This window comes from Pseudoalteromonas sp. NC201, from assembly GCF_002850255.1.
Classification (GTDB): domain Bacteria; phylum Pseudomonadota; class Gammaproteobacteria; order Enterobacterales; family Alteromonadaceae; genus Pseudoalteromonas.
Genome location: NZ_CP022522.1, coordinates 2,184,043 through 2,645,415 on the forward strand (window position 1 = coordinate 2,184,043; position 461,373 = coordinate 2,645,415).

410 protein-coding genes, 10 tRNA genes, 1 other RNA gene and 1 pseudogene (1 of these 422 only partly in view) are annotated in these 461,373 nt (G+C 43.3%); 186 read left to right on the forward strand and 236 right to left on the reverse strand.

Annotated elements, in window-relative coordinates:
* Positions 1 to 36 precede the first annotated feature (36 nt).
* Positions 37 to 1,917, forward strand: coding sequence for a signal peptide peptidase SppA (gene sppA, locus PNC201_RS09180; protein ID WP_102056867.1), 1,881 nt, complete (start codon positions 37 to 39; stop codon positions 1,915 to 1,917).
* Positions 1,918 to 1,988: 71 nt separating this feature from the next.
* Positions 1,989 to 2,999, forward strand: coding sequence for an asparaginase (gene ansA / locus PNC201_RS09185; protein ID WP_102056868.1), 1,011 nt, complete (start codon positions 1,989 to 1,991; stop codon positions 2,997 to 2,999).
* A gap of 98 nt (positions 3,000 to 3,097) precedes the next feature.
* Here ansA and gndA read toward each other — a convergent pair whose 3' ends face one another.
* Entirely contained in the window at positions 3,098 to 4,471 is a 1,374-nt protein-coding gene (gene gndA / locus PNC201_RS09190) for an NADP-dependent phosphogluconate dehydrogenase (protein WP_010604861.1), read from the reverse strand.
* 442 nt (positions 4,472 to 4,913) lie between these two features.
* Here gndA and pyk point away from each other — a divergent pair, with 442 nt between their 5' ends.
* Positions 4,914 to 6,347, forward strand: coding sequence for a pyruvate kinase (pyk, locus tag PNC201_RS09195; protein ID WP_102056869.1), 1,434 nt, complete (start codon positions 4,914 to 4,916; stop codon positions 6,345 to 6,347).
* A 131-nt stretch (positions 6,348 to 6,478) separates the two neighbouring features.
* Here the strand turns inward: pyk and PNC201_RS09200 are convergent, their stop codons facing one another.
* From PNC201_RS09200 to PNC201_RS09225, 6 genes are all read right to left on the reverse strand, one after another.
* Positions 6,479 to 7,303, reverse strand: coding sequence for a LytR/AlgR family response regulator transcription factor (locus tag PNC201_RS09200; RefSeq protein WP_010376983.1), 825 nt, complete (start codon positions 7,301 to 7,303; stop codon positions 6,479 to 6,481).
* The gene (locus PNC201_RS09205) at positions 7,303 to 8,373 is read right to left on the reverse strand and encodes a sensor histidine kinase (RefSeq protein ID WP_010604863.1); all 1,071 of its coding nucleotides are present in this window, start codon (positions 8,371 to 8,373) and stop codon (positions 7,303 to 7,305) included. The genes PNC201_RS09200 and PNC201_RS09205 overlap by 1 nt, the downstream gene beginning before the upstream one ends.
* A gap of 173 nt (positions 8,374 to 8,546) precedes the next feature.
* Positions 8,547 to 10,103 carry a SulP family inorganic anion transporter gene (locus tag PNC201_RS09210; protein WP_102056870.1) on the reverse strand — a complete coding sequence of 519 codons (1,557 nt, stop codon included), beginning with the start codon at positions 10,101 to 10,103 and terminating at the stop codon, positions 8,547 to 8,549.
* A 204-nt stretch (positions 10,104 to 10,307) separates the two neighbouring features.
* Complete coding sequence (locus tag PNC201_RS09215; protein ID WP_010376979.1) at positions 10,308 to 10,766, reverse strand: Lrp/AsnC family transcriptional regulator; 459 nt, start codon at positions 10,764 to 10,766, stop codon at positions 10,308 to 10,310.
* Positions 10,767 to 10,877: 111 nt separating this feature from the next.
* The gene (locus tag PNC201_RS09220; RefSeq protein WP_102056871.1) at positions 10,878 to 11,519 is read right to left on the reverse strand and encodes an MBL fold metallo-hydrolase; all 642 of its coding nucleotides are present in this window, start codon (positions 11,517 to 11,519) and stop codon (positions 10,878 to 10,880) included.
* Between the two features lie 2 nt (positions 11,520 to 11,521).
* On the reverse strand, positions 11,522 to 13,312 hold the full coding sequence (locus PNC201_RS09225) for a M14 family metallopeptidase (RefSeq protein WP_102056872.1): 1,791 nt from the start codon (positions 13,310 to 13,312) through the stop codon (positions 11,522 to 11,524).
* Positions 13,313 to 13,435: 123 nt separating this feature from the next.
* Between PNC201_RS09225 and PNC201_RS09230 the strand changes: the two genes are divergently transcribed.
* A complete protein-coding gene (locus PNC201_RS09230) occupies positions 13,436 to 14,269 on the forward strand; it encodes an SDR family oxidoreductase (protein WP_102056873.1) in 834 nt (277 codons plus the stop codon).
* A gap of 95 nt (positions 14,270 to 14,364) precedes the next feature.
* On the opposite strand, the gene rplT is transcribed toward PNC201_RS09230, so the two are convergent.
* The 4 genes from rplT to thrS all read right to left on the reverse strand — a co-directional run bounded on the left by rplT (position 14,365) and on the right by thrS (position 17,653).
* Positions 14,365 to 14,724, reverse strand: coding sequence for a 50S ribosomal protein L20 (gene rplT, locus PNC201_RS09235; RefSeq protein ID WP_010376973.1), 360 nt, complete (start codon positions 14,722 to 14,724; stop codon positions 14,365 to 14,367).
* A 16-nt stretch (positions 14,725 to 14,740) separates the two neighbouring features.
* Positions 14,741 to 14,941 carry a 50S ribosomal protein L35 gene (gene rpmI / locus PNC201_RS09240; protein WP_010604868.1) on the reverse strand — a complete coding sequence of 67 codons (201 nt, stop codon included), beginning with the start codon at positions 14,939 to 14,941 and terminating at the stop codon, positions 14,741 to 14,743.
* A 181-nt stretch (positions 14,942 to 15,122) separates the two neighbouring features.
* The gene (gene infC, locus PNC201_RS09245; RefSeq protein WP_095729294.1) at positions 15,123 to 15,686 is read right to left on the reverse strand and encodes a translation initiation factor IF-3; all 564 of its coding nucleotides are present in this window, start codon (positions 15,684 to 15,686) and stop codon (positions 15,123 to 15,125) included.
* A gap of 56 nt (positions 15,687 to 15,742) precedes the next feature.
* Positions 15,743 to 17,653 (reverse strand): threonine--tRNA ligase, encoded by a 1,911-nt coding sequence (gene thrS / locus PNC201_RS09250; protein WP_095729293.1) that lies wholly within the window; start codon positions 17,651 to 17,653, stop codon positions 15,743 to 15,745.
* 229 nt (positions 17,654 to 17,882) lie between these two features.
* On the opposite strand from thrS, the gene PNC201_RS09255 reads away from it, so the two are divergent.
* The 4 genes from PNC201_RS09255 to PNC201_RS09270 all read left to right on the forward strand — a co-directional run bounded on the left by PNC201_RS09255 (position 17,883) and on the right by PNC201_RS09270 (position 22,656).
* Positions 17,883 to 18,875: an endonuclease/exonuclease/phosphatase family protein gene (locus PNC201_RS09255; RefSeq protein ID WP_102056874.1), complete on the forward strand. Its 993-nt coding sequence runs from the start codon at positions 17,883 to 17,885 to the stop codon at positions 18,873 to 18,875.
* 34 nt (positions 18,876 to 18,909) lie between these two features.
* On the forward strand, positions 18,910 to 19,356 hold the full coding sequence (locus PNC201_RS09260; RefSeq protein WP_010604871.1) for a DUF3010 family protein: 447 nt from the start codon (positions 18,910 to 18,912) through the stop codon (positions 19,354 to 19,356).
* A gap of 178 nt (positions 19,357 to 19,534) precedes the next feature.
* Positions 19,535 to 20,722 carry a hypothetical protein gene (locus PNC201_RS09265; RefSeq protein ID WP_102056875.1) on the forward strand — a complete coding sequence of 396 codons (1,188 nt, stop codon included), beginning with the start codon at positions 19,535 to 19,537 and terminating at the stop codon, positions 20,720 to 20,722.
* An 89-nt stretch (positions 20,723 to 20,811) separates the two neighbouring features.
* A complete protein-coding gene (locus PNC201_RS09270) occupies positions 20,812 to 22,656 on the forward strand; it encodes an ABC transporter ATP-binding protein (RefSeq protein ID WP_102056876.1) in 1,845 nt (614 codons plus the stop codon).
* Here the strand turns inward: PNC201_RS09270 and PNC201_RS09275 are convergent.
* Positions 22,640 to 23,242, reverse strand: coding sequence for a TetR/AcrR family transcriptional regulator (locus PNC201_RS09275; RefSeq protein ID WP_010604874.1), 603 nt, complete (start codon positions 23,240 to 23,242; stop codon positions 22,640 to 22,642). The two genes, PNC201_RS09270 and PNC201_RS09275, sit on opposite strands and share 17 nt — an antisense overlap.
* Positions 23,243 to 23,660: 418 nt before the next feature.
* Here PNC201_RS09275 and PNC201_RS09280 point away from each other — a divergent pair, with 418 nt between their 5' ends.
* The 4 genes from PNC201_RS09280 to PNC201_RS09295 all read left to right on the forward strand — a co-directional run bounded on the left by PNC201_RS09280 (position 23,661) and on the right by PNC201_RS09295 (position 31,596).
* Complete coding sequence (locus PNC201_RS09280; protein ID WP_102056877.1) at positions 23,661 to 24,833, forward strand: efflux RND transporter periplasmic adaptor subunit; 1,173 nt, start codon at positions 23,661 to 23,663, stop codon at positions 24,831 to 24,833.
* Between the two features lie 4 nt (positions 24,834 to 24,837).
* Entirely contained in the window at positions 24,838 to 28,011 is a 3,174-nt protein-coding gene (locus PNC201_RS09285; RefSeq protein ID WP_010604876.1) for an efflux RND transporter permease subunit, read from the forward strand.
* 227 nt (positions 28,012 to 28,238) lie between these two features.
* Entirely contained in the window at positions 28,239 to 29,957 is a 1,719-nt protein-coding gene (locus PNC201_RS09290; RefSeq protein WP_102057867.1) for an AMP-binding protein, read from the forward strand.
* A gap of 190 nt (positions 29,958 to 30,147) precedes the next feature.
* On the forward strand, positions 30,148 to 31,596 hold the full coding sequence (locus PNC201_RS09295; RefSeq protein WP_102056878.1) for a catalase: 1,449 nt from the start codon (positions 30,148 to 30,150) through the stop codon (positions 31,594 to 31,596).
* 52 nt (positions 31,597 to 31,648) lie between these two features.
* On the opposite strand, the gene PNC201_RS09300 is transcribed toward PNC201_RS09295, so the two are convergent.
* From PNC201_RS09300 to PNC201_RS09355, 11 genes are all read right to left on the reverse strand, one after another.
* Positions 31,649 to 32,095: a hypothetical protein gene (locus PNC201_RS09300; RefSeq protein WP_102056879.1), complete on the reverse strand. Its 447-nt coding sequence runs from the start codon at positions 32,093 to 32,095 to the stop codon at positions 31,649 to 31,651.
* 491 nt (positions 32,096 to 32,586) lie between these two features.
* Entirely contained in the window at positions 32,587 to 33,924 is a 1,338-nt protein-coding gene (locus tag PNC201_RS09305; RefSeq protein ID WP_102056880.1) for a sensor histidine kinase, read from the reverse strand.
* The gene (locus tag PNC201_RS09310) at positions 33,921 to 35,240 is read right to left on the reverse strand and encodes a sigma-54-dependent transcriptional regulator (RefSeq protein WP_102056881.1); all 1,320 of its coding nucleotides are present in this window, start codon (positions 35,238 to 35,240) and stop codon (positions 33,921 to 33,923) included. The genes PNC201_RS09305 and PNC201_RS09310 overlap by 4 nt, the downstream gene beginning before the upstream one ends.
* A gap of 60 nt (positions 35,241 to 35,300) precedes the next feature.
* Complete coding sequence (locus tag PNC201_RS09315) at positions 35,301 to 36,521, reverse strand: ABC transporter permease (protein ID WP_102056882.1); 1,221 nt, start codon at positions 36,519 to 36,521, stop codon at positions 35,301 to 35,303.
* Positions 36,522 to 36,523: 2 nt separating this feature from the next.
* Positions 36,524 to 37,885, reverse strand: a complete 1,362-nt coding sequence (locus PNC201_RS09320; RefSeq protein WP_102056883.1) for an ABC transporter permease — start codon at positions 37,883 to 37,885, stop codon at positions 36,524 to 36,526.
* A gap of 9 nt (positions 37,886 to 37,894) precedes the next feature.
* On the reverse strand, positions 37,895 to 38,590 hold the full coding sequence (locus PNC201_RS09325; RefSeq protein WP_102056884.1) for an ABC transporter ATP-binding protein: 696 nt from the start codon (positions 38,588 to 38,590) through the stop codon (positions 37,895 to 37,897).
* A 41-nt stretch (positions 38,591 to 38,631) separates the two neighbouring features.
* The gene (locus PNC201_RS09330; protein ID WP_102056885.1) at positions 38,632 to 39,900 is read right to left on the reverse strand and encodes an efflux RND transporter periplasmic adaptor subunit; all 1,269 of its coding nucleotides are present in this window, start codon (positions 39,898 to 39,900) and stop codon (positions 38,632 to 38,634) included.
* A 570-nt stretch (positions 39,901 to 40,470) separates the two neighbouring features.
* Positions 40,471 to 41,700 carry a lipoprotein-releasing ABC transporter permease subunit gene (locus PNC201_RS09340; RefSeq protein WP_102056886.1) on the reverse strand — a complete coding sequence of 410 codons (1,230 nt, stop codon included), beginning with the start codon at positions 41,698 to 41,700 and terminating at the stop codon, positions 40,471 to 40,473.
* A complete protein-coding gene (lolD, locus tag PNC201_RS09345) occupies positions 41,693 to 42,382 on the reverse strand; it encodes a lipoprotein-releasing ABC transporter ATP-binding protein LolD (RefSeq protein WP_102056887.1) in 690 nt (229 codons plus the stop codon). Before lolD ends, PNC201_RS09340 begins: the two co-directional genes overlap by 8 nt.
* Positions 42,375 to 43,574: a lipoprotein-releasing ABC transporter permease subunit gene (locus PNC201_RS09350; RefSeq protein WP_102056888.1), complete on the reverse strand. Its 1,200-nt coding sequence runs from the start codon at positions 43,572 to 43,574 to the stop codon at positions 42,375 to 42,377. Before PNC201_RS09350 ends, lolD begins: the two co-directional genes overlap by 8 nt.
* Before the next feature lie 158 nt (positions 43,575 to 43,732).
* The gene (locus tag PNC201_RS09355; protein WP_102056889.1) at positions 43,733 to 44,212 is read right to left on the reverse strand and encodes an Lrp/AsnC family transcriptional regulator; all 480 of its coding nucleotides are present in this window, start codon (positions 44,210 to 44,212) and stop codon (positions 43,733 to 43,735) included.
* A gap of 114 nt (positions 44,213 to 44,326) precedes the next feature.
* Between PNC201_RS09355 and PNC201_RS09360 the strand changes: the two genes are divergently transcribed.
* Positions 44,327 to 45,244, forward strand: a complete 918-nt coding sequence (locus tag PNC201_RS09360) for a DMT family transporter (RefSeq protein WP_102056890.1) — start codon at positions 44,327 to 44,329, stop codon at positions 45,242 to 45,244.
* Between the two features lie 339 nt (positions 45,245 to 45,583).
* Here PNC201_RS09360 and PNC201_RS09365 read toward each other — a convergent pair whose 3' ends face one another.
* Positions 45,584 to 45,898 (reverse strand): hypothetical protein, encoded by a 315-nt coding sequence (locus PNC201_RS09365; RefSeq protein ID WP_010604891.1) that lies wholly within the window; start codon positions 45,896 to 45,898, stop codon positions 45,584 to 45,586.
* A gap of 727 nt (positions 45,899 to 46,625) precedes the next feature.
* Here PNC201_RS09365 and dapE (PNC201_RS09370) point away from each other — a divergent pair.
* The 8 genes from dapE (PNC201_RS09370) to PNC201_RS09405 all read left to right on the forward strand — a co-directional run bounded on the left by dapE (PNC201_RS09370) (position 46,626) and on the right by PNC201_RS09405 (position 64,453).
* A complete protein-coding gene (gene dapE, locus PNC201_RS09370; protein ID WP_102056891.1) occupies positions 46,626 to 47,930 on the forward strand; it encodes a succinyl-diaminopimelate desuccinylase in 1,305 nt (434 codons plus the stop codon).
* Positions 47,931 to 47,964: 34 nt separating this feature from the next.
* Complete coding sequence (locus tag PNC201_RS09375) at positions 47,965 to 57,306, forward strand: hybrid non-ribosomal peptide synthetase/type I polyketide synthase (RefSeq protein ID WP_102056892.1); 9,342 nt, start codon at positions 47,965 to 47,967, stop codon at positions 57,304 to 57,306.
* A gap of 56 nt (positions 57,307 to 57,362) precedes the next feature.
* On the forward strand, positions 57,363 to 59,018 hold the full coding sequence (locus PNC201_RS09380) for a phytoene desaturase family protein (protein WP_102056893.1): 1,656 nt from the start codon (positions 57,363 to 57,365) through the stop codon (positions 59,016 to 59,018).
* Between the two features lie 24 nt (positions 59,019 to 59,042).
* Positions 59,043 to 59,579 (forward strand): flavodoxin FldB, encoded by a 537-nt coding sequence (gene fldB, locus PNC201_RS09385; RefSeq protein ID WP_102056894.1) that lies wholly within the window; start codon positions 59,043 to 59,045, stop codon positions 59,577 to 59,579.
* Positions 59,580 to 59,658: 79 nt separating this feature from the next.
* Complete coding sequence (locus PNC201_RS09390; protein ID WP_102056895.1) at positions 59,659 to 61,323, forward strand: phytoene desaturase family protein; 1,665 nt, start codon at positions 59,659 to 59,661, stop codon at positions 61,321 to 61,323.
* Positions 61,316 to 62,281: a sterol desaturase family protein gene (locus tag PNC201_RS09395; protein WP_102056896.1), complete on the forward strand. Its 966-nt coding sequence runs from the start codon at positions 61,316 to 61,318 to the stop codon at positions 62,279 to 62,281. Before PNC201_RS09390 ends, PNC201_RS09395 begins: the two co-directional genes overlap by 8 nt.
* A gap of 4 nt (positions 62,282 to 62,285) precedes the next feature.
* The gene (locus PNC201_RS09400; RefSeq protein ID WP_102056897.1) at positions 62,286 to 63,665 is read left to right on the forward strand and encodes an MATE family efflux transporter; all 1,380 of its coding nucleotides are present in this window, start codon (positions 62,286 to 62,288) and stop codon (positions 63,663 to 63,665) included.
* 2 nt (positions 63,666 to 63,667) lie between these two features.
* On the forward strand, positions 63,668 to 64,453 hold the full coding sequence (locus PNC201_RS09405) for a thioesterase II family protein (RefSeq protein ID WP_102056898.1): 786 nt from the start codon (positions 63,668 to 63,670) through the stop codon (positions 64,451 to 64,453).
* Here PNC201_RS09405 and PNC201_RS09410 read toward each other — a convergent pair.
* From PNC201_RS09410 to msrA, 3 genes are all read right to left on the reverse strand, one after another.
* Positions 64,448 to 65,752 (reverse strand): hemolysin family protein, encoded by a 1,305-nt coding sequence (locus PNC201_RS09410; RefSeq protein ID WP_010372478.1) that lies wholly within the window; start codon positions 65,750 to 65,752, stop codon positions 64,448 to 64,450. The two genes, PNC201_RS09405 and PNC201_RS09410, sit on opposite strands and share 6 nt — an antisense overlap.
* 583 nt (positions 65,753 to 66,335) lie before the next feature.
* Entirely contained in the window at positions 66,336 to 66,827 is a 492-nt protein-coding gene (locus PNC201_RS09415) for a GNAT family N-acetyltransferase (protein WP_010604901.1), read from the reverse strand.
* A 339-nt stretch (positions 66,828 to 67,166) separates the two neighbouring features.
* Entirely contained in the window at positions 67,167 to 68,459 is a 1,293-nt protein-coding gene (msrA, locus tag PNC201_RS09420; RefSeq protein ID WP_442793306.1) for a peptide-methionine (S)-S-oxide reductase MsrA, read from the reverse strand.
* 165 nt (positions 68,460 to 68,624) lie between these two features.
* On the opposite strand from msrA, the gene PNC201_RS09425 reads away from it, so the two are divergent.
* The 8 genes from PNC201_RS09425 (at position 68,625) to asnB (ending at position 77,546) form a co-directional block, all read left to right on the forward strand.
* A complete protein-coding gene (locus tag PNC201_RS09425) occupies positions 68,625 to 69,941 on the forward strand; it encodes an MFS transporter (RefSeq protein ID WP_010604904.1) in 1,317 nt (438 codons plus the stop codon).
* Positions 69,942 to 70,027: 86 nt separating this feature from the next.
* Positions 70,028 to 71,542 (forward strand): leucyl aminopeptidase, encoded by a 1,515-nt coding sequence (locus PNC201_RS09430; protein WP_102056900.1) that lies wholly within the window; start codon positions 70,028 to 70,030, stop codon positions 71,540 to 71,542.
* 142 nt (positions 71,543 to 71,684) lie between these two features.
* Positions 71,685 to 72,335: a 5-oxoprolinase subunit PxpB gene (gene pxpB, locus PNC201_RS09435; protein WP_102056901.1), complete on the forward strand. Its 651-nt coding sequence runs from the start codon at positions 71,685 to 71,687 to the stop codon at positions 72,333 to 72,335.
* Positions 72,329 to 73,267 carry a biotin-dependent carboxyltransferase family protein gene (locus tag PNC201_RS09440; protein WP_102056902.1) on the forward strand — a complete coding sequence of 313 codons (939 nt, stop codon included), beginning with the start codon at positions 72,329 to 72,331 and terminating at the stop codon, positions 73,265 to 73,267. Before pxpB ends, PNC201_RS09440 begins: the two co-directional genes overlap by 7 nt.
* Positions 73,260 to 74,018 carry a DUF969 domain-containing protein gene (locus PNC201_RS09445; protein ID WP_010372454.1) on the forward strand — a complete coding sequence of 253 codons (759 nt, stop codon included), beginning with the start codon at positions 73,260 to 73,262 and terminating at the stop codon, positions 74,016 to 74,018. The genes PNC201_RS09440 and PNC201_RS09445 overlap by 8 nt, the downstream gene beginning before the upstream one ends.
* Complete coding sequence (locus tag PNC201_RS09450) at positions 74,015 to 75,025, forward strand: DUF979 domain-containing protein (RefSeq protein WP_102056903.1); 1,011 nt, start codon at positions 74,015 to 74,017, stop codon at positions 75,023 to 75,025. Before PNC201_RS09445 ends, PNC201_RS09450 begins: the two co-directional genes overlap by 4 nt.
* A complete protein-coding gene (gene pcp / locus PNC201_RS09455) occupies positions 75,025 to 75,687 on the forward strand; it encodes a pyroglutamyl-peptidase I (RefSeq protein ID WP_010604909.1) in 663 nt (220 codons plus the stop codon). The genes PNC201_RS09450 and pcp overlap by 1 nt, the downstream gene beginning before the upstream one ends.
* 188 nt (positions 75,688 to 75,875) lie before the next feature.
* Positions 75,876 to 77,546 carry an asparagine synthase B gene (asnB, locus tag PNC201_RS09460; RefSeq protein ID WP_045988083.1) on the forward strand — a complete coding sequence of 557 codons (1,671 nt, stop codon included), beginning with the start codon at positions 75,876 to 75,878 and terminating at the stop codon, positions 77,544 to 77,546.
* Between the two features lie 52 nt (positions 77,547 to 77,598).
* Here the strand turns inward: asnB and pssA are convergent, their stop codons facing one another.
* Positions 77,599 to 78,924: a CDP-diacylglycerol--serine O-phosphatidyltransferase gene (pssA, locus tag PNC201_RS09465; protein ID WP_102056904.1), complete on the reverse strand. Its 1,326-nt coding sequence runs from the start codon at positions 78,922 to 78,924 to the stop codon at positions 77,599 to 77,601.
* A 286-nt stretch (positions 78,925 to 79,210) separates the two neighbouring features.
* Between pssA and trxB the strand changes: the two genes are divergently transcribed.
* The 4 genes from trxB to infA all read left to right on the forward strand — a co-directional run bounded on the left by trxB (position 79,211) and on the right by infA (position 82,218).
* The gene (trxB, locus tag PNC201_RS09470; RefSeq protein ID WP_010604912.1) at positions 79,211 to 80,164 is read left to right on the forward strand and encodes a thioredoxin-disulfide reductase; all 954 of its coding nucleotides are present in this window, start codon (positions 79,211 to 79,213) and stop codon (positions 80,162 to 80,164) included.
* An 89-nt stretch (positions 80,165 to 80,253) separates the two neighbouring features.
* Complete coding sequence (gene aat, locus PNC201_RS09475; protein WP_102056905.1) at positions 80,254 to 80,970, forward strand: leucyl/phenylalanyl-tRNA--protein transferase; 717 nt, start codon at positions 80,254 to 80,256, stop codon at positions 80,968 to 80,970.
* Positions 80,963 to 81,691 (forward strand): arginyltransferase, encoded by a 729-nt coding sequence (locus tag PNC201_RS09480; RefSeq protein ID WP_102056906.1) that lies wholly within the window; start codon positions 80,963 to 80,965, stop codon positions 81,689 to 81,691. Before aat ends, PNC201_RS09480 begins: the two co-directional genes overlap by 8 nt.
* 308 nt (positions 81,692 to 81,999) lie before the next feature.
* The gene (infA, locus tag PNC201_RS09485) at positions 82,000 to 82,218 is read left to right on the forward strand and encodes a translation initiation factor IF-1 (protein WP_002962494.1); all 219 of its coding nucleotides are present in this window, start codon (positions 82,000 to 82,002) and stop codon (positions 82,216 to 82,218) included.
* Positions 82,219 to 82,973: 755 nt separating this feature from the next.
* Here the strand turns inward: infA and clpA are convergent.
* On the reverse strand, positions 82,974 to 85,238 hold the full coding sequence (gene clpA / locus PNC201_RS09490; RefSeq protein WP_010604915.1) for an ATP-dependent Clp protease ATP-binding subunit ClpA: 2,265 nt from the start codon (positions 85,236 to 85,238) through the stop codon (positions 82,974 to 82,976).
* A gap of 28 nt (positions 85,239 to 85,266) precedes the next feature.
* Positions 85,267 to 85,584 carry an ATP-dependent Clp protease adapter ClpS gene (clpS, locus tag PNC201_RS09495; protein WP_010379297.1) on the reverse strand — a complete coding sequence of 106 codons (318 nt, stop codon included), beginning with the start codon at positions 85,582 to 85,584 and terminating at the stop codon, positions 85,267 to 85,269.
* A 199-nt stretch (positions 85,585 to 85,783) separates the two neighbouring features.
* On the opposite strand from clpS, the gene cspD reads away from it, so the two are divergent.
* From cspD to PNC201_RS09535, 8 genes are all read left to right on the forward strand, one after another.
* Positions 85,784 to 86,002: a cold shock domain-containing protein CspD gene (gene cspD / locus PNC201_RS09500; RefSeq protein ID WP_010379294.1), complete on the forward strand. Its 219-nt coding sequence runs from the start codon at positions 85,784 to 85,786 to the stop codon at positions 86,000 to 86,002.
* 491 nt (positions 86,003 to 86,493) lie between these two features.
* Positions 86,494 to 88,713 carry an NADP-dependent isocitrate dehydrogenase gene (locus PNC201_RS09505; protein ID WP_102056907.1) on the forward strand — a complete coding sequence of 740 codons (2,220 nt, stop codon included), beginning with the start codon at positions 86,494 to 86,496 and terminating at the stop codon, positions 88,711 to 88,713.
* A gap of 111 nt (positions 88,714 to 88,824) precedes the next feature.
* On the forward strand, positions 88,825 to 89,493 hold the full coding sequence (locus PNC201_RS09510) for a pseudouridine synthase (RefSeq protein WP_010604917.1): 669 nt from the start codon (positions 88,825 to 88,827) through the stop codon (positions 89,491 to 89,493).
* Between the two features lie 114 nt (positions 89,494 to 89,607).
* Positions 89,608 to 90,708 carry a tRNA 2-thiouridine(34) synthase MnmA gene (gene mnmA / locus PNC201_RS09515; protein WP_010604918.1) on the forward strand — a complete coding sequence of 367 codons (1,101 nt, stop codon included), beginning with the start codon at positions 89,608 to 89,610 and terminating at the stop codon, positions 90,706 to 90,708.
* Entirely contained in the window at positions 90,708 to 91,310 is a 603-nt protein-coding gene (gene hflD, locus PNC201_RS09520; RefSeq protein WP_102056908.1) for a high frequency lysogenization protein HflD, read from the forward strand. Before mnmA ends, hflD begins: the two co-directional genes overlap by 1 nt.
* A gap of 275 nt (positions 91,311 to 91,585) precedes the next feature.
* Positions 91,586 to 92,956: an adenylosuccinate lyase gene (gene purB / locus PNC201_RS09525; RefSeq protein ID WP_102056909.1), complete on the forward strand. Its 1,371-nt coding sequence runs from the start codon at positions 91,586 to 91,588 to the stop codon at positions 92,954 to 92,956.
* Positions 92,957 to 93,043: 87 nt separating this feature from the next.
* Complete coding sequence (locus tag PNC201_RS09530) at positions 93,044 to 94,231, forward strand: ribosomal protein uL16 3-hydroxylase (protein WP_102056910.1); 1,188 nt, start codon at positions 93,044 to 93,046, stop codon at positions 94,229 to 94,231.
* A gap of 133 nt (positions 94,232 to 94,364) precedes the next feature.
* Positions 94,365 to 94,823: a GNAT family N-acetyltransferase gene (locus PNC201_RS09535; protein WP_029215775.1), complete on the forward strand. Its 459-nt coding sequence runs from the start codon at positions 94,365 to 94,367 to the stop codon at positions 94,821 to 94,823.
* Here PNC201_RS09535 and PNC201_RS09540 read toward each other — a convergent pair.
* The 15 genes from PNC201_RS09540 to PNC201_RS09610 form a co-directional block, all read right to left on the reverse strand.
* Positions 94,807 to 95,256, reverse strand: a complete 450-nt coding sequence (locus tag PNC201_RS09540; protein ID WP_010604923.1) for a DUF4826 family protein — start codon at positions 95,254 to 95,256, stop codon at positions 94,807 to 94,809. The genes PNC201_RS09535 and PNC201_RS09540 overlap by 17 nt on opposite strands.
* A 400-nt stretch (positions 95,257 to 95,656) precedes the next feature.
* Positions 95,657 to 96,172: a DUF7691 family protein gene (locus PNC201_RS09545; RefSeq protein WP_102056911.1), complete on the reverse strand. Its 516-nt coding sequence runs from the start codon at positions 96,170 to 96,172 to the stop codon at positions 95,657 to 95,659.
* Positions 96,173 to 96,235: 63 nt separating this feature from the next.
* Entirely contained in the window at positions 96,236 to 97,252 is a 1,017-nt protein-coding gene (locus tag PNC201_RS09550; protein WP_102056912.1) for a biotin/lipoyl-containing protein, read from the reverse strand.
* A 119-nt stretch (positions 97,253 to 97,371) separates the two neighbouring features.
* Complete coding sequence (locus PNC201_RS09555; RefSeq protein WP_102056913.1) at positions 97,372 to 98,322, reverse strand: sensor histidine kinase; 951 nt, start codon at positions 98,320 to 98,322, stop codon at positions 97,372 to 97,374.
* A 4-nt stretch (positions 98,323 to 98,326) separates the two neighbouring features.
* Entirely contained in the window at positions 98,327 to 98,866 is a 540-nt protein-coding gene (locus tag PNC201_RS09560; protein ID WP_010604927.1) for a heme NO-binding domain-containing protein, read from the reverse strand.
* A 130-nt stretch (positions 98,867 to 98,996) separates the two neighbouring features.
* Positions 98,997 to 100,394 carry a hypothetical protein gene (locus tag PNC201_RS09565; RefSeq protein WP_102056914.1) on the reverse strand — a complete coding sequence of 466 codons (1,398 nt, stop codon included), beginning with the start codon at positions 100,392 to 100,394 and terminating at the stop codon, positions 98,997 to 98,999.
* Between the two features lie 100 nt (positions 100,395 to 100,494).
* Positions 100,495 to 100,791: a DUF1330 domain-containing protein gene (locus PNC201_RS09570; protein WP_102056915.1), complete on the reverse strand. Its 297-nt coding sequence runs from the start codon at positions 100,789 to 100,791 to the stop codon at positions 100,495 to 100,497.
* A 25-nt stretch (positions 100,792 to 100,816) separates the two neighbouring features.
* Entirely contained in the window at positions 100,817 to 101,206 is a 390-nt protein-coding gene (gene gloA2, locus PNC201_RS09575) for an SMU1112c/YaeR family gloxylase I-like metalloprotein (protein ID WP_010604930.1), read from the reverse strand.
* A gap of 118 nt (positions 101,207 to 101,324) precedes the next feature.
* On the reverse strand, positions 101,325 to 102,086 hold the full coding sequence (locus PNC201_RS09580; RefSeq protein WP_102056916.1) for an SDR family oxidoreductase: 762 nt from the start codon (positions 102,084 to 102,086) through the stop codon (positions 101,325 to 101,327).
* 6 nt (positions 102,087 to 102,092) lie between these two features.
* Entirely contained in the window at positions 102,093 to 102,980 is an 888-nt protein-coding gene (mmsB, locus tag PNC201_RS09585; protein WP_102056917.1) for a 3-hydroxyisobutyrate dehydrogenase, read from the reverse strand.
* 12 nt (positions 102,981 to 102,992) lie between these two features.
* Positions 102,993 to 104,132 carry an enoyl-CoA hydratase/isomerase family protein gene (locus PNC201_RS09590; protein ID WP_102056918.1) on the reverse strand — a complete coding sequence of 380 codons (1,140 nt, stop codon included), beginning with the start codon at positions 104,130 to 104,132 and terminating at the stop codon, positions 102,993 to 102,995.
* The gene (locus tag PNC201_RS09595; protein WP_102056919.1) at positions 104,132 to 104,908 is read right to left on the reverse strand and encodes an enoyl-CoA hydratase; all 777 of its coding nucleotides are present in this window, start codon (positions 104,906 to 104,908) and stop codon (positions 104,132 to 104,134) included. The genes PNC201_RS09590 and PNC201_RS09595 overlap by 1 nt, the downstream gene beginning before the upstream one ends.
* Positions 104,909 to 104,918: 10 nt before the next feature.
* The gene (locus PNC201_RS09600; RefSeq protein WP_010604935.1) at positions 104,919 to 106,076 is read right to left on the reverse strand and encodes an acyl-CoA dehydrogenase family protein; all 1,158 of its coding nucleotides are present in this window, start codon (positions 106,074 to 106,076) and stop codon (positions 104,919 to 104,921) included.
* 107 nt (positions 106,077 to 106,183) lie between these two features.
* A complete protein-coding gene (locus PNC201_RS09605; RefSeq protein ID WP_010378628.1) occupies positions 106,184 to 107,674 on the reverse strand; it encodes a CoA-acylating methylmalonate-semialdehyde dehydrogenase in 1,491 nt (496 codons plus the stop codon).
* 96 nt (positions 107,675 to 107,770) lie between these two features.
* The gene (locus PNC201_RS09610) at positions 107,771 to 108,949 is read right to left on the reverse strand and encodes a thiolase family protein (protein ID WP_102056920.1); all 1,179 of its coding nucleotides are present in this window, start codon (positions 108,947 to 108,949) and stop codon (positions 107,771 to 107,773) included.
* 314 nt (positions 108,950 to 109,263) lie between these two features.
* On the opposite strand from PNC201_RS09610, the gene PNC201_RS09615 reads away from it, so the two are divergent.
* The 9 genes from PNC201_RS09615 (at position 109,264) to PNC201_RS09655 (ending at position 119,797) form a co-directional block, all read left to right on the forward strand.
* On the forward strand, positions 109,264 to 109,656 hold the full coding sequence (locus PNC201_RS09615) for a MerR family transcriptional regulator (protein WP_010378624.1): 393 nt from the start codon (positions 109,264 to 109,266) through the stop codon (positions 109,654 to 109,656).
* A 24-nt stretch (positions 109,657 to 109,680) separates the two neighbouring features.
* Positions 109,681 to 110,856: an isovaleryl-CoA dehydrogenase gene (locus tag PNC201_RS09620; RefSeq protein WP_010378622.1), complete on the forward strand. Its 1,176-nt coding sequence runs from the start codon at positions 109,681 to 109,683 to the stop codon at positions 110,854 to 110,856.
* 9 nt (positions 110,857 to 110,865) lie between these two features.
* Positions 110,866 to 112,473, forward strand: a complete 1,608-nt coding sequence (locus PNC201_RS09625) for a carboxyl transferase domain-containing protein (RefSeq protein ID WP_102056921.1) — start codon at positions 110,866 to 110,868, stop codon at positions 112,471 to 112,473.
* 9 nt (positions 112,474 to 112,482) lie between these two features.
* Positions 112,483 to 113,265 carry an enoyl-CoA hydratase-related protein gene (locus tag PNC201_RS09630; RefSeq protein WP_010604939.1) on the forward strand — a complete coding sequence of 261 codons (783 nt, stop codon included), beginning with the start codon at positions 112,483 to 112,485 and terminating at the stop codon, positions 113,263 to 113,265.
* Positions 113,266 to 113,273: 8 nt separating this feature from the next.
* On the forward strand, positions 113,274 to 115,217 hold the full coding sequence (locus PNC201_RS09635; RefSeq protein ID WP_102056922.1) for an acetyl/propionyl/methylcrotonyl-CoA carboxylase subunit alpha: 1,944 nt from the start codon (positions 113,274 to 113,276) through the stop codon (positions 115,215 to 115,217).
* Entirely contained in the window at positions 115,217 to 116,125 is a 909-nt protein-coding gene (locus tag PNC201_RS09640; RefSeq protein WP_102056923.1) for a hydroxymethylglutaryl-CoA lyase, read from the forward strand. Before PNC201_RS09635 ends, PNC201_RS09640 begins: the two co-directional genes overlap by 1 nt.
* A gap of 27 nt (positions 116,126 to 116,152) precedes the next feature.
* Positions 116,153 to 116,851, forward strand: coding sequence for a CoA transferase subunit A (locus PNC201_RS09645; RefSeq protein WP_010378612.1), 699 nt, complete (start codon positions 116,153 to 116,155; stop codon positions 116,849 to 116,851).
* Between the two features lie 9 nt (positions 116,852 to 116,860).
* Positions 116,861 to 117,526 (forward strand): CoA transferase subunit B, encoded by a 666-nt coding sequence (locus PNC201_RS09650; protein WP_010604942.1) that lies wholly within the window; start codon positions 116,861 to 116,863, stop codon positions 117,524 to 117,526.
* Positions 117,527 to 118,222: 696 nt separating this feature from the next.
* Positions 118,223 to 119,797, forward strand: a complete 1,575-nt coding sequence (locus PNC201_RS09655; protein WP_010604943.1) for a BCCT family transporter — start codon at positions 118,223 to 118,225, stop codon at positions 119,795 to 119,797.
* Positions 119,798 to 119,858: 61 nt separating this feature from the next.
* Here PNC201_RS09655 and PNC201_RS09660 read toward each other — a convergent pair whose 3' ends face one another.
* Positions 119,859 to 120,545: a 3'-5' exonuclease gene (locus PNC201_RS09660; protein ID WP_102057868.1), complete on the reverse strand. Its 687-nt coding sequence runs from the start codon at positions 120,543 to 120,545 to the stop codon at positions 119,859 to 119,861.
* A gap of 24 nt (positions 120,546 to 120,569) precedes the next feature.
* On the reverse strand, positions 120,570 to 122,465 hold the full coding sequence (locus tag PNC201_RS09665) for a DUF294 nucleotidyltransferase-like domain-containing protein (protein WP_039497644.1): 1,896 nt from the start codon (positions 122,463 to 122,465) through the stop codon (positions 120,570 to 120,572).
* A gap of 331 nt (positions 122,466 to 122,796) precedes the next feature.
* On the opposite strand from PNC201_RS09665, the gene astB reads away from it, so the two are divergent.
* A complete protein-coding gene (gene astB / locus PNC201_RS09675) occupies positions 122,797 to 124,137 on the forward strand; it encodes an N-succinylarginine dihydrolase (protein ID WP_102056925.1) in 1,341 nt (446 codons plus the stop codon).
* A gap of 62 nt (positions 124,138 to 124,199) precedes the next feature.
* Here astB and PNC201_RS09680 read toward each other — a convergent pair whose 3' ends face one another.
* Positions 124,200 to 125,186 (reverse strand): WD40 repeat domain-containing protein, encoded by a 987-nt coding sequence (locus tag PNC201_RS09680; protein WP_095727524.1) that lies wholly within the window; start codon positions 125,184 to 125,186, stop codon positions 124,200 to 124,202.
* A 116-nt stretch (positions 125,187 to 125,302) separates the two neighbouring features.
* On the opposite strand from PNC201_RS09680, the gene PNC201_RS09685 reads away from it, so the two are divergent.
* Positions 125,303 to 125,752, forward strand: a complete 450-nt coding sequence (locus PNC201_RS09685; RefSeq protein ID WP_039497631.1) for a hypothetical protein — start codon at positions 125,303 to 125,305, stop codon at positions 125,750 to 125,752.
* A gap of 76 nt (positions 125,753 to 125,828) precedes the next feature.
* On the opposite strand, the gene PNC201_RS09690 is transcribed toward PNC201_RS09685, so the two are convergent.
* Entirely contained in the window at positions 125,829 to 128,099 is a 2,271-nt protein-coding gene (locus tag PNC201_RS09690) for an acyl-CoA dehydrogenase (RefSeq protein ID WP_102056926.1), read from the reverse strand.
* 349 nt (positions 128,100 to 128,448) lie between these two features.
* Between PNC201_RS09690 and PNC201_RS09695 the strand changes: the two genes are divergently transcribed.
* From PNC201_RS09695 to PNC201_RS09705, 3 genes are all read left to right on the forward strand, one after another.
* Entirely contained in the window at positions 128,449 to 130,269 is a 1,821-nt protein-coding gene (locus PNC201_RS09695) for a M2 family metallopeptidase (RefSeq protein WP_102056927.1), read from the forward strand.
* 174 nt (positions 130,270 to 130,443) lie between these two features.
* On the forward strand, positions 130,444 to 131,250 hold the full coding sequence (locus PNC201_RS09700) for an ABC transporter permease subunit (protein WP_102056928.1): 807 nt from the start codon (positions 130,444 to 130,446) through the stop codon (positions 131,248 to 131,250).
* The gene (locus PNC201_RS09705) at positions 131,247 to 132,140 is read left to right on the forward strand and encodes an ABC transporter ATP-binding protein (RefSeq protein WP_102056929.1); all 894 of its coding nucleotides are present in this window, start codon (positions 131,247 to 131,249) and stop codon (positions 132,138 to 132,140) included. The genes PNC201_RS09700 and PNC201_RS09705 overlap by 4 nt, the downstream gene beginning before the upstream one ends.
* Before the next feature lie 58 nt (positions 132,141 to 132,198).
* Here PNC201_RS09705 and PNC201_RS09710 read toward each other — a convergent pair whose 3' ends face one another.
* The 3 genes from PNC201_RS09710 to PNC201_RS09720 all read right to left on the reverse strand — a co-directional run bounded on the left by PNC201_RS09710 (position 132,199) and on the right by PNC201_RS09720 (position 135,034).
* Positions 132,199 to 133,812, reverse strand: a complete 1,614-nt coding sequence (locus tag PNC201_RS09710; protein ID WP_102056930.1) for a M56 family metallopeptidase — start codon at positions 133,810 to 133,812, stop codon at positions 132,199 to 132,201.
* Positions 133,812 to 134,204: a BlaI/MecI/CopY family transcriptional regulator gene (locus PNC201_RS09715; protein WP_010604953.1), complete on the reverse strand. Its 393-nt coding sequence runs from the start codon at positions 134,202 to 134,204 to the stop codon at positions 133,812 to 133,814. Before PNC201_RS09715 ends, PNC201_RS09710 begins: the two co-directional genes overlap by 1 nt.
* 365 nt (positions 134,205 to 134,569) lie before the next feature.
* The gene (locus tag PNC201_RS09720; RefSeq protein WP_052258378.1) at positions 134,570 to 135,034 is read right to left on the reverse strand and encodes a hypothetical protein; all 465 of its coding nucleotides are present in this window, start codon (positions 135,032 to 135,034) and stop codon (positions 134,570 to 134,572) included.
* Between the two features lie 192 nt (positions 135,035 to 135,226).
* Here PNC201_RS09720 and PNC201_RS09725 point away from each other — a divergent pair, with 192 nt between their 5' ends.
* The gene (locus PNC201_RS09725) at positions 135,227 to 136,198 is read left to right on the forward strand and encodes a transposase (protein WP_102056931.1); all 972 of its coding nucleotides are present in this window, start codon (positions 135,227 to 135,229) and stop codon (positions 136,196 to 136,198) included.
* Between the two features lie 277 nt (positions 136,199 to 136,475).
* Positions 136,476 to 137,507, forward strand: coding sequence for an IS110 family transposase (locus PNC201_RS09730; RefSeq protein ID WP_102056932.1), 1,032 nt, complete (start codon positions 136,476 to 136,478; stop codon positions 137,505 to 137,507).
* A gap of 999 nt (positions 137,508 to 138,506) precedes the next feature.
* On the opposite strand, the gene PNC201_RS09735 is transcribed toward PNC201_RS09730, so the two are convergent.
* From PNC201_RS09735 to PNC201_RS09755, 4 genes and pseudogenes are all read right to left on the reverse strand, one after another.
* On the reverse strand, positions 138,507 to 139,340 hold the full coding sequence (locus tag PNC201_RS09735) for a hypothetical protein (protein WP_010604686.1): 834 nt from the start codon (positions 139,338 to 139,340) through the stop codon (positions 138,507 to 138,509).
* 133 nt (positions 139,341 to 139,473) lie between these two features.
* Positions 139,474 to 139,905, reverse strand: coding sequence for a hypothetical protein (locus PNC201_RS09745; protein WP_102056934.1), 432 nt, complete (start codon positions 139,903 to 139,905; stop codon positions 139,474 to 139,476).
* Positions 139,906 to 140,260: 355 nt separating this feature from the next.
* Positions 140,261 to 140,641, reverse strand: a pseudogene (locus PNC201_RS23715) (transposase); the annotation flags it as partial.
* Between the two features lie 43 nt (positions 140,642 to 140,684).
* Positions 140,685 to 141,101, reverse strand: coding sequence for a MerR family transcriptional regulator (locus PNC201_RS09755; protein WP_102056935.1), 417 nt, complete (start codon positions 141,099 to 141,101; stop codon positions 140,685 to 140,687).
* Between the two features lie 154 nt (positions 141,102 to 141,255).
* On the opposite strand from PNC201_RS09755, the gene PNC201_RS23500 reads away from it, so the two are divergent.
* Entirely contained in the window at positions 141,256 to 141,591 is a 336-nt protein-coding gene (locus tag PNC201_RS23500) for an NAD(P)H-binding protein (protein ID WP_233525156.1), read from the forward strand.
* A 61-nt stretch (positions 141,592 to 141,652) separates the two neighbouring features.
* Complete coding sequence (locus tag PNC201_RS23505; protein ID WP_233525157.1) at positions 141,653 to 142,174, forward strand: hypothetical protein; 522 nt, start codon at positions 141,653 to 141,655, stop codon at positions 142,172 to 142,174.
* A 137-nt stretch (positions 142,175 to 142,311) separates the two neighbouring features.
* Here the strand turns inward: PNC201_RS23505 and PNC201_RS09765 are convergent, their stop codons facing one another.
* From PNC201_RS09765 to PNC201_RS09775, 3 genes are all read right to left on the reverse strand, one after another.
* Positions 142,312 to 142,620, reverse strand: a complete 309-nt coding sequence (locus tag PNC201_RS09765) for a hypothetical protein (RefSeq protein ID WP_045988126.1) — start codon at positions 142,618 to 142,620, stop codon at positions 142,312 to 142,314.
* A 111-nt stretch (positions 142,621 to 142,731) separates the two neighbouring features.
* Positions 142,732 to 143,745, reverse strand: coding sequence for a protease SohB (gene sohB / locus PNC201_RS09770; protein WP_102057869.1), 1,014 nt, complete (start codon positions 143,743 to 143,745; stop codon positions 142,732 to 142,734).
* Between the two features lie 102 nt (positions 143,746 to 143,847).
* On the reverse strand, positions 143,848 to 146,277 hold the full coding sequence (locus PNC201_RS09775; RefSeq protein WP_102056936.1) for a VolA/Pla-1 family phospholipase: 2,430 nt from the start codon (positions 146,275 to 146,277) through the stop codon (positions 143,848 to 143,850).
* 196 nt (positions 146,278 to 146,473) lie between these two features.
* On the opposite strand from PNC201_RS09775, the gene PNC201_RS09780 reads away from it, so the two are divergent.
* Complete coding sequence (locus PNC201_RS09780; RefSeq protein WP_102056937.1) at positions 146,474 to 147,217, forward strand: YciK family oxidoreductase; 744 nt, start codon at positions 146,474 to 146,476, stop codon at positions 147,215 to 147,217.
* A 301-nt stretch (positions 147,218 to 147,518) separates the two neighbouring features.
* Here PNC201_RS09780 and PNC201_RS09785 read toward each other — a convergent pair whose 3' ends face one another.
* From PNC201_RS09785 to rnm, 6 genes are all read right to left on the reverse strand, one after another.
* Positions 147,519 to 147,923, reverse strand: coding sequence for a GFA family protein (locus PNC201_RS09785; RefSeq protein WP_102056938.1), 405 nt, complete (start codon positions 147,921 to 147,923; stop codon positions 147,519 to 147,521).
* Between the two features lie 273 nt (positions 147,924 to 148,196).
* Positions 148,197 to 149,057 (reverse strand): 23S rRNA pseudouridine(2605) synthase RluB, encoded by an 861-nt coding sequence (gene rluB, locus PNC201_RS09795; protein WP_010604963.1) that lies wholly within the window; start codon positions 149,055 to 149,057, stop codon positions 148,197 to 148,199.
* Positions 149,054 to 149,641, reverse strand: coding sequence for an SMC-Scp complex subunit ScpB (gene scpB, locus PNC201_RS09800; RefSeq protein WP_010378581.1), 588 nt, complete (start codon positions 149,639 to 149,641; stop codon positions 149,054 to 149,056). The genes rluB and scpB overlap by 4 nt, the downstream gene beginning before the upstream one ends.
* 53 nt (positions 149,642 to 149,694) lie before the next feature.
* Complete coding sequence (locus PNC201_RS09805) at positions 149,695 to 150,489, reverse strand: segregation and condensation protein A (RefSeq protein ID WP_102056939.1); 795 nt, start codon at positions 150,487 to 150,489, stop codon at positions 149,695 to 149,697.
* Positions 150,490 to 150,500: 11 nt separating this feature from the next.
* Positions 150,501 to 151,121: an L-threonylcarbamoyladenylate synthase gene (locus PNC201_RS09810; RefSeq protein WP_010378577.1), complete on the reverse strand. Its 621-nt coding sequence runs from the start codon at positions 151,119 to 151,121 to the stop codon at positions 150,501 to 150,503.
* 4 nt (positions 151,122 to 151,125) lie between these two features.
* The gene (gene rnm / locus PNC201_RS09815; RefSeq protein WP_102056940.1) at positions 151,126 to 151,971 is read right to left on the reverse strand and encodes an RNase RNM; all 846 of its coding nucleotides are present in this window, start codon (positions 151,969 to 151,971) and stop codon (positions 151,126 to 151,128) included.
* Between the two features lie 436 nt (positions 151,972 to 152,407).
* Here rnm and PNC201_RS09820 point away from each other — a divergent pair, with 436 nt between their 5' ends.
* Genes PNC201_RS09820 through trpA form a run of 6 tightly spaced genes read left to right on the forward strand, consistent with a single transcriptional unit; the run spans position 152,408 to position 158,925 of the window.
* Positions 152,408 to 153,985, forward strand: a complete 1,578-nt coding sequence (locus tag PNC201_RS09820; protein WP_102056941.1) for an anthranilate synthase component 1 — start codon at positions 152,408 to 152,410, stop codon at positions 153,983 to 153,985.
* A complete protein-coding gene (locus PNC201_RS09825) occupies positions 153,978 to 154,559 on the forward strand; it encodes an aminodeoxychorismate/anthranilate synthase component II (protein ID WP_010378569.1) in 582 nt (193 codons plus the stop codon). Before PNC201_RS09820 ends, PNC201_RS09825 begins: the two co-directional genes overlap by 8 nt.
* 9 nt (positions 154,560 to 154,568) lie before the next feature.
* The gene (gene trpD, locus PNC201_RS09830) at positions 154,569 to 155,573 is read left to right on the forward strand and encodes an anthranilate phosphoribosyltransferase (RefSeq protein WP_102056942.1); all 1,005 of its coding nucleotides are present in this window, start codon (positions 154,569 to 154,571) and stop codon (positions 155,571 to 155,573) included.
* Positions 155,566 to 156,930, forward strand: coding sequence for a bifunctional indole-3-glycerol-phosphate synthase TrpC/phosphoribosylanthranilate isomerase TrpF (trpCF, locus tag PNC201_RS09835; RefSeq protein WP_102056943.1), 1,365 nt, complete (start codon positions 155,566 to 155,568; stop codon positions 156,928 to 156,930). Before trpD ends, trpCF begins: the two co-directional genes overlap by 8 nt.
* 7 nt (positions 156,931 to 156,937) lie before the next feature.
* Entirely contained in the window at positions 156,938 to 158,122 is a 1,185-nt protein-coding gene (gene trpB / locus PNC201_RS09840; RefSeq protein WP_010604969.1) for a tryptophan synthase subunit beta, read from the forward strand.
* Positions 158,119 to 158,925, forward strand: coding sequence for a tryptophan synthase subunit alpha (gene trpA, locus PNC201_RS09845; RefSeq protein WP_010604970.1), 807 nt, complete (start codon positions 158,119 to 158,121; stop codon positions 158,923 to 158,925). Before trpB ends, trpA begins: the two co-directional genes overlap by 4 nt.
* Positions 158,926 to 158,967: 42 nt before the next feature.
* Here trpA and PNC201_RS09850 read toward each other — a convergent pair whose 3' ends face one another.
* The gene (locus PNC201_RS09850; protein WP_010604971.1) at positions 158,968 to 159,240 is read right to left on the reverse strand and encodes an HU family DNA-binding protein; all 273 of its coding nucleotides are present in this window, start codon (positions 159,238 to 159,240) and stop codon (positions 158,968 to 158,970) included.
* A 122-nt stretch (positions 159,241 to 159,362) separates the two neighbouring features.
* Between PNC201_RS09850 and PNC201_RS09855 the strand changes: the two genes are divergently transcribed.
* On the forward strand, positions 159,363 to 159,932 hold the full coding sequence (locus PNC201_RS09855) for an inner membrane-spanning protein YciB (RefSeq protein ID WP_010604972.1): 570 nt from the start codon (positions 159,363 to 159,365) through the stop codon (positions 159,930 to 159,932).
* 90 nt (positions 159,933 to 160,022) lie between these two features.
* Positions 160,023 to 160,664 carry a CPBP family intramembrane glutamic endopeptidase gene (locus tag PNC201_RS09860; RefSeq protein WP_102056944.1) on the forward strand — a complete coding sequence of 214 codons (642 nt, stop codon included), beginning with the start codon at positions 160,023 to 160,025 and terminating at the stop codon, positions 160,662 to 160,664.
* A 72-nt stretch (positions 160,665 to 160,736) separates the two neighbouring features.
* On the opposite strand, the gene PNC201_RS09865 is transcribed toward PNC201_RS09860, so the two are convergent.
* On the reverse strand, positions 160,737 to 162,161 hold the full coding sequence (locus PNC201_RS09865; RefSeq protein WP_102056945.1) for a sodium-dependent transporter: 1,425 nt from the start codon (positions 162,159 to 162,161) through the stop codon (positions 160,737 to 160,739).
* 221 nt (positions 162,162 to 162,382) lie between these two features.
* On the opposite strand from PNC201_RS09865, the gene PNC201_RS09870 reads away from it, so the two are divergent.
* From PNC201_RS09870 to PNC201_RS09890, 5 genes are all read left to right on the forward strand, one after another.
* Positions 162,383 to 162,682: a YciI family protein gene (locus tag PNC201_RS09870; RefSeq protein WP_102056946.1), complete on the forward strand. Its 300-nt coding sequence runs from the start codon at positions 162,383 to 162,385 to the stop codon at positions 162,680 to 162,682.
* Positions 162,683 to 162,790: 108 nt separating this feature from the next.
* Positions 162,791 to 163,048 (forward strand): PepSY domain-containing protein, encoded by a 258-nt coding sequence (locus PNC201_RS09875; protein ID WP_010374059.1) that lies wholly within the window; start codon positions 162,791 to 162,793, stop codon positions 163,046 to 163,048.
* Between the two features lie 2 nt (positions 163,049 to 163,050).
* The gene (locus tag PNC201_RS09880) at positions 163,051 to 163,725 is read left to right on the forward strand and encodes a response regulator transcription factor (RefSeq protein ID WP_010374057.1); all 675 of its coding nucleotides are present in this window, start codon (positions 163,051 to 163,053) and stop codon (positions 163,723 to 163,725) included.
* Positions 163,719 to 165,062 (forward strand): ATP-binding protein, encoded by a 1,344-nt coding sequence (locus PNC201_RS09885; protein ID WP_102056947.1) that lies wholly within the window; start codon positions 163,719 to 163,721, stop codon positions 165,060 to 165,062. The genes PNC201_RS09880 and PNC201_RS09885 overlap by 7 nt, the downstream gene beginning before the upstream one ends.
* Positions 165,046 to 165,480 carry a hypothetical protein gene (locus PNC201_RS09890; protein ID WP_010604978.1) on the forward strand — a complete coding sequence of 145 codons (435 nt, stop codon included), beginning with the start codon at positions 165,046 to 165,048 and terminating at the stop codon, positions 165,478 to 165,480. Before PNC201_RS09885 ends, PNC201_RS09890 begins: the two co-directional genes overlap by 17 nt.
* Before the next feature lie 121 nt (positions 165,481 to 165,601).
* On the opposite strand, the gene PNC201_RS09895 is transcribed toward PNC201_RS09890, so the two are convergent.
* Positions 165,602 to 166,639: an AI-2E family transporter gene (locus PNC201_RS09895; protein ID WP_010604979.1), complete on the reverse strand. Its 1,038-nt coding sequence runs from the start codon at positions 166,637 to 166,639 to the stop codon at positions 165,602 to 165,604.
* 115 nt (positions 166,640 to 166,754) lie between these two features.
* Here PNC201_RS09895 and PNC201_RS09900 point away from each other — a divergent pair, with 115 nt between their 5' ends.
* Positions 166,755 to 167,651: a TIGR01777 family oxidoreductase gene (locus PNC201_RS09900; protein WP_102056948.1), complete on the forward strand. Its 897-nt coding sequence runs from the start codon at positions 166,755 to 166,757 to the stop codon at positions 167,649 to 167,651.
* Positions 167,652 to 167,665: 14 nt separating this feature from the next.
* On the opposite strand, the gene PNC201_RS09905 is transcribed toward PNC201_RS09900, so the two are convergent.
* Together PNC201_RS09905 and PNC201_RS09910 are read right to left on the reverse strand one after the other, a co-directional pair.
* Positions 167,666 to 168,991: a transglycosylase SLT domain-containing protein gene (locus PNC201_RS09905; protein ID WP_102056949.1), complete on the reverse strand. Its 1,326-nt coding sequence runs from the start codon at positions 168,989 to 168,991 to the stop codon at positions 167,666 to 167,668.
* A gap of 41 nt (positions 168,992 to 169,032) precedes the next feature.
* Positions 169,033 to 169,611 carry an LPP20 family lipoprotein gene (locus PNC201_RS09910; RefSeq protein ID WP_010604982.1) on the reverse strand — a complete coding sequence of 193 codons (579 nt, stop codon included), beginning with the start codon at positions 169,609 to 169,611 and terminating at the stop codon, positions 169,033 to 169,035.
* A gap of 176 nt (positions 169,612 to 169,787) precedes the next feature.
* Between PNC201_RS09910 and PNC201_RS09915 the strand changes: the two genes are divergently transcribed.
* Genes PNC201_RS09915 through PNC201_RS09925 form a run of 3 tightly spaced genes read left to right on the forward strand, consistent with a single transcriptional unit; the run spans position 169,788 to position 173,059 of the window.
* Positions 169,788 to 171,449 (forward strand): hypothetical protein, encoded by a 1,662-nt coding sequence (locus tag PNC201_RS09915; protein ID WP_102056950.1) that lies wholly within the window; start codon positions 169,788 to 169,790, stop codon positions 171,447 to 171,449.
* Between the two features lie 4 nt (positions 171,450 to 171,453).
* Positions 171,454 to 172,071, forward strand: a complete 618-nt coding sequence (locus PNC201_RS09920; RefSeq protein WP_017219134.1) for a penicillin-binding protein activator LpoB — start codon at positions 171,454 to 171,456, stop codon at positions 172,069 to 172,071.
* The gene (locus PNC201_RS09925; RefSeq protein ID WP_233525158.1) at positions 172,019 to 173,059 is read left to right on the forward strand and encodes a hypothetical protein; all 1,041 of its coding nucleotides are present in this window, start codon (positions 172,019 to 172,021) and stop codon (positions 173,057 to 173,059) included. The genes PNC201_RS09920 and PNC201_RS09925 overlap by 53 nt, the downstream gene beginning before the upstream one ends.
* Positions 173,060 to 173,095: 36 nt before the next feature.
* On the opposite strand, the gene PNC201_RS09930 is transcribed toward PNC201_RS09925, so the two are convergent.
* From PNC201_RS09930 to yejK, 3 genes are all read right to left on the reverse strand, one after another.
* Positions 173,096 to 173,500 (reverse strand): phosphate ABC transporter substrate-binding protein, encoded by a 405-nt coding sequence (locus PNC201_RS09930; protein WP_010374038.1) that lies wholly within the window; start codon positions 173,498 to 173,500, stop codon positions 173,096 to 173,098.
* A gap of 10 nt (positions 173,501 to 173,510) precedes the next feature.
* Positions 173,511 to 174,587 (reverse strand): porin, encoded by a 1,077-nt coding sequence (locus tag PNC201_RS09935; protein ID WP_010604987.1) that lies wholly within the window; start codon positions 174,585 to 174,587, stop codon positions 173,511 to 173,513.
* Between the two features lie 154 nt (positions 174,588 to 174,741).
* Positions 174,742 to 175,755 (reverse strand): nucleoid-associated protein YejK, encoded by a 1,014-nt coding sequence (yejK, locus tag PNC201_RS09940; RefSeq protein ID WP_102056952.1) that lies wholly within the window; start codon positions 175,753 to 175,755, stop codon positions 174,742 to 174,744.
* Between the two features lie 65 nt (positions 175,756 to 175,820).
* On the opposite strand from yejK, the gene PNC201_RS09945 reads away from it, so the two are divergent.
* The 7 genes from PNC201_RS09945 to PNC201_RS09975 all read left to right on the forward strand — a co-directional run bounded on the left by PNC201_RS09945 (position 175,821) and on the right by PNC201_RS09975 (position 182,144).
* Positions 175,821 to 176,033: a DUF1414 domain-containing protein gene (locus PNC201_RS09945; RefSeq protein WP_010374035.1), complete on the forward strand. Its 213-nt coding sequence runs from the start codon at positions 175,821 to 175,823 to the stop codon at positions 176,031 to 176,033.
* 4 nt (positions 176,034 to 176,037) lie between these two features.
* Positions 176,038 to 177,558 (forward strand): DUF3413 domain-containing protein, encoded by a 1,521-nt coding sequence (locus PNC201_RS09950; RefSeq protein ID WP_102056953.1) that lies wholly within the window; start codon positions 176,038 to 176,040, stop codon positions 177,556 to 177,558.
* 65 nt (positions 177,559 to 177,623) lie between these two features.
* Positions 177,624 to 178,100, forward strand: coding sequence for a hypothetical protein (locus PNC201_RS09955; protein ID WP_102056954.1), 477 nt, complete (start codon positions 177,624 to 177,626; stop codon positions 178,098 to 178,100).
* 162 nt (positions 178,101 to 178,262) lie between these two features.
* On the forward strand, positions 178,263 to 179,987 hold the full coding sequence (aceK, locus tag PNC201_RS09960) for a bifunctional isocitrate dehydrogenase kinase/phosphatase (RefSeq protein ID WP_010604991.1): 1,725 nt from the start codon (positions 178,263 to 178,265) through the stop codon (positions 179,985 to 179,987).
* A 16-nt stretch (positions 179,988 to 180,003) separates the two neighbouring features.
* A complete protein-coding gene (locus PNC201_RS09965; protein ID WP_010604992.1) occupies positions 180,004 to 180,942 on the forward strand; it encodes a LysR family transcriptional regulator in 939 nt (312 codons plus the stop codon).
* Positions 180,943 to 181,041: 99 nt separating this feature from the next.
* Positions 181,042 to 181,416 (forward strand): hypothetical protein, encoded by a 375-nt coding sequence (locus PNC201_RS09970; RefSeq protein WP_102056955.1) that lies wholly within the window; start codon positions 181,042 to 181,044, stop codon positions 181,414 to 181,416.
* Between the two features lie 119 nt (positions 181,417 to 181,535).
* Positions 181,536 to 182,144 carry a MarC family protein gene (locus PNC201_RS09975; RefSeq protein WP_017219127.1) on the forward strand — a complete coding sequence of 203 codons (609 nt, stop codon included), beginning with the start codon at positions 181,536 to 181,538 and terminating at the stop codon, positions 182,142 to 182,144.
* Between the two features lie 37 nt (positions 182,145 to 182,181).
* Here PNC201_RS09975 and mltG read toward each other — a convergent pair whose 3' ends face one another.
* The 9 genes from mltG to yceD all read right to left on the reverse strand — a co-directional run bounded on the left by mltG (position 182,182) and on the right by yceD (position 189,313).
* Complete coding sequence (mltG, locus tag PNC201_RS09980) at positions 182,182 to 183,153, reverse strand: endolytic transglycosylase MltG (protein ID WP_102056956.1); 972 nt, start codon at positions 183,151 to 183,153, stop codon at positions 182,182 to 182,184.
* Between the two features lie 5 nt (positions 183,154 to 183,158).
* Positions 183,159 to 183,998, reverse strand: a complete 840-nt coding sequence (gene pabC, locus PNC201_RS09985; RefSeq protein WP_010604996.1) for an aminodeoxychorismate lyase — start codon at positions 183,996 to 183,998, stop codon at positions 183,159 to 183,161.
* Positions 183,999 to 184,031: 33 nt separating this feature from the next.
* Positions 184,032 to 185,270, reverse strand: a complete 1,239-nt coding sequence (fabF, locus tag PNC201_RS09990) for a beta-ketoacyl-ACP synthase II (RefSeq protein WP_102056957.1) — start codon at positions 185,268 to 185,270, stop codon at positions 184,032 to 184,034.
* 86 nt (positions 185,271 to 185,356) lie between these two features.
* Positions 185,357 to 185,593: an acyl carrier protein gene (acpP, locus tag PNC201_RS09995; RefSeq protein ID WP_010374019.1), complete on the reverse strand. Its 237-nt coding sequence runs from the start codon at positions 185,591 to 185,593 to the stop codon at positions 185,357 to 185,359.
* Between the two features lie 216 nt (positions 185,594 to 185,809).
* Positions 185,810 to 186,556, reverse strand: a complete 747-nt coding sequence (gene fabG / locus PNC201_RS10000; protein ID WP_102056958.1) for a 3-oxoacyl-ACP reductase FabG — start codon at positions 186,554 to 186,556, stop codon at positions 185,810 to 185,812.
* Positions 186,557 to 186,569: 13 nt separating this feature from the next.
* Positions 186,570 to 187,496, reverse strand: a complete 927-nt coding sequence (gene fabD / locus PNC201_RS10005) for an ACP S-malonyltransferase (RefSeq protein WP_102056959.1) — start codon at positions 187,494 to 187,496, stop codon at positions 186,570 to 186,572.
* Between the two features lie 53 nt (positions 187,497 to 187,549).
* On the reverse strand, positions 187,550 to 188,596 hold the full coding sequence (gene plsX, locus PNC201_RS10010) for a phosphate acyltransferase PlsX (protein ID WP_010605000.1): 1,047 nt from the start codon (positions 188,594 to 188,596) through the stop codon (positions 187,550 to 187,552).
* Positions 188,597 to 188,607: 11 nt separating this feature from the next.
* Entirely contained in the window at positions 188,608 to 188,778 is a 171-nt protein-coding gene (gene rpmF, locus PNC201_RS10015; RefSeq protein ID WP_010374010.1) for a 50S ribosomal protein L32, read from the reverse strand.
* Positions 188,779 to 188,788: 10 nt separating this feature from the next.
* Positions 188,789 to 189,313 carry a 23S rRNA accumulation protein YceD gene (gene yceD / locus PNC201_RS10020; RefSeq protein WP_010374009.1) on the reverse strand — a complete coding sequence of 175 codons (525 nt, stop codon included), beginning with the start codon at positions 189,311 to 189,313 and terminating at the stop codon, positions 188,789 to 188,791.
* A 119-nt stretch (positions 189,314 to 189,432) separates the two neighbouring features.
* On the opposite strand from yceD, the gene PNC201_RS10025 reads away from it, so the two are divergent.
* On the forward strand, positions 189,433 to 190,035 hold the full coding sequence (locus tag PNC201_RS10025; protein ID WP_010605001.1) for a Maf family protein: 603 nt from the start codon (positions 189,433 to 189,435) through the stop codon (positions 190,033 to 190,035).
* Here PNC201_RS10025 and PNC201_RS10030 read toward each other — a convergent pair.
* Both PNC201_RS10030 and rluC read right to left on the reverse strand, forming a co-directional pair.
* The gene (locus PNC201_RS10030; RefSeq protein ID WP_102056960.1) at positions 190,021 to 190,665 is read right to left on the reverse strand and encodes an HAD family hydrolase; all 645 of its coding nucleotides are present in this window, start codon (positions 190,663 to 190,665) and stop codon (positions 190,021 to 190,023) included. The genes PNC201_RS10025 and PNC201_RS10030 overlap by 15 nt on opposite strands.
* 1 nt (position 190,666) lies before the next feature.
* Positions 190,667 to 191,617 (reverse strand): 23S rRNA pseudouridine(955/2504/2580) synthase RluC, encoded by a 951-nt coding sequence (gene rluC, locus PNC201_RS10035; protein WP_102056961.1) that lies wholly within the window; start codon positions 191,615 to 191,617, stop codon positions 190,667 to 190,669.
* Positions 191,618 to 192,227: 610 nt separating this feature from the next.
* Between rluC and rne the strand changes: the two genes are divergently transcribed.
* Together rne and PNC201_RS10045 are read left to right on the forward strand one after the other, a co-directional pair.
* Positions 192,228 to 195,635: a ribonuclease E gene (gene rne, locus PNC201_RS10040; protein ID WP_102056962.1), complete on the forward strand. Its 3,408-nt coding sequence runs from the start codon at positions 192,228 to 192,230 to the stop codon at positions 195,633 to 195,635.
* 148 nt (positions 195,636 to 195,783) lie between these two features.
* Complete coding sequence (locus tag PNC201_RS10045; protein WP_010605005.1) at positions 195,784 to 197,442, forward strand: SulP family inorganic anion transporter; 1,659 nt, start codon at positions 195,784 to 195,786, stop codon at positions 197,440 to 197,442.
* Here the strand turns inward: PNC201_RS10045 and PNC201_RS10050 are convergent.
* Positions 197,429 to 198,304 (reverse strand): LysR substrate-binding domain-containing protein, encoded by an 876-nt coding sequence (locus tag PNC201_RS10050; protein WP_102056963.1) that lies wholly within the window; start codon positions 198,302 to 198,304, stop codon positions 197,429 to 197,431. The two genes, PNC201_RS10045 and PNC201_RS10050, sit on opposite strands and share 14 nt — an antisense overlap.
* A 95-nt stretch (positions 198,305 to 198,399) precedes the next feature.
* Between PNC201_RS10050 and PNC201_RS10055 the strand changes: the two genes are divergently transcribed.
* Positions 198,400 to 199,521 carry an S-(hydroxymethyl)glutathione dehydrogenase/class III alcohol dehydrogenase gene (locus PNC201_RS10055; protein ID WP_102056964.1) on the forward strand — a complete coding sequence of 374 codons (1,122 nt, stop codon included), beginning with the start codon at positions 198,400 to 198,402 and terminating at the stop codon, positions 199,519 to 199,521.
* A 56-nt stretch (positions 199,522 to 199,577) separates the two neighbouring features.
* Positions 199,578 to 200,420 carry an S-formylglutathione hydrolase gene (gene fghA, locus PNC201_RS10060; RefSeq protein WP_102056965.1) on the forward strand — a complete coding sequence of 281 codons (843 nt, stop codon included), beginning with the start codon at positions 199,578 to 199,580 and terminating at the stop codon, positions 200,418 to 200,420.
* Positions 200,421 to 200,519: 99 nt separating this feature from the next.
* Here the strand turns inward: fghA and PNC201_RS10065 are convergent, their stop codons facing one another.
* Positions 200,520 to 202,418, reverse strand: coding sequence for a beta-ketoacyl synthase (locus PNC201_RS10065; protein WP_102056966.1), 1,899 nt, complete (start codon positions 202,416 to 202,418; stop codon positions 200,520 to 200,522).
* 117 nt (positions 202,419 to 202,535) lie between these two features.
* Here PNC201_RS10065 and PNC201_RS10070 point away from each other — a divergent pair, with 117 nt between their 5' ends.
* Positions 202,536 to 203,528, forward strand: coding sequence for a GlxA family transcriptional regulator (locus tag PNC201_RS10070; RefSeq protein ID WP_102056967.1), 993 nt, complete (start codon positions 202,536 to 202,538; stop codon positions 203,526 to 203,528).
* Positions 203,529 to 203,550: 22 nt separating this feature from the next.
* Here the strand turns inward: PNC201_RS10070 and PNC201_RS10075 are convergent, their stop codons facing one another.
* The gene (locus PNC201_RS10075; RefSeq protein WP_102056968.1) at positions 203,551 to 204,027 is read right to left on the reverse strand and encodes a transcription elongation factor GreAB; all 477 of its coding nucleotides are present in this window, start codon (positions 204,025 to 204,027) and stop codon (positions 203,551 to 203,553) included.
* Positions 204,024 to 204,458 (reverse strand): hypothetical protein, encoded by a 435-nt coding sequence (locus tag PNC201_RS10080; RefSeq protein ID WP_010373998.1) that lies wholly within the window; start codon positions 204,456 to 204,458, stop codon positions 204,024 to 204,026. The genes PNC201_RS10075 and PNC201_RS10080 overlap by 4 nt, the downstream gene beginning before the upstream one ends.
* A 306-nt stretch (positions 204,459 to 204,764) precedes the next feature.
* Between PNC201_RS10080 and ccoN the strand changes: the two genes are divergently transcribed.
* The 10 genes from ccoN to uspE all read left to right on the forward strand — a co-directional run bounded on the left by ccoN (position 204,765) and on the right by uspE (position 213,860).
* Complete coding sequence (ccoN, locus tag PNC201_RS10085; RefSeq protein ID WP_010373997.1) at positions 204,765 to 206,198, forward strand: cytochrome-c oxidase, cbb3-type subunit I; 1,434 nt, start codon at positions 204,765 to 204,767, stop codon at positions 206,196 to 206,198.
* Positions 206,199 to 206,210: 12 nt separating this feature from the next.
* Positions 206,211 to 206,885 (forward strand): cytochrome-c oxidase, cbb3-type subunit II, encoded by a 675-nt coding sequence (gene ccoO / locus PNC201_RS10090; RefSeq protein WP_010373994.1) that lies wholly within the window; start codon positions 206,211 to 206,213, stop codon positions 206,883 to 206,885.
* A 5-nt stretch (positions 206,886 to 206,890) separates the two neighbouring features.
* Entirely contained in the window at positions 206,891 to 207,076 is a 186-nt protein-coding gene (locus PNC201_RS10095) for a cbb3-type cytochrome oxidase subunit 3 (protein WP_010373992.1), read from the forward strand.
* Entirely contained in the window at positions 207,073 to 208,038 is a 966-nt protein-coding gene (ccoP, locus tag PNC201_RS10100) for a cytochrome-c oxidase, cbb3-type subunit III (protein ID WP_102056969.1), read from the forward strand. Before PNC201_RS10095 ends, ccoP begins: the two co-directional genes overlap by 4 nt.
* Positions 208,039 to 208,156: 118 nt before the next feature.
* The gene (locus PNC201_RS10105; protein WP_010605013.1) at positions 208,157 to 208,648 is read left to right on the forward strand and encodes a FixH family protein; all 492 of its coding nucleotides are present in this window, start codon (positions 208,157 to 208,159) and stop codon (positions 208,646 to 208,648) included.
* Positions 208,649 to 208,654: 6 nt separating this feature from the next.
* Positions 208,655 to 211,030 carry a heavy metal translocating P-type ATPase gene (locus PNC201_RS10110; protein WP_102056970.1) on the forward strand — a complete coding sequence of 792 codons (2,376 nt, stop codon included), beginning with the start codon at positions 208,655 to 208,657 and terminating at the stop codon, positions 211,028 to 211,030.
* Complete coding sequence (ccoS, locus tag PNC201_RS10115; RefSeq protein ID WP_102056971.1) at positions 211,027 to 211,227, forward strand: cbb3-type cytochrome oxidase assembly protein CcoS; 201 nt, start codon at positions 211,027 to 211,029, stop codon at positions 211,225 to 211,227. Before PNC201_RS10110 ends, ccoS begins: the two co-directional genes overlap by 4 nt.
* Before the next feature lies 1 nt (position 211,228).
* Positions 211,229 to 211,900, forward strand: a complete 672-nt coding sequence (locus tag PNC201_RS10120) for a sulfite exporter TauE/SafE family protein (protein ID WP_102056972.1) — start codon at positions 211,229 to 211,231, stop codon at positions 211,898 to 211,900.
* A 184-nt stretch (positions 211,901 to 212,084) separates the two neighbouring features.
* Complete coding sequence (locus tag PNC201_RS10125; RefSeq protein ID WP_010373979.1) at positions 212,085 to 212,819, forward strand: FNR family transcription factor; 735 nt, start codon at positions 212,085 to 212,087, stop codon at positions 212,817 to 212,819.
* A 117-nt stretch (positions 212,820 to 212,936) separates the two neighbouring features.
* Complete coding sequence (gene uspE / locus PNC201_RS10130; protein ID WP_010605017.1) at positions 212,937 to 213,860, forward strand: universal stress protein UspE; 924 nt, start codon at positions 212,937 to 212,939, stop codon at positions 213,858 to 213,860.
* Between the two features lie 176 nt (positions 213,861 to 214,036).
* Here the strand turns inward: uspE and ttcA are convergent, their stop codons facing one another.
* From ttcA to PNC201_RS10150, 4 genes are all read right to left on the reverse strand, one after another.
* The gene (gene ttcA / locus PNC201_RS10135) at positions 214,037 to 214,930 is read right to left on the reverse strand and encodes a tRNA 2-thiocytidine(32) synthetase TtcA (protein ID WP_010373971.1); all 894 of its coding nucleotides are present in this window, start codon (positions 214,928 to 214,930) and stop codon (positions 214,037 to 214,039) included.
* 163 nt (positions 214,931 to 215,093) lie between these two features.
* The gene (locus tag PNC201_RS10140) at positions 215,094 to 216,230 is read right to left on the reverse strand and encodes an ABC transporter permease (RefSeq protein ID WP_102056973.1); all 1,137 of its coding nucleotides are present in this window, start codon (positions 216,228 to 216,230) and stop codon (positions 215,094 to 215,096) included.
* Positions 216,227 to 216,961 carry an ABC transporter ATP-binding protein gene (locus PNC201_RS10145; RefSeq protein ID WP_095729531.1) on the reverse strand — a complete coding sequence of 245 codons (735 nt, stop codon included), beginning with the start codon at positions 216,959 to 216,961 and terminating at the stop codon, positions 216,227 to 216,229. Before PNC201_RS10145 ends, PNC201_RS10140 begins: the two co-directional genes overlap by 4 nt.
* 3 nt (positions 216,962 to 216,964) lie before the next feature.
* Positions 216,965 to 218,449: an alpha/beta fold hydrolase gene (locus tag PNC201_RS10150; RefSeq protein ID WP_102056974.1), complete on the reverse strand. Its 1,485-nt coding sequence runs from the start codon at positions 218,447 to 218,449 to the stop codon at positions 216,965 to 216,967.
* An 89-nt stretch (positions 218,450 to 218,538) separates the two neighbouring features.
* On the opposite strand from PNC201_RS10150, the gene PNC201_RS10155 reads away from it, so the two are divergent.
* The 3 genes from PNC201_RS10155 to PNC201_RS10165 are packed head-to-tail and all read left to right on the forward strand — an operon-like array spanning position 218,539 to position 220,993.
* Positions 218,539 to 218,910, forward strand: a complete 372-nt coding sequence (locus tag PNC201_RS10155; protein ID WP_010605021.1) for a GntR family transcriptional regulator — start codon at positions 218,539 to 218,541, stop codon at positions 218,908 to 218,910.
* The gene (locus tag PNC201_RS10160) at positions 218,910 to 219,743 is read left to right on the forward strand and encodes an ABC transporter ATP-binding protein (RefSeq protein WP_102056975.1); all 834 of its coding nucleotides are present in this window, start codon (positions 218,910 to 218,912) and stop codon (positions 219,741 to 219,743) included. Before PNC201_RS10155 ends, PNC201_RS10160 begins: the two co-directional genes overlap by 1 nt.
* Positions 219,740 to 220,993 (forward strand): hypothetical protein, encoded by a 1,254-nt coding sequence (locus tag PNC201_RS10165; RefSeq protein WP_010605023.1) that lies wholly within the window; start codon positions 219,740 to 219,742, stop codon positions 220,991 to 220,993. Before PNC201_RS10160 ends, PNC201_RS10165 begins: the two co-directional genes overlap by 4 nt.
* A gap of 120 nt (positions 220,994 to 221,113) precedes the next feature.
* On the opposite strand, the gene PNC201_RS10170 is transcribed toward PNC201_RS10165, so the two are convergent.
* The gene (locus PNC201_RS10170) at positions 221,114 to 221,674 is read right to left on the reverse strand and encodes a TIGR00645 family protein (RefSeq protein ID WP_010605024.1); all 561 of its coding nucleotides are present in this window, start codon (positions 221,672 to 221,674) and stop codon (positions 221,114 to 221,116) included.
* 173 nt (positions 221,675 to 221,847) lie between these two features.
* Here PNC201_RS10170 and PNC201_RS10175 point away from each other — a divergent pair, with 173 nt between their 5' ends.
* The gene (locus PNC201_RS10175) at positions 221,848 to 222,093 is read left to right on the forward strand and encodes a hypothetical protein (RefSeq protein ID WP_010605025.1); all 246 of its coding nucleotides are present in this window, start codon (positions 221,848 to 221,850) and stop codon (positions 222,091 to 222,093) included.
* Between the two features lie 208 nt (positions 222,094 to 222,301).
* Here the strand turns inward: PNC201_RS10175 and topA are convergent, their stop codons facing one another.
* Together topA and PNC201_RS10185 are read right to left on the reverse strand one after the other, a co-directional pair.
* Positions 222,302 to 224,947, reverse strand: a complete 2,646-nt coding sequence (topA, locus tag PNC201_RS10180; protein WP_010373951.1) for a type I DNA topoisomerase — start codon at positions 224,945 to 224,947, stop codon at positions 222,302 to 222,304.
* A 251-nt stretch (positions 224,948 to 225,198) separates the two neighbouring features.
* A complete protein-coding gene (locus PNC201_RS10185; protein WP_233525159.1) occupies positions 225,199 to 228,177 on the reverse strand; it encodes a hypothetical protein in 2,979 nt (992 codons plus the stop codon).
* A gap of 180 nt (positions 228,178 to 228,357) precedes the next feature.
* Here PNC201_RS10185 and PNC201_RS10190 point away from each other — a divergent pair, with 180 nt between their 5' ends.
* The gene (locus PNC201_RS10190; RefSeq protein ID WP_102056977.1) at positions 228,358 to 229,692 is read left to right on the forward strand and encodes a dicarboxylate/amino acid:cation symporter; all 1,335 of its coding nucleotides are present in this window, start codon (positions 228,358 to 228,360) and stop codon (positions 229,690 to 229,692) included.
* Positions 229,693 to 229,946: 254 nt separating this feature from the next.
* On the opposite strand, the gene PNC201_RS10195 is transcribed toward PNC201_RS10190, so the two are convergent.
* The 4 genes from PNC201_RS10195 to PNC201_RS10210 form a co-directional block, all read right to left on the reverse strand.
* Positions 229,947 to 230,141, reverse strand: coding sequence for a hypothetical protein (locus tag PNC201_RS10195; protein WP_102057870.1), 195 nt, complete (start codon positions 230,139 to 230,141; stop codon positions 229,947 to 229,949).
* A 355-nt stretch (positions 230,142 to 230,496) separates the two neighbouring features.
* The gene (locus PNC201_RS10200) at positions 230,497 to 233,163 is read right to left on the reverse strand and encodes a TonB-dependent receptor plug domain-containing protein (RefSeq protein ID WP_102056978.1); all 2,667 of its coding nucleotides are present in this window, start codon (positions 233,161 to 233,163) and stop codon (positions 230,497 to 230,499) included.
* 316 nt (positions 233,164 to 233,479) lie between these two features.
* The gene (locus PNC201_RS10205) at positions 233,480 to 234,130 is read right to left on the reverse strand and encodes a DUF2987 domain-containing protein (RefSeq protein WP_102056979.1); all 651 of its coding nucleotides are present in this window, start codon (positions 234,128 to 234,130) and stop codon (positions 233,480 to 233,482) included.
* Positions 234,120 to 234,941, reverse strand: a complete 822-nt coding sequence (locus PNC201_RS10210) for a glucosaminidase domain-containing protein (RefSeq protein ID WP_010605030.1) — start codon at positions 234,939 to 234,941, stop codon at positions 234,120 to 234,122. Before PNC201_RS10210 ends, PNC201_RS10205 begins: the two co-directional genes overlap by 11 nt.
* Positions 234,942 to 235,196: 255 nt before the next feature.
* Between PNC201_RS10210 and PNC201_RS10215 the strand changes: the two genes are divergently transcribed.
* Together PNC201_RS10215 and PNC201_RS10220 are read left to right on the forward strand one after the other, a co-directional pair.
* Positions 235,197 to 236,492 carry an anti-phage deoxyguanosine triphosphatase gene (locus PNC201_RS10215; protein ID WP_102056980.1) on the forward strand — a complete coding sequence of 432 codons (1,296 nt, stop codon included), beginning with the start codon at positions 235,197 to 235,199 and terminating at the stop codon, positions 236,490 to 236,492.
* A gap of 143 nt (positions 236,493 to 236,635) precedes the next feature.
* Positions 236,636 to 238,294, forward strand: coding sequence for a hypothetical protein (locus PNC201_RS10220; protein ID WP_102056981.1), 1,659 nt, complete (start codon positions 236,636 to 236,638; stop codon positions 238,292 to 238,294).
* Positions 238,295 to 238,302: 8 nt separating this feature from the next.
* Here PNC201_RS10220 and PNC201_RS10225 read toward each other — a convergent pair whose 3' ends face one another.
* A complete protein-coding gene (locus PNC201_RS10225) occupies positions 238,303 to 239,691 on the reverse strand; it encodes a histidine kinase dimerization/phospho-acceptor domain-containing protein (RefSeq protein ID WP_010605033.1) in 1,389 nt (462 codons plus the stop codon).
* Positions 239,688 to 240,365, reverse strand: a complete 678-nt coding sequence (locus PNC201_RS10230) for a response regulator transcription factor (RefSeq protein WP_102056982.1) — start codon at positions 240,363 to 240,365, stop codon at positions 239,688 to 239,690. Before PNC201_RS10230 ends, PNC201_RS10225 begins: the two co-directional genes overlap by 4 nt.
* Before the next feature lie 162 nt (positions 240,366 to 240,527).
* On the opposite strand from PNC201_RS10230, the gene PNC201_RS10235 reads away from it, so the two are divergent.
* From PNC201_RS10235 to PNC201_RS10245, 3 genes are all read left to right on the forward strand, one after another.
* On the forward strand, positions 240,528 to 242,471 hold the full coding sequence (locus tag PNC201_RS10235) for an LTA synthase family protein (protein WP_233525160.1): 1,944 nt from the start codon (positions 240,528 to 240,530) through the stop codon (positions 242,469 to 242,471).
* A 75-nt stretch (positions 242,472 to 242,546) separates the two neighbouring features.
* The gene (locus PNC201_RS10240) at positions 242,547 to 244,190 is read left to right on the forward strand and encodes a phosphoethanolamine transferase (RefSeq protein ID WP_102056983.1); all 1,644 of its coding nucleotides are present in this window, start codon (positions 242,547 to 242,549) and stop codon (positions 244,188 to 244,190) included.
* On the forward strand, positions 244,180 to 244,560 hold the full coding sequence (locus PNC201_RS10245) for a diacylglycerol kinase (RefSeq protein WP_010605037.1): 381 nt from the start codon (positions 244,180 to 244,182) through the stop codon (positions 244,558 to 244,560). Before PNC201_RS10240 ends, PNC201_RS10245 begins: the two co-directional genes overlap by 11 nt.
* Positions 244,561 to 244,630: 70 nt before the next feature.
* Here the strand turns inward: PNC201_RS10245 and PNC201_RS10250 are convergent, their stop codons facing one another.
* A complete protein-coding gene (locus PNC201_RS10250; protein ID WP_102056984.1) occupies positions 244,631 to 245,866 on the reverse strand; it encodes a DEAD/DEAH box helicase in 1,236 nt (411 codons plus the stop codon).
* 281 nt (positions 245,867 to 246,147) lie between these two features.
* Here PNC201_RS10250 and PNC201_RS10255 point away from each other — a divergent pair, with 281 nt between their 5' ends.
* Both PNC201_RS10255 and PNC201_RS10260 read left to right on the forward strand, forming a co-directional pair.
* Positions 246,148 to 246,960, forward strand: a complete 813-nt coding sequence (locus PNC201_RS10255) for a hypothetical protein (RefSeq protein ID WP_102056985.1) — start codon at positions 246,148 to 246,150, stop codon at positions 246,958 to 246,960.
* A gap of 149 nt (positions 246,961 to 247,109) precedes the next feature.
* Positions 247,110 to 247,394, forward strand: a complete 285-nt coding sequence (locus tag PNC201_RS10260; protein WP_010605040.1) for a hypothetical protein — start codon at positions 247,110 to 247,112, stop codon at positions 247,392 to 247,394.
* A 39-nt stretch (positions 247,395 to 247,433) separates the two neighbouring features.
* Here the strand turns inward: PNC201_RS10260 and PNC201_RS10265 are convergent, their stop codons facing one another.
* Positions 247,434 to 247,868, reverse strand: coding sequence for a hypothetical protein (locus PNC201_RS10265; RefSeq protein WP_010605041.1), 435 nt, complete (start codon positions 247,866 to 247,868; stop codon positions 247,434 to 247,436).
* A 265-nt stretch (positions 247,869 to 248,133) separates the two neighbouring features.
* Between PNC201_RS10265 and xthA the strand changes: the two genes are divergently transcribed.
* The 3 genes from xthA (at position 248,134) to rlmA (ending at position 250,445) form a co-directional block, all read left to right on the forward strand.
* Positions 248,134 to 248,943, forward strand: a complete 810-nt coding sequence (xthA, locus tag PNC201_RS10270; protein ID WP_010605042.1) for an exodeoxyribonuclease III — start codon at positions 248,134 to 248,136, stop codon at positions 248,941 to 248,943.
* A gap of 81 nt (positions 248,944 to 249,024) precedes the next feature.
* Positions 249,025 to 249,648 (forward strand): energy-coupling factor ABC transporter permease, encoded by a 624-nt coding sequence (locus PNC201_RS10275; RefSeq protein WP_010605043.1) that lies wholly within the window; start codon positions 249,025 to 249,027, stop codon positions 249,646 to 249,648.
* Positions 249,645 to 250,445: a 23S rRNA (guanine(745)-N(1))-methyltransferase gene (gene rlmA / locus PNC201_RS10280; RefSeq protein WP_102056986.1), complete on the forward strand. Its 801-nt coding sequence runs from the start codon at positions 249,645 to 249,647 to the stop codon at positions 250,443 to 250,445. The genes PNC201_RS10275 and rlmA overlap by 4 nt, the downstream gene beginning before the upstream one ends.
* 67 nt (positions 250,446 to 250,512) lie before the next feature.
* Here rlmA and yfbV read toward each other — a convergent pair whose 3' ends face one another.
* On the reverse strand, positions 250,513 to 250,959 hold the full coding sequence (yfbV, locus tag PNC201_RS10285) for a terminus macrodomain insulation protein YfbV (protein WP_102056987.1): 447 nt from the start codon (positions 250,957 to 250,959) through the stop codon (positions 250,513 to 250,515).
* Between the two features lie 152 nt (positions 250,960 to 251,111).
* Between yfbV and PNC201_RS10290 the strand changes: the two genes are divergently transcribed.
* The 8 genes from PNC201_RS10290 (at position 251,112) to PNC201_RS23670 (ending at position 258,050) form a co-directional block, all read left to right on the forward strand.
* Positions 251,112 to 252,311: an acetate kinase gene (locus PNC201_RS10290; RefSeq protein WP_102056988.1), complete on the forward strand. Its 1,200-nt coding sequence runs from the start codon at positions 251,112 to 251,114 to the stop codon at positions 252,309 to 252,311.
* Positions 252,312 to 252,313: 2 nt separating this feature from the next.
* Positions 252,314 to 254,461, forward strand: coding sequence for a phosphate acetyltransferase (gene pta / locus PNC201_RS10295; RefSeq protein WP_026001076.1), 2,148 nt, complete (start codon positions 252,314 to 252,316; stop codon positions 254,459 to 254,461).
* Between the two features lie 157 nt (positions 254,462 to 254,618).
* Entirely contained in the window at positions 254,619 to 254,999 is a 381-nt protein-coding gene (locus PNC201_RS10300) for an ACT domain-containing protein (RefSeq protein ID WP_010605048.1), read from the forward strand.
* Positions 254,996 to 255,508: a PTS glucose transporter subunit IIA gene (locus tag PNC201_RS10305; RefSeq protein ID WP_010605049.1), complete on the forward strand. Its 513-nt coding sequence runs from the start codon at positions 254,996 to 254,998 to the stop codon at positions 255,506 to 255,508. Before PNC201_RS10300 ends, PNC201_RS10305 begins: the two co-directional genes overlap by 4 nt.
* Complete coding sequence (locus tag PNC201_RS10310) at positions 255,505 to 255,852, forward strand: ArsC family reductase (protein WP_010605050.1); 348 nt, start codon at positions 255,505 to 255,507, stop codon at positions 255,850 to 255,852. Before PNC201_RS10305 ends, PNC201_RS10310 begins: the two co-directional genes overlap by 4 nt.
* Positions 255,852 to 256,979: a succinyl-diaminopimelate desuccinylase gene (gene dapE, locus PNC201_RS10315; RefSeq protein ID WP_102056989.1), complete on the forward strand. Its 1,128-nt coding sequence runs from the start codon at positions 255,852 to 255,854 to the stop codon at positions 256,977 to 256,979. Before PNC201_RS10310 ends, dapE (PNC201_RS10315) begins: the two co-directional genes overlap by 1 nt.
* Positions 256,972 to 257,664, forward strand: coding sequence for a M15 family metallopeptidase (locus PNC201_RS10320; RefSeq protein WP_102056990.1), 693 nt, complete (start codon positions 256,972 to 256,974; stop codon positions 257,662 to 257,664). The genes dapE (PNC201_RS10315) and PNC201_RS10320 overlap by 8 nt, the downstream gene beginning before the upstream one ends.
* A 143-nt stretch (positions 257,665 to 257,807) precedes the next feature.
* Complete coding sequence (locus tag PNC201_RS23670) at positions 257,808 to 258,050, forward strand: hypothetical protein (RefSeq protein WP_102056991.1); 243 nt, start codon at positions 257,808 to 257,810, stop codon at positions 258,048 to 258,050.
* On the opposite strand, the gene PNC201_RS10335 is transcribed toward PNC201_RS23670, so the two are convergent.
* Positions 257,972 to 258,859 carry an NAD(P)-dependent oxidoreductase gene (locus tag PNC201_RS10335; RefSeq protein WP_102056992.1) on the reverse strand — a complete coding sequence of 296 codons (888 nt, stop codon included), beginning with the start codon at positions 258,857 to 258,859 and terminating at the stop codon, positions 257,972 to 257,974. The genes PNC201_RS23670 and PNC201_RS10335 overlap by 79 nt on opposite strands.
* 128 nt (positions 258,860 to 258,987) lie before the next feature.
* On the opposite strand from PNC201_RS10335, the gene PNC201_RS10340 reads away from it, so the two are divergent.
* Positions 258,988 to 259,503 (forward strand): glutathione peroxidase, encoded by a 516-nt coding sequence (locus PNC201_RS10340; protein WP_010373899.1) that lies wholly within the window; start codon positions 258,988 to 258,990, stop codon positions 259,501 to 259,503.
* Positions 259,469 to 260,449, forward strand: coding sequence for a 2-hydroxyacid dehydrogenase (locus PNC201_RS10345; protein ID WP_102056993.1), 981 nt, complete (start codon positions 259,469 to 259,471; stop codon positions 260,447 to 260,449). Before PNC201_RS10340 ends, PNC201_RS10345 begins: the two co-directional genes overlap by 35 nt.
* A gap of 79 nt (positions 260,450 to 260,528) precedes the next feature.
* Here PNC201_RS10345 and PNC201_RS10350 read toward each other — a convergent pair whose 3' ends face one another.
* Both PNC201_RS10350 and PNC201_RS10355 read right to left on the reverse strand, forming a co-directional pair.
* Positions 260,529 to 261,116, reverse strand: a complete 588-nt coding sequence (locus PNC201_RS10350) for an MlaC/ttg2D family ABC transporter substrate-binding protein (protein WP_102056994.1) — start codon at positions 261,114 to 261,116, stop codon at positions 260,529 to 260,531.
* 322 nt (positions 261,117 to 261,438) lie between these two features.
* Positions 261,439 to 262,419: a zinc-binding dehydrogenase gene (locus PNC201_RS10355; protein ID WP_233525161.1), complete on the reverse strand. Its 981-nt coding sequence runs from the start codon at positions 262,417 to 262,419 to the stop codon at positions 261,439 to 261,441.
* Between the two features lie 155 nt (positions 262,420 to 262,574).
* Here PNC201_RS10355 and PNC201_RS10360 point away from each other — a divergent pair, with 155 nt between their 5' ends.
* Positions 262,575 to 263,546: a LysR substrate-binding domain-containing protein gene (locus PNC201_RS10360; RefSeq protein WP_010605058.1), complete on the forward strand. Its 972-nt coding sequence runs from the start codon at positions 262,575 to 262,577 to the stop codon at positions 263,544 to 263,546.
* Between the two features lie 61 nt (positions 263,547 to 263,607).
* Here the strand turns inward: PNC201_RS10360 and PNC201_RS10365 are convergent, their stop codons facing one another.
* Entirely contained in the window at positions 263,608 to 265,110 is a 1,503-nt protein-coding gene (locus PNC201_RS10365) for a putative bifunctional diguanylate cyclase/phosphodiesterase (RefSeq protein WP_233525162.1), read from the reverse strand.
* A gap of 252 nt (positions 265,111 to 265,362) precedes the next feature.
* Positions 265,363 to 265,605 (reverse strand): YdcH family protein, encoded by a 243-nt coding sequence (locus PNC201_RS10370; protein ID WP_010373888.1) that lies wholly within the window; start codon positions 265,603 to 265,605, stop codon positions 265,363 to 265,365.
* A gap of 385 nt (positions 265,606 to 265,990) precedes the next feature.
* Between PNC201_RS10370 and purM the strand changes: the two genes are divergently transcribed.
* The 3 genes from purM to PNC201_RS10385 are packed head-to-tail and all read left to right on the forward strand — an operon-like array spanning position 265,991 to position 268,402.
* On the forward strand, positions 265,991 to 267,043 hold the full coding sequence (purM, locus tag PNC201_RS10375; protein WP_102056995.1) for a phosphoribosylformylglycinamidine cyclo-ligase: 1,053 nt from the start codon (positions 265,991 to 265,993) through the stop codon (positions 267,041 to 267,043).
* On the forward strand, positions 267,043 to 267,693 hold the full coding sequence (gene purN, locus PNC201_RS10380) for a phosphoribosylglycinamide formyltransferase (RefSeq protein ID WP_017219541.1): 651 nt from the start codon (positions 267,043 to 267,045) through the stop codon (positions 267,691 to 267,693). The genes purM and purN overlap by 1 nt, the downstream gene beginning before the upstream one ends.
* A 13-nt stretch (positions 267,694 to 267,706) precedes the next feature.
* Positions 267,707 to 268,402, forward strand: coding sequence for a DUF3108 domain-containing protein (locus tag PNC201_RS10385; protein WP_019647394.1), 696 nt, complete (start codon positions 267,707 to 267,709; stop codon positions 268,400 to 268,402).
* A gap of 64 nt (positions 268,403 to 268,466) precedes the next feature.
* On the opposite strand, the gene PNC201_RS10390 is transcribed toward PNC201_RS10385, so the two are convergent.
* From PNC201_RS10390 to PNC201_RS10415, 5 genes are all read right to left on the reverse strand, one after another.
* Positions 268,467 to 269,231, reverse strand: a complete 765-nt coding sequence (locus tag PNC201_RS10390; RefSeq protein ID WP_010605063.1) for a class II glutamine amidotransferase — start codon at positions 269,229 to 269,231, stop codon at positions 268,467 to 268,469.
* Between the two features lie 332 nt (positions 269,232 to 269,563).
* The gene (locus PNC201_RS10395) at positions 269,564 to 269,824 is read right to left on the reverse strand and encodes a YbaK/EbsC family protein (protein ID WP_325050975.1); all 261 of its coding nucleotides are present in this window, start codon (positions 269,822 to 269,824) and stop codon (positions 269,564 to 269,566) included.
* 276 nt (positions 269,825 to 270,100) lie between these two features.
* A complete protein-coding gene (locus PNC201_RS10405; protein WP_010605065.1) occupies positions 270,101 to 270,361 on the reverse strand; it encodes a YbaK/EbsC family protein in 261 nt (86 codons plus the stop codon).
* A gap of 204 nt (positions 270,362 to 270,565) precedes the next feature.
* Complete coding sequence (locus PNC201_RS10410) at positions 270,566 to 270,850, reverse strand: hypothetical protein (RefSeq protein WP_010605066.1); 285 nt, start codon at positions 270,848 to 270,850, stop codon at positions 270,566 to 270,568.
* A gap of 119 nt (positions 270,851 to 270,969) precedes the next feature.
* On the reverse strand, positions 270,970 to 271,857 hold the full coding sequence (locus PNC201_RS10415) for a LysR family transcriptional regulator (protein WP_102056996.1): 888 nt from the start codon (positions 271,855 to 271,857) through the stop codon (positions 270,970 to 270,972).
* A gap of 147 nt (positions 271,858 to 272,004) precedes the next feature.
* On the opposite strand from PNC201_RS10415, the gene PNC201_RS10420 reads away from it, so the two are divergent.
* Positions 272,005 to 272,721: a haloacid dehalogenase type II gene (locus PNC201_RS10420; RefSeq protein ID WP_102056997.1), complete on the forward strand. Its 717-nt coding sequence runs from the start codon at positions 272,005 to 272,007 to the stop codon at positions 272,719 to 272,721.
* A 113-nt stretch (positions 272,722 to 272,834) separates the two neighbouring features.
* Positions 272,835 to 274,478: a sensor histidine kinase gene (locus PNC201_RS10425; protein ID WP_102056998.1), complete on the forward strand. Its 1,644-nt coding sequence runs from the start codon at positions 272,835 to 272,837 to the stop codon at positions 274,476 to 274,478.
* A gap of 61 nt (positions 274,479 to 274,539) precedes the next feature.
* Here PNC201_RS10425 and exaC read toward each other — a convergent pair whose 3' ends face one another.
* Complete coding sequence (gene exaC, locus PNC201_RS10430; RefSeq protein ID WP_102056999.1) at positions 274,540 to 276,060, reverse strand: acetaldehyde dehydrogenase ExaC; 1,521 nt, start codon at positions 276,058 to 276,060, stop codon at positions 274,540 to 274,542.
* Between the two features lie 158 nt (positions 276,061 to 276,218).
* On the opposite strand from exaC, the gene PNC201_RS10435 reads away from it, so the two are divergent.
* The gene (locus tag PNC201_RS10435; RefSeq protein WP_102057000.1) at positions 276,219 to 277,130 is read left to right on the forward strand and encodes a helix-turn-helix transcriptional regulator; all 912 of its coding nucleotides are present in this window, start codon (positions 276,219 to 276,221) and stop codon (positions 277,128 to 277,130) included.
* Here the strand turns inward: PNC201_RS10435 and PNC201_RS10440 are convergent.
* From PNC201_RS10440 to PNC201_RS10450, 3 genes are all read right to left on the reverse strand, one after another.
* Positions 277,066 to 278,583, reverse strand: a complete 1,518-nt coding sequence (locus PNC201_RS10440; RefSeq protein WP_102057001.1) for a trehalase family glycosidase — start codon at positions 278,581 to 278,583, stop codon at positions 277,066 to 277,068. The genes PNC201_RS10435 and PNC201_RS10440 overlap by 65 nt on opposite strands.
* A gap of 8 nt (positions 278,584 to 278,591) precedes the next feature.
* Positions 278,592 to 279,854: an MFS transporter gene (locus tag PNC201_RS10445; RefSeq protein ID WP_010605073.1), complete on the reverse strand. Its 1,263-nt coding sequence runs from the start codon at positions 279,852 to 279,854 to the stop codon at positions 278,592 to 278,594.
* A gap of 129 nt (positions 279,855 to 279,983) precedes the next feature.
* A complete protein-coding gene (locus PNC201_RS10450; protein WP_102057002.1) occupies positions 279,984 to 280,985 on the reverse strand; it encodes a LacI family DNA-binding transcriptional regulator in 1,002 nt (333 codons plus the stop codon).
* Between the two features lie 253 nt (positions 280,986 to 281,238).
* On the opposite strand from PNC201_RS10450, the gene PNC201_RS10455 reads away from it, so the two are divergent.
* Positions 281,239 to 283,491 carry a TonB-dependent receptor gene (locus PNC201_RS10455; protein ID WP_102057003.1) on the forward strand — a complete coding sequence of 751 codons (2,253 nt, stop codon included), beginning with the start codon at positions 281,239 to 281,241 and terminating at the stop codon, positions 283,489 to 283,491.
* Between the two features lie 109 nt (positions 283,492 to 283,600).
* On the opposite strand, the gene PNC201_RS10460 is transcribed toward PNC201_RS10455, so the two are convergent.
* The 9 genes from PNC201_RS10460 to rlmE form a co-directional block, all read right to left on the reverse strand.
* Complete coding sequence (locus PNC201_RS10460) at positions 283,601 to 284,005, reverse strand: PaaI family thioesterase (protein WP_010373862.1); 405 nt, start codon at positions 284,003 to 284,005, stop codon at positions 283,601 to 283,603.
* Between the two features lie 324 nt (positions 284,006 to 284,329).
* On the reverse strand, positions 284,330 to 286,573 hold the full coding sequence (locus tag PNC201_RS10465; protein WP_102057004.1) for a TonB-dependent receptor: 2,244 nt from the start codon (positions 286,571 to 286,573) through the stop codon (positions 284,330 to 284,332).
* A 488-nt stretch (positions 286,574 to 287,061) separates the two neighbouring features.
* Positions 287,062 to 287,146: transfer RNA gene (locus tag PNC201_RS10470), tRNA-Leu, on the reverse strand.
* A gap of 23 nt (positions 287,147 to 287,169) precedes the next feature.
* The gene (gene secG, locus PNC201_RS10475; RefSeq protein WP_010373860.1) at positions 287,170 to 287,517 is read right to left on the reverse strand and encodes a preprotein translocase subunit SecG; all 348 of its coding nucleotides are present in this window, start codon (positions 287,515 to 287,517) and stop codon (positions 287,170 to 287,172) included.
* Positions 287,518 to 287,521: 4 nt separating this feature from the next.
* The gene (gene tpiA, locus PNC201_RS10480) at positions 287,522 to 288,262 is read right to left on the reverse strand and encodes a triose-phosphate isomerase (protein WP_010605078.1); all 741 of its coding nucleotides are present in this window, start codon (positions 288,260 to 288,262) and stop codon (positions 287,522 to 287,524) included.
* Positions 288,263 to 288,341: 79 nt separating this feature from the next.
* A complete protein-coding gene (glmM, locus tag PNC201_RS10485; protein WP_102057005.1) occupies positions 288,342 to 289,682 on the reverse strand; it encodes a phosphoglucosamine mutase in 1,341 nt (446 codons plus the stop codon).
* On the reverse strand, positions 289,679 to 290,524 hold the full coding sequence (gene folP / locus PNC201_RS10490; protein WP_102057006.1) for a dihydropteroate synthase: 846 nt from the start codon (positions 290,522 to 290,524) through the stop codon (positions 289,679 to 289,681). Before folP ends, glmM begins: the two co-directional genes overlap by 4 nt.
* A 147-nt stretch (positions 290,525 to 290,671) precedes the next feature.
* Complete coding sequence (ftsH, locus tag PNC201_RS10495) at positions 290,672 to 292,624, reverse strand: ATP-dependent zinc metalloprotease FtsH (RefSeq protein ID WP_102057007.1); 1,953 nt, start codon at positions 292,622 to 292,624, stop codon at positions 290,672 to 290,674.
* Positions 292,625 to 292,691: 67 nt separating this feature from the next.
* Complete coding sequence (gene rlmE, locus PNC201_RS10500; protein ID WP_010605081.1) at positions 292,692 to 293,321, reverse strand: 23S rRNA (uridine(2552)-2'-O)-methyltransferase RlmE; 630 nt, start codon at positions 293,319 to 293,321, stop codon at positions 292,692 to 292,694.
* Between the two features lie 86 nt (positions 293,322 to 293,407).
* On the opposite strand from rlmE, the gene yhbY reads away from it, so the two are divergent.
* Positions 293,408 to 293,704, forward strand: a complete 297-nt coding sequence (gene yhbY / locus PNC201_RS10505) for a ribosome assembly RNA-binding protein YhbY (protein WP_010373854.1) — start codon at positions 293,408 to 293,410, stop codon at positions 293,702 to 293,704.
* On the opposite strand, the gene PNC201_RS10510 is transcribed toward yhbY, so the two are convergent.
* Positions 293,701 to 294,948, reverse strand: a complete 1,248-nt coding sequence (locus PNC201_RS10510) for a serine hydrolase domain-containing protein (RefSeq protein ID WP_010605082.1) — start codon at positions 294,946 to 294,948, stop codon at positions 293,701 to 293,703. The two genes, yhbY and PNC201_RS10510, sit on opposite strands and share 4 nt — an antisense overlap.
* A 98-nt stretch (positions 294,949 to 295,046) precedes the next feature.
* Between PNC201_RS10510 and PNC201_RS10515 the strand changes: the two genes are divergently transcribed.
* From PNC201_RS10515 to PNC201_RS10530, 4 genes are all read left to right on the forward strand, one after another.
* Complete coding sequence (locus PNC201_RS10515) at positions 295,047 to 295,850, forward strand: hypothetical protein (protein ID WP_010605083.1); 804 nt, start codon at positions 295,047 to 295,049, stop codon at positions 295,848 to 295,850.
* Positions 295,851 to 295,969: 119 nt separating this feature from the next.
* Positions 295,970 to 296,677: a response regulator gene (locus tag PNC201_RS10520; RefSeq protein WP_010605084.1), complete on the forward strand. Its 708-nt coding sequence runs from the start codon at positions 295,970 to 295,972 to the stop codon at positions 296,675 to 296,677.
* 21 nt (positions 296,678 to 296,698) lie between these two features.
* The gene (locus PNC201_RS10525) at positions 296,699 to 297,985 is read left to right on the forward strand and encodes a sensor histidine kinase (RefSeq protein WP_102057008.1); all 1,287 of its coding nucleotides are present in this window, start codon (positions 296,699 to 296,701) and stop codon (positions 297,983 to 297,985) included.
* 222 nt (positions 297,986 to 298,207) lie between these two features.
* A complete protein-coding gene (locus tag PNC201_RS10530; protein ID WP_102057009.1) occupies positions 298,208 to 299,554 on the forward strand; it encodes a sodium-dependent transporter in 1,347 nt (448 codons plus the stop codon).
* Positions 299,555 to 299,589: 35 nt separating this feature from the next.
* Here the strand turns inward: PNC201_RS10530 and PNC201_RS10535 are convergent, their stop codons facing one another.
* Both PNC201_RS10535 and PNC201_RS10540 read right to left on the reverse strand, forming a co-directional pair.
* The gene (locus PNC201_RS10535) at positions 299,590 to 300,036 is read right to left on the reverse strand and encodes a GNAT family N-acetyltransferase (RefSeq protein WP_102057872.1); all 447 of its coding nucleotides are present in this window, start codon (positions 300,034 to 300,036) and stop codon (positions 299,590 to 299,592) included.
* Positions 300,037 to 300,142: 106 nt separating this feature from the next.
* Positions 300,143 to 300,886: a sporulation protein gene (locus PNC201_RS10540; protein ID WP_010605088.1), complete on the reverse strand. Its 744-nt coding sequence runs from the start codon at positions 300,884 to 300,886 to the stop codon at positions 300,143 to 300,145.
* 131 nt (positions 300,887 to 301,017) lie between these two features.
* Between PNC201_RS10540 and PNC201_RS10545 the strand changes: the two genes are divergently transcribed.
* Together PNC201_RS10545 and PNC201_RS10550 are read left to right on the forward strand one after the other, a co-directional pair.
* On the forward strand, positions 301,018 to 302,589 hold the full coding sequence (locus PNC201_RS10545; RefSeq protein WP_102057010.1) for a cation:proton antiporter family protein: 1,572 nt from the start codon (positions 301,018 to 301,020) through the stop codon (positions 302,587 to 302,589).
* A gap of 276 nt (positions 302,590 to 302,865) precedes the next feature.
* Positions 302,866 to 303,153 carry a hypothetical protein gene (locus tag PNC201_RS10550; RefSeq protein ID WP_088530338.1) on the forward strand — a complete coding sequence of 96 codons (288 nt, stop codon included), beginning with the start codon at positions 302,866 to 302,868 and terminating at the stop codon, positions 303,151 to 303,153.
* A gap of 149 nt (positions 303,154 to 303,302) precedes the next feature.
* Here PNC201_RS10550 and PNC201_RS10555 read toward each other — a convergent pair whose 3' ends face one another.
* The 6 genes from PNC201_RS10555 to ilvY all read right to left on the reverse strand — a co-directional run bounded on the left by PNC201_RS10555 (position 303,303) and on the right by ilvY (position 311,746).
* Positions 303,303 to 304,289: a sterol desaturase family protein gene (locus PNC201_RS10555; protein WP_102057011.1), complete on the reverse strand. Its 987-nt coding sequence runs from the start codon at positions 304,287 to 304,289 to the stop codon at positions 303,303 to 303,305.
* A 117-nt stretch (positions 304,290 to 304,406) separates the two neighbouring features.
* Positions 304,407 to 306,614 carry a TonB-dependent receptor family protein gene (locus tag PNC201_RS10560; protein WP_102057012.1) on the reverse strand — a complete coding sequence of 736 codons (2,208 nt, stop codon included), beginning with the start codon at positions 306,612 to 306,614 and terminating at the stop codon, positions 304,407 to 304,409.
* Positions 306,607 to 307,875 carry an imelysin family protein gene (locus PNC201_RS10565; RefSeq protein WP_102057013.1) on the reverse strand — a complete coding sequence of 423 codons (1,269 nt, stop codon included), beginning with the start codon at positions 307,873 to 307,875 and terminating at the stop codon, positions 306,607 to 306,609. Before PNC201_RS10565 ends, PNC201_RS10560 begins: the two co-directional genes overlap by 8 nt.
* 82 nt (positions 307,876 to 307,957) lie before the next feature.
* Positions 307,958 to 309,784 (reverse strand): Ig-like domain-containing protein, encoded by a 1,827-nt coding sequence (locus PNC201_RS10570; RefSeq protein WP_102057014.1) that lies wholly within the window; start codon positions 309,782 to 309,784, stop codon positions 307,958 to 307,960.
* Between the two features lie 309 nt (positions 309,785 to 310,093).
* Positions 310,094 to 310,789 (reverse strand): response regulator transcription factor, encoded by a 696-nt coding sequence (locus PNC201_RS10575; protein WP_010373828.1) that lies wholly within the window; start codon positions 310,787 to 310,789, stop codon positions 310,094 to 310,096.
* 63 nt (positions 310,790 to 310,852) lie between these two features.
* Complete coding sequence (ilvY, locus tag PNC201_RS10580) at positions 310,853 to 311,746, reverse strand: HTH-type transcriptional activator IlvY (RefSeq protein WP_102057015.1); 894 nt, start codon at positions 311,744 to 311,746, stop codon at positions 310,853 to 310,855.
* 105 nt (positions 311,747 to 311,851) lie between these two features.
* Here ilvY and ilvC point away from each other — a divergent pair, with 105 nt between their 5' ends.
* The 4 genes from ilvC (at position 311,852) to PNC201_RS10600 (ending at position 317,838) form a co-directional block, all read left to right on the forward strand.
* Entirely contained in the window at positions 311,852 to 313,324 is a 1,473-nt protein-coding gene (ilvC, locus tag PNC201_RS10585) for a ketol-acid reductoisomerase (RefSeq protein ID WP_102057016.1), read from the forward strand.
* A gap of 270 nt (positions 313,325 to 313,594) precedes the next feature.
* Entirely contained in the window at positions 313,595 to 315,496 is a 1,902-nt protein-coding gene (locus tag PNC201_RS10590; RefSeq protein ID WP_102057017.1) for a methyl-accepting chemotaxis protein, read from the forward strand.
* A 195-nt stretch (positions 315,497 to 315,691) separates the two neighbouring features.
* On the forward strand, positions 315,692 to 316,894 hold the full coding sequence (locus PNC201_RS10595) for a tetratricopeptide repeat protein (protein ID WP_010605098.1): 1,203 nt from the start codon (positions 315,692 to 315,694) through the stop codon (positions 316,892 to 316,894).
* 8 nt (positions 316,895 to 316,902) lie between these two features.
* The gene (locus tag PNC201_RS10600) at positions 316,903 to 317,838 is read left to right on the forward strand and encodes a M20/M25/M40 family metallo-hydrolase (RefSeq protein WP_102057018.1); all 936 of its coding nucleotides are present in this window, start codon (positions 316,903 to 316,905) and stop codon (positions 317,836 to 317,838) included.
* Here PNC201_RS10600 and PNC201_RS10605 read toward each other — a convergent pair.
* The gene (locus PNC201_RS10605) at positions 317,766 to 318,098 is read right to left on the reverse strand and encodes a GIY-YIG nuclease family protein (RefSeq protein WP_102057019.1); all 333 of its coding nucleotides are present in this window, start codon (positions 318,096 to 318,098) and stop codon (positions 317,766 to 317,768) included. The two genes, PNC201_RS10600 and PNC201_RS10605, sit on opposite strands and share 73 nt — an antisense overlap.
* Positions 318,099 to 318,279: 181 nt before the next feature.
* On the opposite strand from PNC201_RS10605, the gene PNC201_RS10610 reads away from it, so the two are divergent.
* Positions 318,280 to 318,639 carry an outer membrane protein assembly factor BamE gene (locus PNC201_RS10610; RefSeq protein WP_010605101.1) on the forward strand — a complete coding sequence of 120 codons (360 nt, stop codon included), beginning with the start codon at positions 318,280 to 318,282 and terminating at the stop codon, positions 318,637 to 318,639.
* Positions 318,640 to 318,944: 305 nt separating this feature from the next.
* On the opposite strand, the gene PNC201_RS10615 is transcribed toward PNC201_RS10610, so the two are convergent.
* Together PNC201_RS10615 and PNC201_RS10620 are read right to left on the reverse strand one after the other, a co-directional pair.
* Positions 318,945 to 319,280 (reverse strand): RnfH family protein, encoded by a 336-nt coding sequence (locus PNC201_RS10615; RefSeq protein WP_102057020.1) that lies wholly within the window; start codon positions 319,278 to 319,280, stop codon positions 318,945 to 318,947.
* Positions 319,280 to 319,714, reverse strand: a complete 435-nt coding sequence (locus PNC201_RS10620; RefSeq protein WP_102057021.1) for a type II toxin-antitoxin system RatA family toxin — start codon at positions 319,712 to 319,714, stop codon at positions 319,280 to 319,282. Before PNC201_RS10620 ends, PNC201_RS10615 begins: the two co-directional genes overlap by 1 nt.
* A gap of 141 nt (positions 319,715 to 319,855) precedes the next feature.
* On the opposite strand from PNC201_RS10620, the gene smpB reads away from it, so the two are divergent.
* The gene (smpB, locus tag PNC201_RS10625) at positions 319,856 to 320,338 is read left to right on the forward strand and encodes an SsrA-binding protein SmpB (protein WP_010379116.1); all 483 of its coding nucleotides are present in this window, start codon (positions 319,856 to 319,858) and stop codon (positions 320,336 to 320,338) included.
* Between the two features lie 82 nt (positions 320,339 to 320,420).
* Here smpB and fabB read toward each other — a convergent pair whose 3' ends face one another.
* Positions 320,421 to 321,635, reverse strand: coding sequence for a beta-ketoacyl-ACP synthase I (fabB, locus tag PNC201_RS10630; protein ID WP_102057022.1), 1,215 nt, complete (start codon positions 321,633 to 321,635; stop codon positions 320,421 to 320,423).
* A gap of 176 nt (positions 321,636 to 321,811) precedes the next feature.
* Here fabB and mnmC point away from each other — a divergent pair, with 176 nt between their 5' ends.
* The gene (gene mnmC / locus PNC201_RS10635; RefSeq protein WP_102057023.1) at positions 321,812 to 323,797 is read left to right on the forward strand and encodes a bifunctional tRNA (5-methylaminomethyl-2-thiouridine)(34)-methyltransferase MnmD/FAD-dependent 5-carboxymethylaminomethyl-2-thiouridine(34) oxidoreductase MnmC; all 1,986 of its coding nucleotides are present in this window, start codon (positions 321,812 to 321,814) and stop codon (positions 323,795 to 323,797) included.
* A gap of 81 nt (positions 323,798 to 323,878) precedes the next feature.
* On the opposite strand, the gene PNC201_RS10640 is transcribed toward mnmC, so the two are convergent.
* Positions 323,879 to 325,369, reverse strand: a complete 1,491-nt coding sequence (locus PNC201_RS10640) for a DUF3612 domain-containing protein (RefSeq protein WP_102057024.1) — start codon at positions 325,367 to 325,369, stop codon at positions 323,879 to 323,881.
* A 145-nt stretch (positions 325,370 to 325,514) separates the two neighbouring features.
* Between PNC201_RS10640 and PNC201_RS10645 the strand changes: the two genes are divergently transcribed.
* Positions 325,515 to 326,003, forward strand: coding sequence for a malate synthase (locus PNC201_RS10645; RefSeq protein ID WP_102057025.1), 489 nt, complete (start codon positions 325,515 to 325,517; stop codon positions 326,001 to 326,003).
* A 94-nt stretch (positions 326,004 to 326,097) separates the two neighbouring features.
* Positions 326,098 to 328,284, forward strand: coding sequence for a cation:dicarboxylate symporter family transporter (locus tag PNC201_RS10650; RefSeq protein WP_102057026.1), 2,187 nt, complete (start codon positions 326,098 to 326,100; stop codon positions 328,282 to 328,284).
* 136 nt (positions 328,285 to 328,420) lie between these two features.
* Here the strand turns inward: PNC201_RS10650 and recD are convergent, their stop codons facing one another.
* The 5 genes from recD to PNC201_RS10675 form a co-directional block, all read right to left on the reverse strand.
* A complete protein-coding gene (gene recD / locus PNC201_RS10655; protein WP_102057027.1) occupies positions 328,421 to 330,298 on the reverse strand; it encodes an exodeoxyribonuclease V subunit alpha in 1,878 nt (625 codons plus the stop codon).
* Positions 330,295 to 333,831, reverse strand: a complete 3,537-nt coding sequence (gene recB / locus PNC201_RS10660; protein WP_102057028.1) for an exodeoxyribonuclease V subunit beta — start codon at positions 333,829 to 333,831, stop codon at positions 330,295 to 330,297. The genes recD and recB overlap by 4 nt, the downstream gene beginning before the upstream one ends.
* A complete protein-coding gene (gene recC / locus PNC201_RS10665; RefSeq protein WP_199539654.1) occupies positions 333,818 to 337,075 on the reverse strand; it encodes an exodeoxyribonuclease V subunit gamma in 3,258 nt (1,085 codons plus the stop codon). Before recC ends, recB begins: the two co-directional genes overlap by 14 nt.
* Positions 337,076 to 337,362: 287 nt before the next feature.
* Positions 337,363 to 338,388 carry a GGDEF domain-containing protein gene (locus PNC201_RS10670; RefSeq protein ID WP_010605111.1) on the reverse strand — a complete coding sequence of 342 codons (1,026 nt, stop codon included), beginning with the start codon at positions 338,386 to 338,388 and terminating at the stop codon, positions 337,363 to 337,365.
* A gap of 305 nt (positions 338,389 to 338,693) precedes the next feature.
* Positions 338,694 to 339,734 carry an alkene reductase gene (locus tag PNC201_RS10675; protein ID WP_102057030.1) on the reverse strand — a complete coding sequence of 347 codons (1,041 nt, stop codon included), beginning with the start codon at positions 339,732 to 339,734 and terminating at the stop codon, positions 338,694 to 338,696.
* Positions 339,735 to 339,890: 156 nt separating this feature from the next.
* Here PNC201_RS10675 and PNC201_RS10680 point away from each other — a divergent pair, with 156 nt between their 5' ends.
* On the forward strand, positions 339,891 to 340,469 hold the full coding sequence (locus PNC201_RS10680) for a TetR/AcrR family transcriptional regulator (RefSeq protein ID WP_010605113.1): 579 nt from the start codon (positions 339,891 to 339,893) through the stop codon (positions 340,467 to 340,469).
* Positions 340,470 to 340,498: 29 nt separating this feature from the next.
* On the opposite strand, the gene PNC201_RS10685 is transcribed toward PNC201_RS10680, so the two are convergent.
* Positions 340,499 to 340,897, reverse strand: coding sequence for a hypothetical protein (locus tag PNC201_RS10685; RefSeq protein WP_102057031.1), 399 nt, complete (start codon positions 340,895 to 340,897; stop codon positions 340,499 to 340,501).
* A gap of 82 nt (positions 340,898 to 340,979) precedes the next feature.
* Positions 340,980 to 341,495, reverse strand: coding sequence for a hypothetical protein (locus PNC201_RS10690; RefSeq protein ID WP_158299114.1), 516 nt, complete (start codon positions 341,493 to 341,495; stop codon positions 340,980 to 340,982).
* 410 nt (positions 341,496 to 341,905) lie between these two features.
* On the opposite strand from PNC201_RS10690, the gene PNC201_RS10695 reads away from it, so the two are divergent.
* Positions 341,906 to 343,042: a hypothetical protein gene (locus PNC201_RS10695; RefSeq protein ID WP_102057033.1), complete on the forward strand. Its 1,137-nt coding sequence runs from the start codon at positions 341,906 to 341,908 to the stop codon at positions 343,040 to 343,042.
* A gap of 569 nt (positions 343,043 to 343,611) precedes the next feature.
* Here PNC201_RS10695 and PNC201_RS10705 read toward each other — a convergent pair.
* From PNC201_RS10705 to aspS, 20 genes are all read right to left on the reverse strand, one after another.
* Positions 343,612 to 343,702, reverse strand: a tRNA-Ser gene (locus PNC201_RS10705).
* 89 nt (positions 343,703 to 343,791) lie between these two features.
* Entirely contained in the window at positions 343,792 to 344,835 is a 1,044-nt protein-coding gene (nadA, locus tag PNC201_RS10710) for a quinolinate synthase NadA (protein WP_010605119.1), read from the reverse strand.
* Positions 344,836 to 344,968: 133 nt separating this feature from the next.
* Positions 344,969 to 345,044 (reverse strand) — tRNA-Lys (locus PNC201_RS10715).
* Between the two features lie 155 nt (positions 345,045 to 345,199).
* Positions 345,200 to 345,275: transfer RNA gene (locus PNC201_RS10720), tRNA-Lys, on the reverse strand.
* 155 nt (positions 345,276 to 345,430) lie between these two features.
* A tRNA-Lys gene (locus tag PNC201_RS10725) sits at positions 345,431 to 345,506 on the reverse strand.
* 155 nt (positions 345,507 to 345,661) lie between these two features.
* A tRNA-Lys gene (locus PNC201_RS10730) sits at positions 345,662 to 345,737 on the reverse strand.
* Between the two features lie 155 nt (positions 345,738 to 345,892).
* A tRNA-Lys gene (locus PNC201_RS10735) sits at positions 345,893 to 345,968 on the reverse strand.
* 29 nt (positions 345,969 to 345,997) lie between these two features.
* Positions 345,998 to 346,073: transfer RNA gene (locus PNC201_RS10740), tRNA-Lys, on the reverse strand.
* Positions 346,074 to 346,102: 29 nt separating this feature from the next.
* Positions 346,103 to 346,178, reverse strand: a tRNA-Lys gene (locus PNC201_RS10745).
* A 29-nt stretch (positions 346,179 to 346,207) separates the two neighbouring features.
* Positions 346,208 to 346,283 (reverse strand) — tRNA-Lys (locus tag PNC201_RS10750).
* Between the two features lie 149 nt (positions 346,284 to 346,432).
* Complete coding sequence (gene ybgF, locus PNC201_RS10755; protein ID WP_102057035.1) at positions 346,433 to 347,185, reverse strand: tol-pal system protein YbgF; 753 nt, start codon at positions 347,183 to 347,185, stop codon at positions 346,433 to 346,435.
* Positions 347,186 to 347,197: 12 nt separating this feature from the next.
* A complete protein-coding gene (pal, locus tag PNC201_RS10760; protein WP_010605122.1) occupies positions 347,198 to 347,734 on the reverse strand; it encodes a peptidoglycan-associated lipoprotein Pal in 537 nt (178 codons plus the stop codon).
* Positions 347,735 to 347,774: 40 nt separating this feature from the next.
* On the reverse strand, positions 347,775 to 349,133 hold the full coding sequence (tolB, locus tag PNC201_RS10765; protein WP_102057036.1) for a Tol-Pal system beta propeller repeat protein TolB: 1,359 nt from the start codon (positions 349,131 to 349,133) through the stop codon (positions 347,775 to 347,777).
* Positions 349,134 to 349,142: 9 nt separating this feature from the next.
* Positions 349,143 to 350,084 carry a cell envelope integrity protein TolA gene (tolA, locus tag PNC201_RS10770; RefSeq protein ID WP_010605124.1) on the reverse strand — a complete coding sequence of 314 codons (942 nt, stop codon included), beginning with the start codon at positions 350,082 to 350,084 and terminating at the stop codon, positions 349,143 to 349,145.
* The gene (tolR, locus tag PNC201_RS10775; protein ID WP_010377593.1) at positions 350,084 to 350,512 is read right to left on the reverse strand and encodes a protein TolR; all 429 of its coding nucleotides are present in this window, start codon (positions 350,510 to 350,512) and stop codon (positions 350,084 to 350,086) included. Before tolR ends, tolA begins: the two co-directional genes overlap by 1 nt.
* Entirely contained in the window at positions 350,499 to 351,203 is a 705-nt protein-coding gene (gene tolQ, locus PNC201_RS10780) for a protein TolQ (protein WP_010605125.1), read from the reverse strand. The genes tolR and tolQ overlap by 14 nt, the downstream gene beginning before the upstream one ends.
* 991 nt (positions 351,204 to 352,194) lie before the next feature.
* Complete coding sequence (ruvB, locus tag PNC201_RS10790; protein ID WP_010605126.1) at positions 352,195 to 353,199, reverse strand: Holliday junction branch migration DNA helicase RuvB; 1,005 nt, start codon at positions 353,197 to 353,199, stop codon at positions 352,195 to 352,197.
* Between the two features lie 2 nt (positions 353,200 to 353,201).
* Positions 353,202 to 353,819 (reverse strand): Holliday junction branch migration protein RuvA, encoded by a 618-nt coding sequence (gene ruvA / locus PNC201_RS10795; RefSeq protein WP_010605127.1) that lies wholly within the window; start codon positions 353,817 to 353,819, stop codon positions 353,202 to 353,204.
* A 2-nt stretch (positions 353,820 to 353,821) separates the two neighbouring features.
* The gene (gene ruvC / locus PNC201_RS10800) at positions 353,822 to 354,343 is read right to left on the reverse strand and encodes a crossover junction endodeoxyribonuclease RuvC (RefSeq protein ID WP_010605128.1); all 522 of its coding nucleotides are present in this window, start codon (positions 354,341 to 354,343) and stop codon (positions 353,822 to 353,824) included.
* Positions 354,344 to 354,466: 123 nt separating this feature from the next.
* Positions 354,467 to 356,251, reverse strand: coding sequence for an aspartate--tRNA ligase (gene aspS / locus PNC201_RS10805; RefSeq protein ID WP_102057037.1), 1,785 nt, complete (start codon positions 356,249 to 356,251; stop codon positions 354,467 to 354,469).
* Between the two features lie 275 nt (positions 356,252 to 356,526).
* Here aspS and PNC201_RS10810 point away from each other — a divergent pair, with 275 nt between their 5' ends.
* A complete protein-coding gene (locus tag PNC201_RS10810; protein WP_045989769.1) occupies positions 356,527 to 357,294 on the forward strand; it encodes a DUF72 domain-containing protein in 768 nt (255 codons plus the stop codon).
* Positions 357,294 to 357,800 (forward strand): M48 metallopeptidase family protein, encoded by a 507-nt coding sequence (locus tag PNC201_RS10815; protein ID WP_102057038.1) that lies wholly within the window; start codon positions 357,294 to 357,296, stop codon positions 357,798 to 357,800. The genes PNC201_RS10810 and PNC201_RS10815 overlap by 1 nt, the downstream gene beginning before the upstream one ends.
* A gap of 27 nt (positions 357,801 to 357,827) precedes the next feature.
* Here the strand turns inward: PNC201_RS10815 and PNC201_RS10820 are convergent, their stop codons facing one another.
* The gene (locus tag PNC201_RS10820; RefSeq protein WP_010377574.1) at positions 357,828 to 358,625 is read right to left on the reverse strand and encodes a M48 family metallopeptidase; all 798 of its coding nucleotides are present in this window, start codon (positions 358,623 to 358,625) and stop codon (positions 357,828 to 357,830) included.
* A gap of 231 nt (positions 358,626 to 358,856) precedes the next feature.
* Here PNC201_RS10820 and PNC201_RS10825 point away from each other — a divergent pair, with 231 nt between their 5' ends.
* Positions 358,857 to 360,062: a Bcr/CflA family multidrug efflux MFS transporter gene (locus PNC201_RS10825; RefSeq protein WP_102057039.1), complete on the forward strand. Its 1,206-nt coding sequence runs from the start codon at positions 358,857 to 358,859 to the stop codon at positions 360,060 to 360,062.
* A 55-nt stretch (positions 360,063 to 360,117) separates the two neighbouring features.
* On the opposite strand, the gene PNC201_RS10830 is transcribed toward PNC201_RS10825, so the two are convergent.
* The 5 genes from PNC201_RS10830 to PNC201_RS10850 all read right to left on the reverse strand — a co-directional run bounded on the left by PNC201_RS10830 (position 360,118) and on the right by PNC201_RS10850 (position 366,174).
* Positions 360,118 to 360,681 carry a YSC84-related protein gene (locus PNC201_RS10830; RefSeq protein WP_010605134.1) on the reverse strand — a complete coding sequence of 188 codons (564 nt, stop codon included), beginning with the start codon at positions 360,679 to 360,681 and terminating at the stop codon, positions 360,118 to 360,120.
* A gap of 74 nt (positions 360,682 to 360,755) precedes the next feature.
* Positions 360,756 to 361,862 carry an aminotransferase class I/II-fold pyridoxal phosphate-dependent enzyme gene (locus PNC201_RS10835; protein ID WP_010605135.1) on the reverse strand — a complete coding sequence of 369 codons (1,107 nt, stop codon included), beginning with the start codon at positions 361,860 to 361,862 and terminating at the stop codon, positions 360,756 to 360,758.
* Between the two features lie 52 nt (positions 361,863 to 361,914).
* Entirely contained in the window at positions 361,915 to 364,020 is a 2,106-nt protein-coding gene (gene ovoA, locus PNC201_RS10840; RefSeq protein WP_102057040.1) for a 5-histidylcysteine sulfoxide synthase, read from the reverse strand.
* A gap of 302 nt (positions 364,021 to 364,322) precedes the next feature.
* On the reverse strand, positions 364,323 to 365,186 hold the full coding sequence (locus PNC201_RS10845) for a DUF417 family protein (RefSeq protein ID WP_102057041.1): 864 nt from the start codon (positions 365,184 to 365,186) through the stop codon (positions 364,323 to 364,325).
* 118 nt (positions 365,187 to 365,304) lie between these two features.
* Positions 365,305 to 366,174, reverse strand: a complete 870-nt coding sequence (locus PNC201_RS10850) for a LysR family transcriptional regulator (RefSeq protein ID WP_010605138.1) — start codon at positions 366,172 to 366,174, stop codon at positions 365,305 to 365,307.
* A 103-nt stretch (positions 366,175 to 366,277) separates the two neighbouring features.
* On the opposite strand from PNC201_RS10850, the gene PNC201_RS10855 reads away from it, so the two are divergent.
* The 5 genes from PNC201_RS10855 to PNC201_RS10875 all read left to right on the forward strand — a co-directional run bounded on the left by PNC201_RS10855 (position 366,278) and on the right by PNC201_RS10875 (position 370,587).
* Positions 366,278 to 367,255, forward strand: a complete 978-nt coding sequence (locus PNC201_RS10855; RefSeq protein ID WP_199539655.1) for a TDT family transporter — start codon at positions 366,278 to 366,280, stop codon at positions 367,253 to 367,255.
* Positions 367,256 to 367,348: 93 nt separating this feature from the next.
* Positions 367,349 to 367,834, forward strand: coding sequence for a MarR family transcriptional regulator (locus tag PNC201_RS10860; RefSeq protein ID WP_039497284.1), 486 nt, complete (start codon positions 367,349 to 367,351; stop codon positions 367,832 to 367,834).
* Positions 367,827 to 368,891: an HlyD family secretion protein gene (locus tag PNC201_RS10865; RefSeq protein WP_102057043.1), complete on the forward strand. Its 1,065-nt coding sequence runs from the start codon at positions 367,827 to 367,829 to the stop codon at positions 368,889 to 368,891. Before PNC201_RS10860 ends, PNC201_RS10865 begins: the two co-directional genes overlap by 8 nt.
* 1 nt (position 368,892) lies before the next feature.
* Entirely contained in the window at positions 368,893 to 369,924 is a 1,032-nt protein-coding gene (locus PNC201_RS10870; RefSeq protein ID WP_102057044.1) for a DUF2955 domain-containing protein, read from the forward strand.
* 15 nt (positions 369,925 to 369,939) lie between these two features.
* A complete protein-coding gene (locus tag PNC201_RS10875) occupies positions 369,940 to 370,587 on the forward strand; it encodes a tRNA (adenine(22)-N(1))-methyltransferase TrmK (RefSeq protein WP_102057045.1) in 648 nt (215 codons plus the stop codon).
* Here PNC201_RS10875 and PNC201_RS10880 read toward each other — a convergent pair.
* The 4 genes from PNC201_RS10880 to PNC201_RS10895 form a co-directional block, all read right to left on the reverse strand.
* The gene (locus PNC201_RS10880; RefSeq protein ID WP_102057046.1) at positions 370,577 to 371,170 is read right to left on the reverse strand and encodes a DUF998 domain-containing protein; all 594 of its coding nucleotides are present in this window, start codon (positions 371,168 to 371,170) and stop codon (positions 370,577 to 370,579) included. The two genes, PNC201_RS10875 and PNC201_RS10880, sit on opposite strands and share 11 nt — an antisense overlap.
* 85 nt (positions 371,171 to 371,255) lie before the next feature.
* Positions 371,256 to 372,005, reverse strand: a complete 750-nt coding sequence (locus PNC201_RS10885) for a substrate-binding periplasmic protein (protein WP_102057047.1) — start codon at positions 372,003 to 372,005, stop codon at positions 371,256 to 371,258.
* 156 nt (positions 372,006 to 372,161) lie between these two features.
* Positions 372,162 to 372,743 carry a nucleoside deaminase gene (locus PNC201_RS10890; RefSeq protein WP_102057048.1) on the reverse strand — a complete coding sequence of 194 codons (582 nt, stop codon included), beginning with the start codon at positions 372,741 to 372,743 and terminating at the stop codon, positions 372,162 to 372,164.
* Between the two features lie 40 nt (positions 372,744 to 372,783).
* Positions 372,784 to 374,178, reverse strand: coding sequence for an aminotransferase-like domain-containing protein (locus PNC201_RS10895; RefSeq protein ID WP_102057049.1), 1,395 nt, complete (start codon positions 374,176 to 374,178; stop codon positions 372,784 to 372,786).
* A gap of 95 nt (positions 374,179 to 374,273) precedes the next feature.
* Here PNC201_RS10895 and PNC201_RS10900 point away from each other — a divergent pair, with 95 nt between their 5' ends.
* Positions 374,274 to 375,656, forward strand: a complete 1,383-nt coding sequence (locus tag PNC201_RS10900) for a pyridoxal phosphate-dependent decarboxylase family protein (protein WP_102057050.1) — start codon at positions 374,274 to 374,276, stop codon at positions 375,654 to 375,656.
* A gap of 17 nt (positions 375,657 to 375,673) precedes the next feature.
* Here PNC201_RS10900 and PNC201_RS10905 read toward each other — a convergent pair whose 3' ends face one another.
* The 7 genes from PNC201_RS10905 to PNC201_RS10935 all read right to left on the reverse strand — a co-directional run bounded on the left by PNC201_RS10905 (position 375,674) and on the right by PNC201_RS10935 (position 379,436).
* Positions 375,674 to 376,516: a hypothetical protein gene (locus PNC201_RS10905; protein ID WP_102057051.1), complete on the reverse strand. Its 843-nt coding sequence runs from the start codon at positions 376,514 to 376,516 to the stop codon at positions 375,674 to 375,676.
* A 15-nt stretch (positions 376,517 to 376,531) separates the two neighbouring features.
* On the reverse strand, positions 376,532 to 377,353 hold the full coding sequence (locus PNC201_RS10910) for a hypothetical protein (RefSeq protein WP_010605150.1): 822 nt from the start codon (positions 377,351 to 377,353) through the stop codon (positions 376,532 to 376,534).
* Positions 377,354 to 377,479: 126 nt separating this feature from the next.
* A complete protein-coding gene (locus PNC201_RS10915; RefSeq protein WP_102057052.1) occupies positions 377,480 to 377,860 on the reverse strand; it encodes a nuclear transport factor 2 family protein in 381 nt (126 codons plus the stop codon).
* A 9-nt stretch (positions 377,861 to 377,869) separates the two neighbouring features.
* Positions 377,870 to 378,277 carry a GFA family protein gene (locus tag PNC201_RS10920; RefSeq protein WP_102057053.1) on the reverse strand — a complete coding sequence of 136 codons (408 nt, stop codon included), beginning with the start codon at positions 378,275 to 378,277 and terminating at the stop codon, positions 377,870 to 377,872.
* 13 nt (positions 378,278 to 378,290) lie between these two features.
* Positions 378,291 to 378,743, reverse strand: coding sequence for a GNAT family N-acetyltransferase (locus PNC201_RS10925; RefSeq protein WP_102057054.1), 453 nt, complete (start codon positions 378,741 to 378,743; stop codon positions 378,291 to 378,293).
* 15 nt (positions 378,744 to 378,758) lie between these two features.
* The gene (locus PNC201_RS10930) at positions 378,759 to 379,046 is read right to left on the reverse strand and encodes a hypothetical protein (protein ID WP_010605154.1); all 288 of its coding nucleotides are present in this window, start codon (positions 379,044 to 379,046) and stop codon (positions 378,759 to 378,761) included.
* Positions 379,047 to 379,436, reverse strand: coding sequence for an HIT family protein (locus tag PNC201_RS10935; protein ID WP_010605155.1), 390 nt, complete (start codon positions 379,434 to 379,436; stop codon positions 379,047 to 379,049).
* Between the two features lie 176 nt (positions 379,437 to 379,612).
* On the opposite strand from PNC201_RS10935, the gene PNC201_RS10940 reads away from it, so the two are divergent.
* The 10 genes from PNC201_RS10940 to hisC all read left to right on the forward strand — a co-directional run bounded on the left by PNC201_RS10940 (position 379,613) and on the right by hisC (position 392,681).
* The gene (locus tag PNC201_RS10940; RefSeq protein ID WP_102057055.1) at positions 379,613 to 380,686 is read left to right on the forward strand and encodes an SGNH/GDSL hydrolase family protein; all 1,074 of its coding nucleotides are present in this window, start codon (positions 379,613 to 379,615) and stop codon (positions 380,684 to 380,686) included.
* Between the two features lie 402 nt (positions 380,687 to 381,088).
* Positions 381,089 to 383,194, forward strand: coding sequence for a TonB-dependent siderophore receptor (locus PNC201_RS10945; protein WP_102057056.1), 2,106 nt, complete (start codon positions 381,089 to 381,091; stop codon positions 383,192 to 383,194).
* A 9-nt stretch (positions 383,195 to 383,203) separates the two neighbouring features.
* The gene (locus PNC201_RS10950) at positions 383,204 to 383,923 is read left to right on the forward strand and encodes an ABC transporter ATP-binding protein (protein ID WP_039497249.1); all 720 of its coding nucleotides are present in this window, start codon (positions 383,204 to 383,206) and stop codon (positions 383,921 to 383,923) included.
* Positions 383,923 to 385,323 (forward strand): DUF3526 domain-containing protein, encoded by a 1,401-nt coding sequence (locus tag PNC201_RS10955; protein WP_102057057.1) that lies wholly within the window; start codon positions 383,923 to 383,925, stop codon positions 385,321 to 385,323. The genes PNC201_RS10950 and PNC201_RS10955 overlap by 1 nt, the downstream gene beginning before the upstream one ends.
* A complete protein-coding gene (locus tag PNC201_RS10960) occupies positions 385,320 to 386,789 on the forward strand; it encodes a DUF3526 domain-containing protein (protein ID WP_102057058.1) in 1,470 nt (489 codons plus the stop codon). Before PNC201_RS10955 ends, PNC201_RS10960 begins: the two co-directional genes overlap by 4 nt.
* Positions 386,786 to 388,120, forward strand: a complete 1,335-nt coding sequence (locus PNC201_RS10965; RefSeq protein ID WP_010605161.1) for an alanine racemase — start codon at positions 386,786 to 386,788, stop codon at positions 388,118 to 388,120. The genes PNC201_RS10960 and PNC201_RS10965 overlap by 4 nt, the downstream gene beginning before the upstream one ends.
* A gap of 37 nt (positions 388,121 to 388,157) precedes the next feature.
* Positions 388,158 to 389,216 carry a cysteine synthase family protein gene (locus PNC201_RS10970; RefSeq protein WP_102057059.1) on the forward strand — a complete coding sequence of 353 codons (1,059 nt, stop codon included), beginning with the start codon at positions 388,158 to 388,160 and terminating at the stop codon, positions 389,214 to 389,216.
* A 2-nt stretch (positions 389,217 to 389,218) separates the two neighbouring features.
* Positions 389,219 to 390,202, forward strand: a complete 984-nt coding sequence (locus PNC201_RS10975; protein WP_102057060.1) for an ornithine cyclodeaminase — start codon at positions 389,219 to 389,221, stop codon at positions 390,200 to 390,202.
* Positions 390,196 to 391,572: an MATE family efflux transporter gene (locus PNC201_RS10980; RefSeq protein ID WP_102057061.1), complete on the forward strand. Its 1,377-nt coding sequence runs from the start codon at positions 390,196 to 390,198 to the stop codon at positions 391,570 to 391,572. Before PNC201_RS10975 ends, PNC201_RS10980 begins: the two co-directional genes overlap by 7 nt.
* Entirely contained in the window at positions 391,569 to 392,681 is a 1,113-nt protein-coding gene (gene hisC, locus PNC201_RS10985) for a histidinol-phosphate transaminase (RefSeq protein ID WP_102057062.1), read from the forward strand. Before PNC201_RS10980 ends, hisC begins: the two co-directional genes overlap by 4 nt.
* A 22-nt stretch (positions 392,682 to 392,703) precedes the next feature.
* On the opposite strand, the gene PNC201_RS10990 is transcribed toward hisC, so the two are convergent.
* The 4 genes from PNC201_RS10990 to PNC201_RS11005 form a co-directional block, all read right to left on the reverse strand.
* Entirely contained in the window at positions 392,704 to 393,594 is an 891-nt protein-coding gene (locus PNC201_RS10990; RefSeq protein ID WP_102057063.1) for a DUF1015 family protein, read from the reverse strand.
* 165 nt (positions 393,595 to 393,759) lie between these two features.
* Entirely contained in the window at positions 393,760 to 394,347 is a 588-nt protein-coding gene (locus PNC201_RS10995; protein WP_102057064.1) for a helix-turn-helix transcriptional regulator, read from the reverse strand.
* Positions 394,348 to 394,548: 201 nt separating this feature from the next.
* A complete protein-coding gene (locus PNC201_RS11000; protein ID WP_102057065.1) occupies positions 394,549 to 394,953 on the reverse strand; it encodes a hypothetical protein in 405 nt (134 codons plus the stop codon).
* A 91-nt stretch (positions 394,954 to 395,044) separates the two neighbouring features.
* Positions 395,045 to 395,506 (reverse strand): GNAT family N-acetyltransferase, encoded by a 462-nt coding sequence (locus PNC201_RS11005; protein WP_102057066.1) that lies wholly within the window; start codon positions 395,504 to 395,506, stop codon positions 395,045 to 395,047.
* 170 nt (positions 395,507 to 395,676) lie between these two features.
* Between PNC201_RS11005 and PNC201_RS11010 the strand changes: the two genes are divergently transcribed.
* A complete protein-coding gene (locus PNC201_RS11010; protein ID WP_102057067.1) occupies positions 395,677 to 396,378 on the forward strand; it encodes a hypothetical protein in 702 nt (233 codons plus the stop codon).
* Positions 396,379 to 396,390: 12 nt separating this feature from the next.
* Here PNC201_RS11010 and PNC201_RS11015 read toward each other — a convergent pair whose 3' ends face one another.
* The 21 genes from PNC201_RS11015 to PNC201_RS11125 form a co-directional block, all read right to left on the reverse strand.
* Entirely contained in the window at positions 396,391 to 397,737 is a 1,347-nt protein-coding gene (locus tag PNC201_RS11015; RefSeq protein ID WP_102057068.1) for a DUF2254 domain-containing protein, read from the reverse strand.
* Positions 397,738 to 397,859: 122 nt separating this feature from the next.
* Positions 397,860 to 399,242 (reverse strand): Na+/H+ antiporter NhaC family protein, encoded by a 1,383-nt coding sequence (locus PNC201_RS11020; protein WP_102057069.1) that lies wholly within the window; start codon positions 399,240 to 399,242, stop codon positions 397,860 to 397,862.
* Positions 399,243 to 399,472: 230 nt separating this feature from the next.
* A complete protein-coding gene (locus PNC201_RS11025; protein ID WP_010605173.1) occupies positions 399,473 to 399,892 on the reverse strand; it encodes a hypothetical protein in 420 nt (139 codons plus the stop codon).
* A 65-nt stretch (positions 399,893 to 399,957) separates the two neighbouring features.
* On the reverse strand, positions 399,958 to 400,197 hold the full coding sequence (locus PNC201_RS11030) for a GNAT family N-acetyltransferase (protein ID WP_325050964.1): 240 nt from the start codon (positions 400,195 to 400,197) through the stop codon (positions 399,958 to 399,960).
* 230 nt (positions 400,198 to 400,427) lie between these two features.
* Positions 400,428 to 400,565: a hypothetical protein gene (locus PNC201_RS23510; protein ID WP_227387021.1), complete on the reverse strand. Its 138-nt coding sequence runs from the start codon at positions 400,563 to 400,565 to the stop codon at positions 400,428 to 400,430.
* 31 nt (positions 400,566 to 400,596) lie between these two features.
* The gene (locus PNC201_RS11040; protein WP_102057070.1) at positions 400,597 to 400,971 is read right to left on the reverse strand and encodes a GFA family protein; all 375 of its coding nucleotides are present in this window, start codon (positions 400,969 to 400,971) and stop codon (positions 400,597 to 400,599) included.
* A 139-nt stretch (positions 400,972 to 401,110) separates the two neighbouring features.
* Entirely contained in the window at positions 401,111 to 401,578 is a 468-nt protein-coding gene (locus PNC201_RS11045) for a DUF4265 domain-containing protein (RefSeq protein ID WP_102057071.1), read from the reverse strand.
* 179 nt (positions 401,579 to 401,757) lie between these two features.
* Complete coding sequence (locus PNC201_RS11050) at positions 401,758 to 402,084, reverse strand: hypothetical protein (protein ID WP_233525164.1); 327 nt, start codon at positions 402,082 to 402,084, stop codon at positions 401,758 to 401,760.
* 82 nt (positions 402,085 to 402,166) lie between these two features.
* Positions 402,167 to 404,425: a hypothetical protein gene (locus PNC201_RS11055; protein WP_102057073.1), complete on the reverse strand. Its 2,259-nt coding sequence runs from the start codon at positions 404,423 to 404,425 to the stop codon at positions 402,167 to 402,169.
* Positions 404,426 to 404,489: 64 nt separating this feature from the next.
* Positions 404,490 to 404,810 carry a DMT family transporter gene (locus PNC201_RS11060; RefSeq protein ID WP_010605177.1) on the reverse strand — a complete coding sequence of 107 codons (321 nt, stop codon included), beginning with the start codon at positions 404,808 to 404,810 and terminating at the stop codon, positions 404,490 to 404,492.
* A 779-nt stretch (positions 404,811 to 405,589) separates the two neighbouring features.
* On the reverse strand, positions 405,590 to 406,105 hold the full coding sequence (locus PNC201_RS11070; protein WP_102057074.1) for an adenylate kinase: 516 nt from the start codon (positions 406,103 to 406,105) through the stop codon (positions 405,590 to 405,592).
* A 252-nt stretch (positions 406,106 to 406,357) separates the two neighbouring features.
* Positions 406,358 to 406,972, reverse strand: coding sequence for a LysE family translocator (locus PNC201_RS11075; protein WP_102057075.1), 615 nt, complete (start codon positions 406,970 to 406,972; stop codon positions 406,358 to 406,360).
* A gap of 26 nt (positions 406,973 to 406,998) precedes the next feature.
* Positions 406,999 to 407,553, reverse strand: coding sequence for a GNAT family N-acetyltransferase (locus PNC201_RS11080; RefSeq protein ID WP_102057076.1), 555 nt, complete (start codon positions 407,551 to 407,553; stop codon positions 406,999 to 407,001).
* Between the two features lie 74 nt (positions 407,554 to 407,627).
* Positions 407,628 to 408,254: an SMI1/KNR4 family protein gene (locus PNC201_RS11085; protein ID WP_095728453.1), complete on the reverse strand. Its 627-nt coding sequence runs from the start codon at positions 408,252 to 408,254 to the stop codon at positions 407,628 to 407,630.
* 78 nt (positions 408,255 to 408,332) lie between these two features.
* On the reverse strand, positions 408,333 to 408,857 hold the full coding sequence (locus PNC201_RS11090) for a DUF4303 domain-containing protein (protein ID WP_102057077.1): 525 nt from the start codon (positions 408,855 to 408,857) through the stop codon (positions 408,333 to 408,335).
* Between the two features lie 54 nt (positions 408,858 to 408,911).
* Positions 408,912 to 409,580, reverse strand: coding sequence for a hypothetical protein (locus PNC201_RS11095; RefSeq protein WP_227387014.1), 669 nt, complete (start codon positions 409,578 to 409,580; stop codon positions 408,912 to 408,914).
* Between the two features lie 329 nt (positions 409,581 to 409,909).
* Positions 409,910 to 410,737 carry a hypothetical protein gene (locus PNC201_RS11100; RefSeq protein WP_010605180.1) on the reverse strand — a complete coding sequence of 276 codons (828 nt, stop codon included), beginning with the start codon at positions 410,735 to 410,737 and terminating at the stop codon, positions 409,910 to 409,912.
* 255 nt (positions 410,738 to 410,992) lie between these two features.
* Complete coding sequence (locus tag PNC201_RS11110) at positions 410,993 to 411,232, reverse strand: hypothetical protein (protein ID WP_102057079.1); 240 nt, start codon at positions 411,230 to 411,232, stop codon at positions 410,993 to 410,995.
* Between the two features lie 135 nt (positions 411,233 to 411,367).
* Positions 411,368 to 412,480 (reverse strand): serine hydrolase domain-containing protein, encoded by a 1,113-nt coding sequence (locus PNC201_RS11115; RefSeq protein WP_010605183.1) that lies wholly within the window; start codon positions 412,478 to 412,480, stop codon positions 411,368 to 411,370.
* 2 nt (positions 412,481 to 412,482) lie between these two features.
* On the reverse strand, positions 412,483 to 413,739 hold the full coding sequence (locus PNC201_RS23515) for an alpha/beta hydrolase-fold protein (RefSeq protein ID WP_233525165.1): 1,257 nt from the start codon (positions 413,737 to 413,739) through the stop codon (positions 412,483 to 412,485).
* Between the two features lie 330 nt (positions 413,740 to 414,069).
* The gene (locus PNC201_RS11125) at positions 414,070 to 415,020 is read right to left on the reverse strand and encodes a TolB family protein (protein ID WP_102057080.1); all 951 of its coding nucleotides are present in this window, start codon (positions 415,018 to 415,020) and stop codon (positions 414,070 to 414,072) included.
* Positions 415,021 to 415,584: 564 nt separating this feature from the next.
* Here PNC201_RS11125 and PNC201_RS11130 point away from each other — a divergent pair.
* Complete coding sequence (locus PNC201_RS11130) at positions 415,585 to 416,793, forward strand: porin (RefSeq protein ID WP_102057081.1); 1,209 nt, start codon at positions 415,585 to 415,587, stop codon at positions 416,791 to 416,793.
* A gap of 70 nt (positions 416,794 to 416,863) precedes the next feature.
* Here the strand turns inward: PNC201_RS11130 and PNC201_RS11135 are convergent, their stop codons facing one another.
* Positions 416,864 to 421,306 carry a di-heme oxidoredictase family protein gene (locus tag PNC201_RS11135; protein ID WP_102057082.1) on the reverse strand — a complete coding sequence of 1,481 codons (4,443 nt, stop codon included), beginning with the start codon at positions 421,304 to 421,306 and terminating at the stop codon, positions 416,864 to 416,866.
* A 348-nt stretch (positions 421,307 to 421,654) separates the two neighbouring features.
* A complete protein-coding gene (locus PNC201_RS11140) occupies positions 421,655 to 422,167 on the reverse strand; it encodes a GNAT family N-acetyltransferase (protein ID WP_102057083.1) in 513 nt (170 codons plus the stop codon).
* A gap of 357 nt (positions 422,168 to 422,524) precedes the next feature.
* Here PNC201_RS11140 and PNC201_RS23255 point away from each other — a divergent pair, with 357 nt between their 5' ends.
* Positions 422,525 to 422,683, forward strand: coding sequence for a hypothetical protein (locus PNC201_RS23255; protein ID WP_019647551.1), 159 nt, complete (start codon positions 422,525 to 422,527; stop codon positions 422,681 to 422,683).
* Positions 422,684 to 422,841: 158 nt separating this feature from the next.
* Here PNC201_RS23255 and PNC201_RS11145 read toward each other — a convergent pair whose 3' ends face one another.
* Positions 422,842 to 423,729, reverse strand: a complete 888-nt coding sequence (locus PNC201_RS11145; protein WP_102057084.1) for a LysR family transcriptional regulator — start codon at positions 423,727 to 423,729, stop codon at positions 422,842 to 422,844.
* 105 nt (positions 423,730 to 423,834) lie between these two features.
* Between PNC201_RS11145 and PNC201_RS11150 the strand changes: the two genes are divergently transcribed.
* Entirely contained in the window at positions 423,835 to 424,701 is an 867-nt protein-coding gene (locus PNC201_RS11150; protein WP_102057085.1) for an MBL fold metallo-hydrolase, read from the forward strand.
* On the forward strand, positions 424,695 to 425,318 hold the full coding sequence (locus tag PNC201_RS11155) for a DsbA family protein (protein ID WP_102057086.1): 624 nt from the start codon (positions 424,695 to 424,697) through the stop codon (positions 425,316 to 425,318). Before PNC201_RS11150 ends, PNC201_RS11155 begins: the two co-directional genes overlap by 7 nt.
* A 143-nt stretch (positions 425,319 to 425,461) precedes the next feature.
* Here PNC201_RS11155 and PNC201_RS11160 read toward each other — a convergent pair whose 3' ends face one another.
* On the reverse strand, positions 425,462 to 425,797 hold the full coding sequence (locus PNC201_RS11160) for a hypothetical protein (RefSeq protein ID WP_102057087.1): 336 nt from the start codon (positions 425,795 to 425,797) through the stop codon (positions 425,462 to 425,464).
* 165 nt (positions 425,798 to 425,962) lie between these two features.
* Between PNC201_RS11160 and PNC201_RS11165 the strand changes: the two genes are divergently transcribed.
* Together PNC201_RS11165 and PNC201_RS23395 are read left to right on the forward strand one after the other, a co-directional pair.
* Positions 425,963 to 427,153, forward strand: a complete 1,191-nt coding sequence (locus PNC201_RS11165) for a serine hydrolase domain-containing protein (protein WP_158299117.1) — start codon at positions 425,963 to 425,965, stop codon at positions 427,151 to 427,153.
* Positions 427,154 to 427,291: 138 nt separating this feature from the next.
* Positions 427,292 to 427,459 carry a hypothetical protein gene (locus tag PNC201_RS23395; protein ID WP_199539656.1) on the forward strand — a complete coding sequence of 56 codons (168 nt, stop codon included), beginning with the start codon at positions 427,292 to 427,294 and terminating at the stop codon, positions 427,457 to 427,459.
* A 471-nt stretch (positions 427,460 to 427,930) separates the two neighbouring features.
* On the opposite strand, the gene PNC201_RS11175 is transcribed toward PNC201_RS23395, so the two are convergent.
* Genes PNC201_RS11175 through PNC201_RS11185 form a run of 3 tightly spaced genes read right to left on the reverse strand, consistent with a single transcriptional unit; the run spans position 427,931 to position 429,880 of the window.
* Positions 427,931 to 428,827: a TIR domain-containing protein gene (locus tag PNC201_RS11175; protein ID WP_069018630.1), complete on the reverse strand. Its 897-nt coding sequence runs from the start codon at positions 428,825 to 428,827 to the stop codon at positions 427,931 to 427,933.
* The gene (locus PNC201_RS11180; protein ID WP_102057089.1) at positions 428,827 to 429,114 is read right to left on the reverse strand and encodes a hypothetical protein; all 288 of its coding nucleotides are present in this window, start codon (positions 429,112 to 429,114) and stop codon (positions 428,827 to 428,829) included. The genes PNC201_RS11175 and PNC201_RS11180 overlap by 1 nt, the downstream gene beginning before the upstream one ends.
* A 52-nt stretch (positions 429,115 to 429,166) precedes the next feature.
* Entirely contained in the window at positions 429,167 to 429,880 is a 714-nt protein-coding gene (locus PNC201_RS11185; protein ID WP_102057090.1) for a hypothetical protein, read from the reverse strand.
* 159 nt (positions 429,881 to 430,039) lie between these two features.
* Between PNC201_RS11185 and PNC201_RS11190 the strand changes: the two genes are divergently transcribed.
* From PNC201_RS11190 to PNC201_RS11205, 4 genes are all read left to right on the forward strand, one after another.
* Positions 430,040 to 430,597 (forward strand): recombinase family protein, encoded by a 558-nt coding sequence (locus PNC201_RS11190; RefSeq protein ID WP_102057091.1) that lies wholly within the window; start codon positions 430,040 to 430,042, stop codon positions 430,595 to 430,597.
* A gap of 55 nt (positions 430,598 to 430,652) precedes the next feature.
* Complete coding sequence (locus PNC201_RS11195; RefSeq protein WP_102057092.1) at positions 430,653 to 431,618, forward strand: hypothetical protein; 966 nt, start codon at positions 430,653 to 430,655, stop codon at positions 431,616 to 431,618.
* Positions 431,619 to 431,628: 10 nt separating this feature from the next.
* Entirely contained in the window at positions 431,629 to 432,246 is a 618-nt protein-coding gene (locus tag PNC201_RS11200; RefSeq protein ID WP_102057093.1) for a hypothetical protein, read from the forward strand.
* A gap of 99 nt (positions 432,247 to 432,345) precedes the next feature.
* Positions 432,346 to 433,149 carry a hypothetical protein gene (locus PNC201_RS11205; protein ID WP_102057094.1) on the forward strand — a complete coding sequence of 268 codons (804 nt, stop codon included), beginning with the start codon at positions 432,346 to 432,348 and terminating at the stop codon, positions 433,147 to 433,149.
* A gap of 52 nt (positions 433,150 to 433,201) precedes the next feature.
* Here PNC201_RS11205 and gmtX read toward each other — a convergent pair whose 3' ends face one another.
* The 6 genes from gmtX to PNC201_RS11230 all read right to left on the reverse strand — a co-directional run bounded on the left by gmtX (position 433,202) and on the right by PNC201_RS11230 (position 439,206).
* Positions 433,202 to 433,852, reverse strand: coding sequence for a gamma-mobile-trio protein GmtX (gmtX, locus tag PNC201_RS11210; protein ID WP_102057095.1), 651 nt, complete (start codon positions 433,850 to 433,852; stop codon positions 433,202 to 433,204).
* On the reverse strand, positions 433,845 to 434,501 hold the full coding sequence (locus PNC201_RS23400) for a hypothetical protein (RefSeq protein ID WP_199539657.1): 657 nt from the start codon (positions 434,499 to 434,501) through the stop codon (positions 433,845 to 433,847). Before PNC201_RS23400 ends, gmtX begins: the two co-directional genes overlap by 8 nt.
* A gap of 174 nt (positions 434,502 to 434,675) precedes the next feature.
* A complete protein-coding gene (gmtZ, locus tag PNC201_RS11215; protein ID WP_199539658.1) occupies positions 434,676 to 436,433 on the reverse strand; it encodes a gamma-mobile-trio integrase GmtZ in 1,758 nt (585 codons plus the stop codon).
* Entirely contained in the window at positions 436,430 to 437,899 is a 1,470-nt protein-coding gene (gmtY, locus tag PNC201_RS11220) for a gamma-mobile-trio recombinase GmtY (RefSeq protein ID WP_102057096.1), read from the reverse strand. The genes gmtZ and gmtY overlap by 4 nt, the downstream gene beginning before the upstream one ends.
* Before the next feature lie 185 nt (positions 437,900 to 438,084).
* Positions 438,085 to 438,181, reverse strand: an RNA gene (gene ffs, locus PNC201_RS11225) — signal recognition particle sRNA small type.
* A 146-nt stretch (positions 438,182 to 438,327) separates the two neighbouring features.
* On the reverse strand, positions 438,328 to 439,206 hold the full coding sequence (locus tag PNC201_RS11230; RefSeq protein ID WP_102057097.1) for a DUF3014 domain-containing protein: 879 nt from the start codon (positions 439,204 to 439,206) through the stop codon (positions 438,328 to 438,330).
* A gap of 554 nt (positions 439,207 to 439,760) precedes the next feature.
* Here PNC201_RS11230 and PNC201_RS11235 point away from each other — a divergent pair.
* From PNC201_RS11235 to PNC201_RS11245, 3 genes are read left to right on the forward strand one after another with little or no spacing between them, the layout of a single operon-like run.
* Entirely contained in the window at positions 439,761 to 440,900 is a 1,140-nt protein-coding gene (locus tag PNC201_RS11235) for a patatin-like phospholipase family protein (protein WP_045964207.1), read from the forward strand.
* Positions 440,901 to 440,933: 33 nt separating this feature from the next.
* Positions 440,934 to 442,112, forward strand: coding sequence for a beta-propeller fold lactonase family protein (locus PNC201_RS11240; protein WP_102057098.1), 1,179 nt, complete (start codon positions 440,934 to 440,936; stop codon positions 442,110 to 442,112).
* A gap of 6 nt (positions 442,113 to 442,118) precedes the next feature.
* On the forward strand, positions 442,119 to 442,700 hold the full coding sequence (locus PNC201_RS11245; protein WP_102057099.1) for a GNAT family N-acetyltransferase: 582 nt from the start codon (positions 442,119 to 442,121) through the stop codon (positions 442,698 to 442,700).
* 83 nt (positions 442,701 to 442,783) lie between these two features.
* On the opposite strand, the gene PNC201_RS11250 is transcribed toward PNC201_RS11245, so the two are convergent.
* Positions 442,784 to 443,995, reverse strand: coding sequence for an alpha/beta hydrolase-fold protein (locus tag PNC201_RS11250; protein ID WP_102057100.1), 1,212 nt, complete (start codon positions 443,993 to 443,995; stop codon positions 442,784 to 442,786).
* Positions 443,996 to 444,110: 115 nt separating this feature from the next.
* Here PNC201_RS11250 and PNC201_RS11255 point away from each other — a divergent pair, with 115 nt between their 5' ends.
* Positions 444,111 to 446,201 carry a winged helix-turn-helix domain-containing protein gene (locus PNC201_RS11255; RefSeq protein ID WP_102057101.1) on the forward strand — a complete coding sequence of 697 codons (2,091 nt, stop codon included), beginning with the start codon at positions 444,111 to 444,113 and terminating at the stop codon, positions 446,199 to 446,201.
* A gap of 731 nt (positions 446,202 to 446,932) precedes the next feature.
* Here PNC201_RS11255 and PNC201_RS11260 read toward each other — a convergent pair.
* Positions 446,933 to 448,903: a monovalent cation:proton antiporter-2 (CPA2) family protein gene (locus PNC201_RS11260; protein WP_102057102.1), complete on the reverse strand. Its 1,971-nt coding sequence runs from the start codon at positions 448,901 to 448,903 to the stop codon at positions 446,933 to 446,935.
* A 153-nt stretch (positions 448,904 to 449,056) separates the two neighbouring features.
* Here PNC201_RS11260 and PNC201_RS11265 point away from each other — a divergent pair, with 153 nt between their 5' ends.
* A complete protein-coding gene (locus PNC201_RS11265; RefSeq protein WP_102057103.1) occupies positions 449,057 to 449,953 on the forward strand; it encodes a GGDEF domain-containing protein in 897 nt (298 codons plus the stop codon).
* Positions 449,954 to 449,987: 34 nt separating this feature from the next.
* Here PNC201_RS11265 and PNC201_RS11270 read toward each other — a convergent pair whose 3' ends face one another.
* The 11 genes from PNC201_RS11270 to bamA form a co-directional block, all read right to left on the reverse strand.
* Complete coding sequence (locus PNC201_RS11270; protein WP_095727472.1) at positions 449,988 to 450,335, reverse strand: hypothetical protein; 348 nt, start codon at positions 450,333 to 450,335, stop codon at positions 449,988 to 449,990.
* Complete coding sequence (gene tilS / locus PNC201_RS11275; RefSeq protein WP_102057104.1) at positions 450,328 to 451,635, reverse strand: tRNA lysidine(34) synthetase TilS; 1,308 nt, start codon at positions 451,633 to 451,635, stop codon at positions 450,328 to 450,330. Before tilS ends, PNC201_RS11270 begins: the two co-directional genes overlap by 8 nt.
* Positions 451,636 to 451,720: 85 nt before the next feature.
* Complete coding sequence (gene accA, locus PNC201_RS11280) at positions 451,721 to 452,677, reverse strand: acetyl-CoA carboxylase carboxyl transferase subunit alpha (protein ID WP_010606782.1); 957 nt, start codon at positions 452,675 to 452,677, stop codon at positions 451,721 to 451,723.
* Between the two features lie 16 nt (positions 452,678 to 452,693).
* Positions 452,694 to 456,185: a DNA polymerase III subunit alpha gene (gene dnaE, locus PNC201_RS11285; RefSeq protein WP_102057105.1), complete on the reverse strand. Its 3,492-nt coding sequence runs from the start codon at positions 456,183 to 456,185 to the stop codon at positions 452,694 to 452,696.
* A 2-nt stretch (positions 456,186 to 456,187) separates the two neighbouring features.
* The gene (gene rnhB, locus PNC201_RS11290; RefSeq protein WP_010606780.1) at positions 456,188 to 456,781 is read right to left on the reverse strand and encodes a ribonuclease HII; all 594 of its coding nucleotides are present in this window, start codon (positions 456,779 to 456,781) and stop codon (positions 456,188 to 456,190) included.
* Positions 456,771 to 457,925, reverse strand: a complete 1,155-nt coding sequence (gene lpxB / locus PNC201_RS11295; protein ID WP_010606779.1) for a lipid-A-disaccharide synthase — start codon at positions 457,923 to 457,925, stop codon at positions 456,771 to 456,773. The genes rnhB and lpxB overlap by 11 nt, the downstream gene beginning before the upstream one ends.
* Positions 457,926 to 457,997: 72 nt before the next feature.
* Positions 457,998 to 458,771 carry an acyl-ACP--UDP-N-acetylglucosamine O-acyltransferase gene (gene lpxA, locus PNC201_RS11300; protein ID WP_088530226.1) on the reverse strand — a complete coding sequence of 258 codons (774 nt, stop codon included), beginning with the start codon at positions 458,769 to 458,771 and terminating at the stop codon, positions 457,998 to 458,000.
* The gene (gene fabZ / locus PNC201_RS11305; RefSeq protein ID WP_010371351.1) at positions 458,771 to 459,223 is read right to left on the reverse strand and encodes a 3-hydroxyacyl-ACP dehydratase FabZ; all 453 of its coding nucleotides are present in this window, start codon (positions 459,221 to 459,223) and stop codon (positions 458,771 to 458,773) included. Before fabZ ends, lpxA begins: the two co-directional genes overlap by 1 nt.
* A gap of 10 nt (positions 459,224 to 459,233) precedes the next feature.
* Positions 459,234 to 460,277 carry a UDP-3-O-(3-hydroxymyristoyl)glucosamine N-acyltransferase gene (lpxD, locus tag PNC201_RS11310; RefSeq protein ID WP_102057106.1) on the reverse strand — a complete coding sequence of 348 codons (1,044 nt, stop codon included), beginning with the start codon at positions 460,275 to 460,277 and terminating at the stop codon, positions 459,234 to 459,236.
* Entirely contained in the window at positions 460,277 to 460,795 is a 519-nt protein-coding gene (locus tag PNC201_RS11315) for an OmpH family outer membrane protein (RefSeq protein WP_102057107.1), read from the reverse strand. Before PNC201_RS11315 ends, lpxD begins: the two co-directional genes overlap by 1 nt.
* Before the next feature lie 11 nt (positions 460,796 to 460,806).
* A protein-coding gene (gene bamA / locus PNC201_RS11320; protein WP_010606775.1) for an outer membrane protein assembly factor BamA crosses the window boundary here: on the reverse strand, positions 460,807 to 461,373 show its 3' portion. Its footprint extends 1,905 nt past the window's final position; the window shows 567 of its 2,472 coding nt (coding positions 1,906-2,472); its start codon lies off the right edge, out of view — the gene reads right to left on this strand; its stop codon occupies positions 460,807 to 460,809.

Consider the following 461,373-nt stretch of genomic DNA (forward strand, 5'->3'; position numbering starts at 1 on the left):
ATAGAGTTGTATTGAAGTTAAGCATAAGGGATCATTTTGAAACTGATAGCGAATATTTTTAAGGGCATTTGGGCCACACTGAACTTTTCTAGGCGATTAATTCTAAATCTGCTGTTTTTATTCATTCTTATCGCCATAGTGATAAGCATTGTATCTGGTGAGGATCAGGTTGAGGTCGAAAGTAAAAGCGTATTACGTTTAAACCTAAACGGTATCATAGTCGAACAATTGACCTATGTTGACCCAGTTGAGGCGGCCATGAGTGATGCTTTCGCCGATTCAGAAGAGCCAAGTGAAATTTTGTTAGATGATGTCATTGATGTTATCAATAAAGCAGCTCAAGATGACCGCATTACAGTGATGTATCTTGATTTACAACGTCTTCATAGCGCCCATCTCGACAAATTACGAGATATCAAAGACGCGCTCGCGCAATTCAAAGCGACAGGCAAAAAAATCTATGCTCACGGCGCTTATTACACTCAAGCTCAATATTATCTCGCCTCAGTAGCCGATGAAATTTCTCTACATCCTTACGGTGGGGTTAACATCACCGGTTTTGGCATGTACCCGCTGTATTTCAAAGAGGCGCTTGATAAGCTTAAAGTTACGCAGCATATTTTCCGCGTTGGTACATACAAGTCGGCCGTTGAACCTTATATTCGCAGCGATATGTCACCAGAAGCAAAAGAATCAAATCTTGGATGGATCACCCCGCTTTGGACACAATATAAAACAGAAGTAGCCGAAAACCGCGGTTTTGATGTGGCTAATTTTGATGAAACCTTCGCAGCATTAACAGACAAAATGGAAGCTGCACAAGGCGATTCCGCCAAATATGCTATCGACAACCAATGGGTCGATGCATTAACCACCAATCAAGCATTTGCTCAGAAACTGATCGATGAAGTTGGTCTTGATGCAAAGGGAAAATCTTTTAAACAGGTCTCGTTCAGTCAATATCTATCGACGTTACCGCCTAAAGAGTTTGCAGAAAATCCATTTACCGAGAAAGTCGCTGTGGTTGTTGCTAAAGGTCAAATCTCTGATGGCAAGCGTAAAGCGGGAGCTATTGGTGGCGATTCAACAGCAGCACTACTTAAGAAGGCTCGCCTTAACGACAAAGTGAAAGCCGTCGTACTAAGAATTGACTCCGGCGGTGGTAGCATGTTTGCTTCTGAAACCATTCGTAATGAAGTTATTGCACTAAAAGCCGCTGGAAAACCTGTGATAGCATCAATGGGTTCAGTTGCAGCTTCCGGCGGTTATTGGATTGCGGCATCAGCTAATGAAATTTGGGCATCGCCAAGCACTATCACGGGTTCTATTGGTGTATTTGGCATGATAATGACCTTTGAAAATGCAGCAAACTCATTAGGAATATACTCTGATGGTGTTGCGACAACCGAATTAAAAGGCCAATCTCCATTCAGAGGGATAGATGGTGGCTATAAAAATCTTATCCAAATGGGCGTTGAAGATGCCTATGATAAGTTTATTTCCATGGTTGCGAATGAGCGAAACCTTGATAAGTCAGCGGTTAATGAGGTTGCGCAAGGACGTGTATGGCTAGCAACTCAGGCGCTTGATTTTGGCCTAGTCGATAAGTTAGGTAACAAAAATGATGCCATTGAAGCGGCTGCAAGTCTTGCTAATTTAGAGATGTATGATGTTATCACTATTGAACAAACACTCACCGAGCAAGAAAAGCTGATGCAGCAATTATTTGGTGCGTCTATGGTGCAAAGTGCCATTAGTGCCCTTGTACCTGAGCAATCAATATTCGCAAAAACTGCATTAAATGCCCTAGACAGCGTTAGCAATACAATAGCACTACAAACTCAAATGTTAGGCCAGCTTAACGATCCTAACCATGTCTATACGCTTTGCTTAGTGTGTAACGTTTCACCTGAGTAAAATCGATTAAGCACTGCAATTGTGGTGCTGTAATTGTTATACTGAGCCCAGATTTTATTCTGGGCTTTTTTATGAAAAGAAAAAAAATATATATCGCCTATACCGGTGGTACCATTGGTATGAAGCAATCCAGTCGTGGTTACGTTCCGGTTGCAGGATATCTAACAGATACGGTAAAGAATAACGCTGAGTTTACTCGCGATGAAATGCCGCTTTTTGATATTCATGAATATTGCCCGTTAATTGATTCGTCAGATATGTCACCGCATCACTGGCAGCTTATCGCGGATGACATTCAATCAAAATATCACGACTACGATGGTTTTGTGGTGCTCCATGGTACAGATACCATGGCCTATACTGCCTCTGCGCTATCCTTTATGTTTGAGAACTTAACTAAACCTGTGATAGTGACCGGCTCTCAAATTCCGTTGTCACAACTGCGCTCTGATGGTCAAGTAAATCTGTTAAACGCGATGTATTTGGCTGCTAACTACCCTATTGCCGAAGTGAGTTTGTTTTTCAACAATAAACTTTACCGCGGTAATAGAGCAATCAAAGCTCATGCTGATGGCTTCGATGCATTCGCCTCTCCAAACCTTTCGCCGCTGGCACAAGCTGGGATCAATATTCAGCTGATCGAAGGGAAGCTAAGCCCTTACGTTGAGCAAAGCTTGCAAGTCACCAAGATTTCACCTCAACCTATCGCAGTAATGCATTTGTATCCTGGGATCTCAACTGAAATCCTTAAGAACCTAACGCGTGGCGAGATGAAAGCGCTGATCTTATTGAGCTTCGGGGTTGGTAACGCGCCACAAGACGAGCACTTTTTAACTGAGCTTAAAGCAATCAGCGATCGCGGAGTGGTAATTATCAACCTCACCCAATGTATTCAAGGAAAAGTGAATATGGGCGGCTACGCGACAGGAAATGCGTTATTAAACTGTGGTGTGATCAGTGGCTACGATATGACACTAGAAGCGTGCTTAACAAAGCTACACTATTTATTTAGCCAGCAGCTTGAGCTTGAAACGATCCGCCATTTGATGCAAGACAATCTGCGCGGCGAGCTAACTCGATAGTAATCGATATCAATAAAGCGAAAAGTATCGCAACAAAAAAGCCGTGATATCTTCACCACGGCTTTTAAATCAGCTCGAACGACTCCGAACGTCGATTATTATCTAACTTTTGCTTCGATATCGACAAGATCAGTAAGGTGACAAGTTTCACCACTGTGTGTCTTTATACCGTGCTCACCAAAGTAATCACGCTGTGCTTGCACCAAGTGTCCGTTGCTTGGCGTGCTCAGTGTTGCAATATAAGTTTGCGTCGCAGCAAGCACTGGGAAAGACAAACCAGTCGCCACCGCTTTACCTGTAATGCTACGTAGTGCAAGTGCAGGTTTCTCAAGTGAATCGATAAATTCAACACCTTCAGCGATATCGTCTAAGTAATCAGCTCGGATAATACAGCCCGCACGCCAGGTTTGTAGCGTTTTATTGAGATCCACTTTCCATTGGTGTGCACGTGACGCGCCCTTAATCAGTGCAAGACCTTGGCGGTAGCATAGCAAACTGGCAAAATAAAACGCATCTTTTAACTCGTCTAAATCAACCTCAATTGTTTGCGTTGATTTATTCGCATACGTCATTTCTTTTGCAGCTGGAGTATCAATAGTATTGGTGAGATGGCGAGCTTGTACCGCAGCCACAAGCGAAGGTACGGCAATACCAAGCTCCAGTGCGTTTTGCGCCGTCCAAAGGCCAGTGCCCTTAGCTCCTACCTTATTGTCGATAAGGTCGACTAAAGACTCGCCCTGATCTGTTTCTAGACTTAAAATGTGGCTAGAAATTGCAAGTAGATAACTATTTAATTTACCTTCAGACCAAGATTCAAAAATCTCAGCAACTTCTTTAGGAGAGCGACCGGTCCCCAAGCGTAGCAATTGATAAAGCTCGGCAATAAGCTGCATCAACGCATACTCAATACCATTGTGCACCATTTTAACAAAGTGACCGCTGGCCGATTGCCCTACACGCGCGAAACATGATTCGTTGTTGTAGCTCGCAGCAACTTTTTCGAACCAAGGCTCGATACGCTCCCAGCCACCTTCTGAACCACTTGCCATCATTGCAGGACCATGGCGTGCACCTTCGGCACCGCCAGAAATCCCCATAGTGGCAAACTCAAATTTATTCTGATATTTCAATTTACGTGCAATACCATCTTTGTAATTACTGTTACCACAGTCAACGATGATATCGTCTTTCTCAACTCCAGCTTCAACCAAATCGCTACAAACTTTATCTACTAGTTCACCTGCTGGAACGAGTAATAAAATCGAGCGAGGAGTCTCTAATCTTCTGATCATATCACCGAGATCAGACACTATGTGTAAGCGCTCCGCCATACCTAACGACTGTGCGCAACTCAATAATTCCGCACCTACTTCGGGGTTCTTGTCATAAGCGACTAAGGTCATCCCCTTCTCAATTAGATTTAGCGCGAGGTTTTTACCCATCACACCCAAACCAACTAATGCAACCTGCATTTAGTTTCCTCCTCGGTAACATCAAAACTTTATGCGTTCGTGTATGTGCATTATACCTGAGCGACCATGATTGACCAGCGAGACACACAATTCACTGGTATCATATCAGTCCCCAAAATATGACAGCTAACACAATTCACTGTATAGCAATATAGTGACAGCAGCACGAATTCACCAATTTTGTGATAAATCTCAAATGGTCCCCTAAGCTGTAAGGTAAAATATTCGAGATTGACGGCCACTGACACCGGTGTCATAATGATGACATATAGATCATATAACTTAATTCGAGTGTTAAAAAGGGTTTTGCATAATTCTTTATGCTCTAATTAGTTAAATCGTGATTTTACAATGTGGCATGTGTAAAAAAACAGCAATTTTGATTTACTTTTAACACATTCATAAGTTTTTGCTTACCTTGATAAGCTAACAGGAGAATCTGATGCTTAGACGCACAAAAATCGTCGCAACACTGGGGCCAGCGACGGATAGAGATAACAACTTAGAAAAAATCATTCGTGCCGGCACCAACGTAGTCAGACTAAACTTTTCACACGGTGTAGCTCAAGATCACAAAAATAGAGCCGAAGCCGTTCGCGAAATTGCTAAACGCTTAGGTGTAAATGTAGCGATCCTTGCAGATTTGCAAGGTCCTAAAATCCGCGTTTCAACATTTAAAGAAGGCAAAGTGTTCTTAGAAGTGGGTGTAAAATTCACGCTCGATGCAAAAATGGAGCCTGGCCAAGGTCACGTTGAAGCCGTGGGTATCGACTATAAAGAATTACCGAATGACGTAAAACAAGGTGATTTGCTGTTATTAAACGATGGACTTATTCAGCTTGTTGTTGAAGAAGTACAAGGTCACTTGGTTCACACTAGTGTTAAAGTTGGCGGCGTATTGTCGAACAATAAAGGGATCAACCGTTTAGGCGGCGGCTTAACAGCACCTGCATTTACTGACAAAGACAAAGAAGATTTGATCACAGCAGCTGAAATTGGTGTGGATTATATTGCGGTTTCGTTCCCTCGCAGTGGTGACGACATGCGTTACGTTAGAGGGTTGGCGGAGAAAGCAGGTTCTAATGCACAGTTACTTGCAAAAATCGAACGTGCAGAAGCGGTTGAAACCGTAGAAGCGATTGACGATATCGTATTGGCTTCTGATGCGGTGATGGTTGCCCGTGGTGATTTAGGTGTAGAAATTGGCGATGCCGCTCTTGTTGGTAAACAGAAGCAAATTATCAGCCGTGCCCGCTCACTAAACCGTACTGTGATCACTGCCACCCAAATGATGGAGTCAATGATTGACAACCCAATGCCAACACGTGCTGAAGTTATGGATGTTGCAAACGCAGTGCTTGATGGCACAGATGCGGTAATGCTTTCAGCAGAAACCGCTGCTGGTGATTATCCTGAGCAAACGGTCGCGGCAATGGCACGTGTGTGTTTAGGTGCTGAATCTCAACCGCAGATCCATATCTCTAAACATCGTTTAGACAGCCGTTTTGCCGATACCTGTGAAACTATCGCGCTGTCGGCAATGTACGCTGCGAATCATTTAGATTCAGTAAAGGCGATTGTCGCACTAACTGAATCGGGTAATACCGCAAAATTAATGTCTCGTATCAGTTCTGGATTGCCTATTTACGCTCTGTCTCGCCATCAATCAACACTTGGGCAGGCATCACTCTATCGTGGTGTATATCCGGTAAGATTTGACTCGACGCAATGCTCAGATGATTCAACTGTTCGCGAAGCGCTTGATACGCTAGTTGCTGCTGGCTCATTGGAAAAAGGCGACACAGTGATCATCACACACGGTGATAAGATGGAAACTATCGGCGCCAGTAACACGCTGAAAATCGTCACAGTGTAAAAGCGTTGAACTAGGTAGCCTTGCTGCCTAGTTCATCTTTCCTTAGAATACTCTAAAGTGTACAAGCACATAAAATACACTACGTCACCGTAGGCTAAACACGGTGCAAATCACTTTAGCTCGCGCTTTTATTAGCTCGCGAGTGCGGCCTTTACTTTGTCACGGTAACTACGGCTGACTTTAAGCTCTTGACCATTCTCAAGTACCAATAAATACTCGCCACTGCTTTGTGTGACTAGTTTACTAATCTGCTTAGTATTAACAATTGCAGAGCGATGTACGCGCACAAATAACGTTGGATCTAACTCTTGTTCTAGATCTTTCATTGTTTTACGTAAAATATGAGTCTGACCATCGCTACAGTGTAAGCACATATAGTCACCGGCTGCATCAATCCACTGAATTGACGATGTAGATACTCGAATGATTTCCCCTTGTTCTTTTACCGCGAGCGACTCCGGGAATTTTTTATCTTCAATTGTATCTCCTGTTGCAAGTTTTTTAAGGATTTCTTCACAGTTATTACCAGTGATCCCTGCAACAAAGCTGGCTAGCTTTTTCTTATGCGCATTGTCTTGTTGTGTTTTTAAATAGCTTTGCACTTTCTCCACCGCCTGTTTTAATCTGTTGTCATCAACGGGTTTTAAGATGTAATCCAGCGCATGGATCTCAAATGCCTTTACAGCATATTGGTCGAACGCGGTTACAAATACGATAGCAGGCAATGGTTTAACACTTTCACTCAGCGCTCTCGCTACTTCAAAGCCATTCATGTTCGGCATTTGAATATCGAGAAAGACCAGATCTATGTCCTCAGATTTGCATAGATCGATTGCTTGTTGACCACTGCCACACAATTCTACAACTTCAATTTCAGAAAAATCTCTTAACCTTACCGCTAGCCCTTTTCTCGCTAACGGTTCATCATCTACGATTAGTGTTCTAATTTTGCTCATTACTTCTTCGCCCTTTCATATGGAACGCGAATGTTTACCTTCAAACCAGTTGGCTCATTATCCGAGAGCACAAATGAATAGTTGTTTTCGTACAAGGTTTTTAAACGGTCTTTGGTATTCGCTAAACCCACTCCCTGTGCACTTTTCAGTTGCCCATCTTCCAGTTCTGCGCCAGGACCATTGTCTCCTACTTCCAAGAGTAGTTCATTGGCAAACACCTGCGCTTTTATTTCAATTTTGCCGCCATGCTCCATATGGGCAATTGCGTATTTAATGCTGTTTTCAATGAGTGGTTGTAGGATCAAGCTAGGTACCAACGCCTGTTCAGCCTCTTCTGTCACATCAAGCTCAATAGATAAGCGCTCATCAAAACGGACCTTTTCAATTTCTAAGTACAGTCTCAACGCATGTAACTCTTGCTCAAGCGGTACCTTTTTTATCGGATCTGTATTTAATGTATGGCGCAAGAAATCACTGAGCCTTGAGACCATTTGATTCGCATCTTTATTTTCTTCAACCAATATAAGCGTCGAAATTGCATTAAGGGTATTGAATAGAAAATGCGGATTCAGTTGATAACGCAACATTTTCAATTGCGCTTCATGGGCCATAGTATTGGCTTTCAACGCCTTTTGACGCTCACTTTGTAACAACTGGTAATACTTAATACCAAAATACAGTCCACTCCAACAGAGTATGATATAGACAGAGTCTAGTCCCTGCTGTAAGTAATAAAACCATTCATCAGGTCGATACCCGTGACGATAAATTTCCCAATGATTAAACTTCTGAACGACCGCCCATAGTGTTCCAGTTACATATGACGCCGTAAACACAACGAATATCAGCACCAACGGTGTTGCATTCCAAATTTTACGATAGAGGTATCGTAGCGGTACGGTCATCAAACAACCTGCGTAGGCATTTAAAGCGATGACAAATACATAAATATCCCGCATTTCAAAGACTTTTGAGCCAATATAGTTAACTAGCGCGTAGCCCAGCCAACCAGCTATTTGTAATACCCAGAAAAATCTCTGCCTGTTATCAACCAGTGATTGCCACTTCAAAATGATTATACCTCTTCTATCTTAACTGGATTATATCTCAGCATGTCGTCTCTATTCACTGCTGGTGGTCTCAGTTTTTACACGCCCTGCCGCAAATAAAAAAGGCACCTCAGTGCCTTTTTTTGAAATAAATTAACCAGTTAATTTATCTTCATCTATTCAAACTGTCGCTCTTAAGCAAGCTTGTCAGATGCCACTTTATAGGTAGGATCTGCTTGGCCGTCTAGCTCAACGAGATCTTTAGCCTTACTTAGCAGTACTTTACAGTCTTGGCTCAAGTGGCGAAGATGAAGCGTTTTACCAGCCTTTTTATAACGTTCAGCTAGCGTATCTATTGCTTCAATTGCACTATGATCGGCAACACGACTATGTTTAAATTCTACAATGATGTCGTCTGGATCATTATTAACGTCAAACAGCTCTGCAAAGTTTTTCACCGACCCAAAAAATAGAGGTCCGTGTAATTCGTACACTTTTGAGCCTTGCTCATCAATATAATTATTGGTGTAAATATGTTTCGCATGCTCCCACGCAAATACCAGTGCCGAAACAATGACACCAACGCAAACTGCGATGGCCAAATCTGTAATCACTGTAACCCCCGACACCAAGACGATTACAAATGCATCTGATTTAGGGATCTTTCTAATTAATCTAAAACTTGACCATTCAAAAGTCCCCAATACCACCATAAACATTACACCAACTAACGCCGCTAGCGGGATCATCTCAATAAGGCTTGCTGCAAACAGAATAAATACAAGTAGTAATAATGCTGCTGTGATACCTGACAAACGGCTACGGCCACCAGAATTAATATTGATCATTGATTGCCCAATCATCGCACAGCCACCCATCGCACCAAACACACCACAAGTAACATTAGCCGCACCTTGGCCGATACATTCGCGGTTACTGTGACCACGTGTTTCGGTGATTTCGTCGATTAGCGTGAGCGTTAATAAAGATTCAATCAAACCAATCGCCGCTAGGATAAGCGCGTATGGGAAGATAATTTTAAATGTTTCAAATGTCCAAGGAACTTCTGGAATATGGAAAGCAGGAAAACCACCGGCAATCGTTGCATCTACGTTACCTGACATATCTTTCAGATAATCAAGCACATTACGAGCGTCTAAATCTAAACCAATAACAATACCAGTTACCACTAAAATTGCCGCTAGGCTAGACGGAACTGCAGTTGTTAGCTTTGGTAGAAAGTGAATGATGGCCATAGTCAATGCTACCAAGCCCACCATCACATAAAGGGTTTCCCCTTGCATCCAAGTCAGCTCACCTTCACTATTAAGTACTTTGAACTGACCAAGTTGCGCAAGAAAGATAACGATGGCTAAACCATTCACAAAGCCTAGCATCACAGGGTGCGGTACCATACGTATAAACTTGCCAAGCTTAAATATACCTGCGAGTATTTGTAAGAGCCCCATGAGTAATACAGTTGCAAAAAGATACTCGACACCATGATCAATAACGAGACTCACCATTACCACGGCAAGAGCCCCTGTTGCACCCGAGATCATACCCGGCCTACCACCAAAGATTGAAGTCACAAGACCGACAATAAATGCTGCATATAAACCGACTAATGGGTCTACTTGTGCAACAAAAGCGAAAGCCACAGCCTCAGGCACAAGTGCCAAAGCGACCGTAAGCCCAGACAGTACATCGTTTTTAGCAGAGCTAGGCGCTTTGCTGATAAGATTAAACATCAATATCCTCTGGTGTGAATTGACTATGAACACAAAGGCGGCGGATTTTAGCAAAAAGCAGCGCCTTTAACAAATAAGATACAAGCCTGTATCACAAACTCGCTTGCAATACATAACTTAATAAAGCGGTCTGTATTGTAGTATAGAACAATGGTGAAAAGATGACGGGAAGCCCTACCCAACGAAGCAGGGCAACAAATTGCATTAAAGTGGTAAGGAAGTGCTGCGCTTAACGCAAGTCATTGTAACATTTGAATGTACTTCTTGGACGAACTCTAAATTAAGTAAGTTATCACGAACAAATTGCTCATAACCTTCAATGCCTTTCGAAATGATACGCAACATAAAGTCCATGGTGCCTGCCATAGAGTAGCACTCTGTCACTTCGTCATAACTTAAGATCAATTTTTCAAACTCGGCAAGGTTGTTGCGGCCATGGTTTGAAAGCCTAACATGCGCATAAACCAACATATCAAATCCGAGTTTCTTCTCATCCAGCAATGCAACTTTGCCTTTGATGTAGCCGTCTTGCTCTAATTTAGCGATGCGACGCCAACAAGGTGACTGAGATAGCCCTACTTTATCAGCGATTTCAGCGGTAGAAAGACTTGCGTCTTGCTGTAACAATGCCAGTATCTGGCGATCTACTTGGTTTAATGACATATCTATTCTAGTTTAATTAGCACACCAGTCTATTAACCGATGCTGATTGTTATTCCCTGAAGCATAGCAAATTAAAAAATGCACATCACTACTATGCCACTTCCACTATATCTAACCAAATCGGCCACTCATAAAAGGATTTGTCGCCTTTTCGAAGCCAATTGAGGTATTTTCACCATGGCCAGAATGCACCACGACCTCATCAGGCAAAGTAAACAGCTTATCTTGTATAGACTGTTTTAGTTGGGCTGCATCGCCTTTTGGAAAGTCAGTACGACCAACAGAGCCTTTAAACAACACATCTCCTACTAAGACCTGTTTTGAGCTTGGTTCATAAAAAACCACATGCCCCGGAGTATGCCCTGGACAATGTCTGACTTCGAGTGCGAGGTTCCCCACTTTAACCTTATCCCCATCATTTAACCACTTAGATGGTAAAAAAGCTTCATGATTAGGAAAACCAAACATCTGTGATTGCATTGGCAAGGCTTCCAGCCAAAATTGGTCGCTCTGATGAGGCCCGATAATCTCGATATTAAAATGCTCACTTAATATTGTACTTGCTCCCACATGATCAAGGTGCGCGTGGGTAAGCAAAATCATGCTTGGCGCTACCCCTTGTGTGTTCAACTGCGCAATAATTTTTTCCGCTTCACCACCTGGGTCTACAATTGCAGCGGCTTGTGTTTCTGGACACACAATGACACGACAATTTTGCATAAATGGTGTAACTGGAATGGTAAACACTTGCATGGTTAGTTTGCTCCAAACGACATCAAAACAGGATATTTAAGATACGCTTTATCATAAAACGGCGTTCTTGCATAAAGCCACTCCATCCGCGCTTTTGGATCGTTTGCAAACTGCTTGTCTTCACGTATTTTTTTATCAAAGGCTAATGCCATAGCTGGATTTTGTTTTAGCATTTTTCGTGCAAAAGGTTCAAGTGCATAATTTTCAACATATTCTGTACGTTGGAAGATAGTATTGAACTCCCCCCAAGCAAAAAATGAGTCAGGCGCTTCTGGATGTAGTAAGTGAGTCACCAGCTCTCCAGATTTTTGCGCCGTTGCCACTTTATACCACCCACTGAGATCGACCTTATCTGAGAGCTCCTTAATGTCGAAAGTCGCATTCACTCTAAAGCGCCCTTCAAAAGGAGCAGTATCGAACTTGTAGTCTTTTACTGTAGCTTGACTTACTTTTTCCACTACCGTTCCATCTGGTAATGTAGAAACGGTTATTCCATGCAGTTTTAATTTTTCGACCACTTCAGGGTATGCGGGTGGAATGTAAAACTGCTCAGGTACATTCACCGCTGTTTTTACTTCCTTCTGCCAATAAATTGGCAGCTTCTCATAGTTTTGTGGCTCGCCTAAGTACTTAGCTTCCAAATGACCAGACAATGCACTTTCAAACTGCTTGTATTGGATGCCTTTAAATTGAATGTAGTCGGGCTCTTTTGCATAGCTGCGTTCAACTACCAATTGTTTAGGTGTGAATTCGGCCTCTTTTTGAACCGCTTCTCGTAATGCCTGAATATTGCTTGAGAGGCCACTGATAACGCCATCCATAAACACATAGGTGCCCAGTACACGCTGCTTATAGGGTTTTAATGAGTGATTTTCTACCAGTATAGTCGGCAGTCCCTTTAAATCTCCCCAACCATTTGAAAATCGCGGCGTTGCCACCCATCCAGCCAGCCCTTTTTTAAAGTCTCGTTTATCCATCACAAACACAAGTGGACCAGGAATATGTCCTTGAGCAGCAAGCGCTGCATTAATTTGTGGCGAAATCTGATTCTCTAACACCTCAGCTATTGCCGGTGACTCACTTGCAAAAGTCGGGTTAAAACCATAAGTGACATCGTATTGGTAGTCTGCGCCATCCGTTACATGAATATCAATGTACAGATCCGGATTGTATTCGTTAATTACCTGCATGACCGCCTTGACTCCTGGCGTGTCCAATTTAGTGTAATCACGATTCAGATTTAAGTTATTGGCATTGGTCCTAAAGCCCATAACAGTCGGACCGCGTTGATTTATACGGTTAAACTCACTGCGCCTTTCATGCCCATCGACGTTGAGAATAGGGATAAAGAGTAAATTCACTTTCGTCAAAATATCACGGCGCTTACCTGTTGCAACATCGCGAAGCAACATAAACATGGCATCTTTGCCGTCAATTTCTCCGGCATGAATACCAGCTTGTACTAAAATGGTTGGCTTACCATTATTAATAACATTTGATTTATCACCGCCCTGCTCCGTTGCAACAATCATCTTAATTGCGCGATTACTATTGCTAAACCCAATGGTCTCTAGCTTAAATTGGGTCGGATTGGCAGCCACTAGGCGGTCAACAAATGCCATCGTATCTGCGTAATTAGGAGAATCTATCGCACCGCTTAGTTCAAAATCAGTCGTTAATGGGCCCTGTTGTTGTAATAGTTGTTCGCTTTTGCCCTGCCACTCCATCAAGGGTGGTAAATGACCGTTCATACCTAGCATTGCAGTAAGCATAATAATGCTGGAACTCATCATATTTCTCTATTCCTCTGCTTTTATCTGCCAATTATATCAATATTTTAGATATCGGCTTACAATGTGCGGTGATTCAACAAAAATTTGCAGTTAATCGCAGATAACCATAACTTTAGGGATCAAATGAGCGTACAAAAATCAATTTTAATCACAGGTTGTTCTAGCGGGATTGGTTATTACTGCGCTGTGCAATTGTCAAAAGCAGGATATCAAGTTATTGCTTCGGTTAGAAATGCAAAAGACTTGAATAAATTTGAAGGCACAAACATTCAATGTATTCTGCTAGATTTAGCATGTGAGCAAAGTATAAACGATGGCTTTAACCAAGCTTTGACAATCGCAAATGGTCAGCTAGACGCCTTATTCAATAACGGAGCCTACGGCCAACCTGGTGCGGTAGAAGACTTGCCTACAGACGTGTTACGGCAACAATTTGAAGTTAATTTTTTTGGCTGGCATACGCTCACCTGTCTCGCAGTTGAGCAAATGCGTAAGCAAGGCGCAGGCCGCATTGTTCATAACTCATCCGTGCTTGGATTAGTCGCACTGCCATATCGCGGCGCCTATAACGCGAGCAAATTTGCACTTGAAGGACTTACCGATACCCTACGCATGGAGCTTTCAGGTAGCAATATTCAAGTTAGCCTAATAGAGCCAGGTCCAATTTTGTCTAAATTTAGAGAAAACGCGAAACACGCCTTTTTAGCGAATATCGATCACGAAAATAGCGTACATCACGATGCATATCAGGCGCAGCTTAATCGATTAAGCTCAGAAGAAGCTCCGCAAAAATTCACTTTGGGGCCAGAAGCTGTTTATAAAGTGCTGCAACACGCGCTGAGTGCTAAGACTGCAAAGCCAAGATATTACGTTACGTTTCCGACCTATTTGATGGGATACTTAAAACGAATATTGAGCAGTAAGATGCTGGATAAAATCTTAATAAAAAACCGCTAACGTTAGAGTTTATAACGAATATAAAACTAAAAAAGGAGCCAAAGGCTCCTTTTCAATACCAGATTTAGTCCTAAGACTAATTCTAGTTCCGCTTATTAAGCAGCTAGACCATCTTTTGCTTTAGCAACTAGTGCTGCGAAAGCTACTTGGTCGTATACTGCGATATCAGCTAGGATCTTACGATCAATTTCAATCGATGACTTTTTAAGGCCATTGATGAAACGGCTGTAAGAAAGACCATTTTGACGTGCAGCTGCGTTGATACGAGCAATCCATAGTTGACGGAAAGTACGTTTCTTAGCACGACGGTCACGGTAAGCATATTGACCAGCTTTAGTTACCGCTTGGAAAGCTACGCGGTAAACGCGTGAACGCGCTCCATAGTAACCTTTAGCTTGCTTTAATACTTTTTTGTGACGTGCACGTGCAACTACGCCGCGTTTAACTCTTGCCATTTCTGATATCCTCTATTTAAGCGAATGGTAACATACGATCGATTAGGCCTAGGTCATTCTTATGAACCATAGACTTAGCACGAAGGTGTAATTTACGCTTTGAAGATTTCTTAGTCAGAATGTGACGAAGATGCGACTGTTTACGCTTGTAACCGCCAGAAGCAGTCTTTTTGAAGCGCTTAGCAGCACCTCTGTGTGATTTTAGCTTATAAGCCATTTGCAATAACTCCGAATGATATTGCTTTAACACAATGTAAGTAGGCGGAGATAAACTCACTTGTAGGCCTAGCTTACTACCTAAAACCGGTGAAGGATCAATACCTTACTTTAAAACCGGATAACGCAGGTGGCGTTAGCACTTGAGACCTGCGTTAAATTCGATGCGTATTATGCCGAGATTAAGACTTTTTAGCAATAGGCGCCATCATCATTATCATCTGACGACCTTCTACTTTTTTCGGGAAAGACTCAACAGATGCGATATCTTCCAACTCAGTCTTGATACGGTTTAACAGGTCGATACCAATTTCTTGGTGCGCCATTTCACGACCACGGAAGCGAATTGTGACTTTAGCTTTGTCACCACCCTCAAGAAACTTGCGAAGGCTACGTAGCTTAACTTGGTAATCACCAACATCAGTACCAGGACGGAATTTAACTTCCTTAACCTGAATTTGCTTTTGCTTTTTCTTTTGTTCTTTTTGGATTTTTGCTTTTTCAAAAAGGAACTTACCGTAGTCCATCACTTTACAAACTGGTGGTTCAGCGTTTGGACTGATCTCAACTAGATCTAGACCGGCTTCTTCCGCCATGTTTTGTGCGTCTCTTGTTGAGACAATGCCAGCTTGCTCGCCTTCAGCGTCAATTAAGCGAACTTCTTTCGCTGTAATCTCTTCGTTAATACGATTTTTCTGAGCGTTATTTTGCCCTTTTTTGCCGCCTCTAATGGTACGTTCCTCCAAAAAATTCAAAAGTAAATGCGTGCACCAGAAAAAGTAAAGTACACGCAAGTTTATATTTATAGTCGATTTTTAATCTCTTCGCTAACTTTCGCGATGAAATCGTCAACCGAGAATTTACCTAAATCTTCACCAGTACGGGTTCTTACTGCAACTTCTTGTTGCTCGACTTCTTTATCACCCACCACTAGTAAATAAGGTATACGTTTTAAAGTATGCTCGCGGATTTTAAAACCAATCTTCTCATTTCTCAAGTCGGCACAAGCTCTTATTCCAAGTTTATTCAACTTTTGTACAACTTCGTGGACATAATCGGCTTGTTTGTCCGTGATATTCATGATCACAACTTGCTTTGGTGCAAGCCAAGTTGGGAATTGACCAGCGTATTCTTCCGTTAGGATACCAATAAAGCGCTCTAGTGAGCCTAGAATTGCGCGGTGGATCATTACAGGGGTTTTACGCTCGTTATTTTCCGCAACATATGTTGCCCCTAAACGGCCAGGTAGTGCAAAGTCTAATTGCACTGTACCACATTGCCATGCACGCTCTAAACAGTCATATAGCGTGAATTCAATCTTCGGTCCGTAAAACGCACCTTCCCCAGGTAAATATTCAAACTCGATGTCATTGGCTTTCAAAGCATCTGCAAGTGCAGCTTCTGCTTTGTCCCACATTTCATCTTCACCGATACGTTTTTCAGGGCGCGTCGATAATTTAACAACGATCTTTTCGAAGCCAAAAGTTGAATACGTATCATACACCATTTTGATACATGCTGATACTTCGTCCATGATCTGTTCTTCTGTGCAGAATACGTGCGCATCATCTTGTGTAAATCCACGAACACGCATCAAACCATGTAGTGCACCAGATGGTTCATTACGGTGACAACAACCAAACTCAGCCATACGCAATGGTAAATCACGGTATGACTTTAGACCTTGGTTAAAGATCTGCACGTGACCTGGGCAGTTCATCGGCTTAATAGCATACTCACGTTTCTCTGACTCAGTCGTGAACATGGCATCTGAATACTTGTCCCAGTGGCCTGATTTTTCCCACAAACCACGGTCCATCATCAACGGACCTTTTACTTCTTCGTACTGATATTCGCGTAGTTTTTCGCGAACAAAATCTTCAAGCTCACGATAAATGCTCCAGCCATCATTGTGCCAAAATACCATGCCTGGCGCTTCTTCTTGCCAATGCCACAGATCGAGTGCTTTACCAATTTTACGGTGATCACGCTTCTCAGCTTCTTCTAGACGCTTAAGATACGCCTTTAGCTGCTTTTTGTCAGCCCAAGCTGTACCGTAGATACGCTGTAACATCTTGTTTTCTGAGTTGCCGCGCCAGTATGCGCCCGCCACTTTCATAATCTTGAAGTGGTGACAGAACTTCATATTTGGTACGTGCGGACCACGACACATATCAACATATTCTTCGTGGTGATATAAACCTGGGCGGTCATCTTTCGCGATATTCTCGTCTAGGATTTCCATCTTATAGGTTTCACCGCGTGCTGCAAATGCATCGCGCGCTTCTTGCCAGCTCACCTTTTTCTTTACTACGTCGTAGTCGGTTTTTGCCAACTCCAACATACGCTTTTCTATCGCTTCAAGGTCCTCTTGAGTAAGCGAATGCTCTAAGTCAACATCGTAATAGAAACCGTTGTCGATAGTAGGACCAATCGCCATTTTAGCTTCTGGGAACAATTGTTTTACAGCGTGACCAATCAAGTGCGCACACGAGTGACGAATAATTTCAAGACCGTCGTCGTCTTTTGCGGTGATGATTTCAAGTGCTGAATCATTTTCGATGAGGTCACAAGCGTCAACACGAACGCCATTTACACGGCCAGCAATCGTTGCTTTCGCAAGGCCTGGACCGATGTCTTGAGCGACTTCTAGAGTAGTGACAGGGTTTTCAAAAATACGCTGACTGCCGTCAGGGAGAGTAATAACTGGCATGATAAATCCTATTTACAGTGGTGACACCTACAATGCATCACATGTATTTAATTAATTTTAAAGTGTGCCTATCAACGCTTTTACGAATAAGCATTGTCTTGCGCGAATTATCGCGGCTCATCCGAGGACTTTCGAATAAGAATCACTATTCTCGCGTGTTACTTGGCTAAGTGCAAGCCTAGAGCTAAAATTAATCTATTAATTTACAAAAACTATTTTGGGATTCTTCGTGGCCAAAAAGCGTTATCGGTTTGCAACCTTTAATCTACTAAATTTTGCAGCGCCGCCTTATTCTTTTTATCAACTTCATGAGCACTATAATGAAACACAGTGGCAAACCAAAACTCAGTTCATCACGGGACTCATTCAGCATATAAACCCCGATGTCATTGTGTTTCAAGAGGTCTTCTCACCTGATAGCTTACAGATGCTGTGCGAAGACTTGGGTCTTGTCCACTTTGCCACTGTAGATGCGCCAAGTCCTGATCACGTCTACCCGTCGGTACTGTTTAAACCCGTGGTCGCTATCGCATCAAAACTACCATTTAAATCCTTTGCGCCGTTAGAGCCCTGCCCCGAATTACTCGAATACCTTAATAATCAACATCAATTTAAATTCAATCGCACCCCGATAAAATGTAAATTCGACATTCCAGGCTTCGGGTTACTGGCGTGTTATGCCGTCCACTTCAAGTCTCAACGCGTGCATTCAATGGCCCACATGCTGGGAGATTCCAATCAAGATGACCCGCTACTTACATTGCTTCACGAAACCGTTGGTACGATGCAGTCGCAGATCTCACGTTCACTCGAAGCTTCCATCATTTATTACGATGCATTAAAGACACAAAGGGAGAAACAGGCTGCAACGTTAGTGATGGGCGACTTCAATGATGCGTTAGACAGCCCGGCATTATCTTTTATGACGCAAGCCTTTCCACCCGTCCTTGCTAGTAATGGCTTTGATAGTGTCGGGTTGTTCGACAGTTTTCTTTACGCCGACAACAACCATAAAGAAAAACCAGCCAGTCATTACTATCAAGGTGAAGGTAACGTACTTGATTACATTCTTTGTTCAAAAGAATTCAATCCCAACCGAGAAACGCCCAAGGTGAAGTCGTTACATTACTACAGTTACGATGCTCACCTTGATCCGAAGCGTATAGACGAAGATATTTGCTATTCTGACCATGCAGCGATAGCAATAGAAATAACACTGTGAGATAATTCAATTTTTGCATAATCTGGACACGAAAATGAGAACACTTGGGGTTGAAATTTCAGGCAGCGAAGCTCTGCTTTGTATGCTAACGAAAGAAGATGATGTTTTTGATATCAGAGACATTCGTCAGCGACGCTTTACGTTAAGTAATCAAGGGACAGAACTTGATGAAATGCGCAAGTTCCAATTCGACTTTGCAAAACTAGTAGAAGATTACGGCGTAGATTCTATCGCCATTCGTCAACGCCCACACAAAGGCAAATTCGCAGGTAGTGCGGCTGGTTTTAAAATGGAAGCTGCAATCCAGTTAATTTCAGGTGTCGACGTGCAGTTACTTTCTGGCACTGAAGTAAAAGAGCAATTAAAAAGAAACCCAATTCCTGTTGACTATGAAGACACTGGGTTGAAAAAGTTTCAAGAGCAAGCTTTCATCAATGCCTATGTTTATATTCTTCGTAAAACATACGGCAAAGAAGAATAATCATATCAAGGGCCAGCAGTTACTTAGCTACTGGCCTTTTTATTTGCTTCCACATTTATGTCCCCTGTAAATAATTCAAATATAAAATACTTGTAAAAAATTTGCTTTTATTTGATTCAGCCCTCCGCGCTTTTATGCTATTAATATAACCGTAATAAACCGCAAGGAGTGGATTTAGGTGTTACCTCAACAATATGGAAAAGCCGTTATTTTTTGCGCATGTTCGCTGATATCCGTAACAGCATTAGCAAATTCAAGCGCTAACCCTGCTTCCTTAATCTTTGGTGTTAACTCAGATAAACGTGTGTTTGAAAACACACAGTCACTTGAAAGCCAAATTCCAGTCAAAGGGCATTTAGATAGCAGCTCAGCAAACATTCAATATGCAGCAACTTATCATTCAATTGTCGGCAATTATTTTGAAGCAGAAAAACTCACCTCTGGGGTGATCAACCCAGATATGTTGCTAAACGATTATCGGCTAGTTCCTGCGCTAGAAATCATAGAGCAAAAGGCTGCTGACACGCGTATCACTATGGTAAACGAGGCGTATCATAATGCTAAACACCGAGCGCTAACGATTGCCCTGTTGAAGCCTTTATATGAACAAGGCTATCGCTATCTTGCATTAGAAGCGCTTACCCCACAGGTAAGCGTTGAGCAGCAAATCAATAAACACGGCTTTACAACATATGAGCATGGGATCTACACCATGGAGGCGACTTACGCTAGCTTGATATTTGAAGCCAAATCGCTTGGCTACGAGATTATTAGTTACGATCACGACTCACAACAAGGTAGAGCCAAAGCCGCGGCTAAACACATAAAAGAAAAGGTATTTGATAACAATCGCGATGCAAAATTACTCGTTCACCTCGGATTTTCTCAACTAGATGAACAAAACCAACTGGCAAGTGAACTCAAGCAAACATTGAAAATTAATCCACTCACCGTTGATCAGGTTCGCTTATCTGAGGTTCAATCAGTGAGTGGCAATACTCCTTTGCTCCTCGCACGAGTAGCAAGCCAATCTCAGCACTACTCTTCAGACCCGCAAAGGTTTGATCTTTCTGTGACTTGGCCCAAAACCACTAAAATCAATAATAGGCCAAGTTGGCTCTCTTCAACGTTTGACTTACAACAACAATCACTCGGTGTATGTAAAAAGGTGTTTCCATGCTATTTAGAGCTGTCATTTTTTGTCGAGGAAGGTAATAAACTCGTCCCAATCGATAAAATTACAGTAGAAAAACCACATGATCAGGTCTATTTAAAGCACTATTCTACGCCACTGACTTTGAGTAGCTATAATGCTGTCACTGGTGAGCTCATTACACAAAAACTACTCAACCAAAAACAACTATAATCATTCGTGCAAATTGAGCACCAATCTGTGACTCGCGCATTTCATACTATCAAGGTAGACTAGCTTCTGAACAAATTTAGGGATCATCCATGTATCGAGTATTTGAACGCTTTACCAAACCCTTTCCCGAGCAAGAAGTTGGTCAGCCACCACAAGGTTTGTTGGCTTTCTGTCGCTTCTATACTAAGGGAATGGAATTACCCTTGTTATTTATGTCGCTAAGTGCTGCGCTCCTCGCAATTTTGGAAGTAACATTATTTGGCTTTATGGGTGATTTAGTTGACTGGCTCTCCACTTATACACCACAAACTCTATTTGAAGCTAAACAAACCGAGTTAATTCGAATGTCTGTCATCACGTTAGTGGCGCTGCCACTGTTAGTCTTTTTTCACAGCGCCATTTTACATCAGAGTTTATTGGGTAATTACCCAATGGCTATTCGCTGGCAGGCACACCGCTACTTGCTAAAGCAGTCTATGACATTCTATCAAGACGAGTTTGCAGGACGTATTGCAACTAAAGTGATGCAAACTGCCCTAGCCGTGCGCGAATCGGTCATGAAGCTACTCGATGTGCTGGTTTATATTTTAGTGTACTTCACCGCAATGCTCGCGCTTGTTGCAAGCAGTGATATACGTTTGATGATCCCGCTGGTTATTTGGCTTGGCTGCTATATCTGTTTCCAATTCTATTTTGTTCCTAAACTAAAACGCGTTTCTAGTGAGCAGGCTGACGCGCGCTCAGAAATGACGGGAAGGATAGTTGATAGCTACACCAATATTTCAACTGTAAAGCTTTTCTCTTATACCAAACGAGAAGAAGAATATGCCAAAGACAGCATGGATGTGTTTATTCAACCTGTATATAAGCAAATGCGCTTAGCAACTAGCTTAAACGTTAGTATTCAAGCCTTAAATTATCTTTTGGTATTTTCCGTCGCGGCACTTTCCATCTACTTATGGTCTTTTAATGCGATAACCGCTGGTGCAATCGCAATTACAGTTGGTTTAGCCTTACGACTAAATGGTATGGCGCAATGGATAATGTGGGAAATTAGCGGTCTATTCGAAAATATTGGTACGGTTGCAGACGGCATGAACACACTCTCAAGACCGCTTGATATTGTTGACCAACAAACAGCGCCACAGTTAGATTTTAAAGCTGGAAAAATCGACTTTTGTAACACTACCTTCGCTTATAAGCGTAAAGATGCAGCGAGACAACATAACGTCATCGACAACCTGAACCTACATATCAAACCCGGCGAGAAAATTGGTGTAGTTGGCCGCTCAGGTGCGGGGAAGTCGACCTTAGTGAACTTATTACTGAGATTCTACGATACCGACGGCGGCAGCATCGAAATAGATGGCCAAAATATTGCGAAAGTAAAACAGGAAAGCTTAAGACGTCATATCGCCATGGTGACGCAAGATACTTCTCTGCTTCATCGCAGCGTACGCGACAATATCCTTTATGGTCGCCCTGATGCATCAGAGGAAGAATTAATAGCCGCAACAAAAGAAGCGCAGGCTTACGATTTTATCCAAGACTTAGAAGACAGTCACGGTAATACTGGCTTTGACGCACAAGTAGGTGAACGCGGTGTGAAACTATCAGGTGGCCAACGCCAACGTATCGCCATTGCCCGTGTATTACTAAAAAATGCGCCAATTTTAATTTTAGACGAAGCTACTTCAGCCTTGGATTCTGAGGTTGAGCAAGCTATCCAAGAGAGCTTAGATGCACTGATGGAAGGTAAAACCGTTATAGCGATTGCCCATAGGTTATCCACGATTGCACAAATGGACAGACTAATCGTTATGGATGAAGGTCGGATAGTAGAAGAAGGAAGCCATCAATCCTTGCTAGCTTTAGGTGGTATTTACGCCAAACTGTGGTCGCATCAAACCGGTGGATTTATTGGCGTTGAGTAACGCCATTACAAAATAGCGAGACCGCCTTTTCAACTAATATATCAAGCTCTGCTTCTGGAAGCGGAGCTTGCCATTTTATAGCGCGTTCCCAATAGCCTAGCTTTTTCAGTGCGCCCCAAAAGTACGCTGCGGCAAAGTCCGCATCAAAACTACCAAGACACCCTGAATTCGCAGCATCTTCGAACCATTGGATCATCGCGGCTTCACAATGACTAAACTTTTCATTTAAATTCTGTGCTTGCTCAAAGCTACGCATCGATTCAATCATCACAATACGCGACAAACGCATATAATCCTCGTCATTCAACAAAGTCATTGCGCTTTTCGCAAGATGTTGCAGTTGCACTGAAAAGTCATAGTTTGGGATAAATTGTATCGCAGTTATCGGCTTAATTCGCTCAATTAACAGCTCAACAACGGCATCAAAGAGCTCGTCTTTGGTCGAGTAATGCTTGTATAACGTGCGCTTTGATACTTCCGCTGATTGACTGATCGACTCCATCGTCGTCGCCTGCAAGCCTTTTTGAGCGAACTCTTCTATCGCTGCACATAAAATTGACTGCTGTTTTGGTGAAAGTTGCGTCATTTACTTATTCTGTCTTTAATTAATAGTGGGAAAAGCGAGCCATTGATAGCTGCTACTCACATGGTCAGTTGTATACCGAGAATCACCTCTCTATACAGAGATAAGCCTTCTTCGTAATAAATCAACATTCCCTTTATTTTAATCAATAAAGTCGTTAATAAAAAGTACACATGATCGTATACCTAAATTGAAGAAAAGTACACGCAACCGTTTACCTTTTATTTCTTTAAGTATACACTACCGTTTACTTGTTTAATTGTCGAACAAATAGCCTTTACTTTGGTGTGGTTAAGGTATGAAATGAACTCACTTGACTGATTGCATCCAGTTGAGTGTGCGTTATTAAAGGCAAATTGCAAGGTAGTTCCCCGTCAAAGCCGGGGCAGCATAAAATGATAATATAGGAATTGGAGTGTTCATGTATCCAGCATCAATACGCAGTCGTGTTAAACACCTATCTTTTTTAATGCTCACGTTAGGCACTTTGTCAGCGTGTTCAGAAGCACCACAGCAAGGGGGCCATGCAATGCCACCTGCGCAAGTGAGTGTACAACAAGTTACTACTCAATCAGTGCCTTTCGATATCGAACTTCCGGCCACTCTCGCGGGTGATAAAGAAGTCGAAATTCGTTCTCGAGTTTCTGGGATCATCGAATCTCGCAACTTTGAGGAAGGTCAATTTGTAAAAGCTGGTCATTCATTATTCACCATCGAGCTTAAACCTTTTGAATTAGCGGTAGAAAAAGCGCAGGCAGCACTTCAGGCAGCAAAAGCAAACGTTGATCAAACTAAGCGCGAGAGCGAAAGGCTTGAGCGTTTGAAGAACGAGCGTTCAGTATCAAAGCGCGACTTTGATAACTCAGTATCGGCCTACGATATTGCAGTTGCGAATTTAGAATCTGCAAAAGTCGCATTGAGTGAAGCCAAGCTAGACCTTGAATACGCCAAGGTTGAAGCACCTGTTTCTGGTATTGTTGGTCGTGAACTGATGTCAGAAGGCAGTTATGTTTCTGGTCCGAGTGTACTATTAACTGAACTTACCGACATTAGCACCATTCGTGCTCGCTTCGGCTTTTCAGAGCGTGAGCAGCTAACAATGCGCCAAGATGTAGAAAATGGCTCATTGTCATTACCAGATCATAATGAATTTGATACCACGATTATTCTGCAAGACGGTTCACTATACGGACAAGCCGGTAAAGTAAACTTTAGCGACGTTCGGGTAAACCGCTTCACGGGTACCAGTGAGTTACAAGCTCGTATTCCTAATGAAAATGGCGAGTTAAGACCGGGTCAGTTTGTTCGAGTTAAACTCTCTGGTGCGGTACGCAATAACGCGATTGTACTTCCGCAAAGAGCGGTACTAGACAACGGCACGGGTAAATTTGTATACATTGCCACCAAAAATGAACAAGGCACAACCGTAGCCCTGCCTGCACCGGTCAAAGTTGGTGAGTGGGTCAAGCTTAATAATGAGAATATGTGGGTTATTCGCGAAGGCTTAAAAGAAGGTCAACCTGTCATCGTTGAAGGCATGGCGAGGATCTTCTTCCCTGGTATGCCAGTGTCTGTGAGCGAGCAAGGAGAATAATCTGATGTTCTCCAAATATTTCATAAACAGGCCTATTTTTGCCTTTGTTATCTCTATCGTGATTGTACTTGCGGGCCTTGCTGCCATGCGCAGTTTGCCTGTTGCGCAGTATCCCGAAATCGCGCCACCTCAAGTTGAGGTACGTGCGGTATACCCTGGTGCATCAGCGGATGTATTAGAACAAACCGTTGCAACCCCTATCGAAAACGCGATTACGGGTGTTGAAGGCATGATGTACATGACATCAACCAGTACCAACTCCGGCGTAACAACTATTGCAGTAACTTTTGAGATTGGAACGGATGTTGATCAGGCTGCCGTAGATGTAAATAACCGGGTGAAGCAAGTTGAAGCTCGTCTCCCTGAAGAAACTAGACGCCAAGGCGTTGTGGTTCAAAAGACATCTTCTAACTTCTTGCAAGTACACGCGTTCTATTCGCCAGATGGAACTCGAGAAAGTCTCTGGACATCTAACTACGTCACCATGAATATCCTTGACCGCGTCAAACGCATTCCTGGTACGACGAACGTGCAGATCTTCGGTGCTAAAGACTATGCCATGCGTATTTGGCTGCGCCCGGATATTATGAGTCAACTGCAAGTCACAGCAGACGATATTGCGGGTGCAATTAGAGAGCAAAACTCTCAGTATGCAGCGGGTAGTATTGGTGCAACACCGACATCTCAAGACGCGCAATCGCTCGTTTATAGTGTCACCGCGAAAGGACGTTTATCGACGGCTGAAGAGTTCGAAAATATCATTGTTCGAGCAAACCCAGATGGCTCAACACTGCGCCTTAAGGATGTTGCTCGCGTAGAGCTTGGTTCTAAAGACTATAACTTCCAAGGTACTATTAACGGTAAAGAAGCGGTATTGCTCGGTGTATTCTTGCAACCGGGCGCGAATGCGCTTGACGTGGCTAAAGCAGTAGAGGCTGAAATTGAACAGATCAAACCTCAGTTCCCTACAGGCCTCGCCCACGTTAACTCTTACGACACCACACGCTTTGTAGAAGTCTCAATTCGCGAGGTGTTAAAAACGCTTGGTGAAGCAATGATTTTGGTATTCTTAGTGGTTTACCTGTTCTTGCAAAACTGGCGTGCAACGCTAATTCCAACGCTTGCAGTTCCGGTCTCGTTACTTGGTACATTTGCAGGTCTCTATATGCTCGGTTACTCGATTAACACGCTTACGCTGTTCGGCATGGTGTTATCGATTGGTATCGTGGTAGATGACGCCATTGTAGTACTTGAGAATGTCGAGCGTATTATGCATGAGCAAGGCTTGCAGGCTAGAGAAGCAGCAGTTAAAGCGATGCAGGAAGTAAGCGGCCCCGTAGTCGCGATTGTATTGGTATTGTGTTCGGTGTTTGTACCTATCGCTTTTCTGGGTGGGTTAACAGGCGAGCTATTCCGCCAATTTGCGATCACAATCTCCATCTCTGTAAGTTTATCCGGTGTGGTTGCACTGACAATGACGCCTGCACTTTGTGTATTGCTGCTTAAGCACGAGCACAAACAAGATGCCAAGTTTTTCTTGTGGTTCAATGACTGGTTCCATCGTGTGACCGGACGCTATGTTGGCGCGGTTAGCTTTATGGTTCGCCGTGGTTTTGTAGGCCTAACCTTAATGGTAGCGATGATTGGTGCAACGGTATTCCTGTGGCAAAAAACACCAAGCTCGTTGGTACCAGACGAAGACCAAGGTTACTATATGATAGCGGTGTTCTTGCCTGATGGCTCTTCGTTAGAGCGCACTGCTAAAGTGGCCGATGAAGTGATAGCGGCTGCAAAGTCAAACCCAGCTAACGAAAACGTCGTGGCGTTTACGGGGATGGACTTCATCGGTGGTGGCTTCAAAAATAGCGCGGCGACTATGTTCGTGACGCAAACACATTGGGATGAACGCGATGTGTCGGCGAAGGAACTTGTTGGTGAGTTATTTATGAAAACCGCGCATATTAACGAAGCATTAGTGCTGGCGTTTAACCCACCGCCAATTTTCGGCTTGGGTACAACAGGCGGATTTGAAGTCTTCTTGCAAAATAAAGGCGGCTCTGATCCCGCTAAATTGAAGCAAGGCATGCAGATGATCATGGCCGAGGCGCAGAAGAGCCCTATCCTTACAGGCATTCAAACGCTATGGCGTCCTGATGCACCACAGCTAAAAGTGCATATGGATCGTGAACAAGCGCGTGCCATGGGAGTTAATATCAATTCTGCGTTTAACGCACTTGCAGCCAATTTAGGTAATTACTACGTCAACGACTTCAATAAATTTGGTCGTGCATGGCAAGTGATTATGTCCGCTGAAGCCGAGTTTAGAATGACACCGGAAGATGTTGGCCGCATTTATGTGAAAAACAATCGTGGCGAAATGGTACCAATTTCTGCATTTACGGATGTTGAGTATAGTCGCGGCCCGGAAACCATGAATCGTTACAATAACTTATCTGCAGTTAAGTTAATGGGCGAAGCAGCACCTGGCTACAGCTCAGGTCAAGCTATCGCGGAGTTTGAGCGTATCGCCAACAAAGTGCTACCACCAGATATGACTTACGAGTGGACGGGTTCCGCGTTCCAAGAAAAGCAAAACTCTGGCACAACCGGTATTGCACTCGGCATGGCCGTGATCATGGTATTTTTGATCCTCGCAGCACTTTATGAGCGCTGGTCATTGCCATTCTCGGTTATGTTAGCGCTACCGTTTGGTACTTTCGGTGCCTTGGTCTCAATCTGGATTGCTGGGCTAACCAACGACGTTTACTTCCAAATCGGTTTGGTTACCCTACTTGGCCTTGCCAGTAAAAATGCCATTCTTATTGTCGAGTACGCACTCATGAAGTATCAAGAAGGATGGAGTCCAGCAACTGCAGCCCTTGAAGCGGCAAGACTGCGTTTTAGACCTATTATCATGACTTCACTTGCTTTCATACTTGGTGTAGTTCCACTGGTGATGAGTTCTGGAGCTGGCGCAGGAGCAAGACACAGTGTGGGTACTGGCGTAATGGGTGGTATGCTCTCGGCTACCTTCCTCGCAGTATTCTTCTTGCCACTATTCTTCTATTGGCTAATGGCAAGACGGATGTCAGAGAAGCGTTCTAAGCAAGAACTTTCAGATGAAATCGCGAAGCATCATAAAGATGAGCATGTCGATACAGATGAAGGATTAGCTTAATAACATCCCTTAAGTGAAACCACAAAACGCCTGAATTTTCAGGCGTTTTTTATACCCCAAAAAAGCTACTCTTGACCTTTCCACTACCTCACCATCACACACTTTATCACTAGCCATTAGTCGTAATTTCATGCTTTTCGTCCAAATGCACTTGATTTTGTCGACAATTAGGTTATCACTGATAAAGCATAATGATAAAAACTAGAGATCAACAGCAAGGACAAGATATGACAACAGAGAGCCAATTAATAAATGCAAGTGCACTTACAAAGAGTTACTTCAAAGGCCCCCAAGTAGCACCGCTTACTCAACTCACCATAGGGCAATACCTAGAAGATATTGTCGACAATTATCCAGAAAGAGAAGCCATTGTTGTCTCTCATCAATCTGTTCGCTTAAATTATCGAGAGTATCTCGCCAAAATAAATCAACTTGCCGCAAGCCTTTTAGCTGTAGGCATACAACCAGGGGATAGAGTTGGGATTTGGTCTCCAAACAATCTTGAATGGAGTCTAGTGCAATTTGCAACCGCTAAAATTGGCGCGATCATGGTGTGCATTAACCCAGCTTATCGTCCAAGCGAGCTTGAATACGTGCTAAACAACGTTGAGTGTAAGATGTTAGTTATGGCGAAATCATTTAAACATAGCCATTACGTTGACATGATAAGAGAGCTGGCACCAGAATCTTATGACTGCATGTTTGGCGAATTGTCTTCACAGCGCCTTCCCTCTCTCAAACAGATTGTGCTGATTGACGAGGATATTGAACCAGGCCTGATGAATTTCAGCACCCTGTTATCTAAAGCTAATGATGCCCACTATCTTGAGGCAAATGCGATTGCAGCCAACCTCAGTGCCAGCGACGCAATCAATATTCAATTCACTTCAGGTACTACAGGCAACCCGAAAGGCGCCACCCTCACCCACAGTAATATCCTCAATAACGGATTACTCGTCGCCAATGCCATGAAGCTCACAGAGCAAGACAAGCTTTGTATTCCCGTGCCGCTTTATCATTGTTTTGGCATGGTGCTCGGTAATCTCGTTTGTATCAGTAAAGGGGCGTGCGCTGTATTCCCTAACGATAGCTTTGATCCGCTTGTCACCTTAGAAGTTGTTGAACGAGAAAAGTGCACTGGGCTTCACGGTGTACCAACAATGTTTATCGCACAATTAGAGCACTCAGACTTTACACAGTTTGATCTATCTTCGCTGCGCACTGGCGTGATGGCAGGCTCTACCTGCCCTGAAAAGGTCATGCGCCAAGTACAAACCCAAATGCATATGACCGATGTACTAATTGGTTACGGGCAAACCGAGTGCAGCCCAATCAATAATATTACCGAAATCGATTCGCCTGTTGAGAAACGCGTGCAGACTGTTGGTCGCGCTATGCCACATACCGAGGTCAAAATTATTGACGAGCTAGGACATATTGCCCCAATTGGTACGCCTGGTGAAGTATGTGCCCGAGGATATTGCGTAATGAAAGGCTATTGGCAGGACCCAGAAAAAACGGCGGCAACTATTGATAGCGATGGCTGGCTACATTCTGGCGATTTAGGGGTAATGGACAACGAAGGGTTCGTCAGTATCGTCGGCCGCATAAAAGACATGATCATTCGCGGTGGCGAGAATATTTACCCCAGAGAAATTGAGGAAGTGCTTTATCATCATCATGATATTCAAGACGCCGCTGTATTTGGGATCAAAGACGAAAAATATGGTGAGGAAGTATGTGTTTGGGTTCAACTTAAGCCCGGACACTATATTTCGGAAGAGGATATTCGTATATTTTTAAAAGATAAACTCGCCTATTTCAAAGTCCCAAAACATATCAAGCTCGTTGAAAATTATCCGATGACAGTCACAGGCAAGCTACAAAAGTTCAAAATGCGAGAGCAAATGGAAAGTGAGCTTGATGCATTTGCCGAATCTCAGTAACTAAGATGAGTAAGTGGTGAGCAATATCCTAACTCACCACTTACGTAGCTCTTACAACGCGTTTGAAAACTTTGCTCTGTAAAAATCACAACCACCGCTAAGCTACTACTCAACTAATTGTTTAAATTGAATTTTTCTTTGGTTCATTTCTTGCTGTTAGTTTCTAAATTTTATATGAAGGAAACGAGCAATGACCAAGTGTCCATTAACCACCACAGCTGGTAATCCAATCGCCGATAATCAAAATAGTCTTACCGCAGGTCCTAGAGGCCCCTTATTGGTTGAAGATTACCAGTTAATCGAAAAACTGGCGCATCAAAATAGAGAACGTATTCCAGAGCGTACCGTGCATGCTAAAGGATGGGGTGCGTTTGGAACATTTACGGTAACAAACGATATAAGCCGATATACCAAGGCAAAACTATTTGCTGAGGTTGATAAGCAAACCGACATTCTGATGCGCTTCTCAACGGTAGCCGGCGAAAAAGGGGCTGCCGATGCGGAGCGTGACGTAAGAGGTTTCTCGATAAAGTTTTACACTGATGAAGGAAATTGGGATTTAGTTGGTAATAATACCCCCGTATTTTTTGTCCGTGATCCGTATAAATTCCCAGATTTTATTCATACCCAAAAGCGCCACCCAAAAACCAACCTGCGTTCCAACACCGCGCAATGGGATTTTTGGTCACTGTCGCCAGAAAGCCTGCATCAAGTATTGATTTTAATGTCTGACCGTGGCTTGCCAACGGATGTGAGACATATGAATGGCTATGGCTCTCACACCTTTAGTTTGATTAACGAGGAAAACCAAAGAGTTTGGGTGAAGTTTCATATGAAAACCCAACAAGGCCACCAGCATCATACCGATGAAGAGTCAAAATCAGTAATTGGCGAAAGCAGAGAGAGTTTTCAAGAGGACTTGCTTGAGGCCATAGAGCGCGGAAATTATCCGAAATGGGATATGAAAATTCAGGTGATGACTGAAGCACAAGCAAAACAGTTCCAACACAATCCGTTTGATTTAACCAAAGTCTGGCCGCATGGCGACTTTCCACTCATCGATGTTGGCACACTCGAATTAAATCGCGTACCAGACAATTATTTTGCAGAGATAGAACAAGCTGCATTTAGTCCGTCTAACGTGGTGTCTGGCATTGGGTTTTCTCCGGATAAAATGTTGCAAGCACGCATTTTCTCCTATGCCGATGCTCACCGCTACCGACTCGGTACGCATTATGAGGCATTACCCGTTAATCGTCCAAAATGCCCAGTGCACCATTACCACAAAGACGGTGCAATGCGGTTCTTTAACAATGAGCCGGGTGGTAACGAAGATGCTTACTACGAGCCTAACTCGATGGGAGGCCCAAAAGAGAGCCCAGAGTATAAACGCCCTGCTCTTGAGCTTGAAGGAATGGCGGATAGATACGACCACCGCAAAGACAATGATGATTTTTCACAGCCTCGTGCCCTATATTGCCTATTTGATGATGCCCAAAAACAGCGCTTGTACGGCAACATAGCACGCGCTATGGAGGGTGTACCTGAATATATCATTGAACGCCAACTTGGGTTATTTAAATCTGTTCACGAAGAACTTGAAGCCGGTGTTAGAACGGCACTGAATGAAAAAGGTTAACTGCCTAATCTGAACAAAAAGCTAGCACCTGAAGTGCTAGCTTTTAAAGCTGCTAGATTTGTGACCATGCCTTTTTGGCTCCAAGCGCGTAAGCCCCTCCAATTACCAAGCAAATGGAGGAACTCACCAGCCAAAACGTCATGCTGTTATCAGGGATCGTTGGCATGATAAAAACAAACCCAATTCCCCTTATTAAAAAGATTGCACTGATCACACACAGGGCGATTTTCAGCAAAGGTAATTGTCGGATCCGTTTCGCCCCTGAAAACGCATAGCATGACCAGAGCAGTAAAATCGTAGCGATAACGGCAGTGATAAGGTGCGGATAAATAAGCCCCTGTTCGGCCATAGTAGCCATTTCCTCGCCCGCACCAAAAAAGCGATACCAAGGCGCGCCAAAGATAATGCAGCCAATGTGCGCCACTGCCGCAATGGCTGTACACACACCCGCGAAGAGTAAAAAGTGGTTGGTCGTTTGAGTTTTCGTGTTCAAGTTTATTTCCCTATATTGTCAACTTGCTTGAGTATCGCTGCTCTGCCGCTGCCTGTCGATAGATATGCGCTCAACAGGAATTATTTGTAGGTCGTGATTTATCTGGGCACAAAGACTTCCGCGGCCTAAGGTACGGCATTAAAACCAAAAAGATCGCGGGGTGAACCCGCTCCTACTAGATATGGGTTTAGCAGAAAGTGAGGCTAACAGGATAAACCTATGAAGCTTGATATTTGTAGGTCGTGATTTATCACGACAAAAATTTCCCCCGCTTAAGGTGCGGCATTACAACCTAAAAGATCGCGGGGTGAACCCGCTCCTACCAGATATGAGCTTAGCAAAAAATGAAGACAACAGGATAAACCTATGAAGCATGTTATTTGTAGGTCTTGATTTACCACGACAAAGATTTCCGTAGCATAGGGTGCGGTATTACAACCTAAAAGATCGCGGGGTGAACCCGCTCCTACCAGATATGGGTCAGTGTCATTACGACGCTATGTTTTTGGTGCGACGAGGGGCAAATCAAACTGCACCATTAGTCCGCCCTTTTCGCGATTAAATAGCTTAAGTTGTCCACCGTGGGCAATGGCGACTTCATTGCAAATACTCAATCCTACCCCTGTGCCACTTGGTTTAGTAGAAAAGAATGGCAGTACCGCGTTTGCTAGTTTTTCTTCTTCCATTCCTACACCTCTATCAACAACCACGACTATCAGGCGTTGATAATCAACCAGCAGTTTAACGCCTATTTCACCTATCTTAGATCCTGACTCATGGGCGTTTTTAACCAAATTAATCATCACCTGCTCTACCTGTATGGGATCAAAAAAAGCGCGCTCCACAGGAAGTGGTGCCAGCAAAGTAAAGTCATAAAGCTTATTTACGGTATCAAGTAAGGGCAGCAAGGGTTGCTCTGTAATATTTGGCGCTGGTAATCTTGCAAATTCGCTATATTTAGCCACAAATTCACTGAGGTTTTCCGTGCGGCGGTTAATCGTCGAGAGCATTTCGGGCAATAGTTGAATAAGGGCGTGGTTTTGCTCTTTGGCGCTGCGCTCTACAATTGTATTTGCCGAGTTGGTCAACGAAGAAATGGGTGCTAATGAATTATTAAGCTCATGACTTATCAGCCGAATGGCGTTTTTCCAAAGCCCCACTTCTTGACGGCTCATTTCGCTGGATAGATTTTGACACATAAGCAACACGTGCGGCTGGTGGTTGAGTGTTATGCTTTGCCTTGAAAAGTAATAGCTTTGCTTTTCATCATTGGCTTGAAAGGTCACAAACCCAGATTCTTTTTGTAGCAAAATGGTTTGCAGTTTAGGATCTGCATTCGCGATGGCATGATGCAGTACTAGGCCGCTTAACGACTTGTTGTTATTAAGTAATTTTCCTGCTTTATCATTGGCATATACAACCTGATCAAACTGATTGAGTAATATAATCGACACCGGCGACACCTGCAAAATGGTATCGAGTAGTAACTCCCTTTGGCTAGTAGCGTGGCGCTGTTTTTTTAGTGTCGTCGATAAACGATTATATTCCAAAATTAGATCAGACATTTCTATGCTTTCAAAATGTGTAATTTGAACTGAGAAGTCTTGATCTTTAAAACTGCGGATCCCGTCCGTTAAGCAATCTATGATCCGTTGTTGGCGAGAGAAAAAGTAACTGATACCGACAACGCCTACTACCGTTGCAACAAGCAGCCCCACCGGAATTGACAGAGTAATTGGTATTGCAAATGAAGCTGCCAGCCATAGAATAGCCGCAAACACCAATAGTGATACAAATAAGCATGCAGACACCGCTGCTTGAAGAGACACCGTCATTTTAAACCAAACTTCTCCATTCTCCGGTATAGTGCTTGCCGACTTAATCCAAGCTTTCTTGCGGCTTTACTGACTACGCCATCAGCGCTGTCTAATGCAGCTTCGATATCTGCTTGTGTATATTCAAGCGGCTCTTCATGTTGTGGTATTTGAATTGCTAAATGCTCACACTCAATTTCTTGCCTGGGGCTCAGCAACACAGCACGACCTATGGTGTTTTCAAGCTCCCTGACATTTCCAGGCCAAGTATGATGCTTTAACTGCTTCATTGCTGCGTTACTCAAACTCTTATTGCTAGGCAAAAAGTGATCCACTAACACGGCAATATCTTCTTTTCGCTCAGATAGTGGCGGCAATTTAAGCTCAATCATATTGATACGATAGTACAAGTCTTCTCTAAAAGTCCCCGCACGAATAGCCTCGGGTAAATTACTGTTGGTGGCACTGATCACCCTAACATTTACCCTTTTTGTTACCGTACTGCCAACGCGTTCAAACTCACCACTTTGTAAAACCCTTAGTAACTTTTGCTGACCTGCCAAAGACAAGTTGCCGATTTCATCCAAAAACAAGGTGCCTCCATCGGCTGCTTCAAAGCGCCCAGCTCTCGATTTTTGTGCGCCTGTATAAGCACCACTTTCAACCCCAAATAACTCGGCCTCAATGAGGTCCGCCGGAATGGCCCCCGCATTCACTTTAATAAAGGGTTTATGTTTATAGCTGCTATTGGCTTGCACAATTTCTGCAATTTTCTCTTTTCCAGCGCCGTTTGGTCCTGTGATCAGAATTGGCGCGTCGGAGTGCGCAACCTGAGTCGCCATTTCAAGCAAGCTCAACATGGCCGGATCGGCAACCACCACACCACACAGGTCGTATTGCGCTTTTAGCTTTTGTAATCTGGCATTGCGCTGATTAGCAGCGCTACTTACTTGCTCTTGTAGTTCTCGCATTTCGAGCAAGTTTTTCACTGAGGTGACGAGTTTATGATCTTTCCAAGGTTTAGCTAAGTAGTCTGCAGCACCATCTTTAATTAGCTCTACTGCCATTTCAAGGTTTGTCCAAGCCGTCAGTAAGATGATGGGTAAGTCTGGCTCTAAATCTCGAATAGCTTTATACAGGGCTTTACCTTCTGCCCCGCTGGTGGTGTCTCGGGTAAAGTTCATATCTTGAATAACTAAGTCGAACTGTTTGCTACGAACCTTCTCTAGGCCCAGCTGCGGAGAGGTAACACCTTCACACGGAATATCATTGAGTAACAAAAGGACTTTAATGGCTTGAATTACATCCGGATTATCGTCAATTACCAATACACTCATGAACGCTTTTGATCCTAATTTGTAGATTTAGCCCCTTTCGGGGCTTTGTTGTTTTTATTATTAACTCGATTTAGTTACTTGTGCCGGCGACACTTTCGCAGCTTCTTTGGCAGGCAGGTACACCGCCAATGTACTCACAAGCCAAGTAAAAATAGCGACCCCAACCAATAACGGGATCTCTACCACACTTTGCACGCGAACATTATTCATCAAAAAATAGTAAAGCAAAATCGAGAGACCAAAGCCTAGCACTAAACCGATAAAGACTAAAATTGTATTTTCTTTAATTAAAGACCACATCACTTTGCCTTTAGATGCTCCTAACGCACGAAGTACACCATGATCTTTCTTTCTTAGGCTAACAGAAAAGCTGACAAGTGCGACAATACCAAGCGCGGTGACCACGCATGCTATGATGCTTATACCTGCCATGGTGAGTGCAAAGGTGCTACGGCCATCCCACAAACGTTTTTTTGCCCTAGCAACAAACTCTACTCGCTCAACCATTCGTCCGCTGGTGTGATACAGTGCCGTTTCAACTTCTTCTAGCACTCGCTCAGACACACCTTTTTCAACCCTGACTAAATAATTTGCCCGTTGACGGTTACCCCATATGACCTCAGGTACAACCCCTGAATTGTAGTGTTGTTGATTGTACGTTGCGCCTTCCCCAAGCATTTTACCTTTATAAACACCAATCACTTGATGTGGAATGCGTTGTCTTGAAATATACACCGTCTGCCCAAGGGCAGAGTCACCACCAAATAAAGACGTGGCAAGGTCGTCACTTATCATAATAACGCCTGCATTTTTTTTTGCCTCATCACCTTTTATAAATTCGCTGGCATAAAATCTCCGCCCCTCAACAAGTTCAAGCCCAAGTACATCTACCCCTTTTTCATCCAAGCCAAAGTAGCCAAACACGCTGTAATCCGTTTCTGGTTGGGTATCTTTAAAAATAGTCCATCCAGGGCCTAAGCTGTTTAATACCAGCTCTCTACCAGCATAAGATGCGGCAACGACCCCAGGCACATTTTCAATCGCTTGAATATCCTTTTCTATAAGTGACTGCACGTCTACCGAGGTATCAAACACACGCGTCGTTACATTGAGAATTTGTTGCTCTTCCAACTTTGAAGGAATTAGCCAGTTTTGCAGCGTTGCATAGCTGATAAACGCGGTATTGCTGACAATCATCACGGTGATCGCGATTTGTAGAATAATTAACAGCGCAATACTTTTTTGTTTTAAGATCAGTTTTAAAATATGTTTAATCGCCATACTTACCCCCTTAACTCTGCAGCTGGTGATACACGGCTACTACGGTATACCGGATATAATCCAGATATCCCAACCGCCAAGAAAATACCTATGGTGGTCAAAAGTGCCAGCTCACCATCAAACTGATAGATTTGACGAACCTGCTCGGCAAATGCCATATAATCCGTCTGATACATACGCAAATGGAACATCAACTCGAGTCCTGCAAATGCGAGTACAAAACCAAGCAACACAGATGCAACTGTGAGCATGAGAATTTCTAGAAAATGAATTTTCATGATCACCCCACGATTTGCACCGAGGGCTCGGTAAAGGGAAATAAGCTTACGATTGGCTTGGAATTTGGCCAGTAGGATCCCCACAGTGTTCACTAGACAAATGGCAAATAGTAAATATGAAAACGTTAGGTAAATGGCTTCCCATGCCATAAAACGCTGGATCAAAATATAGAGCTCACCCATGCTATAAAAATCGGTGAGATTGTTGTGTTGAAAACGGCCAACCACTTGCTGATTTGCAGTATAGTTATTCAACCAAGTTTTTAGCTCTGCAAGATGTGCCACCCCCATATCATTTTGGTACTGGAACCAAACCGTCAAATAACCACATTCAGCACTTTTCAGCATGTCGATACTGCCGCTGCGTGGGTTGGTTGCGGTGTATAAATCGTCGGTTCTACACGATACTTGCCCTGTTCTTGGAAAGTTTTGCGCATAGGCATAATTTAGCGGGATAAATGCATCGTGATTGTAATTATTACTAAAGCTCAAATCTTGGAAACGACGTTTATAATTGCTTAAATCAACCACGCCCACGACTTGTATTTGTTCGCCTTGAACTTGAATAAACTGCCCGATAGAATTCGCCCCACCAAAAAGATGGTCATTAGCGCTTTTACTGATCACAGCGACCGCTTCACCACTTTGCTGGCTTTGTTCACTCCAAGAAGCACCGTGAATAAACGGCGCATCTAGTACACTAAACATCTCTCTATCTGTACCAGAAGCCTCTACACTAATAGGCCTAACCGAGTTATCCGCCAGCCCCACAATAAACTCTGTGGTGTAGTTAAATGATAGATGCTCGTATGGTAAATCCGCTTGCTTAAGCGCTTGCGCATCTTGATATGTCCAGCGTGGAAATTGGTTAAAATCAACAACGTCTTGGTCGCCATCAAAAAAATTCAGGCCCGCAGTGTACAAGTGATCTCCCTTATAACCAATCACCTCACTGCTGCTTTGTTTTACAATGGCTGACATCGTCAACATTAACGTGATCCCAACTGCAAGGTTGATCACCATCAGTGCGCTTAGCTTGGGTTTTTGCTTTAATCCCTGCCAAGCTAATAGTATTAGCTCTTTCATCGCTTACTCCTACACTGCCAGTTCAGTTAGCTGAGATTTGGTGATGTCGGTTAGCTCACCATCAAGAATTTGGATGTTACGACCCGCTCGTCGTGCCAGCTCATTGTCATGGGTTACCATAATCAATGTTGTACCCGCCTGATTCACTTCTTGTAATAAATCCATCACTTGCCTTGCCATTAAGCTGTCTAAGTTACCCGTTGGCTCATCCGCTAGTAGGAATCGCGGTTTCCCCGCCAAAGCTCTGGCAATAGCCACACGCTGCTGTTGCCCGCCACTTAGCTGTGCGGGATGATGTTTCATTCGGCTTGCAAGCCCAACGAGTTCAAGCGCTTCTTCAATGCGCTTTTTACGCTCATTGGCTTTTATTCCCCTAAAAATAAGGGGGACTTCAACGTTGTCATATAAAGATAAGTCGCTGATAAGATTAAAGCCTTGGAAGATAAAGCCAATTTTTTCGTTTCGTAGCTGTGACAGCTTTTTATCGTTAAGATTGGCAACGTTTTCACCATCTAGAAAATAGTCACCACGCTCAAAACGCTCTAATAAACCCGCAATATTCAAAAAAGTGGTTTTACCCGATCCTGACGGCCCTGTAACCGCAATAAACTCCCCTTCTTCAATGGTTAAATTAACATTGCTGAGCGCATGGGTCTCAATCAGATCTGTGCGATAAATTTTGCTTACTTCATTCATTTTTAACATTGTCTATTCCTTCTCATTCTTATTCGGTACGCAAGATGAGGCTACTTCCCGAGTAACACTCGCGCTTTGTTATTGAACGGTTCTAAACTTGAAATCACGATTTCTTGTCCTTCACTCAGGCCCTCGATAATTTCAACTTCAGAAATACTTTTTACACCGAGCTGAATGGGTGTTTGATCGGCCTGCTCACCGACAACCGTATAGGTAAAACGCCCTGCGCCAGTTTCAACAAATGCACCACGCCTTACTTTGAGCACGTCTTGCTTTTGCGACAGGATAATTCTTGTAGATACCTTTTGGTTTTGGCGAAGACCACTTGGTTGTTCATCAAAGCGTACTCGCGCACTGACACGGCCAGCTTCGATTTCAGGGGAAATAGCGACCAGCTTTGCATGGTATTGGTATTGATTGATAATTACTTCAGCGGCCATGCCGACACCTAGATTGTCGGCATAAATTTCTGGTATTTGCGCTTCAACCTCAAGCTCTGAAAGGTCAACCAAGGATATTAGCGCCGCATCTCGCTGTACAAACTGCTTTTGCTGGACATGCACCGTACCAACAATACCCGACAACGGCGATATAATGTTAAGTGCCGCTACCTGACGCTGCACTTCTTCTAAAATATGCTGTTGTCTGGTTAGGCTCAGCTCGCTACTTTTTAGCTCAAACGCAAGTCGCTCTTGCTCAAGCTTTAGCGAATCGATGGCGTGACGCTCTTGTAGCTGCGCGCGCTTAAGTTCAACCATTGACTGTTCAAGCTCTAATTTTGAGATAATTTGCTTTTCGATGCTTTGTTTTGAGCGTGCCATTTCCCGCTCTGCCGCTTCTAAGTCTACTTTCGCCATTTCCATGCGTTGTTTAGTATCAAGTAGCTGCTGTTTAATCGAGATCCGTTGGCGCTCAACTTCCGTTTGTAAACGTTCAAATGTCGCCTCCTCTTGCAGTAAACGGTTGGTAAGCTCTGGACTGTCTATGCTAAGCAACGCTTGCCCTGCTTTGATGGCATCACCTGGTTTAACGTTTAGCGTTACTGTGCCTGATGCGATGGCGTATAAGTCGGGATTATTCGCAGCCAGCGTGCGCCCTTCAACACGAATATCTTCGCTAATACCACCTTTCACTACCGTGGCGAGACGTACTTGCTCCCGCGATACCGTCTGCTCTGCTGATAAAATTGTGTTAATGCTTGGCCAAGCACTGGTCAATCCACCTAAGGTGATGCCAACGGCCAACAACGCAAGCACAGGCTTTTTTATGGTTCGTTTCTTTGCGATTTGTTTGTCTTGCGCACTTGTATCTTTAATCATGCTACCTCCTTGCGGACAAGAGGGTGTCCGCGATTATTATGAGTAACTAATAACAAGTAGCGTGCCATAATTTATCTTACTGTTTTATATGCTATTTATGTAATTTAACAGCTTTATTGAGAGAGTTTGGACGGACACCGGACAGTTTGCGGACAAGGGAGCTTTATATCAATTTGCTTAATTAAGTGATCTATTCTGCAGCGAGAAAATTTTGTCGATAACACCGCTACTGCATCCTGCTACCGCCAAGGTGCCTACATCCATATCTGCAAGGCAAAGATTTTGCTATTGAGTTGTTCTAAATAAGAAATTTTTAACGCAGGTAGCGTCAGATTTACACCTTCAAATTGAGCTAGTATTAAGACAAATTGGTATTAAAAAAATATGTTTAAGCTTGATGGTTAGGGCCTGTCCAGCTGTGCGAGTCACTTTGACATTTTAGTGATGTGAACACATGCAAACATCTTGATACTTGATCAAACGTTTCCTCTTCTATTGGGAATTTAATCTATCTGCAGCCAATATATACTTGTTATAGCCGGTTTTACCGGCTATAAATTTTTGCCATCATCAGCCATTTCCCAGTACTTTGGCAGGATCCGTTTTGGTGGCTTGCCAAGCGGGATATAAGCTTGCGACGACAGCCATAACAAAAGTCGTGACTAAACTGATATAAATGTCTGTCCAAATAATGTTGCTCGGTAAGTACTCAATAAAGTAGACGCCTTCAAGCGGATTGGTATCACTCATATTGATCCAGGCTTTAAAAATATCGGGGATATTAATAGCAATAAAAATGCCGATCCCTGTGCCTAGCAGTGCACCTATCCCTGCATACGTCACACCTTGCAGCGCAAAAGTCGAAAAAATCGTACTGTCCTGTGCCCCCATCGTTTTCAAAATGGCAATATCCGCCCGCTTTTCTTTTACTTCCATCACCATAGAAGAGACGATATTAAAGCTCGCTACAGCGATGATCAGAAATACCACGAGATAGACGATAGTGCGTACCATCTGAATATCTTGATACAGTCCGCCTTGCGTTCGAAACCAAGACGATACGTACACTAAATCGGGTAATGCCCTGCCCGCTGATGTCGCAATTTGCTGTGCCTGAAACACATCACTCACCTTGGCACGCAAGTCCGTTACTTGGTCTTCTCTAAAATCCATCGCTTCTTGCAGTGCGTTAAGTGGCACTAAGGATAATGTTTGGTCAAGTGGCCCGCCCATATCGATAAGCCCCACCACCGTCGCCGTTAATCGCTTTGGCGCAGCGAGTGGATTATCCGAATGTTTGTTAGCAACCAAGAGCTGGATATTATCGCCAGCCACGACGCCAAGCTTGTCAGCTATCCCTTTGCCGATGATCACTTCACCCGGTTTTAGTGCCTTTAGTTCTGCGCCTTTTATAAAATCACCTATGCTCGACACCGTATGATGCCTATTCGGTGCGATCCCTTTTAACTGCGCCGCTTTTAAGGTGCCTTTGTATTGCAGCATGGCTGTTAAGTTAATTTCAGCCGTCGCGCTTACGACGCCACGTTGACTCTCCAAGATCTCTACTTTTTGCTGCCACGCTTGAATAGGGTCGTAAGGTGCTTGATAACTAACTTGCGGTACCACCGACAACAGCCGCTGCTCTAATTGTTCTTCAAAACCATTAATCACAGAAAGTGCGACTATCAATACTGCCATACCCAGCATTACACCAAGCGTAGAAGCACGGGTTAAAAAACCAATAAAGCCAAGCTGACGTTTAGACTCTCTAAAACGTTTGCTTAAAAAATAACTAAGCATGCTGATACACACCTACTTTGCCATCGTCCAGTTGCACTGCACGACCAAGCTTATCTGCCAACTCTAGGTCGTGTGTTACAACAACAAAGCTGGTTTTTAGTTGCTGATTGAGTTCAGCTAGGAGGTCATAGATCCTTAGCGCATTATGCTTATCAAGATTGCCGGTCGGTTCATCAGCTAGCACCAAATCAGGTTCTGTTACTAACGCTCTCGCTATCGCAACACGCTGTCTCTCCCCCCCAGAAAGCTCTGAAGGCTTATGATCAGCACGATGACTCAAGCCTACTTTCTCAAGCATGAGTAATGCTTTTTCGCGGGCTTGTTTTGCTTTATTACCGGCAATTAGTAATGGCATCGCCACGTTTTCAACCGCGCTAAACTCCATCAACAAATGATGAAACTGATAGATAAAACCCAAATGCTTATTTCTAAATTCCGCCTGCTTTTTACGTGACAGCTTGCCAACTTCCACACCTTTGATTTTTACACTGCCGGTGGATGCTTTATCCAAGGTACCGAGAATATGCAGTAAAGTACTTTTACCTGAACCCGAGCTACCTACAATGGCAAGCATCTCACCTTGGGTTACAGATAAATCAACGCCTTTTAGTACCGTTACTTCGGCTTTACCATCTTGGTAGCTTTTGACCAAATCTTGGCAGTCAATGACTAAATCACTCATATCTTAATACCTCTGCTGGCAGCACACTCGACGCGCGTTTAGCTGGATACAAGGTTGCTAAAAAGCTTAGCAATATGCTGCCCACTGCCATAATCGTTAAATCTGTTAGTTCTATTTTGACCGGAAGTTCAGCGCCACCAAGCAACTGAAGGCCTGCGAGGTGGAGTACCTCATTAATATTGTTCGAAAGCAATAATCCACCAGCAACACCAATGAGTGTGCCAAAAATGCCGTTATACATCCCTTGCGCCATAAATACTTTAGCTATCATTTGTGGTGTAAAGCCAAGCGTTTGCAAAATAGCCACTTCCCCTTGCTTTTCACTCACCATCATAGATAGCGCTGAAATGATATTAAATACAGCCACTATCACAATAAGGCCAAGTAATAGCGACATAATGCGCTTTTCCATTGCAACCGCCGCAAACAATGTGCCTTGCTGAGTTTGCCAATCCTGTACCTCGAGCCCTTGTAACAAGCTATCCGCTTGCTGATAAAAATCAGGCAGACTAAAGGCATCATATAAATGAATGTTAAGGTCGTATTGCTCTGGCTTCTTGCGCATTAACCGCTGTAAACTCTTCCCGTCGGCAAATGCCAAATAAGTGTCAGCTTCGCTTTGGCCATCATATATGGCAGCTACGGTGAATAAGCGCTGCGTCGGTGTGCGGCCAAGCGGTGTGTATGTGGTGAATTCAGGCATGATCACGCGAAGTTGTTGACCAACGCTTACACCAAGTTTATTGGCTAAATAGCGACTCAGCGCCACTTGGTATTTTTGCTCATACAATCGAGTTAAGCTACCTGCGCGTACGGCGTCATCTAACGCTGTTTCATACCCTTGAAATAGTCCTTGAAGTTGCACACCCACCAAATCTTGATTGGTTTGTAGAATTACGTCACTTGCAACATATGGCGAAACTTGCTTAACCAAAGGATGATTTTCAATGGCTTGTAATTTATTTTGATCAAGTTGCTCATTTTCCTTAATTTGCACATGCGGGATCAAATCAAGCATGGCGGCTTTTAAGGTTTGCTCAAAGCCATTCATCACTGAGCTGACGGTGATCAAACTCATCAAGCCAAGGGCGATACCCGCAATTGAGAAAAATGAGATAAACGATATAAATGCATTGCCTTTCGCAGCACGGCTATATCTTAACCCAACAAAGAGGCTAACTGGTTGAAACATAATCTATCTCGTAAAAAACTGCTGCACGGATACTAACATACTCAAAACCAGATTGATGGCAGGATTGCTATAAAAAGTGTGACAAACTATAAATTTGTTGACGTTTAGCTGCACATTGCTTATCCCGTCAACACTTTACTGCTCGCCATACTTAGCGATTACCTTTTGCGGATCTGATATGGCACGTTTCTGCGTTTGACTACTGTTGATTTCACCACCGATGTGTGGGTATCACCCAGCGTGGAGACTTTATCCAGAATTTCGTCTAGCTTAGGCATACTCTCAAAACACAACCTCACATAAAAACAATCCTCTCCCGTCACTTTGTCACATTCAATCACTTCAGGAATGTTTTGGATCATCGCTTCAAGTTGTTTTAGTTTACCAGGATGCTGGCGAATACGCACAATCGCTGTCAGCGGGTAATCAAAGCTTGCTGGGTCTAATTCAATACTGTATTTACTAATTACCCCATACTCTTCCATACGTTTCATGCGCTCATTCACACTCGGTGAAGACATATTCACAGCACGAGCCATTTCAGCAACAGACACTCGGCTGTTGTTTTCTAACAGCGCTATAAGCTTGCTATCTATCGCATCAAGCGACCATTTTTCATTATTAATTAATTTTCGCATTTTTGCCTTTCATTTTTAGGAAAATAGAAAAATTAGCCTTTTATTGTCTATTAGCAATACGGCAAACCCTAAGTAATATGCAAGTATAGAATTGAATATGACAAGGTGTGAACAATGTTTGGCTCAGATAAAGAAAAAGGTTCGATAGAGATGATAATAGCTATGGTGCTATCTGGCACCATAGGATACTTTGTCGTCAGTGCACAACAATCCTATTGGAACGTGGTATTTTTACGTTGTGTTATTGGCGCGTTGTGTCTTCTCGGATACGTACTCGTAACAAAGCAACTGACAAAAGAGGTGTTTAAAGGTCCCGTTTTTATAACTATCTTGCTCGGCGGTATCGCGCTGGTCGGAAACTGGGTGCTGTTATTCGCCTCATTTGACTATATTCCTTTTTCAATTTCAATCATCGCATACCATCTACAACCTCTGATGTTGGTATTACTAAGCGCGGTGCTTTATCGTCAGTATCCAAGTAAAGCAATCCTTTTATGGTTGACCATCGCCGTGGTGGGGTTATGGTTGGTTGTGGGGATCCCGTATCAAGAAATAGTCGCAGTTATTTTTGCACAAGAGAGCAATCAAGCCGTTTTTGGTCTGCTACTGGCGCTTGGAGCTGCATTTCTGTATACCATTACAACGCTGATGACAAAAAAGGTAAGCCAAGTGCCATCCGGTGTGGTTGCTGTGATCCAAATCTTTTTGGGCGGTTTATTTTTATTGCCTTGGGTTGACTTTGCACATTTCCCAGAGACTTCATCGAGCTGGGGCAATATCCTATTCTTAGGCATCGTCAACACAGGGTTTATGTATGTGATCATGTATGATGCGTTTCAACGCTTAAGCACCACATTAATCGCTATTCTTTCTTTTATTTATCCGGTCGTGGCGCTGTTTGTAGATTTTATTGCATTCGAGCACACGATTTCGATGCTACAAACGCTTGGGATTGTTTTAATCTTAACGGCCGTCAGCGCTGTAAAGTTCGATTGGAAGTTAGGCAAGTTATTTAACCTGAGGTTTGGATAAGGAGTGTTCCAACTCATTGTTGCTAAAGCACAACTTAGTTTTTCCTTGTCTAGCCAGAGAGTTTTAGGGAAAACACCGCTTCCGCGTCCTGCTCTCGCTAAGGTACCTACATCCTGTAGGCAAGGCGAATTTACGCACCAATAGCTGGCTATTGGAAGTGAATTCAACGCAGTTAGCGCTAAAACTGGCTGCTAGAAAGGCATTAATTATCCGCAGCTCAGGTTATTTAGCACACCAAAGCAAAAAATCAGTTAATTTAGCTAATTTGAACTTAAAGGAAACACCAGTGATAAAAGCAGAGTAAAGTGCAAGTACTTTGCTCTGCTGCTGTTGACTAGCTTACTGCTCTAGGTAACAAATAACCGCTGCTTGCTTAGGGTTGCTTTGTGTATCTTCAATCAGATAGCTCGCTTTTTTACTGTTTTGGCATAAACACATGTCATAATGACTGATCATGTAAGCATTACCTACAGCATCTTCATCCGTTTTTTGGATGCTACAGGTAGGCTCTCTCCAAATTGGATCCCAGCCGCTTTGGCCAATGGCAACAATTTTAATGTTTTGTTGAGTAACGAGTGCTTTCGCCTCTTCTACTTCTTGAGCAGATACAGACAATGCGGTGAATGCAACGAGTGCGGTGATTAGCTTTTTCATTTTTCATCCTTAATTTAAGTCAGCGCTATAGATAAAAACAGCAAAATACTGTAACAGTAATCAAAATATTGAATAAAAGCTCTATAGCGCTCGCTATTTTATTCATTAAATATGACAACTCAAGAATAAATTCATTAAATTTATAAAAACAATTTAAACCTTAAAACTTCATCATAAAAAATCTTGCCCACATACGTATGCCCACACCTTTTAGGCCTCTCACATTTAGAATAAATAGAAATATAAAACACAGTTAAAATAACAAAAATGAATAACGAAGTTTAATTCCATTTATCTTAATAGCGCAATTTACACAACAAACTCGCACACTTTAAAAAATAACAATTTCATTAACGTAAATACCATCATTTTTTTAATTCCGAATAACACAAGACATAACTCAAGAAACAAAAACCCGCCCCTGATTATTAAGATAAATTACTTTTCACACATTCAGAATATTAGTACATAGAGCATTTACACCAAAATTAATTCAATAAAACTCAAATATAAAAATTAGCCAAACAGCATTAAAAATAACAAATTTTATTACTTAATAAAAAACAACAATAAAATTATCTAGGTTAATTTAGTCAAAATAAAATCATTAGCATCTAAAGAATTTCAATGTTTGAATACGCAACTTGTGAACGCAGTGTAATTAAAATGTGTACAAGCGAGCTTTTAATTGCCTATTTATCATACTTCTGCATTAAGGTTTTTTGAGATGAATGACTTTTCTTCAAGCACTTGCTTTGAACTTGTCTCTGAAGCACTAGAGGATATCGAAGCTCTTCATGACGAGCTTCAAGGTATTGATGAGGATAAACATACCAGCCACCGCGTTGTTGACATCGCAAGGCAGTTAGTCGCATTTAAGTCGATCACACCAGATGACGTTGGTTGTCAACTGTGGTTAGCACAAGAGTTACGAGCTTTGGGCTTTTCAATCAAACACTTACCCGTTCGTGATGTAAGTAACTTAGTCGCAAGCATAGGTAATAACAGCGATGCTAGATTTGCTTTTCTTGGTCATACCGATGTAGTACCGGCCGGAAGTGCACAAGATTGGCAGTTTAACCCTTTTAAGCTGACAGAACACAATGGCTGCCTCTTCGCTAGAGGTATTGTTGATATGAAAGGCGCTATTGCCGCATTTTTCTGTGCAATTGAGGCTCTAGTGACAGAATTTGGAATACCGGAAAAAGAGCTTTGGTTGCTACTCACTAGCGACGAGGAAGGCGAAGCGGAACACGGAACCAAGCGGATCACTCAGTTTTTAAAACAGCAGCGTATCACATTTGATTTTACCTTGGTCGGAGAGCCAAGCTCAGAAGCGCAAGTAGCAGATACACTGAAAGTCGGCCGCCGTGGTGCTTTGTCTTTTACCATCAATTTACATGGTAAAAGTGGACATGTGGCTTACCCTCAAAAAGCGACCAATGCCATCCATCTAGCGCAAAATATTATGCAAGCATTATTGTCAATGGATTGGCCTAAGCACTGTGATAACTTTGACTCGACCACACTACAATTCACTCATGTAAATTCTGGCGATTTTGTTGACAACATCATTCCAAGCCAATGTCAGCTAAATTTTAATATCCGTTATACACCCGCATACAACGAATATGAATTGGTCCAGCTGGTCAGAGAAACCATCGAAAAACATACACTCAATTATGCATTAACGACCAATAACTCCTGTAAACCCTATTACTGCGTAAATAATGATGAGATCCCTTCTCCATCCCTCGCTATCGTCTGCGATGAAATCAACAACCAATGTCATTTCACACCAAAACTATCGACCGCAGGGGGAACATCGGATGGCCGCTTTATTGCTGAAATATCAACCTCAGTATTAGAACTTGGATTGGTGAACAAAACCATTCATCAAATAGATGAACACACAACAACATCCGACTTAATCCAGCTTCAACAACTTTACTACGGCATCTATAAACGCCTGCTCTACCCTACGCTTCATGTTCACTCAACCACTCAAGATGAACTGCTGCAACTTCGCTAATTAACAGAAAATAGATAACTTCAAGGAATGCATTATGGCAATCGAAAATGAACGCTCTGTTCGCCCCGCAAACGACACGCTACCGATAGCAATTATTGGCATGGGTTGTCGTTTCCCAGGTCACGCGAATAGTCCTGAATTGTTTTGGGAAAATATTAAACATGGTGTCGATTGCATCATAGAAACCCCAGAATCGAGATGGAATATCGATACTCATTATTCGTCTGTCAAAGCGAATAAAGGCAAGTTGAGCTCAAAATGGGGTGGCTATATCGATGATATCGATAAGTTTGATCCAGCATTTTTTGGGATCACGCCTCGTGAAGCCGAGTTTATGGACCCTCAACAACGTAAACTGCTGGAGGTAACTTGGGAAGCGTTGGAAGATGGTGGGCAAAAGCCATCTGAACTCGCAGGAGAGTCGGTCGGCGTTTTCATGGGTGGGTTTACGCTTGATTATAAAATCATGCAATTCACTAACCCAGATTTTGACAACATTGATGCTCACACTGCGACGGGTGTTATGATGACGATGCTTTCTAATCGCATCTCTCATACTTTTGACTTTAATGGCCCCAGCATGTCCATCGATACTGCTTGTAGCTCCTCTATTGTCGCATTAGATATGGCCTGTAAAAGCCTACAGACCGGGGCAAGTAATATGGCACTCGCAGGTGGTGTGCTATTACATTTGGCACCACAATACACAGTATCCGAGTCTAAAGGCGGTTTCTTATCTCCGACTGGTTTTTCTCATGCTTTTGACGACTCCGCAAACGGCTATGTCCGCGCTGAAGGCGCCGGCGTTGTTGTGCTCAAACGCTTAGATGATGCAATTAAGGATGGCGACCCAATTCATGCGGTGATCTTAGCCACTGGTGTAAACCAAGACGGTAAAACACAAGGGATCACGGTGCCGAATGGGGATGCCCAATTGCGCTTGATGAAGGAAACCTATGCCAAAGCGAATATTGACCCCGGTAAAGTGCAGTACATTGAAATGCACGGCACAGGCACGCCTGTTGGCGACCCTATTGAAGCAAAGTCAGTTGGAACACTCCTTGGGATCAACCGTAATCAAGACGATAAATGCTACATTGGCTCAGTAAAAACCAATATTGGCCATACCGAGGCAGCCGCAGGCATGGCTGGTTTGTTCAAGGCGGTCAAAGCCATTCAAAACAAACAGATCCCACCGCATTTACACTTAAAATCAATTAATCCTAAGATTGATTACGCCAACGCGCCGTATGAGATCCCCACTAAACTTACACCTTGGCCTAAGCATGAAGGTTTAGCCGTTGCGGGGGTAAACTCCTTTGGTTTCGGTGGAACCAATTCCCACGCGGTTATTCAAGAATTTATTGCGCCAGAAGTACCATCAATACCTCCAGCAAATGAGAATGGCCTAAAACTTTATCCATTAAGTGCAAGAGATCAACACGGGATCCATCGCTTTGCCAAAGCGCATAATGAATTTTTGCAAGACAGCGATGCATCACTCAGTGATATTATCTACACACTGGGTGAGCGCCGTGAACATCACCAATATCGTCATGCAATTTGTTTCAAAAATGCAGAGGATCTGCAACAACAACTGCAAACACTAACTCATGATGCTGAATTTGCTGCGGCCAGTACGTTGCGCACGCTGAAAAAAGATGAGCAAAAACTCGTATGGGTCTTCACCGGCATGGGGCCACAATGGTGGGCAATGGGCCGTGAGCTGTACCAATCAGAGCCAACTTTTAAAGCGATGATCGATGAGTGTGATAGCTATATGTCAACACTTACAAATTGGTCATTGGCTGATGAAATGCTTGCCGATGAATCAGCGTCAAACATGCAATATACTTGGCTCGCTCAAACGGCAAACTTTGCCGTGCAAGTTGCACTTGCAGCAATGTGGCGTCAACACGGCATTTCACCTGATGTCATTGTTGGCCACAGTACTGGTGAAGCAGCAGCATTTTATGAAGCCGGGGTCTACTCATTAAAAGATGCTTGCACCATCGTAGTCCATCGTAGCCGTTTACAACATCAATGCCGCAACACAGGTAAAATGATGGCGGTAGGACTCTCTGACAGTGATGTCACGCCTTATCTCAACGACCAAGTTGAAATTGCAGCAGTAAACAGTCCAAACTCTGTCACCCTAGCTGGTGAAGAAAATGCGTTACACAGTATCGAAACACAACTGAGCGAAGCTGGTGTGTTTTGCAAGTTTCTCCGCGTTGAAGTGCCCTATCACAGCCAGTTTATGGAACCGATTAAGACCGAATTGCTCGAGTGTTTAGCTGGTATTCAAGCTAACACCGCACATACTCCATTGTATTCAACGGTAACAGGCACACTTGCAGAGGGACCTGAGCTTGATGCTAACTACTGGTGGCTCAACGTCCGCCAAGCCGTGCGTTTTGTTGATGCCACCCGCGCAATATTACAACAAGGTTATCAAGCATTTTTGGAACTAGGTCCACACCCTGTGCTTGGCGCATCTATTGCCGAAACCGCAGAAGAACAAAGTTGCTCAAGCGTTGTCGTCTCGAGTATGCGCCGTAAATCCGACGAACAACACACCTATTACCACGCCGTAGCTCAACTGTTTGGTTTAGGCTTTGAATTAAATTGGTCAGCCATAAATGGTCGAGGTAAGTTCACTACGTTGCCAACTTACCCGTTCTTGCAAGAACGCTTTTGGACCGAGCCTGAGTACTTTAATCAAGTGCGTTTAGGGCAAAGTAACCATGCTTTCTTGGGCCGTAAACGCAGTGAAGCTGAACATGTTTGGAACGCGGTAACCGACACAAATCGCGATAGTTTTTTAAGCTGTCACCAAATCCAAGGCAATACCCTCTTCCCCGCTGCTGGCTTTATTGAAATGGCGTATGCTGCAGCCAAAGAGACTTGGGGCAATGGCAGCTATGCACTCGACCACTTTGTCATCGATAAAGCGTTATTTTTGAATAATGAACACGCTCCCAATGTGCAATTCATTTTGCACCATGATGAACCGAATTTTAAAGTGGTAAGCCTTGAAGATGGTAAAACGACCCGCCATGTTCAAGGGACAATCCGCCGAGTACAAAGCGCCAACCTTGCTGAGCCTATTGATCTCAATGCTATTCGTAGTGCCGCTACCAGCGCGCAGCAGCACGATGAGTTTTATGCACACCTAAAAGAGTTTGGTTACGAATATGGTCCATGTTTTAGAGCCATTGAACAAATCTGGGCAACAGACAACGGCGTGCTTGCCAAAATCTCTTGGCCTACTCAACTTGAGCGAACAACACAATTTACCCTACACCCAAGTCTACTAGATGCGTGCTTCCAGACGTTAGTATTTACAGAGCTTGCAAGTGCTAATACTCAGCAATTCTCTATCCGCTTACCAGTGATGCTAGAGCAGATCCTGCTTTGCGGGCAGAACAATACTGACTTTTGGTGTTATACCCAAATCACTCATCGTGACGACGAAAAAACGGTCGGTGATTTATACCTCTGTGATGAGTCTGGTCAAGTCTTTGGTGTTATCAAAAACTTTATTGCACAAAGCGTTGACTCCGCTGCAAGTGGGATCACCACCAGAACCATAGATAGCTGGCTTTACCAAGTCAATTGGCTTGCAGAGCCTGATCAGGAAATACAAGAAACTGACACATCGGGGCGTTGGGTGCTCCTCGCAGATCAATCAGGAACAGCCGAACAGGTAGCCGAACGTTTAGCAAAGCTTGGCCACTCTAGCTGTATCGTTAAATCTGGAGAATACTTTGATATCGACAGAGACCATTGTCATGCATGGCTAGTTCCCGATTCACGGGATCACCTTTCACAACTTATCGAGACTTTGGGCAAACAAGAAATTCGTGGCGTTGTGCATTGCTTTAGTCTAGATAACAGCGCGATAGAATCACTGACCCTTGCTCAACTGCAAAGAGAAAAACGTCAGTCGCTACATTCATTGTTAAATCTAGCCAAAACCGTAATTGAACAAGACTGTAAATTCCCGCTTTACGTGGTAACACGCAACGCCAGCCTCGTTAATAGTGAGCAACTTACCGCGGTGATGTCCGCTTCGTTAACTGGATTTAGCCGAGTGCTCGCACAGCAAGAACTGGTTGATAATTGGGGTGGCCTCATCGATGTTGATGGCCAAAATGATGCCGAACATATCACAGCTAGATTATTAAGTGACCGCCAAGAAGGGGAAGTTGCTTTTAGGGAAAATCAGGCCTATGTTGCTCGTTTAGAGCAGGCAACGTCACTTCAACCCGCCTTCCCAACTCGCGTGCAAAGCCATAAAGCACAGTTGATCACTGGTGCATTTGGTTCAATCGGTCAGTTAGTTTGTCAGCTACTCGTCGATAGAGGTGCACGAAACCTCATTTTGCTTGGTAGGAGTCAATTACCTGAGCGTAAGAGTTGGTCAGAACTTACCTCAAGCGACCGTAACTATGATCGCGTTCGGTTTATTCAACACCTTGAAGATCAGGGCGTTAATGTCTCGTTATGGCAGACAGACTTAACTCGAGAGCGTGAACTTCACGCGGCCCTTGAGTCTTATCATCTAAGTGCACAAGCACCGATCAACGGATTATTTTTCTGTGCTGGTATCGTCAATGACACCTTACTTGGCAATATGGATACCAGAGCATTTGACGGTGTGTTTGACACCAAAGCGATTGGTGCGTTGATGCTTCACAAAGCACTCAGTAAAGTTGACCTCGAACATTTTGTACTCTTCTCCTCTGTCGCGGCTCAAGTCACTACCGCAGGACAAACAAACTATGCTTCTGGCAATGCTTTCTTAGATGCCCTCGCCCACTACCGTCGCAATCAGGGTCTTCCGGCGCTGAGTATCAACTGGGGTCCTTGGGCTATTGGTATGATTGAAGAGTTGGGTCTCGCCGAACATTACAAGAACCAAAGGGGCATGAACTGCATCTCACCAAGTGCGGGGATGGCTGTGCTTGAACGTATTCTAGACCAAGATCAACCTCAACTCTTAGTGTGTGACGCCGATTGGTCCAAAGTAACCAATTGGTATGCAGGAAAGCCGAGTTTATTTAGTCACTTGGCTACCCAAGAAAACGACAAGCAAAGCCACCAAGAGCAAGAGTTTGCTCCTTTATACCAGCAAACAGACAGCGCGCTTCGGTTACCGCTTGTTGCCGATCATCTCGCTAATGCTGTCAGCCAAGTATTACGCTGTAAACGAGAGCAAGTGGAATTAGATCTATCGCTCGGTAATCTCGGTATTGACTCTATTATGGCGACAGAACTGAGAAATAAGATCACCACCCATTTTGGTGAAACCCTAACGATTGTACGCCTTCTAAGTGGTGCATCTATCAACGAATTAAGTATAGAGCTTAATGACAAACTCGTTGAGTCGCTTGGCTTTGAAGTCATAACCACAGAAACATCGCAGGTTCAGCCGGTTTCCGAGACCAAGGTTAACTCTATTATCGTATCTGATGCCAATGTGGAAGCCGAATTCCCACTTTCCTATGGACAAAAAGCGATTTGGTTTATCAATCAACTCAACCCAAGTAGCGCTTCCTACAATATCGGCGGCGCGATGCACATTCCTAGTGCCCTGAATATCGACGCGCTGAAAAAAGCCCTTAGTGCTGTAGTTGCTCGCCACCCAATGTTAAGAACAAACTTCTTCTTTAAAGATGGCGAACCCTATCAAAGAGTCTGGACTCATCGCGAGGATGCACTGCAAGTCATTGATGTACATGGTAAGTCTTGGGAAGATATTCAACCTATGATGATTGCAGACAATGAACAGCCTTTCGACCTTGAGCACGACCCGCTGTTTAGACTGTATCTGTATAAGCAAAATGATCAAAGCTACTACTTTGCAGTGACGATTTATCACATCATCTCAGATGCATGGTCAAATTACATGTTTATCGATGAAATGCAGTCACTGTATGCGCATTTTGCAAAAAGTGAACCGTTAGTACTCAGCGAGATAACGTCAAGCTATGAAAAATTTGTCGATTGGGAAACACGCTTTGTTCACTCTCCACGCGGCGCGGCAAACTATAAGTTTTGGCAGAATCACTTACCTGCTGAGATCCCCGTATTAGACCTTGCAACCGACAAACCTAGACCTGCGGTACTCACCAACGTTGGTGATTCATATCATTTTGAGTTGGATAAAGCCCTCACGTCTTCATTGAATACCCTTGCAAAGGCACAAGGGTCCACCATGTTCATGGCGTTGCTTAGCATCTATTACGCAGTCATGCATAAATATACTCAGCAGGATGAGATCATTATTGGCAGTCCCGTGGCCGGTCGTACAAATCCAGAGTTTTCAAACGTCTATGGTTACTTTGTGAATCCCCTACCGCTATGCGCAAGGTTTGATCCTGAAACGCACTTTACTTCGCTTTTAGCGCAGGTGAAAGACATTACCCTCAACGCACTAGATCACCAAGAATATCCGTTTGCGCTGTTAGTGGATAAGCTTGGTATTGAACATGATGCCAGCCGCTCTACGGTATTTCAGGTCATGTTTGTAATGCTCAATCACCGCGTTGAGCAATCGCATATGGATGAAAATAATGTCGCGTACTATAAGGGCTTTCCTATGCAATTTATGGAACTGCCTGAAGAAGAAGGTCAATTTGACATTACGCTTTCGACCTATGAAGAAAATGGCGTGTTCAAAGGCACATTAAAATATAATACCGATCTATTCGAAACCGAAACGATAGCGCAGCTGGCTCGGGACTATATCGCACTGACGCGAATGGTCGTTGATAGTCCAAATCGGCCACTTTCGGAGCTTGCCTTAACAAGTCCAGACGCAATAGATGCCTTGGCGACATTTGCTGAAAGTCAACAAAAGGCACCTGCATTACCGACTTTGGTCAGCCAAATAGAAAATGCGGCGCAACATAGTCCTGAGCTTCCTGCCCTCAGCATTGCCTGTGGAACAAATGCCGGAGAACTGGCTGCTACTTTGAGCTATTGCGAACTGAACGGTCAGGCAAATCAGTTGGCGCGACTAATTAATTCGCAGCTAGATAACCAACCTAGTCAAACGATTGCCTTACATTTTGAAAAATCTATCGCATTAGTTGTTGCTTGTATCGCTACGTTAAAAGCAGGTCATCATTTTGTGGTAATTGACCCGCAGCAACCCAATGAACGCAAGCAACTGTTGCTTGAGCAAAGTCGCTGCACGTTACTACTTTGCGAAGAAGCGCTAACATCAGATCACCCTACACTACTTTGGGAAAGCTTCCAAAGCCAACGAGATGAAATCAGCGAGCACAATTTGGCGTTAAATCATCAGCCAAATGACATCTCGTATATTGTCTTTACTTCTGGCTCTACGGGTACGCCAAAAGCTGTCCAGGTCAGCCATCAAAACTGGGCTACGATCGCTGTGGACTGGTTAGCCCAATTTGATTTAGCACCCACCTCTCATCATTTACAATTGGCCAGCCCAACCTTTGATGTGTTTTGTGGCGATCTCGCGCGCGCATTTTACAATGCGAAGCACTTAGTGTTGTGTCCTAAAAATATGATGCTGAACATGCCGGTGTTGTATGACCTCATTGAGACACAGCAGATTGATACGGTTGAGTTTGTGCCCTCTGTGGTTCGTAATCTCATCTTATTCGCAAAGCAAAGTCAGGTTGGATTCACCAGCTTACGTAGAGTGATTGTTGGCTCTGAGCAATGGCAAATCGCTGAATACCGCGCACTCAAAGGATTGCTACAAGAAGATGCTCGACTATTTAGCTCCTACGGCACATCTGAAGCAACCATAGACAGTAGTTTCTTTGAGGAATCAGAGCAGTACTTAGAAACCAGTGCAACGGTGCCTATCGGCAAGCCTTTCAATGCAACGCAACTTATCTTGCTCGATAAGCAAAACCAATTAGTATCCAGTAACGCAGTCGGCGAAATTGCAATTGCGGGGCAAGGCATAAGTCTTGGCTATCTCAATAATCCAGAGAAAAATGCCAGCCAATTTATCCAACTTCCCGTGTCAGAAAATAGCACCCTACGGGTATATAAAACAGGTGATTTAGGTAAGTGGGACAAACACGGCAACCTACATATTCTGCAACGTATCGACAACCAAGTAAAAATACGAGGTCACCGCGTTGAGCTTGGAGAAATTGAGTCTAGCATCAACCAGATCCCAGGGATTAAGCGAAGCTATGTAAAAGGGATAGAAGTACACGGGCAAACCCAATTAATTGCCTACTTTGAGTCGGATCTTGCGGTCGGTACTGAGTTTGTCCTCGAGCAGTTAGAGAACCAGCTACCAAGCTATATGGTACCTAGTAAGCTGGTTGCTATTGAGCAATTTCCATTACTGAGTAACGGTAAAATCGATGCAGCGGCATTACCACAGGTTGAACTCGCAGAGTTGGTAAGAGCATTCGTAGCGCCTGCCACCTTATTTGAGCAGCAGCTCGCTGAGATTTGGTCCAATATGCTAGGGCAAAAATCCATTAGTCTTCATGATGATTTTTTTGCCCTTGGCGGTAACTCTTTATATTTGATTGAGCTAATGGTCAGGATCCAATCAGCCTTCAGCATCAAAATGGAAGTTAATCAGCTATTTAGATTTACAACCTTACATGGCATGGCGAGTGCAATTGAAGATGTAGTAACAGGAAAAGAAACGGGCGCGTCCCCTTACCTTATCTTCAATGCGGGTCAATCTACTCGTTTATTTGCGCTACCACCAGCGGGTGGTTACAGCATCGTTTACAAGGCATTTGCCGACGCATTGCCTAACACTGAAGTGATCTCTTTTAATTACCTCGAAAGTGACACTAAGGTTAGCGACTATGCCGACCAAATTATGCAAATTCAACCTCATGGCCCCTATACCCTATTTGGATACTCCCTTGGCGGTAATTTAGCCTTTGAGATTGCTAAGGAGCTGGAAAACCGAGGTCAACGTGTCGGGGATGTGGTGATCTTAGACTCATTCAGGATCACCGAAACAGTCAAAATGCGGGAGCAAGACTTCGCGCACTTTGAGCAAGAGTTAAAAGCACATTTCGCCCGCCACACCGGCTCAAATACGGTACACGAGCATACACTGGCACAAGCGAGAGACTATATCGATTGGTGTTATAAAGTGAAAAACCTAGGTCAGGTTCACGCAAAACTGCACTTTATCGTCGAGCAAAATGCACATGCAGAAGCTGCTCGTCTAACCAGTTGGGATGCAGCATCAGACGCCGAAGTCATTACCTATCAGGGAGTTGGTAAACATGAGGAAATGTTGATGCCAGATATGATGCAGGCAGGCAACGGCGCAATTATGCAAAGTATTCTACAGGATACCCAAAGCCAAGCGGTAATAGCAACAAACGTGGAGTAACAGCTCGCCCCAAAGCCATCGCTTTGGGGCTTTCTAACGACTTTAAGGACAGAATTATGACCACACAAAGACAATCTATGATCATCATAGGTGCCGGTATGGGTGGACTCTCAACCGGTAGCTATGCACAAATGAACGGCTACAAGAGCGTGATCTTAGAACTGCACGATATTCCCGGCGGCTGCTGCACATCGTGGGAACGCAGAGATTATATTTTTGATTGGTGTATTAGCTGGCTACTGGGTAGTGGCACAGGCAACGGCATGAATCAAATCTGGCAAGAGTTAGGTGCGCTGGATGATAAAGAAATTAGAGACTTTGAAATCTTCAATTCAGTTATTGATGAAGAATTAGGAGAAGTGCATTTCTATGCAGATCCAGATAAACTCGAAGCCCACCTCTTAAGTATTTCTCCCGCTGACAAGAAACTCATCACACAATTTTGCGATGGCATTCGTGAATTCGTCAAAATGATAGACGCTTATCCCTTTCTGGTGCCAGTTGGCATTATGTCACGCTGGCAGAAGCTAAAAATGATGTGGCCATTTATCAAAAAATTCAATTTAATCCGCAAATCCATGGCGACATTGATGTCGGACTTTGCCGCTAAGTTTTCACATCCGCTGCTGCAAAAGGCATTTAACGTTATCTTTTATGAGCAACATCCTAGTTTCCCGCTATTACCTTTCTATTTTAATTTGGCCTGCGCGGCAAAAGAAAATGCAGGTGTGCCCGAAGGTGGCTCGTTAGGTCTCGCACAATCGATGGAAGCAAGATATAAAAAGTTGGGGGGTGACATCATATACAACACCCGAGTACACAAGATCTTGGTCGAAGACAACAAAGCCATCGGTGTTGAACTCAGCGACGGCCAAAAAATGTATGCCGATATCGTGATCTCAGCATGTGACGGTACGGATGTGGTAAAAAACATGCTTGATGGCCAGTATTCCAGCCCAGTGTTAGACAAGTTATATGACGAGTTAAGAGAGACCGATGGTCAAATGTTCCCAGGATACGTCTCTGTGTTTTTAGGGGTAAACAAGGACTATACCCATCACCCCCATTGCCGCACCCACTTGTTAGACCAACAAGATCTTGTCCACTGCCCAGGTATGACGCATCCGGGGATCAATGTGCAGGTGCGCAATGTACACTACCCCCATATCGCCCCAGAGGGCAAATCCGTGCTTTATATCACTTACTTCTCAACCTATGAGCCGTGGGCTGAATTAAATAATTTTCAAGAAACAACGGCGACTAAACGCCATCACACTAGAGTCAAGCGTAGCGTTCAATATCGCCTCGCTAAAAAGACCTTAGGTGAATTTATAATCGATAAGCTCTCCACTCATTTTGAGGGACTAAAAGAGCATATCGAATATATCGACATCGCAACCCCGTTGACTCAAGTTCGCTATACCCGCAACAGCAAAGGAACGGTATTGGCGTGGCAGCCATTTTTGGAAAGTGGTGAAAGTTTAGAAGACGAAATAAATGCCAACGGGACAACGGGACTGCCAGGCCTTAGCAACTTTTATATGGCTGGTCACTGGGTGACAACCGGCGGGTTGATCCGCGCTGCAGCTACAGGCAGACATGTTCTGCACTTTGTATGCCGTGATGATGACAAGCCGTTTCAGGCTTGGATCGGTGAAAACCCACTACACCAACCTCAATCTTATAGAGAACAAAAGCAGCATGTTGCTTAACCAAGAGAATTAAAAGGAAATATTATGAGTACTCGTATTGGCCTATTTTATGGCAGCACAACAGGTAACACAGAGGCCGCAGCAGAATTAATAAAAGCAAGCTTAAACCAGTTTACCATCGACCTCTTTGATATAGCAGATACTGAATTAACCTTAACCGAGAACTATGAATTTTTGATTTTTGGTATTTCAACGTGGGAATACGGTGGTTTACAGGATGATTGGGAGTCACGTTGGGAAAGCCTAGCACAACAGGATTTCAGCGGAAAAATCGTGGCTATCTTCGGTCAAGGCGATCAAGTTGGTTATGATGAGTGGTTTCAAGACGGTATCGGCATCTTACACGATAAACTAACCGAACAAGGCGCCACAGCAATTGGTTACTGGCCAAATTCAGGTTATCACTTCACCAAGTCTAAAGGGTTAAGTGAAGACGGCAGTGAGTTTCTCGGCTTGTCGCTTGATGATGATAACCAACCAGAACTCACCGAGCAGCGCATCAACGACTGGTGCCAAGAGATTGCCGCCGTGCTTCAAGAACTTACCTGCGAAACAGCTTAAGGCGCACTTTGTGTTTTCGCTCGGCGGGCTAATTCGATATTTAAAATGGCTAGTCGAGCATCATTAAAAGAACGAAACTATGTCCGAACAACAAAAGTCTGTGATTATCATTGGTGCTGGTATGTCTGGTCTTGGTACCGCTGCTTATAGCCAAATGAATGGCTATCAATGCACCGTCTTCGAACTGCATGAAACGCCGGGAGGGTGTTGCACCTCTTGGCAACGAAAAGAATACACTTTCGATTGGTGTATCAGCTGGTTAAACGGCACGGGAACCAACAACGAAATGGCAACCATCTGGGGTGAGCTAGGCTGCCTTGAAAACGTGCCTATTTACAACACTGAGATATTTAACTCAGTCGTCACGGCTAACGGCGAAAAGATCCGCTTTTATGTGGATCCAGACAAGTTAGAGTCCACCCTGATTGAGCGCTTTCCTGAAGATAGCAAACTAATCATTGAATTGTGTGGACATATCCGAAAACTACGCAAGTGTATGCCGTATTTCCCTTTTCTTAAAAGTGGTGGCTTGATGACATGGTGGGAAAAAAGCAAAATGATGTGGCAATTGCTACCCTATATGCGCACCTTTATGAAAACGCTTGCTGTCACTATGGAAGACTTTTCTAAGCGCTTTTCAAACCCCACGCTTGCGGAAGCACTCAACTGGATTATTTTTGACCGCCATAGCGAGCTACGATTAATGCCCTTTGTCTTTAATTTAGCTTGTGCTGCAAACCAAAATGCAGGAGTGCCTAGTATTGGTTCATTAGGCCTTGCAAAGCGATTGGCAAATCGGGCAAAAGAACTAGGGACAAACATTCATTATAAAAGTAAAGTCGAGCACATTCTCACCGACAATAACCGCGCGGTTGGTGTGCAATTAGCCGATGGCTCTGTCCATTACGCTGATTATGTTGTCGCCAGTTGTGATAGTTACAAACTCACTCGTAAGATGTTGCAAAATCGCTACCCTCACCCTGTGCTTGATAAGCTTTTCACAAAGCTAGAAGAAGATGCAAACAGCGTGGTATTTCCGGGCTGTGTTGCGGTATTTATTGCGGTAAATGCAGACTATTCAGACCATGACCCTTATACCTCTTACTTATTACCCGAATCGATTTCGCACCAACTGGTCGGTAATTATCATAGTGGGGTTGGTGTGCAAATCCGCAATACGCTATATCCAGATCATGCACCAAGTGGCAAGTCAGTTCTTTACGTCACTTATTTATCAAAAAGTGACGTATGGCAAGCGATGGAGCAAAGCGTCGTGCAATCTACCTCTTCAGGGCAAAGTCGTAATCCATATACACGTAAACGCCGTTCACCCGAATATAAGCAAGCAAAGAAAAAAGTGGGTCAGGCGATAGTCGAGTTCCTTAACCAATATTTTGAAGGCCTTACAGATAAAGTTGAGTTTATAGATGTTGTAACGCCATTAACCAGTGAACGTTATACCGAGAACCACAATGGGACCGTTTTAGCTTGGCACCCTTTTGCGCCACTGACAGAAGAATTAGAGAATTACCAAATCAAGCATGGTCCTACTTTCCCGAATCTAGACAACTTTTATTATACGGGGCAATGGAGCACATTTAGCGGCGTAACACACTCAACGGCAAGTGGCCGCTATGTTGCACAATACCTTTGTCGACAAGATAAAAAACCATTTAGGGTTTGTTATCCAGAACAGCAAAACACAAAGCAGCACATCACCAATGAGGCAGACAATTATGCCTAGTCCACTCAAAAACCAACTTCGTAGGTTTTTTGCTATTACTTGCTACCCTTTGATCGTTTTGATCCTTATTGGTTACAGTATCTTTGTCTTACAACAAGGCATTGACCTTGGATTAGCAGCATTCTCTAGTGTGCTTATCATCATTGCCTATTTTATTATCATGGAAAGACTAAACCCGTTTAAAACACAATGGCATCCCAGTAAAAAGGAATGGAGCAGAGATGGCTTGTGCTTTATTCTCGTCATCGTATACGGGGCGTTTAGCGAGACACTAGTGCGAGTAATTGCACTCCAGCTCGCCCCTATCGAAAATACTTTGAGCTTGGCACAAAATGCCATTCTAGCCATTCTCGTCGGCTCGTTTATCGGGTACTGGCTACATAGATTAGAACATCGGCATCTGTTTCTTTGGAGCTTTCATGGGATCCATCATCGGCCTAACAAAGTTACGGTAAGTAATAACTCTGTCGTTCACTTTCTGGAAGTATTGTTAAGCGCGCTAGTTATACAGACTACATTTCTATTGCTTGGTTTCTCAGCCGAAGGAATGTTCATTGCCGGTCAATTTACTGCTCTGCACGGATATTTCATTCATGCCAATGTAAACGTTCGTATGGGATGGCTAAACTACATCGTGGCAACACCAGAGCTCCATCGTTTCCATCATAGCGTAGAATTGAAAGAGGCTGGAAATTTTGGTTCTGATTTGAGTATTTGGGATCAGTTATTCGGAAGTTTCTTTTACCGCCCAGATAGTAGTCCAATTCAAGTTGGAGTTACTAAGCCATATTTATTTCCAAGTGCCTTTGAGGTTGCTAAAGGTATTCTTCATCCATTTCGATGGTTCATCAGTAAACGTGGAAATAGACCAAGATACACCAAATCAACTCCGCTACCTCAAGAATATGACATCGAGTCACGTTCCACTCCCTCAACAGTAGATATTAGGAAAAGGTAGCTGCATGAAAGATCTAACTCAAGGTTCCTTACCTAAGCATCTAGTAGCTATGGCGCTACCCATGTCAATTGGGATGTTTGTGCAAACACTTTATGTGCTTACCGATCTCTATTTTGTTTCAGACTTGGGCAGTGCTCCAGTCGCAGCGCTCAGTTTAATTGGCAATATCATGTTTTTGATTTTCGCCGTCAGCCAGATTTTGAATGTCGGAACCGCAACATTAGTTGCACATGCGGTAGGAGAAAAGGATCAGTCCAGCGCCAATCTTGTATTTAACCAAGCACTATTCGCTTCCGTGGTACTTGGTACCATCTTGCTACTAACTGGTATCTTTGGCATCAAATCTTATCTGCACATCACCAGCGAAGATCCCGCCACCACAGAGGCAGCATTAAGCTACTCATACTGGTTTTTACCCTGTTTAGTGCTGCAGTTTATTATGACTACAATCGGTGCTGCACTGAGAGGAACTGGTGTTGTAAAGCCAATGATGATCGCGCAAATCGGCTCTCTTATTATTAATATTATTCTGTCGCCCATCTTAATCTCGGGATGGCTATTCGGAATAGAAATGGGCATTGCAGGTGCGGGGCTGGCCAGTTCCATTTCTGTTGTGATAGCCATGCTTTCACTTTGGTTTTATCTCAATTACGACAGGCGTTATTTGGTGCTAGATAGCCAATTGTTTCTAACGTTTCATCGTCACACCATAAAACGGCTATTTTCTGTGGGGTGCCCAGCAGGTGCAGAACTTATTCTGATGTTTGTTTATATGTCGACAACATTTTGGGTATTAAAAGATTTTGGCACCAATGTACAAGCCGGATTTGGAATTGGCTCGAAAGTGATCCAAGCTCTGTTTTTGCCCGTGATGGCCGTCGCATTTTCACTGCCTGCAATAGCAGGACAAAATTACGGCGCAGGGAACTTCAAACGATTTAGACAGGCATTCTATTGGTCACTGTTCGCGACTTGTAGCTTGATGTTGGGCGTTTCCTTACTCGCAGCACACTTAGGCGCTCAACTCGCCATGCCATTTTCAGAAAACCCGCAAGTCATCGAACACACTCGTTACTTTCTATATATCGTCGCTTGGAGCTTTATCGCAACGGGGGTTATTTTCACTTGCTCGGGATTGTTTCAAGCCTCAGGTAATACGTGGCCACCACTTTACAGTAACACCACGAGACTATTTACCTTTGTACTACCAATCATCTGGTTAGTAAAACAACAGCAACTTACAATTACGGAACTGTGGTATATCACGGTGTTAAGTGTGGTAGTCCAAGCCCTCGTGAGCCTTACGTTTGTGGCTTTCTCGCTACGCACGACCTACAAACTGCCAGCCACTTTCACAGCAACTAAAAAGAACCTATTGAGTTAACAATGAGCCAAGTCACATTACAAACATGTAGAGATTGCATAGATTCAAAATGGCTAGTTTTATTAAATAAGCCTAACACCATTCGCAAACAACTCGTTTGCTTTCCTTTTGCTGGCGCAGATGCAGCTGTTTATCAAAACTGGGCAGGAAAACTGCCTGAAGATGTCGCTTTATATGCACTCCAAGCCCCCGGGCGAAAGGAGCGGAGTCATGAAGCCGCCATTGATAACATTCATACCTTGGTCAATGAAATAGCACCTATTTTGAGCGAGGCAACACCACTGCCTAGCGTATTTTACGGTCATAGCAATGGCGCTTATATTGCGTATGAGCTTGCCTTAGCACTTCAACATAGCAGCTGTAATATCGTTAAACACCTGTTTATTGCAGCAAGGAAGGCACCGCAATATGCGATAAGAAAATCCCCCTACCATACTCTTGACGATAAGAAGTTCATCGACTCGGTAAATTTAATGGGCGGGTTACCACCGGCTTTGCTCAACGATATCGAACTGCAACAACTGATGCTGCCAACGTTAAAAGCAGACTTTAAGCAGGGAGAGACCTATCAATACGACTCAACTTGTAAACTCGACGTCCCTGCAACCGTGTTATATGGTACTCGGGATAAAGCAGCAACAGGGATGGATATGCAACATTGGGAAAGCTGCTTTAAACAAGGTATCGCGCCTAAAGCAATACCTGGTCGGCACTTTTTTATGCAGGACTCCTCGGCTTTGGTGCTAAAAGAAATCAACGCGGTGTTGGAAACACTGAGCCCCTTATAGTTGGGGCTCTTTGGTTACTTCAATTTGCCTAATGGCCAATCCTTGAATTTCTATTACTTTAAACTTAAAACCATCAACTTCTAACGACTCTCCTTCGGCAGGAAAATGCTTTAACCTGTGGATCACAAAACCGGCTAAGGTTTCTATGGCTTCAATCGGTTCAAACTCGTACTCAATCACCGAAGCTTGAAAGTCCTTAATCGACATATCGCCCTGCACTAGCCATCGGGTGTTATCCTTTTGTCTAAATTGGGCTTCTATTGCTTGGTCGTCTTTCAGTGCAATTAAATTCAAGATGCTGGATAACGTTACCATCCCGACCACTGTTGAGAATTCATTGATCACAACCGCACAGTTGCTTTCATGACTTTTCAACCCATCTAGCGCATCGGAAAGGCTTAGAGTATCAAGTAAAATGACCGGCTTATGGAATTCTTGTTGTTGACCATCCAGTAACGGCTTTTTAGCCAAAATATTACTAAGCAGTTGCTTTGCCTCAGGTGCAGCTATCACTTTGTCGAGCGAGCCGTCACACAGCAAATACTGTTGAAAACTGTGCGCTTGAATTAACGTGCTCAGGTTTTCTTCTGATTCTTGAATGTCTAACCACACGATTGCATCGCGATTGATCATCGCTTGGGTAATATTAGTCTGGTTAAGGTCGAGCACATTGCCAATGATATTGTACTCGTGTTCGCACAGTTCACCCTGCTCAGCACTTTGATCAACCACCGCATAAATATCATCACGCGTTACCTGTTCGTCACGCTCATTTGGTAAATTGAATAGCTTTATAATCCAATCAGCGAACACGTTAAATAGCCAGATAATAGGCTTAAAAATCCATACACTGGCAAGCATAAGATGGATAAATCGCATCGCGATAGTTTCTGGGATAACCATAGCTATTCGCTTTGGCAATAAATCAGCAAACAGTACAAATAACGATGTGATCAGTAAAAACGACACCACTGTGGATATTTGCAATAACATCGAGGCATGAGCCGCAACATCGGCAAACATAAAACTTGCAACCCAGTTTAGTAGTTGCAATACATAAGGGGTAAACACCGACTCGCCTATCATACCCGCGACAATCGCCAAAGCATTGAGTACCACCTGTACCGCAGCAAAAAACTGATGCGCATTGGCCTGCAAATACAATACTTTCTTGGCTCTAACGTCACCAAGATCAAATAAGGTTTGTAATTTAACTTTGCGTGCCGCTGCCAATGATATTTCACACAGCGCGAAAACTGCACTCAAGCTAATGAGTAACAACACCCAAAAAAAGTCCACAGATACACCTAAAAAAGAAAGCGAGAATTCGACGCGATGTATACGCCTATTTTATGACTTTAGCAATGTAATTCGCGTCAAATAATTAAATTTTTGTCGCCTATCTCGTACTGTTCGCGACGAATAAAAAAGTACGTCAAGGAAGGAAAATGACAAAATTGATACACTCTCTCAAATTAGCGCTATGATATGCTTGTCAACGGCATGTTCAACCTATCATGAGATCACTACGAGGCGTGTAAAGCACAATTGCTATTAAGTTAAGTCCAAGAGCACCAAGCGAGATAAGAGCCAAATCGCAAGTTTATGGTTTTAAATCCGGCCGCGCTTCTGCAAAGCTTGTTGGTGACAAATACGACAATGGCGAGCTCAACTTTACGCACTTCGGAAAATTGAGTTATCTACTCGCAATTAATTTCGATGTTAAGAGGAGCCTCTTTGAAAAAGCATCTAAAGCGGTTACAACACCTTTAAAAAAACAGCCAAAGGTGCTTTTTCCTCCTTGCCATCTCTGTTATCGCCACTATATTTCTTGGTAAATATAGGTGCTTCAAGCACTAAATGATAAAGAAATAGTACAACGTCATAATGCACTACTGTGCTTTTTTATCAGAGACGCTTTCATAATATGTTGAGGGCCAGCAGGACCACCGAGGTATTTTTCATTTGTGTCTTCAAATCCACCTTTTAGGTAACAGGTAATCGCCGCTGGGTTTCTACAATTTACGGTTAAATATATTGACTCAAACTCTGGATAACTTGCCTGCGCATAAGGGACCAATGTACTCGCGGCTAATGTCCCTAGACCCTGACCTTGTCGCTGGCTATCTATGACAAATGCTCTTAAACCTAAACCGCTTTTTGGGCAAAACGAATATGTGTTCGAATATGCAATATCAAACTTAAAATATCCGATAATTTCATCAGCCACCTTTATGACATGCAAATGGGTGGTCTCACTTTGATCTTCTAAAAATGATTCAGCGGTACCGGCAAATTGAATTTGCTCCTCCGCAAGGTGTACTCGTTTCACTGCCTCTACATGAGTTGCGGTGAATGGCGCTAAGGTCAGCATGACTAAATCCTTCGTTGTCTAAGAGTTATACCATAACATAATACTCTCATTCGTTCCCAATAAGTTTACGGGCAATAAAACCTGTCTTTACTCCCTTATTTAAACTAAAGCTGTCGGTACCGAAATGAGCCACCACAAACAAAACAGACATAGAATATGTATACAGTGCATGAGAATTACTTTTACGTATTTTAAATGGCAGATCAAATTTGAGGAGAAAATAACCAAAGTACCACTTTGAAAAGTTAACAAGTAAACACGCTCTCTTAATGCACAAAAGTAACTTCGACTTAAATTTATCTCTGGCTCCGGAGCAAAAGGTAACTTTAGGCGTAATGCCTAAAGCGCCTCTCTCGCTTTAAAATCAAGTACTTGGGCATTGATACAATAGCGGTCTTGACCTTTTGGCCCTTCATTTTTAAATACATGACCTAAATGAATACCACTGCTTTTTGAGCGTATTTCAGTTCTCACCATTCCGTGGCTTAAATCTTTGTGATAGGTCACGCTGTCTTTTACTGGGTGGGTAAACGACAGCCACCCAGTGCCCGAGTTAAATCTATCTCGGGTGTCAAAAAGAACCTTGCCGCTTAATTTATCGATAAATACGCCATCTGGTGTGTTTTTAAAGATATCATACTGCTTGCAAAATGGTCGCTCTGTGCCTTTTTGAAAGGCAATGTCAAAAGCTTCTGATCGACCCAGCTTAAAAGCACCAAGTGCCTTGTAAAACTCTTCTCTCGCCATAAAACCTTGAAAGCCAAGAGACTCAACACCATTTTCAATAAATAAGATCGTTGGCGTCGCCCAAGTCGCGGTTTTTATCATTAGCCCCTCAAGTTGATCGGCATAGCGAAAATGCAGTGGGATATCACCTTGATAGTCGTTTAACACCTCTTTTTTTAGCTTCTCGCAATAAGGGCAATAGCTTTTAGCATCAACAATCACAATATGCTTACCTTGGGCTAGCATAGTGTTATCTGTTTTATCTTTCGTCACCTTTTCAAAGGTCACTCCCGTGCTGTGATCTGGGCAGTATCCCTTGGGATTCTTGGTTAAGTAGTTTTGATGATACTCTTCCGCTGGATAAAATTTTCTAAGCGGCTTGATCTTGGTTTGAATGTCGCCATAGCCTTGCTCAGATAATAAATGTTGATACTGCGCTTTTAATGTGTGGGCCTTGTCACTTTGCTGCTCGTCAGTGTATAGAATGATCGAACGATACTGCGTTCCAACGTCATTACCCTGACGGTTTTTCTGCGTTGGATCATGACTTTCAAAGTAGTACTTTAGCAGCGCATCGGTGGTGATAAGATTTGCGTTGTAAGTTACCTTTACCACCTCCGCATAGTTGTCTTCATCAAAGCGTCGGCTCGATTTAATGATTTCTCTATAACTTGGCTTAAACCCTTTACCGTCGGCATAGCCAGATTCAGCATCTATCACGCCCGTCATTTTTTCATAACGCTTTTCAGGACCCCAGAAACAACCGGAGCCCAACACTAACGTTTTAATATGGTTACTTGCGCCATCAACTTTAGGCTTTGGCATATCGGTCCCCGCGAGCGCCGATACACCCAAACCTAACATCATGATAAACCCTATCGATGCGGCCACCTGTAATGTTCTCATCACTACCCTCTCAATGCTGTATGTCACAACTAAGTATGACTATCACTTCATACTTATTGAACTTAATATGATTTACTGCGTATTAAATGAGACCGCTAAAGGTTAATTATCATTTCATCTAAAGTCGTTCATGATAGTGAAGTAGGCTGTCTGCAAAATAAAGGAATGGGTGTGAGTAAAATAAGTGAGAATCTCTATCAAAAGCTAACCAATGATGACGAAGCGCGTGCCTGTAAAGCGATTGACGATAAGGCGTGTAAAGAAGTTCCCGGTAACTACGTACTTATTTTATTGAGTCAACTATTTAGCAAATTAGGAGATGCCCTACTCAACCCAAAGATCACGCTACCTTGGCTGATGCAATCACTCGGTGCTCCCGCTTATATGATATCGGCTCTGGTCCCCATTCGCGAGTCCGGTTCACTGATCCCACAATTGTTTATTGGCCAGTGGGTGCGTAAGCACGCTAAACGAAAGCACCTTTGGTCTCTCGGCGCACTTACTCAAGCTATTTGTGTACTACTTATGGCACTGCTTGCATGGCAGCAAACTGAAAATCAATTATACGCTTGGTTGGTACTTGGATTACTGGCGATTTTTAGCATCGCCCGCAGCTTAAGTTCCGTGTCGTCAAAAGATGTCATCGGTAAAACTATCCCTAAACAAAAGCGCGGCCAGCTTAGCGGCCAAGCCGCCTCTGTCAGTGGACTTATAACCGTTACATTTGGTGTCGGGCTTTTTATCGCTGCCACTCAAGTAAACAACGTCAACTTTGTGATCACACTGGTACTAGCTGCAATCTTTTGGCTGATTGGTGCGTTAACGTTCTCAAAAATCAAAGAATATGAAGGGGCAACCGAAGGTGGTGAAAGCGGATTAGATAAAATAAAGCAAGATTTAGCACTGTTGAAAACCGATCCAATACTTAAAAAGTTCATTTTAGCCCGTGGATTGCTATTAAGTTCTGCGCTTATTCCGCCCTATTTCACCGTGCTGGCGCAGCAGAATATTGGCAACGGTGCATGGGTGTTGGCAGCTTTGTTAGCGGTGTCTGGACTTGCTAGTTTAGTCAGTGGTGCATTTTGGGGTCGCCTTGCCGATCAATCCAGTAAACACGTGATGATTTATGGTGCTACAATCACCGTTGCTATCACTGCTGTACTACTGGCAACTTCTTTATTTTATTCTTCACTGCTAGAAAAAATCTGGTTTATTCCACTTTGCTATTTTGTCATTGCCATCGCTCACCAAGGCGTGCGCGTGGGCCGCAAAACCTACGTGGTCGATATGGCCGAAGGAAACAAACGCACCAGTTACGTCACGCTTAGTAACACAATTATCGGTATTGTACTTTTATTAACAAGTGCACTTGGTGTCGTTGCCTCGGTATTTTCAATTAATGTGTTACTTGCACTCTACATTATGGTCACGATATTAGGCATCGTGCTGACAAGCCGCTTACCTAATGTCACTGAACGGTAAAAGCTGTTACTTCACCGACAAACTGTGTCTAAATTTCTCCAAATGAGGTAAAAACGCCGCAATTTTAGTTATCTGAGGATAAAATTATGTCATTGACTACGCGTTTTTCTGCTTTAGCGCTGGCGGTTGCCAGTATGACTTCTGCAAATGCCGCTGACTTTGAGTTCAATACCAAGCTTGCAGACGCTGATGCACTGGTACTTTTTCAAGCTGGTGAAAACCAAAGTAACCTAAAGTTCCTGGATAAAGACACTCGCAAACAATTGGCGCGCGCAATTGCTGCTGAAGATTTTAAAGGCGCGTATGGCAAAACAGTTGAAGTATTAGCACCTGTAGACTCTGATTATAAGCGTATCTTCATTGTTGGTTTAGGTGACGCAGGCGAACTCAACGCCAGCAAAATGACCAAACTTGGTGGTAACCTACACGCTAAATTCGAAGGTAAAAAGCTGGAGAATGTTGCGGTTGCATTCGAAGACGTTGAGGGAGCGCTTTCAAATGCAGAACTAGCAGCACAACTTGCACACGGTGCAAACCTTCGTGACCACACCTTCGAAGTATACAAAAAAGAGCCAAACACTTTTAACGTAAGCTATCACTTCGACGTTGCCGATAAACAAGCAACACAGGCTCAGTATAAAGCACTACAACACATTCAAGCTGGCGTGTTTTTAGCGCGCGACTTAACCTCTGAAGTCGCAACAGAAATGACTCCAGTAGACTTTGCAAAAGCGGCAAAGGAACTTGAACAATATGGCGTTGAAGTAAAAGTACTAGCACCAGCTGAACTTAAAGAACTTGGCATGGGTGCGCTTGAGGGCGTTGGCCGTGGTAGTGAGCACGGCTCTCGCTTAGTTGTTGCACATTATAAAGGTAACAGCGAGACACCAATTGCCCTGATCGGTAAAGGTATTACTTTCGATTCTGGTGGTTATAGCATCAAAACCGGCGCTTCGATCGCACGCATGAAATCTGACATGGCGGGCGCAGCTGCCGTGCTTGGTACAGTAAAAGCAATGGCGCTAAGCAAAGCAGACGTAAACGTGGTAGCAGTCATGGGTATGGCGGCAAATATGGTGTCTCAGTATGCAATTGCACCGGGTGATGTACTGCGCACTGCAGAAGGTATTAGCGTAGAAGTGGTCAACACAGATGCTGAAGGCCGTTTGGTGCTGTCTGATGCGATGTGGTATGCACGTAAACATTACAGCCCTGAGATCATGATTGACGTCGCGACATTAACGGGCTCTAAAATTCGTGCTGTTGGTAACGAATATTCAGCAATTTTCTCTGAAGATGATAGCTTAATTACAGAATTTACCAACGCAGGTAAGGTTGTGAACGAAAACGTATGGCGTCTACCGCTTGGCTATAAGGACAAACTAAAATCTGACATCGCCGATTTCCAAAACGTAGGTTCAGGTGGTCCTGGTGCAACAACTGCTGCGACTTTCCTACAACAATTTGCAGGTGACACCCGTTGGGTTCATATCGATATTGCCGGTAACGCACTTTCAAGCTCAGCCAAAGACGAAGTACCAACTGGTGGTACAGGCTATGGCGTTCGCCTCTTAAGCGAGTGGCTATTAACTGCTAAATAAATCCTCAGATTTTAAGCCGTGTTTAAACACGGCTTTTTTGTGACTGCAACAAAATGGCAACTGATAGCAATAACTTCGTTTCAATTGCGAGGTGTGTTATAAGAAATATAACGTTTACCAAAGCAACCAATTGTTATTGTCTATGTCCGATGTGAGTTGTTATCTATTAGGTGAGCAAGCAATTGTTATAAATGCAACATGTTTGCCTGATAGCAAAAGTCCAATTAATCAACGACTGTTCGCCCTCAAGAAATGGCTTGATAGTAGCGGTGATTTTATTGATGTGGTGCCTGCCAAATCTTCCGTTACTGCCTATTTAAAAGACCCCCGTAAAGCCGAACCGTGGCAACATAAAATCCAAGCACATTGGCAAGGCCTAGAGGTAGCAGAGGTAAAGCCAACACACCATCATATTGAGGTGTTTTATGGCAAAGAATTCGGACAGGATTTTGAACGCATAGCGGACGAATTACAACTGACACCAAAACAGCTTATCGAGCTGCACTCAAGCGTTGATTATCAAGTACAATTTATTGGCTTCTTACCCGGTTTTGCTTACTTGTCAGGGTTACCAGCTGCGCTTCAATTACCCAGAAAATCCACACCAATTACCAAAGTCCCCAAAGGCAGTATTGCCATCGCAGACAGCTACAGTGCAATTTATCCGAGTCAATCTCCCGGTGGTTGGCATTTACTTGGACAAACCAATACTACGCTATTTGACCCAAATTCTGCATCAGCAAGCTTGCTGCAACCAGGAGATATCGTGCGTTTTGTGGAGAAATCATGCTAGAAGTTATTAAACCTGGGCCACTTTCAACTATTCAAGACATTGGCCGTCAAGGACTTCGCCACTTAGGAGTAAGTCAAGCAGGTGTCATCGACCCTGTTGCGCTTAAACTTGCAAATACACTCTTGTCAAATGACGACGATAATGCAGCTATTGAAGTGACCATTGGCTTATGTGAATTTCACTTCCACGCCCCCACTAACTTTGTTATCACAGGGGCAGATCTCAATGCTGCTTTAAACGATGAAGTGATATACCCTTGCTGGCGCTACAGCGCTAAAGCTGGAGATAAGCTAACATTTAAACAAAACCGCGATGGTTTACGCGCTTATTTGGTGGTCGAAGGTGGATTTACCAACATAGACAAGCTGCTTGGGAGTTATTCAACCGATCTCATGGCAGGCTTTGGGGGTATAAGCGGCCGAGCTCTTAAACAAGGGGACAAGCTGAGCTACACGCCAAGCACTGCCAAGGACGCCGTTGGTGGCCTGCAGCCCAGCTACGAAAAGCTCATTCATTTTATCCCAGGCCCACATCTCGAGTTAATTTCCAAACAGACACTGAGTGTATTAAACGACACCATTTGGAAAGTAAATCCCAGCAGTAATCGTATGGGTATTCGCCTAAGTGGCCATAGTAGCCTAGTGCATGCACATAATATTGCAACCCAAGCTGTCCACCCAGGCGTTATTCAGCTCCCCCCTAGTGGCGAGCCCATTATCCTATTGAATGACTGCCAAACCACAGGCGGTTATCCAATTATTGGTACCATCATTCAAGCCGATATGCGCCACTTGAGCCAATTGGGCGCGGGCGATTGTATCCATTTAAAATCAACATCCCTTATAGATGCAGCAAAGGAATCTCACCGAGTACAGGCGCATCTCAATCAGCTAAGGCTAGCGCTTAAAAATAAAGAACAACAAAATGACTGAGCTAAATCTCCTTCCTCTTTCGGGCATTGCTGTGATTGTTATTGGCTTTGCTCTGAGGTTTAATCCCTTGTTGGTTGTCACCTCGGCAGGTCTAGTTACTGGTTTTGCCGTTGGGATAGACTTTGTCGACTTAATTGCCACCTTTGGCGAAAAGTTTATGAACTCTCGCCAGCTTGCAAGCTTTCTACTTATCTTACCCGTGATTGCAATTTTAGAACGTTACGGCTTACAGCAGCGCGCTAAAGCTTGGGTTGCGGGCATAAAAGGGGCGACCACTTCTCGAATTTTAAGTATGTATTTTGTGGTCCGTGAGTGCTCCGCTGCGCTGGGGTTAATCAATTTAGCGGGCCAAGCGCAAACCGTTAGACCACTGCTCGCTCCGATGGCGATAGGCGCTGCGGCAAACCAATACGGCGACCTGCCACAAGATGTAAAAGACATGATAGGCGCACATGCTGCGGCCTGCGATAACATTGCCGTGTTCTTTGGTGAGGATATTTTTATCGCCTTTGGTGCTGTACTACTAATGGATGCATTTTTAAAAGAAAACGGCATTGCCGGGATTGAACCGCTACATATCGGACTTTGGGCAATACCAACCGCAATTGCCGCGCTCATTGTTCATCTTTTCCGGTTAGCGCGATTTGAGGCAAAAATCCGGGCAGAAATTGCGCGCTGTCAGCAGCAACAAAGCGAAGAAGAGCAAACACCTAGCAATACAAATTCAGCGCTTAAGGAGGAGTCATTATGAGCTTAATGAACACTCCTGACGCGCAATCTAGCTTACTTTCAATTGACAACATCTATTTATTAATTGGCTTTATTGTGATGTTTTTAGTGGTGAAAACGCTACAAGATAAGGCCCATCCTAAGCGCCTCACCACCGCCCTATTTTGGTTTTTATTTGGCTCTGTCTTTATCTTTGGTGATGCTTCTATCGCGTTGATTGGTGAGCGAAATACTTATTTATGGATTGGCATCAACGTGGTGATCATCGCACTACTTGCAGGTATGAATATGGTTTCCATGGGAAATTACGAAATGCCGTGCGAACGAGCCAAAACAGAAGATGCAAATCGGTTTGGTAATAAATTGTTTGTTCCTGCTGTACTTATTCCAATAGTTACCGTTATCTGCACTATCATCTTAAGTGAGATCCAGCTCGGCGATTTTTATCTATTCGATCAGGAACATGTGACGCTTTCAGCACTGACACTCGCTTGCACCATCGCATTGCTGGTGAGCTGGAACATAACCAAAGGCAGTCCACTACAAGCACTTTCTGAGTCTCGTCGCTTGGTCGACTCAATAGGCTGGGCAGCAATATTGCCACAGATGCTTGCAATGCTTGGCGGCGTATTTATCGTCGCCAACACAGGCACTGCAATCCAAGACTTAGTGACATTATTTATTTCGCCAGATAACCGTTTTATGCTCGTTGTACTGTATTGTGTGGGCATGGCACTCTTTACCATGATTATGGGCAATGCTTTTGCCGCATTTCCGGTAATGACGGCGGGTATTGCGCTGCCATTTTTGATTCAGGGGCATGGCGCTGATCCTGCGCCGCTCGTCGCAATTGGCATGTATTCGGGTTATTGCGGAACACTGATGACACCGATGGCCGCTAATTTCAACATAGTGCCAGCGGCACTGTTAGATTTAAAAGATAAATACCAAGTCATTAAAGTGCAAATACCAACCGCTATAACGTTATTGGTGATTAATATTTTTCTTATGTACGGAGTCGTTTTTTAATGTCCAGTTACAGTAAACCTTGTGTCCTCGTTACTGGGTTCACCCCATTTGGTGGTGAGTCCATCAACCCTTCATGGCAATTAGCTCAGCTATTAGAAGGTGAGACCATTGAAGGCCACCTGATCCACACAAAAGAGTTACCTTGTGAATTTGACAAAAGTATTGAGTCTTTAACACAAGCGATAGATAAGTATCACCCAAGCATCGTGATCTGTTTAGGCCAGGCTGGTGGACGCTGTGATATCTCCATCGAACGTATCGCGATTAACGTTAACGATGCCAGAATAGCCGACAACGCAGGAAACCAGCCGATAGATACACCAGTCGTTACACACGGACCCGATGCTTACTTTGCCTCTTTACCAATAAAAAGTATGCTAAGTAGTGCGATTCAGGCGGGAGTTCCTGCAAGTATTTCTAATACTGCGGGCACTTACGTGTGCAACCATGTGATGTATGGATTACTGCACTATCTTAGTACACATGACTTAGCGTGCCGTGGTGGCTTTGTGCATATTCCATACTTGCCCTCCCAAGCGGCGCACCACCCTGGTGCACCCAGTATGGACATTGACACCCTAGTTAAAGGAATAAAAATCCTATTAACCAGTGCCATTACACAAAAGCAAGATATTAAGCTTGTCGCTGGAACGACACACTAATAAGAATCGCCCTACAATGGTGCAAGATTGCACCATTGCACATCACAAAAAATTCACATTTTCTCTATTTCATTGTGTGACTTATCAAATTATTTTTGGTAGAACTTAAACTATCTCATGGTAACTATGCTTCCATGAGCAATAATAATTTGTTGATATTATCAACACATAAATAGGAATGAGGAAATATGTGTTCAATTTTCGGCGTACTTGACATCAAGACCGATCCCCTTGCACTTCGAGAGCAAGCGATCGAAATGTCAAAAAAACTAAGACACCGTGGCCCCGACTGGTCAGGGGTATATTCAAGTGAAAAAGCCATCCTAGTTCATGAACGTTTGGCAATTGTCGGCGTTTCTAGCGGCGCACAACCATTATTTAACCCTGAAAAAACACATATTTTGGCGGTAAATGGTGAAATTTATAATCATAAAGAGCTTGCAAAAGCACTGACCGTTCCATTTGAATTTCAAACAGAGTCAGACTGTGAAGTGATCTTGGCGCTATACAAGCAAAAAGGCCCTGAGTTTTTAGATGATCTCAATGGAATTTTTGCATTTTGTTTGTACGATGAAACGGAAGATGCCTTTTTAATTGGTCGTGATCATATCGGTATCATTCCACTTTACACTGGCCGTGATCAAAGCGGTAACCTCTATGTCGCCAGCGAAATGAAAGCGCTCACACCTATTTGTACACAAATTGAAGAGTTTCCTCCTGGCCATTATTGGTATTCAAAAGAAGGGGGTCCAAGAGAGTATTACCAACGCGACTGGCAAGCGTTTAGTGCTGTAAAAGACAATGAGGCCAGCCCCGAAGCGGTTAAAAATGGGCTAGAAGCCGCAGTAAAACGCCAATTGATGTGCGATGTGCCATATGGAGTGTTGTTGTCTGGTGGTCTCGATTCTTCTGTGATTTCCGCTATCACACAAAAGTTCGCAGCAAAGCGTATCGAAGATGATGATGCTTCCGATGCTTGGTGGCCAAAACTTCACTCATTTTCCATTGGCCTGGAAGGTTCACCCGATCTCGCTGCAGCACAAAAGGTAGCGGATAAAATCGGCACAGTTCACCATCCCATTCACTTTACCGTACAACAAGGGATTGATGCCCTTAAAGAAGTGGTCTATCACCTAGAGACCTACGATGTCACAACCATTCGCGCTTCTACTCCTATGTACCTCATGGCACGCTACATTAAAGCAATGGGCATTAAAATGGTGCTATCGGGTGAAGGGGCCGATGAACTATTTGGCGGCTATTTGTATTTCCACAAAGCACCAAATGCAGAGGAGTTTCACAATGAGCTAAACCGAAAGGTCTCGAAACTGCATATGTTTGATTGCTTACGTGCAAATAAGTCGATGGCAGCTTGGGGGGTTGAAGCACGTGTTCCCTTCTTAGATAAAGAATTTGTCGATATTGCCATGCGTACCAACCCAGACTACAAAATGTGTAAAGATGGCCGTATCGAAAAACACATTATCCGTGAGGCGTTTGATGGCTATTTACCCGATGACGTATTGTGGCGCCAAAAAGAGCAGTTTTCTGATGGCGTAGGCTATAGCTGGATCGATTCACTAAAAGAGTATGTCAGTCAGCAAGTGAGCGACTCGGATCTTGAAAACGCCCACTACCGCTATCCAATCAATACACCGGATAGCAAAGAAGCCTATTATTATCGCACCATTTTTGAGTCGCATTTCCCAGGAGAAGCGGCAGCTAAGTGTGTTCCTCACGGCAAGTCTGTGGCGTGTTCAACGCCCGAAGCGCTTGCTTGGGACGAGTCTTTCCAGCGCAATGCCGATCCATCAGGTCGCGCAGCAAGCTCACACAACGAAGCGTATAATCAAAAATAAGAAAGTAAAAAAGGGACGCTCGTCCCTTTTTAAAAAACTGACAGTGTTTGAATTAAATAAAACGCTTGATAATAAAGTCGACTTTCACACGCTTAGCCTGGCCAAGAAGTTTTTTCACAGGTGCTGGATAATCCGCTAGTGTCTCGAGATCATCGTGGCTGTCGATGCGGCGACAATGTTTCAATATCTCTTGTTTTTCTAACTCGATTTGAGGCAACAATGCTTTATCGAGATCTTCTATTAGAATGCCATTTTCAATATCTAACCCCCATGCCCTTGGGTTGAGGTTATGACCACTCATTAAATGCGTATCGCCATCTTTGCTCACTCCCTTCAAGTGAAACGAGTTGTTGCCATCTTGCCACAGATACACATCCAACAATCCGGCAGTTATGAAGCGGCGTTGCGACTTGATAAATTTATACAAAATGGTTTCGTACAAATACGGAAGCGCTCCAATTCGGCTAAATGGCTGCTCTGGACTGATATAGAAATCATTTGCCGTTTTATCCCCCACCACTATTGTCACCTTTTTACCTGTTTTCAGTAAACGACGTAATGAGCGAAGTAAAGGAGCCGGAAAATTGAAGTAAGGGGTGTAAAGCACTAACTCTTGTTCAGTGGTATCGAAAAGCGCCTTAATAAGACGGTTTAGCTTATTAGTTCTACGACCAAAACCTAAAAATGGACGAACCGTAAGACCTTCTCGACTGTTCGCCTTTGAAATATCATAACTGGCCTTTTTCAACTGTTTCATCAGCTGTTTTTGCTCAGTACGAATGTCGAGTAAAGTAGGTAATGGACGGATGTCGAGTCTAGGTACTGCGTCAGACGCTATCAGCACTTGATCGGTAAAGTGGCAAAAGCTATCCGCGAGCTGTGCTTGTTTAATCACAAAATAGCGGTCTAGACGGTATTTTTCATCATGATGCAAATAGACATTATTTAAACTAGCACCGCTATAAAGCAGGATATCGTCAATAACAAAGCCTTTTAAATGCAACACGCCAAAAAGTTCTTTTGCTTTTACCGGCACACCATACACTTCAACTTGAGTGTCCAGTTGCTCTTTTAAATCACAATATAGCTTGGCGTTGCCTTCTGACTTTTCAGCGCCAATGAGGCCGCGTTGCGCACGGTGAAAATCAACCAACACTTTTACCGTTAAGTCTGGATTTTGCTGTGCAGCCTCGTGCAATGCGTGCAATATCTCACGACCCGCCTCATCATCTTGTAAATAAAGTGCGGTGATATAAATACGCGTTTTTGCCTGTGAGATCAGTTGTAAAAGTGTCTGATGATATTGCTTAGCATCAGTTAACACCTCACAATCTTGTGCACTTAACCCGAAGCCTGGGGTATTCTGCCAAAATGCCATATGTACCTTTTCAATTAGGCTATCAACTCTTGATAGCAAAACAAAATTCTCTAAAACATATCAAAAAAAAAACCTGAGGTCATGAAATACTGCTGTTTTTTGCTAGTCCCGAACAAGATTGCTCAATCTGTAGTCGATTTAAAACAAAACAGTACAAATTTTTTGACAACTTGCCAATTTATACCAAATCAGATTACGGTTTTTTATTTACTTCCCTATTGAATTACATAGAATCGAACAAACTTTTGCTTAATAGCATTTTTTAGAATTTAGTTAGGAAAATTACATGAGCGATGCAAAACACTGCAAACTGTTGATTTTAGGTTCGGGTCCTGCGGGTTACACTGCCGCGGTATACGCAGCACGGGCAAATTTAAACCCAGTATTAATCACAGGTATGCAGCAAGGTGGTCAGCTGACTACAACTACTGAAGTCGAGAACTGGCCTGGTGATGCACATGGTTTAACGGGTCCAGCTCTTATGGACCGTATGAAAGAGCATGCAGAGCGCTTTGAAACTGAAATCATTTTCGATCACATCAACAAAGTTGACGTGACGAAGCGCCCTTTCACACTCACTGGCGATCAAGGCACTTATACTTGTGATGCGTTAATCATCGCAACAGGTGCATCTGCTAAATACCTTGGTCTTGAGTCTGAAACAGCGTTCCAAGGCCGTGGCGTATCTGCTTGTGCAACTTGTGATGGATTCTTCTATCGTGGTCAAAAGGTTGCGGTTGTTGGTGGTGGTAATACCGCGGTTGAAGAAGCACTTTACCTATCAAATATCGCTGAAGAAGTACATGTTATTCACCGCCGCGATTCTTTCCGTAGTGAGAAAATTCTTGCCGATCGCTTAATGGATAAAGCGGCGAATGGTAACGTAGTATTACACCTAAATCGCACACTAGATGAAGTGCTAGGTGATGATATGGGTGTTACTGGTATTCGTATCAAAGATGCTGATTCAGAAGCGACAGAGCAGCTTGATCTTGCTGGTGTTTTCATCGCGATTGGTCACAAACCAAACACAGATATGTTTGAGGGCCAGCTAGAGATGAAAGATGGTTATTTGGTAGTGCAATCAGGCCTCAATGGTAATGCAACACAGACTAGTGTTGAAGGTGTATTTGCAGCAGGTGATGTGTCTGACCACATTTACCGTCAAGCAATTACCTCAGCTGGTACAGGCTGTATGGCAGCACTAGATGCAGAGCGCTTCTTAGACAGCCAAAAATAATAGATAAATGGGTCGGTCTAGACTGGCCCTCTTCCCTCCTTGCCTTAATTTGCTATATTGAAATAAATAACAATCTTGTAGTTTGTTCAATGATCCAACAACTGTTCCATCTCGCCCGCGATGACTTTCGCTTTCCGCCAAATCACTATGCCTTGTCTGAACCAGATGGACTGCTTGCCATTGGCGGGGGTTTACAGGTAAAACGACTGAAAAACGCTTATGCCAATGGGATCTTTCCTTGGTTTAATGAAGGTGAGCCAATCATGTGGTGGAGCCCAAGCGAACGCGGGATCTTGGAGCTTCAAGATTTTCATTGTGGTAAAACGCTAAGGAAAGCCCAACGCAAACTCAGTCCGACCGTCACAATCAATACCGCCTTTTCACAAGTGATTCAAGCTTGTAGAAATCAACGAATGGCCGCTGAAGGAACTTGGATCACGAATGCGATGTTGGCTGCGTATCAGCAAGCGCACATTCAGGGATTAGCACATAGTGTGGAGGTATGGGATAAAGGCAACCTCGTTGGCGGGCTCTATGGCATCATGCAGTCCGGTGTATTTTGTGGTGAATCTATGTTCCACACCTTACCTAATACGTCCAAAATGGCGATGTGGGCACTGGTTAATTGGCTCAAAGCCCATCAAGCACATTTTATTGATTGCCAACTCGAAAATCCTTATTTAACAAGTTTGGGATTAAAAGTTGTACCAAGGAGCGAGTTTTTGACTAGACTTAGATTGGCGGATCGATTTGAGATCCCATCATCAATGTGGCAGCCTCAGGAGTTGAAAGCTATCTATGAATGAACACTTTCCTTCTAAAATCGGACTGAGCCAACAATTTAGTTGTAGTTATTTACCTGAGCAGAAGGAACAGTTACTGGTCATTCTAGACCCAAATTGTTACAGCCCAGATAGATTTGAACAATTGTTAGCATTAGGGTTTCGCCGCAGTGGAGACCAGATTTATCGTCCGCACTGTCCCGCATGCTCAGCTTGTCAATCAGTAAGAGTATTAACTCAAGAATTTAAACCGAGTAAATCTCAAAAGCGCAAACGTAATAAATTAAAACAAGATTATCAGCTTATTATTAGCCATCAGGAGCGGCCTGAATACTATCCGTTATACGAGAAATATATCAGTCTACGCCACAGCGATGGCTCTATGTACCCGCCTAACCGTCTCCAGTACGAAAGCTTCTTATTTTGTCGTTGGATGAACATCGTCTTTATCGAGCTATGGCACAAAGATAAATTAATTGCAGTGGCGGTCACAGATTCAATGCCTTATTCATTATCTGCTATTTACACCTTTTTCGATCCTGAGTATGAATCACTAAGTATCGGTACTATCATGATCATGGCTCAATTAGAACAGGCGGCGAAACAGAATAAACCGTACTTGTACTTAGGTTATCAAATCGACGAATGTAAAAAAATGCGTTACAAAACCCAATTTATTCCAGCACAAAAGTTAGTTAAAGATATTTGGCAAGATATTGATCCCGCTCCCCCCGCAATCTTGTGATTAGTGCTTAGTATTCCTGCATGCTTAAGCTCAAATGCAGGAATACTTCTCCTTTTACACCCTTATTATCCCGTTGCATGGACAAAAAACATGCGTTACTAGCAGACTTTCCTATGCTAGAATAGCGCCCTTGCCTAGTAATATGGCTCCAGATTTTGAGATGCGTTAGGAATAGAAGCGAAAAACTTTAGTAAAACTGGCTGAATAAACGACCAAATTAACAAAAAATCAGCTTGTAACTTTACTTATTCCCCGCTTTTGGGCAAAATCTGCATCGTTTAATTTAACCAAGAGGTGATACGCTACACATGGCGAAAGAAGACGTAATTGAAATGCAAGGCACGGTCCTTGACACGCTACCAAACACAATGTTCCGTGTTGAACTAGAAAATGGTCACGTGGTTGTTGCACATATTTCTGGAAAAATGCGCAAAAACTACATCCGTATTTTGACTGGTGACAAAGTTACTGTTGAAATGACGCCTTACGACCTATCAAAGGGACGTATTGTCTTCCGTGCTCGTTAATCTGCGTGTGTAGATTTATACTAAGTTGATGCCGTAAACTCGTTGATACCCAAGCGACTTCAACATACTGATGTTACTTAGGTATACCAAGTTCATTCAAGCAATTAGTATACACGAACGACTAACGCTGAGTTTAAAAGACGGTAATGCCGCATCAAACTCAGTGATAACAAAAAGCCCAGCTATTCTGGGCTTTTTGTCGTTTGAATTTATTATCTACCCTAACCTCAGCGTTCAAAGGGAGCACCATGGTCTTCCGTGCTCGTTAATCTGCGTGTGTAGATTTATACTAAGTTGATGCCGTAAACTCGTTGATACCCAAGCGACTTCAACATACTGATGTTACTTAGGTATACCAAGTTCATTCAAGCAATTAGTATACACGAACGACTAACGCTGAGTTTAAAAGACGGTAATGCCGCATCAAACTCAGTGATAACAAAAAGCCCAGCTATTCTGGGCTTTTTGTCGTTTGGGTTTATTATCTAGCCCTAACCTCAGCGTTCAAAGGGAGCACCATGGTCTTCCGTGCTCGTTAATCTGCGTGTGTAGATTTATACTAGGTTGATGCCGTAAACTCGTTGATACCCAAGCGATTTCAACATACTGATGTTACTTAGGTATACCAAGTTCATTCAAGCAATTAGTATACACGAACGACTAACACTGAGTTTAAAAGACGGTAATGCCGCATCAAACTGAGTGATAACAAAAAGCCCAGCAGTACTGGGCTTTTATCCTATAGTTCAAAGGTCTTATGCTGACACCGCTTCCGTTTGGTAATCAAAGGACAACTTGTTGTCTTTCACTGTGACTTTTACCGTCCCACCATCAGACAAATGACCAAACAAGATTTCATTGGCAAGAGGCTTTTTCAAGTTGTCCTGAATAACCCTCGCCATTGGACGAGCCCCCATTGCCTTGTCGTAACCAAGATCTGCCAGCCAATCTCGTGCTTGCGCCGTAAGTTCCAGATTAACAGACTTCTTATCAAGCTGCGCTTGCAATTCAACAATGAATTTATCAACAACTTGCAAGATAACTTCTTTCTCTAGGTGGTTGAACCAAATGATGTTATCCAAGCGGTTTCTAAACTCTGGTGTGAACACCTTATTGATTTCTACCATGGCATCATGAGAGTAGTCTTGCTGCTGGAATCCAATCGATTGACGAACAGTCTCTTGCACACCCGCATTTGTTGTCATCACCAAAACAATGTTTCTAAAGTCTGCCTTACGACCATTGTTGTCTGTTAGCGTACCATGATCCATAACCTGCAATAGAATGTTGTAGATGTCTGGGTGTGCTTTCTCTATTTCATCGAGCAACACCACTGCATGAGGATGCTTGATTGCAGCCTCGGTCAACAGTCCACCCTGCTCAAAGCCAACATATCCCGGAGGCGCACCAATTAGGCGGCTAACGGCATGGCGCTCAGAGTACTCAGACATATCGAAGCGAATAAACTCTATGCCCATACACTTAGCAAGTTGCTTGGTTACTTCGGTTTTACCAACCCCAGTAGGACCTGCAAACAAGAATGAACCTACAGGCTTGTCTTCATTAGCAAGACCTGAGCGTGATAAGCGAATTGCTGATGTTAACGCGTCAATCGACTCATCTTGGCCAAACACCAACATCTTTAAGTTACGATCAAGATTCTTAAGCGTTTCTTTATCACTAGATGATACGCTTTGCTGTGGAATACGCGCCATTTTAGACACAATAGCTTCAATGTCCGACACATTAATCGTTTTCTTCCGTCTTGAAGTTGGCTGTAGCCTTTGACTTGCACCCGCTTCATCAATGACATCGATTGCTTTGTCAGGCAAATGACGCTCATTAATATATTTAGCGCTCAGCTCAGCTGCCGCTTTTAACGCTTTTTGCGTGTAACGAATACCGTGGTGCTCTTCATAACGCTCTTTCAAGCCATGTAAGATCTTCGTGGTATCTTCAACACTTGGTTCAACCACGTCGATTTTCTGGAAGCGGCGCACTAATGCTCTGTCTTTCTCAAAAATATTCTTGAATTCAGAATATGTGGTCGAACCCATACAGCGAAGCTGTCCACTCGATAACAGTGGCTTAATTAGATTAGATGCGTCCATCACACCACCTGAAGCAGCGCCAGCGCCGATAATGGTATGGATTTCGTCAATAAATAATATCGCATGAGGCTTTGACTGAAGTTCTTTCAGTAGCGCTTTAAAACGTTTCTCAAAGTCACCGCGATATTTTGTACCCGCAAGTAATGCTCCCATATCCAGTGAGTAAACCACAGCGTCAGCAATTACATCAGGTACCTGATTATTGACGATCCGATAAGCTAAACCTTCAGCAATCGCGGTTTTACCAACCCCCGCTTCACCAACGAGTAACGGGTTATTTTTCTTACGACGGCACAGCACCTGAACCGTACGCTCAACTTCCTCATCACGACCAACCAACGGATCAATACGTCCAGATTCCGCTTGAATATTTAGATTAGAAGTGAAATTTTCCAGCTTGGTTTTCTCTTCCTGTTGCATTTCACCGCTATCGTCTTGCATCTCTTCATGATCGTCTCGCTCGTGATCATCTTCAATTTTAGAGATACCGTGACTAATGAAATTAACAATATCTAGACGACTAACGTCGGCTTTCTTAAGTAAATAAACAGCTTGGCTTTCTTGCTCAGAAAAAATCGCGACAAGCACGTTTACCCCTGTTACTTCTGAGCGACCAGATGATTGAACATGGAATACAGCGCGTTGTAATACACGCTGAAAACCAAGTGTTGGTTGTGTTTCTCTGTCTTCCTCTAAATCAGGAATAACAGGCGTTGTTTCATCAATAAACTCTGATAACTCGCGCTTCAAGGTATCCATATCGACACCACAGGCATCAAGCGCCTCACTAGCAGAGGGGTTATCGATCAATGCAAGTAATAAATGCTCAACCGTCATAAATTCATGACGGCGAGAACGGGCCTCGCGAAACGCGGCGTTAAGAGTAAGTTCTAAGTCTTTGTTTAGCATTGGCAACCCCCAACAAGAAATTTATAGGTTATTCCTGCTCACAACTACAGAGCAGCGGGTGCTCGTTGTCACGAGCATATCGGTTTACCTGCTCAGCCTTGGTATGGGCTATGTCAGCAGGGTATACTCCACATACCGCTTTTCCCTTGTGATGCACTTCAAGCATCACCTCAGTTGCTCTCTCGCTATCCATATTGAAGAATGTCGTCAATACCTCGACAACAAAATCCATGGGCGTGTAATCATCATTGTTTAAAATCACTTTATATTTTCGCGGCGGTTGAAGCTGCTGCTTCTGTTCCTCGCGAACGGCGTCCAATACACCCGAATCTTTTGTCCCACTCATAATAAATATAGTCTTGTCTTATATACTCAAGCAAATAGATTTGAGAAATAAATAAAATGTTAAAAAAAAGAGCAAAAAACTTGACTGCTTGCTCATATAAACTACAGTCTTACATGACTGTCTAATCTATGGGCAGTTTAGCAAAATTAAAAGAGTAGATTAACATTAATTTAGTCAACTTATAGAAGGATGTAGAAGTATGGCTTGCGGAAAAGTCAAATGGTTCAATAACGCCAAAGGGTTTGGTTTCATCGTAGAAGACGGCAGTGACGAAGATATCTTTGCTCATTACTCAACGATTGTAATGGATGGATACAAGACGCTTAAAGCTGGTCAGGATGTATCATTCGAGCTACAACAAGGACCTAAGGGTCTACACGCAACCAACATCGCTCCAATTACGGAAGATGTTGTTTAAGTGTTAACGTAGTTTTTGGCTAAAGCGGGTTACATGAGTGCTCGCTTATTCCTCTTTTTTGAATATCTGCACAATAACTAAAAGAAATCTTCAATCTCTCCTTATCACGTTTGTTATAACTTTTCACTTTTACACTTTAAATTTAATAATTAGCCCCCATATGCAAACACTGTTAGACTAAAGCACGCTTGCAAAGTCAATTTCAGGTTGATTAGATATTGCTACTTGATGCATTTCAATGCTGAATGAATACCAGTTATTGTAATAAGCCAAAAGTATAAATACCTAACAAACTTGCTAATGCTGCGCTACCTAGGCATCGATTCTAACGAGGATTGTCGAGGTTTTTTGCACCTTTCATTAATCGCTTAGTGAACTGGTCCCGTTTTAACCAGCGACAACGACACGTTGTTGAGTGTGAAAATTGCGTTGCTTAGTCCTATTAGCAATTGTTGAACGGCGTAAAAGCCCACAACTATCTAGGAATGATGATGACATCGAAAATTATCTATACCAAAACAGATGAAGCCCCGGCTCTCGCAACTTACTCGCTATTGCCAATCATCCAAGCATTCACTAAGCCTGCAAATATCGAAGTTGAAACTCGCGATATTTCACTTGCAGGACGTATTATTGCGACTTTCCCTGAGTACTTAAAAGAAGAACAACGTATTGGTGATGCACTCGCTGAGCTAGGTGCACTTGCTAAAACGCCTGAAGCTAACATCATCAAGTTACCTAATATCAGTGCTTCAATTCCACAACTTCGTGCAGCAATTAAAGAATTGCAAGCTAAAGGTTACGCGCTTCCAGAGTACCCTTCTGAAGCAAAAACAGACGAAGAAGCCGATGTTAAAGCGCGTTATGACAAAATCAAAGGTAGTGCAGTAAACCCTGTACTTCGTGAAGGTAACTCAGACCGCCGTGCTCCAACTTCAGTCAAAGGCTATGCTCGTAAAAACCCGCATTCAATGGGTGCTTGGTCTAAAGACTCACAGTCTTATGTTGCATCAATGGCTGACGGTGACTTCTTCGGTTCTGAACAGTCGGTAACGGTTGCTGAAGCGACTGATGTTCGTATTGAGCACGTAGCGAACAATGGTGACATCACCGTACTAAAACAAAGCACGCCACTACTTGCGGGTGAAATCATTGACGCCTCTCGTATGAGTGTACAGGCACTACGTGAATTCTTAGCAGTACAAGTGCAAGAAGCAAAAGATAAAGGCGTTTTGTTCTCGCTACACATGAAAGCAACCATGATGAAGGTGTCAGATCCAATCATCTTTGGTCATGCTGTAAAAGTATTCTACAAAGACGTATTCGAAAAGCATGCGGCGACATTTGCTGAAATCGGTGTTGACGCAAGCAACGGTGTTGGCGACGTGTACTCAAAAATTGAGTCGTTGGACGACGCGAAGCGCAAAGAAATCGAAGCAGACCTTGCAGCCGTTTACGAGACAGCACCTGATATCGCGATGGTAGACTCAGACCGTGGTATTACAAACCTGCATGTACCTAGTGACGTGATCATTGATGCATCAATGCCTGCTGCAATTCGTTCAAGCGGTCAGATGTGGAATGCTGAAGGTAAACAACAAGATACGGCTTTTGTGATCCCAGATCGTTGTTACTCAGGTGTGTACGGCGCAACGATTGATTTCTGTAAAGAAAACGGTGCATTTGACCCACGTACTATGGGTACGATCCCTAACGTCGGTCTAATGGCACAAAAAGCGGAAGAGTACGGTTCACACGACAAAACGTTTGAAGCGCCATCAGCTGGCACAATCCGCGTTGTAAATGCGGCGGGCAACACTTTACTTGAGCACACTGTTGCAGAAGGCGACATCTGGCGTATGTGTCAGGTGAAAGATGCACCGATCAAAGACTGGGTAAAACTAGCGGTTAACCGTGCTCGCGCAACGAATACACCTGCCGTTTTCTGGTTAGACGAAGCCCGTGCTCACGACGCTGAACTTATCAAAAAGGTAAACGCATATCTGCCAGAGCATGACACTGATGGCCTTGAAATCTTAATCAAAGCACCAGTGGATGCAACACTATACTCTCTAGAGCGCATGAAAAAGGGCGAAGATACTATTTCAGTAACGGGTAACGTGTTACGTGATTACCTAACTGACCTATTCCCAATTTTAGAGCTTGGTACGAGTGCAAAAATGCTATCTATCGTTCCACTAATGAATGGCGGTGGCTTATTTGAAACTGGTGCGGGTGGTTCTGCGCCTAAACACGTTCAACAGTTCGAAAAAGAAAACCACTTGCGTTGGGACTCGCTAGGTGAATTCCTTGCACTTGCTGCTTCTTTTGAGCATTTGAGCCAAACAACGGGTAATGCTAAGGCACAAGTACTTGCAGACACACTAGACGCAGCAACGGCTAAATTCTTAGATGAAAACAAGTCACCTTCACGTAAAGTGAAAGAGCTTGATAACCGCGGTAGCCATTTTTACCTTGCAATGTACTGGGCTCAAGAGCTGGCTGCACAAGACAAAGATGCAGAGCTTAAAGCTAAGTTTGAAAATGTTGCTGCGGAACTAACAGCAAAAGAAGCTGACATTGTTGCTGCACTGAATGAAGCACAAGGTCAAGCAATGGATGTTGGTGGTTATTACCAGCCTGAAGATGACAAAGCGTTCGCAGCTATGCGTCCTTCTGTGGTATTTAACGACGTACTAGCGTCACTGTAATCTTCGGATAACAGTCAAAAAGCGGCCTGAGGGTCGCTTTTTTGCTTGCAGGCGACACTCAGGAGCAATTGCGCTAAAATGCCATTTTTCGTGAACCTTAGGAATGCGGCGATGAACACAAGTAGTAGAGCCAATACAAATAACAAAAGAAAATCACATGCTAATAAGCCCGCATTCTCTAGACACAACACAGCACGGAAAAAGCCAATAACTAATCGGCTGTCAAAACCCGCCCTACCGCCAGAGCAAGTAAAAGTCGTTCTATTTAATAAGCCTTTTGATGTTTTGTGTCAGTTTACTGATGATCAAAATCGTCAAACATTGGCTGATTTTATTGATATCAAAGATGTGTATGCTGCAGGTCGCTTGGATAGAGATAGTGAGGGGTTATTGCTACTTACCAACTGCGGAAAATTACAAAACACCCTGACTTCTCCTAAAAAATCGACATATAAAACCTACTGGGTTCAGGTCGAAGGAGAGCCAAGTAGCGAATGCCTAAACGCGCTAAGAAACGGTGTAGAACTAAAAGATGGTCCAACTTTACCTGCCAAAGTGGAAGTAATAACCGAGCCCAATGTTTGGCCGCGTAACCCGCCGATAAGAGAACGCAAAAATATCCCAACAACCTGGCTTTCTATCTCCATCAAAGAAGGACGTAATAGACAAGTTCGTCGTATGACGGCGCATATTGGTCATCCCACGCTTCGACTTATTCGCGCACAAATAGGCAAATATAGTCTGGGCGATCTTAAAAACGGTGAATATCGAGTGCTTTAGCATTTCCTACTAGGACTTTTCTCCTGCGCTTGAACGCCTCACGGACGTGCAATTTAAAGAGATTTGAGTATAATAAGCGCTTTCTATCTGAGCATTAAGATTAATAGCGAAATTATGAGCGATAATAGTCACATTAAAGTCATTGTCGGAATGTCCGGCGGTGTAGATTCTTCTGTATCTGCCTACCTTTTAAAACAACAAGGCTACCAAGTAGAAGGCCTGTTTATGAAGAACTGGGAAGAAGATGACAATGATGAGTATTGTGCAGCAGCTGATGATCTAAAAGATGCCCAGGCAGTGTGTGATAAGCTAGGTATTGAGCTACACACCGTAAACTTTGCTGCTGAATACTGGGATAATGTGTTTGAACACTTCCTTGAAGAATACAAGGCTGGCCGTACACCAAACCCAGACATCATGTGCAACAAAGAAATCAAATTTAAAGCCTTTTTACAGTTTGCAGCAGAAGCGTTGGGGGCAGACTATATCGCAACTGGCCACTATGTTCGTCGCGCAGAGCGTGACGGTAAATTCGTTATGCTTCGTGGAGATGACGAGAACAAAGATCAAAGCTATTTCCTTTACACATTAAGCCATGAACATATTGCGCAAACACTCTTCCCTGTGGGTGAAATTGAAAAGCCAGAAGTGCGTAAAATTGCAGAAGACCAAGGCTTAATCACACACGATAAAAAAGATTCAACCGGGATCTGCTTTATCGGTGAGCGCAAATTTAAAGACTTCCTTGCCAAATTTTTGCCCGCGCAGCCTGGTGTGATTGAAGATTGCGAAGGTAATCATGTTGGTGAACATGAAGGCTTGATGTACCACACGCTAGGTCAACGTAAGGGTCTATTAATTGGTGGTTCTAAAGAAGGCAACGGCGAACCTTGGTATGTGGTAGATAAAGATATCGAACGTAATGTACTGGTTGTTGGTCAAGGTAAAAACCACCCTCGCCTGTTCAGCAATGGTCTAAACGCAAATCAACTACATTGGGTCGACCGCGTAGGTCCGCAAGGTACAACTCGCTGCACGGTAAAAACACGTTATCGCCAAACCGACATCCCTTGTACGTTATTAGTTGGCCAAGATGGTATGGCACGTGTGCTATTCGATGAGCCACAAAAAGCCGTAACTCCCGGACAATCTGCGGTATTCTACGCAAATGACGTGTGCCTTGGCGGCGGTATTATTGAGTCGGTGATTAAATAATGCAAAACCAATACGTAATGCCTCTGGCGGCAATGTGTCAGATCAGTAAACTGGTACAAAAATGTGCGCGTTACGGCACCTTCAATGAAAATGAAGTTGAGGGCTTTTTAAAAAGCATTATTAATACTTCTCCTGAACGCCCAGAGGACGTTTACCCAGACAAATTTGCCATCAAAACAGGCTGTCGAACGCTAATTGAGCAGCTTTCGGCTGGCGGCGAAAAAGACGTTGAAATGGTTAAATATGTTGGCGCGATGATGCAATTAGAGCGAGTGCTAAGTAACGATAGCAAATCTCTTGATTTGTTAGCACAAAAAATTCAGCAAGTTGAGCGCCAGTTATTACACTTTGATATCTGTGAAAGCCAAGTTGTTGCCGCACTTGCCGACATTTACGGTCAAGTAATAAGCCCTCTTGGCCCTAAGATCCAAGTATTCGGTAAGCCTGAGCTATTAAAACAAACAGCAACACAACAAAAAATTCGGGCGCTATTACTTGCGGGGATCCGTAGTGCAGTATTGTGGCGCCAGCTCGGCGGTAAACGTCGTCATTTCTTTTTTACGAAAAAGAAAATCATTACTGCTGCAAAAAGTTATATGTAATACCAATTTGTCTTAATACTTGCTCAATTTGAAGGAGCAAATCTGACGCTAACAGGGCTAAGAATTTCTTATTTAGAACAACTAAATAGCAAAATTTTCGCCTTGCCTATATGGATGTAGGTACCTTGGCGTGAGCAGGATGCGGAAGCGGTGTTATCGACTAGATTTTATCGCCTCAAAGTAGACCACTTAATTAATCAAGTTGGTATAAAATTCGTAGTGGTTCTAATACCACTATCTAAGTATCGTTCAAAAACAAATAGTTAGGAGTTATTATGGAGCTTTCAGCGTTAACCGCTATCTCTCCTGTGGATGGTCGCTATGGTAGCAAGACCAAAGAACTGAGAAGCATCTTCAGTGAATTTGGCTTGATCAAATACCGCGTCATCGTAGAAGTTCGTTGGCTACAAGCGCTAGCGAGCAGCGACGCCATTAAAGAAGTACCTGCTTTCAGCGATGAAGCCAACGCACTTCTTGATAGCATCGTTGAAAACTTCAGCGAAGCAGACGCAGCACGCGTAAAAGAGATTGAGCGCACCACTAACCACGACGTTAAAGCTGTAGAATACCTTCTTAAAGAAAAAGTAGCTGACAATGCCGAGCTAAATGCCGTCAATGAATTTATTCATTTTGCATGTACCTCTGAGGACATCAACAACCTTTCTCATGGTCTAATGCTAACTGAAGCGCGTGACACGGTATTACTGCCATACTGTGATGAACTACTGAGCGCAATCAAAGACAAAGCGGTTGAGTATAAGTCAATTCCAATGATGACTCGTACACACGGCCAACCTGCTTCACCATCAACCATGGGTAAAGAGTTTGCAAACGTGTATGTTCGTCTGCAACGTCAACGCCAGCAAATCGCTAACGTACAAATGCTTGGTAAAATCAATGGTGCCGTTGGCAACTATAATGCTCACCTAAGCGCTTACCCAGATTACGATTGGCATGCACACAGTGAACGTTTTGTATCAAGCCTAGGTTTGACTTGGAACCCATTCACAACGCAAATCGAACCGCATGACTATATCGCTGAGCTATTCGATGCGATTGCACGCTTCAATACTATCTTAATTGACTTTGACCGTGACGTTTGGGGTTATATCGCGCTAAACCACTTCAAGCAAAAAACCATTGCTGGTGAAATTGGTTCTTCAACAATGCCTCACAAAGTTAACCCTATCGACTTTGAAAACTCTGAAGGTAACCTTGGCATTGCTAACGCTATCTTTGCGCATCTTGCACAAAAACTACCTGTTTCACGCTGGCAACGTGACCTAACCGACTCAACGGTTTTACGTAACTTAGGTGTTGGTATGGGTTATGCGCTTATCGCGTATCAAGCAACGCTAAAAGGCGTTAGCAAGTTAGAAGTCAATGCTGATCGTTTGCTTGCTGAGCTTGATGATAACTGGGAACTACTTGCAGAGCCAATCCAAACGGTAATGCGTAAGTACGGTATCGAAAAGCCATATGAAAAGCTAAAAGATCTTACTCGTGGTAAACGCGTAAACAAAGAAATCATGGCTGACTTCATCGATAACCTAGACTTGCCAAATGAAGTAAAAGCACAAATGAAAGAAATGACGCCAGCAAACTATATCGGTCGTGCTGAAGCGTTCATTGACGAACTAAACTAAGTATAAAGCGACACCAGCTTTTTACTACTTGGTATAGAATAAGCGAAAGAGTGCACTCTTTCGCTTTTTTATTACTGGAATTTCCCTATGTATCAACTGCAAATTAATGACCTTACCTTCGAACAATTTCTTGCCCAGTATTGGCAAAAGAAGCCATTACTCATCAAACAAGGATTCCGAGACTTTGAAGACCCAATTGAGCCAGAAGAACTTGCCGGCCTTGCAACTGAAGAATGCATAGAATCTCGAATTGTCACTAATCACAATAATAACTGGGAAGCCCATCACGGCCCTTTTGAACAATTTGATTTACTCACCGATAGCAACAGCACCCTATTGGTCCAAGCCGTTGATCACTGGCACCCACAAGCCGCACAATTAATAGAAGCGTTTAGATTTATACCAAATTGGCGCATAGACGATTTGATGATTAGCTTTTCGACTCCTGGTGGTGGCGTTGGTCCGCACTTAGATCAATATGATGTTTTTATAATTCAAGGACAAGGTAAACGTCATTGGCGAGTTGGCGAACGGGACAACAGCCTAAAGCAATTTGCGCGCAACAAGAGTCTATTACAAGTAGAGCAATTCGAAGCGGTCATTGATGCAGTTCTTGAACCGGGTGATATCTTATATATTCCGCCAGCTTGTCCTCACGAAGGTTATGCAGTTGAGAATGCTTTAAACTACTCAGTTGGCTTTCGAGCGCCTGATCAAAAAGACTTACTTTCAAGCTTTGCTGATCACGTAATTGATATGGAAGCTGGCAAACGCCGTTTTAGCGATCCAGAATTACAACTCAGAGCGTCTATTGGCGAAGTCACCTGCAGCGACCAACAACAGATAAAGTCTCTGCTCAATGCTTTACTTGAAGATAAGGCACTATACAGTCAATGGCTTGGAAAGACACTCAGCGAACCAAAACATGAGATGGATCTCGCGCCATTAGAACCCATAATTGATCCTCAGGAGCTTCTCGAGATCGCCAAAGATCACCCATTGGTTTATCGCGCTGGTGGAGTACGTGCTATTTACCAAATCTGTGACGATCATATTTTGTTCAGTGTTAATGGTGAAAACTATGAATTAGACCATCATTGTTTAGATGCCGTAAAGCAGCTAAGCGATCATGTTGTGTTTGAGTTTAATGCAATAATTCCTGCATTAAATAGTTTGGAATTTAAACAAACGTTAACTAAACTGATTAATGATGGGACCTACTTCGTTGAAGACAGCGATCCAGCCAATGCTGACTTCGATGAGGGCTGGGAGTAGAGCCTGTTAGAACAAGATAGCCGCGTTCACAAAAATAACAATATGCCGCGAAATCCTTGATCTTCAAGGTTTTCGCAAGCTCTAGCTTGTCGCTAAACAGGGAATGCAGGTGCAATCTGTAGATGGGGGCAGTATGAGTTATAGGATCAGTAGAGTAACTTGGCAAACCAAAAAATTGGAGCTCAAAGCAATACGCGAGCGCGTATTTGTGTATGAACTTCATATTCCTAAAGAAGTCGAATTTGATCAGCAGGATATCACTGCTGAGCACTTAATCATTATTGACGAATTCGATGGGCCAGTTGGCACAGGGAGACTGTGCGAAGACGGGTTATTAAGCCGCATTGCCATATTCAAATCTCACCGTAATCGAGATGCTTATGCTTCGTTGATCGGGGGACTTGTTGACTTGGCAAAAGACAAAGGCTTTGAAGATGTTTTTATCCAATGCATTTTGGATGAAGTGCCCGAATTTTTACAGTCGGGGTTTTCCACGCATGGGCACGTATTTATGGAAGCTGGCATTCCAAGACAGCGCTTGAAATGCCCTATTCAATCACTCAAGATGGAACCGTTTACGATGCTTCATTAGCCCAAAGTTCATCTTTAGCGAAAAGGTCATATAAACCATGAGCTCGGTTTACTAGTAGATTAGCAAACTGGGCTTGTGTTTTTTCTACTGGCTTTGCAGACATAATTTCTTCTGCTTTCATTTGCCAATGGAATGAAAAATAGCGCAGTGCTTCACGTGCTGTCGCTGCAGCGGAAGCCTCAATATGATCCGTCGGTAGATTACCTGTGATCACCCAATACTTTTTGCCGTTTTGACCTTTGATTTTCCAAAGCGCAACCAATGGCTCAATATAACGACATTCTTTTTCAATTATACTTTGCGGTAACACTCCTTTATCCGCGAGGTGTTTTTGTGCAGCTTGTACGCAGCTACGCTGCCATTGTATTGATCTTTGCTGCTGTTGTTCTGGTGTCAACGTCTCTTGCTGCGGTTGGTTTTGTTCTTCACTCATTGTTCACCCTTTTATTCTTTTTAGATTACCGAATAGCATTTTACTTTATCGTTATTTACGCGGTGTGTTTCAAAGCAAATTATTCAGCAAATCGGTTTTGATTCTTATACACCAAGCACTCAAACGCTTGCGAAGTTACCTGATACTAAGCTTTTGCAGTCATAACGGCAATACGAACGAAGGAATTTTGAGTTTATATGATTAATTACTGAACTGTAAGTTTCGAGAAAGTTTCTTTCTCTATTCTAGCCATATCAACATGATTACTTAAACTCAAGGTATACTGACTATGGCTAGATTATTGTTACTTATCGTCTTTTCATGTAGAGGCTATTAGCGCTGCACCAAACAGCGCCGTATTTATTGTCAAAAATTTTAATCGGTAGATTGAAACCTCAAATCAATAACCAAAGAAAACCAAAGCTTTGTGGTTTTGAACTGCTGTATCGAAAATGAAGTTCACCGTTTCTATATAGGAAGTTTCCTTAGTATATGGTTCGTCACTACCAAGAAAAACCTGTCGTCCCTGCTCTAATTCTTCAAAAGGGACACTGTAGAATTCAGGCCAATCATCATTTCTGGGGATAGGAATAAATGCTTTATGATTAGATGGCGTCACATCTTCCATTATGTCTAGAAAGTCATCATGGCGAACCATCTCACCAAATTCTTGGCACAGCATTTCATATAGATAACCGTAAATAAAGTTGTCTTCGTCGTCCTCATCCGTACTCGTTCCATTTATAATATTCGCCATGCAAGCGGCATATCCCTTAACATCCAGCTCTTCTTCTTGTCCTGCGATTTCATCTCGGTATTTGGATAAAAATCGTTGCAAAAATTGCTGATCTTTACTTCCCCACACCGCTTTTACTTTTTCTGCATCGACTTGATATGCAATGACATTATAACTCATTAAAAATCTCCTTTTTGAGTAAAATAGCTGGTTAACTTCTTTGCAGATGCTACAAGCGCGAAGCTATATCAGCAAAAAATAACCCGCTAGCGCAATAACGATTACACTGGCTGCAAACGTAAACACTTTGCCAGAGCTTACCCCTCCGACTCCGCTGTTGTTACCCTCCCCTATGCGCTCAATAACCGTAGACTCTGCTCGTAAAGGCGTTGAAGCTGAACTAACATGGTCATTTGTTAAATCAACATAGCTATCGCCAGTTTGAGTACTAAGAGGGGGAGATTCATTTTTAAGCTGTGTGTCAATAACCGTGCTATCGGTTGCTTCAACTGCCGCTATGTCTTTATGCGCTTCTAAATTATCGCATGTAGCCTGATGAGAAGGCCTATTGAACTCGACCAGCGTAGAAGGTTCATTATCCAAAGCTGGATCTAACAATACTTGAGCTATTAAGGCATCAATATTATCTTCTTTCGATTCAGGAAGTGTAGTCTCAGGCCCAATATACTCGGGGTGATACAAAGTGACGATCGTTTCACCTGCAACGACTGCTTGCTCAAGCTTTTTGATAAAATCGCACACTACGCCATCATTGGGAGCACAAACTTCGAGGATGACCTTGTCAGTATAAACATCGCAAAGCCTATCGCCACAAGCAACCTTATCTCCTTCTTTGACATAGATTTCAATAATCGTTGCGCTATCGACAAAATCGGGTAATACATCGATCTGCACGTCAATATTACCTTTTCCTTTCAACTTATGGTCAGTTGTGATGCCTTCATTACTGAGCAGCCGATGAACTCTCTTCGGTTCAAGTGCAACTAAGTGGTTTAATTCTGGATCTGGAGTGACTGACATAATAAGCGCATCGGCTTTCAAAACATCGCCTTCGTTCACCACGATTTTACCGATACGGCTGGCTTCTGGCGCTCGTAGCTCCAATACGACCTTACTCGTTTCGATATCACATAAGACTTGATTTTTTGCAACTTGATGTCCTTCGGCTACATAGAGTGTTGCAATTTTTGCAGTATCTATTAACTCAGGCAACACGGGTACTTTCATTTCAACCGTCATAATTTCCCTATTACGTTTGAGTATTAAAAGATGAGGCTCGAAACCTCAGATGAAAATCACTGAGATATATCTGATTTAGTCGATTAACGTATTATAAAATAGGGACAGGCGCAAGCTTTTCACTGTTCCAGAGGAAAGGAAATAGTAAACTGACTACCCACTCCTTCTTGGCTCTGAACATCAATTTTCCCTTTGTGCTCTTTTACAATCGCATGAGTAATGGCAAGTCCCATGCCCGTACCTTCACCGACAGGCTTAGTCGTAAAAAAAGGATCGAACAATCTAGGAAGCACATCAGCATCAATTCCAATTCCGTTGTCGCTAACACTTAAGATAATATCTTGATCGTTACCCGGTGCGAGTAACACTTCTATTGATTTATGCGATTTATGGCTCATGTCTACCGCATATTTAGCATTCACCAAAAGATTGATGATCGCTTGTTTTAGCGCTCCCTCCTTGCAATAGATAGTTGGCACATCTTCGACCGCGACGGTCAGCTCGTATCCCTTAAGTTGACCATGGAGTAAGCGAAGCGTGTCTTCAACAATAGACTTTAGAGACGCCCTACCGAAACTATCATTATTGGAGCGGGAGAAATTCATTAAATCGTTTACTATGGTTTTAATTCGCTCGCAGCCGTGCAGCGTATCGTGAACGAGATCTGGCAAATCATTCGTAATTTCGTCAATACGTTGCCTTAAATATATATCAATAAGGCGAGCTTCCAATTGATCTCCTCTCAATTCATTTTGCTCAAGTAATTTTACTGTCTCAAGCAATTGTAATATGGGCGAGATATAGTAATTAAGTGACTCTAGGTTACCTGCCACATATGCCAACGGGTTATTTAATTCATGCGCAACGCCTGCTGATAGTGTCCCTAACGTCGCCATACGTTCGTTGTTTATTAATACGGCTTGTTGATTCTTAAGTTGCGCTAATTGACGTTCAAGTGTTTGATTGGCTAGATATAACGCTCGCGTTTTCTCTTCAAGTAATGACTCGACTTCATCACGTGCACGACGCTCTCTTAGATACGCCTTTTTATAGTCGTTATATTCAGACATCGAATTAATCCAAATGAAGAATGAGTACGCAATGTTTAGCGCCGCTGTGCATGCACTGTGGATGTTCAATTTTTAGTTTGCGACTGTAAAATTGGGCGGCACCATAAAGAAGCCCTTCCGCACAAAAACACAATTTACGATTCGAGCAATACTCTAATACGATAGTTTTGTCATCTTTCACTATCGCCGCAATTGAGGGGAGATTCGGTTCATCGTAAAGCTTTTTTACCTCCATGTGTATCACGCTATCGATAGATAAAACCAATTCTTCAAACGACGTAAATTTTGATGAAATACCTTTGTGCTTTTCCGCTAAAAATCCAAATAACGACTGTCCGAAAATGGCCAATACATCTGTCAATGGCTTATTCAATTTGTCAGCAACGCCTTGCGCTAACGCAAATAACTCTGCATCTGGGTAGGATGTAGGGGAAACATAAACCCTTCCCTCAGGTGCATGTGCTTCGAGTAACTCATCCCAAGCTTGCATGCCAATCGCTTCTACAACTAATTCTTCTAAACCTCTAAATATCACGCCGCGCATTAAACTCTCCCTTAACAAAGTTGCTGCGTTATATAGTCAAGACTCAACTCGAAACAAGCCTTTGAATTAACTAGCTTGTTTCGTTCTTAATTAAGTGTAGAACAATATTTGGGATGTAATAGATCTTTCTCTATTCAGCTATAGGAGTTTGTTCGTCAAGTTCAGTTGTATCGAGTTCAATTCTTTCAAGCATAGACATATTGAGAAAGTTATCTAGTTCCTCATTATGCGCAAATACCTTGTCTTTTATGCCTTGATAGTAGTCATTTACAATTCCAGCTAAATTGCGCTCCATCCAAGTTTCGACAGAATCTGAGCGTTTAAACGCACCGGGGTTTTCTTCAACATCTTCTAAAATAGATAGCCACATATTGAGCTCAGCTCGCACTGGCATACCTTCTGACTGCTCCATTACGTCATTCATCCAACCGAGCCCCTGATTTTCATAGGCTTTTATCAGCTGATTGTATAACCTACTTTTTTCGTTATCATCAGCTGGTGCACCTTTAAATTTAACGTATTCTCGATTGTCAGTTCTAAAGTATTCTGTGTTCTCATTTTCGTAATTGAGTTTGCTCAATCTTGTGAACAGGTTATTCGGCTCCCGCGTATCCACTTCGTTTAACATTTCTATAAAACTAGTTCGGTCATTTGCCTTAACCAAGGTTGCCATATCTAGCATGCCACGACTCGTATCAAAATCAGAATTTGCTATATGCGCGTTCAGATCTAAAAGATCACCGTCTGAGAATTTGTTATCAATGATAAATTTTGCATAGTCATTTAATAATTGGTTGTTCATGTCACCATATGCATTAAATTGGTCGAAAAGATCTGCCTCTCGCACAGTTAAGTCCATGTCTGCTCTACCGTCTTCATCCAATAAATAAGCGGGCAACGCTGGATCGGAAAAAACTTTATTTTCAGCCTGTTCCATTAAGCTAGACATGGTTTTTACGGTATCTTTTAATAAGTCATCAGACATACTGCTCAGTTTATCAATCAACTTTTCTGAGTAGTCTTCACCCCTTTGACCAAAGCTGTTAACACTAAGTGACTGAACGATAAAATCGGTGAGCTGACCAAGCTCTTCATCAGTTAATCTGTTAGCCACGTCTAGAAGCGATTCTGTGGGCTTGAAGTGTGCAAATTTAATCTGTTGTTCTTCATTCAAACGGTCAAAGATTGCTAAAAATTCATCAATTTTTTCTCGGCCTTCAAACTCACCGTAAGTATCCTTATAGATACGACCAGTTTCATCCGTCCCTATGTGTTCTCGGTGAATACCGTAACTTTTCATGCCTAACATTCTGAATTCAAAATTACGCATAAAGTCTCTATCATATGAGACAGGTGATTCGGTGTAGGAAAAATCAATTGTGAACTCACTATTCACATCTGGAAGTTGGGATACCTCTTCATCAGGTCTATCTTTTGCGAGCGTTTTGAGTGCGTCTTGCATTTCTTTCGACGAAGATGGAGCACCAACACTGCCGTGGTTGGTGTGAAAATGTGGCTTTATATTCATAACCTAAATCCTTGTTACAAAAATCGGCTAGCTCTGGCGCTTTGTTACTTATCGACTCAATTAGAATAAACTTTACCCAATTTTGCTCCTTATTTGAGCTTTATCTAGTGTAGCTCGCCAAAATATCAAACCCACTGACGCTATCTTCAAAGTATCGCGCTTTTACCTCTACATATTCAGCATCACTAAAGAAGGACTCCATTGAAGCTTGATCAGGAAAATATATGGTAAAAAGTCGATTAGCTTGACACTGTCCCTCTGTTAGCAAGGTTTCTGCGATATGAAAATCGTTACTAAATCCACCACCATATTGTCTTAAAATTGGCTTCATCGCTTCACGATATTTGGCATATCGCTCGCTGTTATGAATTTCCATCGCCACTAACATCTCATACATAATTTAACCCTTTTAGAGTAGTTAACTAACATTGCTCATAAAGCTCCAGCGGCAAACCATCAGGATCGCTGAAAAAGGTAAACCGTTTGCCTGTATATTCATCTATTCGAACAGGCTCTACAGCAACTTGATACTGCACAAGGTGTGCAATACAAGCATCAATATCTGATACACTAAATGCTAAATGCCTCAGCCCTTGCGCCTCTGGATGTGAGGGTCGCTTGGGAGGATTTGGAAACGAAAACAACTCAACCTGGCTCCCATCAGGCAGCGCAAGATCTAATTTATAGGACGCTCTATCTTTTCGATAGTTCTCCCTGAGTACGTGCAAACCAAGTACTTCGGTATAAAACACTTTTGATCTTTGGTAGTCAGAACAAATAACAGCGACGTGATGTATTCCAGATAACTTCAAGCACTTCTCCTAACTAATTTAATGTCTTTCAAATAAAAAAGCGGCAATTTGCATTGCCGCTTCACACACTCAAGTAGGAACTTGGACTACAAGTTGTAAAACCAAGCCTATTTTTTCATTACAAGCGAATGCCGCCGTCAATCTCAACGACACGTCCCGTAAAGAAATCGTTTTCAATGATATATTTTGCAGTATGGGCAATTTCTTGCGCTTCGCCAAGACGCCCTACTGGCTTCATTTTCACTAGGCGCTCTTTGGCTTCAGGCTTCATTGCATCGGTCATTTTTGTACGGATCACACCTGGCGCAATTGCGCCCACGCGAATACCAAAACGACCTAATTCTTTAGCCCAACTGGTAGTCATCGCAACGACTCCAGACTTTGCCGCTGAATAATTGGTTTGTCCCATATTACCAGCGCGTGCAACGCTCGACATATTAATGATCACGCCACCATTACCCGCTTCTACCATTTTGACAGCAGCTTCGCGACCGCACAGGAAAACACCCGTGAGGTTGACATCAATAACGGATTGAAATTGCGAAAGCGACATTTTGTCGATGACTTGCCCATCTTTTGCTTTAAGTAGCAAACCGTCACGCAAAATACCCGCATTATTTATTAATACCGAAATATCGCCGAAGTCATTTACGATGGTATTAAACACATTTTCCACGTCTGATTCTTGACTAACATTAGCCACATACGTGTTAACTTGTGTGCCGAATTGAGCAAGTTCGTGCTTTGCTTCTGCCAAAACCTCTTCTTGCATATCAATCAGGGCAAGTTTTGCCCCATGCTTTGCCATTTCAGTCGCCATAGCAAGACCTAAGCCTTGCGCACCACCAGTGATCACAACTGTTTTATTGTTAATATCCATAGTGTCCTATTTCTCTGAATAAAGCTTAAAAATCGCACTAAAGTCTTCACTGCCTTTGCCTTGATTTTGCATCAAGTTATACAGATTCTTCGCTAGCGCCCCCATGGGCGTCGCAGAATTCGTTTGCTGCGCAGATTGCATCGCAAGGCCAAGATCTTTAGCCATTAAATCAACCATAAAGCCCGGCTTATAACCGTTCGAAGAAGGCACATTTTCTAGTACATCAGGACATGGGTTGTATAGCTCTAGCGTCCAGTTACGACCAGAGCTGTTTAGCATAATTTCGCTCAATACCTTAGGATCTAAGCCATGATCTACACCCATTTGCAGCGCTTCACTTGTGCCTGCCATAAGTATTGATAACAGCATATTGTTACATATCTTAGCAACTTGTCCGGCACCAATATCTCCAGCATGGAAGATATTCTTACCCATATTGGTCAGTACCACATGCGCACGTTCAAAGTCTGCTTTATTACCGCCGACAATAAAAGTTAAGGTACCGGCCGCTGCACCCGCCACACCACCAGACACGGGCGCATCGACAAATGAAATACCCGATTCTGCCAACTTGTTGCCAACAAACTGAGCAGATTCAGCATCAATGGTCGAGCAATCAATTACTTGTGTGTTTTTACTAAGGTAATTAATTAATCCGTCATCGTCGGTATACACAGCTCGAACATGTTTGCCTGCAGGCAGCATACTGATCACATAATCGGCTTCGCGACATACATCGCTCACAACCATCGCTTTCGTCGCGCCACTTGCTTCAAGCGTCGCAACGGCTTCAGGGTTCAAATCGAATACACATACTTGGTGGCCAGCCTTTAATAGGTTAATGGCCATTGGACCACCCATATTACCTAAGCCGATAAATCCTACTTGTGCCATTTAAGTCACTCCTTATAAGTCACGCAATGGGTGATCGTTTTCATCCCAGCGAGGTGCAAAAAAGCGTTCTACCGCGTCGTCTGTAACTTCGGCGACAGATTTAAATCGCCAATTTGGCTTGCCATCTTTATCAATAAGCAACGCACGAACACCTTCTTGAAACTCACCAAACTCGCCAGCCGTTACCGACATTCCTAATTCCAGCTTAAAACAGTCTCTTAGTGTTTTGCCTGCACTTCTAGTGAGCTGAGCTTTAACCAATGCAGCACTTAATGGTGAACCATGCTTTAATGCAGCCTGTGCCTTGCTTAGCCATTTGTTGTCAGTGCTATCCAACGCCAAAATAAACTCAACCTGCTCTGATAAAGTATCTTTCTCATCAAGCGCTTCGAATACCTTGATAAGCGGTTTAATTTCGCTTTTTGGCGGCGCATGAGACGCTTCATCTAGTGACAACAGCAACTGAGTAAGCTTTTCATGATTTAATACATTGGTTTTGCCCCAGTTCACTTCAACTAGGTTTTGTAACAGTAAGCTCAGTTTTTCTGAGTCCATAAAATGATCGGCGAGCCCAACCAGCTTGGCATCCGCAGCGTTAATGTTTGCAGCGGTGAGACCCAAGAATAGTCCAACGCCCTTTGGCATCTTATTGAGGAAATAGCTCCCTCCCACATCAGGGTATAAGCCAATGGTGATTTCCGGCATCGCGATGCGCGACGTTTCGGTCATCACTTTATGGCTTGCGCCAGCCGTTAAGCCCAGTCCGCCCCCCATGATGATGCCATTACCCCATAGTAGGATTGGCTTATCATAGTTATGGATTTGATAATCTAACCGGTACTCTTCACTGAAAAAGGTTTCGATCAATGCGTTACTCGTATCAGACGACATTTCGCGATATAAACTCACGACATCGCCGCCGGCACAAAATGCCTTCTCTCCAGCACCTTTTAGCATAACCATTGCTATTTGCGGGTCGTTTGCCCAAGCGTCTAGTTGTGGCGCGAGCAAACGGATCATATCGAGGTTTAAGGCATTTAACGCTTTTGGCGCATTTAATGTCGCCAGCGCTATTTTCATCCCGTTATGGCACGTTGCCTGTTCAAATATAACCGGCGCCTCTTCGTGATTTATTAGCTCAAATTCAATCATTAGCCATTTACCCAATTCGCTTTACGCTTCTCTAAAAACGCGTTTACGCCTTCTTTTTGATCTTGCGTATCGAATAGTGTTACGAACAGTTCGCGTTCAAGCGGCAATGCGCTATTGATTGTGCCAGTGCGGCCTTTTTGAATGAGAGCCTTACAAGCCGTCACCGCAACTGGGCTTTGATCTTCTACTTTCTTAGCAAGTTCGAGCGCAGCTTCCAGTGCTTTACCCTGCTCGACCACTTCTTCAACTAAGCCAATTTGCTGTGCTTTATCAGCTTTTAAGCGCTCACCGCATAAAATCATACGTTTTGCCCAGCCTTCACCCACAAGCCAAGACAAGTTTTGTGTGCCGCCAGCACAAGGTAACAACCCTACTTTCGCCTCAGGGAGTGCCATTTGTGCTTGAGCTTCGGCGATGCGGATATCGCATGCTAGTGCTACTTCTAAACCGCCACCCATTGCAAAACCATTGATAGCAGCAATAGATACGCCTCTAAAGTCGCTTAATGTTTCAAATGCCTCACCAAATACTCGAGACATATCCGCAGCGACTCCTTTGTCACCGTCGGCAAATACGTTTAGATCAGCACCGGCTGAAAAGAACTTTTCACCTTCACCAGTGATCACTAACGAATAGATTTCTTTATCTGCGTTCAATTCGATTACTAAATTTTTAAGTGCAATTAATGTGTCTTTTGTCCACGTATTCGCCGGTGGATTTGACATAGTAACAACGGCAGTATGGCCTTGTTTTTCGAGTTTTAATTGTGCAGTCATGATACTCTCCTTATAGGACGCTTGCCGCGCCTTCAGCTAAGATCCGACGTGCAATAATTACACGCATGATTTCGTTTGTACCTTCAAGGATTTGATGAACACGTACGTCACGTAAATGACGTTCAAGTGGATATTCTTTGATATACCCGTAACCACCATGAATTTGCAGTGCATCATCACACACCTTAGTGCCTACATCAGTGGCAAAACGCTTCGCCATTGCGCAATAAGTGGTCTTTTCTGGATCGTTGCTATCCAGCTTAAATGCTGCAAGTCGAACCATTTGGCGTGCAGCCACAAGTTCTGTATTCATATCTGCAATTTTAAATTGCAGTGCTTGGAACGCCGCTAACGGTTTACCAAACTGAGAACGCTCTTGCATATACTGCTTGGCGGTATTGAGCGCCTGCTGGGCTGTACCAATCGAGCAAGTTGCAATATTAATACGACCACCATCAAGGCCTTGCATCGCAAATTTGAAGCCTTCGCCTTCTTGGCCTAGTAGGTTGGCAGCTGGGATACGGACATTTTCAAGCGTGATAAGGCGCGTAGGTTGAGCGTTCCACCCCATTTTTTCTTCTGCTTTGCCATAAATAACGCCATCAGCATCGGCAGGTACAACAAAGGCCGAAATACCTTTTGGACCTGCTTCACCAGTTCTTGCCATTACTACCAATACGTCAGTTTCACCCGCGCCTGAGATAAACATCTTAGAGCCAGACAAAACGTACTCGTCGCCTTCTTTTATTGCTTTTGTTTTCAGCGATGCAGCATCAGAGCCAGAACCAGGCTCTGTTAGACAGTAAGAAGCCAGTAGCTCACCTGTTACTAACTGATCCATATATTTTGCTTTGGTTTCTTCCGTTGCAAAGCTCGCTATCATCCACGTTGCCATGTTATGGATAGTCAACATGGCGGTTGTCGCTGTACAACCCATTGAAAGTTGTTCAAAAATAATACTTGAGTCAAGGCGAGATAAACCCAGACCACCTGCCTCTTCAGGCGTATATAGACCGCAAAAACCAAGCTCACCTGCTTTTTGAATTACGTCTTTTGGAAAAATGTGCTCTTGATCCCATTTTGCTGCATGTGGAGCAAGCTCGCTCATTGCAAATTGGTGCGCCATATCGGCAAATGCTTGTTGATCTTCGTTTAGGTTAAAGTCCACGCTAGACCTCTCTTGCTGTTCTGACACCCTGAATGTGTGTCGGTAATTCTTATCGTTTCGGTAAAAAATAGCGTGCTCCCCCTGCAGAGCACGCTATGCAATATGAGTTATCTAAGATTGATACTCATATTTGGACCACTGACAGCCTCATCGTCAAACCAACGTGAGGTAATCGTTTTGGTTTCTGTATAGAAACGCACGCCTTGCTTACCATAGGTGTGTTGGTCGCCGTAGAATGAATTCTTCCAACCGGTAAATGAGAAGAACGGCAATGGCACAGGAATAGGAATATTAATGCCTACCTGACCCACTTCGATTTCACGCTGGAACTTACGTGCTGCGCCACCGCTTGCAGTGAATAATGAGGTGCCGTTACCGTATGGGTTGTTATTAATAAGCGTAATTGCTTCATCTAAACTATCGACAAAGACACAGCAAAGAACTGGGCCAAAGATTTCTTCTTTGTAGATATCCATTTCAGTTGTGACATTTGAAAACAGGGTTGGACCTACCCAATTACCATTTTCATAACCCTCAACTGTAAAATCAGAACCGTCTAGCAAACACGTTGCGCCTTGTTGCTTACCGCTGTCAATCAGCGATAGAATGCGCGCTTTAGCCTGTGGAGTCGTTTGCGGACCATAAGCAGCTTCAGGATCATCCCAAACGCCGGGACGAACCTTCGCCATCGCGTCTTTAAGTTCCTCTACCCACTGTTGTGATTGCCCAACAAACACGGCAACTGAGATCCCCATACAGCGCTGACCACCCGCGCCGACCGAAGAGCCAACCAGATTATTGATCACTTGTTCTTTTTTCGCATCAGGCATGATAACCATGTGGTTTTTCGCACCGACACATGCTTGAACGCGTTTGAGATTTTGCGTACCTTTGCTGTAAATGTACTGACCAACACCACAAGAACCCACGAAAGAAATCGCACGAATTTCCGGCGCTTCAAGGATCTGGTCAACCTGATCCTTACTACCGTGTACTACCTGTAGTACGCCTTTTGGCGCACCGGCTTCTTCAAACAATTCAACCAAGCGCATTGGCGTTAGTGGATCTTGCTCTGATGGCTTAAGTACAAAGGTGTTACCGCATACAATTGCCATTGGGAACATCCACAGCGGGATCATCGCTGGGAAGTTAAATGGCGTAATACCCGCACAAACGCCTAGCGGTTGGGTATATGAATAGGTGTCGATATTTCGGGCAACGTTTTCTACCGTCTCGCCCATCATCATTGAAGGGGCATTACATGCTTGCTCAACCACTTCAATACCACGCCATACATCACCTTTCGCATCTTCAAAAGTTTTGCCTAGTTCATGGCAAATGATGGTTGCGATTTCTTCTTGATGCTCTTTAAGAAGCGCTGCATAACGCATCATAATTCGCGCACGCTCAGTTACCGGAACATTACGCCACGTTTTAAATGCTTCTTGAGCTGAATGAATTGCAGCTTGTACTTCTTCGTTAGTAGCACAAGGTACTTTTGCTAACACTTCTTGATTAGCCGGATTAACGACGTCTAACCATTTGTCAGACTGAGACTGTGAAAATTCACCGTTGATGTATAAAGGTACTTGGTGCATGAAGCACTCCTCCCCATAAAACGAGTTTATGCGCTGCGTGAATGATTAGAATTATGGAAAACGCAGCGCCCCTTGAACGAAATAAATTGCAGTAACTTACACTTCTACCGCGAGCGCTACAGCTTCACCACCACCGATACATAGTGACGCTACGCCTTTTGATAAGCCGCGATTTTTTAGTGCATGGATAAGTGTAACTAAGATGCGTGCACCGCTTGCACCGATTGGGTGACCTAGTGCACAAGCACCACCGTTGACGTTGACTTTGTTGCTATCTAACTGCATTTCGTTGATAGCTAACATAGTCACCATGGCAAACGCTTCGTTGATTTCCCAAAGGTCAACGTCTGCTGTCGACCAACCTGCTTTTTCAAGCAGCTTACTCATCGCACCGACTGGTGCCACGGTAAATTCAGCAGGCGCTTGTGAGTGAGTTGCATGGGCAACAATCTTACAAAGTGGTGTCAAACCGTGCTTTTTCGCTTCTGATTCACTCATTAAAATCAGCGCTGCTGCACCATCAGAAATAGACGAAGAGTTAGCAGCAGTGATAGTGCCGTCTTTTTTAAATGCTGGGCGAAGTGATGGAATTTTGTCTGGACGCGCGTTACCAGGTTGCTCGTCAGTATTAACCTCAACATCCCCCTTACGCGTACTCATTACATGAGGGGCAATTTCATTGCCAAAGCTGCCATTTTCGATTGCGGCGTTTGCTTTACTTAGTGAGCCAAGTGCAAATTCATCCATGTGCTCACGGGTAATGCCATATTCATCAGCAGTAGCTTGTGCGAAACAACCCATCGCTTTATTGTCATAAGCATCTTCTAAGCCATCAGCCATCATATGGTCTTTGATTTCGCCATGACCCATGCGCATTCCGCCACGGGCTTTTGGAATAAAGTAAGGTGAGTTAGTCATGCTTTCCATGCCACCAGCGATAGCAGAATTAATGCTACCTGAGCGGATGAGATCATGCGCGAACATCGCCGCTTTTAGACCCGAGCCGCACACCTTGTTAATAGTGGTTGCTCCCGTCGAGCGTGCAAGCCCCGCATGTAGCATCGCTTGACGCGCTGGCGCTTGACCTAGGCCTGCGGGTAGTACGCAACCCATGATAACTTCGTCTATACTCGCGTCACTAAGGCCTGTTTCATTCATTACTGCTTTAATTGCAGTCGCACCTAAGTCTGTCGCGGTTGCGTCAGATAGGCTTCCCATAAAGCCACCCATTGGTGTACGCTTAGCAGCGACGATGACAACAGCTTCGTTACTCATTGCAAAACTCCTGTTTACAAGCCAATCTTGGCTTGTTAAAAATTAACTCTGTATTCGAGCATACATAATATTTACGTTTACGCCAACGTAAATCTAAAATCAAGCCAAACGAGATCAGTGAAAGTGTAAAGCTAACTTGCACAAATTTGTTTCCAAGGCTTATTTTCTCTAGCTGTAATGAAGATTTGATGACAATTCGAACGGACAGATTATTCCTTTTATAAGACTAAAGAAGGATCTGCTATTCTTACTTTACCTTTACGTAAACTTCACTTATATTGGTCTAATCAGTGACGTTGTAAGTGTAAATAAAAATGCAAGAAATTAATGAACCTACCTATTCAATCAGCGAGTTAGCTAAAGAATTTGATATTACTACTCGCAGTATTCGTTTTTACGAAGACCAAGGACTCCTTTCTCCTAGGCGCCAAGGGCAAACGCGTATTTACTCAAAACGTGACAAAGTTCGATTAAAACTGATCCTTCGCGGCAAACGCCTTGGTTTTACACTTGCTGAAACTGGCCGACTATTTGAGCTTTACGACGCCGACAAATCGAGCGAAAAGCAACTTAAAACCATGTTGCAACTCATTGAAGAGAAAAAAGCCGATTTAAGCCAACAGATGGACGACATTAAAGTTGTCTTAATGGAACTGGTGACGGCTGAGCGCCGTTGTCGCGACACCCTACACGAGCTCGAAAAATAAACTCTCACAACAGGATGAAGACCGATGAGCACAGTATCTTTATATAAAGAATTAAACTTTGGACTAGGCGAAACAGCAGACATGATCCGTGATCATGTGAATAGCTTTGCGACCAGTGAAATTGCCCCACTTGCTGAAAAAACAGATCAAGAAAATGCATTTCCAAACGAAATGTGGCCAAAGTTTGGCGAAATGGGCCTACTTGGGATCACCGTCGCTGAAGAATTTGGCGGCTCAAACATGGGTTATCTTGAACACGTTATCGCAATGGAAGAGATAAGCCGTGCGAGTGCATCAATTGGCTTAAGCTACGGCGCACACTCAAACCTATGTGTGAACCAAATTAACCGTAACGGCAACCAAGCCCAAAAAGAAAAATATCTACCAAAACTTATCAGCGGTGAACACATCGGTGCACTAGCAATGAGTGAGCCCAATGCTGGCTCTGACGTGGTGTCAATGAAACTGCGTGCTGAAAAGCAAGGTGACAAGTTCATCCTTAACGGTAATAAAATGTGGATCACTAATGGTCCAGATGCCGACGTTTTTGTGATTTACGCAAAAACGGATACCAATGCAGGCCCTCGTGGGATCACAGCCTTTATCGTCGAAAAAAGCTTCCCTGGTTTTTCAACGGCACAAAAGTTAGACAAACTTGGAATGCGTGGTTCAAACACCTGTGAGCTGGTATTCGAAAACTGCGAAGTACCTGCAGAAAACATCCTTGGCGAATACAACGAAGGCGTTAAGGTACTCATGAGTGGCCTTGACTACGAGCGTGTGGTGTTAGCAGGCGGTCCGCTTGGTATTATGCAGGCTTGTATGGATGTGGTAGTACCTTATATTCACGAGCGTAAACAATTTAACCAATCCATCGGTGAATTCCAGCTGGTGCAGGGCAAAGTTGCTGACATGTACACGCAAATGAACGCAGCACGCTCATACGTTTATACCGTGGCAAAAGCCTGTGACCGTGGCGAAACCACTCGTAAAGATGCTGCTGGAGCGATTTTATATGCCGCAGAACTTGCAACCAAGCTTGCACTTGATGCCATTCAGCTACTAGGCGGAAACGGTTATATCAATGAATATCCTACAGGTCGACTACTTCGCGATGCCAAGCTTTATGAAATTGGCGCTGGTACGTCTGAGATCCGCCGTATGCTTATCGGACGTGAGCTATTCAACGAAAGTCGCTAGGAGTGCTACATGACGGTACTAAATTCTGCGGTTAATCCGCATGATCCCCAGTTTAAGGCAAACAGCGATGCAATGGCATCGCTGGTTGCTGATCTTAAAGATAAAGTCTCCATACTGAGCCAAGGCGGTGGTGAAGCGCTTATTGCCCGTCACCAAAGTCGCGGTAAATTATTTGTACGTGACCGAATTGAAACCTTGCTTGACGAGGGCTCGCCGTTTTTAGAAATTGGCCAATTCGCCGCGTTTGGCGTTTACGAGCAAGATATTCCTTGTGCTGGTGTGGTCGCCGGGATCGGACGCGTTAAAGGCGTTGAATGCATGATTGTGGCAAATGATGCGACGGTAAAAGGGGGAACCTATTTCCCTATTACTGTAAAAAAACACCTACGAGCGCAAGAAATCGCTGAGCGCTGCCATCTTCCTTGCATCTATTTGGTGGATTCTGGCGGTGCGAACTTGCCAGAGCAAGATGAAGTGTTCCCAGATAAATTGCATTTTGGTCGAATTTTCTACAACCAAGCACGTATGTCTGCAAAGGGGATCCCACAAATCGCAGTGGTCATGGGGTTATGCACCGCCGGTGGCGCATATGTACCAGCGATGGCCGATGAAAGTATTATCGTCAAAGAACAAGGCACCATTTTCTTGGCAGGGCCACCACTTGTTAAAGCGGCCACGGGTGAAGAAGTGAGTGCAGAAGACTTAGGCGGCGCAGATGTTCACTGTAAAGTCTCAGGTGTAGCCGATCACTATGCAGAAAATGACGAGCATGCGCTTTCTATCGCAAGACAGTGCGTGTCACGCCTTAACCATCAGCGCCCTACTCGCCCGTTCCTGCAAGATGCCAAACCACCACGTTATGACATCAGTGAGGTGTATGGCATTGTCGGTACGGATCTGAAAAAACCGTTCGATGTACGCGAAGTCATTGCCCGTATCGTGGACGATTCTCAGTTTGATGAATTTAAACGCTACTTCGGCGAAACGCTCGTGACTGGTTTTGCTGAAATTTACGGTCACCCTGTAGGGATCGTAGCAAACAACGGTATTCTCTTTTCTGAATCCGCGCAAAAAGGCGCACACTTTATTCAACTCTGTGCACAGCGCAATATTCCGCTGCTATTTTTGCAGAACATTACTGGATTTATGGTTGGTCAAAAATACGAAGCGGAAGGTATCGCCAAGCACGGTGCGAAAATGGTAACTGCCGTTTCCTGTGCTGATGTGCCTAAGTTTACAGTATTGATTGGCGGCTCATATGGTGCTGGTAACTATGGCATGTGTGGTAGAGCGTACGAGCCAACCATGATGTGGATGTGGCCAAACGCACGGATCTCCGTAATGGGTGGTGAACAAGCTGCAGGCGTATTAACGCAGGTTAAACAAGATGGTTTAGCGCGTAAAGGCCTTAGCATGAGCGATGCCGAAGTGAGCGAATTTAAAAAGCCAATTATCGAGCAGTACGAAAAGCAAGGACACCCATACTATGCCAGCGCAAGGCTTTGGGACGATGGCGTTATCGACCCTGCGGATACGCGCACAGTACTTGGTCTTGCCTTAGAGGCTGCGAGCAATGCGCCGCAAAAAGAGTCTAAATTTGGCGTCTTCAGAATGTAAGGAGCACTTATGCCTGTCACTTTAAATATAACAAAAAGCAAAGTGGCGATTTTAGAGCTAAGTCGCCCAGAAAAACATAATGCCTTCAATGCGGAGGTGATTGCCGAACTCATTAAGAATATCGAATATGCCAGCGGCCTCGATGTCAGAGCGCTGGTATTAAAAACCGAAGGTAAACACTTTTCAGCGGGGGCTGATCTGGCGTGGATGAAATCCATGGCAGACAACGACTATGACGAAAACGTCGCTGATTCTTTAGAACTTGCTAAATTAATGCAAGTGCTGGCCACTTGCCCTCACCCAACGCTGTGTTTGGTGCAAGGTGCAGCTTTTGGCGGTGCACTCGGATTAATCGCCTGTTGCGATATCGCCATTGCAGAGCACAACTCTAAATTCTGTTTAAGCGAAGTCAAGCTTGGTCTTATTCCGGCAGTAATTAGTCCTTATGTCATTAAAGCCATTGGGGAACGCCAAGCGCGACGCTATTTTTTAACAGCCGAAGTATTCGATGGTGAAAAGGCGCTAGAAATGGGTTTAATTCACGAATTGAGCGATGATTTAGCAAAAAGCGAAGCGGATTTTCTCGAGACCTTGCTTAACAATGGCCCTGCTGCTGTGAAAAGTGCCAAAGCACTGATCAGCGAAGTTGCTGGTAAAGAAATAAATGAAGCTTTGATCGCCCATACCGCAAAGCGTATCGCTGAAATTAGAGTAAGTGACGAAGGCCAAGAAGGGCTTAGCGCCTTTTTCGATAAACGAGCACCACGCTGGCAAACCGCCGCAAGCGAATAGGAGTCAACATGCTAACTAAAATTCTAGTCGCGAACCGTGGTGAAATTGCCTGCCGCGTGATGCGCACCGCAAAGAAATTGGGCCTAACCACAGTGGCAGTTTATTCTGATGCAGATGCCAATGCGATGCATGTGAAAACAGCTGACGAAGCCTATCATATCGGTCCGGCACCAAGTAAAGAGTCTTATTTGGTCGCAGACCGAATTCTTGAAGTCGCCAAAGCGGCGGGCGTCGATTGCATCCACCCAGGTTATGGTTTTTTGTCTGAAAATGAAGTATTCGCAAAAGCGTGCGAAGCGGCAAACATTGCGTTTATCGGTCCGCTGGCAAGCTCTATTGAAGCGATGGGCTCTAAAACACGTGCCAAGGAAATCATGCATGACGCTAATGTGCCTTTAGTCCCTGGGTATTATGGCGACAAACAAGAAGATGATTTCTTACAGGCAGAAGCTGAAAAAATCGGCTTTCCGGTACTTATCAAAGCCGCTTACGGCGGTGGTGGTAAAGGGATGCGCGTGGTACGAGAAAGCAGCGAGTTTTTATCGGCGCTGCATGGCGCTAAACGTGAAGCTGCGGCGAGTTTTGGCAATAACTTAGTACTGCTTGAGCGGTTTGTTGATAAGCCTCGTCACGTTGAAGTACAAGTTTTTGCCGATAGTCACGGTAACTGTGTTTACCTTGGTGATAGAGACTGTTCACTACAGCGTCGTCACCAAAAGGTGATTGAAGAAGCGCCCGCGCCAGGTTTGAGTGATGCTATGCGCAAAGCTATGGGTGAAGCGGCAGTACGCTGTGCGCAAGCGATTAACTATCGTGGCGCAGGTACAGTAGAGTTCTTACTATGTGGCGATGAGTTCTTCTTTATGGAGATGAATACTCGCCTGCAAGTAGAGCACCCAGTGACAGAAATGGTAACTGATCTCGATTTAGTCGAGTGGCAACTGATGGTTGCTGCGGGTGAACAGCTACCGCTGACTCAGGAGCAGGTTTCGTTATCTGGTCATAGCTTTGAAGCGCGTATTTACGCAGAAGACCCTGAAGAAAACTTCATGCCGTTTTCAGGTGTACTTTCACATCTTAGCTTTCCTGAAGCCAAAGATGGCGTAAGAATTGACACAGGCGTGCAACAAGGCGATGAGATCAGTCCATTTTACGATCCTATGATCGCCAAGCTTATTGTTCATGGCAAAAATCGTGAACAAGCCTTATTGAAGTTAAAATCGAGTTTAGAGCAAGTACATCTGTGTGGTTTAAAATCCAATATTGCATTTTTGCATCACTTAGCAGGCCACCCTACTTTTACAGCAGGTGCACCTGATACCCACTTTATCGACACGCAAACTGAGGTACTAACTCAATCGAATACGCCGCTGGATAAAATGGTGTTATTAGCAAGTGCGGCCTATCTTAGCCACCAACAACCATGTAAAAACACGGTATGGGGAAACTTAGGCTTTAGGCTTAACCAAACCGCGAAAGTGGATTTACCATTTGCAGATCATGTCGCCTGTGCCTATCAATCTCAAGGTGGTTGGAAGGTTTCGTTTAACGAGCAAATCCACCAAATTGAATGTGCATTAAATGGACACCAGTTAACAGTGGTGATTGATGGTGCAAGGTTACACGCCAGTGCCATTGTGACCGAAACCGCGATCACTATTATGTATGGCCCGTATCAACATACCGTTGAACTCAAGTCAAAGCATTACATTAGCGATCATGAGCACGAAGCTGCACCGCTGGCAGCGCCATTGAACGGCACCGTGGTTAAGCATTTGTTAGCCGTCGGTACCCAAGTTAATAAAGGCGATGCCGTGGTGATAATCGAAGCCATGAAGATGGAATATACGCTCAATGCACCATTTGATGGCACGCTCACTTCATACTGCTTTGCAGAAGGCGAACTGGTTAGTCATGGTGATATGCTGGCGATTGTTGAGGAGCAAGACTAATGTCTCAGTATCCGGCTAACGTCAAAATTGTAGAAGTTGGCGCACGTGACGGCTTACAAAATGAGGTCAGTGTTGCTACAGAAGCTAAAATCTCGCTGGTTAACGCATTAAAAGACGCTGGTCTCAAGCACATAGAAGCAGGCGCGTTTGTGTCGCCCAAGTGGGTGCCACAAATGGCCGATTCTGCTGCGGTGATCCAAGGCTTTGAGCGTAGTGAAGGCGTTGAAATAAGCGCCCTAACACCAAACCTTAAAGGCGCAGAGCTTGCACTAGAAAATCAAGTCGACGAATTTGCCATTTTTACTGCCGCCAGTGAGGCATTTACGCAAAAAAACATCAACTGCACGATTGAACAAAGTATTGAACGCTTTCATCCTGTTGTTGAACTTGCACAAAAAAACAACATAAAAGTAAGAGGTTATGTTAGCTGCGTGGTTGGTTGCCCATATCAAGGTGAAGTACAACCAGAGCAAGTTTTAGCGGTATGTAAACAATTGTTGTCACTTGGTTGTTATGAAATCAGCCTAGGCGACACTATAGGTGTTGGTACGCCTAAAAAAGTCCAGCAGCTGCTCACCTTGTTACTGCAACATATCCCTGCTAACAAGCTTGCGGTGCATTTCCATGATACCTACGGACAAGCATTAACGAATATTCACACGGCCCTGCAAATGGGGATCGCAACTGTTGATAGCGCCGTTGCAGGTCTCGGTGGTTGCCCTTACGCCAAAGGCGCGTCAGGAAATGTTGCCACTGAGGATGTAGTTTACTTGCTGCAAGGACTTGGCATTGAGTGTGGAATTGATTTAGAAAGGCTAGCAAAAGCAGGATGGACAATTTGTGATGCGCTAGGCAAGACACCAAGCAGTAAAGTGTCTTTAGCACTCAAACAAACTTGTCAATCTTAAAACAATAACATTATTAGGAGTGGGCTTATGGCCGGTTTCGATAAAGTCGTATCAAGCTACAGCGAAGCGATGGCGGGTCTTAAAGACGGCGATACCATCATCGCAGGTGGCTTTGGTTTGTGTGGTATTCCAGAAGGCTTAATTGCAGAAATTAAGCGCCTGCAAACAAAAGAACTTACCGTGGTTTCAAACAACTGTGGGGTCGACGACTTTGGTTTAGGTATTTTGCTTAAAGATCGTCAAATTAAGAAGATCATCGCCTCTTATGTTGGCGAAAATGCGCTGTTTGAACAACAACTTCTCGATGGCATTATTGACGTTGAATTAACACCACAAGGTACGCTTGCAGAGAAGATGCGCGCTGGTGGCGCTGGGATCCCAGCTTTTTACACGGCAACAGGATACGGTACTCCCGTTGCTGAAGGTAAAGAAGTAAAAGAATTTGATGGCCGACCATATATTTTGGAAGAATCAATTACCGGTGAGTTTGCTATTGTTAAGGCTTGGAAAGCAGATCGCTATGGCAACTTGGTGTTCCGCCACACAGCAATGAACTTTAACCCAATGGCAGCGACAGCCGGAAAAATCACCGTAGCGGAAGTTGAAGAAATCGTAGAACCGGGTGAACTTGAGCCGAGTCAAATCCACACCCCAGGTATTTATGTCAATCGCGTGATCAAAGGTGACTTTGAAAAACGTATTGAACGTGTCACAACGCGCAAATAGGAGGCAATCATGGGTTTAAATCGTGAACAAATTGCGATGCGCGTGGCGCAAGAGCTTGAAGACGGTTACTACGTTAACCTAGGCATAGGTATTCCAACCTTAGTGGCTAACTACGTACCACAAGGCATCGAAGTGATGCTGCAATCGGAAAATGGCTTGTTAGGTATGGGTCCCTACCCAACCGAAGACCAGGTTGATGCCGATATGATCAACGCGGGTAAAGAAACCGTGACAGCAGCGACAGGTGCAGCAATTTTTAATAGTGCGGAAAGCTTTGCCATGATCCGTGGTGGTCATGTAGACTTGACGGTACTAGGTGCATTTGAAGTTGATCAACAAGGCAATATCGCGTCTTGGATGATCCCGAAAAAATTAATCAAAGGCATGGGTGGTGCAATGGACTTAGTTGCTGGTGCACGCAACATCATAGTGACCATGACCCATGCTAGCAAACACGGCGATTCTAAATTGCTTGAATCATGCACATTGCCGCTAACTGGCGTAAATTGTGTTAAGAAAATCGTAACAGATTTAGCTGTGTTAGAAGTAAAAGACGGCGCATTCCATTTGCTAGAACGCGCACCGGGTGTTAGTGTTGATGAAATAATCAGCAAAACTGCAGGCAAGCTTATCGTCGACGGTGAGATCCCTGAAATGCAGTTTGAGGCGTCGTAAAACACACCCTAACTTACAAATGTACCGACCTCATTCCCAGTGCCAAAGGCGCTGAGTTACCCAAAACCCCTCGCAAGAGGGGTTTTTTTCACATGCCATCAAAGAAAAACTCCTTAGTCTACATCACTCTTCATGTCTAGTTGATGAATGTGATGATTTTTAAATAAAAAATTCAGTAGCCATTTACTTTTCAATCTCACCCCCTAAACTAGTAGAGATAGTTTTGGTTGGCATTGAATATTCACCTGCCAGTACAACTTAAAACTAAAAAGTTGCTGCTTTGAAGCATCGACTGAATATCAAGTTGACACAATATATTGATACCATAGCTTAGTAGCATAACGGTTCGGTTGGTTTATCTTAATTACAAGTATTGAGGCAGTATACTGTCGCTGTAACTAACATAAACCCATCATATATTTAGATAGTCATTCGGCTGATGTGATTGAAATGCATAAATCGAATGAATACGCTAAATAATCTAAACTAGACTAAGTAATTTTTGTGGCTTATGGCTAGCATATTTTACGACTGATAAAGTCATTCTAAGCCGCTAATGATTAGCATTAATAGCCAGATTACATTTTGCTTTGTTGCATAGTTAGTTTATGTCGAATTGTTATCACCCATTGTCTAGCGATTAATTCAGTATATCAGCTTGGTGTCGTATCACGATGAGAACAACAAGAGGATATCATGGGCAATCACCACGATAAGTACAGCATCGATAATACAGACTACACAGTTGGACAAGACAATGTTCAAAAGTGGGGATTTGACGTACATAACCCTGTATTTGGTGTAAGTGCTGGATTAATACTGGCGTTTTTAGTCGCCGTATTATTAGTTGATGCAAACACAGCTAAAACCACTTTAGACGGCATAAAGTGGGATATCATAGGTAACTTTGATGCCCTATTTATGTGGTCTGGTAATTTCTTTGTGCTATTTTGTTTGGTGCTCGTTTTATCGCCTTACGGTAAAATTCGTTTAGGTGGTGAAAACGCCAAACCAAGCTATACTCGGGCGTCATGGTTGGCGATGCTATTTGCAGCAGGTATGGGTATTGGTCTGATGTTTTGGGGTGTAGCGGAGCCTGTCGCCTATTACACTGGCTGGTACAAAACACCATTAAATGTTGCTGCAAACACACCTGAAGCGGCTGAACTTGCAATGGGCGCGACCATGTACCATTGGGGTTTACATCCTTGGGCTATTTACGCCGTTGTCGCGCTTTCTTTAGCATTCTTTGCCTACAATAAAGGCTTACCACTGTCGATCCGCTCAATCTTTTATCCTATTTTAGGAGACAGAGCTTGGGGTTGGCCGGGCCATATCATCGATATTCTCGCCGTTCTTGCTACCTTGTTTGGCCTTGCGACATCACTCGGTCTGGGCGCACAGCAAGCTGGTGCTGGGATCCAACATGTATTTGGCATAGAAGCAGGTCTCGGTCTAGAAATTGCCGTGATTGTGGGCGTAACTGCCCTTGCGATTATTTCGGTTGTTCGCGGTATTGATGGCGGTGTAAAGATACTTAGTAACGTTAATATGTTAATTGCATTTGTGTTATTAGTATTCGTTGGTATTGCAGGTTTTGCGATTGCCATGGGTAATATTCCGACGACTTTAATGGCCTATGTTGAAAACATCATTCCACTGAGTAACCCGCATGGTCGTGAAGATGAAGCATGGTTCCAAGGTTGGACCGTATTTTACTGGGCATGGTGGATTTCTTGGTCACCGTTTGTCGGTATGTTTATCGCACGCGTTTCTGAGGGGCGTACCATACGCGAGTTTATTACCGCAGTTTTATTAATCCCGACATTGGTAACCGTGATCTGGATGTCAATTTATGGTGGCCTTGCTATCGATCAGGTAAAAAATGGCATTGGCGCTCTAGGTACTGATGGCTTGACTGAAGTGCCACTGGCGATGTTCCAAATGTTTGAAAACCTACCGATGAGCGATTTACTCTCGTTCACGGCGATCGTACTTGTACTGGTTTTCTTCATCACCTCGTCGGATTCTGGTTCTTTGGTTATCGATAGTATTACCGCTGGTGGTAAAATAGATGCCCCAGTACCACAACGTATATTCTGGGCGAGTATTGAGGGTGCAATTGCTGCAGCGCTATTGTGGATCGGCGGTAAAGAGGCAATTGAAGCACTGCAAGCGGGTGCTATTTCAACAGGTTTACCGTTTACTTTTGTACTACTACTGATGTGTGTAAGTTTGATCCTCGGGCTTAGAACTGAGCCTAAAAGCTAACGGTCGTTAATCTCATTACAAGCGGAGCTTGGTGTATGCTCCGCCTTTTTGTTATTTGGGATTAGCTCCACCAGCGTTTCACCATATCTGATGGGTCTAAACAATATTGAGCTTGAGCTTGAAATAGCTCCGCCGTTGCTAACGCATCGGACAAGGCATGATGTGGCTGATAATATGGAAGCCCATAGCGCTTTCTACAGTCAGCTAAGCGTACCGAAGGAATAGGTTTACGTTTGAGCTTATCAAGCCAGCTTCTGGCGTTGTTTATCGCTGACTTTTCAATTTCCATCGTATCAATCACTGGAAACTCAATACCCTCACCCAATCTCGCTTTTAGCGCAGAATCGAAAAATGACTTTTCGACAAACTGATAGTGCACCACTATGACTTTACCATGCAGCGAAGCAAACACTTCCTCAAGAATATCTTGCAGATCTGGCGCGCTTTCAACTTGTGAGTGTGTGATCCGGTGCAGTACCACAGACTCCTCAGCCAGCGGACTGGTTGGCTTCACTAACCAATGCTTCGCTTGAGCCAAGCGGATCCGTCGTAAGTCAAATGGTACGACGCCAACGCTCACAATATCATCGGTGTTTGGGTCGAGCCCTGTAGTTTCAAAATCAAGGGCAACAAACTCGCACTGGCTCAATTGCTGGTAAGGATCTACCACGCCTTGCTGATAAAATGCTTGAATTCTCGGGTCTTTCGACGTTTCTACCAAATGCTGAAAGCGATTTGGCCATGACATAATCTCGCCTTGCATATTACACCGCTACTTCATCATGGATTTGTTTTGATAGCGAAACTTTAAAAAGCTCTGTGCTTTGTCTAACACGCCAAAAGCTTCTTTAAGATTACGCTGTTCAAAATCAGAGAGTGTTTCAGGCGGCAAGCTGTTATCAGGCTTTTCGCCCTGCTCAATTTGCCATGCTTGATGGCGAATACGCATGATGGCAATATATTCAAGCGCAGCTTGCAAATCTAGCACCTTACCCTTTGGCAGTATATTTGCCTCGTCAATATCTTCTAATCGTTCAAAGGAGTTTTGTTTTTTAGAACCAACACCAAGGGCATGCACTCGAACCAAGTCTGAAAGCGGTGCTGTGCCACGGCGTTTAATGTTCATCGAACGCCTGTGCTCACCGTCTTGCTCAAGGACAAAACCATTAAAAAAGCCCAAAGGCGGTGTTCTTCTTAGCGCATTATGTGCCATCGCAGCCAAAAATTTAGGGGTGCTTTTGGCCTTTTTACTGATAAAAGCAGTGAGTTTCTCAGCCCATTTTGTTTCACCCCATACGCCTTCCAGATCAAAGAAAATCGAACTATTAAGTAAAGCCTCAGGACTGGGGTTTTCTATCCAGTCTTCAAATTGTGCTAACCATTGACTGTAAGTTAGACGCCAAGCTGGGTTGCTTGCCATGATCCCACCATCGCAATATTTATAACCGCAATTGGCTAGACCATCACACACAAACTTCGCCAACTTTTCGAAGTAAGCGCCATGCTCAGCGGGTTGATAACTGTCATCCAAGATCAGTGCATTATCCTGATCGGTCACAATTAATTGTTCGTCCCGAGCCATTGAACCAAGGGCAATAAAGCAGTATGGGATTGGTGGCGGACCTAATTTTGCTTCCGCGAGTTCGAGTAACTTGTGTTTAAACGTTTTGCCTATAATCGACATCGCAGAACCAATCATGTGTGAGTTGGCGTCTTCATTCACCATCCGAGTAAAAATTGCAGGAAGCTGCTTGGCGTAACTACTCAAGTCTTCAACACTTTGTTGGTCCATTAGCCCTCTAACAAACAACAGACTGCTTTGAGACTCATAGCGCAAAATATCGGATAGCGCGACCACTCCTATCGGTTTACGCTTATGAACAACGGGCAAATGATGCACATTGTCTCTTAGCATCAGCATCATGGCTTCGAAGACATAGGCATTGGAGTCAACAATAATAAGATCGGTCGACATAATCTCAGAGACCGGAGTTTGATAATTCAGCCCCTCAGCGACTACTTTTGTACGAAGATCTCTGTCACTGATAAGGCCAACCACCTGACCATCATCTTCATCTGGATCTTCGACAACTGGTTTCTCGGGGTCATAGATAAGTAGTGATGACACATGCTCTTTTGCCATCACTTGAGCTGCCTGCTGTACCGTGGCGTTGCGTTCAACGTACACCACATCGCGTAGCAATAGTTTACGCACTTTGGCCGTGGTCAAATCGTTGCTGTCGGCTTGCTCAGAAACCGTGATTTTTAGTCTCGCATTATCGTCTGCTTCAAAATAATCAGCAAACGCTTCATAAACGTCGCAATACTCATCAAAAATGCCTACAGGAATACAGTACACCAGTGTATCTTCAAGGCTTTGAGCGCCAAAACGAACTTTGCGATTCATCAATAAACCACGCTGGCCAAAGATCCCACCTGTGGAAATACGATTGTATAACTCACCTGAGCGCCGATAGAGCTCGACAGCACCAGATCGGATCACATACAAGTAAGTGATCTGCTCTCCATATTCCAAAATGCCGCTGCCCGCTCGGTAGTAACCTACTTCGACTTGGCTTGCGAGTTTATGTAGTGCCTCTTGAGGCAAATCCGAAAACGGCGGGTAAGCTACTAAAAAATTGGCAATTTCCTGATGTTCAACTTCCATGGTTTGCCTTGATATAAAAAGGAATTTAACCCTATTGTGGGCAACGAGGGATAAATTTGCAATGAAAGCTGGTTTAACTAAGGCTGCAGCAATTGTTTTTCCACTGTTCACCATTGTGATCAGGAGACTCGCTAGGATGCAGTCGAATTTAGTAAACGTGAGGAATTGCGTTGTAATAGGTTAATTCCAATTCCCTATTAATTTGTTTTGCAATGACTGCGTGCTAAAGCTAAATAAGTACAAACGCCTAATTTGACCTAAGTCACTTTAAAAACCAGCAAAACCGCCTCATACTAGTTACCTATAACTATTCGCAACAGGAACCGCACTCATGACTTATGAAGTCAATTTCGACGGCTTAGTAGGGCCAACACATAATTATGCCGGATTATCTTATGGTAATGTCGCGTCACTTTCTAACGCTACCAGCGTCTCTAATCCAAAAGAAGCGGCATTGCAAGGTCTTGAAAAGATGAAAGCAATGCATGATATTGGTCTAAAACAAGGGGTATTCGCACCTCATGCACGCCCGAGTTTAACCCCACTACGCCGCGTTGGCTTTTCAGGCACCGATGCACAGGTACTTGAAAAAGCGTATAAACACGACCCTATTTTGCTTCGAGCTTGTTACTCTGCCTCTGCAATGTGGACGGCTAATGCGGCGACTGTATCGCCTTCTATTGATTCCAGCGATGGTAAAGTACATTTCACAAGTGCTAATTTAAACTGCAAATTCCACCGTTCAATAGAGCCCGAAACCACCACGAATTTACTTCGTGCTATGTTCGCCAATGCGCAATATTTTGCACATCACCAGCATTTGCCTGAGCAGCCTTTTTTTGGCGATGAAGGTGCGGCAAACCACACTCGCCTCGCCGATAATCATGGCAGTAAAGGTCTACAATTATTTGTGTACGGTTCAAGTGGCTTTAACAGCGATATAAAGGGTCCTACTAAATATCCTGCTCGGCAAACATTAGAAGCAAGCCAAGCGATTGCAAGACTACATCAATTAGATGATAAGCAAGCAATTTTTATCCAGCAAAACCCAAATGTGATTGATCAAGGCGTGTTCCATAATGACGTCATTGCAGTGGGCAATGAGAATGTGCTGTTTTGCCATGATCAAGCCTTCATCGATCAGACCACCAGTCTAACTAAAATTAGACAAGCGTATATCGGCGAAAAACCTTTACATATTGTAGAAGTTCCGACGCATGCAGTGAGTGTTGAAGACGCAGTAAAAAGCTACCTATTTAACTCACAATTGATCACCTTGCCATCAGGCGAGATGATGCTGGTTGCACCGGAGGAATGTGCGAAGAATGATAACGTTGCCGCGTATATCGAATATATGCTCGGTGCAAAAAATCCGATTTCGCAAGTACGCTTTTTTGACTTACGCCAAAGTATGCAAAATGGTGGTGGACCTGCATGTTTGCGATTACGAGTAGCACTCAATGAAGATGAGCTAAAAGCGGTAAATCCAGAAGTGATGATGAGTGAAGACAAATTTATTCAACTAAGCGCGTGGGTCAATAAACACTATCGCGATAAAGTCACAGAGCAGGATTTAGCTGATCCGAGCCTACTGCAAGAGTCCTATGCTGCACTAGATGAACTCACCCAACTACTTAATCTTGGTAGCGTTTATGACTTCCAACGCGCCTAATTTCAAGTTTTGCTTGTCAAACTGCAATTAATCTGAGGTTTAAAGGGAGTGATTTCACTCCCTTACTTTTTAGCAAGTACGTTAACCGCCCACGTCTCAAGCATACCGTCGCTATTTAGCGTTACTAAGGTGTCTGGGTTTGGGACATACATATCGACTACCGTTGCCCCCTCATTCTCAGTATGAATAGACCAGGTACCTAATTCTTCCCCGCTCTCATAGCGCCAGATGGAGAGGTGAGACTTTGACGATGATGTCGCAAGTAAGCCTGAGTCAGAAATAAATTTGGCCTTTCTAAACATCTTAAAACGCGCCATATACTTTAGCTCACTGAGCTGTTTTCCAGACTCAAAGTCTAGTACATGTTGCGCATTCAACCCATCTGAGACGAATAAGTGCTTGCCATCATGACTCACTGTTAAACTGGTAACACGATGACTAAATTGATGCTCATATAAAGGTTCTGGTGAGGCAAATTGCCAAAGGGCAACCAACCCATCTTGCGCGCCTGTAACAAAATAGTCGCCACTATTGTCAAACGCCAAATGCTCTATCGGTCGAGTATGTGGCATAAAACGATTGTTTAACTTAGTGAATAGATCCGCCATATTGAGTGAGCCATCATCCATCGCAACAAGCAAACGCTGATTGTTATGGGAAAGCGCTAAAGCAGAGATTGAAGCTAGTGGACTCACCCCTGCAAAAGGTACGTTCGTTATCAACTTTTGCTTTGGAACAGACCAAATTGAGATAAGGTTTTCACCTGCCACGATGAGCATTTCCTTATCATCTGACAGTAAAACTTCTTTAACTGGTGTTTTTATTTTGTCTTTGGGTACTGAGAATATGACAGACTGATTGGCATTGTCATAAATATGGATTTCAGCATTACTGTCTAATGTTACGCTCCACTTTCCATCTTTAGAAAAATGCCCGAGTATTATGCCATTTTGCGTCAACTGGCTTGTTACCCCTTTACTAATTTCAGGCTGCGATCCACACCCTACTAAAAATAAAGCGAACCAAGCTAGTGATATTAAACGAGACATCTTAAACCCTTAGCACATAATACATTTATTTCATTTACTGGCTTTACATATCGGCCGTTAGCAGACAAACTTAACTTATTGTGAATAATTTTAGACTGCATATGATGTATTTTAGCATGACAAAGTCACTTATTAAGCAAACTTTCGTTGTCTTAGCCGCAATGATTTTACTCTCAGCGTGCGGCTCAGAGGATAATGTCAGTGGTGACAAGGACACTCCTGGATATGCCGCAACAATGTATTTTGACGCACTCTATAATCAAAAAGATTTAGACGCTGCAATGAAAATCGCCACTCCCCGTCACGCGCGTATCATGCGCTCTTACGGTACTGCGTCGCAATTCGCCAGAAATTTAGTGAATATGCAATACGATGAAGTCACCATAGAAGTTGATATGACCAATCAAAGTCTGCGCGAACAGTATGGCGACAGCGCAAAAATTAATTTAATTTTTACAGGTCAGCTTCACGGTGAGCAAGTAGACGACATGCGTAGTGTCAGTATGGTGCGCAAAAAAGGCAAATGGTACGTAGACAAGGTACTAGCCGACCCCTTTGCGCGTTAACTCAAGAATTAGATTGGAAAGCCCCGTTGTCGGGGCTTTTTTAACAAATTAGCCAATATCCCTCCGTCACAACAAACTAGTTGGGCGCTTTTGCATCAACAGCAATCGCTTTTGCAACTAGCGTTTCAATACAAAAGATGGTTTCAGAACTCTTATCATCAATCACCTTGTCGTCCATTGCGATACTGAGTTTTTCATTCAATGTCTTACCCACCAATTTCACGCTATTTTGTTTACACCACTTACGATATTTTGCCATTAGTGGAGCATGCGCCTTTTCCAGTAAATAAGCATGCTCAACCGTATCTATCGCAGAGTGTTTTACTACGGCGCACAGATGCGAGATACGTTCACGGGTCGAGTTGTGATCAGAAACATTGCTACATACCTGCACCGCCAATTTATCGCTCGGCGCTTTGAGCCACTTACCAACGGGAAACGCCAAACGTTTTAACAAAAATGCCAGAGGTGCTGCGGTAAAGTTATCGCAAAATGCATAAATAGCCTTACTTGCTTCGTTAAGACAGTGATCTAAGGCAAACTTTACCAGCGGTAAGTCCCCTTGCTGACGACCATCATCTTCGTATTTCTTTAATACACACGAGGCGATATAAAGAAAGCTCAGGACATCTCCTAATTTTGCAGAGAGCATTTCTCTACGTTTTAGTGAACCGCCTAGCTTTAACATAGCGATATCGCTATACACAGAAAGCGCTTGGCTCAACCATGTTAGCCGTCGGTAATACGCCGCCACATCACCACCAACTGGCGCACGTTCGAAACGTGCAAGTGTGAAGCCATTAAAAAATGCCTTAAGCCCATTCATAGAGGTATGCTGCAAGTGTTTGCAAAGCACTTCATCAAACTCTTTCAATGCGATTAATTGATCTTCTTGCTGTACGATACTCATTTCTTTGAGTATGAAAGGATGGCAACGCGTTGCACCTTGACCAAAAATCATCAAGCTTCGCGTTAAAATATTGGCGCCCTCAACGGTAATAGAAATCGGCATCCCCATATAATTGTGGGCAAGATAATTCATTTCCCCCATTTGAATGGCTTTGCCGCCATGAATATCCATCGCATCATTCAATGCCACCCTTGCATGCTCTGTGAGATGATACTTGGCAATCGCAGTGACTACCGAAGGGCTTTGCTTTAAATCAATTGCCAACGCAGTGGTTTGTCTCACCGCTTCAATAAGATAGCTATAGCCGTAAATTCTGGCTAACGCGCTTTGCACTCCTTCAAAGGCAGAGATAGGTACACCAAATTGACGACGGACACCAGCGTAAGCCGAAGTCGTTCTGGCACTTAATTGAGCGGTTCCCGCGCTCAGTGCAGGCAAAGATATCCCCCGCCCAGCACTTAAACACGACACCAACATGCGCCACCCTTTGCCAATACCTGACTGTTCGCCTATCACCCAAGCCATTGGAATAAAAACATCTTCACCACTGGTTGTACCATTCATAAAAGCTTGCCCCAGCGGATTATGTCGATCTCCAGTTTTTACGCCTTCATGTGCCGTAGGAATAAGTGCACAAGTGATCCCAAGCTCTACTTTATTTGAAAGCAATTGATCCGGGTCGTAAGCCTTAAACGCAAGTCCTAATACATCAGCGACGGGCGCCAGCGTGATGTATCGTTTTTGCCAAGTTACCGCAAGTCCAATTTGCTTTTCTCCCTCAAATTCTCGCTCACACACAATCGCAAAGTCTTGAATGCTACCAGCATCCGATCCCGCCTCTTGAGAGGTCAATGCAAAACAAGGTAGCGCCTCACCCGAGGCAAGCTTTGGCAGCCAAGTATTCTGCTGATCATTGGTCCCGTAATGAAGCAGCAGCTCCGCAGGGCCTAAACTATTTGGCACCATCACGGTCACTGCCGTAGACAAGCTACGGCTGGCTATTTTTGCAACGATGGTGGAGTTCGCCTGAGCACTAAATTCCCGACCACCAAAAGCCTTTGGAATAATAAAAGCAAAAAAACCCTTTTCTTTTAAAAATTGCCAAACTTCTTCAGGCAGGTCTTGAGCCTCAGATATTTTTTCTTCATCAAGCATTTTTAGCAGCGTGTGTAATTCGTTATCTATAAATGCCTGTTCTTCATCGCTCAGCTTTGGTTTATCATTACTTAACCACTTTCGCCAATTCGGCTTACCCGAAAACAACGCGCCATCCCACCAGATACTCCCTGCTTCCATCGCTTCTCGCTCGGTTTGGGAGAGTTCAGGTAATGATGTTTTGAAATAATTAAAGAGCGGTTTAGTGATCAACTTAACCCTGATATCACGGACACAAAATACCACCACTATGGCCAATATCACCAATAAAACTAAAGTCATATGCACTCCTTTTTGCAGGCTTCAAATACGGCCTTTTGATACAATTGACTGCCTTAATTATGGTTAATAATCACACTAACTCAACTTTTATCTGCGCTCGCATCTCTTTGTTTGTCCATCGCAAAATTGTCGTTTTAAAGTCGTCCTGCTATTATTCTTGCCACCACAGCAAAAAATGATGCTTTGCTGCGCGTAAAAGCCGCGCTCACTACGATTAGTTGTTCATACGACTAATACTAATTGGATTAATTTTAGCAGTTAACCCAATTAGCGTAGCTGGCTATAGATACTGAAATGCCGTCTAGCGTTAAGTCGGCTCGTGTATTCATTAAAACAACAAGTGAACCCTATGAAACCAAGATTTAAGTTAAGTGTTGGCGCACTCATTGTTGCCAGTACTTTTGCACTCTCTGCCTGCAAATCCACTGAAACTACAAATAAAGCGTTATCAGAAGCCGATGCAGTAGCATTTTTAGATAAGGCGTCAGAACAGTTGGTTGACCTTAACTTCCGCTCTAGCCGCTCAGCTTGGATTTACGCGAACTTTATTACTCACGATACCGCTTCATTTGCTGCGGACGTTAATGAGGAATACACCGCTGCGCTCGTGGAGCTTGCTAACCAAGCTGCACAATTTGATGGCTCGACGTTAAACGAAGATACTCGCCGCAAGCTTGACAAATTGAAGCTAAACCTGACATTACCTGCACCAAAAGATGCTGACAAAACAGCGGAACTTGCAAAGCTCACTGCAGAGCTTGATGGTATGTACGGCAAGGGCAAATACTGTAAAGATGATGGCACTTGCCTAAGCCTTGGCGACATGACGGCTAAGATGGCGAATAGTCGCGACTATGAAGAGCTTTTAGACATCTGGCAAGGTTGGCGAGAAGTGTCAAAGCCGATGCGTCCACTCTATGAAAAGCAAGTGGTACTTACCAATGAAGGTGCTAATGAGCTTGGCTACGCAGACACAGGCGCCATGTGGCGCAGTAAGTACGACATGCCAGCGGACGACTTTGCAAAAGAACTTGACCGTACTTGGAACCAAGTAAAGCCGCTATATGATTCGCTGCACTGTCATGTTAGAGCCAAGCTTGGCGAGAAATACGGCGAAGATAAAGTGCCTCAAGACCAGCCTATTCCTGCACACTTGCTTGGCAATATGTGGGCACAAAGCTGGGGCAATATCTATGACTTAGTCGCGCCAGAAAACGCAGATCCGGGTTATGATGTAACGGCGCTACTGGCTAAACACAATTACGACGAAATCAAAATGGTAAAAGGTGCAGAAAAGTTCTTCACCTCTATGGGTTTTGCCCCATTACCTGAGACTTTCTACGAACGTTCTTTATTTATTAAACCACAAGACCGCGACGTACAATGTCATGCATCAGCATGGAACTTAGATGCCAAAGACGACCTACGCATCAAAATGTGTATCCAACGCACCGGTGAAGAGTTCTCAGTTATCCACCATGAACTAGGCCATAACTTCTATCAGCGCGCTTACAATCAACAGCCTGTGTATTACCAAGAAAGTGCCAACGATGGCTTCCACGAAGCTATCGGCGACACCATCGCGCTATCTGTAACACCTGGCTACTTAAAGCAAATTGGTTTGTTGGATAACGTACCGGATGAGTCAAAAGATATCGGTCTATTGATGAAGATGGCACTCGACAAAGTTGCATTTATTCCATTCGGTCTACTTGTCGACCAATGGCGCTGGAAAGTATTCTCTGGTGAGATTTCTCCAGCAGAGTACAACCAAGCGTGGTGGGAATTAAGAGAGAAATATCAAGGTGTTAAAGCACCAATTTCACGTACAGAAAATGACTTTGACCCAGGTGCAAAATACCACGTACCTGGTAATGTGCCTTACACTCGTTACTTCCTAGCGCATATTTTGCAGTTCCAATTCCACAAATCACTTTGTGAAATTGCTGGAAGCAAAGAAGCCATTCACCGCTGTTCTGTTTACAACTCGAAAGCAGCTGGTGAGCGTTTAAATGCCATGCTTGAAATGGGCAGCAGCAAACCTTGGCAACAAGCACTTAAAACGCTAACAGGTAAAGATGAAATGGATGCAACAGCAGTACTTGACTACTTTGCACCATTGCAAAAATACCTAGATGAGCAAAATAAAGGCCGTAATTGCGGCTGGTAATTGCTAGCAAATAGAGATTCAGAAACGGGCACACTCAATCGTGCCCGTTTTATATTGGTTTAATTTTGTTACAGTTCAGTAACTTCCTTTTTTAGCGCCAATCATATACGCTCAAATCAAAATCAGCCTACCGCTCTGGCGGTGAGGTCTGTGTTGTCACATGCAAGGATCCTTATGAATATAAAAAGAATTGGCCTAATAGCCATCTTTGAATTGCAACGCTTGTTTGCAACGAAACGCGGATGGATAGCCATCGCCGCATTTGTTTTGGTTTGGTATGCTATTTTGCGCTACGCCATTGCAGAAGCGGTATCCATTGTCAGCGACCCCAACTTCAAAAATATGATCCAGAGTTTTTCCGGCGTCGTTGGTATGCATCGTATTGCCCAGTGGCCTGAAATGGAACTTGCACTGTACTTAGTTTGGTCAATCTTTTTATTTCCTCTTTTTGTGATCTTTTCAAGCGCAGATCAAACTGTAGAAGATAGAACCCGCGGCACACTGAGATTTCTAACCCTGCGCACATCTCGCGCGGAAATTGTTGTTGGCCGCTTTGTTGGGCAGGTATTCAATACGTTGCTGCTCATAGCGATTTCTGCTGTAGGTGCTTGGATATTAATGGTGGTGCGCGACCCAAGCTTGTGGCTCACAGGGCTAAGTCGAGCGACATTAATTGTTTTAGAGCTAACGCTTATTACTGCGCCATTTATTGCCCTGATGTCTGTTGCTAATCACTTTGCTAACTCAAGCAAAATGAGTATGATTTACGCAATTTTAACCTACTTAACGCTCGCTACTTTGGTCGCTTTTGCACTTGAGTACAGCGCTTACGCGGAGTATCTGTTTTATCTTTTTCCTGGATTCCAAGGCACAGAAACCATCGCACAAAATATCAACCTCTCTCGCTTTGCCACACCGGTGCTGCATAGCCTCGTGTTAATTGCAATTAGTTGTGAACTATTAAGAAGGCGCACGCTATGAGTAGCATTATTGAAGTTAATAATTTAGTGAAAGAGTATGGACGAAAGCGCGCACTAGATAACGTATCTTTTACCCTAAACGCAGGTTCACCCATTGCGCTTGTTGGCCCAAATGGTGCGGGTAAAACCACCCTTTTTAGCACACTTTGTGGGTATCTAAATGCAGATGCAGGCAATGTTCAGATTTTAGGTCACAAACCTGGCAGCGCTGCACTTTTTGGTCGCCTTGCCGCACTTCCACAGGATGCTCAGCTTGATCCAAGGTTTTCTGTCAGTAATCAGCTACGTTTATACGGACAACTTCAAGGTTTAGATGCGAAAGCGGCCGAGAGTGAAACGCACAGAGTGCTTGCGCTTGTAGACCTCAAAGACTGTTATCACGCCAAACCTCATGAGTTATCTCATGGCATGCGAAAACGTATCTGTATTGCCCAAACGCTACTTTCAAAGCCTGAAATTGTACTACTTGACGAAGCCACGGCTGGATTAGATCCCGTGAATGCTCGTGAGATCAGAAACCTAGTAAAAAGGCTTCAATCTGAAACGACTTTTATTTTGAGTTCACACGATTTAGTAGAACTCGATGATTTGTGCGATCAGGTATTACATTTACAGCATGGTAAATTAACCGCAGTTGACCGCATCCAAGAAGCGGAACTTGCCACGCTGACAGTAAAACTTAAAGAGTCTGGCACCGGTAGTCACATAGCGCTTTTGAAAACCTTACAAGGCGTTGAAGAGGTGACAGTAAATGCCAGTGGCGCCCTGCTTATTGAGTACCGTAGCGGCCAACAGGTTGATATTGACGTACTCCAACTTTGCCGTGAACAGGGTTGGCGTTACAAGTCGTTAGTTAATGGTAAAACACTAGAAGATGAACTGTTCGGCTAGCGCACGGTTAGTTTAGTAAATTAAAAAAGCCTGCATCTTACAGGCTTTCTTAAATGATTTATAACTTCGCCAGTAACAAAGAGCCGGGTCGAGGTAAGCGAGGTAATATTGCCGGCGTTTTCGCATAATCCGCAGGTAAACGCTCTTTCAACTCGTTCACCTTTGTTTGGTTATTCAGTTTTTCGTATGCATAGTATCTTAGGATATCTTGATATGTTTGATTTTCAGCGCTGGTTACAACATCACTGTTTAATACAGCTAATGCTTTATCGTAGTCTGCCATTTCAATGTAAGCGCGTGCCAAATCAGTAGCGCTACCGATTTGAAAGCGACTTTGCATTTTTTCAGATAAACTCTCTAGTTGCTCTGCTGCCTGCTGATGTTGCCCAAGGTGCATATAAGCTGATGCCAATCTGTTTTTTAAAAATGGCGGTTGAGTAGAGCCTTCAGGAAACCAATTAGTGTAAGCGGTCAAGATTGCTTCGTGTTGACCTAGCTTATGATAGGTTTGGTCGAGCAAGGTAAAGCTTTTAACTTTGATATCCAGCTCTTCAAAACCATTCAACGAACGGCGGTTACTATGCCAATTTAAAATGTGTGAAACCGCTGCTGTTAGCTGTGCTTCATCATCCGATTTCGCACCTTTCGCCCCAGCGAGTAGTTCCTTTAATTGCTGTTGATATCGCGCAGAATTTTCACTCTTTTGTTTACTCGCTTCTTGTGTTACCTGCTTTTCAGAGACGATTTGGTTAGCAGCTAAGGCACCACAAGATAGTGCTGCCGTGATAATCATTAAATGGGATAATTTCATTTTCTTTTCCTTGTTTAGTGTTTTAACTCTTTGAATATTGAAACTTTTCGAGTGAGATACGGCTAATACTGAATGACCTAATGACGCATGTTCATACCGGTATTGATGTTCGGACAACAGTAAACTGGCCAAATCGTATCTATATTTATCACTCAGTTTTTCCATACAGCTTTCATCGCAGCTGAGTTCGATTTGTTGTCGCGCCAAATTTGCTAACAACAAACAGAATGGATTCCAAAAGAAGACGCTTTCAGTCGCACATATTAGCCATAACCAATATGTGTCCTTATGCTTGATATGCGTTAACTCATGCTCAATCACGGAATCGAGTTCTGGTCGACCTTTCATCTTAAAATCTAACCAAATGGTGTGCTGTAATGGGCCTGTCGTAATTGCTGGGGTACTCAATTCTGTAAATTTTACGGTGCAAGACGTGTGTAGATATTGATGCTCTTCACTGGTGTAGGCGCCCTTTTCGATGCCTCTTAGTAATCTTTTATACGACAACACTCTCGCTAGAAATAGTCCTCCACCTACCACTGTCAGAAATACAAACAAATTTGAAAACACTTGGTTTATGGTATAGCCAGAAAGCCAGTTTGATTCGGTTTGCAAAGTGGTTTGCTTGATGCTGTTCGGTGGAGTTGACCCTGAATCTGAAATAGAACTTACCTCAATAGTGTAAAGCTCTAGATCTATTAAAAAAGGGGGTGGGGAAAGTTGCTGCCATGGAATTAGCCAACTCAATAACCCTACTACCAACACATAAAAGCGCGTTCGTGCAGGCGCAGTTTTCAGAAAATAGCAGCTAGTCAAACTAAACATGCTGAGCAAGCTTGCGGTGAGTAAGTAATCAAACATTAGTCGCTCTCTTTCTTCTGTTTTTTGCTCTTAAGTAGGTTTTGTAAATACTCAATATCATCATCGTCTAAACTCTCTTCTTTAATGAAATGAGCTATCAGGCTGCGTGAACTACCTTTAAAAAAGCGATCCATAAAACGCGGTGTTGCCTGCTGTGAAAGCGCTTGCTGAGTCACTTTTGCTTGATAGACGATTGACCTCCCCTGCTGACCACAGCGCTCGACCGCACCTTTTTGCTCTAGTCGATCTACGATTGTTTTGACTGTGTTATAAGCCACTTTTTTTGTTCTTGTATCATCTGCAAGAAGATATTTATGAAGCTCACTGGCAGTACATGCATTTTGTTGCCAAAGTAACTTCATCACGTCTAATTCAAATTCACTTAGTTTCACTTATCACCTCTACCACTACATTTGTAGTTTTAAACCACTACAAATGTAGTTGTTGGTACCCATGAAGTCAACTAGAAATTTTTGGTGAAAAAACAGAAGGTGAAGCTATACATGAAAGCAGCATTACCTTGGAGAAAAGTGAGGGTGTGCAACAACTCCCCCAAAAAGCGCATTTTGCGTTCCTTGGTTAAAGATCATAACAACTCAAATTAGGGTAAAGTGAGACTCAAGTTTTAGCTACAACTAAAGCTCTCTGTGTTGTAGTTCTATTGAACGCTGATAGATGATGAACGTGATGAACGCAGACACCCGTGATGAACGCAGACACCCACCGCTAATGTATTAAAGCGTTTGTATGGTATAGATTACCCGTGGTGTCGACGAATGTGCGTAATTAAGCCCTCTTTATTAAACTCAAGTGAAACAATATTGGTTTTACTATACTCAATCGCTTTATCTAAATGAGTAGGCTTTACTTTACCTGATTCGGTCATTTTTACAAAGACGACATCAGCGCCAACCATTACCTCATTTATTTCTATTGAACTATGGATGATTTCATCTTTTAATTTATTAATCATATCCTCTCGGAGTTTAGATTTATCTGTATAAGTAAATCTAAATTTGACGTGTTCATCGATAAAGTCGTCAGAAAGCAATGAGATATAGTTCTCTATTTCTTTAATTGTTGAATTGGGTTGTTGACGCGCATTTTTTGCCGCTACAAATACTTTTGCTTTCTCAATTAGTTGCTCTGATGTGAAATTATCATGTGCACTACTAGAAAATGAAAAAAGAAAACAAAATAACACTAATATAAATTTATTCACGGTTTTTTCCTTCCTGCTATACCTAGAAATAATGAATCCCACACTGTGCTAGTCTCCATTTCTGTGGGTTATCTTAAAGCCAGTGCCATAAAGCTAAATCGCCAAATCGCTGACACCCACCACTAATTTGCACCTTCCTAAGATACCGCCTACGCTTTAATTCTGCACTCAAAGGATTGAGGAAAACAAACTATGGCTACTGCCCGTAAAAAACAAATCAGTTTAACCGACACCAAATACTACCACTGTATCTCCCGCTGCGTAAGGCGCGCGTTTCTGTGCGGTGAAGATAGATTTACCGGAAAATCATACGAACACCGCCGGGATTGGGTTGAAGAAAAGCTCCTGATGTTGGGTTCCGTGTTTTGTATTGATATTTGTGCTTATGCCGTGATGAGTAATCACACTCATATTGTTTTATATGTTGATGATACAAAGGCTAAGCGTCTGTCGGATGAAGCGATTTTGATACGGTGGCACAAGTTGTTTAAAGGTAATTGGATAAGCCGTAAATTTACAGAAGGTGAGCCACTCAATGAGTCGGAGCAATTGATGCTAGATGAGCTGGTTGATAAGTACAGGGGAAGACTAGCGGATATTAGTTGGTTTATGCGGGTGCTTAACGAAGACATCGCCCGCCGAGCAAATAAAGAAGATAACTGTACAGGCCGATTTTGGGAAGGACGATTTAAATCCCAAGCATTACTGGATGAAGCAGCACTGGCTGCTTGTTTGGCATATGTAGACTTAAACCCCATTAGAGCCAAAATCGCCGCAACGCCTGAAACCTCAGACTACACCAGTATCAAAAAACGCATAGACCATGCAAAATTAGGTAAACAACCAAAAAGCCTACTACGCTTTGCAGGCAGCCCACGAAAACATATGCCTAAAGGCCTTCCTTTTGAACTCAAGTCCTATATTGAATTAGTTGAGCTCACGGGCCAGTGTATTCGAGCCGATAAACACGGTTATATCTTTGAGTCTCAGCCTATTCTCACTCGACTAAATATCGGACCGGAGAACTGGATAAAACTTACTACGCAATTTTCACGGGTATTCCACGGTGCAGTTGGTCGAGAGCGGACAATAACCGCTTACTGCGAAACACTTCAAAAACGACGACGGACAAACCTAACAAACTGCGAGCGTTTGTTGGCTTAGCAAAACTCACATTCTCAACGCTAGAATTTCTTACTGTTGTATTTACAGCGCTTTGTCGTGCGCGATAACCCGGTTTTAGTGTAGAGATACGCTTACCCGCCAAAGGTCACCCTATCTAAAAACGCTTTTGTCCATCCTCGTTTAAGTGTTTCCGTACTTTTAAATCTTACTTGCCAGCATAGATACAAATGATGGTGGGTGATGAGATGGACGCTCCCAAATCGGCGTCAATGCGCCAAACTGATAGTTGCAAACACAGTTATTAGGAGAGTCCATCATGAATAACGTTAGCACGCTTTCAATTGATCTAGCAAAAAATGTCTTCCAACTTTTATCGTTTGATAAGCAAGGTAATAAATGTTTTTCCAGAAGGTTAGATAGAGCAAAGCTCTTGCAAACATTGACCCAATTACCTGCTTGTAATGTTGTTATGGAATCATGCTCAACGTCTCATTATTGGGGGCGGTACTGCTTACAAGCTGGGCACCAAGTTCAGCTTATCCCTGCGCAACATGTTACCCCTTTTGTCCGTGGCAATAAAAACGATAAAAATGATTGTATGGCGATTTATGAAGCGAGCCTTCGACCTAACATTCGCTTTGTTCCTGTAAAAACAGAGCATCAACAAGCAATCCTAGCACTACATCGCTATCGGGAACGGCTCATACATAATCGAACCGCCTGCATCAACCAAACATGTGGTTTGTTACTTGAATTTGGCATCGTCATCAAGAAGAGCTTAAAGTCTTTTCGTGCAACCATTGCTGATCTGCTCAACCGTAATTTACATGGAGCTTTAAATCTACTCCTCAGAGACGTTTATGAAGAAATGCAAAAGTTAGACGCCAATATTAAAAATGTAGAGGCACAATTTAAGCAGTTTAATGAACAGAGCCAAGCTGCTCAAATTATCCAATCCATCCCCGGAATTGGGATTATCAACGCATCGGCATTGAGTGCCACAATAGATAAAGGGCAAGCATTTTCTAATAAAAAGGAGTTGGCTGTGTGGCTTGGGATCACACCACGTCAATATGCTTCGGGTGAAACCAATAAGATGGGAGGGAGCACCAAACGAGGTGATCGTTATCTAAGAAAACAACTCATTCATGGTGCCCGTACAGTGGTCAATCATGCGCACAAAAAGCAGGATGATTTAAACAAATGGATCAACGCATTGGTAGAACGTCGCGGTAAAAATAAAGCGGTGGTGGCCACGGCCCACCGATTGGCTCGCTTAATGTGGATATTGCTACAAAGAAATGAACCTTATAAAGCCCAATATACACAAAGTGAGGCGCAATCATGACTCAAATTATGGCTATTAAGGAGCCCGGTCGTGACAAGGGCCTCGAGCCCGAGTGGGTGTTTATGAGCCCTTGATAGCCATATTCTCATTGCTGTAAACATAACGATGAACAAAAGGTCAAACCTACCTAGTTAAACCCGTTATAGGCAAGGCATTCAATGCCGCGTGGGTGTATTCTACTTTTTGGGTGACTAGGTTCGAAACTCATTAGGGGCGCTGAAATTCAGTTAAGCCCGAATATATGTCAGAGCAGCACCTTATTTAGGGTGACTCAAAGTGACTGTTTATCAATACATACAAATAGTAAATGAGAGATAAATAAAAGAAGCAACAAGGCTGTTAAAACAACCTTGTTGGATGAGTATTACTTGACAGCAGCAGAGCGTCCACATATGTCATTAATTTCATACACTTAGGAACGTTTTTTTCCATCTTCGTTTAAGTGTTTCCGTACTTTTTAATCTCACTTTGCCAGCATAGATACAAATAACGATGGGTGTCATTGATTCCATACAATATTCTCATTGCTGTAAACATAACGATGAACAAAAGGTCAAACCTACCCAGTTAAACCCGTTATAGACAAGGCATTCAATGCCGCGTGGGTGTATTCTACTTTTTGGGTGGCTAGGTTCGAAACTCATTAAGGGCGCTGAAAGTCAGTTAAGCCCGAATATATGTCAGAGCAGCACCTTATTTAGGGTGACTCAAAGTGACTGTTTATCAATACATACAAATAGTAAATGAGAGATAAATAAAAGAAGCAACAAGGCTGTTAAAACAACCTTGTTGGATGAGTATTACTTGACAGCAGCAGAGCGTCCATATATGTCATCAATGATTTATAAAGCGCGGATACTAGAGAGCCAGCTAACGCCTTGCTAAGGTGCGGCTAATACCACGAAACCGGAGCAAAGCCACCGTAACCCCTAAACTCAACCAAACCAAAATTGCCAAAGGTCTGGTCAGAACTAATTCACTTAAGCAATTTGTTAGCCATCAACTTAAAGCGCTGCTCTTAACTAAACATTTGATAGTTCTGTTACTCAAAAACTCTCTAACTGAACTTAGAGTTGAATCCTCTAATCCCGGAGCTAGCACGACCTCATCTAAGATTTGAGCCCAGTTAATCGGTACTCTGCAAAGTGGGAAACCTTGGGGCTTAGTTACATTTTGGGCAACCCAGTCATTCGAACCTGGATCGTAAGAATATAACAACCTAACTTCTTGCTCACTCTCAAAGCAATTTCTGAGTGCCATTAGAGAAAGAACAGCCCCCTGACCTAACGAATCCAGATGGTGCTCATAGTGGGTTTGTTTAAAATACTGAACTAGATCATCTGCATCATAATAGTTCACCTTGCCTATGTAGTGATGAAGCATGAAAAAATTGTCGTCTAGTGACATCAAGGCATTAAGAAGTTTTCTTGGCGTGCTCTTTATCCTTACAGCTTCTTGCCCGTAAGAAAAAGCCTGCCAGTTTGAAGAGCGCTCAACATCATCATAAGTCCAAGATAAACCGTAGAAATCATCCACGATCCCAGCTAAAGATAATTTTTCGCCTGTTACCTCTTCTGTATATTCTACTTGTAATAAGGGATTTTCATAATCATCCCCCCAAGTTTCCTTGCACGCTTTGACATGGGTTAACACATTATTACTAACGTCAGAATATAAATGTTGCAGTTCCATTACTCTATATATTGGTGTGTCTAGCTCGACATCAAAGGCATTTTGCTCAATATAAAGAGGTTTCATTTGTTGTTTTGATTGCCCTTGGAAATCTGCTTCTCGAATCTTTTGTACAATATCTAAGTTTTTCTTTAAGTACATTTGCCCTCCTGATGGCTAACGCCCTGTTAAGGTGTGAGCAACGCAATACCGATGTTGCCGCATACTACCGTAAACACCAAACGCAACGCATAGTGAAAATGCCACGCGTTGCGAATCACTCTTAAACAGTTTGTTATGTATCTTGTCGCTTAAGTTCTTTAACGTCTTTTTCAGTCTTCCAGTTGGTAAGGTGCTCTGCTAAGTGGTTAATCTCAGCCACCGCTATTACTGCTATTGTCTGGTCATTAGACTCTATTTTCTGGATGGCTTTTGGAGAAGAATGTAACGCAAGGATTACCCCATAAGGTTGATAATCCTTAAAGCCATCAGGTGACTTAAGCTGAACGTCTACACCGTTTTTAGTAATGGTTTCGTATCGCCTCAGTTTATTCTTTTCCACTTCGCTAAAGATTTTCTCTAAAAACTGGCTGCATGTTCCTATGCTATTGACCAAAACTGTTAGTGGTGCATTTTTTTCTTTAGCCATTTTTACTGCGAAGGTATATGCAGCTCTTAGCTCATCTCCAGAAATTAACTCTGGTGAAAAATAAGCGAATCTTTCCATACTGACTATCTCCATTTTTTATATTGTTCGGATACATAACATTTTAGTATTTATGCGACACGCAGTTTGTGTTGCATAATCGCTTGTTGGACTGAGCCGCTACCCGCTCGATGTTGTCAGAGTTGGTGTTATTTATACTAAGGGAATTTGCTTTTTGGAGGCTCTCACTTTCCTAGCTAGTGTAATCAGCTTAGCTAGTGTTATGTAAGCTTTCCCTGCATCGCTCAGCGCTTATTATGTCTTCATTACACCTAAATCTGCCTTAATAAGCAATTATATTTTTTACGCGTACAAAGGCCGCTAGCCTGAGCAATTAAGCCGGTTAACTAATTGATTTTGAGCAGCTATCAAGCTGCTAACTCTTTCGCTCTACTTTGGTCGGTGTTGCATCTAACTTGAATACGCCAATTAGCCGCAAGATACCTACCTTACAATGCTGACAAGGCCAATTCGGTATCAATGTCACGTTTTCTCCTGTCTTTGGCCTCTTTGCTCTGCATGTGCATGACGCCTGCGACCTTATCAGCGCTAACTTTCGCTTGCGACATGCATTGGCTAAAAAACCGTAATGCCGAATACGCATAAATCCTTTCGGTAGTACATGCTGCAAATAACGCCGTAAGAATTCGTCATTACTCAGTGTCATCACTTTATCACGATTATCATCTGCGTAATCTCGGTATTTGAAGCTCACCGACTGTGCATTCGCTGATACTAAACGTGTTTTGTTATACACGCAGCATTAGAAATGGCTGTCCTTCTTTCTCCTCCTTTTGCATCTACCTTCTCCTTTTACCCATCCCCATTTGTGATATCACTCGCTTGGCATTGTCGGCACACGCCATGTCACCTGGTTTGGCTTCTATGTCATTAAGGATGGAGTTTAATTGTCGTTTGTTGTCTGCAAGCTTTTTCTCCATCAGTTCAATATCAGCAAGTTTTTGACGTAAAGCGTTAAGTAACTGATCATGTTTCCAGTCACTTAGATCACTCGGAAGTAATTTACTCAACTCATCTAAACTAAAGCCTGCCTTTTGACCATTTGAAATTAAATGCAATACAGTTTCAGCTTCAGGGGGATAGGTCCTATAACCATTGGCAGCGCGCTTAACTAATTTAAGTAGGCCAATATCCTCATAGAATCGAGTTTTCGACGTCGCCAAACCTGTTCTTTTTGATAATTCACCAATTTTCATAAACTCAAGTTCCTACTGCGCTCAGTCTGCTAGCTTAAATGAAAAAGTCTGTGCTTATCCCAAACAATAGCAGATAACAGAAATTAAGTATTGACCTTCAAGTTTACTTTAACCTTATGCTTGCACAAAACAGATACAAATTAAGGTGATTTTTATGCAAACAATACTTGGAGCAAACGGTCAAATTGGTAGTGAGCTCGCCCGAGCTTTAAAGAAAGACTTTACCTCTAACATTCGTCTTGTCAGCCGAACACCAAAAAAGATAAACGCCACGGACGAATTACTCAGCGCTAATCTACTTGACGGCAGTCAAACGCAAAAAGCAGTAGCAGGCTCTGAAATTGTTTACTTAACCGCAGGACTGCCGATTGACACAAACATGTGGGTTGAGCAATTTCCTATTATGATGCGAAATGTCATCGATGCGTGCGCAAAACATAATGCCAAATTAGTGTATTTTGATAACACCTATATACCCGCAAAGCAATGAACGTCTCACAGAAGAAACACCTTTTTTGCCATATGGCGAAAAAGGCAAAGTTAGAGGACTAATGGCGAATATGCTGCTCGATGCGATGAGCACAGGCCAAGTCAATGCGATGATTTGCCGCGCGCCTGAGTTTTATGGGCCGGGTAAAACGCAAAGTATCACCAATACAGCGGTTCTTGATAAGCTGCGAACAGGCGATGCTGCGAAAATCTTTATCAGCGATAATACGTTACGTACCTTGATATACACGCCAGATGCTAGCAGAGCAATGGCGTTACTAGGCAATACCTCTGATGCGTATGGCCAGACATGGCATCTACCATGTGATGACAATCGACTCACTTACAAGCAAATCGTTAACTTAGCGAGCGAAATACTCGGCATTCAAGGCAAGTATTCAATATTAAAGAAATGGCAGCTATCACTGCTAAGCATTTTTAGCAAACCTATAAGAGAAACACGAGAACTGTTACCTCGATATGCAGTCGACAACATATTTGTATCAGATAAATTTAAGCAGCGCTTTACGGAGTTTGAAATTACCACTTACCGAGATGGACTAACAACAACTCTCAAGGAATGACGACGTTATTTAATACCTAGATCATTAGGCGTTAAGTTAAGTGCTACAACTAACACACGCTTTGGCGAGGAACAAACACTTAGATTGCTAAACTTGGACTCTGTACGGGAAATTGCCCCGCACAGAGTTGATGCTTTTTATCTCATCCCTTTAAGAATTTCGACAATTTCTAGGGTGTTTTCAAGTACCCTGATGACCCTACCTTCAACGCTTATCGTTACCAAATCCCGATCTCTGTCGCGATAAATCACTTTGCCATGGTCGTAGATATCTGGATCTAAGCGTTCTCCAACTTGGAGCTTCTTTTGCCAACCTGGTGGAAGTGGCTTGCCCTGCTTCAACTTTTTCTCAAGGCCCGGTGGTAACTTCTCCGGTTTAGCATTCGCCTGATTTAAACCTAAAGTCAGACTAAAGGTAAGTAGAGAAAGTACAATAACTTTATTCATAACAACCTCTCTTTTAGCGCGGCATCATACACTTTGTAAACACAATGCCGTCTATAAAGTATTGTTAATAGTTTGAAATAAAGCTTATTGATATAAACTGAACAACAGTCACTAATATTTAGACTGATTTAGTTTTGTTAACGCTTTAACGGAGAAACGTTCAATGGCGAGCCCCAACTGAAGTCCAAACTTCTCAGCAACGCCTTTTTTAGCCTTATAAGCCACTTTATAAAGTTGGTGACTTTCATTTAGTGACATGAGTAAATCGTCGCTGGTTGATATTTCATCAACTAGTTTAAGTTCTAACGCTTGTGTACCAAACCAATGTTCTCCAGTGGCCACTTTCTCAATATCGAGCTCGACACGGTTATCAGAGACAAAGTGTTTGAACAGACCATGCGTTTCTTCAATCTCCTCTTTAAACTTTTCTCTGCCTTTATCCGTATTTTCACCAAACAGCGTGAGTGTACGCTTATATTCACCAGCGGTTACCATTTCAAAGTCAACGTTATTCTTTTTCAATAAACGATTGAAGTTGGGGATCTGCGCAATCACACCGATTGAACCAATAATTGCAAATGGCGCTGCAATAATCTTATCTGCAACACAGGCCATCATATATCCGCCACTTGCAGCAACCTTGTCTACACAGACGGTTAGAGGAATACCCGCTTGCTTGATACGCGTAAGCTGCGATGCACCAAGTCCATAACCGTGAACAACCCCACCACCACTTTCTACAGACACAATAACCTGATCCTTTTCTTTATCTGCAATCGTTAAAATAGCGTTGATCTCTTCTCTTAAACCCGAGACTTCGTGAGCGTCCATACTCCCGTTAAATTCAAGATAAAAAACGTTTTTCTCTGCTTCTTTATCTTTATTTTTTTGCGCTTTTGATTGCGACTTATTTAGGGCTTTTAGCGCCTTTTTATCAAGCGTTTGCTGCAAAAACTGCTGCTTAGATTGTGCCAAGCTGTCGCTTAAATCGATAACTTCAATCTCACCCTTTTTCGATTTTGGTTTTGAGCTTGCTCCCACCATCAAAATAATGACTACTGCGATACCAAAGATAATGGTTACTGTCTTGGCTAGAAATAACCCATATTCAAACAAAAATGCCAAGTCGTTCTCCTCATTTAGCTCATAAAGGGGGCCATTTAACTCAATATTAAATGGACACAAAAAAGACCGCTAGCGCGGCCTTTTATAGTCTCGAAAAATGTCTTAGTTTGCAACAACATCCGGGTTAGATACTTGTAAAACCAAACCCTTTGACTTCAAGAAGCTTGCAACTTGTGTTTGCATTTCGAGTGACGCTGCGGCGTGTCCTGCTGCTGTACCACCAGCTCTTTCATCAAAGCCTGTCGTCAAGATTGAACTATGATGGCCCTGAGAGAACTTCACTACATAACTTCCAGGTGTTCCGTCTTGACTCATTTGCGTTTCGCTTGCAGGCATTAAGCCCATGAAACCAGCAAGTGGTAAGCTACCTGACAAGAAGCTGCGTTCTGTTGTTGGAGGAATAACCAAGTCAGCAGCATTGCCATCAACACCACCCGTAACAACGCTCATATATACTGGCGTTTGTAGCGCTTTCACGGAAGCTGCATAGTTAAGTGGATCGGCACTGCCTAATGCCGTTTGTGCTGCAAAACCAAACTGCGTCACCGTACCATCAATCAGTGCAAGTGTTGCGGTATCTTCAGCCGCCTCTAGCCCTGCTCTAAAGGTTGCATAAGCACACGACACAAACTCACTTTGTACAGCAGCAAGCGCACCACAGTCAGCAATTGCGCCTTCTTGCAGATAGGTATTAAACGCTTGCGATGCTAGGTTACCTGCAGAGCTCAACACTGAACCTTGTACAAACGGGCCAAATGATTTTGATTCAATCAAGAAATTAGCAATACCCGAACCACCACTTGCAAGCGCTGCTGACTCAACTTTAAAGAAGCCATCAATTGCTGGATTTAATGGTGTATTGGTTTGTGCAAGGAAGCTTGGGCCTACAATAGAACCAAGTGAGTGACCTAGGTAACTAACTTGTTGAGTATTAAAGTTAACTTGACCGCCAGATGCTAGATTAATGAAGTTTAAGCCTAAACGTAAACCCATTAAATCTGCTGCTGATTGCTTTAAGTTATCACGCGCAACCAACAACGATGTAAGGTTCATGTAGGATAACACGCTACCTGTCGAGGCATTAAAATCATCAGTGCCATCACCATCGATATCTAAACCGCGAGCACCGTGCATTGGGTGATCGATCGCAACTGTGGCAAATCCTGCTTGTGTTAATGACAACGTCAAACCAAGCATGTCTTCTTTTTTACTCGTGATACCATGTTGCAAGATAACAACAGGCCAGCCGCCTTCTGGGCGCTGAGACTCATCCGCAGGCATTGTGATTTGCACAGGAACATTAGCAAGCCACTGCTCTTTAGGGATTGGATTGTACTTAGTTAAGAACTTAGTACCATCTAAACCTAAATCTCTCAACTTTCCACCCGAAAGTGTATTACAAGCAATATCATTTGGTTCTGTTGGCTCTGGTAAACCACCAGCTTGCGCCGCATATCCAGCGACAGCTACCGCGCTGTCGCAGCGAGCTTGCCAATAGGTATCAGCTAGCGCAGAGATATCTTTATTTTTTGGTTGTGATAAGTACTGAGGTAGTTGTATTTGACCTTGCAATAAACGTACGCTTCTAAAAGCAGGTAAAATAGCATCAGGCACTTTTCCTGCAAGTGCATCTGCAACGGTGATCACCGGTTGTGCAGGTACAGCGACAACAGGGTTAGCACCACCTTGTAATTTAGCGGCTAACAATTGCTTAGTCGCCGCCAATGCGTGGCCTGTCGACTGTGTCGTCATTGCAGCTGTATATATAATCTCTTCTTTACTCACCGAACCCGCTGCAGTTACCGCCCCTTCATAGCTACGAATCACAGCCTGAAGAGACTTCTGAGCATCAGTTACCAATGGCGCGTCTTGGCGCAATAAGGTGTAAGTCGAAGAAGCATCTACACTTTGACCTTTTGAGTCTTTAAGACCTTTGGTCAAAACAGTAATGTACGTAGTTTCAGGTTTGAATGGTTTAACTGGGATAATAGCTAAACCGTTACCTGTGCTATTAGCCATAGTAACAAAATCACCATCAGGGCCAAATTGTAATTCAGCAATTGGCTTACAAGCGATACCTGAAGGCACCTGAGCACAGTCTTCGTCGGTTTGTAATGGTCCACCCATTGCAACTTCAAAAATTCGTACAGAGCCCGGGGTCATGACGCTTTGCGCATCGAGTGTCAAACCATTCGGTGTCGTCATGTCGATAACGTAAGGCATTTGCGTCGACCAACCATCTAAGGCGCCAATCACAATACTTGGGTTTGCGTAGCTTGCACGCGTTACCAGAGGGTTACCTTCACCATCTTTCACTCCTGACATTTCGTCAGGTAGGTTTAAGGTACCGTCTTGAGTGCCGGATAAAAGAATATCGTTTGGAACTGAGATCACACCACCTGATGGATCAAATTTAACAGAAATCGTTGGAGAAACGGGTGTAGTATCATTTTTTACATCTTCTAACGTTTCACCGCCTCCACAGCCAGCGAGTGCTGCTGATACTGCGAGTGAGAGTAGCATTTTTTTCATTTTATAGGCTCCGACATAATCTTATTATTATTGTGATAATTCTCGTTAAATCTATGTAATTGCATTTTTAATAAGACATTAGACCAGTTAAACTTAACTCAAACTTTGTTATTTCGCCAGCCATATTTACAATAAATTCGCTAACTTGCTACGGCATTGTGATAAAATAGCCCAAACATCTTAATTGGAGTCCAGAATGCAGACTTATCAAGCTCCTGAAAACGCACTTGCGAATAAAACGATACTAGTAACAGGTGCCGGCGACGGCATCGGCCGTGTTGCGGCGATTAATTACGCCAAATATGGTGCAACGGTTATTCTATTAGGCAAAACCACCAATAAACTAGAAGCCGTTTATGATGAAATTGTTAACGCCGGTTATCCACAGCCTGCAATTGTACCTTTAGATTTACGTGGTGCAACCAAACAACACTTCCGAGACTTAGCTGCCACTATCGAGCAGCAATTTGGTAAGCTCGATGGCTTGCTAAATAATGCTTCTATTTTAGGCTCTTTAGGTCCAATGGAACACTTTTGCGTTTCAACCTTTGAAAACATAATGAAGGTAAACGTAACAGCCCAAGCGGTGATCACTAAATCGCTATTCCCTGTAATGAGAAAAGCGCCTAATGCTTCTATCGTCTTTACTTCATCGGGTGTAGGACGTAAAGGTCGTGAGTTTTGGGGAGCGTATGCAATTTCTAAATTCGCAACCGAAGGTATGATGCAAACTTGGGCCGAAGAAGTGGGTAAAACCAATATTCGCATCAACTGCATTAATCCTGGTGCAACAAGAACAAGTATGCGTGCATCAGCATTCCCAGGTGAAGATAAAGATAAACTAAAAACACCTGAAGAATTAATGCCAACATACCTGTACTTGATGTCTGATGACTCAATCGAAGTTAATGGCCAATCTTTAGATGCCCAAACCTACTAACTAGCACTTTAAAGGCTGCAGATCCACAATTGCAGCCTTCTATATTAACCTGAGGTTTGGATAAGGAATGTTCCAACTCATTGTTGCTAAAGCACAACTTAGTTTTTTCCTTGCCTAGCCAGAGAGTTTTAGGGAAAACACCGCTTCCGCGTCCTGCTCTCGCTAAGGTACCTACATCCTGTAGGCAAGGCGAATTTACGCACCAATAGCTGGCTATTGGAAGTGAATTCAACGCAGTTAGCGCTAAAACTGGCTGCTAGAAAGGCATTAATTATCCGCAGCTCAGGTTATATTACTTAAGTTAATCTCTCGGCAAGGTTTCAAACGCCAGCACTTGCTCTAATTTTTCATCCCACTTCGCTTTACTCGCGATAAATAGGTGTGCAGTTGGCGTAAGACTCGGCGCATCATCTAAACTACCGGCAGGTACCGCTATACCAACAGGCTGCTGGTTTGGTAATGCAGAGCCACAACAAGTACAAAAGGCTTTAACGTGCTTAGTATTCGGTAAAATAAAGCGGGTTATTAACTTTTCGCCCGCAAGCCAAGTTAGCACTGCATTTTGAAAAAATAAATTCGCAGCATGTGCGGACCCTGTGTCTTTTTGACAATACTCACAATGACATAAATAAAAGCCCTGCGCGTTGCCCTCTACAAGATATTTAACCTGACCACACAGACAACTACCAGCAAACATCTCTTTCATTTGCATCTCCTTATCAAATACAAAAACACCAGCTCACTAGGCTGGTGTTTAATACCAATTAGTCTTAATACTTGATCAATTTGAAGGAGCAAATCTGACGCTAACTACGTTAAAAACTTCTCATTTAGAACAACTAAATAGCAAAATTTTTGCCTTGCCTATATGGATGTAGGTACCTTGGCGATAGCAGGACGCGGTAGCGGTGTTATCGACAAGATTTTCTCGCCTCAAAATAGCTCACTTAAATAAGCTAATTGGTATAAAAAGCTTAAATTACTTTCTTCTTGGGGTTTTGACCCTTTGATTATGCTTTTTCACTGCTTTGCGGATCTTATTAATTTTCGCGCGCTTGTCTTTGCGCTTTTCTGGCATAACCGACAACTTAGTTTGCTGCTCGGCCCTCATGCTTACCGATTTACGTAGGTAGTTAACATCTTCTAATTTTAATTCTTCCCATCCACCTTGTGGTAAACGCTTATTAAGCTCCAATTTACCATAGCGGATACGGATCAAACGCGACACTTCAACATCTTGCGACTGCCAAAGACGTCTAACTTCGCGATTACGCCCTTCGGTCAGTGTTACGTTGAACCATTTATTCAGGCCTTCACCACCAAGTGGCTTAATCTTAAGGAATTTTGCAGGACCGTCTTCTAGCTCAACGCCTTTGGTTAATGTACGCAACGTTTGATTTGTTACTTCACCAAATACGCGAGCAGAATATTCACGTTCCACTTCGTATTTTGGATGCATCAAGCGATTAGCTAGCTCACCATCATTGGTAAAGAGCAACAGGCCTGATGTATTGATATCTAATCGCCCAATTGCTATCCAACGGTCACCATCTAACTTTGGTAGCCTATCGAATACAGTGCGACGACCTTGAGGGTCGCGACGAGTACACAGCTCACCTTCAGGTTTATGATACATAAGTACGCGACAGATGCGCTCTTCTTGCTGCTCTATTTTAACAATATGTCCATCTACACGGATCACCGAAGTCTCTTCCACTCGGTCTCCTAGCTTGGCAACTTTTCCATCTACACTTACGCGGTTAGACTCAATATACTTTTCCATTTCGCGTCTTGAGCCAACGCCAGCTCTTGCCAATACTTTTTGTAGTTTTTCACTCATTCAGATGGTTCTCTCACAGAAGGATCGTTTAATAACTGTTCTATTTTCTCATTATGTTGTTCAGGTAATCGAGGTAATTCCCCAAGACCAGATAATGAGAAGTAATCTAAAAATTGTTTTGTCGTTGCATACAATGCAGGCTTACCCGGTACCTCTTTGTAACCCACCACTTTTATCCACTCGCGATCTATCAAGCTTTTGATAATATTAGAACTCACGGTGACCCCGCGCACTTGCTCTATTTCGCCTCGAGTGATTGGTTGCCGGTAAGCAATCAATGCCAAAGTCTCAAGTGTAGCACGTGAGTATTTTGGTGCTTTTTCCTGCCACAGTTTACTTAGCCAAGGGCTCAAGCTCGGGCAAGCTTGAAAACGGTATCCAGTACCAACCTCAACCAGCCTTACACCGCGAGTTTGATAATGATTTACCAGTGTTTCCAGTGCCTGATCAATACGCGGTGATGACACGCTGATATCTTCCAGCACAGTTTCTTTTAAGCGCTTTTTAGATAACGGCTTATCTGAAACGAAAATCGCTGCTTCAACCAATTCAACCAGTTGTTCATCGCTAACGCGTCTTTTCATATTTTATGCTTGAAGATAAAAATGCGGAGTATAGCAGAGGCTGCAGCCATCCCCTAGCCTTTTAAATGCAGGTAAATCGACGCTGCTGTTGCTGACAGAATATAGTCAACTAATTGCTCCTTAATGAGTTCGAGCATGGCAATAAAAGTAACCACCACACCACTGCGCCCTTCGTCCAAGGTAAAAAATCGCGCAAATTCTACCGGCTTATTCTGTTCTCGTAGCAATTGCAATATAAAGCTCATACGCTCTCGAGTCGAAAGTGCTTCTGCGGATATATGATGGTGCTCAAAGGTCTTGGCTCTAGCCATCACTTCCGACAGCGCCAAAAGTAATTCCCTCAGTTCAATGTCTGGGAATTCTGGCTCAGAGTCGGTACTACTGTCTACCAACGCATGAGCGACAAAGATATCACGCTCAACACGAGGGATATCATCTAAGTTCTCAGCAGCTTGCTTAAATTGCTCGTATTCCTGCAAGCGCCTCACCAGCTCTGCTCTGGGATCTTCCTCTTCCTCTAACTCTTCGTGTTTTGGTAATAGCATTCTTGATTTTATTTGTGCCAGCAAAGCTGCCATCACTAAGTATTCACCCGCAAGTTCGAGCTGCATGTCCTTCATCATTTCAACATACTGAACATACTGCTGAGTAATACTAAAAATCGGTAATTCTAGAATATCTAATTTATGTCTTTTTATAAGATAAAGCAGTAAGTCCAACGGGCCTTCAAAGGTCTCTAAGATAACTTCTAGGGCTTCGGGGGGAATATAAAGATCTTCCGGCTTTTCAATTACCGCTTCACCGTGTAAAAAAGCCAGCGGTAATTTCTGTTGGAGTGCTTCTGTCATCTCAACATGCGTTATTCAAAAGGCGACGTATCACCACAGCCACGACGCAAAATTTCAATGGTGTCTTCAGACATATCAATAACGGTGGTTGCTTGCTCGATTAAATAGCCACCATGGATGATTAAGTCTACGTGCTTCTCAAGACGCATGCGGATATCATCGGGGTCAGACTCAGTAAACTGCTCTCCTGGCAAAATCAAAGAGCATGACATCAAAGGTTCACCTAGTGCTTCCAACAACGCGCAAGTAATTGGGTTATCAGTCACACGGATCCCGATGGTTTTTTTCTTCTCATTGAGCAAACGACGAGGAACTTCTTTCGTCCCTTTAAAAATAAACGTGTACGGACCGGGCGTATTATTTTTAATCATCCTAAACATTTGATTATCGACACGGGCATAGGTCGAAAGCTCCGACAGATCACGGCATAAAAGAGTGAAGTTATGGTGTTTTTCGATGCCGCGGATCCGCTCTATCCGCTCCTTAGCTTGCTTATTACCGAGGTTGCAACCAATGGCATAGCCGGAGTCGGTTGGAAACACCACTACGCCACCTTGTTCAATAATATCAGCCGCTTGGCGAATTAAACGCGTTTGCGGGTTATCTGGGTGAATATGAAAAAATTGACTCATAAGCTTATTCCTCTTTGCCTCCCCAATGACGCCAAACTCCCTGACAATCTTTAGGTAAATACAAGTTACGACCAAGGTCGACCCAAGGCATTGGGAAGTGGAAATCTGACCCTTGGCTTGCTAACAATTCAAACTCTTGACTTAGCCGCCCCAAAAATTGGCGCTCAGTAGGCGCTTGCTGCGGCTGTGCAACTTCCATTGCAGCTCCCCCAACCGCTTTAAATTCAGCGATTAACTTTCTTAGCCACTTATTCGACATCTTATATCGAGCAGGATGCGCCAACACACTTACTCCACCCGCAGCATGAATAGCAGCGACAGCCGTTTGTATATCGCACCATTGACTTGGCACATACCCAGTTTTGCCACGTGCTAAAAATTTATTGAAAACGCTTTGCACGTTTTTAGCCACACCTCGCTCAACCAGCACTTGAGCAAAATGCGCTCTGGTGATCTGCGCAGTTTGGGCAAGCGCAAGGGCATCTTCGTAGACATGCTCATAGCCCTTTTTGGCTAATCGCTCGCCGATTTCTTTTGCTCTGGCTTCTCGCTTTTGCTGCTGTTCGTGCAGTAACTTTGTTAATGCTTCATGCTCAGGGTCAAAATTCAATCCAACAATATGGATCTCAAAGCTTTCCCATTTTGTGGAAATTTCAACGCCATTGATAAGTTCTAACGTGAGATTATTTTGACTAATGTAGTCACGGGCAGGCTGGATCGCATCTATCGTGTCATGATCTGTAATTGCAAGAATATCAACGCCTTTTTCCGTTGCTCGCTCAAGCAATTCATCAACAGCTAAGCGGCCATCGGAAAAAGTAGTATGGCTATGAAGGTCATATTTAATCAAAATGTATTAACTATCTCTATGAATTATCAACGTTTTGATTATATCACAAGTTAACTGATACGACCTTAGGTTATTTTCTGATATTTGCCCTTGACACTTGTAGCAAAAATAGGGTTTACTGTAGCTAATTTAGATTAAACAACGAAATATTCACAAATGAACAAACAAATTCAAAAAAACATTTGGTGGTGGCACTCGAACTAAGCGGGTGTGTTTCGTTATATCTACGATTTATCAACCCGCGCAATGTCGCGGGTTTTTTTATACTTTTTAGAGGCTTATATGAACAACAATATCACAGTAAACACAATTTGGTGGTGGTGGATGCCCTAGCGGGACGGTATTGTTGTGTCTGAACAATAACCCCCGCAGAGCTCAGCTTTCGGGGGTTTTTTATTTTCTAAACAGAATATCTAGAAATTAAGAGGAATGAGGTTTGATTTTTAGTCACATAACGACCACACCAGGTGAGGTCACCAGCATAAGACAAAGGCGCGATTATATTGCCAGCCCACTGTCTTTATACGCAGGTTTAAACAAAACAAACTCGCTACTGCTCGAATCAGCAGAAATAGAGTCTAAAGACAATGTGAAAAGTATCGTGCTTGTGGATAGTGCGATTCGATTCGAATGTAACGGCGCCCAAGTCATTGCCAAAGCCTTGTCTAACAATGGTGCTCAGTTACTACCGTACCTTGCGCAAAAGGTCACAAATTGTGACGTGACCCTCAATGATAATACCTTGACGCTCACGTACAACGCATTGGAAAGTAACATTGATGAGTATACAAAACTAAAAGCGGATAACGCCTTTAGTGCGCTCAGAACCTGTATCAATGAAATTAAACGTAACTCAGATACGCCGTTTTCCGTCTTTTTAGGTGGTGTATTCGCCTATGATATGGTTGCAAACTTTGAGCAACTTTCTGAAGTACCAGATGGGGACAACGACTGTCCCGACTATGTTTTCTATCTCGCTGAAACCCTAGTTGTGATCGATCATCAAGCACGAACTACTGAGCTCATTGGTAATGTTTTCAATGGCCCTGAGGTTCACGCCAATTGTTTTGAAGTAGGCAAACAGCTAGAAGAGCTAAACAGTCAGTGTGACCAAATCACTGAATTTCAGTTTGAGCCACAAAGTGGCGGTGCAGACGTCAAAGTCAATGTGAGTGACGACGAATATTGTCAACACGTTGAAAAGTTGAAAACCAACATTATCAACGGTGACATCTTTCAAGTCGTTCCCTCTCGCACTTTTTCACTTCCTTGCCATAACTCACTCGCCGCCTATAAACAGCTCAAACTACAAAACCCTAGTCCTTACATGTTTTATATGAAGGATGAGCGCTTTGTGTTATTTGGCGCATCTCCAGAGTCTGCACTCAAATATTGTGAGCAGAGTAACCAAGTTGAAGTCTATCCCATTGCGGGGACAAGACCACGAGGTAAGTTTGCTGATGGTAGTATCAATCCAGATTTAGATAGCCGCATTGAGCTTGAGCTGCGCAACGATCAAAAAGAGCGTGCAGAGCACCTTATGCTGGTTGACCTTGCTCGTAACGATGTCGCACGGATCAGTATTGCAGGTACTCGACACGCAAAAGAATTATTGAAAGTGGACCGCTACTCACAAGTCATGCATTTAGTATCGCGCGTCGTTGGCCAATTAAAGCCGGATTTAGATGCGCTTCACGCCTATCAGGCTTGTATGAATATGGGCACTCTCGTCGGCGCACCAAAAGTTAAAGCCGCAGAACTGGTTCGCCATACAGAAAAGCAGCGTCGTGGCAGCTACGGCGGAGCGGTAGGTTATTTGATGGGCAATGGCGCCATGGACAGCTGCATCGTAATTCGCTCCGCGTTTGTAAAAGATAACGTTGCTTACGTGCAAGCGGGTGCGGGTGTTGTGTTTGATTCAAATCCACAAAGCGAAGCAAATGAAACTAAAGCTAAAGCCATGGCAGTGATTAAAGCAGTACAGTCCACGTATGAAGGAGCAAACCATGACTAAGGTATACTTTTTAGATAATTTTGATTCTTTCAGTTATAACCTTGTGGATGAGCTTAGTTTGCTAGGACTCGACTTGGTCGTTTATCGTAACAATATCTCTGCCGAAACCATTTTCAATAAAATGTGTGCAGAGGTTGATCCTGTGATCTTAGTTTTATCACCAGGACCTGGCGCGCCATCGGAAGCAGGCTGTTTGCTCGCGTTAATTGAGCTATGTAAAGGTAAATTCCCCATGCTTGGGATTTGCCTTGGTCAACAAGCCCTAACCCAAAGTTATGGTGGTGAAGTTGGCAAAGCAGGTGAGACGGTACATGGTAAATCTTCTATTATTGAAGCGGATGAGCATCCGGTATTTGCCGGACTCGGGACGCAATTCCCCGTGGCGCGCTATCACTCTCTAATGGCAACAAGCGTACCACCAGCACTGCAAGTGATCGCGAGATATCAAGCCATTCCGATGGCTATCTATCACAGTGAACACAAAGTGATTGGCTATCAATTTCACCCAGAGTCAATATTGACCCCCAATGGCGCTCAGCTATTACAACAAAGTATCGCGTACCTTAGCGCTTAGGAGATCAGGATGGAAAAGTTACAACCTCTATTACAGCAGCAAGATTTATCGTTCGACGCCGCCAAATCCTTGTTTAGCGATATTATGGCTGGACAACTGAGCGACATCGAACTTACCGCAGCGCTACTTGCGCTAAAGTTTAAAGGTGAAACAGCGGCGGAAATAGCCGGAGCAGCTCAGGCCATGCGTGATCATGCAACCGCATTTGACAAGCAAGACCTACTCGCAGCAGACAGCTGTGGTACGGGTGGCGATGGAACAAATACCATCAACGTGAGTACCACCGCCGCCATTGTCGCCGCAGCATGTGGTATTAATATGGTCAAACATGGTAATCGCAGCGTGAGCAGTAAATCAGGCTCTGCGGATTTACTAAAAGCACTTGGGATCAACATTGATATGACCCCCGCACTTGCAGAAAAGTGCTTAGCAAAGACCGGCTTTACCTTTTTGTTTGCACCGCATTACCACGCTGGTGTAAAGCATGCCATGCCGGTTCGCACGCAACTAAAAACACGCACGATATTTAATATTCTCGGGCCATTGGCAAACCCTGCTAAGCCTGAGGTGCAATTACTCGGCGTTTACGACCCTGCCCTTGTTTTACCCATGGCAGAAACGCTAAACCGCTTAGGTACGAAACGAGCGATGGTAGTTCACGGTAGTGGCACAGATGAAATTGCTCTGCACGGCGAAACGCTAGTCGCAGAAGTAAAGCAGGGTGAAGTGACGCAATACTCCGTTACCCCAAGCGATTTTGGACTAGAAAACTATTCACTTGAATCTATTGCTGGTGATACGCCAGAATATAACGCGAAAGCGAGTCTTGCGATTTTAAATGGTGAAGGCGAAGCAGCACACAATGCAGCGATCATTGCAAACGTTGCAGCCTTGTTGGTATTAACCGATAAAGCCACAGATTTTAAAACCGCAAGCGAACAAGTACGCGAAGTGCTTGCTACCAAGAAAGCCATGACAACCTTGGCTAACATTGTAGAGGTGAGTAATGGCTAATGTATTAGAAAAAATTGTTGCCGATAAAGTCGAAGAATTAAAAGCGCGCAAGGCGCAGCGTCCGTTAAGTGACTTTATCGATGAAGTAACCCCCACCACGCTTAACTTTATCGCTGCGTTGGCGCAAGCTGGGACCCAATTTATTTTAGAGTGCAAAAAGGCGTCTCCTTCAAAAGGCCTTATTCGCTCACATTTTGATTTGACTGAAATTACCAATGTTTATCGTAAGTACGCGACGTGTATTAGTGTGCTAACCGACGAAAAATACTTTCAAGGCAGTTATGAATACCTTGCCACGGTGAGAAAGCTGGTTGATCAGCCTCTGATCTGTAAAGACTTCTTTATTGATGAATACCAAGTTTATCTCGCCCGCTTACACGGTGGCGATGCCATTCTTTTGATGTTGTCTGTATTAAATGACGAAGAATATTTGGCACTAGCGAGCGTGGCTAAATCACTTAATATGTCGATTTTAACGGAAGTAAGCAACGAAGAAGAAGTGACAAGAGCGCTTGCGTTAGATGCTGAACTTATCGGTATTAACAATCGTGATCTCAGAGATTTATCAACGGATTTAGCAACAACAGAAAAGCTACGAGCGTTAATCCCCGAAGACAAAGTGGTGATTTCAGAGTCTGGCATATACACGCACCGCGATGTGAAACGCTTATCACCGATTTGTGACGGCTTTTTGGTTGGCAGCTCACTGATGGCTGAACAGGACTTAGAACTTGCTTGCAGACGCTTGATTTTGGGCGAAAACAAAGTGTGTGGTCTTACTCGAAGCCAAGATGCGCAAGCAGCTTATGAAGCTGGAGCGGTATACGGTGGCCTTATCTTTTATCCAAAATCGCCTCGTTATGTCGACATTGATTGTGCGAAGGCCGTCGCCGATAGCGCACCGCTCAAGTACGTTGGTGTGTTCGTTAACGCACCGCTTGAGCAAGTTGCTGAGTATGCGCAAATATTAAAACTGAGTGCAGTGCAATTACATGGCAATGAAGATGCGCTGTACATCGATACCCTGCGAAAACAACTTCCAGTTACCTGTCAAATTTGGAAAGCACAGGGTGTGGACACAGCACTGCCAAGCCCCTTTGCTGGCGTAGACAAGCAATTGTACGATACCAAAACCGACACCGCATTTGGTGGCACGGGGCAAGTGTTTGATTGGCAGCTATTAAATCGTAGTTCGAGCAATTATATGTTGGCTGGCGGCCTAAACCCCGACAACATTCAAGGTGCCGTCAATATAGGTGCCGATGGTCTTGACCTAAATTCAGGCGTTGAGCAATCGCCTGGTAAAAAATGCGCTCAAAAAATCGCTAACGCGTTTACACAAATTCGAAAATATTGAGGTGGACATGAGTAATTCAGCTTATTTTGGTGACTTCGGAGGCATGTTTGTGCCCGAGTTACTCGTACCTGCGTTAAAGCAGTTAGAACAGGAGTTTTATAAGTCACAAAAAGACCCAGAATTTCAACAGGAGTTTTATCAACTTTTGAATGAATTTGCGGGTCGCCCAACACCACTGACCAAGACACGCAACTTAGTTAAAAACCCTAAGGTCAAACTGTACTTAAAGCGTGAAGATTTACTTCACGGTGGTGCACACAAGACCAACCAAGTGTTGGGTCAAGCGCTCTTAACCAAACGTATGGGGAAAAAAGAAGTCATCGCTGAAACCGGCGCTGGACAACATGGTGTTGCAACCGCCCTAGCCTGCTCCTTACTCGGCTTAAAGTGCCGGGTATACATGGGGGCTAAAGATGTTGAGCGTCAGCAACCTAACGTATTTAGAATGCGTTTGATGGGTGCGGAAGTTATCCCTGTTACTGCTGGCTCAGGCACATTAAAAGACGCAGTAAATGAAGCATTACGTGATTGGTCTGCAAACTACAAAACGGCACATTATTTACTCGGAACGGCTGCAGGTCCTCACCCATTCCCGACGATTGTCCGAGAGTTCCAAAAAATGATTGGTGAAGAAGCGAAACAACAAGTACTAAAAGCAGAAGGTCGTTTGCCAGATGCGGTTATCGCTTGTGTGGGCGGCGGCTCAAATGCTATTGGTATGTTCGCAGATTTTATTGACGAAAAAGGCGTGAAATTAATCGGGGTGGAACCGGCTGGTAAAGGCTTGGATACTGACGAACACGGCGCAGCATTATGTAAAGGTACTAAAGGTATTTTACATGGCGCCTATACCTATATCATGCAGAACAAAGATGGCCAAATTGAAGAATCTTATTCTGTCTCAGCAGGTCTTGACTACCCAGCTGTTGGTCCACAACACGCCTACCTTCATGAAACAGGCCGCGCGCAATATGTTGGCATTACCGACACTGAAGCATTAAATGCCTTTCAAGCGCTTGCTAAACACGAAGGTATTATTCCAGCCCTAGAGTCAAGCCATGCTCTGGCATACGCACTAAAATATGCAGAAGCGCAAACGGAAGAAACGGTGATTGTTGTTAACTTAAGTGGTCGCGGAGACAAAGACTTAGCTCACGTCCACCAGGTACTATCTGAGCGAGGTGAACTATGAGACGTTATGACGCGATGTTCGCGCACTTAAATGAAAAAAACCAAGGTGCATTTGTTCCTTTCGTGACGATTGGTGATCCCGATAAGGCACTCAGTATTGAGATCATCAAAAGCCTGATTGACGGTGGCGCTGATGCATTGGAGCTCGGTATTCCGTTTTCCGATCCCATCGCTGATGGTCCTGTTATCCAAGCGGCTAACATCCGTGCATTAGAGCAAGATGTTAATACGCAAGACTGTCTTGAGATCATCGCTGAAATTCGTCGCTACAACAGTGATATTCCAATTGGTTTGTTGCTTTACTCAAACTTGATTTTTGCTCGTGGTATTGAGCAGTTTTATCAAGACGCCAAAACTGCGGGTGTGGATTCTATCTTAGTTGCTGATGTGCCACTGCACGAAGCCAAACCGTTTAGGCTCACTGCAATGGCAAATGACATCGCGCCAATTTTCATTGCCACACCGAATGCCTGCGATGATACGTTACGAGAATGCGCCACCCGAGGTCGTGGCTATACCTATTTACTTTCGCGTGCAGGCGTGACAGGTACAGAAACGACAGCACAAATGCCGGCAACAGAGATGATCACCAAACTTATCGAATATCATGCTGCGCCGCCACTGCTAGGGTTTGGTATTTCTGAACCGGAGCATGTAAAGCATGCGATTGGCTCAGGTGCAGCAGGTGCGATAAGTGGCTCTGCAGTGGTGAAAATCATCGAAAAACACTTGGATGACCCTAGCACCATGTGCTTTGAGCTAAAAACCTTTGTTGAGCGAATGAAAGCTGCAACGCAGAAGTAATATTACTTTCAAGCCAGTGTTTAACACTGGCTTTTCTTAGAATTAACGCAAGTTATCTTTTAAGGCTTTAGCAGGCTTAAATAATACCTTATTTTGTCCCTCAATGGTGATGGTCTCACCCGTTTGAGGATTACGTCCTTGCTTTGGGGGATGATAACTTAACGCGAATGTCCCAAGTCCATTGATTTGCATCTGATCGCCTTCTGACAAGCGCTTTTTAGTGGCCTGTAAAATGACATTTAACACCGTCTGTGAATCTTTCTTTGTTAATCCACTAATTTCCGCCATTTTTGTAACTAAATCGCTCTTATTCATGCAAATACCTCTGAACCATTGAATGAGCGCAGCAGGCTATGGGTTTCGTTAAAGAAAGTCAATGTTGATGTTCTCGCCGTATCTTGGTAAAACCCTTACAACCAACTTTGTTAGGATAAAAAATGTCATTTTTAATTGAGTACTTACCGCTTATCCTGTTTTTTGCGGTTTATAAGTTTGTCGATATTTTTTGGGCAACGGGTGTGCTAATCATCGCTTCTCTTATACAGGTTGCACACCAATACATCACTAAGCGCGAAGTCGCAAAACGTCATTGGGTATTCTTAGCGATTGCGTTGATCCTCGGTGGAATGACGATTTTCTTCCATGATGAGCAATTTATAAAATGGAAAGCCACTATTATTTATGCAATTTTAGGTGTGGCTTTACTCGTATCGAGGTACTTGTTTAATAAAAACTTGGTAAAAGGCGCACTCGAAGGGGTTTTAAAGTCAGTAGCTGAGAAGGAAAAAAGCGAGATTGATATTGATTTACCAGTAAAAGACTGCGACCAATTAAACCTATTTTGGGCAGTATTACTTTTCTTCATCGCTGGCCTAAACCTTTACGTTGCGTACCACTTCTCTCTTGATTTTTGGGTGAACTTTAAAGTCTTTGGTTTAATTGGGATCACCTTCGTTGCACTCCTCTTTACCATGTTTAAAATTCAAAAATATTTACCTGAAGAGTAACCATTCAAGGTTCATCTACAGCTGCTATAGTTAACGAGTAAGAGCTAACTATAGCGGCTTGTAGCCGCCAAATATTTTGGGGAACCAGCCTTGAACGCAAGCCAATACCGGTGGTGTGAACTCGTATTTGTATTCTTTGTCCTGCCCATTGTCGCTTATCAATTCCGTGATCACCTCAACAATTGGCTTTTTCCAGCACTGATCATTTTAATGGCAGTCTGTACCCATTTACTACTAACCGACCCCCATTTCAAACGATTTAGGTTAACCAGTTTGGGAGAGTTTTCGTCCGTCAAAAAACGTTTATTCACCACGTTTTTCGCAGGTGCGATGTTTTCAGCCATGCTCTATGGTTTAGTTAGTCAAGGAAATTGGTTTTCCCTGCCGCTCAATTCACCCAGCGACTGGTTATTATTATTATTTGCTTACCCTATTCTTTCTGTCTTACCACAAGAGTTAATTTTCAGGAGCTACTTCTTTCATCGCTATAAAAGGATTTTACCAAATAAAAACAACCGAGTTTTGTTAAGTGCATTGGTGTTTGCGCTTGCTCACTGCGTCTATGACAACTGGATAGCCGTGGCGTTATCTTTTGTTGGAGGACTACTATTTTCTTATACTTACGCACACAGCCGTTCCCTTGCCGTGTGTGTGTTAGAGCATAGCCTGTGGGGGCTGTGGATGTTTACAATAGGAGTTGGGCAGTACTTAGATTCGGGCGTAAAATTTTAGTGGCTTAGTGAAGAATAAACATCGGCGCATTAATACGCCGATGTCATCGTGCCCAAACCAAATGTTCCGTTGCTAGAAGCCAAAGATACTGAATGCAAAATATTTAGTTGCAACGGTATTAATGAAAATAGCTAACAGGATCACCGGGATGAATGTAGATAGGGAGAAATTAATATATTTCTCAGTAAAGCTGCCTACGTACCCCTCTGAACCTTGCGCAAGTTCTTCATTCAAACCAGATTTTTTCCAGCGATAAGTAACAAATAGACACAACAGCAGACCATTCAAGGGTAAAATAGTGTCGTAAAACACATCGTAGATTAGGTCAAAGAAGCTCTTCTGAGCATCGCCATAACTTACAAAACTTGTAAGCCAATCCACCATTCCAAAAGACATAGTAGATAGCACAGTCAAGATACCTGTGGTCAACGCTAAGATAATCAATGCCTTTTTACGTGAAATACATTTTTCTTCCATCAAAGTCGCTGTAGGCACCTCGACAATTGACACTAGCGACGTTATCGCAGCAAAGAAAACCAGTAAAAAGAAAGTACCTGCAACTATTGAGGCACCGACGTAGCCAATATCATCTTGTAAAGCCAATAACAATTTCGGCAAGTAATCGAAAATCATAGATACAGAAGAGTCAGATAACTTACTTGGATCTGTATTCGGATTGAAACTGAAGATAGCCGGAAGTACCATCAGACCTGCGATAAACGCCACTAATGAATCTGTAATAGCGACCATTTTAGAGCTACCGACGATGTCGTCTTTCTTAGAAATATACGAAGCGTATGTGATCAATATACCCATCCCCAAAGACAGTGAAAAGAACGCTTGTGACAGTGCGCCATTTAACACACTTGCATTCATCTTTTCGAAGTCAGGAACGATGTAATAGCGTACACCTGCCATCGCGTTATCAAGAGTTAATACGTATGCGACAAGGCCAATTAACATGACAAATAACGCTGGCATGAGTAACTTAGCTGCTTTTTCAATCCCTTCTTTTACACCGCCAACCAAGATAAGATTCACGATCACACCCACTATCAACATATAGATGAAAACATTGGTATCGTTGATAAAAGTGCCAAAGTACTTCGGAGAGGCGAGTGCATCTAAGTTACCTAAAGCTGTTTGCGCTAAGAAGCCAAAAATCCAAACGGTAATAACCATATAGAAGACGGCAATCATAAACGGCGTGAGTACAGCCAAGAATCCAGCTATTGACCACTTTTTATCATGATTAGATAGCAGCTTATATGCGCCAAACGGGTCCTTTTGGGCTTTCCTACCCATTGCCATTTCGGCCATCATGACAGGTAAACAGATAAACACTACAAATAGTGCATAGATTAGTAAAAATGCCCCACCACCATTTTTTGCGGCGGAAACAGGAAAGCCGACTAAGTTACCAATACCAACAGCAGAACCTGCAGCGGCAAGGATAAACCCTAATCGGGAGCTAAAATGCTCACGGTTTGCACTCATTGCAATCAACCTTATTATTATTTTCTACAAATATCCGAAGGACTCTACCAGTCAAGCTGAGTGTTTTTCAAGTTTAAATGTCTAATCACTGAAAAACTCTGTGTACATTTACTTTTGCACTGAGGGCGTTTTATCATAGTATTGATAAACGGGCCTGAACAGCCGACAAAATACGTAAAAATAACAATAATAACCTAGAAACCAATCCGGAACTAATACTTATGCTTTACATGATCTATTCAACCGACGCTGAAAACTCATTAGAAAAGCGTCTTGCTGTACGCCCTGCTCATCTAGCTCGTTTAGAAGAATTAAAACAACAAGGTCGATTGTTTGCAGCAGGCCCGTTACCGGCGATTGACTCGGAAGATCCTGGTGAAGCGGGTTTTGCGGGTTCTTTGGTTATTGCTGAGTTTGAAAACCTAGAAAGTGCACAGCAATGGGCGAGCGTCGATCCCTATATTGATGCTGGTGTCTATACTGCTAGTATTGTAAAACCGTACAAGCGAGTTCTGCCATAAAAGTTTACTGAACGTTAAGTTCAGCAAAGGTTAATTACAAAAGCACTAAATTTGTTTGAGATTTATGAAGTTTAGACACTTAGTATCTATGAAACTGTGGAGCTTAAAATGCGATTGCAACTCACTCTTTTAGCGTTGATTTTGGCGTTCGCTTCGAGTGTAGCAGACGCCAATAGCCGCAATGATAAGAATGTAAAGACAATTACAAAAAAAGAAGCGGTGTCTCTGGCGCTTGATAAGTACGCTGGGAAGACGCTTAAGATTTCTGAAGAAAATCAGTTTTTTGTGGTAAGAATTCTCCAACCAGATGGTCGAATTGTTGACTTAAAAGTAAACAAGAAGACAGGTGAAGTAAATAAGGACTAAGGATGCGTATTTTAGTTATCGAAGACGATATTCAACTAGCAGAAAACCTGCGAAATGCATTAGAGAAAGAAAAATATAGCGTTGACTTGTGTCATGATGGTGAGTCTGGATTATTTCACCTTGAAGAATATCCGTTAGATATGGCAGTAATCGACCTCGGTTTGCCAAAACTTGACGGTATTGAAATTATCCGTAGAGCACGTGCTAACGGCGTTAAGATCCCTATTTTAATCTTAACGGCACGCGACCGCTGGCAAGACAAGGTGGAAGGCCTTGATGCAGGTGCTGATGACTACCTCACTAAACCGTTTCATGTTGAAGAGCTAATTGCGCGCTGTAATGCACTTATTAGACGTAGCGCTGGACAAGCAAATCCAGAGATTTGCATTGGTCCAATCAAAATCCATACTCGCTCACAACAAGTCTGGGTTAACGATAACGAGCTATCACTAACAGCCTATGAATATAAAGTTTTAGAATACTTAATGGTTAACCCACAAAAAGTCATTTCTAAATCTGAGCTCACTGAGCACATATACGATCAGGACTTTGACTTAGACTCTAACGTCATTGAAGTGTTTGTCTTAAGGCTGCGTAAGAAACTTGATCCTGATGGCACTCTGAACCCTGTTGAAACCCTTAGAGGACGTGGATATAGGTTCAAAAATCAGTGGTAAACAGCTCTCAAATTTCGCTTAAAATAAGACAAGGATTTATCCTTGTCTTTGTGCTTATTATTGCCCTTCCCGCGCTATTTTTCTCCGTGGGCAGGGCTTATTACTCTTCTTTAGTCGATGCGACTGAAAAAACATTGGAAGCCCACCTCTACTCACTTATCTCTGAAGTCGAATTTGTCTCTAACGGACTCGAAATGCCTCGCAGTATTCTTGCACCTGAGTTAAACAGATTGAATTCTGATACTTATGCACTGGTCTATCAAGATAACTCCCTCGTTTGGTATTCCGAGTCGGCTGTAAATCTCTCAATTTCACCTGACTTTTCAGAAAACCAGGCTGGAGCATCTGAGTTTAAACGAGTTGAATATAATGGCGTACTGTTTTGGCAACTTAGCCTGACCGTTATTCTCGGAAATGCAGAGCAATCGCAGCAAGCCCGCTTTGTACTTTTAAAGAAAAATGACGCGCTGATGGAATTAATGTCAGGGTTTAGAAACACCTTGGTCAACTGGATGCTGGTTATGGGTGTGGTGATAGCCGGATTGATGGCATTTGGGTTTGTATGGAACGCAAGGCCGCTGCAACGACTCGATAGAGAAATTAAAGAGATTGAAGCTGGCGAGCGCGATAAGATCACAGGTCTTTACCCCGTCGAACTCCTAACAATCAAATCCGACTTAAACCTACTATTGGAATCTCAAAAGCGTCAAAAAGAGAGATATAGAGCTTCACTTAGCGACCTTGCGCACGCGTTAAAAACTCCCCTTGCGGTGATCAAATCCAGTCCACTGGCAAAAGATGCAGATGCTCAGGAGCAGCTAGACAGAATCAATGCAATGATCGAACATCAATTGAAACGTGCTGCAACGGGCGCATCCGATACATGGAAGAAACAAACATCAGTAAAACCCGTACTTGACTCAATACTCAACGCCATGACTAAAGTGTATCATGACAAGCACATTCAATTTTCATCCGAATGTGGTGAGGAGGTTGCATTTTTAGGTGATAAAACGGATTTAATGGAAATTCTTGGTAATATTATAGATAACGCCTGTAAAGCATGTGGTTCCTTGGTCGATATAAAAGTAAGTGCACCTAAAAAGCGCCTACTAATCATAGAAGTAGAAGATGATGGCCCTGGCATTCCAGAGCATCGCCGCTCAGAACTACTAACCAGAGGTGCAAGATTAGACACCTATGAAGCTGGCCACGGCGTAGGAATGGCTATCGTATCTGATTTAGTTAAGTCCTATCATGGCTTGATGCAAATCGGTACTTCCAAACATGGTGGCGCGAAATTTACGATAGAGTTTAACCATGAAAAGAATAATTAGCAGTCTATTGGTATCGGGATTAACCTTTTCTGTGATTGCAGACGACGATGTCACACTACAAGACTGTACGAAGTATGAGTCAACGCATCCGGAAAAGGCGAAAAAATTCCTCATGTGCCTGGATGGCAATATCAACTTACTCGAACGTCATCGTCAAACCTGGATCACTAAGTTATTGCTCGATACTAAAAAGTACCAAGCGGACACTGGTAATACACAGATCTTGCCAATTATGGAACGTGCCCTTCGCAATCAGGAGGAATATATGGAAGACAGCTGCCGGTGGCGATACTTACTAGACATGCCAAACGCAACGCGCTCAGCGACAGCTTATAAAAATTGCAAAATTGCATTTTTAAAAGCGCACATCATCGAGCTAAAAAGCAGTAAAGTATTGAAAGAAGATTTGAATCTCTAGCGACATTTTTGATTGGATTATTAGGTGCTAAGCTTTAATAACCTGAGCTTCAGATAATGACGAGTAAACCTCAGAAAGGAGCTGTTTATAGCTCCTTTTTATTTGCCGGATCTCAGCGTTGTTAAGATGGTCTATTATCGGGTTGTTCTGAACCGAGAAGGATTGCAAGCCATTTACCCTCTTCGCTGGTTTCAAGGGCAATTTTCACAACCATGGTAAGTGGCACAGAAAGCAGCATTCCAACAGTTCCGAGTAACCACCCCCAGAAGATTAACGAGAGAAACACTACCAAGGTCGATAAACCTAACCCTCGACCCATAAACCTTGGCTCAATAATGTTGCCCATTAAGGTATTAATACAAATGTAACCCACAGCAACAATGCCGCTCACCAATGGCCCCTGTGTCACTAAGGCCAGAAAAACAGGCGGCACAGCCGCAATGATTGAACCTATGTTTGGAATATAGTTAAGCAAAAATGCAACTACGCCCCAAAGCACGAAGTAATCAACATCTAACGCCCATAAAAAAACGGCCGCCACGACACCAGTCGCCAGTGAAACAAGCGTTTTAATCGCCAAATAGCTATTGATAGAATCTAAAAATCTATCAATTTGCTGCATTTTCATCTCTGGGTCGTCTAGTGCGAGATGCACTTTGTGGCCCAAAGAAGGCGCTTCAAAAAGCATGAAGACGACGATAAGCAGAATTAAAAAGCTATTTGCCATCACACCACCAAAGCCAGTCAGCATGTTGGTGGCCACATCGATTAGCTTATTTGGGTCTAGCATGCTAATAAGTTGTTGTTTATCCAATAATATATTGTAGTTCGCTGCAGTATTGACCAACCAAACGAACTTTTCTTGTAAGTCTTCTTTATAAGTTGGCAGCTGCTTAGAGAAATCATTGACTGATTGCCCAACAAGCCCACCAATACTTGCACCAATTAAAATCACAAGTGCGATAATCACCAGAATGGCCAGACCTTTTGGTATCTTAAAACGGGCCAAAAGCTTGAGCATGGGATTACAGATAATCGCAATGAATGCGGCTAATATAAACGGCACAACAATCTCAGACGCAAGCTTGATCCCACCTAACACTAAAAATAGCGAGGCCAAAACCACCAGCGTTTTGTTAATTCCAGTCAGTGAAGACACAGTTCACTCCTTTTGCTTTTTTACCATTCTAAAACAAACCACCTATAATGAAAATGAGTGATCTAACTCCTTGCTAAAACGTAAGTTTATTTGATTACAATAAAGAGTATTGAGAATGAATATATTCATAACAGGCGCTACAGGATTAATTGGTAAAAAGCTATGCCAATTTTTAGTACACAAACATAATCTGGTTGTACTGACCCGTTCGCCTTCAAAAGCTGTAAGCCTATTACCAGGAGGGGTTAGCTGCGTCACCGATACTGATGATGTCGACTTTAATGAGCTTGATGCGGTCATTAATCTTGCGGGTGAACCAATAGCCAATGGCCGGTGGAGCAAAGAAAAAAAACAAGAGATCTACAATAGCCGGATAAAAATCACTGAGCAAATCGTTACAGCGATAAACACTGCGACGTCACCGCCCAAGGTGTTTATTTCAGGTAGTGCAATAGGTTTTTATGGACGCCAACCGGATAACTTGACCATCACTGAAGATTTCAAGGATTACCATGATGAATTCTCCCATAGGCTGTGCCGAGATTGGGAAGATACCGCCTTTAGAGCCAGCTCCAGCCAAACTAGAATATGTATAATAAGAACAGGCATTGTGCTTTCAAAATCGGGAGGTGCTTTAGATAAAATGTTACCGCCTTTTCGATTTGGCATTGGCGGCCCGATTGGTTCTGGAAGACAGGTGATGTCTTGGATCCATATCGACGATATGATTCAGGCGATAATGTATCTACTTAAACATGACGAGATCTGCGGTGTTATTAATGCAACAGCCCCAAACCCGGTATCAAATAAGCAATTTTCTCAAGCCTTAGCACGCGCTATCTCACGCCCTTGCCTATTTACCGTACCACCGTTTGTCCTCAAATTGGCATATGGTGAAATGTCAGAATTGCTATTGTACGGCCAATACGTCGTACCAAAAAAACTTCTCGATGCAGGTTATCGATTCCGCCAAGATCATATTGAAGATGCCTTGAACGCACTTAACTTATAACTTTGTGCAATACTTTATTCAGATGGTATATAGAGCTTTTCCCGCGTTAAGACTTTATCCAGGTAATGTTTGGTTTCATCATACGGTAAACTTTTGTCTAGCGCTGCTAGTACGTTTTCTGGCGAGAGTGAATTAATTATCTTTGCTGCTTTTGTAATTGATCTCGAATCATCAGCATTAAAAACGCGAGCAACATTTCCAGCACCGGTGTTATAAGCCGCAATCGTGCAATACTTACGACTAAGTGGGTTATGTATTTTACTCAGGTAGCGCTTATCTAGAATATTCAGGTAAGCCGTCCCCGCTTCAATATTATTATCCGTCACATATAGATAAGGTGCCGACATCGGTTCATCGCGATTGTACAACATACGATTCACATCAACACCCGCACTCGTCGGTACTATCTGCATCAAACCAAACGCAGGAATGTGTGACTTTGCCATTGGGTTAAAGTGGCTTTCGGTGTGCATAACCGCAAAAATTAAACTAGGTTCAATGTCAAAGCGCTTCGCTTGTGCATTCACTTGGCTAACATAACGTTCTGCTCGATGCTTGGAAAGTTCAGTCTGCTTGGGTAGCTTAAGCACGATCTCAGATACGACAGTTGCTTCACTTTTACCAGTATTACTAGCTGTTTCTAATAGCTTTTTAAGGCGTTTTTGCTTTAACAACTCCAGCTTTTTCTGTTGCGCTTGTTGTTGAGCCTCTGCTAATTTTGAATCTTCACCGTCAATGATGGCCTCATCCGTCTGACGTTCTATGTAGCGTTGCTGTTGTTCGAATTGGCTATCTATTTGCTTTTTCGCTGCGATCAACGCTTTTGCACGAGCAGCGTTATCCACTTCACGTTTCGTTGTTTCACTTTGGTTTATCGCGAGCGTATCAACATTAAATACATCAATTACTGCACGGTCTTTTGCGGTAAATTCCTTGTATAGGGCTTGAAGTTGAGCCTGAGATACCTTTTCATCTTCTGCATGCCTAATGCTTACTACCAACTCATTGGCTTCAAAGTCGACAACCATTCTGGATGATAAATCGTCACTGTAGGTGACAAATGCAGCTTGATCAGCAACAGTTATATCTCCCCACTGTTGGATCACATTATCACGAAAGGCATCGTACTCTTCAAAATGCTCTTCGACATAATCAGCAAACTCACTTAATTGTTGGCGTTTATATTGCTCAAACTCGCTCAGCTCTTCATCACTAGGCTCGGAGGTTTGCCAACGTGACATTTTCTCTGATAGCTCTTCAAAAAGCTGGGCTTGACTCGCCACCGCACTTGGAATGGCACTTAACGCCATGACTAAAAATGAGTATATCGATTTGCGCATAGAGCGTTCCTTTCAAAAAATTAAAGCGTGAAACTCACGCTTTAATTAGTTAGCCTTGCAATTTCCTTCTCCAGATCTTTTTCTGCTTTGTAAGCTTTAAATTCTTGATATAAAAACTTTTCATCTTGAGGGTTTACACTGCGCTTACTTTCTTTGATCAAATCTTTGAAAAGTTCTTTAGTCTGATCAGGTGATAACGTCGTCAATGCACAGAAATAATCTTTACCAGAAATATCGATAACATCGGCCTTAACGATACGAGAGCCATTTAATGTTTGTTTAGTCAATTGTTTGGATACAGAGCTAAAGGTTGCGCCTACCGTTGTGTCATCGTTTGCATCTGTACGGTTCGCGAATGTCTTATCAAGGCCTTCAACACGGGTTTCAATTTGCTGAGCTAACGCAAGACGTGCATTTGCAACCGCCATTTTTTGATCGATTGAAATGTTGCCCGAGTATTTCACACAATCTGCTGCAGCTATACCATCTTCGATTGTTGGATTGAGAACCCATTCTGGAATATTAACTCTTGGGCTTGAAGCCGCATCATCTTTACTTGAACTACAAGCCGATAGCATCCCTATAACGGCCACTGATATAAGTAGTTGTTTTGCTTTCATGTTGGGTTCCTTAATTGCCCTGATTACGGAATAAAATTTATCAAAAAAATTATTGATTAACAGTAATAAATTGTAAAAACGATTTTTAACAATTTAGCACTTTCAATTCAATTTTTTACTATTTAATTTATTGTTATATGATTGAACACCACAACACTGCCATTATAAGAACAAGTATGCAAGGAATGCGATTCCAAATTGATTTATATAACTTCATGATAAAGCTCTTTATCTTTACAGGTTGCTTGATGCTGAGCGGCTGTAACTTGACCCCTAAAGCCAACAAGCAGGCCATAGAATACGCGGAGCAAGGAGATTTTATCTCAGCCCAACAGCGTATTGACTATGCCTATAAAAACTCATCTCGTGACGAGCTATTGTATTATCTTGAATCAGGTATGTTAGCGCATTTACAACACCATTATGAATTAAGTAATCAACACCTTTCTCACGCAAAGGAAATCATTGAAGCCGCCTACACTGTCAGCATCAGCGACCAGCTTTTTTCTACTTTTACTGGCGCAAGTTACAAAAAATATACTGGTCGCGCTTTTCATAAACCCATGATCCATACATTAATGGCGCTTAATTATGTGTCGTTGGCAAACGCCTCGAAGGTAAACCGTGTTGCTTTGTATGACTCTGCACTGACAGAAATGCGCCAACTGGACTTATATCTCTCTCAATTACAGCAACAAACCGGAGGCTATGTAAGTCAACAAAAAGCTGGAAGTGATATTGAACAAATTTTTAAAGCTATTTTTAATCAACCATTTATCAGTGGTGAACTTGAGTATAAAGACGATGCATTTGCACAGTATTTAAGTGGCGTCTTATATGAACAACAAGGCGAGCTAGATAGTGCTCGGATCCAATATGAGCGAGCGGTGAGCGCATACAAAAATGGCTTTAGTAAACAATACAAACTAGGTCAATATGCAGGCCAACAAGCACAGCAAGATCTCAACAGAATGGTTGCAGACAAGGAAGAAAACTACTTCACATTAGTTCAAAGCTTAGGTGTATCACCGCAGCGCAAAGAGTTTAACCTTTATCTTAGACCTGATGAAGAGGCACAAGCGATAGTGATTACGCCGATTTATTGGGGGACAAAAGAAGAACGCCAAGCCCAGTTCGCATGGTTTAATTTAATGTTTGCTGATACCAGTTTGTTTGATCTCATTCAAAACTATGCAACAGGTGACTTTAGTGATGTTGTCTTAGGCACTGTCACAAAACGCTTACCTCTCGGTGATAAATTATGGCAAAAAGCCGTAGACGAAGGGGTGATTGATGCACTCAAGTATGGCAGTAGAATCTCAGTTACTTACTTACAACCTCATAAAAACGATATCCAACATGTTGCGCTTTTCGCTAACGGACAAAAACTTACAGAATTACACCCCTTTTATTCGGTAAACTTACTCACACTGTATGACGCGCTAGGTAATGCCAATATGGAAATTTACACCGCTATTTCTCGAGAAGTGTTAAAAGCAGTCACAGCAAGTAAAGCTATAAAGCAAGTTGGCATCCAGCAGAACTCGCTGTTGGCAGGGCTTGCTCAGCTAACATCATCTGTCACCAACGCCATTACAGCAGCGGCAGATACTAGACAATGGCAATCTTTACCAGGTGAAATTAGAGTGGCTCGAGTGAAATTACCCAAAAATACCACTCACCTGCAATTGCAAACCCAATTAAGGACTGGCAGAGTGATTAAACAGGATATACCGCTGAATCAAACAGCACCGTTGCTTAGCCACATTCGCACCTTCACCGGTGTAGCTGAACCAGAAAAACAAAATTATTTATCATCTTTAACTAACATGGACTGAATACATGAAGCCTAAATTTGCAGTTAAATTAGTTGTCCCAATGCTCATCGCGTCTAGCGCAGCGATGACGGGTTGTTCTTCAACAACCAAAGTGAGTCGCGTGGACACCAATGAAGAAATAGCGCTTTCAGATAAATGGAATGCCAAAGACTCTCAGTTAGTTGCTGAAGCAATGATAAGCGATATGCTCGGCTTCCCTTGGGTACGCGAACACCGTGCCAAAGAAGGTACTCGACCCGCTATCATTATCCAATCTGTTCGTAATAAGTCGCATCAGCATATTGCAGTTGACACCTTTTTGAATGACCTCAAGCGCGCCATATTGCGAAGCGGGCAAGCTGACTTCGTCGCAAACCGCTATGTACGAGATGAAATTCGTGAGGAAAGGCGAGACCAAGAGCTTAATTCAAGCCTCGAAACTCGTAATGAGATCGGCCAAGAGCAAGGTGCTGATTATGCACTATCCGGCACGATTAACTCATTTGTTGATGAACAAGGTGGTAGTCGAGTCACTTTTTACCAAGTAGATCTTCGATTAATAGACATGACGACTAACCGAGAGGTGTGGAATGGACAGAAGAAAATTCAAAAACTTCAAGAGCGCAGCGGGTATGGTTTCTAAACGTCTAGCGTTACCTCTGTGTATTCTACTTAGTTTATCTGCCTGTCAGTCTACCAAGCAGGCGGTTGCAAAGGAAGAAAGCTTACCCACTTGGGCTACGCAGCAACCGAGTTCCGATTATCTAGTGTATGGCGTTGGTTCAGCGAGTCATATTGTAGATAGGACGGAAGCCAAACTTGCCGCCCAAGAAGCAGCTAGATTAGCGATTGCCAAACAGTTAAATGTGGAAATTGAAGGAACGACACAAGTTGCTCAAAGTCAGGCTAATGGCGATTTTTCGTATCGAGTGGATGAGATTTTATATTCTCGAGTTCCAAGCATACAATTACAGGGGATCAATATTGAGCAGGAGTTTTACTCCACAGCGCAAAAAACGGCCTATGCCCTTGCCTCATTTAACAAGATTGAGTCGAGGATGCACGCTGAGCTTGATATTAGGCAACTTGACGAAGAGATCAGTAACGCGACTATTTCGGCACTAACCAATTCAGAAAAACTAAAAGAAGCGATGGCAATTAAGCGACTAATCGCCAAAAGACGCAAAGCAAACGAATATCACAGGCAATTAGGTGGCGGCAGCATTGCCATACCAACCTCAGTGAGCAACAAAAACAAAATGCTGAATGATTTTATTCAGTCATTAACTTTTAGTATTTCATCAAAGTTTTGGGGACAGGAGTCTATCCGCAACCAGTTAGCCGAAAGCTTGACTAAGCAAGGTCTTACTGTTGTGGGTGAAAAACAAAGTGCAGACTTTCAAATTGACTTTCGCGTAGATTTCGAAGACGTAAAGAAAAACAGCACTTATTATGTTTTTGCCAACTCGAGTTTAACACTCATGGAAAACGATAAAGAAAAGGCGCATGTTTCTGCACAAATAAAAGCAGCGTCTAGTTTTGAGAATATGGCTAAGTCTAATGCTGAAGAAAAGTCAGCAAAAATGCTAAGCAAAAAGCTGACGATGTTAATCATTGATAGTAAAATCTAAAGTAAGGCCCTTTAATAGGGCCTTACTTATCTCTTCCTAGAATGACTTCACCACTTTAACGCTGCTATCTGCAGCTCCCGAAGACACAAACCCAATTAGGTTAGGGTTACTCGCAACGAGTTTAAGTACCTCAGCATCATCGGCGGCTTCTTTTGGTGGCGTCCCTTTTCCAGTAAATACTAATTTTGACCAATAAGCTTTAAGTTGACTTGATGACTTATTAAGTACCTTTTCATTAAACTCATCGGTTACCGTCGAGCCATCAGCCTGTGTTATCGGAAGTGCTTTAGAGCCATCGGAGAATGACTTTGATTTACCAATAAAAATTTGCTTAATTTCGTTTTCATCAAGTGTAGAAGTATTGGCAGGGTTGACAATGACATCCACGGCTAGGCAACTAAAAGCGCTGCAAAGTAGAGTAAGTAAAAATAATTTTTTCATGCTTCTCTCCTTAAAATACCATGTCGATGCCAATTGTAATGGCTTTACTATCACCTGCGACTGCTAAACCAACGGAGTTATCCTCTACCTCATCGTACTGGATCTTGAAAGCGGCGGAGGAATGGAAATCCCAACGTACTCCAAACGAAGTGGTTTCATGGCTTTCGGCATCGTCGCCCTCGCCTTCAAAATCTGCGTAAGATACGAATGGCGTGATATTGTCAAAGCGATAGCCCAGTGTCAGCATCTTAGTGTCTAGATTGCCGTCTAAGTCCAACCGATTTAGCTCAGATAAAATAAAGAAATTTCCCCAGTCTGCATTTACTGCTAAACCATAAAACTTACCATCTCGCTCATCACTCCCCTCCCATAAAACAGGCTCTCCAGAGCGATACCGCTGGTTGGTGTAACGCATATGGGTTAAACGCACTTCAAGCCAATCATTACTGGTTTGAATTACGCCGCCTAGGATGTCTTTCCAGATTTCTCTAGTTGGCTCTTGAAAGAAAAACTCGCTCAACAGCTTATTGTCATCATCGTCTTCTTTACCGGCGTAAATATTCCCGCTTAATGACCAGTCGCCTATACTGCCGCTGTAGAGCATATTGATGCCATTATAATTAAAGATTTGCCAGGTGTAGTTGTCCGCGGGTGCACGCATCCAAATATAGGCGTAACCCACATCATAAAAGTCGGAGTAATAGAATAGCGGTAAGCGCTTTTTACCTGCTTGGAACGTCCAATTCTCATTAATCTCATAGGACAAATAAGCCCACTCGAACTTTGCATCAAAATCGTCTGCGCCGCGCGCAACAATTTGACCAGTAACACTTAAACCTTCTGTTAGATCAGCACTAAATTGAAGGCCCATCAGTGTTTCAGGTTCAAATGAGATATCCTCGTCGTAAACACTGACGATAGGATAATCGGCGAGAAATATTGGATCGTTTATTCCGAATTGTGGAACACCGCTTCCGCTCAGCACCTTACCAGCATTGATACTTGCGAATCCGGAAAAGTTAACCTCTGCATGCCCTGAAAAACAGGCAAGGCAAAGGGTACAACCTAAAGCTAGTTTCATCTTCATTGTGATTCATCCCAATTGCTTGTTCTACAAGTACTACATTGCAAGTATAGTTAAATTTAAGAAAATGCTAGCAAAAGCAGCAAATTGATATAAATATTTGCAGAAAAAGGGATGGAATAGGAACAAAAAAGCAGCTTACGCTGCTTTTTATAAACTAAGATTCGCCATTATAATAACGTTCAATTTGGTCCTTTAAGTTAGGCGGTACACCTTTAATCGTAAGTGTATCAGTCGCAGCATCATAAATAACCCGCTCACCCAAATGCTTACGTTCAAAGCCAACGCTTACTCCACCGCCAAGCCCGGAAAATTTCACCATACTCGTTACTGTCTTTTTATCGACAGGAAAGCTTTCTTCCAGCTCATAGCCCTGCTCTTTATAAAAGTCTTCAAACTTTACGTCTGAAGACTTAGAAAGCGTCTCGGACAGTGTATTAACATCTGCGTCCTCGCCGCTTGAAACACAGTCGTTACAGTAATCAAAAATTTCCTTGCGGATGTCGTCTTTTTCAGACTTTTCAAATTGCTGTGTAGACAAATAATCCTCAACCGCGTGTAACATAGTTTGTGATTGCTGCTTTGGATCGATCCCCTCTTCACAACCAAGAAAATCTAAAAAGAAATCAGCAACTTTTCGACCAGCACGCCCCTTAATGAAGGAAATATAACGGTTTTCTTCTGCGGCTGTATCCCAAGCATCTAAATCGATTCTAGCAGCCAATTGCATACGTGAAATATCTAAGTGTTTTGCTGCGGATAAGTCTAAGTCTGAGGTAATCGTGTAATGCTCTTTAATATTAATCAGTGCAATCATAATAAAATTGCTGGCAACATACTGATAATGACAAAACACTAAATACCCAGTTTCATGAAACGCATATTTATTAAGCTCTTCTTTAAGCACATTGGTTGCTTCTTGGGTTAAATTCCAAAAGTTAAGCTCATTATTTCTATAACTCTGCATCGCAGACGCGACCACACTGCTTTTTTCGCCGCTAAAAGCACAGAACCCTTTACCCGGTTTGCCATTGTAGGCATGATGCAATTGTTCAATGAAAACATTAACTTTGTCATTGACTTGCATTTCATCGTCACGTAGATGTATTTCGGTATCTTCGTCTTGTTTGTCTACATAGTGAACAACTAGTTTTTTTACCTCAACGCTCATCTTTGTTTTTCACGCCTCTAATGTTAAAATGTAAAAATTATTGCTTTTATAAATTGAACCAACTGATGCCTATCCAATCAAAGTATTCCAATAAACAAGTAGAAGAAATTGTTGACCAATTAGTTAATGTATTAAGCTCGCAAAACGCACCAGTTGATCTCAGCTTAATGTGTTTGGGTAATTCTATCACGCACATTCTAAAAGAACATGTTCCAGAGAGTAAGAGACAATCTGTTGCCGAAAATTTTGCCAAAGCACTTACACAATCAGTAAAGTAACGGAATGAATCTTACACCGCACAGTCCTTTTTCATCAAAAGCAAGTCAATTACTCAGCTGGGGACACTGGTTTACCTTTGCTAACATTGGCTTGGTTTTATTGATTAGCTCAGTTTATTTGTTCGCCGACAAAGCGCCAAGTACCTTTGTCGGTTGGTTTTATATGCTGATCACGTGGATAAGCCATACCAGCTTTATCACTTTTTGTGCGTTTGTATTAACTATCTTTCCGCTTAGTTTAATATTCCCTTACCCGCGACATATTCGCGGGATGGCTGCAATTATTGCCTCGGTTGGTATTGTTGTACTAACAGTGGATGCCTTTGTTTACCTACAACTTGGCTACCATATAAACCCAGCTTCGCTTTCCGATATTTTTGTTTTATTGTGGGAAACCTTAGTCGGATCATCCCTCATTAATCTCATTGTTACCATTGCAATGCTTGGACTGGTGCTCACTTTTGAACTACTCGCAGGTAATTATGCTTGGCGTCATTTGGCCGAGCTTAAATCCTATAAATTCCCTCGCTATGCAACGGGGACCATTGTTACCTGCTTTGCGCTCAGTCACAGCCTGCATATTTGGGCCGATGCGAATGCCTTTTTCGATATCACTAAGCAAGATAATGTATTACCTCTCTCATATCCTACAACCGCAAAGAGCTTACTCGCCAGACACGATTTACTTGATATCGAGCAGTATGAAGAAGCGCACTCACTAAGCATTGGTGATACGCATTCAAAATACAAAGCCCCTGTAATTTCGGCGGTATGCAAAGAAAAGAAAGATACCACAGAGCAACCTATCAACGTTTATGCTTACACAGATGAGGCGCTTTTCCAAAAAACAGCAACAGCACTTCAGAGCAACGGTAAAAATAACGTGTTCCGAATGGATTCTGTTTTACGCGCAGGAAATAGCAGCGATGCACTATTCAGCCTGGTATACGGTCTACCGAGTTATTATAAAGAGTCTGTCCTGCTACAGCAGCAAGTTCCGGTATGGTCAATTAATAATGACTTAATGAGTGTTAATGCTAACGGCGAGTTCTCTTTTGTACCCTCTCATCAAACAAGTAAATTAACAATCGTTGAAGTAAGTGACGAAATTGACATTGATAGTTCAAAGCCGTTCGTGGCAATTGATATTAGTGCACAGCAAGCGACGGTATTAACCAGTTCTGCGGTAACGAACATTGAGCTGTTTGCTCAGGCTTCTGGTCTTGTGCAGCCCAATGACATCACCTACACCCTATTAAGCTCTTATCTAGGCTGCGACCCCCTTGCTCAACAAAGTATGCTGGCATCGAACATTAAAACTCGCTCTCATGCAGAAGGCGTTAACTTTACGCAAGGTGTCTTAGTTGCCTTCAAAAAAGACAAAATCACCTTAGTCAATCAAGATGGTAGCTTCAAGCAGATGTCAGCAAAGGAAGGCTTTGTGTTAAACGGCAATCTAGATATTCCATTTTTAATACAAAGTATTAAGACATTAAAAAAATTCACAGCCCCTGAAGCGCAATAACCTTGAACAAAATGGGATGTCATCTATGGTTAAGTAGATATTAACTGTTACAGCAAGGATGCCAGATGCAATTATATCTAAAACTACTCGTACTGATTTTTGTCTCTACTCATTGTTTCGCCACAACAACGGTAAAATACTTTAAATGCACGACCGACAGAGGCATCGTTTTTAGCCAATTTCCCTGTTCGGCCAATGCGACCCAGCATACGATAACCACATCCGATCCTAAAGCCTCGGCTCCCTCAGAGCAGCACTATAAAACGTTAAACAATTTGGAACGTAACCAAATTGCGAAAAGGACAAAGCGTGCACTCAGAGCCAAACACCATGAAAAAGCCGTGCTCAATCGCAAAAGAGATACCGCAGTTAGAGAGCAACAAGATCAATTAACTAAACTGATGAATGAAGACAGGCGCAAAAAGGTCGTCAGACAAGTTAAAAAGGAAATAAAGGCCATTAATAAGGCACATGCTAAAGCGATTAAAAGCCTAGAGAAAGAGATTTCAAAATTAGAAAGGCAACTCAAAGAATATGAGTGATATAACCGCTCAATTACATTGGTTGTTTTTTGAGAATCACACTTGGTCTATGCGCATTCGCTATAGTTATGCAAATACCTTAACTGGTATTACCAGATGACTTTTCGCACATTACCTTGTAAAGTGAAACCACTCCGCGTGGATAATTTATGAGGGATGTAGATGCAAGCACAGCAGTTAGCAGAGCGAATTTTATCAGGTTTTCAAAACCACTATCACGCATTTGTAAAAATTACCAAACTGGCACCCATCGCTTTTGCTGCTCAAAATTGGGGAGAGATAGAGCGGATAAGTAAAGCGAGGATCAGCCAATACGATAGTAAAGTTGATGAAACCGCACAGAAGTTAATACAACTCTATGGCTCTACGCAACTGGATGAATCGCTATGGTATAAAGTAAAACAGGCTTACCTTGAGCGTCTTACCTTTCACCCTCAACCAGAGCTTGCTGAAACTTTCTATAATTCAGTTTTTTGTCGCCTCTTTCACCGCCGATATTACAATAGCGATTTCATTTTTGTTGAAACCCAGCTTGCTAACGCCACATCACTCCCTGTAGAAGCAGAGTATCGAAGCTATTTTCCAGTCGTCAGTGGCCTCAAACCCACCATCAAAAGAATCATTGAACACATTGACTTTCATTGTGAATTTGAAGATTTAGATAGAGATATTCGACTACTCGTTAAGGCGTTTCTTAAACAAGCACCTAACACGCATCATCAGGCACACTTAATGCGCTTCGACATCCTCAGCGCACCTTTCTATCGTAATAAAGGCGCCTATATTGTCGGCCGAGTGGTATCTAAATCTGGTGTACAGCCGTTTATCATTTCGGTATTACACGCACAAACTGGGGGCTTACTGATCGATGCGCTGCTTACCAACAGCTCACAAATGCGGGTGATTTTTGGTTTTGCGCGGGCTTACTTTTTAGTAGAGACCCACGCCCCATCTGCGCTAGTTAAGTTTTTAAATCAACTCATGCCAAATAAAACAAAGGCTGAGCTTTATAACGCCATCGGCTTTCATAAACAGGGGAAAACCGAATTTTATCGTGAGTTTTTACACCACTTAGCTAATTCCGAAGAACAATTTGAAGTCGCTCCAGGTACGCCCGGCATGGTAATGATGGTATTCACTCTGCCAAGCTTTCCCTATGTTTTTAAAGTGATCCGTGACCAATTTCCAGAAAGTAAGCCATTTACAAAAACAACCGTTCTAGAGCGGTATCAACTTGTAAAACGCCACGATCGCGTAGGTAGAATGGCAGATACAATTGAATATTCCGATGTGGTGATCCCACTTGCACGTATTTCACCAGCCCTTTATCAGCTATTGCTGGACTCTATCTCTCAAAGTATACGTATTGAGGGGGATAATATGGTGATAAAGCACTTGTATATTGAACGCCGTATGACACCGCTCAACCTCTTTGTACAGCAAGCCGATGAAGAAACGTGTGAGCAAGTCATTAGAGATTACGGCTATGCGCTCAAAGAAATGCTCGCTGTAAACATTTTTCCAGGTGACATGCTGTTAAAAAACTTTGGCGTGAGTAAACACCATAGAGTTATCTTCTATGACTATGATGAGGTGCAATATCTCACGGAAATGAACTTTAGAGCGCTGCCAAAACAAGGGCTAGATAATATGTACGACTCTGGCGATATTTCCAGTGCACCACAAGACGTCTTTCCTGAACAGTTGTGTACATTTGTTCTGACAAATCCTACACTAAAGGAAATGTTTCTGCGCCATCATGCTGATTTGGCTGAGGTGTTGTTTTGGCAGCAAGCACAACGAGATATTCGTGAGAAAGTCGTAAGACATATTTACCCTTATCCACATGACAATCGCTTTCTCCAAAATGCCAAAAAAGAAGAATAATACAAAGGAAAACTGAGTGAACATTAGTAAAATTGACCTTAACCTGCTGGTTTACCTCGATACCTTACTTCGAGAATGCAATGTAACACGTGCCGCAAATCAATTAAGTATTACCCAACCGGCAATGAGTAACGGTCTTAAGCGTCTCAGAAACCTCTTTAATGACCCTATTTTAGTACGTACCAGCGAAGGCATGGTGCCAACAGAGCGCGCGCTTGAGCTACAGCCTGTGATCCGTGGCATACTCATGACTTTGGAAGAAACCTTAGCCCCTAACAGGGAGTTTGAAGCAGCGAGTAGTAATCGAGTGTTTAGGATTATGGCCAGCGACTATGCTGCAAGTACGCTTGCGCCGAAACTTCTAACTAAACTTCATGAGGAAGCCCCAGATACGACCCTTGATATTCTCACGCCGAGTGATGTTACTTTTCATGATGTAGAAAATGGCAAGGTAGACATGGCAATTAACCGCTTCGAAAATCTACCGCAATCGTTTCACCACAAACGAATTTGGAAGGATAGTTTTTGCTGTCTGGTGAAGTCCGATAACCCCGTTATTACCAACTTTACGCTTGATGCCTATTTAAAATCTCGCCATATTTGGGTAAGTAAAACCGGATTTGGTGTTGGGGTCGGAATGGATCCTGCCGATGTACAGAAACTTGGCTGGGTTGACGAGGCACTCGCACACTTTGGAAAACACAGAAACATCGCAACTTTTACACGTAATTACCACGTTGCAATTCACTTAGCAAAAGAGCAGAACTTAATCGCAACATTACCGTCAAAAGCCGCGAATATCTATCGTGATGATCCGACCTTAACAGTTTTGGAGCCGCCATTCCCTATTCCGCCGTTTGAGTTAGATATGATTTGGAGCCCGCTATTACACCGTGATGCAAGCCACATTTGGCTGAGACAAAAAATCGCTGAGGTAGCTGAAGAGCTAGCATAGCGATATAACTAAGCTTTGCTTTGGTGCGCTTTTTGAAATTGGTATCGCCAGCTAATTGAACTATCCTTTTATCTATATGCATAAAAGGTGCAATAGAGCATGGCGAAATTCTCTTATAGAGCAACGGTTGATAGTAAAGAGAAACTTATCCACGCAGCCGCATACGGGGAATGCGTGGAAGCCAATATCATCGAGATGTACAAAAATTTAGGGCTTGCACTTAAATCGAATCAGCTAAAAAGTTTAGTTATCGACGTCTCTCAATTACATATCACCTACGACTATCCAAGCGTGCTAACCGCTTTACAAAAACTCAATCAATTTGTCGATGGGGTTACTCTTGCCCGAGTTATCTCCCCCTCAGACACCAAAAGTGGATTAATTGAAGCATTTGCTGACAAGCACGGCTTAGCGATTAAAAACTTCGAGAACTACAACGACGCAGTAGCTTGGGTACATGCTGTGAATACATAAAATAATTAAGGAAATTCAGAATAAAGTCATGAAATTAGTGATATTATTTGCCGTTGGTCAATAGCAGATGGCCAACCATAAGCAATTTTTGAACAACCTTTATTTCATAATAGGGAACTATGGAACATTATATCTCAACGTTCATTTTTTTCTTTGCGGTCATCGACCCCATTGGCACCATCCCAGTATTTATCGCAACCACTACTGGCTTTGATATTGCGACGAAACGAAAAATAGCGGTAAAAGCTACACTGGTTGCAGCCATTGTGTTGCTGTTTTTTATTATTGCGGGCGAAATCATTTTAAACGCGATTGGTATTCCCCTACCTGCATTCGCGATTGCCGGAGGCATCGTACTGTTCATCTTTGCCATGACAATGATTTTTGGCGAGGGTAAGCCAAGTGAAGAGATTAAGTTAGACAGTAAAGCATCCGATACCGCTATTTTCCCTTTAGCAATGCCTTCTATCGCAAGCCCAGGGGCAATGCTAGCAGCCGTTTTGCTTACTAAAAACAGCGAAAACAATGTATTTGAACAACTCCAAACGTCGATTATTATGCTCAGCGTATTGGCTATCGTGTTGATATTTCTACTGGTTGCGACAAAAATTCACCAATGGATTGGTGATAGTGGCGCAAGTATCGTCAGCCGAGTAATGGGACTTATTTTAGCTTCAGTTGCAGTATCTAGTGTATTGGCGGGTATTAAAGAATATTTTATGTTGTAATAGAGAGTAACGAGAGGGTTAGCCCTCTCTTTCGATGTCATTGTTTCAAAATAAATTTCTTCACCGCTTTATTATGTTCAGTCAGTGTTTTCGAAAAGTGGTGTCCACCATCTCCTGACGCAACAAAGTACAAGTATTCGGTTGTTGCTGGATTAAGTGCCGCATGGATCGCAGCACGAGACGGCATTGCAATGGGTGTCGGTGGCAAACCATCAATCCGATAGGTGTTATATGGTGTCTTTTCACGGATATCTTCACGTTTAATATCACCATCAAACTGCTCACCGATACCATAGATAATGGTTGGATCTGTCTGTAAACGCATGCCCTTACGCAAACGATTGATAAAAACGGAGGCAACTTTATCTCGTTCTGCGACTACACCCGTTTCTTTCTCAATAATCGAAGCCAAGATCAAGGCTTCATAAGGCGTGTTTAAAGGAAGATCTGGCATTCTATTTTGCCACTCTTCTTCAAGCACACTCTGCATTTTGGTATGGGCACGTTTAAGTAAGCGCTGTGCTGAATCATTTCCATGATAGTGGTAGGTGTCGGGGTACAACCACCCTTCAGCTGAACTTTGCGATATATTCAGTTGTGCTGTCAGCTTATCAATGTCTTGCGTTAAGTAGGGGGCGCTGAGGAGCTTGTCTTTGACTTCCCAAATGGGCATCCCTTCAATGATTGTAAAGCTAAAGTTGTGTTGCTCCCCGCGACTAATTTTGCTGATGGCATCTAGTACAGTTAGCCCTTTAAGATCGTAAAAGCCCGCTTGTAACGCGAATAACTTAGGCTCTAACTTACTATAAAGTTGATAAGGAAAGCAGTTAGATAACGCCCCGCTACGCTGCCATAGATGACATAGCTGATTGAATGTTTGCCCAGCCTTTATCTCAACTAATGGCTCAGAGATATTAAGTGGTTCAAATTTAACCTTATTTATTTGCTGAGATAACCACCATGACGCTGCTGCTATCAAAAATGCGACTATGATGAACAGTTTTTTCATTTATATTATTTCCCTAAAAATCGCCTTTTCAATTCATGTAAGTCGGCGATATCGAAATGTTTATTCTCAATTCTTACTACAGGTACCAACTGCATTAAACTATTACAAATAAATACACCATCAGCCGCTTGTAACTCGTCAAAAGCAATATTTTTGACCCTAATATCGTGTTTACTTTCAAGTGCGGTTAAAAACACGCCTTTAATGCCTGAGCCACTAAGTTCTGGTGTATACAGCCTGTTGTCTTTAATCATGATGATATTTGCCGCTGACGCTTCAATCACCCTATCATTGATGTCCGTCACAATGACATCGTCACAAACCAATGTCTGAGCATCTTGTTTAATAAGTACTTGTTCTAACCGATTCAGTGTCTTTAATCCAGCGAGTAACGGCTGAATACCCAGTTTAACCCGGCTTAATGCGACTTCAATCCCACTCTGCTGCCAAGTTGTATAGTGTGAAGGAAAAGGTAATATCTGAATACTCACACTCAGCTCAGGCGTCTCAGGAGCTTGATAACCACGGCCCCCTTCCCCTCGAGTGATAAGGAGCTTTAGCACCGCTTCCCTTTTATCTTTAACTTGCTCTTGAACCAAAGACTCGATTTCGCCTAGTCGTAACTCAGGAAAGCCCAAGCGCTGCTGACATTCCACCAGTCGGTTTCTATGAAGTGGCCACAAATCAACATTTCCATCACGGACTAACGCGGTGGTAAAAAAGCCATCGCCATAGGCCAATCCTCTGTCAGTGTTAGAAAAAAGCTGTTGATTATCCACATCACTTTCCTTTTTAAGGGTATCAAAAACATAAAAAAACTCGGCAATGCCGAGCTTTTTTATCATAACCTACTTTGCTATCAAATTACTAAGGCTGATCTACACCTTTTTAAATAGCAACGAACCGTTTGTTCCACCGAAACCAAACGAGTTACACAAAGTGTACTCTAGTTTCGCATCACGGGCAGTATGAGGCACATAATCTAAATCACAGCCTTCATCTGGGTTATCCAAGTTAATGGTCGGCGTTACTTTTTGGTCTTGCAGCGCAAGAATCGAAATAATTGATTCAACTGAGCCTGCAGCACCAAGTAAGTGACCCATCATTGATTTAGACGAGCTCACCATCACATTTTTTGCCGCAGAACCAAATACCGACTTAACAGCATGCGTCTCTGCAACGTCACCCGCTGGAGTAGAAGTGCCGTGTGCGTTGATATAGCCAACCTGCTCTGCATTGATCCCTGCATCATTCAATGCATTAACCATGGCCTGTGCAGCACCTGCACCGTCTTCTGGTGGTGATGTCATGTGATATGCATCGCCACTCATACCAAAGCCAACCAGTTCAGCGTAGATCTTCGCACCACGAGCTTTCGCATGTTCATATTCTTCCAGTACGATCACACCGGCTCCATCAGCTAGCACAAAACCATCACGGTCTTTATCCCAAGGGCGAGAAGCCGCTTGCGGATCATCGTTACGTGTAGAAAGCGCACGAGCCGCGCTAAAACCACCCATACCAATTGGCGTTGACGCTTTTTCAGCACCGCCTGCTACCATCGCATCCGCGTCGCCGTACGCAATCATACGTGCCGCATGGCCAATATTATGAAGGCCAGTTGTACATGCAGTCACAATCGAAATATTTGGACCTCTCAAGCCATGCATGATGGACAAGTGGCCAGAGATCATATTGATAATGGTAGACGGAACGTAAAACGGAGAAAGCTTGCGTGGACCGCTATTTAATAGCTTAATGTGGTTTTCTTCAATTAGCGTCAAACCACCGATACCAGAGCCGATGGCCACACCAACTCTAGCGGCATTCTCTTCGTTAACTTCAAGACCTGAGTCTTTTAAAGCCTGTACACCTGCAGCGATACCATACTGGATGAAAACATCCATTTTTTTAGCATCTTTAGGGGAAATGTACTCAGTGACATCAAAGTCGTTCACTAAACCAGCAAACTTAGTCCCGAAACCTTCTGTGTCAAAATGCGTGATATTGCGAATACCACTACGGCCTTCTAATAAGCCCTGCCAGGTAGATGCAACATCATTACCCAGCGGCGTCAACATACCTAAGCCAGTTACTACGACTCGACGTTTAGCCACGGTGTCCTCCAAAAAGGGATTATTATAATAATTGGGGGGTCTAGAAAGAGTTAGGGCAGCGAGTGCTGCCCTAATAGAAAAGCTAGTTACTCAGCGTGAGCAGTAACGTAGTCGATAGCTGCCTGAACAGTAGTGATTTTCTCAGCTTCTTCATCAGGGATTTCTGTATCGAACTCTTCTTCTAGCGCCATTACAAGCTCAACAGTGTCTAGAGAGTCAGCACCTAAATCATCAACGAAAGACGCTTCTGATTTAACTTCTTCTTCTTTAACACCTAGTTGTTCAACAATAATTTTCTTTACGCGTTCTTGGATGTCGCTCATTCTTCTTTCCTTTATTTAAACGCTACTGCGTTAATTTTCAGATTGCGGCGCAGTTTACGACGCATCATTCTGGGATTCAAGGATTGACCCGTACTTTTTTTTCTGGTCAAACCTGTTACAAAGCTTTGGATCTTTTTATCGCCTATTTTCGTGACGATTTCAAGTACGTTGTCGACAAGATCACAAAAATTTCAATTGATTTGTGATCTTAGCGGGTTAAACCATGTACATCGCACCATTTACGTGCAAAGTTTCACCAGAAACATAAGCTGCCACATCTGATGCTAAATAAACCACAGCCGCTGCGATTTCTTCAGGCTGACCTAAACGACCTGCTGGTACATTCGCCAAAGTCGCTGCTTTTTGCTCATCAGTTAGCTCATCCGTCATGTCTGTCTGAATGAAGCCCGGTGCTACAGTATTTACCGTAATACCACGAGATGCAACCTCACGCGCCAATGATTTTGTAAAACCAATTACGCCCGCTTTTGCAGCAGCATAGTTAGCTTGACCCGCATTACCCATAGTGCCCACTACTGAACCAATGTTAATGATACGGCCATTTTTCTTCTTCATCATTGGGCGAAGTACCGCTTTTGATAAGCGGAAAATGGATGACAAGTTAGTATCGATGATGTCATCCCACTCTTGATCTTTCATGCGCATCAGCAAGTTATCACGAGTGATACCAGCATTGTTTACCAACACATCGATATCACCTAAGTCTGCTTTGATTGCATCCAAAGTTGCTGCGATTGAGTCGGCATCTGTCACGTTTAGCGCATAACCTTTACCACTTTCGCCTAGATACTCAGAGATACGCTCTGCTCCAGACTCACTCGTTGCAGTACCCGCAACTTTTGCACCTTGTGCCACTAAGGCGTTAGCGATTGCTTTACCAATACCTCGGCTAGCACCCGTTACTAGTACTACTTTTCCTTCTAAAGAAAATAAATTACTCATAATACTCTCGTTATTATTCTGCTGCTGCAATGGCAGCTAAATCATTTACCGACACGCACGACACTGAGCGGTCGATGCGTTTGACAAGACCCGAAATCACTTTACCAGGGCCGAACTCAAAAGTTGTTGTAACACCTTCTTTTGCAACCGCTTGTACAGTTTCAGTCCATCTTACTGGACTATAAAGCTGGCGAATAAGCGCATCTTTTATTGCTGCAGCATCTTTTGCAACAGCAACGTCAACATTGTTAATCACGTCAAACTTTGGCTCTGAAAAAGCGAGTATCTCAAGATCTTTAGCTAATTTATCAGCTGCTGGTTTCATTAATGCGCAATGAGATGGAACGCTAACTGCAAGTGGTAATGCGCGTTTAGCTCCTGCTTCTTTACACGCTTCAGAGGCTCGATTTACTGCTTCAACATGACCCGCAATCACCACTTGACCTGGTGAGTTGTAGTTTACCGGCGAAACAACATCCCCCTGTGCAGATTCGGCACACACCTTAGCAATCACGTCATCATCTAAACCAATAATTGCCGCCATTGAACCCGTACCAGCAGGAACTGCTTCTTGCATGTATAAACCACGTTTTTCAACTAACTTAACGGCATCTGCAAGGGTTAATACTTCTGCACATACTAATGCAGAGTATTCGCCTAGACTATGGCCTGCTAACGTCAGTTCAGCTTCAACACCTTTCTCTTGCCACGCTCTAAAGGTAGCGACACTTGCGGTCAATAAAGCTGGTTGAGTACGGTGCGTTTGGTTTAATTCTTCTTCAGGACCATTTAGCACAAGTTCGGCTAAATCGTAGCCTAGTGCTTCTGACGCTTCAGCGAACGTCGCTTTAACGATGTCAGAAGATGCTAATAATTCAGATAACATGCCCACGCTTTGTGAGCCCTGCCCTGGGAAAAATAATGCGATTTTTTGTGACATATTGTGCTCTTATTTTCTCTGTTGTCGCCACGTCCTCATGTCACTTAGCAGTGTTAGGGATGCGGACCTGACGGTTGTTTTTCTGTGTCGACCTGAGCAAACACCGTTTGGATCTTTTCAGGGATCTTACGTTGTACTTCTTGCGCAGCTTCTTCAATCGCGGCTAAAAATGCCTTAGTTGTGGCATTTCCGTGACTTTTCACAACAATACCGCGCAATCCTACCAGACTTGCACCGTTATACTGGTCGGGGTTCACCCTTCTATACAATTTTTTTATAACGGGTCGAAGTAAAAAGGCCAACGCTTTATAAAAAAAGTGCTTTTTTAACGCTTTGCTAAACTTATGCATGATGAGTTTGGCAATCCCTTCACAGGTTTTCAAGGCAACGTTGCCGACAAATCCCTCACACACAATAACATCGGCTTTGCCAGAGAACATATCGCTCCCCTCACAATAGCCTTGATAATTAATAACAGATGAGGATTTCATTAATTTTGCAGCTTGCTTGATACCATCATGGCCTTTGATTTCTTCAGAGCCAATGTTTAGCAAGCACACTTTAGGTGAAGGAATATTTAATGCCTCTCCAGCCACGATTGAGCCCATAATACCAAACTGATAGAGGGTCTCAGGGTCACAATGCACATTCGCACCAAGATCAAGCAGATAAACGGGCTGTTTTTTCTCTGTTGGAACGGCTGAAATTAACGCGGGACGCTTGATGCCAGGCAACATTTTTAGCACATAGTGGGCCATAAAAAAGAGCGCACCTGTATTGCCTGAACTTACACAAGCCTGCGCTTCGCCAGATTTCACCAAATCAAGCGCAATACGCATTGAAGACTGCTTTTTATTTCTAAGTGCAGAGGCAGGTTCACAACCGTTAGTGACGACTTCTTTACAGTGTTTAATTTTGAGTCTTGGATGATCCAGCATATTTGCTTTAGTCAAAGCACTTTCAATAACTTGCTGATTACCACAGAGGATTAGATTTAAATTTGGGTGCTTAAGCACAGCAGCGATGGCTGCGGGGATAGATGAACGGGGGCCGTAATCGCCCCCCATCATATCTAACGCAATGGTTAGATCAGTCAGCATAAAGTAATCTCTTACTTAGAAATTACTTTAACGCCTTTGTAGTAACCGTCAGCAGTCACGTGGTGACGACGATGAGTCTCGCCAGAAACCTGATCTACAGTTAGAGCTGGTCCACTGATCGCATCGTGTGAACGACGCATACCACGACGTGCGCGTGACTTCTTGCTTTTTTGTACCGCCATTAGCCTTCTCCTAAGAATCTTTCTTAAGTTGTTTCAAAATTTCAAATGGATTTGGTTTGCTATCTTCTGCTTCAATTTCACCAAAGCTCTTTGGCTTATCAGAATAAGAGCATAGTGCTTCATCATGCGTCGGGACTATCGGAATCGCGAGTAGCAGTTCATCTTCGACGATTTGTCTTAGATTAACTTCACCCTCTTCATCCAGTTCCAACACATCATAACGCTCGGGAAGATCATCCGACTCTGCACCTAATCCGACTGGCGAATACGCAAAGTCTTGTTCCAAATCCAACCCTAATTCATCATTACAACGCTGACATACAACAGTTAGATGGGCTCGGACTTTGCCTTGCACAACAACCAAACCTTGTTCGTCGATGTTGAAATGAATGTCTACCGCTATTTCACTATTTTGATCACGCACAACTTGCTGCAATCGAGAAAGTTCTTCAAGCATTACAACACCGTCATAAGATGCTCGACGTTGCGCTGCTCTGCATGGATCAATAGTGATGGGAATTTTCACCTTTTGCATAGGGGCTGCATCATATAGATAGTTACTGTGTTAGTCAAAGTAAAAATACACTTTCCCTTTGTTTTTCGCGTTATTGCGCATTATCCTGTTGGCAATGTTGTCACAAAGATAAAAATCTCATGAAAACGCCCCTTATTCTAGCCTCAAGTTCGCCATTTAGGCAGTCAATTTTGAAAAAATTAATGCTTCCTTTTGCATCTTTTTCACCGGATGTAGATGAGCAAACACTCGAAGGTGAATCAGCGCAGCAACTTGTTGCACGGTTGAGCGAATCAAAAGCCAAAGCAGCAATAGCAAAATATCAACAAGGTGTGGTGATTGGTTCAGACCAAGTCGCGCTGTTCAACGGTGAGATCCTAGGAAAGCCGCATAATAAAGAGAACGCGATTAAGCAACTAAGCCTATTTAGTAATAATCGCGTGACTTTTTTGACTGGTTTAACCGTTTTCGACATTGAAAGCGGCAAAACGGTCACTGAAGTAGTACCGTTCTACGTTTACTTTCGCCAACTTACCCAAGCACAGATCAGTAACTATTGTGATGCGGAAACACCTTACAACTGTGCTGGAAGCTTTAAAAGCGAAGGATTAGGGATCTGTCTGTTTGATAAACTTGAAGGAGAAGACCCCAATACCCTGATTGGCCTTCCCCTTATTCAACTCACTAAAACACTGCTCACATTTGGTATTGATGTGCTCGCTGAGCAATCAGGCCAACAATAGGTTAGACAAGTCATGATAGTTATCGCAAATATGGGCAGCCGATGTTTGCGATAACAGCTCTCTTGTTGCAACACCCATAGTGACGCCGATCGCGTCAATGCCTGCATTCTCCGCTAAATTCATATCAATTATCGTATCGCCTATCATGACAGCCTCTGTAGCTTCCACATTTAGTTCAGCCAAAATCTGAAGCAACATATCGGGATGCGGTTTAGACTCCGCCTCACATGCTGTCCGTGTCGTGACGAAAACATCACTCAACCCGCTTTCTGTCATCAGACGGTCAAGCCCGACTCGGCTTTTTCCTGTTGCAACCGCAACTTTGACTCCATTGCCATGTAATTGCTTTAAAAGTGTTTCAGCGCCTTCAAATAGAGGCGCTGGAGTTTTATCTTGATGTTTATAGATATACTTATAAGCCGCTATTAAAGACGCTAATTTGTCTTCATGATTTGGAAAAAGTGTCAGTATCGCTTTATCGAGAGACAGGCCGATAATACTTTTCGCCGCTTCGTTACTGACGGGTGCAATTCCACAAGATTCAGCAGCTTGATGAATGGTGTTTACGATTTTTGGCACAGAGTCCATGACGGTACCATCCCAGTCGAAAATTACACACTTATAACGCATGTTACTTCCTTAATTTAACTAAGCATGCTTCCAAAGCCCCATCCAATGGCGCCTCTACATGGTGTGTCGTTTCTGTTTTTGGGTGCATAAATCTGAGTTCTTTGGCATGCAAAAACAGCCTATTTAATCCCACTTCACGCATTTTGGCATCAAACACCTGATCGCCATACTTATCATCACACGCAATCGGATGTCCTTTACATTGAGTATGCACTCGGATCTGGTGCGTTCTGCCTGTTACTGGTGACGCCTGCACTAAAGTTGCGGACTCAAAACGCTCGACGACTCTAAAACGAGTATGAGAAGGCTTGCCTTGCTCATGATCCACTCGCACCACTCGCTCACCTGACTTTAAGGTATTTTTACGTAGCGGTTCGGTGACATTTTTATGTTTGGCATCCCATTGCCCTGAAACCAGCGCAAGGTAATTCTTCTCCATGGTCTTTTCTCTTAGCTGCTCATGAAGTCCTTTAAGCACAGCGCGGCGCTTTGAAATCAACAAACAACCCGATGTGTCGCGGTCCAAACGGTGCACCAACTCCAAACTTTGCTCTTGTGGGCGTAATGCTCTTAATGCTTCAATTAAGCCATAGCTTAAGCCGCTGCCACCATGTACCGCCATACCGGCTGGTTTATTTATAACTATCAGATGCTTATCTTCATAAAGAATGGCATCTTCTAAGTTTGCGACTTTATCTAGATTTTTAGGCACAAACTCTGTTTTCTCCGCAACACGCACAGGTGGGATACGGATTTCATCATTGATTTGTAGTTTATATACAGGCTTCACCCGCTTTTTGTTTACGCGCACTTCCCCTTTACGAAGAATTTTATATACGGCGCTTTTTGGCACCCCTTTCAAATGCGTAACTAAAAAGTTATCGATCCTTTGACCTTCTTGGTCTTCCGTCACGGTAACGAAGCTAACTTGTAATGCGGGTTTCTCTGACATTGCCTAATCACTGATTTGAGTAATAATTTAGTTGCTATCTCGACATTATTAGTGGGATAATCAGGCCGCAAATTTTTGCGAGGTGCTTTTTATCGCAAAAACAATATCGTGATGCACATCTTGGATGGCAGATCATACAGATTAGAGCTAATATTTCCAAAGCTTTTATCATACATCTAAGATAAACACGTGCGAACAGTCAATGCGAAGCGCGTAATATTTCGTTTAATGACTGGACACGATGAACAAACCAAAAAGCAAGAAATTAAAATTTGTCTGATACGTTTACCACAGTTGCAGTAATACCCGTGCATAGCAGGCCGCAACTCGTGAATAACCACAAAGCAATCAAGTCAAAAGATGGTGATAGCTAAGCTTGGCAAACCAAGCTCAACTTGCCCCGTGCATGACTACTTTGTGAAACGAATAAACGTGCAAAGAGCGAACGATGGATCAGTGATTTTACCCTGATTTAAAGCGGAAACTGTGAATATGTTCCCTTTCCCCCAGTCGTGAGACTGCATCATTTAATAGGAACATCCAAGGTGTAGCACGCTGTCGCTGGCAAGACGTATCAGGCGCTGTAAATAATTAAGTAGAGAATTACAATATGAAACGTATGCTGATCAATGCAACGCAGCAAGAAGAAATGCGCGTGGCACTGGTTGACGGCCAGCGTCTATACGATCTAGATATAGAAAGCCCTGGTCACGAACAGAAAAAAGCCAATATCTATAAGGGTAAAATTACCCGTATCGAACCATCCCTAGAAGCCGCATTTGTTGATTATGGCGCTGAGCGTCACGGATTCCTTCCTTTAAAAGAAATCGCTAAAACGTATTTCCCAGATGGCTACACATTCAATGGTCGTCCTAACATCAAAGACGTGATCAAAGAAGGTCAAGAAGTCATCGTTCAGGTTGATAAAGAAGAACGTGGTCAAAAAGGTGCGGCACTTACAACGTTTATCAGCGTCGCTGGTAGCTACTTGGTATTAATGCCAAATAACCCAAGAGCTGGCGGTATTTCACGTCGTATCGAAGGTGACGAGCGCATTGAGCTTAAAGAAGCATTGAGTCGCTTAAACGTACCTAAAGGTATGGGTCTTATCGTACGCACCGCGGGCGTAGGTAAATCTTTCGAAGAACTAGAGTACGACCTTAAAGCGTTACTTGTTCATTGGGACGCAATCCAAAACGCAGCAAATAGCGGTAAAGCACCTTTCTTAATTCACCAAGAAAGTAACGTGATCTTCCGTGCTATTCGCGATTATTTACGTCGTGATATCGGTGAGATCCTAATTGATAAACCGCGTGTTTTTGAAGAAGCGAAAGCGCATATCGAGCGTTTCCGTCCAGATTTCATCAATCGTGTTAAGCTTTATCAAAACGATGTGCCATTATTCACGCATTATCAAATTGAGAGTCAGATTGAGTCAGCTTTCCAGCGTGAAGTGCGTTTGCCTTCAGGTGGTTCTATCGTTATTGATCCAACAGAAGCACTCACTTCTATCGATATCAACTCGTCAAAAGCGACGAAAGGTGGCGATATCGAAGAGACTGCGCTGAATACTAACCTAGAAGCGGCTGACGAGATTGCACGCCAGTTACGTTTACGTGACTTAGGTGGATTAATCGTTATCGACTTTATCGATATGACTCCGCCTCGCCATCAACGTGAAGTAGAAAACCGCTTGAAAGAAGCCGTTCGTACTGACCGTGCTCGCGTGCAAATCGGTAAGATTTCTCGTTTCGGCTTATTAGAAATGTCGCGTCAACGTTTGCGTCCGTCTTTAGGTGAAGCGAGCCAACATACGTGTCCACGCTGTGACGGCCAAGGCACCATTCGCTCAAACGAATCCATTGCTTTGTCTATCTTGCGTCTAATCGAAGAAGAAGCGATCAAAGATAATACCGCTCAGGTCAACGCCCAAGTGCCTGTCGCTGTTGGTGCTTATCTATTAAATGAAAAGCGTCGTTCTGTACAACGCATCGAAAAGCGCCACGAGTGCCACGTTGTTATCATCCCTAATCAACACCTAGAAACACCTCACTATGAAGTGGTTAGGTTGCGTAAAGATGAAACAACAGAAGCTGCAAGCTATGAGCAGATCACCGCGCCAGAGCCTGAAGTCGTTGAAATTGCTCGAGCTCAAGCGATTGTGAAAGAGGAGCCTGTGTTAAAAGGTGTCGTTATGCCTGATGCACCAGCACCGGCGCCTGCGCCAGCCCCTACTCCAGCTCAAACAGCAAAACCACAAACGCGTAAGCCACAAGCACAACCTGCTCAAAACGGCACCAGCCTGTTTGCAAAGATTGGTCAATGGTTCAAGAGCCTATTTGCTAGTGACAGCGATAACCAAGAAGAAAACAAGCCTTCTGAAGAAAAATCATCACGCGATAACAACCGTGATAATCGCCGTCGCAATAATAACAATCGTCGTCGTAACAATAACCGCCGTCGTAACGATCAACAAAAAGACACAACGGTTGAATCGAAAGACGAAAACAACAGTAACGAGCAACGTGGTGATAACCGCAAACGCCGTCGTCCAAATAACAGAAAGCGCCAAGATCAGGACAAAGCAAACCGTCCAGCTAAGGAGCCTGTAAACGATAACGTTGAAACGGTTCAGGCTAAAGACGCGCCAGTTAAAGAAGCGACAGTAAAACCACGCAGACAAAGACGTAATCTTCGCAAGAAGGTACGTGTGGAAGAAACCAATGCGCAGGATACTAACACGTCAGAGCAAGCTAGCACTGAAGAAGTGAAAGTAGAAGCAAAGCCGCTTGAACAACCAGCGAAAACGGCAGCTGATTCTAAAGCTGAACAAAAGCCAAGGCAAAGAAAAGCGAAACCTGTCGCTGACAAATCAGAACAAGAGTCTGCAACTAACGAACATGTAGCAGCACCTTCTGAACAATCTGACGTACACGCTCAAGCAAAGCAGCAAGAAACTGCTAACACTGAGCGCCACGAACAAAACGATGTTACCGAGGTGGTATCTGCCGAACTTTCAGAATCGCAAAATGATGACGAAAATAAAGAAGGCCGCACTCGCTCTAGACGTTCTCCGCGTCATCTGAGAGCGGCAGGTCAACGTCGCCGTCGTCAGGATACGCCTGAAAAAGGTCAAGCTGCTGCATTTGTGCCCGTTGCAGATCAAGCAGCTGCAGAATACGAAGCAGAGCTAAAAGCAAAATCTTCTTCTGACATTGACGTTCAAGAAGGTGTACAGCAAGAAGCAAATACAGTTGAGACTCAATTGTCACCTGAAGCGGTAACTGAAGATAATGCGCCAGCGGCAGAAGTGACAGTTTCTGAGACACACACTGATGCAGAGCAGCATGTCGAAACTAAGCCAGCCGAAGCACAGGTTGACGAAAATGCAGCGCAAGAAGCGGAGCCTGTAAAAGAAGTTGAGGCAAGTACTGCTGAAGCACCATTGCAACAAGCTGCACAGCCCGAAACATCCGCAAGCGCTGACGAAGTAGTCGCAGAAGCAGTAGAAGCTATGCCGCCAGAAGCAGCAAAAGAGGTGAAAGCTGAGCCAATCGCTGACACAGTAGAGGCTGAACAAGTTGAATCGACAGAGGAAAAAGTTGAGGCTGAAACTGCAGTTGTAGAAGAAACTCAGGCTTCTGACACTGAGGCAACACCTGAAGTTCAGGAGCCAGCAGCCGAGGCACCGGCAGCAGAAGCGGTTGAGGAAACAACAGCTGCTGAAACAGTTACTGAATCTTCAACTGAAGATACACCAGTCGCTGAAACAGTTGAAGCACCTACTCAACAAGTAGTAAACAGCAATTCAGTACAAAGCCGTATACGCTTCAACCAAACGGCTGCCGCGCCAATGACAAAAGCACAAAGTGTGATTGAGGATGTCGTGGTAGAAACACCATCTGCGATGCCACATGAACAGCGTCAGACTGTGGCGAATAGCGGATCAGGTGTTGGCTCTAAGTCACCAACAGGCAGAGCAAGCGCCGACATGGCCTCTCCTGCTCAGGTTGACTAAGCAGTAATTGAAAAGCCAGTCTTTTTAGACTGGCTTTTTTGTGTCCGAATTTTACTGAGCAGACAAATGGTAATACCAGTCCTTCGTAGCACTCCGTGTTATTTATCAGTAGAATGCCGTCAATTCTTTGATCGTTAAAGTCAAAAGTATGATCACACTTAAGAGATTTAAAAACGCCTCTTTAAAAGGTGACCTATTCGGTGGTGTAACCACTGCAATTATTTCTTTACCACTCGCACTCGCTTTTGGTGTTGCCTCTGGTGCTGGCGCAGAAGCTGGGATGTGGGGCGCAATTTTAGTTGGCTTATTTGCCGCGCTGTTCGGTGGTTCAACCTCCCTCATTTCTGAACCAACCGGCCCAATGACTGTTATCATGACAGCAGTACTCACCGCCATGATGAGCAAGTACCCCGAAAATGGTCTTGCGATGGGCTTTACTGTTGTCATGATGGCAGGTGCTTTTCAGGTTTTACTCGGTACGCTCAAGTTAGGTAAATACGTTACCTTGATGCCTTACAGCGTCATCTCCGGATTTATGTCTGGTATTGGTGTTATCCTCATTATTTTGCAGCTTGCTCCTTTACTTGGACATCAAGCGCCTGCAGGTGGTGTTGTTGGCACTTTGTCTAACTTGCCCAGCCTGCTGATGGACTTACACTTTTCTGAGTTGTTCCTCGGGGTGATCACACTTGCAATCTTATTCAAAATGCCAAGTAAGTGGCGCCAGTACGTGCCAGCTCAACTGGTCGCACTCGTCGCCGTTACACTGCTTTCAATTATTATTTTTGATACCGATAGTATTCGCCGCATCGGAGAAATTCCAAGTGGCCTGCCAAGTATTGTGTTGCCAGTATTATCACCAGAGCTCTTCGTTGAAATGCTTATCGACGCATTGGTACTGGGCACTTTGGGTTGTATAGATACGTTGCTAACAGCAGTAATAGCCGACAGTTTAACGCGAACCGAGCATGATTCTGATAAGGAGCTCAGAGGCCAAGGTATTGCCAATATGATAGCTGGCCTTTTTGGTGCATTGCCAGGTGCTGGCGCAACGATGGGAACTGTGGTCAATATTCAAGTGGGCGCTCGCTCGCCCATCGCTGGCATATTCAGGGCACTAATTTTGATGGCCGTAGTCTTTATCGCGGGCAGTTTGACCGAGCCAATCCCAATGGCGGTGCTTGCTGGTATTGCAGTGTATGTTGGTTTTAATATTCTGGATTGGAGTTTTATCCAGCGTGCTCATAAGCTTAGTGTCAGTCAAATGGCGATTATGTATGGCGTAATGCTCCTTACCGTTTTTGTTGACCTGATTGTTGCCGTGGGCCTTGGCGTATTTATCTCTAATGTGATGATCATAGAGAGATTAAGCCGAGTGCAAGCTAATCATGTTAAAGCAATTAGCGACAGTGATAGCGATGAAGATGTGCCACTAACAAAAAAGGAAAGCGAGCTGTTAGATAAAGCCAACGGTAAACTATTATTCTTTTATCTTTCCGGGCCAATGATTTTTAGCGTCTCAAAAGCAATCGCAAGACAACACCGCAAGATTAGTGAATACAAAGCCATGGTATTAGATTTAAGCGACGTAGCTATGATTGATGTCACCGTGGGCTTAGCCATTGAAAATGCGATTACAGATGCGCTTGATGCTGACTGTAGCGTGTTTATCTATTCACCGAATTTGGAGACCACCGATAAGCTCAAGCGCTTAAACATTCACGACCGTCTAGGCGACCGTGCATTTTGTGATAGTCGCGAGATAGCGCTCAGTCAAGCCATTGATACTATGGCTAAAACTTATTAAAGTGCGCACTTAAGTGATCCAGTAATAACCGTAAGCTGGTCGCGACAAATTGTCTGGGTGGATACAGCGCCCAGACCCCCTCTTCTTCAGGTCTAAAGTTGGTTAGTACCTCTGTTAACTCACCACTCTCTAGCGACTCTTGCACGTAATAATGTGGTAACTGTACCAAACCTAAGCCTTGCTTTGCTGCTTCCAAGAGCCCCCAACCACTGTTGCAACGCAGTGGGCCCGCCACTTTAATTTGTCGCGTTTTACCGTGCTCAACAAAGCGCCATTCGCTGCTATTGCCAATCAAACATTTATGATTGCCAAGCTCAGCGAGCGTATGCGGTTGGCCAAATTGATTTAAATAGATATTCGCGCCACACACCATGGTTTTACGTGTGGTTAGCCGTTTGGCGCGCAGTGATGAATCCTGTAACTTACCGAGTCGAATTGCCAAGTCAAAGCCCTTATCGAGCAAGTCGACTTGATTGTTCGTCAAATGCATTTCAACCTCAACTTTTGGATACAAACGCATAAAGTCAACCACGGCTGGCATGACATAAGATTCGCCGTACATTACCGGTGCGGTAAGCTTAAGTTTGCCTGTTGGCTGTCTATCACGTTGACGGATTGCAGCAGTGGCGTCATCTAATCCATGCTGCAAATGCTTTGCATGAGATAAAAACACTTCACCTTCCTGAGTCAGCGCTAATTTTCGGGTAGTGCGCGTCAAAAGTTGTATGTTGAGCCGCTCCTCTAACATTTTCACACGGCGACTAATTTGCGCAACCGAAGTATTTAACTGAGTTGCAGCCCCACTAAATGAGCCATTACTCGCGACCGCTACAAACTCATCAATGCCAATCCATCTATCCATTATTACATATACGTAAAAGTCTTTATGATTTTTATAGATTATCAAAAATCATAATGTAGTTATACTGCTTTCAACTTTTAAGAAAGGAACAAACCATGTCTGAATTTATTAAATCTAAAGCAGCAATCGCTTGGGGCCCAGGTCAACCGCTTAGTATTGAAGAAGTTGATGTTATGCCACCGAAAAAAGGCGAAGTCTTAGTTAAAATCACCGCAACAGGCGTATGTCATACCGATGCTTTCACTTTGTCTGGCGACGATCCTGAAGGCGTATTCCCAGCAATCTTAGGTCATGAAGGTGCAGGTATTGTTGAAGCGATTGGTGAAGGCGTTACTAGCGTTGCCGTTGGCGACCATGTGATCCCATTGTACACACCGGAATGTGGCGAATGTAAGTTCTGTAAGTCTGGTAAAACGAACCTTTGTCAGCAGATCCGTGAAACCCAAGGTAAAGGCTTGATGCCTGATGGCACAACCCGCTTTTATAAAGACGGCCAACCAATTTATCACTACATGGGCACGTCAACGTTCTCTGAGTACACTGTGCTGCCAGAAATCTCTTTGGCTAAAGTAAACAAAGCAGCGCCTCTTGAGGAGATCTGTTTGCTTGGCTGTGGTGTCACCACAGGAATGGGCGCAGTAATGAATACCGCTAAAGTGCAAAAAGGCGATACCGTCGCCATTTTCGGCCTAGGTGGTATCGGCTTGTCCGCTATCATTGGCGCGGCAATGGCTGGCGCGAGTCGGATCATCGGTATCGACATCAATGAAGATAAGTTTGAGCTGGCGACAAAGCTTGGGGCAACCGATCTTATCAACCCGAAAGACTTCGACAAACCTATCCAAGAAGTGATCGTTGAAATGACCGATGGCGGTGTGGATTTCTCGTTCGAATGTATCGGTAACGTAGATGTTATGAGAAGTGCCCTTGAGTGCTGTCACAAAGGTTGGGGTGAGTCTGTCATCATCGGTGTTGCAGGCGCTGGACAAGAGATTTCAACACGTCCATTCCAATTGGTTACCGGTCGCGTATGGCGCGGCAGTGCTTTTGGTGGCGTAAAAGGTCGCTCAGAGCTTCCTGAGATTGTTGAACGCTATATGGCTGGTGAATTCAAACTCAATGACTTTATCACTCATACCATGAAGCTCGAAGATATTAATGAAGCCTTTGATTTAATGCATGACGGCAAGAGTATCCGCTCAGTGATCCATTACTAGTACCCGCTCAAGGACGCACAGGTTGCGTCCTATTTCGCTTAATTAAGGAGCACTTGATGGAACTGATTTCCAGCAACAAAGTATCCGGCGGTTGGCATAAGCGCTACACACATACCAGCCAGTCGACACAGTGTGAAATGACCTTCGCCATTTTTTTACCTGAAATTGTCAACGAGGGACAACAAGTCCCGGTTTTATATTGGCTCTCAGGGTTAACCTGCAGCGATGAAAACTTCATGCAAAAAGCAGGCGCGTTTAAAAAAGCCAACGAGCTTGGTATCGCTATTGTCGCGCCAGATACAAGCCCGCGTGGAGAAGGCGTTGCAGATGATGAAAATGGCGCTTATGACTTTGGTCTAGGTGCGGGGTTTTACGTCAATGCGACACAGGCACCGTATAGTCAACATTATCAAATGTATGACTACGTGACCGAAGAGCTGCCCCAGTTAATCGAAGCGCACTTCCCTGTTAGTCCGCAAAAAGCCATTAGTGGTCACTCCATGGGGGGGCATGGTGCGTTAATTATTGGGCTTAGAAACCCTGATGCCTATACGAGTATCTCAGCGTTTAGTCCAATCGTGAACCCAAGTAACTGCCCCTGGGGTCAAAAAGCGCTAACAGGATATTTAGGGGACGACAAACAGCGCTGGCTACAATATGACGCGACCGAATTATTGTCGCACTATGTTAGTCCAACGAAACGTCCGATACTCATTGAGCAAGGTTCAAGTGACCAGTTTTTAGACGAGCAGTTAAAGCCTTGGTTATTCGAACAAGCTGCAGAAAAAGCAGGCTACTCTATCACGCTAAACATGCATGAAGGTTACGATCATAGCTATTTCTTTATCTCGAGCTTTATTGAAAATCATCTTGAGTTTCATGCTAACTATATGAGATGAGCCTGACTGCCGCTTGCGCTTTGAGCACTAAGCTAAAAATAAAAAAGGCGTACTCCCTGTACGCCTTGCTTGCTTAACATTATTCTTTGTGTCAAATCATCAGATTAAATCGCCGTATGGATTCGTTGGACAAAGCTGTATACTTTGCTCGAACCCAGGAATGGCTAACTCTTGCTGACTTAAATTCAATTCAGACTCATCAATCATGCCATTGCCAAAACGATAAATGAGCTCGTATTGGCCATAATCGGCCGCTTGCTGATATGCAATTTGTCTTTGTGTTGTAACGGCAAGTTGTTGCTCATAATTTGCAAACTCAGCTTGGCTATAACGCTTGCTTAGTAGCTGCTTCGTGAGCTTTGGAGAAAGTACGGTTGCCGTTGCATTGTTACCACCAAAGCCCTTTGAATTTATAAAGGCGATATCCATTGGCTCGCACTCATAGTGCTCGGTACGAATATCTAAATGCTCGGCGTGAACATCTTCAGCTACTGCATTGATTGTGGTAATCCCGGGCATAATATTGTATTCGAACACCCCAAGTGCCATCGCAAGCTGATCGCCAGACGCCGGTGCGATGGTATGACCAACATAGGCTTTTGGCGCCGCCACTTTCCAGCCATTAATCGCAAAAGTTTCTGCAATTTTGTGGTAGATAAGCGACTCAGTAACCCGGTTTTGTGGTGTGCTTGAGCCATGTGCCAAAATAAAGCTGCGTTTTACTAACGCCTCGGTGCCTGCGATTTGCTGAGCCAGCGCGACCGATTTTGCCATGGTAATATAGTTACCAGGTCCAGGTGCCGTAATCGACTTTTTCACGCCGTCTGCGTTGACATATACATCGGCCACAGAGCCCATGATCTGCGCGCCAAGCTCCAGTGCTAATGCGTCATCCATCAAAATAGCCACTTGTGCCCCTTCACCAATTGTAAAGCCACAGTTTTCACCAAAAGGACGACTTGTTTTGCGATAATCTACATGCTCAGTACCATCAAGTTTACGCAAACCTTCTTCATTTGCGAGTGCGCCCATATTACCGAAGCCTTCGATGATCTCTGGTGTAATAGCACACTCAACACTGGCTACAATCGCCACTCGAGTACGGTCAGCCTGAATATCATTCACTGCAGCGCGGAGGTTATATAGAAATGTCGCACAGGCACCTGATGTCGTAAACGTTGTGCCGACGCTGCCAGTAACATAAGCATTGATAAAGTCAGTGGACATGGTGTTGAGTCCTAGCGCCAACTGCTTAGTGCTTACTCTGTCGCCACGTAAACGACTACGTACTAATCCACCTAAGCCCTCATCATTCATTTGCCCTGCCACAGAGGCGGAGTAAGTGCCGATTTGGTCCGGTCGTACGCTGTTCATTACCTTGTCCCACTCAAGACCCGTTGAGCGGATAGCGTCGGTTGCAGCGAAAATAGTTGCCTGAAGGCCGCGTGGTTGATAACGGCTGTTATACATGAGTGACGGCTCAAAGCCTGTTGGTAATTGACCTGCAGCTTTAATTGGGTTGTCTCTGAAGCTATCGTGCTTAACTTCAACCTGGTCCGCAATCGTTACTTCAACCGTTTTTGGATCAAGCTCAATCACTTGCCAAGCTGCAGGAACTGGCTCTGGTAAGTCACGTTTACGGCAACTGAATACTATCTTGCTGTCATCATTTGCTTTCATTGTAAGCTTTTGCTGCCAAGGAGTCGCATCTACATCAAAATGGTTTTTTTCAATTTTACGGATCAACGTACCCGCTAAGATCTGCTCACCAAAACGCGACTCAATCTCCACCTCTTGAACGACTTGGTCGTTTTGGTCAATCAGCTGACCATTTTCATAACGCACTAAGTTCATTAAACTCGCAAGGCCCAAATAGGTCTCTTGTCGGTCTTTAGCATTTAGCTTATCAAGTACAATACGTTTGTAGCCTTGATGGAAAGAGGTGCGCCCCGCGGCGTTAATACCCCCCATTCCTACAATAATTGGCAATGCTGTCATGTCGTTCCTACTTCTGAACTAAGATAATGACTTGATTTTAATTGCATTCGAATTTAAGTTTTTACAAAATACGCCACATATAAATCATTTTTCGCCAAATAAAAGAGGTCGGAGCAGATGAAATCCTGTACAAAGGTCGCTATTGTGCTTTACAAGCATATGCTCGTTACCAGTGTCACCTTACCGCTGGAAATGCTCAAAGCCGGACAAGCCTTTGCTAAAGTGCATCTAAAAGAGGCTTATGTTCCTTTAGAAGTTCTCCTTTGCAGCAGCCAAGGCGAGGCAGTCAACGCCGATAATTACCTGACACTTGAGGCACAAAGTGACTTTAGCTCATTGCCTTTATATGACTACATTATTGTGCCAAGCATATGGCGAAACCCAAGGCCAATTGTAAGGCAAAACCAAGCGCTGAGTGAGTCACTTGCAGATGCATGGGGAGCAGGAAGCACACTAATAGGTGTAGGTACGGGTGTTTGCTTTTTAGCAAGTTCTGGCCTGCTTGACGGGCATTCAGCAACAACCCACTGGCATTTTGCCAAACAATTTTCTCAGCTATACCCTAATGTTGAATTAAAACCGGATTACTTTATCACTCAATCAGAGCGGATCTACACTGTAGCCAGCTTAAATGCGCTGGCCGATGTAATTGTTCATATTATTGAATTACTGTACGGGATAGATGCCGCACATCATGTGCAGCAAAACTTTTCTCATGAAATTCGTAAGCCTTACGAAGAGCAGCGCTACTTAGAGGGTGCTGTGGACCGTCATGCTGATGAGCAAATTGCCGCAATTCAATTTTGGCTGAAAAATAACGCCGCATCGGAAATCTCTTTACCCACTGTCGCAGCGCAATTTGATTTGAGTTATCGCACCTTTAACCGCCGCTTTAAACAAGCAACAGGACAAACCGCCGTTGCCTACTTACAACAGGTGCGTATTGAAATGTGTAAAGAGCTGCTCGCGAGCAGTAATCTCTCCATTCAAGATATTGCCCTCGCTGCTGGATTTAATTCACAAGGGCAATTAAGCAGAGTGTTTAGGCATTTAATGGGAAAATCACCAAGCACATATCGGGCAATAGTAAGAAAGAAATTGTTCTCGTAAACAGGCCCTAGGTTAAACCACTCTACAGTATTTGCATCACGGTTAACGTTTGCTGTTGGCCGTTGAAGAAAAATGAAATATCTTCGTCTACCGCTAACCCTTTTAGGCGCTTGCCAAGGGGCGCATCAAACGTTAACACCAACACTGGTGTTTCTTTATATTGGATTTTTAGCCCGCCTTCGCAAGGCGCAAAATAGAACCAATGACAGTTGCCCTGCTCGTCTTCAATTTCAACTAGTGTGTTATGTGTAATTGTATTGCCAACAGCGAGTGCCAATTGATTCAATATTGTGTGTTTCGCCAAATGCATGGCATCAACGCGTTCACTTTGCCCTTCTGCCAAATACCCATATTCGATACTCAACGAGTCATATTGTGTTTCAGCAGCACTTTGTTCATGAGTAGCATCAGCACGTGCACTGTTTGCCGCTTCAGTGGCTTCAATCAGCTTTTGTTCAAGTGCAAACTTGAGATATTCGATAAAAACAGATTTATTCATTGGTAGTTTACAGCTATTGGATGACTGGTAGTAACAGACTGGCCGTTAACGGTTAGCGCCAAACGTAAAATCCAACGCATAGATTTATCCGTGCAAACACCGACCATGGTTTTTGCTATCAGTGTGTTTTTGTCAAAGAACACGGGAATTCTCCCCATGTTCATATTTTCTCCCTCAAGCCATGCCGAAACGACCTCTACTTTAGTCGCACTTTTTAGCCCAATGGTAAATTCTGTTTCAGGTTGAACCTGCTTTGAGCCTAGATAAATCTGCACTTGTGGAGTTAAATCACAGGGCGTTGAAAAATTACAGACATTTCTTGTTACTGAACTTTCACTTTTTTCTGAACTTTCATGTATAATAATAGTCGGGTCTGAACAGGCCACGAGGAAAACACCTAGCAACCCGATTGTTAATTGCTTTGCAATCATGAGGGATTTACCGTCACTTCTGAATCCTGCGCAGTGTACGCAAGTTTCAGGGCAAATGCTAGGTTGCTTAAGAAGCGAACAAAAAGCGCGTGAAAACTTGATTGATGTCATAATTTTAGGCGTTTTAGGTATCTTTTCATAAGCAAAAAAATTATCATTTCCTCGCAAAAATAAAGGTTTCTCGGGCTGGTTAGGTTTTCACTCATCTTTTGAGTTAAAACATGACGGGCTTGAAGAAATATAACTAGGGCCTGTAATTCAGGTAATTCATTTCTAATCGCAATAAATTGCAGCGGAATCCAGAAAATGAGCCAAACAGTAGCATCACAAACTGAGTACAATTATAAAGTTGTACGCCAATTCGCTATCATGACAGTGATTTGGGGCATTGTTGGCATGGGTGTAGGTGTATTTATCGCAGCGCAACTTGCGTGGCCTGCGTTAAACTTCGACATTCCATGGTTAACTTACTCTAGACTTCGTCCGTTACACACGAACGCAGTAATCTTTGCATTTGGTACAAGTGCACTATTTGCAACCTCTTACTATGTTGTTCAGCGCACGTGTCAAACGCGCCTGTTCTCTGACAAACTTGCCGCATTTACCTTCTGGGGTTGGCAAGCCATCATCGTATCTGCGGCTATCACGCTTCCTCTAGGTATTACTTCTTCAAAAGAATACGCTGAACTAGAGTGGCCGATTGATATCGCAATCGCGGTAGTATGGGTTACTTATGCTGTAGTATTCTTTGGTACTCTTATCAAGCGTAAAGTGTCACACATCTATGTAGCAAACTGGTTCTACGCTGGTTTCATTATCACTGTTGCAGTGCTTCACATTGTAAACAGTATGGCTATTCCTGTATCACTTACTAAATCTTATTCAATCTACGCAGGTGCTGTAGATGCGATGGTTCAGTGGTGGTATGGTCACAACGCAGTAGGCTTCCTACTTACCGCTGGTTTCTTAGGTATGATGTACTACTTCGTACCAAAACAAGCAGGTCGTCCAGTTTACTCTTACCGTCTATCGGTTGTTCACTTCTGGGCACTTGTTTCTCTATATATTTGGGCTGGTCCTCACCACCTTCACTACACAGCACTACCTGACTGGACACAGTCTCTAGGTATGGTGATGTCAGTTATCCTATTCGTTCCTTCTTGGGGCGGTATGATCAACGGTATCATGACGCTGTCTGGCGCTTGGCACAAACTACGTACTGACCCAGTACTGCGTTTCTTAGTTGTGTCTCTATCGTTTTACGGTATGTCTACGTTCGAAGGCCCAATGATGGCTATTAAGTCTGTAAATGCGCTTTCACATTACACAGACTGGACAGTAGGTCACGTACACTCTGGTGCACTAGGTTGGGTTGCGATGATTTCTATCGGTGCAATTTACCACCTAATCCCTGCCCTATTTGGTCACGGTAACATGTACAGCATCAAGCTAGTTAACACGCATTTCTGGCTACACACTGTTGGTGTTGTGCTTTATATCGTTGCAATGTGGATCTCTGGTGTTATGCAAGGCCTAATGTGGCGCGCAGTAAATGCTGACGGTACATTAATGTACAGCTTTGTTCAGTCACTAGAAGCTTCTAAGCCTTTCTATATCATGCGATTCCTAGGCGGTGTATTCATCGTAGTTGGTATGCTGGTAATGGCTTACAACGTATTCCGTACGGTTACTGCAAAAAGTGGTCAACTTGCCACTGATGCAAACCCGCAAGTGGCTTAAGGGGTATTGAGTATGAGCAACAATAACTCAACAAACAAACACGAAATCGTTGAAAAGAACGTTGGCCTGATGGCTATCTTAACGGTATTCGCGATTAGCTTCGGTGCACTAGTTGAAATTACTCCACTAATGTTCCAAAAAGATACCACTCAGCCAGTAGAAGGCTTACGCCCGCTTACCGCGCTTGAAATGGAAGGTCGTGACATCTTCGTACGTGAAGGTTGTTACAACTGTCACTCACAGATGGTTCGTCCATTCCGTGATGAAGTTGAGCGCTACGGTCACTACTCTGTAGCCGGTGAGTCAGTATGGGATCACCCATTCCAGTGGGGCTCTAAACGTACAGGTCCAGATTTGGCACGTGTTGGTCAGCGTTATTCTGACGACTGGCACTATGCGCACTTAATGGATCCTCGCTCGGTGGTACCTGAGTCAAACATGCCAGGCTACCCTTGGCTTGATAGCACTAAAGTAGATACCACTTATACTCTGAAAAAATTACAAGTGTTCCGTGATGCATTTGGTATTGATAAGTCGTCAGACCGCTACAATGGCAAAGGCTACGGTGATGATGCTGAACTACAAGCGCAAGTGGATGAAATCCACGCGATGAACGGTGGTGAAGGTGCGACAGAAATGCAAGCACTTATCGCTTACTTACAACAACTTGGCACACATTTGAAGTAATTGTTATGGATTACGGCACATACAGAGGCATTTTGACTCTGGTAATTTTGGTACTGTTTATAGTGATTGTTGTGTGGGCATATAGCAAGCGCTCTAAGCGCCGTTTCGACGACGCTGCTAATGCCATTTTTGAAGATGAGAAAAAACATAACAACACTATCTCTAACGAGGAAAAGGAGTCTGAAAAATGACTAGCTTTTGGAGTATTTGGGTTATTGTACTAACCCTAGCGTGTCTAGCTCTGATTTTCGGCCTGCTAATTTGGAACCTGAAAAACTACACAGGTGTCAAAGAAGGCGAAAGCTGTGGTCACGAGTTCGACGGAATTGAGGAATTAAATAATCCACTACCAAAGTGGTGGACTTACATGTTCTTCGCGACTTTTGTTTGGTCAGTATATTATCTTGCTGCTTACCCAGGTCTTGGTAACTTTAAAGGTTTCTTAAACTGGACGAGCTCTAACCAAGGTATTACTACCTTGGCAGAGTCTAAGAAAGCAGTCGCTGAAGCACATGAAAATGGCCAGTGGGTACAACTTGATAAAGAAGTTGAAGCAGCACAAGACCGTTTTGGCCCTATCTTCCAAGAATTTGCAAAGCAAGACGTACTTGCGCTTGCAAAGAATGAAGAAGCACTTGAAATCGGTCAACGTTTATTCTCGCAAAACTGTGCTCAGTGTCATGGCTCTGATGCTCGTGGTGGCGCAGGCTTCCCTAACCTAACTGATAAAGACTGGTTATATGGTGGCACGCCTGACAAGATCAAAGAAACACTGCTTAACGGTCGTGTTGCAGCGATGCCAGCTTGGCAAGATGCACTTGGTGATCAAGGCGTAAAAGAAATGACTGCTTATGTACTAAGCCTTTCTGGACGTACTGTTAACCAAAAAGATGCTGAAGCAGGTAAAGCTAAGTTTGCAATGTGTGCAGCTTGTCATGGTATGGATGGTAAAGGTTCTGTTGCACATAACCTGCCGTTCGGTGCACCAAACTTAACCGATAATATCTGGCTATACGGTGGTTCTCAACGCGCAGTTGAAGACACACTTCGCCACGGTCGTGCGGGTGTTATGCCAGCATGGAAAGATATCTTAGGTGAAGATAAAGTACACCTTCTAACAGCGTATGTTTATAGCTTGTCACAAGACCAATAAGCTTAGCTTTTAGAACATTATTTGAGATCAAAAAAGCCTCCATTTGGAGGCTTTTTTTTAGGTATTTACCGCAACTTACGGTAGAATACGGGCAAGTTTTATAGCCATGTGAGCAACTATGAACCCTACCCCTTGGTATAAGAATTTTTGGCCTTGGTTTTTAATTTTTTTCCCACTTGTTACTGTCGTTGCCTGTGTTTTTCTCATCACGTTTGCAGTCGGTAATGGTCCTGATATGGTCGTTGATGACTACTACAAAAAAGGTAAAGCAATTAATCTAGAGCTGAGTAAGTTTGATAAAGCAAAAGCGCTCTATTTACATGGTGACCTGCAAGTAGCAGAGCAAAAAGTCACCTTTAAATTTACCAAGGGCGACGCTTCTAAAGTTCATGCATTAAAGCTCTCGTTTTACCACCGCACTATTGAGAAATACGATTTTGCAGTCACGCTGACTAAAAACGCCAGCGGCGAGTTTACGGGCTTATTTGATGAACCACATAGCGGTGTGTTCACGGTATTTATAGAGCCTATGGACAACAGTTGGAAAATGAAAGAAAAAATCCAACTGCCACATGATGGTATTATCGCGGTCACTCCACAGTATAAGTAAGCTGCCATGGCAAATTCGTGTTTTCATTGTTTGGAGCCTATTCCTAAAGGGTTTGTAGGCTCGGTTACCTTTGAGGGTAGCGCACAACCGGTTTGCTGTATTGGCTGTCAGGCCGTTGCCGAAACCATTATTTCTCAAGGTATGAGTGACTACTATACTTACCGCACAGAAAGTGCAGGTAAAGTTGAAGAGCTTGTACCTGAACAACTCAAAATGCTACTCAGCTATGATAACGACGAGATCCAAGAGGACTTCGTCGAAATTAGCGGAGAACATAAAGAGGTACTGCTCAGTGTTGAAGGAATAAGCTGCGCCGCTTGTGCTTGGCTTATCGAAAAGCAACTGCTGGCGCTCGGTGGTATCGTTCGTGTTGATGTTAACACCTCCACTCACCGCGCCATGATTGTATGGCAAGATAAACACGTTAAGCTTAGCGATATCATTAAATCTTTGATGGAAATCGGCTATAAGGCCTACCCATTTCAAGCCGATGAAGAAGCTGCACAGAAACAAGCCGTAGCGAAAGCATACATCCGTCGTTTAGGCGTTGCTGGCCTCATGACTATGCAAGTGATGATGTTTGCATTTGCCATGTACTTTGGCATGTTTTCAGGCATGGAAGAGAACTTTGAACAGTACTTTCGTTGGATAAGTCTCGTGCTTGCCTCTCCTGTTATTCTGTATTCAGCGATGCCATTTTTAACGAATGCGGTTAAAGGGCTGAAAGCTAAACAACTGAATATGGATCTCCCTGTTTCACTTGCTATATTCGGAGCTTACGGCGCCAGTACTTACGCGACTTTTATGGAAGTCGGCGAAGTCTATTTTGAATCCATCTGTATGTTTACCTTCTTGCTGTTGTTAGGTAAATACCTTGAGTTCAGGGCCAGATTAAAAGCCAGTGAGTTTACTGCAAACCTGCAAAAGCTGCTGCCATTGACCGCCAGAAAGGTTGATGAGAATAACAATGAGCAACATATTGCCGCCAAAAAGCTAAAACTGAACGATCTGATATTAGTTAAGGCTGGAGAAACTATCCCTGCGGATGGCTTAGTGATCAAAGGCCATACCACAGTTGATGAGTCGATGATGACAGGCGAACATTTGCCAGTTAAGAAATATCAAGGCCATCAAGTGTATGCTGGAACCGTGAATCACGACGGTATAATTACGTTAGAGATCAATAAAATTGGGCAAAATACCTTGCTCAACCAAATTATTCGACTGCAACATAACGCACTTACCAAACGCCCTAAGTTGGTGGAAATCACCGATAAAGTCGCGCAGTGGTTTGTTGCCTGTCTATTAGTTTTTGCCTCAATTACCGCCATCGGCTGGTATCCCATTTCACCAGATAAGGCTTTTTGGGTCACGATTTCGGTGCTAGTAGCAACCTGTCCTTGTGCATTGAGCCTAGCTATACCCACCGCGCTGACTTGCGCCGTGGCGTCACTTACAAAGAAAGGGATCTTGATTAAAGAGGCCCATGTATTAGAAACGGCAACCAAATTAACGCGTGTTGCCTTTGACAAAACAGGCACACTGACCGAAGGCCGTTTCTCAATCAAACATATCGAATTGCTACAAACTGACTATAACGAGCAACAAGTCTTGGATTTTGCAGCAGCGTTAGAGCGGTTTTCTGAACACCCTATCGCTCGCGCATTTGCACATATCACCCCAACCGAAAACCTAGTCCAAGATGTTGAAGTTGTGGCTGGTTCAGGTATCCGTGGTCACTGGCAAGGAATCACTATTGCCCTTGGGAAAAGCCATTGGTTTGATAACCACGCGTCATTTGCTCAAGCAACCTTGTTCATTGATAACAACGCAGTCGCTGACTTTTACTTCAATGACAAAGTAAAAAGCAATGCAGAAACAGTTGTTGAACAGTTACAACAAGCGGGCCTTACATGCCATATGCTAACTGGGGATAGCTCCAATGCAGGTAAAGAGTTATCGCAGCAGTTAGCATTAGATAGCTACCAAAGCGCTTGCACACCAGAGATTAAGCAACAAGCCGTTGAGGCTTGGTCCAAACAAGGCGAGATTGTCGCTATGGTAGGTGATGGCATCAACGATAGCCCAGTATTCAATAGCGCTCACTTGTCAGTTGCGATGGATACCGGCGCTGATATCTCAAAAAATACCGCTGATGTGGTGTTGTTAAATAGCGATTTGAATGCCATTCTAGCCCTTCAGCAAGTAGCGAAACAAACGCGCAGAATAGTAAAGCAAAACTTAACCATATCACTTTTGTATAACGGCTCCATTTTGCCACTCGCTGCACTTGGCCTCATTCCACCTTGGATAGCAGTTATTGGCATGTCAGCTAGCTCGATCATCGTGATCGGTAATTCATTAAGGTTATTAAAGCTATGAGTATCATCTACGTATTAATACCTATCGCCATTTTATTCGTCATTATTGCTATTGGTATTTTCTTTTGGGCAGTAAAAAGCGAACAATTTTCAGATTTGAATAAACAGGGCCACAGCATCTTATTCGATGATGATAAAGCGCAAACGGGTGATAAGTCCGTAAAACCATCAAATGACAAAAGTAATAACGACAACTAGCATGAATGAGATAAGCTTGCTGAGTGCATTTGTGATGGGGCTTGCGGGAAGTGGCCACTGCTTGGTGATGTGTGGCAGTATTGCCAGCTCGCTACAACTGGCGAGCAAGCAACTTTCTGCGGTGGTTGTTACCCTGTTGTATAATATCGGACGTATCTCCAGCTATGCGCTTGCTGGCAGCCTTGTTGCCCTACTTGGGGCAAGTCTCGCCAAGCAAAACACATCTCTCGCCATTATATTACAATTGATGAGTGGTATTTTTATGGTGCTTGTCGCTATCTACGTAATGCGCTTAGCCAGTACCTTAAAATGGCTAGAGTCGTTTGCTAAAAGCTTAATTTGGCAACATATTGTTAAGCTCAATCGCTACTTAGTCCCGGTCAACACAAAAACCAAAGCATTTTGCTACGGCGCCTTATGGGGCTGGCTACCCTGTGGCCTAGTTTATTCGGCTTTAACATGGACATTACAAGCGAGATCAGCAACTGAAGGCGCACTCATTATGCTCGCCTTTGGTGTCGGCACAATGCCTGCAATGATTGTAATAGGACAATCGGCTCAGCTGCTACAAAAGTTTATAAATCATTTAGTTACACGTATTATTATGGGTAATTTATTGATTTGGTATGGTGTTTATTTAATTATTATTGCAACTGATAAGTTAGTACATTAACCTATCCTTATCTAAGCAAACTCATCATTTAAGATTATTGGTTAGCGCTTTGAGATTAGGAGCTCCAATTGATAACCAAATTTTCTTTTGCGTGTCATATGAGTTTGTGGCGATCTGTAGTACCAAAGCCGTTATGCTTTGTACTAGGTTGCCTTCACGTGCGTCATAGACTTATGGAAATTTTATGGACTTAAGTAATCAAAACCGCTCAAAGAGCCAATGCACAATCAGCTGCAATAATTGCAGTATCAGTCAGCTTTGTCTCCCATTTTCGCTCAATGGCAGTGAAATGGACAAGCTAGATGAGATCATTGAACGTAAAAAGCCGCTTCATAAAGGAGATTTTCTTTTCGAGTCAGGTGCGCCATTAAATGCTATCTTTGCCGTTCGTTCCGGCTCATTTAAAAGCTACACACTGTCTGAACAAGGTGATGAGCAGATCACAGGATTTCACCTTGCGGGCGATCTTGTGGGTTTTGATGCCATTAATAAAATGCAGCACCAAAGCTTCGCACAAGCTTTAGAAACCTCTATGGTATGCGAAATCCCTTTTGACACCCTTGATGAGTTAGCTGGTAAGCTGCCAAAACTGCGCCAACAGATCATGCGATTAATGAGCAGTGAAATCAATTACGACCAAGAAATGTTGTTATTACTGAATAAAAAGACTGCTGAAGAACGCTTAGCAACTTTTATCTATAACCTTTCAAATCGCTTTGGCGAGCGTGGTTTTTCTCGTAAAGAATTCCGCTTTACGATGACGCGCGGTGAAATTGGTAACTACTTGGGTCTTACTGTAGAAACCATTAGTCGTTTACTCAGCCGTTTCCAAAAAGCTGGAACAATAAAGGTCGAAGGCAAGTTCATTACCATTATTGATGCTGCAGCCCTAGCTGAAACAGCCGCGATTGCATCTTGATTTAGAACAAACTATTTATCGTTAAGACTTTATCCTTAGATAGGATCGGTTACACTCAATAAGGTCAGAGGTGAAAAGCTTCTGACCTTATTTGTATACCGTTTTAAGGAGATAGTCGTGGATAAAATCAAAAGTATACTCACCGTAATTGATCCAACTAAAGAGCGCCAAAATAGCTTAGAACGCTCTATCAATCTTGCCAAGCGTACCGGTGCAGCCATCACTGCATTTATGTCTATTTATGACTTCTCCTATGAAATGACCACGATGTTGTCTAAAGACGAGCGTGAAGCAATGCGTGAAGCGGTGATCAAAGACAGAGAAGCATGGCTTGCCGATATGGTTAAGGACTTTTCTGATGTGAGTATCCAAACTAAAGTGTTGTGGCACAATCGCCCCTACGAAGCGATCATCAAAACCGTGCTTGCGCATGATTATGATTTGGTCATTAAATCTACGCATCAACACGACACCCTGAAATCAGTGATCTTCACCCCAACCGATTGGCATTTAATTCGCAAATGCCCTGCGCCTCTATTACTGGTTAAAGATCACGCTTGGCCAGATCAAGGCAACATTATTGCAGCGGTAAACTCTGTCAGCGATAACGAGCAACATCAAGAACTTAATAAACGTATCATTACGGATGCTCAGTTTTTATGTGAATTAGCCAATGCCAAATTGAGCCTGGTAAACACCTATCCAGCAACGCCTGTTAATATTGCCATTGAAATTCCCGAGTTTAACCCATCGCAATACAATGAAGCCGTGAAAAAACACCATGAAGACGAAACGTTTGCACTTGCAGAAACTTATTCAATAGATAAAAGCGACTGCATCATCAAAGAAGGTCTACCAGAGGACGTTATCCCCTACGTTGCTAAAGAAAAAGACGCTGAGTTGGTGGTCATTGGCACTGTCGGTCGCACTGGACTGAGTGCAGCGCTGGTTGGCAATACTGCTGAACATGTGATTGATAGCTTAGATTGTGATGTCTTAGCACTAAAGCCTGATGGCTATAAATCCCCATTAGAAGACTGAGGCGTAGACTCGGAATAACAGCTGCTAGAGAAAAGAGCTGATCACAAGTTTAGATTGGAATGTGCGGCAAATACACAGCCACACATTCCGTTTACTTGAGCTGTGCAAGCCAAAAAGTAAAATAGTTAAGAAGTATAAGACTATTTAGGCTAGTCTGGGTAAATCACTATTGAGAATTAAATATTGGTTACATCAATGAACAATGATTCATCAATGTTTGTCGAGGAAACCACTGCTTCGTTAAAATCATAAGCTTCTCGCTCACCGTCTCTATCTAGAGGCAAACTTTCAAAATCAAAGAGTTCAGTGTCAGCCAGTTGGCTTGGACTAACATTCTGAATTGATTTGAAAATATTCTCTACTCGACCTGGCGTCTTCTTGTCCCACTCAACCAACATAGATTTAATATTTTGACGTTGCAGGTTTTCTTGCGAACCACATAGGTTGCACGGAATAATAGGAAAATCCTTATGTTCAGCGTATTGAATAAGATCTTTTTCACGTGCATAAGTGAGCGGGCGGATCACCACATTACGACCATCATCAGAACGTAGTTTGGGTGGCATCGCTTTCATTCTCGCGCCGTAGAACATGTTTAAAAACAGCGTTTCAACAATATCATCTAAGTGATGACCCAGTGCGATTTTTGTCGCGCCAATCTTTTCAGCAAATGAATACAAAGTACCACGGCGCAAGCGTGAACAAAGGCCACAAGTCGTTTTTCCCTCTGGTACTTTTTCTTTTACGACTGAGTAGGTATCTTTATCAATGATATAATAAGGAATGTCTAACGTTTCGAAGTACTCTGGCAAAATATGCTCTGGGAATCCAGGCTGCTTTTGATCCAGATTGACCGCGACCACATCAAAGTGAATTGGTGCCGCTTTTTTTAGGCTAAGTAAAATATCCAGCATGGCGAATGAATCCTTACCACCGCTGATACAAGCCATCACCACATCGCCTTCTTCAATCATATTGTAATCTTTGATGGCGTTGCCGACATTACGGCGCAGACGCTTTTGCAGCTTATTAAACTCTAAAACTTCTTTGCGATTATCTTGCTCTGTCATGGTGTTAGGTGCCGTATTCATACTTACTCAACTGCGTACTGTGCGCATTATCGCGCTAGTACATTACTACATCAATTATGGGGCGCCGATTATACGTGAAATTAAGATGAGGTAAAATACAAAAATGGCGCCGCTTTGGGCGCCATAGTTGGGAACAAATAAATTAAAGGCCGAACACTACCTTTTCACTTTTTAGCATACGACTGCTTAGGTAGGTGAAAATAGCAAACAACCCCAGTGTGACCGCGCTCGACAATAATAGTTGTGGTACCGGTATCGCGTTGCCTTTAATGATTTCAATCATTGCATTTTGCTGCGCTGCGATCGGCATCCACTGCATAATGTCAGTGGCAATATCATAGGTCGTTGCCATACTCATCATTACCGGAATGAACAGCGCCATCGCCACATAAGATTGCGCTTCTTTAAATGATTTAGCTAAGAAAGAGATAAATATCAATAAACTGGCAGACATTAACGCAATAGGCAGGCCAATTATAATTGCTGAAATAATAAATTTAGGACCAATGACCACTGTAAAGCCCATCATTTCCCATGGCACCATATTATAAGCAAACTTAGATACTATGGTGGTTAACACTAAAGCAATGATAGAAAAACCTGCGATTGCCCCCACTTTAGCTAACACAATATGCATGGTACTGATCGGATGGCTAAGTAATAGCTGTAATGAGTTACGTTCACGCTCCCCTGCACTACTGTCAATCGCCATACCCATCGCCGCATAAAATAGCGAAATAATAATAGATAATGTTGCAATACCTAATACGAAGCCTCCTTTAGAGGTCGGTGTCGCTTGGTCATGAGTTTGGACATCAATCGCACGTGCAATAGTCGGATCGATACCACGCGCGACTAATCGCAATGAAGCAACTTCGCTGTTGTATAACATGAGGTTACGCTCTAGTCGGTTAATTGATGAACGTAACTTTTGCTCCGATTTATCAGCAATGATAAATACCGTCGCACTCTTACCTTGCATCATATTTTCTTGGTAATCTTCGCTGATCTCCAAGGTAATAGCTTTAACTTCTTCGTCTTCACCATGTTCAATTTCTTTACTCGCTAAAAATTGCACTAAGTTTGGCGCATTTTCTGCGTTATTAATGGTGATTTTGAGTGCTTCAGGCGAAGCCATTTGCTTAAACATGACGGTAAACAATACACACATTAGAATAGGTGCACCGATACAATAGTAAAGGCCAGCCATCACTGAACGTTTGTCGCGGCTTGCGTCTAACACTTCTTTTTTAAATAAAACTGAGATTAATTTCATCATGCTGCAATTCCTTCATCTGTACCTATCAGGGTAATGAAAGCTTCCTCAAGCGACGCTTTACCTGTTTGTTCACATAGGGCCTCTGGAGAACCTTCCGCGACCACTTTGCCTTTCGCCATGACCACCACATGATCACAAAGTGCTGCAACTTCTTGCATCACGTGGCTAGAAAATAAGACACAGTGACCTTGCGCCTTAAGCATCATCAACAAATCCCGTAACACTCTGGTACTCATTACATCTAAACCACGTGTTGGCTCATCAAGTACAATATTCGTTGGTTTATGCACGATTGCCTGTGCCAACGCCGTTTTCATTCTTTGGCCTTGTGAAAAGCCTTTACAGCGTCTATCCGCGATATCCAACATTTGTAGCTTTTCTAATACTTCTTGCGTCGCTGTAGCGGCCGATTTTGCGTCCATGCCACTTAGTTCAGCGTAAAATTGGGTATATTCACGCGGCGTCATGCGCTCGTAGAGCCCACATGGGTCTGGGAACAATCCTAATTGTTGTTTTGCCCTGGTTGGCTCTTTGGCAACATCAATACTATCGATAGACGCCATACCTTGATCAGCTTGAAGCAGGCCAAATACGGTCCGTAAGCAAGTCGTTTTACCAGCTCCGTTGGGTCCCAATAGTCCCGTAATTTGACCATCACGAGCGGTAAATGACAGCCCGTCTAGCGCGTTCACTTCACCAATCTTTTTATGTAAGTTATCTACTTGGATCATGAGTTACTCCTTATCAGCTGTTGCAGGGCCATTGATGTTCATAAAGAATTGTTTGCGTGTGTCTTCTTCAAGACAACTGGTATCAAAGTCTCCCACTGTCTTTTCATCGTAAAACTTAGCAATAAGCTTATTAGCACAGCTTTGTCCTGCGACAATATGCGTTGCCGTTGGTGCAACTAAGTGTGTGGCATTGCTTAGTTTTTCCATCGCAACTTCGGCCCACTGAGCAGGCGTTGCTGGGTCTAATCCGCCAGAAAGTAGTAAGGTTGGAATATCGGACGCAACGGGTTCATAGTAACTACTCGACACCGGACTCACATTCCAAATTGGGCACGTCGCATCCAACCCTGTAATCATCATCTTACCCATATAGTTTTCACCATATTTCGCTTTGTCCGCAGCCGTTAATCGTGGCCAATCTTCTCCACATACAATTGCCTGATGCATCCCCATGGCCAATCCAAGGCCGTCTTCACTTGGTGCCATCATGCCAACTAGAGGAGCAAGGTTACCTTTAGTCGCTTCACTAATCGCAAGCGGCACCAATGCTCGGGAGGTATGAGAGTAAAGCGCCATCCTAATCGCGCTAAATAGCTTCATTTTGGTCATCGTCATTGCGAGCGGTTTACTGGTTCTAGGGTGAAGCACAGAAACCTCTATCGGCGTTTGCCCAACTTGCTCCAGCAAGCTTTGCCATTGCTGCTTTAGATTAGGATAATTATTTGCACACTTTTTATCGGCTTCACATTGTGCAAATAGGGCGTTCAATGACTCTTCTATCGCGCCACCAATCGCCATTAAACTTTGGTTATTGGGTGCAAGACCATCTAACACGGCCGATGCAACACTATCAGGGAACTGTCTCATATACTCAAGTGCGATGCGTGTTCCATATGAGCCACCGTATAAGTGTAACTTGCTATAACCGAGTGCGGTTCTTACCGCGTCAAAATCTTTTGCTGCCGCAACAGTTGTGTAATCGGAAAGATCTGTGTCTAGTTTTTCTTTGCACTTTAGGGCATCTTCTTTGTAAAAATCGAGACCCAGCAAGGTATCATTTAGCGCAAATTGTTGTTCAAGGTTATCCATATCACATTGCAATAGATTGGATTTTCCGGTTCCCCGTTGGTCAACAAGTATGATGTCTCTACTTTCTCTAGCGTATTTAAGGATCCTTTCAAAATTTGCTGCGATTTCGGTGGCTGATTGTCCAGGCCCCCCTGCAAACGCAATAATCGCTTCTTGTGGGTAAAGCTGTTTTATTGCAGGAATAACCATAAAGTGAATATCAATTTTTTGTTCTGTTTTGGTTTCACTTAATGGTTGTGAGATTTTGCCGCATTGTGCTCTATCATCGAGCCCCTTTGCATAGCAAGCGGATAATTCTGCTGTTGATGCTGCTGCTTGTAATGGCAGCACAGTTCCTAAAACGAAAGGAAGCAGCGCTAGCTTTACTAAGCTTTTCTTAAACTTAAATGGCTTTTTCATAGTTATTTCCTTGTTGACTCACGGTCAGTATGCTAACTTTAAGTGAGTGTATCAGTGTATTATTGTATTAATACAGTAGAATTAGAGTAATGCTAGATCTTATTCATGTCAACCCCAACAGCGCAGAGCCGATTTATAAGCAGCTATTTGATCAGGTAGTGCGTTTAATTGTGTCAGGTAAAGCACAAGCCGGAGAAGAGCTACCTTCTGTAAGAAAGCTAGCTGAACATTTCTCGGTAAATCCGATGACTGTCTCTCGAGCAATCGGGCAACTTGTCGATCAAGGTTGGCTTGAACGAAGACGCGGTCAGCCGACACGAGTAGCACAACAGCCAACCACACAACAGACCGATAGTCTGCTCAACAAAAACCTAGATATTTTAATTAATGATGCGAAACAACTTGGGATCACCAAGGTTGAGTTGATATCATTGATAGATAAAAACTGGGGACAAGAATAATGACAAGCCCACTACTACAATTCACCAAAATCCATAAACAATTTTCCGACAAGTCTGTTCTTGAAAACATAAACCTTACTATTGAACCTGGTATGGTTATGGGTCTACTGGGACGAAACGGTGCAGGTAAAACTACGCTACTGCGAATTGCACTTGGACTAATCGAACAAAATAGTGGTGAAGTTAGCTGCCTCAACAGCAGCAATCTAGAGCTGAGTCCTACATGCAAGAGCCAAATTGGCTATGTGCCACAGCAACCCTGTGGTTATCAAGGTTTTAAAGTCAAAGACGCCCTCGCACTGCACCGCAGCTTTTATCAAAATTGGGATAATACGCTAGAACAAGAGTGGCTTTCTCGCTTCGAGTTAGACGAAAACAAGCTAGTAAGTAACCTTTCAGTTGGTCAGCAACAAAGCTTAGCGCTGATAATGGCGATGTCGTATCGACCTAAGTTACTGATCCTTGACGAGCCTGTTTCAAATCTCGACCCCATCGCACGCCGAGAATTTATGTCGGACTTATTTGAGCTAGCGCTTGAGTCCGGCTCTGGTGTACTTTTCTCCTCGCATATTACATCTGACGTTGAGCGCGTCGCGAGTCATATTGCTATTATTAAAGATGGTAAGGTATTGGTTACTGGCGAACTAGATACACTGAAGGAACAGATTAGACTTGTTCCGCATCACCTTACAAGCAACCTTCCATCAGCAGAGCTGCTTCACCAATCTGAACGTTTTAGCATTTACCAAGCTCAAGACGGCTCAAATTGGCCAACGGACCTACAGCAAAGCCATAGCAACCTTGAACAACTTTTTGTGGAGCTACACACATGAGCACGTTAACTCGGCGCAATTGGTGGACAGGGTTTTCCGGCTTTTGGTTACGAGAGTGTGGCTCTGCAAATTTTTTCATTCCGGGGATCTTAGCTTCTATTGCTACACCATTATTAACCTTAATAGAAGAGCAAAACATACAAACATTTAGCTTGGTCTTTGCTATCAGCGCCTTATGGATGGCTTTTTGCTGGCAGTTAGTGAAATTACAAGCACAGGAAAGCGCATTACTATTCCCTGCAATTAAACGGCACGTATACTTACAAGGACTTGTAATACTAGTCGTTGGCTACATGTTCAATGCACTCGCTCTTTTCAACCGCCCCGCGCCAGAAGTTGCTTATGCCATGTTGTTTGCAACAAGTTTTGGTGGTAGTTTCTTTTTATTATGTATTCGAAATAGCTTTTATTTTAAACATAATAGCTACGTTTTCATGCTCGTACTCATGCTCGCTATGTTTTTTGGTGATACTCCACAAGTTTTAGCACTACTCGCCATTCCCTTCATATTAGTGGCAGTTTATCTGCTGATTACACGAAATAATAACTGTCAATGGCATCATTTGGCATATCAAACCTACATAAATAATATACAGACTGGCTGGCTCCCGAGTAATACCTTTACCCCTGATTTCCTCACTCAGCGGTTTAGGCAATTTTTTATGCCGATGAGCTATTTTTCAGGCAACCTGTTGATACAAACTTGTCAAATATTTTTTCTCTCTGGGCTTTTAGCCATTGTGGCAGTCGGCTTTTTTGGAGTCACAATTCAATTTATCACTGGCTTTACCGATATGCTTGTTTTGATGGTCGCTATTTTTGTCTGTTGGTCCAAACTACAAACAAAAATGACATGGGACCAGCTCTATCTATTACCTGTCTATTCAAGCCTAAAATCAATTAAACAGGCCTATCACGTTGCAGCAGTTAAGCTTGGCTTTTGCTTATCTTTGTTTCAACTTACAGTACTGCTGGTTTGCAGCTTCCTTACCACATTTGAGACTGTGGTTTTCTACCTTATGATATTTATCGGCTCGGTTGCAGGATTTATTCTTTGCGTTGCACTAGGGAGCATCATAACGAGCGCCCTTACGTTGTCACTTTCGTGCATGTTCGTAATCATTTTACATAGTGCGTTTAAATCTTACCTGTTAAATCACGAACACTCAGTTGCCACTCTATATCTGTTATTGGGCTATGTTGTGGTAGCCACTTCATTGCTCCTTTACAGTAATAGAAAGTTTGACTAAGACGTGCTCGGATCCGAGATGTTGCTCATATAGGCGTAGCACGAACCAAAGACTGTGCTAATAAGAATAAAAGAGTGATAGTGAGCATAAGTCGATTATCACTCTTTTTATCCGCTATATTTAATGGGAGTGGGTTCGACTATTAATAAAGTCGGTAACCGAAAACAACACCCCAGAGATCACGAAAGTAATATGTATGCCTACTTTCCAAGCAAGCTGCTCACTGGTTAAGTCTTGAGAATGGATAAAGACTTTGAGTAGTTCTACCGCAGATATTGCTACGATGGCACTGATCAATTTGATTTTAAGGCCCGAGAAGCCAACCTTTCCCATCCAAGTCGGCTTATCTTCTTGGGGCTCAACATTGAGCTTAGAAACGAAATTCTCGTAGCCACTAAAAATAATAATGATCAACAACCCGGCCAGTAAAGCCGTATCAACCAATGTTAAGATACCAATGAGTAACTCTTGGTTTGTCGCCGTAAGCGCACTGATGGTCATCACATAAAGCTGTTTAAAGAACTTAAGTAACAACAACACAATCGCGAGCAGTAGGCCAACAAAGAAAGGCGCTAACAGCCATCTTCCTTTAAATAAGGTTCTTTCTAAGAGATATTCATAACGATTAAATTGCTCATTCGCAGACTTAGTTTCTTGCTCCATGTTTTTGATTTTCACCATGTTTAGTTAGTTTTACTTAACCTTTAAATGTAGCATCAACGCTTGTATTTCTCACCATTTATTAATGTAAATTTGAATCAATTTTCTGCTCTTAAGGAGAAAATTAATTCGTTTTCCTTATTTTAAATTTTGCTTTAAAACATGCTTGTTCTTTCAACTAACAGGTAACACGAATGAAAACCTTAGTTTCATCATTAATCATCGCTCTATCTCTTTTTGCTTGTGTACAAGTACAAGCGGATGAAGAGTTACCAGTCGCGCCTGCAGATTTGGTTCAAGAGTTAACTCAAATGTGCCTTGATTGGGCAAAAGATGATGATGTACAAGCATCTGAGATGAAAAAATATGTTTTGAATTGCGTTAACGACGAGCTAGAAGCAACTGGCTATCAAAAAGTCAAAGACGTAAACATTAAATAACACCATTTGTTTTAAGTAAATGAGTTATTTCACCCTTCAAATTGCTTGGAGAATTAGTGTAATTGGTATAATACCAGTTCGCTTAATTAAGTGATGGCATTCATGATGAAAAGGCCGCTCAATACGTTGAACGGCCTTTTGTTTTTAATAACATTTTGGACAAAATATCCATAGCATCCGAAGACGCTTATCGATGTTTGGCTAGCTGTTAAGCTTTCTTTTTCTTGGTAGTTTTCTCTTCTTCTACCCATTTACCATTGCTATACGTCGCTTTCCAACCCGTCGCTTTACCATCCACTTCTGTCATCACATATTGTGTCTTGGTTTTTCTAGAGTAACGAACAATCGCAGGATTACCATCCGAGTCTTGCTCAGGCGCATCAGCCAGATAATAGAATTTAGGTGAAATTCTATCTCTAAAGCGTTTTAGCTCTGATACTTTAGGAGCACGTGTTTCACGTGATTTCGGGAATGTGTGCGCCGCTAAGAAAATACCTGAAGCGCCATCTCGAAGCACAAAATGCGCGTCCGATTTTTCGCATTCTAGTTCCGGTAGCGGAACTGGATCTTCTTTCGGTGGCGCAGCTTCGCCGTTTTTCAATAGTTTACGTGTATTTTTACAGTCTTCATTTGTACAACCAAAATACTTACCAAAACGGCCAGATTTAAGCTGCATATCCGAGCCACACTTGTCACACTCAATCAGTGGTCCATCGTAGCCCTTGATCTTAAATGCACCTGTCTCAATGACATAGCCCTTACATGCAGGATTATTACCGCATACATGGAGTTTTTTCGTTTCATCAATAAGATATGAATCCATTGCTGTTTCGCAAATTGGGCAACGTTTCATATGACGAAGAGATTCGGCTTCCGCCTCTTCATCCGCATCCGCGGCAACCGCTTCATCACCTGACACGAGATTAATTGTCGTAGTACAGCGCTCTTTTGGCGGTAAGTTATAGCCTGTACAGCCAAGGAATACCCCAGTAGAAGCAGTACGAATACCCATCTTACGTGAACATGTAGGACAATCTATGTCTGTTTCGACCATCACATTTTGTCGCATGCCGCCTTCACTTTCATCACCAGCTGCAATTTCTAGCTGGTTAGAAAAGTCGGCGTAAAACTTATCAAGTACCTGCGTCCATAAGCGTTCACCTTCTGCGATATCATCAAGGCGACCTTCCATTTTGGCGGTAAAGTCAAAGTCCATTAAATCATTGAAATTCTCAACGAGTCTGTCAGTAACGATCTCGCCCATTTTTTCAGCGTAAAAACGGCGGTTTTCAACTCGAACATAACCACGGTCCTGAATCGTCGAAATGATAGCAGCATAGGTAGACGGACGACCAATACCACGCTTTTCTAATTCCTTAACTAAGCTTGCTTCGCTGAAACGTGCTGGTGGTTTAGTAAAGTGCTGCTTAGGATCAATTGCAATAAGATCAAGCTTGTCGCCAACTGAAACACTTGGAAGCGCCTGCTCTTCTTCATTCTTCTTACGAACGGCTGGTTGTACACGTGTCCAACCATCAAAACGTAGCACGCGCCCTTTCGCTTTTAACGTGTAATCTTCCGCAGCGACGGTCAGCGTCGTTAAGTCATACTCTGCAGGCATCATCTGACACGCCACAAACTGACGCCAAATAAGCTCATAGAGCTTCTTAGCATCAGCCTCTACGCCGTCTAAATGACCGGATAAGATTGTCACATCAGAAGGACGAATTGCCTCATGCGCCTCTTGTGCGTTGCCTTTTGCGGAATAACGCAGCGGTGCTTCTGGTAAATACTTACTACCAAATTCACTATCGATATAGCCACGACACATTTCTAACGCATCGTTTGATAAATTCGTCGAGTCTGTACGCATATAGGTGATGTAACCCGCCTCGTATAGACGCTGCGCTAACATCATGGTTTTCTTTACGCCATAGCCTAAACGAGTACTTGCCGCTTGCTGCATTGTCGAGGTAATAAATGGCGCACTCGGCTTACTCTTACTTGGCTTTTCTTCAACCTTGACTACTTCGTAAGCACTGTTTTCAAGCACTTGTACGGCTGTATCAGCTTGCGCTTTATTTACTGGCTTAAATGCTTCGCCTTTAAACTTAGTAACCGCTAGGCGAATATCATCTTTTGTTGCTTTAACATCAGCGTGAATATCCCAAAACTCTTCTGGAATAAACGCTTTAATCTCACGCTCTCGTTCAACAAGTAATCTCACAGCAACAGATTGTACACGACCTGCCGATAACCCTCTTGCTACTTTTTGCCAAAGCAGCGGGGACACCATAAAGCCAACAACACGGTCAAGGAATCGTCTTGCCTGCTGCGCATATACCATGTCGGTGTTAAGGTCGCCAGGCGCCTCAAACGCTTGAGTTATCGCGTTTTTGGTGATCTCGTTAAAGACCACACGCTTATACTTGCTCTCATCGCCACCGATAATCTGCTCAAGGTGCCAAGCAATGGCCTCCCCTTCTCTATCCAAATCGGTTGCGAGATAGATATGGTCAGCATCTTCAGCAAGCTTTTGTAGTTCTTGAACTACTTTTTCTTTACCCGGCAAAATTTCGTAATGCGGTTCCCAACCCTTCTCAGGATCAATCCCCATCCTCGCAACTAAATTTGCATAATCTTTTTGCTTTTTATATTGCGCTTTTTCTTCAGGTGACATTTTACGTACTTCAGCTGGCGACTTAGTTGCCAAGCCTTTCGTTTTACCTGCCCCTGAGGTAGGAAGATCTCGAACATGGCCTACACTGGATTTAACAATGTAATCCTTGCCGAGGTATTTATTGATTGTTTTTGCCTTCGCGGGAGACTCTACAATTACTAGCGATTTGCCCATAGCTGCCTATTTTTGACCGATTCTGTCTGATGTTTGCCCTTACTTGGGCGTTAAATTACTTATAGGTATATCTACAAACACCTATTGTTACAAGCTAAAAATACTAACTTTTCCCTGATCACCGAATTATTATCCAATTTGTGTACAATATTCAGCCAATTTAGGGACGCATTCATATATATAAGGTTAAGGCACGGGAATATAAAGGAATAGAAACAAAAATGCCAACCCGAAAGTTGGCATTTGTTGAATTATCCTGCGTCTGTAACGCTTATTCCTATTGATTGTGTCTTTCGTTCGTCATCATCATCTCCCAAAGCTGGAAAAGTAAATTTGATCCCTAATACACCAGAAAGTTTGTTGTTTGGCTCAGCTTCCCTCGCCAACGTAACGTTGAAGAAGTTTGGCTTGTCACTTGTGTAATTCCCTAAGGTGCCAGACACACTTCCACTGGTTAATTCACCGTTATTTGTTGAAATCTCGACTTCTGTGCCAGCCGGAAGCGGATTACCAAACTCATCAGTGAAATAAATTGTAATAGGAACAGCTGAAGGGCTACCTGCTGCCGTAAAATCTACACCGGCGAGATCGCACATTCCCTCTACTCCAGATGGTTCAAGCACTAAGCCATTGCCACTTGGGCACGTATTCGAACCTGCAAGCGCAGCCGGCACTGTAAATCGCACAAAAGCATTATCACCAGACATTATCAATTCAAATTGTCTGTATACATTAACTAGCTCTTTCGTACATTCTCCTGCAACTTCAGCGGCTTCTGAACAAAGCAAGCCATTATACTTGCCGTCCCCTTCATAAACACCGTTACCATCGTTATCAAAATCAAAGCGACCATTGTTATTGCTATCCATCCACCAATCGTCATGACCGCCATTTACAGTTCCGGTTGGAGAACAAGGTCCAGTGTTTGCGGCAGAATCACAATTCTCTTTATCAAAGCGACCATTTTCATTGGTATCTAGGAATGCTTCTGTAAGGTCAAACTCTTGGCGATATTCGCCAATATCAAATCGACCATTACGGCGCTCTACACCACCGCTTGATTGCTCATCTCTGAAATTTTCTTGGCCTTTAACAAAAGCCAACACACTTACACGCCCACCCATTACAATTCGTCTAAGCGCAGTTGCAGCATCGTCGCCCGACGAAGCGTCTTTTTGTCGTAGCATGCCATTAATACATGGTGCAGCACTACCAAAATATGGGTCACAGTTCCAATTAGCTGAGTCTTGCTTTTGAGTATTTGATAATGTAGCTGCTAGCCTAGGCGCTACCGCTTCAAAGGTATTCGCATTGCCATCTATATCACCAATGCGGTTACCCCAACGATATTCATAGAAAGGTCTATCTCCTTGGCTGCGCCATACCACAGTACAAGCAGCATTATTCGTTCTACAATCATAAGTGTCCTCAGACTCAGTACTACCAATAGCACCAGCTTCAGCAATCACAGTTGCAGCGACACCATCAGCATTAAACTGATTGAATTGATCACCAAAGAACAAGGTAATATTTGTTGTTACCCCATTATAATTAAGCGAGTTGGTATTGAATGTAACAGGGGAGGCATCAAACGTATCCTGATCTGTGACACCTGAGCTTAAAATTAACCCTGACGATACGCCAAATATTTGCTCACTTAGCTCAATAGTATGCATTACGCCTGTAGGACAACGAGCATCGTCGTTTGATGCATCTGCATCATTACATGCTTTGGCGATATCCGTCCAACAGGTAATCGCATCACCATCAGGTAAATTCGCGTAAGATTCTTCAGGGATATAACATGCACTAACAACGAGCGGACCTGGCACAATACCAGACTTAACAGTCGTTCTTACAATACCATTTGCATTGGTGTTTCCGGTAATTTGCGTCAGCGATGCAAGACCTTGCTCATCTGACAACCTAAAGTCGACTCGAGCACGTGGAATTGCAAGGTTATCTTCATCTACCAGTTTAAAGCTCACAACAGATTGGGTTGGTAAACCGCCTTCACCTGGAGGTAAAGCAATAAACTGATTAAATCCATCTTCCTCAGGTAAAAACTGTACCGCTTGTGCAAGTGCACTGTCCACTTCAATAATTGTTTCTTGATTTATTGGAGAGCTGCCGTTTTGAATAGTAACAGAAATTCTATCTTCGCCTTGACAACCTTTTGCACGGTAAGTAGAGCGGGCGAAGCCATTGGAGGTATTTACCGTTTCATCTAATTCGGCCAGCGCAGGGGTTGCTATAGAACAAGCTGAGCTAAATGCAACTTCAACAGCACTATTGATTAATGCCCCATTCTGATCTTTCAGTGTCACAGTAATAACCGTACTTCCACCTGCGGAAAGCTTTTGTTGGACGCCATTGCTATCCACCAAACCGTTGTCAATCGTAACATTCAACTGAGCAACACCAACATTAAAATTGATAGCCTGAGTGACATCGACATAATCTGGAGAGTTTACGGTAATGGTACCTGCGCCACCTTGGTTACCAGGCTGAAACTTTAAGATTGCAATACCAAAAGAATCCGTCAACGCAGTGCCTGTCGATGGTAAAATAGTCCCTAAAGTAGTTTCAGCGCTAATTAACCCATTGGCAATAGCATCGCCAGTTTGGCTAGATGTCATTTTGATGAATACATCAGCCGTCTCGTTTGACGATACTTGATTGACGCGAGTACACCCAGCAGCGATAGGATCTATCATGGCCTGATCTCGGCTATCATCCCATCCAGCAGGGCATTTACTTAATAGCATGACCTCAAGTTTTGCAGACGCTGTTACATTGCCGTCATCGCCGCCACCTTGAGAAGTAAAATCAAAAGATCCCGTTGCACTATTATCGCCTTGAGTGTAAGTCGCCGTAATACGTCCAGCACCTACAGTAGCAGTTACTTTTAGAGTAATTGACGCTTTACCCTCATCATTGGTAAGGACAGACCCTGAGCTGGGTTCCATGGTTGCAAATTCGTCGCTCTCAAAAACGACTCGACTATTTGCCAGAGGGCTACCATCTTTTGTTAACGTGGCAGTGATTACTAAAGGAGATGAAGATGAAAGTGTATTCGTAGAATTACCACTAGTATCCGCTCCTGAAAGCGTAATGGCATAAGTGCCATCGCTACCATCATCACCATTATCTGTATCTTTTTGAATACTGCCACCGCCACCGCACGCGGTCAGTAAGAATGCTAGCATCAGTATGCTAAAATAGCGCATCAAGGGCATTCACCTATCTCCCTAGCTAAGTTAATTTTATTATTGTTCAATAGTAACCCAATTTTATCGATAAAATCACAATTTTTTATTAGATTAGGTAGATTTTCTGTCGTGAAATGCTGTTCATCTGCGCCAAGCCTGTTAAGCTTTAGCAGTTTTAAGATACATAGTGTTAGGGCAATGTCAGAAAATAAAAAAATGGGCCTAACGGCGCGCATTATGATAGGCATGGTGTTGGGGGTTGTACTAGGCCTCACCCTTCAAGCCATCCTAGGTAAGAATAAAGAAATACTTATTCCTTTAGGTCTCTTTGACCTCCCCATTAAAGGTTTCTTCGTTGACGGTTTATTCCACATCGGTGGGCAGATCTTCATTGCAAGCTTAAAAATGCTTGTTGTTCCTTTAGTGTTTATTTCCCTTGTATGTGGCACATGTAGCCTTAGTGACCCAAAAAAATTGGGCCGCTTGGGTGGTAAGTCCATTGGTTTGTATCTCATTACAACAGCAATCGCAATCACGGTAGCGATTACGCTCGCACTACTTATTGCACCGGGTGGTGGCGTTGAAATTCCAAGCAGCGCGTCATTTGACGCAAAGCAAGCGCCGACACTTGTGCAAGTTATAATCAACATGTTCCCGACTAACCCAATTGACGCGATGGCCAACGGTAACATGCTTCAAATCATTGTCTTTGCGCTGCTATTTGGTATTGCTATGGCACTAAGCGGAGATGCCGGTGCTCGCCTAGCATCTGTATTTGAAGATCTCAATACAGTAGTGCTTAAGTTAGTGACTTTATTGATGAATGTCGCACCATATGGCGTATTTTGTTTAATGGCTAAGCTGTTTACAACCATCGACATGGGGTTAATCGCCGAGCTCGGCAAATACTTTATGGTAGTGTTGGCAGCTCTGCTAATTCATGCATTCATTAACTATTCAATTTTGTTCAAGCTGTTAACAGGCTTGAGCCCTATTATCTTCCTGAAGAAGATGAAAGACGCATGCATGTTTGCCTTTAGTACGTCAAGCTCAAGTGCAACTATGCCCGTAACACTGGAGACCGCGACTAAGAAACTAGGTGCGCATAACTCAGTTGCCTCTTTTACGATCCCTCTGGGTGCAACCATTAATATGGATGGCACGGCTATCATGCAAGGTGTTGCAACGGTCTTCATCGCTCAGGTATTTGGCGTAGACCTCACCATCAATGACTATCTCATGGTTATCTTGACTGCGACTCTTGCGTCAGTTGGTACGGCAGGCGTGCCTGGTGTTGGCTTGATCATGCTTGCAATGGTGCTTAACCAAGTTGGATTGCCTGTTGAAGGTATCGCGCTTATCATTGGTGTAGACAGACTATTAGATATGACAAGAACAGCAGTTAACGTAACAGGTGACTGTATGGTAACTTGTGCTGTGGCCAAATCTGAAAACGAATTTGATATCGATGTTTTCAACGACCCTGATGCAGCAAAAGAACTAGAAGAAACCACTTCTAAAGCAAAAGCGTAAATATCAATAACGCAGCTAACTATAAATAGCTGCGTTATTTTCCTCAACTAGCCAACTCAATACTCCTCTCTGCGACATATCAGCTATCCATACCCTTTTCTTCATTGTCACTTTTTCCTAGTTACAGAATAAGATTAAGCAGAAGATTCTCCATGCCTATGCATGTGAGTGCTTTAGTTATAGCAGGATTTGGACGTGAAGTTATCGGTAATCCTCTCTCATCTCAAAGATAGAACACTTATCTAGACATTTGCTCAGGCTAAGTCCTGTGCAACAAATACACTGTTGTGGATAATACCAATTAGTCTTAATACTTGCTCAATTTGAAGGAGCAAATCTGACGCTAACGGCGTTAAAAATTTCTCATTTAGAACAACTAAATAACCTGAGCTGCGGATAATTAATGCCTTTCTAGCAGCCAGTTTTAGCGCTAACTGCGTTGAATTCACTTCCAATAGCCAGCTATTGGTGCGTAAATTCGCCTTGCCTACAGGATGTAGGTACCTTAGCGAGAGCAGGACGCGGAAGCGGTGTTTTCCCTAAAACTCTCTGGCTAGATAAGGAGAAAACTAAGTTGTGCTTTAGCAACAATGAGTTGGAACATTCCTTATCCAAACCTCAGGTTAAATAGCAAAATTTCCGCTTTGCCTACACGGATGTAGGTACCTTGGCGATAGCAGGACGCGGTAGCGGGGTTATTGACAAAATTTCCTCGCCTCAAAATAGGCCACTTAATTAAGCAAATTGGTATAAGAAAAAACCGCGCTATAAAGCGCGGCTGTCATCTTAATAAACGTTAACGTATTAGAATTGGTATGCAAACTTCACATATGCTTGACGACCAAGGATACTGTGCGTTTTATTGTCAATTCCCATTGACTCTGAAGGAGCAAGCGGCGCTTCTTCATTGAACAAGTTAGATGCACCTAGAGTTACTGTCAGCTTTTCTACGCCAATATAACTGACACTTGTATCTACAGTAGTCCATGAATCAATCTCATATTTATTGCCATCACTGTCAGCAAGATCTTTATAAGAATCAACATAGTTTACGCTGATATTTGCAAGCCAATCGTTTTTAGCCCAGTCCATACCCGCTGTCCAGCGGAACTGCGGATGCTGATACTCTCCATTGAGATCTTCAGCAACATTGAATGTGTTACCTTGTTCGTCACTTTCAAACGACTGTTCTTCAAAGTTAAGCGCGTAAGTTAAGTTGTAATTGAACTTAAACTCACCCATTTCACGAGTAGTTAATGCATAGGCTAAGTTAACATCGAAACCGTCTGTTTCACGACCACCAATGTTAACAAAGGTGTCGTTAATGGAGAGAATACGACCAAGTGTGCTACCTTGATTAGGCGCACGAACTACCAGATTAGGATCGGTACCACAACAATCAACTAACTTCTGTGCTCCAATTTTCTTGATGAGATCTTCCTGATCATAATTCCAGTAATCTACACCGATACTAAAGTCATCAGTTGCTTGCCACACTACACCTAAATTGTAGTTTTCTGACTCTTCTGGTTGTAGGTTTTTGTTACCAGACACAATCGCAGTGTATTCATACGGGCTACAATCATCATCAGCACCCGTTTGGCGACAACGTTCACGGTCTATCACGCTTGGTGATTCGTCTGTTCTACCAAGATGTAGCTGAACAAGAGAAGGCGCTCTGAATGCTGTCCCCCAAGAACCACGAACCACTAAACTATCAAGCGGTGACCAACGGAATGCTACTTTTGGATCTGTTGTAGTTCCAAAGTCGCTATAGTCTTCATAACGCAAAGCTAATTGCAGCTCTAGTGTATCTAGCACTGGTACGCTAAATTCTGCGAATATCGCAGTATTATCGCGATCTCCGTTAGCTTGCGTTGCTTCTGTACCAAAGATTTCGCCTCTGATGTATTGACTATCCGGGTTATCTTCAATTTTCTCGTAGCGATGTTCAAAACCAAACGCTGCGGCAACGTAGCCGGCTTCCAATTCAAATAATTCGCCCGAGATAGTACCATCTAGTGACTGCATGGTTGATGCACCATAACGCGTAGTGGTAGTTTCAAAAAACGCCAAACCGGCTTCTGTATTAGTGCTTGGTTCAAATGGGTTCCATAAACCTTCATCAATCGCTTGCTGCGCTCTTAGCTTGTTAGGGAAACCATCAAAGCCTTTTTCAACTGCACTTGAACGAATAGCAGAGTACGCAACTTCCCAAGACCACGCGTTCCACTCACCACGTGCTCCAAGGACTGCACGATAGTATTCTGAATCGACATCTTTTTTACGGTTGCCGATATCAACCGTTCGACGACGCATTGAAATATCTACACCATGTAAGAAGTGGTCTGGATCGTTAAATAATGGGTGGTTTGGGTTATCACCATCCATAAATAGTTCTGTAAAGCTCGGGCTACCTGCACCTTGAATGAAAGTTGAAGAGTGCTGCGCCGAGATTTCGGCAAAACCTTCAATACCATCGATGATTTCTTGTACGCCATTGTAGTTAAAGCTAATACGTTCCGTCGACGGAATAGCAGTCATGTACGGTGCATAATCGTAGCGACAGATATCACCAATATCTAAAGCAGGGTCGCATTTGTCATTCCCCCATACGTCCGTAAAGATAGTCTGCCTTACCTGAGTGCCATCATCTTCAACACGAACGACTGGTAATCCTGCCCACTGTTCGTCTGTTAGCATGCTTCTCATCACCTCAACGCTGCCGGGAATACCTGCAGAGCTTAATGAGTTGTTACCACCGCGAAAACGTTGATCAGCAGAAGCTGTGTAGTCACGATCGGCATAAGTTAGGTGACCGCGTTTGAAATAATCGAGTGAGAAATTATGATGGCCATTTTGCGTTGACGATCCCCAAAGAAGAGTAAAGTTCTGTTCTTCAGCCCCACCATCGGCGGTGTTGGATAATTTACCAGCGACCTCGAAACCGTCTATATCGTCACGTAAAATAATATTAATAACCCCTGCGACCGCATCAGAACCATAAGTTGCAGAAGCACCGTCTTTTAAAATATCAATACGTTTAACTGATGAAACAGGAATGGTATTTAAGTCCACAAATGATGTTTCTATATCTTTTGCAAACGGGCTCACGGCAACACGACGACCATTAATAAGAACAAGCGTAGATGATGCTCCTAATCCCCTTAATGCAACACTTGAACCGCCATTTGCGGTGTCATCGCTGGAGTTACCTTGTGTACTAAAAGTACCAGTACCCGACACAGGCAGCTTTTGTAACGCCCCAATAAGGTCGGTAGATCCCGTTGAAGCTAGGTCAGCAGCTGACAAGCTTTGAATTGGTGACGGACCTTCTAAGTCTGTTCTTTTAATGTGAGAGCCTGTCACTTCAATACGTTCAACTTGCGTCGTCTCTTCGGCCTTAACTTGTTGATTCATGCCGATTAATACGGCAATTGAGAGCGCACTGAGTGGTAATTTATAGGTCATCCTGTTTCCCCTTAAGTTAATAATTACACTGTAGTTTTTTTAATAATCCAGCCATTATTAGCATACCAAAGCAACTTTAACAATGCATTTATTTAACATTAAGTTTCCATTTTGGGGGTCTAATAGCAGAAATTCGCGACGAAAGAATATCGTTATTTATCAGTATGAATTATTGTTGAAATTGGGATTACAGGGAGGAGAAGCGTTTTACAAACAGCTTCAAAAAGTTGATAAGACGCCTAAAATCTTTACTGAATAAGAGCGGTTTCTTAGCCTAAAGTTTAAAGACGTCAATGATCGTGTTGTAACTACTTAACTATAATGCCAACCAAGGTTGCACTGACTTCACATTTGCAGAGTCGGCAAAGTGAGTATTGTCGTTTGACCACGTCTTCGGGACACTGATTCGACAGACTTGCGACTCACACTTCACTGTAGCATCTGTGACGTTTTGACTTCTGCCAAAGGTCACGATGACTCCCTGTTGCTCAGGCAGCAAAAATGACAACAGGTTTTTAATAAAGAAGCCTGATAGATCAGCCAGCAACTCTTCAAACTCCTGTTGCATTTTATACAGATCAGACTTGCTTAGAGATCTCGTATTAAATAACTCGGCCTCAATCTGCATTTTTAGCTGGCAGTCCGAGCTTTCGCCCTTCGTTTCAATTACCACTTTAGCTTTGTCTTTGTCCAATTCTTTGTCAAATGGTAGCAATAATTGCGCTTCATTGGTGTACGACAATGGAAAGCTCGCTTCCTCGGTCACAATATTACCCGCCGTGATTTTACACGCCTGCATGCTAAGTGTATCGACAAGGTAAAATCCCACACGTGCAAACTCAAACTCGCCTTTATTTACCACTTTCAGTCTGTCGTAAAAGCTGTCGTATGCAAAGGTGACCGTTTTAGCGGACGCTATCGCACTCCAAAGTGTCATTATCAGGACAAGTACAATCTTATTCTTCATCAAAATACGCTCGGTTATGCCTTATCATATCGTTAAGTTCATTTACGTAGTCTTCACCACGCTCTGAATAACTCAAAAGGCCACTTGTTAATACTGTAGCGTCAATCGGTGCTTTTTGAGCTCGCAGCTCTGCTCGTACCGCGCGCAAGTCTTTGTATGCATCATTAGTATTGATATTCCTAAAGTACGATTTGACCGCGGCTCTTACCGACTGAAAGGCTCTTACTTCGTGATCGGCCGCATCTTCTCGCCGTTTCGGCACCATACCGCAGCCTTTGGTGTAACACCATTGACCAAAAAAGTTTAACCCAATTCGCGCAAATCGTGACGTACCCCAAGCAGATTCATTAGCGGCCTGCATCAACGCCAGCTCTTTAGGAATAATATCCACGCGGCGTAAAGCACGTTTAAGCGAAGATTCATTGATGGCTTCACCTTTTAAATCATACTTTGTGAAAATCAATGCAACCTTTTCTATTTGTTTGCGTGTCAGGGTTTCATCAAATTGCAGCATCATTAGGGCGATTTCAAGTGTTGCCCGCTGCTCTAAGATCTGTTTATTTTCGGCTTCTACGTGCGGTTTAATAAAGTCGAAAAATGCCGTTTTCTTCTCCTTGATATCACGAATGGCTGCAAAATTAGGTAGTTTTACGCTATGGAGTGGCTTTTCGGGCACCTTAGGTACAACCTCCGCCCCCGTATCCTCTTGATCTAATACGGTGTCTTGCGGACTTTTATCTTGGATAAAAGGGAATAAGAGTGCCCAAATAGTCACTAGGGCAACAAAGAGTTTAATCAGTTTAGCTTGCATACTTCTCCTCGCAGCGGCGGTGTTCTGGAAACGGAGTCTCTTTCCTTAAGTCTCTAAGAACTTTTATCAAGCCCACTCTGTAACAGAATTATTCTGTTACTATAGTTTGATAGAGCGTTGATAAATTACGCCAAAATAACAGTATTCAAAAATAGCGGCTGATAATATCAAAAGCCGCAATTAAACGCGAATTTTCGTTCAGTTATCGTACATAGTTTAGACGAGTTTAAGATATAAAGAAAAAGGAACAGAAGTATGACGTCTAACGCTTGGCAGCAGCGTCTGCTATCGCAGCAAAAAAACCGCCCTAACGACAATCGTTCAGCATGGCAAATAGACCGCTCTAGGATCATACATGCCGCGGCTTTTAGACGCTTGCAAGCCAAAACCCAAATTATGGCAATCGGCGTTAACGACTTTTATCGGACTCGCCTAACTCACTCTTTGGAAGTATCGCAAATAGGCAGCGGTCTACTGCGCCATTTAAGAAAACAACACCCTGAGTTTGAACACTTTCCTTCGACTAGTCTTATTGAAACTTTATGTCTAGCGCATGATATCGGCCACCCGCCCTTTGGCCATGGAGGAGAAATAGCGCTTAATTACCTTATGCGTGATCATGGAGGGTTTGAAGGAAACGCTCAAACCTTGCGCATTGTCACCAAATTGGAACCATACACTAAAGGTTATGGCATGAACTTAACACGCCGTACCTTACTAGGTTTTATTAAATATCCTGCATTAATCGACACACTTTGGTATCACCAACCAACGCAAACACAAAGTCGAAAATACATTTTATCTAGTGATTGGCTGCCAGCAAAAGGTATTTATCAATGCGACCAATCGGTATTTGATTGGATCCTCTCGCCATTTTCTCAAAACGACCGAATAAAGCTGCAAGAAACCGAGGTTAAAGACACCTTCCGTCGCAAGACTAAGTTTAAATCGTTAGATTGCGCCATTATGGAATATGCCGATGATATCGCCTATGCAGTTCATGATTTAGAAGATGCGATTGCAACCGAGACCCTTAACGAGGCAGCATGGCATGATTTCGCTCTACCTGAATTACAAAAGTTAGACTCACCTTGGTTAAAGCACAACTTACAACGCGTGAGCGAGAGTTTATTTTCAGAAGATGAATCTAATCGTAAAGATACCATAGGTGAGCTCGTGAACCTGTTTATTGTGCACTGTAAACTCACCGTTCAAGACTCAGATTATGACTCCGCCCTACTTCATTTTACCGTTGAGATGGCACCCGAATTTCAGGAAATCCTGCAAGTGTTAAAAGTGTTCGTATATCGAAGATTAATTCGTGAACCTAAAATGCAGCAAATTGAGTTTAGTGGTCAAAACCTGCTTATTGATTTATTTGAAGTTTTTGCCAGTGATCCCATGCGATTATTGCCGTATACAACCCAAACACTGTACCAGCAAGCAACCGATGAAACGCAGCAAATGCGCGTGTTAGCGGACTATCTTGGTGGCATGTCTGATGAGTATGCGCGAAAAACGCATCGACGCTTATTTACCGGGGAACTGTAAACTCTGCTCGTAGAGGTAAAAATTAATCATGAAAAATTCGCATACATTGGCGATTAACTCATTCTTTAATTTTTCTTAAGCCTTTCTTAAGTATTGGCATATATGTTTTCAACGTAGCTTGATATTTTTCAGTTGGAGCATATATGCCAGCCAAAACCGTTGCGGTATTCGTGTTAGTCACTTCAATCACTCCTGCATTTGCTGGTGACCCATTTAGCATCGACTCCCTTTGCAATAATAACGCTGAACATAGTACTAAAATGGCTCGACAGACGGATAAAGCGAGCCAAGAGAAAAACATCAAGATTGAGTCTATCGAAATAAACTCAAACCCTATTTTTAATCCGGACGACCCAGAAACGACCTCTTTCCATGACTTCGTAAACTGGCTGCATATAGAAACCCGAGATGCGACTATCGCTTCTCAACTCCCTTTTCAGGCTGGTGACCTAGTTAGCGAGGCCGATATTTTAGAGGCTGAGCGGATCTTGCGTGCTAAAAAATACATCAGAGAGGCGAAAATTAACTATGCCAAACCATGCAGTAGTGCCGAGCCACAGAAAATATCAGTGCAAACGTGGGACACCTGGAGTTTGCTACCCAGTGTCAACTTTGGCCGAAGTAGTGGAAACAATAAGTTAAGTTTGGGGTTTAAAGAAGAAAACTTGTTAGGGTATGGCGTTAGGGCATCCGTAAAATACAAATCTGATCATGAACGTTCCGGTTACCATACTGTGTTGCAAATGCCTGCGCCATGGCAACCACATGCCATGATAACAGTGCAAGCAGATGATTATGATGACGGTCAAATATTTATGACTGACATTTATCAACCTTTCTATCAGCGCTCCAGCTCTTTGTTATATAGAGCTTATATTAATGCACAAGACCAAACGACTTCTATCTATCATAACGGTCAAACAGAAAGTCAGTTTCGATATAATGGTACATCTGCGCAGTTTGCTTATGGCCGTTTATGGCAGCAAACCAACACCACCACACTTAGGTGGATAGCTGGTGTCGATTACCAAGATGTCAGCTATGACGAGCCAAACTTAGCCATAAGGGATAACCTTTATGACTTCAAATTGTTAGCGCCTTGGATAAGTCTTCAATATATCGAAGATAATTATATCGTGCTGCAGGACGTAGACTTAATCAATCACAGTGAAGATTTCAACCTCGGATGGTCACTTGCGGCCAAAACAGGTATTGATACCGAAGCGGATGGAGTTGGCTCAATTTGGGAGTTTTCAGCCAATAAAGCATGGCTATTTAATGATGATGTCTTATACCGATTTAAAGCATCAACCAATGCCCAAATCGGCACGCAGCAAGGTGATAGAGTATGGTCTACTCTCGCTGCAAAGGTAAATTATCGCTGGAGCGATAGTTTTGCTTTTTATGCTGATGTCATTGCTGCGTGGCAAAACAAGGAATTTGCCGAGCGTCCTCTTGCACTCGGTGGAGAAGAAGGGATCCGTGGCTTCCCACAAAGCTATCAACAAGGTACGCAAACGGTCAAATCTTCATTCGAGCTCCGTATGTACCCTAACATTAATATTTATCAGCTTGTTGATTTAGGATTCGTTGGCTTTGTTGATATGGGAAAAGCATCCGAGAATATACAACATCCTAATATAAGCAATAAAATGCTAGGTAGTGTAGGGCTCGGAGTTCGTTTATATTCCGCCCGTTCAAGTAATGAAAACGTAGTGCATATAGACTTTACTAAACCATTAAGTAACTACCCTGAAGTTGACAGCTGGGAACTTGGTTTATCAGTGGAAACTCACTTTTAAATAGCGCTTCAAAGGGTAAATGTAAAGGTGATGGTACTCGCTTCCAACGCAACAGTGAGTTCCGCGTCAATGGCTTCAGCAAAGGCCCTAGCAATAGGCAAGCCCAAGCCAAAGCAATCATTCGCGCTTCTCGATTGGTCGCTTTGCCATAGTGGTTCAAATAATTGTGCTAAATTCACGTTTTCGAGCTCGCCGGAAACCTGATTGCTCACTCGAACATTTATCCCATTTGTCGCCCCCTTTTCAACAACGATAAGTGCTTCAGAACCCAGTACTCGGTGGCGCTTGGCATTTTTCAGTAAGTTACCAATGATGCTCTCGACTGCCATTAAGTTGGTCTGAATTGGACATTCAGAGCAAGTTGTCTGAATCTCAACATTATCAAATGCTATCTCACCAATCGAACGGTTGATGACTTGCAATACATCAACAACATCGTCTTTAGGTAGCTTTATCTGCTCGTATTTATGTAACAACATGACGTTGGTGACGATGTTTTTCATCCGCTGACTTATTCTTAATACTTCTGGCACAAAGTCATCCGCCAGTTCATTGTCTTCCGGGAAGCGTGAAATAACTTCCGCCAAATTAATAAGCTCCGTAATGGGCGTTTTTAATTCATGCGAAATATCTGAGGTTAGGCGCTTTTCTCGCAAGTACAATTGTCTGTTTTCAACAATAAAACGGTTTAGGCTTTGCTCAACGGGTAATAGCTCAGAGACAGGCTTTTCTAATATTATGGTGTCTGAATCTTTAGAGAAATTTAGTTTGGCTATCTGAGCGTTCATGCTATTCAACGGCGCGAGACCAACATCGACCGTTTTGCGCACAAAGACACGAATAAACACCACAACACATACAATAGTCACGATAAAAACGATATCAATGAGCCAAAGAATAAAGTCCAATCCCTCCGACGAGGCCGCATAGGCAATAACAAGTTCGTCGTCAAAAGATTTTTTTTCCCCTTTTAGGGTATGGATCTGCGGAATAAAACGGGTATATATGATCCGTCCCGCACGACCATCTGGCAGGGTTTCATTTACCACTTTGCTCTCGCCAAGTGATAACGACAAATAAGGTAACTCGTGTTGCGAAAAAAGATCTAAGCTGTCAGAGCGTGCAAAAACTCGGTCGTTCAACCAGATTTGATAATATTCGGGCTCGATATTGCCAGTAAATTCAGGTAAAAACTCACCGGAAAAGTGCAGTTCAAGATGATCTTCATCTTCAGAGACTAACGTCATCAGCATGCCAACTTTTGTATGCATCGCTTTGTCGAATTGTGAGTCAATCCAAGAGTCAACAGCCAAATCTGTAGCGAGTAAAATGGCGACTACAACACCTGTGATGGTAATTGATAATGTGCTAACTAAGTTCCCTCGGATCGACTTCATAGTAGTTGCTCAACATAATATCCAAACCCGCGTTTAGTTTTAACTGGCAAGCATTGACCCAACGCTTTGACCTTTTTACGTAGCGAAGAAAGGTGAGCTTCGATGGCATTTTTCGATACGCTATCGAAATTGCCGGTAATATAAGTGCTCAATTTTTCTGGTGTAATAATCTTATTTTGATTAGTAAACAAACATTCCAAAATTTTATACTCATTGGGTGTTAAGTCTATTTGCTGCCCTGCAATTAACGCCGACTTTAGCTGCAAGTCAATGGTCAAAAAGCCATGCACGATTTCATCACCATCTTGTTTAAATGCCCCTCTTCTCATTAGCGTTAATAGCCGTGCATGCAGCTCATCAAACGAAAAGGGCTTGGCGAGATAGTCGTCTGCACCACTTAATAAACCCAGCACTCGGTCTTCAGGTTGTGACTTTGCTGACAACACCAACACTCGAGTGTCATTCTTCTGCTGTCTTAGCGCTTTAAGCACACTTATGCCATCCAAACTGGGCAACATAATATCTAAAATAATTACATCATAGTGATCCATCAGCGCCATACTCAAACCGCTAGAACCATCCGCCGTATCATCTACCGTAAAACCCAGTTTAGAGAGCCCTAAGGTTAAGCTGCGACGCAGGGATTCAGAATCTTCAATCAGTAACACATTCATAAATAGACCTTTGGCTAGTGCTTAATATCACATAGCTTAGTTGCTCAAACTTAAGATTCGCTAAAGAGAACTTCAACTTTCATCAATTCCGAAGGATTTCCTAAGCTTTTCTTAAGTTTCGTCGGATAGTCTTGTGATAAATGCAACTATTCTTAACATTCTATGAACAAAGTACACTTTTCAACTCCTTATGCACAACCTTTCATGGTGTTTTTCTTGTCCTTGTTGGTGATTTTGACGCTTAGCCGTTTAGGACTATCAGCTTGGATGTTAGAGAGAATGGCAGGCTCTGATCCTTTGACCTTTGTGATATCAGGCTTGCGAGTTGATTTGAGTACTACCGCTTATCTCGCGATACCGCTCTTATTATTAATGGTCACACACTATTTTATGCCTAAACCATTGAAGCCTTTACTTACGGCGCTAGTAACGGGGTATATTGCGTTGGGTATTGCATTTGTCCTACTACTCGAAGCTGCAACTCCTGCATTTATTTTGCAATACGACATCAGACCGAACCGTTTATTTATTGAGTATCTAATTTACCCCAAAGAAGTCATTTCAATGTTGTTGAGTGGTCACTTGGTCACAGTGATATTGACCCTACTTTTATGTGCTTTAGCTTTAATAACCACCTTGAGATATTTTCCTCGCATTGACAACGATGTGCCATCAAAGCGGAATATGGCTATCTCTACTTTTTGTAGTCTTATCTGTTTAGCGCTGTTAGCAAGAGGCACTCTGGGTCATAGACCACTTAACCCTGCTACCGTCTATTTCTCACAAGATGCATTGGTTAATTCGCTGACCATCAACTCAGCCTATAGTGTTGCGTTCGCAGCAAAAAATATGGGCAGCGAAAAAAGTGCCAGTGCGCTTTATGGTTCGCTATCCAAAGAAAAGGTTTTTAATACAGTAAGAAGAGCAAGTTACAAACAAGGTTTTATCTCAAATACACTTCCTACCCTAGCCACTAATCCGGCATATCATCAGGGCAAAAAGAAAAACTTAGTAATTATCTTAGAGGAAAGCTTAGGCGCGCGTTTTGTCAGCTCGCTAGGGGGAGCAAATCTAACCCCAGAGTTAGATAAACTGTATCAAGAAGGCTGGGGGCTGGAGAACCTCTACGCAACGGGCACCCGATCGGTCCGCGGAATTGAAGCCGTGATCACCGGCTTTATACCTTCACCGTCACGCTCCGTCGTTAAGCTTTCAAAGTCTCAGCAACAGTTTTGTACGTTGGCAGATATTTTAGCCAAAGAAAACTATACCACACAGTTTATTTACGGTGGCGAAAGCCACTTCGATAACATGAAAAGCTTCTTCTTAGGAAATGGCTTTCAACGTATCGTTGACTTTGATGATATTGAAAGCCCGGAATTTGTTGCGTCTTGGGGCGCCAGCGACGAAGATCTGTTTAATCAAGCGGATAAAGAACTAACTCAGCTGAGTGAAGAAGAAAAGCCATTTTTTAATTTGATCTTTACATCTAGCAATCACGACCCGTTTGAAATTCCTGACGGAAAAGTAATGTTACCAACAAATCATAAAAGTGATAAACCTGCGCGAGATCTCGCTATCAAGTACGCCGACTATGCACTCGGAAAGTTTATTGATAAGGCCAAGCGAAGTCGTTATTGGCAGGATACTATCTTTTTAGTCGTTGCAGATCATGATGTCAGGGTGTATGGATCCGAGCCCGTCCCTATTAAGTCTTTTCATATTCCAGCCGTTATTTTGAATTCAGACTTTAATCAGAAACAAGATAAAAGATTGGTCAGTCAAATTGATTTACCTGTCACTTTGCTTTCTTTAATAGGGGTTGAACGCCCAACGCCTATGCTTGGTTTTGACTTAACCAAACAATATCCAGTGCAAAGAGCGATGATGCAATATTACGATAATTTTGCCTACATTGAAGATGACAAAGCCGCCATTTTGATGCCAGGCAACAAAGTGAGTTATTGGCAATATGACACGGCGACTAAGATGCAAAAACCATTGCTGAATACAACGCACACCATTGATTTGAAAGAAAAAGCACTATCTCATGTATTATTTAGTAATTTGGCCTATCAGGAGCAAATTTATCGATTAAAAGAGTAAAGCATAAGGTTCTCTTAAGTATTTCTATAGAAAATAAAGATAACTTAGTTTTTATTTTCTCGTCAGGAGTTGGATATGTTTAAATTTTTAAAACATATCTCCCCATCAGGCTATACCAGCCTGATGGTTCTCGCCACCCTTTATTGTACCTTTGCTTTTAATAGCCTATTTTTTATCAAAGCCTTTAATGTTGCTACAATACAGGAGTGGTCCGATTGGCTATTTTTAGCGTCTGTCCCTATTCTTTTATTTTTCCTGACACTGTTACTATTTAGTTGGCTTTCTTTAATCACCTTCGTACGGCCTTTTCTATTCTTTACCATTGTGTTATCTAGTGTGTTGCTATACGCATCAATAAACTACGGCGTCATATTTGATAAAAACATGATGCAAAACGTTATTGAAACAGACACAGGTGAAGCATTTTCATATTTAAATATAAATCTAGTTCTTTTCGTACTAACTTTGGGTTTAATTCCTGCTTATTTAATGACAAAAAACAAAATCAGGCAGCCACTAAAGCAAAGACTAAAATCCTTTATTCTCATTAATTTTGTTTCAATAACCTTCATCTCTTTGATAGCATTTAGCTTTTATCAAAACTATGCTTCCATTGGTAGAAACAATAAAGAAGTCGCAAGCTATATCACGCCATTTTCATTTTATATTGCAGGATATAAATACCTGAGAGATAACTATTTTTATCCTCCATTACCATTTCGATTACTAGATAAAACACCTGCTTTAGCTTCCAAGTCAGGTGCTAATATTACCGTTGTCGTTGTTGGTGAAACTGCACGTGCAAGCAACTTTTCATATGGAGGCTATAAAATAGATACTAACGAATACACTAAACAGGACGGCATCAAATATTTCAGTAACATGTCATCTTGTGGCACAGCGACAGCAATTTCAGTACCCTGTATGTTTTCACGGCTAGATAGAGCACATTACAATAGCCGTCTTGCTCAGAGCCAAGATAACGTGCTTGATGTGATCCACAGGGCTGGCGCCGAAGTGTTTTGGATAGACAATAATAGTAGTTGTAAAGGTGTATGTAATCGGGTTGAGAATTATCGGATTGATACTAACAAGGATAACCCGCTGTGCGACGGTAAGTATTGCTTTGATGAGGTACTAATCCCATCACTTATGACTACCATAAACAACGCGCAAACAAGCAATATTGTTGTTGTCTTACATATGATTGGCTCGCATGGCCCAACTTATTACCGCCGCTACCCTAAAACGCAGCAAAAATTCCTCCCAGATTGCCAGCGTAGCGATATCCAAAATTGTACGCCTCAAGAATTAGTGAACACCTATGACAATACCATCGCTTACACAGATTTAGTGTTGCACAAAATCATTACACAACTGTCTTCATTAGACGCAGAAACAGTCAACATGCTCTATGTTTCCGATCATGGCGAATCACTCGGTGAAACCGGATTATATTTACATGGCTTTCCATATCGTCTAGCACCTAAAGAGCAAACCCAGATCCCGATGATTTATTGGAGTAATCGCCTAACAAATAAAAGCTACAGTGGTTGCATTGACATCGTAAAACAGCAACCCCTTTCTCATGACAATATCTACGATACGTTACTTGGCTTAACCCAAGTTAATTCGAAAACCTATCAGTCCAAAAATGACATATTCGCAACCTGTCGAACTCAATTACTCGCAACTAATGGAGAAACTAATGCATTTTGATAACACCAATAAGCCAACTGGAGCAAAACGACTATTGCTGGCGCTTGGACACTCATTTAGAGCGTTTAATTGGCTCACAAAAAATGAATCCGCCTTTCGGCAAGAGCTTATTCTACTGCTGGTTACTATCATTTTGCTGTTTACACTTGAACTTTCACTCTATGAGCGCGTTATGTTGTTTTGTGCAACGCTGTTTGTGATGTTTGCTGAGATAGTGAATACCGCTATTGAAGCAACAATTGATAGAGTCGGTTTAGAAATCCATCCACTGTCGGGGCTTGCCAAGGACTTGGGCTCTGCAGGCGTATTGATCGCACTTATCGTTTTTATCTGCATCTGGGGCAGCTGTTTATATCAAAACCTCTACTAGCAAATAATGGCCAATAATAAAGCTTATGTTTGGATGAGAGAAGCCAAACATAAGCTTTGGCGCTAACCCATTACTTCCTTTTACGTTTGGTTCTTGTTCCTAAAATACGCTTTTTGTCTCTTTGCTTCTTAGATTTACCAGAATTACGGCGAGTGTCTTTAGGCTCTTTGGTTAAATCAGGTTCATAGCCTGGCAGCCATTGCGGCGCAAATCGCTCATCTAAGAAAATTTCTATTTCTTCTAGTAGCCACTGCTCATCAATACTCACAAGCGAAATGGCTTGGCCGTTTTGTCCAGCACGACCACTACGGCCGATACGGTGCACATAGTCTTCAGCAACATAGGGTAACTCAGCATTGAAGACATAGTTTAGCGAGTTAATGTCAATGCCACGAGCTGCTACATCCGTTGCGACCAAGACGCGAATTTCACCTGATTTGAATTGAGATAGCGCTTTGTCACGCGCGCCTTGAGACTTATCACCGTGGATCGCTGCGGTTTTAAGGCCATCCTTATTCAATTCTTTTGCGTAGCTATCAGCACTATTTTTTGTGCGAGTAAACACCAGTACCTGATGCCAATTATTTTTGCCAATCAAGTGGGAGATCAATTCACGTTTGCGGTCTTCGTCTACCGAATAGAACGTTTGCGTAACTGTACTTGCGGTGCTGTTCTGGGATTCAACACCTACTCGCTTAGGGTCGTTCAACCAAGGCTTTACTTGGGATAACACAGCATCGTCAACCGTAGCTGAAAATAGCAACGTTTGACGCTTAAGCGGCATAGTGCGCATGATCCGCTTAATTTCCCCCATAAACCCCATATCTAACATGCGATCTGCTTCATCGAAGACCAAGTGTTGAATATTTTTGAGTGTTAATGTGCCTTTGATTAGGTGGTCAAGTAAACGCCCAGGTGTCGCAACCACTACGTCTACACCCGCTCTTAAGCGCTTTTCTTGCGGGCCAATATTTGCACCGCCATATAAGCACACGACATTTAAGTTAGTGTTCATCACTAACTTTTCAGTATGCTCTGCAACCTGCTGTGCCAGCTCACGAGTCGGCGTTAATATCAATGCCCTAACCGATTTCTCACCTTGCGTGGCGCCTATCAGCATGGAGTGCAAAATCGGCAGCATGAAGGCGGCAGTCTTACCGGTTCCAGTTTGGGCACTTGCAATTAAATCACAACCACTGAGCAGAAGTGGAATACTCTTTTCTTGAATTGGTGTGGGTGACTCAAACCCAAGCTCAGTAATTGCGCTTAGTAGTTCAGGGTGAAGTTGTAACTCGCTAAATGTCATTGGAGATCAGTGTCTATTACCAAAATTGAGCGGATTATAGCAAAGGATTGTAAGGAAAAAACTGGGAGATAGTTTTATTAAGCTAAACAAGTAAAGGTAATTAACTGATACTATTTTAAGAATCTAATTAAAGCAAACAACTCATTATTAGATAAAAAAGAACAAAACTATTTATAGCTCAGACTTGACAAACACCCAAATTGAAACAAAATTGTAAACCAGGTTAACTAAAGGTTCTCCTGCTTAAATATTACGATTATTAATTTAAAAAAGGATTTAATATGAAATATCTGTTTTCAACTGTCATTATGGCAGCATTTTTGTTCTCTAGTTTTACCTTTGCTATGAATGATAATACTACAATTTATCTCACTGAAAACGGGATTAAAGGAGTTATCCAGGCTCAACATAGCGTTAAAACAGAGTCGTTTGATCAGAAAGGGATGCATTCTCCAATCGAGTTTTCAGTATCCAATGACTTGCTTGATACTATTTCCGCATCTATCAAATATCAGGGCAATCACTATGCTTTGTTACTCAATCAAGTTAAAAAACAAGTTAAGATAACTGGTACTGATATCAATAATAAACCTCTTATTAATACCCCAGCACTTCGTGCCGACATAAAGAATATGCTACACGACGTAGAGCTTAATAGTGGTTTGATTATGAAAAGCCAATCAACTCTAGATAAGGAGTCGAAACTTGCACTCTTAAAATTCTTCGAATTTTTATCTACCTATCCATTAGGTGAAGCAATTGATCAGCAAATAGAGAGCAAAATCAGTGCACAAGATTGGACTGATCTCTGTGCGTATATGGGTAAATCAAAGACTGCTGTTTGGGATATTACCAACTCGTCTGTAAAGACAAAAAATTATATCGTCGGTGGTCATGGCTTTTGTGCAGCTAGATGTGGTGCGGGTTGTCCAATGTTTGGTGATGGTCAATATACCCAAGATTGCTTGAATCACGATGCCTGTGCCGATGTTGAAGGTGAGCAACTAGGTGTATGTGGTGACGAATGGACTTCAGCCTCAGACGACTTTTGGTTTTCTCCTGACTGTACAACTCCACCACCCTCATTACGTTAAAATAATAATTTTTGGCTGGTATGCTGTTTTGCAAGCGAGATCACTACATCCATATAGGCATTGAGCATGACTAAGTGAAATCGGTATTATCAGCCTAGGTTAATCTATCGGGGGCACAATCACCTGAAATGACTAATAAGGAAATGTTCATGTCACGACAAAGATTGAAGCTATTAACGATAGGTCTTTGCTTAATAGCCTTTACACCTTTGCTTGGTTTACTTCTTGCGGAGCTTATCGCTGAAATTCTTCACTGCCATGTTGCAGAAAGTGCTAGCTCAGATTGTATTGTCGCCGGCTATGATTTTGGTATGCCACTAGCAATTTTATACACAGGTGGTTGGGTAAGTATGATTACGGTCCCTGTTGCGGGCTTGGCAGCTTTAGTTTGTTACATCAAATACCGTGATGCAAAACTAAATAACAACCAATAAAAAAGGGGCTTAACGCCCCTTCTATTCACATCAACTTGATTAAATTGCTGCGTTTCTGAATTCTCTTACAAATTGCTTAACAGGCATATCGTTACAACGTAAGTTGCGAACCTGTTGGTTATTCAAACGTAGGTGATTAACGCCGTGACGTACTGCATCTAAGCATAACTCAGTTGCTGTATCTGACTTTTCAGCAATTAGCTCCACTTTCTTTTCTTGCTTTTGCGAGCGCTTCGCTGCTTTTGCAAACTCACGAATATCTTCACCATTACAGTGGATGCTTGGTGAGAAGCGAGAAATAAATAGGCCTAGTGATGCAGCTTCTTTACGTGCTGCACTGAAACCTTGCTCTGCTGCAACAGCACATACTTTTGTCGCTGGTGATGCGTCAGCTTGAGTGAACTCAACCTGTGAAGCGAAAGCTGTTGTAGAAACCAAAGAAACAAGACCAAAGAAAGAGAGAGATTTAAGCATAATATACCCCGATTGAACGATTCGGCGCGGATTATAATTACAACGACGAATAAGTAAACAGCTAAATCATGCAATTTTGGTTATTTAATGATCTATTTACACTAAGCTAAAATCCTCGTTATCCTCTCGCTAAACTTGTGCAAAATTTAACAACTGCCAACATGCTTGTCAGCTGACTAAATAAGTAATTTCACCCAAGCGCTGACCCTCTCGTTTTTAAGTGATAAACTTTGCCAAATAACAGCAAGAATCTAAAGAGAGCGCTATGAAAATTGTTTCGTTTAATATAAACGGCCTCAGAGCTAGACTACATCAATTACAGGCATTGATTGAAAAACACCAACCTGATGTCATTGGACTGCAAGAAATTAAAGTCCATGACGAAGCTTTTCCTATCGACGATGTAGAAGCACTTGGCTACCATGTTTACTTCCATGGTCAAAAGGCGCATTACGGTGTGGCACTACTCTCCAAGAAACCTGCAAAAGCTATCCAAAAAGGCTTCGCTACGGATACTGATGAATCACAACGTCGCATGATCAGCGGTACGTTTGAAAGTGATTCAGGTAACGAAGTTACCGTTATGAATGGTTACTTCCCTCAAGGTGATAACATCAGCCATGAAACAAAATTTCCGTATAAAAGACAATTTTATGCAGATCTCATGACCCACTTAAATGATTTTGCCGATCCTCAATCTAACCTTGTAGTCATGGGCGATATTAATATTTCTCCATTGGATGCGGATATTGGTATTGGTGAGCAAAACCGCAAGCGTTGGTTAAAGACGGGTAAGTGCTCGTTCCAACCAGAAGAGCGCGAGTGGTTAAAAACACTGCTAGATTGGGGCTTTAAAGATACATTTAGAGTGCTGACACCTGATGCAACCGAAAAGTATTCGTGGTTTGACTACCGCTCAAAAGGGTTTGATGATAACCGAGGTCTGCGCATAGATGTGGTTTTAGCAACCGCTCCATTAACTGCGAAATGTATTGAAAGTGACATAGATTACGAATTGAGAGGAATTGATAAGCCCTCTGATCACGCACCAATTTGGGCAACTTTCGACATTTAATCATCTGCTTTTTCCGCCGAGACTGTAAATACAGTGCTCGGCATAGAGCAAAATCACCAATTTTAAAAACTGGATAGAAACGTGACGTTTATCGCTGCCCTTGGGTTATTTTTACTCAGTTTTCATCGCAAAGAATACCTGCAATTACTACAAGTACCAGCCAGACAAACCGGCGTATTAAGTTGTGCGGTTATCCTCACGTTACTGTGGCAAATAAAAGCAGGCATTTTACCTGAGCTGAACATTCATATTCTTGGAATAACAGCAGTAACGTTAATTTTAGGTTGGCGACTGGGTGCGTTGAGTGCAACTTTGGCCTGCCTCGTCCATAGTTACTTTAGTGCTTTTACCTTGGTGGAGTTTGGTAATTTTTGGCTGTTTACTGCACTGATACCTGTCTACTTAAGCTATGGACTTTTTGCCCTTTGCTATCATCATTTACCGCGGCACTTTTTCGTTTATATTTTTGTTTGTGCATTTATTTTCGCAGGTACGGTGGGCTGTTTAAAGATACTTCTAAGCGCATTCTATTATTATGCAATCGATGCCTATACTTGGTATCAGTTGGCAGACAATTATCTCCATTTTGCCGTCATAATGTGGTTCCCAGAAGCCATGTTAAACGGCATGGCCATCACCTTACTCATTACATATCGCCCACATTGGGTAAAAACTTTTTTTGATAGGGAATACTTAGACAAATGATCTCCCACTACCGCTGTCCACTGTGTAAACTGCCTTTATATCAAGGTGGTGCAAGCTACAGCTGCAATAATAATCATCAATTTGATATTGCCAAAGAAGGCTATGTCAACTTACTACCCGTGCAAAATAAAAAATCAAAACAGCCGGGCGACAACCAAGAAATGGTTGCGGCGCGTCGGGCATTCTTCGAAACCGATCATTATCATTTTCTACGTGATAGGCTTGCACAAATCGTCTCTGAAAAAGCGCCGGCTACCCTGCTGGACTTAGGGTGTGGTGAAGGCTTTTACACCCATGAAATCGCAAATCGCTGCGAGAATGCCAAAGTCTACGGGGTCGATATCGCAAAACCTGCTGTCCGCTATGCCGCTAAACGCTATCCTCAAGTAGAATTTAGCGTAGCCTCCATCAAAGAGGCTCCTTTTGAAAATGAATTTGCAGATGTGATTGTGAGCATTTTTGCGCCAGTGTTCGCCGAAGAACTCGCCCGTCTATGCAAACCATCAGGCAGTTTGTATGTCGTCTCACCCGGCGAGCACCATCTATTCGAACTCAAGTCTCTGATTTATGACAATGTAAAGCTACACAAGGCACCAGAAACACCACAAGGGTTTGAGTTGGTTGAACGGACTAAATTACAACAAACACACAGAATGGAATTTGAGTGTGTTGAACACTTAATCATGATGACGCCATTTGCATGGAAATTTAAGCAACAACACATGGACAGATTACAAAAGATGGACCATATCGAAATCACGCTCTCGTTTTTGATAAACCAATATCAGCGCATGTAACCCAACATCAGATCACCCATTATGAGCAAATCGCTGCCTACTTGCTTGGTAGGCAGGCAAACAGAAACTACAGATTTTCTTGCGTAAACGCTTTGTCCATTTTATCGAACATATCTTTTAGCAATCGCGCTAAGTCTCTATATCTAGGCTTTCTTGAGGACAGGGGTGCATCGTAGCCATTGGCAACCATCTTTTGATGCAGTTCTGTATACCAAGAATACAAAGTCGGATTTAACGGCGTTTCAGCTCTTTTACCAAGCCATAATAACCCTTGGACAGGAAGCGATAAAAAGAATAAAGCAATCGCAATGGCTTGCGGCAGATATTGAAAACCCAATTGGCTGGTCTGCAAAAACAGAGTAAACACCGCCAGCATAGGCATTGTATTTAAAGCAAGTTCTGTCGCCTTGATCACCCTAAATTCGGGGAACAACGGTGCTAATTCCTTGCGCATAGGCCACTCTTTCGAGTATTGACGTCCAAGTTGCACTTGCGAAATAAGACTTTTTTGCATCATAACTCCTAGGTGCTAACTTTTATATAAAAAATGAGGTAAAATCGACGTCTTTACTGTCAACTATACCTTAGTCTAAATGCGTAGCTTATATGCGCTATAGCTTTAAGCTTAATACGCAATAACTGTTATTGTCAAAACGGAAAGTCATTATGTCATCTCAGCATGTTTTGGTTCTTAATTGTGGAAGCTCCAGTCTTAAGTTTGCAATCATCGATAACGCAACGGGAGAGGAGATATTATCAGGTCTGGCTGAACGCCTAGCTGAACAATCACCACAAATTAAATATAAGTTCCAAGGCAACAAGGAAATCGTGCCCCTCAATAGTGGTGATGCGCACCAAGTTGCGATCACAACGCTTGTAAAACTCATCAAAGATCTCGCGTTAGACGCAAATCTTGTCGCTGTCGGCCACCGCGTTGTACACGGCGGTGAGCGCTTTACACAATCTGTCATTATCGATGACTCCGTTCTCACAGCTATCCAAGAAACGGCTAGCCTGGCGCCTTTACATAATCCAGCTAACCTACTTGGGATCCGCGCAGCTCAAGCCGCATTTGCACATTTACCGCAAATTGCTGTCTTTGATACGGCTTTCCATCAAAGTATGGATCAAACAGCGTACCTTTATGCCCTACCTTATTCGCTATATCGTGAGCATGGTGTTAGACGTTACGGTTTCCACGGTACCAGCCATGCTTATGTATCGGCGCAGGCCATCGAGATTTTAGGCCTAAAAGGTAAACCATCGCGTATTATTACCGCACACTTAGGCAATGGTTGTTCCGTTACCGCGATTAAAGACGGTAAATCGGTGGACACCAGCATGGGCTTAACTCCATTAGAGGGTCTAGTGATGGGCACCCGAAGTGGTGATATTGATCCGGGCTTATTCTCGTTTTTAGTTAATCACCTTAACTATTCAACACAGCAAATTGACACCTTGTTGAATAAACAAAGTGGCCTTTTAGGTATTAGTGAGCTTTCTAACGATTGCCGAACGATTGAAGAAGCAGCGCAGGAAAACCACCCTCAAGCAACACTGGCGCTTGATATTTTCTGTTATCGTTTAGCCAAACAAATTGCTAGCTTCTTGGTACCACTAAACGGTTTAGATGCACTTGTATTTACCGGTGGAATTGGCGAGAACTCTGATGTTATCCGTGAAAAAGTAGTGAACCAGCTTAACTTCCTTGGCATGCATATCAATAAAGCGCGTAACCTCAACGCACGCTTTGGTAATCAAGGTGTGATCACTGATGAGTCTCACTCTCCTGTCGCTATAGTCATCCCAACCAACGAAGAGTGGGTGATTGCCAACGACGCAGCTACGCTTGCTGAAGGAGTGTAATGATGGGTCGTCGTATTATGCTTATTCCTATTTCAACGGGCGTTGGTTTGACGTCGGTGTCTGTAGGAATAGTCCGAGCACTGGAACAAAAAGCGGTAAAAGTAAACTTCTTCAAGCCAATTGCACAACCTCGTAAAGATGAAGTCGGCCCCGAGAAGTCAACACTCATCGTTCAGCAAGGTTCTACCATTGCCCCACCCACGCCGTTTGAGCTGAGCTACGCTGAGCAAATGATAGGTGATGGTAAAGGCGATGATTTGTTAGAAGAAATTGTGGAGCGCTTTGAAGGCACAGTACAAGACGATGAAGTTGCCATCATTGAAGGAATGGTTCCTACCCGTCGTCAACCTTACGCTGGCCGTGTAAACCGCGAGATTGCGCAAACACTAGGTGCAGATATCGTGTTTGTCTTAACGCCGGGTAATGACTCTATCGACGAGCTTGAAGACCGCTTAGAGATTGCTGCTGGCAATTATGGCGGTGTAAACCACCCTCGCGTATTGGGGTGTATTTTCAATAAAGTGAATGCACCGCTGGATGAAGATGGCAGAGCGCGCGCCGATCTGGTTGATCAATACAAACCAGAAGAACTTGAAAACGAGATGAATCGTTTGGCATCGCTACCTATTTTCAGAAAACACCCATTTCAACTTTTAGGTGCCATACCATGGGACTTTGACTTAGTAGCGCCGCGAGTTATCGACTTAAGCAATTATTTAAAAGCCGAAATCATCAATGCGGGTGATATGGAGCACCGTCGTCTGCGCCGTGTTACTTTTTGTGCAAGAACGGTATCGAACATTCTTAACCACTTTACGCCAGGTGCCCTGTTAGTTACTCCTGGCGATCGTTCAGATATCTTAGTCGCTGCGTGTTTATCGGCCATGAATGGCACCAAGATTGGCGCTATCTTGTTAACTGGTGGATTCAAACCAGAAGAGAAGATCATGACCTTATGTGAGCAAGCGATGGATACCGGTCTACCTATCCTTGCTACTGAGGCTGATACTTGGCGCACTTCTTTGCTATTACACAATTTCAATATGGAAGTACCCAGCGATGACGAGCAGCGCATCGAGCGCGTAAAGCAGCACAACGCCCGTCACATCGATAGCGAGTGGCTGGAAAGTTTGGCCAAAGGGGTAGCAAAAACCCGCAAACTCTCCCCTCCTGCGTTTCGTTACCTGCTGACTGATTTAGCTAGGCGTGCGAGCAAAACCATTGTGCTGCCTGAAGGTAATGAGCCGAGAACAATTAAAGCGGCTGCTATCTGTGGTGCGCGAAATATCGCTAAAACCGTACTGCTTGGAGATAGAGAAGAGATTGAACGTATCGCACAGCAACAAGGTGTTGAGCTTAATGAAAACGTGACTATCTTATCTCCTGAAGAAGAGCTGCAAAAGTACATTGCGCCTATGGTTGAGCTACGTAAAAACAAAGGCCTAACCGAGGTCGTTGCGGCAGAGCAACTGCAAGATAACGTCGTGCTCGGCACCATGATGTTAGCCGAAGGCCAAGTTGATGGCTTAGTATCTGGTGCGGTAAATACCACCGCCAATACTATTCGCCCACCCCTGCAGTTAATCAAAACGGCACCAGGCGCGTCGTTGGTAAGCTCAGTATTTTTCATGTTGCTACCGGACCAAGTGCTAGTATACGGTGACTGTGCAATTAACCCAGATCCAACGGCAGAACAGTTAGCAGATATCGCAATTCAATCTGCAGATTCCGCTGCAGCATTCGGCATTGAACCTCGCGTTGCCATGATCAGCTACAGCACAGGAACATCTGGACAAGGTGCAGATGTAGAAAAAGTGCGTGAAGCCACCGAGATCGCACAAAAGAAACGCCCTGATCTCGATATTGACGGGCCGCTGCAATATGATGCCGCCATTATGGAAAATGTCGCACGTAAAAAAGCGCCAAACAGCAAAGTCGCTGGTAAAGCAACGGTATTTGTCTTCCCAGATTTAAATACAGGTAACACCACATACAAGGCGGTGCAGCGAAGTGCTGAACTTGTTAGCATCGGACCTATGTTACAAGGTATGCGTAAGCCTGTTAACGACCTAAGCCGCGGGGCTTTGGTTGATGACATAGTATACACCATTGCCTTGACTGCTATTCAGGCAACACAAATCGAAGAATAATCTTTATACCAAGGGCTCAATGCATGAGCCCTTTTCTTTTTCATCTCACTAATCCTTTCTTTTGCCTAGAATTCAGGCGAACGCTCTGGTCTTTAAATTGACTTCGCTATACTATGAATTATACCAATTGGTATTTTTCCAAAAACAAGGGTTGGTAATGTCAAAGCAAACGCTGCAATTGCTCAAACAAGAATTTACGATACATAGCTTGGATTGCGATGACGCTGTTCCACAAGCAGTGTTAAACAGTGAAATCTTTTTTATTGCCAAAACTGAGGATGAACTCTCTATAGTTTGCGCGTCAGATATCGCAGTCAGTAGCCTCGCGGCTGAAAGTCATTGGAGAGCATTGGAAGTCGTGGGCCCGCTGGGGTTTTCGCTTACGGGAATTATGGCCAATATTTCTGGTGTGCTAGCAAAGTCCAACGTCTCTATTTTTACGTTATCAACGTACGATACCGATTACATTCTGGTAAAAGAAAGCCAAATCCAGCAAGCGATGCAAGCACTTAAAAAAGATGGATATTTATTACTTTGATTGAACTCTCACCACCAATCCAATATCGGCCAATATCCCAAATCGCAAACCCTATTGCCCATATTCCAAGTCCCTTTTCTGGTAAAGTCTTACCGCTAAGTGCGCACCCAAACGCGGCGATTGCGTCAGGTATGTTAGGGATTGGTGTTTGTGTACAAATGCGCGTGCCTTTGCTGCTATCTCCTTGTAACGGAAAACTAATCCAGATCAGAAAAAATAACTGCGAATACATTTTACACGCCAATAACGGCTTAAAAATGTTACTGAGCTTAGAAATCGGCAATGAGTTTGCCAAACCCGAATATCTCAAAGCAAACAGCTTTGGCAAAACCACGGTAAAGCTTGGAGAGCCGCTATGCTTTTTTGATATTCCACTCAGTGAAGCAAAAACCATGGCCGCCATTGTGCTACTCAATGCACAAAAGCTTGGTGCGTGTTATTATCCTTTAAAACAAGTATCTGCGGCCAAAGAGCCGATAATCACAATTGCAAGGGCGTGTGCTTTATGACAATCACAATGTATGGGATCAGCAACTGCGATACCATTAAAAAAGCCAAAAAATATCTTCAAGACAACAATATCGAATTCACCTTTCACGACTACCGCAAAGATGGATTAGACGAAGCTCTACTCACCGCTTTTATTGACCAACTTGGCTGGGAAAACGTGTTAAACAAACGCGGGACCACATACCGAGCTCTTAGTGAAGAACAAAAACAAAATCTCGATGCGCAGTCAGCGAAACAACACCTTTTGGCGACACCAGCCATGATAAAACGTCCTATTTTGCAGTACCAAGGTCAATATCACTTGGGTTTTAAAGCTGCACAGTATGATGAGATTTTTGCCTAATGAGCGAAGTAGTTAAGCTCGCTCAAGCTCTGATCCAAAGGGCTTCTGTTACACCTGATGATGCTGGTTGCCAACAATTAATAAATGAACGCTTGGCAAAGTTTGGCTTTACCATCGAAGAACACTTCTTTGTTGATACGCTCAACACGTGGGCACGAAAAGGCGACAGCGGACCACATTTTTGCTTTGCTGGACACACAGATGTAGTACCGGTTGGTGACGAGAGTCAATGGCAGCACCCGCCATTTGCTGCAGAGATTGAAAATGACATGTTACATGGCCGCGGAGCCGCTGACATGAAAGGCTCACTTGCAGCTATGGTCGTGGCAACGGAAAGGTTTATCGAAAAACACCCCAACCACAAAGGGTCATTGTCTTTTTTGATAACCTCTGATGAGGAAGGTCCTTTCGTGAACGGCACAACTCGAGTTGTAGATTTATTAGAAGCCCGAAACGAAAAAATTGATATGTGCTTGGTTGGTGAACCTTCATCACGTCATGAGCTTGGCGACGTAGTAAAAAATGGTCGTCGCGGTTCACTCACCGGACACCTAAAAGTGATTGGAAAACAAGGTCACGTAGCCTACCCTCATCTCGCTAAAAACCCCATTCACTTGTCTGCGGCGGCGATTGCTGAACTCAGTCAAACCGAGTGGGATCAAGGGAATGCATTTTTCCCCGCAACAAGCTTCCAAGTTTCCAATATCAATGGCGGAACTGGAGCTGGCAATGTGATACCGGGCTCTTTGCAAGTACAGTTTAACTTTCGCTTTAGCACTGAAGTTACAGCCGATGAGCTCAAACAACGTGTTATTGCAATTTTAGACAAGCATCAACTTGATTATGAGCTTAATTGGATACTGAATGGGCTACCGTTTTTAACAGAGCCAGGCCCATTGCTCGATGTGACGATTGCAGCCATCAAAGAAGTGACTGGAATGCAAACCACACCGGAAACTTCAGGTGGCACATCTGATGGCCGATTTATTGCCCAAACGGGATGTAAAGTAATTGAGCTCGGTCCAATTAATGCCACAATCCATCAAGTCGATGAATGCGTGAGTTGCAAAGACTTAGATCAATTGGCCTTAGTCTATGAAAAGATCTTGGAGAAGTTACTTGCCTAGCCGCTATATGCTTACAAGCGCTGAATGCAGCGCTTGTGGCGTTAATGAATCACATCTGGTTTTTTACCATGGCCGCCATGTGCATAGCGCAATCGTTTCCGATCTCAACGCCCTCTCACAAGCTGCAAAAAAGGCAGGTTTTGAATTCTACATGGCGTCCGCATATCGAGGGTTTGAAAGGCAAAAAGCGATTTGGAATAGCAAGTTTGCGATGCGCCGTCCTGTTTTTGATATCTCTAACCAAGAGGTAGAACTGAGCAACCTCTCAGACATCGACAAAGTAAAAGCAATTATGTTGTTCTCCGCCCTACCTAGTGCTAGCCGCCACCATTTGGGTACTGATCTGGATGTGTTCGCCAAAAACCTTGTACCGACAGGACAATCACTACAACTAGAACCATGGGAATACCAGCAAGATGGACATCAGCACGAATTTTCACTGTGGCTTGATGCGCATTTAGCAACTTTTGGTTTCTACCGGCCTTATGATTGCTATCGAGGGGGAGTTGCTGCGGAGCCTTGGCATATTAGCCACCAGCTAACGGCATCAAAACTTGCCACGTTGCAGTCCGTTGATGCGATTGATGCCGTGCTGAAACGCAGCGATATCAAAGGTAAAGGCGCAATATTGGCGAATCTCAGCGCACTACATCAGCAATTTATCACCAATGTAGCGCAGCCATAACGACTGATCCGAGCTTAAGTTACTTAGACTAGGGCCTGTTGATCTTTCAAGTTTGTTTTTGCAGCAGTTTGATTGGTATTTATACAAGGCAGAGCCAGCGTAGCATAGTCATTCTATGTAAGTCTGGCTATAACACAGTAGAAATGCTAATCAAGCGCTGCCCTTTGGGTTCATCTGAGTGCGCTTTGTTCATTGTTGCTCAACTTTTGCCTAGATTACTAGGCGGCAAGTCGAGCGTCGCGACCAAAACACACTCAGAAGAACAAAAATCAAACAGCAAAGGTCAACAGGCCCTAGAAACGAAAGGTTATTTGTTTTTGTCGTGGATAGCGTCAAGCCTAGCCAGTAGACTTGAGGTATCAAAACGGTTGCCGCCAAGCGCTTGAACATCCGCATAATATTGATCCACTAAAGCTGTAAGCGCCAAATTTGCGCCGTTACTTCTTGACTCGTCTAGTGCAATGCCTAAATCTTTTCTCATCCAATCGACTGCAAAACCAAAGTCATATTCGCCTGCCAACATGGTTTTATAACGATTCTCCATTTGCCAAGAGCCAGCTGCACCCTTAGCAATCGTTTCAATTACCTTTTCACCATCAAGACCCGCCTTTTTAGCAAAGTGTAAGCCTTCTGCGAGCCCCTGTACCACACCTGCGATACAAATCTGATTGACCATTTTACAAAGCTGCCCAGCCCCCACTTCTCCAATTAATTGGCTAAAGCGAGCAAACGCGGCCATGATTGGTTGTGCTTTTTCAAACGTACTTTCGCCTCCTCCAACCATCACCGTTAACACGCCATTTTCTGCACCAGCCTGACCACCAGATACAGGGGCATCTAAGAATTCAACTTGTAATTTTCTGGCTTCTTGCGCTATTTCACGGGCAACTTTTGCAGATGTTGTCGTATGGTCAACTATCACCGCTCCCGGCTTTACCCCCGCTAACACACCACTCTCGCCATATACGACTGAGCGTAAATCGTCATCATTGCCAACACACATAAACACAAAATCACAGTCAGTCGCTGCATCTTTAGGTGTAACTGCAAAGTTGCCAGTATACTCAGCGGCCCATTTTTCGGCTTTGCTGGTGGTACGATTGTATACCGTGACTTGGTAACCCGCCTTTTGCAAATGCCCAGCCATTGGATACCCCATGACGCCTAATCCTATAAATGCGACTTTCACTGACATATTTCTGTCCTATTTCGTTGTTATCTTAATAAGAATGGAGTTTTTATACCCGACCACCTCTGTCATAGCAAATGAAAAAACCGCTTTGATACCGAATAACATGAATAAATCACACGGAGCCTGAAAGGATGGAGAATATTTATCGTTTTAGTGCACAGCTTATTGATGGCCAAGTTTTGCCATTACAGTCCTTAGCGGGAAGACCGCTATTGATCGTTAACATTGCGAGCAAATGTAGCTTTGCTCCGCAACTGTCTGCACTTGAAAAGCTATACAGCAAATACAAACCTTTTGGATTTGAGGTATTGGCCTTTCCTTGTAATCAGTTCGGTCGCAATGAACCACTTGAAGATGAAATGCTTAAAGAGTTTTACAATACACATTTCAATTTAAGCTTTAAGATCTGTACTAAAACACAAGTCAACGGACCTGATGCACATCCATTATTTAGCTATTTAAAATCTCACACCCGTGGTATCGCGCAAAACCGCGCAATTAAATGGAATTTTACCAAGTTTCTAATAAACTCTGAAGGCATGCTAGTATCAAGATATGCCCCAAGAACAAAACCAGAAACGCTTAAGTCAGTGATAGAGAGCCACATTAATCATGAGAATCGCCCTATTCAGTTCGCAAAACTATGAAGTGCCGTTTTTTGAGCAAGCCGTAAATACCTACTCAGAACTTGAAATAAGTTTTATTAGTGAGTCACTCAATGAAAAAACGGTTTCGCTGTGTCAGCACTATGACGCGGTTTGTGTATTTGTAAACGATACTGTAAATGCACAAGTGATTGATAAACTGGCTGACTATGGCGTTAAAACCATCGCCCTACGCTGCGCAGGTTTCAATAACGTTGATATTCAACAGGCAAAACAGCGTGACATAAAGGTTGTCCGTGTTCCAGCCTACAGCCCAGAAGCGGTTGCAGAACACTGTATCGCGTTGATGCTAACGCTCAGCCGCAAGACACATAAGGCCTACAATCGAGTTCGAGAAGATAATTTTGATCTCAACGGCTTACTCGGTTTTAATATTTACAATAAAACGGTTGGTATCATCGGCTGTGGCAAAATTGGCCAAGCCTTAGTCAGTATCTTAAACGGCTTTGGTGCCAATGTCCTAGTTTATGACCCAAACATAGGGGAAGGTCCTTATACCTTGGTCTCTCTAGATATCTTACTGGCGCAATCGGATATTATTAGCCTACACTGTCCGCTTAATGAACATACCCATCATATTATTGATGATGCTGCGTTTGCCAAAATGAAAGCGGGTGTCATGCTTATTAACACTAGTAGAGGCGCCCTGTTAGATAGCAAAGCCTGTATCGCCGCGCTTAAGTCTAAACGACTCGGTTACCTCGGCTTAGATGTATATGAGCAAGAGTCAGAGCTATTTTTTAAAAACCACAGTGAAGAAATAATTCAAGACGATGTTTTCTCGCGTTTGGTTAGCTTCCCCAATGTGCTAGTTACTGGACATCAAGGTTTTTTTACCAAAGAAGCACTAAAACAGATTGCAACAATAACCTGTGAAAACCTCGACGCAGCAAGACTTGAAAGGCCACTGACAAACCAAGTAGTCTGATTTCAGAAACCAAAAAAAGAGCATATCAGCCATGATGTGCTCTTTTGGTTACTTCAAAGTCGGGGGGAAGTAATTTGATTTATGCTTTACTCTTCAATTCAGCCGTAACCTGAGCCAAACCTACTTCTGAGATTCTCATCGTGATTTCTTTTTGCTTAGCACTCAATAAAGAAATACCCTCAGCAACCATGTCATACACTTTCCAGTCTCCACCTTTGCTTTGACGAAACTTAAAATGCATGTCTATATCTGGTTTTGATTGCTCTCTTATTACCACCTTTACCGTCGCAAAATCAGCACCATCAGAAACTGGTAACTCTTCAAACAATACGTCTTGGCCTTTGTACTGTAAAAGTGCATTAGCGTAGGTAGATACAAGATAGTTATCAACCGCACCAATAAACTCGATGGCTTCGTCTCTTTTTAGCCCTTTAATATGTTTACCAAGCAATTTAAAAGATACAAACTTCACATCGATGTGTGGCATCAAGCGACTACGTACTATGCCCTTCATCTGAGTTTCAGTTGCTTTGCCATCTTGATTAACCGTTTTTATATCAGCAAATAGCTTATCGCCAACTTGGTTAATTAATTCATAAGGTGTGTCATTCGCAAACGCGACACCTGAGAAGATGAGAAAACTGAAAATAACAAGTAACTTTTTCATTGTTTAATCCTTATTAAACTGATGACACTAGTCTATCCAATTTGACGAGTGCAAATAAACATATCAATTCGCACCAAATTGATGCCCCTCCGACATCAATTAACGCAATGTAAAATTTCGCCTTACGATGACAATGACTATTTATGAAGTCGTAAAGGAAATGCGTATTCCCTTCATGGCGAGGCCTGGAGGGAAGTATACGGTGTTCAAGCGGTGAAAAATGTCAGAAATTGTATCAATTTATTTGGACGCTGAGCCCAGCGAATATTGCCAGGCTCAGTATTGTTGCGTGAAGAGGATAAATTATCGCTACTGATGGGGGCTACAGATTCATATCTGCCGCAAAAAACGTGATGTTATCGTTGTTTTCTAGCTTTTTCAGCGTTTCAATTATCGCATCATGCTGCGGTGAAATTGATTCAAGTTGCTGCAAAGTAATTTCATTTTTTTCAAGCTTTTCAGCCAGAGTATTTCCGATGAATGCCATTCTCTGCTGCGCACAAACACTATTGGAAAGCCAACTACCACACAAAGAAACAATGCCTATGTTTGGCGCTTTCTTCATTAAGAGGTGTTGCTCAATAGCAGGTAATCCCGCTAAGCAACTTACTCGACCACAAAATATCAAATGCGCAATCAATTGTTGGGTATGTGTACCTGTTAAATCTAGTGCGCCTTGCACCTCTGCTGCGCCAAAATGAAGCTGCAGAGCATCGGCTAAGCCGGCAAAGTCAGACTGGGTATACACGAGATCTGCACCTAGCTTTTCAAGCAGCTTTTTATATTTAGACTCGGAACATGCCGCCACCCCAAGCCCCACCTGTTTGGCAAATTGTATTGCCATTTGGCCAACTGGATGATGAGCTGATTCGATTAAAATCGTATCACCTGTATTCAGTTGAAGCTTAAATAGCGCAATCAATGCACACATAGCAGGTGCGATTGCCGCTGAGGCGAGCTTACCATCAACATTTTCTGGTAGTACAGTAAGTGCGTGACTTGGCACCAAGGCAAATTCACTCATCGTGCCTTGCTCTCGAATGTCTCCATGCCAAAAAACCCGCGTACCTGGTTCTGGAAATCCCGTTTTACATGCTTTTTCCACAACACCCACAGCATCCACACCAAACACTCTATTCGGTGTTTCTTCACAGGGACAATTGGCCACTTTGGTATCGATAAAGCTTAAACCAACGTATTCAACTTTGACCAAGACTTGATCATCGGTTGCCTCAGGTAAGTTAATTTCTCCCTGCTCGAAGGTAAGTCCATTTGTGTGATTGAATCGGACTGCTTTCATCATATGCCTTTGCGTTAGGTTAAAAATAAAGTAGTGAGACTAAATTCATTAAACCATTGTTAGCATGTTGCCACAACTTTATTAGTGTAAATATGCCCCTCGCAATTCCAATTGTTTAGTGTCACAATGGCATCAGTCTTAGTGAACTTTCTCGCATTATGGATATTAGCAGCAGATTATTAATCTTTTTAGACGTTGTGGAACGTGGTTCCTTTGCCAGTGCCGCACAACTGAGAAATATCGATCGCTCTGTCATTTCTAAGCAGATGACCAAGCTGGAAGAAGAACTCGGTGTAAGATTAATGAATCGTACGACTCGTTCCTTTTCGCTCACCTCTGCAGGTTCCGAGATGGTAAAAAAAGCAGAAGAGCTAAGGCTGCTACTAAACGACACTCAGCGCATCGCACAGAATTATCACACCGAGCCTAAAGGTTTGCTTAAAATTGCCAGCTCTACTGTGGTAGGTCGACGCTACGTACAACCTGTTATCAATGACTTTCAAAAACGTTTTCCTCATGTTGAGGTTGAACTTAGGCTTGAAGACAGACTCGTGGACTTAGTGGGTGAAGGCTTTGATTTAGCTTTTCGTGTCGGCGAGCCGAAAGATTCATCACTTATCGCCCGCAGAATTGCACGCAATCGATTGCTCATATTAGCAAGCCCGACGTTCTTAAAAACTCATGGCACGCCAAACTCGCTTGAGGAGCTCAGCGAATTACCTGCAGCAACCTACGCCAGTGATGCGTTAAGGTTTACCAGTATCACCTATCAAGACGAGCAAGGCATCGAGCAGCAAATGCCTGTAAAGAGTATCTTCAGAACCAACGACGGAGATACATTGATGGAAAGTGTGCTGTCTGGTACCTGTTATATTGTTGCACCAGCCTTTCTAGTCGGTAAAGAAATTACTGAAGGCAAATTACAACCGATTTTAACTAACACAAAACTGGTCGATTTTGCTGCGATGTATGCGCTCTATCCTCATCGTGATTTACCAGTCAGAACTAGGCTGTTTCTTGATGCATTCCGTGCATATATCGGTGAAGAAACCCCAATATGGGAAACAGAGATCCCTGGATTTGAACAAATGTACGGTTTTATCCCACCTAAGCCGATGTTAACTTTCTAGTCGACAGCAATTTATTCGTATATCTGGATATCAAGCTTTTTGCAGAGAGAGGTTATAGACCTCATCCGTCTAACCTTTTCATTGCGCCTTTCACCATATTCTGGGAATTAATCCACTTTACGCATTCGCTTAGCGAAAGTGGTTCACATATCTGAAAGCCCTGAATATACGGACAATTCAAGCTATACAAATACTGCAAACAAGCATCGCTTTCAACACCCTCAGCAACAATACTGCAGTTCAATTTACGTGCTAAAAACATACTGGTTTCTACTATGGCTTGATCTTTTTCACTTTCATGACTTAGCCTTACAAACGAACCGTCTATTTTGATCTGCGAAATTGGTAACTCTTTTAAAATAGAAAATGAAGAAAAACCAGTGCCGAAGTCATCAATACTCACTGCAAATCCCATATCTATTAATGTTTCAATTAGGCTTCTCGCTTTTTCCACTTCTTCCATTACGGTGCTTTCTGTAAGCTCAAATACTATATGAGTTGGGTCTACTCGGTGAGTATCCAGTAGCATGGCAAGGGTATTAATTAGATTCTGTTCAGCAAAATCTTGGCAGGAAAGGTTGATATGCACAACTAACTTGTCATCTATTTCAATCAATATTGCAAGGTCTTGGAATACACGGTTAATCACAAATGCACTCAGCTGCCGGATAAGATTATTACGCTCCGCTAACTCAATAAACTGATCTGGCATTATCATTGTACCGTCGGGCTGAGGCCACCTTAATAGCGCTTCTACTCCATGAATATCACCACTTTGAGAACACACTATCGGTTGATAATAGAGCGCCAATTCACCTCGAGCGAGCGCAACTTTGAGATTAGCTAAAAGTTGGAACTCGGCCTCAATTCCCTCATGAAGCTCTTCATCAAAGATGACGATGCTTTGACGGCTATGCTTGGCCGAATACATGGCGATATCAGCTTGCTTCAAAAGGTCAAACACATCAAGTTGGCGCGATTTAGTCCATAAGCTTGCTCCTGCGCTATAGGTCACATCCAGTTGTAACTCCTCAATTTCTATCCCAGACTTTAACTCGCTCAGTAGTGCATTGTTTTGAGAGTAAATACAGTTTACGTCTGTAACGTCCATCAGGATAATGAATTCATCGCCGCCCATGCGATATAACTTGCTACGAGGAAGCAGTGCTGCACGCATTTTGTGTGCAAGTTCCACCAACAATTTATCACCAAAGAAGTGCCCTTTTGCATCGTTGATCTGCTTAAAATTATTCAGATCAACCAAGATAACACTAAAGTCGAGCTGCTGATGCTTACGTTCATTAATGGCGTCAATGCAGCGCTGGCGATTCTCTAAATCCGTTAAAAAATCATGTTCAGCGTTATATTTGGCCTGCGTTGCAATTTCATTTAATTCTTGCAGACTTGTTAGACTTAGACAATTCACCACAAAAACAAAAATGGAGCCAAGAAACAGGATTAAACTTAAGCCTTGCTCAATGAAACTAGCGCTATTGTGATCGTACAGAAAGTAGGCAAAGCTCAAGTATCCGAGTTCAAACAGAGCCATAAGAATTAACAACACTCGCCACCCGACCGAAGAGGTTAATCGACATATTTTAAAGGCCGGTGAAAAAGCTAATCCCATGATAAAGCTGCCAGCTAATACTAATATAAGTGCAATCAAAGGAGTCGTCGTGCATGGAATACAATGGTTAGAGTATAGATTATAAATCTGCCCTTGCTCGGGACAGGCTAAATTATTCAACAATTGGTGGGGAATTTAGTAGCGGACTTGGCAGCCCGCTCACATAGACCAGTTGGCCTTGATTAAAAGTTAGTCCGCACTTTTTAAAATTCGGTAAAGTTGATCTTTTAACCACAGTCTCTTTTTCTTCAGTGACTCAAGATACTCATCACTTGAGTGCTCTACACCGTCTTCAATTCGAATAACTTCATTGTCTACTTCATGATAATCTTTAAAAAGTTTTGAGAAATGTCCATCAGACAGTTTTAATTCATGAATTCTGTCTTTAAACTCTGGCAGTTCTTTAGCTAGGCTGTGGCGTTCAATATTCATCGTTTTATTCCCATAAATAGCTAGGTAATCTGAGTTTGAGTATAAATCTCAGATTAAGGCTGAAAATGCATTTGAGTTTAGGGTAGACCCAATCAATGCGCCGTTAGTGACAGTGATTTCGAATACATTTTTTGAAGTTACTGTCTGATTGGGCCTGTTTCCATAGTACGCTGCCACCTTCTTTGAGTATTGATCTAACGCAAATCACATTCAGTTATAAACAATCAAGTTTTTGTCGTTTCTTTATACTGTTCGAGATACAAAATCGAGGACCTTTGACCACATTCTTAGGGTTTCTCGCAAAGTCGCTAGCCGCCTAGATGCAATTGTTGTAAAATGTCGGCGTTTCTAAGCAAATCTATCTAGCAACTTTTGAGGAAAACCTGTGAGCGAACAAAAACAGTCTCTTAGTTATAAAGACGCTGGCGTTGACATCGATGCGGGCAACGCATTGGTCGAAAGAATTAAAGGCGTAGTGAAAAAAACTCGTCGCCCAGAAGTAATGGGTGGCATTGGTGGTTTTGGTGCACTATGCGAACTCCCAACCGGATATAAAGAGCCTGTTTTGGTTGCTGGCACTGACGGTGTTGGTACTAAGCTACGCTTAGCTATCGATTTGAAAAAGCATGACACAGTAGGTATTGACCTAGTTGCTATGTGTGTTAACGATCTTATTGTCCAAGGCGCTGAACCCCTATTTTTCTTGGACTACTATGCTACAGGCAAGTTAGACGTTGATGTTGCGGCAGATGTAGTATCTGGTATTGGCAAAGGATGCGAGCTTTCTGGTTGTGCGCTTATCGGTGGTGAAACGGCTGAAATGCCAGGCATGTACGAAGGCGATGACTACGATATGGCTGGCTTTTGTACTGGTGTGGTAGAAAAGTCTAAAATCATTGATGGAACTAAAGTTGCGGCTGGCAATCAGCTAATTGCACTAGGTTCAAGCGGTCCGCACTCAAACGGCTACTCTCTAATCCGTAAAGTACTAGAAGTATCTGGCGCAGACACTAACGCAGAGTTCGAAGGCAAAACCCTAGGCGAGCACCTGCTAGAACCAACGCGTATCTACGTGAAGCAAATCTTAGCGCTATTAAAAGAAGTTGATGTTCACGCACTTTCTCATATCACTGGCGGTGGTTTTTGGGAAAACATCCCTCGTGTGCTACCTGAGTCAGCAAAAGCGGTGATTAAAGGTGATAGCTGGCAATGGCCTGCAATCTTCAACTGGTTACAAGAAAACGGTAACATTGCAACGCACGAAATGTACCGCACATTCAACTGTGGTGTTGGCATGATCTTAGTTGTTCCTGCTGATAAGCTTGAACAAAGCCTTGAAATCCTGAAAGCACAAGGCGAAAACGCTTGGCACATCGGTGAAATTCAAGACGCTCAGGCTGGTGAAGAGCAAGTTGAGATCTTAGGTGGTGCCGAGTAATGGCACCCACTCGCCTTGTTGTTCTGATCTCTGGTAGTGGTTCAAATTTGCAAGCAATCATTGATGCTTGCAAATCTGGCTATATTCAAGGTGAAATTGCAGCCGTTGTTAGTAATAAAGCGGACGCATACGGCCTAACCAGAGCGCAAGAGGCTGGTATAGCGACTTCTGTTTTAGACCATAAGCAATACGCATCTCGTGAAGAGTATGACGTTGCGCTTGGTCAACTAATTGATAGCTTTACACCAGATTTGGTTGTATTAGCTGGATTTATGCGTATTCTAACTCCAAACTTGGTGCAAAAATTTAGAGGAAAAATGTTGAACATTCATCCTTCTTTGTTGCCTAAGTATCAAGGGCTGAACACCCACCAAAGAGCAATCGATGCAAACGATGCAGAACATGGTGCTAGCGTTCACTTTGTCACAGAAGAGTTAGATGGTGGTCCTGTGGTCTGTCAGGCCAAGGTCGCTGTTCTTCCAGATGATACGGCAGAGTCACTGGCGCAACGTGTGCATAAGCAAGAACACATTCTTTATCCTTTGGTGGTCAAATGGTTCAGCGAACAAAGACTAACAATGGAAGCAGACTATGCTGTTTTTGATAACAAAACCTTACCAGTTCAAGGTGCGCCGTACCCAGAAAAATAAAAAATGGAGCGCTGTGCTAATTGGTATTAGCGCTCTACTTTCCACTTCGACATTTGCGAACTCTCTCACTGAATATCACGCCGAATACCAAGTTTCACGCAAAGGTAAGGTTCATGGTAGTGCCACGCGAGACCTCACAAAAATAGCGGATGCAACATACGCTGTACGTTACAAAAGCGATATCGAATGGATGATTTTTTCAGATGTAAGAACTGAAGAATCATTGTTTAAAGTCGCTGAACATACCGTCAGCCCACTACATTACAGTATGACCCGTGAAGGGACTGGTCCAGATAAAAGCTACAAAATTAAGTTTGATCATCAAAACCAAGCAATTACCTCCAGTGAAGAAAAGTATCCACTGAAAGTGAAGTGGCTTGAGAATCAGCAAGATTTAATTAGTTATCAAGTACAGCTGCGAGAGGATTTAAAGGCGGGAAAGACCAAGTTTAGCTATCCTATCATAGACAAAAAAGGCGACCAGCGAAGCTATGATTTTGAGGTGGCTGGCGAGGAAATGATCACTCTACCTTTTGGCAACGTCAAAACCATCAAAGTTAAACGCGTTTATGATGATAGCGATCGTCAAGCCATTGCTTGGTTTGCACCAAGTTATGATCATATGCTGGTTAAAATGTACAAAGGTAAAGATGGTATGGAGCAGTTTCAGATAGAGCTTAAAACCTACCAACCCAAATCAGAGAGTTGATAGCTACATCGTTAATTCATCAAGGCGGCTCAACTAGGCCGCCTTTGCTTACAAAAACTCAGAACTACACCTTCTCACCTAATTTGAATAAAGCAAACTCGCCGGGCTCAAGTTTCTGCCACTGTTCATCGTTGGTCAGCGGTCGAGTCGCAATAACAGTGACAACATCATCTGGTGTGGTTTCCTTTTGAAAATCCACCACCATATCCGCATCAATTAAGGTAGCCTTACCAAATGGGGCTCTACGGGTTATCCAATGTAGATTATTGGTGCAATACGCCAACACATAAATACCATCGGTTATCAACATGTTGAATACCCCTTTGTCTCTCAATGTGTGCGCTAGCTTTGCGATATACCTGAAAACTGAGACCATGTTTGACGGACGACTTGGGTATTTTTCTCGTACTTTGTCCAAAATCCAACAAAAAGCAAGTTCACTGTCTGTATTCCCAACTGGTCGGTAGAAATCAGTTTTTAAGTCTTTATAGTCCGAAAGCTGGCCATTGTGGGCGTACGTGATCTCCCGACCCCATAATTCTCGAGTGAATGGGTGGGTATTTTCAAGACAAGTTCGTCCCCTATTTCCCTGTCGAATATGGCTTATTACAGACACGCTTTTAATCGGATATGCTTTGACTAGTTTAGCAATTTCAGACTGACAGCTAGGCTCTGGATCTTTAAAGGTTCTACATCCTTTCCCCTCGTAAAAGGTGATACCCCAGCCATCTTTATGAGGACCCGTATTGCCACCGCGCTCCAACAAACCAGAAAAGCTAAAACAAATATCTGTCGGTACGTTCGCCGACATCCCCAAAAGCTCACACATAAATCACTTAAACCCTAAATATCATAAAGTTATGATTAAAATACACATCACAAATATCAAAAGGTCACACGTTTGGTCACACTTATGACTAGTAGCTCGATTATCTTAGATAGTCATACTACTGAATTATTGGCGGTAAGTTTATCATGTATCTCTGTGTCTTTACTTTTTTAAATTCAACTACCTTGAGAGCGGTATTAATACGATTATTTTGAATGACTATCGGGCTGTTCTCATCTAGAAAGCACTTTATTGGTTGAAAACCTTAATGACCACCCCTAGTTGACTGATAGATGGATCACATAGACACAAGGTCGATTACGAACTGAGGATTACTTCGCAATATCTAACCAAGTGCCACCCGTAAGCGTATCTAGATCATGCGCTTTTAACTCAAAAACCGAGTTGGGCGTGCCTGCAGCAGCCCAAATACGATCGTATTGCTTTAAATCTTTATCAATTATCGTCAACACAGAGTCAGTGTGCGCCACAGGAGGCACACCGCCAATGGCAAAACCGGTTTTTTCCCGTACAAAGTTTGCGTTCGCTTTTTCGAGCTTTACATCAGGGCCTGTAGACCTTTGCTGTTTGATTTTTGTTCTTCTGAGTGTGTTTTGGTCGCGACGCTCGACTTGCCGCCTAGTAATCTAGGCAAAAGTTGAGCAACAATGAACAAAGCGCACTCAGGTGAACCCGAAGGGCAGCGCTTTATTGGCATTTCTTCTGTGTTGCCCCACAAGGATGTGGGGTAAGGTGACTTTGCGGGAGCACAAAGTCTTTATCGCCTGACTCACATAGAATGACTATACTACGCCGGCTCTGACTTGTATAAATACCAATCAAACTGCCGCAAAAACAAACTTGAAAGATCAACAGGCCCTAATTGCTGCTTCCACTTTTTTCACGGACACTTGGTTGCTACCAGAAGCAATTATCAAGACCGCCTTTTCAGTATTGCTATCTTTAAATATCAGAGACTTGGCGATTTGAGACTCAGTGCAACCAATCGCATTTGCAGCATCTTTCGCGGTACGAGTAGAGTCTGCAAGCTCTGTAACGGTGAAGTTATGCCCATGACTGGCTAGGAACTCTTGAACACGTATTGATGAGGATTTTAACGGCTGTGACATTCAATTGCTCTTCCATGCTATGGTAGTTAAAACCAATCTAACAGCTAGTGAGCGGATTTTAAACATCATGTATGTTTTATACTATTTGTGATATCAGGCTAACCCTATCTCGGGGGTAGCATTGAAAAATATCCGAGTATCCCATTAAGAGAAACTCGGATCATGGCTGTATATAAACACTCAAGATATTAAGTTCAGTAAAGTCTATATTGTTACCACATGCCATTGATACGCAAGGCTAGCGCCAGCCAATGAGCATGCTAATAAAAAGTTCATTACCTCTTTTGAGCTAAGTGAACGAGACTCCCGAGAAAAATGCTTAGCATGTAATCTCATACCTAGTGGTTGCAATTCTTTTTCATGTTTTGGCAATGCTATCAATCCAGCAAGTAGCATGACTAAACAAAGCATATAACTACCTTGCACGATAAAGAATAGAGTAAGTGAAAATGCGGTGACAGAAAAAATCCAAGAAATGAATTTGAACATAGCAGCTCCGTTTGCTATCAGTGTTACCAGTTCGATTTTACAATCATCAAGCTGGCTAGTTTCTAATTTTAATACGGAGTTTAGAGTTATTAGTTTAAAAGCACAAGCAGACTAAAGTATTAGCCCTTATTTTCGAACAATGCCCTCATAAATTCATAGAATGCCTCTGCCTTGCGTGTCTTCAGCGAGTGCTGAGGCCTGACAAACCAAATAGGTGCGTCGTCACTTTCGAGACAACCTGGAATTATAGGCACTAACTCACCTCTTTTTAGGTTATCTCTGATGGCAATGTGAGATTTAACTGCAATACCATGCCCAGCTAGGGCAGCAGAAGTCATATTGTCTGAGTTTGAAATCGTAAAACGAGTTTTTGCGTTAAAGTGTACAATTCTACCGTTTGGTTCTTTTAACTTAAATTCTCGTTGCCAAGGTAAGCATACAAAAAAGTGGTTTTGTAATTCGCTGATATTATCAGGCATGCCATAGCGGTCAATATAGCTCGGCGCTGCACATAATATCCGATGGTTATCGCATAGTTTTCTCGCCAACAACCCAGAATCAGCCAATTGTCCAACGCGTATCGCTACATCTTGAGCACCTTCAACTATGTTTACAAACTGATCGTTGATCAGGAAATCGAGTGCTAATTGCGGATGCGCTTGCTCAAATTGACTTAGATTTGGCATCACAAATTGTGAAAACACCCAAGGCGGCATAGTGACACGAAGTAACCCGCTCACCGCTGAGCCCCTTGCACCTATTTCGTGCTCAGCATCATAAAGCGCCTCTAATATATGCTCCACCCGCTCTCTAAAAGTACTTCCGGCTGGGGACAATGTAAGCGTACGACTATCTCTAAACAGCAAAGTCATGCCTAAATGTTGCTCTAACTTGTTAAGACGATGACTAACTGTCGCAGGCGAGAGTCTTAATTGCTTCGCAGCATTAACCACTCCTTGATGTTTAATAATAGCTAAGAATGTTTCGAGTTCAGCGATTGAATACATGTCGATTTAGTTTTTTCGAATCTTGCTTTCGAATATGCGCGCTTTGTTTAAATTTATCAAATAAATATACTGCTTCTCATCGCAACTAAATTGGAATTATCAATGAAACGCACCTTAATTAGTCTATTCGTTATGTTAGGAGGCCTAATGCCGAATATTAGCCAAGCCAACTCAAAGGTTGAACGCCCGGAAGTTATTTTCTTCGATGTCAATGAAACCTTACTTGATTTAGAGTCAATGAATAAGCCGGTTAGCCAAGTTTTAGGTGGCGATGAGTCCCTATTAGCCCTTTGGTTTTCCACTATGCTACATCACTCGTTAGTGACTACAGTAAGTGGTGATTATCAAGATTTTGGCAAGATAGGCGTTGCCGCGCTACAAATGGTTGCAAAAAACAAAGGCCTAACGATAACTGACGCACAAGCTAAACAAGCAATCGTGCCCGCCCTGCTCTCTTTGCCCCCGTATAAAGACGTCATTCCCGCGCTAAAACGGCTCAAGCAAGCTGGGTTTAAACTCGTGAGTTTAACCAATTCATCGAATGCGGGGGTTAAAGCGCAGTTTGAAAATGCCGGTCTAATTACCTATTTTGACCAACGCTTGAGTATTGAAGACATCAAAGTGTATAAGCCCGACCTTAGAGCCTACGAATGGGCGTTACAGCAATTAAATATTCGTCCAGACCAAGCGCTAATGGTGGCGGCTCACGGCTGGGATGTTGCCGGCGCAAAAGCCGCGGGCATGCACACAGCATTTATTGCAAGACCACAAAAGCAGCTCTACCCACTGGCAAAGACACCAGATTACGTGCTACCTGACTTAACAAGTTTGGCTGACGAGCTCATCACTTCTGGAAACGAGTAACATTGGAAAGTATCAGCTGGCACCTTGATACCAGCTGATAAAAATGCTCAGCATGCTTTATCTACATAATAAATGTACTAGATTTAAGGAGGTGAATCGAAGGAATAGCCTCCATGAATATAAATAAAAACACCCACATTGTGATCTGGATAATCATAGGTGTCAGCTTAACTATCCACGGCGCATCCCTTTTACTGAGCAATACGCTTCTTAATAATATAACTTGGCCGCTGATAGAAGCGCATGCAGTGGCTGAAACCTTCGGCTCCGCTGTCGCCCTTTTCATTGCATTGGCGTTGTTATTTTTTGAAAAGTACAACACCGGTACAAGTTTTAATATCGAAATCGCCACGGCGCTGCTGGTAATGGGGATCTTAGATGGATTCCATGCCGCCGTAAATGTTGGCCAAACCTTCGTTTGGCTTCACAGTATCGCGACTTTCTTTGGTGGTCTCACTTTTATCACCCTGCTTGCTCACAGCCGATTTACTTGGTTTAAAAACCGCTATTGGCTGATCAGCGCATGCACAGCCGCTATCATCATCGGCACCATGAGCCTAGCTTACCCTACGGATTTACCACACATGGTTGAGCAAGGTCACTTTACTGGTACGGCGATGGCGCTCAACGTCATTGGCGGTACTATGTTTTTTGTCGCCGCAGTTAAAATTCTCCTTGTATATCGCGACTCTCATAATGTGAGCGATTTGCTCTTTTGCTTACATTGTTTCCTATTTGGCGCAGCCGCTATTATGTTCGAGCAATCCAAGTTGTGGGATACCGCTTGGTGGGGCTGGCATATTTTAAGGTTAATGGCCTATATCGTCGCTTTAGGGTTTTTACTAGTTGAAGGAATGCAAATCTTACAAGAGTTAAAACAACATAAAGAGCAGTTAGAAGAGTTAGTGAGTGAGCGCACTCGCTCACTAGTCGAGACCAATCAAAAGCTAGAAGAAACCGTTGCCTATCTCAACCGTACTCATACGCAATTACTTGAACGAGAGAAAATGGCATCGCTTGGCGATTTGGTTGCGGGTGTTGCACACGAAATCAACACCCCCATCGGGATTGGCATCACTTCCACCACTTATCTACAGCAGCACTTAGACGACCTCACCATGAAGTACCAAACCAAAGTGCTCTCTACCGGAGTATTGGAGGACTTTATTTCAGATTCAACTGGCGCTTGCAAATTGCTATTAAAAAACCTCCAACGCACCGCGAATTTAATTAATAGCTTTAAGCAAGTCGCTGTCGATCAATCTTGCGAGCAAGTGAGGGCCTTTAATGTCCATGATTATGTTCAAGAGATCATCGCGGCGCTCAATCCAGAGATTAAAAAGCATGACCATAAAATCAAGTTTCATTGCGATCCCGGCCTTATCGCCACGACCTATCCCGGTGTTATTTTTCAGATCATTTCGAATTTAGTCGCAAATTCCATTGCACATGGCTTTAAAGAGTCGGAACAAGGTGAGATCACCATTGAATTCTTTAAACATGATGAACACATTGAGCTTATTTATAAAGACAATGGTAAAGGCATGTCGGAGCTTGAATTAAGTAAGTTATTCGAGCCATTTTATACCACCAAAAGAGGAAGTGGCGGTATGGGACTTGGCGCTTATATTATCTATAACTTGGTGACTCAAGGGTTAGATGGAGATGTACACACCGTCAGCGAGCCCGGCAAAGGACTCGAATATAGGATAGCATTTGCTAATAAACAAGCGACGCCATTAAAAGTCGTTTCTTAACCGGGTGACTGGTTGAGTACTGTCACAATGGTCAGTACTCAATACTTCTATAATAATTAAATTAGAAAAAGCCTAAAGGACTGGTGCTATAGCTCACCAAGAGGTTCTTGGTTTGTTGGTAATGATCCAGCGCTTTTTTGTGAGTTTCTCTGCCAATACCTGATTTTTTATAACCACCAAATGCCGCGTGTGCAGGATACATATGATAACAGTTAGTCCACACGCGACCCGCTTCGATTTGGCGACCAAATTGATATGCGCGATTCATATCTCTAGTCCACACCCCAGCACCTAAACCAAACTCAGAGCTATTCGCCAATTCCAACGCCTCCGCTTCATCTTTAAAAGTACATAAAGAGATCACCGGACCAAATATTTCCTCTTGGAATACCCGCATTTGGTTATGCCCTTTTAACAGCGTCGGCTGAATATAAAAGCCTTTATGATAACCCTCGCCAAGCTCTGCGACTTCGCCACCGATTAACACTTCAGCCCCTTCCTTCTTGCCAATATCAATATAGCTAAGAATTTTATCAAATTGAGCTTGTGAGGCTTGTGCACCAACCATGGTTTCTGTATCAAGCGGATTGCCGCGTTTAATCGCCTTAGTGCGTTCGATGACTTTGGCTATAAAGTCATCGTATATATCTTCTTGCACGAGCAATCGCGATGGACAAGTACATACTTCTCCTTGGTTAAAGTAGGCCAGCACCGCGCCTTCAATACACTTACTTAGGTAATCATCGTCAGCTTGCATCACATCACTAAAGTAGATATTGGGCGATTTCCCCCCTAGCTCCACCGTTGAGGGAATGATATTTTCAGCAGCACATTTTAGAATGTGAGAGCCCACAGGAGTCGAGCCTGTAAACGCAATTTTTGCGATACGTGTGCTCGTAGCAAGCGCTTCACCCGCCTCTTTCCCGAAACCATTTACGATATTAACCACGCCACTTGGTAATAAATCAGCGATTAGTTCCATCAACAACAAGATAGACGCAGGCGTTTGCTCCGCAGGTTTTAGCACTACGCAATTCCCAGCAGCGAGAGCGGGTGCCAGTTTCCAAGCGGCCATAAGTAATGGGAAGTTCCATGGGATGATCTGCCCCACAACGCCCAGAGGTTCATGAAAATGATAGGCCACGGTTGACTCATCAATTTCACCAATGGCTCCTTCTTGAGCACGGATACAACCTGCAAAATAGCGGAAATGATCAGCAGCAAGCGGAACATCAGCGGCTAGCGTTTCACGTACAGCTTTACCATTATCCCACGTTTCGGCTACCGCTAGGCATTCAAGGTTTGCTTCTATTCGGTCTGCGATTTTGAGTAATATATTGCTTCGTTCAGTGACCGAAGTTTTACCCCACGCCGTCTTTGCAGCATGGGCGGCGTCAAGTGCCAGTTTAATGTCTGCATCATTTGAACGCGGGATCTGACAAAACACTTCGCCATTAACAGGACTAATATTGTCGAAGTACTGGCCGTCAACGGGTGGCGTCCACTCACCACCAATAAAATTTTGATATTGCGACTTAAAGTTGACGACTGCACCTTCAGTATTTGGATTTGCGTATATCATTTTTACCTCTGCAACTTGTGTTATTTATTTGGGCTTCATTCGTCCCAGTTTTGTTTTTACTAATATTTGACATTAGTCAAATTCACCTTTAAAAACTTAACTTAGGGTCTCGGAATGTATACGCACAGTCCAAAAGTAACCGAGAAGGAGTGCATTGTTTGCAGATCTCTAAACATCGCAGTCGTATCGAACGCTTAGTTGAAAACAAAATAAGTTTTGCCGCCAATCAGGTAGAGCTTAGCGTCTATGACACATACGAAAGTACCAATAGAGTCAAACTCGCCTCTAATGAAGTGTTGTTTTGTGCGATGATCACTGGTAAAAAAGTGATGCACGTAGACAGTTGCGACTATCACCAACCCTTTTTACCTCATCAAAGCTTCGTATTGGCACCAGAACAAACCGTATTTATAGACTTTCCCGACGCCAGCTTATCCGCTCCCACCACCTGTTTAGCAATTGAGATCAGTCGAGAGAAAATTAATACCGTGAGCGAGAAGTTAGCGCTTTCGCTTCCTAGTGATTTTAATTATCAAAAGCAGCTGGTGCACACTGAGCATAACTGGCAAACCCAGCACTGTTTGGGGCGATTGCTCCATCTGTTCAGTGAGAATGAGGCTGAGCGGGGGTACTTTATCGATTTGGCAATGGACGAACTAATTGCAAGACTACTACAGCAACAAAGCCGAGATCTGCTGTTAGGCGCAGTAAAACAAACGCCTGATCATAACGGTTTGTATCAAGCGATGCATTATTTGGAGACTCATTTAGACGAACCACTAGATGTAGAGAAGCTTTGTAAACTTAGCTGCATGAGTAGAAGTCGCTTTTTCAATCAATTTAAAAAGTCATTTTCGACGACGCCACAGCAGTGGCTCCAAGCACGGAGACTAACTGAAGCAAAGGCAAAACTAAAAGCAGGAATTCAGATCACCGCAATTAGTTTTGCACTCGGCTTTAAGCATCCAAGTCAATTCAGTCGAGCGTTTAAACAAGCCTTTAATATCACGCCGAAGGACTATCAACTTCAGGCACTAAAAGCCGATAAAAACGACTGGTTACTCCGTTAGTCCAGCCAAAACCCTGTTGCACCACGTATTCTCCGCCACTAGCCTGTTTATCCGGTTCAACCACATTGTACTTCTCAAGCAAACAGCCGGTTTGCTCAAAGCCGGTTTCAACAGCATAAAGCCATGCTTGCATAATCTTATTCGCGAGTTGATTTTGACCATATGCCCTTAAACCTGACACCGCAAACCACTGAAGTGGTGCCCAGCCATTAGGACTGTCCCACTGCTGTGAAGTAGTGACTAAGGTACTAACCAATCCACCTTGCTGCAAAAACTCTGCCTCGAGTTTTTTGCCAATATGCTCTGCCTGCTCAGGTGTAACCAGCTCTGCAAACATAGGCACAACGCCCGCTAGAGATTCAACGGAGGTACGCGCATAATCATTAAGATCTACATCGTAAAACCAGCCTTCTTTATCACACCAACAATATTTCTGTATCAGTGCACTGCGATTTGACGCTAAATTGGCATAGTACTGCGCTTGCGTTAGCTCGTTTAATTTCTCAAAACAACGTGCGATTTGCGACTCAAGCAATACTAGTAGTGCATTTAAATCCACAGGGATAATGTCTGTTGTACGAATGCTCGCTAAATCGTCAGCGTTTGCTAACCAACGGCTACTAAAGTCCCACCCCGACTCACAAGCCGCACGAATGTGCTGATAAAACGTTTCGCTGTCCGTAACCGCTGCGGCTAATTCTATATCCTCAATAAAAGACTCTGGGCGCGGTGCTGCAAGCGGATCCCAGTAGCGATTCAGTTTGCCCCCACATGGCATGTTGACGACTCGGTAATGCGCTTTTTTATCCGTGCAACTCAAATCCTCTCCAGTCTGCCAAAACTGATGTTCTTTCAGTAATGCCTGAGTAACTCGTGACAGCCACTGCTTATCATGAGATTTTTCCTGCCACAGTAAATCAACCATTAATGCTGTTACAGGTGGCTGGGAGCGGCTTTGGTAATAATCTCGATTTCCGTTAGGTACATGTCCAATACGATCAATAAGACTCACAAAGTTATCTAACATTCCTTCAACGAGATCGCTTCTGTTCGCATCCAAAAGCCCGAGTGCCGTAAAGTAGCTATCCCAGTAATAAATCTCATTAAAACGTCCACCCGGTACAACATACGGATGGGGTAAAGGTAGCAAGGAGCCCTTAGCAACGGTGCTCGGCTTTCTAGATAAACGCGACCACAGCGCACTGATATACTGCTGCGCACTCGTAAAATCGGGTAAGGCATTTAATTCTTTGTTGGCAACAAAGTCAAAATGCGCATGCACAAATCTAAGTAATGCCTCTCCCGTCGGCTTTTGCATCACATACTGGTTTTCTATCTCTGCAAGCGGAATTTTTGCGATGGCATCTGCAAAAACCTTACTGTCTGAAAACAGGCCAGCGCTTTGCACCGCCTTAAAAATCTCTGTGGAATAAAAGTTTGATTGGTACTGCATGTAAAACCTCAGCTCACCTTTTGTTGACTTGGCGTGTGAGCATGATTTGATTGGCTAGACTCACTCATCGATTTAAAGAAATATAAACACACTGCAATCACCAGCATGGGAATAAGTGCCCCATAAAACGCTTGTTGACCACCAAAATGTTGAAATACTAAACCTGTGATCATTGAACCCGTGCTACCACCCAGCGCTGAAAATACAACGATTAGCCCTGTCATCGACGCGTGCTGTGTAGTGGGTAAACTACTTAGCATTACCGAATTAATCACTGGATAAATAGGCGCCATAAAAAGACCGATCAGCGGCATGAGAAAAGCCACAAGGGGTGCGTCAAATAACGAAGAAATAAGCGTTTTCTCAATACCCTCAGTCATCGGTAACGTTAAAATCACTAATCCTGCCATAGCGGCAAGGCAAACATTTAACACCACATACCAATGTACTTTGGTGAGCACAACGCCGGCACCGAGCCGACCGAGTGCTAAGCAAGCAGCAAAAACACTGGTAATTTGCACGCTAATATTCACCGGTAATGACAAGATCTCATTATTAAAAGTAGGCAGCCAAGTGCCTATACTCTGCTCTATCAATACGTATAAAAATGCGGAAATCACAAATACCAGCACAAGGGGCTTAGCCACAAGCTTTAACATCGCTATAAATGCAGAGACACTAGACTCGGTGGCTTGCGTTGGCTCTGGCTTTGCAATTGGGGAGATCCAAACAATAAATGCGGTGAACGCGCTCAGCACAGCTAACACGAAATAGACGTTTAACCAGCCAAGAGAGTTATCGCCGCTGTCAATAAACGCCGCAAAAATCCAATAACCGCCGAGGACCCCTAACATAAACACGCCCTCAATAAAATTAAGCAGGCTTGAATGTTGGTTGCTTCCTTCAGTGACTTGGCCAACGAGCGCATAAACCGACACTTTGACCACCGCAAATGCCGCACCCACGCAAGCAAATACTAGTTTAAGAATCCAAAACTCAGCGACCATAGGTGTGATACTGCAAATCAATGCCACGCCCGCGAGCACTGCGGTCAAAGCAATTTTAAATCCAACCCTGGGGATAACCGACGCAACCAGAAATGAAACGATGGCGATGGGAAGATCTTTAAATGCCTCTAAGGTGGCGGCCTGCGCTTTTGTAATGCCAAAGCTATGAATAGACTGCAAGATGACCGTCCCTACGCTATTGAGCAAAATAGCAAATAGGAAGTAACTAACGGCCATGGCAAGTATGATACGTGCTCGATTCATTGTTATTCTCGTTAAAACACTGTGATTCCTTTTTAGTCTAGACAGACTTTCTTATTTTTGCAATCGTTTGCATTTCAAATCACATCAAAACAATTTAAGCTAATGATTGTTATCGCATATTGTGCTGCTTTAACTAGACTGTCTGATCACTAATAATGACGGCACCTCTTGAGACGCACATGTCTCACCACTTAGCTGAGAGAGCAGCTTTTCCACCAATAACTGTGCCGCTGCATTGGTGTCTTGTTTAATCGTAGATAGCGCAGGGAAGCTGATCTGTGCCATGGCTATGTCGTCAAATCCGACTATTCGTACGTCATTTGGTACGCTAACGTAACGCTCTTTTAGCGCTTTTAGTGCCCCAAGCGCGACCATATCACTACACGCAAAGATCCCATCAAAGGTTAATCCTTGTGCTCGCAACAAAGCGTTTATACTCGCGTAGGCAGCCTCTGAAGTAATGTCGATTTTAATCATTTGCGCTTCTACCTTGGCTTTTTCCACCGCATGGCAAAATCCGCGATAGCGCTCACCGAGTTCGGCATGGCCCGGATCGCCCAAAAATAGAAGTTTAGACGCTCCCTTGGCAATTAAGTGCTCCGTTGCGCTAAGGCCACCAATAAAATTGTCACTACCAACGATAGGATAATTTGCAGAAGTTTTAGGGTCGCCCCATACCACGATCGGCGTGCCAGCTCTTGCAGCACGTTCAATTCGTGCTTGCTCCTTGCCTTGCCCGACAACGATAACTCCATCGGCTCGACGGCCAGAAATAAAATAACCATGCCAGTCTTCCCCTGCCATATAAGAATTAGAGAGTAATAACTCGTACCCTTTTCGGTTCACCGCACGATTAATATCGCTCACTACTTTAAGTAAAAATGGGTCATCGACGGATTGTTTGGTTTCGGCTTCGAGATTGATAATAACGGCAATGACTTTGGTTTTTTGCATCCGTAAGCGACTAGCCGCCGCGTTAACGCTAAAGTGATGCTCTTTTGCAAGCGCCTGAATGCGCTCTCGAGTTTCCTTTTTTATCAGAGGGTTATCATTGAGTGCACGGGAAGCTGTGGAGGTAGAGACTCCAGCTAGCCTTGCTAGATCCGATAGCTTTAATTGTGTTGTTCCCATCGCAAACCCCTTCTTAGCACACGTTATTACATCGCTATTCTTACAATTTTTTGATACTTAAACCATAACTAATTGAATCTCCTACCCTAACCAAGCAGAAAAGATAAGCAATCACAGTAAATTTGTAACGCCTTCCATCATTTTATGACAAATTTTTAAACAACATCATTGCAAACGTTTGCATTAAGATCTATTTTAAAAAATAGACAGTCGTTAAATACCAGTCTATGACAACAACAAGAGGGCTTTAGCCGTGATAAAAACTAACTCCTTAAGCTTGATCGCTGCAGCTATAACGCTTGCGTTAAGCGCATCAGCTCAGGCTGAACAACAACCGAACAATAACAAAGAAAAAGTAGAAACCATCATTGTGTCAGGTACACCTGGTGGCGCAGGGATCAGAAAAATTGATGCAAGCTTTGCTGTGACTAACATCGATGCCGTGCAAATTGATAAGCTCGCCCCCAAAAGTACCGCTGACTTGCTTAAAGCGGTGCCTGGGATCTGGGTTGAAAGTTCAGGAGGTGAATCCGGTGCCAACGTTTTTGTTCGCGGCTTTCCAGGCGGTGGGGATGCACCATTCTTAACGGTTAGTTTGCAAGGCAGTCCTATATATCCCGCGCCAACGCTCTCATTTTTAGAAAACACCTCGATTTTCAGACTCGATGAAACCATCAGTATGATGGAAGGCCTGCGTGGTGGACCAAACCCCGTGGTGTCTAATGGTCAGCCGGGCTTAACAACTAACTTTCAACTTAAACGCGGCCAAGCCGACACCGAAGGGACGTTTAAATATACCACCACAGACTATGGTCTTAACCGCATTGACGGCGTGTTAAGTGGTGAGATCTCCAATGATCTTTACTACATGGTTGGCGGCTATATCAAACGCTCTTCTGGGATCCGTGATGCGGGCTTTACCTCAGAAAAAGGCCATCAATTTACCATAAACCTAACCAAAGAGTTTGCTGATGGTGAATTTAACCTTTATACCCGTCAAACTGATGACAGAGGCGCATGGTATCTGCCAACCCCACTTAATGTTGAGGGTGTGGATGCGGGCTTTACTCAGCTGGGAACGAATAATCGCAAAGCTATTATTTATGTCGGTGATGCAAATGCACCGATGAGCGTAGATATGGGTGATGGTCGCGGCTGGAAAGGCCATGTTTCTGGAGGTAGCTTAAAAGTAGAATTCAAAAATGGTTGGCAGTTAAATGACCGCTTTAGCTTAACGCAAGGCGATGCAAATACACTAGGCCTTGTGCCTGCTGGCAGTGCCATGCGTTTAAGTGAAGTGGCGGACAATGGTGAAACCGCAACAGGTAGCGTCACGGGCGATGAATACGCGGGTGATACCATGGTACAACAATATGGTCGCTGGGTTGTATTAAAAGATATCGAAGCTTTCACCAATGACTTAGCCTTAAGCAAAACCTTTGGTGATTGGTCAAGTGCCTTTGGTATTTATACAGCAACTACTTCTGCAAAAGACTGGTGGAGCTTAGGCAATACCGCCTACCACGTTTTGGAACAAGGTGGCGAAGCATTGAATGGTATCGCGTGTAATAGCGATGTTGCCGGTTGCGCCTTCAACTACGACATTAACAGTTCTGGTGATGCCACGACATGGGCAGTTTATACCACTCATAGTTACCAAGCTACTGAAGCGCTTAAATTAGACTTAGGCCTGCGTAGTGAGCAGCACGAGGTAGAATACTCTGTAGATGAAGATTTAGACGGAGTGATCACAAAAGCGGTTGACTATGATGAGCGCAAGACTTCATGGACCTTAGGCGCTGACTATAGTTTGAGCTTAGATTCAGGTGTTTTTGTGCGTATGAACAAAGGCTACAAAATGCCTTATTTCGACGACTTCAGAGATAACTATAGCACCTATGAATCGGGCGAGTCGCTGATTAAAGAAGTCACACAAGCTGAGCTTGGCTATAAATATATGGGTGAAACCGGCGACCTCTTTGTTACTTTATTTACCAACGAAGTAAAAGGCGACACGTTTGTAAGACGCCCAGGTATACCTGCGGAAATTCTAACCAATGAAGCAACCGGTGTAGAACTTGATTACAGCTACAACCATGAATCGGGTTTATCGATAAACTTGAATGCCACTTGGCAAGACACTGAAATTACTGAAAGCCCAACAAATGAGGGAAATAAAGCACAGCGCCAACCAGATTGGATGCTGCGCGTTACACCAAGCTACGACTTTGAAGTATCAGGTATGTATGCCACCTTGTATGGCACACTCTCAGCTGTAGATGACCGTTTTGGCGATAATGAAAATACTGTCGTGTTAGAGGGCTACGAAAAGCTTGATATTGGTCTTATCGTAGAGCCAACAGAGGGCGTAAAATTACAACTAGCGGTAGATAATCTTACTGATAAACAAGGGATCACCGAGGGGGATCCACGTAACCCAGATTCACCTAACGGCCGCTATATCATGCCAAGGAGTGTAAAGTTTAGCGTTGCGTATACGTTCTAGTTGCTGTAACTAAGCGTTTAACATAGCGCTGCCCGCTTATATCAAATGCCTGAGGCTGGTAGCGCTAAAAAGACCTAATCAAATACACTTCAGAACACCGCCTGCTACCCTAAACCTTAGTTATTGTGCCAAGAGAAACCGCCACCAACTTTTCTTCGTCACCGCTTTGCGCATATACCTTACATTCGCATGTCGCCTGACGTTTACCCGAATACAACACGGTTGACTTCGCAATTAGCTTATCGCCAATAGCGGGTCTAACATAATTCACTTTATACTCTGAGGTAACACAGCTGCCCAGCACCGATGCACCAGCAAAAGTAATACAATTATCAGCTAGATAGCTAACCACGCCGCCATGTGCAAAACCATAGTTTTGTTTAAGATCATCCCGAATAGCGAGACTTAACTCAGCAACGCCAACCTCAAACACCTCCAACTCAGCGCCCAACAACAAACTAAAAGACTGCTGTGCTAGGATCTCCTTTCCTTCCTCTAACATAGTATTGCTCAACTTCTTCTCCTTAATTATATTTAAAATATCAACGCTCAAATAGACTCGACGTCGCGAATAGTCTTCACGTTATAGTAAACAATCATAGTTAATTAAAACCGCGATATGATTAGCTCAACACGACTAAAAACTGGGCTAGAAATACCGCCTATCACTAAACTCCCATAGGTCAACTACAATGTAAACAAGCAGCTATATCAATTATTTTACGTATTCTGAATGAGTTTGAAATGTTGCCACATAATTTAGGACGGGGTAGCTACAATAAAAAAGCCGCTTAGCTAGAAACTAAACGGCTTTTTCTATATTCAAGCTAGGGTTGGATTAATCTAACCAGAACTCTTTTTTGAACTTAATACCAAACTCACTGCGGTCATTGCTGCGCATGACACCAACAAAGCCACTTTGCTGTAGACGACCTACATCGTACACTTCGTTTAGCACGTTTTCACCGTATAGCGTTACTTCCATATCACCTTCAGCGTTGGTGTATGAGATGTTAAAGCCTAACAATTCGCGAGAATCAATATACTCGCTTGCTCGTGTTACAGACTGACCTTGCATGTCTGAGCGGTACGAGTAGCTTGCGTTAACTGCAATCGTTGCACCATGCTCTAAGTCATGGAAGTAAGATGGTGCGACCATTACAGTCCATCGAGGTGTGAGTGCTGGCGCATCGCCTTTACCAATACCAATAACACCTTCATCAACATGGGTAATTTCTGAGTCTAGGTAACCGATTGAGCTGCGTACTGAGAAATCATCAGTAATTGCGATTGTCGTTTCAAGTTCAATACCTTGTGCTTTCGACTCACCTGCATTTTCCACGATAGTGACGAAACCACCGCCAGCAGTCGGGTCGTTGAAAGGTAACGCCAGATCGGTGTAATCCGTTACAAATGCAGCAACCATCATAGATACGTTGTCATGCACTTGGCCTTTGAAACCGATTTCGTAGTTAATCGCTTTAGTTTCATCAAACGCAGCGAATTGATCTGGACCACCAAATGGACGTGGTGGGAAGCCGCCACTTTGGTACCCTTTTTGGACCTGCGCGTAAACATTGATGTCACGAGTTAACTGGTATGACGCATTCACGTCCCACGTCACTTCGTCAAAGTCTGCGCTTACATATTTACGAGCACCAAAGCTTGGGAATAGTGCGTTTGCCTCTTTTTTGTCTTCAGAGTAACGTAAACCACCACCTATGCTGAACAGCTCAGTCACGTCAAAGCTTGCATTTATGTAAGCCGCATAGGCATCGGTTTCTTGGTTGATATCAAAGTAACCGTAGTCACCAAAAGAAGCAGTCTGACCATCGTTTAATAAGCCATTTGGCGTGTTCCACGGGCTAAATACGAACGGACCAGAGCTGGTAAAACCGTCTTCGTTAAAGTAATAAAGACCCGATACAAAATCCCAAGAGTCATAAGTACCGTTTAGTTGTAGTTCAAATGAGTACTGATCTGCACCGCCCTCTTCTGGGAATTCAGATAGATTAAGTGCTACCGCATCGTCATCTAGGCCACCGGTATATTCAGAACTACGCTTGCTTGCGATAAATTTAACAGAGTAAACATCACTTGCTTGCCAATCAGCAGTCACTGACCCACCCCAACCAGAATAATCTGTGCTTTCAATGCCAGCAACCGTTGTTGCCAAATCATCAGGATTGTTTGGCAACATAGACTCATCTAGCAATGGGAAGTCACCATTGAAAGGGTCATTTGAGTCAAGTGGACCTGTTAATTCAATAGTATACGGTGATTGACCAGACTCGTTCTCAACGCCGTCAAATGCAGCGGTGACAACTAAATCATTCGTTGCTTGCCATCTAAGTGCTAAACGGCCACTAAACTCTTGCTCTTCGCCGATTTCCTTTTCAGGATTTGCTAAGTTGATTGCTTTACCTACACCGTCGCGCTCTTTATAAGAAGCACTTGCAGAAAAGCTCAGTGTGTCTGTTAACGTCTGGCTTGTATACAGGTCAGTCGCTAAACGACCGCGAGAACCTATTTTAGCTTCAACGCGTGCAACTTCTTCAGCGCCAGGTTGTTTAGTGATCACATTTACCGCACCGCCTAATGTGTTACGGCCGTACAGTGTACCTTGTGGACCACGTAGTACCTCTACGCGTTCAACATTGGGCAGTGAAAGGTTAGAACCCATCTGACGGCCAAGGTATACGCCATCAACGTAAACACCAACACCTGGGTCCGTTGTGATCACATGGTCTTGTAGACCAATACCACGGATAAATACAGAAGCATGTGCAGCGTTACCTACACCATAGCGAGTAATATTTAAGTTTGGAACGAACTTACCAATATCGTCTAGATTGCTGATATTGGCTTTATCAATATCACTAGCACCGATAGAAGTAATCGCAGTAGGCGTTTCGAACAAGCTTTCAGTACGTTTACGAGCAGTCACTTCTATTTTTTCAAAAACTTGTTTTTCTTGCTCTACATTAGCTTGTTCAGCCAATGCTGTACTAGGAAGGGCTACTGCTGCTAACACTGCAGCTGAAATCGCAGATAAACCAAGGCGAGGTAAAACTGTAATCATATAATCTCCAAAGGAATCACCGTGTGTGTGCTAGTTGCGAGAGGTCACAACTAGAGAAGTAACAAGCTAAGTGTCATTACCTCTAGCCCAGTAATCCGTTAAATCTAAATAGACTTAAACACTACAAATTTTGGGCATAAAAAAAGATGCACTAGGGGCATCTCTTTCCTCTGGAGGGGTATTATAGTCACAACCAGAGTAAATTGAAATATTTATTTAATAAAAATTACTTTTAGGGTTTTTGTAACCATAATAAAACCAATATTAGAAAATTAATTTTAATAAAAAATCGTTACAGAACAATTGATTATACTAGATAGTAGGATTATATGTTACTAAAGTGAAACTTCAGCCTAGGTTTTTGCCGTGGTTTTAGTTTGCTTGAAATAGCTTCTATTAGCGAAGCTGTGAATGATAAGACTAATTGGTATTAGGCTTAGTGGCAAACGGCAGACGAAAAAAAACCAGCCTAAGCTGGTTTTTTTATTTGGTGCGAATGGGGGGACTTGAACCCCCACGGCCGAAGCCACCACCCCCTCAAGATGGCGTGTCTACCAATTCCACCACATTCGCAAATTCGGTGTATTTCCTAATGATTAATTAGGTACGTCAGAAGCTGGATTTTCTTCTGTCGCTGGCACATCATTTGTTGCTGGAACTGTTGTTGCAGCAGCTGGTGCCTCTAGGTTTTCCCACTCATTAGTCTTTTTAATCTGACCCGTAGTTAGGTTACCTAGAACAATACTTAGTACAAAGAATATCGTTGCTAAGATTGTTGTTGTCTTGGTCATAAAGTTACCTGCGCCTGATGAGCCGAAAACTGTCGCCGATGCACCTGCACCAAACGAAGAGCCCATATCTGCGCCTTTACCTTGTTGAATTAACACCATACCAATTAATGCTAATGCCACAATTAAGTAAACAACCATTAGAATTTCGTACATTTACTTATCCTTTTGCACTTCTGCATATAGCTGCGAAACTCTCAGGTTTTAGGCTTGCGCCACCTATAAGTCCACCGTCTATATCGTCTTGTGCGAATAACAATTCACTGTTCTGTTCATTAACACTGCCACCGTAAAGGAGCTGCAGTGATTGTGCAATTTGCTTGTCATTGTCTGAAAGCAAATCACGTATAAATTTGTGTACTGCTTGCGCTTGCTCAGGAGATGCTGTTTTACCAGTACCAATAGCCCAAACAGGTTCGTATGCTATCACAGAGTTTGTTAGCGCTGCTACACCTAATTTGGTGATAACTGCGTTTATTTGCCTAGCAACCACTTGCTCTGTCTGCCCATTTTCTCTTTCTTCTTCGGTTTCACCAACACATAAGATTGGTGTCAAACCTTGTTCTTGAGCATGTGCAAATTTGTTCGCAACATCTTCATCGCTTTCGCCGTAAATAGCTCGCCGCTCTGAGTGACCAACTAAGGTATATGTTGCACCTAGCGATTTTGCTAGGGACGCCTGAATTTCTCCAGTATATGCGCCTTCTTTATATTCCGAAACAGTTTGAGTTCCGACAGTAAGCCCTTTACTTGCTGCTTGCTCAATAAGCATAGCAGGAGGAAAAATAATAACATTTGCTTGAAATGCTTGATTGCTTACTGCTTCTGATATTTGGTCAACAAGGGCTTTTGAGCCATTCATTTTCCAGTTACCAGCAACAATTTGCTTTCTAGTTGTCATACGATACTCCGCAGTAGAAAGCGGGTGAGATACTAACTCTACTCACCCGAAGTTACAAGAAATAAATTTAACTTTTGGTTTAATTGCTCACAGATTCAACAACTTCAGCGATTTTTTGGGCAAAATCGATAACTTGCTTCTGTTGCTGAGCTTCAACCATGACGCGAACCACTGGCTCTGTACCAGATTTACGCAATAGCACTCTGCCCTTTCCGGCAAGCTGAGTTTCAACTTCAGCGACAACCGCTTTAACAGCGTCCTGCTCGGTTGGATCATCTTTAGTGCTATAGCGCACATTAATCATCTTCATTGGGTATTTGCTAAAACCTTCACCCAAATCTTTTAATGTTTTATTCTGCGCAACCATGGCAGCAAGCACTTGTAAGCTAGAGACAATGCCATCACCGGTGCTGATCAGATCCAGATTTAAAACGTGACCTGAACTTTCGCCGCCGATTTTCCAGCCTTTCTCACCAAGAAGCTCCATTACATAGCGGTCACCGACCTTACTACGCTCAAACGCAATTCCGCGTGATTTAAGGGCGTTTTCGAGCCCCATGTTAGACATTACCGTACCTACAACACCGCCACCTAATGTGCCATCGGCATGAGCTTGGCAAGCGATAATATAGACGATGTCATCACCATCAAATACATGACCGTCGTGATCGACCATCATGACTCGGTCACCATCACCATCATAAGCAATACCAACATCCGCTTGATGTTCAAGCACGGCTTTTTTCAACGCTTCGACATGCGTTGCACCGCATTTTTCGTTGATGTTGACACCATTAGGTTCACATGCGGTTGTGATCACATCCGCACCTAGTTCACGCATGACACTTGGTGCAATGTGATAAGTCGCGCCATTTGCGCAGTCCAGCACCACTTTCAACCCTTCAAGCGATAGCTCTTTAGGAAACTGGCCTTTACAAAATTCGATATAGCGACCATCCGCACTCTCTAGGCGCTTAGCTTTACCGAGTTTTTCAGACTCGACACACGTCATTGGTTCATCCAGCTTTGCTTCTATTGCAAGTTCCACCTCGTCAGGGAGCTTTTTACCATCGCCACCAAAAAACTTGATGCCATTGTCATGGTATGGATTATGAGATGCACTGATCACAATACCAGCCTCAGCTCTGAACGTTTGCGTCAAGTAAGCAACAGCAGGTGTCGGCATAGGCCCCAATAAAATCACATTGATCCCCGCGGCAATTAACCCAGCCTCTAACGCGGTTTCAAGAAGGTAGCCAGAAATGCGGGTATCTTTGCCAATAATTACCTTTTTGGTACCACGCTCAGACAGCACTTTTCCAGCCGCCCAGCCTAGTTTCATTGCAAACTCAGGCGTAATTGGGAACTCGCCCACCATGCCCCTTACACCATCCGTACCGAAGTACTTTCTTGTTGTCATTGAGTAACTCCATTAACCGACGCTAGCCATACATTAAGCGCGTCGCTTGTTTCTTTTACGTCATGAACACGAATTATGTGCGCGCCTTTCTGTGCACATACCAGCGCACCGGCTAGACTCGCAGCTACACGCTCATGCGTTTCCCGAGTGAGTAGATGTCCAAACATGGACTTTCTAGAGAGGCCTGTCAGAATAGGCAAATTGAAAGCGTGAAACTTGTCCAACCCTCCTAATATCTGAAAGTTATGCTCTAGAGATTTACCGAAGCCAAAACCTGGATCTAAAATCAGCCGATTGGTATCAATCCCAGCTTGCTTGCACGCACTGATCCTAGCTTCGAAAAACTGACTGATGTCTGAAAATAAGTCATCATAGTGAGGGTTATTTTGCATTGAGCGAGGTTGACCTTGCATATGCATTAAACAAATTGGTACATCACTGTACTGAGCTGCGACTTCAAGCGCGCCTGGCTCTTGCAACGCTCGAACATCATTAATGATATCAGCGCCAGCCTCTATTGCTTGTTTCATCACCTCAGCTTTACTGGTATCTACCGAAATCACACAGTTAGAGTGTGTGCGAATTGCTTTAATAATCGGTATTACGCGCTGTAATTCTTCTTCTAATTGTACGTCTGGCGCGCCGGGACGAGTGGACTCTCCACCTATGTCTAAAATGGTAGCGCCTTGTGAAAGCATTAAATTTGCTTGCTCGATTGCGCTATCAAGGTGAGTAAAATGTCCACCATCAGAAAATGAGTCGGGAGTAACATTTAAAATCCCCATTACCTGAGGCTTATCTAAACTAAGGGTGCGCCCTTTGGGTAAACGTAACTCGTACATTCTATACCTATTTTCTGTAGTCTAAGTTTGGTGATAACGAAAGGCTTATAGCAGTTGATTTAAGTTCTCGCATCGAATGTCATAAAACTTATATCAACTGATACAAAAAAGCCCCGATTGCTCGGGGCTGTCGTATTCTACCTAATCTTACGATTTGTCATCAAGCTCTGAGTTTGATGATGTGTCGTTTGACTGCTCTTCTGCTGGTTTTTCAGCTTTAGGCTCAGGTTTTATTTCTGTTACTTTCGCAGATTCTGCTTTTTTCTCTGGCTTAATGTCATGGGCATCCCTTGGTGGACGAACATCACGACGCTCCATTAGATCATCAATCTGCAATGCATCAATCGTTTCGTATTTCATCAACGCATCTTTCATCGTGTGAAGAATATCCATATTATCTTTTAGGATTTGCTCCGCACGTTGGTAGTTGCGATCGATGAAATCTTTAATTTCAGCATCAATAAGCTTAGCGGTTTCATCTGACATACCTGACATGCGGTGAGAACCACCACCCATGTACATCTCGCCTTGCTCTTCTAAGTACATCTGTGGACCAAGTTTCGGACTTAAGCCCCACTGAGTAACCATTTTCTTAGCAATATCGGTTGCGCGCTCAATATCATTGCTCGCGCCTGTCGTTACTTTGTCATCACCGTAAATCAGCGCTTCAGCGATACGACCACCGTATAAACTCGAAAGCATAGATTCTAGGTGTTGCTTAGAGTGACTTACACGGTCTTGCTCCGGTAAGTACATTGTTACACCTAATGCGCGACCACGTGGAATAATCGACACTTTATATACTGGATCATGCTCAGGCACTAAACGACCAACAATCGCGTGACCAGCTTCGTGATAAGCCGTCATTTCTTTCTCTTGCTCGCTCATCACCATGGACTTACGCTCAGCACCCATCATGATTTTATCTTTCGCGGCGTCAAATTCCGCCATACTTACCTTACGCTTGTTGCCACGAGCGGCAAACAGTGCAGCTTCATTCACAAGGTTAGCTAAGTCAGCACCAGAAAAGCCCGGCGTACCACGTGCAATCACAGACGCTTCAACATTATCGTCTAAAGGCACTTTACGCATGTGAACGTTTAAGATTTGTTCACGGCCACGAATATCTGGAAGACCAACCACGACTTGGCGATCGAAACGACCAGGACGTAATAATGCAGGGTCTAGTACATCAGGACGGTTAGTAGCAGCAATAACGATAATACCTTCGTTACCCTCAAAGCCATCCATTTCTACAAGCATTTGGTTAAGTGTTTGCTCACGCTCGTCGTGACCACCGCCCATACCTGCGCCACGTTTACGGCCTACCGCGTCGATTTCATCGATAAAGATGATACAAGGCGCAGCTTTCTTTGCCTGTTCAAACATGTCACGAACACGAGATGCACCAACACCAACAAACATTTCTACGAAGTCAGAACCGGAAATGGTAAAGAATGGTACTTTTGCTTCACCAGCAACGGCTTTAGCAAGTAAGGTTTTACCCGTACCTGGAGGACCAACCATCAACACGCCTTTCGGAATGCTACCGCCCAACTTTTGGAACTTTGACGGGTCACGCAAAAAGTCGACTAGCTCAGTAACATCTTCTTTCGCTTCGTCACAACCAGCGACGTCTGCAAATGTTGTCTTAACTTGGTCTTCGCTCATTAATCGAGCTTTACTTTTACCAAACGACATTGCGCCTTTGCCGCCACCGCCTTGCATTTGACGCATGAAGAAAATCCATACCCCAATAAGCAAAAGCATTGGGAACCAAGAAATAAAGATGTTTGCAAGGAAAGATTGCTCTTCAGGTGCAACGCCTTTGATGTTTACGTCGTTCTTAAGTAAGTCATTAACCAAATCCAAATCAGTTAATGGAATTACTGTTTGAAAACGATCGCCACTTGAACGAACGCCGCTAATTACGCCAGTTTGACGATCAATACTGACTTCTCTTACAGAGCCATTGCGCACATCCTTTACAAATTGTGTGTAACTCGTTTGGCGATCATATTGTTCGCCACCGTTAAAGCTCTGGAACACAGTCATTAGCACTACTGCAATCACTAACCAGAGTATTAGATTTTTAGCCATATCGCTCAAGGAGTTAACCTCTTGTATCCAAAAAAATTCAAATTCAACTTGATGCTTTCCAACTGTACTACAGTTTGTAGCCCGTCGCCACTACATATACTTCGCGTGAACGAGGACGAGACGCTTTTGGTTTACGGATCTTTACGACCTTAAAACAATTACGTACCTCTTGTACAAATTGATCAAAGCCTTCTCCTTGGAAAACTTTAACCGCAAATGCACCGTTGGGTTTTAGCACTTGATGGCACATATCTAATGCTAGCTCGACCAGATACATACTGCCAGATTGATCGGTTGACATATTTCCGCTCATATTTGGTGCCATATCAGAAAAAACTACATCAACATTCTTGCCGTTTATTCTATCCAATAATGCATTTAATACCGCTTCTTCTCTGAAGTCTCCCTGAAGGAAATCGACACCCGCTAATGAGTCCATCGGTAAGATATCACAAGCAATAACTTGTCCGCCAATATCTACCTGCTCTGCGAGATACTGCGACCAGCTCCCCGGAGCAGCCCCTAAATCAACTACCGTCATTCCTTTACGAATCAATTTATCCTTTTGCTGGACTTCTTCCAGCTTAAAAACCGCTCGTGAACGATAGCCACGTTTTTGGGCTTCATGCACATACGGGTCTTCTACGTGTTCTTTTAACCAACGTTTCGAACTGGCGGAATGTTTTTTATTTGCCATATTAACTACAACTCATTAGTAATATTGTCTAGATGGCGTTAGAATATCGATAATTCAAGCCTTTTAATAAATAAGATTGTATCAATATGACCTTATCAAATAAACAAAAGCAGTTCCTAAAAGGGCTAGCTCATTCTTTAAACCCAGTTGTTCTTCTAGGCGCAAACGGCCTGACCGAAGGCGTCATGGCTGAAATTGAGCAAAACCTGAACATTCACGAACTTATCAAGGTAAAAGTACCAACCAATGATCGTGAAACTAAGAAACTGATTTTTGAAGCAATTGTTCGTGAAACAAATGCACATAAAGTACAAACCATTGGCCATATCATTGTGTTGTACCGCCAAAGCGAAGACAAAAAGATCCAGTTACCTCGTAACTAACCTTTGTTGTCTGCGACGTTTTCACCAGAAGACGTCGCAATCTCTTGTAATAAACTCGCTTCTTCTGCTTTTACTTTCTTAATTTCCTGCTCACTCACCTGAGGCAGTAATTTCTTCTCAAGCGCCAATGCGTCAACAATAAAGTCGTTTGTTAACTGATTAATAATGCCACTCTCTGCATTTAACAGTAGGCTAAACCCAATACCAAGCTCTGGAATAATCACCACATCGGTACGATAACCTTGCACCCAGCCACTATGATAATAGAGCAATTTGCCATCGTAACGATAAATTCGCCAGCCAAGTCCATAATAGGCTTCTTCTACATGACCACGCCAAACGCGTCTGCGTAGCTCTCGTTTCGTCAACGTATACGGCACTGATTGCTTACTCAGAGCATCCGGTGATAGGACACTTGGATACAGACCTAATTGTGCTTTTAACCACTGCGCCATATCAGCAGCACTAGCGTTTACACCAGCTGCGGGGAGTACTTTATAGTAATGCGGCTTTAATTTAGCGGTATGCCAACGCTTTCGCCCTCTGACATGCGGCCATGCAAAATTATCATTTTTTGTCATTTGCTCGTAGCCAAGGCCGGCGTCATGCATATTAAGTGGCGCGAAAACAAACTCTTCCATCCAAGTTTTGTAACTGATATTCGTCGCCTGCTCGATAACATCTCCAATCAAGCTAAACATGACATTTTGATAACCATAACACTCACCGGGCTGACATAACGCTTTGACTTGCAGTAAGCGCTCAACAATTTGTGGGTAGTCCATGCGAGACTCGATTAAATTATCGTAGGCATTGGGCACTAAGCCACTCGAGTGACTTAACAAATGATAGAGCTTAAGTTGGCTATAATCACCTTTGGCGACTTGCGGCAAGTAGCTGGCCACTCGATCGTCAATATTAAAATACCCTTCGCTCGCTAATTTAGCCGTTAGACTTCCTGCAAACGTTTTTGAAACCGATGCCAAGCGAAAGCGAGTTTGTTCGTTGACCACACTTCCTTGTCGACTTTTTGTCTTGCCAAAACCTTCTGCGTAGCTGCCGTGCTCGACATGCACGACGGATAAAGCAGCACCGGGCACCGATTTTTCTTTTAGTTTGCGCTCGACTTGCTTAGAATAGCTCTTTAAAAATTGTGACCATTGCTGGTTTGGGGTTTTTGCAATCGTTATTTTTGGATAACTAATGCAAAAAAAACAAACTAATGTGAGAATTAGCGACTTCATAATGACTCATTTCATTAACACTCGCCCGCCATACTAACATGATGAATTGGCGGAACTCACTAAATATAAGAAAATAACTGTTTAATTGAGGTATTTTAATGCGTTTAGTGCTAGCAGCTCTATGTACAAGTCTACTTTTTGGATGTGTCACCACAGCGCCATTAGCGCCAAAGTTAGATGTACCTAAGAAGCCACTACTAAAAAAGTCTGTTTATCAAATCAGCTATAGTACCGAACTTAATTCTGCACGAATTAAATCAGTGCAATTGCCCGCTCACCCACTTGCTCAAGGTGACACAGTCTACATCAATGCCGATAAGGTAAGCTTGACTGATACACTGAGAAAGCAGATTGTTGCTTTACTTGAGAAAAAAGGCCTGAAAGTTGTTGCAGCTAAAAACGCAAACTACACGCTAACAATTCATCAACTTGATTTGGAATTTGCAGCCAATAAAACGTACGCACTGGATAGGCCAAGAAACCCACATCCACATATTGCTGAACTTGCTCAAAATTCGCCAGCATTTCAATGCACTAATATTGTGGCTTCAGTCAGTATGCGCCTAGCACACCAAGCTTCGTCAGATGTTGTCTGGTTTGCCAAATCATCAGTAGATAGCGCTGGATTTCAAGGGATCCCTTTACAATTCACATTTACTGAAGTGGAAAAAATAGAAAACGAGCACGATGTACTGTCGTTTATTGTGGCCCAAAATACCGACGAGGCGCGCCGTCAACGTGGCGAAAAGCCCGTTGATATTCCTCCTTACAAGGTAACTAAAACGGTTTCGCCGCTCGAGAAAACCGCTGGTGCATGTACCCAAACCGAAGTATCAGCGCTAACAGCGGATATGCAAAAACACTTGGCCGAGAGTTTAATTGAAAAGCTAAACGTTAAGTAACATAAGTACTCGCCAGTTTGACAGAGGTCAACTGCTGGCTGGCGCTACACTTATTTACAGACAATGACTCTTTTAGAATTATACTCGACGCAGAAAAATAAAAAGTTCGGAGTAAAGACATGGAGCAATACGGCACAATCTTATTGGTTGAAGATGACACTTCATTAGCGCAATGGGTCGCTGAATATCTTGATAATCAAGGTTACAAAACACATTGCTGCTACCGCGGTGATGAAGTCGTTGAACGTGTTAAGTCACTAGACCCCGACCTTGTTTTACTTGACCTTATGCTCCCCGGTAAGGACGGTATCAGCGTATGCCGTGACTTACGTCAGTTTTATAGCAAGCCTGTTATTATGCTCACAGCCAAAGATGAAGAAATGGATGAAGTCATCGGTTTGGAAGTTGGCGCTAGCGATTATGTAATCAAGCCTGTGCGTCCTCGCGCCTTACTCGCTCGTATAAAAGCGAATGTTCGCGCTGCACAAGAAAAACCACAAGATCATCAAGCTGCCAATCACGAACTCGTGGTGGGACATTTATGTATCGACACTCAAGCTCGCAAAGTCAGTGTTGCAGGTCAAGAAGTCATCGTCTCTAGTGCCGAATACCTACTACTGCAATTTTTAGCCAGTCACGCTGGTGAAGTTGTCTCTCGCGATGCGGTTTTTAAAGCGACAAAAGGGAGAGAATATGACGGCCTCGACAGAAGCGTCGATGTGCTCATTTCTGCCCTACGTAAAAAGTTTAATGATGATCCTCAAAACCCAGAAAAAATTAAAACGGTGTGGGGTAAAGGGTATCTACTCGTACCATCAGCTTGGTAATGAAGGTCGCAAGCTAATATCGTGAAAAAACTCTATATCTACTTACTCGCTGGTGCGTTAATTTCGATCTTCGCTCTGGGTTGGGTGATCGACACCTATAATCAGCAAACCGCTCCCTTAGAAGATAGTTTTGAGTGGCAAAGCAAACTGATTACAGGTCTTGCCAAGCAAGTTGCAGATATTGAACAGGGAAAACGAGAAGACGCAACGGCTTTGATTGCCAAACAATTTGACATCAATATTAGCTATAAAGATGGCGAAACGCTAGCCATGCCGCTCGAGTTAAAGCAACAGATGTTACAACCTGATGGGTTAGTAATAGAAAACGAGAATGTATACCTTCTAAAAACAACCCCTAAAATGGCGCCTGACTACGTTGAACTTGAATGGCAACCTCAGGTTGAACAGGCTGATTACGACGTATTGCTAACATTATTTTTCTACGGTGGAATTTGCGCAATATTATGGTTCATTCTCTCTCCGTTAGTTAAACGTTTGATCGTTCTCAATACTGCAGCAAAGCACTTTGCCAGCGGTAACCTAAGCGCGCGCATCGCCCCCAATCATTTCACCTATATCCGCGACTTGGAAAATACCTTTAATCGAATGGCAAGCCAAATAGAGAAGTTGATGGCTGAGAATAAGCTAATGGCCTCCAGTCTTTCTCATGACATTCGGACACCTGTTGCGTGTTTAAGGTTTGGCTTAGATGCAGCTTTAGATGAAAGTGATATCGATGCCATTCACGATTATTTAGCACGCATGGAAAAAGATTTAGATCAAATGGAGGACATGCTCTCGAGCTATCTATCTTTTGCGACGCTTGAACAAAAGTCTCATTTACTCAAACATGAAGTAACGACTCTATCTCGCTATGGTCAAGATCTAATGCAGCAAATGCAACCAAAGCTACAAAAGAACCAGTTGTCTGGTCGCGTAGAAATTCCTGAACAATTAATGATCCATGGCGACTTACATTGGCTTGCAAGAGCGATAAGTAATTTGATCAGCAATGCCTGTGACTTTGCCACTGCCAGTGTGTTATTAAGTGCACACCATACCGAGCATTGGCTCATTATTACCGTTGAAGACGATGGCCCTGGGATCGCGAGACAAAATTGGGATAAAGTCTTTAGTCCTTTCTTTCAAGAGCAAACTCACCGTAACCGTGCAGGTAAAAGCTACGGCTTAGGCCTTGCAATCGTTGCAAAAGTCATGGATTGGCATCACGGTACAGCCACCGTTAACCAGTCAGAGCGATTAGGTGGCGCAAAATTTGTGCTTTCGCTACCCTGTAAAGAAAAATAATTATTGTAAATAAGTCGCTACACGGTGACTTATCTCATATAGAAATAATCGTGAAAACATTAGCTTATAAGCTAAACTTTGATTTTTGAGTGCAACAACTTAATTACGGCTAAATATCAGGCTAAAACTTGCGCTAAATCAAGGTAATTTACTCTTTTTATTTCTTTTTAATTACAGTAGATTGTCAGCGCCGTTAGAAATTTTTAGAGAAGTATAATAATTATGAGCAATGTCCGAGGAGAGTTCAGCTCTCGCTTTGGTTTTATTATGGCCGCCGCAGGGTCGGCGGTAGGTTTGGGAAACATTTGGGGATTTCCAACACAAACGGCATCCAATGGTGGTGCTGCGTTTGTTTTAGTTTATCTGGTTTTGGCTTTTTGTCTTGCCTATCCAGCACTAATGGCAGAACTCGTCATTGGTCGTCACGGCCAAGCAAATGCCGTATCTTCACTGCGCAAACTAACAAATACAGCATGGCAAAGTAAACTTGCTTTTGTTGTCGGGTTCGGCGGTATAATTTGTGCGGGTCTTATTTTAAGTTTTTATGCAATCGTGGCAGGGTGGATGTTTAGCGCAACACTTGAGCCCATCGCGGAAGTTGCCTCAATGACTCAAGTGCAATCTTGGCTTGCTGATTCCTCTATGTCACGCAATATCGTCTTTACAGCCGCCTTTATTGCACTCACAGTGCTCATTATTAGTAAAGGCGTAGAAAACGGGATAGAAAAGTGGTCAAAGCGTTTGATGCCCGCACTTATCGGTATTTTATTCTCGTTAATTGCGTATGTATTAACCCAAGAAGGTGCCGTTGAAGGTCTTAAGGTGTATCTTGTTCCTGACTTTTCTTCTGTGCTTAATCCACAGTTACTCGTTGATGCCCTAGGGCAAGCATTTTTCTCGCTTTCGCTCGGTACCAGCGTGATGATCATTTACGGCTCATACATAAGTAAAAAAGAGAATCTAGTTTCACTTGGTGCAATGGTTACCTTAATTGACGTTTTTATCGCATTCGTTGCCGGCTTACTTATCATTCCCGCCATGTATGTCGCGCAAGCGCAAGGCGTAGAGATTTTTGCAGCTGACGGCTCACTGCTAAATGAAGACACCTTAGTGTTTCAGGTATTGCCAGCATTGTTTGATAGCATGGGTAGCATTGGCCTGGTGGTAAGCTTCGCTTTCTTTGCTCTGATGAGTATTGCCGCACTCACCTCGTCTATTTCGATGTTAGAAGCGCCTGTTTCCTATGCTGTTGAACGTTTTGCACTAGGCAGAGTACAGGCCACCTGGATCATCGGCACCTTGGTAACAGCCGTGAGCTTCACCATTTTGGTAAACATCGAGACGCTGTTCGGTTTTATTGTTAGCCTGACAACGAAGTTTGGTCAGCCACTACTTGGCATGCTGTGCTGTGTATTTGTCGGTTGGATTTGGCACAGAGCAAAACTGCTTAAAGAAATTGAATCAGGATGCCCGGAAGTTGGCAGTAGTTTCTTCTGGAAAGTATGGCCTTGGTACATCCGCTTCGTTTGTCCAATTGCCATTGCTGCGGTATTTTTAAATTCACTATAATTTCGCTCATAAAAAGAGGCTACGCATAGCCTCTTTTACTTTTTCACAAATAACATATCCTGATGCGGGATCCCATCTTCTAGATAATCTTCACCTTGCTTCACAAAGCCGAGCCCCGTATAAAACTTGTCTAGATAACACTGCGCAGAAATAACTAGATTCTCATGAGTAATCTCCGTATCACAACAAGCAATCGCGCGATGCATAAGGTCATGTGCAACGCCCTGCCTTCGCAGCGTTGACGAAACAATAACACGGCCAATGGATGCAGTAGTTGCGGATTTTCTATAACAACGTGCATACGCTAAAATTTGTTCATCTTTGACCAAAAACAGATGTTGAGTTTCAGGCGCCCTATCGGTATCGTCAATTTCTGGATAGGGACATGCCTGTTCCACAACGAATACCTCTACCCTTAGCTTTAAAATCTCAAAAAGCTCATCTTTAGTGAGCGCATCATAACTTCTAATTTTCCAATTCATTTTCTTCTCTGTCATACCAATTAGCTTTACTAAGACTGATTGGTATCGTTATGCTTAAAACAAAAACGCCCAGACAAAGCTGGGCGTTTTAGAGTAAATTAAGTGATTATGAGAACAGCCGCTCCAACTGATCGCACAATTGAGAGATATTGACGTGATCGTGCTCAATTGTGAGATCGACGTATCCATCCCCTCGAAACGCTCTGTCCAACTCTATCAGTACATGAGTTCGATGTGCTTCAGGTACAAACGAAAGCTCAACTTCTTGTAGTCCAAATAATGCACGTGAGTTTGGTCGGTATTCTAGTTCTTGGTAACAACCAGAAACAGACTGAAACTCGGACGCTCGTAAATAGCCCTTTTCTACATCCGCTTTCACTAAATGGAAGCCTAAACGCTCCATCGCTGTCATACATGCTTTCACTGCTTCATTTGGATAAATGTGTAAAGCATCTTTGTCTGATGGGTCGATGGCTAAATCAATGTCTAAGCCTGTTTCAATCCAAACATGACAACGGTTGAAGCCCGCATTTATTTCTGTGATTGGTGTTTCTGAATGAAGTCGAGCTTCAAAAGGAATAACTTTTTCTTCGCCTGGGCCTATCGTGAAATTATTACCTACACGCCAACGGTCAATAACATGATTACTAAAATATTCTCCGTCTTCCCCTTCAACCTTAACTCTTGTCATTAGCGCAAGTTCTAAACCTGTTACTTCTTGGCTAACGTCACCGCCTTTTACTACAATTTGCGCTTGAAATTTCTGTCCCGGGTGCAAATGCTCTGTTTCCAATACAGTGTCTACTTTTGCCGCACCGATACCGACAGATGCTAGGATCTTCTTAAACATTACGTCTCCTGTCCGGTATGTCCTTACCTGCATCATAACCATATTTTTTCCAACTTGTCAGCGAAAATTTATAATTTATATATCAGGAGGTTTTGGTACACTGCTCATATCTTGGATAAAAATTTAAAGTTATGGAACTGCTCTATTTTGCTGTCGCATTTGCATGCGGATTTTCTGTTTATCAATTAAAGCTTCCTCCTTTGATTGGTTTTTTGATGGCGGGCTTTGTCTTAAATCTACTTGGCCATAAAACCACAGACTTACTTACTCAACTTGCAGATCTTGGTGTAACGCTGCTGCTTTTTAGCATAGGTTTAAAATTACGAGTTGGTAACCTGATAAAGCCTCAGGTTTGGGCGCCTGCGAGTATGCACATTATTACCAGTACGGCGTTTTTCGCTAGCCTGTTGTTGATGCTAGGGGCGATGAGCCTACCTTTATTTACTAATCTAGACTGGCAAAGCGCTTTATTGGTTGGTTTTGCATTTAGCTTTTCCAGTACCGTTTTTGCGGTAAAAGTGCTGGAAGAACGTGGTGAAATGGCAAGTCTTCACGGTAAAATCTCAATCGGTATTTTGGTTATGCAAGATATCTTTGCGGTTATCTTTCTCGCCGTCAGTACGGGCAAAGTACCCAATATTTGGGCACTGGCACTGCTTGTGGTGCTACCGCTTGTACGTCCAGCTATGTTTTGGGTATTAAGCCGCTCAAAGCACGGTGAGCTACTCCCTCTTTTTGGCTTCTTTTTTGCGTTAGTCGCAGGTTATCATGCCTTTGAATTTGCGGGCCTAAAAGGTGATCTCGGTGCGCTGATCATGGGTATGATTTTCGCCCCACATAAAAAAGCCGGTGAGTTATCAAAATCACTATTGAATGTAAAAGACATCTTGCTTGTTGGTTTTTTCTTGAATATTGGTCTGAATGCCACGATTACACTGGACGCACTTTTAATAGCGATTCTACTGGTAATTGTTCTACCGATTAAAGTCTCATTTTATTATCTCTTCACCAATATGTTCAAATTGCGTGCTCGTACATCGCTATTGAGCGCTTTCACACTCACTAACTATAGCGAGTTTGGTCTTATCGTGTGTGCCGTTGCATCTGCTTCTGGTGCGGTTGCTCCTGACTGGCTAGCAGTAGTTGCTATTGCTGTTTCTATTACTTTTGTGATCGCGTCTCCGCTCAACAAACGCTCGAACGAGGTCTACGTTAAATTAGAGCCTTGGTTATTAAAGTTTGAGAACCAAGACCGTTTAGAAGAAGAGCTTCCGGTAAATCTTACCGACACCAAGATCGTTATATTTGGTATGGGAAGGATTGGAACGGGTGCTTACGAAACAATACAGGCCAGCTTCCCAGATACCGTTGCTGGTGTAGATATTAAGCCTGAAGTAGTTGAAAAACATGTTTCCCGAGGGCGCAGGGTATTAACTGCTGACGCAACCGACCCTGATTTTTGGCAGCGTGTAAATCATTCTGAAGTAGAAATGGTTATGCTCGCGATGCCTAAACATATGCAGAATATTTATGCACTCGAGCAGCTCAAAGCATCAGGCTACAACGGCCAAGTTACCGCCATTGCAAACTACCCAGATCAACAGAAAGAATTAGAAGAAATGGGTGTGAATTCTACCTACAACTTCTATTTAGAAGCGGGTAGTGGCTTTGCAGAACACGTAAAAGAGAAATTATTTACTTAAATTAGTATTGGTTCTCAGTATCATAATTGGTACTGAGAACTATTTTCATATTCAGATCATCGTGTTACATCTAGACGTCCATCTTATTATTTCATTCCACTCATTATTCGATTTACAAAGCTTTACATCCAAGATGGTAATTTGCCCTCACTTCAGAGTAAACTGATCACATCGGACATGGCGTAAGTATCTATTTTATGAACAAAAAATTGATACCAAATGCCTTTTGAACATCGTGTCACTGGATTGTGAACAAGCTATACCTTTGGGGGTTTTATGATTAAGAATAAATCTAATGGTCAATTTTCTGCAGTAGTGGATGACGTCAAGGCTGCGCCTTTTTCAGACCTCCAAGAAAGGCTGGATGCAATTCAGGACGGTGGTATGACAGCGTTGGCAATTCGCAATATCCTATTTCATAAAATGCTCGATATGCATTCCGTACCAAACGATCACTATTTAAGGGATGAAGAAACCCCGAACCGGTTGGACGATCCAAAACTAATTGAAAAGTTAAATGAACTAGGCTTTTTCCGCAGCAAGCCTTCATCACAACTACACTAGTAAAGATTTAGGGAGCCTACTCTCCCACATAGGCTGACAATGCCCGTCGTCAGCCTATTTTCCCCTCCCAAGCACGAGCTTCACCTTTGAAAAACTCTCCCATACCGAAATTAATTCATTGCAAATATGTAGTTCTGAATAGTGAAGATCTAGTCACCCTGAGATGATTTAAGTGGTGAGTTACTTTTTTTCTTCGGTAATAAGGCTTTCCAAGCCTGCTCAAATGGCTTCAAATAAATCGCGGTAAGTGAATCATGTCCCGCATCATATTGCCCAACTCCAATGGTAATTTTACCCGCACTCGAGGCCTTAATAAGCGAGCCATACATACGATCCCAAATGGCAAGTGCTGAGCCTAAATTGGTATCAAAATGGATTGGATTGTCACTGTGATGTACTTGGTGCTGTGCAGGACTAATAAACCAATCTTCTAGCTTGTCACCCCAACTCAGCCATATATGTGAATGCCTTAAATTGGCCCCAAAAATATTAAACAAAAAGACAAACGCATTCGCACCCAGAATATCGTACATGCTCAAGCTGCTGCCAAATACATAATACCCTACTCCAACCACTATCCCTTGAGTTAATGCCATACGACAGGCGTACAGGTAACTTTCAACGGGATGTGAGCGATAAATGGTAAAGGGGGTCAGGACTTTTGCAGAATGGTGAACCTTGTGAAACTCCCAAAAGAATGGGATTTTATGTAGGATCAGATGCAGCAGGAATCGAGTGAGGTCATCGACTATAAACAAAAATAACGTAAATAGTCCAATCACTACCCATTCTGGCGCTTCTAGATATAACGCAGGACCAAAGAGCGCTTCAAGTCCACCGGATAATCCTAGCGCCACCGGTACCATAGTCAACACGATAGGCGTAAACGTCGCCGCCTTTATCAACCGATTTGTGATCAATAAACAGTAATCGAGCTTGGCGCTTTTGCACCACCAGACTTGCTTGGGAAACAGAAACTTTAAAAAACCTCTACCAGAGCGCGCTTTTTCTGTGGCGATATAAACAGGAACAGCCATCAAAATGGCACTAAACAAGTATGGCAAATACACTCTTTTATTGGCATCGAACAAGTAGCCTGGGAGTTCAGTAATGCTTTGCCATAGTTGCTCTAACATAGTCATTTCCATCAAAAAGAAATAATGAATTCACATATCTTTGGAACAGCTCCATAGCTCTAGCAACAAGCCGCCATGAAGCTGCGGCTCTTACTCAAGAGCCGCATAGACAATCAGTTAAAACTGGTATTTATAACCTAAACTAAATTGTCTTGGTTTGCCTGGGCGCGCGCCATACGGACGACGACTAACAATTTCTGCTTCATCGAACAAGTTGTCGATTTTAGCATAGACTTGACCATACTGGCCTAGCTCGTAACTTGCGGATACATCAACGATCGTTGTGCTGGGCACCTTTGCGCCTTCAAGGACAAGCTCAAAGTCTTCAGTGCTTCTACCAGCAGCTTCGCTCATCTCACTGATGTATTTGATGGCTACGTTAACTTTCCAATCACTTGCTGCAAGGCCGATGTTAAAAGTGGCTTGATGAGATGGTAAATACGGAAGCTCATCACCATTTTTAATATAACCCCATTGTGCGAACGTTGTCGCACGCTCATTCTGGAATTCACCTTTCGTATAGGTGTAGGTGAGACTATAAGGGATATCCAGTTGAAGGTTCAAAGGATAACGTTGTGCAAACTGCATTTCGAGACCGTAAACATCCACCTCACCGCCACTGAATTGCTGATCTTGTTGGTCATTGACACCACAGTTAGACTGACCACAGCTTTCGTTCAGATTCTCATAATCGTTGAAAAAGCTCACAATCTCAAACTGCGTCACACCATCATTAAAGCGCCCACCAAATTCGTAGTTAACACTCTTCTCAAGCTCTATATCCGGATCTTGTTGGGGTGAAGAAGGCACAAAACCTTGGTGCACACCAAATAAAAGACCGGCATCATCAGAAAGCTGATAGAAACCACTTAGGCTAGGTAGCCAAATACGGGTGGTTTTATCAATCCAAACATCGGCATCTTTATTATCTTGGTAAGACATGTCCATCAGCTCGCCACGAAGACCAAGGCCCAAAGCCAACGCATCAAGTTGTACTTTATCTTCTAGATATACCGACCACGCTTTAGTATTTTCAGTATTCAGCGAGGTAAACTGCTTTGAACCCTCTAGCAACACAGGTGAACCACCTTCCATTGCATATGCTTGCTCAAAATGTTTGCGCTCAATTTCATCTTCATGAAAACGCACGCCAACAGCAATATCATGGGTTAAGTTAAACAGGCTAAAGCTCGTATTGGCATCGACTTGAAGGCCTTGTGAGAAATACTCACGGTCATTAGTCCCCATATTCAAAAAGATATTTGAACCTGCAACGACAGAGTCCCGTGCCCCTGTGATCACAGCGTACTCATTTGCGAAAGCCTCTGGGTTTGCCATGATTTTTGAAAGGGATGGTCCACTTTTACTACCTAGACTATTAAGCTTAAGCCAAGCTCGCTCATAGTCATTACGGTACAGCCTTGTCGTAACGTTAAAGTCTTTACCATCAAGTACATGGGATAACATTACCTGAGTGTGCTTGGTATCCATCTCTGCAGGCTGAGACGCTGCGTATCGACGATACGGATTTTCAGCAAAATCTGCATCCGTTAAACCAAGGTAAGTTTCATCGGACAACTCGTCGGCATAGCTGAGCTTTAAGCCAAACGTATGGTTTAGCTCGCCTTGTGAAAGTTTATAATTAAACTTGGCTAAGATATCGTTCTTCTCAAACCCCGTATCACCACCGCCATCAAGCTCTTTAAAACCATCAGCTTGTAGATTTACCGCTTCGAATAAAAAGCCAACATTATTTACTACTGAACCGTAGTAACCGTGTGCTTTGGAATAACCGTCACTGCCAACCGCAACATCAATACCGCCTTCTGTAAACTCTGGCACTTGGCGAGTCACTAAGTTAAGCGCACCAGCAACTGTTTGCGGACCATGCTTGATAGCCGCTGGTCCTTTAAATACCTCAACCGCAGTCATACGAGTCGTAACCGGGAAATAATAAGCAGCCGGCGCAGAATAAGGAGCTGGGCCAATAAGCACACCGTCTTCCATTATGGTGATTTTTTTGCTTCGCTCAGGTGTTACACCACGAAAACCAATGTTTGGTCGCAAGCCATAACCATCTTCTTCCCGAATATTAACACCAGGTACATTAGAAAGAATACGGTGAATATCATCGTATTCGTATTCTGCCAACTGCGCTTCTGACAACAAGGTTGCAGAACCGGCTTCTTTTCGCAATTTATCGTGGTGGCTGATAATAGAGATATGCTCAATATCTTGATTGTCATCAGCAGCTTGCACTTGAGGTAGTGCAAAAATTACCGCTACCGCTAATAAAGATTTCTTCATGTTCATGCGCTTAATCATTGTCACCTGCCGAAGTTTGTGGAAGTTCTAGGGCGAGCTTTTCGATAAACTCAGTCTTTAAATCATCCGTCACTTTTTTAACGTCTGTATGCGTTTGCGTCACTTGCTCTGTAGAGCCTGCAAGCTCAGCTTTCAGGCTCGCATTCATCGCAAGCAGTGTAGCTTCTGCATCCGCAAGCCCTGCAAGCATGCGCTCTTTTACATCACTACCGTTCTCTGCATCTAAAAAGTCATCAAAGCCCAATGTATTCTCAGCATCTTGGCCATTACCAGTGAAGATGTTTCTAAACGCTCTGATATTAGCAAGTAAATTCTCTTTAGAATGTTCTGCAATTGGCGACTCCACCGCTTCTGGGCAAGCCTCTAAACCACATGCATTCGGAAAACCTAGGCCTAACGGCGTCGCTATTTTGCCGTCTTTTAGCTCTTCGGTCATGTAAAATAACGCCTTTGATATTTCATTAAGCGCTAAATGAGGCGTGTCAAACGGCGAGCCTGGTTGTCCTGCATTAACAAGTTTAGCTGCATAACCACTTTCCCCAGTCCATTGAGACAGAAGTGAACTACTCTGTGCTTCAATGTCTTTAGCCACTTCCGTCGCAAACTCACAACGCGCAACCGCTCTTTCCTGAGTTGAACGGCTATTCCATGGTGCCAACGCATCATTCACTGACGAGCAGTTGTGGTCAAGATTGGCATTGAATAGAAGGTGCTCTAAGGCAGTTAAGCCTTTACGGTTTGCAGTACGCTCAGAGATATTATAAGGATTGCTAGCATTGCCATTAATAACGCCATCTTCAAAATACACTACATCCAAGTCGATATCACATAAAGAGCCTGTAGCGGGCCAAACATAAATGTTGTTTTTAAGCTCTTTACTATTGGCAGTAAGTGGACCCATTTGCATCAATTCAACATACTGCCACCCAATCATAGCGTTGCGCCAACTTTGTTGAGCATTTTGCTTTAACGCGGCGGTATTTTCAGCCTGTACTTTTTCAGCGCTACAATAACTCGCAACTTCAAGTTGCTGTGTTACCGCGAGTTCATTGAATTGCTCAATTGCAGGGGTAAGCACATTATTCACAAGGTTACTTACCAAGGCCGCTTCATCAAATTGCGTAGGTAAAGTTGGGTTATCCGTTCCAGAGTTATTATCCTTCACTCCAGGTCCTTGGCTACTTGAAGTACTTTCACCACAACCAGACAATACCAAAGCCACAGCGACGGCAGCAGCACTTAAACGTTTAGATACTCTCATTTGTATTCTCTATTATCTATATACAACAAAAGGTTAGCAGAATTAACGGCTAACCTTTTAACGTTATAAACGAAAATTTAGATTACCAGTTGGCAACATTCTCAGCATCAAAATCATATGCAGTTGCAATGATTTCTCGCGCTTCCAATAAAGCAGTCTTATAAGCTTCCACTTTATCTGCCGCGAATTCAGGCTTATCACCCATCAATTCATGGATTTTAACAAAATCTGCATCTGTGACAGGAGAAAACGGATTAAACTGAAAATTTAATGCGAAGCCTTTCATTTCAGACCAGTGCTTTGCTACTGCATAGAATTGATCAGCATCAAAATCACCTGATGCGATATCGTCTAAATCACCATCATCATTTGAGATTGTATCATTGATATAATGCACAACGGTTGCAGCGATCGACTTTTCCCATGCTAGCAACGCTTGATTACGCAATGTTTCTAAGCGCGCTTTGTCCTCATCTGACCACTGCGCAACATTAGTACCAACATTAGCGTTGATAAGTTTACGTGCTTCAATAAACGCTAATTGTGCTTGAGCAGTTAAGTCCGTTGGGTTAGCGTTAGATTTAGTGCCACGGTCACGCTTTGCTGCATTTGTTGAGTTACCAAAGTTAAATTCAGATAGTAGATCGATTTTGCCGTCATTATCCAAATCATGATAACCACTTGCATACGCTTCACGGCCACCTTTAGCTGAAAGTTCATCATCTGTATAGTCTAGATAATCAACAGCAGCACCGAAATAGCCATAGCCTTCATCAAACTTGTGTTCAAGTTCCGTGTAGCTTTTGCCATCCGCTAATGTCGCGTTATCAGCTGACTTTTCACCAATGAGTAAATCATCTAGATAATCGTCCGCACCTTGAGAAAGCGACACTGCACCGTTTAAATGTTTTTGCATTAGCTGGGCAAGATCAAGACCTTCCGGTGTTACATATAGTTTGTTCAGCGTGATAGCTGTGCCATTATGCTCTGCTTTGATTGTTGAGCCATTTTCAAACTGCTGAAGTTGCGCTTGTAGCAGGTCTAAATAGTGTAGGGCTAAACCTTCAGGTGTTTTTGGCTGTGTACCAAAGTTAACCCAACCAGCCATGACACCATCCTCTTCCCATGCTTTATGCATATTAGAGGTATCACGTCCCGCAATTTTACCACCTTCGCCAGCGACGTTTTTAAGCGAGCTTGAAATATCTCCTAACGTGGTTTGTGCTGCGTTTGCCGCAACAGCGAAATCAAGGGTTTCATCCAACACTACTGTATCTGTCGGCATCAAGAACATTTTGATCTCTGCAATTGCTGCTTCAGCCGTTTTTTGGCCAGAGGCGTTACCTACAGTTTCATTATTAAGCTTACCCATTAAGCTTTTGATATGAACCATAGCCGCGTGACGTGCGATTTGGCCAGAGTAAGAAACTGAAGACTCACCTTGAGCATTATTGAAGGCATAGCGGTTTACACCCGCTTTGTTTTCTTCAGCAATTTGTTGAACAGCAATTTCAGCTTCAACTTCTGTTTTTTCGCCTTTGCTGTCAGTTGCCGTGATAGTTACCGATACTTTACCGCTTTCAACCTGTTCGAAGTTTAGTGCGTTTGCAGCTTTGAGCTTAACCGCACCGTCAACAATTTCAAAACGGTTGTCAGAGATGGTTAGTGTCAATGCACTTACTTCATCGCTATCGTCAGAAAAAGAGATATTTGCAACCGCAGCACCAAGCGTATCTTCGGATACTGACGCACTGTCTACGGTAATAGTAGGTGCAGCATTGGTGGCTGGAGGTGGTGTTGTGTTGTTATCATCGTTGTCATTTGAATTGCTGCTAGAGCCACCACATGCGGTGAGGCCTAAACTTGCAGCGAGAATAGCAGTCGTTAACAGAGACTTTTTAAGTGCCATTGAATTGTTCCTTTGAGACTAATTATGTTTATATTTTCATAACTAGGTGTAAAGTATACACACACCTAAATAGCAATCAATATTATTTGCATTGTATAAATAACAATTTTCTCAAATTTGTGGTCCAAAAATTCAGCGGCGGGCGACTGTATAAACATTGAGGAGATAAGAATAATACAGTTAAAACAAAGACATAAATCCATTAGTACGAATTTATGCCTTTATTACGTATAACTTTTCATCAAATTTCATCGAATTGAGCATTCGAAAAATTCGAAGTATCTTTGCGTTAAATCAAATTGTTACTTTTTAGTTCCAAACATCGGTAACAAATAGGTAACCTTGACGCCAAATCGTTTTGATCTTCTCTGGTCGACTTGGATTATCATGCAGCTTTTTACGCAAGCGAGAGATTCGAACGTCTATTGTCCTAGTATCTGGGCGATAGTATTTGCCTAGGATCTGCTCGTATACAAAGTCACGTTTCACTACTTTGCCGCCATTGCTCGCAAGTAACCATAGCAACTCAAACTCATGGGTTGTGAGGTCAATGCGCTCCTGCCCATAACTCACGCGCCTGGTGTTTTTGTCGATATGCAGCTGGCCAAAGGTTAATTGCTCTGGCTCATCGTCAAACTGCGAGTTTGCAGCTTGCCTTCTTAACACTGCATCAAGTCGAGCTCGCCATAATCTAGGCTTTGCATCTTTGGAAATAACTTCGTCAGCACCGAGCTCTAAAAACAGGCTGTGAACATCCTCGTCATCGCTGTCAAGACTGACGATCACGGGAGCTTTAAATCTTTGTCTAAATTGGCTGATTGAATCGCAGGTTGGTACGGATGCGATAGCTTGATCAAGCACGATACCGTTAATAGATTTCCCTGAAAAACCGTTCAATTGACCTAATTCCCTCAACAACTCAACAGTATAGCCTTGCTCTTCAAGCATTTTTTGTTGTGATGTCAATATATTGTTATTGCTTTGTGCAACCAAGATAGTGGACACGGACGCACCTCATTCATTCAACATGGATGAACACAGTGTAGTCACGCAACCTGAATGGATGCTTTACAGCGTAAATAATCCTTTTGCCGTATCCCAAAGTGCTTTAACAACTGGGTCATATAACCGTTTATTCTTAGTTACAAGTCCAATTTCAATTTCATCCGATCTAAGCTGCAAAAGCTGAACTTGATTCTTAAATGGACTTTGACTAATTACTATCTCGGGGACACACGCAATACCAAACCCTAAACTCGCAAGCGCAACCATAGCTTCATGGCCCGAAACATGCGCATAAACTTTAGGAACAAAATTGTGTTTTTTGCAAAAGTTATCAATTCGATCTTTTAACACACCTTGCTCTGGCATAATAAAAGACAGCCTCTGCCACGGCATTTCACTATGACTGTATTCATCAATAATAGACTTAAGCGGACAGTCCATCGTTGGGCCAATGAACACCAATCTCGAACGGCCGATTGGCAAGTACTCTATACCGTTTGGTAGATGTTTTGGCTTCACCGCGACCGCAACATCTTCCTTACCACTGGCCACTTCCGCTATTGAATGCGCGGGATCACCAGTAATAAGATTTAACTCTACTTGCGGGTACAGATAGCGAAACTTGGAAAAAAGGTCATAAATAAAACTGTAAGTCGCGGTCACTGAACAAAATAAACTCAGCTCACCAGTCAAAGGCTTATCATCGTCAACGCATTCACTCTTAAACTGCCGCCAGCTTGCCAACGTCGCTTGCGCGTAATGAACAAACGCTTTGCCTTGCTGAGTCAGCTCAACGGTGCGATTATCTCGTAGGAATAAAGGCGCGCCAACTTCCTCTTCTAACTGTTTGATTTGACGACTTAATGTCGGAGGACTTACAAAACAGCGCTCACTCGCTCGGGAAAAGTGCAGCGTATCTGCAAGTGCCAAAAAATATTTAAGTTGTTTGTGATTCATAGTATTTCACCTTTTGAAACACTATAGTTCAAATATATCATTTTACGCAATCAAAAGTTCGCCCTACTCTGACTTCAATCTATTTCTACAGAATCAGGAAATATCATGTCGAATTACTTTAATACTTTATCTTTACGTGAGCAATTAGCTCAGCTTTCTCAATGTGAATTCATGGATCCAAAAGAATTCGAACAAGGTGTCGACGTTCTGATTGGTAAAAAACTGGTCATTGTTGGTTGCGGTGCACAAGGCTTGAACCAAGGTCTAAACTTAAGAGATTCTGGTTTGAACGTCAGTTACGCACTACGTCCTTCAGCAATTGAAGAAAAACGTCAATCGTTTCTTAATGCATCTGAAAACGGCTTTATTGTTGGCACTTATGAAGAACTCATTCCTGAAGCGGATTTGGTCCTAAACTTAACGCCTGACAAGCAACATACTTCAGTTGTAAACGCAGTAATGCCGTTAATGAAAAAAGGCGCAACACTTGCTTATTCTCACGGCTTTAATATTGTCGAAGAAGGTATGCAAGTGCGTGAAGACATCACCGTAATCATGGTTGCACCAAAATGTCCTGGTACAGAAGTACGTGAAGAGTACAAGCGCGGCTTTGGTGTACCTACGCTGATTGCAGTTCACCCTGAAAACGACCCAGAGGGTAAAGGTCTCGCGCAAGCTAAGGCATATGCGGCGGGAACTGGTGGTCATCGTGCTGGCGTATTGCAGTCATCATTTATTGCTGAGGTAAAATCAGATCTAATGGGTGAACAAACCATCCTATGTGGTATGTTGCAAACTGGCTCACTACTATGCTTTGACAAAATGGTAGAAGAAGGCATTGAACCTGGATATGCATCAAAGCTTGTACAATATGGCTGGGAGATCATCACCGAAGCACTAAAACACGGTGGTATCACCAATATGATGGACAGACTGTCTAACCCCGCCAAGTTACGCGCATTTGAACTGAGCGAGCAATTAAAAGACGTTATGCGCCCACTTTACAACAAGCATATGGACGACATCATCAGTGGTGAGTTTTCAGAAGGTATGATGGCTGATTGGGCTGAAAACGACAATAAATTGCTTACATGGCGTGCAGAAACCGCACAAACCGCGTTTGAAAAGCAAGCGAATACGGATGCTGAAATTTCAGAGCAGACTTTCTTCGACCAAGGTATTCTAATGGTTGCTATGGTTAAAGCCGGTGTAGAGCTGGCGTTCGAAACCATGACAGCGGCTGGCATTATTGATGAATCAGCTTACTACGAATCACTACACGAAACGCCGCTAATCGCGAATACCATTGCGCGCAAAAAGCTGTTCGAGATGAATCGTACTATTTCAGACACCGCAGAATATGGTTGTTACCTGTATAATCACGCATGCCTACCACTATTGAAGCCATTTATGGAATCAATCACAAAACGTGAGATTGGTGAAGGTTTGTTAGACAGTGACAATTACGCTGACAATCAAAAGCTCATCGCTGTAAACCGTGCGATCCGTAACCATCCGGTAGAAAAAATAGGTGAAATCCTTCGCGGTTACATGTCAGATATGAAAAAGATTGTTTAGTAAGTAGAAATAAATTTGCGTCAATAATATAGCAAACTAGTTCGCTTGTTAGTAACCAAGGCCACTTTCCACCCTGAGATTGTGGCCTTTTATCTCTGTTTCTCAACATAACCTCCCATTTAACTCAAATACAGTTAACACTAAATACTGAGATTAACTTTATTTTATAAACCAAAATTATTTTTTTGTGACTTGGATTGTTACTTGTTCCGAGCTGGTTATTTACTATGCTAGAATAATCGGTTCCACGGGATTACACACACAAATCGAATGCAAAACACAGGTTTAACAATTACTCAAAGAATTACCCTTCTGGGTAGTCTCATTGCGATTGCTGTCGCTTGTTTAATCGGGTTTACCTCGCTTTACAGCGCCAAAACGCTCATTAATGAACGCATGATGCAATCTGAATTGCCAAGCAAGATAGAAAGTATCAATAAATCATTAAGCAAGCAGATAGACACGTTGAAAAATGCAGCCGAGCAGCTTTCAAGCAATTTATTAATCACCCAAAGTGCCAAGCAAAATACTTTGGATGAAAAACTTCTTGTCAACGAACTCAAACGTATTGCGGCGCAGTATGACTTAGTTACGGCTTCTTGGGCTAACCGCGAAACCAATCAATATTGGAATCAAAATGGCTTTCTGCGAGTACTAAATAGAGAGCAAGATGGTTGGTTTTTCGGCTTTACCACTAGCGGCTCGCCATACTCTATTAGTATCTATCAAGAAGCGCCGGGCGATGTAAAAATGTTTGTAAACCATCAACAACTAAGCGGTGTTGGTTTAGCTGGGCTTGCGAAAAGTATTGATGATATGCAGGCGATGCTTGCTAATATGAAAATCGAGCAAAGTGGCTTTGTTTTCGTCATTAATAGGCAAGGTACGGTGCAATTGCACCCAGATGCAAGCAAAGTCGCAAAGTCCTCAATTGAAGACTTTTACGGCCAGCACAGTCGCGATTTTACCTCCACACGTGGATTTGTCGTTAAAGAGTTGGAAGTGGGTGGCGAAACCAATTTAGTTGCAGCGAGCCCAATTCCAAACACAGATTTGCTTGTTATTGCCCAAGTGCCAACCAGTGAAATCAATAGTGGGATCACTTCTTTGCAGTGGCAAATCATTGGTTTTTCGATAGTAATTGCGCTAGTGGCGAGTTTTTTTAGTATGCTACTGGCTAAGAACTTAAGCGCGCCACTAAAAAAGATGGCAGATTTATTTGAACAGCTTGGTAGCGGCGACGCAAAACTCAATTATCGTTTACCAGACTCAGCACAACCTGAACTTCATGCTTTGGCTGGCGGCTTCAACCAGTTTATGGCTAAGATCGAAGAAGCTATCCACATGGTTGCGGAAGAGAGCCGTTCAATTCGCGTGACGAGCGAAGCCGTGTTTAAACAGAGTCAGCAAAACTCTCAATCTCTTGATGAACAAAAGTCTCAAACCATGTCTGTTGCCGCGGCAATCAATGAAATGGGCGCGACAGTACAAGAGATCGCGAGTAGCGCGACCAACACGGCAAAATTGACAGAAGAAAGTAAAGCGTCAACCAAGCGCAGCCGTCAAGGTGTGCAAGAAAGCCAAGAAACACTTCACTTGCTTGCAGGTGACATCGAAAATATGGCAGGTCAAGTCGCTACGTTGGCCGATAAAACCCAGTCAATTGCCAATATCGTTGATGTGATCAGAGGCATATCTGAACAAACCAACTTGCTTGCACTCAATGCTGCGATTGAGTCTGCGCGAGCGGGTGAGCACGGTCGTGGGTTTGCCGTTGTTGCAGATGAGGTGAGAGCACTTGCGAGTCGTACATCACAATCTACCGACGAGATCCAAGCAACGATATCTGAATTAACTCAGGTGTCTGGCGCTGTCGTAAACCAAATCCAACAATCCAGTGAACAAGCAGAGCAAAGTGTTCAAACGATGCAATCGTCAGTGGAGTTAATGTTGGAAATCTCGGAAACCGCAAATCAAATAAATGACATGACCGCGCTTATCGCAACAGCGACAGAAGAGCAAAGTAATGTCGTTGCGGACGTCGGCCGCAACATCGAGCAAATTAGCGAAATTAGCGATGCCGTGATGAACGAGCAACTTGACACGGAACAAGCAATTCAGCGTCTTGCTGCATCAGCAAAAGCGCTTGATGATCTCGTCGCGAGCTTTTAACCTCTGCTCAACTCTAAAGTAAGCCTGCATGTTTCCTTGTAGGCTTACCCTTTCAAATTGTCTCTTTGTTACATGGTGTAACAATCACACCGCGCAAATTTTGCAATTATGGTCTAAATTCAATAATAGTAAGGGCCAAAGGTAAGCAATTAAGCCATAACTAAAAGTCAGCCGAATGCCCAATCTGGAGGTTGTATGAAGATAGTAATTCAGTTCTCTATTATTGTGCTTAGCATTATTTTACTTAGTGCTTGTAATAGCACTCCCAAAGCGACGATTGATAGATCAATTCTTAATGCAAATCACCAATTTACTGTTCACAAAGTTGAGTCGTATTCTGATGTCTTTCAACTCAATAACCAAATTCGCATTAAATTAGAACAATACTTTCACAACGGAGAGATAGGCCTTAAACGTGCTAAAATGCTGATGAGATTTTTGGTAAGTAGTGGAGATGATTCACTTTCTTACCTTTCAGGTGCAAATTTAACTGCAAATCAAGCATTTAATAATATGAACGCGAACTGCTTGTCCTTATCTATACTAACTCACGCTATTGCTAAGCAGCTAGGCTTACGCAGCCAATTTCAACAAGTACACATACCTGAATATTGGGATGAGAGCCAAGGCTATAGCCTGCTAACAGGCCACGTCAACATCAAAATTTTTGAAGTAGATAACACACAGGACTCAGTTAAAACTTTATATGTTAAACCAACTGCGGTCACTGTTGATTTTGATCCTAATAGCCGCTCTCAACACTTTAGTACTTCACCAATTAGTACAAATACTATCTTATCTATGTTCTATAACAACAAAGGAGCAATGGAAATGATTAGTGGTAACTTAGATATGGCATATAGCTACTACAAGGCAGCCGTAGAAAGCGATCCCTATCATGACGGCGCCTGGGGGAACCTCGGTATTTTATACCGTATAACAAACCAGTACGACCTCGCCGAGCGAGCCTATAATCAGGCCATTGCCATTAACCACGATAATCGAAATGCACTAAGTAACCTTGCTAAACTCTACCACCTGACGGAACGAGATCATGAAGCTAGCATTATTGAAGCAAATATCCATAATTTGAGAAAAAGCAACCCTTATTACATGTTGGTATTAGGGAACGAAGCCTTTAAACAAGGAGAGTTAAATCGCGCTAAGCATTTTTATCAAAAAGCTTATCAACTTGATCGCAACGTTCATGGTAGCTACTTTGGGCTGGCAAAAGTTGCCTATGAGCAAGGCGATAGAAAAAAAGCAGAGTATTACCTCAACAAGGCATACAAAGCATCTGTCTTCGAACACGACAAAGCGCGCTACGAAGGCAAACTGGCCTTATTGAGAGGAGTTGCTAGTAACCAATTGAATTTAACAGACAACGATGAGAGATAACAATAATAATGAAGAAATGTTCTTTCAAGCTAATCGGCATGATGCTGGCCGCGATATGTACCACGAATGTATTGGCTCAGTCGCGACATCAAGGTATTGCTAATGTTGATAATATATTGGTGCAAGATTTACAAGCTCTCACAAGTGCTCGTCACCAAGGCCGTAAAAGTGGTGCTCAATCGCCTAACATCAGTGCCCAATATATTTTTGCTGCTTTTGAGCAATTAGGTGGAAACCCGATCTATCAGCACTTTACCTTTAGAGCAGGTATTTTTAGTAAGGACGCAGGTCACAACGTCACGGCGATTTTACCTTGCACTCAACCTCGATGTGATAAGGCCATCGTTATCAGCGCGCATTACGACCATTTAGGAACCACAGGACAAAGACATTATCCAGGTGCCAATGATAATGCATCTGGCACCGCTGCAATGTTGCACATTGCGAGGCAACTTAGTAAAACAAATCGCGCTCGCGATATATTGTTTGTCGCAACCGATGCAGAAGAGCGCGGCTTACATGGAGCGAAACATTATGCCAAGCACCTTAAACGAGAAGTTGAGCTCAATATCAACCTTGATATGTTAGGAATAAATAACAACAACCGTTTATTTGCATTGTTTTCACCGGGTTTCAAGGAATATAAATCTGAGCTCCAGAACAAGGCGCAATCTTCAGTAAAATTGACCATAGTATCGTCACAACGACAAATTGAGCGTTATATAAATAACCCAAGAGTTGATTGGCACAAAGCAAGCGATCACTACGCCTTTTATCGCCAAGGGATCCCCTATATTTATTTTGGTATGGGTGAAGATAAACATCATCACACCACCAGGGATACACTAGAGAATATGGATCTAAATAAGTATCAGGCAGGGGTTAACCTCATCAATGACTTTATTTTGTCATTAACTCGTTCACCTTTTGACTCTACCAGCTGAATTTTTTGTGCTTTTGTCAGCTGCTTAACATGCCACTCAAGTTTTGCAGCTTGAGATTTAGTACCTGCAGCACATTGAAATTTTAACGTTAAGGGCCCTTTACCTTTTAAATTTTTTGCCCCCTTCCCAGCCTGATGCTGCTCTATGCGCCGCTCTACATTGGTTGTTATTCCTGTGTACCAATGACCAAAGCGCGTTTCTAGGATATATAAGCTCCAAATAGCTTGGTGATCCGTTTTATTGGGCTCGTTAAGTAACATTTTTCCTAGCACTAACAGGCTCTCCTCAAAATCTTATCAATGACTTCTACCACACATGGCAGCTCTTGCAACTTATCTGCGAACTTTTTACACTTAGTGCAGTCCAATTCCGCTAAGAGACTTTACCTTCTCTGTGCAATCGGTATCATGCAAATAACTGATAATAAGGATACACAATTTCATGCTGTCTAATAAAACCCTTTCTGTTTGGCTCAGTGCTGTAGTTATGACGGTATTTATGTCTGGCTGTTCAAGCTGGATTTATCGCATCAACGTGCCACAAGGTAATTTCTTAGAGCAGTCAGATGTAGATAAACTTCGCGTGCAGATGACCAGAGAGCAAGTGCTATATGTGCTAGGTACACCGCTTGCTAAAGATACTTTTAACAACAATATCTGGCATTACCAGTACGTATTTAATATTGATAGAGACTCAGAGGTCAGAAAGTCATTTAGCGTTTATTTCGAAAATGACAAACTAGTTCGCGTGAGCGGCGACTTCGAAGAGCCGGAAGAATTTAACACCCCTTTAGACTCGTAAAGTCAAAGGGCACACATTGTTTCGTAGTCAAAGGGGAAAGGTATTTCCCCTTTTTTAATTAGCCTGAGGTTTGGATAAGGAATGAGCTAACTCATTGTTTTTAATACCACATTAAATTATACCCTTATCTAGCCAGAGAGTTTTAGGGATAACACCGCTTCCGCGTCCTGCTCTCGCTAAGGTACCTACATCCTGTAGGCAAGGCGAATTTACGCACCAATAGTTGGCTATTGGAAGTGAATTCAACGCAGTTAGCGCTAAAACTGGCTGCTAGAAAGGCATTAACTATCCGAAGTTCAGGTTAATTATTCCTTATCTCCTAAAGAGACAGGTCGCCCACCGGTAACTTTGCTTGCACGGCCCTCTTCTTTTGCTTTTTCCGCACGGCGTCTGCGCGCCTCTTTTGGGTCTGCGATTAATGGACGATAGATCTCTATTCTGTCACCGTCACTCACTACTTGATGTAATTTTACTGTGCGATTCCAGATCCCAAGCGTCAAGTCATTCGCATCTATCTCTGGGCATCTTTCTAATATCCCTGACTGTAGTACCGCTTGCTCAGCTGACGTCCCCTCAGGCACATCAACCGACAATGACGTCGCGCTGTCAGGCAATGCAAATACCACTTCAACCTTTATCATCATCTCGCTCCGTAAACAATTTTGGCTCGCTGGGTAAACGCAGATACCATATTCTTGGCCACTTCATTGAATAGCTTGCCAAACGCCATCTCAATTAATTTGCTCGCAAATTCAAACTCTAATTTTAAACTCACCTTACAAGCCTGTTCATCAAGCGCGGTAAATTCCCAATAACCATTTAAAGACTTAAATGGTCCATCTACTAGGCACATTTTTACTCGATTGCCGTCAAATTCATTTTTTGTGGTAAACCACTTTTTTAGGCCGGCTTTCGAAATTTCTAGACTCGCGGTCATCCCTTGATCATCATTGCTGATAACTTTTGCATCTGAGCAATGCGGTAGAAATGCGGGATAAGCGTCAACATCATTGACCAATTCAAACATTTCCTTGGTGCTATACATCACCAAAGCACTTTTTTCTATCTGTGGCATAGACACTCCAAATCTTAATACAAGGATTTTACCAAGGTTTTGCAGATTTATCTTGTTTGCAGCCACTGACTAAGTAAAAATACGTCACATTAATGAAAAAGCGCTGTCTTAAAACAGGATTTATAGGTAGACTAAGCCATTATGGCAAAGAAAAATTCAAGTAAATCAAATAGCAATACCATAGCGCTAAATAAAAAAGCGCGTCATGAGTATTCACTACATGAAAAGTTCGAAGCAGGTATCGAATTACAAGGCTGGGAAGTAAAAAGTATCCGCGCCGGTAAAGTCAATATCTCAGATACTTACATCCATATCAAAAACGGCGAAGCCTATTTGTTGGCCAGTCAAATTCAACCGTTAAATAGTGCTTCTACACATGTGATATGTGATCCGCTTCGTTATCGTAAACTGTTACTAAATAAACGTGAAATCTCACGTCTTATCGGTGCAACCGAGCGTGATGGTTATTCTCTGATAGCCACAGCAATGTACTGGAAAAAGTGCTGGGTAAAACTCGAGTTCTATCTTGCGAAGGGTAAAAAGCAACACGATAAACGTGCTGATATTAAAGACCGTGATTGGTCACGTGATAAAGAACGTTTGATGAAACACAATGTACGTTAATTTATTTTAATATACGAACAGAACGAAAAAAGCAGGCTTAGCCTGCTTTTTTGTGTTTGATATCAAGTTAAGTGTAAAGCGCTTAACCTTTGTACTTTTTCATCACAAGTGTTGCGTTAGTACCACCAAAGCCAAAGCTGTTGGACATCACGGTGTTAAGCGGTCCATCACGGCGCTCGGTTACAATGTCTAAACCTTGTGCTTGTTCGTCCAATTCATCAATGTTAATTGATGGTGCAATAAAGTCATTATCTAGCATCAGCAAAGAGTAAATCGCTTCATGCACACCAGCCGCACCGAGTGCGTGGCCTGTCATTGCTTTAGTTGCACTAATAGCCGGAGAATTATCGCCAAACAACTCTTGAATAGCACCTAACTCTTTCACGTCACCAACTGGTGTTGAAGTACCGTGCGTGTTTAGGTAGTCAATCGGTGCATCAAGACCTTGCATCGCTTGTTTCATACAACGTACAGCGCCTTCACCTGATGGTGCTACCATATCGTAACCATCTGATGTTGCACCATAACCAACGATTTCAGCATAAATGTGCGCGCCGCGAGCAAGTGCGTGTTCTAGCTCTTCAACTACCACAATACCGCCACCGCCAGAGATGACGAAACCATCACGATTTGCATCGTACGTACGTGATGCGCGCTCAGGCGTTTCATTGTACTTGGTTGACAACGCACCCATGGCATCGAATTCCATCGCCAATGTCCAGTGTAGCTCTTCACCACCACCAGCAAAGATAACATCTTGTTTGCCTAGTTGAATCTGTTCAACAGCATTGCCAATACAGTGTGCTGATGTTGCACATGCAGAGCTGATTGAGTAGTTCACACCTTTAATTTTAAACGGTGTTGCCAAACACGCAGAAGTCGTGCTTGCCATGGTACGTGGAACCATATAAGGCCCTACACGCTTTACGCCTTTTTCGCGCAGAATATCAGCAGCTTCAACTTGGTACTTAGACGAACCACCACCAGAACCTACGATAAGGCCTGTGCGTTCGTTTGATACTTGCTCTTCTGATAGCCCTGAATCTTCAATTGCTTGCGCCATCGAGATATAGGAAAACGCTGCCGCGTCCCCCATAAAGCGATGTGCCTTACGGTCAACGAGAGATTTTACGTCGATATCTATTTTACCAGACACTTGGCTACGTAGGTTGTAGTCTGCAAATTCTTGGTTAAAAGCAATACCGCTCTTACCTGCTTTTAATGACTCTAAAACTTCTTGCTTGTTGTTGCCGATGCTCGAAACAACACCGATCCCCGTAATAACGGCTCTTCTCATGGGTTTATTCCCTTCGATATTACAAATTATGCGTAGTATACGCTGAATTTTAGCGCCAAGTGGTCAGCTTTCCAGCGTACACATGTACTCTGAACCTAAATAACTAAAAATGCAACCAGACTATTGAGTCGAAAGACAGTAAAATAGTTCCCAAATAGTCGAACATAGAGTCTTTCATGATAAAAAACGCTCAAATACACTTCAACGATGCTGGTACCCCTGTTGCCGATAGTTTTGACGATGTCTATTTTTCCAACGATGATGGGTTAGCTGAGTCACATTACGTCTTTTATACTCAGAACCATATCGACGAGCGGTTACAAAATCATGGCAAAGACCGATTTGTCATCGCAGAAACTGGTTTTGGTACTGGATTAAACTTTCTCAACGCTTGGTATCACTTCAACCAGCGTAGCAAAGACGCATGCGTTAACCAACTCCACTTTGTCTCATTTGAGAAATATCCAATCCATATCGATGATTTAGTTAAAGCGCTACAAGCTTGGCCTACGCTTGCCCCGCTCGCCGAAAAACTCTGCCAGCAATATCCGATGGCCCTTGAAGGATGCCATCGCCTAGAGTTTGATAATGGTCAAGTGACCTTAGATTTATGGTTTGGTGATATTCACGATAATTTACCACAACTAAGTTTCGAACAAGCCGGATTTGTCGATGCGTGGTTTTTAGATGGCTTTGCTCCGAGTAAAAACCCAGATATGTGGCAACAAAGCTTATTTGATGCCATGGCCAATATGAGCCGGGATAGCGCTACTTTAGCAACATTTACCGCAGCGGGTTTTGTCCGCAGGGGACTACAAGACGCCGGCTTTGCGTGCAAAAAAGTCAAAGGGTTTGGTCGCAAACGCGAAATGGTGGTCGGAACGCTGAGCCGTGCCAATAAAAACTCCAATACTCCAGCGTATTACAGCACCACACCGCGTAAGCTAGAGAGTATCGCTATTATTGGCGGCGGTATTGCCTCAAGTTGTTTGTTGTATCACCTTAGTAAACGTGATCTTAGCGCAACACTTTTTTGCCAAGACGACGCGTTAGCCAAAGGCGCTTCTCACAATCGTCAAGGCGCGCTATATCCAAACCTGCAAGCAGATCACACGCCATCGAGCGAGCTTTACGCCCACAGCTTTTTATATGCAAAGCGCCTTTATCAGCATATTGCAAATACAGGCTACCACTTCGCACACGATTGGTGTGGCGTACTCTTGCAGTCCGTTAGTGAGGCCAAACGAGCGCAACATCAAAACCTAGCCGAAAAGGCAACTTGGCCACATGATTTAATTCATGCCGTCGACGCCAAGCAGGCTTCAGCTATCGCAAACACCATGCTGCCCTACGGTGGACTCTATATTCCAGAGGCCGGTTGGCTAAACCCTGCAGAGATAACGCAAGCAGTGTTTGATGCAGCTCACGCGTTAAAAGCAGTTTCGACTTATTTTAATACTGACATACAAAAGCTCGAAAAAACCGAGAGCGGCTGGCTGTTACACAGTGAAGATAATACGTTTGGGCCGTTTTCAGATGTATTTGTCTGTGGCGGTGAGCACTCTGACCGATTCGAGCAAACCAAACATGTTCCTTTACACGGCGTCCGCGGTCAGGTCTCTCATGTTGATGCTGGAGAAGAATCACAAAAACTCAATACCGTACTTTGCCATAAAGGGTACTTTACTCCTGCAATGGATGGGCAACATTGTATGGGCGCGACATTTGAAAAAAACAGCAAAAGCCGAGAGGTAAAAGCCGAAGATGATGTAGTTAACCGTGCCCAGCTTGAACGCTTTTACAAAGACACGGAGTTAGCCGCGAGTCTTGGCGAAGTCACCTCGGCAAAAGCCGCTGTACGTTGTTGTTTTAACGATCATTTGCCTATGCTTGGTCAAGTCCAACATAACGATGAGTTTTGCTCGGCCTTTGCCAATTTAAGAAAGGGAAAACACTATGGTTTTGGAAATCCAGCACTACCCTATCAAGGAATTCATATTGTTACCGGTTTTGGCGCACGAGGACTGTGCAGCGCTCCGCTGGTTACTGAGCATTTAGTTGCAACTCTACTTGGCGAAGCAAGACCTTTAAGCGAGCGAGTACATCAGGCAATCCACCCTGCCAGATTGCTCGTCAGAGATTTAATTAGAAGTAAAATCTAATAATGGCTAAGGCATAACATCACCTAGATCTAGATATTATGCCTTAGCACTATACGCCCATTACACGGTAGAATTTCAATATCAATTGCTAACGGAGGAGAGCGCATAACAACTAGGCTTTCTCGGGCAGCTTTTTCCTCGAGTACAAATCACCCGAACTGAGCCCTCAAGTCCTCTTTCAATCCACTGGATATTTAAAATCTTGGCGACACGGAGTAATTGGGTTTTCATATGATAGGGCACCACGCTCGCGCCACCATGGCTAATACAAGCTTTTTGTAACTCTCCAATCAAGGCGTCAGCATCAATCCCTTGTGCATTAATAGCAGGATTGAGATCAAGACCCGCGCACAGCACCCTTGGACGATTCGCAACATCAACAATTTTTACTGACTCACAGCAATACAGACGCGGTTTGCCATTGACGTTCAGGATCGAAAGCTGAGCACTGGCACTATTGCTATCATCATGAAATTTACGAAATACGGCCCAGTGCTGACACGGATCGGCAACGCTACGCATATTGCCCCAAGGTAAAGGAATGCCATTGCCCCGATACACCGCCTTGAGTTTACCGGCTTGATAAGCATCAAAATAATGCCAATGTGGATAAGGTGAAACCGATGTCATTCTGCGCATTGCGACGGAAGCAGAAATACCAAGTTGCTCATGGACGCGCACATCGTAACCTCGGCTTTCGAGTAACTGCCGAAATGGTGTACGGGGACACAATAAGGCCCCTGCAAAGAAGCTCGATTCAAAATCCTGCCACGCGCTCAAAATATCCTGAGCATTTGGAGTATCATGATCGGGGTTATCGTTACTTTTACGACTTTCTCCAGTAGTGAGTACACATTCTAAACCCTCACTATTGTGAAGTACGGCATGGCCAATATGAACGGCTAAATCGTATTTCATTCTCGCGGGATGTGCGTGCAATGCGCGATTTATAAACACCATGTTTGGCTCTTTGAAATAAGAAGTGATCATCCCCTCTCCGTCAGGCGATGATTGCTCAAACCACTCCACTTTTCGACCTTTTGCTATCAAAATTGCCATGAGATCATCACAGCTGAGATAGAGATTTTTACCTCCCACTTCATCGGCTGCTCGCTCTAAATCAGGAAAGTGGTTTTGATGGTGTTCTTGGTGGGCACGGATCAAAAGGTGCGCAAACTGCCTACCACTGATCCCCGCTTGGGATAGCATTTCTGGAATCGCAATTTGTAATATCTCTTTGGCAAATAGAAAGTTGGGCTCTAAAGCCATCCCCATTATCCCACCGAAATTGCCTTTATCTGGCGCTATCTCCGGTGCTTCAGGTTGACTGTCTAAAAACCACTCAATCGGTTTTTGAAATACATTAGAGAAGTTTTCGAGCATCGCTTCGCTTGGCGTACGCTGGCCTCTTTCAATCATTGACAGGTAGGAAACGGAAGGCGCGCTGGTTGGATCTTGCTTAACACATCGAGCCGACAAATCTTCTAAAGTCAGATGGTTACGCTTTCTTAGATTTCTTATTTTAGTACCCAAAAAGTGAGACTTTCTAATTAAGCTTGCAACTTTTGCCATGATTTCACACCCCATTTTTGTGAAATTCACACTGTGAAATTCTTTTTGTGAAATTATTTGAATATTTAACTTACACTCAAAATGTACACGAAACAACCAGAATATATTTCCCAATTTATGACAACATGAACAAGTGAGGTGGATCATGGCAGCGCAATTACAACCGCATACAGAGCAACCAATTGACGATACGAAAGCGCAACAGTCAATGCTGGCAAAACAGTATCTTGATGAACAATGTCCTTTAGAGTTTGGCTCACACATGGAGGTGACAGACTATGTGGTTTACTACAATCACCTGCTTGCGTTTTTTGCCAACGGCACCCATTGTGGTTTAAAAAATTGTAGCCAATTCGTCGCGCTTTGCGGTCACCGAGAAACGCCTGAGGCTGTTTTGCTAAAACAGGACGATGGCTTACATATTGAAATTACCTTCAATCGCACCGGAATGCTCGGCCAATTTGATAGCGCCCATATCGAAGATATCATCGTCGAAACGCCACTGGCGTCTGTGGTTGGTAAAAAGACTAAAACCCAGCTACAAAAACTATGGATGAGCTTTTATCACGGGGTGCAACAACCAGCAGGAAAAGCCTGTTATCGTGCCAAAAATGGGGATGATTATGAACTTTGAGTAAACACTCGATAATTTGTAATCAAATCGCTCAAACATTCAGTAAGTTTTAAGCTAAGCTAATTAAAATACCGCTCTTTTTTCGACTGAGCACATGACTAAATTGCTTAATTTTCTAAAAAACATTAACTGGATGCTTTGGGCGCTCATACTTGGCATTTTTGCTGGTTTAGTTTTCGGTGAACGGTTATCATTTTTAAAACCTATCGGTACAGGTTTTGTAAACCTGATGCAAATCACCATTCTCCCCTATATTGTCGTCAGCCTTATCGTGGGTTTAGGCAAATTTAATCCCGAACAGGTTAAAAGTATTCTTGCAAAAGCGGCGCTAGTCATGATCTCCATTTGGGTGGTAGGTCTTGCTGTGATCTGGTGCTTTATTATGACATTACCAGCGCATGATGCCGGGACCTTTTTCTCCCCGGCACTGGTCGCCGCTGCTCCCGAAGTAGACTTCGTCAAACATTATATTCCCGCTAATCCATTTGCTTCTATGGCGGAAGGTAATGTACCTGCCTTAGTCATATTTTGTATTGCGCTAGGTATGGCGCTTATTTCCAATCAAAAGAAAAACCGTTTACTGGATGTGTTAGAAGTCGTTGGTCAAGGTCTGTCGGTGATTTCCAAGAAGATCATTGCCATCTTCCCTATCGGCATTTTTGCGATGACAGCAAGCACCGCAGGTACGATGAGCGCAGAAGAATTGTCTGAATTGCAAGTATACTGGGTTGTCGTTTTATGTGTCGGCGTGTATTTGATGTTAGTACTACTCCCTATGCTTGTTGCCGCACTCACCCCTGTTAAATACCGCGACCTCATCATGGTTATGCGCAATGCATGGATCACCGCATTTAGTACCGGAAACGTTTTTATTGTATTGCCAGTGATCACCGAGGGGATCAAAGATCATTTACGCAAAATTAAGCAAAGCGACGAAAGCTCTGATCACATCGCTGAGGTGTTAGTGCCTATCGCTTATACCTTCCCGAGTTTAGGAAAGCTTACGACCCTCATTTTTGTCTCTTTTGCAGCATGGCTTACCGGCAACCAAATCGGCATCGAACAAATTCCTAATGTGTCTTTGTCGGCGATACTAAGTTACTTTGCTAACGTACATATCGCTATTCCCTATTTGCTCGATACCTTGCGTGTCCCGGCTGATACTTATCAGTTATATCTATCGATGTCAGTACTCACCGCAAAGGTGGTTTCACCGACCACTGTGGTATATATCTTCGCATTTGTATTTTTATGTATTTTCATCAACCGTAGACAATTACACCTAAAACGCGTGCGCTCGGTTTATTATTTAACGCTACTATCTGCACTACTCCCAGCATTTATGTTGTTGAGTTTTACGGCAAATAATTACCTCGGTAAACAAACTAAATCGGCCGATGAGGCCATTGCTAATATGGTGATCTCAGATACCGTCCCTGCTCATGTGCTTAGCTATGTCCCTAAAGCATACCAAAGTGGTGAGTTGTCTTTGACGAATATCGATGTGATTAAAAAACGTAACCTGCTGCGTGTCGGATATCTTATCGATAATGTGCCATTTAGTTACTTTAATCAAAAAGACCAGTTAGTGGGTTTTGATGTCAGCCTAGCACATAGGCTCGCATCTGACCTTGGGGTTAAAATCGAGTTTATTCCTTTTAAAAAGCCACAACTGGCAGAGTATCTCAACAAGGGATATTTCGATATTGCAATGTCCGGCCTTGAAATTAATATTGCCGACTTACAAAGCGTGCGCTTTAGTGACAAGGTATTGGAACTGCAACTAGCGCTCTTGGCCAAAGATCATGATTTGAAGAAGTTTGCTGACAAGTCAGCCCTACTTACGCTTGATAAGCTGAATTTAGCTCACGTTGAGTATGCTCCGTTACTCAAACAATTGGCGCAGCAAAACCCTAAGGTAAAAGTATCCGGTATTAACAATTTGCAAAGCTATTTTAAGCACCCAGAAAGATATGACGCCTTAGTGATCAGCGCAGAGGCGGGCTTTGCATGGAGCATGTTTTACCCTGAGTTTGGTGTTGTGGTCCCGGAAGGGGCGAGTTTGAAATACCCCGTTGGATTTGCCGTCGCCAAGCGTAATCAAGATTTACTGAGTTATGTAAATGCGTGGTTGACTATACAGCATACCAATGGCCGTATTGAAAAAACTTATGATTACTGGATCTTAGGAAAAGGTAGTGTACAAAAGCAAACTCGCTGGTCGTTAATGGATGAACTTGAAATCGACCCTAACACACTTATTGATAAACTGAAGTTCTAATACTAACGGAATAAAAAAACGCCGTCAGTTAACACGTTAACTGACGGCAAGTCTACTCACTGGGCGAGCTAGCTTTCAAGCTCACTTTAACCTTAGCCAAACCACAAAATAAAACAAGTTTTTAACAAAAAATTCATTATTTTGATAGCCGACTTCGCAAACCACTACTGCGACTTACACTTCGATTCATACCCTGCACTATCACTTTATATTGCGCCACCAATTCAAACTGCTGTTTAGCTCGGGTGATCCCAGTATAAATAAGCTGGCGATTTATCCCCTGCTGCGCACGTTGAATGGGTGGTAGTATCATTGCCGTGTAAGCAAACTCAGAGCCTTGCGATTTGTGGATCGTCATCACGTATACTCTATCAAAGCTCGGCAATCTGGCAGGATAAAAGCGCCTAACGCAGCCCTGTTCATCAATAAATGATGCCTGTAGCTCACCCTGTTCGTCGCGTAAAATGATCCCGATATCGCCGTTAAACAGTTTCAGCTGGTAATCATTTTGGGTGATCATAATGGGCATACCAACGTAAAACCGTCCTGTCGGTTGCACTAATCCCATTTGACTAAGCTTGAGCTCTATTCTGCGATTTAATTCGTTCACACCGTAAGGGCCTTCTCTCACGGCCGCAAGCAATTGATAACTGGCAAACTCGCTATGAATTATGGCTTCACTCTCACCATGATGAATGGCAAGCAGGTATCGCTGGTATTGCTCCGCCGCTCTGGCAATTAAGGCATTGTAGGTTTCACTATTTAATTCATGATGCTGTATATCGCTAAAACCTTGCCCCAGCACGCTGTCTAATTGCCGCTTATTGTTACTATTTACGGCAAATGCTAACTGACCTATCCCACTTCGACTGTCAAAACGGTGACTTTTTTGTAAAAACGCCAGATTATCTTCCAACATAAAGTCAGCGCTGGTATCACCCGACTCAGGCAGGTTTTGTTTACTCAACTCAGCTAGCTTTGCTTTCAGTGCCTGACTGTAATGTGGTGCTTGTCCAAGCGTTAAGTTTTCACATAGATCGCTGAGTACGTTACCGGTATCTACCGATGCGAGCTGATCTTTATCGCCGAGCAAAATAAGCCGTGCATGTTTTGGTAGTGCATCCACCAGCTTCGCCATAAGCGATAAGTCCACCATGGATGCTTCGTCAACAATCAGCACATCAACATGCAGCGGGTTATCTTGATTGTGACGATAGTGAACACTATTAGGAATAACGCCTAATAAGCGATGAATAGTTTGCGCCTGCTCCGGCAGTAAGTCGGCAAGCGCTGGCGGCAGGTTTAACCTCGCTTTCGCACCAATAATTGACTCACTGAGCCTCGCAGCCGCTTTGCCGGTTGGCGCCACTAGCTTGATGGTCAACGGCGCACTGTTATAAAGCGATTGTAAAATCGCAAGCAGTTTTGTGACCGTCGTGGTTTTTCCCGTACCGGGGCCGCCCGTGATGACACAAAATCGCTTAATGATAGCAAGCGTACAAGCCACTTTTTGCCAATCAATGTCTTCTTCACTGGCTGGAAAAAACGATGCCAACAGTGCACCCAGTTTTGCTTCGTCCAGCGTTACATCGGCTTTCGCCAACATTTCAAAGTGTCCCGCAAGCCTTGCTTCATAATTTGCTAATCTCGCCAAGTAGAGCTTATCAGCGTATAGCCGAAGCGGCTTATCTTCACCGACCGCAGGATGCTGTGCGAGCGCAGCAACGGCTATACCTGTGCTTGAAAATGGCGACAACTTTACAGATTCATCCGCAACCGCGTAGCTGAGCTCAAACGGATCCTGAAAATTAATACTGTCTAACTCTAAACAACTATGCTGACGTCCATGAGCGATTAATAATAGTAAAAATACATAGAAGTAATCGTCGTAGCCTTGCTGATTCAACAACTTGGCTAACGCGATATCGGCTTTACCAACTCGTTTGTGTTCAAGCAATAGCGCCTTGAAACCGTGATGGTCAAATGCCTCAAAGTCCATACTTAACTGGCTCATACAGACTCCTCAAATAATGCATCTAATTCTAATACCTGCTTTACGCTTAACTGATTGAAGAAAATCCCCTGATTGTCCGGTAATGCACGTAAGAACAAATAGTAGTTTCCACCTAAATGCTGCTCAGGGTTATAGTCCACGAGGCGCTGCTTTAACAAGCGGTGAAGTGCCACGGTATAAATCATATACTGTAAATGATACTGATGAGACGACATCGCAGCATTGAGGTTATCGTAGTGATAATCTTCTGGGCTATCGCCAAGGTAGTTGGACTTGTAATCGAGAACAAAAAACTGTCCTTGCCACTTGAAGATTAAATCAATAAACCCTTTCAACATGCCTGTCACATCATCAAAGTTTAAAAACGACTTTTGTCCAGTAATGTCACTGAGGATCTTGTTCAGCTTCACCGCACTGAGTGGTTTTAGTGGCAAGTAAAACTCCATTTCAACAATGCAGTCGTCCGGTGGCAGCACACCAAGTTGTAAATGAGGATGTGGCGCAAGAGATGCAGCCAAGCAGCTTGTTATCCAACGCTCAGCTGTCTCTTGCCATTCAGTCGCGATACCGAACTTATCCAAAGATTTAGTGATCGCTTCGGTCAGGGTATACTTATCTTCGTTTTTGGGGGAATGCGGCGCGGTAAAATCTATAAGCTCAAAGATTTCGTGCAAACAGCTGCCCGGCTTGGCCCCCTTAGGAAAAGTATAAGAGGTTTTTTCCCGCTCTTGGCGCTGCTCAGGCAAGTCCAGTAAATGGTTTTCGTCCACGGCCCCGGTTGGTTTATCACCATGATGCGTGTGGTAGCTTAGCTGGCTAAAGCTTGTGGTACGCCAATGTCGTTCAACCTGACCGCTGAAGGTTTTCGCAGACAGAGCTAAAGGCTTGTCTTCAAGTCTGGTGTTTATCGCTTGCTGTGGCGTGGTGATTTCATCTAATCTTACACATTCCATTGCCGCATGTGCTTTACATAACTGGCTTAAGGCACTTTGCCAAGCCTCGGCACTGTCGAAAGTTTCCGTGCCAAACAAGGCAAATCCTAAGGCCGTTTTGTGCAGTGCAGACTTTTTACTACGCCCTTGTTGAATGTCGTAAAGCCCAAGCTCGCAATAATGCACCGCTCGCGTCAGCGCAACGTAAAGTAAGCGAATATCCTCAGCCAGTCGTTCTTGCTCTGCTTTTTCTTTCGCGTCATCACTGGCTTCAAGGTCGACAACTAACTTATCCCCTTGGTGATAAACTAACGTATCAGGCTCACGAAACCCAAGTGCAAATGGCATAAAGACAATCGGATACTCCAAACCTTTTGATGCGTGCATGGTCACAATTTTCACCAAATTGGCATCGCTCTCTAAGCGAATTTGGCTGCTGCCACTCTGAGCATTATTTAGCTGCGATAAAAACCAACGTAACACACGACCCGTGCCATCAAGCTCTAATTGCTTATGCTGTAAAAGCTCAGCCAAATGACGGAAGTCAGTAAGCCAACGCTCCACTTCCATTCCCTGCTGCTGCCAAATCACTGGCAGCTCACAAGTTATCAATAAGTGTTCCAGCATCGCCATTGCACCAGAGCGATACCACAGCTGTGTTAACTCACTAAATAGCTGCAAATAACCTTGCCACTGCTGTTCATTAAACTGCAAGTCGTACAGTGCTTGGTTGTTTAAATAAAATAATGGTCCCGCAAGCACGCCTCTGAGCGCCGCTTCGTCGTAACTCCCGTGCAGTACATCAAGCAGTTGATACAACGCGATTGCTAGCGGCTGCCTAAATACACTATCTCTGGCAAGGTACACACTGGCAATATCGAGTTGATTTAAGGCTCGTTTTATCAAGCTCGCTTCTATGCGGTCGCGAACTAACACACAGATATCCGCTGGCACAACTGGGTTTTCGCCAATCTTCGCAACCCCCGACCGCCCTTGCTCGATAAGCGCTGCAACTCGACCAGCGAATGCTTGGCTTAGCCGCGCTTGCGCGGCGCTTTTGTTAAGCGCTTCATCCTCACTTGGTAATACACTAAAGCGCAGAGCTGACGACTTTTTAGACGCGATAGTAAATTGCGCATCCTCGGCTTTACCTTGCGCGCTCACCTCAATGAAAGGGATATCTTTATTGTAGATAAAACTATTGGGGTGACGAGTAAATATCGTATTCACTGCGGCAACCACATCACTATCGGAGCGATAATTGGTTGCAAGCGTATACTGCCTGTCTTGCGCAACTCCTTGCTTTGCACCGATATAAGTAAAAATATCCGCCCCGCGAAAGCCGTAAATGGCTTGTTTTGGGTCGCCTATCAAGGTTAATGCCGTATTTTCCTTTGCGTAAACTCGGCTGAAGATCCCATATTGTATGGGATCGGTATCCTGAAACTCATCTATCATAGCAACCGGATATTGCAGTGCGATTTTTTCGGCTAAGCGCTCACCACTATCGCCCATAAGCGCTTGATACAGCTGCTTAAGTAAATCGTCGGGAGAGATCAAGCCATATTCTTCTTTGTGGGCGTGAAGCAAAGCTCTTACCTCAGTCACCGCTTGTTGCACTAACGCGAATTTAAGCCCACTCCCGACCAATTGGTGGAGCTCTGCCAAGGTATCAAAGTGACGAATAAGTTCGTGCTCCAGCGGCGTTGTATTCTTTTTATATTGAGCAACATCAGCAAGGCTTTCACTGCCCCAAAGTCCAAACGAGTGATTGCTGCTACCAAACTCAAACCACCACTGCTCACTGTTGACATAATTCTCAAGAGCTTGAAGGTTATCCTTTCGCCCTGGTGCACGATTGCCTGCCAGCCCCGATTTTTTCAACACATTGATGTAGTCAGTTTTGACTATTTCGGCCTTTAGCCACAGTGCTAATGTTTGGTATTTTTCACGTGCGGCAAACACTGCATCTAAGGAAACAGAGGGTTTAATTTCGGCATTTTCTCTTGCTAATAACGGTCTAACTTGCTTCGCCAGTGCATAAGGCGTAGCAAATTGCTCTATCACAGCCTGTGTTTTTTCTGTGTCTAGCGGGTAGACAAAACGTCGCCAATGATCTGCCATCGCGGCATCAATCAGCTCGCTCTCATCGAGAATAAATTCGAGGTTAAATGCCACCTTAGACTCAAAAGCGTGTTGCTTCAGCATTCTTTGGCAAAAGCCATGAATGGTGAATATCGCGGCCTCATCCATTGACTTAGCGGCAGCATCAAGGAGATCAAAGGCGCGCTTTTTATCTTCAATTTGCGCCAAAATGGCATTGATCAGTTCATCTTTACAGACTTCACCTAGTAGCACGTCTCGAGCTTGAATAATGCGTTTTCTCACTCGGTCTTTGATCTCTTGTGTTGCCGCTTCTGTGAAAGTTACCACTAAGATTTGTTCAACGCTTAACGGCTCATGTTGTTGATCAGAAGTGCGCAAGCCTAGTAAATAACGCAGATATAAACCGGTGATGGTGTAAGTTTTCCCCGTGCCTGCACTGGCTTCAATTAGGTTTTGGCCACTTAAAGGCATAGTAATGGGGTTAAGCATCTCCATGACGTACCTCCTCAGCGGCATTAAGAATAGGTGTTAACAAAGTAAGGCTAAGTGCGCAAAAACGCGCTTCATGAGCTGACAAATCGCTAAAGCATAGTTGAACATAGGGATCTTCTCCCTCTCCTCGACCAACATATTGCGGCTTAAATTTATATGCGGCCTTTTTAATATCCTGTGTCTTGGCGTATTCCATGCTAGAACTTGGGAAAAATGCCACAGGTTCGCTCAGCGCTTGTTTATAAAAAGCCAGCCACTGCTCCAAATATTGCTGAGCTTGTGGTTGTGAAATAGCGGTAAAGTGCACGCTTTGATCTAGCCCAACAATATAAGTCGTGACTTCATGCCCCATTACGCAAGCCGCGCAGTGATGTAAAAACCCTTTAATTAAATCTTTCGCTTTAATACTGGCGCTGCGATAGTACACTTGCCTGTTTTCATACACACAATCAAGCCAGCCAACCAGCAAATGCTCTGCAATACCAAGTTTTAGCTCTAGAGGCTCCTTTGCTTCATTAAGCAAAGGCGTTAGTACCTTAACCATAGGTTCAACGCGGGTCAGCAGCCCCTCTAGCTGTAGTTTGCCGATGTTCGCTTGTGGCAGCGAGCCTCGTTGTAAAATCTGTTCAAGATTTAAGGACCGTTGTTGTAGCTGAGCATCCAGCACTTCATCTAAATATTGATAGCGCTCCAATGCATCTAAGGCGAAAGGCTCTTCATCAAGTGTTAACGCTTCTATTGGTTTGAGTTTAATGCCCAGCGCTTGCTGATAAAATAACTTTTGCGGCTCGCAAACGCCTCGCAGCAAATCGCTAAACTCAATTTCTGCGTCTAAAACTGGTACTAACGGTTTTACCTCATCAGCATGCGCCGCCCTATGCTGCCAAAGCCAAGTACGATTGTAGCTCTGTAGTGAGCCCGCTTTAAAATGTTCGGGATTAAAAGGTTGTAATGGCAGCTGTGAAGTTAATCGAGTGACTAAAGACTGCTTTGGCATGTCTTCGAAGTAAAAGCTGCGATCTAAATATTCTGTCAATTCGCTGACTAAAACGGATGGCACTTGGGCTTCGTTGTTAAAACAAGAGCGGCCAATATAACTGATATACAAGTTTTCTCGAGCACTGAGTAAGGCTTCTAAGAACAAGTATCTGTCGTCTAGTTTTCGTGAGCGATCGCCTTTACGTCTCGTGGAGTGTGCGACTAAATCAAAACCAATAGGCTGCACGGTACGAGGATAGTCCGCGTCATTTAGACCAAGCATACACACCACTTTAAATGGAATAGCACGCATCGGCATCAGCGTACAAAAGTTTACCGCTCCGGCTAAAAAGCGCTGCCCAACCCCTTTTTCTCTGACGCCTTGCTTAACCAAATACGCTAATATTTTTGCTGAGACTGGCGCTTGAATATCGCCATTTTCCTGGTGTTTTTCGATATTCTCTATAATCTGCTCAAGCTTAAGTAAATCCCAACTCTGTTCAGATTCTGACGAGTAAAATAGCGCCATGGCTTCACGTAGAATTGCTGCGAAGTTCGTTAAGGTCTTTTCGCTGCTGAGTTGTAGTTTTAACCAAATCAGCGCATCAACAAAGCCGATAAGCTTGTTAAGTACCGCCACCGACATACCTTCGACTTCATCAGCAGGATAAATGGAAGCGAACGGCGTCTGTTCATCGTTTGTTGCAACCCCTAAGAGCAAACGGTTGAGTCCATGCTGCCACGTATTTAGTGGTATTTTTGGCAAGCCATATTCGCTTTTATGGCTGTCGTTTAGGCCCCATTTAACACTGACCTGATCAAGCCAATAGCGAATTAAGTCAAACTCATGGCTTTCAAGGTTAAACTGTTCGGCGATCGGCGCAACGCCCAGCAAATCGAGAATATCCGACACGCAAAAACGGTTATTGGGTAAGTCTGTCAATGTCACAAAAGACGTTAAAATAGGCCGCTCTTGCTCAATTGCAAGATCAGAAATCGCATAGGGGATCCGCAGATTGTCTTCACTACTGTCAAACACAGCTTTAATAAATGGCGAATAGGTGCCCACATCAGGCATCATGACGATAATGTCTTTAGGCGTCAGACTAGGGTTTTGTTCAAACTGATTGAGTAAATAATCATGGAGCCGCTCGACCTCACGCAGTGGCGTATGGCAATCCTGAAAAACGATACTGGTATCATCGGCCATAATGGGTAACTTGCCCTGCTGCGAAACAAACCAATTTGGATCAGCAGTTAACGACTCTCCTTTAAATGCCAACTGGTAGATCTCTTGCTGAACCTGACCAAGCAGACTGTCATCAAACGCGTCATCAAATCCATCAATCCAACTGGCATCAAGCTGCAATAATTGCTCAAAATAGTCACGCCCGAGCTTTCCCCATGAAGAGAGTAGTGGATTGCCAACGTAATAATACTCGCCGTCTTTCGCTTCGAGCTCTGGCATTTTGGCGTATTTTGCGGCGACTTTAGCTCGAGTCTTCTCATCGACTAAATCTCCCCAGTAGTGTTCACTAGGGTTAAAAAAGAATAAAAATACATTCGTTTTTTGGCCAAGCGATTGAAAAATATCAAGTTGGCTGGTTGATATTGCCGACAATCCAAATATACAGATCCGCTCGGGAAGCTTGCCCCTTGGTGCATTGGCCAGCCCTTGCAGTAACTTATCGTGCATGTTGGCACGGTGATATGGACTTTGTTCAAGCGCTTCAACATGGCTAACTAAGCGACGCCAGAGATCAGGCTGCCAAGGCGCGATGGCTTCAACATCCACATCGTTCAGCGTATCTTGGCCCTGATCCCAAAGCTCAATCCACTGGGGGCGATACATTAAATATTGGTCAAAAACGTCGGCAATTTTTTCACACAACGCAAAGAGTTTAATTCCTGAAGGGTCGTCATCTAAATAGTGCTTAAGCGCAATATATTGAGGCTTATCAATGCAGCCGGGTAATAGCGTAAATAGTTTCCAAGTCATATTGCCTTTATTAAAAGCGGATTCCTTGGGAACATCATCAATGAAATTTTGATATAGCTTCCAAATGAAGCTAGATGGTAATGGAAAGTCGACTTGTGCACTTATCCCTATGTGTTGACTCATGCCTAGTTTGAGCCATTCAGACATACCAGGAGATTGTACTAACACCACTTCTTTTGCAAAAGGATTTGCGAGCGGTGCCGATTTTATGAGTGTGCAGAGTTGTGCCTGCAAGATTTCCATTCGATTCGATTGGATGATGTGTAACATGTTGTCTGCCATGCAGTTTAACGCTGTATTAAGTGTATCGGAATCTTCCTATAAGCGGTAGTTATTGAAGTTATTGCGAGTGCGCTTGAGTAGAAAATCAACAACCGCCGCTTCTCAGAAACACTTTTATACCTATTTAACCTGAGTTTCGTATAATTAATGCCTTTCTAGCAGAAAGTTTTAGCGCTAACTACATTGCATTCACTTGTTCTAAATGAGAAGTTTTTAACACAGCTAGCGTCAGATTTAATCCCTCAAATTGAGCACCTTATTAAACCAAATTGGTATTAGAACAAATCTATATCAGAGCTCTCTTCCGGCGCTTCAATTTTATGCTCAGACAGCAACGCTTCGTAAAAACAAAGCATATCGCGACCGTTATCTTTTGCGTAATAAAGTGCTTTGTCGGCATTTTCAAGCACAGTGATAGGGAAATCATATGGACTAATGCGAGACATTCCAACACTGACGGTGAGCTTTTTTACGAATGGAAAGTGAGTATTTCGTACCAACTCCATAAACTCGTCCATCTTAGCTTTTATCGAATCGTAATCGGTTGGCTCAAAGACCAGTACAAATTCTTCGCCACCGAAGCGAAACAATAAGTCTGTGGATCGAAAAAACTGACGCATACGCTGCGCTAATAACAGTAAAACTTCATCTCCGCATACATGTCCATAGTTATCGTTGACTTTTTTGAAGTGATCGATATCCATGATAGCAAGCCAGGAGGTTGCGCCTTTATGAACCGAGCGCACATCACCATGCCATACCGTTTTGTGTTGTTTGATAACTTGCTTTTCAATCAGTTGTTTTAAGCGTTTTTCAAAGGTTTGACGGTTCAGTAGTCCGGTGAGTTTATCACGCTCGTTTTCGTGAAGAATGGTGAGATAATTTTCAAAAATGCGGCAAAATGCATTAAGTAGTACTTGATCTGCACTCGACAAGCCCGTACTGATAACCGCTATTGCACCAACCGGCTTTTCCTGAAGGCTGATTGGCACCCAACGATGCTCAGTGCCATCTTTCGCTTGTACCGTAATGATACAGGCCGACTGCAAGCAAGAAATTAATTCCTTATCTGGCTCTTTAACTAGGCTTCGCTCTTCCCAATCAAATTCCTTATCGGAGAGTTTTCTTAAGAGCAGGCTTCTCTCTATCGCGATCTCTCCAGGAACGAGCAAGTCCTTATAGACAGCGACCTCTTTACAGCCTATGAACTCTTGAATAGTAGATACTAAGCTATATTCAAGAGAATCAACGTCTCTCGTTTTTGTTATTTTGATAACGGAATTTAGTAAATCTTCTTGCATGTCCGACGCACTCACAACTGCATTGCTGGCATATTATTACACACTTAGCGAACAAATAAACTCCAAAGTACTCCTTTATTCCTATCAATGTTAAAAAATAAGCTACAATCCAGTTGATTATTAATTAGCAAATACTTGAGGGTTAAACACTTAACTGCTCTCAAGCTTAATTGATAAAGATGACAACTTTTGCATCAAAAGTTTTCGCTTTACCACTGACGCCTGATTTAAGCTTATGCAATGTACAAAAAAATGCCAAACTTAAGTGTTTGGCATTGCTATAAATCCATACTTATGGATTGGTTTTAGTCTAATGTTGCAAGCATAGACTCATCATACTCTTTCACGGCTTGACCAGCTTGCACCTTCTCCACATAATCAGGATTAGCAATAAACGGCCTACCAATGGCTAATAAGTCAAATTGTTGGTTTTGGATAGCCTCAGCACCTGATTCAGCCGTATAACTCCCCACACCTACTAACGTCCCTTTATAAATGCTGCGTAAGTAAGCTGAAGCACTGCCGCCCAAATAATCAAACTCCATTGCATCGTCGAAAATGCCCAGATGCAGATAGGCTAAGTTGCGACTGTTTAACGCTTTAAGTAGGTAGTCAAATACCGCTCTGTCTCTTTGGTCGCCATCCATATTGAAGTAAGCACCCGGTGACACTCTCAGACCCACTCTGTCGGCACCAATACGCTCAGCGATAGCATCTGTCACCTCCAAAGCAAATCGGCTCATATTTTCTGGTGTTTGACCATACTCATCGGTACGCTGATTCGCAGCGTAATGTAAAAACTGGTCAATTAAATAACCATTGGCACCGTGAATTTCAACCCCATCAAAACCTGCTTTTATCGCGTTTGCTGCCGCTTGGGCATAGTCGGCAATGAGTTTTGTAATATCTTCCTTCGTCGCCGCTTTTGGCGTTTGGTAGGTTAAATCACGCATTCTTGGAATTGAACCTTCGATACCAATAGCCGACGGTGCTAAAACTTCTCCGTCAAAAAAGTACGGGTGCGCCACACGCCCAACGTGCCACAATTGCGCAAACATTTTCCCCCCCTCAGCGTGTACAGCATCGGTTACTTTTTTCCACCCTGCAATTTGTGCTTGTGTAAACAAACCTGGTGTATTCGGGTAGCCTTGCCCATCAGGACGAATAATCGTCGCTTCACTAATGATTAATCCTGCTTTGGCTCGCTTAGCATAGTACTTCACCATGTCATCGGTAGGAACTAAATCGTCGTCTGCCATACAGCGCGTCAATGGCGCCATCAAGATGCGATTATTGAGTGATATCGTGTTATTTAGCTTAACATTTTCAAAAAGTACCTGTGGCATGCGTGTCTCTCCATATTTGAATATACATTCAAGATATGGATTCTTGAATCATTATTCAAGTTAAACCTTTACATTTTTTTCATTGTTATCAAAAATAGGGGTGAAGTATTGGTATAATGACGGCGTTTAAACCCATTTGGTGCACTTAGGAAATCGATGAGAACAGCAGAGTTTGATAGAGAAACCGTACTGAGAAATGCCATGCAAGCATTTATGACTTATGGCTACAACAAAACCAGTATGCCCAAACTGACCGAAGTCACCGGACTCCATCCGGGTTCTATCTACTGTGCGTTCAAAAATAAAAAAGGTTTGCTATTAGCCGCCATAGATCAATATCAAGCAGACCGACGAGTGCATTATCAACAGCTGTTCGAAAACAGCACTAGCCTTCGCTGCGCACTTGAGCGATTCTTACAAGATCTCGTCGGTGAGTGTTTGGGCGACGAGTCAAAGAAAGTGTGTTTGCTCACCAAAACGCTTAATGAAATTGGCGAGCAGGATGCGGAAATTCAAACGGCACTCAGCGCTAACTTGCACCAATTTGAATCACTGATCAGGCAACAATTTTTAATGGTTTGGCCCGATAGTGAAGCATTAAGTGAAGATGAAGCCACAAAGAGAGCGCGTTTTTTCATTATGTCTGTATATGGTATTCGGACTTATGCAGCGACTCAGTGCGACAGCTCACACCTAAATGCGCTGGCGGATAGGTTATTGGAAGTCTCTATTTAAATATTTATTCATCAGCATAGCGTGTATTTTCATCGATACTTTTCGTACAAGGAGTCAATTGAGTATTCAAACAGCGCTTTTATGTGATTTTTAGCTTCTGGAATCGAGACAAGCTCAAAATCGAGGGAAGCTGATTTACCACCAAATAGTCCAAAAGCAGCTGGCTTAGACACAACATCCAAAGTTAGTAATCCGCGATTATTTTCTATTGGTGTCAATTGGTAAGACGCGTACTTACCGCCTTCATTTCCAAGTATAAAAAAGAACCCGCCACCTTCCCCAAGTGCCTCAAACAATTCCAATTCTTTGTCCCAAGGGTAATGATCAATAACATCCCAAGCCTCACGATAAGATTGTAATTTTTTTTCATAATTGATGAGCTCAGTGCCACCGTCACGGTGTTGATAATAGACTTTAACTCGTCTCATTAAATTTTCCTTATCCACTAACATCACATTTTTTGAGAATTTGCTGCCGTAGAAAAACCTTCAGCAGCTTAGTTGACATACTCTACATTTGCGCCGCAAATACGTCATGTATTTTCTCTCGCGTTAGTTGGTTGAAATCACCGTCATGATAGTTTTCGACATATTCAATAAAGGCGCTTGGAGTGATAGTAATAGCTGACAGAAGCCAGCTCGAACCGTCATCTTCATCATTATTAAACTCTACAGCTCCCCGAGACCAAGTCGCTTCATTATCAAGTCGCCAAATGCAAAACGTGACCTCTTCTATTTCGAAAGCCTCGTCATTCAGTACTTCCAACAGCTCTGTCGGCGTTCCCTCGTACATCCCAAGCCGTACACCGTACTCTTCTTGAGCATGAGGGCTAACTTCCGACTCATGATCGAACCCCTTGATAAGGATCGACTCGTCTTTGATCACAACAACAATATTGTCGCCGCCCCCATTTTCGTAAGTCGCGATATCAATACCAGAGGCCCAATTTTCGGTATAAGTAAAACAGCGCAAATACTCATCATCAGAGATTTCAATATCTAATGCCGCACTGGCCTTAAGAGCCAACTTCAATTCCTTATTTGATATTTTGTTGAGTTCCATCTTTTTTTCTCTAAGTTGGAGGTGAGTTATTATGTAATTTAGCACTTTCTAAGGTCTAAATTATGATGAGTGTCGCTGCTTTTTTGACTTTCAGAGTCAACTTCCGGAGCAGCTTAATTATGCTACTATCGAGCTTATAGTAAAATCCTAATAGGAACGCAGAAATTTCTCCTAATGCTTCAGGGGATTTGACTATATCTTATGACTAAGAGCGGATGTTTTAGCACCAATAATACATCATGTAAATGCATCAAGTAGTCTCAACTATATAAAACCAAACAGAGAGAAAAATGTTTCTTTCTACTATTTTACTAACGAATGCTGACTTAACCCTTCATATAAGAAAGGGTTAAGTAAGCACAGGGACAGACAATATGGATATATCAAATACCCAATGGCATGCTAAAACCAAAGCTTCGCCTGCTACCTCATATCGTTCGAATACGGATACCAACCAGAACAATGCACGCAATACACAGGTGTCTGTTTCTTCATTGGCTGTGAAACTAAAAGAAGCACAACAGGCGATTGACGCAGCTCGTTTAAATCAGCAATCATTTCCACAGAATAACAACGTTTTAACGTGGCAAGCGCAAAGCAATCAAGAAAAGATTAATTCGGCTAAGTGGGAGTTTGAGCAACTGTCCAAACCTCAACTGGAGACTATCGCCATGGATCCCAGTAATACCTTTTCAAAAGCAGAGAAGACTGCTGCTTACGAAAAGTGGCATGCACTTGATCAACGAGCGTTGTCTGAGCTGAAGCGGAACGCCCTCAATGATGATAATGCAATGACATCATTTGAAGCTGCGCTATACACACATAGCCAGACATTCTCAGAACTCGGTAAAGCTATGCTCCCTGATGATTATCTTTCGCAAGCACAGTCACACTTCGAGTCAGCGCTCCAAGACATGAACTTATCAGCGCATACAATGAGCAATCAAGCTGAGCATTACTATAGCCTAATGGTTACAGATCTGTTTGCTGGCAATGAACCTAAAGTGCACAATGGCGCTGAAGGGATGTCTTCACATAACTTAGAACGCAGCAACTATGACTTCTTGACTCATAAAGGCAGATTTATGCTGGCTGATATGTATGAATATGCAGAGAAAAGTGGCATAGATTTCGAGTATATTCAAAAACTTGCTAGTGACATAGGAAACTACCGACGACATGATGACGGCAAATTACTCAGTAATTTCAACGAGGGGCATTTTAATACCGAAGGCCAAAAGCTCACTGTCGGATTTACGCAAAGAGATCAAGCCTCTATAGATCGCCTGATGAATAATGGTGCACTATCTTCCAGTGCTCTGGACGCGGGCTTTGTATCTTTTATCACAGACCCAGGCCTTGGCGCACTCTCTCACCAAGGCAGCTACCAGTTTCTGGCACATATAGCAGAAGTAACAGCCGGTATTGCGACCAGTGACTCAGCAACGGAATTTAAAACGTTCACCGAGGCAAGTAGCATCAACGATGCGCTATGTCATGACCCAATCTGAAGAAAGTATTTCCCTCCCAGAACCGGATGTGACATGCAAAAACGGGGTCTGTGAGGTAACCGAAAAAGGACGGAAAAATGGCGTAACCTCAACGCAAAATACTCAAGTGCTCGCACCGCCTATTGAGTTCAAGCCCGCTCAATTTGATACCCTACTCCACCTACAAACCGACCCCGATACTCAGAAATCAGTCTGGTTCGAATGGCTTTTAGAAAAGTAATTTTTAAACTTAAAGTGGGCGTTTCGTATTTTTGTAAATAAGATAGCGAAGTTATCTCCACCTTATGTTCGTTTGACTTAATATCTATCGCTGAGACATTTAAGTTAAAATAAATCATAGATACCCACCTCAAATTCGGATGGCTGTGCTGTCTGCAACTCCAACCGATAATCTAAGGCTAAATGCACAAGCAAAGATATTTTAAATAAAAATGACGTAAGCCAGAATGGCTTTCGAAGATGCGCTGTATTTAGGAAATAAAAACGAAGTTTAGGGTTTTCATAACCCCAAAATGTCCCCAAAAGTACAAACGGATTTTAGTAGGTAATTGATTTGAATAAAGAAGGAATGGCGGAGAGAGAGGGAGTCGAACCCTCGATACGCTATAAACGTATACACGAGTTCCAGTCGTGCGCCTTAAGCCACTCAGCCATCTCTCCGCACTGAATTGCGGGGCTAATACTATGAAAAGCCTCGCACTTTATCAAGCAGTTTTTTGCTTTTAGGATTTATTTGTCTATTAATCCTACTATTTCTGCAAGGATGCAGAAAAATCTAGCATGCGATTTAGCGAACGTAGTGCGCCTTCACGCAATTCCATATCAACGAAGACTTCTTTGCCCTGTGGGCTGATAAGCGCTTCTTCAATTGCCTGTAGGCCATTCATTGCCATCCAAGGGCAATGGGCACAGCTACGACATGTAGCGCCTTCACCGGCGGTTGGTGCTTCGAAGAACTCTTTCTCAGGGCAAAGTTGCTGCATTTTGTAGAAAATACCGCGATCGGTGGCAACGATAAACTTCTGATTATCCATTTCTTGCGCAGCTTTAATTAACTGACTCGTTGAGCCTACTGCATCTGCTAAGTCTACGATTTCCGCAGGAGACTCAGGGTGAACCAGTACCGCAGCGTCAGGATGTAGCTGCTTCATGTCTTTAAGGGCTTTGGTTTTAAATTCATCATGAACGATACACGCACCGTTCCACATGATCATATCGGCGCCTGTTTTCTTTTGAATATAAGAACCCAAGTGCTTATCCGGACCCCAGATAATTTTTTCACCTTGCTCATCAAGGTGCTCAACAATCTCAAGCGCGCAAGAAGAGGTGACAATCCAATCCGCTCTTGCTTTTACCGCAGTTGAAGTATTGGCGTATACCACTACTTTTCTGTCTGGGTATTGATCACAAAACGCAGAAAACTCGTCGATAGGGCAACCTACATCCAACGAGCAAGTTGCTTCGAGTGTTGGCATCACAACGGTTTTGTGCGGTGTCAATATTTTTGCCGTTTCGCCCATAAAGCGCACGCCGGCTACGATGATCATGTCTTTGTCTTCTTGCTTAGCGCCAAAGCGTGCCATTTCTAATGAATCAGCAACACAGCCGCCAGTTTCTTCAGCAAGTGCTTGGATCTCAGGATCAGTATAATAGTGGGCAACCAGTACCGCATTCTTTTCAACTAATAGCGCTTTGATACGCGCTTTATACTCTGCTTTTTCTTCAACGGTAAGAGGGGCAGGTTTTGGAGGGAAGATATAATCTTCCGGCATAATACGTTCAGCTAGACTCATTTCTCGACCACTAGTCCACATTGCATAATTAGGTGGAATTATACGAAAAATACAGGGGTAATCCTAGCGAATGTTTAGCTCTAAATGGCGAGTTTAAGAAAGTATTTTGAATAATATATGAAGAATAAGAGGATGGTGGGTCATGATGGACTCGAACCATCGACCAATGGATTAAAAGTCCACTGCTCTACCAACTGAGCTAATGACCCGCTCAAGCATTAAAAGTGCCATTAATTCATCCTGAAGAGGTGTTCTGGCTCGTCGTCCTGACTCGCGTTCAAAAAGCTGCGAAGCGATGCTCCGGTCTTTTTTCACCCAACTGAGCTAATGACTTGCTCAAAACTGAATTAGTATGCTTGTAAAGTGGTGGGTCATGATGGACTTGAACCATCGACCAATGGATTAAAAGTCCACTGCTCTACCAACTGAGCTAATGACCCGCTCAAGCATTAAAAGTGCTATTAATTCATCCTGAAGAGGTGTTCCGGCTCGTCGTCCTGACTCGCGTTCAAAAAGCTGCGAAGCGATGCTCCGTTCTTTTTTCACCCAACTGAGCTAATGACCCGCTCAAAATTGAATTCGTATGCTTGTAAAATGGTGGGTCATGATGGACTCGAACCATCGACCAATGGATTAAAAGTCCACTGCTCTACCAACTGAGCTAATGACCCGCTCAAGCATTAAAAGTGCCATTGATTCATCCTGAAGAGGTGTTCCGGCTCGTCGTCCTGACTCGCGTTCAAAAAGCTGCGAAGCGATACTTCGGTTTTTTTTCACCCAACTGAGCTAATGACCCGCTCAAATATGAATTATAAAGCTTGTAAAGTGGTGGGTCATGATGGACTTGAACCATCGACCAATGGATTAAAAGTCCACTGCTCTACCAACTGAGCTAATGACCCGCTCAAGCATTAAAAGTGCCATTAATTCATCCTGAAGAGGTGTTCCGGCTCGTCGTCCTGACTCGCGTTCAAAAAGCTGCGAAGCGATGCTTCGGTCTTTTTTCACCCAACTGAGCTAATGACCCGCTCAGAATCGAATTCGCAAGCTTATTAAGTGGTGGGTCATGATGGACTCGAACCATCGACCAATGGATTAAAAGTCCACTGCTCTACCAACTGAGCTAATGACCCGCTCAAAATCGAATTCGCAAGCTTATAAGTGGTGGGTCATGATGGACTTGAACCATCGACCAATGGATTAAAAGTCCACTGCTCTACCAACTGAGCTAATGACCCGCTCAAAATCGAATTCGCAAGCTTATAAGTGGTGGGTCATGATGGACTCGAACCATCGACCAATGGATTAAAAGTCCACTGCTCTACCAACTGAGCTAATGACCCGCTCAAACATGAATTCTAAAGCTTATAAGTGGTGGGTCATGATGGACTCGAACCATCGACCAATGGATTAAAAGTCCACTGCTCTACCAACTGAGCTAATGACCCACTTAACGCAGCAGTTTTTTGTTACCAATCGCCTGCTGCGGGCGCTTATAATACTTATTTAAATTTTGAGTGCAACTGAAATAGCTAGTTTTTTTCACTTTTTATGACTAAGCGCCTAATTTTAAGGCACTCAGCTCAAAAAGTGATAACTACATCTTCGCTAAACGCTCTGTTGCCAATTTTGCAGGCGTCGTACTTGGATACTCCTTAATCAATTTATTAAGGAGTGTCTTCGCTTCTGCTGCTTGTCCCTGTTTATGTATAATAGTACCCAGCTTTAACATCGCTTCTGGACGTTTATTCGATTCAGGGAAATTATCAACAACGGTTGCGAAATGAGACTTAGCTTTACCATCGTCAGATTTTATTAAGAATAGCTGACCTAACCAGTAATGCGCGTTCGGCACATATACTGAGTTTGGATACTGCTGCAAGAAACTTTGAAACTCAGGGATCGCCGCATCGTAGCGTTTATCCTTCATTATCATGTTTACAGTACGGTCGTACGCTTCATTCTCTGATAGATTACTGCTAAATGCTTGTTCGGGCGTGACATCTGGCGTTACCGCAGCAGTTGTTTTTGACTGGTCGTAAGCTTGGCTAACGCGATTTTCAATCTCTTGATACAGCTCACGTTGACGTTGTAGCACTTTTTCAAGCTTATAGCTTTGCTCTTCCGTCACACCGCGTACTTGGCTTACTTCTTCTTGCAGCAGATTAAGTTGTTGCTGTAACTCAGCCTGTAGCAAATTGCGAGTTCTCATCATACTCTCAAGTTGAGAGACACGTTCTTCCAGTGTTTGATTTGAATTTGCAGCTTCTGAAACAGGAGCGGGAGCAGCCCAAACTTGGGCGCTCCCGCTCATGAGTAAGAATGCTGCCAAAATAGTATTCGGCTTCATAATAACTCTTTCTTAGTACACCAATACCGCGCGGCGGTTCTTAGCGAATGCTTCTTCTGTACGTGACTTCACCAAAGGTTTCTCTTCACCGTAGCTCACTACAGAAATTTGGCTGTCAGAAACACCAAGGCTTTGAAGGTACTTAGCTACTGCCTTACCACGGCTTTCACCTAGCGCGATGTTGTACTCAGGCGTACCACGCTCGTCTGCGTGACCTTCTACTAGTACTTTCACACTTGGGTTTTTCACTAGGAAATCAGCGTGCGCTTGAAGTAATTCGGCGTACTTACTCTGAATAGTAGATTTATCGAAATCGAAGTATACGATCTGTTCTTGACGTAGTGCTTCGTATTTCTCTCGTAGTTTTTCTTCTGCTGATTTCTCACGAGAAATAGTGTTTACGTCAACAGTGTTATTATCTTGATTGGTTGCCGCTTGATTGCTTTCGCTCGCCGCGCCCTCGTCAACACTTGAAGATGAGCTACATGCTGCAAGTGTCATCACTGGCAACGCGACCATTAAGGCTTTTAGAGTTTTGTTAAGTTGCATCGAGTATATTCCTATATCTTTATAAATCTAACCAGCAAAATTACTGTAAAAACGGCGACCAGGCTGGTGCCTTAACTTGGCCATCCAAGACAGGTAACCTTGCCTTAAAACGACCATCCATAGACACCAATGCCAATACCTGCTTATTATTGTGCAAGGTGCTGTATATTATCATCGAGCCATTTGGTGCAATACTCGGAGACTCATCTAATCTCGTACGAGTGAGAACTTGAAACAGCCCGGAATCTAATTCTTTTTTCGCAATGTGGTAACGGCCAAGCGTGCGGTTAACCATAATCAGACGCTTTCCATCTGATGTGATCGAACCTGCTAAGTTCATGTCGCCGTCGAACGTCACTCGCTTAGACCTACCAGTTTTTAAATTTAACTTATAAATCTGAGCATTACCACCCCTTTCAGATGTATACACAATTTCTTGACCGTTTGGGTGCCAAGAAGGCTCAGTATCTATACTACGGTGTCGAGTTAAGCGTGTTTCTTGACGAGTTTTAAGGTCAATTAGATAAACTTCTGTCGCACCACCTGAGTCCTTAGAGAGTACCGCAAGTAATTTAGTTCCATCAGGAGAAAACTGTGGCGCACCATTAATACCTGGATGGCTAGTGATCAGTTCACGCTTTCCTGTATAGATATCTTGAATGTAAATTTGGGATTGGCGATTTTCAAAAGTCACGTACGCAAGTTTGTTTGCATCTGGCGACCAAGCAGGCGACATTAACGGCTCTTTTGAGCGCAATAACACCTGCTCGTTGTAACCATCATAATCGGCAACAACTAATTGGTATGGCTTATCCTGTCCGTCACGCACGATAATGTAGGCAATCTTAGTTCTAAATGCGCCTCGCTCACCTGTTAAAGCTTCATATACTACGTCGCTAATTTGGTGCGCGTAATTTCTAAAGCCTGTACTGCTAACAATACTTTGGCGTCCTTCAAGCACATGATCGTCGCTTTGCATTAAGCGACCATTCGACATTATGCGAGTTTCACCACCGGTCAGCTGTGCTCTGATCACGTCAATCAGTTCATACTTTACCAAGTAACGTCCAGCAGATTGCTGGGTCACGGTGCCTACAACTACCGCTTCAACCCCTGCATCGACCCATGCAGCGTAGTCGATTTCCGAGTCAGTTGTTGGTAATTGAGGCATGTCAGCCTCGGCAACAGGCTTAAATTTACCGCTGCGCATCAAGTCTGCAGAAATAACGTCACTTAAACTCGACGGCATTTCACCAGTGCCATTATATTTAAATGGTACAATTGCGATGGGTCTAGCACTGTCTACCCCTTCTGTTATCACAATTTCAAGTGCGGCTTGCGCAAACTGTGAAACACCCAGAGTAAAAACCAGCAATAAGGTTGTGAACTTCTTTAGCATGTTCGTCCTTTAAAAATTTGGTTTAATTGTTAAATTGATATTCTTAAGCTGTTCAAACACGTCTTTATCTTTAGAAACAGGTAAAGTATCTGCCATTTTCACAGCACGGATAGCGGCTTCACATACAAGCTTATCGCCACCCAATGACTCTACATGCGTCACAAGGCCATTGAAGGCAAGACGAATGTTTACTCGGCATTGTTTACCTTTCATTGTTTCATCAATAAGCAAGTTTGCTTGAATGCGTTGCATAATAAGCGCTTTAAACTTATCCACTTCGCTCAATACTTGCTGTTGACGGATCTTAGCTCTTGCTGCCTGCTCTTTGGCAAGCTGGTCACGCAGCATTTGTTCTTCAAGTGCCTTTTGACGTTGACGCTCCGCTTCTTCAGCTTTTCGTTTTTCCTCAGCTTCGCGACGTTTCCTCGCCTCTTCGGCCTTTCTTAAGCGATCTTCCTCAGCTTGGCGTTGGGCAGCAGCCTTTTTAGCAGCTTCTTCCGCAGCGGCTTTTTCAGCTCTCGCTTTATCAGCCTGTTCACGTTGCTTTTTCTCAATTTCGCGAGCGCGTTTAGCTTGCGCCTCAGCTTGGCGAGTCTCTTCCAACTTAGCTTGACGCTCTTGCTCCAGCTTTTTTATGCGCCGAGCTTCGGCTTCACGGTCTTTTCTGGCTTGCTGTGCTCGCTGTTCAAGATCGCGAATACGGCGATCTTCAGCAGCTTGCTTTTCTTCTTCACGCTTTTTTAAATCAGCAATCTTTTTCTCAACCGCTTGCTGATCAACCGACACTGCAGAAACCGCCCTTTCAGGCTTTTGATCTTTCTGCTGTGGATTTAAGGTGACTTCCATCACAGTAGGTGTTTCAACTTGAAAATTTGCCGTAGCAAATAGCAGACCGCCAATCGCGCCATGAAGCAATACTGACTTAACTACGCTGCTAGATAATGAACTCATTACTCATCCTCAAATGATTTAGTCATTAAGCCAACAGAAGGAACACCCGCTTTTTTCAAGAAGTCCATTAAATAGAGTACTTCTTGATATGACACTCTGCCTGAACCTTTGATCATCACAGGAGTATCTGGATTTTGTTCTAACTTTAGTTTAATCACCGCAGCTACTTCTACGGCATCCATCGGTGCTTCAGGATCGGTACCGACAGTAACAAAATAGCGACCTTCAGCATCAATGGTTGCAATAATCGGTGGCGAGTCTTTGGTTTCAACCAATTCAGACTCTTCCATCTGAGGTAAGTCTACTTTTACGCCGTGTTGGATAAGTGGAGCCGTTGCCATAAAAATGATTAACAGCACCAACATAACATCAATATAAGGAACGACGTTGATCTCCGCGACGGGACGACGTCTCTTACGCTGATACATTTTGTTTTGCCTCTACTTGTGTTGCAGCCTGGCGATAAAGAATGTTAGCGAACTCTTCCATAAAGTTAATGTACTGAGTTTCTAGCTTTTCTACATTTTTGGCAAATCGGTTATACGCCATAACCGCTGGAATTGCCGCAAACAGACCCATGGCTGTTGCAATCAACGCCTCAGCAATACCTGGTGCAACCATTTGCAGTGTCGCTTGTTTCACTTCGCCAAGCGCGATGAAAGCATTCATGATCCCCCAAACAGTACCAAATAGACCGATATAAGGACTGATAGAGCCAACTGTCGCTAAGAAAGAGAGGCTCGATTCTAACTTTTCAATTTCACGAGAAAGCGCGACACGCATTGAACGGTGAGTACCTTCAACAACAATCGAAGGAGATTGGATATTGCCTTTTTTATGCTTTGCAAATTCTTTAAAGCCGGATACAAATAACGCTTCTAACCCTGTTGCACTACCAGCCCTTGCAGCTATTTCATTATAGAGTTTGCTAAGATCCATACCGGACCAAAATTTTTGCTCGAAATTCTTTGATTGGCTTTGGGCTTGAGAAATGACAGTTTTACGTTGAAAAATAATTGCCCAAGAAGCAATAGACAATCCCACCAGGGTCAACATTACAAGTTGTACCAAAAAACTGGCTTTTAAAATTAGATCGACAAAATTTAGTCCCGATTCCACGTTATTATACTCCCAAAAGTGTTTCGGCAATGGTAGCCATTTATATTCTTGCGCTCTACTGAGCAATATCTAGAGATAGACTAGATTTACTACCAAAAGGTTCAGCTAGTTTAACCACACTACAAATACCTTACAATCTCAATACTGCGAATTCATTGTATTTGACGATAAATAGAGCAAAACAGTGTAACTCCCTTTGCTTTACCCAAACTTAAGCAAATTCGGCAATCTCCATCACAGTCTCTAAATATGACCCAAAACTGCATAAAATAGGAGTTTTATGCACAAATAGAGAATAAAACCTCAAAAAACAGATTGGTCTTACCAATTAACAACAGATTATCTAATATTTACATTTTGCGCATTTAACATACAACCCCATATTTTACATGAACTTATACAAATACATCGCCACATTTAAGCTCACTTTTTAGCCTTAATAAAAATTCTGATATTAGTTTTTTTTATCTGAAAAAAGAATTTTTCTAGTTTGATGAAAAACCAAAACCTCTTTAATATACACCCTGTACTGAGCGAGCAGCTGAAGTTTCAGCAAAGCACAGTTACTTGCAATAGGATTCTGATTTTTCGTATTGCTTAGATGATGCATTTTGTGGATAAAACCCAAAGTAACTCATCTTGTTCCCTGGATTACTTCCTTCAACTTGTTGTTTTGCCCGCATTATTTGCGGGCTTTTTTTTGCCTGAAATTTGGTGCATGCCCCTTATTACTCTCCTCGTTTTCTTTAACACTCGATTATTTTGCGGTTTTTATTTAGCACTTGGTTTAAAGGACGAGGCAGTCTACAAATAGTTTAAGCAACGTATAACACAGGTAAATTACTTCAGCGGTAATGAATCTTGCTTGAATTGAGCTGATACAAAATTATGGATTTATGCAAACGTGATTTGCAAAACTCTAATGTAGAAATGAAATAGCCGAGTGAATACTCGGCTATGAAGAACAAAGGTGTTTGTTACCCAGCTTGGATTATTCTGGCTTGCTTAGCTCAAAATGCATATAGGCTTTATCAGAGACAATACGTCCTCTTGGCGTGCGTTGAATAAAGCCTTGTTGGATCAAAAATGGTTCTATCACATCTTCGATGGTTTCTTTTTCTTCTCCAATCGCCGCAGCAAGGTTATCAAGACCAACCGGGCCACCGGTAAACTTTTCTATGATTGCCAGCAGATATTTGCGATCCATATAATCGAAGCCACATTTATCAACATCGACCATATCCAGCGCCAAGTGTGCAATCTCTTCAGTGATAGAGCCATCGCCCTTCACTTCAGCAAAGTCTCTTACCCTGCGTAGTAAACGATTTGCTATTCGTGGTGTACCGCGCGCTCGACGCGCCACTTCAGTTGCACCCGACTCGCTGATCTCTAGATTTAAATGATGCGCTGAGCGCGTTACAATCGAAGACAAATCCGCAACCGAGTAAAACTCCAAGCGCTGCACAATACCAAAACGATCTCTTAATGGTGAGGTTAATGAGCCGGCACGTGTCGTTGCACCAACCAAAGTAAAAGGCGGTAAATCCAGTTTAATCGAGCGTGCTGCAGGGCCTTCACCAATCATGATGTCCAATTGGTAGTCTTCCATAGCGGGATAGAGAATTTCTTCCACCTGAGGGCTTAAACGATGGATCTCATCAATAAATAACACATCCCCTTCTTCAAGGTTAGTGAGCAATGCGGCCAAGTCTCCCGCTTTTTCAAGCACAGGTCCCGAGGTGGTTTTTATATTAACCTCAAGCTCGTTTGCGACAATGTTCGCAAGCGTGGTTTTACCTAAACCCGGCGGACCAAATATCAGCAAGTGATCTAAGGCTTCCTGTCTTGAACGTGCCGCCGCTATAAAAATTTCCATTTGCTTTTTGACATGCGGCTGACCGGTATAATCATTTAGTAATTTAGGTCTAATCGCCCTATCTACTAAATCTTCATTACCTTGGATCTCAGGTTCAATTAATCTATCTGCTTCAATCATAGTTACATCATCGATTTAAGAGCGTCTTTAATGATACTCTCGGTCGTCATGCCTTCTCTGTTTACGGCTTTTACCGCTTTTTGTGCTTGAACTTGTTTATACCCTAATGCCATTAAGGCTGCAATCGCTTCATCTGCTGGGGTATCACTTACCGTCGGATGCTCTTGCGGCGCAAGTACAGCGGCATCGCTAAACGGTGTGAGTAAGTCATTGCCAAAGTCTTTTAGCTTATCTTTCATTTCAAGCACTAGGCGCTCAGCGGTCTTTTTACCAACTCCTGGGATCTTAACCAAAGTCGTTGCATCGCCATGATTCACGCAGCTAACAAATTGCTCTGCCGACATGCCCGACAAAATTGCAAGTCCGAGCTTTGGACCGACTCCGTTTGCTTTAATTAACGTGCGAAACAATGCACGTGCTATCTTGGTATTAAAACCAAACAGTAACTGCGCATCTTCGCGCACCACAAAGTGAGTAAATACGGAAACCGGCTCGCCCACGCTCGGTAATTCATAAAAACAGGTCATTGGCATTTGTACCTCATAACCTATACCTGCAACATCAATTAATATCTCTGGTGGCTGCTTTTCTAACAGTGTTCCGCTTAATTTTCCTATCATCGTTATCTCAACCTTCCTCTTACGGTTTTACGCGCTGCGCCTGCCATTTTTATTAAGTTTTGCCTTGAGTGCGCGTGACAAATCGCCACCGCCAACGCATCTGCTGCATCAGCTTGGGGTGTGCCTGGCAATTTTAATATGCGCTTTACCATTTCCTGTACTTGGGCTTTGTCTGCACCACCGGTACCCGCAACGGCTTGTTTAACTTGCCTTGCCGAATATTCACTCACAACCACTGACTGCATGGTCGCTGCAACAATGGCCGCACCTCGCGCTTGACCAAGTTTTAAGGCTGAGCTTGGATTATGCGCAACGAACACTTGCTCAATCGCAAAGTCGCTCGGCGAAAACTGCTCTATGAGCTGTGTGATCCCTTGATAGATCATTTTTAATCGAGTGGGAAAGTCATGTTCACCAACTTTAATGCAACCGCTCCCCAAATATTGGAACTTTGCACCTTGGTGAGCAATCACACCATAGCCTGTAAATCTTGACCCCGGATCAATTCCTAAAATGACAGCCAAACGCATCGTCTCTTGGTTTTTTGGTTATAATGCCAAAATACTGTATAGATTACCAGTTATAAGCTAGTTCATCTGATCAAAAAAGGCGACCTAAGTCGCCTCTTTTACATCAGGTTGACGAACTTACTCGCCTTCACCTTGCTCTGTTAACTGCTTTTCTATTGAGATAGCAAGCTCTTTTAGCGCATCTGGGTTTGCAGGGCTTGGCGCATCAGTCATCAAGCACGACGCTTGCGTCGTTTTCGGGAACGCAATAACGTCACGGATGTTGTCAGTGCCACACAGTAGCATCACCAAACGGTCAAGACCGAATGCCAAACCTGCGTGCGGAGGCGTGCCATACTTCAGAGCATCAAGTAAGAAACCAAACTTCTCTTGCTGCTCAGACTCTTCAATGCCTAGGATCCTGAACGCAGCCTGTTGCATTTCGTTGTTGTGAATACGAACCGAACCGCCACCGACTTCGTAGCCGTTAAGTACCATATCGTATGCATCAGAAAGTGTACCTGCTGGATTTGCTTCAAGGTCCGCAGCACTTACGCCTTTAGGCGCGGTAAACGGGTGGTGTACCGCGTGTAGGTTACCTTCGTCGTCTTCTTCGAACATCGGGAAGTCAACAACCCAAAGTGGTGCCCACTTAGTTAGATCTGTGATTTCTAAATCAAGACCAATCTTCAGACGTAGCGCGCCCATCGCTTCGTTTACAGTATTACGCTTGTCTGCGCCGAATAGAATAATGTCACCTGTGTTTGCGCCTGTGCGCTCAAGCAGTGCATTGATCACTTCTTCATTCAAGAACTTAGCGATTGGTGACTGTACGCCCTCGATACCCGCATCACGGTCGTTCACTTTCATCCAGGCAAGGCCTTTCGCACCGTAAATACCTACAAACTTAGTGTATTCATCGATTTGCTTACGTGAAAGTTGTGCGCCACCAGGTACTGATAGTACTGCAACACGACCTTTTTCGTCATTCGCAGGGCCACTTAGTACTTTAAATTCAACGTCTTTTACGATGTCTGCAACGTCGATAAGCTCAAGCGGGTTACGTAGGTCTGGTTTATCCGAACCATATTTGCTCATCGCTTCGCTGTATGGCATCACAGGGAACTCACCCAAATCCACATCTAGGAAAGACTGCCACATTTCACGGATCATTTTTTCTGTCACGCCACGAACTTGGTCTGAGCTCATAAATGACGTTTCGATATCTATCTGAGTGAACTCTGGCTGGCGATCGGCACGTAAGTCTTCATCACGGAAACACTTTACGATTTGATAGTAGCGGTCAAAACCAGACATCATTAGTAGCTGCTTAAATAGCTGTGGCGACTGCGGTAGCGCATAGAAACTGCCTTTGTGGACACGACTTGGTACTAGATAGTCGCGTGCACCTTCAGGTGTCGCTTTCGTTAGTACTGGCGTTTCAATGTCTAAGAATGCATTTTCATCCAAGAAACGACGCACAAAGCTACTCGCTTTAGCACGCATTTTAATGCGATCGCTCATTTCTAGACGACGTAGGTCTAAATAACGGTACTTAAGACGACGCTCTTCAGAGTTTTGCTGATTGAAGTCAAGCGGTAATGGTTCTGAACGGTTGATAATGGTTAAGCCAGTGCCTAAGATCTCAACTTCACCGGTTGCCATGTCTTTGTTTACTTGGCTTTCAGGACGCGCACGGACAACACCTTTGATCTGAACACAGAACTCTTGGCGCAACGTATTCGCTTTATCCATTAAGCCTTCCACTTCAGGATCGAATACCACTTGCACAAGCCCTTCTCTATCTCTTAAATCGACAAAGATTAGGCCGCCAAGGTCACGACGTTTATTGATCCAACCACATAGTTCAACTTCCTGATCTACATGGCTCTTATTTAGTTTTCCGCAGTATATAGAGCGCATAAAATTCCTGTCAGTCCAGTTTGCTCTTACGACTAATCACTTCTCACCACACAATATGAATTCACAGTATTGGTAAGCCAGTCGCTAAGACTCATTTTCAATAACCGCCAATTATATAAAAATACGCTGCATTGTCATCCTCAATCTAAGGATCTGATACACTATTCACACATTTAATCGTTGTTTTGATCACTATGTTGTATCTGGGTTGCCCACAATGGAGTAGCGCACACTGGAAAGGTCGAGTATTTTCCAGCCATTGTAGTGCCACAAATATGCTCAAAGAGTATGGCCAAATTTTTAATAGCGTTGAAGGCAATACGACTTTTTATGCCGATCCAAATCCGCAGACCGTATTAAAATGGCTAGAACAAGTGCCCGATGACTTTCGCTTTACGTTTAAAATTCCTAAGCGTTTTAGTCATGAAATGGCACTTAGCCACTGCCAAGATGAATTATTGGCTTGGTGTAAAAACATGGCGCCGCTGTTTCCTAAATTAGGCGTGTTAATGCTGCAATTACCTGCGCAGTTTGCGCCTGAACATATAAATAAAATGCGACAATTTTTATCTTGGTTGCCCAAAGCGCTAACTGTTGGTGTTGAAGTACGGCATTGGGACTTTTATCGCAAAGGCGATGCTGAGCGCAGATACAACCAATATTTAATCGAAAATAACTACAACCGCATCGTGATGGATACTCGCGCACTCTTCAGCGAGCCTGCCAGTACCCCTGCGATAGTAGATGCACAGCAAAAGAAGCCGCGATTACCTGTGCATGCAATTGCCACTGGAGACAGCCCTATTCTGCGATTTGTTGGTTGCTCTCAGCTTGAGTCTAATAGAGACTTTTATCAGCCTTGGTTAACTAAACTCAATCAATGGCTCAGCGAAGGTAAATCACCTTATGTGTTTTTCCATACCGCAGACAATTTTGATGCGCCATTTTTAGCAAGACAATTTATCGCTGATTTAGAGATACATCATCAAGTAAGCAATCCATTCCCCGCTGAAAAAGAAGCAAAGCAAGAGGCGCTGTTTTAATGTCCCATCCCTATTTTTTAAACTACTCAGAGCAAGTCCAGACTCAAGTCACTCAATTAATAGAGAGCAAGCGACTCAGTGCTTTTTTCAAAAGCCGCTATCCTGAAGCGCATCAAATCAAAAGCGATAAGCTACTTTACGAATATGTGGAAGGATTAAGACAGCAGTACTTAAAAAATACCCCACGGGTATCGCAGGCCAAGTTTGAGAAGCGCAACAATATGGTATTGAATGCGTTAGGAACCCATACGTTCAAAACCACACGACACGGGCAAAAACAAAAAACGTCGCACCAAATACACATCGCAGCACAGTTAAAACACGCACCCGAGGCAGTGCTACGAGCATTGGTTGTACACGAGCTAGCGCACTTTAAAGAGAAAAACCATAACAAGGCGTTTTACAAGCTTTGTCAGCATATGGAACCCCACTATCATCAACTTGAGCTAGAGTTACGGCTATTTATGCTGATGTGTGAAACAGAAGGCAACACCAATTACACTTAACTTAAGGGTAATTGGTGTTTTGAGAAATTAGCGTTTACAGCTTGGTGCAAAACCACCCGTACGCGCTTTGTTAGCGGTTGCTTGGGCAGTTGTCATGTTTGCTTGTAATTGCTTAATTCGATTTTCAGGCGCAGGGTGCGTCGACATAAATTCTGGTGGACGCTGTTCGCTCATTTTCGCCATATTTTGCCAAAGCGCAACCGAGCCTTCAGGGTTAAAGCCAGCCTTGGCCATTAGATCTAAGCCGATAACGTCCGCTTCGCTTTCATGAGAGCGGCTAAATGGCAGCGCGACACCATACTGCGCGCCAAGACCTAATCCCTGCATAATGGCATTGCGATATTCGATATTATTCATTTCAAGCACCGCCGCCCCTGCTTGCAGGCCAAACTGCAACACACTGTTTTGCGATACGCGCTCATTAGCGTGTTCAGCAATAACATGTCCTACTTCATGGCCCATCACCGCAGCAAGTTGATCTTGGTTTTCTGCAACTTTGAGAATCCCCGTATGAACCCCGATTTTGCCGCCGGGTAGTGCAAATGCATTAGCAGAGTCATCTTCAAATACCACAACTTCCCATTGCTGGTTTGCGTAGTTTGCTGGGAGTTGTGCTATTAAGGCATTTGCAATACACTTAACGTAGCGATTGGTTTTAGCATCAGTATCAACTTTTTGCTCTTGCTTCATTTGTTCAAAGCTTGCAACACCCATTTGGTCCATTTGCTGCTCGGAATAGAGTGCTAACTGAGTGCGTCCGGTAGGCGATGTTTTGCAGCCAGCAAGCGTTGCTGCCACAGCTATCGCGAGAACCAGTTTTTTCATAACTTGTTCCTTTTCTTATTTTATAACTTAAGTTTCTCTAAGTTTACCGCAATTTCGTCACTTAACGAGACTAACTTAGTACAATATAAAAAATTTTTCATGAACTTCTGCTGATCAGAACGCCGTCTTTTCGTTGCTCCACTCTAGTGCACCGAGTTCCATTTCCATATAAAGCGTCTCTGATTGGTGTATTTATTCTGCTTAACATTAACAAGGTAACAATACCAACCTATGAAGTCATCAACACTCCCAGCAATACTCTTGCCATTACTGGCTAGTATTGTCGCGATAACGCCTTTGGCTATCGACTTGTATCTCCCCGCGATGCTTGCGATTGCAGACAGCTTGAATAGCCCGCTTGAGCAAGTACAGGTTTCTCTTAGTAGCTATTTAGCAGGTTATGCTGTCGGCATGATGGTGTTTGGCCCCCTTGCTGATAGATTCTCAAGACAGACGTTAGCTATTTGGGGCTTGGTCGGCTTTACCGCATCGTCAATTGGGCTTGCGCTAACGAATGACATCGATATGTTTTGCTTCTTACGTGTTGTTCAAGCATTTTGTGGTGCCGCAGCGACTGTCGTTGTACCAGGCGTGATCCGCTATTATTACAAAGAACACACAGCCAAAGGGATGTCTTATGTTTCGATGATCATGATGATCGCGCCACTTATTGCTCCCTCTCTTGGTGCGTTGATCTTGTTGTACTTTGATTGGCACGCCATTTTTTGGTTTTTAGCGGTTTATGCAATACTCGTTATCATCGCATTACAGTTTTTCTGTATTGCAATCCCGACCAAAGCTGATGTACCGCTTAGCTTATCGTTTTTCTTAAAAAACTACCGCATTGTATTAACACAAAAGAAGGCCCGCTACGATATTCTTTCTTCGATGCTGGCATCATTCGCATTCTTTTGCTTTTTAACCTCAGTTTCGTTTATCTATCTTGAATATTATGGTGTGTCGGAGCAGCTGTTTGGAGTGTTATTCGCCATGAATGTGATTGCATTGATGCTCGGTAACTTTGCCAACACGCGTTTAGTGCCAAGGCTTGGTTCTAGGAAAATGCTCAATATCGGTCTTACTATTGGTATCGTCTTCGCGACACTACTGGTCATACTCAGCAGCCAATCAGTCTCGGTTTGGGTGCTAGCTTCTGCCATTGCACCTTTGATGATGAGTTTGGGGATCATTGCCAGCAACGCTGATGCGCTGATATTACTGGGCTTTGAGCATCAAACCGGTACCGCTACCGCGGTGATAGGCACGCTACGATTTGGTAGCGGCGCTTTGGTCGGCCCCTTACTTGCACTCGCGGTTCCTGAGTCACCTTTGCCGTTCTCAAGCTTTATGTTCGCTGCCATTGTGTTGACTATCGTCTGCCAATTGTTAAATAGGCGTTTTGAGAAAAGTGTCAACGCTACAGAAATCAAAGAATAATACACAAAAAGCCCCGACTTGCGGGGCTTTTCTCTAAAATCGTTATTATATCAGGTTAATTTAGCTCTTTATCTTTCCAGAACTTAGTGCCTTTTACTGTTGCTTGCAGCGCCAAACCACTTTCAGTAAAGGTGTACACAGTAACATCACCATAATAGGCTTCGCCTTCTACCGACGCACCTTTTTTAGCGGCTTTCGCTGCAGCATCTGCATTTCCGCCAAACGTCCAGCCTGAAGTAACAAACTTATTCATTGCTTCAGGAGTATGGAATACCATCACAATACGATAATCTTTTACACCTAGACCAAGGCCTACACCACCTTCAGCCATATTCATATAGGTGTTACTTCCTACCGTATTATCGTGTACGACACCGTAACCTGTTCCAGCTGCAACAAATAGCAGATTAATATTGGCATTAGAAAAAACAGCATAGCCCGGCGCTGCCGCAATTTGCGAACGCGTATCTGGCTTTTTGCTGTAGAGCTGAGTAAGTACATCGTTTTTCATATCTAGGATGGCACGTTGCTTTTCAACCTTGTCACCATCGCCCATTGAAGCACATGCACTAAGCATGACGGCCAAAAAGCCAGCCATTAAATGTTTAACGTTTACCATAGGTTTTTCCTTTCCTGCATTAATTGAAAATAACACTGCCTATCATAGACGCTTAGTTTGAATGCTGGATTAATTTAGAGGTATGTTTCGAGCCTTGCCAAACCAGCGGCAAAGTTACGCTTACCCGTTCCTAAACGAAAGTGGCACTCGCTCTCCAATAGAAATAACTTTGCGGGTAACAATAGCGTGTTCGAGGTCTCTGCAAATTGACGTGACCACTTTTCAGAGTCCCTTACTGAATTAATCTTCAGCAATGACAACACACCTCCACGAGGCTCAACCCAAGTCACTTTTTGCGAGTATAAACTGACAAATTCACGCATCAATTGGACGTTATTTGCGATGATTTTCGCATTATGCGCTAAGATAGTTTCACTATGCAGTAATGCAGTCGTCGCCAATAAATCATCCACTTTACTGCCACAAATGCTTAAGTAGCTTTTACCGGCCAACAGCGCATCTGCTAGTGCTTTCGAACCGCAAATTGCCCACCCTACTCGGATGCCAGGCAAGCCCATACTTTTAGATAATACGCCTAACGTAATCGACCGCGGATAAGCCGAAAAACGCCCACCTGCGGCGCGGTCATCGCCATGGCTCTGTGCTGATACTTCATCACTTAATATGTAAGCACCACACTGCTCTGCCAGTTGTTGTATTTGTCCAACTTCATTGTCAGTCAAGCCTGCGCCCGTTGGATTATGAGGAGCATTGACGATAATGAGTTTGGTTTTTGTCGTCACTGCGTTTTTGAGTCTTTCTATATCAACCTGCCAGTTGTCCTCCTCTCGCAATGCCACCGTGTTGACGATAGCGCCAAACTGTTTGGGAAGTGTTGCAAGCGATGGGTAACTTGGCGTACAGACCACCACCTCATCTTGTGGGTCTAGTAATTGCGCCATCGTAGTGAAAATAGCTTCTTGAGCACCGCTAAATGACACGATTTGATTAAGATCCACACATGCCGTCGTCGGCAGATGATAAGCTTTAATCGCCGCTTTTAGCCCTTCACTGCCCGCAATCGGATTGTAACCCAGTTCAATGTCTGGCATTTTACCGCCACCAAGCTCAATAAGTTCACCAAGCGTGACACCTTGAGCGCAGGAATCACTCAAGTTGATGTCGATGGGAGTAGCCAAGCTTTGACTAAACTTAATGTGATCGGGTAATACTAATTCCATTCTCTAACCTAAAAAGTCGTGCCAGCACTTTGGCTGGCATGTGTATCAACGACTATTTAAGACGCCATAGCGTAAGTTGGCATCGCTCTAGTTCAACTTTACGTGCGTTTTTGCTTATGGCGGACATTACTTCATCTTCAGCCAACAGTTCAAAATCTCGTCCCAGTAAAATTTCTAAACCATCACGGCCCGTGACGTTCTCACCACTGACCTTATAACCGCCCAACCAGTTTTGTGCTTGGGTTAGCGCTTTGTCCCACTGATAGGCTGAGCTTATCGCAAGGATCCCGCCTGCATTCAAGCGCGATTTAATTTGGTTTAAAAAGGTTTTTGGTGAATATAAGTATTCCACAACACGATGACACAAGATTAAGTCATACTCGGCGAATTGTGGTTTAAGGTTATGCCCATCCCCTTGGCAGAAATGGATACGCTCACTGAGTTCATTAAAACCTAATTGCGAAGTAGACACTTCGTGGAAGTCCACAATTTCACCTTCAATCTCGGTAGCAAAGCGTACCGGCGTGCCTTCTTTTAAGGCCAACGCGTGTTGAATATTGCGCGCAGTAAAATCAATGCCATCTACTTGAGTAAAGTGTTTCGCTAATTCAAAACTTGCACGACCGACCGAGCAACCCAAATCCAGCGCTTTATCTGTATTACCTTGATAATGCACCATTAGCTGTGAAACAACACTTTGCAATGGATTGCCAAAATGCATAACAGGCTTGCCGTAGTGGCTATGTAGCGCATTGGCAACGTCCGCATCCATTTCGCACAAGTTGACCTTTTGCACTGGCACTTGTGGGCTCTCACTTTCGATGTATCTAAATCCGGCATGTTGGAAGAAGTGGCGTCTAAAGGCATAACGAGAGTCTCGCACGGCTTCGTTACCTGTAGAAATCCAAGAACCACCTTTTATCAGATTATGTTTACCGTCAAAAGTGGGAGTCGAGAAATCATCGTATAATGGATGCACTTTAAAGCCGCTATATGCGTCGATCGGACTTTCCGTCCATTGCCAAACATTGCCGATGATGTCGAATAAACCTTCAGTTTCAAAACGGTTAACCGGACAGCTTGAAGCACATACCTCCAGGTTAATGTTTCCCGGCGCTTCACTCCATGTTGGCAAGTCAACATCGAGCTTATCGCGTAGTACTTGCCACTCTGCTTCTGTTGGTAAGCGTACAAAGTGCTCACTTTGCTCAGACTTCCAATTACAAAAAGCCTTAGCTTCAAGGTAATTAACCTCAACTGGCCAATTGAGTGGTAATGGAATTTCCTCGGCTAAGTTTCGTTGCCAAAAGCCTGTGTCTTTTTTTACCCAAAAGCGCGGCATGGTTGATTTAGTTGAAGCCAGCCAAGCTTGACCTTCAGCCGTCCAAAACTCTGGCTGCTTGTAGCCACCAGCTTCGACAAAGGTTAAAAACTCTTGGTTTGAGACCACATATTTACTGGCCTTGAATGGCGCCACATTGACGTCTTGTACGCCATATTCGTTATCCCAACCGTAGGTTTGATTTGATTCAGATTTACCGAGCCGAACATCACAACCGCTTACTGAGATTAGGTTGTTGTCAGGTGCATCACCGTACTCATCACACGCTTCCCAACCGGGTTGTAAAGTCAAGTCAGCCAGCGGCAGCATCCGCATTATTACAGAAGAGGTTTCTAGGTGGATACGTTCGTGTTCAATCCCCATTAGGACAACCCACGCAAGGCTATCTTGAGTGATTGGTAGGGTAATATCCATCTCATCGATTAACCCGTTAATAAGTGCATTCACTTGTTGGCGATAAGCACGCACTTCTGGCACTGTTGGCCAATCGTAATTATTGCTATCAAGGTCATCCCAAGACATTTCGTCTACGCCAACTGCACAGGTAGATTCAATGTGTGGATTAACGCGTTGAGTGATATATTTCCCTAACATCAACTTATTAACGTAAAAACAAGCGGTATGACCGAAATAGAAAATGAGCGGATGCCGTAACCGCTCTGCCTTCACAAAATAGGCGTCGTCATTGTTGATATTGCTAAATAATGATTCGTACTGCTGCCAGCTATTGTTGAAGTATGCTTTGATCTCAGCGCGCTTTTTCTCCACGTCGCCACCTGAAAGCCAGATTGGCTTTAATGTATTTGGTCTTTCCATACAATTATCTTCTTTAAACTTGCTACTTCGATACATACACCATTTCAATGCATGCAGCTTTTAAACTTTGCTCACTTTGCCACTTAATGCCAATGGCATCTTGCTGTATACGTTTGATAATCTAGCTTAGACCACTGATATCAACTTTTTATGACCTTAACTTATTCACATTTAATTTTCACTGCCGACAAGACTATTTTCGGAAAAAACTTCACTTGGTACATCTAGCATATGTGATAAAAATAAAAAGAGCGCAACTTAGGTCACGCTCTTTTGGCAGCCGGGCTGCATCACAATGAAATTTACGCGACCACGGGCTCTAAAGACTCAGCTGAGCTGGACTCCAATGTCAAAAATACCATCACCATGATATTGGCGATGAACCACAAGTCTTTAATCACAAATTGTCCCAAGCCACCCAGCAAGCTCATGTCGCTAAACGCACCGGCTGCGGTAAACAGAAAGCTTTGCGTCATAACAAATACCGCTAGACACCCAAGGCTTGCAACACTAATCAAGACTCGCTGTTTGAACCAAATGCCAATGCCAAGCAAGCCTGCCATCAAAATGTCATAGGCGCCTATCACGTTTGAGGCTTCTTGCACGGAAAACAAGTCATACATCCAAGACATAAACGGTGAAGTTTCTACTAGCGGCACGATTGCCTTTGCCTCAAGTTCGAGAAATTTCATTCCACCGATCCAGACTAAAACCAATGCCACCGGGAAATAGTTCGCCCACACTAGCGTTCGCGTGTTGGTATGATGACGACAGTATAGAAATAGTGCGATGGGTACTAACGCAAAATACTTGATGATCCCTTGCCCAGAACCAATAACGGGAAAGCCGCCATGAGCTGCTATCCAGCGGTTTTCGGCAAACAACGTCAACAAAGTAAATAAACTAATGATGGCGATTAAGGCAAGCGGCCACGCCGCAGGAATAATCTTACATTGCTGTAAAATGACTAGACCCGCGGCAACCATTAACGCAAAGCCAAATACAATGCCAAGTGTGGCAACAGGCACCCACTCTGTTAACCCGTAAAAGCTAAAGGTACCGGAAATGGTACTTGGCCCAGCGCCAAACAAAAATGAAATGCCAAGCAGTAATAAGCTCACTGCTAACACGCCTGAAATAGAATAATCGATAGTTCTAAACGACATATCTAACCTCTTAATATGCTATTGTCTATAAGACCCGAGGTTTTAGAAAGTTCATTCAGCGTTTGTGAAGTTTATACCCATTGCAAGGTATACTAAGTAGTTAGGTCCACAACCCAGTTCAATGCCAGTGCGTCGCAAAGTCAATGAGTCGCGTTAATATTGGGCTTTGAAATTTATCTTTACGCGTCACCAACCAAAACTGCCTCGGTGCGGCTTTTAAACCTGAAAGCGCCTTAATTCGTTGCTGTGCTATGGCATGTTCAGCGGAGTATTTTGAGATACACGCTAAACCGAGCCCTGCCGCCACACCATTTATAATCGCCTCGGTGGAATTTAACTCAAACGCGGTTCGCCACGACGTAAGCTGCGCTGCAATATTCGCTAAGAAAAATTCTCGACTGCCGGAGCCTTGTTCCCGCAACAACCAACGAGATTGACTTTGTATCAGCGTTTGAAAGTCAGTTACCGCAAAGTCCATTGCACTCACGATACACATTTCATCTTCAAACCAAGGCATGATGTCTAAACCTTCGCCTATCACTCGGCCTTCAACAAAACCAATGTCTAATTCGTAGTCACGAAGCATAGCGCACACTTTCGCCGTATTGGTGATAAACAACTGCTGCTGCGTATGCCCTGTTTGCTGCTGAAAAGCCGCTAACATGGGAGGCAGCAAATGATTGCCTAAGGTATCGCTGGCACCAATTTTAATTTCGCCATATAGCCTCTCGCTTTCTTTAAATAGGGACTCTAAGAAGCGACATCTATCTAGCACTTGATGCGCATGCGGTAGTAATAACTCTCCGGCTGGATTTATCATTAATCGATTATTTACACGATCGAATAATGGTTGTTCGAGGTGACGCTCTAACTCCGCCAGAGCCATGCTAACAGCAGCCTTAGTTAAACATAGCTTATCCGCTGCAGCCGTGATCGAACGCTCTTGCACGATTACCGTAAATACATTGAGTTGCTTAAGGGTTACCATTGACGTTAAGAATTACTGAACACTAATTTAAATATATTCAGATATTCTTAATTAAAGCGCAAGCGTATTATTCCCTCATCGAACAATTATTGTGAAATTACGCATGGCTACTCTTCATTCTTACAGTAAAAAACTCACCGCCACTATCCCCACCCCGATGTCTGGTCTTGCTCTTGGGCTGGCTAGTTTAGGCTGGTGTATCAGTAACCTGTTTCCCGCATTTTTTGTGTTAAAACCTTTAAGTGCACTGCTGGCTGGCTTTATTTTATTGCTGTTAGTGCTTAAGTTTATTCATCAACCTGCTCAATTAAGAGCAGATCTCGCGCATCCAGTGGTTGGGAGTGTATTACCAACCAGCGCCATGACAATCATGGTTATTTCTCATAGCATCGCGGCCTATTCTCACCTTATTGCAACTGTGGTTTGGCTACTTGCTATTGCAGTTCATCTGGGTTTGCTAGCCAGCTTTGTGTATTTTCGCAGCCGCAATTTTGAGCTTAACCAGCTTGTGCCAAGTTGGTTTATTCCCCCAGTGGGGTTTGTCGTTGCCGATGTCACCTTTAACGGCATGTCAGCGTTGCAACCATTGGCGATGGGGCTTTGGTACTTGGGAGTGATATTTTATCTGCTGCTGCTACCGTTCATGATTTACCGTTTATGTAGAGGCAGTGCCATACCACAGCAAACCCAGCCCACAATTGCAGTCATGGCAGCGCCTGCGAGTCTATGTTTAGCAGGATATTTAAGTGTCCATCCAATGCCAGCGGCTGGCGTGGTGTTTGCCCTACTGAGCGTCGCTATTATTATGACCCTAGCGATATACCTTGCTTTTATTCAGCTGCTGCGGCTGCCATTTAGTCCTGCCTTTGCGGCATATACCTTTCCATTAGTCATCGGCGTCACCGCCATTAGTAAAGTCGTCACTTGGCTAAGCAGCGAACACTTAAGCCCAGGCTGGTTAAGTGTGTTGCAATACCTAGTTTGGCTTGAACTTGTCGTTGCGATCGCAGTAATTAGCCTCGTTTGTATTCACTATGTGCGATTCTTACTAAAAATAAGCACTGCCAATTCAGAGAGTTAAAGCTAATATTGCAATAACCTAAACACACACCATTTACTTAGCATGCTAACTACTTTAGAATACTTAGCATGCTAAGTAAATATATCTTAAGTTATGTCGTCACTTCCATTTCATGAAACGCTCGATCTCAGCCTCTGTGGCAAGTTAGGCCGAGTCCATAGAATTTGCCGTCAAGCCGTAACCCAAGCTGTGGAGCCACTCGGTTTTACCCAGCCACGCTGGACCGCCATGATGCATATTCATCATTTGGGTGAAGGTTGCACACAACACCAATTGGCGTGCAGTTTAGATATCGAAATGCCGAGCCTTACTCGCACGATGAAACAGTTAGAAGAAAATAACGTGATAGAGCGCCGCATTGATAAGCAAGACAAACGCTGTCGTAAAATCTACTTCACCGAACACGGGCAAGCCCAGTTAGCGCAGCTAAAGATGCGGATCAGTGAAGTGAAGGCACTTTTATATCATGGGCTTAGCGATGACGAGCTCAATGCTATCGCACATGCGTTGGTCAAACTTGAGAACAATGCTCAGCAATGTTGTGACAATATTTCTGAAAATGGGAGTACCAGTGAGTAAACTTAGTCCAGATCAGCAATTTTCCCGCTACGTAAAGGTTTCAATCGCCCTTTTTGCCCTCTGCTTTAGCTATTTTATCTTTGCTGATCTCTACATACCAATGACGCCCCAGGCACGTGTGTATCATCAAGTAACCAAAGTGACGCCCAAAGTCAGTGGTGAAGTGCTTGCCGTGAATGTCAGCAATAATCAAAGAGTTCAGCAAGGGCAACTACTACTTACTATCGATGAAGCGCCGTATCGTTTAGCATTAGCTAAGGCTGAGCTCGCTTTGGCAGAAGTTAATCAACAGAACAAACAATTAGACGCCCAGATAGTTGCCCAACAAGCACAAATAGAGGCTGCTGTAGCCAAGTATGATGAGCAACAGCGACTTTATAAACGCAGCCAATCTTTGCTGTCACAACACGCAATTTCAACGCAGGAATCAGATCAAATTCAAGCAAATTTTGCGACGGCTAAGTCACAGCTCAGTGCACTCAGAGCTAATCTACATGCGCTTGAAGTAAAGCGTGGTGCAACCGACGAACAGAATATTGCACTAATGCAAGCACGAAATGCCGTAGAGCAGGCTAAATTGCAACTCAGTTACACCGAAGTTCGCGCGCCCCATGATGGCATCATTAGTAACTTACAGATCACCACGGGAACCTATGCTCGCACGGGTGTGAGTTTAACCAGTTTGGTTTCGGACAATATTGACTTAGCTGCGGATTTCAGAGAAAAGTCGCTTTACCACGTCAAACTTGGCGAACAAGCGCTAGTGAGCTTTGATGCGTTACCGGGCAAAGTCTATCCCGCCGTGATCCATGAATTTTCTGCCGGCGTCAGTGATGGACAACTCAATGCCGACGGCCAATTGGCTGCCGTTGAGACCTCCAACCGCTGGGTGCGAGATGCGCAGCGTCAACGCGTTCATTTAGCATTTGATGAGCCATTACCTTTACTAGCAAGTGGTGCCAGAGCGACAGTTCAAGTCCTGCCTGAAAGCACTTTGCTTGCAACCCTTGCACAAGCGCAAATCAAATTCGTCAGTCTACTTCACTACGTTTATTGATATGAAAGTTGCATTAAACGCCAATGACCTAAGACAGATGCTGCGTATTGCAACTGGGAGTACGCTAGGCTTTGCACTAAGCAAACTGCTCAACTGGCCGTACGGTATCTTTTTTACCGTATATCCCATGCTGCTACTTGGGTTAGTACCAATGTTAAACGCACACATAGTGCGCCAGTTTATCTTAAGTGGGTTGGTCTGTGCCTTTTCGGTATTGGTGCTACAAGGGCTATTTGGTTTCCACCCTGCGTTAATGTCCTTACTCACCTTTGCCTTATTTGCCTTGTTGTTTTTGCAAATGAGCAAAGGCGTTAATTTCTTATTTGGTGCAATGAGTGTGGTGGGACTATCAATCCAACTTCATTTTGCCAGTTATGCTTCAACCAGTGGTGGCTTATATTCACTCATAGCCAGTAACTCTCTGGCTATTATCATTAGTATCGCAACCGCATATGTAATGCATTGGTTATTTCCGGACGTTACTGTGCGTCAATTACCGCCACGGCCAGCAAAAGATGCTGCAAGTATTCGCCATGAAGTCTTACTGTGCGCCACCGTAGCCACACTCTCATTTATGGTATTCCAAATCCTAGATTTACAAGATTCCGTTTCCGCCCAAGCGGCCTCAATATTAATCCTCTTTCCACTGAGCTGGAAAGCGGCGGGCACAGCAGGCTGGCAACGTGCAGTTGGCACGCTGATAGGTTGTAACTTGGCATTAGCAGCGCAAATCCTACTGCAAACCTATAGCCAAATTTTGCTTTTTCCAATTTTGATTTTATGGATCTTAGTTTTCATTTTTAGTCGCTATCACTTGCTAAGTGGTGGTGCTCCTGGGATTGGCTTTGGTATTATTACCACTTTTGGGATCTTGTTTGGTCAGTCTCTCGCGCCAAATCAAGATTTAATCTACAGCGCACTGTATCGCTTCAGTTCGGTGAGCGTTGCAATTACGGTAAGTCTCTGTGCAATCTACCTTATTCATCGCCTACTTAACCACTTTAGTGCAACGCGCCACCATACCTACGCCTGAATAAAAGGAATCCACTTGAAGCTTGGAAAACGCTTACAGACTTTGCATGATGTTGTTACTGAAGACTATCAACATATTTGGGACTGCTGCTGCGATCATGGCCAGCTTGGCGCACAGTTTTTAGATTCGAGCCAAGCGCACATACACTTTGTTGATGTAGTCCCAGCGCTTATCGCGAAAGTGAAACTGGATCTCACACGCTTCTTTCCAGAAGCCGAAACGCGCTATAGCCTTTACACCCAAGACGTTGCGAAGATCCCTCTTGCACAATACTCAGGCAGGCAATTAGTGATCATCGCAGGTGTTGGCGGCGACTTAACCGCAGAACTGATGACAAGTCTTTGCTGCAATTTGCGTGACGAGGTCGATTTCTTGCTTTGCCCAGTTCATCATCATTATACCCTGAGGCAAACCTTGCAATCTTTGCCACTTAAGCTGACCCATGAATCACTGGTTGAAGAAAATCGACGTATTTACGAAGTGCTCTATCTTACTTCAGGTAAGACTGGCGCTGCCATAACCCCGTTGGGCGAAGCGATTTGGCAACAAGGAACGCTTTCCAAACGCTATTTAGAGAAAACGTTGGATCATTATGCACGAGTTGCCAAAGGCAAACCCGAAGCGCAAGCCATTTTATTGGCTTATCAACACCTTACACTATAAAACACAGCGCACTCAGCCAGACTAGCTGAGCGCCATAACTTAATCGCTGATAGAGCCCACTGTTACGCTTTTGCTTGTAAGCATTGGCAAGCTGATAGCTAAAACCGATACAAACAAGTACACAAGCAGTAGAAAACCAAGCAAATAGCGAGCTTAAAGGGCTTACAAACCAAACCAATAAAGGAGCGATAAGTAAACTTAATAGCATTACCATGCCCGCGAAAGAATGAATATTACACGCTCGACTCGGCGAGGTTGTGTATGGATCGGGATCCATAGGAAAGAAACCTGCAACAGCGGTTGCTAGACCATGACAAACAATCAAACCGCCAATAACACCTAACGCCCAGTTCCCTTCGGGTACCAAGATGATATAAAAACCAAAACAACAAAATAGCAAGGCTAAGGGGTAATTATTAACTGCGGGAGACAATCGTTCTGTTGGACTACCACTGGCACCTAACTCACTACAAAATTGATTTTTGTGACTATAGTTTGGATAACGCTTGGCAACGCCATACACCCCTACCAGCATCCATATACTTGCTAGTATGCCAAAATAACTCACCAACTCTTGCAACATCACGCCTATCCTTAATGCGCTAAATTTATGTCTACACACTTTATACTAATTTAGGAACATACGAAACCAAGCAGCTGCATTCAATTTAGTGTATTTTCCAGCGCTCCAAAATAGCTTGTTGTTGACCTCTTTGACTTAATTCCGCTAGTGCGTGCTGCAAGCGGTTCGCAAGTTCATTGGGAAACTCTGCATTCACCGCCAGAGCCAACTCACTTGGGAAATGCTCAAGAAGTAACTTATGCTCAATTGCTTTTGGGTCCAGTTTTAGGGCATTTAGTTCTTTCTCGAGTGTTAGTGTGTTGGTTAGTACAAAATCAATCCGGCCCTTAAACAATAAATTCCAAAGACTTTGGTAGTTTGACACTAATACCAACTCATAGCCTTCAGAAAAGCCAGCTTGTTTGAGAAAGGTTTCACTATAGTAACCGCGTATGGTTCCAGTACGATAGCGCTTTGCAGCGTCAAGATCGTTTATTGGCGTTTGAGATTGTTTCAGGCCAATAAGTGATGCGGACGTATGGCACATAGTCCCCAAAAAGCGGAAATAGACTTCCCGAGTTGGTGTTTTTAGCCAAGATAACAGCACCACATTAGGTTTAGTTTCTAATTCGTGTAACACACGTGCCATCGGCATTATTTCAATTTTAGCATCAACATTTGCTTTATCTGCTACCGCTTGAGCAAGCTCAACCAAGCCACCATCCACTTCGCCTTGGCCATTGATAAAATGATAGGGAGGCAAATCTTCCGCAACAAAATGCACAGTTTCTTGCAGCGAAGCAATTATTTTGGTTGATGCAAGTAGCGCTACAAGGAATAAAATTTTCCTAATCATTTTATCTCAATAAATTAAATAATCATTCGGTCAGTGTGCCCGTATTTGCATTGCAATTCAATCAGCAGCAATGGCTAGATTGCTTCAGAAAGTATTTCATTTGATAATCCAGTACATCATGTAGTAATGGTTTTACCTCGCCATGGGTACAGTTAGCTACTTATGACCCGCGTTTACCGCTGCCAGACCTTGCCAATCTTCTAAATCTTGTTCTGGCTTTTCAGCACGAAATTGTTGATACAAGGCAATACCTTGCTCATCTTCTAAAATATCGACTTGTACGCCCTTACTTTCAAGTAACGGCTCATTGCCTGAAGCATTAGTGATATCCCCTACCACGACTCGCTGAAAACCACGCATGTAGAGTAATGTTGCGCATACGTCACAAGGACTTAGGCTGGTATACAAAGTGGTTCTACTAAAATCAATCCGTCCCGCATCTCGAATTGCCGAGGTTTCACCATGGTTATATGGGTGGCTCTCTTGTACTAACGTATTATGTCCTTTACCTACAATTTGATTGGTCTCGTTATCAACAATAACCGCACCAATTGGGCAACCGCCCTCTTCATAACCCTTTTTTGCCAGCAAAACAGCAATGCGCATAAAGTCTTGATCGCAAAGCTTACGCGTAAAGTCGCTATCGAGTAATACGCCAAGACTCTTGGTTGGCATATGTGCAATGGCATTGAGCGCTTCGCTATTTACTTGGGTTTCTGCGTTGAGTAATACAGTCATTTTTTTATTCCTTGTTGTATTATATGAACCGAGCTTAACACTATAATTTGGCGCAATTATGAAGTACCCAATCACATAGCTTATCTAACCAAGGTTTTGCCACATCAAGCGGCCAACCACAATTGATCCGCAGATGATCTTGATACAACTCACGACTTGTAAATAAGCTGCCTTGGCGAATCTCAACCCCAAGTTCAGCTAGACGTAAAGCGAGTGCATCACAGTCAATATTAGGCAGTTTCAGCCATAATGCCATTCCGCCCTGAGGGGAAGATATTTTACAGCCCTTTGGTAAACGCGATTTCAAATAGCTTTGGTAAGCGAAGCAGTGTGCCGCTAAGGTGCGATTAAGCGTCCGTAAATGGCGCTGGTAATGTCCTGTCTCAATAAAGCGTGATACCGCCATTTGTAAACATTGATTTGGCATGCCGTGAAACGCCTGCATGAGCGCGGCCACTTGGCTTTGATAACGCCCAGCTTCACACCATCCAACTTGCAAGCCCGGCGCTAACGTCTTAGACACTGAGCTACACCAAATTACATATCCGGCTTTATCCCACGCCTTTATCGGTAAAGGCATTGTGTGATTATGGCTCAACTCCCCAAAGACGTCATCTTCGATAATCGCCATTTGATACCGCGCAGCAAAATCCGCAAGCCACGCATTTTGTTGCACAGATAGACTGTGCCCCGTTGGGTTTTGATGATTTGCTGTAAGCAAACACACTGATACCCTTTGCGTTGTCACTACCTGTTCTAAGGCTTCTAGGTCAAGTCCTTCTGGCGTCGTTGGGATCTCAATCACCTTGAGCTGTAGCGTTGCAAGCAGTTGCAATAAACCTTGATAACATGGTGACGGCACCACCACACAATCCCCCGCTTTTGTAACAGCCTGCAGTCCCGCCATCACGGCTTGAATACAGCCGCCAGTCACCACGAGATTATCAGGATTCAGCGCCAACCCCTTTTGTTTAAAGTGCTTGGTTAGATTCTCTCTAAGCGACCTCAGTCCCATCGCATTGGGATAATGAAAATGGTGATACTGAGGAGAGTCGAACGCTTGCTTTATAAACTTAGTCAGGCGATCTATGGGCATCAACTCGGGTGCTACTTGCACCGTCGATAACATCGTATTGAGCCCTACGACAGAGGGTCTTAACGCACTTTTAGGAGATTTCACTTCACTCGTAAACATGGCAAAGTCAATGTCACTATTTTTCGCTTTCGGTTTACAAATATAAAAACCAGATTTCTCTTGAGAAGCTAAAAAGCCATTATCCTGTAATTCCTCATAGGTTCTAATTGCGGTACTCATGCTCACGCCATGCTGCTTGGCAAAGATCCTAAGTGAAGTCATTTTTTCACCGCATTGACGCTCACCAGCGTTTATCTCTGCAATCACCTGCTCACTTAATGTAATAAACTTCTTCGCCATCTGTACCCCTAACAACCAAGAATTCTGTATCTGTACTGCATTTTTACCGAAGTTACACTGTAATTCCAGTATTCGTTCACAAATGGGATTGACACATGACGATGACACACAACCAATGGCAAGCATTACCCCAATTGCTCACTGAGTTTTCTAAACTTACCGAGGCGTTTATACAGTCTAGCAATAGCCGCCCAGTCGCAGGTCGAGATATTGCTCCGCCCGACCTAACACTCACAGAGTCTGGAATTGCATTTGAATCACTGATAGAGATTTTTAGTAAACAAGTAGTGCCAAACTTAAGCACCAGTATTGGACCTAGGTATTGGGGATTTGTCACTGGCGGCGCAACGCCTGTTGCCACCTTTGCCGATTGGCTAGTGTCAACCTATGACCAAAATGTCTCAAAAGGCGATGGCTCCATTGCGACCAGTATAGAGCGGCAGGCCATTCGCTGGCTAACCGAATTATTCGACCTACCAGCAAGCTTTGATGGTCTTTTTACTACAGGGGCGACAGCGGCAAATTACTTAGGTGCGGTCGTAGCTCGCCAGTTTGCAGGACATCAACAAGGGATCAATGTGGCAGAAGATGGAGCCTTCGGTTTGGAAGTTGAGGTTTTTTGCGCGACGCCCCACGCGAGTATGATTAAGGCGCTTGGTCTTGCAGGCCTTGGCCGCAACCAAATCACTAGAATCGCAACGCAAGTAGGCAATGAGGCTACGGATATTGCAGCGCTTGAGTCAGCGCTTACAACAAGTAACGCCAAAGGAAAAGTTGTCATCGCCAGTGCCGCCACGGTTACTGGCACTAATTTTGATGATTTAATTCAGATCCGCCATTTATGCGATAAACACCAAGCTTGGCTGCATGTTGATGCTGCATTTGGCATTTTCGAGCGTCTGATTTCTGGCTCAGAAGGTCGCACTAATGGGCTAGAGTTAGCCGATAGTATCACCTTGGATGCACACAAGTGGCTCAATGTACCATACGACTGCGGTATTTTTCTCACTCGTCATTTGCACTATTTGGTTGAAAGCTGTGATGTTCCAGCTCCTTACTTAGTCACATCAAAAGCCGAACCCGACTTTTTTTCGATGGGTGTAGAAAACTCTCGTCGATTTAGGGCGCTACCCGTTTGGATGTCATTACTTGCGTATGGTAAAGACGGGATCCGTCAATGGGTAAGCAAAAATATTGCGCAAACTAAACAACTTGCAGACTGGTTTACTGATTCTCCAGACTATGATTTAGTCTACTACGGAGAGCTCAACGTAGTGCTTTTCAAGCCAAGTGGCAAAGATGACGCAGCAACAACCGCCCTTCTTCATGCCATTAATGCGGACGGCCGTATATTTGTCAGCCCAGGGAGTTGGCAAGGACAGAAGGTGATCCGTGCTGCGCTCAGTAATTGGCAAACGGAGCAAATTGATTTAGACATAGCAAAAAGCGCATTAACCGAATTAGCTAAGGCGCTTTAAGATTATAATATTTGCAGTTAGCTAACGCTGTGGTTAGGAGTAATACTTTGCGCCAATTTGCGACTGTATTCCTCAAAATCGATATTGCTTTGCTCACCAAGTCCAGCCACCGCATGAGAAATAAACTGCGGTGGTACAAATAGATAAGTACGTTTTTTAAATTTCCAATGACGCACGATGTGCTTGGGCTGATGCTTGTCTTCATCTAACCCAGCCAACGAAAATAAATCTTGCCAGTCACTCTCGGTATCGCCTGTCGACTGGGCAACGCTTTGTGGTTCAATACTGAGCAAAATTGCCGACGTTTGTGGCACACCCATCAACAGCTCACCAATAAAAAAGATGCTACCACTGCGGCACAACTGCTGCTGCGCTTCCGTCATCTCAGATTGCTCTGCCATCTTCGCCCTTTGATATTGCATACCATTAAACATAGACTTGGCAAAAGGCAGCTGCTTTTCAGAAAACTCTCGATTTAAGACATGCTGAAACAGCGCTTTGCCGAGCGTATTACCTACGCCATCGTGACTAAAAGTGCCTTCTTCCACATTGGTTTCAATGAAAAGCCCTGACTCTACCAAAATATTTTTCACAGCTTGGTAGTTAAATATTGAAAACGGCTTACCCGTCACCGGATTTGTTGTCGACGTCACCGCTTTTGTCATCGCAGCAAAAAACACACTAATATCAACGAATGCACTTTTTAAGTCAGTGTCAAAACTCTGAATGCTATCCGCCGTTGCACACAACATGATATTACCCGTTTCATTAAACACATAATGTTTAGTAATTGGGGTATATATTGGCTTTGATTGCAGTTTTGACGGTTTATCTTGCTTGCTAAACCAAGTTGAGAACATTGTTTACTCCCAACATTAACTGTCCTTTTTAGTCGTTTTACTGGCTGCTGTGGTTTGCGGCGGTGCGGCTATGACACTTCGCATTGATTCAATCAGGTTATTAAACTCTGGATCTGACATCGCCTCATTGAGCGATGCCGCTTGCTTAACAAAAGCAGGAGGAACGAATAAATAAACAGACTTACAAAGTGTAAGTTGTATCTCCGTATGGCCCCCTTTTAAACAAGGGCCTGCTTGCCACACCGATTTGACATCATTGGCATCCGCTGAGATAACAATTGGCGCAATAGAAATAGCACCGAGTAAATATTCGCAAACAAAAATGATGGTGCCGACCTTTTTGTCTTGACTGTCGGAACTCGCACTAATACTTACCGAGGCTTGCCCCATACCAGCGATCATATCCATCAATGATTTACCTATGGAGGCTAAATTACCACTGAGCCCTAGTAAAGTTTGAATCAACTGGCTCGATAGTGTGACCCCTGTCTGTTTACTCTCAAACTGAATATTACTCTCTGTCACTTTGACAAAAAGACCTGAACTTGAGACTAATTTATTGAGCGCGTCATAGTCATATAAACTCGTGCCTGACTCTGCCATCGCCTTGGTTAAAGCAGCAAAAAATACACTCACTTCACCAAACGCATTTTCAGCTTCTTGCGGCAATACACTTCCACCTGCGGTACTGTTTAGCGTACTTGCGATAAATAAGTTGCCGGTGGCATTCACTACAAATTGTTTAGTCGCTGGCACTTCATTGCTGTTTGTCGTCGTTAAATTAGCGGCTCTGGTTTGTGCATTACTCACAACAGTGCCGGGTTGAGGTGTTGACATACTCGTTCCTTAGATCTTGGTCTAGCAGATATTCTTCTTATGTCGATTTAGTGTAGTCGCATTTTCAATTACTTAAAATTTACTTTTGTGATTTTTTACAACCCAACCTATGTCGTAAAAACAGCACTAAAATAAACTGGTGGGCGTACCCTGATGATGTAACAACTGCCACTTATCATTTTGCTCGACCCATAAAGATGACCGATAAGCATGCTCTGAAAGCGTGCCATCAGTGTTCCGCCATGCGGAGCGATAAGTAAGAAGCAAAGCGTCACTATTCATATAAGCACAGTGAAACTGCTCTGCTACTACCTCCCCATCTGGCCATTCTTCTTCATTCATTAAGCATAGGATCTGGCCTAAGTTATATTGGCTTCCAGAGCGTCCAACCTCAATAAATTGAGGGTGAAGGAGTTCGCGACACAGCGCCATATTATGCCTATTTTCTTTGCGGTGAAGCGCACACTCCTTCGCGATCACTTGCTTAATAATTGACGTTGAACACATCAGAGCAGGCTAAGGCTGTTTATCAAATACGATGACGCCCTCTGGGATGGTATACCAGCCTTGCTTTTCACTAACCCATGCATGGGCCGTCGGTTGAATAAGGCGAGTATCGTCCAAATTACTTGGTTTGAGTTTAATTGAATTCGGCTCTGCTGGATTAAAGTGGTAAATGCGATTGCCGCAAGTTGGGCAAAACTTAGCTCCGCTAACGTTACCGCTGTCAGCAGGGCGTCGCCATTCCTTCATCGGACCCGAAAATTCAATATCGTCTTTATCAACAATGGCTGTAATGCTAAATGCGCTGGTTGACAGTTTTTGGCAAGCCTTACAATGACAGGCGACCACCATTTTAGGTGCTGCTTTTAACGTGTAGCTTACTTCACCACATTGGCACGAGCCGTTAATTGGAAATGTCATAAAATATCCTTGCTTAAGTTCGGTCTAACTTCATTGGAACAAATCTAATACCGTTTTTCTGTGCTTCTTGCCCTGTCGCCTGAAAACCTAGCGCAAGATAAAACGATGCTGCATTAAGCGATGAACATAGCGAGATTTGAGCTGCGGATGTACTCGCTAACACAGTATCTAATAACTGCCGGCCAACCCCTTTACCTTGAGCTGACTTAGCAACAAATAAATGGGTGAGGTAGTTACCGTCTCTTAATAAAGCAAACCCGATCAGCTCACCGTTTATCAACGCCTTGGCACCGACAAAGTTGGCGTTGCACATGACTTGAGTTACTTCAGGTATTATTTCGTTTAGATAAGTGTCTTTGCCAAGCTGCGAAAAATTCGGTAAGACGTCAGCCTCTGAGACTTCACGCATTAACCTTTCGATGGCATCCGCATCCTCGCCCTGAATCGCATTGATGTTAATCTTCACTTATGACCTTTTGATTTATTGCGTGCTTACATTTCTGGCAAACATTATCCCAAAAAAGCAATGCATTGCCGCTAGGCTAAATATTAACTTACTTAAACTGGCATCGAAAAACCAAATGCCAATAGCAAATACGGGATGCATAGCAACCATTACCCACCAGCACACTCGGCCAATGTTGTAGAGTGGGTAGCCATGTTTGTTTTGGAAATTTAATAACCCAAACGCCCAAGGCAACAAAGTCCAGACGAGTGACATACAAAGTAATAGCGTTACAACAACCTTAATTAATACTTCCCCGAGCATCTATAACCCCTCAAGTGAGGTACGCAAAACCTCTTGAGGTTTAATATTGAGCCCATCGCGTCCAAACGCAAAACTATCTCGCTTATAGCGGGGGAAAATATGCAGGTGATAGTGGCTCAATTCGTTAAAATGCCCGTTGTTTTGCACCAGCGTAATCCCATCTGGGGAAAATTTACGCTCAATTCGCACATAAAGGTCACGCGCAACGCGGTGGATTTCAGCCAGTATGGATTCAGGGACCTGAAGAAGCGTTTCATAAGGGGATTTGGGGCAAATTAAGATATGGCCAAAGTTTATGGGGTCGTGATCGGCAAACGCAATCACCTGCTCTGATTCATATACAATAACCGCTTCAATATCTCTAGCAACTATCTGTTCTACAATCGTCATCAGCTACTTCTCCTTAACCTGATTACATAGAGTAATGTACCTGAGCGACTCTCTTCCTGCCAGTGATATATTCTATTTTCTCCTTTGTTAAGTGAATAATTTTCAAGCCCAAATTAACTCACAACCTATTTAAACCAGTTACATTATTCAATGAATAACCCTACAAGGAATACAACATGTTAAAAACGTTGGTTACGGTGGCTTTATTAGCTTTTGGAAGTGTAGCCAGTGCCGCAAATCACGCAGCGACCCATCATGCGATTCATTATGAAGGACGCGTCAGTAAAAACTATGCCGATGGCAGTGTGAGTTTTAATTGGCCGGGTAGCCAGCTGCATACCAAGCTCACTGGTCGTGCCTTTCATATCGAGTTGATGGGCTATGGCGATCAATTCGATGTATTGATTGATGGCAAATTTACAAAAAAGCTAAAGACCAACGCCAATGGTGTTGCGGAGACCTTCACGCTATTTGAAAGTACAAAGACAGAAACCGTCACAATTGAACTCGTTAAACGCTGGGAGCACTATGACCACAATACCCAGATCCTAAGTGTTGATGTGGACGGAAAATTAGACTCAATCCAGCAGCCACAGCCCCATATCTTATTTATTGGCGATTCAATTAGCGCAGGCTTTGGCAGTGAGTCCACTCAAAGACAGTGTGAATGGAGTGAAATTCTTGATTTAAGTAACGCGCATAAAGCATTTCCGTATATGAGCGCGCAACAGCTGGGAGCCAGTTTTACCCAAGTTTCATACTCAGGTTTAGGCTTAATTCGAAATTGGGGCGGCAATCAACCACATCATACGTTGCGTAGTTACTACGACAAAATGTCAGCAGTATTTACCGACAACACTGACTTTGAAGACAAGTTTCCACAACTTATCGTCATTGAAGTAGGCACCAATGACTTTAGTACCGATCCAACCCCTGCAGAGCCTTGGCAAACTATTGATGAAGTCAAAACGCAGTGGGTAAAAACGATGGTCGTTTTCACCAAACAGCTGCGTGCAAGATATCCTGCAGTCCCCATTATTTATATGCCTCGTCCGGCATATCCATATAACTTTATTATTCCAGCAACTCACGATGCAATTGCAAAGCTTAATCAGCAAGATATCAGTAAACTATACAGTCATACATTCGACTCACCATTAGAAGGCTGTGTGTGGCATCCAACCGCTTCAGAGCATCAAGACATTGCTGAGAAACTCGTTACCTTTATCAAGCAGCAAGCACTTCTCTGAGCATATGTTCAGCGTTATTCAGTGAGATTAAGCTCGATGTACTGAATAACACGCAAACCATTTACAAACTTTCACATTGTTTTTTATACAAAAATTCACAACAAAAAATCAACTCACCCGCTTTAAAAACAAACTAATGAGAACGATTTTTATTTGTAAAAATAATACTTGTTGAGATTTATACTTTTTCAACACGTAAAGCCGGTACTTTGAACGACCCACATTAATTTCACTTTTCACAACAAAAATCACCAAGGATAACCTTTTGGCAATAACTCCCCTCTTTTCAAGCACGCAAAAACATGATTAAGATCGTTACGTTATAACATTTTTAAAAATAATCATTTGTATCAAATAAATGATGGTTCTTTTCACATTCGTTTTTGCAGTTGGAATAACAAAATGACAAGGTCACTCCTGACAGTTAGCGTGCTTAGTAGCTTATATTCTTCACTTAGTGTTGCCGAACAATCCATTGAAACAATTGATGTGCATGGCACTCGCGCGCCTCTTTACAGCACAAGAGACGTGAACGCTTCGGCGTTGGGGATGAAAGATCCACAGCTTCTTCCTATTTCCATTCAATCATTTTCTGAAGAACTGATCAGCAATCAAAGAGTAAAAACGCTAGGCGAAGTGCTTGCCAACGATGCTTCTGTTCAAAACACCTCAATTGGTACGGTTTTCGACTTTGTGAGTCTGCGTGGCTTTCAACTAGATTGGACTAACGGTCTAAGACGCGACGGTTTAGCGCTTGCCCCCTACCAAGATGTACCGCTAGAGAATATTCAGCGCATTGATATCGTTAAAGGCCCGTCAAGTCTCGTATCAGGCTTTAACAACCCCGGCGGTACCATCAACTATGTGACAAAGCGCCCTACCATGGACGCCTTTTTGGATGTCACAACGGAAGTACGTAGCCGTGGAGGAAAGTATTTACACATCGACCTCGGTGGGCCAATTTCCGAAGAGCAAACGCTCGGCTATCGTATTAATGCCGCAGCAGAGAAAAACGGTGACTTTACCGGTGGTGATGACTTAGAGCGCTATTTCTTTAGTGCAGCACTGGATTGGCAAGTCTCAGACCGCCTATTTATCCGATTAGACGGCGATTACCAAGACAAAAGCACTGTATCACAGCCTTTGATAGGACTTGCCAGCGACCCCAATGATCCTGACCGTAAAATATTACCGCCCTATGTCGACACCAGTGATGTCTTGCTCGGACAACCTTGGGCAAAGTATCAAACCGAGTCATATAACCTTGCCGCACGTGCTGATTTTTGGTTGAACGACACCTGGCAATGGGTAAACCAAGCTGCGCTTTCTGGTAATGATAGATTTACCGTTTTTCCTGATATCTACTCGGTTGATACACAAGGTAATGTGCTGTCTGCCGCTATCCACATTACCCCAGACGAAACGTATGACACACTCTCCGCACATAGTTTTGTCAGCGGTCAACTTACCACCGCTGCAATTGAACATGAGCTAGTCGTCGGCGTTAGTATTCGTGATTATGAGTCAAAGGATGGGCGTTGGTTTGAGTTAACCAACCCCGTTGGCAATATTTTCAATCCAATTCATAGCAGTAAACCGCAGTTCCCTGATTATCCAGAACCAACCAAAACTGAAGCCTCTGAAAGCGCGTTATTTATCACAGATACCTTGCACTTTAACGATGTATTTTATGCCACCTTAGGGCTGCGTCATATTCAATACAAAAAAGAGCAAACTCTACCTGGCCAAACTAAAACCACGCTAGACGACCGAACTTTTAATACCCCCATCATAGGTCTTAACTACAACCCAAGCGATCAGCTCGCGTTTTATGCCAGTTACTCAGAAGGCGCGGGGGAAGGCGGCGTTGCAGTCATCGGCAGCGGTGCAATAAACGAGGGCGAATCACTCGGCCCACAAGAAAGCGAACAAATTGAAGCTGGCATAAAATACCAAACGGACACCATGAACTACTCGATAGCCGTCTTCGAAATAGAAAAAATGTTGGAGTACCACAATCACATTACTAACTATTTCGTGCAAGACGGTGTCCAGTCACATAAAGGTATTGAGCTCAATGCTAGTGGTTCATTGGCTCACGGTCTTGCAACCGTAGCATCCATCACCTTGATGGACCCCAGCTTAGATAAGCTCGACGGCGAGCCCGCGCTTAATGGCAACACCCCAGCCAATGTGCCTGAATTTCAAGCAAATCTCTATGTCGACTATCAGCTGCCATTTTGGGAGGCGTTAAGCATCAATGCGGGTATTTTCCATGTTGATGAGCGCGAACAAAACGTCAATAACACGCTAAAGCTACCAGCCTACACGCGCTTCGACTTGGGCGCTAAATACCACTTTACTGACATTAACACCACGCTACGACTCAAGGCCGAAAACCTGTTCGACAAAGAATATTGGCTATCTGGCGGTGCCAAAGGCATAGACTGGGGAGTCGCTCCCGGTCGTGGCCGCACCTTTATCGCCTCATTAAGCGTGAGCTTTTAAGGATAATTCATGACTACACCTGTTATTCAAATCAATAACCTGCAAAAGCGCTTTGGTGAATACCAAGCGTTACAGGGATTAAACTTGAGCGTACATCAAGGTGAAATTCTAGCGCTGCTAGGCCCAAATGGTGCAGGTAAAACCACCACGATTAATTGCTTACTGGGCTTTTTACAACCGGATGCCGGGGAAATCACCATCGCTGGAATTAATCCACAACATGACGTAGTAACGGCAAGGCAGCAACTGGCTTATATTCCTGAACAAGTCGCGCTCTATCCGCGACTTAGCGGACTTGAGAATCTCGCGTATTTCAGCAAAATGGCCAGCATAGAAAAGACCGACGAGGCCTTTCGCACACTGCTCAGTGAAGTAAAACTGCCAAGTCACGCTGTAGACAAACCCGTTGCAACCTATTCAAAAGGGATGCGACAAAAAGTGGGCATAGCCATTGCCCTCGCAAAACAAGCCAAGGCATTGATCTTAGATGAGCCTACATCAGGTCTTGATCCTTCAGCCAGCCATGAATTTAGCCAGCTCATTCAGTCATTAGCAAAGCAAGGCGTTGCGATTTTAATGGCGACCCACGACTTATACCGCGCTCAAGAAGATGCTCATCGCGTGGCAATTATTAATCAAGGGCAATTAGTCGATACCTTAGTCTATGAACAACTGCAAGAAGTCCAACTTGAATCCGTTTACCTCAAACATATCAAGGTGGGTGTCTGATGTTTCAAACGACATTAAAAAAGGAATGGCTCGATACCAAGCGGCAGGGACAAGCGCTTTGGCTTGGAGGCATTGCAGTATTGCTGCTCTTGCTTGCCTGCTTGACCGGTTTTAAAAGCCACCAAAGCTATCAGCAAGCCGTCACGGAAGTGTCCCAATCAGAGCAATTACGCTGGCTAAATCAAGGTGAAAAAGGTCCCCATTCCGCCGCCCACTACGGTATTTATGTGGTCAAACCCACCACCCCATTGGCTGCACTCGACGCGGGATTACAAGCATACCAAGGGAATGTGTTAAGGCTTGAGGCTCATATTCGCAACGATAGCATGTTTAGAAGTGCGCAAGATAACTTGCCGATGTCACGTTTTGGTAGCTTATCACCCGCCTTTGTGCTGCAAGTGTTACTACCGCTATTGATTATATTAATTGGCTACCCACTACTTGCCCGAGAGCGTGAGCAAGGCACCTTAAAACAACTGCTCGCATCGGGCGCAAGCCCTGCAAAGCTGTTTATCGCCAAATGTGCGCTGCTTTTTGCTATTTCTTGCTTATTTTTATTGCCTGTCGCGCTTTTTTTACTTTATAGCCAAGTAACAAGCGCGGAGCCTCATACACTCAGAAGTGGACTATTTTTACTATTTTATTTGGTTTACTTATTGCTTTGGTCGTTACTCACCACCACGCTTTCAAGTTTACTTCCAACGGCAAGGCGCGCATTGGTAGCGCTATTAACCATTTGGGCCCTTACAACACTTTTACTACCAAAACTGGCGATGAATATCGCAACCACCATTCATCCGCAAGGTTCAGGTCAAGCGTTTCAAGCAAAGCTTGAAAGTGAGGTTTATACCGAGGCACGAGTTGAAGCAATCGCAAAGTTCAAACAACAAACATTGACTCAATATGGTGTTAGCAATGTGGAAGACTTGCCCTTTGACTATGCCGGAGCGCAACTCCAATTTGGTGAACAATACGCAGATAAAATCTTTGACCGCTTATTTTCAGCGCGTTTAGCTCAACTAGAAGCGCAATCACAAAGCTATCAACTTGCAGGAATGTTAACGCCGTTTATCGCGATACAAACGCTGTCGATGGCCACCGCCGCCAGCGACTTTACCCACCAGCAAGCATTTGAGAATGCGGCAGAGCAGCACCGCCGCCTGATGCAAGAGGTGCTTAACTTTAATCAAAGAGATCACGGTCACAAGGCGGACGGACATTACACCGCGGGCGAGGAATTATGGCAGCAGATCCCAAAGTTCGCATTCCAATACCCCAATTTCATTCGTTACCTGCCTCACTACGTTATAAGCCTGTTTAGCCTGAGCTTTTGGTTGATTGCGCTGGTGTTATTGAGTTTCTTCTCGATTAAAAAACTGCGCTTGGAGGAGCAAAGATGAAACGCTTAATGTTAGCTACTGAGTTTAAAAACCTCTGGCGAGAAAAACTCGTACTCGCGCTGTTTGTGACCACTACCATGCTTGCACTAGTGGCATTTTTTAACGCCCATTACTTTGCTAAAAAACAGCATGACGTGGTACTTGCCGCACAGCAAATGCAGCAACAGGCCATCCAAGATGCCAAAGCTGGATTACCCGAAAGACTCGCCAGTACAGCAGACTATAAATGGTGGGAAGACCCATACGACCTGCGCGGGCAGGCTTTTTACTTAATGCAAAATTACGCCACCAAAACCCCGCTTGCAACGTCGCCAATCGCAACAGGGCAAGCCGACGTATTACCTTACTATTTTAAGATGCTAATCAAAGAAAAACAGCACATCGTTCATCAATATGACTATGTTCATCCGCTATCTCTGTTGTTAGGCCAGTTCGATTTAAGTTTTGTGATTGTCTATTTACTGCCATTGCTCATTATTGGCATTTGCTTTAATGCCTTGGCAAGTGAACGCCAAGATGGGCAGCTAAGACTACTGATGCTTCAAGGAGGCAGTGCGACCCGCCTTCTGACCTATCAATTATTGCTGCGAAGCGCGTTAATTGTGCTGCCATTTTTAAGTATTAGTAGCCTGCTTTTAATAACAATACGAGAGCAGCTAGGGGTGGTTGAACTGCTGAGCTATAACCTTATCGCACTATGTTATTCTGGGTTTTGGATTGCCTTAACCGCTTGGGTAAATAGCAGAGCCAAAAGTGCAGCAAACAACGCAGCTACCTTAGTCACCTGTTGGCTTGCCTTAGTGATTGTGGTTCCAGCTTTGGTCAATACCAGCATCGCTTTGCTTGACCCAACCCCTTCACGAATTCACTATATAGATAGCCTCCGTGCCGCTAGCGACGATGCCCAAAAAGCGAGTGAAAAGACCTTAGCTCAGTATTTTCAAGATCATCCAGAACTTGCGAAGAATGGCAGTGGTTCCAGCGATTACGCAACCAAAAAAATCGCCACCATTAATTCTGTTGAACGCGCAATGACAGCCCAAGATTTACGCTTTTTAACTGCGCAACAAGCACAGCAACATAATGCACAAAAGCTACAGTATCTCTCCCCCGCACTCATCGCACAAACACTGCTGGTTGATTTAGCGGGCAATGGATTAGCACGTCATCACGCCTTCATGGCGGAAGTTGAAGCTCATCATCAAGCACTACAAGGTTTCTTTGCCAACGAAATTGCCAAAGCCAACCAAAGAGGAGACTTTGCTCCTTGTGAGGGTTGTAGCGCAAAGCCAACGCTCACGGACTTAGCTGATATTCCTCAATTTAGCAGTGACTTTGCCACACCAGTGAACAACTACACGCCATTAATCTGGTTGCTGCTACTAGCCGTCGGCCTGCTCCTTATAGCAAAACGCCGTGTCAACAAGATAGACAGTGCAAACAACAAAGAGGTGTTAGTCGTATGAGTGATGCCTTCACTGCAAAATTGCATCCGCAAACGCAGAGCCTGCTATCGGAGCACCAAGCCAAGTTATTTGAATGGGCGGCAGCATTGGGAGCGCCGCTACATTTAGTGTTTCCTCAGCGTTTTGCGGAAAATATCGAAACCCTGCAAGCTAACTTAATAAAGCTCGGGCTTGAACATGAGATTTATTTTGCCAAAAAAGCCAACAAAGCCCAATGTTTTACTCAAGTCGCGTCCAATCACGATATAGGAATAGACGTGGCTAGTGTGCAAGAGTTTGAACTTGCCCTAAGCGGTGGTATTCAAGGTGTAAAAATTGGTGTATCTGGTCCGCATAAATCAGATGCACTACTTAGCTTAGCACTTGTGCATCAAGCACTTGTCGCCATAGATTCAAGTGCTGAGTTAAGCTCCATCATTACACTGGCCCGCCAGCGAAAGCGCCCAGCGCGAGTGCTACTGCGTTTACAAACACAACCAACTAAAGCCTCACGCTTTGGTAGTTCGCTGTGCCAGCTTACGCCGCTATTAGCACAGTGCCGAGAATACAAGGAATGGGTAAGCTTAGAAGGATTTAGCTGCCACTTAAGCGGGTACTGCCCACAAGCACGTGGCGAGAGTATCCATACCTTAGTCGGTGCAATAGACGAGGCCAAGCAAATGGGGCTGTCGCCATCAAAAGTGAATATTGGCGGTGGCCTGCCCGTCTCCTACTTACAGAATGAGCAGTGGCAACAAGCCTTGGACTTTGAATGCTTTTTTGCAGATAAAACCTTTGCAGGATTTTATCCCTACCATAACAAACAAAGCCCTGCGGACACCTTACACGCTATTTTGGCAGTGAAGAACGCGCATGGACAAACCGCATTAGCGGCATTACGCCAAAGGAACCTTACATTGATGCTTGAACCTGGGCGCGCACTGCTCGACGAGGCTGGCATTAGCTTGTTTAAAGTGCAAGGGACAAAGCCGCACCTAGGCACATCAGACTGCCATATCGCCACACTTTCGGGCTCAAGCTTATCATTGTCAGAACAGTGGTTTGAAAGCGAATACTTGCCGAGTCCGCTGTTACTCACGGCACATTCAAACCGCAAACAAGGAACGTATCGCGTTGCTTTTGGCGGCGCAACCTGCCTAGATAACGACATGATAAGCTGGCGGTTTATTCCCTTGTCGCAACTACCGCAGCGCGATGACCTAATGGTTTACCTCAACACTGCAGGATATCAAATGGATTCGAATGAATCTGAATTTCACTCTATGCCATTGCCACGAAAAATCGCCGTAACGTGGGAGCACAACAGACTTTCTTGGCAACTACTTAGCTAGAAAAACACCCAACAACACAACGTAAAGGAGCCTATTTATGAACATAAATGCGCAGCATTCACTCGCCTCGACATTATCCCTAACCCCCTATTTAAGGGTTTCGCAAAGTATTGGTAATACCCCGCTAATGCAGTTTTTAAGTCTACCAAACGGTAGCAAACTGTATCTTAAACTTGAGCAGTTTAACCCCACCGGTAGCACTAAGATCCGAATGGCGAAGTCTATGTTAGATGAAGCAGAAGCCAGTGGCCAACTGAAGCCGGGGGGCTGGGTCGTTGAGTCAACCTCTGGCAATACCGGCGTTGGCCTTGCGCTGCTTGCAGCTGAGCGTGGCTATCGCTTTACCGCACTTGTGGATAACCATGCGGCAAAAGAGAAAATTAGTAATATGAAAGCCTTTGGCGCGGAAGTGATCTGCGTTAGCGAAGCTGGAGACGACAGCCTATCTACTGATATTCGCGATGCAATGGCCGCGAAGCTGGCACAAGAGCAAGGCGCATTTTGGACCGCCCAACACAATAATTTTGCCAATAGCCGCGGTTATACAGGACTTGCGCAAGAGGTCTTTCATGAACTTGGTGAACACATTAGTCACCTTGTTGGTGCGGTTGGCACAGGTGGGTCGCTATGCGGCACAACAAGGGCTCTGCGGGATTTAGGTTGTCATCACCTCACAACGATTGGAGTTGAACCTGTAGGGTCTGTGATTTTTGGTGGACCAGGACTGAATTATCATCAGTCAGGAACGGGGACGCCGGAAGGCGCTGAGATAGGTCCCGTTATTGAGTATGAACTTATCGACAAAGGCGTGAAGGTATCTGACAAACAAGCGTTTAATACCGCCAGGTACCTTGCCAAGCACTACGCCCTAATGGTCGGTGGCTCGGCAGGTGGAGTTATATACGAAGCGCTACAGGCGTTAAAAACCGCCCCCGCCGATAGCTTATTTGTGGTACTCGTTTGTGACGGTGGCGAGAAATATCTCGATACCGTATTCAATGATGATTGGATGGCAAAACACGACCTTATCGACATTAACATCGAGCAAGAGCTCGATGACCTATTAACGCAATATAAACCTGCCGCGAGAGCCTAACCATGACCCAACAAACTATTCTGCCGATACTAAATGAAGCCCGACTGGCGCAACTTGATTTTCCCTATAGTAAAGTCATTGAGGTGGTGGAAAATGCCTTTCGTTCACTGCACCACCCTGACTCTGCCAACCCACTCAAAGTGATTATGACGCCACAAGATGGTCGATCCATTGCCTATAGTATGGCTGGCCGAGATGCCGCAAGTAATACCGTAGGGTTTAAGGTGGTCTATGAATACGACCCAGACAGAAGTCGTAACCAATATCAATTCTATTCCTTTATTTTCCTTTGCGATGATGCCACAGGCCACCCTGTGGCCCTAATGGATGTAAAAGAACTAGGCCCTATGCGCACATCAGCCACCTCCGCCTTGTTTGCAAAGTATGCCGTTCATTCAGATGCCAAAAATGCGTTGGTTGTAGGAACAGGTGTTCAAGGGCAAATCGCTTTACCAATGCTCATCACGGCATTACCACAACTCACACACTTAACCGTCCACGGCAGCTATCAAGCAGGTTTGGAAGCGGTTCAGCAAAAACTAAAGGAGCATCACCCACAGCGACAAGTTGCGGTATCACAAGACTTAGAAGCTTCAGTAAGACAAGCCGATGTGATCCTTGCCGTTACTGGGTTATCCGCCAAAGAGAACATTAAATATGAATGGTTAAAACCGGGCGCTGTGGTGATTTTAGTTGGCTATGGGATCGAAAAGCCAGTGCTACACCGAGCTGATAGATTGCTCACAACGGATGCAGAACAAATGAAGGTCACCGGAGACGATTTATTAGACGAGAACGATAAGCTACCCGCCGTTGATGCGACATTGACGGAAATACTAAATGGTGAAAAGCCGGCACGAACCCACCCTGATGAAATTATCTTTGTCTATAACAGCGGCATGATCATTACTGACGTGGCACTCGGAAGAGCGGTTGCAGACTTTGCCATCACACAAGAAAACGTGGAGGAAGTAACGTTATGGTAGCTTCAGCGCGCGCCGATATTTTTAAAGTAAGTCAGCTCGCAGGGCCGCTTATTCTGACCAATCTGCTCTACGTGGCAATTGCAACGATAGATCTTATCATGCTCGGTATGTTGAGCCCGTTAGAACTGGCTGCAGGCGGCCTCGCCATTGGTATTTTTAATCAATTTAGAACCATGGGAACGGGCGTAGTCACGGCAACGGGTAATTTGGTATCTGATGCAATCGGCAAGGCTAAACTAGATCAGATCACTCCTCTTTTTAACGCCAGCATGCTTATCGGAACATTTTTGGGTCTGCTATTCGCCGCCGCGATGTTTGCCATAGAGCCATTTTTAAGGTTTATCGGTACATCCGAGGCAATTGCCAATTTGACGACCCAATATTTAACCGTTGTCGCTTTGGGCTTATTACCCTGTTTTTGGTTTCAAAGCGTGCGGCATTTTAGTGTTGGATTGAAAAGACCAGGGCCATTGATGTTAATAACGGGTGTATCTGTTGTACTCACTATCGTGCTCAATTACGGTCTAATTTTTGGTCAGTTTGGCCTACCACAACTCGGCTTTGTGGGGGTTGCAGCCGCCACGTGTATCGTGCTGTATTTATCGTTTTTACTGTTTGTACTATTTGCCAAGCGCGATGACGTACTCAGCCCCTACCTCACTATAAAGTTTTGGCAAACCGACCGTGAAGCACTTGGTAAAACATGGAAAATGGGCGTGCCAATTGGCGCAACTTACGGGCTTGAAGCTGGTTTTTTCACCGTGCTTGCGTTGTTTGTGGCAACACTCGGCGTAAATGCCTTAGCCGCCCACAACGTGGTAAGCCAAATGGTGTACATCGTATTTATGGTATCTGCTGGCATTTCATCTGCTTGTTCTATTTACATCAGCGAAGCCAATGCTGCGGGGGACTTTCATCATGCAAAACGCATCGGCAATTTGGGGATTATTTGCGGTGCCGTGGTCATGTCTGTTTTCGCCTTAATCTATTTATTCACACCCGAATTTGTACTGCGGCCATTTTTAAGTGCAGAAGAATTACAAAACTCCGATGTCGTTGTTATCGCTATAGAGCTACTCGTTATTGCCGCCTTTTTGCAGTTTTTTGACGCGTGGCAAAATATCGGGCTCGGTATCCTGCGTGGACTTGGCGATGTTAAAAGCACCCTAATGCTGTCTTTAATTGGTTATTGGTGCATTGGTCTTCCCGGTGCGTGGTTATTTCAAGAATTTTTCTCTTTGGGTATTTTGGGCGTTTGGTACGCCTTAATGTTAGGACTTGCGGTCACAGCGCTATCTGAGATTTGGCTTTTTAATCATAGGGCTAATCGTTTACTTGAGCCCACATCACTCAAGGAGCAAAACGCATGACAACGACAATGCCAAACCCAGCCCGCAAGGAAGTCATTGCACTACCGCCCTATGGTGCGGGACAGACCATTGAGCAAGCAGCAGCGCGTAATCTCCACCCCAATATGATAAACCTCTCGGTGAATGAAAACCCTTTAGGGCCAAGTCCTGCTGCGCTTAATGCTTTTAAAGCACAACTGCATACCGCTAGCTGCTATCCAGACAGCCAATGCACTGAGCTAAATGAGCAGCTGGCAACTAAACTTAACGTTGCCAGAGAACAAATTGTACTCGGCAATGGCTCTGAGGATGTACTCTCAATGCTGTGTAAAGCTTTCCTCAGTCAAGGCGATAAGGTGTTAGTGGCCAAGCCTACCTTTGCGCTTCATGGGATTTACGCCAATATGATGGGGGCAAAGGTCCTAGAAGTGCCGATGCAAAGCGATTTGTCCTATCGAATTGATGATTGGCTCGATGCTATCGCATGCCACCCAGATTTAAAAATGCTTATGCTTGCTAACCCGTCGAATCCTATAGGTTGTACGTTTGATGCCAATAATTTGCAGCGCCTCATTGATGCCTGTCCGCTCAATACGGTTATCGTCATTGATGAAGCGTACTGCGAATATGCCCAAGGCCATAAACAGTTTGTCGATAGCTTAACACTACTTCAAACACAGCCTCGTCCCTACGCGGTATTACGGACTTTTTCCAAAGCCTATGGTCTTGCAGGGCTTAGAGTGGGCTACGGCGTAATGGCAAATGCACAATTGGCGGATTATCTGCACCGCGTACGTACACCTTACAATGTAAATCGACTAGCACAACTTGCAGCGATCGCGGTACTACAAGATCCCTCCTATTTGGCAGACACGGTCACGCAAACGAATCGCGAAAGGGAAAAACTCAGCGCCGCCCTCACCGAGCTGGGTTATTTTGTCGCGCCAAGTCTAGCCAACTTTTTATTTATTGATGTCAAGCAGCCGTCTGCGCATGTCGCATCTTTGCTGCTGCAACAAGGAATAATGATAAAACCTTGGCTAGAATCAGGTTTTGATCATTTTGTAAGAGTAAGCATCGGGCTTCCGGAGCAAAACCTTAGGGTGCTTGAAGCCTTTAAACAGTTGTAAGTATCGCCCTCTGTGAGGGCTTTTAAGCACAAGCTGCCTGCTGATTTAAATGGTAAAGTACTTGGCTGTCGGCCTTATGAGTAAATAAGGTCGACTTTTCTGGAAAGTACTTGCCTGCTTTGGCAGCAGCAAAGATGTCTTCAATTATGGGGGCGCGACAGATGGCGGTTACAATATGAGCGTCATCACTTAGCTCAACTTTATTTTTAGACCACAGCTCCTCAAACGCTGGCAGTGCCTGCAGTGCTCTACGCAACTGGGTCTGAATAAGATAAGAATCGCTTGTCGCGCGTTGGAGAGCAAAACATAAAGCAGCTTTCCCCAACCAAATAGTATAATCGCCCTCAGTCTCCGGGGATTCACAGATATCAAAATCGCTAAGGTGCTGTTTGAATTTAGTAACATCTACAGCTTGTGTGTAAGATGCCTGCACCGCGAAACTCGTTATCACCGCATCTTGCTGTGGAACTAACCATGCCATCATCCGAGATTGAGGCGCATGACGTTGGCTGGCAGCAAACATCCTGTGATGTCCATCAGCAATTAGCCATTGTTGGTGCATTGCGATCTGCTGTCTGAATTCTTGTAGCACGTGACGATTTTCAACAGCATAGAGGCGATGAGTACACTCACCGCAATCACTGTGCCACTGCGCAGTTTCAACACATTCCGCTTGCCATCGCACCTTGTCCAAATTAAGTTTTCCGACCAAAAGACACGGGGGTAACAGCAACTTCTCGAGCTGAACACGCTTTTTCAGCGCCATAGCATGGGTAACCGAAACCGACTCGTGAGGCAGAATCGCTTGCTCAGGTAACACTGAAACGTCAAGCTCGGCCAAAATGCCTGTAACCAAAATACCACCTTGCTCCACTTGGTAAAGATGAAGTGGCCCATCCGTTATTGTGATCATAAAATAAACCTTGCACCATTTTAGATACAATATAACATACCATAAATTGAGTAACATCAAGTTTACATGACAATTTATACTGACTTGTTTAGTGTGGTTATTGCTTTGCCTCAATAATCGGAAAAAAATTCAGTAAGTTTGCTTTAACTTACTGAGCTTTTTGTATTACAGATTTGGTGACAACGAGAGTTGATAATCATCAAAGTGTACTTCAGCCTGTTTTTGATGTTGAACCGTAACACTAGGGGAAGCGATAAGAACTTGACCCTCAGAAGATAAGCTGTAAATCTCGGTCACTATTTTCACTTGGTTTTCTTGTTCAATTTTTGAGGTGAGGCGAATTTTTAGCTTATCTGAAAATACAATCTCGCTGAATGCGCCTTCGTCATTCAAAACCTGAACATCAGCCAGCGTTTGTCCCTGAGAGGTTAGCATAAGGTCAACCATCACGGGCTTAGCTGACGCCGTTAAGGTAAAAACACTTGCAGCCATCACAGCAGTACCTGCAAAAAATGCCGCAGCTTTGCGTGTTAATTTGGCACCTTTTAGCTTAGGCTGATGTTGAATTTCTATCACCTTAACTTCATAAACCGCAGCAAGTGCTTTTATCGACTCGAGCGATGCCGTCCCTGACTTTTCGATACGTTGTATGGTTCGCAGGCTTAGCCCAGAAACCTGTGCCAATTCGGATTGACTCCACGCCCGCTCTACTCTTTTCGATTTTATAAGTTGTTTGTTAATTTGCATTTCCATGATTGGTCTCCTGTATTAGTTAGCTCAACTATACTCGGAGACCTTCCTACTGATTACGCCACTTAGGCGACATAGGTATGTCAACTCTATGACATTAAAGAATAAATTAAAACTCTTTCACTGTGTTCTGACACATAACGTTTAAGAGTTAAGCATTAAGGATATTTTCACTTAATATTGGCAAATCAGTTTACACAAATACTAAATGGACATTTCATCGAGTTGTTTCACCATCGACTTTAGCTCATTAACTGTGACTTTTTCTGCACTAAACTCTTTGTTAAGATTTTGCTGGGCTGCTGCGAAAAACGGCTCAGCTGTTAGTGAGTTTCCAAGCTTTTCGTGCAATAATCCGATACGGATGTAAGTAAATGCTAAAATATTGGGCCCCAATTCAGCACGAACACTTGAGGACTCCGCTTGATTCAAAAGCCTAGCCAACGACTCCAAAGCATAGATTCCACTTTCAATTGAACCATCTTTATATTGCTGAAATGATATTTCAACCTCATTTTTAATAAAATCCATTTCCATATCTTCTGCATAAGCGGTTGTTGTATTGAGTGTAATTAAGCCGCATATGCCTATTAAACATCCTTTAATCATCGAATTCTCCTTAGCCTGTTGTAACATTTATTTTTAGAGTTCGTACCTTTTATAGCAAAAAAAGTTTACTGTGTACATTTTATCTGAGTTATTATTGAGCGGGTTTAATTACTGATACAAGCGCCAGCTTCTCTATTCCATGTGTGGGCAACCAACGTTTAAACTCAATAAATCCATACTTTTGATAAAGCGCTATGGCGGGGATATTTGCGCTAGCTGTTTCAACTATTACCTTCTCCGCACCCAACTCAGCTAACACAAAATGCAGTAATTTACCCGCAATCCCTTTGCGAAAATAACTGGGATCAACGGTCAGGCTATCTATTTCTAGCGTTTTCTCAACAATGACAATTTCAATGACAGCAGCAAGATTTTGATTTTCAAAATATCCATAAAAGTGACTCGTCGCACCGCATATATCTTCTATCGTTCGAGATAAAGGCGGAAAATAACTCGCCCCAATTAACTCTGCTTCTATTTTGTATGAGCGTTGAAATACATTGAAAATCTCTCTCGCCACCAACGCATCGCGATTGTTTAATTTTTGGATCATATATTCCGCTTCCTAAAAGCGTTCCCACAATTGTACCAATTGATGACCAAAAAAGTATCAATCTCTTGGTTAAAACACAACGCAACCAGTTGAAAAATTTCCAAGTTTCACGGAAATACGATATAAATGGATCAGGATCATTGCTTTTATTAATATCAGGGAGGTGCCCTATGTCGTTAGCTAAACACACACTCGATTTATCACTAACGGATAAAGTGTGGTTCAAATATGTAACTCTAAAAAACAAAAATGAGTTGAACGATAACTCTCAAGTATCACTCAAATCTATCGCAGCGCTGGGCATGCTTTCCGGTGGCGCTGAGTTTTTATTTGCATTATTAGTCTTCGCCTTGGCTATCACAGCGTCGTTTATTGATGGCGAGTACCCTCGCTACCTTGCCTTTCCTGCTTGTTTAATCGCATTTTTAATTATCTTTTTCACTAAAAGAGTCATGCTGTACAAAAAATTTGGCTTTGGCTCTCAATGGGTGATGGACGTGTCGAAAAACCAATTAACCATTTCGCCCAAAGCAATAAAAACAAAGGTAACTGGCACGCAAAAAATTGCTAGAGAAGATATTACTGAAATCACCTTTCATTACTTACTATTAAAAGACCGCAAAGGCAGAAGAATAAAAACCACGGCCAATTTATGCTTTGCCGAAATCTTATTAAAAGATGGTACAAAAGTAGAACTCAATGGCACTCGGATCGGTTTTTTTGACTTACTCTACTTGCTTATATTTTTTGACTATCCCTTAGTTTATCGAAATACGTCTGCGGGCGGCAGCTCTGATATTGCCATCATTTTACTCAGGTTACTCTCTCTTTCTGCCATTGCCGCCGGTCTTGCTAAGCTTGCGCTGAATTAAAAAAGTTCGCGCTTATTCTCGTGTAAATTGAGTAATAAGCGCTTCTCCTTTGTCGCCATTAATTTTCTCAATGGCCTCGAGCATTTCAATGATCCGTTGACGGTCAAACGGGTTAGTGATGGTATTGCGCACATCGTCGATGATGGCCTCTAGATAATTAAATAAACTTTCCGTCGCTTGTTGATCCGCACTTGAGCGAAACAGTATATTTTTAAACGCTTCCAACACATTAACCATGACATAGCCATCGGTCTTTGCATAGTTTCTTATCGGCGTAAAATTATCATGCAATAGTTCATCAAAAGACGCTTCGTGAATATATAAAAGCGGCTCATTTTTAGCGTGTTTAAAGGAGTAGTTCACATCGCAAATATCCAAACGCTGGATAAGTAAAATACTCAGCATATCAATCGCCTTTACCGCAGTACCGGGGTCATTAATCCCTGGGCTCATGGCCTTCACTGCAATCTCCGAGATTTGTGTTAAACCATAGCGATAATGGTCGCTGATGTACTCTTCAACATAAAAAATAAAACAGCCAAGTAACGCATCCTGTAGCGCCTCATTTTCACTAAGATCCTTATTACACTTAAGAAACGGATAGCCTTTAACGGTAAAAAACCCTTGTTTAACTGCAATATATATTTTTAAGTCATGTTGCTCGCACAACCCGCACAGTTTGTCACTGTGTACTCCCTTAAAATATCCCTCTTCTGTGCTGGGTAAATTATGCCAACTCGAAAAGTCAGGAAAGTTATCAAAAGGCTGCTCTTGCTGTTTGGTGATAATATTCTTCATCTCATTCTTGGTGTTGTTAAACAGGTCATTTAGCACATTATCGACCTGTATGGCGCGGGAGATTGAATGGATAAAAAATACAAAAAAGCCTAATGAGATCAGTCCAAACACCAGCGAAAATAAAACCCCTAACGCCGGGATCCCAGTTTCACCATTGCCCACACCACGAATGTTTATCAGCATAATGATGGCATAAATGATACTGCCGAGATAAAACCCCAATACCAGCTGGTGTGACTTTCTGGTGATCAGGCCCGGCAACACTCTAGGTGATAACCCAGCGCTGGCATTATTCAGCACAATCATCACCATTGAAAAACTAAATACCGTCAATGAGATGATACTACCCACGAGCGTGCTTAAGATGGTTCGTGCGTTCTCTTCACTGTCGACCAGTACAATCGCTATAAGCTCCTTAAAGTTGCTGATAGGAGCTGCATATTCAAGTGCCGTGGTTATGAGCGCGAAAATAAAAAATGCAACTGCAAGTAAAGAGGGGTAGAAACCGATACTACTTATCAGTTCGCGATAATTTTCGGCCAACTTGCGAGGTGTGAACATTGCTATCCTTACACTTTGAGAATCTGATTATATAGCCTAGCAAGACTTGAGCAATAGAGTAATGTATTTTAGAAAGTTAGCTTCGAAGGGTTAGCAAAACTAACCCTAAAACTTACTTGCGATTATGCAATGCTTAAGAAGCCAACAAAGGCAATAGCAGCCGCAATCAACGCATAAGGTAGCTGAGTGATGGCATGACTGACTAAGTTACAATCTGAGCCTTGAGCTGCCAATACCGTAGAATCCGAGTAGAAACACGCTTGACTACCAAATGATGATGCCGACAACAACGCACCTATCACCAAAGGAATATTAGCATCTACCGCAACGGCCAATGGCATCACGATAGGAATAGTCACGGCGAAGATCCCCCAACTAGAGCCTGTTGCAAAAGCCAAAATAGCCATAGATAAAAACACCATCGCAGGCAGTAAACCAGCTGTCATATAAGGACTCAGCGCATTTATCACATATTGTGGCAATAGCAGTTGATCGCACACATCCTTAAAGATAAATGCGGCGATAACCGTTCCTATCGCGGGTAGCATGCATTTAAAACCATTGATCATTTGCTCAAGCATGTCTGCAAGCGGCATCAACCTTTGCACCATATAAAATGGGATAGTCACAGCCAAAGTCGCTAACAAGCCTTTCCATACATCAATGTCAAAATATACCGTAAACGCCACCAGCAAACCAATGGGCAGCAAAAAGTTAACCAATTTGCCTTGAGTGTCGGCTTGTTCAAACTCCTGCTCAATGGCTTTTGCAGCATAGTGATCCGGCGTATGTACTTCTTCCAAATCAACCTGCTCAAGCGCAGGTTGTCCTTGTTTAGCTGCAAGTTCTGCTTTTTTCATTGGGCCTAATAGTGGCACAATACCAAAGATCACCAATGGCACCATAATTACAGCCACCCAAGCATACAGCATGTAAGGAATGGCCTGAATATACGTACTGATCCCCTGTCCTTCTCCCGCGACACCGTTATCAACCAACAAACCGCCAAAGAACACCGCCCAAGTCGAAAGTGGTACTAAAACACAGATAGGCGCAGCGGTTGAATCCACAACATAGGCAAGCATTTCCCTAGAAATCTTAAACTTATCGGTAACGCGGCGCATCGTCTCACCAACCGTCAGCGCATTGAGATAATCATCAATAAAAATGATCACACCTAAAAAATAGGTCATAAGCAAAGACGACTTTGGCCCTTTTGCCATTTTCAGTGCATTGCGACCAAATGCTAAGGCACCACCCGTGTGCACCAACAATGCTATCAAAGCACCAAACGTACCACATACCAGAATAAGCCAGCCGATGGTTTCATCGCCCATCACTTTTAGCGAAGCATCAGCAAAATTTGCCAATACGGTGGCAGGGTCTAACAATGCGAGTCCTACAAGCGCCCCTAAGACAAGGGACAAGATAGGACGACGTAAGATAATTGCAAGCGTCAATACGACGACTGGGGGAATGATGCTAATTGCACTTGGCTCAGCCATGCGAATTTCCCAAATCAAAGGAATTTGAGCAGCGGAAAAAAGGGACGCAACATCGGCTATAAACAGCGGCTGATGCAGTCTTGTCCGTTTCCCAAATTCAGAACAAAAGGTTAAAATCACAGGCACTTAATGCGTGTGAGGATCTGCCTAATATTGGGTTGACGAGTTGACTGTATGGCCCTCATTGAAACATCGCGGAGAAAATATACAGAATTTGACTTTGCGTCAATTTATTTTTTGTCTAATGCTAGTTTTGCCATGTGCTTATTTACTTGCTCTATCTCTTCAGCGGTCAATTCGGCGTAACGTCTAGGATAAGACCACCCGTACCCCCAACGAAATGGCGTAGGTAAATAAGGAAGCCCACCAAGTCGTACACCCGCTAACATCAAGGTTGCCACTTCTTCTTGACCTACCGCAGCAACACATTTTTGCAAGGCAATGTCGGCATTTTCGCGCTCTATAGCGGTACCACCTTTCCAGTAGGCAAGGTCGTGTGCCGTGCAACAGCTCAACCACAGTTCATTTTGCGCCAAAGTACCATCAGGAAATGCACTACAACCATCGCTTGTGAATGGCTTTAATTCATCAGCACTGCCGTGGCTAGATGCAAACAGCAGCGAGAATATAATTACTATTTTTTTAATCATCGTAAATTACCGTATGGCTACTTTCCTTCCAAGCTTAGCTGGCGCACCTTACACTTTCATTTCCATCAGCTGCGCATCTTCACCATAACTTTTGCATACCTTAATTGGCTTTGGAACATCAACCAAAACCCCACGCTATTTTGTACAGCCACGAGCCGAATGCGACAGTACCCCATTTGAGTCGCCAGCTCAACTAAGCGTTTAATCATCAAGGCACCAATTCCCTGCCCAGATACGGCTTGTGAAACAACTAGATCATGTAGAAACAACGACGAACTAGGCGGTTGTTCAGGAAGTAATACCAATTTGCTGAATTAAGTGCTCTATTTTGAGGCAAGAAAATCTTGTCGATAACAAGGCAAAAATTTTGCTATTTAGTTGTTCTAAATAAGAAATTTTTAACACAGTTAGCGTCAGATTTGTTCCTTCAAATTGAGCAAGTATTTAGGTAGATTGGTATAATGTAAACAAACTCGGCGGCTTTTCATCGTACCAAGGGTGCGCCAATAAATAGGCATCCACGGCTCGATGTTGTTTAAAAACAACTCTTTGGCGAGCGCATCCATTTACTTTTTAGGATATCCACAGTTTCCGGCGCAACATCATGATACGCCTGACTTTGTAGCGTTAGGATCTCAGGCCACGACGCATCTTCGATAGCGTAATAAGTCATAATATACTCGCATACGACGCTTAGGTTAACTTCATCCTATGCGCCACCATTTTGGCCTTTTTGAAATATAAGAATGAGATTTGGGTTCTAGGGCTTTACGACTATTGGCATCAAAAACGCCGAGCACTAATGCAATGACAGGTGCGTCATCTATTGCACCTAATGTGCTACCACACTCAGGGCAAAAGGCGCGCGATGAATAATCCGATGAACGCCACGCCTTAGGAGCACCGCCAGGCCCATCCCAGCTTACCTCTTCACTTGCGAACTCTACCCATGTAACGGTTAGAGCACCGCTATGTCTTTGGCACATTTTACATGAGCAGGTATGAGGGTTACGAGGGACGCCAATCGCGGTAAAACGGATCTTCCCACATAAACATCCTCCAACAAAATTGACAGCCATCCTTGTGTTTCCTTAGTATTTCGCCATTATCCTAAATTAAGTACGATAGTAAATTACCGTGCCTATAAAGTTCCAAGTGAAACACAAAACTGAACACTAAGCCACTGAATTTGTGATGCATTAGTTAGGTATCTCTTAGTTACGCACTGTTACCATCGAAGTTATCGTGGGGCTCGCCGGCAAGTTCATACTTCAATACTCCAAGCTCCTGATAATAATGCAAGATATCGATAAAAGATTCGTATTCTCTTTGCGGTGAAACCGTCAAGGCAAAGCACCCATCATCCAATTGCTCGCTCTCCACGCCAGATAGAGTAAGCTCTTGAAGTAGCTCTATGTTTTTGGCATTTTCTAACTCGTTTGTAAAGCGGATCCGCAAAGAGTGATACTCACTTCGAGCCACAATCTCGATGACGTCTAAAGAACCTTCGCTATCTGGTGCAACCAAAACGTGGTCGTCGTAGTTAACACCAAAAGCAAAAAGCGGAGCGCCTTTTATTTGATAAATATTATCGCTCACTGCCGTCGCAACAATAAATTCTTCAGCACATCCTTGAGGATGGTTTTTAAAAGTAAACCGTATTTTGTCAGTGACTACATCATTCATATGGATACAAACCGCCTTTACATGGACTGATCTCGTTTTATTTAACCGACCGTAAGTCCAACAAATAAAAGTTACCCACAATTACAATGTGTTACTTGTATATGGGTTTAGATTGCGAACATGATGCAGTAGCAAAACTGAAGAGAAAATTAAGCGACGACCCATAGAAAACAAAGTGGTTAATCACCAGCTAATTTTAGCTTTGAGATCGACTGTGCGATCTTTCTTTTTATAATTTTCTGTTCAATATATAAAGAGACTCCCACTCCTATCATAGCGGTGATAAGCATCACTAACCAAAAGGACAAATTGTCGTAAGACAATAACCCAGAAACGGCAAGGTAGACGTTAAACGGTACTACAATAAACAATACACCAAGCGCTTTGCACAGCTCATTTAAGGTTGCTGAGTCTGCTTTCGCTTCTGTAATTACCTCATGCAATATCCGATCGTCTATCAGCTCGATTTTCGTGAAATTATTCCTTATCCATCGTAAGTAATCCAATTTATCTTTGCCTCCAAATTTCGGTTTTAGATATAACGTATACAATTTGCGAACGTGGCGCTCTGAGACTCAAAGTGGCATGCTAACGTTTGCCCCAAAGCACATCAATTTCTTTACCGTCTTTAACAAACTCTAGCTTCACCGTCACTTTGGTACCATTTTGTGCCTGAGGAAAAGTGCGCGTACATTGCAATACATAATGGGCGAAAAAGCGGTTATAAAATCCATGTTCGCCCATGTCATCAAAAAGATTAAATGCTTTTTCAAGCACTGAATAATCCCCTTCTTGGTGATAAGCGAGGTTAAGTTGTGCAAAACCATCGCATAGGTTTTTAATGTCGTGCAAAATCCGCGGATGCAACTCGACTATTCCTGCAAGGGTTTGGAATTTACTCGCACCTAGCCTGCGCCAATCCCGCTCTTTGCGTGCAAGTTTTCGACATCCCTTTGCTTTGAGATATTGATATGTCGCCAGAGCCACTTCGTTATGAGAGTTAAGTTGCGAATTTAACAATGCCTCAAAAATCGCATCATATAATTTCACCCGATTTTCTATAGTCGCCCGCTCAGGAAGTATTTTGTGATTGATAGGTAATGCAGCGGCAAGCGAGATGGCCAGTCTTCTACTATCAAACTGACCTAATAAAGGTAGTAGCTGAACAAACGCGTCATGGTCAAGGTGTAAGGACTTAACGATCCGCACATTATCGGCATCTTTGAGTATCTCGCTCAATCGGTGTTTTGTATCCTCAGAGCCAAACTCTGGGATCATACCCCATACCGATAAATCATCGACCAAGTGGTCCAGCTCGTTACTGGTCACACTCGCCTCTTGCTGTTTATGTAAGAGCGTCAGACCCAATGTAAACTCGTTTAGCTTGGGCGGCGTTGATGTTGAAAAGGCCACCATCTGAGCATCAAAGCTGAGATAGTAATGACGTTTATCGCCATTAATATCATCTTGATAACCACGCATTCCAAGCGTAGCAAGTTGCACTCTATTTAGCTTGTCTCTCGTTTCAATGGTTTTAAATGAATAGCTGTTACGGCTCATGGCCGACCAAGCACCAAAGCCTAAATTGAACCCATAGGCTTGCTTGATTTCAGTACTGGTTTGAAAGAAGAAGCGCTCTATCTCAATTTCATCTTGGTAACTATGCTGAGTGATAGTACCAACCCGCCCAAATAACGCATCAAGATGCACCTGCTCTAGGCCTTTGGTAGTTAATTTAGCTTCAAGCAGCGATTGATGACTGGATAAACGCGTGAATTCAAACTTAACACTTAGCTCAGCTTTTAACTTTGCAGCCGTTTCAATATTTGCTAGCACCGTTTTTTTAATGGTCAGTAGCTCGCTTTGAAGTCGTTCTAAACTGTCCGTTAGTGGATCAAGCTGTAAGCGATCTTTTAATCTTAAGATCAGGTCGTTTTGCGCTTCATCGGGTGATTCTGTTGCGACGAGTGAGAGGATTTCTTCAACCTTATCCAGAGGTGCGTTGAATACCCCTGTCAAAATACTCGAATAAGCTTGCTTAAATCCGGTTTGGTCGGCAAATTTGGCGTTCACTCCCCCAGTGATTGTTAAAGCGGTATTCGACAATGTTGATTTTTTAATTGCGAGGAAAGTATGGTGTGGTTTATCCAAGCGTTTAGAAAAGACAACACGAAAGCCACCACGGATCTCGATATTAAGGTCCGCATTCAAAGCCGAATCAAGGTTAACATCAAGTAATTCTCCTTGGTCCAACCAGCGGCTAAACATATCGAGATTTTGCGCGATTATATCTGACCACCTAAAATTGGCGCTCACGGTTAACGCCCCAGCCGTTTCCATCATCAATGCATTGTTAGGTGCAAGTGACTTAACATCCTCAACATCGAAAATAACCGGCATAGTCGCAAGGTCGCGGCCTAAGGCAAGACCCACAGCTTCATGTGGTTGATGGCATAGGTAGGCTGCTAGTTTACATTGTGCCTGCCCATCTGTATTGATGCCAAGCAGCTCCGCTTTGGAGGCACCGGTTAGATCAAAATCAATCTGTGTGCTGTATTTTATCCAGCACACCTCATCACTATAGGTAAGTGTTGTGGTAGGTTCGAGATCTGCATTAACCGCTTTTTGCTCACCAATAATACCGTCTTCATCGATGACAGTGCTCGCGTTTATGAGCTCTACCTTAGCGTCACCAGTAACACTTGCGGTTATCCCCTCCAATGCGAAGCTATGGCTTTCTACCATTTCCCCGCGCCAAGGGAACAAATCACCATGATAGTCTTTAAGTGGTGTGAGGGTAGTCTCGACAAGCATTTGTAAGCCCGCCATATTCAATTCAATCGTCATCGAATTTCCTTTTCATTTAAAGTGGAATTATCTAACCTAAGCTCCGATTAACTATAGCTGTAATTTAACCCTGAGAGGATAATTTTAGACCAATAATCCCAATCACTATCAACAGTAAACTGAGTAGCTTAAGTGATGACAACGGTTCTTTAAAATAGACAAAGCCAACAATAATCGACCCTAGCATACCAATGCCAACCCAGACAGAATAAGCAACGCTAAGCGGTAAAGTTCGTAGTGCAACACTGAGAAAGTAGAAACTTGCGGCCATCGCCACTAAAGTAATAATTGAGGGAACAGGCTTCGTAAAACCGTTGGTAAATTTCAAACCAATAGCCCAAACGACTTCCAATAAACCTGCAAAAGCAAGTAGCAACCAGCTCATGACAACTCCAAAATGGGGTCGTCCCCGCCAGTAAAAGAAAGCTCTGCAGGTCGTCCACCAGAGCAAGAAAAAATTAGCACGCCCGTGAAGCTAATTCAAGCTTCACGGCAAACAAATTAAGACTCAATTAAGATTGTAAAAGAGCGAGGGCCTGTTGACCTTTGCTGTTTGATTTTTGTTCTTCTGAGTGTGTTTTGGTCGCGACGCTCGACTTGTCGCCTAGTAATCTAGGCAAAAGTTGAGCAACAATGAACAAAGCGCACTCAGGTGAACCCAAAGGGCAGCGCTTGATTGGCATTTCTACTGTGTTATCACCAGACTTACATAGAATGACTATGCTACGCTGGCTCTGCCTTGTATAAATACCAATCAAACTGCTGCAAAAACAAACTTGAAAGATCAACAGGCCCTAATATCCTAAAAAATCGCAGTTAGCCGTGACAGACAACACCTTCCAACCACCTTGCTCTATCTGTTCAATCTGTTGGTTGAGTAACTCAACGTCTGGTTGTCGCGAAAAAATGCTTTTTCTTATTATATATTACAACTCTTCTCATGCACCTCTCCATGCGCAACTATCAAACCGGCTAAGTATAAAGAACAACAAAAAAGTACAAAGGCAAATAGCAAATAATAGCTGCGATTAGATGATTTATCACCGTTTTAGTGTGGGTAAGACCGCTACCAGTTTTATTATTCATCATTTACAGCGCAAAAGACGTAACACCAAAGGCTGTAAATCAAATCAATACATTACTCACATTTACCCTTTGATGATATTACTTCGCATGTTGGCGTACAAAGCTATCAAGCGCCGCAACCGACTTAATCACATAGAGTGTTTTGGTTTGCGCACTTTCCTCTAACTGCGATAAGAATTTTTCATTCCAAAATTGCGGGCAGCGCCTTAACGTTTTAATACTGGCAATCGTCCCTTTAAACACTGAGCTACCATCTGGCCAGCCTTCAGGCTTATTGAGCATGCTTTTTAAAAGACGTTTTATCACAAACCAATAACTCACTCGATATGGTAAGTCGATGTAGACTAAGGTATCTGCTGCATCTAAGCGCTGTTTAAACGCATCTAACGGACCAAAGCCGTCAATGATCCACGCATCAGTATTCAATATGTTTTGATGTGCTTTATCAAAAGCGGCTCTGTCAACAAACTCGCCATTTGCTTGGTAGAGCAGCGAGTCTAATTGATATAACGGGATGTGTATTGCCGCGGCCAGTCCTTTACTCACCGTAGACTTGCCGCTTCCCGGTTTACCAAAAACTGCTATTTTCTTCATGTAACCTCCTTGCTGTGGCCCCACAAGGCAGATACAAAAAACCCACCTTACTTTGGTGGGTTCATTAAAAAAGCACACAAAACCACCACTCCTAAGGAATGGTAATAATTCGTGTACTTGTGAGAAATAGTTTTATATTCATACCGATACTTTCACGTAATGATTAGTTATTGTCAAGCACACGCAGGCCAGATGAGTGAATTGAGAAACAGCATCACTTTGTGGGCTGGCGAGTCACTAACTTTGGCATCGCTACTGTCTACTCAACAGTAAGTTGCCGCCAGATAGCGCCAAAAATGAAGCACATGCACGATTAAAACGTTTAACCAGTTTAGGTTTACTAAACCACTGCCTTAGATACAGCCCAATAACAGCGTACATAGCGATAGCCACTATTTCCAGAACGAGAAAAGTAGCCCCCAATAGTGAAAATTGCTCTGTCACATTTTTTGCAACGTCGACAAACTGAGGGAGAAAAGCGGTAAATATCAAAATTGCCTTTGGATTACCCGCAGCAAGAGCGAACTCTTGCTTCATCAGTCCGGTAATGCTCAGATTGCGGACATCATCCGAAACTGGACTAACGTCTGAGCGCCATAAATTATAAGCCATCCATAATAAATAGAGCGCGCCACAAATCTTAATGGCAAGAAACAATATTTCCGACGTATACAGCACAACAGCAAGGCCTGAAGCGGCAAGCGCAATCATCACACAAAATGCGGCGAGCCTTCCAAATCCCGCAAGTAGAGCTATACGAAAACCATAACGACGAGCATTATTTAGCGCTAGAAGATTATTTGGCCCTGGTGCCATATTCAAGGCAAAGCAGGCTGGAATAAATAAAAGTAGTGTCCAGATTTCCATTGTCTTTCCTTTTAAAAAATATTGGCTCAGCGATTAAATTCTGACTTTAATAACCCAAAGCACGTTAGGTCGTGAAATTGTTCTTTCCAATACCCACTTTGTCGTCTAACTCCCTCAGCTTTAAAACCTAGCTTTTCTAACACAGCCTCTGACGCATGATTTCCCGGCACCGTATCTCCTTGAATTCGATTCAGTGCACCACATGCTAGTAAACCATCAAACGCGGCGGAGATAATTTGGTGTAATGCTTCAGTGGTATAACCCTTTCCCCAAAATTTCGGCATCAAATCATAACCGATAACTGCATTTTTCATCGCTGAGTTCCATGAGTTAAAACCACACGTACCTATAAGCTGCTCAGTGTCTTTTAATCGGATAGCCCAACGGATCCCAACACCGCTATCAAATCGAGAATGAAAGAAATCTATGAGTTTCTCAGCTTGTAACCGCTCACTAAATGCCTCTAAATCGTAGTATTTCACTACCTCTTGGTTTGAAAATAGTTCAAAAATAGCATTACTGTCGCATTCGGATAGCGCCGTAAGCTTCAAGCGTGGTGTTTCAAATTCTGGAAATTGCATATTGATCTCCTAAACATTCAAAACGCAACACAGAGATAACTTCAAACCGCGATAAATAGCATGGTGAAAGTTATCTATACTGCGCGAAATAGCACTTTGACTGCATCTAAAAAATGGCCGGATTGCGGCTGTTTAGTATTAAAACTTCTACCACCATCGTCTTCGACCACAATACTGTAATTACCTGACTCAAGTTCAGCGGTATACCACTGCATAAACTCAGAGAACGACTTAGCAATCACAAACTTTTCGTCTTCGTCACGACCAAAGTTTATCACTTGTCCAACTGTGCCATTTTCGGCCGGATCAAAATCTAAACCAAGGTAGTTGCCTGCCCAATCATGGGCAAACGGTACCCACTTTTTATTAGCATAAACTTCTTTGATAAACCCAGGAACGTGAGAGGTTGAAAACATGCTCAGCTCTTTCATTCCCTCTTCACCTTGTGAATCGATGATTTCAGCCCACGAACACCATTCTTCATAAACTCTGTTCAAAGGTAAAAAATTGAGTCCGTAAAATAAACCAGTATTGATCTCATCTTTCTGGCCGTTATGTTCGAGATACATCGCTTTCAATCGCTCAGGCAGTTCAACACCGAGCTTATTCTCTAGGCTTGCTATTTCACTCGCTGTCGCCGGCTGATTAAGATCACACATAAGCTCAGGCAATGTTGCCTGTACCCATTCCATCAAGTTCATTTTAATTACTTCCTTATCACTTAAATCTAAGAGTTAATTCCATTGATATCTAAAATACGCGTGTTTGCTCATCCGCCTTCAACCAAACCGAGCATGCCAATCATTGAATCGGTTCAGCAACTCTGCGCTATTTAGCTTACGATTTGCTGCGCTTTCAAGTTCCAACATATGCTCGCTTGGATCTGCACTTAGCACTGACAGAAAAACATTTTTGGCAAAGACGCCTTCTTGCCTCAACTCTAAAAGCGCCAATACAAAAGCCTTGAAAGTGGGGTTGATAATTTCTTCAAGATAATTTTCATAGAGCTTTGCATCTTCCAGTTCAAGGCGAGCTGCGAGTAAAGTAGCAACACCTTTAAAATGCACATCCCTATCGCTTAAATCCCACTCAACGGGAGAGAACTCAAACTCAGTATTATCATCTTGTGAAAGCCATTGTTGTGTCATGGCAACGTGATAGAGCGTCATTACACTGTCATCAGTACATAAGGCATAACCGAGCAACTCATCTGGCTGGTGTATACGTTGGAGGTTTGTAAAAGTAGTTTTTACGGCATCTTTGACGAGACTTTTCAACTTATCAAAGTCAATCAAATCTGACATGGCACAACCTCCATACACTACACTCTGGATAACACACCAAACAGATCCGCAGGCTTATTTATCTGCTAATGACATCGACCCAACTATTTTGCCATTTTCGATTAAAAAGAGCCTATTTGCGATAGGTGCGTTACCGTAACTATCATCGTTCCAAGCTTCGCTATGTAAATAAATAAACTTATCCAATAAATCGTGCGATGCATCTCTGGATACCACCATTAATCCGGTACGTCTCGCTATTGAGACAAGTAACTGTTCGGCATCTAGCATTTCGTGCGCTTTCAGCATTTGCGTTTGAGATAAAATCGCTTCACTACTAAAAGACTCTCCGCTGGCAGTTAATACTTGGTTGTTTAGCACTGCGGACGGGACAAAGGTTACATCTAAAGCATCAATATTTTGAAAAGCCTGTGGAACTACCACATTTAAATCGATCTCTTGACCGTCTTGATGTGTTAAAAAAACGAAGTTATCTGGGGTATCATAACCAAAACCAATCACGACTTCTGGGTCATCTTCTGGGCCAATTAATACTGAATAAACCGCACCGTATTGAATACCTGGCCAATCTCCAGCCTTAATAATGGGATAAATTGTTCTATCCTTTAAGTCCATTGCTATTTCCTTATCTAAGTTGTTTGGTAAAGTAGTTTCTATTGGCATGTCTGCAACAACATCTCCCGAAAACGCAGCTACCAATAACAGTATTAAAAAGACCTTCATAAAAATTTAAGCCTCAATCAAGTAAGACGTACTGCGTAATTGTCGGTTCGAATGTGTTCGTACTTATGCTGACGGTTGTAAGGGAGATAAATAGACGCACTAGATTTTTGGATTTATTTTGCGATATCCATACCATGCTATCTAAATACGATACTATTCTCAGCAATCCCTGGCAGTATCCATGCTTTTTTATTAAATCACCTTTGTTCCTTTTTTCAAGGTAATTTTATTAGACCATTAATAAAAAATTCAGTGATGTAGAAAAAGGCATGCATGCATGCCGTTTAGTCTAGGTTTTTAGTGGTAGTATGACCAAGAATAACTGAGCACTAGTGTGTTGGTCTCAGCGTTTCAATAACCTTCGCATCCATCCAATATGGATTACCTTCCCAGTAACTCGTGCCGTCTTTTTTGACTTTTTTGTCACCTCGCCAAAAAAATAAGTACTTTCCGTCTGGTGATACTTTAGGTCGTTGCTCGTACGCAGCCGTATTAATCGTATCTCCCATGTTTATTGCGTTTGTCCATGTGCCATCTTGGTTACGAAAACTAATGTAGATATCAGGCGTGTTTTCACCTTCCTTTTCAGCATCCCACATAATATAAGACTCATCTGGCGCGATGTAGGGGTGAGCAATGTACTTTCCTTGGTTAATTGCCTTACTCATTTTGTGCGGTGTTTCATATTTGCCATCAACAAGCCGTGAATAACTCAAATGCCCACTGCCGTCTTTCAAATCTAAGACATAAAAGTAGTGTGTCCCTTTTGCTGAGGTGGTATAACCTCTAATTGGAATATCTTTAAAAGGCTCGATGTTTTGTATGTGTGAAACCGGTGGGCTAAATTGCTCCTGATATGCTTTTATGTCTGCTTCGGGTATTGATTTTTCAATCCATTGATTGTTTTTATATTGCATCACAATCCATGTTGGTTTTTGATATTCCCCACCAGAGCGAGTAAAAGAAAGCTCTGACATATCTGGCAAAAACAACACTTCAGTCTCGCGGTGCTCATCCGTAGAAACGACACCTGGAGCAAATAACTCGGGTGTTAATCCCGGTGTTTTTTGTCCTAAATCGTAATTGTTTTGGGCATAACTTTTATCGCAAATTATTAAACTGCAAAACATAGCAACTAGAATGCTCATCTGCTTCATAAACTATCCTTTTATTAGAGCCTTTAGTTTTCAAGTAAATATAATTGCACTAGGAAACAGACAAATCCAAGCACCTTTACAAAACCTGACAATGACACCAGTTTGTCTTAATACTTGCTCAATTTGAAGGAGCAAATCTGACGCTAACTGCGTTAAAGATTTCTTATTTAGAATAACTAAATAGCAAAATCTTTGTCTTGTTATCGACAAGATTTTCTCGCCTCAAAATAGAGCACTTAATTAAGCAAATTGATGTTACACCGCAAAGCCTCGCCATTGCGGAATCAAAAGGCCTGCAATAAACCAAGGAACTTGTAGTACGAGAATACACAGTGCATACAAACGCAACTGCTCAGCAGTCCATAGCGCAGCAAACCACCCTATGATAAAGAACGACTTCCATCCTTCTATTTTTGCAGCTCCGCCAAAATTTAAAATCCAAAACCAAAATGCCGCAAGTGTGACATGAGAGAGTATCCATGTAAGTAAACTCATACCTAACTCCTTGTCTCTAAGTTCGTACCCGATCCAGCTTTCGCTTCAGAAAGTAAGCTAATGAAGCTGATATTAAACCACTTTAATCAATTGCATATTTTTTAACTTCTTGAATCCGGAATTTTCATTGTCTTTTTAGCGCTTAGCGTGCTCATACTTTTCAACAATCGCATTGGCAATATCATTTAATTTCCCTTGCGTGTTGTTCGCTGAAACATTTGTGGCAATAAATATTCCTAACTTCTGCTTTGGATAAAGCGCAAGCCAAGTGGAAGTACCTATAGAGCCTCCACTGTGATAGAACATAGGATTAGCTGAGTGATACTCGTATGTATTCCAAAAAAATGCATGGCCATGTTCACTGCTGGTTTCTGTTAATAAGGTGCGCGACAACAGCACTTCTTCTGCTTGGGTGCTGAGTAAATACTGCATATAATCGGCAATCGAAGCTGCATTGGATGTTAGTCCGCCTTCAGCAAACGAGTGTGGACTGAGTAACGGTGCAATTTTGCCGTTTCTATCTACCCCTCTCGTTATTTTACTTATCTCACTGGGCTCTAAACGAAACCTTGTATGTTCTTCACCCGATTGTTCCGTGATCAATTGCGCAACAAGTGTAGATAATGGTCGGTTATACACGTTTTCCAAAATATACCCAGTCAGGTTTGCGCCAACATTGGAGTATTGAAATGTCTGACCAGGCATTGAGGTAAGTTGGTACTGAGCTAAATCTTCAAAAAACTTCGCTTTTGAATAGTTAGAGAACAGCTCAAAAGCCTTGCCAGACTTTATATCTGCGCTTGTATATGCAAAATCTTGCGGTAAACCACTTCTGTGAGTCGCGAGATGACGCAAAGTGATAGGTTTGCCTAGATGTTGCAGGTTTTGATAATCACCACCCTGCAAGTACACCCTAATATCTTCATCTAATTGCACTTTTTTATCTACTACCGCCTTGGCAAGCAACAACCCGGTATAAGTTTTAGTGATGGATGCAATTTCATACACGGTATCATGGCGTGGCTTTGTACCATCAGGAAACTCGCCAAATTGCTTTTGATAGTTAAGCTTATCATTCACAATAGCGATGGAAGCAATTTGTGCATTTTCCTCAATCAGAAAATCTGTTAGTTTTTTCTCAACAAACGCGTCAAAGTCTAGTTTGCTATCGTTGTTGCAGGCGGTTAACACCATCAAAAAGAGCATCAAACAAAGTAGAGTTAATGATTTCACTGAACGTAGCAGCATATTTACTCTGGCGCCTCGGTTAATTGATTGATGTATTCCAATAGAAGGCTTTTATTTACTTCATTATCAACCAGTCGCACGGCTACTTTGGTGTTTTTCAGCGCTTGTAAGTTATCCTCATTCGCCTCAAATGCCTTTGCTAATGACTCATAGGCTTGCCAAGACTTAGGTTGATATTCGGTGTAACGTTCTGCGACTTCTATCGCTTCTATGACTCGGCCTTGTCTAATCAAATACGTACTAATGAAGCCGAGCCTATTAACACTATTCCAACGCGTTGATCTTGGCAATATAGTAAAACCATAGCGCTCACTTAATTGGTCGTAGTAGTTATCAATATTTTTTAGAGCATTACCAGGTTTAGTCACAATATCGCGATACTTTGCTGACCAAAGTGGCTTCGGGTATTTTATTTCTATCACATCCAGCATCGTTTTTAGCAATGCATCATAATGTCCCTCGTTATCATAAATTTTGAGGATAAAAGGTAGGTCTTTTATACTCTTCAGGCGGCTCTTGAGTTTATTCACATTGCTTTGATACTTCTTTTCCTTTTTTAGGTCGTCTCCAGCTACAGCAAAGTAAATAAGGGGGCCATTTTTAGGGTCTTCAGATACTCTTTCAACTAGACTATCTACCATAGTTTTATTTGGCGTGTATCCCATCCCTATGATATCAGCCGCAGCTAAAAACACGTATGTATCAAATAACTGTTTTTCATGGATGAGATTATTTAATGGAAAGAAACTACTCGTTGAAATTGCAATCACTGTACGTTTTTCATTAGCCCGATAATGTGCTTTTAAAAACGGAAACAGCTCATTTTGATAAAAATCATGATATTTTTTAGGCTCCCCCCATGATGGCCACTTTTTATTCGACTGACCACCAAACATATCATTATGGTAAATATCTGGTGAAGGGCTTCCTCCATTGATACTAACAACAATGGTTTCAGGCATCCGCTCTACATCAGCTAAGTGTTTTACGATACCACTGACCGCATGGAAGAACTCACTACCATGTTTACCAACTAAAAAGATCACGGGATAAGTATGAAGTTTCGAAGAAAGATCAAAGTTGCTAGGAAGCGCAATATTGAGTGGGATTTCATTATTTAAAATTTCAGACTTCAATACCAGTGTATTACCTATCACCACAGGGTCTTGCTGCGTCACCGTCACAGCTGTACTGCCACAGGCTGGGAAAAATAAAAAAGCATAAAGAACAAGGGTTTTTAATCCTTTTGGCGCTGTCATTAATACCTCCTAGTCTTGAACTTAGCCAGCAATATTCGTTATATTAAATAACCTGAGCTGCGGATAATTAATGCCTTTCTAGCAGCCAGTTTTAGCGCTAACTGCGTTGAATTCACTTCCAATAGCCAGCTATTGGTGCGTAAATTCGCCTTGTTTTCCCTAAAACTCTCTGGCTAGACAAGGAGAAAACTAAGTTGTGCTTTAGCAACAATGAGTTGGAACATTCCTTATCCAAACCTCAGGTTAAATATGAATCGTGTAATAGTCATTGAAATAGTCTCCATACCGCTTTATCTGAACGTCTATACCATTTACTGTCAGCGCACAGACCTACTGGCGCTCATTTGTTTTCTTTAATTTTTGTAGCGTTTCTTGGTCAAGACCTGGCACAACTGTCGCTTGCGAGCTGTTTTGAAGTATTTTTTTGATAGACGTGCCATCCACATTTATAGAAAAGACATCATAAAAGCCAAATACATTCTCTGAAGCGAAATACACCTTTGTGCCGTCTGGAGACCAAGATGGATCCCACTCTTGAATGTTATTACGAGTCAGTCGCTTGTTATTGGTTCCATCAATACTCATAACATATACTTCCTGATTCCCATCTCTATTAGATAGATAGGCTATTTTTGTGCCATCTGGGGAAATTTGAGGAGACATGTTATCAGTGTCGTCTTGAGTGAGTTGAATAACCTCGCTGCCATCCAAATTGGCAATGCTAATTTGGCTTGGGCTGGCTTTAGATTGGTATAGTAATCGACCATCTGGCATAAATTCTGGAGCACGACCTTCGAGATTTTTAATTTGGCGCTGTTCGCTACCATCAGCATTCATTAACCAAATTTCTTCCTGCCAAACACCTTCCTTATTTTCATATTCTCTAGCAAACGCTATCGTCATTCCATCCAAAGACCAAGCAGGTGCACTATCCCACACATATTTTTTACTGGTTAATCTTTTCAGATTGCGGCCAGTAATGTCAACGGTATGAATTGACCATGTTTTGAAGTTATCGTATTTACCGTAAAAGGTTACTTTGTCTCCCAATGGGGAGACAGCAGGATAGCCGTCACTTGACGTGGCTTTCACGATCTTTACTGGCGATTTACCATCTTGGTCACTTAAGTAAATCGCTTTGCTATTACCGTCTTTAGAACCATATATAACACCATACGACTCTGTTGGTGGTTCGCTATATGATTGAACTTCATGAATAAAAAACAACATAATGGTGGAAAAACAAGCCAATTTTGAGATGCCAATTTTTTTAACAAGCATTACTCAATCTCCCTTTTGTAGTTGTGTATCTAATTGGAAGACTACAGAAGTCTATCTACCAAAAACATGATGTTTTATTGATTTTTCGCTGAATTACACTTTTTCGTGCTATTTAACCTGAGCTTCAGATAATTAATGCCTTTCTAGCAGCCAATTTTAGCGCTAACTGCGTTGAATTCACTTCCAATAGCCAGCTATTGGTGCGTAAATTCGCCTTGTTATCCCCAAAACTGTCTGGCTAGATAAGGGTATAATTTAATGTGGGCTTAAAAACAATGAGTTAGCTCATTCCTTATCCAAACCTCAGGTTATTTAGCTGTCACAAAACGCTGATATTGCTATAACCCCTTACATTTATTGCGTAAAATCAATCAATAACCTCGGAACTCGTACTTTCCTAACTCATTGATATTTAAAATCAATGAACAGAAAATGAATAAATTTACCAAAAACCACGTTATTTTCTTGATATTTTTTCACTTTTGCCTGTATTTTAGCTTTGATAATCTCCATTTTTTAGCTAATTTAGCCCTATTTAGCAACAACATTGAAACAAGGTAATTCATGAAAAGAACACTTGCTGCCACCCTAATCGCTAGCGTGACTACTATTCCAACAGTACACGCTATCGAGATATTCAAAGATGAAAAGAATAGTGTCACGGTTGGCGGCTTTATCGATGCTCGAGTTATTAACACTCAAGGCGAGACTGAGTTGGTAAACGGCGCATCGCGTATTAACTTTGACTTTAAACGCCAATTGAAAAACAACTGGCAGGCTTTCGCACTCCTTGAATGGGGTGTAAACCCTGTTGGTAGTAGTGATATTGTTTACAGCAACCGCTTCGAATCAATACAAGACGAGTTTTTATATAACCGATTAGGTTATGTTGGTATTAAGCACGATGAATACGGCCAAGTTACCCTAGGAAAACAATGGGGCGCTTGGTACGACGTGGTATACAGCACCAACTACAGCCTAGTTTGGGATGGTAATGCCGCAGGTGTTTACACCTATAACAAAGACGACGGCGCGATCAATGGTACTGGTCGTGGTGATAAAGTGCTGCAATACCGTAATCAATTTGGCAAGCTGAGCTTTGCTGTACAAGCTCAGCTAAAATCTGATGACTTTTATACTTGTGATGTCGTTGATATTTCGAGCAGCTCCTGCGAAGCCCAATTTAATCAAGGGAACAACGCGGCACAAAAAGTAGAGTTTAATTCAACTTATGGTGCCTCACTTACCTATGCTGCGACCGAAAACTTAACTCTCACAGCCGGTGTTAACCGCGGCGCGTTTGATATTGTGTACGCTGGTGGCCGAAATCAATCGGTTAAAGATTTAATTTATGGCGTCGGTATTACTTACGGGGATTTCTATAAGCCTGGTTGGTATGCAGCTGCAAACATCAATAAAAACGAAAACCACGATACAGATAACCTAGGCCGCTTAATCAAGGATGCCGTTGGATTAGAGTCGCTTGTTAGCTACCGCTTTGATAATGACGTGCGTACATTTATCGCTTACAACGTATTTGATGCGGGCGATGACTATGTGATCCAACCAAACTTTAATGCTGATCCTAATGATGTTTTTAAGCGTCAGTTTGCCGTGATAGGCGCACACTACTTTATGTCTGAAGACACCATTTTGTACATTGAAGCACGTAAGGACTTTAGTGACTTCTCAAGCGCCGATGCCGCGCAAGAAGCACAAATGTCACAAACCGAAGACGACGGTATCGCCATCGGTTTCCATTACACGCTGTAAGACTAAGCACTGTAATAACAACTTCAAGTGCATCAAAGCTCATGACTTTCGTGATCTTTGATGCACAAACTTACAATGAGTTTATAAATGCCAACACGGCTGATTTATCATTTGCCGACAAGCTTTCGTAAGCTACTCTCGCTGCTTGCGCTTCACCATCATGCCATAAAATAGCTTCTTCAATCGTTCGCGCACGACCATCGTGCAGATAGCTTGGCTCAGCGGTACAAAACTCATTGCCCTGCCCACCTAACACATTATCAACACCACCTGTCACACAAGCAGACAATCCAATCCCCCATAATGGCGCTGTTCGCCACTCAGCACCGCTAGCGATGCCTTCACCTAAGTTATCCGCAAGACCTGGGCCCATATCATGTAGTAATAAATCGGTATACGGATGGATCGTTTGCGCACGTAACTCCGCAAATGGATGATACTCACTGGTTTCAAATGTTGCTGTATGGCAACCTTCACAGCCAATTGAGGTAAAGCGTGCCTTTCCTAATTGCACCTCAGGGTCGTCAAGCCCACGCTGCGCTCTTACACCCAATAAAGCGATATATTTGCTTAGCGCAGTGAGGTGTTGATCAGACACTTCTACACCGCCACCTCCGCAGCTTGATTGTGATGCTCCACAGTCAGGATTTGGAAATACCGAGTTGGTTACTCCCATATCCGTATTAAATGCACTAGCGACTTGGTGTTTAATTGATGCCGCCGCAGCTTTGTAGCCAAAGCGTCCTAACCGTGTTTGACCGGTAATAGGATCGTTCACGCGCTGCGCTTTGCCCGAAATACCGTCGCCGTTACTGTCGTTTTCATCCGCCAAGGCTAACACCGCACTTTCTGGTATCGCTTCAAGTAAGCCCAAGCCCACCAGCTGAGGCGCGATACGGGCTGAGTAGCGTGCTGGAGTGGTTTTATTAAATTGGTAATTGGGTGAACGCAAACCATTATTTTCAGTCCACGAAGCAATCGTTACATCTCCCTCGCCTTGCGTCTCGGTATCTATGCCTGTGTTTTTAGGCTGTAACACATTCCCCAATAAGGGATGGGTGTTGCCATTGATATCGGCCACTTTAAACACCCATTTTGCCAATGAGCCGCCAATAGCTGGTGGAGCCGCACGACCATTGCGAACATGGCAAGCTGCGCAACTGTCGTTGATATAGTGTGGGCCTGACTTTCCAACCACCGCACTAAACACGCCATTTTCTCCGTTGCGTTCATCGTGCTCACCATTAACAAAACTACTGTGGTGAACACGTCGCCCCTGAACAAATGCCTGTCCATTTTGGCTCGATAAATTGGTCGCCATTTGCATAAAGTGATTATCAGGCTCATTAGTGTAATTGTATGGCAATGTGGTTTTGCCTCCTAACCACCCCGATTCTGCAATCGGGTAAGAATCTTCGCGTTGTGATGATGGATCAGCAAAGTCGCCAACGGTTTTCCATGGGACAAGCCCTTCACCTACCATGTATAAATACGTTGTACCATAATAATTTTCTCGTCCTTCTGGTGGCGCATCAAGAAATTGGCTAACTTCAAACTCCATGCGCTGACCAACTTCAAGAGGCAAAAAACCTGCAGCAGGGTCCCAATTTAGCGGCCTGTAGTCATCAATGATCACTCTATAACGATATTGATCACCTGAATCACTTATCTTATTAAAGTTCGTATCATAACTGCCGTTATCAAGCTCAACGACCGCACCGCCACCAAAGTAATTACCGTGGTACTCAGCAACTGTGCCTAATCCACGATACCAAGCACGAAATTCGCGCGCACCGAGTTTCCATTCTGTAATAAAGGTCACTTCAATGCGTGAGCCGCCTTTAGCTACAAAATCAGCGATTTCAAATTGCGCAGTTCGATGCGTCCAATAATGCGATAAATAGTGATCATAGATTTGAAACTGATCTTCTTTTGCATGGCGGTCTCGGCCGCGATCAGCAAAACGCGTAATTAGTGCATCTCCACGGTCATAACTAACGGCTTGCTCTAAAGGTGTTGTTGCATCATAAAGTGGCACAATAGTGCCAAAGCTGAGCTCACAACCTTGGCTGTCAACTTGGCGCCCCGTAGGGGTATTGGGACATTGGTCTAGATTATCTGGCACACCATCGTTATCGCTATCATTGTTAGATGAACCAGCGATATTGAACTCAAGCCAGTTTAGATTTAACTCGCCACCCGCCATTTCAACACGAACGGTATGTACACCCTCATTTAACGTAATCGACGCAATATTTTGACTAATAAAGGTTTGCCAGCCACCCGTAGCAGGCACAACGGTACTGGCAACTAGATTACCATTAACAAGAACGTTATACGCTCCGTTACCAACTTGGGAGGCAACGCGTGCGGTCAAATTATAGCTTCCCGCGCCTAAATTAGCCTGATATTCGAGCCACTCTCCCGCCGACGTCCAACCTACGTTGTAACCACCGCCGTTGTCGCTGGTCAGCTCAATATCAACATCATCATTGCGATATTCGCCACCTGTATTGCCTGCATCGTTATCAAAATAGTTGCTGTAGTCTTCCGCTTCGATACGAAGTTGCTCAGTGATTAAAATGCTACATCCATCGGTGTTTACCACATCCCCCACAGGCGTATCTGGACACTGATCGATACCATCATTCACGCCATCACCATCGCTATCGTTACCAGCTGAGAATTCTGAAAGTATATAGGCCTGCTCTGCGGTATCTACGACCGTTCCGTCCTCCTGTTGGTAAGTAAACCAAAAACTAACTACATCCCCCACTGCTAGCCCAGATATTGTCAGCTCATTGCGACCATTAACCACTTGCATGCGGACATTTTGCTGCACACCGCCGTTGACTCGATAATGAACATCCGCCCAGCCGGTAGTGTTAACATAGAAAGTTAAAGTATCCAGAGAGACCTGTTCCAATCCATCGGGTAAATTATTCAGTGGACAGCCATTCGCATCAACTTCTTCATTTGGTTGAGTATTTGGGCACTGATCGAGGCTATCCTCAACACCATCTTGATCACTATCGACAGGGGCACTACCGCCCCCTGTCCAGGTAATATCGTCAATTGCCATTTGAAAAGAATAGTTAGGTTCTTGCCCAGCGACAGAGACAATATTGAAGTGATTTTTAATTGATTGTAATGCCACCAAGCTACCCGCTAACTCAGTGATTGGAATACGCACTTCACCCCATTGACCATCACGAACAAGGCCATACTGATTGGTGTTCGCGGGGAATGTGATCCAGTTCTCATTAGTATAAGTGTCAGCAATGCCAATTCTGAAACTCACATTCGCAGGAATTTTAATCTTAAAATTTAAGTAACCATCCCTAAAGTTGCTCATATCTCGCGCTTGACGACTTTGAATACCGGCTCCAAACCACTGCGTTGGCGAATATTGCCATGCAATCACTTCATTGCCTTCATAGGCAGGGATATTGCCCTGAGTGAGTGAGTTTTGGTTCCACACATAAATATCCGCGTTGCTTCCCGGCACTAACTGATTATCGCTTGGCCCCTCACTAAAAACACCAAAGGTGCCAACTTCGGGCTTAGTGACATTGCCGCTGAACACTTCACCTTGACCATCTAGCTCATAAATACGCACATAATCCACCACCATTTTCCCAGGAAGTGGCGCGCTCACCTGTTCATTGCTAAGCACGTCCGTAAATAACCCGCCGACAGCCAAATTCATCAATAGATAAAATGGCGCGTTGAATTCGTTTGACTCTTCACTAATAACAAACGGGCTATCGAACATATCATATTCGACCCCATTATCCTCAACTGTGAAACGGATCGTTTCTTCAGTCCAATAAGTACGATAGATAACAAAGCGATTGGTTAAGGGGGTTGAGGACAAATGTGCATTATCGGTTTTGTATGCCACACTTGCTGCACAGGTTGGATTACCTTCATTGCAGGCGGCATCTGCATAAAAAATTAAGTTTGAGCCTGTATAGTTATTGCTTGGCGCACCGGGAAATCCTGCATCATTACGAGCGGCTTGAGATTGGCCCATCTCCATGATGTCGATTTCGCCTTTTGCCGGCCAGCTAGCAGTACTCGTCCCTAGCATCCAAAGTGCAGGCCAAAGCCCCGTGTCGACATCAGATACCTTCATTCTGATCTCTATCATGCCATATTGCACAGCAAGCTTATTCTTACTCTGGATCTTACCTGAGGTAAATGCCTTGCCGCCTATCGCTTGATTTTTTGCTTCAAGAACAAGGCCTTTGTTTCCCACCTCGCCTACAATGTCGGTAATATAGACATTATTTTCACTGTACCACTGTAATTCTTGATTACCCCAACCACATATTCCTTGGTCACAACCATCCCCGACATCTATATTCCATGTGTTGGTATCTAAATTATTAAAATTATCTTCCCAAAGTAAATTCCCCACAGCCGCGTTACTTTGCGAAGACGCACAAACAATCAGACTGATAACGCTAATGTTTGCGAGCTTTGCGATTAACTTGCTACTCGTTTTCACTTTATGTCTCCAAATGTAATGTATAAAACTGCTTTAGTGATCAACCACTAAAACACGGATCCTTTTATCACTTCATAAACCGCAGAAATGAAAGCGCTTACATTTCAATCCATAACAACCCCGAACAATTGAAAAATATAGCGCTTTTCAAACACACGAGCTTTACTACACACTTTTCAGCGCGGTGTAATCGTATGTTGAATGTTAAACCTAACATGTAAGCGCTTACATTAACAAGAAAATAACAACAATTGTTATATTTTTTACTTTTATCAATTGATGGACTAACGACAAGTCGAGCGCTGTGACCAAAGCACATTCAGGGAAATAAAAGTCAAACCGCTGAGGTCAACAGACACGATGGATCTCATATTCAAAGAAAAGTGGACTGTTTTCATCATGCACTTGCTGTGAAAACCCCAGCTTTTTGAGCAACCGAATGGAAGCATGGTTGGATTGCTCCACTCCCGCAATTAGGGTACTCCAACACTCTATACTGGTAACTGCATGAATAAACCCTTGCAGCAACTCACTGGCGTAACCTTTACCCCAGTGCTTTTCAGCCAATAAGTAACCGATATGCGCATCACTTTCGTTTTCAACGTAAACAAACAAAAAGCCAATTGTCTCATGCTGCCCAAGCTTAACTTGCAGTAAGCGGCTCTCTGAACACATACGCTGAAACCAGTTTTCGGCCTGTTTTGTTGAATCAATACCATGAAAATAAGGGGGAAGGTTTTCAACCACGTTAGAACTCAGGATATGGGGAATTTGCTCTATCAGCCGTTCACGATCGAGTGCTGGAAGATCGTCGTTAACCTCAATAATGTGCAACCTTAAGGTCTGAAATGATAATGCCATTAGCTTCCTACTTTTTATCAACTCGATTGTTATCCTAACTAGGATACTAGCATTGCTTCTTTTAATGTGTAAGGCGTACGCAGCTATTTGCTGCAACAATTGATTGGATATAGGTTGCACAATCAACAAGATTGAAATGCACAAAAATCCAACGCTGTCATTTTTATTTGCTTGATAAAAATTCAATATAATAAACAACTTAAAAAACAAACAACTAAAAGAACTACTGAAGTTATTTGCCATCCCCGCTTGAAATGTGTTTAAAAATCAAACACATTATTTAACGGATAAGTACTTAGAAATAGGTATTTATCTACATTACCGAATAATCAAAGATAAAAAATAACTGGATACAACATGAAACTGAAAAAAGTAAAATTAAAAAACCTTAACGCAAATAAAGCGCTAGATGCTAAACAAACGAAAGAAATAGCAGGCGGAACTGGCGCTTACAGTAAAGACTACGGCGCATGCTATACCACTCCTGAATTTTGCCCAACAGTTTACATCTGCTAAGTATGCCAAGCCCAGCAACTAGCTGGGCTTAGTTTTAAGTAAAAAGTAATTGAGAAATATAGCGATAATAAAACATTCGTCGTGTTAGCTACTCCCCTGATCAAACAAGCTAGTAACGTAACAACATTAAGATGTAACTCTATAAGATACTTGTAGTTTCACCATGGCGTGCTGGCAAAATAGTGAGACAAATAGTCTATCAATGCCCTCACGGTTGGAGACATATACTTTCTCGAAGAATAGAGCACATATATATTCATATCGCTTGGCTTCCAATCAGGTAGTACCGGCTTAAGCTCGCCAGATTTGATGTAGCGGTTAACCAAATAAGTGGGTTGAATTGCCAGACCAGCACCACTTAACGCTGCGTGCAATAAGGCCGTTGCTTCGTTCGCAGTTAAACGACAATTTACGGCTACCGACTGTTGTGAGTTACCTTTGCGCAAATGCCAAATATGCTGCTGAAAATTCTTATACCCAAGGCACAAGTGCTCAGCTAGATCATCAGGTTTTGTGATTTCACTTGCACTAGTAAGGTACTGCGGCGACGCCACAATAACAGAGTCACATACTGCAATTGATTTACCAATCAAAGAAGGGTCCGGTGCAGAGGCAATACGAATAGCCAGATCTATCTGACTCTCAGTGAGATCGGCCACAGAATCTTGCAAATCAATATCAATATTCACATCAGGATGTGCTGACATAAACTGTTGAATAGCAGGCACAAGTTGAGAAAAGCCAAAAGACATACTGGTTGCTAGTCGAACCGAACCAGACAGTTTGCCGCTGGTATTCGCCAAGCCGGTTATGGTGTCGGCTTGCCTCAGCCACTGTCTCACTTCTTCCAAGCAGGACTCCCCAGCTGTCGTTAAAGACACTCTTCTCGTGGTGCGATGTAATAAACGAATGTTTAACCAGCTCTCCATTGCTTCAATGTACCGAGTTACCATAGGGCGAGACATATCTAGCCTGTCAGCCGTCGCGGTAAAGCTACCCGTGATTGCAACGTCGGCAAAGACCTTAGCAGCGATGAGTCTATCCATTTATTTGTTCGATTTATGAAACAATGATGTTTAGTTTGGCATGTTTTTCTGAGCCTATCAATTTCATATCATCTGCTCCGTACTAAACCTATTGAGGCAAAAGATATGAAACACCTAACGTTGATAGCAGCATCGACTTTATTAGCAAGCAATGCGATGGCAGCAAACACCGCCCCACTTACACTGGATGTTTATAACGCTGACAAAAACAGCTTCCACGTTAACTCAACACTGGTGATTGGTGAGAGTGAAGTGATGGTCGTAGATACGGGTTTTACCAAAGCGGATGCACTACGCATAGCTGCCAAAGTGCTCGACAGCGGCAAAACCCTAAAAACGATTTTTATCAGCCAAGCTGATCCGGACTATTATTTTGGCGCGGAAGTACTACACACTTTATTCCCTGAAGCTAAGATCCTAACCACAGCGGCCGTAAAAGCAGTGATTGAAGAAAAGCTCGCGGGTAAATTAGCATTTTGGACACCAAAAATGGGCGCGAATGCTCCTGTAAAACCATACATCCCAACAGTTGTAGAGGGAAATACACTCTTTGTAGATGGGCACAAAATAGAGATCCACGGCACGCAATTTGAGCTAGCGCACCGCCCCTACTTATGGATCCCGTCAAGTAAAGCGGTTCTGGGCAATGTTGCAGTCTACGGTAATGTGCACTTATGGATGGCCGATGCACAATCCCAACGCAGTCAACAAGCGTGGATTCGCCAATTAAAAGAGTTAAAAGCACTGAAGCCAGAGGTTGTAATACCTGGTCACATGAAAGCAGGCACCAAACTTGATGCAAGTACCATAAGCTACTCGCAGCAGTATTTAAGCGACTTTAGTCTGGCAAAAAGCAGCAGCAAAAATAGCGCTGAACTGATTGATAGCATGTCTGCACGCTACCCTGATGCAGGATTACCTATGGCGCTGAGTATTGGTGCTAAGGTGCATAGGGGAGAGATGAAATGGTAAAAGTGCACTACTTCTTCGACCCCATGTGTGGCTGGTGTTACGGTGCAACTTCACTGCTGGATGCCATTGCAGCCAACAGGGAACTGGAGCTTGTGCTGCACCCTGGAGGCATGATTGCCAATCAATCTATAGAGAAAGCATTCCGCAACCACATTCTCATAAGTGATGCGCATATAGCCAACATAACAGGCGCTCAGTTTGGCAAAGATTACATCCAACGGGTAAAGAGTAACGAGTCGATGATCCTCGACTCTTACATCACCGCTCGTGCCATCATCACCGCGGAACAGTTAGGCATAACGCCACTGAGCATGCTTAAAACTATTCAGCACGCACACTATGTAGAAGGCAAACAGGTTAACCGAGCTGAGGCTATAGAGGAGCTAGCCGTTGAGCTTGGGCTAGATAAAAACCACTGGCAACGAGCTATGCTGGCAAATCAAGGTGCTGAGCAAACAAAAATCGTGCAAAGCCGTCTATTAATGCAAAAGCTTCAAGTTACTGGCTACCCCACCCTTATCCTTGAAAAGCATGAGAAACAGATAAAGCTTCCGCATACTGCCTATTACGGTAAGCCCGATGCTTGGCGCCAGCTAATTGATGACTATATACACTAGTTCTATGACAAGCTTTTGAATTGAAATTGGATCTGCTGTTACGCTAATGCGAGCCCCAAAAGGGGCTGTCGGCATATCCGCTACACAACTTTGACGTTGTCACAGCAATTTGCATTTAGATTGCAACTAACCTTGCCTCTGAATTATCTAACTTTTTGGAATTGCCAATCCTTTAATTCGATAACGGACATGCTTTTATCAGCGGTTAGTTCGTAGAACTTACCCGGTCTAAGTTCTACTATAAATTCATTATCTGCTTGTCCACTGTAAACCTTGCTCTGTAAATCCCCCCAAGCAAGATGTAAATCTCCACAACTGGCCGACACCCAGCGATCAGGTGAAGGGTTATATGTAGTCTTCACTCTTACCCAATTTACTTGTTGCGCCTCTTGGGCATCAACTTCAATAATGGGGTACGTTTCTCCTGGAGTTGATTCAAGTGAACCGGAGTTGGTTCCTTTACGCTTAGACTGGTACATATCACATGACTGGCTTGCGATAAAACTCCCTTTGGCAGGGGTAGCAGCGGCAGTAAAGCCACACAAATTAGCTAACTATACATTTTTAAACAAATTAATTTTGAGTAATTCAATAATATTTGAGTCTACAGTGGAGCATTAACAACCAACATAAAGGATTTTGCTTTGCTTATAACAAACTTACAATCATCATTTAAATTCGCTCATTTAGCGTTATTAACCTTACTATTAAGCGCGTGTGGTTCGGATATAACTCAAACTTCGCCCTTAATTGATGAAACTGAGCTCCCTAAAGAAGTAGGTATTGCACAAGATGGTGCATTAAAACAGCATTTAGAAAGTATTCGACAGGCATATAATGTACCTGCAATTACGGCTATGACAGTAAAAGATGGCTTAGTGTACGAAATTGCCAGCACAGGCTATCGTGATATACAAAGCCTTGAGCCTGTAAGCGATAATGATCGTTGGGCGATCGGCTCTGTCGCAAAATCTATGACCGCTTTGCTCGCCGCTCGTTTAGTTGAACAAGGCCTCATTACTTTTGACACTACCGTCATAGATATATTTCCTGAACTTAAAGGCCAAATTCGACCAGAACATGAGACCATTACTTTACAGCATCTGTTGAGCATGACATCCGGATTAAAAAAGGACATAGATGTAAAAGATCAGCAGTGGTACGACAATACCAAGCCTTTAACCGAATTAAGATATGAGCTAACAAAAGAGGTGCTTAATACCGCTGCAGTGAAAACCCGAAGCGAGTTTTGGTATAGTAATGTTGGTTATGTGATAGCAGGACATATGTTAGAGCGAGTCAGCAATCAGACTTGGGAGTGGCTTATTGGCGCAGAAGTCTTTGGGCAATTAGGCATCACTAATTATGGTTTTGGTGAACCGAGCTTTGAGAGCGCGAAGCAGCCTAAAGGGCATATTTACGAAAATGGTCACTGGCATGGGGTAACTGAAGAAAAAAAGCTTGCTCCAAAAGTATATGGTCCTGCCGGTACGGTGAATATCAGTTTACCTGAGCTTGCTGTTTATTTTTCTTCGGTATTAGAGGGAATGCAGGGAGGTGACAATATTGTGAGTAAAGAGAGTTACAAAATGTTGCTCTCGCCTTATAGTAAAATTCAAGACAGCCATTCTGAGTATGCGATGGGCTGGTTTGTCAAGTCAGATAAAACGGCTTTTGGTCATGACGGCTTTACGGGCGCATTTTCGGTCAGTAGCCTGCTTTATCCTAGTCAAAATAACGCTTATTTTGCGGCAGTAAATGGCGATACAGATAACGCAACCAAAGCACTCTCGCAAGCGTTAGAAGTACTGATGAAAAGAAACTCTATAGAATAGTCAATTTGATAGCGTAGGCAAATGAAGCATCGACGTTATATTCTATTAGGGCCTGAAACCCATCGCGCTTGGTATTCGACGCTGATGCCACACCTTAAGGCAGAGGGTCAATCTTGTAGTAACTATTAGGGTCAGATCTTGCTTATTGGCTTCATGTTCTTTTCTAAACGAACAACTGCCGTGAATAAGGTTGGGTATGCGCGAGTTTCGACCACAGATCCGTCTTTAGGCTTACAAGTAGCCAAACTTGAGGAAGCGGATTACGACAAAGTGTTTATTAATATGACTTACTTTGTTGATTTGTAGGTCGAATAAAGCGTGCAACGCCACCACCTGACAAACCTTTTGCACAGCAGTTACACTTTTTTCGTAACTCTGTTGGAAAGCGCCTACGACTTTTCCAACCTATGGGAACATGCTAATAAAGTGTTATTGATCTAACGAGCGAAGAATGAGTGTTTTATTTGATTTAGTTTTTAAATTTAGAAAGATAGGAATTAGTATGTTTTAGTATACTTCTGAGTGCTATTAATAAGACTTACACTTCAAACAACACACTTGGTGGGGTTTGTAGTCGACTTACAAATTTATAGCGGAAACCATACTAAATATACAAAAAATAATTAAAACAATGAGGTGTAATGGTAGAAAATTAGTAATCTATAAAAGAAGTAAGACATAGCTGTTCAATTATATTGCGCTTTTTAGCTTGCTATTTGCCAAAAATAGACGTTATTAACTAAGCGTATTGCACATAGCAAGACCTTAAGCTCCGTATCAAGCACGCATCACTTTGTTCCAGTCTATACTATACTCGGCTGCTTCAAGTTCACGCGCTAGAGCCTGTTTCCATCCACCATTATTATCCATTGTCTCCCAAATAACACCCGCGAAATCACTAGGAATTTCCAACGAGCCACGCTTTAGAGCACATATTTTTTCTCTGCCCAAGCGACCAATAAAGTAGCCCAGTTCCAATAAAACATTTTGCCGAGCCCTAGGCTCGAGTATTCCTCCCTTTACACACCCCTCATCATCTGGTGTGAGAAGGACTACCGCAAATCCAACATCGCTGTTTGCAACGACCTTTTCGATAATTGTTTTTCCTTGATTTGCCTGTTCATGAAGAATGACGACCTCCAAGCCCATACGCTCCAGAAAACGAGCCACAGCTTCCCGAGCACCATCGTCATGGCCGTGTACGATAAATATCTTGTTTGAGATTGGCGGCTTCAACACAGTCTCTGTACTCCCCTTCAATTGAATGTAGTTTTTATAATCACGAACGAATGGAATAATAAGCTGTCCAGTAAGTGAATGGATACCTGCGATAATTTTCTTCCCAGAATAGAAATACTGATGACCGAAATTAACGGCGTATCTTGGCTCGCTGGCCAACTTTTCAATGAGAAGTAACGTTAATCCCATCGTTTTTTTGGGATCATCCGGCCATGCAAGCTGGGCACTACCAACCATACCCAGATCTGTTTTTTTGCTTTCTGCAAGGAAAGCATCGAGATCAGCCTCTTTCGTTAATTCTTCGTTGTAAGGTTCAAGATCGGTATGCCGTAACAATTGAGCGAGCTTTTTCAGTGGACGTTCGTACGTTTGCATCTGCGAATTCTGCAAGTCCAAAACAGCATTGTTAATTTCTTCGAAAATATCCTGGGCCATCACGAATCCTCATTGGACTGTAATCGGGCCTCAGCAGCTTTTTGTAGAATACTCTCTCTATATTGGTTTTTCATTTTTTCGGCGAGCGAACCAACGAAGGGGTTATCGGTGTACGATTCAATACGGTTATCTACTATTTGGTTAACCGATTGGATGGCAGCTTCAATACTCATAGGGTCATGAGGATCAAAGCTAACGGCGCCCAAATCACCATCAAGTCGGTTCAATGCTTGCGTTATTTCTTTTAACTCTTTTTGCAACTTGTCGAGCCCAGTAATTTTAAGCATGTTCTCTCCTGTATATAATGCCTCAGTTCTTTTTTACGCTTTAAGGTCATTCTTATCTACTCTTAAGACGATTCACTATCCACCTATAACTGCATGGCTTTAGCTCGCTTAAATCAGCCTTATGCCTTTCAACATTCAGCGTATCAAGCTGCTCAAGAAGTAGGTCATAAACCTTTTGATACCTCACCACCGTATGGGTGCGAAGGTATTCGTTGATCACTTCATCAATGAGGTCATGCACTTCTTGGGGCAATTGCTTGGTACGATTGCCTTTGGCTTTATGCTTAGGCATCAGTGCGTGTTTATCCCAGCCGCTTTCCACAAAGGTTTTATTCCAATAGGCTAGCGTGCGCCATGACGGTGGGCTGCTGTCGTTTATTTCAACCGCCCTTTGGGCAATATACGGGGTTAACCATTTCTCAGTATAGGCTGGAACGCTTTGCTCAAATGCACCTTGCACATACTTATAACGTCGCTGCATTTCTTTTCTGGATGCAACATCTTCCGCAGTTTCAGCTTTAGGCTTTTTAACGTTACTAAGTGGTTTAAAGGTTAACTTGGTTGGTAGCTCACGCCGCGCGATGGTTCTGAGCTGGCCGTTTGAAACCAGTTGCTCAAGCCTTGGCTTTGCAAAATTAAACCGCCCACCGCTTTCAATATCCGTCAACACCACATCACTACCCGCGATACTTTCAACCGCGAAGTAAGAGCATGAATGCTCCGATAGGCGTTTAACTAAAATCAGGTCGGGGTTTTGCAAGTCCATTGTGGTGGCATTTCCTAAAACGACAGCAAAGTATAAGTTCAAATAGCGTATACCCTAATTGAACATCACCAAAACAAGCTAAAAGTGTTCATTTAGGGTGGTTTAAGGCGTTAGTACGCACTATGTTTATTTAGTCTAGATGCTAAATGAACAATTGCCATGAGTAAGATTGGATATGCGCGAGTTTCGACCACAGATCAGTCTTTAGATATACAAGTCGCCAAACTTGAAGAAGCGGGTTGTGACAAGGTGTTTACCGATATGGCATCAGCGTCGAATACCAAACGCGATGGGTTTCAAGCCCTGCTTGGCTACCTTCGTGCTGGTGACACCTTAATTGTGACTCGAGTCGACCGTATCGCTCGTTCCGTACTCGACTTACAAACCTTAGTAAACCACCTAAAATCCAACGATATTCAGCTACAAGCGCTAGAGCAACCCATCTCAACCGACTCAGCTTCAGGCAAAGCCTTTTTAGATATGCTTGCCGTGTTCGCAGAGTTTGAACTCAATATCAGAAAAGAACGCCAGTTCGAGGGCATTGCAGCCGCTAAAAAAGCGGGTAAATACAAAGGCCGCAAGCCAATATCCGACAACACCAAACAAAGCATTTTATCGCTACGCGCAAAAGCTACACCAGTCAGCCAAATAGCAAACTCTGTAAAGGTTTCAAGAAATACGGTTTATAAAGTTATCAATCAAGATATTAACAAATGAATTAACTAGGTATAACATATTGAACTTTGCTATCTGCTTGTGAAAAGGAATAACAGTGGAAGTATTGATACCATTTGCTAAAGATAAAAATGGCTCGCTCGCGTTTGTCGATGAAGTAGAAAGCGGTTTAGAGTGCAATTGTTTTTGCATCAGCTGCGATATGCCTCTTTCCGCGCACAAGTATAAAACGAACATAAGACGCGATCACTTCAAACATGCACCGAAGGTAAACTCCAAAGATAAGCCATGTGAGATAAGTTATAAACGCGCTATTTTTTGGTTGTGCCGTAATATACTTGCTACAAATACTAGCATTCGTCTTCCTAGATATATCGGTTATCCAAACAGCGATAAATCCGATGAAGGCGTGCTGATCACTAATGAAAAGGTATACGAATATCAATCTAAAGTAACATTGAATCCAGCCATCGAAAGCGCGCAAAACGAAATTGCTGTCCTACACACCAATGACTTCGACATCACCCTTGTTTTAACACTAGAAAGTAGTGCTTACCAATTTAGCTCAACATACAACCAAAAGTCCGCCATTGTAGTTGTCGACGTTGAGGATTTTAGAAAGTATGTTGAAGGCAAAGTAAATGGCTACAGAAATCAAGTTGAATCTGAATTACTTGAGAAGCTAAGCATCAAGCATTGGCATTTCCACCCACAGCAAACACAAAGGTTTACAGAGTTTTATCGTAGTAAAAATCAAAAAATACAACTCGCTAAAAAGGAACAAGCACAACGTAAGTGGGAGGAACAACAGCAATTGGCAGAAGAGACCGAGCCGTTATATGACCCAGTTTATGGATTTCAGCAAAACCCTCGCTATAAAAGAAAACCGACACGGGCTTTTAGGGATATTATTGACCTAAGCCCCGCACCAAAACAATACGAAACGAGGTGGTTTAGGTGTGGCTACTGTACGAATATTTGGCAACGCTCAAGTATAGATATTCCTTATTCTGTTGATGAAACACCGTGCCCATCTTGCGATCACCTAATCAGAATAGGTTAAGGCAAACGATATGATTAACGACAAATCAAAAGCCCTTCTTGAGCAAATGAGAATTGACACTGATGAATACTTTAAAAGCTTACATAAACAGTTTGGTGATAACTATAAGATATTCGCAGACATTTTAGATAACTTTGATTGCAAGTCAAAAACGGAGCCAAAATCCGCTTTTGAAGATTTTTGGCGGCAAAAGTACGCTTCTTACCCCATAGGGTCAGAACTGTGTAATTCGGCTTTTGAGCTTTTTAACAATTTAAAACGGTTTTATTCTGGTGGCATATTTGAACTATTCAAAACCAAGCAAGTTGAGTGGGGAGCACCACCAATCAGAATTAAACGCGAAGACGTACCTCCTAACTCAGATATTGAAATGCTTGAAGAAGAAGTAACAATATATCGTGGTTTATCACCAGATGAGTTTGCAAGTAAAAACTTCGCACAGTCTTGGACTATAGACTTAGAAACAGCTAGACGATTTGCTCATGAAATATATAAAGATAAGATTAAAGGCATAGTTGTTAAAACTGTTGTACCAAGAAACAAAGTTATCTATTTTAATGCTAAGGATAATGAACAAGAAGTGATCATTGAGTATGGCGCAGTAAGAGAGGCAGAAGTCTTAATTTAAGCCCATTTTTGTTAACATTTTAATTTCTGTGATGTTAAATAGCTTTATAAATACAGCTTTAACATTATCTGTTTTTTTACACAAAGGAGTTGGATAATTTTGGAAGAGTTTGAAATACAATATGAAGAGTGTTTTGTAGCATTTTTGGACGTTCTAGGTTTTCAAGAAATGCTCAATAAAAATAAAAAAGAAAAATTAGAAAAGTACTTTAGAATTGTAGAAAAAGAGATAAACAATCTAAAAATCGCCAACACTACTATCAAAAGAAACATACAGTCTATTGTGATAAGCGACTCTATAATTTTGTGCGTTAAGCCAAATAGTTTTGAAGAAATTCAAAGTCTTAGAGAATTATGTATTGCGATTGCAAAAATACAGTATGAGCTGATGCCTGAAAATATCTTTCTAAGGGGAGCTATTACATTTGGACAAGTTCATTTTGATATGAGCCGACATCAGATCGTAGGCCCTGCTTATGTCAAGGCTTATAAGATGGAAGAAGATCTGGCCAAATTTCCAAGGGTTATTTTAGATACAAAATTAGTAACTTTGCTTGAAGAGGATAAAAGATCATTTCAAGAGCTGATTTCACGAGTCAATAAAGGCTATTCTACTGAAAAGCTTTACCGTGCAGATGTGCTATACAGCCAAACGTCACCACAGATTACTGCAGACCAACCTTTATTCGTGGATTATTTTTCAGGCCTTCTCTGGGCATCTGATAATGATAAAATCGAACGTGCATTATATAACATTCAAAGCAACCTATTTAAAAACCCTTACCAGCTTCCGAAATATGGTTGGCTTAGAGATTACATACTCACCATAGTCACAATTTCCTCTTATAAAAGTCTGCGTACCCAAAAGTCAAAAACATTCATAAAAAGCTTGAGAGGTTACTAGGTATAGGTTGATTTCTGTAGGGTTGGTCTTCTGTATTAGATAAACTGAAGTATTAAATGTAATTTTTTACAGACTTTTTCAACCCATTCACATATCCACGCTTATAAATTTCTTTCCCCTCAGCATCTTTGACTTGCCCCGTGGGCATAACTTCCCAGCCTTGCGTGTTAAAAAACGCATCAGAAATTGCGGCTTGGATGGCTTCAACTTCCAGCGGTACCAGTTGTTTGTTTTCAAGTGTGGTGTTGGTTTTATCGCCTTTGGTTCGGTCAATAAACAAGCCTGAGTTGGCTTTGAACGTATTGAGTTGGTCGCGGTATTTGTTACGCTCGGCAATCAATGACCCTACTACGGCTCTAATCACTGGGTCGTCGATGGCATCGAGAATATGTTGGTCGTTGCTGTTCAATAGCTGTTTTTGGCGCACTGAGAGCGGCTTTTTACACGTTGTGCCTGCATAGGCTGCCCAAGCCTCAATTAATTGCTGAAAATGCTTACCTGTGCGATTACGGATGGTTTGTGTTGATGGGCCGCCTTGCTCTTTAGACAGCCGCCCGATCGTTGCCATAGAAAAGTCGAGAGGCGTTATTCTACTTTGTTGCTCAAGCACAGCATTCAATACCGTTAAAGCATTAGCGGTTCTTGTGGTGGCGCTTGCGCATAGCTCTTGCAGCACTAGGGTTGGGTCAACTGGTTTAGCCATTTTTCTTCACTCCTAAAGTGGCTGTTGCCATGTTTGCTAATGTTCTGATGCTAATGCCTGTATTACTTTCAATCGCTTGTACACCTTGCTCGAGCAGGCCTGCGTCTTTTAAGTAAGCTTCAGTATCAAGGTACGTAGAGAGCATTGTCATGGCTTTACTTTTATCTGGTTCTTTAGTGGCATTTAGCATGGCATTGACCATCACATTGCCAAGCTTAAGCTGCGCTTCGTCGTCGAGCTGCATCAGGATTGGTTGGTAGCCCATGCGCATCAGCATGGTGTTTAGCATATTTGATCTGTGATTAATGGCCGTGGTTTTCTTTAAGTCATCTTTTAAGTCTGCAAATACTTCTGCGTCATCGCAGATTTGGATCAGCTGCCTAAACTCAGATTTCGTGTCTAAAAAGCTAAAGAATGGTGATATGTCTTGTGCCGAGCCAAGCGCAATCACTTTGTCTTTGCGGTCGTGTTCTTCCCGGTTTTGCTCAATACTTAGTACCTTACGGATCACCTGAAAACACGCTACTAAGTCGTTGCAGTATTCATCGGCTTCGGACTTTTGTCGCTCAATACGCCTGTCTATGCTGTTTAGCTGGTCACGCTTGCTAAATGGAGTGCTGTTTACTTCACAAAAGTATTCTTCATCCAACAAACTCGCTTGCTCGCCCTCGAGTTCCGCAGCAATTTTGGCCGCTTCTGTGGCGTGATAACTTAGGTTGTTAAAGTGAGCCGTAAGCGATTGAATATAGCGGATGCTGGTAATAAACCAACGACAGCGAATACAGTTCTCAATGCCATGGGGTACTGGCGCGTGCAGATCCGCTTAGTTTCGATTCGCTTTTTTGAGTTTATCGCCGCCATTCCAACACCCAGCAATAGAGGCATGTTCAACCAAGGGCGAGGTGTTACCTCCCGCTAAACAAATGCCTATCGACTTTTCTTGCCACCCAGCAGGGTTGCGCACTCTCAATGCAGTTTGTAGCGATTCAATGTCTTTAAACGCCGCTTGTAAGCCGATTTCTTCAATGGATTTATTGGCTAGGAATGACTGTAAACTATCGTCTTCTTTGTCGATTATTTTGCCTTCGGCTTCACGCATTTTTTTGGCCATCATCACAGGCGTGAGCTTGGTGTAGTGCAAAGTCATGATCAAACGACTGTGGCCAACCAACAGCTTTGACAATATCGGTGTGGGTATTTCCCCCTCAATGGCGTAGCAAGTGATCAAAGAAACGCGTAATGCATGTAAAGGGAATAGCGGCCTTCTGGCATTTTTAGGGTCAACAAAATGTACTTTGGCACCATCTCTTAAAGTATGCTCTTTTTTCGCCACATCGTGCTCGAGTTGGGCAAGCAAAGCCACCCAAAGTGCGTTAACATAACCATCTGTAATTGGCATGCGCCGTTCGCGCTTACGATACGCAGCGGCATTGCGAAACAAAAAGCAAATATCACCAATTTCACTGCGCTGAATTTTGGTTTTAGTGCTACCAAAGTGCTTGTAATCTAAGTCGTAAATTGAGGTGGGCTTGTTGATTGGGTTGTACTTTTCTTGCCAGTTTCTGAGCTTTTCTAGCCAATACAACACCTCTTCGTGTTGCCATGGGATCACGTATCCCCGAGTTATTTCGTCTTTGTTTCTATCTGCGGTTTTATTGGTGTTTATGTACATGCCCGTCATCACATCACCAATATCTGGCGTAATAATGCGGTGGAATACCCCTTTTTGCCATGGGCGCTTATCGCTGCCTTCAGCAAAAGGGTGTTGCGTATTCATTTGCCACTCGCCATTACTATAACGCCATGTATCAGCCTCGCCCGAGTCCAGCATTCGCACTTGAAAGGTTCGTAAAGGTAACTGCAACTTAAGGTATAAAGCCATAGCACGAACGGGCGACCAAATTAAGTAAATGCTGTCACCCTTTTCTAGGGTTCTTAGTGCACCATCTATTCTCATCTGACGCTGTTTATCTAGCGTGTGTTTTTGCCAAACACAATCGGGGTCTGCTTTGTCTATCACCGATTCATCAACCAAAATCCAGTCTTTTAAAAAGCGAGCGTTGGTGAAGAAGATCTCACTGTAGTCGATAGCCCACTTCCATTGCTTAAAGTGACCCCGAGGCGCGGGGCATAATATGCTGCGCAGTTGCTTAATATAAGCGAAGGGTAAAGCGTTGTAGACAGTCTCCTGCCTTCTTACAGGGCTTTGCTCTTTATCAAAGGGGTTTTGAAATAGCGGCACGGGATCGCCATTATCATCTGGCTCTGAGTAGTAGGTGCTAATTATCCAATCAATAAAGCGGCATACATCGTTGTTTTGCCTAACACGGTAGCCTTCGTTCAGCTCAAACAACATAAGAAATTTGTTGTAGTCTTGATCTGCCAGTGTAAAAAGCTCAATGGGGTCGATAATAAATCGCGGTACCAAGTATTCGTCTAAAAAGCGTGAAATAGCTGCGCGTGAGTGGTCAATGCCGTATTGCTTTTGTTCAAGCCAAGCAGAGGCCAACTCCCGCCATGTTTCCCAACCTGAGCCGTTTTTCTTGATAAACCAATTGAACTCATAATCCTGTGTTTTCATGGTTTATATCTCCTTAATTTAGGGTACTTACCGCTAAATAGCCCATCAGGGTCAATATCTTCAAAGCCAGATTCCATCACGTTTTGCCAGCTCACGCTGACGTCTTCTTTAAACTCGGCATAGTGTTGACCATCAAGGTTTTTTGACGCTCTTTCACATGCCAACGTCACGTCTCTAATACTGGGCTGGGTATAAACGGCTTGTGATAATAACGAAGCATGGTGGAGTGCCTTTTTGATCAGCCTTGGATCAATGCCCGCGCTCGACATACGTCTGCCATAAGCATGACGATGGGCATGCGGGGTTCGCCCTTCGGGTTTTGACACTACAAGGCTGATACGGGCCATGGCCGCTTTATAACTTTGGTTAAACGCGTTTAGGGTGAGCGATTGACCTTCGTGTGTTTGTGAAAAAGACACAAATGCGTAAGGGTGCATTCTTGGTAACGGTAAAAGGTAAAGTAAGTATTGCTGCCACAACTTGGCAAATAGCTCACCGTAAAAGGCAGGAAACCAGTGCAGTTGAATGTAGTTTTCGTCATCATCAACCACTTTGGTTTTCCAGCCAATTCGGGCGGTACCCGTCATACGGTTACGAGGAATTAGGTTGAAGTTCTCAGCCAAATACGCTGCGCGTGTTTTTTGTCGTTTGCGGCCAGTCCAGTTATTTGGTGCTCTGCCATCTTCGGGGTGATACAAACGTACTATCACACCACTTGGGTTTTCTGGGTCGTAAAACACATCATCCACCCAAAGGTGCAAAGCATCACTTTCGCGTACACCGGTGCCATGCATCAGCAACACAATAAGCTGATCACGCAGTGCCACGCGCTTATCCCTGGCTTTGCCTAAACCTTGAATAAAAAAGGGTTTAAAGAGCTTTTCTGGAAATGAAATGGCATCACCGTCAACCTTAAGCACATCCTTTTTACCACGTACCTTGCGCACGGTTTTAAGCACACTGGGTAAAGGGTTGCTTTTAATATGGCCTAAAAAGTTGTACTGATTGCGTTTGTACCATGCAGCATAGTTAAGGCGTTCTTGATGAGAGCTGGCTTGTTCAAATGGATTTAAGCTAGTTGTATTTCTGTTATTGGCGAGCCAATCCGTTAAGCCATTTAGCGCAGATAAAAGTTGATTTACGTTTGCTGTAGAGCGAGGTAGCCAATATAAACCCGATGGATCATTCCCTTCTGGGCTAATGGTACCCAGTGACAAACGCATTACAAATGATTTAAATAACTTGCTGGCGTCTGAAAATAATCCTGTGTTGGCTTCCATGTACTCGAGTAACAATTGGCAAGCAAACGTAATGCGATTCATCCATGGCAAACTTTTAATGTGCGACTGGCTTATAACGTAATCAAGTAAGGGATCGAATACGCCATATTCGCTAAGCAACACAGGTACTTCAATCAATAAGCCTGAATTATCTGTTTTAACCTGCGCAAGAACTTTGACTAACACGGTAACGAAACCAATTAGTGCTGAAGAGTTTTAGTAGATTAGTATAAGAAGTGCTATTGATCTAATGAACTGAGAATTAGTTTTTAATTGGATTTATAAGGGAATTAGTATGTTTTAGTATAGTTTTAAGTGCTATTAATAAGACTTACACTTCAAACAACACACTTGGAGTGTTTGGGTGGCAGTCTTACCAGCCACATCCCGGCACACAAGTCATACGCTGTGGCTGCTTCGTTCCCGACCTGACCAGATTCACGTACTATTGTTGCGAGAGGACCAATAAGACTACCATTGAGGGCCTTGTTTGGCGCGGGAAGAATTATCTCGAAGATTGCAGGGGGATGCAAGGGAAAAGTCAAAAAGCTTGGCTAACTGGGTGATGTTTAAACAGTTTGCCAAGCTTTTGTGGATTTTATGAGGCTGTGTGCTTATTTGTTCAACACAATTTTGATTTCTTCTAGGCGCTTTTTCACTTTCTTCATGTTTTCAGGGCCCATTCTTAAGAACTGTTTTTGCGCCGGAGAAAGTTGCTCCCATTCTGCATAAGCATATTTATAGGTAACTGAGTCTTTTACCAAAGGCAGTGCAGTGTCTGGAATGGGTGTTGCCAACAACTCGTCGATTGCATCAGTTAACGTGCCGTTGAATTCATCTCCTTCGTAGCCTATTTCTTCGTATGCTTCTTCAAATAATGGTTTGTATTGGTCATATAGTCTAACCACTTGCGCGGTACTCATGGTGTCGAACATGGCGACATAAGGTGTGTAACGCTCGTAGCTGTTAGGATCGGTAATAATAATGTCGTCATCAATTACGCTAAAGCCATCTTGCGGCTTCACCACTGGTGCGTGGTTTTCTGCCACTTTACCCTTTGCTAGGTTATCTACATAAACTACCGTGCGGCGGATCACGTCATCGTCTGCCAGCAATTTTACCGCTTGATTAGAAAGATAATTCGATACCGCTTCTTTAATTTCGGTATCACTTTGTGAAAGCGGTGGTAGTGTTACTTCAGGTTCTACCGGTTCTACTTGCTCTGGCTCGATTTGCTCTCGTTGCGGTGGCAAGGTTACTTCAGGTTCAACCACTTGCTCAGGTGGTGTTTCTCTTGCGGTATTGACCAGTGGCGTTTCTGTTTGTTCAGGCACAACAATATCTTGTTTTACCTTTTGGTTTTCCGTCGATGGAGTGTCTTTTTGTGCTAGCACAAACACAGCCACAATAATCAACGCTAGTACAACTACTGCGGCAAATAACAAGTGGCTGTTAGAAGGTCTTTTATTACCTTCTTGATGATTCTCTGACATGGGGACTCCCTCTTCGTCATTGTTGATACGCGTTAATGTAAAACTATCACCAAATACTTGACTAATAACTTAATGCGCGCTGAAACCCTAAAAAAATGCGTTGTGGTGCAAACTCTGGCTACACCTTGTTCAAACATTTGATCTTAATAAAAATACTTGAGCACCGAACTTAAGTTCAGTACATTGAAGTTAAGCTACATTGCCACTTTATTAAATACAAAATCGCGCCAATTAGCGACTAAATTAAACCGCTAGTTTGTTAAAATTTGTTTGTGCCACCATAGCGCTTTAGTGCTTAAATTTCAAAATAATAGCCTAATATGTTGCGCGGGTATGTGCACTCAGACAACTTGGGTTTTAGCTAGGTTCAACTAGAATAAATAATACAACCTATAAGCGGCTTAAGGGCAGAGTGGCACTTTACTACTAAAAATAACGCATTTACTGGAGTTATCAACTCTTTGCACCTAAAGCATTACAACATCAACAAAGATAAATAACGCATAAAAAGACCAAATTTAAATTAAGCAAATTTAACAGCAGGATGGCCTCTTTTGAGAAAGCATAGAACGAGTGATAAAAAAATTGCCTTACTACTGACTGGAGGTGGTGCAAGGGCTGCTTATCAAGTTGGGGTATTAAAGGCGCTTGCGCAAAGTATGCCTCGTACTTCTCCCCTCCCTTTTGAGATCATTACTGGTACTTCTGCCGGCGCAATTAACTCGGCGGGGATTGCCTGTTACGCATCTTGTTTTCACCTTGCGGTGAAAAAAGTGGAATATATTTGGAAGAACTTTAGCACCGATATGGTGTACAAAAGCTCGTTTACTGGTGCATACGGCCATTTATTTGCCAATATGATGCGCAGCTTTCAAGCGCAATACCTTAATCAGCCACCAGCCAGCTTGTTAAATAACTCGCCGCTTCGAAAGCTGCTGGCCAATGTGCTTGATTTAAATCGCATCGATCATAATCTACACCGCCATTATCTTGATGCCATCGCGATTACGGTTTCGAGCTATTCTACTGGTAAATCAGTGGCGTTTTATCAGGCGAACAATGCTGAGCCTTGGCAGCGCTCAAAGCGCGAAGGTGTTCCGGGCACAATTTCGCTCGACTTACTCATGGCAAGTTCGGCTATACCTATGGTGTTTCCAAGCGTGCGCGTTAAGCATCATTACTATGGTGATGGCTCTATCCACCAGCTCTCCCCGCTTAGCCCTGCCATTCACTTAGGTGCGGATAAAATCTTTGTGATTGGTGTTGAGCAGCCTAAACTACCACAGCCGCTCGGTTATGAGCCGCATTTTCCAGGAATGTCTGTGGTCGCCGGTCACCTGCTAGACAGTGTGTTTAGCGATACCTTAAATTCAGACATCGAACGGCTCGACCGCGTCAACCGTACGGTAAGCTTGCTACCGGCCCGAGAGAAGCACAAAGAGCTTAGGCGAGTAGATCATATGCTCATCAAGCCAACGGTTAATTTTAATGAAGTCGCAGATCATTATTACGAAGATATGCCGTTGGCAATCAAGCTGTTACTCAGAACCATGGGGGTTAAAAAGCATTCTCCGTCGAGTTTAACGAGTTACTTGCTGTTTGAGCGTACTTATACACAAAAACTCATTGAGCTTGGATTTGAAGACGGCATGAACCGCTTGGACGAAATGAGAGAGTTTTTGGAACTCAAATAAGATTTACAATAATAAAAATAGGTAGTGAAAAAGATGTATAAACCTACTATAAGTGCACTTCTGCTTATCGCACTTGGGTCAATTTCATTTAGCGCACACAGCCAAACGTTCGACGTTGTTCAAACCATCCAAAATAACACCGCAGGGTTTAGCGGCTTAGATAATCCAAGGCAGCTGCGTTTTAATCACCAAGGTACACAGGCCGTTGCAGTAAGTGGCGACGATAACGCAGTGGTTACATTTTCGCTTAATGCAAATAAACAGCTAGTCCAAGATCAACTCTTTCAATCGAGCGGTGCGCACCCGCTTTTACTTACTGGCGCATCCGATGCGGTATTCGTAAATAGCAATCTCATTCTTAACACTAGCTTTTACGATGGTGCATTAAATGTGTTTGCAAAAGATAAAGCGGGTAAGTTTAACCTTGTGCAAACCTTTTCTGACGAAGTGTCTTACAAAGTGGTGTTTGATCCAACCAAAAATGCCTCAGCTCATGACACCCTTGGCTTGTTTGCACCTTGGAAAATTAGTTTAAGTGGCGACAAGCGCTATGCATTTGTCCCAAGTTATAAAAGCAATACGGTCACTGCTTTTAGGATCACTCCTACAAACAGCGTGACGTGGCTAGGCCCTATTGATAGCGCTGAGCAAACTGACATGGGTGGGCCTGTGGATGTGCTAGTAAGTAAAGAGGCTAACGCGCTTATCGTTGCAGGTTATGAAGGCGATGTCATTACGCTGTGGCAACAGACAAAAGGTACTTATACTGTTAAGCAGCGCATCGTTAAAGACGACACTAACCAGCTCGCACTCAGTAAACCACAAGCCTTGGTTGCAAGCTCAGATTTCACTGTTTTTTATGTTGCTGCGGCGGGCAGTAACAGCATTTTAGCCTTTGAGCGTCAACAAAACGGCCAATATCATTTGCTCCAGACCATTGATGCAAACCAAGTTGGCAAGCCACTTAACGGTGTCTCCTCCTTGTTACTTGCTGCTGATGGCAAAAGGTTGTTCGCAGCCTCTGAGAGTAGCTCTGGTATTGCAGAGTTTAGCGTTACCGCAACAGGCAAGCTCACACATATCGCAACTTTTGATGATTTGACCAATCCCTTAGCCAATATATCGGCCTTGGCTTTTGTAACTGACCCAAATCACTTAGCTGTATCTCTTGCAAAACAAGATACCATCAAAATACTCAAAATAAGGAAGTAGTAACGCATGTGGCCAACTAATAAACCACTGATAGGACACCATGTCACCCTTGAACCATTATCAACAACCCATGTTAATGCGCTGCAACAAGCAGTAAAAGATGGTGAAGCTTGGAAGCTTTGGTATGCCAATGTGCCCAATCCAGACGATATGGAACGCTATGTTAACACTGCGATAAGCCAAGCATCTGAAGGCAACCTTGCGTATGTGGTAAGGCTAAATAGCAGCAACGAAATTGTGGGAACCACCCGCTATTACAATGCAGATATAGCCAATCGCCGTGCCATGCTAGGCTATACTTGGTACAGCGATAAAGTGCGTCGAACAGCGGTTAACACCGAGTGTAAGCTTTTGCTGTTACAGCAACTTTTTGAAGATTTTGACGCCATTGCCGTGGAGTTTAGAACTCACTTTTTCAACCATGCCTCTCGCAGTGCCATTGAGCGACTTGGCGCCAAACTCGATGGTATCTTGCGCAGCCACCAGATCGGTAGAAACAGCGAGCTAAGAGACACTGTTGTGTATTCGATTATCGCCTCAGAATGGCCCACCGTTAAGCAGCATTTATTGAGCAAGCTCGACAGATAGGTAGTAAAAGCATAAAAGATCGCAGGGTGAACCTGCTCCTACTCCGTGTTGTAGGAGACGCTTTACGCGGCGATCTGTATAGCTTACTGCACGATTTTGCTTTTTGCTTGGGCTATCATGCTTTCAAAATAATCATATACTGACGGGTCGTCGACTTGCTGTGCTTTCGCAAGTTGCAAGGCGTGATTAAAGCTTTTCAGCGCCTTGTTATACGCTTTATTCTCTAAATATCCATGGCCTAGGCTTGCATGCGCATAAGACGAGTCGGGATAACGCGTGACAAATGCATTTAAAGTCGCAAGTGCAGCGTCTAGACGTTTATGGCTGGTTTGCGCGTCAGCAAGTGCTCTGTATATAGACTCTGGCACTAACACATCAAACTCATAGCGCTTAGAGAGCTTTAGATAATAATCTTCAATATCAGGGATATGCGCATATTTTCCTGCTTCTTCATTAAGCTCAAAGTAAAAATCATCAAAAAGTTTCGTTAATCCTTCATAGAGACTTGGGTAAAACGTAGTTTGATGCGTTTCCAATTCTTTGAGGCTAAATTGCCAATTTACTTCTTTTGATCGAAGTGCTTTCAGGTTTGACGCAACTCGCATACCGTTGGTGTAAAAGTCGCCACCTTCCCCAGCGATACTAATATACAGATTGCGACGTAAATCATGAGCTGAGTTGCTAAGTGCTTTAAACTGCTGATCGAGCTCTTCCTCACCCCACCAACCTGGCGGGCTAATAAGCAGATAATTAGTAAATATCTCTGGCTTATTTAGAAAGGTGTGTAGTCCGTAGATCCCACCATTGGAATACCCTACTAACGTACGATTAGGTTTGAGTAAATATTGTGACTCAATGAAAGGAAATAACTCTTGAGTTAAGAAGGCTGTAAACTCGGTTGTCTTGCCAAATTGAGGAAACTTCTCTTTAATCCAGCGCTGTCTATCACTTTGAGCCTCACCGTTAATTGGCGGTAAGTAGTCTCTAGTTCTCACCGTGGTTTTCAACCCAACAACGATGGTAGCTGGTATTTTTCCAGTACTAACCAAAGATTCCACAATGCCCACGGTTTGGGTAAAAAAGAATTCTGCATCGAGTAAGTACAACACTTGATATTGTTTCTTAGGGTCATAATCATTTGGCGTATAAACCATGACCTCCCTATTCTCACTTAATATCTTAGATGCAAAAGTTATTTTAGACCCAATCGTGATCGCTTGTTGTTCTAATGTTTGCCCATACACCTTGCCCAATGCTGCAAGTAGCATTAACAATAGCAAAATAATAAAACGCATGACTTTCCTTTTTAGTTTATTTTTATCAGTGTGTTACATTAGAAAAAAACAGAGCGATAAAACAGCAAAGTTTGCTGATTTTTCGCTGATAATTCGCTGAAAAAAGAATTTTAAAATGGAATTAAAGCAGTTTTTGATTGCGGGGCACCTTGTGGATGTAAACCGCAATCATATTGTTATCGACCAACAAACTTATGCGCTCCCCCCTAAAGCAATAGCGGTGCTTTGTGAATTGGCAAAACAACCAAGAGAAGTGGTGAGCTTTGAGCAACTACTTAACACCGTTTGGCACGGCAGAGTTGTTTCTCCAAATACATTGCAGCGCTGCGTTTTCCAAATTCGCCAAGTATTCAAAAATGCAGATAGTGAGTTAGAGTTTATAAAAACGCACAGCAAAAAAGGCTATAGTTTAGAGGCATCCGTTACGTCAACAAGCAATAAGCCGAGCGCGCATAAAGCGACTCAAAAATCTCGCCCACGCGCTGCAAAATTTGGGGTAGCGGCACTAGCGATAGTTATCACGGCTTATCTCTTTACGGTTATAATTCAACCAAAAATCAACCCCAGAGTACCGATTCAACCTACTTTTACTCCAATGACCACAAGTGACGCATGGGATGCAAATGCCAGCTACTCACCCAATGGACAATGGATTGTTTTTCAGCGCTTTAGCGATAATTGCCATAGTCAGCTTTGGGTAAAAAATCTAGCCTCGCACAAAACCTCTCGTTTAACCGCTCGCCAGGGCGTATACGGAAAACCAAGTTGGTCACACGACGCAAAGCAACTAACTTTTACCGAACGGAGTCATTGCAAGGCTCAAGAGACGTCTCCCTTTTGCTGGTCTTTAAACACACTAAATCTCGATACTGCAATCAACTCACCACAAAATCCACATGCCGTTATTGCTTGCCAAGAAAAGCCCATATGGCGTCCAAATTGGATGAAAAATGGCGAGATCAGTTACTTATCTCATTTACGTCCCAAACAAGCAGTGCCCTACCTTTTTGATTTAAAGACAAAAAAAAGCCGCACTACCGAGTATATGCCAAACTTTGAAAATTACACTCTTGACTATATTGCAGATAAAAATGTTTTCGCAATGGTAAGCATTGATGAGCACAACACTCATCACCTGAATATTTACAATCCCGATAAGACACCAACGATCACGACAAAGATATTACTACCGCACGAATTGTCACCATTACAGCCAATTGAAGTCAGTTATCATCCAAGCGGCGAGTATTTGCTCGCATCGACGACTAATGGACTTTATAAACTGGAAACCAACGGGAGAATGGTTGCACTTGATACTGGGGGTAGAAAGAATCTAAGGGAGGCTTCTTTTTCAGCTGATGGAAAACAGATTTTAGCGACACAGATAAATGCCGATACCGATATTTTTACATTAAGTCTTGCTCAAATACGAAATCACCAAACCACTGCGGCAGCAAAGATAGCCAGAACAACAATGAAGGAAGACAACCCTCAGTTTCAACCTTATGGTGATCATATTGCTTTTACGTCTACACGTACTGGTTCAAGGCAATTATGGCTTTACAATGACCAAGGTGTTGCACAGCTTACCGATTCACAGCAAGACAATATCAGCAAACGAATTGTGTGGTCTCCTGCGGGTAATGAGATAGCGGGCACAACACAACAAGGACTCACTATTTGGTCTTTAAATGGTGAGAAAACCCTCATTGCTAATTCGCTTGCCATTGATTCTGTCCTGCAGTGGCTAACGCCGAAAACGTTGTTGGTCACAGCAAGAGAGAATGGAAACGCGGGGCTTTACATTATAAACAAAGATACCCAAGAAGCTTCACTCATTGTTTCTGAAAATGTAGTTTGGGCCGCACAAGTAGATAGTGGGCATTTTCTTTATCAAGATATGAGTCAGCGTTTTTGGCTTGTTAACACAAACACTGCTCCTACACCGACTGAGATCCATGCGTTACGCGCTCAGTTAGCGCAGCCATTTGCCGTTTATAAAGATGGTATATTGTACGGCGTAAACAACGACAACCAGCTATGGTCTTATCATCTCAGTACAGGGATATATCAACGCCTTGCAGAGGTACCCAGTAATAGCCGTTACTTGGCAGATTTTAACGGTGAAACCTTTTTGTTTACTCAAATGCATTTGATGCAAAAGCATATCGTGTCATTTAATACACCTGATGATCAAGGCACATAGATAGAGCAAGAACGCAGGCCTACTCCGTGTTGTAGGAGACGCATTATGCGGCGATATGTGACAACAAAGGCAACACTCAGGGGTAAACCTGCTCCTACTCCGTGTTGTAGGAGACGCTTTACGCGGCGAACTGTGACAACAAAAATAACACTCAGGATCGCAGGGTAAACCTGCTCCTACTCCGTGTTGTAGGAGACGCTTTACGCGGCGAGCAGTAGCCACATAACAACACTCAAAATCGCAGAATGAACCGGCTCCTACTCCATGTCGTAGGAGACGCTTTACGCGGCGAGCAGTAGCCACATAACAACACTCAAAATCGCAGGGTGAACCTGCTCCTACTCCGTGTTGTAGGAGACGCTTTACGCGGCGATCTGTAACAACAAAAACAGCGCACGAGATCGCAGGGTAAACCTGCTCCTACTCCGTGTTGTAGGAGACGCTTTACGCGGCGAGCAGTAGCCACATAACAACACTCAAAATCGCAGAATGAACCGGCTCCTACTCCATGTCGTAGGAGACGCTTTACGCGGCGAGCAGTAGCCACATAACAACACTCAAAATCGCAGGATAAACCTGCTCCTACTCCGTGTTGTAGGAGACGCTTTACGCGGCGAGCAGTAGCCACATAACAACACTCAAAATCGCAGGATAAACCTGCTCCTACTCCATGTCGTAGGAGACGCTTTACGCCGCGATCTGTTCAAAAAGCATAAATTTAAGAAACGTTATTACGGTAGGCCATCGAGTAAAAACTGCTCCGCACGTTCAACGCGGCGGGGTTTCCCCTTTAACAGCAAAACATCATTAACGCGTAAAATGGTTTGCTCATCTGGTTGAGCAATTTCTTCGCCGTCACGCCTTAACGCAGTAATATCAACGCGCTTAACGTTGAGCTCAAGCTCAGCAATTGACTTGTTAACAGCAAATGCATGGTCAGGCAAAGCAATGGCATGCAGATATTCTAACCGCTCGCCAGTGACTTCATGCAGATCACTGCTGTCTCCAGCAAAAAAACCATGTAAATACGGATAACGATTTTCTCGCTCTTTACTGACGCGACGAAAAATCCTGCGCATTGGCACGCCAGACATGTACAACACATGAGAAACCAGCATCAAACTTGCTTCTAAAGTTTCTGGCACAACTTCTGCGACGCCCATGGCTTTTAATTGCTCCATGTAGCTGTCATCTTTCATGCGTACCAAGATCTTCACTTCGTGGGTACGCCGACGAATGGCGTCAACAACCACCTGCGTCTGTTCAAAGTCATCAAAGGTAATGATAACCAAGCGCGCTTTATCAATATTTGCTGACTTTAACAGCGTTTTTTGTGCCGCATGACCAAATAACACGGGCTCACCCGCAATTTGTGCGTCTTGTACAATTTGCGGGTTGCGCTCTACCGCAATATATGGAATAGCCTCTGGACGTAAAAATCGTGCGATAGTTTGACCAACACGCGCGTAGCCAAAAATCACAACATGATTTTTTAAATCAGCCGCGTTATAACCACTTGGCGCTTCGGGTTGCCAGTCTTTTTCTATTCCCAAGATATTGAGAATATGCGCGGTTTTACTAATAAGATAAGGCGTTAACGCCATAGACAACACGCCAAGCGTGATCAAGAAGGACACTGCATTCTTGTCTAATAATTGATGTTTACTGGCAAGAGCAACCAATACAAAGCCAAATTCCCCCATTTGCCAGATCAAAATACCAGCGCCCCAAGCGTCTTTTTTACGCTCTCCCATTAACTGCGCAACGCCAACGATGATCAACACTTTGATCACAAGCACAGCGCCAAGTGCTGCAACAATATAAATAAACTGGTCGAGCACATAAGGAATATCTAGTTGCATACCCACTGTGACAAAAAAGAGTCCCATTAGAATATCTCGAAACGGTCTAATTTCTGCCTCAAGCTGATGCCGATATTGGCTTTCCCCTAACATCATGCCCGCTAAAAATGCGCCGAGCGCCATTGAAAGTCCGAATGCATAAGTGAGCGAACCCGCGCACAGGGCAACAACTAAAGTAGATAAAACAAAGAGCTCATCTGTTCTTACTAATGCGATTTCGTTAAATATTTTAGGTAGTAACCACTTACCTACTGCCCATAAAACCAGACACACAACCGCACCCTTAGCAAATGCAAAAAGTAGCGCTGACGCCAGCTCTGAATTACTCGCAGAGGAAATAAGCGGAAACGCGATGAGCAGCGGCACAACGGCAATATCTTGGAATAACAACATGCCAATACCGAGCTGACCATGACGTGTGTTGAGCATCCCCAGCTCTTTTAACAGCTTAACCACAACCGCCGTAGAAGAAAGTGCAATGAGGCTTGCAATCACAAATGCACCCACCCACTCATATTGCATAAAACGCAACACAAACATACCAATGATCGTGGTAACGATGACCTGCAAACTCCCTAAACCGAATACTACGTTTCGCATTGCCATTAATTTTGGCACGGAAAATTCAAGCCCTAAACTGAACAGTAAAAACACGATCCCAAGCTCGGCCATAAAGTGGATTTCTTGGCTGTCACTCATCCATCCAATGCCGTGACTGCCTGCAATGACTCCAGTGAGCAAATAAGCCAGAATAGGCGGCAAGCCAATCCGCTTAAAGGACCAGACTAAAATCACTGCACATAACAGCAAGGCAAAAACCTGCGCGAAGATACTTTGCAATCTGCCTCCTGAGCGAAAAAATTGACGGGGAATAAAGGTGGATTTCTTTTTCTTTCTCTTAAATATAGCAAGCGTTTGTTTTTAAGCCAGTTTAAATTTTTGGCACAAAGTTCGCATATTAATCATGTATTGTTGTATTTAAGGGGAAGAAATATGGAAAATGTCCATATTTTGACACAGAGATTGCCGACCAGAGGCGATTACTTGCCGTTCAATTCTGAACAGTATAGTACGCAAGGCGGTGAACACTACGCGCGATTAGTCGACAAACTTCAGACAACACTCAACATTGAAGAGCTGTTGACTATTTACGCGGAGCATGTGGCAAGAATTTCAAAAATTTCGGGGCTCCAGTTCCATTGTAGCCTTGGTGTCTTTCAGATGAAGGACAGCGATAGCCAATTTCCGGCTAGTACGTTTGATCTTGAGCTAGAAAAAGAGCACTTAGGACAGCTGGTGTATTTCAGTGAGTTTCCATTTAGTGAAGCGATCAAGGCAAAATTGTCAAAATTACACGCCTGTTTAATTTACCCAATGCGTAATGCCTTGATGTACAACCGTGTATTGCAATTAGCAACTAAGGACTCTCTAACAGGACTTTATAATCGCAGTCAATTTACTGACAATTTAGAAGAGAAACTCGAGCGTTGCCGTCGTCAACATCGTAATTTTAGCCTAATGCTTTTAGATTTAGACAACTTTAAGCAGGTGAATGATGTTCATGGTCATAAAGCCGGTGATGAAGTGTTGGTTGAGTTTTCACGTATTTTGCAAACCTCAACGCGCGCAACTGATTCGGTATTTAGATTCGGTGGTGATGAGTTCGCCATTTTAATTGACGATCCTGCGTTTACAACCAACAAGGTAATTGCAGAAAGAATTATGGAAGCCGTAAGAAAGTCGAGCATGTTGGCTAAATATACGGTGACCACGAGCATTGGCTTTACGCTGGCATCGAGCCATGATACTGCCGACAACATATTTGCTCGTTCGGATAGCGGCTTATACCGCGCCAAAGCAGCCGGACGAAACTGCGCTCGCGCAGTATAAAAAAACCACTTCCCCTTTTGCTCAGTGTTATGCGTTAACGCTGAGCACCTTTTCCTAAGTATAGGTAGGCCATCAGGGCAAGTGCCGCGCCGTTAAAAAATCCATTTATTACCCATGCAAGCGCAAGGAAATCGGGTAACACTGAAAACATCACCGCAAGCATTGGCGCAAGTAAGCCAAGAATAAAATACATTCCACCCTTACCATGCCAATACAGAAGTAAAAACACGATACTGATAATGCCTGACGCGGAAGCAAATACTTGATTTAGCCATACCACTTCACTCGACATAAAAAGTACAATAAACACCACCGCAGTGAACACCACCGCATAAGGTGCCTTTTGCGCTAACTGTTGGCCAATCTTTTTACTTTCAGTCATCTTTTACTACCCAAATAATGCCATCGTCTTCTGCGTGATCGGCACTCACAAACAGTCCGTTCACCGCAACCGGTGTATCATTGTAATAAACAACCGCAATAGAATCACGCTCCCAGCTTGGAATGTGTAAATCTTTTAGCCAATGTTTCAAGGTATTAGAGCCAGGTTTGCTCTGTGGTTTGATTTTATCTTTAAGTCTGCCGTAGCGAATGCTAACGATTTCATCCGTGAAAGGTTTGCGGATCCCCTTGCCAGTTTGTAAAGCAACAGGTGTACTTTGCCCGCTGAGTTCGTTGAGGTTAACGGTCTCAATGTCATGCTTTTGGCTAGTTTCCGTTACCCAATAAAGTGCATCACGATAGCGCCTCACTGCGCCTTGCTTAAAACGAATTTCAAGTTGACTGTCTTGGCGCGATAAAAACGCCTGTTGTACGATTTCATCTAGCTGTTTGTGACTCGGCATCTCTATGCCCTGCTTTGATAGCCACAGTCTGATAACATTATCTCTTCTTGCATAAGAGAGCCGTTGTAAAGCCGTGATATTTAGCGCCATCCGACAACGACACTTTTGCAAGTCTTCTTCACTCACCTCATCAATTATGGCTTGTTGGCGCTGTAAAATATCAATACTGCGCAGTGTGTTACCTACAAAACCTTTGAATCGAGAGGTAAGTAGCGGGATCACCTGATTGCGTAAAAAGTTACGGTCAAACACATCGTCGGCGTTGGACTCATCAGTAATATGCTCAAGGCCAAACTGCTGTGCAAATGCTTCAATGTCACTGCGACTAACGGCTAGTAACGGACGAATACAATATCGCCCTGATGCCAGCTGAGTTGTCGCTCTCATCGCTCCAAGCCCGAGTAATCCAGAGCCGCGCTTTAATCTCAGTAAGAAAGTTTCTACTTGGTCATCGGCATGTTGCCCAAGTACGATTGCAAAACCGGCTTTGGCCGCGTCATCTAAAGCTTGATAGCGAGCTTCGCGTGCTTGAGCTTCAAGGCTAGTGCGGGTTTTTCGAGTAATGACAACCTGTTTTGCAACAAAGGGAACATTAAGTGTTTCACAAAGTGATTGGCAAAATTGCTGCCACTGCGTAGCGTGCTGTGACAAGCCATGATTAACATAAACCGCTTGGAGTATAACGTTATGCTTGTTTGCATATTCTCGACAAAGATGGAGCAACACAACCGAATCCACACCACCAGATAAAGCAATACACAACCCTTTGGCGTCGAGGCTGGAACTCAATACCTTTAAACTTGACTCTACTTGCTGGTAAACCCGACTATTAATCATGTTTTCTACAATCAATAAAAAAAGCCGCTCAATAGCGGCTTTTTAACTTAAATTAGCATTGATATCAATACGAGCAGAACCCGTATTAACAATAACCAAATGACATCAGACGCTTATAACGCTGATCTAACATCTCTTCGGTGCTTAGCGCTTCAAGATCAGCCAAGTCACGTTTAAGCTGCACTTTCAGGTTTTTCGCCATCGCATCGTAATTGCGGTGTGCGCCACCTAGCGGCTCTTCGATGATATTATTGATAAGGTCTAACTCTTTTACGCGAGAAGCTGATACACCCATTGCTTCTGCTGCAAGTGAGGCTTTGTCTGCACTCTTCCAAAGAATAGAAGCACACCCTTCAGGTGAAATTACCGAATACGTGCTGTATTGCAGCATGTTTACTCTGTCACCTACCCCAATAGCCAACGCGCCACCAGAGCCGCCTTCACCAATCACAGTACAAATGGTTGGCACTTTAAGCGCTGCCATCACCTTAAGGTTACGTGCAATCGCTTCACTTTGACCGCGCTCTTCAGCGCCTACCCCCGGGTAAGCTCCCGGAGTGTCGATAAAGGTAATGATTGGCATCTTAAAGCGTTCAGCCATTTCCATTAAGCGTAATGCTTTACGGTAACCTTCTGGCTTTGGCATACCAAAATTACGTTTGATTTTTTCAGCCGTATCACGACCTTTTTGCTGACCGATAATCATTACTGGCTTGTCGTCAAGACGTGCAACACCACCAAGAATAGCCGGATCGTTAGCAAAAGTACGGTCGCCTGCGAACTCGTCAAACTCGGTAAAAATGCGTTCAATATAATCGCGAGTATATGGACGAAGCGGATGACGCGCTAATTGAGACACTTGCCAAGTACCTAAACCATCGAAAATTTTCTTGGTTAGCTCAACATTTTTGTCTTTTAAGCGGCTTATCTCTTCTTCAAGGCTAAGATCTAAATCGCCAGAGCGGCTTACGTTTTGTAATTCTTTGATTTTTGCTTCCAATTCAGCGATTGGAAGTTCAAATTCAAGATAATTGAGGCTCATGCTCTAAACTACCTGTTTAGTTAAATTCTAATTCTAATTCCTGCGCCGCCAACAGTGATAAACGAGTTAAAAGCTCATCACTTGGCGTCACACACCATTGTGTTCCTAATGTTAACTCTGCTAATGCATCAGGACGCTGATATTTAATTTTTACCGGACACGTTCCAAATTTGTATGGTTCTAGCACTTTTTTGAAATTATCAAAGAAGTTCGCGTCAATTTGAGCCATATTTAGCGTCATTTTTATTGCACTAATACGCTTTTCTCGCGCCTGAGCAATGGTAGAGATTTCTCTTGCGGTCATTGTAATGCCACCAGAGAAGTTATCAAAGCTGACCTGTCCAGATATTACCAAGATTTGGTTAATTTGCAGCATTTCTTGGTACATTTCAAACTGTTCAGGAAATAAGCGTACATCAATTCGGGCACTTTTGTCATCTAAAGTGATAAGCCCCCACCGCGCTCCTTTTTTGTTTATCAAGGTACGAGCATTGATAACCAGCCCCGCCGCGGTTGCTACCGTATCACGATTACCGGGTTGTAAGTCAACTAACTTGCCAGAGGTATAATATTTTAATTCTTTACGATATTGGTTAATTGGGTGGCCTGTTAGATAAAGACCTAAGGTTTCTTTTTCCCCATTTAACCATTCTTTATCGCTGAGCGGCGTGGCTTTGATAAAGGCTTGCTCAACCTCCTCAGGCTCAACTGCTAGCAAACCAAATAAGTCGCTCTGTCCAAGTGATTCGGCTTTGTGATGCTGCTCTGCCGACTTCATGGCATCTTTTAAGCTTGCCAGTAAAGTCGCGCGCCCAGGCTGATCTCTGTCAGGACCAAGCTTATCAAGCGCTCCTGCGTAAATGAGCTTTTCAATCACGCGTTTATTTAGACGCTTTAAATCAACTCGCGCACAGAAGTCGAATAAATCTTTAAATTCTCCCCCTTGGGCTCGCGCTTCAAGGATCGCTTCAACGGGGCCTTCACCTACGCCTTTTATCGCACCTAAACCATAGACGATCTCACCTTGAAGATTTACAGCAAATTTGTAGACACCGGCATTCACATCAGGTGGTAGCAGCGTCAACTTCATGTTTTCGCATTCATCTACCAAGGTTACGATTTTGTCAGTGTTATCCATATCCGCTGACATTACTGCCGCCATAAACTCGGCAGGGAAATGGGTCTTCATCCATAGCGTTTGGTACGACACTAACGCGTAGGCTGCGGAGTGTGATTTGTTAAAGCCGTAACCCGCGAACTTTTCTACCAAGTCGAAGATTTTCATGGCAAGTTCGCCTTCGACGCCATTATCTTTGGCACCATCTTCGAACGTTGCACGTTGCTTCGCCATTTCTTCAGGCTTTTTCTTACCCATCGCACGACGAAGCAAGTCAGCGCCACCTAGACTATAACCGGCAAGCACCTGCGCTATCTGCATTACCTGTTCTTGATATAGGATGATCCCGTAGGTTGGCTCCAGTATGGGTTGTAGACTTTCATGCTGGTATTGTGCGTCTGGATACGATACTTCTTCACGACCATGCTTACGGTCGATAAAGTTATCTACCATGCCTGATTGCAAAGGACCCGGACGGAATAGCGCAACCAGTGCGATCATGTCTTCGAAACAGTCTGGCTTCAAGCGACGGATCAAGTCTTTCATACCACGAGATTCCAGCTGGAATACCGCAGTTGTTTGTGCGTCTAATAACACTTTAAAACTTGCAGGGTCATCCAATGGGATCGCAGCGATATCAATCGGCTCGCGACTTTCTCTGCCAAGGCGTTCGTTCGCCATGTCGAGTGCCCATTGCAAAATGGTTAGCGTTCTTAGACCGAGGAAGTCAAACTTAACCAGACCTGCAGTTTCTACGTCGTTCTTATCAAACTGGGTAACTGGGAACTTACCTTCTTCATCGCAATACAGCGCTGCAAAGTCGGTAATGGTAGTAGGCGAGATAACAACACCACCGGCGTGTTTACCTGCGTTACGCGTACAGCCTTCAAGAATACGACATTTATCAATCAGTTCACGAACTTCTTCATCGCTATCGTAAGCTTCAGGCAAGCGAGGTTCAACATCAAACGCTTTGGCAAGTGTCATCCCAGGGTCGCCAGGTACAAGCTTAGAGATCCTATCTACGAAGCCGTAAGGGTGACCAAGCACACGACCAACGTCTCGAATTACCGCTTTTGCCGCCATCGTACCAAAGGTGATGATCTGAGATACGGCGTCTCGACCGTACAGTTTAGCAACGTGATCAATTACCTCGTCTCGTCTATCCATACAGAAGTCGACGTCAAAGTCTGGCATCGAAACCCGCTCGGGGTTAAGGAATCGTTCGAATAGAAGATCGAATTCAAGTGGGTCAAGATCTGTGATCTTAAGCGCATATGCCACCAAAGAGCCGGCACCGGAACCACGACCAGGACCTACAGGGATGCCGTTATCCTTACTCCACTGAATGAACTCCATTACGATTAAGAAGTAACCAGGGAATCCCATTTGGTTGATAACATCGAGTTCAACCTGCAGACGGTCGTCATATTCACCACGCTTTTCTTTGCGATCATTTTCATCAGGAAATAAGAACTGCAACCGTTCTTCTAGGCCATCTCGCGACACTTTTACCAAGAAATCTTCAATCGCCAGATCGCCCGTTGGATAATCTGGTAGGAAGTAGGTGCCAAGCTGTACCGTCACGTTACAGCGTTTGGCGATTTCTACGGTGTTTTCTAAAGCTTCTGGAATGTCACTAAAGAGCGCTTGCATTTGCTCAGAAGTCTTTAAATATTGCTCTTTAGAAAAGCGTTTTGGTCGATTTTTGTCTTCTAATGTATAGCCGTCGTGAATAGCAACACGAATTTCGTGGGCATCAAAGTCTTTTTCGTGTAAAAACACCACTTCATTCGTCGCAACGACGGGTATATTACGCGCAGCCGCGACCTCCACAGCACCATGGAGATATTCTTCTTCTTGTGCACGTGCTGTGCGTTGCAGCTCAATATAAAAATGGTCGCTAAAATGTTGCTCGTAAAACGCCAGCGTTTCTTCAATTAGCTTAGGATTGCCTTTTAAGATGGCTTTACCTAAATCGCCATCTTTCGCGCCGGAGATAAGGATCAGCCCTTCTTTGTATTTGGCGAGCCATTCTTTATCAATAACAGGACGATGGAATACATGACCACGAAGATAGGCATCGGAGATCAACAAGGTGAGGTTTTTATACCCTTGATTGTTCTTGGCGAGAACGAGAATTCGGCTTGGTTCATCAGGAAACTGATCTGACTTTAGCCAAAAATCCGCACCAATTATTGGCTTGATCCCTGCCCCGTGTGCGCCACCATAAAAACGCACCAAACCACATAAGTTCATTTGATCGGTGATGGCAAGCGCAGGCATTGCAAGCTCTTCGGCCCTTGCCACAATTGGTTTGGTCTTCGCTAGACCATCCACCATTGAGAAGTCACTGTGTACACGCAAATGGACAAACTGCGGGGCTGGCATGCTTACTCCTTCTCGGCCAAAATTCGTTGCACAGGCTTAAAGCTTGTACGGTGATGCGGAGTAACACCATGTGCTTCGAGTGCGGCAAAATGGGCTTTGGTTGGATAACCTTTGTGGCCTGCAAAACCAAACTCTGGATATTCCGCATCGAGTGCTAACATCTCATTGTCTCGGGTGACTTTCGCCAATATGGATGCTGCACTTATCTCGGCAACTAGGCTATCCCCTTTTACAACTGCGGTTGCCGCGACACTTAGCTTAGGTAAACGATTTCCATCAACAAATACATGATTTGGTTGAATTTCCAATCCTTCAACTGCGCGTGTCATCGCCAACATCGTTGCGTGAAGAATATTCAGATCGTCAATTTCTGCAACCGATGCTCTCGCAATGCAGTAACATAATGCCTTTTCTTTTATTTCTTCTGCCAATGCAATGCGCTTTTTCTCTGACAGTTTTTTTGAGTCGGTTAACCCTACTATTGGTTTGGTTGGGTCTAAAATGACGGCAGCGGTCACAACGTCACCCACCAACGGGCCACGTCCTACCTCGTCAACGCCTGCAATATACTGCACATCAGGACGTTCAATTTGCATCTATTAACTCCATTACAGCCTGAGCCGCTTGTTTGCTGGCATTTAGGCGAATGTTCTCATGTATCTCGTAAAACTTTCTAACAAGCTTACTATTATTGCCCTTTAACATCGGGAAAAGTGCATCAGCGAGTGCGTCAGGATTACACTCTGCCTGTAAAAACTCAGGCACAAGTGGTGCGTCAGCCAATAAATTCGGCAAGGCAAAGTATTTGATGTTAAAGGTAAAAAAGGTATTAAAAATCCAATAACTCTTAGGATTTAGCTTATACCCTACCACCATTGGCTTTTTATATAGCATCGCCTCAAGTGTGGCTGTACCCGAGGCCAGTAAAACGCTATCCGCAGCTTGCATTGCCAGTGCTGACTGGCCGTCAAGCATAATCGGGTTCAATTCCGGCGCAACTTCCTTCAAGGCTTCCAAAAACTGCGCTCTGCGCTTTTCGTTTACCAAAGGCACGACGATTTTTAAGTCGGGAATTTTATCGACTAGTTTTTTTGCAGTGGCAAGGTAAGTGCGACTCAATAAGCCAACTTCAGAGCCCCGGCTACCAGGAAGCAGTGCTAAAACCGTATCATCTTGACTTAAGCTCAGCTGTGCACGCGCACCTGCGGTATCCGGCTCAAGTGGAATTTCATCCGCTAGCGTGTGACCCACAAATGTACAAGGCACTTCATGTTTATCATAAAAGGCTTTTTCGAACGGCAGCAAAGACAGCACTAGGTTAGTCGCTTCAGCAATCTTATGGATGCGTTTTTGACGCCACGCCCACACACTTGGGCTTACATACTGAATGGTTTTAACCCCAGCCGCTTTCAACGGTTTTTCAACACGCAAATTAAAATCCGGCGCATCGATACCGATGAATACATCGGGTGGATTATCAATAAAGTAATTCACCAATTGCTTTTTAATTTTTAGCAAGCGAGGTAAGCGACCAAGCACTTCGACTAGTCCCATAACAGCCAGTTCATCCATGTCAAACAGGCTTTTACAACCAGCTTGTTGCATTTTAGGACCACCGATCCCGACAAAATTGGCATTGGGGTAATGAAGTTTTAGCGCGTTTATGAGGCCTGCTCCGAGTATATCGCCCGATAACTCTCCTGCGACCACGCCAATGGTGATATTTTTTTCGTTAGCCATTGTTATTTTTCAGTATAAAAAAACGCCATACAAAATGTATGGCGTAAGTATAACCTGTATTGCGGTTCAAGTTTAGCGGATCAAACCACGATTAGAAGTCGCAATAAAATCAATCATTTGTTGAACTGCTGCGAACTCAGAAGCCTCTTCTTTTAGCGCTTCTAACGCATCTTCTAAACGCAGCCCCTTACGGAACAACGTTTTGTATGCGCGTCTTGTTGCCATGATTTCATCAGACTCAAAGCCGCGACGCTTTAAGCCTTCAGTATTAATTGCAACGGGTCTCGCTGGCGTGCCAGTCGTTGTAACAAATGGCGGCACGTCTTGGTTCACACCCGAGTACATACCAATAAAGGCATGTGAACCCACTTTACAAAATTGATGTACACCAGAATTACCCGCAAGGATAACCCAGTCACCAATATGTACGTGTCCGGCTACACTCGCATTGTTAGCGAAAATCACATTGCTGCCAATGACTGCGTCGTGTGCTACATGGGTGTAAGCCATAAATAAGTTGTTGCTACCAATTCGCGTGATCCCTTCGTCTTGAATTGTGCCACGATGGATAGTCGCACACTCACGAATAACGTTGTTATCACCAATAATTAGCTTAGTTGGTTCATCCTTGTACTTTTTATCTTGGCAGGCTTCTCCTACTGACGCGAATTGGAAAATGTGATTGCCTGAACCAATCTCAGATGGGCCTTTGATCACTACATGTGATTCAATCTTACAGTTATCACCAATGACTACGTCATTGCCAATATAACTATAAGGGCCTACAGAAACATTCTCGCCTAGACGCGCGCCTGATTCGATAATTGCGGTAGGATGAATAGCCATTAAAACTCTCTTCTAGCACACATAATTTCAGCTGAACACACAGTTTTGCCTTCTACTTTAGCTTCAGCACTGAATTTCCAGATATTACGGCGTTCTTTTTCGAACTTAACGTGCAAATGCATCGTGTCACCCGGTAGAACAGGTTGTTTGAAACGTGCATTGTCAATCGCTGCAAATAAGTATAGTTCATTCTCGCTGCGATTCTCGACCGTTTTAAAACCAAGTAAACCAGTTGCCTGTGCCATCGCTTCTAGGATCAACACTCCTGGGAAAATAGGTTGCTCTGGGAAGTGACCCGTGAAAATAGGCTCATTAATCGTCACGTTTTTAATCGCGTGAAGATATTCGCCAGGCTTAAAGTCTACCACTTTGTCAACAAGCAACATTGGGTAGCGGTGCGGAAGAAGTTTTAAAATCTCTTGGATATCAAAGCTGTTTAATTCGTTAGCCAAAATAGCTTCCTTATTCTACATCAGTATCTTTAAGCTGTGCTGTCAGCAGCTCAAGTGCCTTCAGGCGCGACTTAAAGTCAGATAAATTGCGTAAGTGTGCAATAGACTTACGCCACTCTTTATTCGTTTGGTGAGGTAAACCAGAAGAATAGATCCCTGGCTCAGTAATTCCTTTAGTAACCATGCTCATACCAGTAATGACAACCCCATCACAAATTTCGTTGTGACCATTGATTGCTGTCATGCCGCCAATTTGGCAGTACTTGCCGATCTTAACACTGCCCGCTAATACCGTGCAGCCTGCGATGGCTGTACCGTAACCAACTTCGACGTTATGGGCAATTTGGATCTGGTTATCTAAAATGACGTTGCTATGAATAATGGTGTCTTCTAGCGCACCTCTATCAATAGAGGTACTCGCGCCAACTTCGACACGGTCGCCAATAATTACGGTGCCAACTTGAGGGATTTTAACCCACTCGCCTTTCTCGTTGGCGTAGCCAAAACCATCACTTCCTATTACGGCACCAGACTGGAATAGACATTGCTCGCCTATCTGTACTTCATGATAGATAGTCACGTTTGCCCAGAGTTTAGTCTTTGCGCCTATTTTGGCATGTTTTCCAATGAAACAGCCAGGCCCTATCTCAACATCATCACCAATCACAGCGCCATCTTCAATTACAGCATTCGCACCCACACTGACATTTTCGCCAAGCGTCGCGGTATCAGAGATAACTGCTGTACGATGAACTCCTGATGCTGCGCTAGGTGTTGAGTCTAGCTTCTGTGCAAGTTTTGCATAGGCTACATAGGGATCTGCGATAATGAGTTTATTACCCGCAAAATAATCCGCGTCTTTTTCACTCAAGATCACGGCCCCCGCAGTCGTGCTTTCAAGCTGACCACGGTATTTGCTGTTGGCTAAAAACGCGATTTGGTCGTCTTTTGCCTGTGCGAGAGTGGCGATATTTCGAATTGATTTATCGCCATCACCTTGCAGCTGAGCACCTAGAAACTCAGCAAGTTGAGATAAGGTGTGAAGTTTTGTCATTACTTATTGCTAACCGCTTTTACCACTTCTTCAGAAAGGTCGGCTACTTTATCAGGATTGAAGTAAATTGTCGTATCTTTTACTTTAACTTCATCAAACTTACCTTTTTTAGCAACAGACTCAATCGCATCTACGATTAGCTTTTGTACTTTAGCAAGCTCTTGGTTTTGACGAACTTTAATTTCTTGCTCTAGTGGACGACCTTTTTCAGCAAGTGTCTTTTGCATTCCTTGGATTTTTTCACGAAGCGCTTCTTTTTGCTCTTCACTCATAGTCGTCGCTTCGCGCTTAAATTTTTCAGCTTCGAAACGAATGTCACCTTGAATTTTTTCAAGCTCTTGACGACGCTCAGCAAACTCAGCTTGTAGCGTTTGTTCAATTTTCGCCATTTGTGGAATTTGCTTATACACTTCCTGCATGTCTACGATGCCGACTTTGTGTGCAAGCGCGCTGCCTGAAGCACCCATCATTAGTGCTGCTGTCATGGCTAGTGTTGATGATTTAATAAATTTTTTCACAATAAAACTCCTTAGAATGTATTACTGATATTGAAGCTGATCGTCTTCGTATCGTCTTCTTCTTCTTTTTTGAGTGGGTAAGCGAAACTGATCAGCATTGGACCCATTGGCGAGATCCACTGAATCGATAAACCCGTTGATACTCTGAATCTTGATGGATCAGAGAAATCAGAAAGTAGATTGTATTGATCTTCCGTCAAGTTGTTATAGCGATCTACATCAAACTCGGTATCCCAAACGTTTGCCGCATCAACGAAGAAGCTGGTTCTTACAGAACTGGTATTATCTTCGTCTAGGAATGGCGTTGGTACAATAAGCTCTAAACCTGCTAGTGCTTTTGCGTTACCACCGATACGGCCACCTAGGTTTAGCGTATCAAATTGCTGATCGCCGCCAATACAGCTACCTGATGTACCATCTGGTTTAGGTGTACCCGGAATACACTTAGGCGCACGCTGTACCGCTCGAGGTAGGATCGTGTTTCGGTCAAAGCCTCGCAGCTCTTGCTCTGAAATACGGAAGAACTCTTGGAATGGCAATACTTGCTCAAAGCCATTGGTCTCGCCATAACCGTTACC

Excerpts from the sequence above, each read along its gene's own strand:
- ansA (WP_102056868.1), top strand. The coding sequence starts at position 1,989 with ATGAAAAGAAAAAAAATATATATCGCCTATACCGGTGGTACCATTGGT.
- gndA (WP_010604861.1), bottom strand. The coding sequence starts at position 4,471 with ATGCAGGTTGCATTAGTTGGTTTGGGTGTGATGGGTAAAAACCTCGCG.
- pyk (WP_102056869.1), top strand. The coding sequence starts at position 4,914 with ATGCTTAGACGCACAAAAATCGTCGCAACACTGGGGCCAGCGACGGAT.
- PNC201_RS09200 (WP_010376983.1), bottom strand. The coding sequence starts at position 7,303 with ATGAGCAAAATTAGAACACTAATCGTAGATGATGAACCGTTAGCGAGA.
- PNC201_RS09210 (WP_102056870.1), bottom strand. The coding sequence starts at position 10,103 with ATGTTTAATCTTATCAGCAAAGCGCCTAGCTCTGCTAAAAACGATGTA.
- PNC201_RS09215 (WP_010376979.1), bottom strand. The coding sequence starts at position 10,766 with ATGTCATTAAACCAAGTAGATCGCCAGATACTGGCATTGTTACAGCAA.
- PNC201_RS09220 (WP_102056871.1), bottom strand. The coding sequence starts at position 11,519 with ATGCAAGTGTTTACCATTCCAGTTACACCATTTATGCAAAATTGTCGT.
- PNC201_RS09225 (WP_102056872.1), bottom strand. The coding sequence starts at position 13,312 with ATGATGAGTTCCAGCATTATTATGCTTACTGCAATGCTAGGTATGAAC.
- PNC201_RS09230 (WP_102056873.1), top strand. The coding sequence starts at position 13,436 with ATGAGCGTACAAAAATCAATTTTAATCACAGGTTGTTCTAGCGGGATT.
- rplT (WP_010376973.1), bottom strand. The coding sequence starts at position 14,724 with ATGGCAAGAGTTAAACGCGGCGTAGTTGCACGTGCACGTCACAAAAAA.
- rpmI (WP_010604868.1), bottom strand. The coding sequence starts at position 14,941 with ATGGCTTATAAGCTAAAATCACACAGAGGTGCTGCTAAGCGCTTCAAA.
- thrS (WP_095729293.1), bottom strand. The coding sequence starts at position 17,653 with ATGCCAGTTATTACTCTCCCTGACGGCAGTCAGCGTATTTTTGAAAAC.
- PNC201_RS09260 (WP_010604871.1), top strand. The coding sequence starts at position 18,910 with ATGAGAACACTTGGGGTTGAAATTTCAGGCAGCGAAGCTCTGCTTTGT.
- PNC201_RS09270 (WP_102056876.1), top strand. The coding sequence starts at position 20,812 with ATGTATCGAGTATTTGAACGCTTTACCAAACCCTTTCCCGAGCAAGAA.
- PNC201_RS09275 (WP_010604874.1), bottom strand. The coding sequence starts at position 23,242 with ATGACGCAACTTTCACCAAAACAGCAGTCAATTTTATGTGCAGCGATA.
- PNC201_RS09280 (WP_102056877.1), top strand. The coding sequence starts at position 23,661 with ATGTATCCAGCATCAATACGCAGTCGTGTTAAACACCTATCTTTTTTA.
- PNC201_RS09285 (WP_010604876.1), top strand. The coding sequence starts at position 24,838 with ATGTTCTCCAAATATTTCATAAACAGGCCTATTTTTGCCTTTGTTATC.
- PNC201_RS09290 (WP_102057867.1), top strand. The coding sequence starts at position 28,239 with ATGACAACAGAGAGCCAATTAATAAATGCAAGTGCACTTACAAAGAGT.
- PNC201_RS09295 (WP_102056878.1), top strand. The coding sequence starts at position 30,148 with ATGACCAAGTGTCCATTAACCACCACAGCTGGTAATCCAATCGCCGAT.
- PNC201_RS09305 (WP_102056880.1), bottom strand. The coding sequence starts at position 33,924 with ATGACGGTGTCTCTTCAAGCAGCGGTGTCTGCATGCTTATTTGTATCA.
- PNC201_RS09310 (WP_102056881.1), bottom strand. The coding sequence starts at position 35,240 with ATGAGTGTATTGGTAATTGACGATAATCCGGATGTAATTCAAGCCATT.
- PNC201_RS09315 (WP_102056882.1), bottom strand. The coding sequence starts at position 36,521 with ATGGCGATTAAACATATTTTAAAACTGATCTTAAAACAAAAAAGTATT.
- PNC201_RS09320 (WP_102056883.1), bottom strand. The coding sequence starts at position 37,885 with ATGAAAGAGCTAATACTATTAGCTTGGCAGGGATTAAAGCAAAAACCC.
- PNC201_RS09325 (WP_102056884.1), bottom strand. The coding sequence starts at position 38,590 with ATGTTAAAAATGAATGAAGTAAGCAAAATTTATCGCACAGATCTGATT.
- PNC201_RS09330 (WP_102056885.1), bottom strand. The coding sequence starts at position 39,900 with ATGATTAAAGATACAAGTGCGCAAGACAAACAAATCGCAAAGAAACGA.
- PNC201_RS09340 (WP_102056886.1), bottom strand. The coding sequence starts at position 41,700 with ATGCTTAGTTATTTTTTAAGCAAACGTTTTAGAGAGTCTAAACGTCAG.
- lolD (WP_102056887.1), bottom strand. The coding sequence starts at position 42,382 with ATGAGTGATTTAGTCATTGACTGCCAAGATTTGGTCAAAAGCTACCAA.
- PNC201_RS09350 (WP_102056888.1), bottom strand. The coding sequence starts at position 43,574 with ATGTTTCAACCAGTTAGCCTCTTTGTTGGGTTAAGATATAGCCGTGCT.
- PNC201_RS09355 (WP_102056889.1), bottom strand. The coding sequence starts at position 44,212 with ATGCGAAAATTAATTAATAATGAAAAATGGTCGCTTGATGCGATAGAT.
- PNC201_RS09360 (WP_102056890.1), top strand. The coding sequence starts at position 44,327 with ATGTTTGGCTCAGATAAAGAAAAAGGTTCGATAGAGATGATAATAGCT.
- PNC201_RS09365 (WP_010604891.1), bottom strand. The coding sequence starts at position 45,898 with ATGAAAAAGCTAATCACCGCACTCGTTGCATTCACCGCATTGTCTGTA.
- dapE (WP_102056891.1), top strand. The coding sequence starts at position 46,626 with ATGAATGACTTTTCTTCAAGCACTTGCTTTGAACTTGTCTCTGAAGCA.
- PNC201_RS09375 (WP_102056892.1), top strand. The coding sequence starts at position 47,965 with ATGGCAATCGAAAATGAACGCTCTGTTCGCCCCGCAAACGACACGCTA.
- PNC201_RS09380 (WP_102056893.1), top strand. The coding sequence starts at position 57,363 with ATGACCACACAAAGACAATCTATGATCATCATAGGTGCCGGTATGGGT.
- fldB (WP_102056894.1), top strand. The coding sequence starts at position 59,043 with ATGAGTACTCGTATTGGCCTATTTTATGGCAGCACAACAGGTAACACA.
- PNC201_RS09390 (WP_102056895.1), top strand. The coding sequence starts at position 59,659 with ATGTCCGAACAACAAAAGTCTGTGATTATCATTGGTGCTGGTATGTCT.
- PNC201_RS09395 (WP_102056896.1), top strand. The coding sequence starts at position 61,316 with ATGCCTAGTCCACTCAAAAACCAACTTCGTAGGTTTTTTGCTATTACT.
- PNC201_RS09400 (WP_102056897.1), top strand. The coding sequence starts at position 62,286 with ATGAAAGATCTAACTCAAGGTTCCTTACCTAAGCATCTAGTAGCTATG.
- PNC201_RS09405 (WP_102056898.1), top strand. The coding sequence starts at position 63,668 with ATGAGCCAAGTCACATTACAAACATGTAGAGATTGCATAGATTCAAAA.
- PNC201_RS09415 (WP_010604901.1), bottom strand. The coding sequence starts at position 66,827 with ATGCTGACCTTAGCGCCATTCACCGCAACTCATGTAGAGGCAGTGAAA.
- msrA (WP_442793306.1), bottom strand. The coding sequence starts at position 68,459 with ATGAGAACATTACAGGTGGCCGCATCGATAGGGTTTATCATGATGTTA.
- PNC201_RS09425 (WP_010604904.1), top strand. The coding sequence starts at position 68,625 with ATGGGTGTGAGTAAAATAAGTGAGAATCTCTATCAAAAGCTAACCAAT.
- PNC201_RS09430 (WP_102056900.1), top strand. The coding sequence starts at position 70,028 with ATGTCATTGACTACGCGTTTTTCTGCTTTAGCGCTGGCGGTTGCCAGT.
- pxpB (WP_102056901.1), top strand. The coding sequence starts at position 71,685 with ATGTCCGATGTGAGTTGTTATCTATTAGGTGAGCAAGCAATTGTTATA.
- PNC201_RS09440 (WP_102056902.1), top strand. The coding sequence starts at position 72,329 with ATGCTAGAAGTTATTAAACCTGGGCCACTTTCAACTATTCAAGACATT.
- PNC201_RS09445 (WP_010372454.1), top strand. The coding sequence starts at position 73,260 with ATGACTGAGCTAAATCTCCTTCCTCTTTCGGGCATTGCTGTGATTGTT.
- PNC201_RS09450 (WP_102056903.1), top strand. The coding sequence starts at position 74,015 with ATGAGCTTAATGAACACTCCTGACGCGCAATCTAGCTTACTTTCAATT.
- pcp (WP_010604909.1), top strand. The coding sequence starts at position 75,025 with ATGTCCAGTTACAGTAAACCTTGTGTCCTCGTTACTGGGTTCACCCCA.
- asnB (WP_045988083.1), top strand. The coding sequence starts at position 75,876 with ATGTGTTCAATTTTCGGCGTACTTGACATCAAGACCGATCCCCTTGCA.
- pssA (WP_102056904.1), bottom strand. The coding sequence starts at position 78,924 with ATGGCATTTTGGCAGAATACCCCAGGCTTCGGGTTAAGTGCACAAGAT.
- trxB (WP_010604912.1), top strand. The coding sequence starts at position 79,211 with ATGAGCGATGCAAAACACTGCAAACTGTTGATTTTAGGTTCGGGTCCT.
- aat (WP_102056905.1), top strand. The coding sequence starts at position 80,254 with ATGATCCAACAACTGTTCCATCTCGCCCGCGATGACTTTCGCTTTCCG.
- PNC201_RS09480 (WP_102056906.1), top strand. The coding sequence starts at position 80,963 with ATGAATGAACACTTTCCTTCTAAAATCGGACTGAGCCAACAATTTAGT.
- infA (WP_002962494.1), top strand. The coding sequence starts at position 82,000 with ATGGCGAAAGAAGACGTAATTGAAATGCAAGGCACGGTCCTTGACACG.
- clpA (WP_010604915.1), bottom strand. The coding sequence starts at position 85,238 with ATGCTAAACAAAGACTTAGAACTTACTCTTAACGCCGCGTTTCGCGAG.
- clpS (WP_010379297.1), bottom strand. The coding sequence starts at position 85,584 with ATGAGTGGGACAAAAGATTCGGGTGTATTGGACGCCGTTCGCGAGGAA.
- cspD (WP_010379294.1), top strand. The coding sequence starts at position 85,784 with ATGGCTTGCGGAAAAGTCAAATGGTTCAATAACGCCAAAGGGTTTGGT.
- PNC201_RS09505 (WP_102056907.1), top strand. The coding sequence starts at position 86,494 with ATGACATCGAAAATTATCTATACCAAAACAGATGAAGCCCCGGCTCTC.
- PNC201_RS09510 (WP_010604917.1), top strand. The coding sequence starts at position 88,825 with ATGAACACAAGTAGTAGAGCCAATACAAATAACAAAAGAAAATCACAT.
- mnmA (WP_010604918.1), top strand. The coding sequence starts at position 89,608 with ATGAGCGATAATAGTCACATTAAAGTCATTGTCGGAATGTCCGGCGGT.
- hflD (WP_102056908.1), top strand. The coding sequence starts at position 90,708 with ATGCAAAACCAATACGTAATGCCTCTGGCGGCAATGTGTCAGATCAGT.
- purB (WP_102056909.1), top strand. The coding sequence starts at position 91,586 with ATGGAGCTTTCAGCGTTAACCGCTATCTCTCCTGTGGATGGTCGCTAT.
- PNC201_RS09530 (WP_102056910.1), top strand. The coding sequence starts at position 93,044 with ATGTATCAACTGCAAATTAATGACCTTACCTTCGAACAATTTCTTGCC.
- PNC201_RS09535 (WP_029215775.1), top strand. The coding sequence starts at position 94,365 with ATGAGTTATAGGATCAGTAGAGTAACTTGGCAAACCAAAAAATTGGAG.
- PNC201_RS09540 (WP_010604923.1), bottom strand. The coding sequence starts at position 95,256 with ATGAGTGAAGAACAAAACCAACCGCAGCAAGAGACGTTGACACCAGAA.
- PNC201_RS09545 (WP_102056911.1), bottom strand. The coding sequence starts at position 96,172 with ATGAGTTATAATGTCATTGCATATCAAGTCGATGCAGAAAAAGTAAAA.
- PNC201_RS09550 (WP_102056912.1), bottom strand. The coding sequence starts at position 97,252 with ATGACGGTTGAAATGAAAGTACCCGTGTTGCCTGAGTTAATAGATACT.
- PNC201_RS09555 (WP_102056913.1), bottom strand. The coding sequence starts at position 98,322 with ATGTCTGAATATAACGACTATAAAAAGGCGTATCTAAGAGAGCGTCGT.
- PNC201_RS09560 (WP_010604927.1), bottom strand. The coding sequence starts at position 98,866 with ATGCGCGGCGTGATATTTAGAGGTTTAGAAGAATTAGTTGTAGAAGCG.
- PNC201_RS09565 (WP_102056914.1), bottom strand. The coding sequence starts at position 100,394 with ATGAATATAAAGCCACATTTTCACACCAACCACGGCAGTGTTGGTGCT.
- PNC201_RS09570 (WP_102056915.1), bottom strand. The coding sequence starts at position 100,791 with ATGTATGAGATGTTAGTGGCGATGGAAATTCATAACAGCGAGCGATAT.
- PNC201_RS09580 (WP_102056916.1), bottom strand. The coding sequence starts at position 102,086 with ATGGATATTAACAATAAAACAGTTGTGATCACTGGTGGTGCGCAAGGC.
- mmsB (WP_102056917.1), bottom strand. The coding sequence starts at position 102,980 with ATGGCACAAGTAGGATTTATCGGCTTAGGTAATATGGGTGGTCCAATG.
- PNC201_RS09590 (WP_102056918.1), bottom strand. The coding sequence starts at position 104,132 with ATGATTGAATTTGAGCTAATAAATCACGAAGAGGCGCCGGTTATATTT.
- PNC201_RS09595 (WP_102056919.1), bottom strand. The coding sequence starts at position 104,908 with ATGACTGCACAATTAAAACTCGAAAAACAAGGCCATACTGCCGTTGTT.
- PNC201_RS09605 (WP_010378628.1), bottom strand. The coding sequence starts at position 107,674 with ATGCACCAAGTACCTTTATACATCAACGGTGAATTTTCACAGTCTCAG.
- PNC201_RS09610 (WP_102056920.1), bottom strand. The coding sequence starts at position 108,949 with ATGAGTAACGAAGCTGTTGTCATCGTCGCTGCTAAGCGTACACCAATG.
- PNC201_RS09615 (WP_010378624.1), top strand. The coding sequence starts at position 109,264 with ATGCAAGAAATTAATGAACCTACCTATTCAATCAGCGAGTTAGCTAAA.
- PNC201_RS09620 (WP_010378622.1), top strand. The coding sequence starts at position 109,681 with ATGAGCACAGTATCTTTATATAAAGAATTAAACTTTGGACTAGGCGAA.
- PNC201_RS09625 (WP_102056921.1), top strand. The coding sequence starts at position 110,866 with ATGACGGTACTAAATTCTGCGGTTAATCCGCATGATCCCCAGTTTAAG.
- PNC201_RS09630 (WP_010604939.1), top strand. The coding sequence starts at position 112,483 with ATGCCTGTCACTTTAAATATAACAAAAAGCAAAGTGGCGATTTTAGAG.
- PNC201_RS09635 (WP_102056922.1), top strand. The coding sequence starts at position 113,274 with ATGCTAACTAAAATTCTAGTCGCGAACCGTGGTGAAATTGCCTGCCGC.
- PNC201_RS09640 (WP_102056923.1), top strand. The coding sequence starts at position 115,217 with ATGTCTCAGTATCCGGCTAACGTCAAAATTGTAGAAGTTGGCGCACGT.
- PNC201_RS09645 (WP_010378612.1), top strand. The coding sequence starts at position 116,153 with ATGGCCGGTTTCGATAAAGTCGTATCAAGCTACAGCGAAGCGATGGCG.
- PNC201_RS09650 (WP_010604942.1), top strand. The coding sequence starts at position 116,861 with ATGGGTTTAAATCGTGAACAAATTGCGATGCGCGTGGCGCAAGAGCTT.
- PNC201_RS09655 (WP_010604943.1), top strand. The coding sequence starts at position 118,223 with ATGGGCAATCACCACGATAAGTACAGCATCGATAATACAGACTACACA.
- PNC201_RS09660 (WP_102057868.1), bottom strand. The coding sequence starts at position 120,545 with ATGTCATGGCCAAATCGCTTTCAGCATTTGGTAGAAACGTCGAAAGAC.
- PNC201_RS09665 (WP_039497644.1), bottom strand. The coding sequence starts at position 122,465 with ATGGAAGTTGAACATCAGGAAATTGCCAATTTTTTAGTAGCTTACCCG.
- astB (WP_102056925.1), top strand. The coding sequence starts at position 122,797 with ATGACTTATGAAGTCAATTTCGACGGCTTAGTAGGGCCAACACATAAT.
- PNC201_RS09680 (WP_095727524.1), bottom strand. The coding sequence starts at position 125,186 with ATGTCTCGTTTAATATCACTAGCTTGGTTCGCTTTATTTTTAGTAGGG.
- PNC201_RS09685 (WP_039497631.1), top strand. The coding sequence starts at position 125,303 with ATGACAAAGTCACTTATTAAGCAAACTTTCGTTGTCTTAGCCGCAATG.
- PNC201_RS09690 (WP_102056926.1), bottom strand. The coding sequence starts at position 128,099 with ATGACTTTAGTTTTATTGGTGATATTGGCCATAGTGGTGGTATTTTGT.
- PNC201_RS09695 (WP_102056927.1), top strand. The coding sequence starts at position 128,449 with ATGAAACCAAGATTTAAGTTAAGTGTTGGCGCACTCATTGTTGCCAGT.
- PNC201_RS09700 (WP_102056928.1), top strand. The coding sequence starts at position 130,444 with ATGAATATAAAAAGAATTGGCCTAATAGCCATCTTTGAATTGCAACGC.
- PNC201_RS09705 (WP_102056929.1), top strand. The coding sequence starts at position 131,247 with ATGAGTAGCATTATTGAAGTTAATAATTTAGTGAAAGAGTATGGACGA.
- PNC201_RS09710 (WP_102056930.1), bottom strand. The coding sequence starts at position 133,812 with ATGTTTGATTACTTACTCACCGCAAGCTTGCTCAGCATGTTTAGTTTG.
- PNC201_RS09725 (WP_102056931.1), top strand. The coding sequence starts at position 135,227 with ATGGCTACTGCCCGTAAAAAACAAATCAGTTTAACCGACACCAAATAC.
- PNC201_RS09730 (WP_102056932.1), top strand. The coding sequence starts at position 136,476 with ATGAATAACGTTAGCACGCTTTCAATTGATCTAGCAAAAAATGTCTTC.
- PNC201_RS09735 (WP_010604686.1), bottom strand. The coding sequence starts at position 139,340 with ATGTACTTAAAGAAAAACTTAGATATTGTACAAAAGATTCGAGAAGCA.
- PNC201_RS09745 (WP_102056934.1), bottom strand. The coding sequence starts at position 139,905 with ATGGAAAGATTCGCTTATTTTTCACCAGAGTTAATTTCTGGAGATGAG.
- PNC201_RS09755 (WP_102056935.1), bottom strand. The coding sequence starts at position 141,101 with ATGAAAATTGGTGAATTATCAAAAAGAACAGGTTTGGCGACGTCGAAA.
- PNC201_RS23500 (WP_233525156.1), top strand. The coding sequence starts at position 141,256 with ATGCAAACAATACTTGGAGCAAACGGTCAAATTGGTAGTGAGCTCGCC.
- PNC201_RS23505 (WP_233525157.1), top strand. The coding sequence starts at position 141,653 with ATGGCGAATATGCTGCTCGATGCGATGAGCACAGGCCAAGTCAATGCG.
- PNC201_RS09765 (WP_045988126.1), bottom strand. The coding sequence starts at position 142,620 with ATGAATAAAGTTATTGTACTTTCTCTACTTACCTTTAGTCTGACTTTA.
- PNC201_RS09775 (WP_102056936.1), bottom strand. The coding sequence starts at position 146,277 with ATGAAAAAAATGCTACTCTCACTCGCAGTATCAGCAGCACTCGCTGGC.
- PNC201_RS09780 (WP_102056937.1), top strand. The coding sequence starts at position 146,474 with ATGCAGACTTATCAAGCTCCTGAAAACGCACTTGCGAATAAAACGATA.
- PNC201_RS09785 (WP_102056938.1), bottom strand. The coding sequence starts at position 147,923 with ATGAAAGAGATGTTTGCTGGTAGTTGTCTGTGTGGTCAGGTTAAATAT.
- rluB (WP_010604963.1), bottom strand. The coding sequence starts at position 149,057 with ATGAGTGAAAAACTACAAAAAGTATTGGCAAGAGCTGGCGTTGGCTCA.
- scpB (WP_010378581.1), bottom strand. The coding sequence starts at position 149,641 with ATGAAAAGACGCGTTAGCGATGAACAACTGGTTGAATTGGTTGAAGCA.
- PNC201_RS09805 (WP_102056939.1), bottom strand. The coding sequence starts at position 150,489 with ATGACAGAAGCACTCCAACAGAAATTACCGCTGGCTTTTTTACACGGT.
- PNC201_RS09810 (WP_010378577.1), bottom strand. The coding sequence starts at position 151,121 with ATGAGTCAATTTTTTCATATTCACCCAGATAACCCGCAAACGCGTTTA.
- PNC201_RS09825 (WP_010378569.1), top strand. The coding sequence starts at position 153,978 with ATGACTAAGGTATACTTTTTAGATAATTTTGATTCTTTCAGTTATAAC.
- trpD (WP_102056942.1), top strand. The coding sequence starts at position 154,569 with ATGGAAAAGTTACAACCTCTATTACAGCAGCAAGATTTATCGTTCGAC.
- trpCF (WP_102056943.1), top strand. The coding sequence starts at position 155,566 with ATGGCTAATGTATTAGAAAAAATTGTTGCCGATAAAGTCGAAGAATTA.
- trpB (WP_010604969.1), top strand. The coding sequence starts at position 156,938 with ATGAGTAATTCAGCTTATTTTGGTGACTTCGGAGGCATGTTTGTGCCC.
- trpA (WP_010604970.1), top strand. The coding sequence starts at position 158,119 with ATGAGACGTTATGACGCGATGTTCGCGCACTTAAATGAAAAAAACCAA.
- PNC201_RS09850 (WP_010604971.1), bottom strand. The coding sequence starts at position 159,240 with ATGAATAAGAGCGATTTAGTTACAAAAATGGCGGAAATTAGTGGATTA.
- PNC201_RS09855 (WP_010604972.1), top strand. The coding sequence starts at position 159,363 with ATGTCATTTTTAATTGAGTACTTACCGCTTATCCTGTTTTTTGCGGTT.
- PNC201_RS09865 (WP_102056945.1), bottom strand. The coding sequence starts at position 162,161 with ATGAGTGCAAACCGTGAGCATTTTAGCTCCCGATTAGGGTTTATCCTT.
- PNC201_RS09870 (WP_102056946.1), top strand. The coding sequence starts at position 162,383 with ATGCTTTACATGATCTATTCAACCGACGCTGAAAACTCATTAGAAAAG.
- PNC201_RS09875 (WP_010374059.1), top strand. The coding sequence starts at position 162,791 with ATGCGATTGCAACTCACTCTTTTAGCGTTGATTTTGGCGTTCGCTTCG.
- PNC201_RS09880 (WP_010374057.1), top strand. The coding sequence starts at position 163,051 with ATGCGTATTTTAGTTATCGAAGACGATATTCAACTAGCAGAAAACCTG.
- PNC201_RS09890 (WP_010604978.1), top strand. The coding sequence starts at position 165,046 with ATGAAAAGAATAATTAGCAGTCTATTGGTATCGGGATTAACCTTTTCT.
- PNC201_RS09900 (WP_102056948.1), top strand. The coding sequence starts at position 166,755 with ATGAATATATTCATAACAGGCGCTACAGGATTAATTGGTAAAAAGCTA.
- PNC201_RS09905 (WP_102056949.1), bottom strand. The coding sequence starts at position 168,991 with ATGCGCAAATCGATATACTCATTTTTAGTCATGGCGTTAAGTGCCATT.
- PNC201_RS09910 (WP_010604982.1), bottom strand. The coding sequence starts at position 169,611 with ATGAAAGCAAAACAACTACTTATATCAGTGGCCGTTATAGGGATGCTA.
- PNC201_RS09915 (WP_102056950.1), top strand. The coding sequence starts at position 169,788 with ATGCAAGGAATGCGATTCCAAATTGATTTATATAACTTCATGATAAAG.
- PNC201_RS09920 (WP_017219134.1), top strand. The coding sequence starts at position 171,454 with ATGAAGCCTAAATTTGCAGTTAAATTAGTTGTCCCAATGCTCATCGCG.
- PNC201_RS09925 (WP_233525158.1), top strand. The coding sequence starts at position 172,019 with ATGGACAGAAGAAAATTCAAAAACTTCAAGAGCGCAGCGGGTATGGTT.
- PNC201_RS09930 (WP_010374038.1), bottom strand. The coding sequence starts at position 173,500 with ATGAAAAAATTATTTTTACTTACTCTACTTTGCAGCGCTTTTAGTTGC.
- PNC201_RS09935 (WP_010604987.1), bottom strand. The coding sequence starts at position 174,587 with ATGAAGATGAAACTAGCTTTAGGTTGTACCCTTTGCCTTGCCTGTTTT.
- yejK (WP_102056952.1), bottom strand. The coding sequence starts at position 175,755 with ATGAGCGTTGAGGTAAAAAAACTAGTTGTTCACTATGTAGACAAACAA.
- PNC201_RS09945 (WP_010374035.1), top strand. The coding sequence starts at position 175,821 with ATGCCTATCCAATCAAAGTATTCCAATAAACAAGTAGAAGAAATTGTT.
- PNC201_RS09950 (WP_102056953.1), top strand. The coding sequence starts at position 176,038 with ATGAATCTTACACCGCACAGTCCTTTTTCATCAAAAGCAAGTCAATTA.
- PNC201_RS09955 (WP_102056954.1), top strand. The coding sequence starts at position 177,624 with ATGCAATTATATCTAAAACTACTCGTACTGATTTTTGTCTCTACTCAT.
- aceK (WP_010604991.1), top strand. The coding sequence starts at position 178,263 with ATGCAAGCACAGCAGTTAGCAGAGCGAATTTTATCAGGTTTTCAAAAC.
- PNC201_RS09970 (WP_102056955.1), top strand. The coding sequence starts at position 181,042 with ATGGCGAAATTCTCTTATAGAGCAACGGTTGATAGTAAAGAGAAACTT.
- PNC201_RS09975 (WP_017219127.1), top strand. The coding sequence starts at position 181,536 with ATGGAACATTATATCTCAACGTTCATTTTTTTCTTTGCGGTCATCGAC.
- mltG (WP_102056956.1), bottom strand. The coding sequence starts at position 183,153 with ATGAAAAAACTGTTCATCATAGTCGCATTTTTGATAGCAGCAGCGTCA.
- pabC (WP_010604996.1), bottom strand. The coding sequence starts at position 183,998 with ATGATAAAAAAGCTCGGCATTGCCGAGTTTTTTTATGTTTTTGATACC.
- acpP (WP_010374019.1), bottom strand. The coding sequence starts at position 185,593 with ATGAGCGACATCCAAGAACGCGTAAAGAAAATTATTGTTGAACAACTA.
- fabG (WP_102056958.1), bottom strand. The coding sequence starts at position 186,556 with ATGAGTAATTTATTTTCTTTAGAAGGAAAAGTAGTACTAGTAACGGGT.
- fabD (WP_102056959.1), bottom strand. The coding sequence starts at position 187,496 with ATGTCACAAAAAATCGCATTATTTTTCCCAGGGCAGGGCTCACAAAGC.
- plsX (WP_010605000.1), bottom strand. The coding sequence starts at position 188,596 with ATGCTGACTGATCTAACCATTGCGTTAGATATGATGGGGGGCGATTAC.
- rpmF (WP_010374010.1), bottom strand. The coding sequence starts at position 188,778 with ATGGCGGTACAAAAAAGCAAGAAGTCACGCGCACGTCGTGGTATGCGT.
- yceD (WP_010374009.1), bottom strand. The coding sequence starts at position 189,313 with ATGCAAAAGGTGAAAATTCCCATCACTATTGATCCATGCAGAGCAGCG.
- PNC201_RS10025 (WP_010605001.1), top strand. The coding sequence starts at position 189,433 with ATGAAAACGCCCCTTATTCTAGCCTCAAGTTCGCCATTTAGGCAGTCA.
- PNC201_RS10030 (WP_102056960.1), bottom strand. The coding sequence starts at position 190,665 with ATGCGTTATAAGTGTGTAATTTTCGACTGGGATGGTACCGTCATGGAC.
- rluC (WP_102056961.1), bottom strand. The coding sequence starts at position 191,617 with ATGTCAGAGAAACCCGCATTACAAGTTAGCTTCGTTACCGTGACGGAA.
- rne (WP_102056962.1), top strand. The coding sequence starts at position 192,228 with ATGAAACGTATGCTGATCAATGCAACGCAGCAAGAAGAAATGCGCGTG.
- PNC201_RS10045 (WP_010605005.1), top strand. The coding sequence starts at position 195,784 with ATGATCACACTTAAGAGATTTAAAAACGCCTCTTTAAAAGGTGACCTA.
- PNC201_RS10050 (WP_102056963.1), bottom strand. The coding sequence starts at position 198,304 with ATGGATAGATGGATTGGCATTGATGAGTTTGTAGCGGTCGCGAGTAAT.
- PNC201_RS10055 (WP_102056964.1), top strand. The coding sequence starts at position 198,400 with ATGTCTGAATTTATTAAATCTAAAGCAGCAATCGCTTGGGGCCCAGGT.
- fghA (WP_102056965.1), top strand. The coding sequence starts at position 199,578 with ATGGAACTGATTTCCAGCAACAAAGTATCCGGCGGTTGGCATAAGCGC.
- PNC201_RS10065 (WP_102056966.1), bottom strand. The coding sequence starts at position 202,418 with ATGACAGCATTGCCAATTATTGTAGGAATGGGGGGTATTAACGCCGCG.
- PNC201_RS10070 (WP_102056967.1), top strand. The coding sequence starts at position 202,536 with ATGAAATCCTGTACAAAGGTCGCTATTGTGCTTTACAAGCATATGCTC.
- PNC201_RS10075 (WP_102056968.1), bottom strand. The coding sequence starts at position 204,027 with ATGAATAAATCTGTTTTTATCGAATATCTCAAGTTTGCACTTGAACAA.
- PNC201_RS10080 (WP_010373998.1), bottom strand. The coding sequence starts at position 204,458 with ATGATTGCAAAGCAATTAACAATCGGGTTGCTAGGTGTTTTCCTCGTG.
- ccoN (WP_010373997.1), top strand. The coding sequence starts at position 204,765 with ATGAGCCAAACAGTAGCATCACAAACTGAGTACAATTATAAAGTTGTA.
- ccoO (WP_010373994.1), top strand. The coding sequence starts at position 206,211 with ATGAGCAACAATAACTCAACAAACAAACACGAAATCGTTGAAAAGAAC.
- PNC201_RS10095 (WP_010373992.1), top strand. The coding sequence starts at position 206,891 with ATGGATTACGGCACATACAGAGGCATTTTGACTCTGGTAATTTTGGTA.
- ccoP (WP_102056969.1), top strand. The coding sequence starts at position 207,073 with ATGACTAGCTTTTGGAGTATTTGGGTTATTGTACTAACCCTAGCGTGT.
- PNC201_RS10105 (WP_010605013.1), top strand. The coding sequence starts at position 208,157 with ATGAACCCTACCCCTTGGTATAAGAATTTTTGGCCTTGGTTTTTAATT.
- PNC201_RS10110 (WP_102056970.1), top strand. The coding sequence starts at position 208,655 with ATGGCAAATTCGTGTTTTCATTGTTTGGAGCCTATTCCTAAAGGGTTT.
- ccoS (WP_102056971.1), top strand. The coding sequence starts at position 211,027 with ATGAGTATCATCTACGTATTAATACCTATCGCCATTTTATTCGTCATT.
- PNC201_RS10120 (WP_102056972.1), top strand. The coding sequence starts at position 211,229 with ATGAATGAGATAAGCTTGCTGAGTGCATTTGTGATGGGGCTTGCGGGA.
- PNC201_RS10125 (WP_010373979.1), top strand. The coding sequence starts at position 212,085 with ATGGACTTAAGTAATCAAAACCGCTCAAAGAGCCAATGCACAATCAGC.
- ttcA (WP_010373971.1), bottom strand. The coding sequence starts at position 214,930 with ATGACAGAGCAAGATAATCGCAAAGAAGTTTTAGAGTTTAATAAGCTG.
- PNC201_RS10140 (WP_102056973.1), bottom strand. The coding sequence starts at position 216,230 with ATGATGAAATTAATCTCAGTTTTATTTAAAAAAGAAGTGTTAGACGCA.
- PNC201_RS10145 (WP_095729531.1), bottom strand. The coding sequence starts at position 216,961 with ATGATCCAAGTAGATAACTTACATAAAAAGATTGGTGAAGTGAACGCG.
- PNC201_RS10150 (WP_102056974.1), bottom strand. The coding sequence starts at position 218,449 with ATGAAAAAGCCATTTAAGTTTAAGAAAAGCTTAGTAAAGCTAGCGCTG.
- PNC201_RS10155 (WP_010605021.1), top strand. The coding sequence starts at position 218,539 with ATGCTAGATCTTATTCATGTCAACCCCAACAGCGCAGAGCCGATTTAT.
- PNC201_RS10160 (WP_102056975.1), top strand. The coding sequence starts at position 218,910 with ATGACAAGCCCACTACTACAATTCACCAAAATCCATAAACAATTTTCC.
- PNC201_RS10165 (WP_010605023.1), top strand. The coding sequence starts at position 219,740 with ATGAGCACGTTAACTCGGCGCAATTGGTGGACAGGGTTTTCCGGCTTT.
- PNC201_RS10170 (WP_010605024.1), bottom strand. The coding sequence starts at position 221,674 with ATGGTGAAAATCAAAAACATGGAGCAAGAAACTAAGTCTGCGAATGAG.
- PNC201_RS10175 (WP_010605025.1), top strand. The coding sequence starts at position 221,848 with ATGAAAACCTTAGTTTCATCATTAATCATCGCTCTATCTCTTTTTGCT.
- topA (WP_010373951.1), bottom strand. The coding sequence starts at position 224,947 with ATGGGCAAATCGCTAGTAATTGTAGAGTCTCCCGCGAAGGCAAAAACA.
- PNC201_RS10185 (WP_233525159.1), bottom strand. The coding sequence starts at position 228,177 with ATGCGCTATTTTAGCATACTGATGCTAGCATTCTTACTGACCGCGTGC.
- PNC201_RS10190 (WP_102056977.1), top strand. The coding sequence starts at position 228,358 with ATGTCAGAAAATAAAAAAATGGGCCTAACGGCGCGCATTATGATAGGC.
- PNC201_RS10200 (WP_102056978.1), bottom strand. The coding sequence starts at position 233,163 with ATGACCTATAAATTACCACTCAGTGCGCTCTCAATTGCCGTATTAATC.
- PNC201_RS10205 (WP_102056979.1), bottom strand. The coding sequence starts at position 234,130 with ATGAAGAATAAGATTGTACTTGTCCTGATAATGACACTTTGGAGTGCG.
- PNC201_RS10210 (WP_010605030.1), bottom strand. The coding sequence starts at position 234,941 with ATGCAAGCTAAACTGATTAAACTCTTTGTTGCCCTAGTGACTATTTGG.
- PNC201_RS10215 (WP_102056980.1), top strand. The coding sequence starts at position 235,197 with ATGACGTCTAACGCTTGGCAGCAGCGTCTGCTATCGCAGCAAAAAAAC.
- PNC201_RS10220 (WP_102056981.1), top strand. The coding sequence starts at position 236,636 with ATGCCAGCCAAAACCGTTGCGGTATTCGTGTTAGTCACTTCAATCACT.
- PNC201_RS10225 (WP_010605033.1), bottom strand. The coding sequence starts at position 239,691 with ATGAAGTCGATCCGAGGGAACTTAGTTAGCACATTATCAATTACCATC.
- PNC201_RS10230 (WP_102056982.1), bottom strand. The coding sequence starts at position 240,365 with ATGAATGTGTTACTGATTGAAGATTCTGAATCCCTGCGTCGCAGCTTA.
- PNC201_RS10235 (WP_233525160.1), top strand. The coding sequence starts at position 240,528 with ATGAACAAAGTACACTTTTCAACTCCTTATGCACAACCTTTCATGGTG.
- PNC201_RS10240 (WP_102056983.1), top strand. The coding sequence starts at position 242,547 with ATGTTTAAATTTTTAAAACATATCTCCCCATCAGGCTATACCAGCCTG.
- PNC201_RS10245 (WP_010605037.1), top strand. The coding sequence starts at position 244,180 with ATGCATTTTGATAACACCAATAAGCCAACTGGAGCAAAACGACTATTG.
- PNC201_RS10250 (WP_102056984.1), bottom strand. The coding sequence starts at position 245,866 with ATGACATTTAGCGAGTTACAACTTCACCCTGAACTACTAAGCGCAATT.
- PNC201_RS10255 (WP_102056985.1), top strand. The coding sequence starts at position 246,148 with ATGAAATATCTGTTTTCAACTGTCATTATGGCAGCATTTTTGTTCTCT.
- PNC201_RS10260 (WP_010605040.1), top strand. The coding sequence starts at position 247,110 with ATGTCACGACAAAGATTGAAGCTATTAACGATAGGTCTTTGCTTAATA.
- PNC201_RS10265 (WP_010605041.1), bottom strand. The coding sequence starts at position 247,868 with ATGCTTAAATCTCTCTCTTTCTTTGGTCTTGTTTCTTTGGTTTCTACA.
- xthA (WP_010605042.1), top strand. The coding sequence starts at position 248,134 with ATGAAAATTGTTTCGTTTAATATAAACGGCCTCAGAGCTAGACTACAT.
- rlmA (WP_102056986.1), top strand. The coding sequence starts at position 249,645 with ATGATCTCCCACTACCGCTGTCCACTGTGTAAACTGCCTTTATATCAA.
- yfbV (WP_102056987.1), bottom strand. The coding sequence starts at position 250,959 with ATGCAAAAAAGTCTTATTTCGCAAGTGCAACTTGGACGTCAATACTCG.
- PNC201_RS10290 (WP_102056988.1), top strand. The coding sequence starts at position 251,112 with ATGTCATCTCAGCATGTTTTGGTTCTTAATTGTGGAAGCTCCAGTCTT.
- pta (WP_026001076.1), top strand. The coding sequence starts at position 252,314 with ATGGGTCGTCGTATTATGCTTATTCCTATTTCAACGGGCGTTGGTTTG.
- PNC201_RS10300 (WP_010605048.1), top strand. The coding sequence starts at position 254,619 with ATGTCAAAGCAAACGCTGCAATTGCTCAAACAAGAATTTACGATACAT.
- PNC201_RS10310 (WP_010605050.1), top strand. The coding sequence starts at position 255,505 with ATGACAATCACAATGTATGGGATCAGCAACTGCGATACCATTAAAAAA.
- dapE (WP_102056989.1), top strand. The coding sequence starts at position 255,852 with ATGAGCGAAGTAGTTAAGCTCGCTCAAGCTCTGATCCAAAGGGCTTCT.
- PNC201_RS23670 (WP_102056991.1), top strand. The coding sequence starts at position 257,808 with ATGCTAATCAAGCGCTGCCCTTTGGGTTCATCTGAGTGCGCTTTGTTC.
- PNC201_RS10335 (WP_102056992.1), bottom strand. The coding sequence starts at position 258,859 with ATGTCAGTGAAAGTCGCATTTATAGGATTAGGCGTCATGGGGTATCCA.
- PNC201_RS10340 (WP_010373899.1), top strand. The coding sequence starts at position 258,988 with ATGGAGAATATTTATCGTTTTAGTGCACAGCTTATTGATGGCCAAGTT.
- PNC201_RS10345 (WP_102056993.1), top strand. The coding sequence starts at position 259,469 with ATGAGAATCGCCCTATTCAGTTCGCAAAACTATGAAGTGCCGTTTTTT.
- PNC201_RS10350 (WP_102056994.1), bottom strand. The coding sequence starts at position 261,116 with ATGAAAAAGTTACTTGTTATTTTCAGTTTTCTCATCTTCTCAGGTGTC.
- PNC201_RS10355 (WP_233525161.1), bottom strand. The coding sequence starts at position 262,419 with ATGATGAAAGCAGTCCGATTCAATCACACAAATGGACTTACCTTCGAG.
- PNC201_RS10360 (WP_010605058.1), top strand. The coding sequence starts at position 262,575 with ATGGATATTAGCAGCAGATTATTAATCTTTTTAGACGTTGTGGAACGT.
- PNC201_RS10370 (WP_010373888.1), bottom strand. The coding sequence starts at position 265,605 with ATGAATATTGAACGCCACAGCCTAGCTAAAGAACTGCCAGAGTTTAAA.
- purN (WP_017219541.1), top strand. The coding sequence starts at position 267,043 with ATGGCACCCACTCGCCTTGTTGTTCTGATCTCTGGTAGTGGTTCAAAT.
- PNC201_RS10390 (WP_010605063.1), bottom strand. The coding sequence starts at position 269,231 with ATGTGTGAGCTTTTGGGGATGTCGGCGAACGTACCGACAGATATTTGT.
- PNC201_RS10405 (WP_010605065.1), bottom strand. The coding sequence starts at position 270,361 with ATGTCACAGCCGTTAAAATCCTCATCAATACGTGTTCAAGAGTTCCTA.
- PNC201_RS10410 (WP_010605066.1), bottom strand. The coding sequence starts at position 270,850 with ATGTTCAAATTCATTTCTTGGATTTTTTCTGTCACCGCATTTTCACTT.
- PNC201_RS10415 (WP_102056996.1), bottom strand. The coding sequence starts at position 271,857 with ATGTATTCAATCGCTGAACTCGAAACATTCTTAGCTATTATTAAACAT.
- PNC201_RS10420 (WP_102056997.1), top strand. The coding sequence starts at position 272,005 with ATGCCGAATATTAGCCAAGCCAACTCAAAGGTTGAACGCCCGGAAGTT.
- PNC201_RS10425 (WP_102056998.1), top strand. The coding sequence starts at position 272,835 with ATGAATATAAATAAAAACACCCACATTGTGATCTGGATAATCATAGGT.
- exaC (WP_102056999.1), bottom strand. The coding sequence starts at position 276,060 with ATGATATACGCAAATCCAAATACTGAAGGTGCAGTCGTCAACTTTAAG.
- PNC201_RS10440 (WP_102057001.1), bottom strand. The coding sequence starts at position 278,583 with ATGCAGTACCAATCAAACTTTTATTCCACAGAGATTTTTAAGGCGGTG.
- PNC201_RS10445 (WP_010605073.1), bottom strand. The coding sequence starts at position 279,854 with ATGAATCGAGCACGTATCATACTTGCCATGGCCGTTAGTTACTTCCTA.
- PNC201_RS10450 (WP_102057002.1), bottom strand. The coding sequence starts at position 280,985 with ATGGGAACAACACAATTAAAGCTATCGGATCTAGCAAGGCTAGCTGGA.
- PNC201_RS10465 (WP_102057004.1), bottom strand. The coding sequence starts at position 286,573 with ATGATTACAGTTTTACCTCGCCTTGGTTTATCTGCGATTTCAGCTGCA.
- secG (WP_010373860.1), bottom strand. The coding sequence starts at position 287,517 with ATGTACGAAATTCTAATGGTTGTTTACTTAATTGTGGCATTAGCATTA.
- tpiA (WP_010605078.1), bottom strand. The coding sequence starts at position 288,262 with ATGACAACTAGAAAGCAAATTGTTGCTGGTAACTGGAAAATGAATGGC.
- glmM (WP_102057005.1), bottom strand. The coding sequence starts at position 289,682 with ATGACAACAAGAAAGTACTTCGGTACGGATGGTGTAAGGGGCATGGTG.
- folP (WP_102057006.1), bottom strand. The coding sequence starts at position 290,524 with ATGTACGAGTTACGTTTACCCAAAGGGCGCACCCTTAGTTTAGATAAG.
- ftsH (WP_102057007.1), bottom strand. The coding sequence starts at position 292,624 with ATGGCTAAAAATCTAATACTCTGGTTAGTGATTGCAGTAGTGCTAATG.
- rlmE (WP_010605081.1), bottom strand. The coding sequence starts at position 293,321 with ATGGCAAATAAAAAACATTCCGCCAGTTCGAAACGTTGGTTAAAAGAA.
- yhbY (WP_010373854.1), top strand. The coding sequence starts at position 293,408 with ATGACCTTATCAAATAAACAAAAGCAGTTCCTAAAAGGGCTAGCTCAT.
- PNC201_RS10510 (WP_010605082.1), bottom strand. The coding sequence starts at position 294,948 with ATGAAGTCGCTAATTCTCACATTAGTTTGTTTTTTTTGCATTAGTTAT.
- PNC201_RS10515 (WP_010605083.1), top strand. The coding sequence starts at position 295,047 with ATGCGTTTAGTGCTAGCAGCTCTATGTACAAGTCTACTTTTTGGATGT.
- PNC201_RS10520 (WP_010605084.1), top strand. The coding sequence starts at position 295,970 with ATGGAGCAATACGGCACAATCTTATTGGTTGAAGATGACACTTCATTA.
- PNC201_RS10530 (WP_102057009.1), top strand. The coding sequence starts at position 298,208 with ATGAGCAATGTCCGAGGAGAGTTCAGCTCTCGCTTTGGTTTTATTATG.
- PNC201_RS10535 (WP_102057872.1), bottom strand. The coding sequence starts at position 300,036 with ATGAATTGGAAAATTAGAAGTTATGATGCGCTCACTAAAGATGAGCTT.
- PNC201_RS10540 (WP_010605088.1), bottom strand. The coding sequence starts at position 300,886 with ATGTTTAAGAAGATCCTAGCATCTGTCGGTATCGGTGCGGCAAAAGTA.
- PNC201_RS10545 (WP_102057010.1), top strand. The coding sequence starts at position 301,018 with ATGGAACTGCTCTATTTTGCTGTCGCATTTGCATGCGGATTTTCTGTT.
- PNC201_RS10550 (WP_088530338.1), top strand. The coding sequence starts at position 302,866 with ATGATTAAGAATAAATCTAATGGTCAATTTTCTGCAGTAGTGGATGAC.
- PNC201_RS10555 (WP_102057011.1), bottom strand. The coding sequence starts at position 304,289 with ATGTTAGAGCAACTATGGCAAAGCATTACTGAACTCCCAGGCTACTTG.
- PNC201_RS10560 (WP_102057012.1), bottom strand. The coding sequence starts at position 306,614 with ATGATTAAGCGCATGAACATGAAGAAATCTTTATTAGCGGTAGCGGTA.
- PNC201_RS10565 (WP_102057013.1), bottom strand. The coding sequence starts at position 307,875 with ATGAGAGTATCTAAACGTTTAAGTGCTGCTGCCGTCGCTGTGGCTTTG.
- PNC201_RS10570 (WP_102057014.1), bottom strand. The coding sequence starts at position 309,784 with ATGGCACTTAAAAAGTCTCTGTTAACGACTGCTATTCTCGCTGCAAGT.
- ilvY (WP_102057015.1), bottom strand. The coding sequence starts at position 311,746 with ATGAATCACAAACAACTTAAATATTTTTTGGCACTTGCAGATACGCTG.
- ilvC (WP_102057016.1), top strand. The coding sequence starts at position 311,852 with ATGTCGAATTACTTTAATACTTTATCTTTACGTGAGCAATTAGCTCAG.
- PNC201_RS10590 (WP_102057017.1), top strand. The coding sequence starts at position 313,595 with ATGCAAAACACAGGTTTAACAATTACTCAAAGAATTACCCTTCTGGGT.
- PNC201_RS10595 (WP_010605098.1), top strand. The coding sequence starts at position 315,692 with ATGAAGATAGTAATTCAGTTCTCTATTATTGTGCTTAGCATTATTTTA.
- PNC201_RS10600 (WP_102057018.1), top strand. The coding sequence starts at position 316,903 with ATGAAGAAATGTTCTTTCAAGCTAATCGGCATGATGCTGGCCGCGATA.
- PNC201_RS10605 (WP_102057019.1), bottom strand. The coding sequence starts at position 318,098 with ATGTTACTTAACGAGCCCAATAAAACGGATCACCAAGCTATTTGGAGC.
- PNC201_RS10610 (WP_010605101.1), top strand. The coding sequence starts at position 318,280 with ATGCTGTCTAATAAAACCCTTTCTGTTTGGCTCAGTGCTGTAGTTATG.
- PNC201_RS10615 (WP_102057020.1), bottom strand. The coding sequence starts at position 319,280 with ATGATAAAGGTTGAAGTGGTATTTGCATTGCCTGACAGCGCGACGTCA.
- PNC201_RS10620 (WP_102057021.1), bottom strand. The coding sequence starts at position 319,714 with ATGCCACAGATAGAAAAAAGTGCTTTGGTGATGTATAGCACCAAGGAA.
- smpB (WP_010379116.1), top strand. The coding sequence starts at position 319,856 with ATGGCAAAGAAAAATTCAAGTAAATCAAATAGCAATACCATAGCGCTA.
- fabB (WP_102057022.1), bottom strand. The coding sequence starts at position 321,635 with ATGAGAAGAGCCGTTATTACGGGGATCGGTGTTGTTTCGAGCATCGGC.
- mnmC (WP_102057023.1), top strand. The coding sequence starts at position 321,812 with ATGATAAAAAACGCTCAAATACACTTCAACGATGCTGGTACCCCTGTT.
- PNC201_RS10640 (WP_102057024.1), bottom strand. The coding sequence starts at position 325,369 with ATGGCAAAAGTTGCAAGCTTAATTAGAAAGTCTCACTTTTTGGGTACT.
- PNC201_RS10645 (WP_102057025.1), top strand. The coding sequence starts at position 325,515 with ATGGCAGCGCAATTACAACCGCATACAGAGCAACCAATTGACGATACG.
- PNC201_RS10650 (WP_102057026.1), top strand. The coding sequence starts at position 326,098 with ATGACTAAATTGCTTAATTTTCTAAAAAACATTAACTGGATGCTTTGG.
- recD (WP_102057027.1), bottom strand. The coding sequence starts at position 330,298 with ATGAGCCAGTTAAGTATGGACTTTGAGGCATTTGACCATCACGGTTTC.
- recB (WP_102057028.1), bottom strand. The coding sequence starts at position 333,831 with ATGGAGATGCTTAACCCCATTACTATGCCTTTAAGTGGCCAAAACCTA.
- recC (WP_199539654.1), bottom strand. The coding sequence starts at position 337,075 with ATGTTACACATCATCCAATCGAATCGAATGGAAATCTTGCAGGCACAA.
- PNC201_RS10670 (WP_010605111.1), bottom strand. The coding sequence starts at position 338,388 with ATGCAAGAAGATTTACTAAATTCCGTTATCAAAATAACAAAAACGAGA.
- PNC201_RS10675 (WP_102057030.1), bottom strand. The coding sequence starts at position 339,734 with ATGCCACAGGTACTTTTTGAAAATGTTAAGCTAAATAACACGATATCA.
- PNC201_RS10680 (WP_010605113.1), top strand. The coding sequence starts at position 339,891 with ATGAGAACAGCAGAGTTTGATAGAGAAACCGTACTGAGAAATGCCATG.
- PNC201_RS10685 (WP_102057031.1), bottom strand. The coding sequence starts at position 340,897 with ATGAGACGAGTTAAAGTCTATTATCAACACCGTGACGGTGGCACTGAG.
- PNC201_RS10695 (WP_102057033.1), top strand. The coding sequence starts at position 341,906 with ATGGATATATCAAATACCCAATGGCATGCTAAAACCAAAGCTTCGCCT.
- nadA (WP_010605119.1), bottom strand. The coding sequence starts at position 344,835 with ATGAGTCTAGCTGAACGTATTATGCCGGAAGATTATATCTTCCCTCCA.
- ybgF (WP_102057035.1), bottom strand. The coding sequence starts at position 347,185 with ATGAAGCCGAATACTATTTTGGCAGCATTCTTACTCATGAGCGGGAGC.
- pal (WP_010605122.1), bottom strand. The coding sequence starts at position 347,734 with ATGCAACTTAACAAAACTCTAAAAGCCTTAATGGTCGCGTTGCCAGTG.
- tolB (WP_102057036.1), bottom strand. The coding sequence starts at position 349,133 with ATGCTAAAGAAGTTCACAACCTTATTGCTGGTTTTTACTCTGGGTGTT.
- tolA (WP_010605124.1), bottom strand. The coding sequence starts at position 350,084 with ATGAGTTCATTATCTAGCAGCGTAGTTAAGTCAGTATTGCTTCATGGC.
- tolR (WP_010377593.1), bottom strand. The coding sequence starts at position 350,512 with ATGTATCAGCGTAAGAGACGTCGTCCCGTCGCGGAGATCAACGTCGTT.
- ruvB (WP_010605126.1), bottom strand. The coding sequence starts at position 353,199 with ATGATTGAAGCAGATAGATTAATTGAACCTGAGATCCAAGGTAATGAA.
- ruvA (WP_010605127.1), bottom strand. The coding sequence starts at position 353,819 with ATGATAGGAAAATTAAGCGGAACACTGTTAGAAAAGCAGCCACCAGAG.
- aspS (WP_102057037.1), bottom strand. The coding sequence starts at position 356,251 with ATGCGCTCTATATACTGCGGAAAACTAAATAAGAGCCATGTAGATCAG.
- PNC201_RS10810 (WP_045989769.1), top strand. The coding sequence starts at position 356,527 with ATGCTCAAAGAGTATGGCCAAATTTTTAATAGCGTTGAAGGCAATACG.
- PNC201_RS10815 (WP_102057038.1), top strand. The coding sequence starts at position 357,294 with ATGTCCCATCCCTATTTTTTAAACTACTCAGAGCAAGTCCAGACTCAA.
- PNC201_RS10820 (WP_010377574.1), bottom strand. The coding sequence starts at position 358,625 with ATGAAAAAACTGGTTCTCGCGATAGCTGTGGCAGCAACGCTTGCTGGC.
- PNC201_RS10825 (WP_102057039.1), top strand. The coding sequence starts at position 358,857 with ATGAAGTCATCAACACTCCCAGCAATACTCTTGCCATTACTGGCTAGT.
- PNC201_RS10830 (WP_010605134.1), bottom strand. The coding sequence starts at position 360,681 with ATGGTAAACGTTAAACATTTAATGGCTGGCTTTTTGGCCGTCATGCTT.
- PNC201_RS10835 (WP_010605135.1), bottom strand. The coding sequence starts at position 361,862 with ATGGAATTAGTATTACCCGATCACATTAAGTTTAGTCAAAGCTTGGCT.
- ovoA (WP_102057040.1), bottom strand. The coding sequence starts at position 364,020 with ATGGAAAGACCAAATACATTAAAGCCAATCTGGCTTTCAGGTGGCGAC.
- PNC201_RS10845 (WP_102057041.1), bottom strand. The coding sequence starts at position 365,186 with ATGTCGTTTAGAACTATCGATTATTCTATTTCAGGCGTGTTAGCAGTG.
- PNC201_RS10850 (WP_010605138.1), bottom strand. The coding sequence starts at position 366,174 with ATGGTAACCCTTAAGCAACTCAATGTATTTACGGTAATCGTGCAAGAG.
- PNC201_RS10855 (WP_199539655.1), top strand. The coding sequence starts at position 366,278 with ATGGCTACTCTTCATTCTTACAGTAAAAAACTCACCGCCACTATCCCC.
- PNC201_RS10860 (WP_039497284.1), top strand. The coding sequence starts at position 367,349 with ATGTCGTCACTTCCATTTCATGAAACGCTCGATCTCAGCCTCTGTGGC.
- PNC201_RS10870 (WP_102057044.1), top strand. The coding sequence starts at position 368,893 with ATGAAAGTTGCATTAAACGCCAATGACCTAAGACAGATGCTGCGTATT.
- PNC201_RS10880 (WP_102057046.1), bottom strand. The coding sequence starts at position 371,170 with ATGTTGCAAGAGTTGGTGAGTTATTTTGGCATACTAGCAAGTATATGG.
- PNC201_RS10885 (WP_102057047.1), bottom strand. The coding sequence starts at position 372,005 with ATGATTAGGAAAATTTTATTCCTTGTAGCGCTACTTGCATCAACCAAA.
- PNC201_RS10890 (WP_102057048.1), bottom strand. The coding sequence starts at position 372,743 with ATGACTGTATTACTCAACGCAGAAACCCAAGTAAATAGCGAAGCGCTC.
- PNC201_RS10895 (WP_102057049.1), bottom strand. The coding sequence starts at position 374,178 with ATGGCGAAGAAGTTTATTACATTAAGTGAGCAGGTGATTGCAGAGATA.
- PNC201_RS10900 (WP_102057050.1), top strand. The coding sequence starts at position 374,274 with ATGACGATGACACACAACCAATGGCAAGCATTACCCCAATTGCTCACT.
- PNC201_RS10905 (WP_102057051.1), bottom strand. The coding sequence starts at position 376,516 with ATGTTCTCAACTTGGTTTAGCAAGCAAGATAAACCGTCAAAACTGCAA.
- PNC201_RS10910 (WP_010605150.1), bottom strand. The coding sequence starts at position 377,353 with ATGTCAACACCTCAACCCGGCACTGTTGTGAGTAATGCACAAACCAGA.
- PNC201_RS10915 (WP_102057052.1), bottom strand. The coding sequence starts at position 377,860 with ATGTGTTCAACGTCAATTATTAAGCAAGTGATCGCGAAGGAGTGTGCG.
- PNC201_RS10920 (WP_102057053.1), bottom strand. The coding sequence starts at position 378,277 with ATGACATTTCCAATTAACGGCTCGTGCCAATGTGGTGAAGTAAGCTAC.
- PNC201_RS10930 (WP_010605154.1), bottom strand. The coding sequence starts at position 379,046 with ATGCTCGGGGAAGTATTAATTAAGGTTGTTGTAACGCTATTACTTTGT.
- PNC201_RS10935 (WP_010605155.1), bottom strand. The coding sequence starts at position 379,436 with ATGACGATTGTAGAACAGATAGTTGCTAGAGATATTGAAGCGGTTATT.
- PNC201_RS10940 (WP_102057055.1), top strand. The coding sequence starts at position 379,613 with ATGTTAAAAACGTTGGTTACGGTGGCTTTATTAGCTTTTGGAAGTGTA.
- PNC201_RS10945 (WP_102057056.1), top strand. The coding sequence starts at position 381,089 with ATGACAAGGTCACTCCTGACAGTTAGCGTGCTTAGTAGCTTATATTCT.
- PNC201_RS10950 (WP_039497249.1), top strand. The coding sequence starts at position 383,204 with ATGACTACACCTGTTATTCAAATCAATAACCTGCAAAAGCGCTTTGGT.
- PNC201_RS10955 (WP_102057057.1), top strand. The coding sequence starts at position 383,923 with ATGTTTCAAACGACATTAAAAAAGGAATGGCTCGATACCAAGCGGCAG.
- PNC201_RS10960 (WP_102057058.1), top strand. The coding sequence starts at position 385,320 with ATGAAACGCTTAATGTTAGCTACTGAGTTTAAAAACCTCTGGCGAGAA.
- PNC201_RS10965 (WP_010605161.1), top strand. The coding sequence starts at position 386,786 with ATGAGTGATGCCTTCACTGCAAAATTGCATCCGCAAACGCAGAGCCTG.
- PNC201_RS10970 (WP_102057059.1), top strand. The coding sequence starts at position 388,158 with ATGAACATAAATGCGCAGCATTCACTCGCCTCGACATTATCCCTAACC.
- PNC201_RS10975 (WP_102057060.1), top strand. The coding sequence starts at position 389,219 with ATGACCCAACAAACTATTCTGCCGATACTAAATGAAGCCCGACTGGCG.
- PNC201_RS10980 (WP_102057061.1), top strand. The coding sequence starts at position 390,196 with ATGGTAGCTTCAGCGCGCGCCGATATTTTTAAAGTAAGTCAGCTCGCA.
- hisC (WP_102057062.1), top strand. The coding sequence starts at position 391,569 with ATGACAACGACAATGCCAAACCCAGCCCGCAAGGAAGTCATTGCACTA.
- PNC201_RS10990 (WP_102057063.1), bottom strand. The coding sequence starts at position 393,594 with ATGATCACAATAACGGATGGGCCACTTCATCTTTACCAAGTGGAGCAA.
- PNC201_RS10995 (WP_102057064.1), bottom strand. The coding sequence starts at position 394,347 with ATGGAAATGCAAATTAACAAACAACTTATAAAATCGAAAAGAGTAGAG.
- PNC201_RS11000 (WP_102057065.1), bottom strand. The coding sequence starts at position 394,953 with ATGATTAAAGGATGTTTAATAGGCATATGCGGCTTAATTACACTCAAT.
- PNC201_RS11005 (WP_102057066.1), bottom strand. The coding sequence starts at position 395,506 with ATGATCCAAAAATTAAACAATCGCGATGCGTTGGTGGCGAGAGAGATT.
- PNC201_RS11010 (WP_102057067.1), top strand. The coding sequence starts at position 395,677 with ATGTCGTTAGCTAAACACACACTCGATTTATCACTAACGGATAAAGTG.
- PNC201_RS11015 (WP_102057068.1), bottom strand. The coding sequence starts at position 397,737 with ATGTTCACACCTCGCAAGTTGGCCGAAAATTATCGCGAACTGATAAGT.
- PNC201_RS11020 (WP_102057069.1), bottom strand. The coding sequence starts at position 399,242 with ATGGCTGAGCCAAGTGCAATTAGCATCATTCCCCCAGTCGTCGTATTG.
- PNC201_RS11025 (WP_010605173.1), bottom strand. The coding sequence starts at position 399,892 with ATGATTAAAAAAATAGTAATTATATTCTCGCTGCTGTTTGCATCTAGC.
- PNC201_RS23510 (WP_227387021.1), bottom strand. The coding sequence starts at position 400,565 with ATGACTTATTACGCTATCGAAGATGCGTCGTGGCCTGAGATCCTAACG.
- PNC201_RS11040 (WP_102057070.1), bottom strand. The coding sequence starts at position 400,971 with ATGGCTGTCAATTTTGTTGGAGGATGTTTATGTGGGAAGATCCGTTTT.
- PNC201_RS11045 (WP_102057071.1), bottom strand. The coding sequence starts at position 401,578 with ATGAATGATGTAGTCACTGACAAAATACGGTTTACTTTTAAAAACCAT.
- PNC201_RS11055 (WP_102057073.1), bottom strand. The coding sequence starts at position 404,425 with ATGACGATTGAATTGAATATGGCGGGCTTACAAATGCTTGTCGAGACT.
- PNC201_RS11060 (WP_010605177.1), bottom strand. The coding sequence starts at position 404,810 with ATGAGCTGGTTGCTACTTGCTTTTGCAGGTTTATTGGAAGTCGTTTGG.
- PNC201_RS11070 (WP_102057074.1), bottom strand. The coding sequence starts at position 406,105 with ATGAAGAAAATAGCAGTTTTTGGTAAACCGGGAAGCGGCAAGTCTACG.
- PNC201_RS11075 (WP_102057075.1), bottom strand. The coding sequence starts at position 406,972 with ATGGAAATCTGGACACTACTTTTATTTATTCCAGCCTGCTTTGCCTTG.
- PNC201_RS11080 (WP_102057076.1), bottom strand. The coding sequence starts at position 407,553 with ATGCAATTTCCAGAATTTGAAACACCACGCTTGAAGCTTACGGCGCTA.
- PNC201_RS11085 (WP_095728453.1), bottom strand. The coding sequence starts at position 408,254 with ATGAACTTGATGGAATGGGTACAGGCAACATTGCCTGAGCTTATGTGT.
- PNC201_RS11090 (WP_102057077.1), bottom strand. The coding sequence starts at position 408,857 with ATGTCAGATTTGATTGACTTTGATAAGTTGAAAAGTCTCGTCAAAGAT.
- PNC201_RS11095 (WP_227387014.1), bottom strand. The coding sequence starts at position 409,580 with ATGAAGGTCTTTTTAATACTGTTATTGGTAGCTGCGTTTTCGGGAGAT.
- PNC201_RS11100 (WP_010605180.1), bottom strand. The coding sequence starts at position 410,737 with ATGAAGCAGATGAGCATTCTAGTTGCTATGTTTTGCAGTTTAATAATT.
- PNC201_RS11110 (WP_102057079.1), bottom strand. The coding sequence starts at position 411,232 with ATGAGTTTACTTACATGGATACTCTCTCATGTCACACTTGCGGCATTT.
- PNC201_RS11115 (WP_010605183.1), bottom strand. The coding sequence starts at position 412,480 with ATGCTGCTACGTTCAGTGAAATCATTAACTCTACTTTGTTTGATGCTC.
- PNC201_RS23515 (WP_233525165.1), bottom strand. The coding sequence starts at position 413,739 with ATGACAGCGCCAAAAGGATTAAAAACCCTTGTTCTTTATGCTTTTTTA.
- PNC201_RS11125 (WP_102057080.1), bottom strand. The coding sequence starts at position 415,020 with ATGCTTGTTAAAAAAATTGGCATCTCAAAATTGGCTTGTTTTTCCACC.
- PNC201_RS11130 (WP_102057081.1), top strand. The coding sequence starts at position 415,585 with ATGAAAAGAACACTTGCTGCCACCCTAATCGCTAGCGTGACTACTATT.
- PNC201_RS11140 (WP_102057083.1), bottom strand. The coding sequence starts at position 422,167 with ATGGCATTATCATTTCAGACCTTAAGGTTGCACATTATTGAGGTTAAC.
- PNC201_RS23255 (WP_019647551.1), top strand. The coding sequence starts at position 422,525 with ATGAAACTGAAAAAAGTAAAATTAAAAAACCTTAACGCAAATAAAGCG.
- PNC201_RS11145 (WP_102057084.1), bottom strand. The coding sequence starts at position 423,729 with ATGGATAGACTCATCGCTGCTAAGGTCTTTGCCGACGTTGCAATCACG.
- PNC201_RS11150 (WP_102057085.1), top strand. The coding sequence starts at position 423,835 with ATGAAACACCTAACGTTGATAGCAGCATCGACTTTATTAGCAAGCAAT.
- PNC201_RS11155 (WP_102057086.1), top strand. The coding sequence starts at position 424,695 with ATGGTAAAAGTGCACTACTTCTTCGACCCCATGTGTGGCTGGTGTTAC.
- PNC201_RS11160 (WP_102057087.1), bottom strand. The coding sequence starts at position 425,797 with ATGTACCAGTCTAAGCGTAAAGGAACCAACTCCGGTTCACTTGAATCA.
- PNC201_RS11175 (WP_069018630.1), bottom strand. The coding sequence starts at position 428,827 with ATGGCCCAGGATATTTTCGAAGAAATTAACAATGCTGTTTTGGACTTG.
- PNC201_RS11180 (WP_102057089.1), bottom strand. The coding sequence starts at position 429,114 with ATGCTTAAAATTACTGGGCTCGACAAGTTGCAAAAAGAGTTAAAAGAA.
- PNC201_RS11185 (WP_102057090.1), bottom strand. The coding sequence starts at position 429,880 with ATGGACTTGCAAAACCCCGACCTGATTTTAGTTAAACGCCTATCGGAG.
- PNC201_RS11190 (WP_102057091.1), top strand. The coding sequence starts at position 430,040 with ATGAGTAAGATTGGATATGCGCGAGTTTCGACCACAGATCAGTCTTTA.
- PNC201_RS11200 (WP_102057093.1), top strand. The coding sequence starts at position 431,629 with ATGATTAACGACAAATCAAAAGCCCTTCTTGAGCAAATGAGAATTGAC.
- gmtX (WP_102057095.1), bottom strand. The coding sequence starts at position 433,852 with ATGGCTAAACCAGTTGACCCAACCCTAGTGCTGCAAGAGCTATGCGCA.
- gmtZ (WP_199539658.1), bottom strand. The coding sequence starts at position 436,433 with ATGAAAACACAGGATTATGAGTTCAATTGGTTTATCAAGAAAAACGGC.
- PNC201_RS11230 (WP_102057097.1), bottom strand. The coding sequence starts at position 439,206 with ATGTCAGAGAATCATCAAGAAGGTAATAAAAGACCTTCTAACAGCCAC.
- PNC201_RS11240 (WP_102057098.1), top strand. The coding sequence starts at position 440,934 with ATGTATAAACCTACTATAAGTGCACTTCTGCTTATCGCACTTGGGTCA.
- PNC201_RS11245 (WP_102057099.1), top strand. The coding sequence starts at position 442,119 with ATGTGGCCAACTAATAAACCACTGATAGGACACCATGTCACCCTTGAA.
- PNC201_RS11250 (WP_102057100.1), bottom strand. The coding sequence starts at position 443,995 with ATGCGTTTTATTATTTTGCTATTGTTAATGCTACTTGCAGCATTGGGC.
- PNC201_RS11255 (WP_102057101.1), top strand. The coding sequence starts at position 444,111 with ATGGAATTAAAGCAGTTTTTGATTGCGGGGCACCTTGTGGATGTAAAC.
- PNC201_RS11265 (WP_102057103.1), top strand. The coding sequence starts at position 449,057 with ATGGAAAATGTCCATATTTTGACACAGAGATTGCCGACCAGAGGCGAT.
- PNC201_RS11270 (WP_095727472.1), bottom strand. The coding sequence starts at position 450,335 with ATGACTGAAAGTAAAAAGATTGGCCAACAGTTAGCGCAAAAGGCACCT.
- tilS (WP_102057104.1), bottom strand. The coding sequence starts at position 451,635 with ATGATTAATAGTCGGGTTTACCAGCAAGTAGAGTCAAGTTTAAAGGTA.
- accA (WP_010606782.1), bottom strand. The coding sequence starts at position 452,677 with ATGAGCCTCAATTATCTTGAATTTGAACTTCCAATCGCTGAATTGGAA.
- dnaE (WP_102057105.1), bottom strand. The coding sequence starts at position 456,185 with ATGCCAGCCCCGCAGTTTGTCCATTTGCGTGTACACAGTGACTTCTCA.
- rnhB (WP_010606780.1), bottom strand. The coding sequence starts at position 456,781 with ATGCAAATTGAACGTCCTGATGTGCAGTATATTGCAGGCGTTGACGAG.
- lpxB (WP_010606779.1), bottom strand. The coding sequence starts at position 457,925 with ATGGCTAACGAAAAAAATATCACCATTGGCGTGGTCGCAGGAGAGTTA.
- lpxA (WP_088530226.1), bottom strand. The coding sequence starts at position 458,771 with ATGGCTATTCATCCTACCGCAATTATCGAATCAGGCGCGCGTCTAGGC.
- lpxD (WP_102057106.1), bottom strand. The coding sequence starts at position 460,277 with ATGACAAAACTTCACACCTTATCTCAACTTGCTGAGTTTCTAGGTGCT.